Here is a 458238-nt window from a genome sequence, read left to right on the forward strand (position 1 = left end):
TCACCCTGCAAATATGAGATGATCTGTTTGTAACCTAGTCCCTGCATCGAGACCAGATCCGGTCCGTAGCCCTTATCCAGCAGAGAAGAAACCTCTTCTACCAAACCCTGCTCCAGCATCTCATCGATACGGGCTTCAATACGTTTATATAGCATTTGCCTATCCATTGTCAAACCGACCAGGCATAATTGATACGGTGATTCCCGGGTTTGGCTCTTCAACTGGGCCGAAAGAGGGATGCCCGTCAAATGATAGATCTCAAGCGCCCGGATAATGCGCCTTTGGTCATGGGGATGCAGCCTCAGGGCGCTCTCCGGGTCAACTTCCGCCAGCCGGGCATGAAGTGCCTCGGCACCGTAACGCTCCGCATAGTCGGCCTGTTCCTGCCTGAACGCCTTGTCCTCTCCCGCTTCGGCAAATTGAAAACCGTAGCACACCGATTCCACGTACAGACCGGTCCCCCCGACGATAAAAGGCAGCTTGCCCCTGGCATGGATATCTGCGATCAGCCGGGAACATTCTTCCTGAAACTCGGCGACCGAGTAGGCTTCGTCCGGCTCGTGTATGTCGATCAGGTGATGAGGGATGCCCTGCATCTCTTCTTTGGTAATTTTGGCTGTCCCGATGTCCATCTGGCGGTAGACCTGCATGGAATCCCCGGAGATGATCTCGCAGCCCAGCGCCTTGGCAATCTCGATGCTCATTTTGGTTTTGCCGACGGCGGTGGGGCCGATCAGAACCAGCAGCCGCGGCTTCGTCTCAGTTGTCAAGCGGTCGGTCAACACATATCACTCCATACGAAATTTTTGAATGCGGCCGGTCGATCGGCACGAAGCCGAGACGGGCAAATTCGCCGCTACCTTTTTTCTCCTTCAGCACAACGGTCTTGCGAGCAACCCGGACGGCTTCGCGGATGCTCTCCGGCTGCAGCGGGTCGCTGTTGGCAATCGCGCGCAGCGGGCTGATGGACGAAGAATCCATCAACGGCTCGCGGAACATCGGGTCGAAGTATACGATGTCCACGCTGTTGTCCGGCTGCTTGCGCAGCACGTCCAGATGATGGCCGCAGGCCACCCGGATCCGGCGCATGGCGTCATCCACCTCAACCAGGCCGGAACGGTAGTGAGCCAGCCCTTCGGCAAGCATCGCCGCCAAGGCCGGCGAGCTTTCAACCGCGGTGACATGCGCGCCGGGCCCCCCTTGGACCGCAAATACGAGCGAATCCGACCCGAGGCCGGCTGTACAGTCGAGCACCGTGTCCCCCGCAGTCATCAACGCCGCTTCCAGCATAGGGTCACTCTCGCCCTTGAGCAGCCGCTTGGCGCGGACAAAGCCCATGCTGGGATGGAACTCCATCGGCGGACTTCCCGGCCTGACAAGCCTCGCTCCACCGTCCAGCACGACGATAATTTCGTCATCGCCGTGCATTTTGGCCATTTTTGTTAATGGGGTGTGGCTTCTCGGGACATATTTGCCCCCCGTCTCGTTGGCCAGGGCGACCGCCCTGCCTACGATCGATTCAGCCGCTTTATCCCCCGTTGTAATAATCATGACAATCTCCAATCCTGTATAAAATCGGGCACCAGCCAAGCAAATGCGCTGTTGGTTTAGTTATACACCTTAATTCGTTTTATGAACCGTCCCTCTCCGTCACTTTCCGCTGCCCGCTGTGTTGAACCGCCTGGCGCGCTACATGCCGCGTTACATAACGCGCTTAAACAGCTTTTCCAGGTCATAGGTCGAAAAGGAAACGACGATCGGCCGCCCGTGAGGGCAGGTATAAGGCTGCCGGCATGCCGCAAGGCGGTCCAGCAGCGTCGTCGCTTCCTGCTCGGTCAGCTTCTGGTTCGCCTTGATTGAAGCTTTGCAGGAGCAGAGAATGGACGACGTCTCGCGGAGCTTGGCCAGGTCGATGCTGCGCTCGCTGAGGACCCATTCGGCCATCTCTTCGATCAGCGCTTTCTCCTCCCCTTTAGGGAACCAGTATGGATGGGAAACCACGCGGAAGGTCTGCCCGCCGAAATGCTCCAGATATACGCCGACCTGCTCGAACCAGTGCAGTTTCTGTGTCAGCTGCTCCGACTCCGACGGCGTAAACTCCAGCGTGATCGGCAGCAGCAGCTCCTGGGAAGCATCGGCCGGACGGCCGAATTTTTCGTAATAGAATTCGTAATTGATCCGCTCATGCGCTGCGTGCTGGTCGATCAGGAACAGACCGTCCGCGTTCTGGGCGATCAGGTACGTCCCGTGATGCTGGCCGATCAGCGTCAGCTCCGGAAAAGGCGGAATTTCGGGCGGCGCCTCTGTGCCCGCCAGCAGCCGGCTGGCCAGCGCTGGATTCGAGCTCTGCGATACCCGCCCGCTCTGCGACAAGTTTAGCCGGTAGCCGGGAATCGTATTTTCGCGAACCGTCTCACGCGCAGAATACGGAAGCTTCTGCTGCGCATAGGCAGCTTCACCGGGGTTGCGCACGCTTCCTGCATTCGGGCTGCTCTGACCGGAATAGCCTTGCTGCGCCGGCGCTTGTGCACGCGGACCGGAGAAGCCCGTGCCGGCGCCTTCCGGTCCGGCGGCCAGAGGAGACTTCACCGGCTGGCTGCCTGATGCGCTCACCGGAGTGAGGGACCCGTTATCCTCCGAAGCTCCGGTGTGACCGGCTGGGCCTGGATCCTGCGGCAGCGGGGCTTCCCGGCCGTCCATGAGCCCGTCCATCGGACCGGCCTGCGAGGCAGGGCTTTTGGAGAAGTGAAACTGCTCCTGGATAAACGACCCTTTATCCTTATCGCCGATGCTCTGCTTAACCGGCTGCGGAATGAGCACTTCCTGCCGGAGCACCTGATGGATGCTGCTCTCCACGAACGGGAACAGCTCCTGCTCTTTGCTGAAGCGCACCTCCAGCTTGGCCGGATGCACGTTGACGTCCACCAGGGACGGATGCATCTTGACTTCCAGGACGGCGAGCGGGTAGCGGTTGATCGGCAGCAGCGTATGGTACGCCCGCTGAATGGCCTGATTCAGGCCATAGCTGCGGATGTACCGCCCGTTGACGATGATCGAGATCCCGTTCCGGTTCGAACGGGTCCAATCCGGGCGGCTGACGTACCCGTCGATCGTAAAATCCAGGTTCTCCGCATGAATCTGCAGCAGCGCCTTGGCGGCCTGCCGGCCGTATATGGCGGCGACCACCTGCAGCAGATCCCCGTTCCCGACGGTCTGCAGCAGCACGTTTCCGTTATGCCGCAGCGTAATCGCGATCTCCGGATGCGACAGGGCGATGCGGTACATGTAATCGGAAATATGCCCCAGCTCCGTCTGGATCGTCTTCATATATTTCAACCGGGCCGGCGTGTTGTAGAAGAGCTCCCGGACCATCATGTCGGTTCCCTTCGGCGCCGCCGTGTCCTCTTCGGTCATGAGCCTGCCGCCTTCGATGACGATTCGCCGCCCGAGCCCGTTATCTGTGCTCGAAGTGACCAATTCCACTTTGGCCACGGCGGCGATGCTCGGCAGCGCCTCGCCGCGGAACCCGAGGCTCGTGATGTTGAACAGATCCCTGCTGTTTTCGATTTTGCTCGTCGCATGGCGGAAAAAGGCGGTGCTAACGTCTTCCGGTTCGATCCCCGAGCCGTCGTCGGTTACGCGGATGCTTTCAAGCCCGCCCTCCTCTACCGTGACCTCGATTCGAGAGCTTCCGGCATCAATGGCGTTCTCCACCAGTTCTTTCACAACCGAGGCGGGACGCTCAACCACTTCACCGGCCGCTATCTGGTTGGCTATGTGCTCGTCCAAAACGCGAATTTTCGCCATACCGTTCCCTCCATTTCAAAAAAAGATATGAACGGACAATCGGCCTTGTCCCACTTGTTTACAGATCCTTTGCCTTCATTTTCAGCTCGTTCAGCAGCTGCATCGCCTGCAGCGGCGTCATGTTCATGACGTCGGCGCTTTTCACCGATTCCAAAATTTGCGTTACCGCTGGATGAACCGGCTGCGGCTCAGGAGCGGCAGCGCTTCGCTTCACCGGCTCCAGCTCCTCATCCCCGAATATCGAGAGCTGTACGACTTCCGCAACGCTTGACTCTCCCCGGCCTGAAGCCGGCTCTTGAACGGAAGCTCCGACGGCCGGTTCGGCGTGCCCTGCTTCCGCATCCGTCAGCGAACGTTCCCATTCGCCAGCATCTGCCCGCTCCCTGAGCTGTACCGGCGGTTCAGCCTTGGTCGCTTCTGCGGCCGCAGCCGTCTGGGCTGCGCTTTCCTCAAGGCCCTGCAGCAGCGTGTACGCTCGTCCTATAATGGACGACGGCAGCCCGGCCAGCCGGGCGCAGTAGATGCCGTAGCTGCTGCCGGCAGGCCCGGCGATCAGCTTCCGCAGGAAGTGAACCTTGTCGCCGCTCTCCTGCACCGCCATAGAGTAATTGCGCAGGCTCTGCAGGCTGTCCTCCAAATGCGCAAGCTCGTGAAAATGGGTCGATACGAGCGCCTTGCAGCCGATCGTATCATGGACATATTCGATCACCGCCTGGGCGATAGCCATGCCTTCGCTGGTCGACGTGCCCCGGCCCAGCTCGTCGATAATGATCAAGCTGCGCGGCGTCGCTTTTTCGGTCATGACCTGAATGTCGGCCATTTCCACCATGAACGTGCTCTGGCCGCCGATCAGATCATCCGCCGCTCCGATCCGGGTAAAGATCCGGTCAACGAGCGGAATTTCCGCCGCCTTGGCCGGCACGAAACACCCGATTTGCGCCATGATCGAGATCAGCGCCACCTGCCGCATATACGTACTCTTTCCGGCCATATTCGGCCCGGTAATGAGCAGAATCGCCGCTTCCTCCCGGGTCAGCCGGGTCCCGTTAGCAATGAAGGAGGCGTCCTTCATCACCGCCTCGACCACCGGATGGCGCCCGTTCTCTACGACCAGATCATAACCTTCGGTCAGCCTAGGCTTCACAAAGCCCTGCTCCGCGCTGACGGCTGCCAGCGACTGATAGACGTCGGTGACGGCGACCTTCTCGGCGAGTGCCTGCAGCCGCGGGATTTCCGCGCTCAGCCTGTCCCTTAGTCCGCTGAAGAGGGAATATTCGAGGTCCACCATTTTGTCCTGGGCTTCGAGAATGAGCCCCTCTTTCTCCTTCAATTCCGGCGTTACGAACCGCTCGGCATTGGCCAGCGTCTGCTTCCGTTCGTACCGGCCTTCCGGCAGGGTGCCCAAATTCGATTTGGTCACTTCAATGTAATACCCGAACACTTTGTTGAATCCGACTTTCAGCGAGCGGATGCCCGTCGCTTCACGCTCCTTAGCCTCAAGCTCGGCGATCCAGCGTTTGCCATTCACGCTGGCTTCTCTGAGCTCGTCCAGGTGATCGTGATAGCCCGGCTTGATCAAGCCGCCGTCCCTCACAGATACGGGCGGATCGTCGACGATCGCCGCGTCGATCGCTTCATAAAGATCGCGGCATTCGTCCATCTCCGCCGCCAGCTTCCGCAGGGTAGAAGACGCCGACGACGCGCACAGTTCCTTCAAGGAAGGAATTTGCGCCAGCGACAGCTTGAGGGCGTTCAGGTCCCGCCCGTTCGCATTGCCGAAAGCGATTCTTGCGACCAGCCGCTCCAGATCGTAAATGTCTTTCAGCGCAGCCCGCAGGTCTTCCCGCAGGATAAACTGGTTGTAGAGATGCTCCACGGCTTCCAGGCGCTCTTCGATCGGCCCGCGGTGCAGAAGGGGCTTGTCGATCCATCTGCGCAGCAGCCGGGCCCCCATCGACGTTTCGGTCCGGTCCAGCAGCCAGAGCAGCGACCCTTTCTTGGATCGGTCGCGCACCGTCTCGACGAGCTCCAGGTTTCGCCGCGTGAATGGATCGAGAATCATGTAATGGCCGGGTTCATAGGGCGAAATTTGTGTCAGCTGGCCGAGCGAACGCCGCTGCGTCTCGCTCAGGTACGAAATAAGCACGGCCACACATGCCTGCCGCTCCGGATCGAGCCGGGCCCAGGCCGATTCGCCGAACTGCGCGCGGACCGTCTGCTCCTCCCTTTTTTCCCAAGACGTGTAGACGACCGGCCGGCTCCACTGGAGCTGTTCCGCCTTGATCAAATCCAGCATCTTCGGGTCGCCGATCAATTCCGCCGGTTCGTAGATGCCGATTTCGTCGCGCAGCCACTCCACGGATGCGGGCATGGAAGTCACGTACAGCTCGCCTGTCGTCAGATCGCAGGCCGCCAGCGACATCATGCGGTCGGTCTCGGTCACGCATACCAAATAGTTGTTGGATTTGTCGGCTACGTTTTTGCCTTCCATGATCGTCCCCGGCGTCACGACGCGGACGATGCCGCGCTTGACCATGCCTTTGGTCACCGCCGGGTCTTCCAGCTGCTCGCAAATGGCCACTTTGTAGCCCTTCTCGATCAGCCGCTGTATGTAACTCTCAGCCGAATGGTAGGGAACCCCGCACATCGGGATTTTTTCGTCCCCGCCGCCTTCCCGGCCGGTTAACGTAATTTCCAGTTCCCGGGATGCTTTTAAGGCGTCCTCGAAAAACATTTCGTAAAAATCGCCCAGGCGGAAAAACAAAAACGCATCCTGGGCTTGCTGCTTGATTTCCAAATATTGTTCAATCATTGGCGTATACTTGGCCATGAGGTACCTCCAGACTTCACTTGTGCTCACGCCCTATTATAACAGAAAGTAAGTGGGCGGGAATCAAGGTTCGACCGGAATGTTCCACAGCGGCCGGATATCCCTGCTCTCATTCCACGTTGTTCCCCGCTCGATATGCGCAAGGAACGGTTCGATAGAGCCGGCGTAATTGCCGTAATCCGGCAGCTGCCGGATCTCTCTGAGCAGCGGCCGAACAGCTGGCTTCATCACCTCGCGGTCACCCCGGTAATACGCCCGGTGCACCCGCTCGCTCGCGTCCAGCGGCCGCATCTTCAGCTCTCTGTAATGGCTTACGATCAAATAGGAGAGGTACACCACCCCTTTGGCCAGCAGGGGGGACACGAGGAAGCTCGGCAGTGTGCGGTATTCAAAGCCGCCGTGCGGCTGGCGGCGAAAGTCGCCCAAATAGCCGTATTTGGGCCGCCGCGCCCGGCTGTTCTCGTCTTCGAGCAGCGAGACGGGCAGCGTCAAGTAGTTATCCAGCGCCCGCAGCAGCTCCGGGGTAAGCACAATGCCGCTGAAATGCAGATGCCCGCCCAGCGGCAAACCAGGTCTGGGCATGCCCCCCGCCTGCCAGATGAGCGTCCGGTCCCCGATCATCCGGCCGGCGGCCTGCATCGTGAACATCAGGCGCTTGAGCAGACCGGTGGGGTCCCCGCTTGGATCCGGGCGAAGCTCGGCGATGGGGAAGGTCGTAAAGCCCTCGCCGTGAACGGCGTCGCAGCCGACCTCCCCCTCCCGGTCCAAAAACCGGGATGCAGGAACCATTTCGTTGCTGCCCGCATCCACAAGCACAAACTCCGGATCCATGCCCATCACGAGGCGGATCCCTTCCTCCTCTTCCCGCCGCAGCCGGCGGGCAAGCTCCGTCTCCGCCCGGTCATAACGCGCCTTGATGCGCGGATCTTTGATTCCGGAGGGAGGCGTGACACGCTCAACGCCGAACTTCCGCTCTCCGGAGGAAGCCAGCACGACTTCGCCCGAGTCCAGACCAAGCGTATAAAGGGCCCGCACCGCCGCCTTCTCCAGGCGGGCATACAGCCCGATGAGCGGTGCCTCACCCGCGTGGGCCGAACCGACGGGAACACGCAAGCCGTCTGCGCTTCCCTCGACGCGCTTCAAGTCAACGGCTTGAAGGCAAGTGACGTTAACGGCGTATCTTCGCCGGTATCGGGCGGATTCCCGGGCAGCCGCGTCCACTTCCGGCAGCAGGAGGGAGCTGATGCCGGAGCGGACCAGACGGGCATGCTTGACCCGGTCGGGCCATCCGGCATACCGGGCTTCTTTTTCCTCCTCTGTCACCCTCATCCCCCCTCACCCGCAGAAAATAAAATAAAAAAAGGAGGGCATCCGCCCTCTTCGCCGCCGCTCTCCCGGCATATAGTACATCATACCTCTTTTCCTTGCTCTACAAATTACAGCTCATCATCAAGGGAATCGGGATCGAGATCCTCATAGTCCCCATCGTCGCCGGCGAACTCGAACTCTTTGTCGTCATAGTCGCCATGGCCGCGGCTGCACACCAAAACACGCACCTTGGTCTCGGCGACGAGCTCGACCGAGAATTCCCGCTCCACGCGGATGATGACATTGCCGCCTCCCGAAGAGACACTGGCTTCAACGCAGCTCGGCTCCTGCGTGGCCTCCGCAGAGACTTCGACGGTTGAAGCCCGGTGTTTCGGATCCAGGTAAGACAGCGGTACGAATTCTACATAAGATACCGTTTCTTTGGCAACGTCAGTTTGGGAGTTTTTGTCGTAGGAATACCAGATGTTGCAATCGTAAGTACCAATAACTTCAATTCCGTCGCCTGCGGCAACCGCTTCGTACTGATGGTTTATAATCCATGCCCCCAAAATACTGGTAGGATTATGAGGCGGAGTCACGGTATGTGTTACGGTAGAGAACTTACGACCCTTGCCGCAGATCGCTTTCGTGATGATCTCTCTACATTGATGTTTATCGCTTAATGACATCTTTGAACCTCCTCCATACAATCATTCACTTAAGTGTATGCAGGACATAGGCATTTGTTGATTAAACGAGCATAAATGAATGAAATATTATTGTGATCGCCCGGCTAGAATAGGAATAATGCTATGACGCAAGCGCCGAAATACCTTGGCTGGCCTGGATTTTACGGCCCTTTTAATCTAGTCTGAAACTTTTCGTCACTCTACTTTATGCGGCTTTCATTGTATAAAAACCCCTTGGCAGCTGCCAAGGGGTTTCTTTGCGTTTTCAGGACCCGGCAGAGGGTTTTCGTAACTTGCCAGGTGCCGGCGTCTTATTTTTTTTCGCGATTTTCAAATATTGTCCCAGTTCACGTATCAGCTGCAAAATGGCCGATCTGACTTCAAACTCCTCCCGCGTCGCCGGAAGCTCCATTTCCTTAAATTCCTTCTCGAGGGCGACCAGCAGCTTCTCCGTGCGTCCCGTGTAGTTTTCCTCGGTTACGTCCCGGCTGAGCTGTTCGAACAGCTCGGCTACGTCGTCCGCCTGCGGGAGCTTCTGATAGACGTGGGAAATGAGCTGCAGCATATTTTGGATCGATTCCAGCTGTTCTTTTCTCATATAAAAATAGATGGTCCACGACTCGTCAGGGTGCAGCACCTGGTTTTCCATCTCCCGGCTTGCTGCTTCCTTGCCGCTCTGAATCGCTTTTCCCGCAGCGATGAGTTCATGCCCGTCCCATACATAGGAAGGGTCGCGAAGGGTTAGTGCGATCTGTCTGAAGATTTTTGAAAACTGCTCATCCACCCGCCTGCGGATCGACGTCATTTGCTCTGAAGCCGGGGGCATGTACACCATGTTGACGAGCATGGCCGAGCCAAGCCCGATCACGAGCAGCTCAACTTGCGTCACGATGACATCCGTGCTGACTTCCGCACTGCCAAAAACCCGGAATACTACGACCGAGCTGGTAACGATGCCTTCCTTGAAGTTCGCCCGGGTGATGGCCGGAAAGGCGATCAAAATATATATCGCGAGCACCCAGTAATGGAAACCAAGCAGTTCAAATAAAATGCAGGCAAAAAACAGTCCCAGCAGCGAGGCGAAAAAACGTGCGGATACCGTCTTCAGGCTCCTTTTTCGCGTCACATCGACCCCGAGCACGGCCAGGATCCCCGCCGACAGCGGTCCCGTCACGCCGCAGGCATCCGAGACCAGAATCGCCATCAGCGTCGCAATAGCCGTTTTAATAATACGAAAACCCATGAAACCGCCTCTCTCTATACATGTTGACGTATTTCATGGTACTTGATTTTGATGCTCCGCACAACGTGACATGGATATGAAAATTTCAGAAATACATTCAATGTTAATCAAAAGCCGGTGAGGCTGCGGTCCGGGAAAGGGCAAAGGCTCTATGCCATAGCAAGTATATCCGTTTCCAATCTTCTCTTTCCCGTGCCCGCAGTTCCGGCTTTCAAGGCTGCTCCCTATTGCCGATGCGCAAGCAGCTTTCTTTCAATATAAACGACCAGCTGGTACATAGCCGTAGCGACGACCGCGATGATTATCAGGCTGGCAAGTACCAGCGTAAAGTTGAACACCTGGAACCCGTAAATGATCAAATAACCGAGACCTATTTTTGCGACAAGAAACTCGCCGACGATCACGCCAACCCATGCCATGCCCACATTGACCTTCAGCGTGGAAATGATGGTTGGAAACGACGCCGGGAGGATGACCTGGTTGAATATCTGCCTCCGGGTTCCGCCAAACGTGCGGACGACCTTGACCAGGTTCGGGTCCACTTCCTTGAATGCGTTATAAACGACCAGCGTTGTCACAATAACGGTAATCGACAGCGTCGTAATGGTGATGGCCATAAAACCTGCGCCGAACATCACGATGAAGATCGGACCGAGCGCCACCTTCGGCATGCTGTTGAACACGACCATATACGGATCCAGCACTTTTGAAAGAAACGGCGACCACCAGATTAAGACAGCCAGCAGCGTCCCCACGATCGTTCCCAGCAAAAATCCGACGACCGTCTCGCCCACTGTCACGCCCAAATGTCCCCACAGCTCTCCGCTGACCGCATCCTTCCAAATTTGCGCGAACACCTTGCTTGGATAGCTGAACAGCAGCACGTCGATCCATTTCAAACGTCCGGCGACTTCCCACAAGGCAAAGAACAGCACCAGAATGGCCATCTGAACGGACAGCACCTGTGCCCGCAGCTTGCGCTGGCGGCGCAAATGAGCTTGATGCAGAGCATCGAGGCTGGAACCCCTGTCCCTCCGGATCACTTCATCCGATCTAAGCACACTGTTCACACGCGCCGCCTCCCTTCTTCCATATGTCAGTCTTCCTCCGACTCCATCTCGCGCCAGATTTCGTGAAACAATTCATTGAAACCTTCCTCCTTTCTGGCATAGAAAGGCTGTGTCTCCCGGATGTGCCCGGGCACTTCAAAGGTACGGCGGATTCGGCCGGGATTTTTGCCCAGCAGAACGACCCGGTCGCTGACGGCCACGGCCTCGGATAAGTCATGCGTGACCAGAATTGCCGTCTTGTTCTTTTCCCGCAGCGTCCCGGCAATTAAATCTTCAAGCTGCAGTTTGGTCTGATAGTCAAGCGCCGAGAAGGGCTCATCGAGCAGCAGCAGTCCGGGATCGGTCGACAGCGTGCGTACCAGGGCAACCCGCTGCCTCATCCCACCCGACAGCTGCTGCGGGTACAGGCTTCCCGTTCCTTCCAGTCCCATCTCGCCAAGCAGCTGCGTCAGGTGATCCATCGATTCCCGCTGCAGGCGCCCGGTTACCTCAAGCCCGATGGCCGCGTTCTGAAGGATTGTGCGCCAAGGGAACAAATAATCCTGCTGCAGCATATACCCGACATCCGGGGAAGGCCCCTCCACCTTCCGCCCATAGACAAGCACCTCGCCGTTCGTCGGATGCAAGAGCCCGGCGATCATGGACAGAATCGTCGTTTTTCCGCATCCGCTCGGTCCGACCAGGCTGATGAACTCTCCGGGATGTACCGTCAGATTCAGTCCTTCGACAGCAAGCGAAGCTTCCCGGTCGTTAACGTATACATGCGTCAAATTTTTAAGTTCGACTACCGGCTCCATGCGCACGATCTCCTTTCCATAACCATTATTTCACGGACGATTTGGCCTTTTCGGCAAAACTGTTGTCCACGATGGCAGAGGCAGGCACCTTCTCTTTCAGTTCGCCAGCCTGATCCATGACGTCCAGCAGGTTGTTCCACTCCGTCTCATCCACGACGGGATCTGTCGCGTACGTTCCCTGATCCTTATACCGTTTGACCGCCGAGACAACGATATCCTTATCGGTATCCTTAAAATAAGGAAGAATGACGTCGGCGATCTCCTCGGGGGTGTGCTGCTGGACCCAATTTTGGGCTTTCTGGAGCGCGTTCGTAAATTTCTGAACCGTCTCGCCGTTCTTCTTGATATAGCTTTGCTTGCTCATAAAGACCGTATAGGGCAGATGTCCGCTCTCCACTCCGAATGAGGCGACGACATGCCCTTTGCCTTCTTTTTCAAAAATCGAGGCCTGCGGCTCAAACAGCTGCACGTATTCACCCGTTCCGGACAAAAACGCCGAAGCGATATTGGCAAAATCGATGTTTTGGATCAGGTTCAGATCCTGATGCGGATCGATGCCATGCTTTCTCAGCGTAAACTCGCCGGCCATCTGCGGCATGCCGCCCTTGCGCTGCCCGAGGAAGGTTTTCCCTTTCAGCTGATTCCAGTCCAGCTCTCCCTCATCCTGCCTCGAGACGAGGAACGTGCCGTCCGTCTGCGTCACCTGACCGAAGTTGATCACCGGATCGTCCGAACCTTGCTGATATACGTAAATCGACGTCTCGGATCCGACCAGGGCCACATCGATGGCACCCGAGAGCAGCGCCGTCATCGTCTTATCACCGCCGGGAATCGTCTGCAGCTCGACATCCAGTCCTTCTTCCTTAAAAAATCCTTTCCCAAGCGCCACATATTCCGGAGCATAAAATACCGAGCGCGTCACTTCGCCGATTTTGACCTTCACGTCGCCCTTGCTTCCGGAGCAACCGGACAGCACGGCTGCGCAAAGGAGAACCGCCGCAAGCACCAGGGCGAATCCACGTTTACCCTTTCTCATTGTCATTGTCCTCCATCCTTCTTCGCGTTCCAGCCATATGCCATCTTATGCATGCGCCCAGCAAAGGGTTAAACATGGCCACGGACGAACAGAAAAATACCCCCGCCATTTCCTCAAGTAGCCTCGGGGCTTCTTTACGGAAGTGACAGGGGTGCTTCTGTGCTTACGCTTGGATGGTTGGATCTGATGTCAAGCGTTCCTGCGCTGCATTACAATTGATAAATTTCCTTATATTTGGTTTCCAGGTACTCGGCCAAATAGTCCGGGTTCAGCTCTTCACCAGTCACCTGCAAAATGATCTCGGACGGCTTGCGGCTCTTGCCATAGCGGTAAATCTTCTCCGTGAGCCACTCGCGGATCGGTGCCAGATTGCCTTCCTTAATATGCTGATCCAGCTCTGGCATCTCCGTGCGCAGCGTGTTCATGATTTGCGCAGCATACATGTTGCCGAGGGAATAGGAGGCGAAGTAACCGAAATCCCCGCCGGACCAGTGCACGTCCTGAAGGACGCCCAGGCTGTCGCTTGGCGGCGTAATGCCGAGGTACTGCTCGTATTTCTCGTTCCATACCTTAGGCAGATCCTTGACCTCAAGCCCCTCGTTAAACAGCATCTTCTCGATTTCATAGCGGATAATAATGTGCAGGTTATACGTCAGCTCATCAGATTCGATCCGGATCAGGGAGTTCTCCACGCGGTTGACGGCCCGGTAGAAATCATCCAGCTGCACGTCCTTCAGCTGCTGCGGGAAATGCTGCTGCAGATCGGCATAGTAGCGTTCCCAGAAGGCGCGGCTGCGTCCAATCATATTTTCCCACAGGCGGGACTGAGATTCGTGAATGCCCATGGATGTTCCTTGGGCGAGCGGCGTTCCGGCCAGCTCCTTGCTCACGTTTTGCTCGTACAGGGCGTGGCCGCCTTCATGCAGGGAGCTGAACAGCGCACTCGTCACGTCGTCCTGCAAATAATGGGTCGTAATCCGCACATCTCCCGGGTTCAAGCCGGTGGCAAACGGGTGTACGCTCTCATCGAGGCGCCCGGCTTCGAAATCATACCCCATTTCGCCCAGAATGAAGCGGCTCATCTTCGCCTGCTGCTCCTGCTCGAACAGCTGGTCCAGGAACGACGTATCCGGTTTGTTCGGAGATGCCGCAATCGCCTCCACGAGGGGAACCAGCCGGTCACGAAGCTTGCTGAACACCTGGTCCAGCTTCTCAACCGTCATATCCGGCTCATAACGGTCCAGCAGCGTGTCATATGGCGTTCCCTTGACGCCCCAATATCCGATGAATTCCTTCAGCATGCCCACCAGCTTCGTCAAGTTCGGCTCCAGCATGGCAAAGTCGCTCTTCGCCTTCGCATCCTCCCAAATCGTCTGGGAATGGGATGACAGCACCATAAACTCCTGAAACTTTTCCGCCGGGATGCTTTTGTTCTCGTCATATTCTTTTTTACACTCGTCAACGATCCTTCTGGAAATATCGTCCAGCGCCTCATATGTATCAGGACGGATCAACGCCTCCAGATACGAGCCCATTTCATCCGAAATTCGGAGTTTGAAATCTTCCGCCGACAGCATCCCGATCACCTCGGAACGCTGCTCTGCTCCTTTACGAGGTGCACCCGTCCGCAAGTCCCAGTGCATCAAGCCGATGGCCTCGTCATAGCTTCTGATTTTGCGGACCAGCCCGAGAAATGAGTCCAATGTCGCTTTTGCTTCTTTTTCCATAATTAGGTTCACCCCACGCCGAATTTTTTCTTCCTTCTTGATGATACTTTTACTGGAAAGTATAATCAATATTTAATAGACGCTATTATCCTTTTTACATAGGGAAGGAGCCTGAAACCCGCCGTGGTTATCCAAGTTACCGAAACTGCCAAAAAGCATATCGAGTCGCTTGCCGGGTCGGAGTCGGCCATCATCCGGCTTGCCTACGATTCCGAAGGCTGCGGCTGCGGCGTCAACGGGCTGCCGGCACTCTGGATCGTTTCCGCCAAAGAAGCCGATGATGTGGAAATACAGAGTCATCATCTGCATTTTATTATTCACCGCCTGCAGGCGGTTTTTTTCGAAGAGCATCTATACCTGGACTCCGAAAAAAACTATCCATCGTTCCGGCTTACCGGGGACGGCCAGCTGTATGGTCAAAATATCAGGCTAGTGGATAAGCGTTGACGCCTTACAGCATGCATCATTACCCAACAATGGAAGGAGCAATTCATTATGACAACCGTTTCGCAGATTTTGGAGTTCAACCAGCAGTTTGTAGAAAGTAAAGAGTACGAAAAATACATTACAGGCAAGTTCCCCGAGAAAAAGCTCGTCATCGTCACCTGTATGGATACGCGCCTCGTAGAGCTGCTGCCCAAAGCGATGAACGTCCGCAATGGCGACGTGAAGCTTATCAAAAACGCCGGTGCGATCATCTCGCATCCGTTCGGCAGCGTCATGCGGAGCGTGCTCGTCGCTCTCTATGAACTGAAAGCTGACGAAGTCATCGTCGTCGGGCATCTGGACTGCGGCATGGCGGCGCTCAACGCAGACGTCATGATCGAGCATATGAAGGAGCGCGGCATCACCGATGAGGTGCTGTCGACGCTGGAAAACTCCGGCATCAATCTGAACGAGTGGCTGCGCGGATTCGATAACGTTCAGGACGGCGTAAAAGGAACCGTGGGCCTGATCAAAAATCACCCGCTTCTCCCGCCGGGCTGCAGCGTTCACGGCATGGTCATCGACCCGAAAACAGGCCACCTCGAGCTGGTTGTCGACGGTTACGATAAGTAGAATACGCTTGGATTTGCATTAAACACGGATGATCATCATCCGTGTTTTTTTATTTTGTGAACAGCGGGCAGCGGTCCAGCGCCGAACCGGCTCCTCAAAACTCGATTTATCAGTGTTAGACGAATATCATTTTCTTTTTCCGTTCCGATCCATGCTTTCCAGTCATGAGCTCAGGTTGAAAACCATACAGTTTAAGTGTACACTTTGGTTGAAAAGACCATCTCACGTATAGGAGATATGCTAATGAATACACTTTCCTATGGACTACTAGCTTTCCTTGCACGGGAACCCGGATCAGGATATGATGTGATGCTCAAGATTCAGCCGTTCTGGCAGGCCAAGCACAGCCAAATCTATCCGCTGCTGGCGCAGATGGAAGAGAACGAGCTGCTGAGCTCCCATTGGGTGAAACAATGCGACAAACCGGATAAAAAGGTATACTCCATTACGGACAGCGGCATCCGCAAGCTCAAGGAATGGATGTACAAACCGCTTCCCGATCCGGTGACCCGCGACGAATTATCGATGAAAACCTTCTGTATGTGGATGACCGACAGGGATAACGCCATCGATATCGTGGAAACCCGCAAATCTTACTTCATCCGCCGGCTGGAATCGTTCCAATCGATGCAGGGCAAAGTGACGGAGGAACATAAGAAATTCGGTACCCGGGAATTTTACGATCACCTGCTGATCCAGAAAGGCATCTTTAATGCGGCAGCCGGTTTGGAATGGTGCAACTGGGTTCTGGGCATATTGAGAGAATGCGATTATTCAGAGCCTCCGGCATTAGTCAAACCGTAAATTGAATGATCAGACATTATTCATCTTTTATCGGCAAAAATTAATTTAATTAATTTTGAAACCTTAAGATATTTGGTACGTAATGTATTATGAGATAGACATGCTTTCACCATTCTCAGGGAGGTATATTTCAAACCATGAAAAAATCTTTACAGAAGTGGATGCTGATTGCTCTGGCGTTTACGTTCTTCTTCGCTGTTACCGTACCGGATAACGCGGACGCCAGACGTGCAGGCGGTGGATTTAAATCCGGCACAAGATCCTACACGAACACGCCGAGCAAGTCGACGCCGAACAGCAATGTCAAAAAGTCGACCAACAACACCTCGAGTACAGCCGGCACAACGGCAAAACGCGGCTTCTTCAGCGGCGGCAGCTTTATGAAGGGACTCATGATTGGCGGATTGGCCGGACTTCTGTTCGGCGGCATGTTCAGCAACATGGGATTCATGGGCGATTTCTTCGGATTGATCATCAACCTGCTGGCCATTTACGTTCTCTTCTCGCTCATCCGGGCCGGATACAGAGCGTTCCGCAACCGGAAGCGACCGAATCCGAATGACGGACGGTACTAATCATGTTGATTCTGACCATGGATGAAATCGTGAACGCGATTTGTCTTCATACCGCCGAGCGTAAGCAGATCCGTCCGACGGATGTGCAGGTGGAGCTGAGCTGGGACGAGGAAACGGGATATTCCGCAGAGGTTTGGGCACAGGGACGGAGCCAGTATTTGGTCGAGTCCAACATGATTGAAGCCATCCTGCGTTACCTCTACAGCGAATATAACATTCGGGCTTACCGCGAGCAGGTGACGCTGGATTTGGATGAAGAAATCACGGCTCACGTTGATGTTGAGGTTGAACAGGCGTATTAATTTATAGCGAAGGCTGGGTGTCCTTTTTGGATGCCCGGCCTTCTTTTTGATGTCCCGATTCATTTTGGCTGCTTCATTGCCTTGACAGAGATTCAACTAGCTGCCTATAATCCTCCTAATTAGGGGCTGCTGCCTTCTGTGCGGTTTGGCTCAAGGGAGGGATCAGGGGTGTCAGATGAAACCAACCATAGAATTCATGCGGAACATACATCGGATCAAGGCCCGTTATCGGAAACATTAAGTAGGCGGCTGTCGGGTTCGGAGCTGAACACGCTGCTGCTGAAGGTATTCAGGGAACGGACCAGGGCGGCGACTGCCTCCGATTTGCTGAAAAGGTACCATGACAACCGGTTTGTCAAACCGGCCGAAGTGTCCGCGCTTGATTTAAAAAGGCTGGAGCTGGACGTGCTCGAAATCGCCGATGCGCATGCTTTTGAGCCCGTTCAGCTCTCTCCTGCCGCCCCGCTCGGGTCATGCTCGGTCGTCGCCACCGTCGACCAGAACAAGGTCATATCCGCCTTAAGGGGAACCGAGCTTGTGGCGGATGCGACCAACATGCTCGCCTTGCATATCAGCGACGGGTTAAAGAGCGGTGAGCTGGATAACCGGAGCCGCCACGTCCGGCTCAGTACGACACATCGTCACGTGCGGGCCCAGCAGTTTCATGCCCCCGGGATGGTACCCCACTTTCATGTCTTTTGCATGGTTTCATCCGGCATGGACCAAGGATCGTACAGCTTTGAAATCCCTTCCTTTTGGGAGCATATCCGGGTATATCGGGACATTTTCGACCGGCTGTTCCACAGTCCCATCCGCGTTGAAATCCAAGTCCGTCAAGGTTATGCGGATCCCGAAGGGCTGGTGCGCCGGGTGGCCGAGGCCGGCAAAACGGAATCGGTTGACGTAACCGTTTCCCTTCACTTAGACAAAACAAATAACGCGTATTACGAGGGTCTCCAGTTCACTTTGGTGACCGAAATTCAAGGAAACACCTATGCCATCGGCGACGGCGGATTCGTAAACTGGACGCAGCAGCTGATGGGGAATAAAAAGCAACGGATGCTGATCAGCGCGATCGGACTGGAGCGGCTCACGCCTCTCTACCGGCGGTGAGTAATCTCCCCCCGCTGCCTACATCATAAAAACGAATGAAAAAAGGATGCACACTCCGGGAATGTGCATCCTTTTTCTTCATTGCTCCACAGCAGCCTGCTGCCCATTGGCATCGAAATTACCGGTTCAAACGATACCCGCCGTGGAAGACCGGCCCCACGTATTCGTTGAACTGGTATCCGCTGCGAATGGCCGCCGACACAAAATCTTTGGCTTTGGCCACCGCCTCTGCGACAGATAGTCCATTCGCCAGTCCGCCCGTAATCGCCGCGGCGAAAGTACAGCCGGCACCATGGTTATAGGCCGGTTCGATCTTGTCCGTCTCCAGGACGGTGAAGTCCTTGCCGTCGAAGAATACGTCGATCGCACGGTCCCCACCGAGTGCCTTGCCGCCTTTGACAACGACGTTTTGGGCGCCGAGGCCGTGAATTTTGCGGGCCGCCTCCTTCATTTCCTCGATGCTGGTCAGCTTGCCCATGCCGGACAGCACACCAGCTTCAAACAGATTGGGCGTAACCACCGTGGCCAGTGGAAGAAGCAGGTCGCGAATCGCCTCTGCGCTTTCGGGATTCAGCACTTCGTCTTCGCCTTTGCAGACCATAACCGGGTCAATGACCACGTTTTTCTGCTGATTGCTTTTGATCGCCTGCTCCGCTACGCGGACGATGTCCACGCTGCCAAGCATGCCTGTCTTCATGGCGTCCACCGGTCCACCGGCAAAGACCGTCTTCAGCTGCTCCGCAACCAAAGCCGAATCCACCGGATATACGTTATGGTGCCAGCCGTTGTCCGGGTCCATCGTCACGATCGTGGTCAGCGCGCTGAAACCGTAAGTGCCGTACTCTTCGAAAGTTTTCAAATCCGCCTGAATGCCTGCGCCCCCGCTGGAGTCGCTGCCGGCAATAGTTAACGTCTTCATAATCTTCGGCATGTGAATTTCCCCTTTATTCTGTGTGAATGCTTATTTTCTGAAACTGAGTTGATTATACCAGAAAATTGTCGAATGCGTTATTCCATCGGCCTCCATTTTAGGATGTACCCAAAGCATTCAAAATAGCCGGATCGTTGGCATCCCCCCAACAATGGCTGTATGGAACTGATGAGCCTACCCCTGACAACATAAAGCCATGCCAATCTATTGCAGCTTTTATCCTTTATAAGCAAGCGATAGACATCCACCGTGTCTTGTGAGGTTCCAGTCTAGCACGTTTTCTATCTCCAATGCATTGAATATAGCGAACTACTAGAAAAGAGGTGAGACGCTATGCCCCGTCGTGTGAAGGCTGTCCGGCAGCCGGACCTTGTACTGATCAGCTGGTCCAGAAACCCGCTGATTCCCGGTTCTGCACGCAGAATCGTCGCTGCTCGTGTCATTGGCAGCGCTGCTCCCTGCAGGCAAGACTTAAGACCCAATGCGCTGCTCAGCACTGCATTGGCTTGTCTACAGGATCATGATGTAGGATTTAAAATCGTATTCCGCAAAATGACTTCCGATATCAGCGGGTACGTGCTGCTGCAGCGCAATTAATCTTTATGAAAAGAGGAGGAAGCCGGTTGGCTTCCCCCTCTTTTCAGCTCGTGCATGAATATATCAACATCCGAGATGAAAATTTCAGTCATCGTTGGATCATTTTATTTCCAGCAATTCCTTCTCTAAACTGTGAAGGGTCGATGTTCGTTCTGACGGTGATTGACGGTCAAATAACAGCTGTTCAATAAACTCCCATACATCCTCCAGCTTCCGTCTGATTTGGTAGAACAGCAGTGTCCTGCCATTCAGCGTGAAATCGGGATGAAATTGCCGGTAAATCTGCATAAATTCATTAAAGTAGGATTGGTCAACCACAAACATCAGGTCAGCTTCCACAGGAGCTAGCTTTAGGCCCTCCCAGTCAATTAGCATCAGTTGACGGCGGCTTTGAGGCTGCATTAAATTCCATGGATGGATATCCGTATGGCACAGCGCAAGCGGAAGGTTGCTCTGTTTTAGCACGGCAGATATTTCATCGGCATTGAAGATCATCCGGTTTAACGCTTCAAGGTATGGCCACAGCAGATCATATAGATCGCCTGGAAGACCGGCACCCTTAGTCATCAGGATATTGTTCAAGCTTAATGCAAACGGCAGCTCGAAATTTTCCACGATATTTTCAGACTGAACAGGCATCTCTTTACCGCAGCTATGCAGTTCGGCCACGATTGCCGCGAGCTGGCAAATTTGTTCCTGTGTCAGCGGTTTGTCCCCAATGGTCTCACCATCAATATAGTCATAGAGGAGATAGATGCCATAATCATCTTCACAACGGTAATGGCCATGGGTCGTCATCATCGGAACAGGTATTTTCCCATGCAGCCCTGTAGACCGCTCAAGCCAGCTCGTGATGGGTACATATTGATCAATCTGTGCGGTCCATTTGAGCGTGGACGATCTGTCTTTTTCATATACCTTCAGAAAGTAGGAGCGGCGGCTTTCCGGTTCCGTCACCTTATAGGCCAGCGCGGCCCATCCGCCCTTCTGCCGGAGAACCTCCACCTGCTCCAGTCCGTAATACTTGCTCAGGATGGTTGTGAACTTGTTCATAAGATTCATTCACCCGTTATTCCGGTCTTGATCTGACCGAATGATCAATCACTAATGTTGCTTGTGTAATACTCTATAATGACCTTGCGGCGGATGATGCCGATAAAGATCTCGTTTTCATCCACGACGGGAACAAAGTTTTGGTCGGCAGCCAACTCCAGCATATCTTCCAGATGCGCATGGATTGAAACGCATTCATTTTTAATCCGGCGCTTAATCTCATGGACCTTGACGGTATCCAAATTTTGAAAGCTCAGCCCGGGGGTATTCTTCATTTTCCATAATAGATCCCCTTCGGCCAGCGTGCCTGCGTATTTCCCCTCTTCATCGATGACGGGGATCGCCGAATACTGGCTTTGCTCCAGCTTGTCCATAGCCTCCTGCATCGTGGAAGAAGAATGGATGTACGCCACTTTGTCTTTGGGGAATAGAAAATCGGATATTTCCATCGAACAAAAGCTCCCTTCTCATTCAATTTGCGCCGCTACTAGTGCGTCTGTAGTGGACAGAAGCGATTTGCCGCTCGCTCTGTGCCTTTGTTGTAAGTGTAGCATACTCGAAAAAAAGAAAAAACTTTCGAATAGAGGAGTCGCGCTATCCAAGGTACGCGGACAAGCTGCCAGATCCCCGCTTATTGTCACTTGATCCTACACAGGAAAATTTACGGCTGCTGAAACTTTTTCGCTTCCTTTTCTGTCTAACCATCGCAAGCCTATGCAGGAACACATGAAATTTGTCCAGGAAGGAGCGGCACAGTGAAGTACAAATTTACCCAGCCGCTGTAATAGAGGTGAACCCCATGATGAATCACACCTTGCATTTTACGGAGCAGGAGATTAGCGAGCGGATCGACGCATGCAAGGAGAAGTTGTACCGTTTAGCCTTTTGTTATGTGAAAAATGAACATGAGGCGCTTGAGATCGTCTCGGAAGCGGCTTATAAAGCGTTTCTTTCCTTCAAAAAGCTGAAGCAGCCCCAGTACTTTGAGACTTGGATCTCGCGGATCGTGATCAACTGCTCGATTGACCATTTAAAGCGAGAACGAAAGTATACGTACATTGAGGATACATCGCAGCCGCTGGCGGCCAAGGAAAGTTCGCTAAGTTTGGAGGAAAAATGGGATCTGTATGAGGCTCTCGATCTTCTCCGCCCTGAAGACAAGGCCTACATCATCCTAAAATTTTTTGAGGACCGGCGTTTTAGTGACATGGCCGAAGTGCTGTCCCTCCCTGAAAACACGGTCAAAACAAGATTTTACCGGATCTTAAACCGATTGAAGAAGCAGTTGACCCAAGGAAAGGTGGATGCGCCATGACAGGCAAAGAACGATTTGACAACATCGAGATTCCGGCCGGTCTTTCCGGGATCATTCAGGACGCCCGCCGGCGTGCACACGCAAAAAAACGCGGTCGGAACGTAAGGCGCGGCTCCATCGTAGCGGCCGCGGCTTGCACCGCCGTACTGATCACAGCCAATTACCCCGGTGCCGCTTCGGCTATGTCCGATGTCCCCGTGCTCGGACAAATCGTCAAGCTGCTGCAAATCGGCGGGGGAGGAGAACGGACGGACGGCGTATCGGTAACGACACAGGCCCATGCAGACACGCTTGACATTCATTTTGACGCCGACGGCGAGCAGACATCAGCTGCTCCGGCCTATACGGTTCAGAGGCAGAACGGCCCCGATCGTTTGATTTTCACCTTTAACGGGGTGCGGAACCTAAATCACGCCCAACTGGAGGCAGACATTCGCAGGCTTGCATATGTGAAGGACGTGTACCGGGACATCATTTTGGACGACTCCGCCATTCGCTTTGTCGTAGAGCTAAAGGACCGCACGGATTATACGGTGACCGAATTCAAGCAGCCGGGAATGATTCGGCTGAGCCTTTTCCCTGCAGAAAAAATGCCGGTTTCAAACAAGCTTTATTTTATTCGGAGTCAGGAAATGAAGCAGGGCGAATCGCTGGCCATCCTGGAAGAACAGTATTCTGCAGAAGGCAGCGGCGTTGTAAAGACCCGCAGTGGCAGCTTTGCAATGGTGATCGGCAGCTTCGCCACCCAAGCAGAGGCGGAAGCTTTTTTGGAAAAACTGAAAGCCCGGGACGATTACACGGAGCCTCTGACCGTGGACGGCTGGATGAGCAATGAGCGTCCTCAATGAGTTGGCGGTAGTCCGCATTACTATAAACAAAAGCCCATCAGGCGTTCACCGCCTTGGATGGGCTCTTTGTTCTGATCATTTTTCATAGTATAAATCGTCAAGATTCAGGTGTCCGCTAGTTCTGACGACCAGCAGCGTCTAGTTTCATGAGCTTAAAAGACCCGTCTGCAGTGCCGATGAGCAGCGTCTGCCCGTTCTGTAGAGGCTGAACGAGTTCACCGGCATTGTAGCTGGCACGGTTAATCACTTTCGTCCAAGTCGTAACCCCGTCAGAAGCGATTCCCCAAACCCCTTGTCGGGATACCGTCCCGTGCCAATCCTCATTCACTTTACCCGTCGCGATGAATCCGCCGTCTGATGCAGGCTGGATATCGTTCACCATGCTGCGGTCAAACGCAGAATCAAGTATAGTTGTCCATTGCAGCGTGCCGCTGCGATCCACCGATAGCGCAAAGCCTGTAGTCAAATACCTGATCGGATCGTTCGGGTTCGGATGGTTATAATAGCCGGCGGCCACGATACTGCCGTCATGTGCTTCGGCGAGTGACAAAACTTCAACGTTCTGGGAATCGTCTGCCACTGCGATCGATTGCTTCCACTTGACTTGACCCGATGGAGCGAATTGGGCCAGCACCACATGCCCCTTCTCCCCGTCCCGATACTCACTGCCGGATATGAGAAACCCTCCATCCGACGTGTGCTGCACGGAATGAATCCGTTCGAAGGCAACGTCTACCAGATCTCCTTCATGCAAGGCTTTTCCCGCTTCGGAAAATACGATCCAATGTAGCGTATGGCTATTGGAGGTGCTTCCAGGTGTATCCACTGCAGCCGCATACTTTCCGTTTTTCAGTTGATCCACCGAAACGATATAACTGTCCGCCTTCTCCAGGGTATAAGCCCACTCCTTTTGCCCTTTTTCGCCCACCTTTAAAATCTGTGATCCACCTCCAGCGATATACCCCTGATCCTGGGTGTGATGAAACTCCGCGATATATTCAAGCTCATGTTTGGGAAAGCTGATTTCCTTCTTGATTTGACCATAGGCGCCGATCGAATGGACGACAACCTGATCCCCTTCAATTCCGGCATAGGAAATCGCGTTCGTCCCGTGTTCAAAAACATCACCCGCATGAACATTCAAGTCCGTGTAAGAGAGCAATTCCGGAGGTTTCAGGGCGGATGGTTCCGCAAATGCACTGCTGCCCGCCATCATACCCCATAGGCCTACTGCTGCCCCAAGCAGCCATCTCCGGACATTCGTCTGTTTCTTTATTGACTGCGTTATCTTTATCATCATTTCATCAGCTCCTTGTCAGAATTGGGACCCGTTTCCATTATGGGCGCCAATCCCCTCTCCAACAAGCGACCAAAGGGCCGGTTCGCCCCCTGCCAAACTGACCAATGGGCAAGTACATTTTGACTAATTTGGGGTACCTACTATGCCATCTCCCGGAAATAGAAACGGCTTACGTCAAGTGGATGACGTAAGCCGTGGTAAAGATATAAAAAAGGCCGAAATCGTTTCTCTAAGTGAACCCAAAGTTAAAAGTTAAGACCTGTTCGGCCCAAATTAATCCAACGCGCTGTAAACGACGTTGCGGATCCGGTTCGCAATATAAGGCTCGCGGCTCGGCAGCATCTGCTGCATATACACGAGAGTCAAGTCTTCCTGCGGGTCGATCATAACCCAGGAACCGGCCATGCCGGCCCAGCCGTATTCCCCGATCGAGCTGCCTGTGCCGCCCGCCGCCGGATCGATCATCACCCGAACGCCAAGCCCGTAACCGTATCCGTTTAGATGCCCCCAATTGTAATCATTCATCTGTTGTGGGGTTAAATGATTACTCGCCATCAATTGAACGGTCTTTGGACTCAGCAGCCGGCAGCCGTCCAGTTCCCCGCCACGAACGAGAGCCTGTGCGAATCGGGCGTAGTCACCAATCGTCGACAACAGCCCTCCCCCACCGCTCTCGAACCTGCATTCCCGTTGATACGGGGTTTCGAGCGAGTTATTGGGCGTTAGCGTTCCGTCTTCAGCAAGATTGTACATTACGGCAAGACGATCCCGCTTGCCTTCACTAATCCGGAAAGAGGTGTCCTTCATCCCCAGCGGGTCGAATATTTCCCGCTTCAAGTAATGTTCGAACGTCTGTCCGGACAGCACTTCAATCAGCGCCCCGAGCACATCATGGCTCAGGCCGTATTGCCAGCGTGTTCCGGGATCGAAGGCGAGCGGAACTTCTGCCAGCGCGCGGGTGAAAGCACGCACGTCCATCGACGCCGGCGCATTTTGATAAATCGGCCCCGTTAACCGCTCCGTTTCCGATCCGCTGCCGCCATAGGTGAGACCGGACGTCATCGTAAAGAGATCCCTGATGCGGATCGGACCCGCCGCAGGGCTCGCCACCTTGTTGCCGCTTTCATCTTCACGAAATACCGACGGGTTCTTGAACTCGGGCAAATATTCCTCGAGCGGATCATCAAGCAGGTACAGTCCACGTTCATATAGCTGCAGAGCTGCTGCGCATGTGATGACTTTCGTCATGGAATATAAGCGATAGATGGTGTCCGATTGGATAAGCTGCTTCGTTTCCAAATTTGCATATCCGAATTTCTCATCATAGACCGTTTCACCACTGCGCATCACCAAGCAGGCGCAACCGGCCGGTCCTCCTTGTTCCATATACCTTTTAAACAGCGGGGTCAATCGTTCGAAACTGCTCATAGCCATTTCCCCTCTCTCAAATGTCGCGCTCCGCAATGTGTCATCATGCCGCCTCCCGCATTGTTGGGTCAAGAAAGCCAACTTGCGGTCGCCTATTTCGTTCATATATACCACTATTTAACAGTCCGGTTCAACCACAGTTCCTCCGCTTAAGGGCTCTATTCCGTATTAGGGGATGGACTGCGGTATTCACGGGGTGTAACTCCGTAATATTTGCGAAATTGGTCGGCAAAGTGGTTATAGTTGCCGAAGCCAACCTCTATAGCGGCTTCTACCGCCAGCCTTCCGGAATGCTTCATCAGCAGAGCCGCTTGACGGATGCGCATTTGATTGACATGCTGCACAATGGTGCGGCCCGTCTCTGCTTTAAACAAATGAGCCAAACGGGAAGGGGACAGCCCGACCTCCCGGGCCAACAGATCAACCCTGATCTCCTCCTTCATCCGGCTGGAGAGGATGCCCAGCGTCTGTTCAATTCTGGGATCAAACCGTTTCTTCGTCCGCTGCGCAAGCAGAAGCAGCACTTCGCGAATCGCGTTCTCACACAAGGGCTTCCACAAAACGGATCTGTCGCGCGAATCTTGAAGGACGTTGCGGAACGCCCGCTCGATCCGGTCTTTGATGCGATCTTCGTACAGCGTTTCAATCAAGATGTCATCTTCGGGCAGATAAGCATTTTCCGGGAGTCCGGTATAATGGATCCATAAAAAATTCCACCATGATCCTCGGACCGTCCCGTATTCGTGCGGCACGCCTGACCGGAGCAGGCCAAGCTGCCCGGCTCCGCACCCCTTCTTTCCGCTGGGGGTCAGGAAGTAACCCTCGCCGCTAAGCGTATAGACCAGCAGCCAGTCCCGCATCCCGTCTGGCCGGTGGAGCCTGTAGGTGTCATCTTTTTCAAAATGGTCACCGAATATCGCTGCGCCAGTCCCTTCAAGGACGTCTGGTTGACGAATAAACCCTGACACATTCGCACCTCCCCTCATTTCGGATGATAGCAGGATTCCGTGACTTAATAGCAGATTTCAGTCTTCTCCCTAACATAGAGTTACCGTATGCTATTGTCAATCAGTATCCATTACGAATCAGGGAGGGACACCCCATGCAGACGAATCCGCAAGTTTTGACGGAAGAACAGCTGCGAATGTTTGAAACGGAAGGGTATTTAATCGTAAAGGGGCTTTTTCAGCCGGAAGAATTGAGAGACATTGACGCTACCTTCGAAGAGATCGGCAACACCGTCGTACCCGGACACTTCGAGCCGGTGCTCGATCAGGAAGCAGGCGATCCGCTGAAGCGATATCCTCGCGTCATGCATCCCCACCGGTTCAACGCTACCGCAAAAAAGTATATGCTGCATAAACCCGTGATGAATGTGCTCGCCGATTTATACGGCGAGGAGGCATTGGCAGCACAAAGCATGTTTTATTACAAACCGCCGGGCTCACGCGGGCAAGCGCTGCATCAGGACAACTTCTACTTGCAGGTCGAACCGGGTAACTGCATTGCAGCCTGGACCGCAATCGACCCGGCCGATGAAGAAAACGGCGGAATGCTCATCGTTCCCAAAACGAGTGATTATGCGCTGGTTTGTCCGGAGGAAGCAGATTCCAGTGAGTCGTTTACGACTCATCTGGTCAAGCCGCCCAAAGACAGGAAAGCCGTGCCTGCCATCATGGACCGGGGAGACGTTCTGTTCTTCAACGGTAATCTGATCCATGGGTCTTACCGCAACAAATCACAGAATCGTTTCCGGCGTGCTTTTATTTGCCATTATGCCAACGCTTCCGCTACCCAGATCAGTTCATTTTATCGGCCGTTGTTCCGCAGGGACGGAAGTGAGGTCGATCTCGATGTCAATCCGGACGGCGGTCCTTGCGGCATCGAATTCGGCACCGCCTACCCGCATTAATGAATCAATGAAATCCGAAGGGTGGCAAACAAGCGTCCAGGATGAATTGCAAGATTTGCAGCCGTTCTGGCCACGCTGACAGGGGCGGTATTCACAGCGGATCCCCCAAGCAAACGCTTGGAGGGTCTGCCCTTCAGTTCCGCGAAATCACGATACGATCGGTATCAGTATATCTATAATTTCGTTTCGTCCTTGATCGGCGCATAAATATCATAATCGAAGTAGTCGATGACATCAGCCGGAACCTCAAAGGGATTTACCGGTTGAAGCCGGTTCATTTCATAGCCAAATGAGCCATCACGTACATCCCTTTCATAAGGCCCTTGCTCAAACCAGCGGGACAACGCGCCGTACGCTTCTTCCATATGAGTCCGATTCCCACGGACGGTGAGCTTGGCAAAGCGTTTCGCCGGAATGGTGATTTGCTGAAGTTCTGCAGGCAGTCCCTCGAAATGGTCCACCACCATGCCGACCCATAACGTGGTCACTTCCGTTGACCACTGCCACTCCGGAATAAATACGTATCCATGCTCCCGATCCGCAACCGCAGGATGATGTTTAAGCCATGCAGACACTTGGGCCCAGGCATCCCGCACAAGGCGTCCATCTCTCGGAATTTGCAGCACAGCCGCCTTCAATTCCGGCCTTTCCACGATTTCTATGTTCATGACTACACCCCCGTATGCTCCTGGCAAATCATGATCGTGTTGCCGTCCTCATCCCTGATATTGAAGAAGGATACTTGCGGAAGCCGCTGGATGCCGTATACGATGTCGAAACCGATCTCCTGCGCTTCCTTCGCGGCTTGATCGATGTCATATGTACTTAGTTTAAAAAGAATCGGCCCCTTCTCAGCTATAGGAACATCCTCCATACCGTTGGAATCCAGCATGAGCTCTGAACCGTTGTCGAGACGAAACAAATGAAGATGGCCATATCGGTCCTGTTCCCGCACCTCAAGCCCCAACAGCTGTGAATAACATTCCACCGCGCGGCTAAGGTCCCTCACCCATAAAAATACAGATTGGATATGAGGGGCGATGCTGCAGCGGGCACGGCTGCCATCCACGCCTCCGAACGCCAGGTGATATCCGTCCGGGTCCTCGACCACAAACTCCTTCCACGGGCCGCCATCCGCATAAATCGTAGGCTCCAGGGCGATGACGGCCCCTTTGGACCTGAACTCCTCATACAGACTGTCCAGCGCTGCCCAGGTGTCGACGTAAGCCGAGACGTCGATTCCGAGTTCGGAGCCGGGTTCCGGGGGATTGGGATAAATCCGGGCCGGATCCGGTGATTGATGGAGCTTGAGCGCAAGCCCGGACAATCCGTCCCGCTGAGCCCACCAGTCCGTCACGTCAAAGCCGAGCACGTCACGGTAATAGGTTCTGGATCGGGCCACATCCGAAACGGATAACACGGTTAGCGAACTGCTGATTTGTTTTGGCATGCCGTCATTGTCCTCCCTCGTTCATTTGTGCAATGACGATCCGGTTCCCATCCGGGTCCAGAAGCGCAAATTCGCTGAGGTCAAGAAAGATTTGCGGTTCACCGGCCAACTCAAAGCCGTTAGACTTTACAAATTGGAGTGCCCCGTCAAAATCCTCTGTTTCGAAATAAAATAGCTCCGAAAACGACTCCCCGTTCAGATGACGGTTATGGTCAAGCAGAAGCGCGGCACCGGATGCCGTCGGAACGGAATATATCCGCTGCTCGGCGGCCGCTTCATCATATTCCGCACCAAGCAGTCCCGAGTACCACCGGGCAGCCGCAGGCATATGCTTCACGTCAACAAATACGCCGCCGATTCTCGGCAAAATCGGACTTCGGCTTAATCCTGCCAATGATGGGTCTTCCTCGCGGTTCTCGGCCCAGCATGCCATCTGTACGTTCCCCTCCGGATCGCGGAAGTTAAAGTATGCCATCGGCCCGTGTTTTTCCGGTTCAGAGAGAGGCGTGCCTTGTTTCCGAATAAAGAGGTATGCCGCGTCGATATCCTTGGCAGGTAACATCATGCGCGGCATCATGTCTTCCCTCCAATCCGGATTTTGCCTGTTCCCCGAATTGGAATCCAGGATGAGGTGCGTTCCTTGAAAATCAAACCAATACACCGGTCCGCCGTTTAACCGTTCTTCCTTGATCGGAAGACCCAGCAGGCGGCTGTACCACTCAGCAGATTCCTTAAGATTCGTGACATGCACAAACACGCTCGCAATCCGGTTCTCAAACGGGATCGCGGTAGTGCGATTCATTTCTTCATGTTGAGACAATTTGAATCAGCTCCTTTTCCGATATACGGATGATTAAACCTTCCGGAGAACAAATGTGGAACCTGTTGACTCCATCCTGTTCCCGGCATGACTCGGCTGGGACGCCTAATTGGGACAGCTGCCGGTAAGCATCGTGAATGCTGGGCGTTTGCAGCGAGTAATAAGCCTGGCCGTTCAGCCTCAGCAGCGCTTGACGGTGCAGCTCTTCGTCCATAACAATCATTGTGACAATCGTTTCTCCCCTGCCGATTTTGAGATCCGCCCCCTGCCCCCAATGGTTTACCAGCTCAAAACCAAGCATATCCGCGTACCATCGGATCGATGACTCCAAATCTATAACGGGAAGAAAAACGGCGAGAATCCGGTGAAACATCGGGGGAACCGGTCCGGGAGCCGGCGTATAGAAGAGCGAATTGCTTTTTTCATGGCAGATCCCGGTCACGTTTCCGTATGGATCGGTCATCTCGCAAACGTTCATGTGAGCCGTCTGCATCGTTGACGTGACCGAAATGTTCCTGGAACGAAGCCAGCCGCTGTGCAAATCGTCCCAATGACAATAGAAGTTGAAGCATGGAACGTGGCCAGAGGCGTCCAGGTGGATAAGCGGCTGATAACGCTGGTTTCCGGAAAGTTCTGTCAGCGTAAGCAATGTTTCCCCATCCTGTATCCGCAAGTCGATCTCCTTACTGCCTCTGCGCCCGATCCTGAATTCAAACTCGTTGATGTACCATTCCGCAGCCGCTTTGGCATCAGGGACCGGCAAAATGACTCTGTCGATGCATACAAATGAAGCGCCGCCTGATGGCATGAAACTCTACCTCCTCTCTATGTGATTAATGCCTTCACGTGTATATAACGATGAAGCCGCCTGCAACCATACACATTCCCCCTAAGATGATGATTAAAATGTTTCGCTCACCATAAAAACATTTCCGTCCGGATCCTGAAAAGTAAAATAAAATCGACCATCGCGGGTCCTGATATCCGCAATGCGGCAGCCGTTCTCGTATACCCGGAGATAAGCTTCATAAATCATGTGGGGATCATGGCGGATAAAAGCAGCGGCAACCGCTTCCAGAAGCTTGGCGGCCGACCTGGGATCGCCCGGCCGGCTCCGCGGTACATCAGCTCTTCCAGCAGATCGCGCGTGATTAGGTTGTCCGCGAAGGGTTCCGGTTCACTTCCGTAAGTCGATTCAAATTGTTCGACCGACATGGTGACCACCCTCCGGCTGGACCTGCAGCGGTCGATCCAAAGATTGCGGGCCGTGCGAAACACATACGGCTTGCTCAGGGTCATCTCCGGCATTTGTATACACCGGTTCATCAATCTGACCATGGTATCCTGAACCAGGTCCTCGGCTTCCCATTCCCGATGGGTCAGCGATCGGCAGTACTGCAGCAGCTGGGGTCTCACTTCGGCCAATAATCCGGCAAATTCCCCCGGGAAGGAAGAATTAAGGGTAGTTTCTGTCATATAACTCACCTCGCTCCCCTGTCCCAACGTCGCATATGACCTGCCTATTTGGGATTGTTAATAAAAAAACACCACACCACGCAAACAAATGTTCCTATTCAAGATATTCTATCTCTATTTTGCTTTTTCCTCTTTTTTCTCAAAAAAATATTCTGATCTTGCCCCCTCCCTGTACCGCCTTTCATACAGCCCCCATCGTTTAGAAAACCTGAACCATACCAACGACCATCTGGTCCTCATCGGCGGAGGAATCGGGGTTACTCCCATCCGTCTCCTTCATGAAAGCAATCAATCAAGCATTGAAAGAGCTGGAAATTCCTAAGGAGCGCATTCATTATGAAGCCTTCAGTCCGATCGCCATACTGGATGATGAATAACCGGATTTGGGGCAAACGCCTTCAAAACAAAGAAGAGCGCGGCACAGGTACCGGGCTCTTTTTTATGAAAGATACAGAAGGCTGGATTCATGACTCCAAAAAAGTTCAGGTACCGTGATTCAGTCCTGTTCGTCTTTCTCCTGAACGACCGGCATCATCATGCCGTCGTCCATCCCCATCATCGTCACGCTGGTGGACTCGGGAATCTCATCATGCTGCGTAATATCAACCGGCGTGTCGAATAACGGTTCGGCATAAGCTAGATGCGTCCGTCCGCGCGCCAAGATTTGGCGGTAATTCCCGCTGTCGCCCTCGTAGCCGTCATGGTCCCATGGAACAAACGAACGGGCATTGCAGTAATGGCACACATACGATCGGCGGTAACGGTCCGTCGTTCGATTCGGGTAGGAGCGGTGAAACAGGTGTGAATGGAAGAACAGCACGTCCCCGGGCTTCAACGGAACCGGAATCGGGTCCGGATAATGGGACACCACCTTCGACAGCGTGTTGACTTCGTCATCCAGGTGACTGACATGCTCCACGGAATGGAGATCGGAAAACGCCTCCTTGGCGTGAACGTTTCCGCCATTATCTCCCGGCGGCGGATAAATCGGCTCATGGTTGGAGCCGGGAACCACCCACAGGCAGCCGTTCTCTTCATCGGCGTCCTCAAGCGCGATCCAGGCTCCGATCAGCGTGTCGGGATGAGTTTTGATGTAGTATGCGTCCTGATGCCATCCCTGACCCCCTTTTCCCGGAGGATTAAAAAAGATCATGGACTGCAGGGCATACACATCCGGACCCGTCAGCGCTTCAAGTACATCGAGGATTCGGGGATGCAGCATCAGCTGCTCCCCTTCCGGGTAAAGGCGGGAGATCATATGAACCCGCGTTTTTTCGGCGAACTCCGCTTTGAGCGGGTCGGTATCCTCCTCGGATGCCTGCTTGCGCTTTCCTTCATTCTCGATCCGCAGCCGTTCTGCCCACACGGCGTACTGTTCGATTTCCTTCGGATCCAGCAGCCCCCGGACGATGACGAATCCGTCCCTGTGATACTGCTTATACTCTTCCACCGTTACATAATAACGGTCCTCTCTTAATTTGGCTTTCGGCACATACGTCTGCCCCATGGTTGATCCCCTCCACACGCATTGATTATCTTAAGTGTGAAGGATTTCGTAAGCGTTCTCAATGGAGAGGACACGGAAAACGGTGGACGGATTTGATATCCGCTTTACCGGGAATCTCCATGATCCAGTACGACAAAATGCCGGTTCAAAGGATACGCGGCCTCATCTTCCTCGATGACGGCCAAATGCCGGAACAACGGATCCGCGAACCGGTCGCGAAACTCCAGGGCCGTCATTCCACGGGTTCGCTTGAACATGCGGGAGAAATAATGCTCATCGGTGAATCCGACGTCGTAAGCGATCTGCTTGATGGTCCGCTCCGCTTGAATCAGAAGCTGCTCAGCTCTCCGGAGGCGGCGTTCCAGCAGCGCCTTCTGAGGCGGAATGCCCATCCAGCGGACGAACATCCGGGTGAAATGCTCATGGGTCCAGCCCGAGCTGGCCGCGATTTCTTCAATGGTAATCTGGCGGTGAAGCTGCTGCTCCATATAATCCATGGCCCGCATGATGGGAGCGGGCAGCGAAGCGGCCGACATCGACTCGTCTTCCTCAATCGCCTGCCATTCCTCAAGGACGCCCATCAGCAAAACGGACGCCCTTCGCTGCCAGCCGGCCGGCTTGATATGCGCGATCTTCAGCATCTGCTTAAGCATGGAGGGAATCAGGCTCCCTCCGGCAATGACCGACCAGTCACGGAAATTTTCCCGATCGTGGTCCGGCCTGCAGAAGGCTTCCCGAAATGCAGCAAATTCGAAGTGAACGAATAAGTGCCTTGTGGGAAGGCTAGGATCAAACCGGTACCGGTGCGGTTCTCCGGGGCAGGTGAACACGACTCCCGGACGGTCCAGCGCAAACGGCCCCCGGTCGATTTCGTAAACGGATCGCGTCCCTGCCGGAAAGTACACCAATTCGAAATCGTCGATCGTACGCATCCCGAGAACGGATCCCGGCTTCACGGCGATGTCTCCCATGGCATGAATGACGGGTAATGTAAGCAACGATGCACAACCTCCCTAGTCTATGGCCCTCTCGCTGCCGGATCGGAACCGCTCGTTTTAATAGCATGATACACTATTAAACCGCGCCCTGCAGCCCAAAAAAGAGAGATGACCGCATGCCCTGCGGCATCTCTCTCTTTAGAGCGAACCCGGGACGGATTCTGCACGCCTTGCGGTGCAGGGTGAGAAACCCTGTCTAGCACAGCTTAGCTTATTGATCCTTGAACCGCTTCCGGCTGCCAATGAGCGGGAACTCACCGATCCGCAGCCGCGCGCTTCCGTAAGGGATCAGCTCAAGCTCCGCCACAGGCTGACCGTTACAGTCGGGATGAATGGGCGGCGTGCCTGCATTGTTGCCTTCCATCTTCCAGTCTTTGACCAGCTGTCCTGATGCTGTGATCCGCACGGGGGCTCCATCCGCGGAGAACGGCTGGCTTGGAATATCCGCCTCGGTTACCTCAAAGCCGGTATCGGCCAACAGGCCGTATTTCCAGGCCGATCCCGGATACAGCTCCCAATCATGGAACTTTTCACGCTCCCGCACCATCTGCCATTGCTCCCGGACTGGCAGCACATAGACAAGTGGTCCCCTCTCTACGCTGACCGCATAAAGGTTGCGCGATGTCGTGTTGACGGCCATCGGCAGCGTCAGTTCGATCCCGTCTCCACTCGCCCACTCGCGGTTGATTTTGGCATAGCCGTTCTCGGTCTGAACGTTCACCGGCGCACCGTTGACCTGGATTTCAGGCTGTGTACACCAGGACGGGATCCGCAAGGAAACCGTAAATGTTTCCGGGCGCTCCAATGTGATTGAGATGGAGACATGGTCCCGGAAGGGATATTCTCCGCTGACGGCCAGCTTGGCCAAGGAACCGTTACCAACCGGGGTCTCGACAGTACACGGCGCATAGGAAACGGCTGCAAGCCCGCCCTCAAGGTCCTTCATCCACAAATGCGACGTCAGCTTGGGCCATCCTTGGTGCATATTCGCGGTGCAGCAGCCGAAATGCGGCTCCAAGCCGAAAAGGTTCGCGTCAGGCCCGTTCACCCAGCTGCGGGGAGCGACGTTGCACAAAATCTGGTTCACCTGCTGATCGTACTGATGGGAAGTCCAATCCGGAGAGATTGCCGCCGGCAGCGCATTAAACGCCACTTTCTCAAGAATGTCGCCGAACCTGCCGTCGCCGAATATCCGCGTCAGCTGCTCCATCGAAAACATGTATTCCACCACGGCGCACAGCTCGACACCCTGACTCGGGTGCGTTCCAGAGAGCCACTCGTCACCCGAAAACATGCCGTGTGCCTGACCGTGGTATGTCATCAGCGAATCGATTCCGCGGTGCACAGCCTCCTTCAAGACGGCATCTCCGGTCAGTTCGTACAAAACACCCGGCGTCTTGATCCCCATCGCCACATTGACGACATGCGTCGTCCAGTCCCACTCCTCTACCTTGCGCCAGAACGGGAAGTCGTAAAAAATATCGGACCAATCCGTCGTCTGCTTGGCCACGATCTCCACCACTTCCAGCAGCAAAGGATCCTGCGTCCTTTTATACAGCCATACCAGGCAGAGCAGCATTTCTGCTCCCCGGGTTTTCGCCCAGCCTTGCAGCGGATTCTCTTCAATGGTGCGGCGGACGTAGCCGAAAAATTTCGTCAGAAAGGGAACGATCCTCTCATCTTTCGTCGCTTCTTCATGCTGCATCATGACCTTCAGCATGATCATGTAATGCCACCAATCGTGCTTTTTATCGACCTCACGGTTGACGGTTTCGATCCGTTTCGGACCGAAGTGGCCATCGTCCTGTTGACTCGCAAGCGACCATTCAACCCACCGGTTGGCTTTGGCGATCAACCTTTCATCTTCTAGCAAATAGGCAAGCGGAAGGAGTCCGTCCAAGTAGTACGGTCCGCGTTCCCAGCTTTCTCCGCTGCCTCCGATCCACCCGTTTTCGGGCCCGACATCCGCCCAATGCTCCTCCAAATGCCCGGTAAGACCTTTTGCTTGAATCATCAATTGATCCTTAAGCCAACCGGAAGGTTTAACCGCGCCAAGCGGCAGTTGTTCAAAAGCGGTTTTAACGAATTTCATAGCTCGCCACTCCCTTTTCATCTTCGGTTTACTTCGGCTAACGCTATGAAATATACCATGTCCCCCGCTATTTACCGATACCGGATATCAACATGTTTTTGTCCAATCACAACCTCATCATGCAGGCAAAACATATGGCTTCGCCATGTGCAATCCTTTATGATAGAAGCAATTCGATTCGAAGGAAGGAGGATCGCCATGTTTCAATTCATCGCTCCGCCTTTGCCCCATTACATTACCTGCGGGGAGGACACCTACCCGATTGGCGGAATCCATCCGGACCGAAGCCGCATCGGGGTCTTTGACCTGATCTTCGTGACGAGGGGTTGCTTGTTTCTGGAGGAAGAGCTGACGATGCTCACCGTCCCGGCGGGACATTACGCCATCCTTCGGCCTGACCGGTCGCACCGGACCGCCCGGCCCTGTTTGGAAGAAACGCATTTTTACTGGCTGCATTTTCAAACCTTGGGCAGCTGGAACGAAGTTTCCGAGCAGGATTCCTCTTTACCGGCATTTGAAGGCCATCCGCTCTATCAGATCGAGAAATTCTCAATCTATATTTCCCAGCAGGGAGCCCCGCTTCTCCCAAGTCAAGTGGAAGAGCTCCTCCGCAGGCTGATGCTGCTGCACCCGGAACAGACTGTATCCGCCCGCTGGAAGCAGCAGATCTGCTTTCAGGACCTGCTGTCCATGCTGCAGCAGACGGAAGGGGGAGAAGTACAGAATCCACATCTGAAGGTGGCGGAACTGGCGGGCGAATATCTTCGCCGGCATTACCGGGAGCCCATCAGCTATAAGCGGATGTCGGAAGCCCTGCACTTTCATTCCAACTACATCGCCATATGTATGAAAAAGACGTTCGGCTGTACACCTCTGGAGTATTTAACGAGGCACAGGATCGAGCAGGCTAAGCAAACTCTGATCCATACCGACGATCCGATCGGACGTGTCGCTGAGCAGACGGGTTTCGGATCCTTTCCTTATTTCGTTAGGAGCTTTGCGAGATATACCGGTCATACCCCGAAGTCTTTTCGGCAGCTCTACCGAAAATAAATTCGGCCAGATGTACCTGCATCTATGACGAAAGGCTGCCCGCATGCTGTGGAAGCAATGCGGCAGCCTTTTTGCATTCTTTTACATAGGTTCACTCATGTTTGTCAGGTGGCTTTCACGGATTGGATTCGTTCGAAGTTTTCACGGTATTGTTCTACCGTCCACTTACATACCTGCCACAAATCCGTAACCGGCTGATTGGTAAAAGGCAGCGTGTGAAGATACCCAGGCGGACCGTATTCCGGCGTAAAGGTCAATTCGGAGGCACCGGCATGCTGCCTCGCATCGGCGATCCGGTTCCACCAGTCAAAATGCCGAGCGACTTCATGCGCGTACTCCGGTGCCCGCGGATCGGGAACTTGAGGGCCCTGCGCATAACCGACACGCCCATGGATATGTACGGTGCGGCCGATAGCCAGGTCCAGCTCGCTCTCGAAATGTTCCAGCGTCGATTCGGTAACGCAGCACCAATGGCTAAAATCGGCCGTCAGTCCAAGTCCAGGGACCGCTTTCAGCACCTTCCCCGTATCCCAGGGATTAAATAAAGCTCTGCCCCGGTGGGTTTCATGGCCCACCTTGACGCCAAGCTGCTGCTCAAGCTGAACGGCCCGCCGGAAATAATCGACCTGCTCTTCCAGAGGAACATAGTCTTTTAAGGAATGCGCAGTAACATGGATCGGCCCAAACGACTTTGCCCGTTCCAATTGTGCTTCGAAAGAAGCATAGTGGTCCGGCCCTTCGGTAAAAATCATCGCTACATAATCAAGCCCATGGCTTGCGAGGAGCTCCTTAAACCGCTGTTCGTCGTCAGGTCCCGGCAGGGGCGCCTCTACGCCATCATAACCGGCTGAAGCGATATGCCCCACCTGCTCTTCCAATGTGCCCGTTCCCTCCATGCCCCACAACGCCTTGATCAATTTGAGTTTCATCCTTTTCCACCTCTCCCGCTTGATTGGACACCGTTTCCCCCATTGTTTACGATCCTCCGCCCGTTGTCCATGGATCCAAGGGCATGATTCGTGGATGGATTTGATATGTCTTTTGTTCGATAACATACGGATTCACGCTGGATCGTTCTTAAAAAGAACTACGGCCGACGTCGCCAAGTTACGCCTCGTGATGTGTTTTGCCGGCAAGGATGGTAAATCGGTCGACCAGGTCGCTGATCTGAAACTTCTCCGCGTTCGTCATATACGTTGTGACCGTATCGTGAAACGGCTTAACCCAATGCTCCGGCACGCCGGATTTCCCGGCGATCGCGCCAACGATGCTGCCGGCCGTCGCAGCCGTACAATCGTTATCCAGTCCCATGGCAACCGTCTCCGAGATCACCTTGGACACATCGGTCCCCCCGATCATCAGGCCGAACACCGTCAAGCAGGCGTTATTGTTGGCGTGCACGCCCGACATTCCCTTGAAGCGCTCATCGACCGCCGCTCTGGCTTCCTTGTAATCATGGATTTCACCGCTAACGGCAAGCGCCCACTCCACATCCTTGTAAAGGCTGCATTCCTTCGGAATTTCGGTCAAGCCGATACGAAGCGCCTGCTCGGGATGATCGACGGCGAACGCCGCGGACTGCGCAGCACTGAAAAACATCTCCCCGTAAATCCCGTTCCGCCGATGGCTCAAATAAGCATCCCGATAGGCATATTCCGCCGCTTTCGCCGGGTACGCCGGAGCCATGTAAGCCCACGGATCCGAGCGGATATCCGCACCGATCCACTGGCAAAACGGATTGTTTACGTCAGCTGCTTGCAGCGCCGGGATGCCCGCCTTCAAATTGTTGAGCGCAGCCTCCTCCGCAGTACAAGCAACCGGCAGGTACTTGAGCCAGCTCTTTCCCACATCCTCTGTCGTGAAGTTGAGGCCGTGCTCTTCGGCAATGAGCAGCCCGAGGATCGTATAAGTAATGTCGTCATCGACAGGGACTTGGGTCAAGCCTTCCAGGGTATATTCATAAAAGGTGCTTATTCCGTAACGGAGATCGTTCGGATTTTTGATTTTGGACCAATAATGCTGTGGAGGAAAGGCATCCCCGATATATGCGGCCCATTTCTCCATGTCGCTCACTTCCCAGAATTCCACCGGCGCCCCCAGCGTGCATCCGGCAAAACGGGCGAGCATCGCCCCTTCGAGCTTTTCCTTGTAGACCGCCTTGTCAAACGATGCCCACAGCCTTCTTGGTCCTTCAGTACGCTGTGCTCGAATGTACGGCAGATCGTCCGGCTCTCGCTCCTTAAGCTTGGCGTCAATTGGTAATCCCTGCAGTTTCTCCAACGTTTCTTTCATCTTCTCTTCCATGTCGATCCAGGCATCGGCCACGCCCCGTCCTCCGTATTCGTGTGCGAGCCGCCCATACTCAATAATTTTACCTGCCAATTCGTGGAGCCTCGGTTCCTTAGGATAAGCCATATTGATAATCTCCTTTCCCAAGATCAATGAATTTCGTTCAAGGATAGTTTATTATAATGAAAACAATGACTTCCGCCGAAAAAGGACTGAAAGCTGTGCAGAATCGACCATTTGATTATAAAGTCGTCTCCCAGCCTTATATGCTTCCTTCCGATTTCCCCGTGGATTGGCTCAGCAATTATGTCCAGGGAGACAATGAGATTACGTATTTGCACTTTCACAACTGCCTTGAGATCGGCTACTGTCTGGAGGGCTCAGGCGTCTTTTTCGTTGAAGACAAAATCCTGCCCTACACCCAAGGAGATGTGAGCATCATCTTTCCGAATCAGCTGCATCTCGCTCAAAGCTTAAAGGGAAAAGAAAGCAGGTGGCATTTCTGCTTTATTGATCCGGGCGCCCTCTTTTCGTCTGACCCGGTGTCTTCTGGATTCTGGGACCGGGTCGGAACGGATACGTATCCCCGGTTCAACAACATCGTCACCCCGGATGATCACGCTGAGGTCGTCTGGCTGACAGATCACGCGATGAAGGAGCTGGAGAAACACGGGCCGGGATATGAATCGGCAGTAAAAGGATACATCTGGACGCTCCTGACGCTGATCGGCAGGCAGCTGCTGCTTCAAGAGAGCGGCACAGCTGAAACTGCGACTGGCGGTGCCGACCGGCGGGCGATGCAGCAAATTTCAAAAGCGCTCGAGTATATTTCCCAGCACTATATGGAACCGGTCCCGATCCACCGGTTAGCCGAGCTATGCTGCCTCAGCGTCACCCATTTCCGGCGCATTTTCCACAAGTGCATGGGCATGGCTCCGCTGGACTATATCAACAACGTGCGCATTCAGGTTGCGGCTGCCCTGCTGTGCCATAGCGGCAGCAGCATTTTGGCTATTTCCGAGGAGGTCGGCTATGCGACCTTATCCAGCTTCAACCGGCACTTCAAGCGGCTGATGGGCGAAGCCCCGAGCCAATGGCGGTCCAAAAATAGATGACAGAGGCAGCAAATATTTTGTGCTGCGGCAAAATCATTTGTGATTGGCAGGCAATTAGAGGCGCGGCTCAGCCAACTCAAAATGGCGCCCCCTGCAGCCCTTGGGCTTAAGGAGGCGCCATGACGGTCACCGGAATGATATACGAAAGAGTAAACGACTACAACGATCCGGCCAGCCGGCGGTGCTTACGACGTTTCAATGATTTCTTTGAGCACGACCGCCTGATTCATGGTGGTATCCTTCGCGGCATATAACAGCGTAACCGTGCAATCCTCCGCCAATTCCCGGATTTGCCGTAAAAGCTGGGAAGGCTTGTCCTGCTGAAGTTCCTGCAGGTATAGCTCTTTGAACTTCTCGTAATGCTCCAGCCGATGCGCGTACCATTTTCTCAGCTCATGACTGGGTGCGATCTCTTTCATCCATTCGTCGACCGCGGCCTGCTCTTTCGTGAGTCCCCTCGGCCAGAGACGGTCGACCAGGATTCGTTTGCCGTCTGATGCTTCAGGCTTTTCATAGACCCGTTTGATATGAATTGGAATGGTGGACACCTCCTTATTAGACTATTCATGCCCAAGCACCCGATCCTTATCCTCTTAATATAGTGTAGGAGTGAAAGGCGGGATGCGTATGAGCAAGGCAGACGATTTGCAGCAGCGTACCATTTTTCTGGCGGCCATCTGCGGACAGACCTATGCTCAATTTGAGAATGCAGACGGGTCGTTTGTCGTCCCTTCTCCATACACACGGCTTGAGACGATTGAGGCCAGGTCCATTACGAACGATTGGGAACGCTTCGGTTTTATTCTCGATTCGGATCAAGAGGTCATCATTGCATTTCGGGGAACCAGCACGACGACCAACTGGATCGCGGACCTGATCGCATCTCAGAAGAAATACAAATACATTAAAGAAGACTGTATGACGCATCGGGGCTTCACGGACATTTATGCCTCCGCAAGGACCCGCATTATCTCGACACTGGCTAAGGTATCCCGCGGCAAGACGCTGTTTATTACCGGTCACAGCCTGGGTGCGGCGCTGGCGACCTTATGCGCGGTCGATGTTGCGGCCAATACCGGCTTCCGCTCCCCTTACCTGTTCACATTCGGTTCACCGCGGGTAGGCGATCCGACCTTCGCCAAAGCTTGTGCCAGCTATGTTCCCAACAGCTTTCGCATCGCCAATCTGTTTGATGTCGTGACCCATGCGCCCCCTGCCGTATACAAACTGCCGAAACGGTCCAAAACATTTTATTACAGCCATGTAAAGAACTTGTCACCCCGGCATTTTCAGCTCGGATCCTTCGGAGGGAACCACGTCATCTCCAGCTATTTCAACGAGTTATCCAAGCTTCAGCCGGATTATACCAAGATGCTGTCATCAGCCAATCCTGGCTTCTGTCCGTTCCCTGAACGCGTCCTTTAACGCCATCCGTGTCAAAATTGACATATTCTTTCACGGAATCGTAACCCAATCTCCTTCGGGTTCTACTATGCTGTAGAAGAATTGAATCTTACGCAGAATGGGTAATAAAAACATAGAGACCCCATAAGTTACAAGGAGAGGATACAACATGAACATCACAAAACCGGCAAAAAAAGCAATCATGGCCATGACCGTGGCCGGCATGGTAGGCCTGGGAGCCGTAGGCGCAGGCACGACATATTCCGTACATCAAGCAAACGCTGCTGCGGCAGCCGATGCGGGTTACGCATCCAAGCAGGCACTCCAGACGCTGAACAGCTTCTACAAACCGGCGCTGAAAGGCCAGTTCCCGGGAGCAGTTAGCGGCCTCACCGTTGGTAAGAGCACCCGTCAGGATGTCCTGCACAAGATCGGGGAACCCGAAAATCCGATGAAGGATGCCGATGGATTCGATGTATACAGCGCGAATATGGGCAATCCCGGCTACGCCATCAATTATAAGCTCGGCAAAATCCGTGAAATGCGCTACTTCGGCACCAACGTCGAACGCCAGACCAATATCGGCGGCATTACGATGAAGATGCTGAAGCAGAACTGGTATGCACCAAGTTCGGTGTCCACCTTCAAAACCGGGAAGAAGACACAGACCAAGCTGACGTACAACCGCGGCAACTATAAGCTTGAGTTTATTTTCAACAGCAGCACCGAGCTTGATCATATTAACCTTTTAACCAAATAACAGCCTTCGCCGAAGACAGTGGTTCACCTGGAGCCGCTGTCTTTTTGCGTGTATAGATGAGGTTCAAGCAGGCTAAGTATTCATTATACGTGATGGTCCTTCGATCGAAAATAGCCATTGGAGCATCGTCCGAACCTTGTCCGGGAGGCTTCAGTTTGCCATAATGTATAAGCGGCGTCATGCCACAAAAGCCATACTTAACAAAGGAAGATTCCCATGAATATATCTGCACTCGCTTCAACGATCGCACTGGTCGACCTGAGAAGCTGCCTGATCAGCCAAAACGGCAGGCTGGTGTTTGAGCACTACCGTCATCCCCGCATCCCTGACGAGAAGTCGAAGGTCAATTCCTGCACCAAAAGCTTTTTGTCAGCCCTGATCTGCATCGCAATGGACCAAGGCATCCTGCCGGGTGCGGAGACGCCGATCACCGAATTTTTCCCGCAGCTTCGTTCCGCTTCCGATCCACGCAAGCGGGAAATTACGCTGGAGCATCTGCTGACGATGTCAGCCGGCTTTGAATGGAGCGAATTCGGCGGGATCAAGTCGTTTCCGCGCATGACCAGAACCGGCAATTGGGTCGAATTTGTGCTCGAGCAGCCGATTTCCGATACACCTGGGACCCGGATGGAGTACAGCTCGGGATGCTCCCAACTTCTGTCCGCGATCCTGGTCCAAGCCGCCGGCAAGTCAACGGCCCAGTACGCCGAAGAAAATCTGTTTGGACCGCTGGGCATCGAAGACTATCGATGGGAGTCCGACCCGCAGGGGATCCACACCGGAGGCTACGGCTTATGGCTCCGTCCCAGGGATTTGCTGAGGTTCGGGCAGCTGTATCTGCAGCAGGGACGCTGGGAGCAGCGGCAGCTGATCCCCCGAGAGCTTGTGAACCGGTCCGTACAGCCGTTCATCCCCGCTGGTCCGCCAAACCGCGGCTTCTACGGCTGGCATTGGTGGACGGATACTTTTGGAGCCGAGCTTGGTGGTCATTCCGCTGCAGCATCCCCGCTTTCATTTGACTATTTTTACGCCCGCGGATATGCGGGACAGTTCATCTATATCGTCCCCGTCCTGGAGACGGTAGTGGTCCTGACCGATGACAAGCGTAAAAAAGAGCGGCATCCGGCGAATGTGTTCCGCGATTTCATCGCACCGCTGCTGCTCGAAACTTTGAACTAAGCTGCGCAGATGCATGGTAAACCGACGTTGCCAGCATGGTCAGCGCCGATAGGCAATAAAGAAAGGGGCTATCGCCAATCGATAGCCCCTTGTCTTATTCCCGCCGCATACCGCTTATTTCTGTGCAAACTCCTGCGGATGGCGGCGCTTCAGCTCATCCACGGCATGCCCTCTCCCGGTCTGTTCCAGCCGCTCGATGTACATCGGCAGATGCCCTTTCGCATGATACGGCCCGCCTTCCTGAATGACCGTCCATAGCGGATCGACGTCAAACTTCATCGTCATCATCATCTCGTCATGCCACTCGTTCAGCAAGTAGACCGCTTCCTTGCACAGGTCTCTCCGTTCCTGAGCCAGGTTGTTCTGCTCCTGGGCATCCTCGGTAATATTGAACAGCATCTCCTTGTCAAAAAGATGATATCCGTCATGGTACGTTCGGGTATACAGCCAGTCCCCAAACCGTACGCTGCGCTGGCATACGTGGGCGCACTGCGAGACGACGAGGTACTCCCTTCCGCCGACCTCGCCGCTGCGGAGCGTACCGGCGTAGCTGCGGCCGTCCCAGCTTGGCGCAGGTTGAACGCCCAGCAGTTCCGCGACGGTCGGCACCAGATCGAGATGATAGTGCAGGGAATCATCGGAAATCCCCTTCTGCATCCCGGGCCACCGGATGATCATCGGGATCCGGCAGGTGCCCTGGTCGGCGGTGCCGTGCTCGCCGTAAATGCCGAGCTCGCCCATGTTTTCGCCATGGTCGGCGGTGATGATGATCACCAGGTCGTCCATGACCCCCTTCTCCGTCAAACGATCGAAAATCATCCCGATGTTGTCATCCATATGCCGGATGCCGCAGTCATACCCATCGATCATCCTCCGCAAATCGTCCATGTTCTGAATGTCGCCGGGATGGCGGGGAAACTGAGGCGACGCGCTGCTGTTATACATATTGATTTCGTTCGCGCCGTGCGGGCCAACCTTTTGCTTGTGGCGCTCCAGCACTTCTTCCGTGATCCACTCCGGAAGCGGTTCGTCCTGAAACGGATTGCCGAACGATGCCGGCGCCCGGTAAGGGGTGTGCGGATCCCAATAGTTCACGTACAGCAGCCAGTCTTCCTGGTCTGCGTTCCGCTCGATCCAGTCCAGCACAACGGGGGTGACCTCCTCGGCCGACTCCATACCGCCCTTGCCCGTATTGTAAATTTCGTTGAATCCTGCATAGAAGGTCCATGCGGAATGCCGCTCCCCAAATGGGCTGACTAGGGCCGTCCGCATGCCCGCGCGGCGGAAGACCGCCGGGAAGCTCTCTGACGCGAGCTTGTCGTGGAAATCGCGGTCAGCTCCTTCGTACCGGACGTCCGCCGCGGTCCCGCCGTGTCCTACGACGCCGTTATGTATGCCGAAACGGCCCGTCATCAATGCCGTACGCGACGGGAAGCACGGGGCGTCCGACGTATAGTAGTTGTCAAAGCGTACGCCTTCGGCCGCGACCCGGTCGATATGCGGCGACGTATTGCGGTGGTAGCCATAACAGCCAAGGTGATCTGGTCTCGTTGAATCCAAATCCAGCAGTAACACTCTCATCGTTCATCCGTCCTCTCCGGATAATATGAAATGCCTTTGCAGCTGAATTATAGGCGTGACGCTCCATATGCGTCCATGTACATTTCATTGATCCGATGTACATTTCTATTGCAATTTATAAGATTAATGCCGATTGCAACGAAGCATAATTTACGAGAAGTCTGCATTATGATAGGGTTTTATTAAGTTTTGGAATAAAGAGGTGCAGCGCATGCTTCAAATCATGAGTGTAAATTTCGATAATGAAATCCCCCAATGGAGGACCAACCTTGAGACGATTCCGTACAACGTTCTGGTCGTCGTCCGGCAGGGCCAGGTCCGGTACGAGATTAATGGCAGTGTTGTGATCGCTGAAGCGGAGGACGTGCTCTTTATCCCCCGCGGAGCCCGCCGTTCAGGAGAGAACAAGGACGGCATTCCCCACCAAAAGCATACCGTTTTATTTACATGCGAGCCCGTGGCTGAGACGGGAATTCCGTTCGTGGATCAAGGACAATTCATCAAGTTCAGGCTCTCCCCAAGCCAGTACGCCTATCACCGTTGCGACAGGCTGTACGAAGAGATGCGGGGCGGGAAAAACTACCGTTCCATCATCTGTCTTGGTATATTGCAGGAGCTCCTTGGCATGATTGCCCGGGAACTCGAACAGCCCGCACTGACACCGAGCAAGCTGAAATATGCCGAAGCGGTCAAAGCCTATCTGCTGGAGCATTACCGAGAGCAGATCGAGATTGCCCGGCTGGCCGCTTTGATCGGCCGCTCGCCCAATTACGTAACCGCCGTCTTCAAAGAAGTGTATGGCCGGTCCCCGATCCGCTATATGCATGAGCTGCGCATGCAGGAGGCTTGCAGCCTGCTGCTGGGCTCAAATATGACGGTCGCGGGCATATCGCAGTACCTCGGTTACTACGATACTTCGTATTTCCACCGGGTGTTCAAAAAATACTGCGGCCTCTCCCCTACCGAATACGTTACACAGTCGCAGCGGTCAGGCATGCCTCCGCTCATCAACACGATCACATGATATGTCAGCTTCATTGGAACATTTCTCCATTGACTTCTCCTGCCCGTTTGTTAGAATCATAAATACCGATAAAACAAAGTGAATTACTCGTATATAGGAAAAGGAGGAGAATGACGTCATGTTGATGTTAACAGGCCTGCTGTGCGGCGCCCTGCTCGGCTTCGTCATGCAGCGTGGACGCTTCTGCCTGACAGGCGGATTCAGGGACATGTATCTGACCAAGGACAACCGCATGTTTTATGCCCTGCTGATCGCCATTTCGATTCAGAGCATCGGCGTGTTTGCGCTGATCCAGCTTGGACTCATCGAATTCAGCGCCGGCACGTTCCCTTGGGTGGCCACCGTGGTCGGCTCGTTTATATTTGGGATTGGTATTATTTTAGCCGGGGGATGTGCGACTGGAACCTGGTACCGGGCCGGTGAAGGACTGATCGGCAGCTGGATCGCACTGTTCGGTTATATGGCGATGAGCGCCACGATGAAATCGGGTGCCTTGGCGCCGCTCAATAACGGAATTAAGAAAGTAGAAGCTCCGGCCAACTCCATTCCGGACACCTTCGGCATTTCGGTTTGGCCGTTTATCGCCCTTTTAGCTATCATTACGATCGTGATGGTCATCCGGACACTGCGCAAACCGAAGGTGGCCATTCCAGCGATGAAGCCGAAGCGTTCCGGACTCAGCCATCTGCTGTTCGAAAAACGCTGGCATCCGTTCTTTACCGCCATTCTTGTCGGCCTGATCGCCCTGCTGGCCTGGCCGCTGAGCGAGGCGACCGGACGCATGTCGGGTCTTGGGATCACGACGCCTTCCGCTAACATTTTGCAGTACTTGGTTACAGGAGACAGCGATAAGTATGTGAACTGGGGCATGTTCCTGGTGCTGGGCATCCTTGTCGGATCCTTCATCGCCGCCAAAGGCAGCCGGGAATTCCGTTTCCGTGCCCCGGATGCAAAGACGGCGGTTTCGAGCTTTGCCGGCGGCATCCTGATGGGCTTCGGCGCCAGCTGGGCAGGGGGCTGCTCGATCGGTAACGGTCTCGTCATGACCGCCATGATGACATGGCAGGGCTGGGTATCCCTCGTGTTTATGATTTTGGGCACATGGACGGCTTCTTATTTCGTGTACGTCCGCCCTCGCACCAAAGCCAAGCTGAAGCAGTCCGCTTCGCTGCAAACCACGACAACCTAATTAGGAGCCCTAATTAGGAGCTTTACGTTAAACTAGTCACATCTTAAGGAGGTTACTTCCATGAAACAACAAAAACTAGCCGTTCTGGGCATGGTCTGTCCGTTCCCGTTAATTGAAGCCAAGCAGGCGATCGAAGAGCTGAACAGCGGCGACGAGCTGGTCATCGACTTCGACTGCACGCAGGCCACCGAAGCCATACCGCGCTGGGCTGCAGAAGCCGGCCACTCCGTCACGAATTTCGAACAGATCGACGATGCATCCTGGACGATTACGGTGCAAAAGAAATAATGTAACGCATAAGCAGGCGACCTTCCGTCATATTGGGGAGGCCGCCTTTTTGCATGTATCGGATTGTTGAACCGCAAAAATCGCAGCGACCACGCCCGGTGTTCTTTTTTTCAATAAATTGACCGTAGCAGGACTACCTTATATACTCTACTCATTGGAAGAAATAGGAATGCTAGGAGGACGCCATGGACGATTGCGCAAATGATGGAGATATGAATTTGGATACGGCCGTATCTGCCCTGAACAACGCCTATTCATTAGAAAATTGGACTCTTCTGATTCGGCGATCGGATCAGCTCTACAACGACGCGTATCAATCATTTATTCACAATAAACAGGCACAAAAACCGATGATTTATTATATAGGATATAGTCTGCTGATGAAGGGAATCGGCTATCAAAAAGACAAGCAATACGGGGAATCGCTGAAGTGCATTGAACAGTACAAAGATCTTGGCCGGTTTTTGGACGGAAGCGAACGCAGCCAGCGGATACTCGACCAATATGCTTTTTATGCTTATGCCAATTCGCTGTCTGTACACCTTCTGTCGGGAAATCTTACAAAACTCGAGGAGTACGCCCAATTTCTAAATCAGCATCCATCCGAAACGTTATCCGGATTGCTGACCCTTTTAGAATGTGCCCTTTCCCAGGATCTTAACGTCGATGAGTATATCGCGCCTTTGACGGAGCGCTTTGATGCTTATCAGCATGACGATATGCGTCCGGAAGAGCAGACCATCTACCTGTCGATTCTCATGATGCTCTCCCGTTACTGCAGAAACAGGAAGAGGTTTGAAGAAGCACAGAAATACACGCAACAATTTTTATCCCTATCGTTCGATAGAAGCCCTGGTCGACAAGCATCAACGTCTGCTGCTCCGCATGATATAGGAAACGATCCTTACAATCATCGCAAAATGGCAAATGGTTCTTAAGTTAGGTAGGATATTTCTGAAAATAAAGGCGACCTTCCCGTTAACTGGGGAGATCGCCTTTGCTGTCATTCCTGGCACAGGTATCGTTCCAGCAGAGCTTCGACCGCTGTCCTGTTCCGTTCCAGCCGCGCGAGTTCGGCACCAATGGCCGGAATCTGCTCGCGCAGCACCTCGGGGCCGTCCGTACCTTCATCGTACCGGGTCATAAAATGCAGGAACACGTCCACGTTCCGCAGCTTCATCAGCACCGGGATCGCCCGGATTTCATCCGGGGCCAGTCGGACGCGGCTGCCGAAGCCGCGGCAAAACTGAACGGCCGCCTCCATGCCGGTATCGGGGTCGTCCCCCAGCAGCCCCGGAAGGATGACAGCGGGCTCCATCGCCCGTACGTCACGGGTGCAAAATTCAAAGTCGAGCAGCGCCGTGACCTGCTCAGGCTTGTCTGCATCCACCAGCAAATTGGAAGTATTCAGGTCCCCATGCACAAGCTGCTGCGGCAGGCGCTCCAGCCCTTCAAGTTCGCGGATGACCTCCCTGTGAGCTTCCCCGATCCTGCGAAGCGGGCCTTCCAATCCGCGGAAGGGCTCAGGCGGCGCGATGCAGAACTGCCCCACCCGCTCCGGGCTGCACCCCGGATACGAATGGGCCAGCTCATAGTATGGCCGGTAGGCGGGTGACGGAGCAACCACGAGCCGGCTGAGCGCATCGGAGAGGCTGCCCGCCGCCTCCCCGAAGGAATACGCGGCCCGAAAACCGGTGGATTCGGGACGGATGCCGTCAATGTATTTGAACAGGCAAGCATAACGCCCGCTCCCGTCATCCAGCTGGACGATCGTATCGCCCGTCAGGGCAGGTATGGGTACAGGGGTGCGGAAGTCCAGTTTGTCCCGGGCAAGCGATGCCAGCACGGCGTGCTCAAACCGGATTTTATCGATGTCCCGATGCGTTTCGTAAATTCGCAGGACGCCGCGCCCCTCCGCTCCTTCGATAAACCGGGTCGTATTGTTCCAGCCGCTTGCCCCCTGTGTAATCTCTCCTCTCCAGGAGGAATGATATTGGTTTAATATCGATGTCAGCATGATCAGTATTCGATTTCCTCCAATTGGGCCAGATTGCGGTTGGACTCACGCAGCAATGACGTGAACGAGTCGGCCGTGTAATACACGAAATCCGGATCATGGATGTAGCTGATGATCTGCCCGTACGTCCCCTCATCGCTCGGATCCAGGTCCAGCATCAGATACAGCGACCCTCCGGCCATGCTCGCGAACGGATACCACTGGCGGTGGAACAGGTAGGGCTTGAGTTCGCGATCCAGCTTGGCGATCTCCTCCGGTGAATAATATTTCTCCAGCAGTTCATCCCTCTCACAGAAATATCGCTTGACGTCCTCCATTTCGGCGAGGGACATAAGATAAAAAGGAGCCGCCTCTTCCGCGTCCTCACCCGGATACAGGATATGAAAGGCATAGCCGCTTCCGTCTTTTTGTTCATAAAAGGCGCGAAAATCCTCCGGCAGAAGGATGCCGAATTTCTTCTCAAACTCATCCAGACACGAAGGTGCCGCCCCGCCATGATCCCTATATTGATCGTACAGACCGAGGATTTCCTCGTCCTGGATTTTGCCGGGGAGCAGTGCTTCCAGCTCCTCCTTCAGGGGAAGAACCCGGCTGCGCACGTATTCCCGGTAACCGTGGAACGCTTCCTCCCCGCCGCCATTTTCCAGCAGGATCATGACGGCATAGGATATCAGGTTCAGCCACGTTTCCATCGTTTCGATCTGTGCCTTCGAAAGCAGGCCGTTCGAACGCAGCATGCCTTCCGGCTCCAAAGCCCAGGCCCGGGCCAAATGGTAGAGGCCCCACAGGCTGGATATCAGTTCCCGGTTCACCTGGTCCCGGCCCAGCTCGTCCGACAGCGCGCGCAGGGCGGCCATAACCTCATGCAAGTTCCCCTCGCGCAGCTCCCCACGGAAGGGCCTTAGGCTGCCCAGAAAGCCGTTTTCCATTTTACAATGCTCTATGCGGTCATGGGTAAAAGCATGGCATTTCAGCAGCAGCTGTGCATCTTCAATATTCATCGTCGTTCTCTCTCCTCTCCCAACACCGGCGATGTATACTTACGCAGAAGCGTACTGTACGATCACGGCTTCCCTCGTCTCTTCATCATAAGCGATCCAAAGGTCATCGCCGACTTCCACGCCGTATACCGGCTCGATGGACTGCTCGATTCGGTACGAAATTCCGTTTCTTGTAACGGTAATGCGGGCAAATGGCCGTTCGCCGACGGTGCCATCAAACTGTACTGCCGTCACGTTGGCGCTGCCCTGCTTACCCCGAAGGAGGCGAAGCTCTTGTTCATACTCCGTCTTGTTCAACGACACCGGGATGACCGCACCTACCGCAACTGGCAGGCGAACCGGCACGAACTGGCTGTTAACCTTGCGTGACCTTTGATCGCCATGGGAAAGCAGCAGCTCGAACAGGATCAGCTGTCTGTTCACGATCTCCACAGGAACATGCTCGATCCGGATCACTTCGCCTTCCAGCGTAAGCTGGTCCGCCCCTTTCGGGTCACGTGTTCTGTTGTAATTGTACAGCCTGGTGATGCCGCCGATCTGCATGAGATCCGCCTTATCCCCGGTCCGGTAGGCAAAGCCGTTTGCCTGCACTACCGGGATGGCATAGGTTTGTCCGCCGGTATCGAAATGAAGCAATAGCGCTTCACCGCGGCCTGCCTTGCCATAGCTGTCGATCCGCGTCAGGACGGCGTCCCGGATGACCTCGGGCGCGGTTTGCGGCAGATCGTCACCCGTCACGAATACTGCGCGATTTTTCTTGCGGTTGTAGCTGATCAGCACGGGATCGCCCACGCGCGGGGCATGAAGGTATGAAGCCACTTTCTTAATGCTCGTTTCCTTCATCATTCCTTCATCCTCGAAACGGATGTCAAAGCGGATCATCGGTTGTTCGTTTACGTAGGTCCCGGTCTCTTGCAGACGGGTTACCGTCCCCTGCACAATCGTTCCTTTGGCCGTAAACTTCTTCTGTCTGGCTGTCATGATCCGGATCAGCAGTCCGAGACCGCCAAACAGCACCAGCGGGATCAGCAGCCAAATCGCCCAGTTGATGACAAGCGCATTGCCGCGCTTCAGATAATGGGCGAAGCTTGTCCATGAGATCCGGTCGGCGCCTTCGGCAATCTGCCAGGGTTGCAGCGATTCACCGGTCATGCGGGTGAGAATGCCCCCTTTGACGTTCAGCCAGCCGGCCGACTTTTCTGCTTCGGTAAAGTACAGCGTCGCATCTCCGGTTTCCTTGTAAAAGGACAGCGTGCCGCTGCTTACATCTCCCGGTTCCAGGCTAGACAATGGCTGGGACAAGTCTATAAACGACCGGGTCTGCCGGTCGTAGAGATATCCGGTGACTTGGCCTTTCCGTTCGTCCTTTGCCGTCGAGCCGAAGATGAGCGTCTCGCGGTCGTTCAGCGGAAAGACGGCAGCCTGATATACCGGAGCAGGGGTCTTAACGACACTCCCCCAATCCCCCTTGACCGCATCGTAGGTCCGTACCTGCTTTGGTTCACCGGATTCGGTCCTCCACAGCCGGGCAGGATCCACACCGGCAAGTGCGGCAAACTGCTGCTCCGCTAGATCCTCTGCATCAAAGCCAGATCCTCCCTCCGGAATGATCCGCATGGCTGCTTTGTGCTGTGCATTCAATAGGCCGCTGACGTATGCGGTGCTGCCATCTTTCAGATCCAGTTCATAGAGGGGGACGGCGCGGCTGCCGTTAAAACTGCCCATGACTTCGGACATTAACGTCGGCCTTGCGGGCAGTCCCGTGTCTTCGTTGAGATATGCCGTTTGGAATAGTCCGTCCTTCACCTCGCCGACGACGAAGGTGTCATTTGCCGTTTCCCCTCCGACCAGCATGCGGCCATTCCAATGATGAACGGCCGATGTTAAAAAGCCGTCAAATTCCAGCGTACCTTTAACAAGCTCCTCCACATGGCCGCCGGGGCCAATGACGTTCAACTGCAGCCCCGAACTGTCATCCGTCGTAGCGATCACAAGATTTCCTTTCTGATAGGTGCCTACAAACTGATTATGTATGTTGGAGCGCAAATGGATCGTGGTTACTTCCTCATGCGTCGCCGCATCGTAAAGAATGGCATCCATACCGTCAGAGCCATCCGTCAGGCTGATGACCTTGCTTCCCCCATCCAGGTAAAACAAACCCTCCACCGTCTGCAGACGGTCCTCAACACGGGCTATGTCCTGCTTGTAATCGTTCCAAACCGCGAAGCTTAAAATGACCGTAGGCACAAAAAATACGAGATTCAGCAGGTTGATCCTTTTCTTCATCGATTCCTCCCCTTCATCCATTCCCTATGAATTTATCATAGACGCGGCCGCGAATGCCAGGTAATGACAATATTTTTACCTCCCTACCAGACAATTTCCGGCTTCTTTTGCAGCTGTCCGAAGCATTCTTCTTGTTATACGAATTGCGGAAAGAAAATGTTGATTTTTTTTGTCGATAACCCTTTACAGACTTTTACATTTTCTGATAATATTGTCGTAGACAAGCTAATCAGAGGTTTGCAGATTTGACTACACCGTTGTCTAAAAAAATTACCTATGGGAGTGAATTAAAAGATGAAAAAAACGATTCTCTCGACAGTAATCTTGCTTGGACTTCTTAGCGGACTCTTAGCGGCGGTGGCTTCGGCGGACGCAATCAAGCCGTTCAATCACGGTGCAAACTACGGCACACAGGATGCAATCAAGCCGTTTAATCACGGCGCTAATTACGACACGAAGGACGCAATCAAGCCGTTTAATCACGGCGCAAACTACTAAGTCTTACTTTCATAATTGGTGGTCATACTTAGATAAAGAGAAACGGCTCATGAACGGATATTCCATCCGCCATGAGCCGTTTTTCTTTTGGTTCCCTCTCATCCCCTGCAGCTTTACTTGAACCGCTTCGGACCGAGCTCGATCTGCCGGATGATCTCCGCCGCGATTTTCGGTTCCGGAGCGAAGTCCCGCTCCCAATGGTCCGGCTTGATCACTTTGCCCACTTCGTTATAATGCGGCTTTCCGTCCGGAAAGAGCTTGCCCATGTTGGCGTTATGGACATGCTCAAAAATCTTGTCCGGCTCCACGCCCGCTTCGACGAATCCGCCGTTGGCAAAGTAGAGAATGTCGGTGAACGCATCGATCTGGCCGATCAGCTTGTCCTCCGGATAGGCTTTTTGCTGCTGCTTGCGGTATGTATCCTGCGCCCGTTCCATCAGTTCGGCGAAAAATGCCTGGAACCTGTCGTCATTGCCGGCGGTGGCATGCAGCAGTTCAATCACTTCCTCCATAATAAAGGCGGCGCGGTTCATCGCCAGCTTGTCGTTCAAAGCCTGCGGCTCTTCCGGAGCGGGGCAGTCAAAGCCCAAATGAAACTCGCGGACCTGCTGAAATTGGGTTTTTCCCAACGTTTTGGATTCCGTCATGTTAATTTCTGTGGCTCCTTTATCGGTGTAATCTCTAGTATTATAGCAAATTTATCGGCACAGCATTTTGGTAGAAAATAGATTTGTGCCGTTTCCGATAAAGAACGCCGCGAATATCATAGGTTCAGTCCTGGTCATAGAAAGGGGGAATTGACCATGACCATGGTTAAGTCCTTCGATGCCATATTCAGTCTTGGCAGCAGCTGCCAGGTCGCCTCCCAGCTGCGGAGGAACGGGCTGCGCACGGCAGCAGGTCCTTTCGACTGGTTCAACTTCGCCTCAACCCCGGGCTTCTGCCAGGTGCTTGAATCGCGATTTGAACGGTTTATGCTGCTGCCGAATCTGGAGGTCTACAGCCATTCGGTCAACTGCCACTATGTACGGGATAAGGCCAGCACCTGCCTGTCCTTTCACGATTTTAAATACGATCCAAAGTTGCCCCCGCTCTTCGATTATCCTGAATTCCGCGACAGGCTGGAACGCCGGATCGGACGCTTCAACCGCTGCCTCTCATCCGTCCAAGACGTGCTGCTGATCCGGACGGTCAAGCATACCGAAGATGCCTTCCGCATATTCGAGACGATCGAGAACAGCTACACGAATCCACATCTCCGTTATTTATTTGTATTGCACAGCAGTGATCCGGATACGGACGAGATCGATTCGGGCCACCCGCGGATCCGCTTCGTTCGGATGCCCGCCGGAGCGACCTGGGAAGGGGATGCCGAAGCTTGGAAAAAGGTGCTTGCTCCCTATTCGATCCGCAGCTGACCCGGCATTCATCCTTTTTAAATTTCCCTGGGATGCTCTGGCAGCCGTTCTTCCAGCTCTGCTTGCTGCCGCAAATGGTGGCGGAAGTGCATGCCGATCAGCCGGTACCATTCCTGCGCATTCAGCCAGCCGAAGCCGCCGTGCCGGACTTTGCCGTCCGGATGAACCTCCTCCAATTTCGGCTCCCACTCCCTCATTCTTGCTATCACCTTCGCCAGCCCCTCGTCCAGTTCTGCGCCGCTTAGCGCGTTATTCGGACTGGCGGCCTGCGCTCCTTCCAGCTTGATCTTGACCGGCGGAAAGCCGCCGCGCCGGAACATGTCTTCTCCAGCCGGCGTTTTGCCCAGCGGCTGCTCCTCCGTACTCTCTGCACAAATTTGGACAAAGTCCATGTACTCCATGGCAACGGCGATCAGATGATCGTACATCTGGCCGATCGACCAGATCTCCGGTCCGGGAATGTACCGCAGCTGCCAGGCGGAATACTTTTGCAAAGCAAGGCGGTATCGTTCAATCCACTCGAAGTCATCCATATTTAATGCGCACCTCATTCCGATTTTCCTATGCATTATACGCCCCTCTGTGCCTACCTATTTCTTCCGTATTACTGAAATATCCTGCTTCTGCGGATTGTTCAGGTGTCCGTCGTGATGGTTCGTACTGGCATGGAGCCCGTACTGCAATGGAGCCCGGCCGGCATGACGATTCATATCCAAGCGACGGTATGAGAAATTTATCCTTATCTTAAGGCTTACAGCGAAAAAACCTCCTTTATCATGCCGGCATATGCCGCAAGGAAAGGAGGTTTTGCTATTGGCCGCCAGTTGGCGGTCGACTTCAGTTCACCGTTTGGTCATGCGGCTATTTTGCTTCCCGCAGACGATTCAGCGCCATCAGCACCGCGCCGTTGGCCGCGTCTTTTTTGGGCGTGATGCAGGTGATTTCCGGATAGCGTTCCTGCAGCCGCTCCAGAAAAGCGTCCCGGGTATACACGTTATTAAGCAGCACGCTTCCGGCCATGGCCAGTGCCCCTGTCTGCAGCGCCAGCTTCTCGGCAACAGGCCCTACCAGCTCGGCGAGCAAAGCCGCGCTGCGCTGCGCAATGCCCAGAGCAGCAGGGTCGCCGAGCTCGCATGCCTGAGTCAGCAGCGGCGCCAACGCGGCGATGTCCTTTTTGCTCCGGGCCGGATCGTACACGTAGCCGATGATGTCGCGTACCGATTTCAGGCCCAGCTTGCCGTAGACCAGGTCCGTAATGACCGTTTTCGGCAGCCGGCCGTCATGGGCCCGGACCAGAACGGACAGCAGATCCCGGCCGATCGCGTACCCGCTGCCCTCATCATCGATCAGGTGACCGCAACCTCCGGTGCGATGGGTCTCGCCGCGTTCGTTGCGGCCGTAACAGATCGACCCCGTGCCCGCGATCAGGATCATGCCGTACTCGCTTTCATGCGCGCCGCTCAATGCCGTTTCCTGATCGCCGGTAATCAGAAGGCCGCCCGCATAGCCGCTTTCCCTGACCCTGGCGGTCAGGCGGGCGCTCACGGCGGGATTGCTGACCCCCGCGGCACCGATGCACAGATAGGCGCAGCGTTCCAGCCCGCCGGCGGCCTCGCCGATCCGCCCCAGCATGTCGCGCAGGCTGGCTTCGATGCTGGCCTCGTCCTGCCCGTTGTAATTGATGCCGCCGGATTCGAAGGCGGCGATTACTTCGCCGCTCTCATCGGCGACGGCGACCGCCGTTTTCGTTCCGCCGCCATCCAGCCCGGCTACGTACCGCATCGTCATCCCTTCCTTCGTCTGTCTAATAGATATGATACTGCTGCTTCATGTCGGCAAACGAGCGAGCTTCCTCACGGAATTGTTCCAGCAAGGCCGACAGATCCAGCGGCTCGCTCCGGTACAGATCATCCCCGCCCAAAAGATCAATGAACGGCAGTTTGTTGCCCTTGTGCGGCGGCAAAAATTCGAATGCTTCATAGTTCCGCTTCAGCGTGTACATCAGCCGGATTCCCGTCTCGAGCGGCTGCAGCGTCCGCTGGTCGGTAATATGCAGCTGCACGCCGCCGCACTGCTCGCCCTCATGCTTGGAGAACGTCGGCTTGAAATAAACCGGCCGGAAAATGACGCCGGGCAGCTTCATGCCGTTCATCTCGTCCGCCAGCTTCTCCGCCTCAACAAACGGTGCGCCAACGATTTCAAAAGGCGCCGTCGTTCCCCGTCCTTCGGAAAGGTTCGTGCCCTCGAACAAACAGGTTCCCGGATAGAGGAGCGCGCTGTCAAAGCGTGGCAGCCCGAGCGACGGCATGACCCAGAGGTTTCCCGTTTCGGGAAACAGCATGTTCCGGTCCCAGCCGCCGCATGGAACGACATGCAGTTGGGCGTTCCAGCCCATTTGCTCGTTCGCCATCGACGCCACCTCGCCGGCTGTCAAGCCATAGCGGACGGCGAGCGGGTAATTGCCGACGAACGATTCAAAGCCGGGCTTCAGGACGTTGCCTTCCACCGTCACCCCGTCCAGCGGGTTGATCCGGTCGAGGACGATGAACTCTTTTCCCGCATTGGCGCAATCCTCCAGGGCGTACAGCATCGTATAAATGAACGTATAGTAGCGCACGCCCACATCCTGGATATCGTAAACGACGGCATCCACTTCGTCCAGCATTTCCGCGCTCAGCCGCTTGGAGTCCTTGCGGTACAAGCTATACACCGGCACGCCGGTAATCGGGTCCCGGTAGGTTTCAACCTGCGCCCCTGCTGCCTGATCCCCCCGAACCCCGTGTTCCGGCGAAAACAGCGCCGTCAGCTGGAACCGCTCATGCAGGATTTGAATGGTGGATTCAAATTTACGGTTTAAGCCCGTCGGTGAGGTAATCAGCCCGAGCCGCTTCCCTTGGAGCAGATGGGCATAATCTTCGATCCGGTCAATTCCGTTAGCGATCATTGTGACCTCCTGGTAGTGAAATTAGTGTACGCCCCTAAAAAAATGACTGTAACAGAGGTATCGTCACAGTCACAAGCGCGCATGAAATGCCTGGCTCCGCTTACAGTTCGCTTTGGCGCAGGCGCATCGTTTCCGCCGGAATCATAAACGTTTCCGCGTACTCCTTACGCGCCTCGATTCCGCGCACGCGTGCCAGATGCTTATAGTACTCGAGATATGGGAAGGACTTGCTGTTCGTGACGAACCAATGCTGCGATACCGCTTTCACCCACAGGTCAAAAGCCTCCTGTGAAAAGTCCACGTACACGTACGGCTTGTAATCCACCGCATCCTCCCAGTTTTCCGCATAGTAGAGCTTGGAAGCGAAAAACGCGGGCAGTTCCCGCTCAAAAGACGCCAGGCCGGCAAAAAAACGCGCATCGTTCACGATGTTATGCGTTGTCGCGTGGTCCTTGTGCATGCTGTTCTTCCAGTGGGTAATGATGATGTTCGGCTTCACGCGCCGGATTTCGTCGCATACTCTCAGACGCATGTCCTCGGTATCCTTCAGCTCGCCGTCGGGAATGTCGAACACGATGGACTCGCCCCCCAGCATGTCGGCAAACACCTTGGCCTCGTTCACCTTTTGCTGGCGGTACTCCGCCATATCCTGACCTGCGGGCACGCCGCGTTCCCCTGCCGTCAGTGCCAGCGTGACGATGCGGTCGCCCTTCAAGGAATGGCTGGCAAGCACGCCGCCCGCCGTCAGTTCTGCATCTCCAACATGGCCGCCAATCGCCATAATCGTCAATTTCTGTTCGCTCATCGCTTTAAAACTCCCTTCTCATGATCGAAAATGTCCGGACCGTCTTAAACCCTGCCTTCTCGTAAATCCGGATGGCCGGATTGGTGCTGCCGGTATACAGGGACATATAATCCGTCCCGATCTGCTGAAATGCTTCGCACAGCTTAAAAAAAAGGATGCTGCCGAGTCCGTGTCCCTCATGCTCGGGGTGAACGCCGATGCCGGCAAAATAGCCGCGCCCGCTCTCCTGGCGGATAACCGGACCGGCAAATCCGACCACCTTACCGTGGTGCGCCGCCACGACGACAGGCACCCCGTCCTCGGTCGATTGGGCGATTTCCTTCTGCCACAGCGGATTATCGAAGCCCTGCAGCATGTCCGTAACGCCGTGATGCTTGCCTTGGTCGTCAAACAGCTCCACCGTGTATCCCTCGGCATTGGCCTTCTCTTCTTTCCCACGAATCTCTTGCGGGATGGAGAACGAAGACAGATTCAGGTACATCGCGCATTCCTGCGCCCTCTCCACGTATCCCTGGCCCAGCAAAAACGAATGGAGCCTGCTGCCTGTCGGCACACCGGGCGCATTGTTATGCTCGTGGCGCGGCGTATCCGGTATGTACCAGGGCAGCATCATCGGATTGAAGAACAGTACGTCGGCCTGCTTTTTGCCCAGCGACTGAAAGCGCCCTTCCAGATGCTCCAGCATCATCTTGTAGTTGTCTTCCGTGCAGACTTCGTCGGCAAGCACGATGCAGGTGATGTACCCCGCATGATCTCCAAGCGGCAAATCGCTGCCGGTGCAGCCGCAGGCAAAGCCCTTCACTTCGCCTTCTTCCACGAGAACAAACGTGTTCTCCGGATCGAAATAGCGATTATCCGTAAATATGCCGCTGAAGCTTGCCTCCGTCATCTCTTTGTAGCCGTCCCGCACAGCTACCGTGTTCCACAAGCCAATGACAGCACCAGTGTATTGGTCACTCCATGTTACAACCATCTCGATATGAGTCCCTCCATCCCTTTAATAGCTGATTTTGCCCATGACGACAGGTCTGGAAGCGCCGGTCACATGCGGAAGGTTATTCGGCCGGTTGGTGATCGCGTAATCCGCCAGAACGGCAAACGCCACGGCTTCCTTCGCATCGCTGTTATGGCCGATGGCCTCCTGCGTCAGCACTTGAACGCCTGCCTTCGCCATCTCCTTGCGGGTCCATTCCATGAGCACCGGATTGTAGCTGCCTCCGCCGCCAACGATCATCGCATCGGCGGGATGGCCTGCCATCACATATCTGCGATAGGCGTCGCCGATCGACCAGGCGGTCAGCATCGTCACTGTGGCGACAATGTCTTCCGCCTTCATGCCAAGCGCTTCGGCATCATGCAGAAGCTTATCTATATAAGAGGAACCGAACAGCTCGCGGCCCGTCGATTTCGGCAGCGGCTGCGAATAGTAAGCCTCTTGCTGCAGCCGGCCAAGCAGACGCGGATCGGCGGTGCCCGACCGAGCGATCGCTCCTCCAATATCCATCGTTAATTGTCCCGGATACAGCCGCTCCACGACCCCGTCGATGATCATGTTACCCGGGCCTGTGTCGAAAGCATATACCTCACCGGGGCTGCATCCGGCCGGAATCACCGTCATGTTCCCGATGCCGCCGATGTTCTGCAGCAGCAATGTCCGGTGTTCCTCCCGGTACAGCAAATATTCGGTAAAGGGAACCAGCGGCGCTCCCTGACCGCCGACAGCCATGTCCGCCGGCCGGAAGTCCGACACGCAAGGAATCCCTGTTCTTGCCGCGATGACCGCACCTTCTCCGATCTGCACGGTGTAATGCACGTTACGGCCATGGTACGGCTCCATGCTTGGAGCATGGTAGATCGTCTGACCGTGTGAACCGATCACTGAAACGTCCTCGGCGGACAGCCCCGCCTTTCCAATCACGGACAAAGCCGCCTCGGCGTACAGTTCTCCCAAAAGCACATTCATCTTTCCAACTCGGTCAACGGTTGCGTTGCATGGATCGAATAAAGCAAAAATGTCTTCCCTGACACCCGCCGGGTAAGGCGAATTTTCAAAAGCGACCAGACGCACGCCTGGAGGCTCCTCCTGATTGCCGTTGATTTCAACGACTGCCGCATCGATGCCGTCCACCGACGTCCCGGACATCAGACCAACGGCATATCGGGGACGTCGGAGCTCCGCTTTTTCTCCCTTTGTCCCCATATCAGCCCTTCACGGCTCCCACCGTGACTCCTTCCAGGAAGTACTTTTGCAGGCTGAAGAAGAGGATGAACATCGGCAGCGCGGAAATGGTGGCACCCGCCATCATCGGCGCAAAATAGGTCGTATTCGCAAACCGGAAGTTTTTCAGACCGACCTGAATCGTCTGCATATCCATCGTGTTTGTCACGAGGAACGGCCAGAAGAACGTGTTCCAGCTGTCCATAAAGGTCAGGATGGCCATGACGGCCAGCACCGTTTTGGACAATGGCAGAATGATCCGGAAATAAATCTGGAACTGGTTGCAGCCTTCGATTTTGGCACATTCAAGGATTTCCCCAGGAATGCTGCCCATGAACTGTTTGGCCAAGAAAATGTTGTAGACCGTGACCAGGCCCGGCAAAATCAAGGCGCTGTAGGTGTTTTGAATATTGAAAATGTTGACGATCAAAATGTAAAGCGGAACCTGGGTCACCTGATAAGGGATCATCATGGCGATCAGCAGGATCGTAAACAGAACCGTTCTGCCCTTAAACTTGATTTTGGAAAACGCGTAACCCGCCAGGCTGGCGAAAAACACATTCGATACCATGACCGTCGTCGCCACGATCAGCGAGTTCAGCAGCCAGCGGTACGAATATTCGCTGTAATCAAAAAAGAATTTATAGGAGTCCAGCGTGAATTTGGTCGGAAACAGGGAATAGTTCGCTGCCCCCGCTTCGATCGGATCGCCAAAGGACGACATGATCATGAAATAAATGGGGAAAATCGTTGCTAATGCAAATAGGATCAAAATGATAATGATCACACCGTTTCTGGCGCGCTTTGCCGCCGGCTTTCCGGTATGTTCGCTGTAAAGTGCCATGTTCGGATCTTCCTCCTTACTTAAGAGATCAGAAAGTATAACTTCTTTCGCTTAAGCATCCTGATCTCGCAAGAAAAACTTCCGCGAAGCGCGGTCTGTCTTCTGTGAAATGACGCCTTAGCGACGTATTTCTTAATATTCCACGTCTTTGCCCATAAACTTGAACTGCACCAGCGAGATCAGCGCGATAATCGCTGCGAGCACGAGGGATTGGGCTGCCGCTTTGCCGAATTCGAAGTACTTGAAGGCGTTGTTAAAGATCAGGAGACCTACCATCGTCGTCGAGTTGTCTGGACCGCCGCCTGTCATGAGGTACGCATTCTGGAACACCTGGAAGGAACCGATAACCCCGGTAACCAGCAGGAACAGCGTCGTCGGCTTCAGGCTCGGAATGACGATGTACCACAGCTTCTGAAAAAAGTTGGCGCCATCCAAATCGGCGGCTTCATAATAGCTGGAATCGATGCCGAGCAGCGCGGCTAAATAAATGATAATGCTGGTGCCGTGGCTGGACAGCCAGGCCATCAGGACCAGCGAGAACATCGACGTGGCGCTGGAGCCAAGCCAGTTCTGGTTGCTGATGCCGAACAAGCTGATCAGCTTGTTGAAAATGCCTTCCGGCATCGGATCGAAGATCCACAGCCATACCACCGACAGCGCAACACCCGAAGCGACTGCAGGCAGGTAATAGACCGCCTTGAACGTCGTCTGCAGCTTTTTCTTCAGCGGCAGGATCAGAATCGCAATGGCGAAGGAGATGATTAACGATACGGGGACGGTTAGAATCGTGTACACGACCGTGTTGACCACCGATTTCCAAAACAAGGAATCCTTGAATGTGGCGATGTAGTTATCGAACCCCACATACTCTGAGCCGATCGGCTTGTATTTCTGGAAGCTGATAATAAACGCGCTCACGACCGGATAAGCGGTAAACATGGCGAAGACCACCAAAGCAACGGCGATAAAAGCATACGCCCAGGCTCCGTCTCCCCTAATTCTGCGTCTTTTGGCCGGTTTAGCTAGTTGAGCCATCTTTTGCGAAACTCCTTTCCTATCCCTTCTTACAGCCTATATATCGGATAGCCGCGTGACCCGCACACGGCTATCCGCTTGATTCAGGGATTAATCTTTCACTACTCCGTCTTCTCCGAACGCGGAAACCGCAGCGGATTTGACGGCATCGTACATCTCTTCCGGCTTGATCTCACCGGCAATGAGTGCCTGCAGCTTCGGAACGATCACTTCGTCCTCCAGCTTGATGGCTTTGGCTTCCAGCTCAGCCGGGATGTCCGGACGGGCCGGCGCCGCGTTCTTAAGCATCGTTTCAACGGCTGCCTTGTTGTCCGCGTCGCGTTCAACCGGCATGCTTTCCGCCGCTTTTCTGCCGCTTTCCGTAATTTGAGCGACGAACAGGTCGTTGTTCGTGGTTGCGGCTACTTTGCCGCTGGCCAGGAAGTACAGCGCCTTCACGACGTTTTGCTTATGGGCTTCGCTTGGTTCCTTTTTGCCGCGGAATGCGACGTAACCGTCAACCGCTACGCTGGAAACGGCTTTTTCGCCAAGGAAGGACGGAACCGGGAGAACCGTATAAGTCACTGGAATGCTGCCTTTGACCGCGCTGCCGTCGTTGGCTTTGATTTTCTCATTGTTCGTATTTGCGGATTTTTCGAAGGTTGCCATCCCTTTACCGGTGATCATCGTTTGGCCGGTCAGGAACATGTTCCAGCGTTTACCCGCGTCAATGGAGCTCAATTCCTTCGGCATGGAGCCGTCGTCAATCAATGCGCGGATATCCTTAAGTACTTCAAGATAGTTTTTGCTGGTGTACGCGTATTTCAAATCTTGCGTAAATGCGGAAGGCATGCCTGCATTTTTGATCAGAATGCCCAAGTAGTCTTTCGAAGTGACGCCGGCGGTAGCAAATACGAAGCCGTAACGGGACGTTTTGCCGCCTTCGGAAACGACGCCTTTCTTGATGGCTTCACGGAACTCATCGAAGGTCCATCCTTGCTGCTGTACCTTTTTCCAGTCGATGCCCGCCTTCTCGAGGAACTCGCGGTTACCGCCCAGCGCGTGGACTTCCATATAAGCCGGGAAGCCGTACAGGCCGTCGCCCTTCTTCATGTATTCCAGCGGTCCTTTGTCGTAATCGTTGATCATTTCCGGTGTGGCGATGTCCTTGATGTCAAGCGCCATGCCTTGGTCAACGTATTTGGAGATGCCGTCGGAACCGATAAACGCAATGTCCGGAGGGCTGCCGGCGTTCACCTGGGTATCAAGCTTCTGCGTCATGTCCTCCCAGCTGGCCGGTTCGATTTTCAGCGTCAGGTTCGGATATTTCTCCGTAAATTCCTTTTGAATGTCCGCGAAGGTGTCCTGGAAATTGCCCGATACCGGCGGCAGCAGCGCCGTAATGGTATCTTTCGCGTTCGGATCGGACGCTTCGGCCGATTTGGAATCGCCTTTGCCGCCGCAGGCCGTCAGTGTGGTCAGTGCCATGCTTACGGCAAATACGGATGCTAATACACGCATTCTTTTTTTCATGAACAACATGCCTCCTCAAGGATATCCTTTGGTATTAGACCACTTTCGAAAAATTGCGGATCGCCCTCTTCAGGCTTCCCTCGGCTTGATCCAGCGCTTGTTCCGCCGCCTGGGCGTCCAAGCCGGTTTTGATCATCATAATAGCCAGCTTGCAATTCATGGAAGCGCTTTCCAAATAGGAAAGTGCCGTCTTGTCATCAACCCCGGTTGCTGTCTTTATGATACGCACCGATCGGTCCCGCAGCTTGATATTGCTTGCTTTCAAGTCCACCATGAGATTGTTGTAGGTCTTGCCCAGCTTCACCATCGTACAGGTGGTCAGCATGTTCAGGACCATTTTCTGTGCAGTCCCCGCTTTTAATCTGGTTGATCCCATGATCACTTCCGGCCCTACGACAGGTGCTATGCATACATCGCAGACGTGCTCCACTTTGGAATTTTTGTTATTGACGACGCCGATCGTAGCGGCTCCGATTTCCCCTGCCTTCTTCAAGGCAGCGATGACGAATGTCGCGCTTCCGCTGGCGCTGATGCCGATAACCGCATCCTTGTCTGTCACGCCGCACCTTTCAATTAAAGCGACCCCCTCCTCAGCATTGTCTTCATAACCCTCAACAGCAGTTCTCAGTGCTCCGTCTCCTCCGGCAATATGTCCTTGTACCAGCAAGGGATCCACGCCGAACGTGGGAGGACATTCAGAAGCGTCCAGCACACCGAGCCTGCCGGAAGATCCAGCCCCAACGTAAAACATTCTTCCACCATTCTTCAGCACATGATGGAGTGTGTCCACCGCCCTTACAATTTGCGGTATCTCTGCAGCGACTGCAGCCGGAACCTTGGAATCCTGTTCATTCATCAGGCGAACCATCTCTTCGGTTGAACATTCATCTATACTCAATGTTTTATCGTTGATCCCTTCTGTCGTTAACCCCGCCAGATACTCATCCATAGCCATCCCCCTATCCGTGTTGACTTCTATTTCTTGATTTCATAATAACGATAAATTTCATTCCGGTCAACGGTTTTTGAAATAATATTTTATTTCGGAAGTAATAATATTCTTTTATGGTAATTGTAAAAAAGTGCAGGCTGCTCCTGTTTGGGGCTGCTCTGTTTGGCCGGGCTCTCTATCTTGTTTTGTGCTTCGCACAAAGCCAAAGACGTTCGCCCGTCCAAACATTCGCTGCTGTTGGGGGTGGCAATGCTGCTGTACAATCGCTTTGCTCTGTACAGAAAAACATAAGGCAGTGAGTATTAACTCACTGCCTACTCACTGCCTGGCAACACTACACTGCCTTATGTTCAGCAGTAAACACTACCTCGACCTTTCCTCATACCGAGTGAATACAACACATACGCTCCTTGGTCCGTGAAATATTATTTCACCGCAAAATAGGCCCTTTCTCTATGAGAAAGGAGCCTTTTCCATCTTAGATTAAGGGATTAATGCAAGCCTAGCGAATACATTTCGAGATATGGAATGAAATATACAGTCATCGGTACGCCCTTCTCGGCTTCCTTCCTTTACACAACTAAACAATCATCCCTCGCGCAGGCAGTTCCTCCCTGGCGAGGAGCTAACAAAAAACAACTCATTGTCCCACGCAAAAAAGCCGCCATACCGGCGGCCCTCGTTTAAGTATAGTCAATTATTCACGCATTTTTTTCACCAGAGCGTAATCGCTGCAACGTTTTCCAATCGAAATCACTTCCGCCTCTGATCGTTCACCGCCCGCAGCAGGGTATGGCGGTTCGGACGGATCTGGTCGGCCTCCGCGAGGCTTCGCTTAAGCAGCTCCGGATCGATGTCCAGCTCCTGAATGGAAGCGGGACCGCCAACCTTGCGCAGCCAGGCCCGCAGCGTATCAGGTGACGGCACCTTGGCCAGCTCCGCGCGGACGCGCTCCAACTGCTCCTCCGCAACCGGGAGGGAATTTTCCGCGTCCAGCCGGTGGTACAGCTGCGAAATTTCCGCACAGGCGACGCCTACCTTGGCGCCGTGCAGTACCGCCCTTCTGCCTTCACGCAAAAACGCCATTTCCCAATAATGGGACAAATGGTGCTCCGCTCCGGAAGCCGGGTGCGACTGGCCGAACAGCAGCATGGCAAAACCGGACTCGATCAAAGCTTGCGTCAGCACCCGGATTCCTTCCGGCGTGCGGTCCGCGATCGCGTCGATGTGATCCACACACTGCTGCAGCGCTTTGGTCGTCATCTCCGCCACAATTTCGGAATAAGGCTCCTCCGCCGTCAGACTCCCGAATGTCCAATCAAACAGCGACGTGCATTTGCCCAGCATGTCCCCGAAGCCGGCGGCGACCATCGTCCGCGGCGCAGCCGTCAAAATATCCAGGTCGGCGAAAATCGCCGCCGGGCCGATCGATTGAATCGTGATTTTCTCGCCGCGGATAATGAGCGGCGCTCCCTTGGAATTAAATCCGTCCACCGATGGGGCGGTCGGCACGGATACAAACGGGATACCTGCCGAGTATGCGGTAAATCTGGATACGTCGTGCAGCGTTCCTGATCCGAGCGCAATCACCGCATCCGCCTTAGTGGATTTCACGTCAAGCAGCAGCTGCACAATTGACCGCTCGTCGGCGATGACATCGCCCTGCTCATCAGGGGAAATGAACGTAACGCTTGCGTTAACCCCTGCTTCCGTAACGGATTCCATCAGCTGTTCGCCGGCGGCTGCAAAGGTATTCTTGTCAGCCGTGACGATGACGCGGCGGTAATCCTGGTCTTGTAAAAATGCGCCCGTCTTCCGGATCGCACCGCTTTCCAGCACAACCGGACAAATGTCGGCGAGTCGCTCATCCGCGTCGTCCATTCGGCCCGCCGCTTCCCTGATATCCTTCAACCAATCCGTCATTTGATTCCTTCCTTTCCCTTCAAGAGATGCTGAAGCTCGGCCAGCGACTCCCAGACCATGTCCGGGCCTTCTGCGGCCGTCTCCGCATCCCGCCTTGTTGCCGATCCGCTCAGCACCAGCGCGGTGCGGATGCCTGCCCGGCGGCCGAGCTGGATGTCCGAGCCCAGGCTGTCCCCGATCACCAAGCACTTCTGCGGCGGCAGTCCGAGCACCTGTAAAGCCGCTTCGGCCATCAATGCCGACGGCTTGCCGATGACCACTTCGACCTCTTGGCCCGCCGTGGCGACGATGGCGGCGATCATGCCGCCGACGTCGATGCACTCCCCGTCATCCCCGGGGAACGATTTATCGTCATTGGTCGCGATGATGCGGGCACCGTTCCGCACGGCCCGAAACGCCTGATTCAGCTCCGCATAAGTCAGTTCCTCGTGCAGCGTGATGACGAGCCAGTCGGCATTCTCGGGTCTCTCAGCCAGCCCGATGCCGGCCAGTACCAGTTCATCCCGCAGTCCGTCCGGCCCCAGCACCCACGCCTGACTTCCAGGGTGGTGCTGCTGAAGGTACCGGGCTGTTACCGTGGAAGTAAGCAGAATCTCTTCCGCAGGCACGTCGATACCCATGGAAAGCAGCTTCTGATGGCACATCGCCCGTGAAATGTTCCCCCGGTTGCTGAGGAAAACCATCCGTTTGCCCTGCGATCGGAGCAGCGCAATGCACTCCTTGGCCCCCGGAATAGCTTGCGCCCCCCGGTATACCGTCCCGTCCAAATCGATAATAAAACCGTCCACCGTCTCCAAACTCATTTTCAGATCCTCCCGCCGTGTTCTTATATGTTCATTCTCCCTGTGATTGTCTGCGTTTGTCAACGATTGTTTGCTTTTGTGAACGTTTTTAAATGGCAATATATGACGATTTAAATTCAGTCAGACACGATCACGGACCTCCGTATTATAAATAGGGAGCGATCAGCACTTCCGTCGTACCCAGCTGACGCAGAAACTCCGGGTCTGCCCCTTCATCGGTGATGAGGACGTCGATGTCCTCCATTTTGGCGGATGTGGCGATCGACCGCCGGCCCAGCTTGGTGTGGTCCACCAGCGCAACCGTTTTGCTCGAGCTTGCAATCATCAGCTTCTTCAGCTCCGCCTCGTACAGGCTGAAATCGGTCATGCCCTCCCTGACGCTCAGCCCCTCCGCAGAAGTAAAGAACAGGTCGGAATGAATCCCTTCCAAAATGCTTTTTCCCAGAACCCCCTCAATCGTTTTGGAGCCGGAACGGAGGATCCCGCCGATCAAAATGACATTGATGCGCGGATTCTGGTTCAGGATGGTGGCAGCCTCCAGTCCATTCGTCACGACGGTGAGATAATCATGCTCCACCAGCGCCTTCGCCAGCTCCAGCACGCTGGAGCTGGCATCCAGAATAATGCATTGGCCTCTGGTTACGAGTTCGGCAGCTTTTGTCCCGATCGCCCGCTTCTCCTCGTAGTTCAGCTCGCTGCGGCTCGGATACCTGGGCTCGGCCGGCACCGGTTTGGTCCTCGCCGGAACCGCTCCGCCGTGGGTACGCTCCAGGACGCCCTCTTCTTCCAGCATCCGCAAATCCGTCCGCAGCGTCCCCTCAGACACCTGCAGCTCGCGTGCCAGCTGCTTCACCACAATCTGCTTGTCGCGTTGAAGCGCCTCCAGTATTTTTTCTCTTCGCTGGGTTGCAAACATAGTAACCTCCAACCGTTTTCCTTCATTATAAATACAAATGATAAGATATAACAACATACGTCAATTCAAACAGAAGCATAAGACCATCAGGCCATCAGGCCGTCTGCATTCGATGCCCCTCCATGGTTCAACAGCTCGGAGGCCACATTCGACACAAACAGGCATAAAGGAAACAAAAAAACAGCCCAACAAGCTGTCGGGCTGTTCTTCTAAATCGTCTATAAAGTATCTTAACCTCAGCTAGCAAAACCGATTAATAGTTTGCACCGTGGTTCTGGATCGAATAGTTGGCTCCGTGGTTGGCCGTATCATAGTTGGCACCATGGTTCAGCGTCGTAAAGGCGGATGCCGTCAGCAGACTAACACTAAATAGTCCTAATGCTACTACCGTCGAAAACAATACCTTCTTCATCTTCAATCGCTCCTTTGAGAATGTTTTTTTGGATAGACGAGTACGATTCTAGTTGAGACTGTGAAGCATGAGTTCTGAAAGATTCGAATAAGGCGACGCATTTTTTGAAAATTTTGTCATCTTCAAGTTTATCAGATAATGTCAAAGCTTGTAAAGTCCTATCGAGTGCTTCTGCGTGATTTTCTTTTTTAAATCTATAAACCGCCAGCAAATACAAAAAAGAAATATAATAGGAGAGATCTACGGGATTTTGGTCAATCGGAATGAGCTGCGAATCTTCGACGACAAGAATATCCAGGATATGATCGACGTCATAGTTATGTATATTTGCTGCCTCTAAAATCGTGATTAGTCCAGGGAGAGTTTCGGATGGATTTTCCTGTATAAACGCTGAATAATCCTCCAGGCAGTCCAAATTCCCTGAAAGAATGTTAAGCGTAAACATATTGGCTCTTGCGAAAAAACGGAAGTTTTCGACAGCCTGATTGTTGGCAGGAGATCCGTCAGACATGTAGCTTAGATCTTCATAGTTGGCTATGCACTGTTTAGCCTCTTGGTACATTTTCTTCTTTTGGTAGGCAAGCCCCTTCATGAGATGGCTGTACCCGAAATAATAGACGATCGGGCGTTCCGTAACCTGAAGCCGGCGATTCCGTTCCTTTTGTTCGACATACATCTCGTAAGCGGACTCATAAAGTTCGGTAGAAATTTTAATCATGTTATCCCAATTCTCAAAGGAGAAGGCCATTTTCAGCATCGTTACCAGCGTATCTATCTCAATCTTTACGGTCATGGATCTGTCTTCCAATCCGATTTCCTCCTTCGCTAATCTTTATATTATAAGAAGTATATAGTTAAATTAACGGACGGTCAATTATGTTAGTTCGTGAAAAAATGACCAAAAATGCTTGGTCAAAGCTGGTAATCTTTCTTTTTTCAGTCAATAAATCAATTTCAGGCGATAACAATCATAGATTACCCAAAAATGGAAAAATAGACACCGATTCTATCAGTGTCTATTCCGGCTTACCTGCTTTCACCTTTTAGATTTGAACGATGCCCTTGCTGACCCCCAGCTGAGGGTAATTCCGCATCGCATCCGGCAGCTGCTCCAGTGTGAAGCGGTGGCTGATGAGAGGCGCGAGCCGGACCTTGCCGCGGGATACCAGCTGGATCGCATCCGTGTGGGTAAACGGGTTGATGAACGAACCCATGATCCGCAGCTCCTTTGAAAAAATGTCGAAAGGACGAATGGCGGCCTCCGCATCCGGAGCAGCCACGCCAAAAAGCAGCACCTGCCCTCCCTTGCGGGCGGCACGAACGGCCGTCTGTACCGAATCCGTCCGCCCGACGCATTCGATCACGACATCGGCACTGGAAGCCAGCGCGTCCGCGGTATCCGGATCGAGAGGCGATACGACCGCATCCGCCCCCAAGCTGCGCAGCGTCTCATGCTTATAGGATGCCGGTTCGCTGACCGTAATCCGCGAAACGCCGCATTCGCGAACGAGCTGCAGGAAGATCTGCCCGATAAATCCGCCGCCGATGATCAGCACCTGATGCTGCGGCCGGATATCGAGCTTGCGGAACCCGTGCAGCACGCAGCCGAGCGGTTCAAGCAGCGCCGCTTCTTCATAGCTCATCGCGTCGGGGATGATGTAACAATTTTCCGCTGGCACGAGGCAGCATTCGGCCATTCCGCCATCCCGCGTTACGCCGACAGCCTGCAGCCGGTCGCATAGGTGAAGCCTACCGCTGCGGCAGAATTCGCAGCTTCCGCAGTATATATTCGGATCGACCGAAACCCGGTCCCCTTCCTTTAAGCTGCCTACGCCCTGCCCGACCGCCACCACCTCGCCGGACAGTTCATGCCCGAGTACGATTGGCGGATGCACTTCCGCCGAACCCGGATGGCCGTGGTAAATGTGCTGGTCCGTTCCGCAAATGCCGCAGCTGCGCACCCGAATCAGCACCTCGCCTGTGCCTGCCTCCGGGGTCTTCTGTTCCTTAACATCCATTACTTCCTGGTCCACAAGCACTGCCGCTCTCATCGCCAATTCTCCCCTTCCTCATTTCGTAACCGGCTGTCGTCCATTTATCGCGACCGACGCACCGTTTAATGCCGATACCTTCAATGTATTCCACGGAATCTCCTTGCCTTCCTTCTGTCCGACATGGATGACTCGCGTCTGTCCCGGCAGCAGGTCGAAATAATTATCCTCCCAATCCAGCCAGGCTTCGTCCATCTCAAGCCTTACCATTCGGGCGGCATAGTCGGAGGATACCGTTACGCTCCGTTCCTCGGGGTTCACCTGAACGTTCAAGTTAACGGGCTGGAAGCTCATATCTTTATGGTCGCAAAAATAATAAAAATTGTCTTCCCTGCAGCCGTCCATCCAGCGAACAACGCAGACGGCTTCAGCGGCGTCGAGACCTTGAAGCAGGTCGTCCAGCTTCACCACTGCGATGCGCTGTTTCCCGCATGCCTCAATCTCTGCAGCAAACGTCCGGGTATATACCTGACGGCCGTCCATGCCGCAGACAACCAGCTCCGCCGTCTTGGAAACAGTTTCCCGCGTATCGTTCACGCCCCACAGCACGAGTTCCGCATCCCCGGGCGTATACTCTGCCGTCAACAGCAGCGGATGATAAAACTTGCGGGCGTAATGGTAAGCCGCTTTCGGCAGACCGTAATAGTCGATGACGGACCAGCTGGTGCCGGGCCAGCAGTCGTTGAACTGCCAGAACAACGCCCCGCTCGTCTCCGGCTTGTTTCTTCGGTAATGCTCGATACCGTATTTGAGGCCTTCGGCCTGTGTCAGCATGGAAAAATCGATGTATTCCTCCAAGTTGCCCGGAATCCCGGTGTATCCCTCCATCAGCATAACGCCTTTGAGATGATTGATATCCTTGTTGCGGTTCATCATTTCCGCACTGCCAAGCACCAGCTCCGTCTGCGGCACGTTCCGCTGCAGCGTGTACAAATTGGCGGAAGCATGCATGCCGAACTCGCTGGCGAACTTCGTGCGGTCCTCCTTGAATTTCTTGAACGACAACCCTTCCACGCTGTAGTCCTGAAGCTGGGGCTCGCCGAATACTCTCGGCTCGATGTTGCCGTGCCAGACCTGCCAGTTATGCGTGTCCCCTTCCTCACGGGAATTATGGTCGTTCCCTCCGTAAGGTGAGCTCGGCCAGAATGTCCGGGAAGGATCCAGCTGCTCCAGAAGCGCAGGCATCAGTTCATGATTGATTTTCTCGCCGTAAAAAGGATGCGGGATGTCTCCACTCGCATGAAGCGCCTCATACAGCCAGTCATTTTCGTTATTGCCGCACCACAGGGCCAGGCATGTTCGGCTGCGCAGTCGCTTGACGACCTGCTGCACTTCTTCCGCGACGTTATCCATAAAATTGCGGTTATAGTCGGGATACAGGGCACAGGCAAACATAAAGTCCTGCCATACCAAAATTCCCAGGCGGTCACACTCATCATAGAAAATATCCCGCTCGTAAATGCCCCCACCCCAGACCCGGAGCATATTCATGTTCGCTGCCTTCGCCATGTCAATCATGCGGGAATAACGGATATCCGGCACCGCGCCGATAAAGCTGTCGATCGGGATCCAGTTGGCTCCCTTGGCAAAGACACGAACGCCGTTCAGCATAAAAGTGAAGGCAGGTTTTCCATCGGCATCCCGCTGCTTCAGCTCCAGCGTGCGAATCCCCAGCTTCTGGCTGCGCTTGTCCAGGGTAATCCCGTCCGCGTGCACCGAAATCCGCAGCTCATATAAATAGGGCGTGCCGAGATCATGGGTCCACCACAGCTTGGGCTTCGATACGCGAAGTTTCGTTCCACCCGCCAGGCTCATGCCGCCGGCCAATCCGGACAGCCCGCTGCCGGCGGTTCCGCTTATCTCCAACGTTTCTGCAGCCGCCACCTCCCCGCTCTCCCCGTCGAGCAGCTGAACAAGAACACTGTATGTTTTCCGGCGGTTCCATGAAGTCAATTCCACCGAAACATCAACCAGCGCCTCCATCTCGCCAACCTCCGCTGTCCGAGCATAGACATGTTCTATTCTGACAGCATCGTATTTCTCGATCCGGACTTCCTTCCAGATTCCCGCGCACAGGAGCGGTGGCCCCCAATCCCAGCCGAAATGGCTTTGGTTTTTACGGGTCCAGACCCGTTCCTTGCTAAAACCGGACCAGAACGTGGAGACGGCCTTCCCGCCCACTTTCGCATGGACCGGGTCAAACTTGACGGCGATGACATTTTTGCCTGGCTTCAGCTCCCGGCTGACTTCGAACGTATGGCTGATAAACATGTTGTCCGTCGAACCCAGCTCCGCACCGTTCAAATACACGGTCGCAAAGGTGTCCAGCCCTTCGAACACCAGCAGCATTTTGTCGTCCGGCTGAGGTGCCTCGTCCAGTGTAAAAACGGACCGGTACCACCAGATCCGCTCCTCCACCCACCGGCACTTCTGGTCGTTGTGCCCATAGAACGGATCGTCGATCAGCCCGTGGCGCATCAGCGTCGTATGGACGTCGCCCGGCACCTCCGCCGACATCCAAAAATAATCGTCATACAGCGGCGAGGCAATTTCAAGATCCTTCGCCTCCCCTTCCCTGAAATCCCGCAGCTTCCAATGGTCTTTTATGATCATGCTGTTCCCCTCACTTCGCCCTTGCTGCAAGCCGAACCGGCTCGTCCGGGCCTGATGTAATAGAACGCCAAAACAAGGGTTTGTTTTGGCGTTCCGTGTCCCGATCCTAAACTTTGGCTTCGAGGTATTCGAGGCTGTCCAATATTTCCTTCACGCTGAGCTCCGCACAGGCCATGGAGGTGTCCGCAACACCATAGAACATTTTCACCGTGTCACCGTCAATGACGGCGCCGCAGGAAAACACCACATCCCCAAAAAAGCCCTGCTTTTCATATTCTGCCTCAGGCTCCATCACCGGCTTCCCGGAACGGGCGATCACCCGCGTCGGATCGTTCAGATCGAGAAGCACGGCGCCCATGCAGTAGCGGTGATCCGATGTCGCTCCGTGATACAGCTCAAGCCAGCCTTTGTCGGTCTTGAACGGCACGGCGCCGCCGCCGATCCGGCCGCTGTCCCACATCCCGTCCCGGAGGCCGAGCAGATGCTTATGATTGCCCCAATAGAGCAGATTGTCGGATTCTGCGATCCAAATTTCCGGATTTCCGATGCTTTTCATCGTCGGACGATGGAGAGCGTAGTATTTGCCGTTGATCTTTTCCGGGAAAATGAGCACGTCCTTATTGTCCGGACCGAAGATCATGCCGTGATGCCGGGTCGTCACAAAGTCGGTGGTCGACACGAGCGATTCTCCGATCCCTACGGGAGACACGACGGAAAAATAAATATAGTAAGTATCGCCGATCTGCGTGACCCGTGGATCCTCGATGCCGAACGCTTCATGTTCGTTGGACGGATAAATGAACGGCTGATCGTCCACCGTGAAGTGGTGGCCGTCCCTGCTGCGGGCGATTCGGATATAGGAAAGGGACGTCAAATACTCAAACGTGCCGTTTTTGGATTTATTGCGGATCACCCGCGGGTCGGAAAAATCGTACCGGTCATCGTCTTTGCGGAAAGGAATCAGTTCAAGATCACCACGATTCGCATTGAATACAGGGGCGATGACGACGTTCGGATCGCCGCTGACCGGACGCTCCGCCACACGCAGCAGCATCAGCGTTTCCCCTTGATACTCGGCGATGCCGGCATTAAATGCACCGATCACCTCAAAGCCCTCGCGGTGAGGCTTGACGTCGGCAGGGGTGATTAAAGGATTTTCAGGATATCGATAAATGTTCATTCGGATCAAGCTCCTTCATTGTATTAACTAGGATTCGAATCTCGCAAAAGGATCGGCTATGATCAGACGCTGTGCCTCCGCATCGCTTGTTCCTGCATACAGCACCGCCGTCCCGTCGCCCCGGCGCAGGATGCCGCCGCTGAATACGACGTCCTGAAGGTCTTCGCGCTTGGCCGGACCCGGCAGAAAATCAGCCCGCACCGCAATCAGCATCATATCGGAAAACGCAGCCGTCTGCGGATCGAGCACAAAAATCATGGGATAATAATGACGATCGCCTTCGGCGTCGTAACAGGCCGTATGTCCCAGCACGCCGAGAAGGCCGTTGCTTAGCACGTGGATTTCATTCGCCCCTCCCCATTCTTCGGGGATAAACTGGCCTTCCAGGAGCGGGGCTTCCTCAATTGCCTGTACAGTCAAGTCGTCCAGTGATGCGGCCTGGAAATAACCGATCTGGCCGCGCCCGCCTTTATCGCCCTGCGGGCGTGTGAATACACCGATCCCGCCGTCCGGAAGTCCGGTAAGCCGCAGATCCTTCATGCCGTCCGGACCGGTGAAAAACAGCTTTAAATCCGCGATGCGGCGGCCCCGGTAAATTGCCGTGCGCCACATGAGCGTTCCCTCTTTCTCCGGATGCGGGTAAATCTGAACTCCGCCCATGATCAGCTCTCCGCCGATCCGGGTATGAAACGGGTCCTGCAGTTCGAGCACCGGCGCTCCTTCAAGCGGCACCCAGGCACCGTCGTTTTCCACGAAGAACACGACCTGGGAATGCTCACTGTCCCGGGATTCCACCCGGCCCGCGATGACGGTCCGCCCATCATCCTCGAACGGAGCCGTGATGTTATATACATCCCGGTCTCCGACGCCGGCAAAAACCAGCTTCTCCGCCTTGTGATCAGAAGCGGTTTTCTCCCGCCCCGCCATGTACTGTTCCAGCAGCACGCGGCATGTTTTCACTTCCGTTTTGTTCACGTTTAACACGATGATCCCCCTACCTGGTCGAAGTTAAATTCATTGCATGTTATGGTTCGTGTTCGTTGCCCAGACCGCAGCCTCAAAGGGATCAATAACCAATGAATGACAGCGATTCGGATCCACGGACGTTTCTTTGCTGGTCAGCAGTAACCGGTACAAAGCCGCGTCGGCAGCCAAATGGTTCAAATCGCACGGTCGGTTCCCGAAATTAAGCGCAACCCAAATCTCTTCCTCCTCCGATTGACGGCTGTAGTAAATACACTCCCCTTTCCGCTTCAAAAAGGTGTACTTCCCGGTTTGGAGAGCCCTATGCTTACCACGCAGAAGGATGAGGGAGCGGTAGAATTCCAGCAGTGAGTGCTTGCTCCCCCACTGCTTCTGGACGTGAATCTGCTGGGACGACGGGCCTAGCGGTATCCACGATCCGTGTAGTGAAAATCCGCCGTAACGGCTCCCATCCCACTGCATCGGCGTTCTGGAGTGATCCTGGCTTCGAAGGATTGCGGTGGTAAGCGCATCGGCCTCGGGCATCCCCGATTCCTTTGCCATCCGGTATGCGGTCAGCCCCTGAATATCGCGCATTTGCCCGATGTCCGCCGGCACGAAGTCCCGCATGCCGATTTCATCACCGTAATAAATGAAGGGAACGCCTTTGGCGGTCAGCATCAATGCCGCCATCAGCTTGGCGGTGCACAGGTCTAGGGAATCGTCTCCAGAAGAAAAGCGGCTATAATGCCGCGGCATGTCATGGCTGCTGAAGAAAATCGTCGGCACCTGCTCCGGCCTGTGAAGCTCCTCCATCCGAACAAGCTCGGCAAACATCTCATGGACCTTCAGTTCCTTGCGGCTGCCCAGATTAAAATTAAACACCACATCCAGCAGTTCCCCGCCGCTGTATCGGCGCAGCACCTCCATATCCTCGGAACCAACTTCGCCTACCATAAATACATCTTTGTTCTGAGACCGTACGAATTCGCAAATATCGCGGATGGCCTCCACAATGCCCTCCTGATTTTGGTCGAACCGGTGATCCTGTTCGCCATTCGCCGTGACCGGGTTTTCCTTAAACTGCCCGGACACCTTCAGGAAATTAATGACGTCCAGCCGGAAACCGTCAATCCCGCGGCCGAGCCAAAACGACATCACTTCCTTCATGGCCTCCCTGACCTCGGGATTCGCCCAGTTGAGATCTACCTGCTCTTTGGCGAAGGCATGGTAATAATACTGTCCGGTCGCCTCATCCCATTCCCATGCCGTTCCTCCGAAAAAGGACTCCCAATTGTTCGGTGTGCCGCCGTTCACGGCATCCTTCCAGATGTACCAATCCCGCTTTGGACTCGTCCGCGATGACCGGGACTCCATGAACCGGGGATGCTCGGCGGATGTATGATTCAGCACCAGATCCGCGATCACGCGAATGCCGCGGCGGTGAGCTTCCCGGACGAAACGGTCAAAGTCATCCAGCGTCCCAAACACCGGGTCCACCCCGTAATAATCCGAGATGTCATACCCGTTATCTACGCGCGGCGAAGGATAAAACGGGGTCAGCCAGATGCCTCCGATTCCAAGATCCCGCAAGTAATCCAGCTTGGAGGTCAATCCCTGGAAATCGCCGGTGCCATCCCCGTTTCCATCACAAAAGCTCGGCATGTAGATTTCATAAAAAACGCTGCTTTTCCACCAGGGTGTCTCTGCAGCCACCGTCTTCTCCCCCATGGAGATCCGCTCCTTCCTATCGCGCAGCGCTTATTTCAAGCTGACCTGCATGCCCTTCTGGAAGTTTTTGCCGAAAATGATGAACAGGATGATGATCGGCAGGGACAGCAGCACCGATCCCGCGTACAGCGGACCCGGATACGATCCGTACGGACCGAACATCTGCGAAAGCAGGACGTTCAGCGTCAGCATCCCGTCGCTGCGGACCATGATCATATCCCACAGCAGCTCGGTCCAGCGCTCCATCAGCAGGAACAGAAAGACGACGCTGGTGATGGACTTGGACATCGGCATCATGATTTTGTACAAAATTTGAAAATCCCTTGCTCCGTCCAGCTTGGCCGCTTCAATAAATACGGATGGCACCGCCTTGAAGAAGTTCGTGTACATGAAGATCGCCCACAGGCTGACCCCTTTCGGAATGATCAGCGCCCAGTAGGTGTCGTACCAGCCCAGCTTTTGAATAATGAGAAAGCTCGGAATCAGCAGAATGATGGCCGGAAAAAACATATGGAACAAAATGAAGTTGTTGACGGTATCCCTGCCGCGCCATTTCAGCTTCGAAAGGGCATACGCGACCATCACCCCAAACATCATCATGAGGAAGGTCGACAGCAGAGACACGATGATACTGTTTACAAAAGCGCCCAGCCAGGGCCGCGTGATTCCCGTCTCCCCGCCTGTAAACAGCCAGGTGTATGACTTCAGCGTATACGAACTCGGAATCAGCTTCCGATCCACCTGTGTCCAGTCGGCAAACGAATTCAGCACCATGTACAAGTACGGATACACCATCACGAGCAGCAATACTCCTGCGATGATATAGCGGATGGCCAGACTGGACTTGCGGCTGCGTTTAGACCCAACCATTTCGCGCACCCCACTTTTCTAGCAGTTTCCGAATGATAAAGATCGAGATAAAGGTAGCTACCGAGGCGAGCAGCGCCACCGCAGACGCATAACCAGCCTGCAGATTTTTGAACGCCTGGCTGTAAATTTCCATCTGCCACGTATTGGTGGCATTGTTTGGACCTCCGCCTGTCAGCTGGTATACCTCGGTGAAGATGCCGAAGGTGACGCCGAAAGCGAGAATCAGCGTCGTATAGAGCGCAGGGTACAGCAGCGGAAGCGTAATTTTCCAGAAGCGCTGCCGGCCGGTAACTCCGTCAATGGCAGCCGCCTCGTATACTTCGTGATCTATGCTTTCCAGGCCCGACGTCAGAATGAGCGCATAGTACCCGGTAAATTTCCAAGCCATAATCATGCCGACGATCAGAAGTGCCGACCAAGAGGTCCCCAGCCAGTCGATGTTAATGCCGATTTTGCGCAGCGCCGTGTTGACCGGGCTGTTGAAAGACAGCAAACCTTTCACAATCAGCGCCGATACGACGCCGGAAGACAGGTACGGCAGGAAAAAGCCGATGAGAAACAAGCTTTTCAAACGTGGAAGACTGTGCACCAGAACCGAAACGACGAGCGACAGCACGATCACTAGCGGCACAAAGACCATCATGAATTTATATGTCACCCAGAACGCAGCGTGCACGCCGGGCGATTTGAGTGCTTTGGCAAAATTGTCAAAGCCGACAAAGTCATATTCGGGAGCGATCAGGTCCCAGTTTGTAAAAGACAAATAAAAAGACCAAACGAGCGGAATCAGGAAAAACACGAGAGAGTAAATCAGGTAGGGACTGGCGAACAGCCAGCCCAACCGGTTATTGTTTTCTTTCATTTAGAAGACTCCTTTTATTGAAGTTCCCCTTCAATGGCTTTCTTCATGTTCGCCCATCCGGCTGCCGGATCGATCTCCCCGCGGACGACCTTATTCCAGGCTTCTTGTCCAATAAAGGTCTGCAGGTCGTTATATTTCGGATTATCCATCGGCGGCACCGCATTCGGCACATTTTCGGCATAAGGCTTCAGTTCCGGGTTTTTGTCCAAAATCGCCTTGAAGGATTCGTTGGTGGTCAGGTCGTCGCGAGCCGGCGGCAGCTTCGTTTCATCAAACCACTGGGCGTCGTTCTTCGCATCCGAATAGACCCACTTCACAAAATCCATCGCCGCCTGCTGCTGCTCCTTGGTGGCCGACGCATAGATCACAAGCCCCTTCGTATCGGCAAACGTTTTGGAATCTTTCGGGTCTACGCCGTCAGGTACCGGAGGCATGCTCAGCGTGTAATTCTGGTTGTATTTCATGTCCGGGAACTTCTCGGCCCAGTTCGTAAAGGTCCAAGGACCGAGGTCGATAAACAGGCTTGTGCCCGTCTCGAACGGATCCTGTACGTTTTGCGCCAGAATGCCCTTGTCCTTACGGAGATCGTCAATAAACTTCAGCGTTTCGACGCCCGCCTTCTCATCCCCGACAAACTTGTTGCCTTCAATGAATTTGTTGCCGCCGGAAGCCGCGTTATACAGCATGAAGAAGTCAAACCATCTCTTCCATGCCGTCGGATCGGCGAGGTCCGCTTTGGCCCAGAAGTATTTGTCCGGATATTTCGCTTTCAGCTTCTTATTCACTTCAAGCGCTTCGCTGTACGTTTTAGGCGGCTCGTTGTACCCCAGTTCCTTCAGCAAGTCAAGGCGCCAGCCGAACAGCATCGCATTGGAGTAAATCGGAAGCACGTATTGATGTCCGTCGGCGAACTTCCATGGTTCAATCGTATTTTTCATATTACGGGTGGTGACGATATCGTTAAATCCGCTTAGCGTATCAAGCGGTACCAGCGCCTTGCTGTTTGCAAGCTGGGCGGCAAAACCGCGGTTGATGTTTTCCGAAATGGTCGGAGCGCTTCCCCCGGCAATCGCAGCCTGAATGCTGGCCTCGGAGCTTGGAGATTCCTTGATGACGCTGACGTTGATTTTCACTTTGGAATTGGTCTGTTCGTACGCCTTGGCCATCTTCTCCCAGAAGGCTTGCTGCGTCGGATTGGCTGCCGCCCAAAACTCAACGGTCGTCACACCATCCGCCGTCGTTGCGCTTTGCTTTTTGGAACCGCAGGCGGCGAGCATGGAGGATAACACCAACACCAAAGCCAGAAGTCCGAGCATTTTTCTTTTCATCGAATCGTTGACCTCCTCAAAAAATTGTCCCGAAAGATTGAAATCATCATTCCAAAGACTCGAAACATTATTTTGTAACGTTACAAATTAAGATTACTAATTATTTTGTAAGCGTTTGTGTAACCCTATTATTGTGCATTACAAAATCCTTGTCAACACTTTATTAAGGACAGAATAATCTTTTTATATAAAGGCTATTTACTTATACAACTTGTAACGTTACAATTTATCGTAATGTGATTTATTGAAAGGCAGGCTTCTTTTTAAGTTTCTTAGAAAGAACTCCAATTATGCAGGCAAAACAAAAATTGAGGTGTCATATGAAGGATAAAGTAACCATGCAGGATATTGCGGAGCAGCTGAATATATCGAAGAATTCCGTGTCCCAGGCGCTGTCGGGAAAAGACGGGGTCAGCGAAGATACGCGGAAACTGATCCTCGAGACGGCACACCGGATGGGATATGTGTATTCGCAAAGTCGTAAGCGCCGCTCCGGCGAGCTGGAACAGACCGGAAATATTGCGCTGATCGCTTCTGATTTTGCCTTTTCTATGAAAAGTTTCTTCGGTGAAATTTATTTGAGTATCGAACGGGAAACGGTGCGCAGGGGAAAAAATCTTCTGATCCAATCGGTCAGCAAACAGTCGGCTGATAAGCTGGCTCTCCCTTCGTTTCTGCTCAATCAATCCGTGGACGGCATCCTCATTCTGTCTCACATTACAACTGACTATATCAATACCATTACAAACATGGGTAAACCGACGGTCCTCATCGACCATCACCATCCCTCTATCCATGCTGACTGCATTTTAACCAATAACCGGTTTAGTGCTTATGAGGCCGTCCGTCACTTGACAGAGCTGGGACATCGAAAGATCGGCCTGTTGGCCAACACTTCGTTTTCGCCAAGTTATTACGAGCGCTGGGAAGGATACGTACTGGCGATGAACGACTTCGGGCTGGAGATCCACGAGCCATGGGTAATCAAGGATGCCGTAGAAAACACGGATTACATTTTGCAAAAAATAAAAACGCTGCCACAGCTCCCGACAGCTTGGTTCTGCGTCAACGACGGGCTCGGCTTTTACCTGAATTCGGCCCTGCAGCAATCGGGTTACAGCGTGCCGGAGGACGTCTCCGTCGTCAGCTTCGACAACGGCTATTTGTCCCAGGTGTCCACGCCTCAAATTACGACGATGGATGTGGACCTGAAGCTCTACGGACGCAAGGCCGTGGAGCAGCTGTTCTGGCGGATGGATCATCCCGAGCATCCGTATACCGAACTGCTCTTGCCCACCAAACTGCTGAAGCGGGGGTCCAGCGGTCCAGCGCCAAGCGCCGGTATGGAGAAGCTGGATGGTCATGAATCAGCGAACAGAAACGGGAAATAACCGTAAAAAGACAGCGAAAAACTGAAATCAATGCAAAAAAGCCGGTCCCTCTACTTGCGAGGGACCGGCTTTATTACTGTACTTTTTAAAATTGCTAGGAGGAACGGTGGTATTCGGTCAGCTGGCAGGAAGGATCTCAATTATGGAACAAATGTGATCCCCGCGGATTACCGCTGAACGATCCCTTACGCTCCTCCGTATAACCGCCGGTAAGCCGAGGGCGTCATCCCCTCATGCTCCATAAAACGCTTGTTGAAATAGCTCACGCTTGGATAACCCGCGTCCTCTGCGATCTGCCCGATCGTCGCACTCTTTCGCTCGAGCAGCCACTGCTTCGCCATCTGAAGGCGGCAGCGCGTGATGAACTCCATCGGCGTCATCTCGGTTACGCTGCGGAACAGCTTGCAGAAGTAGTAGGTGGATATGCCAAGTCTGCCCGCCCAATCTTCCAGGATGAACGGCTTGACCGCCTCCTGCTGCATGACCGGAAGCAGCTCCAGGATCCGGCTGCCCGAATTGTTCGATTTGACCGGAGACAACGGAGTGGCATGCTCGATAAACTCGGCCAGCAGGGCGTAAGTAAGTGTCGAGAGGCGGACCGGGTGGAGCATCCGGTGATCTTCCGCCTCCTGCAGCAGATTTTCGTGCGCCTGCTCAAACGAAGCCGATTGGCGAATCGTCCATAAGAGGCTGTGATGCAGACCGCGTTCGATCAAATAATCCTGCAGACCGCTCCCGTAGAAGTGAAACCAGCGGATATCCCACGGGTCTTCCTCGCTGCTGTAGTATCGCTGGCGCTGCATGGGAAAATACAGTACGGCCTCTCCCGGCCCCAACTCGTAGACCACATCCTCCACTTCCACGTACCCTCTGCCTGCAGCCACGTAATGAATGTTGAAATTGTTCAAGGCCCCCGCCTCCCGGAATACGCTGTGACCCGGATCGTTCCGGTAAAAGCCGACCGATTCGGGAAAACAGAAAAACGGCATCGACGGAAGGGTCAGCAAATGGCTTTGCCGCTTCACCTGTCCTCACCCCAAATGACAATATTGTTATAATGCATTGCAAAATCGTATTATATTAATTTTAAATACAATCTTTTATAATCGCAATATAATCATAAATAAGCTTCTTGAGGAGATGATACACGAACATGAGCCAGAAATTGAAATGGGGCGTACTGGGCTGCGCGGGCATCGCCAAGCGCTCGGTCATTCCCGGGGTGCAGCAGTCCGAGCTGAATGAAGTCGCCGCCATCGCCAGCCGGAACGAGGAGAAAGCAAAGCAGACGGCGGCGGACCTGAATATTCCGGTCGCTTATGGAAGCTACGAGGCGCTGCTTGAGGATCCGTCCATCGACGTCGTATACATTCCTTTGCCGAATCATCTTCATAAAGAATGGACAATCCGTGCGGCGGAAGCCGGCAAGCATATCCTGTGCGAGAAGCCGCTGGCCCTGACCGAAAGCGAAGCAGCCGAAATGGCTGAAGCCGCCGCCAAAGCGGGCGTGTACTTGTCCGAAGCCTTCATGTACCGTTACCACCCCCGTTACGACAAGATCAAGCAGATTATCGACTCGGGCCAAATCGGCGAAGTCCGCGGCATCCGCAGCGCCTTTACTTTTAACAACGCCGGCGATAAAACGAACGTCCGCTACCGCAAGGATTGGGGCGGCGGCTCGATCTACGACGTCGGTTGCTATCCAATCAACGCGGCTCGGCTGCTGCTCGGCAAGGAACCGATCGCCGTCACGGTGAACGCCTTCTTCTCGCCGGAGCATGACGATGTCGATATGATGGCCTCCGGCCTCATCGAATTTGACGGCTCCGTTGCACTGACCTTCGACTGCGCCATGTGGGCCGCGTCGCGCAATCCGCTGGAAATCCTCGGCACGGACGGCATCATCGAGGTGCCTTCAGCCTACGTTACACCGACGCCGGGCAGCGGCAACTTCTACTTGACCGTACGCGGGGAGCGGAGCGAAATCGAGGTTCCTCATGTAAACGCATACAGCCTGCAGGCCGATCAGCTCGCCCGGGCCATTATTAACAAGACGCCGCTGCAGTTCCAGCCCGATGATGCGATTCACAACATGAAAGTGATTGACGCCTGCTTGCTGTCTGCACGCGAGCATACCCGGGTCGCGCTGTAACGAGCCATAAAAAACCACAATAGCTTAGGAGGGTATCATCCATGGAATACATTTCGGTCAAAGGTCTGGATAAAAAGGTTTCCCGTTTGATGAAAGGCACGGACTACTTTTACCACAATTCGTACGATAAAGCCGCGGCTAATATGGACGCGTATCTGGCCATCGGCGGCAATTCCGTCGACTCCGCCCACATCTACTGCGGCGGCGAAAGCGAAGAAGTGCTGGGCCGTTACATGAAGGAGCGCGGCAACCGGGATCAGATCGTCATCCTGACCAAGGGCGCTCATCACGACCAGAACGGTCCGCGCGTCAACAAGGAAGCAATCCGGCACGATATTACGACCAGCCTGAAGCGGCTGCAGACCGATTTTATCGATCTGTACGCGCTGCACCGGGACGATCCGAACGTACCTGCCGGCGAAGTGATCGAAATTTTGAACGAATATGTCAAGTCAGGTACCGTCGGCGCCATCGGCTGTTCCAACTGGACGTGGCAGCGGATCAAGGAAGCCAACGATTACGCGGCCGAGAAAGGCTTGACCGGCTTTACCTTCAGCAGCCCGAACCTCAGCCTTGCCAAGCCGAACGAGCCGTTCTGGAAAGGCTGCGTCTCGGCCGATGCCGAAACCTGCGCCTGGCATGAAGCCGAGCAGTTTCCGCTCTTCTCCTGGTCTTCCCAGGCAAGAGGCTTCTTTACCGGCCGGTTTACGCCGGAAGTCCGCGACAACGCTGACCTGGTCCGCGTGTTCTACAGCGACGCCAACTGGGAGCGCCTGGAGCGTGCGAAGCAGCTCGGCGAGGAGCGCGGCGTGACCGCCATCCAAATCGCCCTCGCTTACGTGCTGAACCAGCCGTTCCCGACCTGCGCCCTGATTGGCGCCCAGTCGGCAGAAGAGCTGCGTTCCTGCGACGAGGGCTCCCGGATTCAGCTGAGCCGCGCGGAGCTTGACTGGCTGGACCTGACTTCGGACGAACGCTAAGCTATACAGCAGCGGTAAGCTATACAGCAGCGGTAAGCTGGGCTGCATTCCCTGACCTCTAGTCGTTCCGACGCCGAGCATGTCAAGCATAACAACAAGCCGCCTTCTCCCTAGTCTAACAGACCAGGCAGAGGGCGGCTTTTGTTCGTTATCGGCAGACGAGTTTACACGATGACGGCGGCCGGCGGCTTAGGGAGCAGCTTATTTTCCGAGCTGCCGGCCCACTTGCCGTTCCGGGTTATGCCGCTCAGCATGTGCAGGTATATGTCAGGCCTCCAGTCCGGCACACCGGTCAGCGGATTGTATTCAAACAACGGGAGCCGGCCTCCCGCCTGGCTCAAATCGAGGGTCGCCAGGACGACCGCCTCCTTGTCCTCGACCGGCGCCCCCTTGTATTCCGAGCCGATGTGGCTTGCAGGACCGACGATCATGCTGCCACCGGGAAAATACGAATCGTAATCCTGGCCGACAAGGTTCGAGCTGACGATAAACGTGCCGTTCTCCAGCGATCTCGATTTGAGCGTCGTGTAATACAGGTCCTGCCATCCTTCCACATTGTGGATCGCCGTCGGATTCAAATATATCCGCGAACCAAGCGCGGTATAATGCCGGACCAGTTCAGGGAAGCAGTAGGAATCATAACAGATGCCGACCCCCACCGGTCCCCATGGCGTGTCGAACATGAGCGGCTCGCTGCCCTTTGTCGCCCATAGTGACTCCTTGGCTGCCGGATGGATTTTGCGGTAGGCGCCGATTACGCCTTCCGGACCGATCACGGCCGCGGAATTGTAGATGATATCCGGGTCCGCCGCATCCCGCTCCGGCATCCCAAGCACGACATACACACCGTATTCCTTGGACAGCTCAGCAAGGGCCAGCGTCGATTCGCCTGGCACCGTTTCGGCATTCTGCCTCTGCATTTCAGGGTCGTCATCCTTGACACCGTAGCCGGTTAGCGCGGTTTCCGGGAACAATATCAAATCCGCGCCCTGCTTCGCCGCCGTCCGCACATAGCCTTTTATGCGCTTCAAATTATCCGCCTTATCCCCCCATTTGGAATGAAAATTTATCGCAGCTACCGTAACGATATCCTGAACCTCGCTAGAGCCGAACTTTGGATTTGTCATCGTATATTCACACACCCTTCTACAAATTTTGAACGGCCGCCATTCCTTCGTGTACCAGCAAGCACGCCGTGTGATGACCCTCACCTACCTCAACGAGAGCCGGCACATTCTGTGCGCAGCGCGCTTCAGCGAACATGCACCGCGTCCGGAAGCGGCAGCCGGACGGCGGATTCAGCGGACTCGGGAGGTCACCCTTCAGCAGCTCGGTTTCCGGCGCTTTGCGAACGGCCAGGTCCACCGAGGGCACCGACTTAAGAAGCGCCTGCGTGTAAGGATTCCGTGGATTCGCGAAAACTTCTTCCTTCGGCCCCTTCTCCACGACGCCGCCCAAATACATCACCATGACATCGTCGCTCATATATTCCACCACGTGCAGATCGTGGGAAATAAAGATCAGCGACAGGTCGAACTCCTTTTTCAGATCTTGAAACAGGTTCAGCACCTGGGCCTGCACCGATTTGTCCAGCGCCGACACCGCCTCGTCGGCAATGACGATGTCCGGTTCGAGCACAAGCGCCCTGGCAATGGCCACGCGCTGCCTCTGCCCGCCGCTTAAATGATGCGGATACTTCGCGGCATAGGATTTGGGCAAGCCTACCGCATCCAAATAACGGTATGCCTGCGTACTGGCGGCAGCCCGCCCGGTTCCATTGGCCCACAGCGGGAACGCCACATTGTCCAGAATGGTCAGCTTCGGATTCAGCGAAGAATAAGGATTTTGAAACACCATTTGAATCCGTTTCCTCATTTTCTTCAAATCGGAACCGCCGAGTTTCAGCAAATCCTCGTTCTTGTATCGGACCTGCCCTTGGTCAGGCTCAATCAGTCTCATGATCAGCCGGGCCAAAGTAGACTTGCCGCATCCGGACTCGCCGACGATGCCGAGCGTACCCTTGGATTTCAGCGTGAAGGATACCCCGTTGACAGCGGACACCCCTCCCTTGCTCTGTCCGAACATCCCCCGCAGAGAAAAGGTCTTGCTGACATCGGTCACTTCAAGGATGTGCTCCATCTGTTATCCCTCCTTAACCTTTGCTGTCCAGTACATCCGACAAGGCGTCGGATACGATATTGAGCGCAAGCGATGTGACGAATATAAAGATGCCCGGGACGATCGTAACGATGGGGTCAATAAATATGACTTGTTTCAAATTGTTCAGCATAAATCCCCACTCCGGCGTCGGCGGCGATACGCCGAGTCCCAGAAAGCTCAGACCGGACGCGAGCATGAGGCAGATGCCGATCTGGGTCGTGCTGTAGACAAACAGTCGAGAAAAAATGTTGTTTACGACATGAAAACGGATGATGAGCCCCGTTCCGGCCCCGCTGGACAGCGCGGCTTCGATATACTCCTCCTTCTTCACCTCCTTCACGGCCGTTTCGGCAATGCGGGCAATCGGCGGAATGAAGACGATCGTCGCCGAGATCATGATGTTGCTGATGCCTGGACCGAGCGAAGCGGAGATGCCGATGGCCAGCAGAATCGCCGGGAATGAGAACAAAATATCCAGCGTGCGCATGATGAGCGTGTTGATGATACCTTTAAAATATCCGGCGATGATTCCAAGCCCGCCTCCTAGGATAACGGCGATGATGACCGGGACGATGCCTGACAGCAGGCTCAGCCGCCCCCCGTACAAGATCCGGGTGAGCAAATCCCGGCCTTGTTCATCCGTGCCAAGAAGATGTCCCGCCGACCCGACAGGAAGAAGCCTCTCTTTGACGTTACCCGCGTAAGGATCATACGGGGACAGCCACGGGGCGGCGATGCAGGCGAGGACGATCGCAGCGAGAATGACCAGCGCGACCAGCGCAGCTCTCCGCCTGCAGAACGCCCGCCATCGTTCGGCAGCCTGCGAGGGCTGTTTTGGCAAACTTGCGGCCGAAGCCGCATCGGGAACAATGGATTGAACATTGGTAGCCATGCTGCCCACTCCTTTCAAGAATGCCTTACTCTTGGATCAAGAACCGCATGCAGCGAGTCGACTGCCAGATTGATGAGAACAAAAGCGACAGCTACCACAAGAACGCCCGATTGGACGATGGGAAAGTCCCGCTGCCCGATCGCCTGGTAGATCAACTGGCCGATGCCGGGCCAGGCAAAGACCGTTTCCACCAGGACGGAGCCGCCGATCAAATAGCCGAATTGGAGCCCGGCCACCGTCAAAATGGTCGGCATGCCGTTCTTGAGCACATGGCGCAGCACTTTGCCTGCCGGCGCACCTTTGGCCTGCAACGCGAACACGAAATCCTGCTGGAGCAAACCCGCGATCGTACTGCGCACCATCCGGGTCATAACGCCAAGCGTCGTCAGGGAAGCCGCAATCGTCGGGAGGATCAGGTGTCTGAAGGTATCCAGCAGCCCTCCACCCCCGATACTCTGCATCCCGGAGGAAGGGAGCCAGCCGAGACTGACGGAGAATATCCCGATCAGAATCAGCGCGGCCCAGAAATTCGGCATGCCGATTCCCGCGAGTCCCAGCACGTTGAACAGGGAAGCCGCCCACGATTTGGGACGGTATGCGCTGTAAACGCCGATGGCCAGGCCGAGGCCGAACGATACGGCGGCGGAAGCCGCCGCCAGCAGCAGCGTATTTCCTACAGCCGGGAGCAGCAGTTCGCTGACCGGCAGCCGCTTGATGATAGATGTCCCCATATCCCCTTGAAACATATGGACGAGCCAATAGATGAACTGCACATAAATCGGCTTGTCGAGCCCAAGCTCGCGTGTTACCCGCATCCGCTCTTCCTCGGTCGCATCCGCAGGAACGATCGTGTTGACGGGATCGCCGGGGACCATTTGGAGCATCAGAAACACGATGACGGATACGCCAAACAGCGTGGGGATGAACAGAAGCAGACGTTTACTGATAAAAGCAACCATGCGCGTATACCCCCTTTTTTACTCGATGGAAATGCCCGTTAGATCCGCAAACCAGGACTGAGGCTGAACAAAGCCGTGAATATCCGGAGCAAGCACCCTCAAGTTCAGGTCATGCACGACGAAGATCCAAGGGGCGTCCTCCGCAATGATCGCCGAGGCCTGCTTCAGCAGCGCATCCCGCTTACCGGCGTCGAAGCTGGTCTGCGCCTCGTTCAATATCCGATCCAGCTCCGGATTAGAGTATCCGCCGATATTCAAGCCTTTCGGAAACAGAGCCGCCGACGAGAAGAAGTTCGGGAAGGAGTTCGGGGCGATGGTCGGCAGGGAAATATTTATTGCGCCCACTTCCTTGTCTTTGGGGAACCCTTGAAGATACTGGGTCAGCAGCGACTGCCACTCGATAGATTCGATTTTCACATCGATCCCCACAGCCTTCAGGTCCTTCTGAACGTATTCGTTCATCTGCACCGGCCACATGTTGCCGGATCCGCTTGTCGGGACCAGGAAGGTGGTTGAGAAGCCATTGGGATAACCCGCTTCCGCCAGCAGCTTCTTGGCTTTGTCCGGGTCGTAGGCATACGGCTCCGCATCGGAACTGTACCATGCATGCCCTTTGTACATCAGCTGCGTCGCCGGGATGGAGGCGCCGCCCAGCAAGTCGGCGCTCATGCCCTCTCGGTCGATGGCGTAATTCGCCGCCTGCCGCACCTTTTTGTCTTTCCACGGGCCATCTGCCGTGTTCAAGACATACGGCCAAATGTGCGGGTACGTATTGGTCAGCACCTGGAATCCCATGCTTTTCAGCTGCTCAATCGATTCGGTTGGCGGAATCTCGGCCCAGTTGACCTCCCCGGACTGAATTGCCGCGAGCCGGGCGGAAGGATCGCTGATCGGCCGGAGCACCACCCGATCCAGTTTCGGGACCGTGCCCCAGTACTTGTCGTTCTTATCCATAACCAATTCCTGCCCCTGCTTCATACTCACGAATTTGAAGGGCCCTGTTCCGGTGGGATGATTCGCATAATCCCCGCCGTACTTCTTGACCGCTTCCGGGCTTGGTATCAGGATGCTGGCCAAGTCGTACAGCAGAAAACTGTATGGTCCGTTGGTATAGATTCGAACCGTGTTTTCGTCAGCCTTGGCGTACTTCGCGATAAAACGAAGCGAGCTGCCAGTGGAACCGGCAGTTTTTGCATCGTAATACGGGGAATCCGGCTTCAGCAGACGATCGAGGGCAAAGATGACGGAATCCGCATTAAACGGCGTTCCGTCATGGAACTTAACCCCTTGGCGCAGATGAAAGGTCCACTCGGTCGGATCGCTGTTCGAATGTTCCCACGATTCGGCCAGGCCGCCCGCGAGTTCAGCCGGCTTGTCGCCCTGCGTCAAATCCCATTTCACCAACCCGTCGTACAGCTGGTAGCCGACAAAGCGCATCCCTTCGTAGCCTTCGGTCGGCATCGTGTCCGGTACCGGGATGTTCGCGGCGGACATGGCAATCACCAAGGTCCCTTTCGCCGCCGAGCCTTCGGCGGCCGCTCCGCCTCTGCCGCACCCGCTAAGAACCATTGAGAGGCACAGGATAAGCAGCAGTAGAGTGATGGCGTACGTTTTCTTCAAGCTTGAGTATGGTTTCATCTCCGGCACCTCCACAGGGTTCCATTATTTTTATTGGGCGTATCTTTCCCGGCCGGCAAGCTGGAAGCAGGCCGCCTGCTGCGATCGTCCCGCGCTTACGTAATCCGGGACACTCTCCGTGCACCGGCTCTCGGCATAAGGACAGCGCTGTGCAAAAGCGCATCCCGGCGGCATTTCCGTAATCAGCGGCGGCTGTCCGGGGATGGTGGACAGCCTTCCCGTTTGCTTGCTCTGAGGCGTCGCCGCAATCAGCCCGGCCGTGTAGGGATGCATCGGTCTGGTCAGAACCTCCTCCGCCGATCCATACTCGACGATTTTGCCGGCATACATGACGGCGACCTCGTCGGCCATTTCGGCGGCCACGCCGATATCATGGGTGACCAGCACGATCGACATCCCGAACTCGGCCTGAAGCTCCTTGAACAGCCGGAGGATTTGCGCCTGAATGGTAACGTCCAGGGCAGTGGTCGGTTCATCGGCGAGAAGCAGATCGGGACGGCAGCCGAGCGCCATCGCAATGACCGCCCTCTGCCGCATGCCGCCGCTCATCTCGTGCGGGTAGGCATGCACCCTTTCCTCCGGCGAAGGAATGCCGACTTTACGGAACAGCTCGATGACCCTATCCTTCGCTTCCCTTCTCCCCACCTTATGGTGCGCCCTGATCGTTTCCTTCAGCTGGTCGCCGACCCGGTACAGCGGGTCGAGCGCCGAGAGGGCGTCCTGGAATATCATCGCCACCCGGTTCCCGCGGATCGCCACCATTTCTTTCGGCGATTTGCCCAGCAAGTCTTCTCCTTCGAGCCGGACGCTGCCGGCAACATTCGAACCGCGCTGCGTCAGCCGCAGAATGGAACGGAGCATGACGCTCTTCCCCGAACCCGATTCCCCGAGAATAACCGTCGTCTTGCCTTTTTTGACCCGCAGGGTGACTCCTCTGACGGCATCCACCATCCCTTTCTTAGTCGAAAATGAGGTGACAAGGCTGTCGATTTCCAAAAGATTTGACATCATATTCCCTCCTTCGCAGCTTCTGAAAAATGGATCTCCCCGGCCTTTAATCAATCGGTTTTTTGCAGCATGCCAGGAATGCTGTTTGTGTGATAAATACTAACATAAATTCTACAATGTTAGGATATCGAAACATTCTATACCTTGTTTCAACCCCTTTTCGGTGAAAATATGTTATGTTTCTTAACAATTACCTCCCTATATACAAAAAACGATTGGATTTTTGCATTCGAGGACCATTATTCTTCCATAGAAATGACACGGGTTGAAGGTAAATCAACTATGGGTGGATATCCTTAAATAATCCATTTGTTCAAGTCATTCGAGAGGTAGAGCACTCATCCACAATCTTTTTTAGCAAAGGAGATGTTATCTATGACCACCCTGCATCAGGAGCTGCTGTATGATACGATCGCCGGCTTATCGGAACGGATCCGCAGCCGCCGCATTTCACCCGTCGAAATTACGCAGATGCTTCTCGAACGGATTGAAACGCTCAATCCCCGGCTGAATGCGTACGTAACGGTTACGGCCGATCTCGCGCTCGCTCAGGCCAAAGCGGCCGAAGTTGAAATCATGAAAGGAGAGTACAGAGGTCCGCTTCACGGAATTCCTATCGCCCACAAAGATATTTACAATACCCAGGGAATCCGGACGGCTGTCGGCTCCAAAATCCTCGAAACATTCGTGCCGGATACGGATGCCACCGTCGTCCGTAAGCTGGCAGAAGCAGGCGCGGTCCTGCTCGGCAAAGTGCAGACCCATGAGTTTGCCGCCGGGACGCTGACGAACAGCCCTCATTTCGGTCCCTGCCGCAATCCGTGGAACCTGGAGAAATCCCCGGGCGGCTCAAGCGGTGGCTCGGGATCGGCCGTCTCGGCAGGACTTGCCTACATGGGCACAGGCACGGACACCGGCGGCTCAGTCCGCATTCCCGCAGCAGCCTGCGGCATCGTCGGCTTGAAGCCGACATACGGCAGGGTCAGCCGCCATGGCATTTTTCCGCTGTCGTGGTCACTGGACCACGCCGGCCCGCTGACCCGCTCGACCCAAGACGCCGCCATCTGCCTTCAGGCTATGGCGGGGTATGACCCGCTTGACGATACGTCGGCCGACGTATCGGTCCCGGATTTCACCGGCATGCTGCGCGGCGATCTGCACGGCATCACGATCGGGATTCCCTCGTCCTTTTACTACGACGGCATTGATCCGGAGGTGGAGGCCGCCCTTCAGGCGGCCATGGAGCAGTTCAAGCTGCTCGGCGCGAATGTCATTGAAGTGGATATCCCGCTCCTCAGCCATGTCGGCGCGATCGGCAACGGCATTTGTATGGGCGAAGTCGCCTCCATTCACGAGAAGTGGTACCGGGAACAGCCGGAGCAGTACGGACCGGATGTCCGGGGAATGATCGAAGGCGCCCGCCTGATCCCGGCCGTCCATTATTTGCAGGCACAGCGGGCGCGCCGGCTGCTGCAGCAGGAGTATATGCAGGCGCTGTCTGCAGCTGACGTCCTGCTTACCCCGACCCTCCCGGCAACTGCGCCCGGCATCCACGACGTCGAAATCAGCATGCGCTTCGCTGAACTGACCATGCCGACGAACGTAACCGGCCTGCCGAGCCTCGCCATGCCCTGCGGCTTCTCGGCTGCAGGGATGCCGATCAGCATGCAGCTCATCGGCAAACCGTTTGCCGAAGCGGAGCTCCTCGGCATCGGCCATGCGTATGAACAGAGCACGGACTGGCATTTTCATCATCCGGGGCTGGACTAGTCGAAAAACCGGTTTCTGCACATCACCTGATCAGTGGACAGCCGAATCAGCCCGCTACATACCATACCAGAGGAGGAATACTATGGATAACGAATACAAGCTAACCGCCACCACCCGGAAAGAAAGGGATGCTGAAGAAATCACCGCCGAGGTTCTGCAGGCAGCGATCATCGGCATCCCGATGGCCAAAGAGCGTATAGAAGCGGCAGCGTCTGCCGCCATTCCGCTCCTTTCGCTTCTGGGCACTTTGTATGACATCGATGTCGAGGGCATCGAGCCCGTCATCCAGCCGATGTTCAGAAACGGTATGACAACTGTACCCGCTGCACCTGTATCATGATGAATCCGTGCTTGATCGACTTCTTCGTTTGAATCCGCACAAGCAAAAAAGCACCCTCCCGGCTCATTTCATCCAGGAGGGTGCTCCTATTTTGTATTTGTCTCCTTATCCATTCAAACCGCCGGAAGCGGCGGTGTGCCCTGCGCCCGGCTTGTATCTGGCAAGCAGCCTGCGCTGCAATTCGCCGATCGGCACGTCGAGCTGGACGGTTTCCGAGTATGCCATGTATACCGGCAGAGCCGGCAGCATGGAACCAAAAGGGATCATTCGGATGGGATAGGCCTCCAGGTACAACTCAGGGACGTAGCATTTGGGCACGAACGTGTATCCCTGGCCGTTGGCCACGACCCCCAGCATCATATCGCTGCTGTCCACGATTTGGAACTTGTCGGGCGTGGACCCAAACAGTCTGGACAGCACCTCCCATACATTCACATAGGTGGCAATCGGATTTTCGAACAGCACGAACATGTCATGCTTGAGCACGTCGATAAGGTCATCATCCTTGCAGATCACGCCCTGGTAGGCTTCTTCCGAACACAGCAGTACCCATTCGTCGTCCAGAAGATGCACCGGCTGCAAATGGCGGCATTCCTTCACATCATAAAACAGCCCGATATCGATGACCCCGTACTCGATCAGATCAATGAGCAGCATGGACGAACGGGAAACATACTTACACTTCAGATCGGGGCGAATGCGCTGCAATTCGGCAACCAGAGGGTACACGAACCTGCCGGACAGTCCGGTGTCGACGCCGATCACTATCCGGTCCATGCGGGTCACTTCGGCAAGGGAACGATCGAACTTCAGCAGATCTGCTTTGTTCAGCATCGCAGAGGCATTGTTGAACTGGCTTACCATTTGGATCGCATAATACAGAAAATAATGCCCTTCCTGCGTCAGCTTCACTCCGTCCCACCCCCGGTCCAGCAGCTTGACTCCCATCCCCTCCTCCAGCTTGCGTATTCTCGCGCTAAGCGTAGGCTGGGTGACATGCAGCGTCTGGGCAGCCTTGGAAATGCTCTTCTCCTTGGCGATCGTTGCAAATGAATGCAGACCTTCCAGATCCATTCCATCCCCACCTTCCATAAAAATTGGTTTTACCGATCAGCAGGTCGGAGGAATTTCCGATCGTGTAAGAATAAATAACATATATTATCCTATTTATATCATATTTCTTGTCATTCAGGGTATAAAAAAGTGCGATATCCTGTAATTGGGGTTCTAATGTTATATTATTTGACATATACACAACAACATTTATTTTGGAGGGATTTCATTTGAGTACCCATGCATGGCTTCATCCGGAGGATACCGCCCTGATCATCATCGACATGCAAAACGATTTTTGCCACGAAAACGGAGCCTGCGGCCGCGCGGGAGTCGTCGATATTCCGGCTTTCCAGGCTTGTGTGCGGCCCATCCATGACCTTACCGGTCAAGCGAGGGCTAGCGGGGTGCCGGTCATCTTCGTACAAATGACGTTGGATGCGGGCACTACCTCCCAGGCATGGGAGCTGCAGCATACGGCCAGCGGCAACCCGCTTCGGATCGTCGAGAAGGGAAGTTGGGGCACGGAGCTGTACGGGCTGGAGCCCAAGGAGGGCGATTATGTGGTGGAAAAGCATCGGTACAGCGCATTTATCGGCACCAACCTCGATTTGATGCTGCGCTCTCTGGGGTGCACATCCGTTGTCCTGACCGGCGTCCTCACGAACGTATGCGTGGAGTCGACCGCCAGGGACGCATTCATGCTCGACTATAACGTGACGCTCGTCGAGGACGCCTGCGCCGGTTCCTCTGCCGAGGCCCACGAAATGACCTTGTCGAACATTGCGCAGTACTTCGGGAAAGTCATGAAAGCCGGAGACGTGAAGGCGGTCTGGTCGGAATTAACGGCCGGTGTTGCTATCCTAAACGGATGAATATCCGCTCTAAAAGGCTAAGCTGCATTTGCTTGGTTCCGCTCGATCATCAAAAAAAAGGGAGCCCGCCGGCTCCCTTTTCTTCATTAACGATTATTCTAATGCCTTAATTGACCAGCTCCGCCTTAAACACGCCATCCAGCGTCTCGCCGGCGTCCAGCCGTTTCTTTAACGGAACCTTCACATCTCTGGCCAGTTCCTTGAAGAACGTTTGAACATCGCATTTGACGTCGTTCAGTTGCACGTTGATGGTACCATCGGCCGTAATGTCACGGTTATCTTCAGAGGGAACCGACACGACGAGATCGTACTTTTTCATCAATGTCTTACTGTACCTCGTGAACACTTCGATCAGCTCATCGTTTTCGAAGTTCCCGATGGCATTTTTGCCTTTGTTTGTAAAAATCAGCTTCATTTCCATTTCTCATTCCCCTTTTCCTGTATCACCATGGTTTTATTCGGACTCGGGTTCCATTGGTCACGCGATGGTTCTAAACAAAGAAAGGGCCCACTTTATCCTGATCAATCATATCTTTGTCTTTTGTATTATAACAGTCTTTATACCGATTAACTAGGCGATGCCACCATTTACAAAAAAAGAAAGCCCCTAAACGGGGCCCTCTTCACTCTTTATTTACATATTAGCCACTCTATTTTAAAAGGTGTATCAACGTCCCTGCACAATCTCACGGATCTTCTCCAGCGGAATCTTTGGCTGCCGGTCGTATGTCAGCAAACCGTTAATTTCCTGTTCGACGTCCGTCAGCTGCGTATAGCAGAAGCCCTGAAGCACGGGCGAAGCGAGAGTGCCCTGAACCACGTCGGCCAGGCGCCGTTCGAAATCTTCCTCATTCGACGCTCCGGAGTAACCCCACCCTTCCTGGTTCCCCTTCTGGAATGAGATTCCGCCGAATTCGGTAAGCAGCAGCGGCTGTCCTTCATAAGGATACCCCGGCACCAGAATCCAGCGGTTGCCCGGTTTTGCCTGAAGCGCCTGCTCCACGGTCGAATAGCGGTCTGCCAGCACTTCTTTGCGCCATTCGTAATCATGAATGGTAACCAGGTCGGTTTTGACCAGTTCCCAGCCGTCGTTAGAGATGACCGGACGTGACATGTCCAGCGATTTGGTCATGTGATACAGCGCCAGCGCATGCTGCTGCTCGGCAGGGCTCACCAATATATTCGTTACGCCCCAGCTTTCATTGAGCGGAACCCAGGCCACGATGCAGGGATGATTATAATCCCGCTCCACCGCCTGCAGCCATTCCCGGGTGATCTGACCGGCATAGGTTTCCGTGAACCGGAATGCGTTGGCCATTTCTCCCCAGACAAGCAGGCCCAAACGGTCCGCCCAGTACAGGTAACGGGGGTCTTCGATTTTTTGATGCTTTCGGGCGCCGTTGAATCCCATTTCCTTCGTCAACTCAATGTCTTTTTTCAGCGCTTCATCGGAAGGTGCGGTCAGCAGGCCGTCCGGAAAATACCCTTGGTCCAGCACCATTTTCATATAATAAGGACGGTTATTGAGCAGCACGACGCCGTCCTCGATCGAAATTTTCCGCATGCCGAAGTAACTGGCGACGGTATCCACCGCTTCTCCGTCAACCAGGAGCGTCAGCTCCAAGTCATACAAATTCGGGCGTTCAGGCGACCACCAGCGCCCCAAGCCATGATCGTTAAAATCGTGCAGGCGGATGCGGCGCATCTCGTCTTTCCCCGTCACCGAAAAGGTATCTTCGGAAACGACTTGCCCCGCGAAAGAAATAACCGACTTTAATTGAAGCTTGGCCCGGGTGTCCCAGCCCTGAATGAAAGCCTGCAGGGACACTTCATTCGTATCGATATCCGGCGTCAGCCGAATCCTACGGATATGGAGGTCATGCACAGGTTCGATCCATACCGTCTGCCAAATTCCCGTCGTTCTCGTATAGAAGATTCCGGCGGATTGTTCCTCCCAGTACTGCTTGCCCCGCGGAAGCGCCGCGTCCCGGCTGTAATCGACGGCTTTTACCACGATCGAGTTGTCCGCACCCTGAAGCAGGTCCGTAATATCCGCTTGAAACGGTGTATGACCGCCTTCGTGAATAGCGGCGAGCCTGCCGTTCACCCATACTTTGCATTCATAATCCACGGCACCGAAATGCAGAATCAGCCGCTTGCCTTGGTACGCTGTCGGCACCGTAAAGTTCCGATGGTACCACACGATATCATGGAACGAAGGATCTCCGATTCCGCTCAGCTTGCTCTGATAGCAAAACGGAACCTGGATGGTCCGCGAGAAGGAAGGATGCTCGTACCATTTTTCCCTCTCGCCGGCCGCTTCGTCATCAAATTCAAAATTCCATACTCCGTTAAGGTTGAGCCAATCCGCTCTAACCAATTGTGGGCGAGGATATTCGCCGCGCAGCATCTCTGTCATTTCTCTCTACTCCTTTGAAGTAATCACATTTAGCGCGTACGCTTGGTAACGATCCAGCTGCAAAATCCGCATACGGCGAGCCATCCTGACGCGTACAGCAAGCCGCCGCCGCTTCCGACGAGAAGATCCGGCCGGCTGCTTTTTACCGTAAAAATCAGTAAATTGCTGAGCACCAGATACAAAAGCACGTTCCGCCCCATCGACTCCAGAAAGCCAAACGCGTACGGAATGCGTTCCAATACCCTGGCCAGCAAATAATAACCATATAATATGAAGGCAGCACCGATAATCCAGAACAATGAAGGCGGAAACCGCGAAGGAAGCTCCCCGGCATACCGCCAATTTGCCGCAAACAGTCCGGTTGCAAGCACCGATCCGGCGAGAACGAGCCAGTCGAAGCGAATCCGGTATTTGGCGAACAAGATCCCAAGCAGGTAATACGGAAAATATTGAACAGGCGGAAACGAGGCGAAATCCCTCGTGCCGACCAATAACCCAAGCTGGGGAACATGGACCGCTCCATAAGGAAACAGCGTCCCTGCAAGCAGCAGGCCGGCCGCCAGAAAACCAAGCCACTTTCGCCCGGATAGCCAGCGCAGCGGAACGAACAGGACTAAGCCGAGGACCATCAAATACGTAAAAGACACCAGGAACTCGGACCAGCCCGGAATATCCTTCAGCAGCATGATCGGCCGAATCGTGTCCCACTGGAGCGGCGCTCCGTCATGGAACACCCTGAACGCCGTTCCGGATACATAAAAGGCCAGCAGTGTTTTCAGCGCGGCTGCCAGCATCCGCGGGCAAGCGCTGCGAAACGGCTTGGAATAATAAGCAAGCTGCGATACATACCCGAAGCTGAACACAAACCCCGAAAAGGTGATGAGGTTGAAGAAATCGATCCAGCGGCTGATGGACGGGTATACGACCGGATCGCTGAAAAATTGCAGCGTGTGGCAGCACACCATCCCGACGATCAGCAGTCCTTTGAACAAATCGATGGCACGCTCGCGCCGCTTCGGCTCAATCCCGGCTACGGCCGTGCCGCTCACCCTTTAATCCCCGACAGGCTGATCCCCTTGATGATTTGCCGTTCAAAGATCACAAACAGAATAATGATCGGGATGGAAGACAGCGTGTTCACAACCATCGGCTTCACGTAATCCTCCGAGTACTGGCTCATCAAGGTCGGAATTCCCATCGGCAGCGTAAACAGCTTGTCGTTTGTCAGCGACAGGAATGGCCAGAGGAAATTGTTCCACGAGCCGATAAAGGTCAGAATCGCCATCGACGCGAGCGCCGGGCGGGTCAGCGGCAGCATGATCACCGCGAATATTTTCCACACGCCGCCTCCATCCATCTGCACGCTCTCAATCAGGTCGTTCGGGATGCCGTCAAAAAATCCTTTAAGCACGATAACCGCCATCGGCGAAGCCAGCGCTGTGACGATCAGCCCCTGGTACGAATTCAGCAAATGCATGTCCTTGGCGACCTGATACAGCGGAATGATGGTTGCTTCGCCGGGAACGAGAAGACCCGCCAAAATGAAAAAGAACATGATGGCTTTAAAACGGAAAGGAATTTTGGACAACGCATAAGCCGCCATAGCCGCAACTAGAACGGTCAGAACCGTGACGACGCCTGCGACGAAGAAGCTGTTCCACACCCACTGCATCAGCTTGGTGCCGCTGATAATTTGTCCGTACACCGCGAGAGAATATGGCGGCGTAAACCAGTCGAACAAACCGGAGACCTTCATTCCTTCCTGCTTGATCGATACGACCAGCATCCAGACCAGCGGAACCAGAAACACGCACGCCGCGATGACAGAAATGATCCGGTATACCCATTTCATGCCTTAAGCCGCCTCCTTCCGGTTGTTAACGATATACTGGATAATCGACAATACGAGCAAAATCGCAAACAGCATATAGGACATCGTCGCCGCGTAACCCAGGTCATTTTTTTTGAAACCGCTCTGGTAAATGTACTGGATGATCGGCCTTGTCGAATCCAGCGGTCCGCCGCCCGTAATGATGTAAATTTGCATGAACACTTTATAGGAAGCGATAATTTGCAGCATCAGAATCATCCGTGTGATCGAATTCATCATCGGCAGCGTGATCCGCCAGAACATCTGCCCTTTGGCCGCGCCGTCCAGCGATGCCGCCTCATAAATTTCGTCCGGAATTTCCTGCATGGCGGACAGATACAAAATAAAGTTGAACCCCACCGTCCACCACAGCGTCAGAGCGGCGACCGCAATCCAGGCCAGCGACGGCTCGGTGAGCCAGAAGATCTCTTTCCCTTCCGCCAGGATGCCGAGTCCATGCAGAATCCCGTTAATGAAGCCGGTATAGGGCTGGAACATAAACAACCCCAAATACGATGCCACCGAAACCGAAAGAATGCTTGGCAGAAAAAACGCACTGCGGTACAGCTTCTGCAGCTTGGATTTCCGGTTCGCGATAAGTGCCAGCGCGATGGCCAGCACGATCATGGTCGGCGTCGTCAGAAAGACGAAAATCGTAGAATGCCATACCGCAGCCCAGAACTGGTCGTCATGAAACATGCGCTGGAAATTGTCCCACCCGACATATTTCATCTTCCGGATCAGGGTCCATTTATAAAAGCTCATCTGCGCGCCCTTAATCATCGGCCAGATCGTAAACAACACATACACAATCAGAAAGGGCAGTAAAAAAATCAGTGCCTGCAAGTCGATCCGAAGCTTCTTCATGACTCACCTTCCTCTCCCACATCGCTCAGGCAGGCTTGGAGCCAGCCGCCCCAAACCTGTCTGATGGATCATACCCTCATGGTTACTCGCTTAAAACTTTACCGATCTCGGTCTGCATTTTGTCAACGGCATCCGAGCTCGACATCTTGTTGGACCAAACTTCGTTCAAATATTTAAAGAGCGCGTTATCGCGGATCTGCCAGTTCTTGTCGGAATGCTTGTTGAATTTAACTGTGCTTGCCACCGAGACATAATCGCTCCGGTACGGCATCTCTTTGAATTCCGGCTTGTCGAATACGGCCGGCTTCGAAGGGATATGGCCTGCTTTCGCCCAGATTTCTCCGTGGTCGGCGATCCAGTTGGCGAAAATCAGTGCAGCTTTGCGCTTCTCCGGATCTTCATTGCTCGTTGCCGGCAGAATGATCGTATGCGAATCGCCCCATGTCGCTTCCTGGTCGAAAACTTTAGGGATCGGCATGGCCCCGAATTCCAGCCCTTTCGTTTTCTCCCACGTTCCGGTCGCCCACACGCCGGTCATCATGATCGCCGCATTCCCGCTCTGGAACGTTTTATAGAAATCCGGGTCGTTCTGCTTGATGAAATTGTACTTATGGTATAAGTCCTTGATATAATCCGCGGCTTTTACAGCTTTTTCTTTGTCGATGTCGGCTGATTTCAGATCGTCGGATACGACGTCATTGCCGCCCTGCTGCGAATAAAGTGCCCACCAGAAACGGAATGGATCATCGTTGGAGCTCGAGAGCGCAAACGGATATTTGCCTTTCGGAAGCTTCTCTTTCAGCGTTGTCAGAAACTTGATGAATCCCTCGCCCGATTGCTCCAGAACCGGCTTGCCGTCTTCGCCGAGCAGCCCTGCGTCTTTAAGCAGCTTTTTATTGTAGTACATAATAAACGGATGTGTATCGATCGGAACCGCATAATGCTTGTCATCGTAAACGGAAGCTTCCAGAATGTTCTGGTTGAACGTGCTCCAGTCGATGTTGGCATCCTTTGCCGAATCGTCCAGCTCGGTGGCAACTCCCTGATTGATCAGGTCGGGAAGACGGGAAATATGGGAGATGCCCACATCCGGACCGTTGCCTGCGCCAACCGCTGTGATCAGCTTCGTATAATACTCGCCCCAGACGAGCTTCGTATTTTTCACCTGAATATCGGGATGCTCTTTATTGAACTGGTCTACCATCGCCTGCATGTTATCACCGTCTCCGCCGTCAAACAGCGTCCAGAAGGAAAGATTCACTTTCTCGCCGCTGCCGCCGCCCGTATCCGTCGAAGCGCTTTCACCAGTACCGCCGGACGCATCTCCGCCTGCACTGTCCGCCCCGCCACTGCTACCGCTGCCGCAGGCGCTGAGCAATAAGGTCAGAGACAGTAATGTGATCCACATGAAGCTGAATTTTCTTCTCATACGTACCCCCCATTTTCGTCACCGTAGTCGTTCTAAAGAACAACGTTATTGTTTTATTACAACTTTATTGTTCTTATGGGGCTATATTACGGCTAAACTTCTATTTTGTCAACGCATTCATTTCATTTTTTTGTAATAAAAAATTTTGAGATGTTTATATTCTCGTGCATATCAAATTAGCTTCATCGCTTTATCAACAAGAAAAATTTGCCTTAACCACGCTCTTCTCCCATAAAAATCCACAAGCCCGGTGACAGAAACAAAAAAACCATTGTTACAAACTTGTTGTAACAATGGTTTTACGCTTCCTCCGTGAGGGGAACATATTGAATACGCATCTTGATGTCCTGCTCATAATCGCCGAACTGCCGCCCGAAGATGTTCACTCCGCCTTTATGGACCGCATTTGGATCCACGCCGATCCGCAGGCGCAAATTCGGACGCCCATCCAGCTGAAGATCGTTGATGCCCACATCCGATACCTTTTTCATATCCAGCGTCGTTCGGTCCTCATCGACCCGCCACGTTTTCAAGAGGCCGTACTGCGTCGTCCAATCGAGCCACCAGGAGGGGTTCAGCCTGCCGCGGCGGTCCCCGAAATCCCCTGGACTCGTCCACATCCCGATCTCAAGCCCGTTCACCCAGACCGATATGTCCGAGGGCCAATCGTTATCGAAGTTGGGCGCCTCCGAGCAGATTTCCATGGACAGCTCAAGCGATTTGATTTTGACGTTTTGCGGAAGCTCCAGCGGCAAAATGTACTCCAAGTAACCTTTGCGGAACCAGATGATCTGCGCATCGATATGCTTTGGATGGTAGAAGCTCGCTGGCTCGTCTTCCCGGATGATCATTTCGGTGCCGCTCGCCATGCCGCAGGTCGGGAATACTTCGCAATCGCTGTACAATCCGATCGGAATTTCGACCTCATAAACGCCGTAATTTTCCTTGGTCGATTGGATCGCCGGGTTGAGACTGATATGGATGTCATCATAACTGCGGGTGCATACCTTCATCGCCCCCCGGGCCGCGGGCAGAAGCTCTGTCGTCAGCAGCTTGGCGGCCTCCAAAATTTTGACGTTGTTCGCCACTGTCGACACCGGCAGCTTGAGTGCTTCCGAAATTTCGATGATATTCATGCTCCGCGTGTAGAGCAGTTTCAGCATATCCACCCTCGCCCTGGTGGACAATGCATGGGCAACCTGAACCAGCTGATCCGGCTCATTCACATTCAGATCCAACATGCTAATCCTTCCTTCTTGTTCCAGCTCTTTTTATGCCTAAGTTTGAGTTTACCTTGTTTGGGACAGCAGAAGCAAGATCTTCGCAAGAAAACAAGAACTAGGGAATGCCGGGAATCCCGTTTCCTGATAGAGAATGGAGCCTTCTATCCGGAATTTATTTTCTTTTTGAAGGCGCTGTCCCCATCGTAATGATGATACAAATTGGCTTAACTGTGACTGTTTCCTTCATCGAATTGACGTATACAATCACTGAATCCAAAAAATCCAAATTGATAGATCGAAAACGGTTTACCAGATTCTATTCTGGAATACTCCGTCATATCCTGATTATGGAAAAGGCGTGATTATGCACGGCATCGATATGTTTATGCACGGCATACGGCTATCCGGATACGCAAAAAAGGAGCCCGCAGGCTCCTTCAGGGGCTCTATATTTACCCCCTCTTGGTTATGGTCACCGGCAATCCGCTTTGTGCCGATTCGTTGGCAGCCAGCGTCACTTCCAGCGTGTGCATCGCTTCTTCATACGGAGCCAGAATCAAGCTCTGGTCACCCGTGGCAACGGCCCGAAAGAAAGCGTCGTCCTGGACTTTGTAGAAATCGGATTTGCCGCGAAGAATGATCGTCTGCTCCGGTTCCAGAATGGTAAGCGACGTTCCTTCGAGCGTCAATCTGAAATCCCTTCCAATGATCTCCAGGGAGGAACGGCTGTCCGGCTGGGGTAGAAAACCGGTGTCAATGTGGCCGATTGCGCCCGAATCGAACACCAGGTTGACCGAAGCGGCATCCGGCGTCGTGATCCCGGGAACGTCCCTGTTCAGCAGCAGGGCCATGTCAGCACTGACCTTGTGGACTGTTCCGGCCAAGTACAGCATAAGATCCACATTATGGGTCGTCTGCTCTACCAGCTGTCCGCCCGATTTGGCATGGTCCACCCACCAAGGGGTATCCGGCAACCCGCCGAACCTGTGGGCCCGCACCATGGCGATTTCTTTGCCGGCCAGGTACTGTTTCGCCTTCTGTACCGGCTCCATATACCTTAGGCAGTAGCCTGTGGCCGTCATGACGCCCGCTTTCCGGATAAAATCCGCTTTTTGCCGTACAGTGCCCATATCCAGACCCAGCGGCTTTTCCACCAGCAGATGAATGCCCCTTCCCGCCGCCTGCTCTTCAATATCGCCATGGGCAAAGGGGGGAACGCACACAAAGAGCGCATCCAGCTGCTCATTCGCCAGCATCCGCCGGATATCCGTATAAGCGACTCCACCATACCGTTTTACGGCTAGTTCCGCCTGCTTCGCGGAAATATCGCACACGGCGACCAGCTCTGCCTGATCATGATCGTCAATATGCTTCAAATGCTCGGAGGCGATTCCGCCTGCCCCGACCAAACCAACACGAACCATCATGGGACCTCCTTACATACTGTTTTTCAAACACACGCAATGGGATCATTTGCTCCTGCCGCTAGGCAGCTACAATTTCGAATATCGTCCTTGCGTCTCCTGGTAAAAAGGAAGTGCAAAGGCCCCGTGAAGGGCCCTGCACTCGCTTTAACCTGTCACTTCAGATTGGCGGACCATTTTTCCGCGCGGTCCTGCAGTTCGTCCAGGAACTGCTGGATGTCCGGCGCGTTGCCGGAAGCCGCCTTGCTGATAAAGCCGTTGACGGCCGGGACGATATCGCTCATATAGAACGGATTGGCTTCGTCCATCAGCTCGGAGTGCCCGACATTGGCGATGTCCAGCGCCTTTTTCACATATTTGTCTTCCGGCTTCACAAAATCGGCCTGCTTGATCGTCGGTGTCATCGCGAAGTTCTCATACGTATATTTTTGCGTCATCGGGCTGGTCAGGAATTTGAGAACTTCCCAGGAAGCTTTCACGTCCTTGGCGTTCTTCGCCATGACGAACGGATCCACGGCCACCCAGCCTTCACCTTTCGGACCCATATTCATCACCGGCTCGAACCGGTCCAGCAAATCCTTGTTATTGTTTGCGATAAATTCGTTCATCGTCGCGCCGCCGGTGCTGTCCAGCGCAATCGCGATGTTGTTTTTCTCAAGCCCGAAGTTTTCCGCTCCCTGGGCTGTGATAAAGCCGGCCGGCGGCAGCTTTGCGGCTTCCTTCAGCCATTCCATGACCTTCACCATTTCCGGGGTGTTCAGATGCCATTTGATCGACTTTACGTCTTTCAGCGAGCCTTCGGCCCCTTTCGCTCCGAAAGCCAGGGTCAGCGCCACAAAAGTGGAGCCGTTCAGCGAGTTGCCCGACCAGTATACGCCGTAGTTCTGCTCGCCGGTTTTCGGATTTTTGCCGGTCATCTTTTTGGCTTTTTCCAAAATTTCTTCCGGGGGCGCTTTCTCCGTCAAGCCTTCGACGCCCCAGTCGCTGAACAGCTTTTTGTCATAGATCGTCATGCGGCGGCCCAGCACGGCAGGAATGCCGAACTGCTTGGATCCGTCCGGTGACTTGGTGCTGTAGGAATTGTTCATGATGCCGTCCAGATAAATGCCGGGATCAAACGATGTGTCTTCTTTGATCAAGTCGTCCAGATCACGCAACAGTCCGTCCTGATACCATTGGGAGGCAAAAGCTCCCCCGGTGTACAGCACGTCGGCATCCCCCGACATGAGCATCGCCGTTTGCTTGGCCTTTACGTTCTCCCAAGGAATTTGGTACAGCTCCACCTTGATATTCGGGTACATTTTCTTGAACGTCTTATCCATGTACTCGGTCAGCCCGATCGTCGGATTGCCTGTCTGCGCGTTGATGCCGTTGTCGAGCTGCCAGCCGGCCAGCGCCACCCGGACGGTTCCTTTCATGTCAGAGACTTGCTTGATTTCCACGCCGCCGGTCACGTCTTTGCCTGATCCCTCAGAGCAGGCTGCCAGCGTGAATACGAGCGTACAGGACAGCAGCAGCATAAGCCATTTTTTCATGCATGTTCCCCCTTTTCATCATCAGTGTGTTCGCAATCATCATAGGTGCCGTGCGGCCCCAAGGCCGCGCTTCGCCGGGTTTACTGCTTGATCCCGGACAAAGCAATGCTTTCGATAATGTAACGCTGCAAAAACATATATACGACGACGACAGGAATGAGACTGACCGCCGTTGCAGCCATAATGATCGAGGGCTGTTGGTTGATGCCGTTGTTATAGGTAAACATCGCCAGGCCGATCTGGATCGTATATTTGGCAGCATTCTTCAGCACCAGCAGCGGCCACAGCATTTCGTTCCACACGCCCAGGAACAGGAGGATGATCATGGTGGCGATAATCGGCGTGCAGAGCGGCAAATACACCCGGCCGAACACGGTGAACTCCCCGGCGCCGTCGAGAATGGCGGCTTCGCGCAGGCTGGATGGCAGCTGGTCGATGAAGGCTTTGGCCAAAAACGTGCCGAAGGCATAGTTAAGTGCTGGTAAATAAAAAGCCAGATAATTGTCCAGAAGCCCCAGCTTGCTGAAGAGCAGGTACTGTGGAATCATGGTCATTTCAAACGGAATCATCATCGTACTCAGCGCCAGCAGAAGCACCAGGCTCGCCCCTTTGAACCGCAGCTTGGAGAGGGCATAACCGGACAGCAGCGCGGACAGCGAGCTGACAACGATAACGCCTGCGCTGACGATGATGGAATTGATGATATAGCGGAACATTTTAATGTTCGTAAAGGCTACTTCATACGTGCGTATGGACGGCTCTTCCGGCCAGATTTTCGGCGGAAACGTAATGTTCAGCCGGGCCCCCCAGTCAAAGCTGGTCACGAGCATCCACAGGAATGGCACGATCATAATAAAGGAGCCGAGAAACAGCACGATGGCGAGAATCCACTGACTGAGAGGGATTTTTTTGCGGCGCAGCGTCTTGGAATCGGCCGTTTGGATCATGGCGGGACCTCCTTTGCTTAAGTATCATGTAGTTCTGATATGACGACGGTATTGGCTCTAGTGCGTCAGTCGAGGCTGTCTTTGCGGCGGTTCAACAGCATCATGACTGCGGTCAGCGCCAAAATGATGATGAACAGCAGATAAGAAGCGGCTGTGGCCAGACCCATTTGCGATGCCAAAAATGCGTTCCGGTATATGTACAGCACCACCGTCATCAGGCTTCCGCCCGGATTGCCCGCCGTACCGCCGATCAGCCACACGTCAGTGAACCGCTTCATGCCGCCGATCGTGCCCATAATGAGCATAAAGACGAAGATCGGACGTAAATAAGGGATGGTGATATGGAGCCATTTCTTGTACCCGCCCGCCCCATCGACTTCAGCGGCTTCGTACAGGTCGCGCGGCACGCTTTGCAGGCCAGCCAGAAAAATGATCGTGTTGTAGCCAAGCGCCCCCCACAGGCTCATCAGCACGATGCTGTAGCGCGACACCTCCGGATTCGTAAACCAGCCGATGGGATGGTGAACCCCGAACCAGCTCAGCACAAAGTTCAGCAGCCCTTCTTTCGATGGGAAAAACAGAAACGAGAACAGGAGACTGGTCGCTACCGCCGACACGACGTTCGGCAGAAAATAGACGGCCTTAAAAAAGTTTTTGCCGAAGTTCCATTTGAGATTGTTGATCAGGCTCGCCAGCACAAAGGATAATACGATGCCGAGCACCACGGACAAGACGCCCATCAAAAACGTATTTGTAAGCGCTTGCCAGAAGACCGGATCCTCCAGGGCATACCGGTAATTGCTGAGCCCCACCCACTTTCCGTTCAGCGACAGGCCCGACGTCTGGTGAAAGCTGATAAACAATGCGGCAAACATCGGATAGATGGCAAATGCGAGCACGCCGATAATTAATGGGGCGCTGAACAAATAGCCGGTCCAATCATTGCGCGTGAACCATTTTTTTCGTTTGGGTGTCATTTTCTTGTCAGCATTCATCTCATTGCTTACTATCAATCGGCCCTCCTCCTTCCAAAAGGATCCCTAATGCCAACAACATGCGTCATCATTGGGTGATCATCAGCTTTGGTACATATTTATGTCCGGGACAGCCGTTTATGTTCGTTTGTTATTTCGATGTAAGACTTAAAAATAACTGGCACACTCGCCCATCCCGTGAATAGACTGTGTACCATCAAAAGCTTAGGGAAGGATTGGCCGATGAACTATCCGTATGCTAAATATGGCGTCATTCACCAGTGCAAGGACATTCCGGTGGCTTTTCCGCCGGATCAGCACCAGCACGGGCAGCCGGGCATTGAATATGTGATGAACCCGCTCCCCGTATCTGAAAATCCGAACTATATCGGAACCGGTAAATTAAAGGACAAGGTGGCGATCATCACCGGAGGAGACAGCGGTATCGGCCGTGCGGTCGCCATCGCTTTTGCCAAAGAAGGCGCCGACCTTGTGATCGTATATCTTAATGAGCACAGGGATGCTCAGGACACGGAGCGGCGAATCCGCCAGCTCGGCAGAACATGTCTACTGCTTCCCGTTGACGTGCGGTCGCCGGGCTTCGCATCGTATATCGTTGACAGCACTCTGAGGGCATTCGGGAAAATCGACATTCTCATTAACAATGCCGGGGTTCAGTACTTCCAAACCTCACTGCTGGACATTTCCGAAGAACAGCTGCGCAATACGTTCGAAGTGAACATTTTGTCCTTTATCCTTCTGACCAAGGCGGTCCTCCCCCACCTCCGGCCGGGAAGCAGCATCGTAAACACCGCATCCGTGACTGCGTATGTCGGCAATGATACGCTCATGGACTACTCCTCGACCAAAGGTGCGATCGTCAGCTTCACCCGCGCTCTCGCCCGAAATCTTGCCCCTCAATGCATCCGGGTTAACGCAGTTGCTCCGGGTCCCGTATGGACGCCGCTCAATCCCGCTTCGATACCTCCTGAGCGGATTGCCGTCTTCGGCCGCGACGTGCCGTTGGGGCGTGCCGCCCAGCCTTACGAGCTGGCACCCACGTATGTGCTGCTGGCTTCGGACGACGGGTCGTATATCACCGGAACGACGATCCACATCAACGGAGGGCAAATGGTTACTGATTAGTGCTGAGGCAGAATCGCAAAGAGGGGCCGCTTTAGCATCGATAAAATTCGATCTTAACGGGACGGAGGCCCCGGGTCAGAATCGTTAAGCGGTTTGCAGGCAAAAAAAGAGAGCTGAAATATAGCTCTCTTTTTTTTGCAGCTTATGATTTTCCTTTTCCGCTGACAAGTCCTATGATCATGACGACAAGTGCCAATAAAGCGATCAGCTGATCGATCGTCATCGCCGCCCGCCTCCTCTGTGAAAGGATGGCTCTTCCCAGGCGGCTTCTCTCTCCCGTGCTGCTTGCGTACGTTCCCCATTACAGATATATGAGTGGTCCGGGTGGAATATGACCGATCCGTAGAACGGCGATTACAAATCCCGCAGAAATCGCTGAACCCGCTCCTTGTACATCTCCTTATCCAAATAGCCTTGAAACAGCCTGTTGCTGGTTACCTGCTGTCCCCCGAAGAAAAAGCGTTCGTAGAGCTGCTGCCGCCCGCCGAAACCGCTGCTGCTCAGCTCCCAGGCCAGCCGGAACAGCGCAGTCTTATCCCGGGCGTCCATGTTGCTGCCTTTAAGATAAGTCGATAAATAGGGAGCAATCCCGGATGCCTCAAAATCCTGCTCCGACGGAATCATAATGACGCTGCTGGACCCGAGCAGCTGGATAATTTCCATCATCCGTGCATACATTTGGGGATAGATGACGGTAGCGGACCAGAGCGGCTTATAGTCGGGCAGCATGCTTCCCCACCGGTCCACCTTTGCACCCGCTTCGGAAGCGAGCAGCAGCGCCTTGAGCGACTCCAGATTTACGATCACCTCTGTCACTTGTTCGGTGACCACGCTTCCGGTTCTTTCCAGTGCGTCGACAATGGACAAAATGACTCCCAGAACAAACTCGGTCTTCGCCACGTATCGGCAGCAAACCTGGTGTGCTGCATGAACGTGAAAGCCGCTCTGTGCAAAGAAGCGTATGGACAGGCTGTCGTTGCCAAGAATGAATATACGCTCCCAAGGAACGAGCACGTGATCGAAAATGACGAGAGTGTCCATTTCCTCAAATCGCGAGCTGAGCGGATAATCGTAAGCCGAATCGCCGCCGACCAGGCTTTCCCGGCTTATCCACTTCATACCCGGAAGGTTGTTCGGGACGGCAAAAGCAAAAGTTTCGGGGTTGTCTTCCTCCTGAAACAGGAACGATGCTGGCGGATACACGAGTATTTCATCAGCTGTGACGCCCTGGGTCGCCAGCAGAAACGCGCCTGACACCATGACGCCTTCTGTCGTCTGGTCGACGATGCGCGCCGCGGTATTGAGGACCGTTCCGTCATCAAGCATTTCGGCGGTACGGCTCGCCGCCGGCTGCACGAAGGCGTGGGACAGCGTAATGTCATGCTCTGAGCAGTATCGGTAGTAATTCCGCATGTTGTCCGCATACTTCGCATCCGCTTCAGCCAGCAGCTCCGAGGCGGCAGCGTAGGCCATAACGGCCGTGTTCATATAATCCGGCGATCTGCCGAGCAGGCCGAAATGCCGCTCACCCCACAGCATCATCGCTCTCCTGCGTCTGGCCAAATCTTCCTGCGTCTTCGGCTGTAAGTACGATAAGCCTACCGGTTCCCCGGTTTCCGGAGACGTGTATGTCATAAGCTGCGCATACTCCTCCGCGACCTGCATATCGTACAAAGACGCCTGAGTGCTCATTAAACCGCGGAAAGCCGCATGGTCGGACAGCTTTCCTTGGATTTGCTTACCTCGAAGCCAAACCTCCGGCTGTGCCTGGTCGATCCGTTCTATATACTCCTTACCGTTTTTCACCGGCATACGGATGGCTCCCTTCCTAGAAATGTTACATTCATCCTATTCCACTCCGCTGTATGAAGTGAGGTATGACCGCCTAATCATGAAGGCTCTGCATGAACAAAAAATAAGTGCAATTCACTCTCTTTAACGCTAAATAGGAACATGATATGATAGCAGAAAATAACGAATATGGGGGAAGCAGACTATTCTTAATCCAAGTCAACTAGGCGATATTTCCGCTCTGCAGGAGCTGTGCGAGCGGGCCGATTCCATCACTCTGAAATTAAACTGGAGCATGCTGAAGTCACGTCCCGCGGACGCAAAGCTGGACTTTTTTCATTATTCCGGAGATATGCTGACCGGTTTTCTCGCTTTATATCCGCTCGGCGGCGGTCTCGAGGTATGCGGCATGGTTCATCCGGATTACCGGCGCCAGGGAATATTTACGAATCTATGGAAGGACGCCATCCGCTCAGCTAACGTTTCAGCCTATAAGACCGTCCTTCTGAATACACCGGCTTCCTCTTCCAGCGGCATTGGCTTCATCGAGTCCCAAGGAGGGGTGTTCTGCCATTCGGAGTATCAAATGAAATGGCATGACGACGGCCAAACTGTCACGGAAGCGGACCCGTCGGTCCAGCTGCGAAGCGCGGAGCTTGCCGACATGGAGGACATCATCGCTATCGATCAGGAAGGATTCGAGATGAGCCGGGAGGAATCGGCCGAAATCTACTCATCGCTGCTGCAGGAAACGGGAACCCGGCCGCTCATCATTAAACGGGATGGGGTTACCGTCGGTAAGGTATCTCTTGAAGATACAGGATCCGATACGTGGATATACGGCTTTGCGGTGAAAGCATCCGTTCGGGGTCAGGGGATCGGCCGCAGCACACTGATGCTCATCGTATCCGAAGCGATAGCCCGGGGGCGAGACATATGGCTGGAGGTGGCGGTTCAGAACCCCAATGCGCTCCGGCTGTATGAGTCCTGCGGCTTCAAAGTGATGAGACAGCAGGACTACTACGAGTACATGGCGTCCCAATAATCGCCACAAGAAAAACCGGCTGCGCTTGGCATGTCCAAGGCGCAGCCGGTTTATTTCGTTGCGCGGGGCGGGGTGGATACGGTTTTACACCCGCTCCGCATTCAGCTTGGCTTCCATCGATAGAACGTCCTGGAATTCATAGACCAGCGCCCCGTTATCCGCTACCCGTAAATGGACCTGTCCCTTGCGGCGCATCGCTTCCAGCGCCTCGCCGGCCTGCTCCATGCTGAGCATCGTATTCAAGGCAACGTCCGCAGCGGTCAGCAGGTTCTCCTGCTCCGCAGCCAGGTGGAGAATGCTCTTCTCCATCTCGGGGGTGATCTCCATCCATGCTCTCGCTTTTTTCGTTTTCGTGTGCAGTATAAGTCCGATTCCAAGCGGAAGCACGGCGAAGACAAGGAAGCCAAACCAATCCTTCGTGCCGCCACGGACCGCCAGATTGACATAAAGAATGCCGCAAAACAAGCCAAACCAAGTGAGAATCCACGATATTTTCTGTCTGCTGCTCACCGGCAAGTCCTCCTTTCGCGAGGGGTTATCTTTATTATACCTTTACCCGCCCCGAGTATGAAGAAAGTGCATTGTATGTACGAAATGTTGTACAATATAAGCTAAATGAAATTAAAGAACAGAAGGATGGAATGCATTCATGTATGTAGCACGCGATTGGCAGGATTATGAATTGATTGATACCGGGGACGGGGAAAAGCTGGAGCGTTGGGGAGACGTCATTCTCCGCAGACCCGACCCGCAGATTATATGGCCGCTCACCAACGAAACGGGGCAGTGGCGCCAAGTTCACGGGCATTACCACCGAAGCTCTTCGGGCGGCGGCCAATGGGACATGAAAAAGCCGATCCCCGACCGTTGGACCATTTCCTACGACAAGCTGAAGTTCCATATCCGCCCTACCAACTTTAAGCATACCGGTTTGTTCCCTGAGCAAGCAGCCAACTGGCGCTGGATGATGGACAAGATCGCCGGGGCGGGCCGGCCGATCCAGGTGCTGAACCTGTTCGCCTATACCGGCGGAGCCAGCGTGGCGGCAGCTTCCGCAGGCGCCCAAGTCGTCCATGTCGACGCCGCAAAAGGCATGGTTCAATGGGCCAAGGAGAACCTGCAGCTGTCCGGTCTCGGGGACCGTCCGGTCCGTTTCATAACGGACGACGTGTTCAAATTCGTGCAGCGCGAACAGCGCCGCGGCAATAAATACGATGCGATCATCATGGACCCGCCATCCTACGGCCGTGGACCCGGCGGGGAAATGTGGAAGCTGGAGCAGAGCCTCTATCCCTTCGTCGAAAGCTGCATGAGCATCATGTCGGACAACCCATTGTTTATGCTCATTAATTCGTATACGACCGGTATTTCGCCGACCGTACTGCATAACATCCTGTCCATGACGGCAGCCCGCCGGTTTGGAGGAAGCATTTCCTGTGGCGAGCTCGGACTGCCGATTACCGCCTCCGGACTGAATCTGCCTTGCGGTATTTTGGGAAGATGGGAGTCTTAAACCATGAGCAGAGCCGATGGTCAGGACGTCCGCATTCCGATTTTGTATGAGGACAATCATTTATTAGGCATCGTGAAGCCGGTCAACGTTCCTACGCAGGAAGATGCCTCCGGGGACGCCGATCTGGTCAGCCTGCTCAAGGAGGACATCAAGATCCGGTATAACAAGCCCGGCAACGTATTTGTCGGCCTGGTGCATCGGCTGGATCGTCCCGTCGGCGGGGCGATGGTGTTTGCCAAGACATCCAAGGCCGCCTCTCGGCTGTCGGAAACGGTACGCTCCCGCAAGTTCCGCAAAGTGTATGCGGCCGTCGTACACGGGAGGCTGCCTGCGCCGGCAGGAAGCCTGAAAGATATCCTGCTCAAGGATGCCAAGACCAATACCGTGTCTGTAGTGAAGCCGGGAACAACCGGCGCGAAGGAAGCACTGCTGGATTACGAAGTGATCGCAGAGACGGACCGCTATAGCTTGGTCAAGGTGGAGCTCCATACCGGCCGGTCCCATCAGATTCGGGTTCAGATGAGCCATGCCGGCTGTCCGCTCTATGGCGATCAGAAATACGGCAATGGGGTAAATAAGCCGGGGCAGCAGATCGCCCTGTGGTCTGTCATCGTCGGCGTGCCTCATCCCATCACAAAGGAAGAGATCGTACTTGCCTCACTTCCGCCTGCCGAGCATCCCTGGAATTTGTGGCCGGAAGCGACCCTGAACGCTTTGACGGACAAGGAATCATAATTCATCCCGCCCGGCGGCTGCAATCGGCCGCAAACAGTATAAAAGCCGGAGAGCCCTGCATACGCAGGCTCTCCGGCTTTTTTATGATTTAATAAGAATAAGTTCTGCGGAACTGACAAAAGACGGTTACGATCCAACATCGGCATTATGCCGGCATCCAACGTCTGTCTCGTTGGCCATTCTTTTTCCCGTCAGTTTCTTGTCAGCACCAGCATTGAGGATGCTCCGCGCTGGAACTCGTAGTCCGACGGCCGTTCCTCGGCTGACCATCCGTTTCCAGCGGCGAACGTCAGCAGCTTCTGCATGTCCTTGTACCTGCGGCTGCTCTGGTCCACCAGCGGAAAAATCCGGATTTCCTCCTTCGTCACCCGCATCAGCTCACCCACCGTCTGCTCATGAAACGCGTAATCCAGCTTGTCGCTGTACATAAACAAAAAATGCGCTGACAGCGTCATGTCAAACTGCCGGTCTGCAAAGGGCAGCACCGGCAAAACGGCGGCAACATATCGCTCAGGATGCTGCTCCATATCCTCGACCGTGGCGGTCAAGGCCTTGGTACGCTCGCTGCGGAGCCCCTCGGGACCGCCGAATTCGTCCCACCGGTACTGATCGCCCAGGCTCTCCACATGCTGCACCGCATGTCCGATATCGAGCCTTCCCTTCGCCTCAAGTGCCGCAGGATCAAACTGATAGGCTATATCCGCAGTAACGGCTTCAATGCCGATCTGCCTCGCTTTGGCCGTAAACGAGCATGCCCCACCGGGGCAGTCCAGGACGGTTCGTCCCTTCAAGTCCTCGGGCTTCAAATGAAACATCCGCAAATATTCGTCATAGGTTCTACCGATGAAGACGATCCGTTCCAGCCGGATGTCGCCCGCATCTCCTTCGGAAAGGCTAAACTGATCACGACTTGGCTCCTCATCGGCCAGCCCTCTTCTTGTCATCCCTGCTGCGGTACCTTGTTCTGCGGTACGCTCATTCTCGTCAATCTCTGCTCTTCTCAACTCTTCTCGGCTCATCTCCAGGGCCACACACCTTTCTGCTCACATGTTAAATCCAAACAGGATTTCACAAATTGTATCCGCCGGAGCCCCATGTTGTCAATATCCCCCACTGGTGCCAAGACGCGCTTGATGTGCTTTCGCACCACGGGCCGGCTTACGGCTTCGGTAACGCTGCCACAAAAAAAAGACGGGCGCTGCAGTGATGGCAGCAGCCCGTCCGGCTTGTCTTCGAATCCATGCTATTATTCAAAATGATAAGTCCAGAACCGCTCTTGGCTGAAGCGCTCCAGCACGGCTTTATCCAGTTCCGACTGTCCGCTCGTCTCCCAGCGGAACTGCGACTGATGGGCGCGGATCGAGGCAAACTTCTGCGGCAAATAATCGCGCACATCTACAAGGACATCCGGTTTGCCAAGAATCTTCTCGCACCCGTTGGAGAACGCCAGGCAGTGCACTTTCGGCCGCTCCTTCTTCGGCATGGCCGTCACGGTCCGGATAACCGCGGCTCCGGTCGCGTCATGGTCCGGATGAACGGCGTAACCCGGGTAGAACGTGATGATCAGCGACGGCTTCACTTCGTCAATCAACGCGCGCAGGCGGCTGGTGAGCATCTCCTGATCCTCAAACTCCACCGTCTTGTCATGCAGACCCATGAGGCGAAGATCCTGGATGCCGATCGCCCGGCAGGACTCCTCCAGCTCCTTCCGGCGCAGCTCGGGAAGCGTCACGCGGTTCGCCAAGATGGGATTGCCCATGTTGCGGGCCATTTCCCCCAGGGTTAAACAGGCGTACGTCACCTGGGTTCCGGCCTGGATATGCTTAGCCAGCGTCCCCGACGTGCCGAACGACTCATCATCGGGGTGGGGAAACACCACAAGGATATGTTTTTCCATATGTCTAACCTTCTCTCTCGTTAAAATGGTTGGCGGCTCAGCTGAAGCGCCACGACGAGCTTGCCGTCGCTGTCATGTCCGGCCATGATCAACCGATCCGTTTCCGTTTCTTCAAAATGGGTCAAGCCTTGGGAATAAACCCAGCCCTGCTCCATCTTGAGGCCGACCCGGTAAGGGCCAAAGCCGGCGATGGAGCCCTGCGAATATCGGACGACGCCGTTATGGATAAACGTCGATGCGGTAAATTTGGATGAATCGTTGTGTGAAGCGTAAGCACCCGTTGTCATTTCAAGGTGTATATAAAGGTCCTGGTTTTTCAATGAATCTAGCATCTCCTGGACCATGCCGGGATTGATCAGCTGCATATTCCTTCCCCCATTCTGATAGCGTCTAACTGCAACAATATTTATTATAATTCAAAACAACCGGAAATCACAATCAAACCCGTAGATTTAGTCATCTTGGGCGGAAGAACGGGCGTGCAAAGTCCAAAAATATGCATGACGAAAAAGGAAAGAAGCTGCCCGGGACAGCTTCTTCAACACATGACGTATTTATTGCCGTTTAATCGGCCAGTTCCTTGCCTTTGGTTTCCTTACCGAGAAGCAGCACTCCGATTGCACCGATCAGCACAATGACAAAAAACATGCCGAAAATGGTATCGATGTTGATGCCCTTGCCAACCATCACACCTACGAGCAGCGGGGCAATTACGCCGCCGACCCGGCCGACCGAGGTGGCCAGCCCCACGCCGGTGGACCGCACCCGGGTCGGGTACAGCTCCGGCGTATAGGCATACATGCCGCCCCAGGCACCGAGGTTGAAGAAGGACAAGCAGATGCCCGCGGCAATCAGCATGCCTTCTGTGTCCGCATAACCGAACCACAGCGCACTCAGCGCCGTAAGTGTCAAATAAGTGACCATAACGAACTTGCGTCCGAACTTCTCGATGAAGTAAGCCGCGGTAAAATAGCCGGGCAGCTGGGCGATCGTCATGATCAGCACGTACTCAAAACTTTTGACCAAACTGAAGCCTTTGAGAACCATGACCGACGGCAGCCACAAAAACATGCCGTAATAGGAAAACACGACGGTAAACCACAGAATCCAAAGCATCAGCGTGGAGCGGCTGTGCTCTTTAGCCCAAATCGACTTGAATTTGGTCCCGAAGGACAGCTTGGAGACGCTTGCTTGCTGTTCCTTGAAACGCGGCGCATCTTCGATGGATTTGCGTAAATATATGGCATATAGCGCAGGTAAGGCCCCGATGACAAACGCAATCTGCCATCCGTACTTCGGAATGACGAAGTAAGACACCAGCGCAGCGACCAGCCATCCTCCCGCCCAGAAGCTTTCCAGCAGGACGACGGCTCTGCCGCGGTCACGTGCCGGCATCGACTCCGAGACGAGCGTTGAAGCCACCGGCAGCTCGCCGCCAAGACCGATGCCGGTAATAAACCGCAGCAGGCACAGCACGGCAAAGCTTGCGGCCAACGCGGACAAGCCGCTCGCCACCGAAAAAATGAGCAGGGTCCACAGCAGGATCGTCTTGCGACCGAACCGGTCGGCCATATAACCGGCAGCAGCCGCTCCGATGACCATGCCGACGGAGTTCATGCTGGTCAGGACCCCGACCTGCTGCGGTGACAGCTTCCATTCGACCGTTAATGCCGTAACGATAAACGATATGATGCCGACATCCATAGCGTCGAACAACCAGCTGAAGCCGGCGCTAAAGAGCAGCTTTCTTTGCTTGGGGTGCCGCAAAAGCTCTAACTTACTCATCCATGATGACTCCTCTTGAAGAAATAATAGGGATATAAGCATCGTTATCCATACGATGCCCTAAACGGCGCCTTCCAACACGCCTGGCCCGGTTTAGGCCGTGATTTTGCCCAATAGATACACCAGCAGCTGCTGGTTGTGAAGCGAGATTCGGCTCAGTACGCCGGACAGGAACGCATCGCGGATCTGCAGACCGCGGAGCACTTCGTTCTTGCCCTTTTCCGAAATGGACACCCATACGATCCGCCGGTCGTTCAAATCCCGCTCACGCTGGATCAGCCCGTTCTTCTCCATACGGTCCAGCAGCATGGTGACCGCGGCAGGGCTTGTCGCCAGCAGCGGGGTCAAGTCCGAAGGCTTCATCCGTTCCTGATCGCTCAGCACTTCAAGCACGGTTAGCTGGGACTCCGTCAGGGCCGGGGCGAGCTCGTTTTCCATATGTAATTTGTAATCTTTGCTTAGTTTAGACCACATTTTCGCAAATTCGGAAGTCTGCACTGTATATCCTTCCTTTCGCTCAGTATCTTGTAATCGCCATGATTTACATGATTAAGTTTCGCGCAAATTAAAGCAATTCCTTCTTCACCATGAAAAATTTCTTTGCTTGGTTCGTGAAAACTGTGTAAATTTACAGGAAAAACACCCCCTATAACGCGGCTCCGATGGCCTTGCCGTGCCCATTTAGAACCTTTTCGGGGAGCCACAAAATTTTTAAAAATTTTCGGTTAAAAACAAAGGGCATCCCGCAGCCCGGGATGCCCTTTCAGCTATTGATTTTATGATTTGGACTCTGTCCGGCTCGGCTCGGAGCCGTTCACGAGCAAATCGACAATCTCGTCCTTCTTCTCCACATGCACGAGCATCTTGCCGATCGATTTCCGCTCGGCGAGCGGCGCCTGCTCCGAATTGAAGCTGAAGCTTTGGCCTGCTTGGGTCATGGCCGTGATCTCAAGCGGCTCGCGGCAATAAAACGCTCCCGCGATGCGGGTTCCGTTCGGCTTCACCCGCTTGCCTTCCTTGAACTCGAACGTAGCCAGTCCCTTGCCGCCGCGGCTCTGCGGCAGATAATCCGCCAGCAGCGTCCGTTTGCCGTAGCCCAGATCCGTCAGGGTGAGGATTTCGCCCTCGTCCTCTTCCACCCACAGGGCGGATACGACCTCATCGCCTTCCTTGAGCTGAATTCCGCGCACCCCGGCAGATACGCGGCCCATCGCATTAACCTCCTGCTCCTTGAAGCGGATGCTCATGCCGTCCCTGCTGACCAGCAAAATGTCTTTGTCGTTATTGCTCATCGTTACCGACAGGACCGCATCGTCGCTGCCGACCTTGCAAGCGGCAACCGCGCTGGAGCGGTTTGTCATGTATTCTTTCAGCTCCGTCCGCTTCACTTGGCCCTTGCGGGTCACGAAGACGAGCGATTTATCCGGCTGATCAAAATTGTTGACAGGGATGGCCCCGACGATCTCGTCTTCCTTCGCCAGGTTGATGACGTTGACGATCGCCGTTCCCGGGTCCTTCCACTTGAACTCCGGCACCTGATGCACCGGCAGCAGGAAGAACTGGCCTCGCTGCGTAAAGATCAGCAGATTATCCAGCGTGTTGACCTCCAGCACCCTGTTGACATAATCGCCTTCCTTCACCCCGGAGCTGTCCAGCTCCCCGCCGGAACGCGTAAACGACAGCATGCTCGTCCGCTTGATGTATCCATCGTTGGACAGAGTTACGAGCACATCCTCCGAGCTGACCATGACTTCCAGGTTGACCTTGATTTCTTCAACCTCGCCCTGGATCGAAGAGCGCCGGTCCACGCCGTACTTGTCGCGGATTTCGAGCAGCTCCTTGCGGATCAGCGCGATCAGCTTCTTGTCGCTCTCCAGAATCGCCTGGTACTGGGCGATCTTCTTATGCAGCTCGTCCAGCTCCTTCTGCAGCGTCGTGATCTCCAGGTTGGTCAGACGGTACAGCTGCAGGGTCAGAATGGCATCGGCCTGACGCTCCGTAAACCCGAACATCCACTGCAGGTTGTTCTGCGCATCCTGACGGTTGCTGGAAGCCTTGATGGCCGCAATGACTTCGTCCAGAATGTTCAGTGCCTTGACAAGACCTTCGAGTACATGGGCTCTGGCCTCCGCCTTCTCGAGGTCAAACTGCGTCCGGTACGTCACGACCTCGCGCTGATGCTCGATGTACGCCTGCAGCATCGCTTTCAGTCCAAGCTGCTGCGGCGCCTTGTTGACGATGGAGACCATGTTGAAGTTGTACGTCACCTGCAAATCGGTCTTCTTAAGCAGATATGCCAAAATGCCCTGGGCATCCGCTTCCTTCTTGATTTCGACAACGATGCGCAATCCTTCGCGGCCGCTTTCGTCACGAACCTCCGAAATTCCCTCGATTTTTTTCTCGAGTCGAATATTCTCCATTTGTGTCACCAGACGCGATTTGACGACCTGGTACGGAATTTCGGTAATAACGATTTGCTGCTTGCCGCCGCGCAGAAACTCAATGTCCGCCTTAGACCGGAGATAAATCCGTCCCTTGCCCGTCTGGTACGCTTCCTTGATGCCGTCGCCGCCCATGATCAGGCCGCCCGTCGGGAAGTCCGGACCTTTGATAAAGGTCATAATCTCGTCCAGCTCGATTTCCGGCTTCTGCATCACAGCGATGCATGCGTCGATCACCTCGCGCAGGTTGTGCGGCGGAATCTCGGTTGCAAAACCGGCGGAAATGCCGCTGACCCCGTTGACCAGCAGATTCGGATATCTGGAAGGAAGAACGACCGGCTCCTTGGCAGTATTATCAAAGTTGTCCTTGAACTGTACTGTGCGCTTCTCAATATCCCGCAGCAGCTCCATGGCGATCGGCGACAGGCGGGCTTCCGTGTACCGCATCGCTGCAGCTGGGTCATCGTCAATCGAACCCCAGTTGCCGTGACCGTCCACAAGCACATGCCCCATCTTCCAAGGCTGGGCCATCCGGACCATGCCGTCATAGATGGACGCATCCCCGTGGGGATGATAGTTGCCCATGACGTCCCCGACGGTTTTAGCGGATTTGCGGTAAGGTTTATCCGGTGTGTTGCCCGAATCGTACATCGCGTACAGAATCCGGCGTTGAACAGGCTTCAGGCCGTCCCGCACATCGGGAATGGCCCTGTCCTGAATAATATATTTGGAGTACCGGCCAAAGCGGTCGCCGACGACCTCCTCCAGAAAGGCCGGCAAAAATTGTTCCGATAAGCTCATCCATTCACCTTCTATTCCTCGAACTCTCTAAAGTCCACGTTTTCCACGATCCAGCGCTTGCGCGGATCAATCTTGTCGCCCATCAGCGTGGAGACGCGCCGTTCGGCCTTGGCGGCATCCTCGATCTGCACCTGCAGCAGCGTTCTGGTATCCGGGTTCATCGTCGTTTCCCACAGCTGTTCGGGGTTCATTTCGCCGAGCCCCTTGTAGCGCTGAAGCTCGTAGTTTTTACCGAACTCTTTTAAATAGTTTTGCAGCTGCTCGTCGTTATATGCATAACGGATCGTCTCCAGCTTGCCGGATTTCCGCGTAATTTTGTACAGCGGAGGCTGAGCGATATACACTCTTCCGGCATCGATCAGCGGCTTCATGTAACGGTAGAAAAAGGTCAGCAGCAGCACTTGAATGTGCGCTCCGTCCGTGTCTGCGTCGGTCATAATAATAATTTTGGAGTAATTGCTGTCTTCGATTTCAAACTCGTTGCCGATGCCGGCCCCGATGGCGGAAATGATCATCCGGTATTCTTCATTTTTCATAATGTCGGCGAGCTTCGCCTTCTCCGGATTCATCGGCTTCCCCTTCAGCGGAAGGATTGCCTGAATTTTAGAATCCCGGCCCTGCTTGGCCGATCCGCCCGCAGAGTTACCTTCCACGACAAACAGCTCCGTACGAGTAAAATCCTTCGACTGCGCCGGCGACAGCTTGCCGCCCAGATTCGAGCTCTCGCTGCGCTTCTTGCCGCTGCGCATATCGTCGCGCGCTTTCCGCGCGGCTTCCCTCGCTTTGGAGGCCTGGATCGCCTTTTTGATCAGCGTCTGGGCCACCTGCGGATTTTCCTCAAGGAAAATCTGCATTTTCTCCGACACGACCGCATCGACGGTGCTCCGCGCGGAAGCGCTGCCGAGCTGGTCCTTGGTCTGGCCCACGAATTCGACCTCGGCCATCTTAACGCTGATGACCGCCATCATGCCTTCGCGCAGATCGTTCCCCTCAAGGTTTTTGTCCTTTTCTTTCAGCAGGTGATTTTTGCGGGCATAATCGTTCATCACGCGCGTGTAGGCCGTTTTAAAGCCTGTTTCATGCGTACCGCCGCCGCGAGTCGGAATCGAGTTAACGAAAGAAGCGATCGTTTCGGTATATCCTGCGTTGTACTGCAGGGCCACCTCGACCTCGACGTCTTCCTTTTCCCCATAAAAGTGAATGACGTCATGCATGACGTCTTTGCCTTCGTTCAGAAATTCGACGAACTGGCTGGCGCCGCCTTCATAGAAAAACTCGTCCTGGCGGTCCGCACGCTCGTCCTTCAGGACGATCCGCAGCCCGGAGTTCAAGAACGCAATTTCCTGAAGCCGTTCGGCGAGGGTATCGTAAGTTACGTTGATACCGCCTTGAAACACACGCGCGTCAGGCTTAAACGTCACCTTGGTGCCGGTCTTGTTCGTATTGCCCAGCACTTCCAGGCCGGTCACCGGCTCACCGACGTGCTCCTTGCCGTTCTTGTCCTGCCAATATTCAAAACGCATCCGGTGAATCTTGCCTTCCCGGTAAATTTCCACCTCAAGCCATTCCGACAGCGCGTTGGTCACCGAAGCGCCTACGCCGTGCAAACCGCCGGACTTCTTATAACCCGATCCGCCAAATTTGCCGCCGGCATGCAGGATCGTATATACGACCTGCGGCGTAGGGATACCCGTCTTGTGCATGCCCGTGGGGATTCCCCGCCCGTTGTCCAGAACGGTGATAGATCCGTCTTTGTGTACCGTAATTTCGATTCTCGTGCAGTATTTGGCTAAATGCTCGTCTACAGCATTATCAACAATTTCCCATACCAGATGATGAAGTCCGGATGAGCTGGTGCTGCCAATATACATACCTGGCCGTTTGCGAACCGCAACCAGGCCTTCGAGCACTTGAATGTCGTCAGCATCGTATCCGGTTTGGCCGTTCGGGCCGCCCTTTGATGACTCTGCAAACATATCGATCTGCTCGACCATTCATGCTCCCCCTTTGTGTATCTTTATGTAGGATGAATTTCATCCAAAATGCAAACAGATGTTTTGTTATCCTTGTCCATTTTAATTCAAGATATCCCTTTTCGTAAAGACAAGGAAAGAGATTGCAATCGCAGCAGCCCCCCAAACCGTCAGCACGATGAGGGAAAACGTCAAGCTCATGCCCTCGATCGGCGCCGGCGTGCCCGACAGGTAATTGGTCAACTGCAGGTTGACCATAAATAAATATTTGGCGCTGCTCCATGCGGACGCCATGTTCGTCAATATTGAGCCGGCAATCAGAGCCGCCATCATGACGACGATACTGGCGGCGGTACTGCGGACAAGCACGGACACCATAAATGCGAGCACCCCGACGACAAGGCTGACGCACCAGGCAAGGCCCGCCTGCATCAGCAGGTATTCCCACTGCGGAACGGCATGAACGGCGGACATATCCACCTCCGAGCCGCGGATAAGAAAGCCGGTGAACACCGGAATCGTAAAGCCTTTGTAGCCAAATACCGCGCCCGAAATCAAATAAGTGATGATGACCGTCGCCACGACGATTAACGAATTGTACATGACCAGCGCGATCAATTTGCTGAGCAGTACTTTCCACCTTTTGACCGGCCGGGTCAGCAGCATTTTGATCGTGCCCGATGTCCTCTCGCCCGATACGATATCCGAGGCGATCGCCATAACCAACAGAGGTATGAACAAGGAAATGGAGTTGTCCAAAAACTCGCGGGTAAAGGTGACGCCGTTCGGCTCGTTCGGGTTCACGTCATGGTCCAGGTAATACTGCAGCTGCTGGATAAAAATTTTCCGGAACTTTTTCCATTCGTCCGGAACGCGGTCGCTGCTGAGTGAATTTTCATTATCGGTGATCTGCTGCTGAACTTCAAGCCGCCAATCGCCGTGAAACTTCTCGCGTGTCCGTTCGGCCGAGCGCATCTGGGCGTAGGTGAACATGGGCACCAGGACGACAAGGATCAGCAATACGACATAAAACCGTTTCTTTTTGATGATTTTGATCGTTTCGTTTTTGACCAGCGGAAGCAGGTTAATCAATGCTCTCACCTTCCGTCATTTTGAGGAACAGCTGTTCCAGAGTCGGATTAATTTTATGCACGCTCCTGACTTCAATCCCTGCTGAAACGAGCTGTCTGACGATGGAGGCGACATGCTGTTCGTCCATCCGGGTCACGATCGCTTCCTGCCCCATACCAGCGATGATGGCGTCATCGAGCACCTCTTCGGCGTCCGAAATCACCTCTACGCCTGCCTGCCGGCTGAGTAAGGATCTGCCTTCTCCCACGGAAGAGAGATCCCATATGACATATAGGGCATTTTCCGATACCAGCTCTTCAACAGGACCCACGGCCAGTACGCGCCCCTTGCTGATGATGGCCACCCGGTCGCACAGCAGCTGGATTTCGCTCAGCAGGTGGCTGGACACAAATACGGCGAGCCCTTCATCGGCCAGCTGACGGATAAACTGTCTCAGCTCCTTGATTCCTTTCGGATCGAGCCCGTTGGTCGGCTCATCCAGGATCAGCAGCTTGGGCCGTCCCAGAAGGGCTTGGGCGATTCCAAGCCGCTGCCTCATCCCGAGCGAATACGTGCTGACCTTGTCATGAATGCGCTGGTCGAGCCTGACGATGTCAACCACTTCCTGGATACGCTGACGGTCTATGCCGCGCTGCATCCGGGCAAAATGCTCGAGGTTCTCCCATCCTGTCAAATACGTATACGCCTCCGGGTTTTCGACGATCGAGCCTACAAACCGGAGCGCCTGCTCCTGATTCTTGTTCACGTCGTATCCGCACACCCGGATAGTACCGCTGGTCGGCTTGATCAAATCCACCAGCATGCGGATGGTCGTCGTTTTGCCTGCCCCGTTCGGGCCCAGAAAGCCGAACACTTCGCCCTCCCGAACGTCGAAGGTGACATCGTGAATGATCCACTTCCGCCCGATCTTCTTCTTCACATGCTCCACCGACAGAACGACGTCATCCTGCGATTTCAAGATGCTTCCTTCAGACATATGCGCGCCTGACGCCCCTTTCCCGCTTCTTTCTCACAACATTCCCTGTACAATTCGCTCCGCAATCCGCTCATATCCTTGATCGTTCGGATGGAAATGGTCCGTCGACAAATACTTGTTCAAATGGTGCTGAAACAGGTCGAACGTCGGAACAAGCGTCATGTTGTCATATTTATTGATGACCGTGAGCGCAGCACTGTTCCACTCCGAAACGGCCTGATTACCGGCCACTTTAAGATCCTTCACGTCTCCAAACGGATTATAGAGCCCGACGTAAATGATGAGCGCACCCGGGTTGATCTTCCGGATTTGCTCCAAAATTTGCTGCAGCTGTTTCTTCGCCTGGGGCAGCGCTTCCAGCAGCTCATCAGGGTCCAGATCCGCAGCCTCTCCGTCGTTAGCCGCGGTACCGGTCTGGCTGCCTGACAGCAGATCCGCCCCCTGGAACAAATCATTGCCCCCGATGGACAACAGGATGATGTCCGCCTCGCCAAGCACGTACCGGGTCCCTTGTTCCCTCAGCTTCGGAAGCAGTCCGGATGTGGTCAGCCCGTTAATGCCAAGATTGTTCAGCAGGGTCACCTTCTTGCCCGTAGCCTCCGCAAGCTTGGTCACACTTCGCCGCGCGAAGCCGCTCCCGGTGCTGTCGCCGGTTCCTTTGGCCAGGGAATCTCCGATGACCGCAGCCTTCAGCTCTTTTTTCTGTTCAATAATGCCCGGTGCCGTTCCTTCAGGTTTGGCGGAAGGAGCCGACAGGTTTAGCTTGCTGCCTTGGGGATGGTTGATATCCTGTACCGCATAGGCGAAGCCGGCGATGAGGAGGAGCGTTGCCGCTACGGACAGAATGCCGATAATCCGCCAAATCCACTTCGATGAACTCAAGACATAATCCCTCCACAGATCAATCTGAACGGTCGTTTCCGTAAACGTTATGTACATAAACATAAAACTTCTCCCGGCAATTTGCAAATCATGCCATATTCCCGGTTTTAGCGTCAGCCTTTTTTGTCGATTTTGTGAACATAGTGGATATTCGGGAGAAACGGAGTTATAATATTCCCTGTTAGACGACGCGGGTTATTAGCTTAGCTGGTAGAGCAGCCGACTCTTAATCGGCAGGTCGCAGGTTCGACCCCTGCATAACCCATCAAAGCAGAATTCGTATGCTGAAGCATGCGGGTTCTGCTTTTTTCAATTCGTATGCAACCATCGGACTCACCGGCCAAACCCGGTTTTCCATACTCCCGAGGGATTGACCGAACTTTTTTTAAAATTAAAGGGTACCCCTGCCGAACGGCCACGGGGCACCCTTTTTGTTTAGATGATATATGAATGATTAGTTCGCAATAAACTCTTGAACCCAGACCCCATTATAGTAGGCCACACCGATCGTGGTGTAATGGCTGTTCAAAATGTTCGCGCGGTGGCCTTCGCTGTTCATCCACGCATTCATGACGTCAGCCGGATCCTTTTGGCCTTTGGCGATGTTCTCGCCGGCATAGCTGTAAGAAATACCGTACTTCTTCATCATGTCAAACGGAGATCCGTACGTTGGAGAATTGTGGTCAAAGTAATTGTTGCTGTACATGTCTTTCGCTTTGTCCATCGCCATGCCGGACAGTTTCGTATTTTCCTTCAGCGCACCGAGGCCGGCTTTCGCACGTTCCTGGTTAACCAGCTTGATAACTTGAGCGGCATAGCCGGACTTGTCCGCCGTGTTGCTTCCGCTGTTGTTGGACGGAGTCGAAGGCGTCGTAGTCGTTGGCGTCGACGGCTTGCTCGTCTGTGGAGCCGAAGGCTTGCTTGTTTGCGGCGTGGAAGGTTTGGTCGTCGTTGGCTTCTCCGTTCCCGTTGTCGGTACGTTTACTTGCCCATTGGAAGGCAGCTCGTACACAAAGTTCCAATTCAAAGAACCGCCGTTATTTTGCAGCAGCTGCTCCAGGTAAGCCTGCAGGCTGCCGAGATCTTGTTTTTGAGGAGCGGAGGTGGCAGAAGCGGCTGATGCAGATCCGGACCCGATCAGTCCTGCAGCCAGTACGGCAGCGAAAGCTCCTCCGGCGATGGTCTTCATCATTCTGTTTTTCATCTTGCAAACATCTCCTTTTCGCAGTGAAATATAGTAAGTTGATTTCGTTTACACAGGTTACAAAGTTGTAAACAATCTACCCTCACATTGTAACATGTTTGTTTCTTTCGGCTACGCCTCAAATATTGGTAATCCGTCTTACATCAACCATCCGTCCTTCTTTCAGCCGAATTACTGCGGCTCCAGCACAAATAAGCCGCAGCATGAAATGCCGCAGCTTGTTTGCATGACGAGAAGATCGATTCCTTTATGGCCTATTACTTTTTGGCAGCATACTTCCGCATGTCGAAAGCGACGGCCGCTACGATGATCAATCCCTTAATGATGAGCTGCCAGTAAGGGCTGATGCCGATAAAGGTCAAGCCATAGTTGATGATCGTGAAGATCAGCACGCCCACCATGACGCCGGGCACCGTGCCAATGCCGCCGGTGGTCGACACCCCGCCGACGACGCAGGCCGCAATGGCGTCCAGCTCGTACATATTCCCGTAGTTGTTCGTTGCGCCGCCGGTTCTGGAGGCTTCGAGCACTCCCGCCAGCCCGTAGAGGGCGCCTGCGATGGCATAGATATAAATCAGGTACTTGGCGACGTTGATGCCCGATACTTTAGCCGCCTGGATGTTGCCGCCGATCGCGTACATGTATTTTCCAAGCTTCGTTTTCGTAAAAATGACCCAGACGATGAACGCCACGAAAATGGCGATCAGCACGATATAAGGCACGGAATACTGCCCTTCGCCGATATATCCTGTACCGATCGCGGTGAAATCTTTGCGCAGACCCCCGATTGGCTGGGAGTTATTCGGCTCCATATCAAAATACAGCGAGTTCAGGCCGTACACGGCAACCATCGTGCCAAGCGTTGCGATAAACGGCGGAACGTTCAGCTTCGAGACGACCAGCCCGTTAACCAATCCGCACAGCAGGCCGACGATAATGGCCAGGACAATGGGCAGCCATACTTGAAGATGCGGCAGATTCGGAAAAAAACGCGCAGCATAGTCCGAGCTCTGCAGCATGGATGCCGAGATAACCGCGGTCAGGCCGACGATTCGGCCAGCCGACAAGTCGGTTCCGGCCGTGATCAAAATGAACGCAACGCCAAGCGCGATGATGGCGCGGGTCGATGACTGGATAAGAATGTCCCGCAGCGAGTTTACGGACAGAAAAGAAGGATTGTAAATTGTAATCCCGATGACCAGCAGCACCAGCACGATGTAAATCGCATACTGCGAGGCAAATCCCTGAAATCTCCTGCCTGTGTTGATTTTATTGGTGTTCAGCATGTTAGTTCCTCCTTCGGCTTTCCCTAATGCTGGGCGGCCAGACGCATGATTTCTTCTTCTGTGGCGCTGCTTCCGTCCACGATGCCGGTCAGCCGTCCTTCAGACATCACCATAATCCGGTCCGACATACCGAGCAGCTCCGGCATTTCGGAGGAGATCATGATGATGCTTTTCCCCTGTTTCGCCAGGTCTTTGATGATCGTATAGATTTCAAACTTCGCTCCGACGTCGATCCCCCTTGTCGGCTCATCCAGCAGCAGAATTTCGGGTTCGGTCAAAAGCCATCTGGCCAGCAGCACCTTCTGCTGGTTGCCGCCAGACAAGTTCATGATCAGCGCCCGGGTGGTCGGCGTTTTGGTGCGCAGCTTCTCCACCATTTGATCGGCTTCCTGCTTTTTGCGTTTGCCGTCCAGCAGGAACAACGCTTTGCGGTATCTGCCCAAATTGGCGATTGCCGCGTTTTCGTGCACAGGCAGAACGGAGAAGATGCCGGTGACCCGCCGTTCTTCCGTCAGCAGTGCCATACCGAGCTTCTTCGCATCCTCCGGCGACTTGATCTTGACTGGCCTGCCGTTCAAGGAAATGGAGCCCGAGGCGATGTCCCTCAGCCCGAACAGCGCTTCGATCAGCTCGGTGCGCTGGGCGCCGACCAAGCCCCCGATGCCGAGAATTTCCCCTTTGCGCAGCTCAAAGGAAATGTCTTTAAACGATTTCGGTATGGGCGAAGTCACGCCATCAACCTTCAAAATCACTTCGCCAGGCACATTCTCTTTCTCCGGAAACCGGTGTGTCAGGTCCCGTCCGACCATCTTCGCGATAATCATCTCTGTGGTCAGCTCGCTGGCCGGCCACGTGCCGATTTTGCTGCCGTCGCGCATAATCGTGACATCGTCGGAAATTTGCAAAATTTCCTCCATTTTGTGCGAGATGTAGATGATGGCCACCCCGCGTTTCTTCAGGTCGCGGATGATGCGGAATAAATGCTCGACTTCCACACCGGTCAAGGACGACGTCGGTTCGTCCATGATGATGACCCGCGCATGAAAGGATACTGCCTTGGCGATTTCGATGGACTGGATTTTGGAGACCGACAGCTTGCCGACCATCACGTCCGGCTCAATATCAATGTCCAGCTGCTTGAACAGCTCCTTCGTGTCCCGGTACATTTTTTTATGGTCGATAAACCGGATGAATCCCGCGCCTTTTGTCGGAAAACGCCCAAGCCAAATATTTTCCATCACATTGCGAAAAGGCACCGGGTGCAGCTCCTGATGAATCATCGAAATCCCCAGGTTCAGCGCATCCTTGGAATTGTTGATCTGGACCTTATTGCCGTCCAGCAGAATATCGCCCGCGTCCGGCGAATAAATGCCGTACAGGCATTTCATTAAAGTGGACTTGCCGGCACCGTTCTCCCCCATCAGGGCATGAACCGTACCGGGCCTTACCTGCAGTGTAACCCCGTCCAGCGCCTTAACGCCGGGAAACTCTTTGCTGATCCGGTTCATTTCCAGTAAAAATTCACGCTCAGCCATAACTTCCGCTCCCTGCCCTCATCCAGAGGAAAGGACGGACCGCGCTTCTCGTCCGCCCTTTCCGGGGATGGTTAGTTTAAGTCCAGCCTGTCGGCTTACTTCGCATCGTCGATGTTGTCTTTGGTAATTTTTTTGTAAGGAATCCACACGTATTGATTATCCGTGATGTCGAATCCGACATTCTCCTTGGTCGGCGTTTCGCCCTTGGCCAGCAGCGTGGCCAGCGTCACGGAAGCTTTGCCCTGGTTGTTCGCATCGTTCAGCACCGTGCCGAGCAGCGTGCCGTCCTGCAGTGCTTGAAGCGCCGGCGCCGTGGCGTCCACGCCGACAACCGGCATCGTTTTCCCGCCCGTGAAGTAGCCTGCCGCTTTCAGCGCTTCGATCGCGCCAAGCGCCATGTCGTCGTTGTTCGCGAGAACGGCTTCGATTTTATCGCCATGCGAGCCGAGGAAAGCGGCCATCTTCTCCTGCCCTTTCACGCGGTCCCACATCGCCGTGTCTTCCGCCAGTTTTTCGACCTTGATGCCTGCGTCTTCGATCGCCTGGATCGAGTACTTGGTGCGCAGCTCCGCATCCTGGTGTCCGGGTTCTCCTTTGAGCATGACGTACTGCAGTACACCGTCCTTGTTTTTATCCGCTTCCGGATGGGCCTTCCAATAGTCCGCGATCAGTTCCCCGGACATCGTGCCGGATTCTTCAGCCTTGGCGCCGACGTAATACACTTTGTCCCATTTCTTCATGTCTTCGGGCAGCGGCTCACGGTTCAGGAAGACGACCGGGATGCTGGCCGTTTTGGCCTTGTCGATAATCACGCCGGCCGCCGTGCGGTCCACCGGGTTGATCAGCAGCGCATTGGTCTTTTTGGTGATGAACAGATCGACCTTGTCGTTTTGGGTCGGCTGGGAGTTCTGGCTGTCCACAATATCCACCTTTGCCTTGCCTTCCGCATTGGTTTTGATGGCATTACGTACACCCGTCATGAACGTATCGTCGAATTTATAAATGGCTACCCCGATCGACGGCTCCTTGCCGCTGTCCGCGCTGCCGCCCGAAGCCCCCGAGGATTTGTCGCCGGAGTTCGAGCAGCCGGCCATGACCGTACCCAGCAGCGCACCGGCTAGGATGACGGAAGTGATTTTTTTCATCGTTCACAGACCTCCTGATATTCTCTTTAACGAGCCTCTCGTATCTCTCTTGGATACGTTTACATTATGCTGTATCCGCGGGCAGATTCGAATATAAAATTCTCATGTGTTCTATAAAAATTCTCATGCCTTTGAAGCAGCATATTTGGAAAATATAGCATGATAAGGGGTAACCATCTTTCGGGGATGCTGCCAGCCTGCACTTGGGGAGAATGATGTAATGAACGCAAAAAAGTGCCGCTTAAGGAGGTGCGGCACTCGGTTCACCAATAGCTCAGCGGACAAACGGAAACAGCTGCTTCTGATTTTCCGGCCAGAGCATATTGTCGAGATCAATGATTTTGGACTTGGTATCGATGCGCTCAGGGACGTCCAGGCCCTCCATTGCTTCAACAGCGTGCTGCACAGCCAAATAACCGTTGTTAAACGGGTTCTGGATGACCGTAGCCTGCACAATCCCCTCCTGCAGCAGCTCCATCACTTTGGCCGGGCTGTCAAACGTGATCAGCTTCACGCGTCCTCCGGCCCCCAGCTTCTGTATCTCTTCTCCTGTGCCGATCGACGCCACTTCGTTAAGCGCAACAATCCCGTTTATATCGGGATGCTCGTTCAGCATTTTGCGGGTGAGTTCACGCGCCAGCTGCTCATTGGACTGGCAGTATTCCACGGCCACGACCTGAACCCCGGGAAACCGGGCGATATAATCCATAAAGCCCTCCTCGCGCTCGTCGCCGTTTTTGGAGCCCTGCACAAAATTCATCACGCCGATGCGGCTGTTCGTTCCGGTCAGGGCGACCATCCGCTCCGCCGCCTTCTGGCCCGCTTCATAGTTGTTCGTGCCCACGAACGTTTTGACCCGGGCCGATGCAACCTCGGAATCCATTGAGATGACCGGGATTTTGTAATAGGCCGCGCGGTCAGTCACCTGGGCCAGCTTCATATAGTCGCTCGCAGACAGAATGATGGCATCCGCCTTGTTTTGGATGGACTGATCCATCAGGCGAATTTGCCCGTCGATATCGCTTTCGTTATCAGGCGCCTTAAACGTCAGCTGAACGTTGAATTCTTTGGCCGCCACCTCGGCGCCCATTTTCACCGTGTTCCAGTAGTCGCCGTGATTCATCTTGACGATCATGTCGATCGTCCGCGGCTTGCCGGAGGCGCGGAGATTCGGAGGCGACGAGGAACAAGAGCCCATGAAGAGTAAGATTGCAAGCAGCAGCGCTACTCGGACGATTCCTTGGCTTAAGCTCATGATATCCCCCTCTCCAGTTCCTCCGCACGGTCCGATACCGCCGGCAGCGTGATCGTAACACTTGTTCCTTCTTCCAGTTCGCTCGCAAAATGCAGACCGTAAGGCTTGCCGTAGCACAGCCTTATGCGCTCGTTCACGTTCTTCACGCCGACACCCGATCCGCTGCCGCTGCGGTGGTTTCCGCTGAGAATCTGATCCATCACCTGCGGGGTCATGCCAAGCCCGTTATCCTTGACGGTCAAGACGAGCTGCTCTCCCTGAACCGCCGCCGAGATGGAGATCCAGCCTTCGTCCGGCATTTTTTCGATTCCATGATAAATGGCGTTCTCTACGATCGGCTGCAGGATCAGCTTCAGCGTCCTGCAGGAGCGTGCAGCTTCATCGCACTGAATCTCATAATTGAACTTATGCTTGTAGCGGATCTTCTGGATGATCAAATAATGGCGCACATGCTCCAGCTCTTCTTCCACGGTGATGATCGTGTTCCCTTTGCTCAGACTGATCCGGAAAAACTTGGACAGCGAAGTGATCGTCGTCACGACCTCTTCCTTTTTACCTTTTTCCGCCAGTCGGATCACCGAATTCAGCGTATTGTAGAGAAAATGGGGATTGATTTGCGACTGCAGCACATCCAGCTCGCTTTTCCGCTTCGCTTCCTGTTCGTGAATGATCTGGTCCATCAGCTGGCGGATGCGATGCAGCATAAAATTAAACCGCTTGGACAGCTGCACCACTTCATAAGCGCCGCTGACGTAGATCGGTGTGCTGAAATCCCCTTGTCCGACGCTTTGGACCGACCGCTCCAAGCGACGGAGCGGCTGGGATATTTTCGCCGAGATGAAGACAGCGAGGAGTACCACAGCCGTAATGACGACCACGAGAAACCAGAAAATAAACTGATTCAGGTCCTGCTTGGTCGTCACAATTTCGTCCGGAAAGGCAACCCCGACGATTTTCCAGCCGATGGGCTGTACCGTCCGGATTGTGATATACCGCGGCACGCCGGTCGATTTATCGATATAGCTGCCATAGGCATAGTCAAATACGGGCTCCAGATTTTCGTACTTCAAACCGGCATAGATCAGCTGCTGCTGCGGATGGTAGACGATGTTCCCAAGCTCGTCGATGATGTAAGCATAACCCTGCTTGCCAAGGCTCACTTTGCGGCTCAGCTCATCAATCGTCCGGAAGTTGACGTCAACGAGCAAAATTCCGCGCTTTACTTTTCCCTGGTCCCGATATTCGATCATGCGGCTTAACGATACGACCCACTTGTACTGGCCCTTGTATAAATTTTGGATGTGCGGCGGGGAAAAAGACAGCTTCTGCGGCACCTCCCGTGCCGACTCGTACCAGCTCTGTTCGGTAAGCTTGGTGTTCCGGCGCATTTCGGCATTCGGAATGTCCAGCACCAGCCGGCCTTCGGGCGTAAACAGCGCTACGGATACAAGGTCTTCCCGTGTATGAAGCAGTGTGGTCAGCTGCTCACGGAGTACCCCGCTGCTGACGTCAGCCGTTTGATCAATCTGCTGCTCGACGACGGCATAAATGTCCTGCATTCCTTTGACATACAGCTCCAAGTGGTAATTGACCTGCTCGATGATTTGCTGAATATTGAGGTAGGCATTCTCCTCCGCCGTCTTGGAAAATTTGTTGTACAACATGATGCTGACCAGGATGACGACGAGCACCGTCATACCGGCAAAGGTTGCGGTGATGATCGTCTGAATGCTCCGCAGTCGGAAGGACATGGGCAGCCGGGGAGCACGGGGCTTCAGGCGACGATGCGGAATCTTCAAGCCGATTCGCCCCCTCCGTGGCCGCTGCGGTATTCTTTCGGCGTAATGCCGTACTTCTTGCGGAAGCAGAAGCTGAAGTAGTTCGGATCCGCGAACCCAAGCGTTTCGGCGATTTCGAACGCTTTCAGCGACGTCGATCGCAGCATCTCCTTGGCGGCTTCCATGCGTACATGCAGCAAGTAGGCTACGAAGGTCATCTTCATTTCCTTTTTAAAAATGCTGCTGAAATACCCGGTGCTGATGTGCAGATACCGGCATACTTTGTTGATGGAAATGTCGCTTTCCCGGTAATGCTCATGAATATACGCTTTGGCATCCTCTACAAGCTGGTTATATCCGGACTGCCTTCCCTGCGCGATCGTTATCATCAGCCGTGAGGATACCCGGTGTATCCACTCCCGAAGCTCCTGTAAATTGTTGTAATGATACATGTCGGCGAACGGCAGCGATCCTCGGCCAAACACCTCTTCGAGCTCGATGCCGAACTCCTTCGCCACCCGGATGACGGCGGTCAACATGCCGATGATATACACCTGGCAGTCCTGAACGCTGACTTTGGACGACTCCAGGCCGTCAAACATCCGCCTTACCGTCTCCTCCAGCTCTTCCGCCGTGCCTACGCGGATGCTCCGGACGAGCTCCTGCTCCTTCAGGCTGTCGAATACGAGCGGATCCGCCTTCCGCTGTTCCACATCATCGATCCAGATGACCCGGTTGTTGCCGAGAATAGGACGATAGTCCAGCGCCTGCGACGCTTCCGCGTAAGAATCGAACACATCGCCCAACGAGCGGTATACGGAGCCGGCCCCTGCCGTCACCGTCAGCTTCAAATATTTGTTCACGTTCAGACGGATTTCCTCCAGCAGCTCCAGCGTCCGCTGCGCCGCCGCGCTCTCATCCGCATCGGGCAGCACCGACAGGAGAACGCAGTCGTTATGGTGAATAAACGCCTTGAACCCTTGCCGCAATTGGCAAATCTCTGCCGCCACGTTGTACACGGCAAACAGCAGCAGGTACCGGTCCTCCGAGTATTTTAGCGACATCGCTGATGCCGGATCATCCGCTTCCTCCCGAACATCCCGTTCTCTCTGCACTGGATCGGGACGAATGATCGAAGCCATAAAGGTTTGTCCTTCCAGGCTGATCCCGTAACTGGCTCCTTTCTCGATGTATTCCTCAGGCGTAAGCCTTCGGGTCACCAGTGAAGACAAAAAAAGCTCCCTGAGTACAGGTATGCTTTTCCGGTAATGCTCCATTAGCAGCTGGACGTTTTCCTTCTCAGCCCGCTCGGCATCCATATGCGTCTTCACCTTCAGCAGCACATCCACGAGCTCCTGGGAAGAAAACGGCTTGAGCACATATTCGTCAATCTGCAGCTTAATCGCTTTTTGGGCATACTCAAACTCATCGTATCCGGTCAAAATAATGATTTTGGTGGACGGGGCATGCTCCCGGATCCACGCGGCCAGCTCCAAGCCGTTCATAAAGGGCATTTGGATGTCGGTCACGACGATGTCCGGCATCTCCTTTTCCATCCATTCCAGCGCTTCGCGGCCGTTTTCGGCTATACCCGTCACCTGAAAGCCGTGAAGCTCCCAGCTGATTTCCTCGACCAACCCATCCCGGACGTCTTCTTCGTCTTCCACAAGCAGCAGTTTATACATCATTCATCCCTCGGCTGTTCCAAATTTGTACTCACACTTGTCAGAACATGATCAATCGGCTCCTCTGGCCGCAGACTACATTGGTTTTGTCGAAAAATGTAACCGCTTTCTAAATATCACTCACGTATTGTATATCAATTCATATGTATTGTAAATATTGAACATTATTGTAGAATACTCCGGTACTTAAGGATACAGGAAATAGAAAAAAGCCCTCCTCAACAGGGGGGCCGGTATGATGGATATCGGTATTATTTCAGCTTTCTGATGAAGCGGTAGCCGACTTTATCAAAACCGATATGTTCATAAAAGGCATGGGCCGGGGCACGTTCCACACGGTTGCCGCTCGTCAAAAACAGAACCTGGCTGCCGTGGGCTCTTCCCCATTCTTCGCTGCTGCGGATCAGGCGTTTGCCGATCCCTTGGCCGCGGTGCTTCTCGGATACGATCAAAGCGGATACCTGAGTCGCCGTCTCGCCTGTGGCATAGGAGTGAACCTGATTCAACGCCACCATGCCGACAACTTCTCCGTCCAGCTCTGCCACCATCGTGCACAGTTTCGGATTGTCTTCCGAGGCTTCCATCCGTTCGCGCATAACGTTGATCGTCGTTGGATAGTTGAGCTCGCGCATTAACGCCGTTACAGACTCCAGATCGCAATTGCAATTTGATTTACGGATTTGCAAAGTAGGAGCCGACAAATTACTGTTCATGATCATATTCCTCCACTTTTAAAAGACTGGCGGCTTGCTTAGCCGTGTTCCGTGCTTTCTGAATATCCGGGTCAGTGCTTAACGCTACCGCCATCCTCCGGCCGATCTTCGTTTCAGGCTTGCCGAAAATCCGAACCTGTGTCCGGGGAAGGCTTAGTGCTTCCTCTACACCGCTGACGGCAAAATTCGTACTTGCATTCACCGCTTTCAAAGTTGCCGAAGCTCCCGGTGTCAGCAGTTCAACCGACGGAACCGGAAGTCCGAGAATCGCTCTGACATGCAGGGCGAACTCCGATAAATCCTGCGTCACCATGGTCACCATGCCGGTGTCATGCGGACGCGGGGATACTTCACTGAATATGATGCCTTGCTTTGTAACAAACAGCTCCACTCCGAAAATGCCATATCCCCCGAGCTCGTCTGTAATGGCTTTGGCAATGGACTCTGCCTCCCGCAGCTGCTCTTCACTAATGACATGAGGCTGCCAGGATTCAACATAATCCCCGTCCTTTTGAATATGTCCAATCGGCGGGCAAAAGGTGGTTCCGCTCACAGAGCGGACCGTCAAGAGCGTAATTTCGCTCTCAAACGTAACAAATGCTTCAACGATCACGCGGGTGCTCTTCGCTCGTCCGCCTTCCAGGGCTGCATTCCAGCATTCTTCCGCATCTTCTGGCGCACGGCAAACGCTCTGCCCTTTACCGGATGAGCTCATGATCGGCTTAACCACGCAGGGCGTGCCAAGCACGGCTACCGCTTCTTGCAGCTCCTCCAGGCTGTCGGCGAATCGATAATCCGCCGTAGGAAGTCCGAGATCTTCCGCAGCCAGGCGGCGAATCCCTTCGCGGTCCATCGTCAGCCGGGCGGCGCGAGCCGTCGGAATGACGCGGTACCCTTCCTCTTCCAGCTCAAGGAGAGCCTGTGTAGCTATAGCTTCAATTTCCGGGACGATGATGTCCGGATGTTCCTGATGAATAATCCGCTTCAGCGATTCGGGATCGAGCATATCAATGACATGGCTTCGATGGGCCACCTGCATCGCAGGGGCGTGTTCATATCGGTCCACGGCAATGGTTTCTACGCCCAAACGCTGAGCCTCGAGAACTACTTCTTTTCCCAATTCACCGCTGCCTAGAAGCAGCAGTTTTGTAGCATGTGCAGAAAAAGGAGCACCCCACACCACTTCCCAATTCCCCCCTACTAATGTATACCACAAATGTATACCTCTCTATCATTTTCGGGGTTCCGAAGGAAGAATGCAAGAGTGCTCCGACATTTTCCTGCAAAATTCACAATCTCTCCTTATTTGAATGGCGATCATTGGAGAAGCTTGCTTGATTTTACAATTTTGGTTGTTTGTTAATTGGCTGTAAAAGCACCGTTAACTTCCGGCGACTGGGGATAAGAAATATATCCAACGATGTACCTACGGAAGACCATCCATCCTTAGCGGAAGTTTATCTTTCGGCCAGAATATTTAAGCTCGGCTGAAAGCCTATATAAGTTATAAAAATGAATGATGTTGGTAGCAAGTACGTAAAATGTCCCTACGATCTCTCTTGTTTTCGGATTTCTTGATTTGATGGAACCCACGTGAGGCAGAAATCCGAAAGCCAAAGCTTATGTTCCGATGTTAGCTTTCCTTTGGAAAGCTCTTAAGACCGCTTCGCTTCTTCAGAATCATTTTACTCCCTTGCTGGCATCGTATTCTTTAGGTCAGCTTATATATATCTAAGTTCTATCATCCTCAGACAAACCGGAACTGCGCTTCGATCAGGCCATGGTACGTTCCCTGCTTCTGCATCAGTTCCTGGTGGTTACCTTCCTCCTTGATCTCGCCGTGATCCAATACGACGATTTTGTCCGCATGGCGGATTGTCGACAACCGGTGCGCGACGATAAAGGAAGTCCGTCCTTTCAGGAGCACCTTCAGCGCTTCCTGAATTTTCAGCTCGGTCTCCGTATCGATGCTGGCCGTCGCTTCATCAAGAATGAGAATCCGCGGATCGGCCAGAAGCGCCCGGGCGAAGGACAGCAGCTGCCGCTGCCCCATGGAGAGCATGTTCCCGCGCTCCTCGACCTCCGTATCGTAACCGTTCGGCAGCTTCATAATAAATTCATGGGCGTCGACGGCCTTGGCTACTTCCTCGATCTCCTCGTCGGTCGCGTCCAGCCGGCCAAAGCGAATGTTATCGCGGATCGTTCCCGAGAAAATGAACGTGTCCTGAAGCACGATTCCGATTTGGCTGCGGAGCGTATCCAGCTTCACGTCCCGGATGTCCAGATCGTCAATCGTGATTTTGCCCCCTGTTATATCATAGAACCGGCTGAGCAAATTAATGATTGTACTTTTTCCTGAACCGGTATGCCCGACAAGGGCGATCGTTTGACCAGCCTTGACGTCGAGGTTGATACCCTTGAGTGCCGGCCGGCCCTTCTCGTATTCGAACACGACGTTCTCCAGCTTGATGTCGCCGTGAATTTTCGGCATCGGCCGGGCATTCGGCTTGTCGTCGATATGCGGCTTCTCATCGATAAATTCGAAGATCCGCTCCGAGGAAGCCATCGCCACCAGCAGCTGATTATACATTTGGCCGAGTCGGTTGATCGGCTCCCAGAAGTTGCCGACATAGCTGGAGAAGGCGACCAGGAGACCAACGGTCAGCTGGCCCTCCTGTATCAGATAAGCCCCGAACCAGAACAGGATCAAGGTGCCGATGCCCCCTGTGATTTCGATCAGCGGGCCGAACCCTTGGTTCAGCGTGGACGCGCGGTCCCACGACTTTTTGCTGTCCATGTTCATTTTGTCAAAAAACTTGATGTTCTCCTGCTCCTGCGTGTAAGCCTGCGTAACACGGATCCCCTGGATCGATTCGTTCAAATGCGAGTTGATCCGGGAGTTCTTCATGCGCACTTCCTGCCAGGCGCGGCGGATCTTGACCCGCAGCTTCGTGGATATGAAAAACATGATCGGGACGGTCAGAACAACCGCAAGCCCGAGCTTCCAGTTGATCAGCATCAAAATGACCACAATCCCGACCAGCTGGACACAGTCAATCATCAGGTTGACGACACCGCTCGTGAACAGCTCCTGCAGGGAGTTGACGTCGTTCGTGATACGCACAAGCACGGAACCTGCCGGCCGCTTGTCAAAGAAGTTGAAGGACAGCTTCTGGATGTGCTGGAACAAATGCGAACGCAGGTCGTAGATGACGCGCTGTCCGATAATGTTGGTCAGGCGGATCCGGTACGTACTCGCGATCCACTGAATAATGTAAAGAACAAGTGCCGCCGCCGTAAGTAGGTACAAGAGCGTCAGGCTCGTATTACCGTCTTTCGGCGCGATCGCCTTGTCGATTGCCTGACTGGTCAGGAACGGAACGGTCAGTTTCGTGATCGTCCCGAGGACCATCATCAGCAGGACGAGCGGCAGCATTTGCTTGGCATAAGGCTTCATATAAGCGAACAGCCGGGTCAGCTGGGACCAGTTAAACGGCTTTTCGATGACTTCGTCATCCTGATACACAAAGCGTTCGCCGGTTACACCTGGCGTCTTCCCCTTCGGGTTGTTCTTATTTGCGGCTCCCGGCCGCTGTTTATTCGTTTCCGCTGCGGGATTCATGAGCTCACCTGCTCTCCTGCATTCCCATTCATCCGGGCAATGTGGTCTGCATATTGAATATGGTATACATCCTGGTAAGGGCCAGGCACCGTGATTAAATCTTCATGCTTGCCGCGCTGCACGATTTTGCCCTCGTTCAGTACGAGAATCTCGTCGGCATGCCGCAGGGAAGAGATCCGGTGGGCGATGATGAACGTCGTCCGTCCCTTCATCACTTCCTGGAAGCCCGACTGGATTTCGTGCTCGGTTTCCATGTCGACAGCGCTCGTCGCGTCATCGAGGATGAGGATCTTCGGATTCTTCAGCAGCGCGCGCGCAATCGCGATCCGCTGCTTCTGCCCTCCGGAGAGGCCCATGCCCCGTTCGCCGACCACCGTATCGTAACCGTCCGGCATTTCCATAATGAAATCGTGGGCTTTGGCCAGCTTGGCGGCCCGGATGATCTCGTCCATCGTTACGTCCTTCAGGCCGTAGGCGATGTTATTACGGATGCTGGACGAGAATAGGAACGTCTCCTGGAACACCGACGCGATTTGGCTGCGCAGGCTCCGGACTTGAATGTCATTGATGTTCTTGCCGTCCAGTTTGATGCTGCCGCTGTTGACGTTATACGCATGCATCAGCAGCTGGATGATCGTCGATTTCCCTGAGCCGGTTCCTCCGAGCAGGCCGATGACCGATCCTGGAGGCGCATCCAAATTAATGTCCTGGATAGCGGCCAGCTTATTGCCATAAGCAAAGGTAACATGTTCAAAAGTGACATGCCCTTTCACTTCGTCGGAAGACAGAGCGACGGCATTGTCTTTATCCTTGACGTCAATCGGCTGGTTCAGGAGCTCGAGCACCCGCTCTCCCGAAGCTTCCGACTGCGTGTAGTTGTTGATGAGATAACCGATATTCCACATCGGTCCGATAATGTACCAGATCAAGCTGAAGAAGGCAACAAGCTCGCCCAGCGACAGCGATTGGTGAATGACCAGCGTGCCTCCGACACCGAGGAGCAGCACGACGCAGATGGACGCGAGAAGCTCCATGACCGGAAAGTAGCGGCTCCACAAACCCGAAGCGAAGATCTGGTTGTTTTTGTAGCGTTCGTTACGCACGGAAAACTTGTCGACTTCGTGAGGCTCACGCGCAAATGATTTGACCGTACGAACACCTGTAATGTTCTCTTGTACCGAAGTCGTCAGCGCACTCAGCGCCAGGCGCATTTCCTGGAACGCCGGGTGGATCTTGCCTTCGAACTTCAGGGCGACAAACACCAGGAACGGGATGCTGATCATGGTAGCGAGCGTCAGCTGCCAGCTGATCGACAGCATCATGACCGCCCCGAACACAACCATCAGGATCGTGTTCAAAATTTGCGGGATGCCGAAGGCGATAAATTGCCGGATCGCTTCGAGATCCCCGGTCAGACGGGACATCAGGTCGCCGGTTCTGGCCGTGTCGTAATAGCGGAAAGACAAAACTTGCAGCTTCTCATAGCAGCCGTTACGCAAACGGTATGCCAGATAGTTCCCTAGTCTTCCGCCGAGCATGCCGCTTAAAAACTGCATTACGGCTTTGAGGGTGACGACACCGATGACGGTGAGCGCCAGAGCGGGAACGAGCTCAAAATGCTGCGGAACGATCGCTTCGTCGATCAGCTTCCGGAGCAAATTCGGGGTAACAAGCCCCAGCGCAGTAGCTATGGCGAGGCAGAGTATAGATAAATAAAGAAAACTGCGCTTCGCCCAAAAAAAGCCCTGCATTTGCCTGAGAACATTCATGGTTCTCCTCCTTCGAGTCATGTGAATGCTTGAAAATCATTCGCGTAAGTTGTGAACATTTATGAAGTTTAACACCGTCTCTCAGAGGCGGCAAAGAGGATAACAGCGCATATTTTCGCCGCTTTGTCAATGGTTCGGCATTAACTGGATATAATCCGGGTTTACTTATCAAATCATGCCAAATCCTCTCAATCTCTGCGCTTCCCGATAAAAAGCCGGGTGGTGCTGTAAAAGCGCTTCCTGACTTGGGGGAAAGCTTCCATTTTTCGGTGTCCGAAACGGTCTTCGTGAGGTTAGCGTTAGAGTCAGTACCTAGACTTGCCACCCCTACATATTGTAAATAAAAAAGCCCCTGAAACAGGGGCCTCGGCATTGAAATTACCGGCTTAGCCGGTGATGGAGTATTTACACGAATCGGTGTCTCGCTCCGTGAGCGTGCGTTTTCCTAAGATGTCATTCGCTGTTCAATATGAAGCAGTTCCGCTGCGAGGGTATCCCACGTCTCCGGCCGTTCGCCCTGTTCCAGCGAGGCGGTCAGCGCATCGACCGTTTCCTTCAGCTGCTCCTGCAGGGCGCCGGCCTGCCTATGCTGGGCATCCCCCATCCGCTGCGCGTAAAAATCAGTCAGCAGCCCTTCCTGAGCGGATACTTCGCGGCTCAGCGCTTCCTTGATCTGTTCTTCTACAGCCGCACGCATTTTTTCACGTCCCCCGCCTTCAAAGAAAGCCTTCGGCGATTTAAAATAACCCCAGGCCGCGTTCCAGTCGACGATGCCTTCCAGCTGAACTTCCTTAAGCACCGGCGTTTCCCACTCCTTTTCCTCCGGCGGATTCAGAACCAAACCGGCATCCAGTGCGGATATATCCTCTGTCGTCTGTACGGCGGCCGCATGCACGATTTGTTTGCCTTTGTTCTCCAATCGAAGCGTCGTGGCCAGCAGCTCCTGTTCCAGCTCACGGACGAGCGTCCGTTCCAGCTCGCGTCCGCACCCGGCAAACACCCGCTTCAGCTGACCCGCATCCTCACGCAGAACGGAAGGATGAAACGTTTCGTTAAAAAAGTCTCCCATTCCGAAACCGATCCGCTGTCTGACGTGGAACAAGAGCTCTTTCGTTTCCTGTGCAATCAGGTTCCCCTGCTGCATTGAGGCAAACTGCCCGACAAGCCCCTTAGCCTGCTCGGCTGTCCGGACCAGCTCCTGCTTGCGCCGCTGCCTGCTGCCTGCATCCTGCCGGGACAGACGCGCCCATTCCTCCGCCCTTTTCCGTGCAGCCGACACGTCGGATGCGGCGGCTTGGAGGGACAGCTTGGGCAGCTCTTCCCCGGCGAAGACTCCGAGCGCATCCTCAAATGCGCCGAGTCCCGATTGCGCCAGCATGGCTTCATCTCCGCCCAGCTTCGCCTCGAGCGCAGTCATGCTGGAGAGGGCGTAAATATGCGGCAGCCGGATGCCCCGGGCTTTCAGGTTGCCGTCCACATGCTTGACGACCTGCTCCAGCTCTTCCTGGGAAGCAGCCAGATCGGCCGCGTTGACGATGAAAAACATTTTATCGAGGGCAAAGCTGTCCTTCACCCGGCCGAGCTGGGTCAGGAACTGCCTGTCACCCTTGGAAAACGCGTGATTATAATACGTTACAAAAACGATGGCGTCCGCCTGCTTCATATATTGGAACGTCACGCCGGTATGACGGGCGTGCAGTGAGTCAGCCCCCGGCGTATCCACGAGGACGATTCCCTGCTCCGTAAGCGGAGAGCTGTAATACAGATCAATCCAGTCGACAAAGCAAGATTTGGTCTCATCGGCTACAAAAGAGCGGTACTCCGTCATATCAACGGTCTGAACGCTGCCCAGCAGCGGTTTCGCCAGTTCCCAGCCCGCGGCGGCCGCCTTGAGAAATCCGTAATGTGGCAGGCCGGCCGGATGAACACCTTCCGGCTTCATGGAGCGTACCGCCTCAAGCCAGCCGTCGCCTTCCGGCTTGCTGAGCTGGAGGATCGAGAAGGAATAAATCAAATCGTCCTGGAAGGCCTCGGCCGACTTCATTTGCACCCTGGCCGTCCCGTGCGCATACTCGCCTTCAGGCGCCAGGATGCGGTTGATCGCCGCTGTCGTCGGATGCGGCGAGACGGGCAGCACGCTGTCGCCGAGCAGAGCGTTGGCGAACGAAGACTTGCCGGCACTGAACGCGCCGAACAGTGCCATCGTGAACGAGCCGCCGGCCAGCGCCTCGGCTCGGCCCTCCAGCCCCCGCGCGGCGGAAGCCAGCGCGGGATGGCGCCCCAGCAGCGCAGCCGCTTCGCGCAGCTGCGCCGCTGCCGCGTCAAGCCGCTGGCGGCGGCCCTTGGCCGCGCCGCCCTGCGGCCCCGCCCCGCCATGCGGGGCGGGCTTCACAGCGGGCGCCGCCACAGGCGCGCCCGCGTCTTCCCCAGCCGGCTGCGCAGCCGGCCGGGTTGGGGCGCTCACCCGCGGCAGAGTGCCGGGGGTGAGCGCCTGCTGCGGCGGCAGCAGGCGCTCCGCCGCTTCCGTGCGAGCCGCGATGGACGCTGCCAGCTCCGTGTAGCGGGCCATCGCGGCGGACTGCTCCTGCAGCGCGGCCAGCTCCTGCTGTGCGCGCTGCTTGGCGGGCGCGGCGGATGCCTCGACATCCGCCAGCATCTCTTCCGCCGCGTCCAGCACAGCGCGGCGGTACAGCGCCTTGATTTCTGCCGACAGCTTGCGGCAGTAATTCAGCAGGTATTCGCCGGACAGCACTGCTCCCGGCTCCACCGTGCCCTCCAGCAGTTCAGGCCCGATGACCGGCATCCGATCAGCAAGCTGCTTATCGCGTTCCTCGTTCCAAATCCGGTGGGACTGTCCCCAGCGGCGCAGCAGCTCCTGAAGATGCCACCCGATCTGGGAGGCGCACTGCTCCCGCAGCGATGACAGAAAGCCTTCCAAGCGCTCCTGCTTCTCCTGCTCCGTCTTCGCCCCGGAGAACAAAAAGCCCTTCTTGAAGCCCGGCTTGCGGCTTTCGAGAAACAGCTGCGCCCGATCCCGAAGATCGGCCGGTGTCAGGTTGGCATTCTCGAGCAGTCCTTCCGCCTCACGGCGGACCGCTTCCCGCTCCAGCTGCCGGATATTCGCAAACCGTTCGATCTCCTCCCTGAGGGCGCCCATCTCCCGTTCCAGCTCCGCCGCCTTCTCGGCGCCTCCCATCTCCTGCAGCAGCTGCTCCATGTCCTCCTGCAGCGAATCGGCGAACTGCGCCGTATGCTGCTCGGCGATATGACGCGCGGAACAGTCGATGCTGTAAGACAATAGCGGTCCCCGCTGGGCGATCAACTCCTGCACCAGTCCATCCAGCTGAGCCCGCTGGTTATACGGATGCTCCGGATTCTTCAGCGAGATAAACAGCAAATTCTCGTAATGCACCTGCCACCGCTTGAAAGCCGCCTCCACTTCCTGGCGGTAGGTATCAAAGGACAGCTCCCGCTCCCGGTGCTTATCGATTTGGTTGACGATCAGGTACAGCGGTTTGCCCCAATCCGACAGGCTCTTGGCAAACACCAAATTGTTTTCGGACTGGACATGGTTATAGTCCATCACATATAGAACGACATCCGCCAAATGAAGCGCGGAGTGGGTCGCTTTTTGATGGCCGTCGTCCGTCGAATCCACCCCGGGTGTATCCATGATTACGCCGTGCTTCCCAAGCAGGGGAACATCATCCCACACTTCCACCGATGAATAGTCACCACCGTTGGTGCAGTACTCGTATAGTTCCTTTAGCGAGACTTGAAGCGGGTCCGCGGTCTCTCTCGGGGCTTCATCCCCTGCGCCTGCGGCCGGATAGATCAGGGCGCGCGGCTCGCCATTGCGGATGGAGACGACGTTGGCGCTGGTCGGCACCGGACCGGATGGAAGCACCTTTCGTCCGCATAAGGAATTGATCAGGCTGGATTTTCCCGCCGAGAAATGGCCGCAAAAGGCGATGGTCATTTCCCCGGCGTCTGCTTTATGTATTAAATCGTCGATGAGACTCGCCGATCTCGCATCGCCCCAAGCGGCAAGCTGCTTTTTCAGAGGCTGCAGCGCAATAGATCCTTGACTAGCTGTAGTTTGAACAGTGAACGACATGCTGACTACTCTCCCTTGTGTCAATTGACCGAATGAGGCGGCTCATGACGCTTTTTGCCGGAAAACCCATTCAAATAGTTTTATTTTAACATTCCACCGATGGGTTGGAAATCATTTTGCCGGACAAAAAAAATAAAACCGAATACCATTCGGTTTTATCCTGGGCCTTACGCTGCATATACAGGCCGTTAAATCGACGCGCTTTCCAGTTCCGGAATCAAAATTTCAAAGACTTTGCCGTGCTGCAAAATTGTCAAGCCACGGGACTTGTCCTTCATGACAACGACTTCAGGCTTAACGGACATCCGGTCCAGGTAATGCTCAGGCACGTCGCCCGAATGGCTCACCGTGATTCCTTCGACTTCCTTCTCTTCGTTTTCACTCAGTTTGCTTTCCACAACCGCGTCAAAAATATCGGAAAACATTTCAAAATTGTCTGTGTACACCGAAATGCATTTCATCTAAATCCCATCCTTCTCCATCTTTGTTCTTCCTATCCTGTATGTTCCTTATCTTTTCTGATTTGGGACGTCTTCATACGTTTTTTTCCTTCACGGCACACATCGAGCAGCGGACATACCTGACATTTCGGATTCTGTGCCTTGCAGTGATACCGGCCGAAGAAGATGAGCCTGTGGTGCGTGATCGTCCACTCATCCTTGGGCACCCGCTTCATCAGCTTTTTCTCCACTTCGAGCACCGAGTCCTTCCAGCCCGCCAGAGCAAGCCGCTTGGATACCCGCTCGACGTGCGTATCCACCGCAATCGCCGGAACGTCAAATGCATTCGACACCACCACATTGGCCGTCTTGCGTCCTACGCCGGGAAGCTGTACCAGCTTGTCATGCTCTCGTGGAACCTCTCCGCCGTACTGTTCGATCAGAATGCGGCACAAGTTGTGGATGTGCTTTGCTTTGTTCCGGTACAGGCCGATCCGGCGGATATCCTGTTCGAGCTCCTCCAAGGGAACCGAAACATAATCCTCAGGCGTTTTATACTTTTGAAAAAGATCCTTGGTTACCTTGTTTACCGTTTCGTCCGTACACTGGGCGGACAACAGAACCGCGATCGTCAGCTCGAACGCATTGCTGTGGTTTAATTCACAATGCGCGTCAGGGAACATCGCTCCGATCGTGTCCAAAATATAGCGAACGGTTTCAGCCTTCATGCGAAGTACCTCCTGCAAAAAAAAACGTCTTGACGCGGGTAAGAACCCCGCATCAAGACGGTGTATCTTATGACCATTCCCAAAGCATACTATTGTTTCTGTATTTCTACAATCGTTCCATTGTTTAAATACAATACAATAGTATCATTTTCTTTCAGGGATTGCACGGTCAATATCGTGTCACCTTGGTGAATATATGCGCCAGGCGAAAGCGTGTATAGGTTGGCATCATTGACATTTTGCCGTTTCACATATATTTCCTTCGCATAACTGTCATATTTCCAGTAGGTTTGGGTCGTTACGTTCAGCACCTTGACCACGGCATTGCCGCTTTCGTCCTTGCGGACCTCAACACGGTTGCCCGCAGCCAGGTTCCCCAGGCTCAGAGCGCTGCCGGCGTCATTGACGATTATCGACCCGGTTCCCAGCTTGAACGTTTCCGTCGTCCCGGCATAATCCTTCACCGTAATGCTTGGCGATGCCGCAGAAGAATCCACCGCCGTGATTTGGCCCGTCGTCAGCTTCACGATTTGTGCGGCAGCCGCGTTTGTTCCGTTAAACGTCACGTTGAGGATCTGCCCGGCACGAATATCCGCCAGCTCCACCGCCTGTCCGTTATCTCCTGTCAGTGCGGCTTTGTCCAGATAGAACTGGCTCGTCACGCCATCCTTCTTCACCGTAATTCGGCTGCTGGTATAGTTCATGTCCACGACTTCAAATTGAACCGTCGATTTCAATAGAATGGACGAAATGGAATCCTGCGTCGCATTCAGCACGAGGGCAACATCACTGCCGATCTTCACGTCGGACAGCGAGGCGTTGCTCTTGCCGTATGCCTGTACAGCCGGATTACTGTATGGCAGCACGAGTGTTTCCCCGCCAGGAGTTACCACAGTCATCTTTTTGGCAGCCGTATCGATCGCGGTTACCTTGCCGTCGTACTGGTAGATGACCTCAAGCGACAGCGCACGGTTCGTCAGATAGCTGACGTTCACTTTACGGCCGGTAGTCAGCAGCGATTCGATGCCGGACAGCGTCGGATTGGCCGTGTTGTACACCAGCTTGGTTTTATCGTCGAGCGTCACAACGAACGGTTTTTTGTTCGCGTCCATCAGCGTGAGCAGCTTCGTCTTCGGTTCATAGGATACGACCGAGGCTCCGCGTTTTTGCTCCATCTGGCGGTTCAGCACTTCGATTTTGGTTACCTGTTCGTCAGGATTCAGCGTAATTTGCACCTGGTCGCCAGCGGTGGAATCCGCGATCAGATCGCTAAGAAGCGGTGCGCTGATGCCGCTGATGACGATTTCCGGCTTGCTGGCAAGAAGCTTCACTTCAAGTGCTCCGCCATCCCGCTTGTAGGTGATGGTCGAGCCGTTTGCACCAACCTCATACAAGGATCCGCGGATCGTACGCTCCACTCCCTGTTTTAATTCAATGGATTGAATCATGTTGTTCTTGATCGTGTAATTAATGGTCGAACCCGCTTTCAGTTCGGACGGAGACAGAATCTCATTCTGGTAACTGAAGAACGAGTTGGCATCCCAAGTGTAGCTCTCGAGATTGCCCGCGTCATTTTTGATGACGAGCGACTTGGTGGCCGTATCGATGCTCTGCAGCGTTCCGGTGCCCGTCTTGTTCACGATCCCCGATTTCACTTGAACGATGACCGTTTTCTTGGCGGAGCTGAACGTTTCACGAGATACCGATACCTTGCTGCCGACCGCGATGGCGGAAGGATCGATCTTCGCACCGTTCTGATCCAGGAACGTCGTGCCCGCATCATATGTAAACTGCTGGAACGTGCTGTTCGTTTCGATCCAGAGAATGTTCCCCGGAGACAGCTTCTGGAACGTTCCTTCCGTGCTTTCCAGCTGAACAGTTGGATCCGTCACTTCCACATACCCTGCCTTCGATCCGCTGCCGATGACCATCACTTTGGTGTACGGCTTCAGTTCCGTAAAGGCAATCTTCGTTTCCGAATCGCTTTTAAAATATCCGGTTGACGCATCAAGGGCGTAGCTCTTCACACTGCCGTCTACATACAAATCAAGCTTATTATCGCTCAGCCCGGTAATGATGCCTTCTGCGGAGTTGTCGTACTTAATGTTGTTGTAGGCTTCGGCCCGGCTGAAAAAGGTCGCCAGCTGGGCACGCGTAACCGAACCTTGCGGATCAAAGCGGTTACCATCCACACCGTTCGTCAAGCCCAGCTCCAACGCAACGTTCACAAAGCCGCGTTTTGAAGCGGAAATTTTGCCGTTATCGGCAAACGTCGTGGCCTTCGAGGCTGCGGCAGAAGCTTGGCTTTCCTTGCCCAGAGCGCGGACCAGCACTTCGGTGATCCACTCCCGGCTCGCCTTCCGCTCGCCCCAGGTTCCCTTTTGACCGGTGGCCGCGCTTTCGGACGCCTTGTTCAGCATGCTTTGCTGGAAAGCGAGTGCAACGTATGGCTTGAAATAATTATTTACGACGACATTCTCCGGCAGCGCAACGGCCGTGTCTGTGCTCAGCTTGTTCTGAAGCCCGGCAAAACGGATTGCCATCGTAACGGCTTCCTGCTGGGTCACATAATCGTTTGGACGGAACAGCCCTTTATCGCCGAGAATGATGCCTTGGGCAGCAAGCTTGTATATATGCTTCTCAGCCCAGAATCCGCTCTTGACGTCACTGAACTGGCCGACAGAAGCTGCTGTTACGCTTGCTCCGGTCGTCGCCGGGGTATCCGCGAATACGGCTGTGCCCGAGCTTAATGCCATCATACCGACCAGGACGGCGGAGACGACTTTTTTAGAAGGTAAGGAATGATTGCTGCGTTTCTGAACCATGATAGTGCCCCTCTCTGAAATAAATAGAAAGAACTAAAGCGGAGGCGCCCGTTCCCCGGGAATCATAGCTCCCACAAAGGATACGCGACGCTCCAACTTTAGTTCGTTACTATCAGCCATGCTCTAGCTGTATATAATTCGACATCCAGGAGCCGAGCTCCTGCTATATTTCCTGAATTTCCCCAAAAAAATCAGTGTCTTGTCATCGGATGCTCCAAATCGACATGCCCCATCAGGCTTTCCACCTTGGCGCCGTCAACCAGCAGCTCGATCGACTTCACTTCGTCAAACTGAAACAACGTGTTGCCGAGCGCGTCCAGGGCGAACTGCTCGCCCCCTGCACCGAGACGGGCTTCATCCGGCAGATGAATGTCGATGGTAAGCTGACCGTCCTTCATGCTCAGCGATTTAAGGTCCACCTTGCCCCAGAGCGGAACGAGGTCCGATTTGTCGCTGGCCTGCAGCGCTTCGAACGCCTTCTTATACTTTTCATCATCGCTGCTGAAGCTGATTTCCTTCTGAGCTTTGTGCAAATCCAGTTCCTCTGGATCTGTATAATAGACATCGATATTCAAGGTTTTTTGGTTCGAATTCGTCGTTTGCGTAGACGTGGATTGGCCCTGGCCAGTCGCCTCTTGACCCTGTCCTTGCCCTTGCGAACCGGATGCCTGATCTTGGTCTGAACCCTGGTCCTGCCCGTTGTCGGAAGTAACGGCACCGTTATTACCTTCGGTTCCCGTTTCTCCGGCTGCCGTATCTCCGCCGCTTCCAGTCACCTGCTGATCGGAGGCCGTCTCCTGCTGCTGATCTGGTGCGGCGGTCGGCTTCTGGCCGCAGCCTGCCAAAGCAACCAACGCCAGAGCCAGAACCCCTGCACACCAAACTTTTTTATTCATTGACTTCCCGCCTCCTTGTTCCTGCGACTCATTTTTATTTCACACCCAAATACTCTTTAATACCACTGACGATGCCTTTGGCAACCCGCTGCTGGAAGCTTTCCGAGAAAAGGGCGGCATCGTCGTTTTTGTTGCTCAGATAACCGACTTCCAGCAGCACGGCCGGCATCTTCGTTTCGCGAATGACGTGGAAATTGCCGTAGCGAACGCCGCGGTCCTTCAGCCCGGTGGCTTGTACCAGGTACTTATGCATTACGTTGGCCAGCGCCTTGCTGGCATCCCGCTGATAATAGGTTTCACTTCCTGTTGCCACAGAGGAACCTGCACTGTTCGCATGAATGGAAATAAACACATCCGCCTTCAAATCGTTGGCGATCTTTACCCGTTCGCTCAGTTCAAGGAACGTATCGTCGCTGCGGGTAAGAACGACATCGATGTTTGGATCATTTTTGAGCAGAGCCCCTACTTTGAGGGCAACCGCCAAGTTAAACGCTTTTTCTTTTTTGCCGGAAACGCCTGATGCGCCAGGATCCTGATCGCCATGGCCTGCATCAATGACGACGATTTTTTTGCCGCCTCCGCCAACTGGAGTGGAAGGAGTGCCGCTGTCTGATGTGTTCAAGTCGATGATATACATCCCGTTTTCATTGGTCAACTTATAATTTTTTGCATAATTCAGATCAATGACCACGCGTACCGTGGAAGGATTATCGTTATACAGCGAGTAACGGACTTTGGATACATCCGGATAGCCGCTGACGTTGATTGAGCCGTTATAATTGCTGTCCAGCGGAGAAGAACCGCTGAATTGATCCGAAAATTTCGCGTTCGTCAGATCGATGACGACCCGATCGGGACCGGTCATTTTAAAACTGCTGGCCTTAACCGACCCGCTGGTTGCGATCAGCAGCCGGTTGTCGCTGAAGCTGAGTCCATTGACGAGCCCGACGCTGCTGTCGTTATCGCCGCTGCCGCTGCCGGGTACGGTTGTCCCGCCGTTGCCTGCACCGGTGCCGGCATTTCCGCTGTTTCCGGAATTCGAATCCGGGGTAATTAAATATACCACTTTCTTCACATTATCCCAGCTGACGGTCAGTCCCATTTGCTCACTCACAAAGCGAAGCGGGACGATGACCGTGTCGGTGCGCAGAATCGGCGCGATATTAAGTGCAACCTTACTGCCGTTAACCGTAGCATTCTTTTGATTAACAACAAGCTTTATGACTGTCGAGTCCTTTTGTATGGTTACCGTGCCGGTCTTCTGCTCCCATGCGACTTTAAATCCCAGACTCTCTCCGACCACACGAAATGGGATCATCGTATTACCCTTCACATTTTCAACCACTGCATTACCTGTTAGCTTCAGCTCATTGTCATTCAAAAAAATCTTTGTGCTCCCTGCCGCAGCCTGTCCATTATGAGGAAACGCCAAAATGAAGACAAATATAAACGCAAACAAAAAACCAAACTTCTTCATTATTCACCCCTACCATTCTCAAATTTTTCAACTGCTTTTTGACGTTTCGGCTTCGGCATCTTCGACATCACCAGACATTTATTAGACGCGAGCCCCCCTGAAAAGTTGCGAATATATTCCTCTATATGCAAAAGTTTTACTATGACTTTGGATGGACAAAACCGGGATTTTATGTAGTATCGCTTCAAACACCCCTGCTGAAAAGCATGGTTTCCGCAAAAAAAGCATGCCGACTCCTAATAGGAATCGGCATGCTTGTTCGTTATGATTGAAACGATGATCTACTCGCCCCTCTTGATCGGATGGTCGAGATCCATGTGGCCCATCAGACTCTCCACGGCTTGGCCGTCGACGAGGATGTCAATCGCTTTGATTTCGTCGAATTGAAACATCGTTTGCTTGAGCGAGTCGAGGGCAAATTGTTCCCCGCCCGATCCCAGCCGGGCTTCGTCCGGGATATGAATATCCATATGCAGGAGTCCCGTATCCGTGTCCAGCGACATTTTGGTCAATTCGATTTTACCCCACAGCGGAACGAGGTCGGTGCTGCCGCTGTCTTGAAGCGCTTTGAACGCCTCAACGTATTTCTCAAGAGGAACCTGGTAGCTGATCTCCTTCTGGGCTTTCTTAAGCTCCATTTCCTGCGGGTCGGTGTAATATACATCAATGGTCAATTTCTGAAAGCTGGGTTGATCCTTAGCTGCCTCACCGGTTGATTCACTCTTGGTTTCCCCGGTCCCTCCACTGCTGTCATTGCCCGAATTGCTGCCTGCCGTGCTGTCATCCGGAGCAGTACCTTCCGTAACCGGCGGCGATGTGCTCTCGTCCGCTTGAAGTGAGCTCGGTTCGGAAGCGCTCGCTGGCGGAGGAGGAGCCGTCTTCGCTTTCTGACCGCAGCCTGCTCCCACAATCATCACGGCGGACAGAAGAACTGCGCACCATATTTTTTTATTCACCATAACACTCCTTTCAGCCAAGTTCCGAATTCTATAATCCCAAATATTCCTTAATGCCGTTCACGATCCCCTGCGCGACGGACTGCTGAACGTTTTCGGAGAACAAGGTTGCCTCATCCTTCGGATTGCTCAGATAACCAACCTCCAGGAGAACAGCCGGCATTTTGGTTTCCCGAATGACGTGGAAGTTGCCGTATTTCACTCCCCGGTCCGCCAGGCTGGTAGCCTGAACCAAATACTTGTGCAGCACGTTCGCCAGCGATTTGCTTGCATCACGCTGATAATAGGTTTCGCTACCGCTCGCCGCAGACGAGCCCGCGCTGTTCGCATGGATGGATACAAATACGTCGGCATTCAGATCGTTGGCTATTTTTACACGGTCCTTCAACTCGAGGAAAGTGTCATCGCTTCTCGTCAGAACAAAATCGATATTCGGCTCGCTCCCGAGAAGCTGTCCGACCTTAAGGGCAACCGCCAAGTTGAAGTCCTTCTCCTTCGTTTTCGAATAGCCGATCGTCCCGGGATCCTTGGCACCGTGCCCGGCGTCGATCACAACGACCTTCTTTCCGCTGCCCCCGACCGGAACCGACGGCGTCTCCGAAGCTAAATTCAAATCGACGATAAACATCCCATTTCCGGACGGATCCGGGTATGCGGCATAGTTTTTGGCATAGTTCAAATCAATCACGATCCGAACGGTGGACGGACTGCTGCTGAACAACGAATACCGGATCCCGGAAACGTCGGGATACCCGCTGACGTCCAGCTTTCCTTGAGCGTCGGCGCTCAAGGGAAGCGTCTCGCCCAGTGCTCCTGAGAATTGGGTCTGCGGCAGATCCACGACGATGCGGTCCGGATTTTTCATCGTAAACACTTTCGGGACCACATTTCCGTTACCGGAGGTAGCGATCATCAGGCGGTTGTCGCTAAAGCTGATGCCAGTCAGCTCGGCAATCCCCTCCTGGCCGGTCACACCGGAACCTTCAGAACCGCCTGACGGAGCGGTGCCTTCCGAATTGCCGCTCCCCGTATCGGGAACCGGTATCGTGCCTCCACTGCCTGCTCCTGTTCCCGGATCGGCTCCCGACGGATTCGATCCATCCGTCGACAGATACACCGTTTTGTTGACGCCATCCCAACTGACCGCAAGCCCCATCTGTTCGCTCACGAACCGGATCGGCACAACGACGCTGCCCTTCTGCAGGAGCGGCGGCTGATCCAAGCTCACCTTTTTGCCGTTCACGGTTGCCGATTTCTGCTTCACGACAAGCAGCATCTTGGTGCTGCCTTTCTGAATCGTGACCTTCTGCGACTTCTGCTCCCAATCTACGGCAAATCCAAGATTTTCACCGACCACGCGGAAGGGAACCATAATGTTCCCGTTCACGTTGACAACCCCTGCGTCCGCAGGCATGTCCAGTTGTTTCCCGTCCAGCACGATCTCCGTGCCGCTTGCCGCCGATACCGACGGCGCCTGGGCGCCGACAATAAAGGCGAACATCAATAAAAACAGTAAAAAGCCGAATTTCTTCATGTTCCACCTCTGACAAACTGATTTTTTGCTGCTGCTCGTGACAAGCCGCAGAATGTATGTATGAAAAAAACATTAACGGTATTTGACCTGTAACAATTTCTGTGTGCTAATCTTATATTCCTGCTTGATTTTACAAATTTTTACCTGTTTTCTTTCCCGATTTATCCAAATATCGACCTCCCTTGACTCCTTCGGCTCCTCGGGTATAATCCAACGCCCAGCAAAAAAGCCCCCACACTCCTTATCGGAGCATGGGAGCTTATAATGAAGGGCAGTGCCCATCCGGCTGGATAAGTTACGCGAACAAGCGATCCGCGTGCTTTTGCTCATAGGCGGAGATGGCATCTTCATGCTGAAGGGTCAGGCCGATATCGTCCAGGCCTTGCAGCAGGAACTGACGGCGGTGCTCATCCAGGTCGAAATCGATACGCAGACCTTGGCCATCCGTGATCGTTTTGTTTTCCAGGTCGACGTTCAGCTCGTAGCCATCATTGGCTGCCGTACGCTGGAACAGGTCTTCCACCTGCTCTTCAGACAGTTTGATCGGCAGAATGCCGTTCTTAAAGCAGTTGTTGTAGAAAATGTCTGCGAACGATGGAGCGATGACGCATCTGAACCCGTAATCCATGATCGCCCATGGCGCATGCTCACGGGAAGAACCGCAGCCGAAGTTCGCTCTGGAGATCAGAATCGAAGCGCCTTTATAGCGCGGCTGGTTCAACGAAAACTGTGGGATGTCGTTGCCCTGCTCATCGAATCTCCATTCATAGAACAGAAATTGTCCGAAACCGGTGCGTTCGATCCGCTTCAAAAATTGTTTAGGAATGATGGCATCCGTATCCACGTTCACCCGGTCTACCGGAGCGACGAGACCTGTTAATTTCGTAAAAGCTTCCATGTTTATTCTCCTCCTTAGCTGCTGACCGCTTCCGTTTTGAAGTTCCAATCACGGACATCCGTGAACCGACCCTTGATCGCCGCTGCTGCAGCCATTGCCGGAGACACGAGGTGCGTGCGTCCGCCGCGGCCTTGACGGCCTTCGAAGTTCCGGTTGGACGTCGATGCGCAGCGCTGTCCCGGCTGGAGAACGTCCGGGTTCATCGCCAGGCACATGCTGCATCCGGCATCACGCCATTCGAAGCCCGCTTCGGTGAAAATTTTGTCCAGTCCTTCCTTCTCCGCCTGGATCTTGACGCGTCCCGAACCCGGAACGACGATCGCCGTTACCCGGTCAGACACCTTGTGCCCCTTGGCTACCTGGGCCGCAGCGCGCAGGTCCTCGATCCGGCCGTTGGTGCAGGAACCGATAAACACGTAGTCGATTTCGATTTCCGACATCGGCGTTCCCGGCGTCAGGCCCATATATTCAATCGCTTTTTCAGCTGCTTTGCGTTCGTTTTCGGTCGGCAGTTCCGCCGGCACCGGCACGCGGGACGTAATGTCCGTACCCATACCCGGGCTCGTTCCCCAGGTCACTTGCGGGATCAGGGTTTCCACGTCAAACTCCACAACGCGGTCGTATGCTGCGCCTTCGTCGGTGACGAGCTGCTTCCACTGCTCCACCGCTTGGTCAAAGTCGCTGCCTTGCGGCACGTATTGGCGTCCGCGCAAATATTCGAATGTCGTTTCATCCGGAGCGATCATACCCGCTCTCGCGCCGCCTTCGATCGACATGTTGCAGACGGTCATGCGCTCTTCCATCGACAGCTCGCGGATCGCTTCGCCCGTGTACTCAATGACATAACCTGTAGCAAAATCCGTGCCATACTTGGCAATGACGCCAAGGATCATGTCTTTCGCCGTTACGCCGGGATTGCGCTTGCCGATGAAGCGCACTTCCATCGTCTTCGCTTTGGCCTGCTGCAAGCATTGGGTAGCCAGCACGTGTTCCACTTCGCTTGTGCCGATCCCGAACGCCAGAGCGCCGAATGCGCCGTGAGTCGAAGTGTGGCTGTCGCCGCAGACAATCGTTTTGCCCGGATGGGTCAGACCGAGTTCCGGCCCCATAACGTGCACGACCCCTTGATCAATCGTATCCAGATCAAAGAGGGTGACGCCGAAGTCGCGGCAGTTCTGCGACAGCGTGTCGATCTGCTGCTTGGAGATCGGGTCTGTAATGTTAAAACGGTCTTTCGTCGGTACGTTATGGTCCATTGTTGCGAATGTCAGCTCCGGACGGCGTACCTTGCGGCCGCTCAGGCGCAGGCCCTCGAAGGCTTGCGGGGACGTTACCTCGTGGACGAGGTGCAAATCGATGTACAAAATGCTCGGCTTGCCTTCTTCCTGATGAATCACGTGGTTATCCCAGATTTTCTCAAACATCGTTCTTTTACTCATCACTGTCACCTCTTCATGGTTTCGTTCCTTGGAAGAGACGCCGGACAGAAGTCGATTCAGCCCGGCAGCCTCTTGAATTACACTAAATATAGCATTTGCAGCTTAATTGATCCAAGATATAATATCTATAAAAGTAATAGGAATTAACTATCAAGCAAAGCGTGTTTTATCCGCTACTTTATAGAAAGCAAAGGAAGGTGTCTCATGGAACTTAGACAGCTGCAATACGCACTCCAAATAGCCCAAGAGCGAAATTTCTCCCGCGCCGCCGAGAAGCTGCACATCGCCCAGCCCTCTTTGAGCCAACAGCTGTCCAAGCTGGAGAAAGAGCTCGGGGTGCTGCTGTTCCAGCGCAATACAAGCACAGTGGAATTGACGCATGCCGGGGCTTCCTTCATGGAGCAGGCCCAAAAAATTATGGACGCCGTAGAGCTGCTGCGCCAGGAAATGGCTGACATCTCCCAGCTGAAGAGCGGCAAGGTGGTCATCGGCAGCATGCCGATTACAGGCGCACACTTGCTTCCGCATGTGCTTCCCACATTCAAACGCCAGTACCCTGACATCGAAATCACCCTGCTGGAGGACTCCTCCATGAACCTGGAGAAGCTTACAGCCGGAGGCAAGTCGGACCTCAGCCTGCTCTCCCTGCCGCTGCAGGAGCCTTCGCTGACATACGAGGTGATCGGCGAAGAAAAGATCGACCTCGCCGTACCAGAATCGCATCCGCTCGCTGCCAGAGCCAAAGCCGGGAAGCCGGTTCCGGTCCGGATCGATGAGCTGAGCGGGGAATCTTTTATCGTGCTCAAAAAGGGACAGGGCTTCCGCAAAATAACCTTTGACCTGTGCCAGCAGGCCGGTTTCGAGCCCAAGGTCGTCTTTGAGAGCAACAACATGGAGACGATCCAGTCGCTCGTCGCCACTGGCATGGGTATCACGCTGGTGCCGCGGTTTATCGCGCGGGCGCCGCGAAGCGAATTCGTGCCGGTATACCTTCCCCTTGCCGAGCCGGTGCCGAGCCGGACACTTGTGGTCGCATACCGTCGCGGACGGTATTTGTCCAAAGCGGCGGAGGCTTTTATCGAAACGTTCAAGGATACGCTGAATGATCTGGTCTAAAAAACGCGTAAAGGCCCGGGCGGAGAGCCCGGGCCTTTTTTTTCATGTGCGGTTTCCGGTTTGAAGATTGAGGTTTGAGGTTACGGTTTACGGTAAATATCGGGGCGGCGGTCCTCGAACACCGGAATCCGGCCCCTCACTTCATCGACCAGCCCAAGATCCAGCTCACCGGTCACGATTTCTTCGCCTTCGCCGCCCTCAGCCACAATCTCGCCCCAGGGATCGATGATGAGCGAATGGCCGAAGAACTCGGTGCTTCCGCTCACCCCGACGCGGTTGCAGGCGATGACATACATCTGGTTCTCGATCGCCCGGGCCATCAGCAGCGTGCGCCAGTGGTGCAGACGCGGATGCGGCCATTCGGCAGGCACGATCAGCACCTTTACCCCGTTCAGCGCCTGGGTGCGGGCCAGCTCCGGAAAACGGATGTCGTAGCAGATCGAAGCGCCGGCCTGAAAGCCCTCACGCAATGCAAAGCTGACGATTTCATCGCCGGCCTCAAGATGCTTCTCCTCGTCCATCAGCCGGAACAGGTGAATCTTGGAATATTGGGCCGTTGTGTCACCTTGTTCGTTAAAAACGTACATCGTGTTGTAGATGCCGCCGTCCTTCTTCTCCGCGATGGAGCCGCCAACGATCGTCACCCCGTGCCGCTTGGCAAAAGCCGATAACCATCCCCGGCTCTCCCTGCCATCCGGATCCGCGAGCTCCTGGATCCGCTCCAGCGCGTAACCGGTATTCCACATTTCGGGCAGCACCAGCAGGTCCGGCTTCGGCTCCGCAGACACCGCCTGTTCCAGCAGGTCTTCCATATGGAGGCGGTTCGCCTCCGGCTGGCCGATTTGAATATCGGCCTGTATTAAAGCGGCTCGCAGCACCGCGCGTTCAGTTAAAGGCATGATTGGTTCCTCCCCTGGATCATGGCGCGAACGGCTTGATCCGCAAATCTCATTTGTATACCATCATAGTCGCTGCCCATTCCGCGTGCAAGCAGTCATTTCCCTCTATACAGCCCGGATAAATCGTGATAGATTTAAACATATTATTCTCGAGTCCAGACCGGAGTGATTTGATATGCATTCATCAGAGGACAACGCACGTCCGACATCCGCTTTTCCCATCGTACCCGCCGAAGTGATGACCCAGCTGCCGACCCAGTTTTTCGCTACCCTCGTGCAGAAGGTGAACCGGGAAATCACCGCTGGGCATGACGTCATCAATCTGGGGCAAGGCAATCCCGATACACCGACGCCGGGACACATCGTGTCCGCGCTGCAGGAGGCGGCAGCCAACCCGCTCTATCATAAATATTCGCCGTTTACCGGCTTTGCCTTTTTAAAGGAAGCGATCGCGAAGCGCTATCTCGAGGATTATGGCGTGGAGCTTGACCCTGAGAAAGAGGTTGCCATTTTGTTCGGCGGCAAAACGGGACTGGTGCAGCTCCCGCAGATTTTGCTCAATCCCGGCGATCTGTGCCTCGTTCCGGATCCGGGATACCCGGATTACTGGTCCGGCGTAGCGCTGGCCAAAGCCGAAATGTCGTTTATGCCGCTGCTGTCGGACAACGCCTTCTTGCCGGATTACGGCCGGATCAGCCCGGCGGATCGGGCACGCGCCAAGCTGATGTTCCTGAATTATCCGAACAATCCGACATCGGCCGTCGCCCCGCTTAGCTTCTATGAGGACACGGTCCGCTTCGCCGGAGAGAACGGCATCGTCGTCGCAAGCGACTTCGCTTACGGCGCTATTGGCTTTGACGGCGAGCGTCCAGTCAGCTTCCTGCAGGCACCGGGCGCCAAGGAAGTCGGCATCGAATTTTACACCCTGTCCAAAACGTACAACATGGCTGGCTGGCGCGTCGGATTTGCGCTGGGCAACAGGGACGTGATTTCGCTCATCAACAACCTGCAGGATCATATCTACGTCAGCCTGTTCGGCGGCATCCAAGCCGCGGCCGCTGTGGCGCTCACCTCCTCCCAGGACTGCGTACAGGAGCTCGTGCAGCGGTATGAATCGCGACGCAACGCCTTTTTCGATGGTCTCGGCCGCATCGGCTGGGCTGCGGAGAAGCCGGGCGGTTCCTTCTTCAGCTGGCTGCCGGTGCCCAATGGATTTACGTCGGAGTCGTTTGCCGACCTCCTGCTGAAAGAAGCCAAGGTGGCCGTTGCTCCCGGCATCGGTTTCGGCCGGCATGGCGAAGGCTACGTCCGCGTCGGGCTGCTGACCTCCGAGGAGAGGCTGCAGGAAGCTGCCGGGCGGATCGGACGGCTGAATCTGTTCGTATAACCTTTTGCAAAGACCGCCGCTTCGTGGTATTCTAGGTGAAAATAAAGCGGATGTACCAAAGGAAGCATAGTAGAAACATAATGAAACGCGTTGACGGGACCAGTAAGAACGGCTACTCGCGCCCAGAGAGTAAATTCCACCGGCTGAAAGAATTTACCGCGAGCCCTTCTGAAACCTACCCCTGAGCGGCCTGCCTGTGTGCAGGACAGTGCCTTCTGTTACAGGGCCCAAAGCCGGATGATCCAATCATCAATAAAGGTGGTACCGCGGAAGTATAAACTTTCGTCCTTTACTCCAAAGGACGAAAGTTTTTTTGTTGTACCAAGAAGTTTTTATGAGGAAAACAGAGCAGTCTTATATTAGAAAAGGAACGTGATATCCTATGCCATCTCGAGTCGTCGTCAAAATCGGCAGCAGCTCGCTCACTAGCGTTGAAGGCGGACTGAACCGCGATGCGGTCGCTTTCTTTGCGGGCGAAATTGCAGCGCTCATCAAAGCCGGATGCGAAGTGCTGCTCGTCACCTCCGCTGCCGTCGCGGCCGGTTTCCGGGCGATCGGTTACAGCTTTCGGCCCAAGCTTCTGCACGAAAAGCAGGCCGCGGCCTCCGTCGGCCAGGCGCTGCTTATGCAGGCATACCAGGAAGCATTCGCCTCGCACGGCATCACCGCCGCGCAAATCCTGCTAACCCGCACCGACTTTTGCAGCCGCAAGCGCATGAACAATGCCAGCATGACCGTCGAGGAGCTGCTGAAGCAGGGGGCGGTCCCCATATTCAACGAGAACGATACCGTTTCGGTCGATGAGCTGAAATTCGGCGACAACGACACGCTTTCGGCGCTCGTCGCCAACCTGGTCAAAGCCCAGCACCTGCTGATCCTGACCGATACGGACGGTCTCTATACGGCCGATCCGCGGAATAATCCGAATGCGATTCGGTTTGACCATGTCGGAGAAATTACCGAGGAGATCTACTCCATTGCCGGCGGCGCCGGTTCATCCGTCGGTACGGGCGGCATGCGTTCCAAAGTGGACGCCGCCAAAATCGCCACCCGCGGCGGCGTGCCGGTCTTCGTGGGCCGCGTGACCGAAAACGGCGATCTTCGCAGCGCCATGGAAGGCCGCGGCAAAGGAACCTACTTCGACACCGAGCTGCACTCGCTGCCGATGAAGAAGCAGTGGCTCGGGTTCATGTCCACACCGCTCGGCACTCTCTACGTGGACCGGGGAGCGGAGGAAGCGCTCGTTCATGGCGGCCACAGCCTTCTCCCCGTTGGCGTGAAGCAGGTCGAAGGCCAGTTTCATGCCGGCGACGTCGTCGAGGTGCTGAACCTGGAAGGGACGGTCTGCGGCCGCGGCATCGTCAATTATGACGATGAGCAGCTCAGGCGGATTCAGGGCTTGGGCAGTGCTGAAGTGATCCGGACACTGGATACCGTTCACCGGCTCGAAGTGATTCATCGGGATGAGTGGATTACCTTAAAATAGGTTACTCACATAATAAGGACAAGGAGGCATTTATGATATGAGTGAAGCAAGATCAAAAGCAGAACGCGCCGGAGCTGCTGCCGCCGTATTAAACCGGCTGAGCACCGACGAGAAAAATCAGGCGCTGCTTCGCATGGCCGAGGCGCTGCGTCAGAAGCAGGATGAAATTATCGCGGCCAACGCCGAGGATCTTGAGCGCGGCCGCCAGCAGGGAACTTCATCCTCACTGCTCGACCGCCTGGCGCTTAATCCGCAGCGGATCGACGCCATCGCCGCAGGGCTCGAGCAAATCGTCGAGCTCCCCGATCCGGTCGGCGACGAGCTGGAGAATATCGAACGGCCAAACGGGCTCCGCATCAGCAAATACCGCGTACCGCTTGGCGTTATTGGGATCATTTACGAAGCGCGCCCGAACGTGACCGTCGACGCCGCCGGCCTGTGCCTGAAGACAGGCAATGCCGTGGTGCTGCGGGGCGGTTCCTCCGCCCTCTCCTCCAACCGCAAAATCGTCGAGGTGCTCCATGGCGCCCTCGCCACTACCGCCATTCCGCCGGAGGCGCTGCAGCTGATCGAGGATCCGAACCGTTCCTCGGTTGACGAGATGCTGAAGCTGAACGGCCTGCTCGACGTCGTCATACCTCGCGGCGGCAGCTCGCTCATCCGCACTGTAGTGGAAAACGCGACCGTGCCGGTCATCGAAACGGGTGCCGGCATCTGCCATACGTATCTGGATGAGACGGCCGATCCCGTGATGGCCGAGGAGATTTCGATCAATGCCAAGGTGCAGCGTCCGTCGGTCTGCAATTCGATGGAGACACTGATCGTGCACCAGGCGTTTGCCAAGGAACATCTCTTGGCGCTGGCCGGAACGTTCAAGGAAGCCGGCGTCGAGCTGCGCGGCGACGATGAAACCCGCAGAATCGTCGACTGGGCTCTCCCGGTCACAAAAGAAGATTATGCAACGGAGTACAATGATTACATTTTGAACGTAAAAATTGTAGAATCGATAGATGAGGCCATGCAGCACATTGCTGCTTACGGTACCAAGCATTCCGAATGCATCGTTACCGCCGATCAGCGCCATGCCGAACGTTTCCTTCAGGAAGTGGATGCTGCCGCCGTATACCATAATGCTTCCACCCGCTTTACGGACGGCTTCGAATTCGGATTTGGCGCAGAAATCGGCATCAGCACGCAAAAGCTGCACGCCCGCGGCCCGATGGGCCTGCCGGCTCTGACTTCCACGAAATACATCATCCATGGAAATGGACAAATTCGCGGGTAATACCGGAGCTCTACAATACCGGCTTGCCGCGCAAGGAGGAATTATAATGAGTCAACAACAGGCCATGATTGCCCAGCCCATTACCTTTTACGGTGCAGGAGCGATGGCGGAAGCCATCGTCAGAGGATTGATCGGAAGATCGGTCGTCAATGCCGGAAGCCTGACCATGCTGAACCGCTCCAACTCGGGGAGGCTCGAAGAGCTTAAGCACCGCTACAATGTCAAAACAAACAATGACCCGGCGGAAACCACGGAAATTTTGCGTGAATCTCCGATTATCGTGCTCGCTATCAAGCCGAAGGATGCGGCTAACGTGCTTCGCAAACTCGGTCCGCTGCTCTCCGATAACACGCTGATCGTATCCGTCATCGCAGGACTCACCATCCGCACGATCCAGGATCTGCTCGGACGCAAGCAGCCCGTCGCCCGCACGATGCCGAACACCTCCAGCTCCATCAGCCTCGGCGCAACCGGCGTCTCCTTCTCCAAGGAAATCAACGACCAGGACCGCCAGACGGTCATGACGCTGTTCCAGGCTGTCGGTACGGTAACGGTCGTGGAAGAAGACAAGCTGGAAATACTGACCGGCATCTCCGGCAGCGGCCCCGCTTATATCTATTACATGATGGAAGCGATGATGGCTGCCGGCATCCGCGGCGGCCTGACGCCGCAGCAGTGCAAGGAACTTACGGTGCAGACGGTTCTTGGCGCCGCACGGATGGTGCAGCAGACTGGCGAAGAGCCTGCCGCCCTCCGGGCGAAGGTAACATCGCCGAACGGCTCCACCCAGGCGGCACTGGAGACGCTTGACAAAGGCGATTTCTTCGAAACGGTGATCGCTGCCGTGAACCGCTGCGCGGAACGCTCCCGGGAAATGGGGGCCGCGCTGAAGGAGGGAATTTCATGAGCCGCTGCACAGCCACGTACCGGCTGTATGACGACAAGGCCGACTTTCGTAAAAAGGCCGAATCGATCGCTGTCGGCATGACCGTCGGCAGCTGGACCGAGCTTCCCCAAGCAAAGCGGGAATCGATGCAGAAGCATCTTGGCGAAGTGCTCCAGGTGGACGTTCATGAGCCGGAAGGCGCCGCACCCGGCGAGCGGTACGCCGACGTCACCATCGCGTACCCGGACATCAACTTCAGCCGCGACATCCCGGCCCTGCTTGTCACCGTTTTCGGCAAAATCTCGATGGACGGCAAAATCAAGCTGAACCGCCTCGGCTTTTCAGATCATTTCGTGCAGGGTTTCCCTGGCCCCAAATTCGGCATCGCCGGCATGCGGGACATTCTCGGCGTCCATGACCGGCCGCTTCTGATGAGCATTTTCAAGTCCGTCATCGGCCTGAATGCGGACGAGCTGCGCGAGCAGTTTCTGAGACAAGCCCTCGGGGGAGTCGACCTGATTAAAGACGACGAGATCCTGTTCGAGAACGAGCTGACGCCGATCGAAAAACGCGTGGAAGTATGCCTGAAGGCGGCAGAAGCGGCGCAGAAGGAAACAGGAAAGAAGCTGCTGTATGCGGCCAATTTGACTGGACCGACGTCCAGCTTGAAGAGCCAGGCGAAGAAGGCAATCGGCGCCGGCGCGAACGCGCTGCTGTTCAACGTGTTGTCCTACGGCTACGACGTGCTGCATGAACTGAGCAGCGATCCGGAGATCAACGTTCCGATCGCCGCGCATCCGGCCCTCGCGGGAGCCTTCTACCCGTCGCCGCATTATGGTATCTCTGCCTCGGTGCTGCTCGGCCAGCTTATGCGGCTCGCCGGCGCGGATCTGGTGCTCTTCCCTTCCCCTTACGGATCCGTGACGATGCCTAAGGCGGAAAACATGGCGATCCGTGACGAGCTGATCAGCCGGGAACTGCCAATGAAGGCCAGCATGCCGGTGCCTTCGGCGGGAATTCACCCCGGACTCGTGCCGCTCATCCTGCGGGATTTCGGAACCGACGTCGTCGTGAACGCCGGCGGCGGCATTCACGGCCATCCGATGGGTACGGAGGCCGGTGGACGGGCGTTTGTGCAGGCGATTGCTGCGGCGCAGCAGTCCATTCCGCTCGCACAATATGCCGAAGACGGCCATCCTGAGCTGAAGGCCGCCCTGGACGCCTGGGGAGGCGAACGATGACAGCCAAGAAACGCGTAATCTTTTGCGATTTTGACGGCACGATCACGCTGTCGGATAACATTGTGGCGATCATGAAGCATTTTGACCCGGCCGGGTACAAGCCGATCATGGAAGATACGGTTAGCCAGAAGATCACCCTGCGTGAAGGCGTCGGCGCCATGTTCGCCCTGCTGCCTTCTTCGATGAAGGACGAAATTGTCAGCTACGTCTTGAGCCGGGCGGGCATTCGCAACGGCTTCCGTGAATTTCTGGACTATGCCAAAGAGGAAAATATCGACTTTTACGTAACAAGCGGCGGCATGGACTTTTTTATCGATCCGCTCCTCGAGCCGTTCGGGATTTCGTCCGACCATATTTTCTGCAACAGCGCCGATTTCAGCGGAGAGCGGATCGAGATCCTCTGGCCGCACCCTTGCCAGGATCCCTGCCATAACGGCTGCGGGATGTGCAAAACGACGGTCATGCGCCGGTTTCCGGAAGACGAATACGAGCGGATTCTGATCGGCGACAGCCTGACCGACTTCGAAGGCGCCAAAATCGCCGACCTCGTCTACTCCCGCTCCATCCTGACGGACAAATGCGCGGAGCTTGGCGTGAAGCATGTTCCTTTTGAAACCTTTTTTGACATTATCGAGGACATGAAGAAGAAACAACGACAAGGAGTGCTGTAGACATGACCTTTGCCGGCATAAGCCTAGAGCATAAGCAGCAGGTTCTCGGAGAGTTGAGCCTGATCAAACAGCAGTTTGCCGCGAAGAACTGGTTCCCGGGAACCAGCGGCAATCTTTCGATGCGGGTGGGCGAATTTGACCCGGAGGCCTTTTATTTCGCCATTACGGCGAGCGGAAAAGACAAGTCGCTGACGACGCCGGAAGACTTTTTGTTCGTGGACAAAAGCGGCCGGGCGGTGGAAACGACCTCGCTGAAGCCCAGCGCGGAGACGCAAATCCACTGCGAAATATACCGTCTCACCGGCTGCGGCGCCGTGTTCCATGTGCATACGATCTTTAACAACCTGATCAGCGAATGGTTCGGGGAGGCCGGAGCCGTGCCGGCTCAGGGCATCGAGTTGATTAAAGCGTTCAACATTTGGGAGGAGAATGCGCCAATTTCCATCCCTGTGCTTCCGAACTATGCGGATATTCCCCGCATTGCCGAACTCGTGGAAGGCGTGCTGAACCCGGCCGTACCGGGAATCCTGCTGCGCAACCACGGCATTTATGCCTGGGGCAAAAACGCGTTTGAAGCGAAAAAGCATCTGGAGGCGTTTGAATTCATTTTTGAATATTTGTACCGCAGTATGCTTCTTCAGAACAGTGCCGCCCCGCTTACGCTGGATGGCCGGCGTTAATTAGCCGCGGAAGCAGCCTTGCTGCTCATGATGAAAAGAGCAAAAAATCCTTATTCCATACCGGATCTGCCGGCGTCGGAGTAAGGATTTTTTTGTCCGGTTAAATACCCGATTCGATTGTTTTGAAAAGGATCGTATAGGCGTTCTCCAGGTTTGAGAAAGGGTCGTTATGTTCGTCCAAGACAAAGGAAAATGTTTTATTCTGCTCTCCCTTCTTCACATAACCTAACGCAAATTCATTGGATTGGGAAGCATTCTTCCGGAGCAAGCCCTCTCCGCTCAAGAGAGGATCCGGTATATTCGAAGATTGGATAAAAAAGATCGGAACGCCATCCTCTAAGTTCAGTTCATTTTTTTCCATGAGAGCTTCAAAATGAGACACATGCTTCTTCATGATAAAAACGGCATCATAGCGGGTTAAATTCGCGGTACCTTTCTCCAGATCTGCTTCTTTTATGGTTACAAAGGTAACGTTGTTCTCCCTTACGGAAGGCGCCCCTCCAACCACTCCGATCGTTAAGCTTCTGCCCTTATACTCGGGCATGCTGTAAGATTGGGGAACGGAAGCACATCCGGTAAGTAACAGTAAAAACACTAACAGCGAGCAACCGATGATTTTCAGGACATGTTCCCCCTTAATCAATACGACATAACCATCTATAGCCCGGTTTCGATCTGCCTGAAGATATCGGAGTAAGCGCTTTTGACATTCGTCTCGTTGTTGGTGTCGTTATACAAACCGGTGCCAAATTGATGCCGTGTCCCTCCGTCGTATCCAAGTACGAAGAAACCGGGCCCCATGTCAGGCCAATCCTCGTAAGAAATCGTAGCATCACCACACCCTTATCTTCAAGCTTTTGCCTTGATACAGTGGTGAGCTGAACGTATCCTTTTCTGGGCTGCAGCCCGCTAAGATGAACACAACCAGCAGGAAAGCAGTCATTATACGTTTCAATCGAGCGCCCCCTTCCAAAGATGTTTACGTCATTTTCTTTATATAAAACGCTTCAAGTGAGAGGAAAGTAACGCCTGATTGGTTTATGTAGGCCTGTCGAGACATCGAACATCCGAGTTATAATGGGATAAAGGAAAATTCTAGTACAGTGACTTCATCTGATAAACAAAGGGGAAATATATAGTGTTGAAAAAATGGTTTATCGGCGCGTCGGGAGCCTTGGTTCTGCTATCCGTTATGCTGTGGCTCATGCTTCAGACCCATCTTCTGTACCCGGCTTTTCCGCTTCAAGGAATCGACAAAAAGACGGCATGGAATCAGGGGATGCTCTCCGGTGATTCGCCTGCAGTCCTGTTGTCAGATGAAAAAAATACTTGGTATATCAGCCGGCTCAACTCGCAGCAGAATGGTCAGTACATCATTTCCATGCTGGAGAAACGGGGGTGGGACTATAAGGAGCAAGAAGGGAGCGGCTATTTTTTTACGAAAGGAGACCGCACCCTCATCGCCACTACCCAAAGATGGGGCAGCCGGTTTGAGCTAACCAAAATCCCCAGCGATTAAGCCATGTTTACTGCCTTGGCATCCAGGCAGCTGGCACCGTCATCCCTTACTGGTTCGGTGGCGCTTATCAAAAAAGTTTCGTCCGTTCCCGTTGGACCACGACCATAAGCTCCCCGCGGATCAATATCGGCCGTTTCAATCACCGGACAAAGCCCGGCGAATACTGGCCCGTGCTTCTTCCGCCACCCTGGCATCCTGGATTTGAACCGCCTGAGCCAAAAGGAGCATCGGAATAAACACGCCGATCAGCCTGGCTAGCAGCCTGGTTTCTTCATCCACTTCGCCGTACTGTTCGAAGAACAGCTGCCTCTCTGACGACCCCAAAAAGCTGTAAGCGATATTGAGATCGCAGCCCGGATGGCCGACATTCAGATCTCCCCAGTCGATCACGCCGCTGATTTGTCCACGCTCGTCTGCCAGCATATTTTTAAAGTGCAGATCGCCATGGAGCATTACTTCCCGCGGGGTAATCCGGTCCACGGTAACACGGTTCAAATATTTCTGGATGGCATCATGCTCCTCCCTTGGCAGATGAGGCTTCAGGCTGGACAGGATGTCTACCATTTTCATCTTGCGTGAAGTTACGTCCGTCAGGTTCCGGTGGTCTTCCGAAGCCCCCGCTTCCCTTGCCGTTCCCACTGGAAACGAATGAAGTTTACGAAGAAAGCTTCCTAAGGAAGCCGCCGATAAACGCCGCTGTTCATCAGTCAGTCCAACGGGAAACGTTCCGGGAATATAGGTGTAACCCAGAAACGGAAATGGATATGCTTCGCTTTCCAATCCGTAGAACACCGGTTTGGGATAAGGAAGCGCAATGTAATCGCGAAGGAGCGGCAGCAGCCTCCCTTCTGTGCGCAGAAATTCTACGGCGATGCTTCTTCTTGGAAAACGGAACGTATAGCGGTCTCCCACTTGATAAACGGCGTTGTCCCAGCCTTCCCCAATCCGCCTGATCCGAAATCCGGCCAGATCCGGGAACTGGCTTTCGATCAGCTCGCAGACCAAAGCGTCCGTGATGGGAATATCGGCATCCCACTGGTTCATAAGTAAGATAATACCTCCTTCTCAGTTATGTCCTGGGCAAGCTGCGGACTTCCATGATAAAAAACCTTCATACCCGATTCCGACCCGAACTCATGCTAGAGCATGGGCTATCATAACATTTCCTGAAACAGGAAAGCAATCGATATCGTGCTCCATTGGTTACCGCTATAAGTCATCTGCGCGCAAGGCTCCAATGTTCACCATACTTATCCTCTTTAATCCCAATAAAAAAAACAGCCTGACTCAAAGTCAGGCTGCATGAAGGGCCGAACAGTATCTTAGAGTGAATATCCGTTTAAAAATCCCCATGGCTTCTCTCCCGGCCGCTCGGTTTGGGCCCGGTCAACAGCCGGATGCCTACGCCGATCAGCAGCAGGGCCACGATGGCCGTTTTCAAGTAATGCGAAATCCGGTAATCGATATGGAACTCGGGAAACCGCGCTTCAAGCTCGGGAATAATCAGGCTCGTGGCGATATAGTACACACCGAGTGCCATTAGGCCAATGCCAAGCCACTTCTGGTGCAGCTTGATGCCTTCAATGACAGGCCGGTCGATGAGGGGCTCCCGCCCGTATCGGCTCGTCTGCTGCAGCCCGTCGAAGAAGGCGTAAAACCAGATGAGCGGAATGAGAAACATGAACAGGGACAGACGCAGCAAATCCAAAATGTAGACGCTCCCCAGGAAAATCACCATCAGCTGCAGCCCTCTTTTTTGCAGGCCCAGATACATATGTCCGGCTCCCGGGAAAGCAGACAGCAGCGTGGCGAGCACTTTGCTGCGGCGTCCTTCCGCCCGGCCGGCCTCCATCTCGTCGAACAGGGTGCGGTCCTCAACCTGTTCGCCGGCCTGCTTGCGGTGAATCAGCTGCACGGCGTCAAACATGCAGTACAGCCAGATGATCGGCAGGATGCCGAGGAACAGCATAAAGAACGCATGGCTGGTCAGGCCGGTCAGGAAGAACATGACGGTCCCCAGCCCAAAAAAGGCGATCAGGAACGACAGGCCCCGCTGCATCAATCCCATATGAAGATGTCCAAGCCCTGGAATAAAGGAGAGCAGAATCGTAAAGAAGCGCTCGTTCTCCGGGCTGGGCTGTGGATAAGGAGGGTACGGCTGCTGCGCATACACGCCTTCCTGGGCAAATTCGTGTCCATTCCCCGGAAACCCAGGCTGCCCCTGCCCGCTATATCCTCCCGGATAAGGACCGGCCCCCGGTTCCCAATGCGGAGGATAAGGCTGCGGCGGATACCCGGGTTGCGGAGCAGGCATACGCACCAGATACACGATCAGGTCCAGCATGCAGATCCCCCATAATATAGCCGCACACAGCAGGGTAAAAGCAAAAAACATGCCGCCTTCACCCAGTGCGATCGCTACCATTACTCCAAACAAAATGCCTCCAAAAAACAGCATAGGGTATATAACCCCTCTCAGCTTCCGTCCCATGTAATAGTGGCCGAGGCCCGGGATGAAATTGAGAATAAAAGCAGCCATCTTACTGCGTTGTGGATACAAAGTCATCGTTCCTTTCCTTGATTCTGAATGGTCATCGATTCCCTCTTTTTATGGCTTCAGCCGGTCCAGCCAGCCTGTCGTCACATGAACGAGCTTTTCACCATACGTCGGCTGACCGCTGGTCCCTGCCTTTTGCAGCGTTTCCGGGCCCAGCTTGTCGAACCATCCGGTCGACAGAAATACGAGCGTAATGCAGGCCGCCACGGCGTAATGGAACATGCGATGTTCGTACCACCGCCGGCGCCAATTTTCGTTTGCTCCGCGCTCCGCATCCTTGTCTTCGGAAGGAAGAGCATCCATGACGTTGTCGATGAACCGCTGCTCATATTCAAGACCGGGCAGCTTCGATCCCAGATCATTCATGACCTGCATGTATGCCGCCAGGGCAGAATCGTCCTCCAACAGCAGCGACTCCAGCGAATCCGCTTTTTCCGGGGAGCAAGCCCCCTGAATGTACTCCACCCAGTCCTGCGTCACCGGCTGGGAGCGACTTTTGTGACTCATTTCCACTCCTCCTCCTTCCAATGGGTGCGGACCCAGCTTCTCGCCCGGTACAGCCGGGATTCCACCGTTTTGACGGCAATTCCCTGCTCCTTGGCGATCTGCTCGTAATTTTTTTCCTGAATATAAAAATGAATCAAAATTTCGCGGTGCTGCTGCGGAAGGTGATGTAACCTCCGCTCCAGCGTCTCCTTTTTCTCCTTCTTGACCAGCTGGGCCAGCAGATCCGCTTCGCCGGATGGCCACTGGTTCAGCTGCTCTGCATCCGCAAGCTGGTCTTCCCTGCGCCTTCCCAGCTTTCTTTTAGCATCGATGGCTTTATGTAAAGCAATGCGGGTCAACCATGTCTTGAATCCTTGGGACCGGTATTCGGAGAGAGATTTATACACTTGTATAAAGGCTTCCTGGGCCGCGTCCTCGGCTTCCTTGGCATCTTTCAGCACCGAGTAGGCCGTATGGAACACATGCTGTCCGTAACGCTCCACGAGCGTGCGGAACGCGCTTTGGTCGCCATCACGAATTTGCTCGATCAATGCTTCCTCGTCAATAACTCTCTCCTCCTTCCCGTATCTATAGACGCCGGCACTCCAGGTTAACCCTGCATGTTTTTCAAAAAAAATTCGTGCCAATATCATCCAAAAGAAAAACAGCCCCTCCCCGAAGGAAGAGGCTGTCCTACATTGCCGGTTGAATGAATCCGTGCCTGGCTGCCCCAGGCCAGCTGAAGCGCCGCAAATGATTTTCTAATCATTCTCCTGCTGCGATAGCTGCTTGATCAAAGCCGGAACCCACGAGCGGATCGGTTTAAACGAATATCCCAGCCGTTCCGCCTTAGAGGTGTCCATCGTCCAAGACTCCGGCACGCCAAAAGGAGAAGCATTTTCTTTCGCCGATTCCCGCTGGATGATGGCTTTGCGTCCCGTTTCCTTCTCGATCCAGCCAATGATGTCCGATAGTTTGACATCCCCCTGCGAGCAGGCATTGATCGGCCCCTCAACACGCTGGGTTCTCAGCCAGCTCAGGAAAGAGGCGGCCTCTTCAGAATCGATCAACGACAGCTTGGCGCTCAGATTCGGCATGCCGATCGGCGTACCGCTTTGGATCCGCCGGATATGGAATTCAAGCCGCTCCGTGTAATCATCCTCCCCCAGCACGATCGGGAAGCGGACGGCGCATACCGGGAAGTCGGCCTTTTGGAAAAAGACAGCTTCGGCGAGCCGCTTGCCTTCCGCATAGGAGAAATCATCCTTGCCTCCCATCGTGATCGGATAAATGTACGGGTTGACGTCCTTCTCCTGATTCTGGTGCGAAGAAGGATCGTACACCGACAGAGACGAGGTAAGTATGTATCTTTTGACTTTTCCCTGAAATACGTCACAGGCATCCTGGGCCGCTTGAGGGGAATAGCAGATGTTGTCATATACGACCTCCCACACCCTGCCGCCCGCTACTGCCTGAGCCAGAGATTCCTTATTCTCGCGATCCAGCACCAGCCGCTCTACCCTGTCGCCAAAGGGATCCGGCGTGTTTCCTCTTGTCGCGATGGTGACTTCATGCCCATCCTCCAGCAGCCGCTCAACAAGCCGTTTGCCAAAAAAACGGGTACCGCCAAGGATCAGTATGTTCTTCATGGATATCCTCCTTTAACGTATAAAAAGCTTACAGCCCAGCTTCTTGAACACTATGAAATATTGTACCATACTCCTGCCTGCCGATCATGTTCCCGCCGCCCGCCGATCCGCCTTTTTATATGGAAACGTCCATCCAACCGGCGCATATTCAGACGGAAACCAAACCGCTTCCAAGCAGCAGCTGTCCTTACCTGATTCAAACACGCGGCCTAACCGTTCCTGTACAGACGCTAAAAAAGCGTACCCTTCCGTTTAACCGGAAAGGCACGCTTTCAACTCTCTAATGTCAGGCTCTGCCGCCGCCGCGGAACTTCTGCGTGTAGGCTCTGGCGTCCTCGGCACTACGCACCCGGTTGCGGCTCCATTCCAGCAGGATCCGGTCTATGTACCGAAAATGGACCTTACCGGCAAAGACCGCCTCCTTCAGCGCCATGCGGATGAGCTCTTCAGGGTAACGGTCCTGGTCCATCCAACCCGAAATCGTTTCGCATTCCATCGGTGAGAGAGGACGGCCGAATTCCTTTTCGAAAACGGTAAACATATTGCTGCTGTCCGTCTCCGGCTTGGCCGCCTTCTTCGTCCGTCTGTTCGCAGCCTGGGTTCGCTGCTTCTCCTCGCTCGCCAGGCACAGGCTCAGCTGATGATACAGGCCGGACAAGTTGTACCGTTCATATTGAATGCCGCGCAGCTCGTCCAGCTCCTCATCAATGGCGATGAACCCTGCCCTCATCAGCTTCTGCAGCGACTCCGCAATCGACTGGGCACCGGATCCCGTAACCTCCTCCAGCTCCTCCATCGTCGGAAAGTCCTTCTGCTCGACCTGCTTGAACGCAATCAGGTGAACGAGCAGCATCGCTTCGCTATCCGTCAGCTTCAGCTTGCGGTAATGGCGAAGCAGCACATACGGAATGACCGCCATGCCTGCCCCGAGTCCGGATGATGCTCCCTCGGCCCATGTCTTCCAACCTGCATTGTCCATGAGCTCCACCTCTTCCGGCATTATGGGTACAAGCGGTACAGCGTCCGCGGGAACGGAATCGTCTCGCGCACATGATCCAGACCGCAAATCCAGGCTACCGTCCGTTCCAGTCCGAGACCAAATCCGGAATGCGGCACGGTTCCGTATTTACGCAGGTCCAAGTACCATTGGTAGGCGTCCGTGGACAGCTCATGCTCCTTGAAGCGTTCCTCCAGCAGCTGCGGATCGTCGATCCGCTGCGAGCCGCCAATAATTTCGCCGTATCCTTCCGGAGCGATCATGTCAGCACACAGCACGACGTCCGGACGGTTCGGATCCGGCTTCATATAGAACGCCTTGATGCCGACCGGATAGTGCGTAATGAACACCGGCTTGTCGTAATTTTCGGCAATCGCCGTTTCATGCGGAGCGCCAAAATCCTCGCCCCAAGGAATATCGAAGCCTTGTCCATGCAAAAATTCGATCGCTTCATCGTACGTGATGCGCGGGAACGGCGCCTGAATGTTCTCCAACTTGGATACATCGCGTCCTACCGCTTCCAGCTCTGCCCGGCAGTTTTTGACGACGGACTGCACCACGTGCGCAATGAACTGCTCCTGCACGCGGAGGCTCTCTTCGTGATCCGTAAATGCCATTTCCGGCTCGATCATCCAGAACTCAATCAAATGGCGCCGGGTTTTGGACTTCTCGGCACGGAAAGTCGGTCCGAACGAATACACCTTACCGAGGGCCATCGCCGCGGCTTCCATGTACAGCTGACCGCTCTGAGTGAGATAGGCGTCCTCCTCGAAGTATTTCGTATGGAACAGGTTCGTTGTCCCTTCGGCCGACGTCGGCGTCAAGATCGGCGGGTCCACCAGGGTGAAGCCGTTCTGGTCAAAGAACTCCTGCACGGCGCGGATAATTTCGGCGCGGATCACCAGGATCGCCCGCTGCTTGGACGATCTGAGCCACAAGTGGCGGTGATCCATCAAGAAGTCGACGCCATGCTCTTTCGGCGTAATCGGATAGTTCTCCGTCAGATGAATGATTTCCACATCCGTGACGGTCATCTCATAGCCGGACGGACTACGCGGCTCCTCGCGCACGACGCCTGTGACGTACAGGGAGCTCTCCTGCGTCAAGCTTTTCGCGTCTTCCCACACTTTATCGGTGACTTCGCTCTTGACGACGACGCCCTGGATGTATCCGGTGCCGTCGCGCAGCTGCAAAAATTGAATTTTACCGCTGGAACGCTTGTTGTTGATCCAGCTGCCAATCGTGACGGTTTCGCCCACGTGCTTGCTTACGTCACGAATTACACATTTGGTGGCCATGCCTCAATCTCTCCCTTAACTTTACTTGCCTGTATCCCTTCAGCCTAGGCGTTCAAGGATTGAACGATCCGGTTAGTATCGCGGGCGATCACCAGTTCCTCGTTCGTCGGAACGACCAGCACTTCCACCTTGGAGTTCTTGGAAGAAATGCGGCGCGGTTCGCCGGAACGGACGGCGTTCAGTTCTTCGTCCAATTCCACGCCCAGGTAAGTCAAATTTTCGCATACTTTTTTACGCAAAACAACCGAATTCTCACCGACGCCCGCCGTGAAGACGATCACGTCCACGCCGTTCAGTGCGGCAGCATATGAACCGATGTACTTGCGCAAACGGTATTCGTACATGTCAAAGGCCAGCTTGGAATGGGCATCGCCCTTCTCCATCCCTTCGGTAATTTCGCGCATGTCGCTGCTGATGCCGGAAATGGCCAATAGACCGCTGTGCTTGTTCAGCATGGAGTTCACTTCGTTGACCGTCAGCTCTTCCTTGTTCATCACGTAAGGAACGATCGCCGGATCCAGGTCACCACTGCGTGTACCCATCATCAAGCCTTCGAGCGGTGTCATGCCCATGGAGGTGTCAACCGATTTTCCGCCATCCACGGCGGTTAGGCTGGCCCCGTTACCGATGTGGCAGGTAATGATCTTCAGATCCTCCAGCGGCCGGCCCAGGTACTCCGCTGCAGCTTTGCTGACAAAATCATGCGAGGTGCCATGCATACCGTAACGTCTGACTTTGTATTTGTTGTACAGCACTCTCGGAATGGCATACAGATAAGCCGTCTCCGGCATGGTCTGATGGAAGGCGGTATCAAACACGACAACCTGCGGAACGCCAGGCATATTCGCCTCCGTTGCTTTGATCCCCAGCATGGATGCAGGGTTATGAAGCGGTGCCAGATCGAACAGCTGGCGGATTTTAGACTTGGCTTCCGCATCCACCAGAGCGGATTCATTGAAGAATTCTCCCCCGTGCACGACCCGGTGGCCGACCGCCTGGATTTCATCCACAGATTCGATCACGCCGTTCTCTTTATCCGTCAGCAGGGCGAGCACCTTGCGGATCGCTGTCGTATGCTCCAAAATTTCGCTGACCTCGGTCACGTCCGGACGGCCGGTAGGTTTATGGGTAACGATGGATGAGTCCATGCCGATCCGTTCTACGAGTCCTTTTGCAAGTACGCTTTCGTCTGTCATATCATACAGCTGGTATTTCAGCGAAGAGCTGCCAGCATTGATTACCAAAATTTTCACACGCGGTCACCATCCTTGTCATACTTGAAGAAGCCTACTCCCGTTTTCACGCCCAAATGCCCGGCACGAACCATTTTCTTCAGCACGATGGACGGGCGGTATTTCAGTTCGCCGAACTCGCGGAACATGCGCTCCAGAGCGGCCAGGACCGAATCCAGACCGAAGCGGTCCGCCATTTCGAGCGGTCCGTGCTGGAACGAATAGCCGATCCGCATAGCATCGTCAATATCTTCCGCGGAGGCGACGCCTTCCTGCAGGATATGCAGCGCTTCGTTAATCATCAGGCAGATCATGCGGCTTGTCACAAAGCCTGGGGACTCATATACCATGATCCCTTTCTTGTCCACGACTTCCTCCACAAAACGCTTCGTTTCCCCGAACGTGGAATCAGACGTCTTCAAGCCGCGGATAATTTCCACGAGGTCAACCTTGCTGACAGGATGGATAAAGTGCAGACCGATGACACGCTCCGGATAAATCGTCGTGCTCGCAAGCTCCGTTAAGCTGAGCGTAGAAGTATTGCTGGCGAGAATAATATGATTAGGACACACTTGATCCAGCTGGGCAAATACTTCCTTCTTCGCTTCAAGATCCTCCGAAATGGTCTCAATGACCATATCGCAGCTTCCCAGCTCGGCAAAATGGACCACCTTTTGGATTCGGCCCAAAATGAGCTTTTTCTCCGCCTGGGTGATCGCCCATTTCTCAAGCTGCTTATCGAGACTCGTTTCGATCATGCTGTACGAATAATCGAGTTTCTCCGGCGTTTTCTCGACCAGCAGAACGTCCAGGCCTCTGGCGGCCAGCATTTCGGCTATGCCTTGGCCCATCGTCCCCCCGCCGATAACACCAATTTTTTTAAAGTACATGTTTCTGCTCCACCTTCCATGGTCTTCTATATTTATTGTACCCTTCTTGTCGAAAAATACATTTACGACCCAACTTATAATAATAACGCAGCATTAAAAAAAAGTAAAAAAAAGAGCCAGCGCATCAGGCTGGCAGTAGTGAAAACTCATGAAACAGCTTGCGGAATTGTTCGCCGGACAGCGTTTCTTCTGCCAGCAAAATATCCAGAGATTTGTCGAAAATGATCCTATGGTTGTCCAGAAGGCTGCGCGTTCTGCCCATCAGGTCTTCCAGAATCTCATTGTTCACCTTCATCAGCTCTTCGGTCGTGACCATATCCATGTTTACGATGCCAAGCGACGTAAGGCCGGATCTCATCATTGTCTTGACGATGTCGAGCGCCTGTTCAAAGTCGTTGCTCGAACCGGTGCTGCGTCCGCCGTAGAAAATTTCCTCCGACGCCGCGCCGCCGAGAGCGATCATGATCTGCTCTTCCAGGAACGATTTCGTGTACAGGTACTGCTCCGACTGCGGATTGTGGCGCACGTAACCGAGCGCCTTGCCGCGTGGGCTGAGGGCCACCTGGCTGACACTGCCCGGACGCACCAGCTCTGCCATGATGGCATGTCCAAGCTCATGGATGGCGACGCGTTTCTTCTCTTCGATCGTCGATTCACGGTCGGTGCGCTCACCCATCATCACCTTGTCGATGGACATGGACAGATGGCGCTGCTCGATCTCTTTCAGACCTTCGCGCATCGTGTAGATCGCGGCTTCGTTCATGACGCTCTCCAGCTGGGCGCCGGAGAAGCCGTAAGATTCCTCGGCGATTTTATCGAGGTTGACCTCCTCGTGCAGCGGCTTGTTCTTCGCATGCAGCTCCAGGATGTGCTTGCGTCCCTTCTTGTCAGGCAGGTCCACCTGAATATGACGGTCGAACCGTCCCGGACGAAGCAGCGCGCTGTCCAGCATCTCCTTGCGGTTGGTCGCCGCAATCAAAAGGATTCTCGGGCTGTCCGACGAATAAATGCCGTCCATCTCGGTCAGCAGCTGGTTCAGCGTCTGATCGTATTCGCGCTGCTGCCCGCCTTCGCGCTTGCCGCCGATGACGTCGATCTCATCGATGAAAATGATCGCGCTCTGCTTGTTCTCCTTGGCTGCCCGGTTTCTCGCATCGCGGAACAGATCCCGGACACGGCCCGCGCCGACGCCGACGTACATTTCTACGAACTCACTGCCGGATGCGGCAACGAATACCGAATCCGTGTAATGTGCGGCCGCCTTGGCCATCAGCGTCTTCCCTGTTCCGGGAGGTCCCGTCAGCAGAATTCCTTTCAACGGGCGAATGCCGAGCTTCTGGATTTCATCATGACGGATCAGGAAGTCCAGTGCCTCGCGCAGCTCCTGCTTGGCATTATCCTGGCCGCCGATTTCTTCAAAAGTGAGCTTCTTCGGCCCGCCCTTTTTACGCTTGCGTTCCGAAGCAGCACCTACCGTCAGTCCGCCTCTCATGTTGGTCATAAACAGGAGTCCGCCGATCATCAAGCCGGCGATAATGAGAGGGATGACATTGACCCCTACAAAAGCTAGAAAAATGAATAATACCGGCACAAATCCGATCAAAATTTCCTTCAGCAATTTAGGCATTATTCCCACACTCCCATCTTGCCGGGATCACGGGGCAGAACAAGAAACTTGCTTGAGCTGCCGTCCGTCAGCGTAATATAGACATTTTTCGTGTCCATTTCGGCTTTCGTCTGAATTCCGGTACCCTTAGCCAGATCCTGCAGCTTGACCGGAATTTCCGTATAGCGCTTGTTTTCCATCGCTTCGGCTACAGAGAACATCGCTTTATCCCAATACTGGTTCAGCTTGTCCGATGAATGATCCACAAAATCGAACTTCAGCGTCCGGGTGCCGACGACGGATTTGCCTTCGGTGGAGATTTTATCCGCCAAATCAGCCAAATTTACATTCGGCTTCAAATCGAGTTTCAAATCCACCTGATCGCGGGTAATATTAAAATGTGCGTTATTCACGCCCTGATAATTGCTGACGATTTTTTGCAGCGGACCCTGCAGGGTCGTTTGCCGATAAAAGAACCAGCCGCCAAACAGTACGGCTACCGAAACCACAACAGTTATAATAATAGGCAATGGACGCAATTTCACTTGTTGTCCCCCTTTCGAAATGGCAAAGCAAAAAAAGTAAACTTTAGATGACAAAAATAAATATTTCGTTAGCGGTTCAAGTCCATTGGTCGGTCACCATGCTTCTGTTCAGTCCGATTCGATGGATGGTTTTGCGCTTGCCGCGAAACACAAGCATCTCTTCGTTGAATACACGCATCTGACCACACTTCTATATACCATGTTTTTCAATAAAGAGCAGAAAAATCATCTTCCAAGCTGAAGCGGGCTCCTGAATTTTACTGAAAAACGCTATCCTCTAATTATAGTACAATCCGGGCTGTTCGTCATATATATCTCTTCAATACAAATAAGAGTATATCACATTGTATATACTAAATCGAAGGTAAAGTGTGAATATATTTTAAATATTATCCTTTGTAAGCCAAAGAACCCCATTTGAGGATGGGGTTCTTTCTGCATGATATGGCCGTTTAAACAAAATCATCGATTGGGCAGCGTGAACGGGCTGCCGATTTCCGCTCCGTCGCTGAACCGGTAAAATTGATAGTAATAGTGATCTTTCACCTTGTAGAACAGCTGCCATACATATTCTCCGTTATAGACACCCGGTACGAGGCGCATATCTTTAATGCCGGGAATGGAGCTTTTGATTTTGGCCTTCATCTTCTCTTTGGACATACCGCTGCTCAAAAGCTCTTGATGCACGGTATTCTGGCCTTCCTTGGGTTTTCCCTGATCGGTGAACTGAACCCAGACCATGACCTCCTGGCCCGTCTTGTTCGTTCCTTCCACGACCCAGTAGATGCTGTTCTGGTCCCACACAGACTTTTGGGCATCGGCGACCGACACGATTCCGGCTTCCTGCTTCGCTTTGGCAATAGCGGTGTCCTTTTCGCTCCATTGGTCCTGCAGCACGTAAATAAAATAACGGTAAGCGCCGAAAATGATCAGCAGCAGGGCGACAATGCCGAGAAAGATCCATTTTTTCTTGTTCTTCAACCTGAACTTCCTTTCTGAAAGGTGAGCTAATCATCCCGGTCTTAGCGGGAGAGAAGACCTTCAAAAGCCGCTTGGGCTTCCCTGCGGATGCGTTCCTCGTCCAAGGTGAGACAGCTGCCGTGCTTTACGACCTGCTTCCCGTCCACCCAGACGTGCTCTACGTCCTTCGCGCTGGCCGAATAAATGACGTGTGAAATGAAGTCCGTACGCGGCAGAAAATGAGCCTGATCCGTATTCACCGCGATAAAATCCGCCTTCATCCCGGCCTCAAGTGCACCGACTCCCTCTAGGAACAAGGATTGGGCTCCGTAGATCGTACCCATACGCAGCGCTTCCGCCGCGGGAACCGCCGTCGGATCTCCCGAGACGCCTTTATGTATCAAAGCGGCAAGGCGCATTTCTTCAAACATGTCCAAATTGTTGTTGCTCGCCGCACTGTCGGTTCCCAGGGAAACCGTAATGCCTGCCTGCATCATGTCGGTAACGCGGGCCACACCACTCGCCAGCTTCAGGTTGCTGCCAGGGTTGTGTGATACCGTCACGTGATGCTTCGCCAAAATGTCGATTTCCTCGTCTGTCAAATGGACCGCGTGTGCCAGAATCGTCGGCCGTGAGAACATGCCGAGCTTCTCCAAATGGATCGCCGGACGCGTTCCATAATCGCGTACATTCTGCTCCACTTCCGCCTTGGTCTCCGACATATGCGTATGCATCGGCAGATCCAGGTCATGCGCCGCCTGAACGAACTTCTCGATAAAATCAGGAGGGCATGTGTATGGTGCATGCGGAGAAATCATCGCCGTGATCCGGCCGTCTGCCTGCCCGTGCCAGTCCTTGGCGAACTGAATGGCTTCGTTCAGCTTGTGCCGCTGCACATCCTCCGCACACAGGCCGATGACACCGCGGGTCAGGGCAGCTCGCATGCCGGATTCAGTCACCACTTTGCCTACCTGATCCATATGATCGTACATATCGAGGAACGTCGTCGTGCCGCCCTTCAGCATTTCAAGCACGGACAGCGAAGTCCCCCAGTAGACGTCACTGGACGTGAATTTCGCTTCCATCGGCCACATTTTTTCCTGCAGCCATTCCTGGAGCACCATGTCATCTCCGTAACCGCGAAGCAGCGACATGGCGGTATGTCCATGGGTGTTGATCAGGCCCGGCATAAAAAATAAATGCGTGCCGTCGACGACCTGTACGCCCTCCTCCAGCTGCGGCTCCTCTTCACCGATATAGGTGATGCGGTCGCCCTCAATGACCATCCAGCCATGCAATACCGGCTGCTCCGGCCGCAAAACGGCAAAGCTGCCGTTCTTAATGGCCCATTTAGGATTGGCGCTCCGGCTGCTCGAGCTCTTCAAATTGTCCGTCATCTTCCGTGTCGTCCTTTCCGTTGTTCAAATAATAAGCGAGGCTGAGCAAATCCGTCGTAAAATCGGCGGCATGGATCCGGATGCTTGCCGGCGCCTTCAGAATCGTCGGCGCAAAATTCAGAATCGCTTCGATCCCGGCCGCAATCAGCTGATCGGCGACGTTTTGCGCTTCGAAATCCGGGACGGTAATGATTCCGATCCGGATATTTTTGCTTTGTATCGTTTCTTTCAGCTCATCCATGGCCTGTACCGTCAAGGTGTTGATCCGCGTGCCGATTTTGGACGGATTGGCGTCAAACACGGCCACGATCTTCATATTTTCCTTCAGGTAAAAGTTATAGTTGGACAAAGCTTGACCAAGATTCCCCGCTCCGACCAGCACCGCGTTGATCTGCTGGTCCAAATTCAGAATTTGACGGATCTTCTCGATGAGATAGGACACGTCATACCCTATCCCCTTACGGCCAAAATCCCCGAAATACGCCAAATCCTTGCGGATCTGCGCCGGGTTGAGATCCAGCTTCTGCCCGAGCTCCTGGGAGGAGACCGTGGCCACCTCCCGCTTGTTCAGCTCATTTAGATATCTAAGATATATAGGCAATCTGCGGACAACCGCCTCGGATATTTTCTCCGATTTCATGCATGTTCCCCCTATTGAACGGCTTGAATATTTATTTGGTTATATAGATTGAACTAAAGTTTTGCATTGAACTTCCTGTTCTAACCGCTTTAGTTCATTCTATCTAATGGACTCATTTAAGACACACCGTCCTGATGAAGCCATTCAGAGATGCGCGGAACCATCTGGTCTGTCTGCATATGCTCCATTTTCGGTCCAGGCAGCGAGTACAGGAAGTACTTCCCGTAATACGATTCGATGACGCGCGTATCGTATACGATGACGATGCCCCGGTCATGGGCGGTGCGGACCAGCCGCCCGAAGCCCTGCTTGAAGCGGATGACGGCCTGCGGGACCGACAGCTTCATGAACGGGTTCTTCTTCTGGCGCTGCAGCAGCTCGCTCTTCGCTTCCACCAGCGGATGGTTCGGCGGCTGGAACGGGAGCCGGACGATGGCCAGGCACGTCAGCGCTTCACCTGGGATGTCCACGCCTTCCCAGAAGCTGCTCGTTCCAAGCAGTACCGAAGCGCTGCTGTCCGTAAACCGCCGGATCAGCTTCGTGCGGCTGCCGCTGTCTACGCCCTGTCCAAGCACGGCGATGTCGCTTTGTGCAAGGGCTTCTTTCAGCGGCTCGTATACCTGGCGCAGCATGCGGTACGAGGTAAACAGCACCAGCATCCGGCCGTGGGTCGCGATCGCGGCGTCCGCGAGTGAGCGGGCCAGCGTTTCGACAAACAGGGCGTCCCCCACGCTTCCCTTCACGCTTGGAAAATCCCGCGGAATGACGAGCAGCGCCTGGTCCCTGTACCGGAACGGGGACGGAAGCTGGACCGTCACAAGGCGTCCGCTGTCCTGGTCCTCCTGCAGTCCAAGGTTATCGATCATATACTGGAACGATTTATCTACGGATAAGGTGGCGGACGTCAGGATGACGCTCTTTTTCTTATCAAAAAACAGCTCCTTGAGCTGCTTGCTGACGTCAACCGGAACAGCGTACAGCTGGAGCGATTTGCTGCGGAAATGGCCGCTCGCTTCCATCCAGTACACGACGGTTTCGTCGTTCAGCGTCATAAAGAACCGGAGATTCTCCCGCTCGGAGCTGAGGTCCTTGAGCAGCCCGCCGATATCGGTGATCAGGCTGTCGGAACCGTAATCATCCTGCTCCTCCTTGTATTCGGACAGCATCTTTTCGCCTTTGCGGACGATTTCCCCTACCGTGACAAAGATCTGGTTTTCGAGCGCCGCCAGCGTCTCCCACTCTTTCGGCTTTTTCCCCGGCTGAAGGCGCAGCGTATACTGGCCGCCGTCGCCGGGAGCAGCGTCGCTCCTTTCCGGAAGCAGGCCGAAGAGCAATTCGCTCAGCTTGTCCCAGTGCTCTTTGACATCGACCAAATCCTCGCTCATCCGGTCGATAACGGCGGTCCATTCACCGGCCTGCTCATAGGCCGACGATTGAAGCAGCTGGCGAAGCGCAGGCAGCTGCCCGCTCCGGGCGTCCTTATAGAGCCGTGTCAGCGTATGGACGACCGTAAAGTACTTCAAATGAAGACCGAGATGCTTGCCGGCAACGTCTTCCAGGTGATGGGCTTCGTCGATCACGAGCCGCTCGTAGGATGGCAGCAGCTGATGGCCTGCCTTGACGTCCGTAAACAGCTTGGAATGGTTCGTTATGACGACATCCGCGATTCCGGCTTCATGCTTGGCCCGGTGGTAATAGCACTTGCGGAACCAAGGGCAGGCACGTCCCTGACAGGAGTCCGAGTCGCTGCTTACGGTCTCCCAGAAGTCTCCCGCACGGCCGCCGAGGCTCAGCTCCTCGTCATCACCCGATTCGGTCTGGGCGAGCCAGACGATCATCTGGGCGGCTGTGATGGTGTCTTCCTTCGGATTGATAAAGTCTCTTCTGTTTATTTTATGTTCAAATTTTCTCAAACACAAATAGTGCTGTCTGCCCTTGAACACGGCTGCCTTGAAAGGAAATGGAACGACCTGCGTTAAGAGTGGGATATCCCGCTCCCGGAGCTGCTCCTGCAGGTTGATCGTATGCGTGCTGACCATCACCTTCTGGTCCTGCTTCACGCTCTGATAAATCGAGGGGATCAGGTAGCCGAGCGACTTGCCCGTCCCCGTCCCGGCTTCGATCAGCAGATGCTTGTCCTGATCCAGCGCTTTCATCACCTGGTCGAACATGATCGTCTGCGGCTCACGTTCCTCGTAATGAGGCATAATATCGCGCAGCCGTTTTTCGATCTCGGCCAAATATTCCTTAAACTCGACGCCTTTGAGCGGATTGTCGTCCACTTCGTCGCGCGGCGGGGCCATTTCGGTCCAGTCATCCACCTTCAGCGCCAGCTGGCGGTAAAAGGTGTGGCTGTTCAGATCTTGAGCGGGTTCCCGCTCCTTTTCCTGGCAGAGGCCGTCGAAATACCAGCCGAGGTCGCTGTCCTCATCGGAAAACAGCTCGGCCAGCCGCTGCAGCGTAATCAACGGCAGGCCGTTCAGCTCATCCAGGCACTTCAGCAGAACGTATGCCGTCGCCAAAGCGTCGCTGTCGGCCTGATGCGGCCGGTCATGCTGAAGACCGAAGTGTCCGGTCACCATGCTGAGCTGATAGGAAGTCAGCGAAGGGAAGCATATTTTGAGCAGGTCGAGCGTGTCCAAAATCCGCCCAGAGAACGGCAAATAGCCGCACCGGTCGAGTGCGTTTTGCAAAAAATTAAAATCGAATGCTACATTATGCCCCACCAGGACCACGTCGTCGAGCAGCGGCACGAGCTCCATCATCATTTCTTCCAGGACCGGAGCTGCGGCCACATCCTCATTCGTAATGCCGGTAAGTCCCGTAATAAACGGAGGGATTTCGATACCCGGGTTGACATAAGAGCCATACACCTTTGAAATCGTCCCATCCTCTTCTATAATGGCAAGTCCAACTTGAATAATTTCGTCTGCGGACTGGTTGCCTGTCGTTTCGAAGTCAAGTACGGCAAATTTCATGATTCCTAAATCCTTTCGTCCAGTCTCCTTAACAGCATAACAGAAGATTTCACATTTGAAAATTCAAGGAAGGAAAAACTTGAACTTCCGGTTCTATAGAAAAAGACGACACCCGGCGCTTTCCGTGCAGCGGGCATCGTCTTCTCACATGCATTACATCAGCGATATTAACTGGCTTCCATACTGAAGCTGACCGCACTGTTGCTGGCAAACCTGCAGATTCATTAGCGGATCCGGGAACGAGGGATCATGCGAAAGCGCCAGCGTAAAATAATCCTGGGCCTTGCCAAGCTGCCCTTGCATCGCCTCGACACAGCCAAGCGCATTCAGCACCATCGCCTTCAGCTTGGGATGCTGGGCAAGCGGCAGAATCCACTGGAAATGATGGCGGGCTTCCGCCGGCTCCTCCAGGTGCAAATACGCCATAGCCAAGTACATCCGGGCCAAAAAGCTGTCGGGGAATTCGAGGATCACCTGGTCAAACTGCTGGGCCGCCTGCCTGTACATCAGCAGCTTGAAATATCCCTGCCCCCGGATAAAGGAATCCATCTCGACCTCGGGCGTTTCATGCTGCGGAAATACAGGCGCGATCTTGGCCTGCTCCCGGAAAGCGCCCATTTTCTCTTCAAAAGACAACCATTCTTCTATGATGCCGTCGCTCATCGTTTTGAGCAAATTCCACTTTTGGATCAGCTGATGCTTTTGGGCCTCCTGCGCTGTGGGGTAATGTTTCACGATTTCGTCTAACATGTTGTTCATTTCCGCGAATACATGCTGAAACATGGCTGCATCCCACCTTAACAAAAATGAAATCAGTGCGGTCACCTGAACTCATTTTTTGTTAACCCGGGCTTTTTCATTCCCGCTCCGGGCTGCCATTCCTTGTCTTAGCTTCCCCGCGCATACATGACCAGTCCTTAAATAATCGTGGCATGAACCTCTTTGCTCATCGTGTTCATCGGCTTGTTGGATTCATTCACAAAAACTACCGTCGGCTTGTGGCTTTTGATTTCCTCATCGGACATGACGGCGTAGGATATAATAATGACGGTGTCGCCGGGCTGAACCATGCGGGCTGCCGCCCCGTTCAAACAAATCACACCGCTCCCGCGGGGACCGGGAATGACATAGGTTTCCAGACGCGCCCCGTTATTGTTATCCACCACTTGGACCTTTTCATTCTCCAGCAGGTCGGCGGCTTCCATCAAATCTTCATCTATCGTAATGCTTCCCACATAATTCAAATTCGCTTCGGTAACGGTCGCACGGTGGATTTTGGATTTCATCATCGTTCTGTACATCGGTCAATTCGCCTCCTTGGGATTAATTAAACGGTTATCGATCAGGCGCGTCCGACCGAAACGGACGGCTAGGGCCATCAGAACGGCCTCGTCCTTACGGCTGATTTCTTCGTCATCGGGATAAGGCTGAAGCCCTGGGAAAGACACGACCTCGGCGTACTCGATATCGGCCAGCGGAGACTGGCTGATGACGCGCTGCAAGAGGTTTCGAATGTCACCGGCGGTTACCGCCGTCCCCTCACTCACAGCAGCCGCAGACTCGCTCAGAGAGCGTGACAGCACAAGCGCCTGCCGGCGTTCCTCTTCGCTCAGGTACACGTTGCGCGAGCTTAGAGCTAGGCCGTCTTCCTCGCGTACGATCGGGCAGGGAACAATCTCCACGTTCATGTTGAGATCCTGTACCATCTGCTGAAGCACGGCGACCTGCTGCACGTCCTTCATGCCAAAATATCCTTTATCGGGCTGAACGATGTTGAACAGCTTGCTCACCACCGTCGTCACGCCGTCAAAATGTCCCGGACGGGAGGCGCCGCAAAGACGGGTCGTAATGTCCGATACCATGATTTTGGTCTTGGTCGGCTGCGGATACATCGTCTCCACCGACGGAAGGAAGACCAGGTCCGCCCCTTCCGCTTCGGCCAGTGCCAGATCTCTTGCTTCGTCACGCGGATAAGTTTCGTAGTCCTCACCCGGACCGAACTGGATCGGGTTAACGAAGATGCTGACGACGACAATACCATTATCTTCGCGGGCACGGCGGATTAAGCTGGCATGCCCCTCATGCAAATAACCCATCGTTGGAACCAGGCCGACCGTGGCTTCCGGTCCCAAATTTATTTGTAGCGCCCGTATACCGCTGCGCAGTTCTTCGATCGTCCTTACAGCTTTCATGCGCGTCCCACCTTCTCCTTTCCTTTGCCGTACAAGTTCTCGACGACCTGATCGTCTGCCGTAAATACATGGGTCTCATCCGGAAAAGAGCGGCTCTTCACGTCATGAACGTACTGGCTGATCCCGTCGCGAACGATCGTTCCGATGTCACCATAGGTTTTGACAAAACGCTTGTCGCGATACGGGGATGCGTACTTAAACAAATCATGGAATACGAGCACCTGGCCGTCGACATACCGCCCGGCGCCAATCCCGATGGTCGGAATCGACAGCTGCTCGGAAATAAAGCGGGCCACTTCCTCCGTTACCAGTTCAAGCACGACGCCGAATGCCCCTGCTTTTTCTAGAGCCTTCGCATCTTCCAGCAATCTGGCGGCATCCGCCTCGTTTTTACCTTGAATCCGGTAACCCCCGATCTGGTTGACCGACTGCGGCGTTAAGCCGATGTGGCCAAGCACGGGAACGCCGGCTTTGACGATCGTTTCCACCGCGGTGCAGATTTCGCGTCCGCCCTCCATTTTCACGGCATGGGCATGACCGTCCTGCATCAGGCGTTTGACGCTGTCCAGCGTGCTGTCGATGCTTCCGTGGTAGGTCATAAACGGCATATCAGCCACGATAAATGTATGCCCGGCGCCTCTGACAACCGATCTCGTATGGTACACTATGTCGTCGATCGTCACCGGCAGCGTGGAATCATAACCGAGCACCACGTTCCCGAGCGAATCTCCGACCAGGATCATGTCCACGCCGGCTTCCTCCGCCAAGCTCGCCGAAGGATAGTCATAGGCGGTTACCATGGAGAGCGGAATGCCATCCGCCTTCATCTTTTTCATTTTCACGATATTCAGTGGTTGTTTGTTTGCCATTGTGCTTCTTCCCCTTTCGAATGAGTGTGAAAAATAGGATAAAAACAAAAAAACCTTTTAGTGTGTCACTAAAAAGGTCCGAAAGGGCATAAAGGGTCACTTGCGATCGTCCCTTCTGTCTCGGTCCTTCCGGCTCAGAGCAGAATCCAACGTAACGGCAATATTCCATTTGCAGTTATGAGGGTGTTCTTCAAACAAAAACATGCAGAGTGCAGTTCGATCATTCGTCGATACCGCCTCTACATGTCATTATACCAAAAGTTCATAATATTTTCATCGTCTAAGTTCGACATCTCCGGAAAAAACAGGAATTTGCTCGCCCGAATCGATACGAACCCGAAGCGCGCCGCTTGCATCGAGCCCGTCGGCCATTCCTTCGATCGGCCCGCGTGCCGTCTGAATCGACACACGCTTGCCCAACGTTACCGACAGCGCCTCCCACAGCGAGGCGACCGGCTGAAATCCGTCTTTGCGGTACAGCTCGTACAGCATTTCAAACTCTTCCATCACCGTAGCGATGAGCGACATCCGGTCGATCGGCTCACCCGCCTCGATCTTCAGGGAAGTTCCGACCCCGGTCAGCTCTTCCGGATAATCGTCAGGGTCCAGGTTGGCGCTGATTCCGATGCCGGCAATGCAGTAGCGGACATGCTCGTCCTCCGCCGCCGACTCCAGCAAGATGCCGCAAATTTTCCGCCCGTCGACCAGCAGGTCGTTCGGCCATTTCAAGCCGGCCATGACGCCGGTCACCTTGCGGACCGCCCGGCACACCGCCACTCCGGTCAAGAGAGTAAGCTGCGGTGTGTAATGGAGCGGCTGCTCGGGCCGAAGGACCAGGCTCATCCAGATGCCTTTTCCATAAGGCGAAAACCATTTGCGGCCCATCCTCCCCTTGCCGCCGGTCTGTTCTTCGGCAATGACCAGGGTGCCTTCCGGCGCCCCTTCCTCAGCCAGCGCTTTCGCTTCTTCCTGCGTTGATACCGTCGTCCCCAATATTTTCAGCTGCGATCCCATCACTTTAGACTGTATCCGCTGCGCCAGCTCCTGCTGATCCAGCAGGTCCGGCTTGCTGACAATCCGGTAGCCTTTATGAGGAACCGCTTCAAATTCGTACCCTGCCTCACGGAGTTTGTTAATCTGTTTCCAGACCGCGGTTCTGCTGACCGACAGCCGCCGGCTGATCTCCTCGCCCGAAACAAATTCTTCCGCATCCAGCAGTATATCCAAAAGGGTCTCAGCCTTTTTCATCGGTAACCATCACCCGTCTCACTTCTTCTGTCAAATCCAATTTCGTATTGGGCAGCATGCCTGCCGCCGCTTTAAACAGCAATTGCTTCAGCAGTTCTCCCACCCAAGGTCCGCCCCTCTTGCCCGACATCGCGATCAAATCGGAGCCGCCGATCTGGAGCTCGTTCAGGTGGAAAATCTTCATTTCGTCCATCCAATCCAGCCCGTGGGCCAGCAGCTCATCCGCTGCCGTCCCCCTGTTCTCCTGCGGCAGCACTGAGCAGAGCAGGAGCCAGCGCCGGATAGATTCTTTACCGTACTTTAGTACCAGACCTACCCACTGCTCCCTGAAATTGGTCTCGCGGGTCAACCCTTTTACCTCTTCGTCCAAAAACAAAAGGGCTTCCACCTTCTCGCGGGCATCGTTGGAAAACGTATACTGGCGCATCAGATTTCCGGCTTCCTGTCCGGATAAGCCGCAGGCCAGCATAAGCAGGGCCCATCTGACAGCGGTCTCCTTAGAAGGGATGTCGCCGATCTTGGACAGGAAACCGTCCACGGTGGCAGATGTAAACGGTACCCGGGCTTTTTCCAGCAATCGGCTCCTTCCCAGCAGGCTCAGGCCGAGATAAGGATGAGGTCCCTCCATCATTTTATCGAGCTCCGCCCGAATCCGCTCCAGCGCGATATACTGAATTCCTTCTCTTTCCAGGAGAAGGCCTTTCCAGGTGTTAAAGGCAATGCGGTAGCCGAACACCGAGGCAAATCGGATGCATCGCACCATCCGCAGGGCATCCTCCTGAAAGCGGACGCGGGCCTCTCCAACGCAGCGGATAATGCTTTTTCGAATGTCGTTTTCACCATGGTAAGGGTCAACGATCCGTCCCTGCCGGTCACAGGCAATCGCGTTCATCGTGAAATCCCTGCGGCGCAAATCCTCGGATAAATTTCGCACAAAGGCCACTTCCGCCGGCCGGCGGTGATTTTCGTAAGAACCTTCCACCCGATATGTAGTAACCTCAAAGGCGTAGTTTCCAACCAGAACGGTGACCGTTCCGTGCTCAATCCCCGTAGGCACCGTCCGTTCAAAGAGCCGTGTCACTTCATCAGGGCGGGCCGAAGTCGTGATATCCATGTCGTTGACAGGCCGGCCCATCAGTTCATCACGCACGCATCCGCCGACCCAATACGCTTCATGCCCATGAGCTTCGAGGACGGACAGCACCTGCTCGGCGCAGCCCGCCATCCCGGCATCCGCCTGCTTCCATTTCATAACTTTCCATGACCCCCTAAATGACTACCTCTTATCTGCACACCGCATCCAGCTGGGGCACCTCGCGTCCGAGAACGCGATAATAGATCTGTTCATACTTGCGTGTGATCAATGCGTCGGAAAATTCCCGGCATGCCCGGGTCAGACAGGCCTCGCGGAACCGTGCGGCAAGATCGCCGTCCGACAGCAACCGCAGCACCTGATCGGCCATCTGGTCCGTATCTCCGATCGGGGACAGGAACCCAGTCTCGCCGTGAACCACCAGCTCGGGAATTCCTCCGGCGAGCGATCCCACCGTCGGAACGCCGCATGCCATCGCTTCAAGCGCAACGAGGCCGAAGCTTTCTTTTTCCGATGGAAGCAGAAGCACGTCAGCCAACGAGATGACTTGTGCGATCTCGTCCTGCTTGCCCAAAAAGTGAACTTTATGCTCCAATCCGAGCTCCTTGATCTTGCATTGGACCTTCGGCAGCTCCGGACCTTCCCCGACGAACAGCAGCTTGGAAGGCATCTGCTCGTTGACTTTGGCGAAGATGTCCACAACGTCACCGACGCGTTTGACCGGGCGGAAGTTGGAAATATGCATCAAAATTCTCTCGTCCGGTTCGGCATAGTCGCCGCGAAGCGAGGACGTATCGCGCGGATAGTAGATGCGCTTATCCACAAAATTGTACGTCAGATCGATATCGCGGCTGATATCCAGCACTTCACGGGTTTCCCGGATCAAGTCTCCGGATACCGCCGTGACCGCATCGCTTTCGTTGATCGCCAGGCGAATCAGGTCCTTTAACGATTCGTCCTGCGCCAGTACCGTAATATCCGTGCCATGAAGCGTCGTGACCACCTTCAGGTTGCTTCCTACCATCTGCTTGGCCAAGAAGGCGCACACCGCGTGAGGAACCGCGTAATGGACATGCAAAATGTCCAGCTGCTGCATATTTGCCACTTGTGCCATTTTGGTCGCAAGGGATAAATCATAAGGAGGATAGCGGAATACGTAATAATCACTGACTTCGACCTCATGATAAAAAATGTTTTTATGGAATTGCCCTCCCAGCCGGAATGGAATGCTGTGGGCAATAAAGTGTACCTGGTGGCCCTTTTCGGCCAACAGCTTGCCGAGCTCGGTCGCGACTACACCTGAGCCTCCGAGTGACGGATAGCAGGTGATGCCAATTTTAAGTGATTGACCCAAGCTTCGTGTCCCCCCTTCTTTACATGCCTTCTCTATATTATGTACCCAGAGAATATTAAAAACGTCTGGCGACGTTTCATTTTACAGCGGACAACCGCTCAACCGGGTATTTCGATTGCGCGCTCTTTCAGCTTATAAAAAGTCAGAACTGAAATCAAGCCTAAAGATTGGGCGCTTGACTTCAGTCCTGTCTATCGGTCATTATTCGGATCCTGAAATGAACATGTCCACGACGTAAGGCGACTTGATCGCAAAGCCTTCTGCGTAGGGAATGAGCCTGCGCTGGCCGGTCAGCCGGTCGCGGGATCTGACGCGTTCGATATATCCCTGATTCAGCGGGGTAACCACCGTATCTCCTTCAACCGGAGTTATCTCAAACTGCGACCGGTAACACAGGAGCGCCTGTTCCTTCATTTCCTGCTGTGCGGTAATATCCACCATCAAATCGGCTCTGCCCATATCATTAATGAAGTAAAAATACAGCTGCTCCACCTGTACAGGCGGCTTGTCCGGCATGTACCGGCGCAGCTTGGCGTTGAACACCGCTTCTTCAACCAGCTTGCTGCAGGCTACATGATCGGGATGGCGGTCTTCCCAATACGGAGCGAAAACGACCCTCGGCGCATGACGGCGGATTTCCGCAGTGATGGCTTCCACATGTTCCGGCGTGATGAACAGTCCACGGTCCGGCAGTCCAAGGCTGCTCCGCATGGAAAGACCAAGAACGCCAGCCGCGGCTGTCGCTTCCTGCTTCCTGCGCTCGACCGTTCCATTGGAGGACATTTCCGCATAGGTCAAATCGCAAATCCCTACTTTAAGCCCGGCCTGTACATGCTTGATGATCGTGCCGCCCATCCCGATTTCGGCATCGTCCGCATGGGCGCCGAAAATCAGAATATCCAGCCGTTCACTCATATTTCAGCACCCGGCTTATATTTATGTACCAGCTCGCGCCAGGCAAAATCCCCGCGGTCCAGCGCCTTGACCAAAATTTCAGCTGTTGCGATGTTGGTCGCAAGCGGAATCCCCTGGACGTCGCAAAGACGGAGCAGCGCATTGATGTCCGGCTCGTGAGGCTGTGCCATCAGCGGATCCCGGAGGAAAATAATGAGGTCCATCTCATTCTCGGCCACGAGCGCCCCGATCTGCTGGTCACCGCCGAGCGGACCCGACATGAACCGGTGGATTTTCAGGTCGGTGCCCTCCATAATCCGCTGTCCGGTCGTTCCTGTGGAATACAGCTGGTGTCCCTCAAACACATGCTCATAAGCCGTGACAAAGTTGACCATCTCGTCTTTTTTTCGGTCATGTGCGATGAATGCGATTTTTAGCATGTTGTAACCCCTCCTGAACTACTCTATAAAATGGTCAAACCCGTAAACCATACCCTCGTACGTCATAACCTTCTCGACCGCCATTTTGACGCCAGGCATATATCCTGCCCGCTCATAGGAATCGTGGCGAATCTTCAGCGTTTGGCCAAAGCCTCCGAACAATACCTCCTGCTGGGCGAATACGCCAGGAAGGCGGACGCTGTGAATGCGGAAACCGTTATAATATCCCCCGCGAGAGCCTTCAATCGTCTCTTCCTCGTTCGGATTTCCCTGGCGGATCTCCTGGCGGTTCTGGGCAATCATCTCAGCCGTTTTGATGGCGGTGCCGGAAGGCGCGTCGAGCTTCTGATCCCCATGGAATTCCATGATTTCGAGATGTGGGAAATACTTGGCCGCCTGCGCCGCAAATTTCATCATCAGTATGGCCCCGATGGAGAAATTCGGTGCGATCAGCCCGCCGATCCCCTTCTTCTTGCACTGCTTGTCCAACTCTTCGATTTGTTCCGGGGTGAAGCCCGTCGTGCCGATCACGGGACGAACCCCGTGGTTTACGGCCAAGACCGTATTGGGGTATGCGAACTGCGGCGTCGTAAAGTCCACAAGCACGTCCGGCTTACCTTCGACCAGTGCCATCTCCAGATCGGAGGTCAGCTTCACGCCGCATTCCGGCAGCCCGGCCAAAGTGCCCGCGTCCGTCCCCTCTCCGGACCGTCCGACGGCTGCAACCAGCTCCAGATCGGGATCCTCGAGTACCAGTTTGACGACTTCCTTGCCCATTCTGCCTGCTGCTCCTGCGACGGCTACTTTGATGGTTGACATGTTAGCTCCCCACTTTCTCATGATTTATAGAATGAACTAAAGAAAGTCCTTTTCTGACACGGAAAAATGACCCGGGGATCCAGACATTACATGAGATAAACTTTAGTTCATTCTATTTAGGTGGATGAATCGTATAAATACGAGTTTAGCCGGCCTTTTAACTGCTCCAGCATATCCTGCAGGCCGTGGTCATGGGGTTGAAGGGCGATGACTTCCTTGATAGCCGATATGGCAAGCGCGTGCTCGTTCAGCTGGCTGTAGGCAAGCGCAAGCCAAATATACGCCTCCCCGTAGAGCGGGTCGAGCCGCACCGCTTCCTTCAAAATAGATACCGTATCATACAATTGATTGGCAGGTGCTACATCGGGAGAATCGATCGTTTTCTTCGCATCCTGCACGATGCGCATCGCCTGCAAATGCTGAACATACAAACCGTATTCCGGCTTATCGGGTGCGAGCCTGGAGGCTTCTAGCGCACGTTCCATGGCCTTATCCAGCCGGTTGCTTCTTGCATAGGTTACGGAGCATCTATAATGAATTTCTGCATCCTCGGGGTTTTCGGCGATCGCTGCTTCAAACCAATGAAGTGCTTCTTCAAAATCGTTCTGCAAAATACAATGGTAAGCCTTTTGGACAAAAGGTTCGGACTGCATAGCTGCTCCCCCCGTTCAGGCGGTTTTCCTACAGCATATGTTCATTTCGCCTAATCGGTGTCCTTTTTCGTCCAACGGTCCTTATCGCGCGTATTGAATTTGTGCATGACCTTGTCATGCGCTTCCGTCAGGTCGATCCCCAGCGAATTCGCAAAGCACATCGTTATGAACAAAATATCTCCGAGCTCGAGCTCAATGGAATTATCCGCTTCGGAAGGCTTCTTCGGCTTTTCACCGAACCGGTGATTCACCTCGCGGGCCAGCTCACCGACTTCTTCGGACATCCTTGCCAGCATCGATAACGGACTGAAATACCCTTCTTTAAACTGGGAGATGTACCGGTCGACTTCCCGCTGCATCTCTGCCAATGACTTCTCCATGATACCGAACCGTCCCCCTCTTTCGTATGTACAATGCTTCACGTCACGCCGGACGCTAGTTTACTCCATATGTTATCGCAAAGCGGAAATGAAAACAAATATTTTTTAATCGCCGGGGAAAAAGGTATACTATGGAATGGAGCGAAGAAAAACCTTTCTTCCTACTTCTGGTATTGCGGGGGATTTCATGAGTTCATCCAAGTTGTTTATTCAGCTCAAGCTCGTATTGCCCATCATTTTGGGCTCTGCCGTATATGCCTTCGGCCTGCTTTATTTCATTATCCCTAACCAACTGATGGAAGGGGGCGTTACAGGGGTAACGGTCCTCCTGAATTATGCATTTTCCATTCCGCCGTCCCTGTCGACTCTCGTACTGAACATCCCGCTCTTCCTTCTCGGCTGGAAGATCCTTGGCGGCAGGCAGATGATTTATACGGGCGTCGGGATCGCATCGCTGACGTTTTTTCTGTGGTTCATCGAAAAGCTGATTGATGCCGGGTGGATCACGCCGTTTCAAACGGAAAGAGACTACATATTGGCTTCCCTGTATGCAGGCGTCACTCTCGGAGCCGGACTGGGCGTCGTATTCCGCTTCGGCGGGACGACCGGCGGATCCGATATCATTGCACGCATTTGCAACCGGCGATTTGGCTGGAGCATGGGACGGGTCATCCTCGTGATCGATATTATCATTATCGGAGCTTCGCTGTTCTTCATCCCTAGAGAGCGGATCCTGTACACCTTCGTAGCCGTCTTCATCGCCTCCAGGGTGATTGACTTTATCCAGGAAGGTGCCTATGCAGCCAAAGCCTTTACGATTATTAGCGACCACGCCCAAGAAATCGCCGACCAAATCACGGTCGAGATGGAACGGGGCGTTACGCTGATTCCGGCCATTGGCGCGTACTCTAAGCAGGCCAAGCATATGGCCTACTGCGTCGTCGGACGCCAGGAGATCCGCAGGCTCAACGATATTGTGAAATCGGTGGACCCGCGGGCATTCGTCATCATTAGTGATGTGCATGACGTTCACGGCGAAGGTTTTAAGGAAGAATAATCGGAAGCACAAAAAAAGCCCGCCAGCTCTAGAAGTTGGCGGGCTTTTCCAATGGACAGCAAATGCGACCCAGTAACCCATATGAACTACAGCTCTTTGGGCTTCACGCTTTTAAAGCTGTCCCGCTCCCCTTTATATTTCCGGTAACCGGTATAAGTCAGGATCAGGATGATAAACGAGCCGGCCCAGAAGGTCCACGGCCACAGTCCGTTGACTTCGTCAATGGGGGCGAAAGCCGGGTTATCGTCTTTTTTCTTACCGAATAATCCGTTAAACACTTCCTCGCCGGAAGTCACGACATTCTGAATATCGGCAGCTGAGGACGATGATGACTGAACCAAGCCGCCTGCATAAGATACCCAGGCATCCGCTGCTGTGATTTCCTCCGGCTTACGCTGAATGATCACAGCCGGGCGGATGATCTCATAATGGTTCTGCAGGCTCTCGTAAGCCGCTTTCATCCCCCGGGAGTCGGCAGCGGCCGCTCTGGCCTTCATTTCGCTCAGATCCTCACGAAGCACCTTGTAGTACTGCATCCACATCGGCTGCTTGGGGTGACTTAAGCTGTCCGCGGCCAACCGGAATTTGGCCGAAGCGGTCTGCCATTGTTCCTGCTGGATTTGCGCCTGATTCGTCGCTTCCTTCATTTCCACCAAGCTCTCCGACAAGGCATGAAATCCTTCCACACTCGTCAAGCCTTGAAAAGATGAATGTTCAAATATATCGCTGGCCTGCAGAATTTCCTGCCGGACGAGATTGATGTTACCTTCCAGTACATGCTGATATAGCGAGTCGGCCAGCATATCGAGCTGCTCCGCCTGCTTCACCGCCTCAGCATTCCCGCCTGAGCCTCCTGCAGCCGACAGCGTATCGGCGTCCGCCGCCACCCAGGATAGACTGCAGCCGAGTCCAAGCAGCACCATGATGACCGCCAGGCTCCATCTGGCAGCCGTGCCTCTACGTAACATGGGACATCCCTCCTACCGTATATGTATGGCAGAAGGGATGTCCCTAGAACTGAACTTGAAGTCAGCGCCTTGCCTGTCTGATGACAAGCCAAGCCAGCAGCGCGCTGAACAGCGTCAAACCGAATGTAAAATATTGTACGCTCGCGATATCGTCCATCAGCTGAACGGGCAGCCAAGGAAATACCCCGTATGTATAATCCACCGTATCGTTCAGGAACGTCCAGGCCGCAGCCGGAATCAGCATCGTCTCGCCTAACTTGAACAGGCGGACGTACAGCAGCGCTTCAATGGCCATCGCCGAATGGGAGATGACCAGCATCCAGTCCTGCCATACCAGCGGGGATCCCTGTGCATATCCGGCAAATATGATGCTCACCGCCCAAATGCCATATTTCACTGACGTGACGACGGCCAGCGCCTCAATCAGCAGCCGGAATCCGTAGCCGAACTTCGTCTTAGGCGGATACAGCAGCATATAGATTGCGATCGTAAAAAATAAGCTTGCCGTCGGACTGTCCGGAACGAAAATGACCTGCCAGAAGGGGTTGTTCGCCACGGTATATTCCATTTGTTCCGCATACCAATAGTAACCGTATACTGTTCCGAGCAGATTGCACCATAACAGGAGCCATAAAAATCCCCGGTTTCCGAGGAGCGAACGGCTCCAGAAATAAGCGATCGACACGCTTGTCCCTCCTTGTGCTCCCACGATCCCTTTGCCGCTAAAGCTGGGTTATTGAGGTTCGTTCATCGTGTTTTTAGTATGTAATCCGTACTTTCTGATCTCTTAAAAAAACCTGATCGTAAATACGATCAGGTTTTCATAAGTATGGCCGCTTATTGCTCTGCCTTTTGCTTCGAAAGCCATTCTGCCAAATGATCGATGTCTTTGTCGGTCAGGCCTGCAGCGATTGCTGAGTCGTACATGGCAGGCATCTTACCTTCATAGCCCTCTTTGATGATTTTCAGAATGTCTTCTTTGTTATGTTTGTCGCCGACTCCACGGAGAGACGGACCCGCAGCACCTTTCATATCCGCTGCGTGGCAGGTAATGCAGCCTGCTTTTTTATAAGATTCCATTGCCGGATCTTCTTTATCGACGATCGCGATCTCTTTTTGCTGGTTCGCGCTGGTCGTCGGAAGTCCTTTTGCCTTGTTTTCGGCAGCTTTCTCTTCACGCTGGATGTTCTCCGGAATTTGACCGGTTGCAGCCATTTCTTCTTTGTAGTGATGCCATGCGCTGTTTGTTAAATAAACGCAGGCGATCAAAGAGAGAAACATCAGCGAGGAAGCGATCGGTCTGCGGTAAAAACGGCGCTCTTTGCCAGTGTCCAGGAAAGGAGCCAGCAGCAGTGAACCAAACGCTACACCGCTTACACCAATCGTGCCGAGAACGACGTAACTTCCGGATGCGTACGGCAATTTCAGGTATTGGTACAAGAACAAGAAGTACCAGTCAGGCATCGGGATAATGGATGCACTTGGGTTCGCAGGGAACCACAGTGGAGCCGGCTCCGCAATGGTGAGCACCAGAAATCCGACAAGTACAACAACACCGACCATCCATTCTTTCAAAAGAAAGTTAGGGATAAACGCTTCCGATTTGCCTGGATACGACGTGTAGTCCGGCGGTGTAATGAACCCGTTGCCTTTACGGACACGCGAGTCGCCAACATACACCACTTTTTCTTTTGAATTGTTACCGTGTGCCATCGATATTCCTCCCTTCTTATTATAGTGGACCGGAAATGCCCTGTCTGCGGATCATGATAAAATGTCCGACCAGAAGAATGAGCAACACGGCCGGGAGGAAAAAGACGTGAAGTGCGAAGAAACGCGTTAACGTCTCGGCACCTACAATCGTACCGCCCTGCAAGAATTCCTTAATGATCGGCCCGAGCCATGGAACGGAATTCGCAATTTCCAGCGTAACCTTTGTTGCAAAGTAGGCTTTGTTATCCCAAGGAAGGAGATAGCCTGTCAGGCCCAAGCCCAGCATGATAAAGAAAATCAGCATACCCACAACCCAGTTCATTTCGCGAGGCGCCTTATAGGAACCTGTGAAGAACACGCGCATGGTATGTAGGAACATCATAACGATAACCAAGCTCGCCCCCCAGTGGTGCATACCGCGGACGATTTGCCCGAAGGCTACTTTCGTCTGTAGGTACTCAACGCTGGCGTAGGCGTTAATGATGTCCGGAACGTAATACATGGTCAGGAACATCCCCGACAGGATCTGGATGACCGTGATAAAAAACGTCAATCCGCCAAAACAGTATACAAACGCAGAGAAATGATGCGCCGGGTTAACGTGCTCCGGCACTTCATGGTCCGCCACGTCTCTCCAAATCGGCGTGACATCAAGACGTTCATCAATCCAGTTGTAGACATTCTTAAACATCCGATTCTACGCCTCCTATTTTACTTCAGTATTCGGCTCGACTCCGCCAAGGTACACCCAACCGTTTTCAATCTTTAATTTGTAAGTGTCGAGCGGCTTCGGCGCAACGGCCAAGTTCTTGCCTTCTTTGGTATAACGCGCCCCGTGGCATGGGCAGTGGTATTCATCCGGGAAGCTTTTATCATTGTTCCAGCCGACCGTACAGCCCAAATGCTTACAGATCGGGGACAGCGCATAGATTTTTCCCTGTTCATCCTTGCGTATCCAAGCAGTTAATGTAGCAGTGCTTGCATACCATCCATCCTGCTGTTTCAGTTCAAAAGAGAATTCTTGAGGCTCGTCGGTAATTTTGCTTTCTTCGACAACTTTAATGAACTCTCCCTCGCCCTTCTTGTGCAGGATCGGATCCACAGCAAAACGCACCATCGGCAGGACTGCACCGGCTGCCATGTAAGCAGTGGCACCGCCCAATGTATAAGTCAGAAATTGTCGACGGGACATTTCTTTACGACCGGGTGGTTTGTGAGATGGTTCATGGTGCTCATTTTGGTTGCTCATAATGTCTTCAACCCCCTTTGTCAACCAAGTCTTAAAGTGCTTTCAATGATTATTATCACACGACTTACTAGGACATAATAATAATATATTAGCCTTATAAGACCGTCAAGAATATCCAACTCTTTTATCAGGCGGAAGAAGATTTACCCAATTAAATTGTTGAATTTCTGTCACATTTCCATCTTGCTGTCACGCTGCCACATTTCCTGTATTTTATCCTTAATCTGGCCTGCTATACCTGATCCGCCCGTTTCTTCATTGATTCCTTTCCGGGACAGAACCAAATCGCAGCCTTCAATCTGGCCTTGGATCAACTCGATGTCTGCCGTCATGACAATGACGTAAGCAAAGCCCGCTTCCCTTACATTGCGACAAACTTCCTGCAATAACGACAGATCCTCCCCTTGGCCGTATTGTACGGCCGGATATGTAATGATCCTCCCTTTAAACGGGATCTCGACCAGGTCCATAAAATCCCGCAGCCGCGCCAGCGCCTCCGTCGCTTCTATAGGAGACTCTTTGCCCGACAGGCCGGTGTAAGGGATGAGGCAGGTGTCGAAATAGGGGGAGAGCTCACTCCAGGTTGCCTCTTCCACTTCGCTGAACTTCATTCAAGGGTTCACCCTTTCCATTATTTTTCACCATTCCATTCTATAATATGCTTGTTCCCGTGTCAGCAATTTGTAAAATTCATTGGCGCACGCCGGCCAAACAAAAAAGAAATGCAGCATGGATGCCTGCATTTCTTTTCATTTATTCCACTTAGTTAAGCAACTTCAGTTCATCCGTCAGGTTACGGAAAGCCGCCTCGTCTCCGGATGCCAGAGCCCTGTCTATTTCGCGGTAAAGCTCTTCGCTCCGGTGTTTTCGCAACGCTTCGTCCCATACCATTTCAGCCGCCAGCCCCAACATGACTTCATAAGTAGCTTTCATCTTATCCATTAGGATGCACCTCCGAACCTTTGATTAGAACATCCTATACTCTTTACCCTTGTCCACATAGTTTTGAGTGGTACGATACATTCTGCGCAAGTCTTCTTCGGTTAATTCACGGACCACTCTCGCCGGCGAACCCAGAGAAAGCGTATAGGGTGGTATTTTTTTGTTTTCAGTAACGATAGATCCTGCCCCTATTAAAGCATATTCACCAATCTCGGCCCCGTTCAGTACGATGGCCCCCATTCCGATTAATGTACCTTTGCCTATTGTGCAGCCGTGAACGATGGCGGCATGTCCGACGGAGACGTCGTCCTCCAGAATCAGCGGCTCGTCCGTGTTGACGTGACCTACCGCTCCATCCTGAATGTTGCACCGGTCACCGATCACGATGGGTGCCATATCACCCCGAAGCACGGCGTTAAACCATACGCTTGATTGCTGTCCAATTTGAACGTCACCGACAATTTTGGCACCCTCCGCGACATAGACGGACGGGTGGATCTTTGGCAGATGCTGGCCGTAAGGTAACAGCATGTTTTCATCACCCCTTAACTTTGGGAGTGATTGTAACAAGGCGGCTATGACTTGTCAATGAGCGGTTCCAGCTCGCCGCTTCCGAGGTTCAGGCTTTTGCTGGCCAGCTTTTGTCCAAAAGCGGTCATCTTCAGAACCATGCCGCTCTCCGGACTTTCTCCGATGCGGATCAGCCCAAGATGCATCATCATCGCGATAATTCTTTCATTTAATATCGACTCTGCAGTGTCGTAATAAAACGGTTTGATCAGCCAGCCCAAAGCATCATGCAGGGAAGCGGCGGTTACCCATTCCTTGGCGCATTCCCCGGTCCAATAGACGAGGGATGCCAAGTTAGGTATGGCGCTTTTATAAAGTTTTAACCAAAAGCGGAAAATTTGTACCATGCTTTCTTTCGTCCCGCTTTCCAGCAGCTCTGCGCCCTTGCCCGACAGCTCCAGCCGGCTGCCGTTTTCTTCGATATATCTGTGGTAGAACGCATAGTCATACAGAAGCGCCATCCGGTTGGGGTATGCATTGAAGCTCCTGCCGTAGCCAAAGCGCCATCCCCCTTTGGTCAACAGGGGCTCGCTGACATGGAACATGTCCATTAACTGCTGCTGGTATCGCTTGTACATCACGAATTCCTGATTCAGCTCGATCTCCTGCTGGTTCACATACTTCAGCAAGTACATCAGATCCTCGGCGCACAGATCCTGCTCTTCCCGGTAAACCGGAGGCTCTCCGGATTTAACGATCTTTCGCTTCAGCGTGTGTCCAAGCTCGGCTCGGAACCGGTCCTTCAGATCGCTCGGCATTTGAAACAGATATTTGGTGCTGGATGTCATCCCGTTGAACAGCCAGCCGCTGCGCTTATAGCGGGCGATAGCTTCCCTCGGGGTCTCATGCACCTCGTTTGCCGGGATGTCAAAAGTCGTCTGCCGGACGACAGCCGCCAAATCTTCTACGCTGTAAAACGATCTGCTGTCAAACAAGACTGAATTCAGAAAACGTAAATCTTGAAGGGAAACCGTGTTGACCTGCTGCGCGATAAACTCCCTCCGGTTCAGCGTGACCAGGATGCTCTGGATCAGTTCATGCTTGGAATTCCGTTTGCACTGGCATTGGTAGTGGCTTGCAATGGTAGTCAGCTGGCCGATATCCGCATACGAAAGCATATCCGCTAAATTCATGTCATCATCGCCTCGCCGTTTTACTACCATTATGGGAATTATTACAATTTTTATTCGATCCGGGCAAAAAAAATAACCCGGCGCTTGTCCGAGTTATCCGTTCTTTTCCGCCAGATGGCGGGTGCAATTATAGAGGAGCGGCACCCAGTCGATATCCTTTTTCTCCAGGATCGTAAGCGACAGGTTGCCAATCCGTTCCGTATATTTATCCCTGTACAGTGACTTGTACAGCTGTGCCAGCAGCCCGCCGTGACTCACGACGAGCATGTTTTTATCGGGGTAAGCCGTCCACATATCCTCCATAAACGCCAAGGCTCTAGCCTCAATCTGCTCGATCGTCTCCTGGCCCAGGTCATGCACATCCCACTGCTTGCCCCAGCGGCTTTCCCGCTCATCGGCCGTCAGTCCCTCTGCTTGCCCAAAGCTCCGTTCATTCAGCCGCTCATCGGGCTCAAGGAGCGGAATGTGGAGCTTGTCGGCCAGAATTTGCCCGGTTTCACGCGCGCGGGAGAGCTTGCTGCTGATGATAAAATCCCAGCGGTACGGTTCGTGAAGCAGCCTTTCCCCAAGCCGCTCCGCCTGCTGCCTGCCCTCTTCATTTAAAGGGATATCGCTCTGTCCCTGAATTTTGCCGAGCTTATTCCAATCCGTCAGGCCGTGGCGGATCAAACCGATCATCATACGCGTACCCCCTTTCTTCTATATATATGCGAAAGAACCTATTTCCTGATACGGCTGACCCTTCCCAATGAAAAGAGGGCCATTCCTACCCCGAGTACCGACAGAATCATCCAGTACTGTGGATGGGTCGGACCCATGCCGGCGACAAGCGGCTCGATAATCCCGCTGTTCGTCTTCGGGATCACATAACTGACCTGTTCCGTCACCACGGACGAACCCGCAACGCCGGTCGGAAGAATCCCGGTAGGTACAGCTTCGGCTGTCTCTTTAACAAACGGCTTATCCATGATGGCCCAATACAGAAAGCTCACCAAAAATACCATGACAAACCCGGCAATCCACCAGGACATGCGTTTTCGGGTAGATGCAGGTACGGCAAAAGGTTTGCTCTGATCCGGAATCAGCCACGGAGATTCCCGGTATATACGGTCCATGACGTTCCGGTTGATTTCCTCCGCCTGTTCTTCCGTCGGCTCCTCCTGCAATTCCATCATGAGAAGCCGGCTTTCCTTCCATAACGCCAATTCTGCTTGGCAATCACTGCAAGTGGCTGTATGCTGTTCGAGCTCAATCCGTCTCGGATCGTCTTCTTCCAAATCCAAAACGATGCCGAACAGGCTGTGAGCCTCATCGCAATTCATTTGCTTTTCATCCCTTCATATTCTTCATACGTCAGCTCGTAAAAATACGGCTCCAGCTGAACTTTTACACTGGACCTTGCCCGGAATAGAAGAGATTTAACAGAGCTGACGCTTTGACCTAAAATGTCGGCAATCTCTTGGTAATCGAGCTGATCGTATTCCCGTAAAATGAGCGCGGATCGCTGCTTTTCCGGCAGGTTGTTAATGGCCTCGCGGACCAGCTCCACCTTCTCGGTGCGCAAAATGGCCTGCTCCGGCGCCACCTCCATCGGCGCAACCGGCGTAACCCCGCTCTCCTCCAGCGGCACATTGGCGCTGCGCTGCTTTCTCAGCTCGCTGAGCACCGTGTTCCGGGCAATCGTATAGAGCCATGTGGAGAACGACGCGTCGACCTCACGAAACGAATGCAGGCTCTTGAAAGCCTTGTAAAACGTCTCTGAGCACAGGTCTTCCGCCATTAACTCCAAATGTGAACTTTTTAGCATATGATATACAAAAGCCAATATTTTCCGCTGATAACGGCGCATCAATTCAGAGAAGAGCTCTACATTGCCCTTCTTGATGTCCTGTATCATCTGCGAATCCGTCATTTCCATTGTGACCTCCTCGACCGTACACAAGCATCCCCGTTCGATTCAGTTATATGTTTGTACTGAACAGGTGATGAAAAGTTGCGGTATTTACGCCACCGCGCGGCAGTATAAACGTCCAAAAAGCTATGTATTCGGCAAAATCGGCAACGATTCTACAAATATATCATTTCCATTGTAACATATTAATTCCTGCTAGTCAGTCGAACCTCAAGAAGAATTGCCAAATCCAAGGAGATAATAACGCTTTTTGGGACACACTGAATCATCACTAATCTCTTAATAGACGAATTTCGCCCCGTAAATGTTGCTAGATTATAGAAAAAAATCGCCGCAAAATAAAAAATGGCAAAAAAAAACCACCCGCATCGGGTGGCTGCACAAAGTGCCATTTATTTGGATAGGAGTGGAGAGAAACCATACTGTACTTTTATTATATGTATACGTTTTCATTTTGTCAACACTAAAGTAAGCGTTTTTTTGTAAACGTTTTAAAATTTACTGCGATACCTGATAACTCATGGATTGCAGCAGTTCCTTGGCCCGCTCCAAATCATGTTCCTGCCTGAAGGACAGGCGCAGAATGCCCGGGACGTCCTCCCGGCTCTCGATGATCTGCATGTTGCTGAGGTTGATGTGCCGAACCCCCAGCTCTGTGGCGATTTTCCCGATAATACCGGGCGTATCCGGTACGTCGAGGTACAGATCAAAACTAGGCGTAATCATGCCCTTGCGGCGTTCCGGAAGCTCGCTGCGGAAATCGTTCGCTTTGGCAAACGCCTCTTGAATCCCCTGTCCATCGCCCTCTTCCAGCATCTCTACGAATGCGGCGATGCCTTCATTCCAGTCCTTGAGCTGTCTGAGCAGCACGTTTTTGTTGCCCAGCAGGATGTCGCGCCAAATCAGCGGATCGCTGGATGCAATCCGGGTAATGTCACGAAAACCGCCTGCCGCGAGCAGCCGGTATAAGGAATTGGAATGATTGTAATCGCACACCTGGTTCACCAGCGCCACCGCGATGATATGCGGCAGATGGCTGATCGCCCCGACGATTTCATCGTGCAGGACCGGATCCACCTTGACGATCTGGGCGCGGGTGTATGACAGCAGCTGCGCCAGGGCGTCATAAGCATGGTCAGGCGTGCCCGGAGGCGGAGTCAGCACATAATACGCATTCTCAAACAGCAGCGGCGTGGCCGCCTCTACACCGGAACGCTCGGAGCCGGCCATCGGGTGCCCGCCGATGAAGTAGAAGTCCTTGAAATCATGCGCACGCGCCGCCTGTGCGATGCTTGCCTTCGTGCTGCCCACATCGGTGATGATGCAGCCTTTTTTCAATGGCAGGGCGCTTAACCGGTCCAGGTATTCTTCCAGCATACCGACAGGAACGCACAAAAAAATGAAGTCCGCATCAAGTGCGGCTTCTTCCATGGACAGCGTCGCTGCGTCGACGACGCCGCGGTTTATATATTTGTCGGCCAATTCGGGGAGATGGGCATGGCCCACGACGGTTATGCCGGGCTTGCCTTTAAAGCAAAGCGCCAGCGAACCGCCGATCAGACCCACTCCAAATATAGCAATCTTCGTTGTATTCATGTTCCCTCACTCGTTTGTTCGCACTTACTGCACTTGGGCCTTATCTTCGCTCAATACTTGCTCCAATGCGTGAATAAATGCTTTATTTTGTTCCTCGGATCCAACGGTCACACGAACATGGTTCGGATATTTGCCGAATCCGGCGCGAACGATGATCCCCTTCTGAAGCAGCGATTGGAACATTTCCACCGCAGGCTTGCGCACATTGACCATAATAAAGTTGCCGTGCGCCGGGAAGTAATCGAGGCCCAGCCGGTCGAACTCAGCCTGCAGCTGCTTGATGCCCTCCGCGTTCGCGATGCGGCAATTAGCCACGTATTCCTGATCGCCAAGCGCCGCTTTGGCCGCTGCCTGGGCTGCCCGCGTTGTGTTGAACGGTTCGCGCACCCGGTTGATCAGCTGAATGACCTCAGGCTGAGCCACGCCGTAGCCGATCCGCAGGGAAGCCATGCCGTAGATCTTCGAGAAGGTCCGGAGAACGACCAGGTTTGGATATTGGGATAGGAGCTTGCTTCCGTCCGGGTAGGAGAGGTCGGTTACATACTCGAAGTAAGCCTCATCCAGCACCACCATCACATCCGATGGAACTTGATCCAGGAAGCCGGTCAATTCGGTTTCGGAAAGAATCGTTCCCGTCGGGTTGTTCGGGTTGCAGATCCACACGATCTTCGTCTTGCTGCTGAGCTTGGCGAGCATCGCTTCAAGATCATGCTTTCCGTCCACCAGCGGAACCTCAATGCTGACGGCCCCTTCGATGTCGGCGTTGCTTTTATACACGGAGAAGGTTTGATCCGCCATGATGGTCTCGTCGCCGGAAACCAAGAAGGCGCGGCAGATCAGGGCGATGACTTCGTCCGAGCCGCAGCCGAAAATGATTTGCCCGGGCTCAACGCCCAGGAAGCGGGCCACTTCCGCCGTAAGCTCCACCGCGCCTCCGTCCGGATACAGACTGATGTTGTCGAGTTCGGCAAGCACCGCCTCCTTCACACGCGGCGAAGCGCCGTAAGGATTTTCATTGGAAGCCAGCTTGATGACTTCGCTGAGACCAAGCTCCCGCTTGACTTCTTCAATCGGTTTGCCCGGCTCATATACCGGAATGTTCACTATCTGGGATTTTGGTTTCACCATATCCCCCCTCACTTTCAACTCAAGATTATGGTTTTAATTGTGCCACAAATTCACGGATTTGCAAAAGCCCCTGCTCATGCGTATCTCCGTCCTGCAGAAGCGGAATGGCTTCTTCGACCTTGCGGACGATGGCGCTGCCCACGACGACGCCGTCGCAGATCCGGGAAAAGCGCACCGCCTGCTCCCTGTTCGAAATACCGAAGCCGATCGCCACCGGAATGTCCGTATACTTCTTCACGCTGGCGATGAAATCTTCCACGCCTTCGTGGAAGCTTGCCCGCTCACCCGTTACGCCGAGCGAGGATACGCAGTAAATGAAGCCTCTGGCTCCTTCCACGATCGATTTGATCCGTTCATGGGAGGTCGGAGCCACCAGCGGAACAACATGGATATCCGACCGCTCGGCCCGGGCTCGCACGTCTGCTGACTCCTCGATCGGCAGGTCCGGAATGATGATGCCGCTGATCTCATGCGCTTTGACCTCTTCAAAAAAGCGGTCCAGCCCGAACTGAAGCACCGGATTATAATAAGTAAACAGGATGAATGGCAGCTTCACCCCGGCCTTGCGCGCTCTGACCGCCGTTTCCATGCAGGTTTTGATCGTTACCTGATGCTTCAGCGCCCGCTCGGAAGCCCGCTGAATAACCGGGCCGTCGGCCAAGGGGTCCGAATACGGCACGCCCAGCTCGATCATGTCGGCTCCGGCCGCTTCGAGACCGGCTATAATTTCAACCGACGTATCGAGATCCGGGTCCCCGATGGTCAGAAACGGAATCAGCGCCGTTTGATTCTCCTGTTTGAGACGGGCAAACGTTTGATCCATCAAATTCATGCCTGTTTACCTCCCGTATAAGCCATGATGGACTCCACGTCCTTGTCTCCCCGTCCGGACAGGCAGATGACGACGATGTCGTCCTCACTGAGCCGCGGCGCCATCTTCACCACTTCAGCGATCGCATGTGCGGATTCCAGGGCCGGAATGATCCCTTCCGTCCGGCATAGCAGCTGAAGCGCGTCGAGCGCTTCCTGGTCCGTGATCGGAACGTATTGGGCGCGCTCAATGTCCTTAAGGTAAGAGTGCTCCGGTCCGACGCCCGGATAATCCAGGCCGGCCGATATGGAGTGGGCTTCCTGTACCTGGCCGAAATCGTCCTGCAGCAGATAGCTCATGGAGCCTTGGAAGACGCCATGGGTGCCCTTGCTCATCGTCGCCGCGTGGAAGGCGGTCTCCACACCCTTACCAGCGGCCTCTACGCCGATCAACCGGACGTCCTTGTCTTCGATAAACGGATAGAACATGCCGATCGCATTGCTGCCGCCGCCGATGGCCGCCACAACATAGTCCGGAAGACGCCCTTCGGCCTCCTGGATCTGGCGTCGCGTCTCGTCGCCGATAATCCGCTGGAAGTTGCGCACCATCATCGGATACGGATGCGGACCTACGGCAGAGCCGAGGATGTAGAACGTATCGTCGACATGGCTGACCCAGTACCGCAGCGCCTCGTTGCCGGCGTCCTTCAGCGTGCGCGAACCGGACGTAACGGGTACGACTTCGGCGCCCAGCATCTGCATACGGAATACGTTCAGCGCCTGCCGCTTCGTATCCTCTTCCCCCATGAACACCTTGCATTCCATGCCCAGGAGTGCGGCTACGGTTGCCGTTGCCACACCATGCTGGCCTGCTCCCGTCTCGGCAATGACCTTCGTCTTGCCCATTCGTTTGGCGAGGACGCCTTGTCCGAGCGCGTTGTTGATTTTATGGGCGCCGGTGTGGTTGAGATCCTCACGTTTCAAGTAGATCTTCGCCTGCCCCAAATGCTTGCTGAGACGCTCCGCATAGTACAGGGGCGTCTCACGGCCGGAGTACTGCTTAAGCAGATAGTTCAGCTCCTCCTGAAAGCTTGGGTCGTCCGAATATCGGTTGTATGACTCCTCGAGCTCGATCAGCGCGTTCATGAGCGTCTCGGGAACGAATCTTCCGCCAAACGGTCCGAAGCGCCCGTTCTTGTCTGGTAATTGTGTTGTCATGCCTGCTTCACCCTTCCCACAAATGCTGCGATTTTGTCTATATCCTTCACTCCGTCACTTTCCACGCCGCTGGAAACGTCTACGCCGTCCGGGCTGTACTTATCGATCAGCTCGGCCACGTTGGACGGCAGAAGGCCGCCGGCTACAAACAGCGGAATCCCTTGGGCTCTCGCCCAATCGCGGTATGCCGGTATCTCCTCCCAGGCAAACGTGCTTCCCGACCCTCCGCCGTACACCGGATCAAATGTATCAAGCAGCAGGCCGTCGATCACGCCTGCGTATAGTTCATGATTTATAGATGCTTCAGAATTCTCATTAAGGGATTGAACCGATAAGACCTTGAATACCCGGGTCCCCAAGCGCTCCTTGACCTCCCGGCAAAATTGCGGGCTTTCCTGTCCATGGAGCTGAACGACGTCGAGCTTGGTCTCCTCCACGATCGCGGCAAGCTCTTCCAGGTCCGGGTTGACGAACACGCCGACGCTTTGCGGAATTTCGGGCGTCTTCCACGCCTTCAGCTGCGCTGCAAGCAGGGCAGCCTGCTCAGGCGTTACCCGGCGCCGGCTCGGTGCGAATACGAATCCGATATAATCCACAGGCAAGTTTACCATTGATTTTAGCACTTCAACGTCCTGAAGTCCACAAATTTTTACCGCCGTCTCACCCACGATGCTTCACTTCTTCCCCGGATAAGATCGCCCCCATCAAGTCACGGACCGCCTCCGCGATGTCATCCCGGCGCATGAAATACTCTCCGATCAGCACGCCGCTTGCTCCCGCCTGCTCCAAATACGCCATATCTTCTTTGCCCGCGATACCGCTCTCACTGATGACCGGAATCCCTTGTGGAATCAGCTCCCGAAGCTTTGCCGTTGCCTCCAGGGAAGTCTCGAACGTATGCAGATTCCGGTTATTGATCCCGATCAGCGCCCCTTGGTGCAGATCCGCTCCGAGGCCAAGCACGGCTTCGAGCTCTTCCCGGCTGTGAACCTCAATCAGGGCGTCGAGCCCGAGCGCACCCGCCCGCTGCAGATAAGCAGCGATTTGATCGGGCTCCAGAATGGCCGCGATCAGCAGCACCGCGTCCGCACCGAGGAGGCGGGCTTCATAAATTTGCCGCTCGTCGATGATGAAGTCCTTCCGCAGCAGCGGCAGGTTCACCGCGGCGCGCACATCGCGCAAATATTGCCCGCTCCCCTGGAAGTATTCAACGTCCGTCAGAACCGACAGGCAGTCGGCCCCTGCCGCTTCATAAGCCTGGGCGATACGCACCGGATGAAAATCCGGACGGATGAGACCCTTGGAAGGCGACGCCTTCTTCACCTCGGCGATCAGACCCATGCTCCGCTTGCGTCCTGCAGTCAGCGCCCGGTGGAACCCTTTGGTTGCGGGCATCGCAGCGATTTGGCGCTCCGCTTCCGCAAGTGAAAAATGCTCGGCGAGTCGGGCCACCTCGGTCCGTTTGGTTTGTACGATTTTATCAAGATACATAGCTCAGCTCTCCTGTCATTTGGATCAGTTGCTCAAGTTTGGCCGATGCGCTGCCGTTGTCGATGGCCCGTGCCGCCGCCTGTACGCCTTCCGCGATGCTGTCTGCTATGCCCGCGACATAGATACATGCCCCCGCGTTGGCCAGCACGATGTCGCGGTACGGGCTCTTCTCGCCTGCCAGCACCGAGCGGATAATGGCGGCATTCTGCACCGCATCGCCGCCCAGAACGGCTTCCAGCGGGTGGGCGTCCAACCCGAGATCATGCGGGTGAATCTGATAGGTCCGCACTTCGCCGTGACGCAGTTCGGAAATTTGCGTCGGCCCCGAGATGCTGATTTCGTCCAGCCCTTCCAGGCTGGTCACAACAAGCGCCCGTTTGGAGCCGAGCTCCTTCAGCACGTTTGCGATCGTTTCGGTCTTGTTCCGGTCGTAGATACCCAGCAGCTGACGGTCGGCTCCGGCCGGATTCGTCAGCGGTCCCAGCATATTAAATACCGTCCGCACGCCGAGCTCCTTACGCGGAGCGGCTGCATGCTTCATGGACGGATGGTAGATTTGGGCGAACAGGAAGCAGATGCCGATTTCCTCGAGGCACCGTCTAGCCTGTTCACTGCTCAAGTGAATGTTAACGCCGAGCGCCTCCAGCACATCGGCGCTGCCCGCGCGGCCGGAGGCCGAGCGGTTGCCGTGTTTAGCCACCCGGACCGAAACGGAAGAAGAAATAATCGCCGAGACGGTGGAAATGTTGAATTTGTGGATCCCCGATCCGCCCGTTCCGCAGGTATCCAGCAGCCTTGCGTTATCGGTCGCTACATGACTCGCGACACTTCTCATCGCTTCGGCAAACCCCGTAATTTCCTCCACGGTCTCCCCCTTGATCCGCAGCGCCGTTAGCAGCGCCCCGATCTGGGAAGATGTCGCCGCTCCCTCCATGATGCACTGCATCAGTCCGCGGGCTTCCTCCCTTGAAAGATCCGCGCCTCCGATCAATTGTGACAAACTCGCATGTATCAATTCGCTTGCGCTCATGCTCTTTCCTCTCCTTTCCGGTCCATTAAGGTGTATATTCAAAGAAATAATCCTGATTCGTCACTTCCCGCTCCAGTTTGACCGGCGGGAACATCGCTTCCGCCGTCCGGATCGATTTCAGGAGCGCTTTGGCTTTGTTCACCGTCTCCTCATACTCTTTCTCCGGAACGGAGTCCCATACGATGCCCGCGCCCGCCTGCACGTACGCCTTGCCCTTGCGGAATATGATCGTCCGGATCGTAATACAGGAGTCCATGTTGGCATTAAAGCCCAGATACCCGATAGCGCCGGCATAAGCGCCGCGCGCCTCCCGCTCCATCTCGGCGATGATCTCCATCGCTCTCAGCTTCGGCGCTCCGGACACCGTTCCCGCCGGCAGGCAGGACAGAAAGGCATCGAAGAAATCTTTGTCGTCCCGCAGCGTCCCCGATACATTCGAAACCATGTGCATCACATGCGAATACTTCTCAATTTCCATAAAGCTGTCGCATTTCACGGTGCCGAACGCCGACACCCTTCCAAGATCGTTGCGTCCCAAATCCACGAGCATCAAATGCTCGGCGCGCTCCTTCTCGTCGGCGAGCAGTTCGGCGGCAAGACGGTTGTCTTCGGCCTCATCGGCCCCACGCGGCCGCGTGCCTGCGATCGGCCGGGTGCTGACCTTGTTGCCGTCGACCTTGACCAGCGCCTCGGGTGAGGTGCCGACAATGATTTCTTCATGCATTTTCAAATAATACATATAAGGCGAAGGATTCAGGGTTCTCAGCACCCGGTACACATGCAGCGGGGACACCTCCGTCTCGATATGAAAGCGCTGGGACAGCACCACCTGAAAAATGTCCCCTGCGCGAATATACTCCTGCGCTTGGCGAACGTTCGCCATATACTGCTCCTTGGTCATGTTCGACTTGATTTCGCCGAGGTCGATATCCACCGGAATGCTGCGGCCGTTGACGTTCTCTCGCGGACCCTGCTCTTGCAGCTGCCCCGCGATCTCCTCCAGCCTGCGGTCCACCTCGTCATACGTTTTGCGGATCGCTTCGTCGTTGTCCCCTTCCTTTACATGCACGTTGCCGACCAGCAAAATTTGCTGCTTCACATGATCGAACACGATGACCGTGTCGCAGAACATGAAGCGGATGTCATCCATCCCCAGATCGTCGACCTGATGTGCGGGAAGCTTCTCATAATACTGCAGCAGATCGTATCCGAAGAAGCCGATCGCTCCTCCCGTGAACGGAGGAAGATCATCGAGTTTCGGGCTTCGATACGAGCGAAGCAGCACCTTGAGCTCCTCAACAGGCTTACCTTTCATGAGCTGCTTCTGTCCGCCCTGTTCCAGCACGATTTCCCCCTTCTTGCCGGAGATCATCATGAACGGGTCCGTCCCGATAAACGAATAACGGGCCCACTGGCTTCCTCCCTCTACACTTTCAAGCAGAAATGCGCATTCCCGCTGGGCATAGCGCTGAAATATACGGATTGGCGTTTCCATATCGGCCAACAGCCGCTTGACGACCGGGATCAGATTGTACTGTCCGGCCAGGGCGATGACCTGCTCTTTACTAGGATTCAACATCGTGTACCCTCCTTCGATTGATCAGGACTTTGTTGAGCAGCAGACTCGAAAGCAACAAAAAAACCTCTACCGAAGTAGAGGTTTGGATTTCAATAAGTATATGAAAGAGTCCGACAGCATGAACCGCATCAGCATTCACGCGTCCCCTAATACAAGGAAACACCTTGACTGCCACAGCACGGACATGTTGACGAAATATAACATGCAACCCTATGGACTCTGCTCTTCTATACTTAACTCATCTCATCTAAACTCTACTCATCTCAACTACCTACACTATACAGGAACATTCCCTGTTATGGCAACTATGTTTTTCAAATCAGGCTTTGGGTGCGGCCAAATCCGGGCGCAGCTTCTTCGCTTCATTCAGGTAGACGTGGTTGATCTCTGCCTGGCCCTTCTCGGTATTGACCGTCACCATAAGACGGATGCAGCGCGGCAGGCTTCCCTTGACAGGAACCTCCATCGAACACATCAGCGGCACAAGCTCCCAGCCTTCCAGCTGGCGGATCGCTTTGGCCGGAAACGCTGCATCCAGATCTTGGGTCAGCGTAATCCAGATGCTGCAAATGTCTTCCGGATTGATCTCGTTGCGGTCGGCAATTTCCTTCATCAAACGAAGGGTTTCATCCAGAATTTCCTGTTCGTCATTGCGGGTTACTGTCGTTGCTCCCCGTATTCCCCGGTTATACATGCTCAGGCTCCTTTCTTCTCAGCTCTTCGATCACTTCGCGGACCAGAGCCTCCGGAATGTCTTTCACAATGCTGACCTCCCCGATCCGATCCGGGACGATAAACACCATGGTGCCTTCCGTAAATTTCTTGTCATGCTTCATCGCCGCGATCAGCTCATCCGTGGACAAGTGCTCCGGCAGTACGACCGGAAGCTTCAGTGCCTTCAGCATGGACACCGTTTCCGGATAGATGGAGGCATCGCGTCCCAGTTTGACAGCCAGCAATGCCGAGCCCGCCATCCCGATGGAAATCGCCTCACCGTGCAAAAATTCCCCATAGCCGCCCACCGCTTCAATCGCATGGCCAATCGTATGGCCCAGATTCAAAATGGCGCGCAGGCCGCCCTCGCGTTCATCGGCCGACACGACATCGGCCTTGATGGAGCAGCCGCGTTCCAACCCGTACGCCAGCGCCTCCCGGTCCAGGGACAGCAGCTCAGACGCGTGGTCGCGGCACCAGCCGGCAAACTCCGCATCCCGGATCAGGCCGTGCTTGACCATCTCGGCAAGACCGGCGGATACTTCGCGCGCCGGGAGCGTCTGCAGCGTATCCATGTCGTATAGCACCAACTCGGGCTGGTGAAAGGCGCCGATCATGTTTTTCGCGAGCCGATGGTTGACGGCTACCTTCCCGCCGACGCTGCTGTCATGCGCCAGAATCGTGGTCGGAATCTGCACGAATTTGACGCCGCGCATATATGTAGCAGCCACGAAACCAGCAAGGTCTCCGACTACGCCGCCGCCAAGCGCCAGAACAGCCGAGCTGCGATCCAGACCGCCCTGGATGGCCGTTGTCATCACTTCTTCATACACCGTGAGGGATTTGGACGTTTCCCCCGATTTGACGATCGAGACGACCGCTGTATATCCCCTGCTTTCCAGACTCTGCTTGAGGGTGTCCAGATGGCGGGCCGCAACCTGCTCATCCGTGACGATCAGATGCGTGCTTTTCTTGGTCAGCCCATGCTTCTCCAGATAACTTCTCGTTTCGGGAAGAAGGCCCGGGCCAATATAGATCGGATACGAACGGTCGCCAAGCTCCACTTGTACGGTTCTCATCATTAGTACCTCTCCACTTGGGCAAGGTAATTTTCATAGTTGGCTTTGATTTCGTCCATGGAATCGCCGCCGAACTTCTCCAGGAACGCCTTGGCGATTTCCCATGCGACCACATGCTCCATCACCACGCTCGCCGCCGGAACGGCGCAGGCGTCCGAACGCTCTACCTGAGCGGTGTACGGCTCTTTCGTGTCAATGTCCACGGTCTGCAGCGGTTTGTACAGCGTCGGGATCGGCTTCATCACGCCCCGGACGACAACTGGCATGCCGTTGGTCATGCCGCCCTCAAAGCCGCCCAGGCGGTTGCTGGCCCGGGTATATCCCTTGCCTTCCACGTACAGGATCTCGTCGTGGACCTGGGATCCGCGCAGCACGCCGGCCTCAAACCCGATGCCGATCTCGACGCCTTTAAACGCATTGATCGACATGACCGCCTGAGCGATCCGTCCGTCCAGCTTGCGGTCGTACTGCACATAACTGCCGAGACCGACCGGTACGCCCTCAACGACGCACTCCACGATCCCCCCGATGGAATCGCCTTCTTTCTTGATTTCATCGATGTAGGCTTCCATCTTCGCTTCCGTCTCAGGATCCACCACCCGGACCGAAGAAGCCTCGGTGCGTTCAATCAGTTCGTCGACGCTCAAGTTGTTGGCCGGCGCTTCAATCTCGCCGATCCGGATCACCTGCCCGGCAATTTTGATGCCGAAAGCTTCGAGAAACTGGCGGGCGATCGCCCCGCAGGCAACGCGTGCCGCCGTCTCGCGCGCGCTGGAGCGCTCCAGCACGTTCCGCAGGTCTTTATGGTTGTATTTCAGGCCGCCGTTCAGGTCGGCATGTCCCGGGCGGGGACGGTGAACGCGGCGTTTCTCTTCATCCGACCCTTCGATCGGCTCCACGTTCATGATGCTGCTCCAGCTCGCCCAGTCCTTGTTCTCGACCACGAGGGCCACGGGCGCTCCCGTCGTATAACCGTGCCGGACACCGCCGACAATATTCGCCGTATCCTTCTCGATTTGCATGCGGCGCCCGCGTCCATGCCCCTTCTGTCTGCGTGCAAGCTGAAAATTGATGGCTTCAAAGTCCAGTTTCAACTGGCTCGGTAATCCTTCGATAATGGCCGTGAGTTGAGGTCCGTGCGTCTCCCCCGCCGTTAAGTAGCGTATACTCATGGTGCTTTCCCCCTTTAAACTGTTAAACATTAACTGGCTAAAATCCGCAGATATCTTTTGCCATTATAGTATAGGTGCCACGCTTTGACAAGAAACCCCTATAGCTATATACAATGTATTAAAGCTAGGGAAAACACCTCGGCTGTATTGAAGATGGATCAAGGAGAAGCTTGGTTCATATTAGCCCGTTATATTGAAATCCCACGATCAAGGACAGCTGTTCGGTTCGTTTGCTTCTTCAGTCCTTTGCATGGGGGGACCCGAAAGAATAGCCCCGTAACAAGCACAAAAAAGCACCGTCTTTCCTAGTGAAAGAGCGGTGCTTATTAGCGCCAGCTTCCGCCTGCCTACCGGCTGACCGGCTGGCTGCTTCGCTGCGTATTCTTCTGACCTTCCAGGGAATCCTGTACCAGGCGGCTCAGCTGGACGCTCTCAATGCCCAGAATCTGTCCGCATTCCTGAATGGTAATAAACCCGCGTTGATACGCGGTAATTACCTTTCGTTTGTCCATGATGTGCAAACCTCCGCTTTGTCTGATGCCGTAATATAATCGTAGTATCGCAAAGAGAAGGTGTGAATATACCTTGACACCTTAAGCGTCGGCCTTTTTCCGGTAAAAAAAGGTTTCGGTCGGCTCGAGACCGTATTGGCCGGGCGTAAAAATTTGCTCAGTGCTTCCCACAAAAAGATATCCCCCGGGACGCAGGGCTGCGGCAAATTTATGGTAAAGCTTGGCTTTGGCTTCTTCTGTAAAATAAATCATCACATTCCGGCAGACGATGAGATCGTGATTCTGCTCAAATGTGTCGGTCAGCAGATTCTGCTTTCGGAATTGGACGTTTGCCTTGAGCCCTTCGCTGAACTTGTACATCGGACCTTCCTGGGAAAAATACCGGGCAGCGACTTCCTTCGGCACGTCCTTCAGCGAACGCTCGAGGTACAAGCCCTGTTTCGCTTTGGCCAGTGCGCCCTCATCGATATCGGTGGCTACCAGCGTACTCGTCTGCAGCAGCCCTTTGCCGTCCAAAATCATGGCCAGCGTATAGGGCTCCTCTCCCGTGGAACATGCGGCGCTCCACACCTTAAGCTTGGACCGCGCACCTGCGGTCAGCTCCGGAAGGATCACATCGCGCAGTACTTCCCAGCGGTTCGGGTTGCGCCAAAATTCCGAGACATTGATCGTCATCCGGTCCAGAAACTCATGAAACAAGCGCTTATCCTTTTGCAGCGCCTCGAAAAATTCCGCAAAACTGCTGTATCCGTTCTTTACCCTGAGCGTCGTCAGACGCCGCTTCATTTGGGCTTCCTTATAGTCCGAAAGGTCGATTCCCGTGCTTCGCTTAATATTCTGGATAAACCCTATGTAATCCGGGTCGGGCGTCCCTGGCTCTTCCGACGCTCCGCTATTATATAAAACAGGCTTTACATCCACGGCGTAATGCTGCGGTCGTAATCCACCAGTTCATGCGCTTCGAAGAAATTGGCGATTTCGCGTGCGCTGCTCTCCGGTGAATCCGAGCCGTGAATCAGATTATGGGGCGTATGGGAAGCGTAGTCCCCGCGGATGGTGCCCGGCAGAGCCTCCGTGACTTCTGTTTTGCCCATCAGAATGCGGGACAATTGGATAATGTTATCCCCTTCCCATACCATGGCGAACACAGGGCCGGACGTGATGAACTTCACCAGATTGTCATAGAAGTCCTTGCCCTCATGCTCCGCGTAATGACGCTTGGCCTGCTCGTCCGACACCTGGACTAGCTTGCCTGCCACCATTTTGAAACCTTTGTCTTCCAATCTGCCGATAATTTTACCGATTAAACCACGCTGCACTCCATCAGGCTTGATCATTAAAAAAGTTCGCTGCATAAACTCACTCTCCATTTCCTCAAGTCATTGCGAATGTTGTACATAGTTATGATTTGTATTGTAAACAGAAAGTCGGATCAGCGGAAGTATCAATACGAACGTTTGGTCACAAAATGGGCGATATCGCGCAAATTTTTCTTCGTCCGCTGGTTCGGAAGCCGGTCGAGCGCCTCGAGCGCCTTGTTGATATAGCGGGTAGCCAGCTCCTCCGCCCGGGCAATTCCCGTGCTGGATTTGATGAGCGAAACCGCTGCGGAAACGTCGCATTCCCCGTTCTGTTCCCGGATGACGGCGATCTCCTTCAGCAGCGGTTCCCGAACCGCCTCGTCCTCCAGGGCATACAGCACAGGCAGTGTAATGTTGCCCTGCCGGATATCGCTTCCAGGCGGTTTGCCGATTTGTTTCTCCGTTCCGCACAGATCCAGGAGATCGTCCTGAATCTGGAATGCCATCCCTACGTTGTAGCCGTAGCGGTAGAGCAGGTTGCCTACCTTCGGCTCCGCGTCAGCCGCTACCGCTCCCAGCTGGCAGCTGATCGCGATCAGAAGGGCGGTTTTGCGCCGGATACGGAGAAGGTAACGACGGATGCTCTGTTCCGTATTGAAGAAGTCCCGGATTTGCTCCATTTCCCCGATGGACATCTCGACCATCGCTTTGGAGAGGATTTGATGAATCTTCGGGTTCTCCAGCTTGGTGGCCAGCAGCAGCGCCCGGGCGTATATATAGTCCCCCGTATACATCGCGATTTTATTATCCCACTTGGACTTGACGGTCAATTGACCGCGGCGCGTCTCGGCGTCGTCAATAACGTCGTCGTGCACCAAGGAAGCCATGTGGATCAGCTCCAGGGGAACGGCCACATGCTTCAGCTTATCCAGGTCATAGCTGCCGAACTTGCCGCCCATCAGCACAAACACCGGGCGCAGCCGCTTGCCGCCTGCCTTCAGCAGGTGCATGGACGTCTCGTTCAGCAGCTCGTGATCGCCCTCAATGCTGCGAAAGAGCTCTTGTTCGATTTGATTCATATCTTTTTTCAGTAAGCCGAATATGTCTAATCTCTTCATTCCTTCACCCGTATCAGCGTAATGTTACTCCGCATTTCCCTGTCCGTTCATGTTCAAATCATCGGCTTGAGCATGGCCCGCATAGCAGAAACAAAGAGCACTGGCGTTCTTCCATTCATTTTCATCTTATTTAAATCATAGCATACAATTCGTGCTGCTCGAATGGGTTTGGAGGACTGTCTATTCTTTGGTACCGGACTCTGCAGCTTTGGCCTGTCCGGCCAGCCCGCCGTCCCAACGCCTGAACAGCTCATGCTCGATCCGCATCATATCAAGCACCTTCCCCACCTGGAAGTCGATCAAATCCTCGATCGTCCGGGGATGGAAGTAAAAAGCCGGCATCGCCGGAATCATCTTCACCCCGAGCCTGGCGAGCTTCAGCATATTTTCCAGGTGAATGGCATGCAGCGGCGTCTCTCGGGGCACCAGAATCAGCGGCCTTCCTTCTTTCAGCATGACGTCGGCAGCACGGGTCATCAAATTGTCGGACGATCCGTTAGCTACAGCGGACAGTGTCCCCATCGAGCACGGCGCAATCACCATGCCCTCCACCTGATAGGAGCCGCTGGCAATCGTTGCTCCGATATCCGCCACCGGATGGTAATAGACGCTGCCCGGATGTCCGCCGAATTTCTCGCTTAGCACAAGCTCCCTTTGAGCTGTTTTCCAACCGAGCTCCTCGCCAAGCACCCGCCAGCCTGCATTCGAGACGACGATGTGTACGTCATAGCCCTGCTTCAGCAGAACCTCCGTTAACCGAACCCCATACACCGAACCGCTGGCGCCGGTAATCCCGACGACCCAGCTTCTTCTCTTGTTCTCCGTCTGCGTCACAAGTACTGCACCACCAAATCAATTAGGGTGAATACGAATACGAGAATGCTGAGGACGCTGTTCATCGTAAAGAAGGCGACCTGCAGCTTGCTCATGTCATTCGGGGACAAAATAAAATGCTCGTAGAAGAGAATAATATAGGCGATCAGCATCCCGGCAAAATACCACCAGCTCAGCTCGGTCGTAAAGAACAGGATAACGAATCCGATCGCGGTAATGAAATGAAAATACCGTGCGATGAGCAGCGACTTGCGGACGCCGAAGCGCGCCGGAATGGAATACAAGCCTTCCTTCCGGTCAAAATCGATATCCTGGATCGCATAAATGATATCAAAGCCGGCAGTCCAGAAGGCAACCGAGAAATACAGGACGATGGACGGCCAGTCGATTTCGTTGGTCACGGCCACCCAGCCGCCGAGCGGGGCAAGCGCGATCGTTAAGCCGAGCACGATATGGCACAGCCAGGTAAACCGTTTCGTGTAGGAATAAAAGACGAGAAAAAACACGGCGATCGGAAGCAGTTTGAGCGCCAGCGGAGACAGCTCATAGGCCGCCCACAGCAGAAGCAGGAAGCAAACGACCGTAAAAAGGATCACTTCCGCGCTTTTCAGCAGCCCTGCCGGTATGGCCCGGTTCGCCGTCCGCGGATTTTTCTTGTCGATCACCTGGTCGATCATCCGGTTCAAGCCGAAGGCCGCGCTCCTGGCTCCGAACATGGCTAACAGGACCCAGCCGATCTGGGCCCATGATGGAAGGTGACCGTTGACGACGACCGATCCGAGGATCGCGCCCATAAACGCAAAAGGTAACGCAAATAATGTGTGCTCAATTTTGATCATTTCTAGAAAAATGCCGATTTTCTTAAACATGCCGATTCTCCTTGATCCCAATATGTAATGCTGCGACGCCGCCAGTTAGGGGATAGGCTTCGACATTCTGAAGACCGATGCTGCGGAATATGCTTGCCAGTTCCTCTCTTCCCGGGAAAAGAGCCAACGATTCCGGCAGCCATTTGTACTGCTCATATCTTTTGGCCAACACCTTTCCGAGTCCAGGCAGTATATACTTGAAATAAGAATAATAAATTCCTTTGAAAGGCTGCCACGTCGGCTTGGACACCTCAAGGCAAACAACCATGCCTCCAGGCTTGACTACCCTCTGCATTTCTTTCAGCACCTGCACCAGGTCAGGCACGTTCCGCAGACCAAAGCCGATGGTGGCGTAGTCAAAACGGTTATCCTCAAACGGCAAATTCATGGCATCCCCCTGAACCAGCGTAATCTGATCCTCGAGGTGTCTCGCCTTGATTTTGTCCATGCCGACCTTCAGCATGTTCGGGCTGAAATCGAGGCCGACCATCTGCCCCGTTCCGCTGGCCTCCGCCATGCTCAACGTCCAGTCGCAAGTCCCGCAGCACAGGTCAACCGCCGTATCTCCGGGTTTCATCGCCATTTTCTTCATCGTGAACTTCCGCCAGGCCTTGTGCCTGCGAAAGCTTATAATATCGTTCATCACATCGTACTTCGGTGCAATGCTCTCAAAAACGGATTGGACATGTGAATATTTATTTTCCGTCTTCGTGTCCCGTTCACTCATGCTGGTATTCATCCTCTCGCCAATCCCTCCCCTACTGCGGATCCCGGTGTGTTAAGCTGACGAAGGAACGGGTCAAGCACCTGTCCGATCTCCCGGAACATTCCGTCTCCCTTAACCATTTTCAGGATGGACTGCACGCTGTTCACCGCCTGCTGCAGCTTATCCGCCAAATGTTCTCCGGCCTTGTACTTAAGCAGCATCTTCTTCCAGTCTTTCGGCTCAACCCGGTTTTCCTTCAAGGCCAGCTTGTCTTCATCCGAGGCCACATCCAGAATGTGCCAGAACGAATAGCTGTACAAGAACGGATCCGAGCCTGAGCTCAGATGCATTTCACGAACGACCGTTTCGCATTCGCTGAAGCCGCGGAGAAGCGATTTCCACAGTTCTTTTAACGAGTCATCTAGAAAAGGCGTAAAAGAAAGAAACAGCTGCATATTCAGCTGTACTCGTTGCCGTAAGTATTCCTCCGCTGACAGGAGAAGGCTTTTCATTTTGCCGTACAGATTCATTTTCAAAATATTCACATCACAAATGGCCGCGCTCAGCGTCGATACAGCCTCGATTTGCCCCTTCTGGGACAGAAGCTGATAGAACCGGCTGCTGAAATAGTCTCCCGCGAGCACTTTAAGCTGACGGGAACGCATTTCTCCCTCGTTCTGTTTGCCCTGGATGGTGTCGATCGTTTCATGCGTGTCAATACCCATCTGAACGAGCGACGTGACAAGCGCCAGCAGCTCCGTATGCACGGAAGGCTTGCGGCTTCCCTGGTTCAGAAAAATATATAGAAGATGAACACGGGCATCCGGATAGGGCGGCAGCTCCGTATGGGTTTGGATCATGTCGTAATCGACATATTTCTTTGCTAGTTGGGGTATGCGGTACGGTTTCATCGTCAGCCTCCGAGCCTATAACTTTCTCACTTCTATGTCGTCTGTTGCGAGCAAGAACTTTTGTTCACAATCTTTTTTATTATAGCACAACTTGTCAGACCACGCACAGTATGCTTACTTCTTTTTACCCGTTTTCCTGCGGATCGAACCGGTCTCTCCACAGTTTCGTTTCGGTGAGGTGGAATCGGGCTTTGATGTCGTCCGCAAGCGGGCCTTCTCCCGCTTCGCCAAGCGCCTGTTTCAGCTCCGGACTCCACTCCGTCCGCCGGACATCCGCAGCAAGCAGCAGATGCCTTGTGCCGAGCCATTTGTCTTCTGCGACGAGCCGAAGGAGAATCTGGTCGACATTGGAAGTACCGTCAAAGCTAAATGAGAGAATCTCGGCAATATTCGAATAGATTTCTGACACGGACACCTCCGGTGTGGCCACTTTCAGGTCGACCGTCAGCACGCGGGATTCCCACTCCACCTTGCGGATCGGCAGCGTCAGGGGAAGGCTGTCCAGCGCATCCACGATATTCGCATTGTCGAGCGTCCAGCCCGATTGGGGATGAAACGCGGCCAAAGCCCGATTTTCCCGGGCAAATGTGTGCTCCGCATGATAAAGCGCAGGCAGGATGAGGACCGAGCCCAGCGTAACGGCTAGCACCAGGCCAGGAATGAGAAATCGTTTCAAGTACAGCCCTCCCATCGTCATAGTATCCCTTAGTTTCGTCCGGACACGTGCTGTCCATACCTCATTCTACAACGAAAAAAAGCAGGCTATGCCTGCGTTTGTACAGATTGCGCTTAAGGTAAGTTGCCATTCCCTGACCAGCAGCTAATTTGCATTGAAGAGCTGTTTTTTTGAGCTCCTTGCTATTAGCTGTCGCTTTCGAGACTTCCGTGTTTCGTCCACACTTCGGCTTTGCCGCGAATTTTAATGGCGGAGGTATGGTCCGTAAACTGGGCGATCAGCACTTCGCCTTTGTCCAGCTTCTCCGTGTGATGAAACCGGGTATCCTGCCCTCGGGTCAGTCCAATGACCTGCACCCCTTGATCCTTCGCCTTGATCACGATAAAATCGCTATTCCCCGTATTCCCTTTATTTTCCATGAGTGTATCCTCCTTTCTTCAGCGAGCCTTACACACAGCGTATCATTATTTTAAAATCCTGTGGCTATACTACCCAATGTAATAAAGTCCAAGGAGTTGAGAACATGCAATATGAACCGGCGCCCCTGCGGGAAGGGCAAATTTCCAAGCTTCGCGAATACGAGCAGCAGCTGAGCCAGCTGACGGGTTCTCCCGTCATCCTGATCGCCTATTCGGAAAAGGACGACAACGGCAATCCTCTCGAAGGAGACGTCAGCCCTACAGAAAAGAAAAGGCCGTGAACGAGCGTCACGGTCCTCTTCTTGCGTATGGAATATGTAGAAATCTTATTTAATTCCGTCTTTGAGCGCTTTACCAGGCTTGAATGCCGGAATTTTGCTCGAAGGGATTTCGATTTCTTCACCGGTTTGCGGGTTGCGGCCTTTACGTGCGGAACGCTCGCGCACTTCAAAGTTACCAAATCCAACGAGTTGGACTTTGTCCCCGCTTTGCAGAGCCTGTGCGATGGATTCGAATACAGCGTCAACCGCTTTCGTCGCATCCTTCTTGGACAGTTCTGTCGTTTCAGCTACTTGGGAAATCAGTTCGGACTTGTTCACTATCATTTCACCTCCCAAAATAATAAATCGATGTTATCAATCTTTCCGTTTTGCCGTAAAATATACGTTCATCTGTGAGATTTACAGATAGAATCGCCATATAGACCGTATTCAGCCGCAGGCGCGGAACAAACTTATAGTAATACAGCAACCGCAGAATTTCAAGAGTTTTACGTTCGCGAGCGGTTTAAAACGTAAAAAGTGACGGCGAGAGCGAGAACAAGAACGATCCCTTTGACGATATCATGTGTAAAATACTGCAAATTCATCATGGTCAGTCCGTTGACCAGCACCCCGATCAATACCGACCCGATAAACGTGCCGATCACGTTGGGCTTGCCGGCGCCGAAGACCGAAAAACCGACGAACACGGCCGCCACGGATTCCATCAAGAGCGGCGATCCCGCGTCGATTTGACCGGATCCGACCCGGGAGGCGTAAATAATCCCGCCGATCGCGGCGAACACGCCGGAAGCGACGTACGCCAGCGTACGCACCCTTTTCACCTTGATCCCGGACAGTCGCGCCGCTTCCTCATTACCGCCCGTGACGTACATTTGACGGCCGTATTTGGTCCGCGTCAGAAAAATATGCACAAGCGCCACAGCGATAATGAGGAGGACGGCCGAAATCGGAATGCCGAACCATTTGCCCTGTCCAAGCTGCAGAAAGGCGGCGCTCATCTCGCCGGGGGCTTTGGTGCCGTCCGGGAATTCCATATGGTTGTAAATCGTATAACCCGCAGCATACGTTTTGTGAATCCCGCCGACGATGTACATCACTGCAAGGGTCGCCAGAAGATCCGGAATCCGCAGCTTGACGATCAGGAATGCGTTAACGAGCCCGATGATGGCACCCAGGATGAGCGGCACGATGATGACGACCCACAGCGGCTGCTCGTACCATATCATCAGCGACGCGGCGCCTACGGTGGTCAGCGACACGGTTGAGCCTACCGACAGGTCAAAGCCGTCCACGACCAGCGACAAGGTCACCCCAATCGCCACAAAGGTCACGATCGTGATCGAGCCCAGAATGTCGGTCAGGTTCCCGTACGTGAAGAAATAAGGCAGTCTGAACGAAAAAAATGCAATAACCCCGATGATAACGACAACCGCCCCGTAGCGGAACGCCAAGTTTAACAGTTTATCCTTCATGGTCTTCCTCCAAGCCTCCGCTCGCATAATATAGGAGCTGGGCTTGCGTCGCTTCTCCCCGAGCAAATACTTTGCTGATGGTTCCGCCGCTCATGACGGCGATCCGGTCGCCGATTCCCAGTCCTTCTGCCAATTCGCAGGTAAAATACAAAATGCCCTTGCCGGCATCCGCCAAATCTCCAATGATGCGGAATATATCGCTTTTCGCGCCGATATCGACCCCTTTGGTCGGTTCGTCAAATATAAAAACTTCCGCCCCGCTGTCCAGCCATTTGCCGATCGCCAGCTTCTGCTGGTTGCCGCCGCTCAGAAACTTCACCAGCTGGCTGCCGGAGGCGGCCTTGACCCCGAGGGCACCGATCATTTTGGCGGATAAAGCCTTCTCCTTCTTCCGCGAGATGAACCCCAGCCTGCTGACTTGGTTCAGCACCGGTATGGACAGGTTCAAATCCACCGATTCGTGGATAAAGATCCCCTCTTTCCGGCGCTCCTCCGGGATGGAGACGATTCCCGCGGATACCGCGTCCGCCGGTTGCTTAAGCGACAGCTTCTTCCCTTTCAGATAGATGCTGCCTTCGTCCGGCTGATCCGCACCGCTCAGGATCCGGGCCAGTTCGGTTTTACCGGCGCCCACCAGGCCGACTACAGCTACAATTTCACCGCGGCGGACCTCAAGATCCGCGCCCCGCACCTTGTGTCCGCGCTTGACGCCTTCGGCCTGAAGGAGCACGTCCCCGATTACGGTATCCTTTTTCGGAAACTCTTCTTCAAACGTTTTGCCGAGCATGTGCCCGATAATGCCATCCCCGGTGATCTCCTGTGTCCGGCCGGTGTAAACCTTCCTTCCGTCACGCATCACGGTCACCATATCGCTGTGCTCCAGCACTTCCGGCAGGCGGTGTGTAATAAAGATGCACGCCACACCGGCGTCCTTCAGCGAGTGCATCATCCGGAAAAAAGCCTCGCATTCGCTGTCGCTCAGCGGAGCGGTCGGTTCGTCGAATATAATCACCTTGGCGTCCTGTGACAAAATGCGGGCCAGCAGGACAATCTGTTTTTGAGCAAGCGACAGCTCGTACACCTTTTTATGAATGTCTATACTGTCATCCAGCCTGGACAAAATCGCCTTGACCTGTTTGTCCATAGACCTGTAATTGACCCACATGCTTCCCTGGCCCGAAGACAAGGCGTCCAGCATGACGTTTTCGGCGACGCTCAGCTGCGGGACGAGGGCCGAATCGACCTCCTGATACACGCAGTGAATGCCGTGCTGCTTGGCCGCGGCCGGAGAGGTGATGTGCAGCTCCGTGCCGTCAGCCGCAATGCGTCCGCTGTCCGGCTGATAAGCGCCCGACAGAATCTTCATCAACGTGCTCTTCCCGGCGCCGTTGGCACCGAGCAGCGCATGAATCTGGCCGCCGTGAACCGTAAAATCCACCGCATGCAGCGCAGGAACGCCGCCAAATTGTTTGCCGATTCCGCTCATTTCCAGCTGAAATGATGATGCCACACGGCATTCCTCCTTCAAAAAGTAACCCCACAAAGTGGAGTACAGCTTCCGATGTTGTTCAAGTACTTTGCGGGGAGCCCCGAAATAACAAGCCACACAAAGTGGAGTGCTGCTTAGCCCCTATTCCTGAAAAAGGGCAGCGCCTCAGCACCACCCCAAGACTTGCATTTGCCGGTTTGACCGGATCTTTTGTTACTTGCTGTACTCGTTCATCCAGTCCTGAAGCCCTTGCTTGCTGGCACCCCAGCCGTCTACGTATTGGGACAGCTCGGTGGTGGAAATTTGCTCCTTAGGAAGAGCTTCGCGGGATACGTACACCGGATTCAGAACGACCTTGTCCTCGGTTTGATCCCCGTGCAGCTTCTGGTAGCCATAGCGGACCTGGATGCGTCCGATATCCTTTGGATCGACAGCGGCGGAAGCGACCCACGGGTTGCTAGGATCCTGGATCATTTGCAGGTCCTCGTCACTCATATCGATACCGTACACCTTGATTTCATCGCGTCCGGCCTGCTGGATGGCGCGCGCCGCCCCTTTGGCGAACTCGTCCCAAGCAGCCCATACGGCCGAAATCTGGCCCTTCGGATACTGCTTCAGAATTGCTTCCATCTGGGTCTGCGTGTCCAGTGCCGGGTTATTCGCGGTGCCGAACGTGGCGATTTCCTTAATATCCGGATTCTCTTTCATAAATTTCGCGTAAGAGGTTTGGCGCCGTTCCATCGGTGCGAATCCTGCCACCCATACTTTGACGATGTTGCCCTTGCCCCCGATGTCCTCCTTCATCTGCTGCAGCGTCAGGTCGGCCATCTTCTGGTCGTCCTGAGAGAGCACGGTTGCGCCGGGAACGTTCACGTCAGCGTCGAAGACGACGACAGGGATCTTCTGCTCCACTGCTTTGCGGAGGCCCGGTTCGAGGAGCGAATCGCCGTGGTCGGTCAGAATCAAGTCAAAATGCTGCGTGATGGCCGAATCCAGCAGAGACGCCATTTTTGCTTTATCGTTGGCTGCCACGAACTTCGTCAGCTTTCCGCCGAATTTCTCCACTTCCTCGGTTACCCCTTGAACGTATTGCTGGGAAAACGTCCCTGTGTTAAACTCCATAATAAGCGCAACTCGTTTGCCTGCCAGAGGCTTGTCCGCGTTTGCACCGGATGCACTCCCCGAGTCCGCTGCCGGCGGCGCATTATGACCGCAGGCGCTCATCACCATCGACAGTACCAGCAGAACGGATGCCAACACGAAACCCCTTTTTTTACCTCTTAAACGCATTTCTCTCTTCCCCCTTAAAAGCTTCACTATGTTAAAATGTTATACACTAATATAAAGCCTATATCCAAGTATGTAAATAGGTTTTCAAGAGTTTGTATAAATACTTTCTTTTTTTCATAAAAAACCTGTAAAAACTGTTCCATTACCGTTCTCTTAGCAGCAATTTCCTTATTTTAATGTATAAAATAGGAATATCTTCAGCAGGTATCCATTTCTGCATTCAAGCACAAAAAAAACCGCAAGCAAGCGGGCGCCTGCCTACGGCTTTTACTTAACGACGATGGGTTACAAAATAATCGCGATCAATCCGCCAGAACCTTCATTGATAATGCGTCCGAGCGTCTCCTGCAGTTTATATCTCGCATTATCCGGCATCATGGCGATCTTGCCTTGAATGCCTTCCCGTACGATAGAGTGCAGCGATCTGCCGAAAATGTCTGAATCCCAGATCTTGATCGGATCGTTTTCGAAGTCCTGGATGAGATAGCGCACGAGTTCCTCGGACTGTTTCTCCGTGCCGATGATCGGCGAGAATTCCGACTCGACATCGACGCGGATCATATGGATCGAAGGCGCTGTCGCCTTCAAGCGTACCCCGAAACGGGATCCTTGGCGAATCAGCTCCGGCTCATCGAGCGACATTTCGGCCAGCGAAGGAGCGGCGATGCCGTAACCGGTCGTCTTGACCATCTCCAGCGCCTCGGCGAACCGGTCATACTCCCGCTTGGCATGCGAGAATTCCTGCATCAGCTGCAGCAGGTGGTCCTTGCCGCGGATTTCCACACCGACCACTTCCATCAGGATTTGATCGTACAGTTCATCCGGAGCGAACAGGTCGATCTCGGCTACCCCTTGGCCCATATTCATGCCGCTGAGCGCCGCGCGGTTGATGAAGTCGTAGTCCATGAACTGGGTGACCACCCGGTCCACGTCGCGCAAACGGCGGATATCCTTGACCGTATCGCGTACGGAATTTTCATAGTTGCTGCGCAGCCAGTGCTTCTCGTTCAGCACCATAACCCAGCTAGGCAGGTTGACGTTGACTTCGTGCACCGGGAATTCGTACAGCACTTCGCGCAGGACGCCGGTGACGTCATCCTCCGTCATTGTCGCCGCACTGAGCGCCATGACCGGAATGTCGTATTTCTCGGCGAGCTCATTGCGCAGCTGCAGCGTTTCTTCACTCCGCGGCTTCGTGGAGTTGATGACCAGCACAAACGGCTTGCCGACTTCCTTCAGCTCGGCGATGACGCGTTCTTCGGCTTCCACATAGGAGTGGCGCGGAATTTCGGCAATCGTGCCGTCCGTGGTCACCACGACGCCCAGCGTGGAGTGCTCCTGAATCACTTTCCGCGTCCCGATTTCGGCTGCCTCCTGGAACGGGATCGGCTCCTCGAACCATGGCGTTGATATCATGCGCGGACCGTTTTCATCCTCATAGCCTTTGGCGCCTTCCACCGCGTAGCCTACGCAGTCCACAAGGCGGACGTTCACTTCCAGACCTTCGGTGACCTTCAGCTGCACCGCATTGTTCGGTACAAACTTCGGCTCGGTGGTCATAATCGTCTTCCCGGCAGCGCTCTGCGGGAGCTCATCGACTGCTCTGGCGCGGTCTGCTTCGCTTGCAATGTTCGGCAGTACAATTGTTTCCATAAACCGTTTAATAAATGTTGACTTTCCTGTGCGGACGGCGCCGACGACACCCAGGTAAATGTCCCCGCCAGTTCGTTCGGCAATGTCTTTAAAAATGTCCACTTTTTCCAAAAGAGATCCCCTCCTCATTTACTCCGAAGGAAAAATGCTTTAAGAGCATCCGCTTCGTGTTCCATCTGGAGCCTCGAGCCATTGCAACGGATTGGAGCCTTACAATGTCGTCAGTAGTCCGCCGCCGGTAGTCAGGTAGGATGGGAAACGGCAAAGCGGCGTTACTCCGTAGGCATTTGGACTAGTATCATAGTATGTACCTATTAAAAACAATATGACGGGTATTCGGAATAAAATTCATATAATCCCTGCGTCGTTCGCATGCCCCTCGTCATCCCTCTCAGATATATGCCGGGGCAGAAATAAATATGTATATGAAGCATGCAGCACAACATAACTACCTGCGCACAACCGCTCATCCGCTTGTTGATGCTGTTTTGCTAGCGGGAATCCCGAAAAACATAGCAATACGCATAAAAAAAGACCTGCTGTTTCCAGCAGGCCTTTCTCTTCCAATCTGTATGTTCAGCTTCACGCCCCTGTCTCCGATTTGGCGACTGGCGCATCCCCTGACCACTCGTACGGCAGCGACTTCACCGGTACATAATCGGAAGACTTGATGAGGTAATCTCGTAAATCCTCGTCTTTGGAAGGCTTCACGCCTTCCTTGTCAATCAGCTGCATAATATCAAACGCATAATCCGCGTACACCACGCCCTTGGCATCCATGATAAAGCTCATGTCCTGACCCGAATATACGCTCTTCAGCTCAACATTGTTTGTGCCAGCCAGATCCGGGTCAACGACATGGATTCCGGGATAAATTTCTTCGCCGGCCGGCAGCTGCCCATCATGCTTGGACTTATACAAATCGACAGCCCGCTGCACGTCGTTGACCTTTTGCACCGTGACGAGATCCATGACCTTAACGGTCGGGTCGGTCTCTTCGTTCTGGACCAGGAAGTATGCGCTTCCGCCTTTCTCAAAGGCGGTTGTTGGGATATCGTCCAAGTAGCCCCGTTTTTGGAGCTGGTCCAGGTCGATGCGGAACTTCTCAAAGCGCGGCGTCGTTTCATCCGCATTGATGATCGGCAGGATCCCCTGATCCTTTTGAAAATCGTCCATCGCGGACTGGATGCGCTTCACGCTTTCACGGTAGGATACCCTCGTCTCACCGCTCTTCTGATCCGGATACATGCAGGCTGTGGCGGTCATGATCAACAGCAGCACCATGACAGCCGTCGCCGCCTTCCGGGCTCCCTTCATCATCTTGTTGGTCAAAGCCGATGTCATCAACAAATATCACCCTTTGCATATAGTAAAGCCGATTGATACATCAAGCAGCCTGTAACGTGTTTGTCCTGCCCGCAGCTACCATAGGTCGTCCTCCCTGTCACGGTTCCTTGCTGCTTCCAGCTGCTTGCGGACCGCCGCCTTCAGTTTGTCTTCCGGGACTGTCACCGTCACCGCCCCGCGCACTCTAGCTTGACAAGACAGCCTGGTGCCGCTGCGGATCAGGGAGCCGAGCTTGCGCTTCTCCGCCTCGGCGGGAGGGGTGAGCTGTCCGGCGCTGGCGGCGTCAACCTGAACTTTGCACATCAAACAGCCCATTTTGCCCCCGCATCGCGTGGGTATGTATACACCTGCATCCCTGGCCGCATGGAGCAGCGATATGCCTTCACGGACGAGAACGCTTTTGCCTGACGGCTGGAACGTAACTTTATGGTTCATTGGCGTTCCCGCCCGGCATGGCCTGAATCCCGCCCATTTACCGCAAATCGTACTAACGACTCGGTATGGAGCAGTTGGGAAATGATCTGAATGTGCTCGGATTGGAACGCATTATCCGTGAGCAGATCCTCTAGGAGGGGTAAATGGGCCTGCAAATCTGCCCGCATGGCAGCGGCAATCGCCGTGTACCGGTCCTCCCGGTTCCGAAGCACATTAAACAGCAGCTCATGGCTGAGCGGCATCAGCGGAACCCGTATTGAGTGTAGTTTCGCATGGACGCCCGCAGGGACTAGCCTCCGGTTAATTTCAACCTTATAATGTGAACCCTCCGCCTGAACTTCGAACCCTCCCACCAGTTCCAGCGTGTACCGGCTCAACTTATAATGGCTTAACACGGACCGGTATTGATCCGTAACGCTCAGGACCGGCTGATCCACCGCCCGCCCTGCGAGGGCATGATGAAGCTCCGATACGGAGGCCGAATCGGCGTAGATGTCAATATCGCGTGGCGGTTTATCCAAATGCACGTCCTGCAGCAAAAGCCCGCAGCTTCCGCCAATTAACCAGCAGGATGAGGTTTGCGACAGCGCATGAGAGGCGTCATGCAGGGCTTGCTGTAATTCGGCTGGGATCTGCACGGCACACACTCCAATCTTCCGGTCCATTTAAAAATACGTTTTGTTTCTGGCTACGATTTTTCCCGCCGTCTTGACCACGGCTTGGCATCCTAGACGATAGCCTTCGTCAAACTCTTCCGGGTCGAGGCGAAGATGTTCCGCTTTCGTCGGTTCCTCCAGGTGCTCCGCCCCCTCGGAAATCAGACAACGGCAGCGGGCACAAGTACCGCGGGTGCAGAGGTGCTGCCAGTCCACTTTGTTGTCCTTCGCATGCTGAAGGATGCTTTTGCCCGGTTCAGGCACGACGGTTTTCTCGATTGTTCTTCCAATTAGCTGTAATGCTGCTTCCATGTTCGTTATCCACCGTTCCTTTGCTACATTAATGCTGCCATGCCGCCCAAAAATCCGACCACCATAATGACAAATGCGACCAAAGAGAGGGCTCCCCGAAGAACCCCCTTTGTTTTGGTTCGGGCGAAGGTAATGAGAAAGACGGATAGCCCCATAATCAAGATGGCGATCAGGGATACCCACATTTTTGTCATTGGATCCATACGCTAAAACTCTCCAATCTGTTCCATCATTAACCGTATTATAACACGAAACTTGTCCGATTTCGCAAAATGCGCCCACAAAGTAAGGCTCGGTCAGCAGTCCCCGTACTTCTTCCTCTCATCAGAACGGCACAGACGATTTGACACATATAAAAAAAGAGCGAAAAGCCCTGCAGCCTCCGGCTCCAAAGACTTCATGCTCTTTTTTCGTCAGACCTATATGATTATTTCTTCATCATCATTTTCATCAACGCTTCCATGTTTTCAGGATTCATCCCGCTTTTCTTCACGGCGCTGATGATATCCTTGATGGTTTCCTCGCTGACGGGAACGTTGGCCATCGCGGATACTTGTTTAATCAGCTGACGGAGCTGGGCCTCGTTTTGCATGGTCGACGGCTTAACCGTGCTGGCCAGTTTTTTGACGGCACTTTCAGAGATGTTTTTGCCCGTTTTCTTATTGATCGCCTTCAGCGCATCCCTAGAAATGTTTTTGCTCAATGTCTTCTCCCCTCCTCCGGCATTCCTCAACCCTAATATATGAGGAAGTGCGGAAAAAGGTGAATAAGCATTAACGGTGCCACTGCTCCCACGTTTCCAGCTTCATCGTCTCCATTTCGGTCTTCGGGTCCCGGCCCATGAGCGCCTCGACGGCAATGCGCGGATTCCGGTTCAAAAAGAGCACGTGGTACAGCTGATCGGCTATCGGCATCTGTACGCCGTACTTTTTCGAGATGTCATGCGCCGCTTGGGTCGTCCGGACACCTTCCACCACCATGCCCATCGAATCCAGCACCTCATTGAGGTTTTTGCCTTGACCGAGCATGGAGCCTGCCCGCCAGTTCCGGCTGTGCCTGCTCGTTGCCGTGGCCACCAGGTCCCCGACGCCCGCGAGGCCGGAGAACGTGAGCGGGTTCGCTCCCATTTCCACGCCGATCCGGGTGATTTCAGCCAAACCTCGCGTCAGCAGCGCCGCTTTTGCGTTGTCCCCGAAGCCAAGTCCATCCGACATGCCCGCGCCGAGGGCAATGATGTTCTTCAGCGCTCCCGCGAGCTCGACCCCGACCATATCCCGGTTGGTGTATACACGGAAGTCGGAATTCATAAACAAGTCCTGCGCGGCGACCGCCTCGCTCTCGGTCAGTGATGCGACCACAACGGTGGTCGGGCACCTCTTGACGACCTCCTCCGCATGGCTTGGACCGGACATGACTACGATTCTTCCCTCTTCGCAGCCCAGCTCTTCAGCGATGACCGTGGACATCCGCTTCAACGTTTCGGTCTCAAAACCTTTCGTCGCATGGATCACGAGCATATCCTTCTGCCAATGAGCGCTTAAGTCCCGCGCCACCTGCCGCATCGCTTTGGATGGGGCAACGATAACTACGGCCTTCGCCCCCGACACCGCTTCCCCCATGTCGCTTGTCGCTTTCAGATTGACCGGCAGCTGAGCGTCCGGCAGATAGCGGTTGTTGGTATGCTGCTCATTGATTTCCTTGACCTGATCCGGATTTCGGCTCCACAGCACCACCTCCGGATGGTTTGCGGCCAGCACGCTGGCCAAAGCCGTTCCCCAGCTGCCCGCGACCAATACAGCCACTTTATTTGACAATCCCTTTACCCCCTTTGGGCCCTCCGGATCCGATCTTATTTTCCCGGCCCTGAAGAATTTTCACAATATTGCTCCGATGTCTCCAGAAGGCAAATATACAAATAATGAGACTGGTCCAAAAAATCGGCCAGGCATAACCCAAAATGAGCAAAAATACAGGCGTAAGCGCCACGAACACCAGCGATCCCAGCGACACGTACCGTGTAACCACGATCAGCAGAATGGCGATAATGCCGGCATACAGTGCTGGCAGAAAGCTCAGTGTCGCCATGACGCCAATGGTCGTCGCGATGCCTTTGCCCCCACGGAAGTGAAAATACACCGGCCAGTTATGCCCAACGATCGCACCGATGCCGCATAATGCGGGAACCCATGCCTCGCCTCCGCCCATCCACACACCGATCCAGACCGCCGCGATTCCTTTGAGGACGTCCAGCGCCAGAACCAGAACGGCCGGTCCCTTCCCCAGTATGCGCAGCGTATTCGTCGCTCCTGCATTACCGCTGCCGTGCTGGCGGATGTCGATCCCTTTCAGCAGCTTGGCAAGGACGACGCTGAAGCTGATGGAGCCGAGCAAGTAACTCAGTATAATGGCGATGATCTGTAGAACCAAGCTATTCTCCCCTAACTTTCATCCGATTTGCGCCGAGTAAAGATGCGTATAGGCGTTCCTTCAAAATCAAAAGCAGACCGGATCTTGTTCTCCAAATAACGCTCGTAAGAGAAGTGCATCAGTTCCGGATCGTTTACGAAAATGACCATCGTCGGCGGCTTGACCGCAACCTGCGTCGCATAGTTGATGCGCAGACGGCGCCCCTTGTCCGTCGGAGGCGGATTAATCGCCACGGCGTCGGATACGACGTCATTCAAGAGATGCGTCTGCACCCGCAGCGAATGCTGCTCGGCGACGTGCTGAACGACCGGCAGAAGCTTGTGCAGCCGCTGCTTCGTTTTGGCGGACAGAAACAGAACCGGCGCATAGGTCATAAACAGGAAGTGATCGCGGATCTTTTTCTCAAACTGGTGCATCGTCTTGTCATCCTTCTCGACGGCGTCCCATTTATTGACGACAAAAAGAGAAGCTTTGCCGGCCTCGTAAGCGTAACCAGCAATATGCTTATCCTGGTCAATGATCCCTTCTTCGCCGTTAATGACGACAAGCACCACATCCGCTCTTTCGATGGCGCGCATCGCCCGCATAACGCTGTACTTCTCGGTCGTTTCGTATACTTTTCCGCGTTTGCGCATACCGGCGGTATCGATCAGCACGTAACGCTGCCCGTCCCGTTCAAACGGAGTGTCAATGGCATCCCGGGTCGTTCCCGCAATATCGCTGACAATGACGCGTTCTTCGCCAAGGATCGCATTCACGAGCGACGATTTGCCGACATTCGGCCGTCCGATCAGTGCAACCCGAATCACGTCCTCATCGTACTCGTCATCCGTCAGGTCTGGCAAAATATCTACAATAGCGTCCAGAAGATCGCCGATCCCGGTTCCGTGACTGCCGGATATCGCGATCGGGTCCCCAAAACCGAGGCTGTAAAACTCGTAAATGTCGTCATTGCGCTGCAAATTGTCCACTTTGTTTACGGCCAGCACGATCGGTTTTCCGGACCGGAAAAGCATCTGGGCTACTTCTTCATCAGATTGGGTTACGCCGCTCTTGGCATCGCACATAAAGACGATGACGTCGGCTTCTTCGATAGCAAGCTCAGCCTGCATACGGATCGATTTCAATATTACATCGTCACCGTCAATTTCAATACCTCCCGTGTCAATGACACTGAAAGGTTTGCCGTTCCATTCGGCAACGCTGTAAATCCGGTCACGCGTCACGCCCGGCTTATCTTCTACAATGGCCAGCCTGTCCCCGACCAAACGGTTAAAAATGGTGGATTTCCCCACATTAGGCCTGCCCACGATTGCCACTACGGGTCTTGCCATAGTCACTCCTCCTGTCAATTCTTACGATAATCATCATAGCAAAAAACGTTTCTTTTGGCTAACCTTTCATAGGAATAGCCGGATGTTAATTGTATTTTTCCTAAGCATACACAGAACCATGCATGGCCGATTCTTTGGCTTTCATGATCGAACATCTCGAACCAATTCGCCCCGAGTCAGTACGCTTGCTTATCTAAAAAAAAATCGGTAAACCCGTGTAAGGGTTCACCGATTTCAATTTTGGAGGCCCAAATCATTTAAATTTGCTGAGTTTGTCTCCAAAACGTTCACCGAGTGTAATGCTGAGGCCTTGGTTGCTGAGCGATACGTTCGGGTTGTCTTTCAGATCATCCTTGTGCGCGCTGCTCTTCGGTGCTCTTTCCGGTCTTGGAGCTGCCGCAGGAGCTTCCTCGGTTTCCTTGATGCTCAGGCTTACGCGCTTTTCAGCCGTGTTGATGTCCAAGATTTTGACTTGAACTTCTTGGCCTTCTTTGAGCACTTCATGCGGTGTGCCGATGTGCTTATGGGAAATTTGCGAAATATGAACAAGTCCTTCGACACCTGGCGCCAGCTCAACGAAAGCACCGAAAGTGACAAGACGCTTCACTTCGCCTGTTACAACGTCGCCGGTATGGAACTTATCGGCTGCGGATTCCCATGGTCCTGGCTGGGCAGCCTTGATGCTCAGGCTGATTTTGCCTTTTTCCGGATCAACTTTGAGCACTTTTACCTTCACTTGGTCGCCTTCGGACACGACATCGGAAGGTTTGTCAACATGATGCCAAGCCATTTCGGACACGTGAACCAGTCCGTCAACGCCGCCCACGTCAACAAAGGCGCCAAATTGAGTCAGACGCTGCACCGTACCTTCGATTTCTTGTCCTTCTTGGAGTTCACCCATCACTTTTAGCTTGTTGGCTTCGAACTCTTCTTCGAGAACGTCTTTTTGCGACAGGATCACTTTGTTGTTCTCACGGTCAAGCTCTTTTACCTTCACGCGCAGCGTGCGGCCTTTATAGTCGCTGAAGTCTTCAACGAAATGACGCTCTACCATGGAAGCCGGGATAAATCCGCGTGCGCCTACGTCTGCGACGAGACCGCCTTTTACCACGTCAGCTACGGTAACTTCGAAAGCGTCCTGAGCTTCGAAGTGCTTCTCCAGCTCATCCCAAGCATTCTCGCTGTCGATCGCGCGCTTGGAAAGAACGAGTCTTTCCTTCTCGTCGTCGATGCTGACAACCTTGCATTCCACTTCCTGACCAACCTGCACCGCTTCGGATGCGTTGTCAAGGTGTACGGAAGACAGTTCACGGACCGGAATGACGCCGTCATATTTATATCCAATGCTTACATAAGCTTGGTTGTCCTCCAGTTTGACGATCGTGCCTTTCACGGTGTCCCCTTTTTTCAAGGATACGAATTGATCCAATTCCTCTTGGTTTACCGCTTCTGCAGTTTCTTGATTTTTCGTTTCTTCCGACATGTCAATACCCTCCTCAATTCAAAAAAACCCATTTATTCAAACCTGCTGACGCAGAGTTCAAAACATCATAAAGCAGTACGAATCATATGTTTCCAATAAGTGCTTGTGTTCATGCACGCCCGGCTAATTCCCCGAAGGTCTTCCGGTCTTCTCCATTTCATGGATCCGGTCCATGATACGTTCTGTCACCAGCTCGAGCGGATCGCCATCCACCTCGCCGCTTTTCAGGTCATCCAGGACGATAGGTTGTCCATACACGATTTTCATTTTTCTGAAAATCTTGTAATCGCCGATAATCGCGGCCGGCACGACGGCGGCATTGCCGCGGAGCGCAAACATGGCGGCCCCTTTCTTGGCGGCGCCAGTATCGGAGAAGCGCGTGCCTACCGGGAAGATGCCCATGATTTCACCGCCGCGCAAAATGGAGATGGAGGTCTTGAAGGACTCTTTACTGACTCCCCCCCGCTTGACGGGAAACGCTCCGAACTGGGTAATCAGCCATCCCAGTACGGGAACTTTGAACAATTCTTCCTTGGCCATGAACTTGACCTGCCGCTTCACCTTGATCCCGACGGATATCGGATCGAGCAGACTTTTGTGATTGGAGCAGAGCAGCACCCCGCCTTCTTTGGGGATATTCTCCGTGCCGACCGCTTCAAAGCGGTACAACAAGGTGAATATTGCCCTAAGGATATCCCGGCAAAAAACGTAAATCTTCAATTCTTCTCCCCACCCCTGTACGTTTTGCAGTAATCAACGATGGTGTCGACAACCTGAGGTATATCCATGTGAGTCGTATCCAGGACAATGGCGTCATCGGCGCAGCGAAGCGGCGAAATTTCGCGCTCTGCGTCCAGACGGTCACGTCTTTCGATATCCTTCTCAAGCTGTTCAAGTGTCAATCCTTCCGCATCGTTCATTTCCTTGTACCGGCGGAGAGCACGCTCTTTGACGCTTGCCGTCATGAAAATCTTCACTTCGGCATCGGGAAGCACGGTCGTTCCGATATCTCGTCCATCCATCACTATGCCTTTGTGCAGAGCCATCTGCTGCTGCAGCGCAACGAGGTGGCGTCTTACTCCTTCAATCTGCGAGTATTGGGATACCATCCCGTTTACCTGCAAAGAACGGATGTAAGGGGTCACATCTTCGCCGTTGACCAGAACTTTCTGCCCGTCTTCCCCGGGTATTAATTCAATCACCATCTTTTGGGTGAGTTGAAGCACTTTTTCAGGAAATTCCGGTCCAATTCCTTGTTCCATCATAAACCACGTTACGGCCCGATACATGGCTCCGGTGTCCACGTATATGTACGAGAGGGCTCTCGCCACCAGGCGGGCAATCGTGCTTTTGCCGGCCCCGGCAGGTCCATCGATCGCAATGTTGATTTTCAAGTTATCCTCTGTCCCCTGCCTAACCAAAGGGGCATTCCTCCTCAAACATAAGCCTCAAGAAAAAAGCAGGCATTGCCTGCGTCGAGAAAATTATACCACACAACCTATTCCGATGCAAAAACGTCCCTCCATTTTACTCTTTCCAATCCCTGACATCCCGCTCTTTGACAGGGATGCCGTCAAGCTTGTACACCGGGGACAAGTAAGGTCTGACCGGCTTGATATGAAGCGCCCCCTGTATGAGGATCAGCATAACGACAAGCACAATCAAAGCCCTTTTCACCCATTTGGACAAAACATCAAAGCATTCCCCGAACAGACGTAGATACTGCCGAACGCGATCCTGTTCATCCATCAGATACACTCCCTGAATTTTCCTACTAGTGTATCCTTGGCAAAGCAAAATATTCCCTCACCCGATCTCTCAGCGGTTCCGGAAATCAAACTGGCGCTCGAAGCAGTACCGGATCAGCTTTTGCCGTTCCATATCCGTAATTGCTTCAAATTTTAGCATCACGATTTTCCGGCCGTTGTCGAGCTGCTGGATCCGGACGACGCTGCCTTTAAACGGAACATGCTCCAGGTTTCCGTTCTTATACGGTACGAGCACCCAGCAGGACACCATGTCCCCTTCACGGATCGCCTTGTCGGCGTCGCTATAAAAAGAAATGCCGCCCCCGCCGACATCTTCTGTACGCGTGACGAAGCGGATATTGTGTTCAGTCTGGACCGCCACCTCCAATCCGGCATTGACGCGCAAAAAGCTTCGGCGCTGGACTTTGCCGATCGACTCGGGCTCAGGCCTGCGGATCCGCACCATGCGTACGACGTCTTCCTTGAAGCCGAGCACGTAAGTATTGAAAAAATTTTTAACGCCGCCGTCGGTCAAAAAATACACCGAAAGCTCATCACCCATGTGCAGCCGCTTCAGCAGCCCGGTCTTTTCCTGGATGGGCACCTCCATTAGAATGGACTCGTCCTCCAGATCCGTGATGCGGGACTTGTACTCCATCCCCGCTTCTTTCTGGTCTCCGGAATCCACGGAGATAAACAATTGATCGCTGATTTTAGGAAACAACAAACTCACCGCCAGCCTGTAAAATAGCATTCTATCCTGATTATACCATGTCTTTGTTCATAGGTAATCAGTGTTTTTGCGCAATACAAAAAGCCCCTCGGCTGATCCGAGAGGCTTTGCTCATCACTTGATCCTTGCAACTTTTTGCCTATTTCACCGCTTTTTTATCCGAATCCTTGAGCTCCTCTACGACTCGTTCAGAGCCGTCATTGGCATCCATGTATATCCGGTATCTGGAGCCGTTAATGTTGCCTCCGAATTCGTAGCAGAGAGCTTCCTGGCCCGAATCGTCCTTGATCAGCGCCAGCCGGTTGTAGTTTTCCTTAAACTCGGGATTCAGCTTCTTCCGCGCCTGACTCAAGGTAAGCTTCGGTTTTGGAATTTTACGCGCCTGGGATTGCTCGTAAACGAGATCGCTGGCCTGGAACCCGGTCACCTCGCCGTTATCGAGCCCGACCCGAACCGTCATTTTTTCCGGGTACACCAGTACGCCGTCCTGCTTGCGCACATATGTGAAGTTGCCCATATTATCATACTGGTCTGCTGTAACGGCCGTCATATCCTTATAGCCTTTGCTTTGCAGAAACTGATCGGCCTTCTTGCGGGCTTCTTCCATCGTAACCGCCTTCGGTCCGACCTCACGGTTATCGGAAAAGGCAATCAAGTGGCCGCCTTGACGGGTGAAGTTCAGCGACAGCGGAGCAGGCCGGTTGTTGGAGCTGACGGTGGCGGTGTACGACGCCCATTCGGTTCCTTTCCCGTTTTCGGTTACTTGAACGTTGGACTGGCCACCTCCCGCGCCGGCAAACTCGGCTGCTTTGCGCTTAATATCGTCGGGAGATACCGGCTGTGCCGACAGCTTTTTCACCGACCGCTTGTCATAGATGCTGGATACCGACGGACCCCAGTTCAATTCCGGGTATTCGCCGACCCTTTTGTCTACCGTTTTGAAGCCGTCGATAATGGTGTTGTCCAGCTTCTTGTCTTCCGTGGCCATCGCGCTTTCCACGTCCATCCAGCGCAGCCGGTTGCTGATCACCTTGGACTGCACGTCCTGGAGATCCTTGGTGATTTGTCCGGAGTTGGCGTAGAGCGCCTTCAGGTTTTTGATCTCCTCATTTGACAGCGGCTCTTTCTCCAAATTCCGCATGGAGGTCTGGTAGGAAAACTTCGATATTTTGGACAGAAACTCTTCGGTTTTGTTAAACGGCAGCATGGTGAGCGGAAGCTGGTTAATTTCGTTCTGCGCTTCGCTTGTCAGCCGCCACACGTTGACCAGCCCTTTCCGGTGCATCGCATTGGAAGCCGAGCTTACGGCCAGCGTATTGCCAAGCTCGCTGTGCAGGCGGTCCATATGATAGGACAGGTCATGAAAAGCCCGCTGATACTGGTTTTCCGCCTTGATCAGCACGGCGTTCTTCTCCTGGTTCTCTTGGTACCCCCACACAAACGCTCCGATCATAAACAGGGTGACTATGGGAAATAAAACAGCGCTTAATCGCTTGTACATGTGAAGTCTCCTTTCATCAACTTAAAGCTGGTGTTAGTTTGACTAGAAGAAAGGAGTCTTATGCATCGTTTCCCAGGTATCGGTTCAAAACGGGTCTTCTTCGATATCGAACTGGCTTTGGTTGTTGCACAGGCACTGCTTGAAGCCGGTTTCGATCTTCCCGCGTTCTTTTTTGCCGCGCAGCACGTAGCGTTCCCCGCATTGCCTGCAGACGATTTTTACTTTGACACGCAAAAAAGGACACCTCCATCCTAAAAAGATTGTATCCGAATGCGGATTGTAACTTCTTAGGATAAAGTGTGCCCAATTTAATTACGTATTAACCTCTTCCTCCCGCTTCAGGAAACGGAACGGGGAGCGGTTGTTGGCCCGGTATACCTTGCCCATCCCTCCGTACCATAAAAAAGCCATCAGCGGGACGATAAACCAGATCCAATAATGCGTCATCGTGCTTAGAATAAAGTCATAGACCCCGTGCCAGAACCACGGGATGATCATCGAATAGACCAGGAAACGCTTGGCCTTGGCTCCGGTCGAAAACCTCGCTCTTCCGAGGTAATAACCCATCATTACCCCGAACATGGCATGCCCCGATACCGGAAGCAGCGCCCGCAGGAACATCGCCCCGAAGGATGCGTGGCTGTACCAGGCATACATCACATTCTCCACGGTCGCGAAGCCCAGAGAAATCGCTACGGCATACACGATTCCGTCGTACGGCTCGTCAAACTCCGTATGGTTGTATATCATGTGAAACAGCACGAACCATTTCAAAAATTCCTCAACAAACGCCGATATGACAAAAGAATCCAGATACGGATTGCCGCCGAGCCCCGTTGTAAGGCCCCGCTGGATGATCATGACCGGAACCACGATCATAAAACCAAGCAGAAACACCTTGATCACCATAAGCAGCGGTTCCTGATCGTATCTGTCCTTTAAATAAAAATAGGTCAGTAGGGCAAGACCCGGCGCCAATGCCGACGCAATAACCGAAAACAAAAGCACCGTTCTTAATCCCTCCACTTCCTGGCAGTGACCTTAGCGGCCCTGTCGAATGTAACTCCAGCTTCAAAGCAAAGTTCATCCCATGAAGATGAATCCTCATGGGATGTCTCAATCAGGATAACGGTGTTAATCCTGGCGCTTGAAATGTGTGCAAATGACGTCAATCGCATTCTCGGCAATGACGACTTTGCCGTATTCCTCAAGTACGGCTTCCGTATAGGATGCAGCTTCTCCGAACTCGGCAAGAACCGCGATCAGCGAAGGAAGCTGATTAGCGTCGATTTCTTCTGGGTCCATGTACAGAACCCATTTATCTCTATAATGATAAAGCCGCCCGGCTTCGGTGATATGTCGTTGAAGTACGTGTGCAGCTTCGATCAGCACTTCGAAGTCGTTAAAAGCATACACGATGGAGTCGCTTTGTTCAAGCGTGACTTCCATTTCGTAAACTTCTTCAGGGAGTTCATCTTCACCCAGTTGACTGTACTGATGATGATCGTATTTCCCCCGGGTCACGATGACGACCATTCCTTGAGCAGGAAGGGCAAACACTTCCACGGCGAGCGGTCCCGTTGCATCAAAGCCCAGTTCGTTATAGGCCTGATCCATCATTTCGGTAAACAGCTCGTGCACCTTCGGGATTTCTTGCCACATGTCTTCCTTCTGGATGCCCCGTTCACTCAGGTCGTCAAACGTAAGGAAAATCCGTATCTTATCTGAGCTTAAGCGTTCTATTTTCATGACAGGATCCTCCTTGTAAGCATTGTTATAACAAATTATGATGTCTCCCATAATATGTGCTGAAAATAGTTCTATGTAAGTATGTTATCATTATATAACCATAAATGCACGCTGTAAAATGGACAAAAAAAGAATCATTTGGAGCGGATAACCGCCCTTTAAATGATTCTAATGGGTTTGACGCGTTTACAATCCAGGTATCACCGTATTTGTCTCTTTCAGAATCATGTCCACTTCCCGCTTGACATCCGGATTGGTGCGGATAAAATCTTTAATCTGGGTGACGCTCGATCCCTTGGAATACGAATCGTTGTGAGAACCATGAGCGTCGTGACGATGCGACGAGCCCATGCCGATGTTCGCCATGTCCAGCATTTTGTCCTTGGCATTGCCGCCCATGACGGACGAAATCATGCGTCCCCGGTTTCTGGACAACAGTGTCGTTGCAGCAGCACCAACCAAAATACCGCCAATAAAAGCAGAAGTGTTCATTTAGGTACAACCTCCTTATGGGATGAAGTCGAATATATTTTGAGCGAATATGGTCCTGCTCATGCGGCATAAATTCAGGAAAGCGAGATGAAATCATGGTTAAAATTACGGCGGCGCTGGCTCTATGCTCACTGCTCATCCTTAGCGCCTGCGGAAACGAGGGACAAAAAGACCAAAAGGCGGTCCCTCCGGCTCAAACAAGCGAAGTACAAACAAACAATTCAGGCAGCACCACAACAAACGGGACGTCCGGCGTTCAACCCGGGGGAACGGGATCAGAAAATTCTCCGGAAACAACCCAAGATCGATCGAAACAGGATCAAACGAATCAAGGCAGCGCATCCAAGCCGGATGCCAAGGATCAGCAGTCGGGTACAAAAGCGGTAAAGGTGCAGTATCGCATGAATAAAGCTTACGATATCGTTCCGAGTGTTGATGGGGTTTCGAAAAAAGTCGTACTGCTGACCTTCGACGACGGCCCTAAAAAGGCCGAGATGATCAACGGGTTGATCGATACGCTGGACAAGCATCACGCCAAGGCGATATTTTTTGTCAATGGATACCGCGTCAAGCAGCATCCTGAGCTGTTGAAATTAATAGCGGACCGCGGGCAGACCATCGGCAACCACAGCTGGGATCACATCATCCTCAAAGATAAGCCCGAAGCGGAAGTACGCAGACAAATCGAGGATACGCAGCAGATCGTCAAGGCTACCGTTGGCAAAGCGCCTGTATTTTTCCGTCCCCCCAATGGGGCTGGCGGCGATACCGGCAAGAAAATCGCCAAGGAGAACGGTCTCCTGTACATGACCTGGTCCAACGGCTCGCTCGATTGGACGATGAGCTCCAAAAGCAGCGGCAATGCCGACAAGGTTGTCTCGAACGTGCTGGACCAGCTGCACAGCGGTAGCAACATTTTAATGCATGAGCTTCCGTGGACCGTCGAAGCGCTGGATACGCTCCTTACCAAACTGGAAAGCAAAGGCTACACCTTTGTAGATCCCGAAAGCATTGATACTCAAATCAAGTAAGGGATCATGCAATGCACAAAAAAGCAGCCGGCAATCGGCTGCTTTTACTCGTTTATCTGTGTTTTTCTATGGGATCTGTCCTTAGCGTAAGGACATGCATTTCTGCAGGGCAGCACAGGCGTAGCGGAACGCGTCTTGTGCCGAAACCGCGGCTGATCAGCATGAGCGGCCGGCGGACCTCCGCTTCCGGCTGCTCCCATTCAAACCATCCCGAAGCATACTTGCGGTAAAATTGATTCAGCCGGACCGGTCCGAGCCAAGGCAGCGTAATTTGTCCGCCATGGGTATGGCCGGCAAGCACAAGGTCCGCCTGGATCGTCTTCTGCTTCTGCAGCCAGGCCGGGTCATGAACGGCTAGGATGCGGCATTCCGCACCGGCATCACGGACAGGCAGCTGTGGAACCGGAGGATAATCGTTTCGTTTGTACCGCGGATAATCAACACCGGTTAACCAGATGCGTGCGCCGTTTCGCAGCAGAGGAACGTTCTCATCGCGCAGCAAAGTGACTCCGCATGCGTTCATCAGCTTTTCCAAACCTTCGGGATCGGCCTTATAATCATGGTTGCCGTATACGGCATACACCGGGGCGATCTCGGCGAACAGCCTTAAGTTGTGCTCCACCTGGCTCAGCGGTACATTCCGTTCCATAATATCCCCGCCAAGGATCACCCAATCAACCGTTCCGGCCAGCTGCCGAATCGTCTTCCCCGTCAGCCTTCTGCTATGCAGATCCGATATGAACAGGAGCTTGCAGCCGTCAAAGGGCTTTGGCAGCCTCTCCAGCCTCACGTCGTCCTGGTGAACCAGCTCCAGCCTCGCCTCATACGACATCCTGGCGTAAAGCGCCGCAGCCGCAGCCGCAACGCCTGCCCCCGCCCAGACGAGCCAGGGGGCTACCATAGATCCTCCAGCGGGGGGGCGCCCTTAATTCCCCAATAAACAAGAAATGCCGTTAAACCGATAAATAAAAAGATTAAAGAGTTCGTAAAATATTTACTGATCTTGATTCGCCGGGAACCGTAAGTGTCCGCTCTTGCCGGAACGGCGGATTCGCCTTCCGTCTCCCTTTTTCCGGCAGTCCGGTTACTCCGACGGGACTGCGGGGCTGCCGCCGAGCCGGAAGCGGCTGCAGCAGTTCTGGCGGCCGCCGGCCGCTTCCCTGCATTTCCTGCCGTTTTTCCGCGTCTCAGCGTTCCGGCCGCCCGTGTTGAAGACGTCTCTGCTGCCTTGGACTTGGGCGGAGTCCGTTTACCGGCACCGGCTGAAGGCGCCTTTTTTACCGGGGTCTTCTTCCGATTTTTTCTGTACGTTTCAACTCTGCTCAATTCGCTGTTCATGCTTCCCTCCGAAATCGAATCACTAGCCCGGATACACAATCAATCATAAAATGGCATAAGACCGGGGCAAGCAGTGTTCCGGAATGTATGTAGATATATCCGAGGCCGTAACTGCTCAAAAAAACCCAGCCGGTTGGAATCCAGTGCTTCAAATACCGGACGTGAATGACCGCAAATAATATACTGGTCCAATACGGACCGAACGCATGCTGTACGGCTCCACGGAACAGCAGCTCCTCGCATACCGCCACGACCGCGGAGATGACTATAATATGCCATACGGGACGGCGCTGGAACAGCATGTTGTTGATTCCGCCGTCATCCATCACTTCCTCCGGCGTAATCCGGGAGACGAGGAAATCGACGGCAAACATAACGGCGGCCAGCCCAAGCCCCCATGCCGCAACCTGTCCGGGATGCTGAAGCTGAAACAAGGCAAGCGGATTTCTTCGCTGCAGCAGAATCCACACGAGACCGATCAATAAGGTTAGGCCCTGGGTGATATACAGATTGATCAGAAGTAGACGGTCATTCAGCTGTTCAGGCTTAGCCTGCTGAATTTTGGGTAATTTCCATTTCCTTTTTTTCATGATGAGGCCTGCCTGTCTATTAAGTTTCTGTTACTAGAGTGGTTGCAAACATCCCACAACGTGAAGGTGTTACTCCAACATCTGTTTGTGTTCTGCGGGACCCCCGAAATATATGATTTAACTTTGTTAAAAAAGTCCTCCCAGCATTAGAATCATAGCAGATTAAGAGCAGAACATTCAAGGGAAGCACTTTTACCTATTGACACGTCTGATAGACGCGTGATACATTATGGAAAAATTAATTGAGCGAAACACGATGAAGGAAAGAAGAGGCTTTATCGTCTCCAGAGAGCCGGTGGTTGGTGCAAACCGGTGACAGAGAAGTCATCTTTAGCGTTCCAGAGCAACTGCATTGAACTATCCAGTAGGTGCAGTCGGATGATTCCGTTATCAATCAGGTCTCCAATCGGAAGACCTTGAGGCTGCCGTTCGCAAAGACGGCGGTGAATTAGGGTGGCACCACGATAACTCTCGTCCCTTACTACGGAAGTAGTATGCGGATCGGGAGTTTTTTTGTTGTCCAACTTAGAATAATGAGAAAAATCCGGCCAGCTGCACGTTCATCCTTTGGCACAGTACCGCGTTGCTTTACGGAATGGACTTAGGCGTCCGCCTGATTGCCTCGCATAGGCTCAGCGGCTCCACTTTCGGCTTCACGGATATGTTCCTATCGGACATGTCCTTATATATAAGCGTTCTAGATATTTAAGGAGGATGGAAACCAATGTTTAAAGTGTTAGTATCGGATCCGATCAGCGATCTCGGAATCCAGCAGTTAGTCGATGCACCTGATGTCACGGTAGAGAAAAATACAGGGCTCTCCGAAGACGAGCTTGCGGCGATCATCGGGGATTATGACGCCCTTCTCGTTCGCAGCCAAACGCGTGTTACCGAAAAAATTATGGCCGCGGGAACCCGCCTGAAAGTCGTCGGCCGCGCCGGTGTCGGCGTGGACAACATCGACCTCGAAGCGGCAACCCAACGCGGCATCATCGTTATTAATGCCCCTGACGGCAATACGATAACAACCTGCGAGCATACCTTTGCGATGATGATGGCACTGGCCCGTCACATCCCACAAGCTTATGCCAAAACGATCGGCGGAACCTGGGACCGCAAATCGTTCGTTGGCGTCGAGCTTCGCAACAAAACGCTCGGCGTACTGGGTATGGGACGGATCGGCAGCGAGGTGGCCAAACGTGCAAAAGCGTTCGGCATGAACATTCTGGCATTCGACCCGTTCCTGACCCAGGAACGCGCCGAGAAGCTCGAAGTGAAGCTGGCAACGGTGGACGATATTATCCGGAATGCCGATTTTATGACAGTGCATACGCCGCTTACGCCGGAGACCCGTCATATGATTTCCCGTCCGCAATTTGAAGTGATGAAAAAGGGTATGCGCATCATCAACTGCGCCCGCGGTGGCGTCATTGACGAGATGGCCCTGGTTGAAGCGATCGATGAAGGCATCGTTGCCGGCGCCGCATTCGACGTGTTTGAATCGGAACCGCCGCAGCAGGACCATCCGTTCCTGAACCATCCGAAGATTATCGTTACGCCTCACCTCGGCGCTTCCACCATCGAAGCTCAGGAGAACGTAGCCATTGACGTGTCCGAAGAAGTGCTGCATATTCTGCGCGACGAGCCGTTCAAGAACGCCGTCAACATGCCGCCGGTGGCACCGAGCATCATGAGCCGTCTGCAACCTTACTTCTCGCTCGGGGAGAAACTGGGCAGCTTTGCCGCCCAAATTACGAAAAACCAGGCGATCCATGAAATTCATGTGGACTATGCGGGAGATTTGTCCGACATCGACACCCTTCCGCTGACTCGCTATATCGTCAAAGGCGTGCTTGCCCACCACCTTGGCAGTGAAGTCAATATTGTCAACTGCATGCATCTCGCCAAAAACCGTGAAGTCAACGTGGCCGTATCCACTGCTCCTAAATCCAAAGGCTTTACGAACCTGCTTACCGTTACCCTCAAAACCTCCGAAAACGAAGAGCGTCTGGTAGCGGGCACCCTGCTTAACGGCTATGGCGAGCGGATCGTGCAGCTGAACAAGTTCCCTGTCGATATCGCTCCGGAGGGTCATCAAATCCTGATTTCCCATAACGACAAACCGGGTATTATCGGCCAAGTCGGAACGCTGCTCGGCAAGAACGACGTTAACATCGCTTCGATGCAGGTCGGCCGGAAAATAATCGGCGGCGAAGCCATCATGATTCTGACCGTCGACAAAGGCGTGCAGAAAGAAGTGCTGAATGAGCTGACGACGATTCCAGAACTCAACAGTGCCGTCGAAATCGTCCTTTCCTAATCGGTCCATACTTTATTAAGAACAGCGTAAGCAGGTTCAAGTGAGCCTGGCTTACGCTGTTTTTTGTTGGTGGGGAAAATAAGCTGATGTTCCACGTTGAACAAGATTAATCTTTTTTCTTCAACAAAAAAACACCCCGTCAGAGGTGTTTCCTGTTCTTTTTCCATTATTTACGGCTTTCGACAGGCAGCAGCATCGTAAAGGCCGTTCCTTCGCCCAGGATGCTGTCCACCTGAATGCTGCCCTGGTGCGATTCTACGATGTTCTTAACAATGGCTAGCCCAAGACCCGTTCCGACCGATTCCCCGCGTACCCGTGCCTTGTCCGCCTTGTAAAACCGTTCAAACACGAACGGCAGATCCTCCGGCGGAATGCCTACGCCCTCGTCCTTCACCACGATTCGGATCATCGGCTTGTTGTCCGACAGGACACGGTCGGCAAGGATGCTGATCTTCTTCTCTTCAGGCGTGTGCCTGAACGCATTGTCCAGCAGGTTGGTCATCACCTGCTCCAAACGGTCTTCGTCGGCCTCCTCAAGCACCATATCCTCTGTCTTGCGGTCATAAAGAAGCTCGATATTCCGCTCCTTGGCCCGTACCGTAAACTTGCGGTATACGCGCTCGAGCAGCTCGTTGAGGTCAAGCTGCTTTTTGGCCATGTCGACATGCCCCGCTTCCATCCGCGCCATGTCAAGCAGATCCTTAACCAGCCGCCCCATGCGAAGGGATTCGTCATGAATGACCTGAATCAGTTCCTGGCTCTCCTCCGGCGACGTCGCCATGCCATCCAGCAGCGCTTCGCTGTATCCCTGCATCATGGACAGCGGCGTACGGATCTCATGCGACACGTTGGCAACGAAGTCCTGGCGCATTTTCTCCAGCTGCACTTCCTCGGTTACGTTGCGGAGCACCGCAACCGCCCCGCGGATGTCGTTGTCCGAATACAGAGGCGCCATATGAACCGACCAGACGCCCTGCTTGACGTGAAGATTCGTGCTCGTGTCGCCGCTGCCCTCCAGCATATTGTCGAACAGGTCCAGCAAAGGCTCGGGTACCTGCTGTTCTTCCTCCCCTTCGGCGTCCTCCTGGTCCAAGTTCCAGTGGATATCCTTCCATTGGGTGATCAGCTTCTGTCCCGGTGGATTCGTCAAGATCACCTTGCCTGAAGTATCGAACGTAATGACCCCGTCGCTCATACTTCGGAGGACGCTCGCCAAATGCTCCTTTTCCTGGTTCAAGTTGCGGATGTTGTCTTCCAGCTCAGCCGCCATATGATTGAACGTGTTCGCCAGCTTCCCGATCTCGTCGCTCGTATTGATCGACAGGCGCGTGTTGTACTCGCCTTTACGGATCGCTTCGGTAGCCTGAATCATCTGCTGCATCGGCTGCGTAATCTTCGTCAGCAGAAACAGCGCAAAGAAGGTCGTCATTGAAAACCCGATGATCGCCGTGTACGTAAACAGCCGCTTGATGTCCCCGGAGTTCGAATAATTCATATCGATGTATGGAAGCAGAAATAACCCGAGAATAATCAGGATGCATGCTACCAGGCAGATGATGGTCGCCCAGAGCTTCCCGACAAGAGAGGTCCAGAAATTCATGTTATTTCGGTACCTCGAGCTTGTAGCCTACGCCCCAGACGGTGGTGATCATCGCCGCCGACTCCGGTGATACCTTGTTCAGCTTCTCCCGCAGGCGCTTTACGTGCGTGTCGACCGTCCGCAGGTCGCCGAAAAATTCATAGTTCCATACATCCTTCAGCAATTCTTCCCGGGAAAAAACCTTGTCCGGCGAGACCGCCAGGTAATGCAGCAGCTCGTATTCCTTAGGCGTCAAGCTGACCTCTTGTCCGTTCGCTGTCACCCGGTGGGCATCGTGCTCAATCACAAGATGCGGGAACACGATGTTGTTGCTCGAATTCGTTTCCTTCGACAGATACGCCGTTGCCGAAGAGCGCCGCAAAATCGCTTTTACCCGGTAAATGACTTCCCTCGGGCTGAAGGGTTTCACGACGTAATCGTCCGCGCCGACTTCAAAGCCTTGAACCCGGTTGATCTCCTCGCCCTTGGCGGTCAGCATCAGCACCGGCGTCGATTTGAGCTGGCGCAGCCGGTTGCACACCTCGATGCCGTCCATGCCGGGCAGCATCAAGTCCAGCATGATCAGGCCATAATCCTGATTGGAAGCTTTACGGAGCGCGGTTTCGCCGTCCTCGGCCTCCTCGACTTCATAGCCCTCCTTCTCCAAATACATTTTCAGCAGGCGGCGGATCCGTTCCTCGTCGTCCACGACCAGGATCCGGTTTGTATGTTCTGACATAAGACAACCTCAACCCCTTCTATGTTTCTGTGAAGAACTTGTCATAACTCCATGCTAATCTTAACAAAAATCCGTTTCAACATCCAAGCGAGCAATGTGAAACGGATTATTCAGTGCTAAATGGATTGAGCTAGAGTAACAATTGGCTCCAGTTCAATCTATATAAATTGTCATAACTGGATCAGTTTGTACCCGCATAGGAGTGAAGTCCGGCAATGACCAGGTTCACGCCGACGAGGGTAAACATGACTACCAGGAAGCCGAGAACCGACAGCCATGACGACTGCCGCCCCTGCCAGCCGCGGGACAATCTGAGATGCAGGTAGGCACTGTAGAACAGCCAGCAGATGAGCGCCCACACTTCTTTCGGATCCCATCCCCAGAAGCGTCCCCAGGCCACCTGAGCCCAAATCATCGCAAAGATCAATGCGCCGAGCGTAAAGATCGGAAACCCGATGGCGATCGCACGGTAGCTGATCTCATCCAAATCATCGGGGTCGATCCCGTCCAGGAACGGAGAGGCCGCACGGCCAAGCGGCTTGCGCGCGATCAACCGGAGGATTCCGTACAGGATAATGCCGGAGATCACCGTCCAAATAATCGTGTTGAACTTGCGTCCCGCGTTGATCCCGTTCATCCAGGACGGAGCGCTGAACAGCGGCTTCGTCATGCCGAGGAACGGCTGATAGCTTTCGATCTTGCTTTGGTACGGCGCAACGATCGGCGGCAGCTTGTATTCGACGGTCTGCGTAACGCTCGTCGTTTGCCCGGCCGTTCCGGAAGCCTTCGTCTGGGTGAACACGGATTCATAACCGGCTGCGCGGAAGGCGAAGACCGTAATGATAAACGAGATAACCAGAATGATCGAGAAAAATACGATTTCGACCCAGCGCTGCTGGCGTCTGTCCTTTTTATCCGTGCTGCTGAAATTCACCGTGCGCAGCAGGTACATAAAGCCTGCTGCAAATGCGATCGCGAAGAACGACTCTCCGGCCGCCGCCATCGTGACGTGGATTTTCAGCCAATAGGACTGCAGCGACGGAATCAGCGGCTGCACCTCCTGCGGAAATACCGCGGCGTATGCCATAATGATGATCGTGATCGGAACGGCGAACAAGCCGAGTATCGTTTTGCGGTAAATGAGATATACCACCGTAAACGCCACCATGACCATCATCGAAAGGAATGACATGAATTCGTACATGTTGCTGACGGGAATATGTCCGCCACCCGCCCACCGGGTAAAGAAGTACGTTAGCTCCAGCACCAGGCCGAGGGAGGATACCCCGAACGCGATATTCCCCCACTTCCTGCGGTGCGACTCCGGATCCCTGTTGCTCCACCGACGGCCCATAATAGCGACCGCGAACAGGATGAACGCCGCGCAGTACAGGAAGAATGCGACGACGAACATGTTGCTGCTGAAATTTAACAATCCACTCATGAGTGATTCCCTCCGTTATCCAAGGACTTCTCGTCCACTTCCAGATTCATTTTGCGAAGTATTGCCGCAATCTCCCGGCGGATGCCGAACCAGTTCTTGCTGGTATGCGCGCCGAGGGTCAGGTTCCCGTCGTCAATCCGCAGCCAGATCCGGCGGTGCTGCCAATAGAAGCCGAGTATAAGTCCAAGCATGACGATGGCTGCGCCTACCCAGACAAAAGGCATCGCTTTGTCCACCCGGATGTTCAAATAGGTGGTCGACATCGATAGGTCCACATTTCCCATTCCTTTGACATCCAGCTCAAGCGGAACGCTGCCGCCGTTCATTTTGGCGTTGATGGCATCCTGCTGGAAGCGCTCCTTGTCGATTTGTTTCGGGAAATAGAAATAATGTACGCCTTCGGCTGGCAAATTCGGCCCTTTAATCAGGAAGAGAAAAGCCGGCGCGTTTGGATTCGGAGTTTTCGTGACGGGCTGACCGTTCTCGTCCAGCCCAAAATCGTTGTACTTCTCCTTCAACTCAAGCGAATATGGCCCTACCTTGTAGTTCCGCTCTGGATCCTTGATCTTCAGTTGGAACGTACCGTAATCTTTGCCGGTCTTCTTGTCCACCAGGGAAGGCTTGACCGAACGGAGGACCGGTGTCAAATCGTAGTCAAACTGATAGGCCTTCAGGCCTTTGTAATCCATCGGGTCGTTAACCTCGATATTATGATGGTCAACGGCCTTCAGCGTAGGCTGTTTGGACGGATCATTGCAGTTGGCCGTACATTCGTACAGGGTCGCCTGCGTCTTGAACAGTTTTGGAAGCACCTTGTTTTTGCCCTGAAATTCCTTTGGCAAATCTTGTTCCGAGTAATATTCAACCGTAAACTTCTCGTTCTTCAAATAATACGACGTATTCGGAATGTGCTTGATTTCGCCTTCTGGAAAAGCGACATGCTGATCCATGTGCAGACCGGGCAAGCCGCGAGCCAGCACGGCCAGCAGGAAAATGATCAGCCCGATATGGATGACGTATGGTCCCCAGCGGCTGAAGCGGTACTTTTCTGCGAGTAAAGCGTTATCCAAGGTATGTACACGGTAGCCTCTTTTCTTGATGTGGACGGATGCCTGCTCCACCCATTCCTTGGACTCCAGCTCTACCGGTCCCTGATACACCACGCGCTGACGGGTCAGGAACTGCTTATGCTTTAAAATTCTTTGTTTGGTAAGCGCTTTGTACAATGGCAGCACCCGGTCCAGACTGCAGATGACCAGCGACGCGCCGATCATGACGAGCAGGAGGATAAACCACCAGGATTCGTACGTATGCGACAGACCCAGCTTGTAATAAATCCATCCGGCCGTGCCGTAAGTTTCCTTGTAGTACGTTGAGGGATCGATGTTCAGAAATGTGTTTTCCTGGGGGAAAATCGTTCCGAGCATCGATCCGAGCAGGGTCAGGATAATCATGTATACGGCGATCTTTACAGACGAAAAGAAGTTCCAGATCCGGTCTATGAAATTCGGGTTGGCACGCTGAGAGCGTCGTGCCATCCCGTCATAGCGCATCTCCAGAACTTCGTTGGACTCGCGGTCTTGTTCTTCCAATGGCCTTCCGCAAGCCTCGCAGAGCACCGTTCCCACGGGGTTTTGATGCCCGCACTCGCACTTGGTGTTCTTGAATGCAATAACTTCCTTCATCATCAGGAATTCACCAACTCTTCAATTTGCTGATCGAGAGTTTGCAAATCCAGCTGTCCCAGATGGATCTTATTGATCTTCCCGTTAGGCGAGACAAAAAACGTCGTAGGCAGCGGGGATATTCCGTAGGATTGAATGGCGTCCTTCTCGGGATCCAGCATTACAGGGAAGCTGACATGGACCTGTTTCACAAAATTTTCCACGGCCATCTTGTCCTCGCCGGCGTTGATGCCAACGATGACGACATCTTTATCCTTCCACTTATCATACTGGGCCTGCAGAGCGGGCATTTCCTTCACGCATGGTTCGCACCAGGTTCCCCAGAAATTGACAACAAGCGCCTTGCCTTTATATTCATCGAGCGTATGAACCTTGCCGTCCAGCCCGAGCAAGTCAAAGTTCGGCGCCTTACTGCCTTCCGTCGGTTTGCCATTAGAGCCCGAAACCTGTGTCGTAATGGCGTAACCGCCCAAAATGACAATCAACAGCAGGATAATGATTTGAACCTTTTTTCTAGATTTACCCATGCCAAAAGCTCCCTTTCCATGACAAATCACATATTTTAAGCGCAGAGTTTGAACAACCTATGAACAATTATAGCGAAATAATGTCACAGGTGCTCCGGGAGTATTTGAAAATTATGTGTCCTTCCGTTCTATCTTTTGTTTAAATTTCCCGATTTAGCCATATTTAATAAACTTTGTACTTCATCCTTTGTCAGGTGGCGGTACAAACCGCGCTTCAAATTGTGCAGCAGCAGGTCGCCGAACGCTATGCGTTTCAGCCGGATCACCGGGTGCTTGATCGCATCAAACATGCGTCTGACCTGCCGATTGCGGCCTTCATGAATCGTGATGCTGATTACGGCTTCGTTCTTCCCCGTGTCGATATCTTTATATTCGACTTCGGCAGGGGCTGTCATACCATCCTCCAGCTGAATGCCGGCTTTGAGCTTGTCCAGGTCGCTGCCATGCGGGATCCCCTCCACCGTCGCCAGATACGTTTTGGGCACATGATGCCGCGGGTGAGTCAGCAGATTGGCAAATTCGCCGTCATTGGTCAGCAGCAGCAGACCTTCGGTATCGTAGTCCAGACGGCCGACCGGATAAACCCGCTCTTTGATGCCTTTCAAATAATCGGTTACGATTTTTCGTCCTTCCGGGTCGGACGCGCTGGTAATTACCCCTTTTGGCTTGTTAAAAACGATGTAAATCTTCTGCTCATGCTTGATCGGTTTGCCGTTCACCTTGATGATATCTTGATTCGGGTCCGCCTTGGTCCCCAGCGTGGTTACGGTTTCCCCGTTAACTTCCACTTTGCCGGCCAGAATCAATTCTTCGCACTTACGGCGCGAAGCGATACCGGCCTGCGCTAACACTTTCTGTAATCTCTCCATGTTCAATAGGTCACCTCAACCCTAATGATAACCATCAACAGGATAAATCACAAGTTCGTTCCATGGAAAATCCGCTCCTGGGCAGGTGTCGGAGTGAGGATACAAATAGAGGGGGGAAATGTTGTAGCGGCGTGCCAGCTCCATAATTAGTTTGCTGGCAACGAACAGCTGCTGTTTTTCGGCAGCGCGAAACAGGGTGTATTCGCGGTTAAAATCACCCTGGAGGCAAATATGGATATGGGACGGATCGGTGACGTAAGGGGAAGAAACGACCGAGGCATCCTCCCCGATCCAAAAATCATACCCTTTCCCATTGATGGAAGGGCATGCGGAATGATGGATGATAAAGCCTTCGAATGTCATGCGGATCACCTCATTTAAACTAGCCTCAGCTTGTTACAGTATATGAGGTGTCCATGAAACCGTTCCACACGGCTGGCCGGTTATCCGAAGAACAGCAGGCAGACGGCAATGGCTGCTGCAAATCCTACCGCATCCGATAAGAGACCGACCTTAAGCGCATACCGCCCGTTGCGGATCCCGACCGCACCCAAATAAACAGTGAGCACGTACAGCGTCGTATCCGTACTCCCTTGAATCGTTGAAGCCATCCGTCCGATCATGGAATCCGGGCCGTACACCGAGATCAGATCGGTGGCGAATGCGAGGGACCCTGTTCCTGTCAGCGGCCGCAGCAGACCCAGGGGCAATATTTCGCTCGGAACGCCCAAATGCTGAAGGAAGGGACCTGTCCAGCCCACAAAAAAATCAAGGGCCCCTGAGGCCCGGAAAATGCTGATGCCTACCATCATCCCGACCAGGTTAGGAATGATTTGAATGGCCGTTTGAAATCCCTCTTTGGCTCCGTCGACGAAGGACTCGTACACCGGCACCTTCTTGGTAAAAGCATAAAGGGGAATAAACGCGATGAGTACCGGGATCGCCCAGGCCGATATCATATTGATGAACGCCACCATACGCCCTGCTCACCCTTTCAGCTCGGATTGGGAGGAAGAAACGGGACCCGCATGCACCGGCGGCTTCTTCGGCCTGCTGCGCATAAATTTGCGCCGGTACCAGCGGTCCATAACGATGGCGGCCAGCGTGGCAACGGCGGTCGCCATCAGCGTGGTGCCAACGATATCGGTCGGATTGGCGGACTGATAGTTCATCCGGATGGCGATCAGCGTAGTCGGAATCAAGGTGATACTGGCCGTATTGAGCGCCAGTAGCGTGCACATCGCCGGGCTGGCGGCCGTCTTATCGGGATTCAGCGTCTGCAGCTCCTGCATCGCCTTGATGCCCATTGGCGTGGCTGCGTTGCCTAGACCGAGCAGATTCGCACTCATATTGGACAATATGTAACCCATCGCAGGATGGTTTTTCGGCACATCCGGAAATAAAAAGGTGACGATCGGGCTCAGCAGCCGGGCTATTTTTTTCAGCAGGCCCGAATCTTCCGCAAGGCGCATCATACCGAGCCAGAAGACCAGCACGCTGATTAACCCGAAGCATACTGTCACCCCGGTCTTAGCCCCGTCGAAGGCCGCAGAAGTGACCAGTTCAATTTTCCCCTGGGCTGCTGCAAAACCGAATCCAATCAGAATAAGCCCCAGCCAAATCGCATTGATCATTTCGTATCCCCTCTCCCCAGGTTGTTACGTTAACATCAGGCCCCAGGCTGAAGCAGACGCTTCATCACCACGCTGAACCATTGTCCCCAATTAATTTTGTGAACGGGTGCCATCGTCTGCTCAGCAGCTGTTCCGGACGCCGTTCGTTCCGGCAGCACGCTTCCTTTTCTGTAGACCGGAATTTCTCCGATCTTTTCCCCTTTCAGCGACACCTCGATTTTCCCTCTCAGCCCGAATCTCAAATCCGGCGCTCCTTCCTCCGCTTCAGGATAGAGCACCAGCTTCTTGTTGACCTGAGCTTCCTCACCATCGGCAAAAGGGTACTGGAACGTTTGGCTGACGACCAGGTCCTGCCCCTGTACCGACTCCCCTTTTTCGGTCAGCTGTTTCAGCGGGTAGTATTCAAACCCGTAATCCAGCATTCTGCCGTGGTCGTTCCAGTCGTCCCCGTCGTTTAAGGTCACGGCGACCAGCTGCTGGCCGTTGCGGGTTGCCGAGCTGACCAGGCAGCGGAACGCCTTTTTGGTATAGCCGGTCTTAACCCCGTCCGCTCCTTCATAAAGGCGGAGCATTTTATTTTTGTTATCCCATTTGTAGTCCCAGGATTCATTCGGATTCGGAACCTTCTTCGTCGGCGTCTTCACGATTTCCTTAAAAACCGGATTATGCAGGGCATATGCCGTCAACTTGGCCAAATCGTTGGCCGATGAATAATGGCCTTCCTCGTCCAGTCCGTGCGGATTCATAAAATGCGAATGGGAAAGGCCCAGCATACGGGCTTTCTCGTTCATCAAATATACAAACCCCTCCACAGAACCGCCGACGTGCTCGGCAATCGCCGTGGCCGCGTCATTGCCTGAACGCAGCATCAGCCCGTACAGCATATTTTCCAGGGTCATTTCTTCCCCCAGCTTGAGATAGATGGAAGACCCTTCTTTGCCAAAGGCGTTTTTGCTGACCTTCACTTCGCTGTCCAGCTTGCCATGCTCAATCGCTACGATGGCGGTCATGATTTTCGTCAGGCTGGCGATCCGGAGCTCATCGTCCCCGTGGCTGGAATACAGCAGCCTGCCTGAAGTGACATCGATCAAGGCTGCGGCCTGAGCGTGGGTACCGAGAGCGGGTAAATTTTTCGCGGCAGATGCCCGGCTTGTACCGGCAAAGCCGCTGGCGATGAGCGTGATGACCGCAATCCAGCTCCATATTCGTTTATGCTTGATCCACATGTTATCTTTCCTTTCGGTTCGGAAAATCTTGTACAAGTATATGCTTGGCCTAACTCGGGTATGCCAAACGTGTAAACCAGAAAAAATCGATGACCTTTTTCAGAAATCGTTTCTTCACAAAAAATCCCTCCCGGCTGACGGAAGGGATTGGCACAGGCTTAAAACAATGAAGGATTGATCTCCGAAGTCGTCGTTTGGGCTGGATTGACTGCACCAGCACCCGTTTGCGTATTCGTTTGGAACATCGACGTGATTTTATCCACCATGGAAGGTGCGGAATCAATTAATTTCTCGAATAAATGCGTTTGATTATCGAGCGGAACGATATTCACGCCTGCTTTGCCGACAACGAGAAATGCGATCGGACGAATCGAAACTCCACCGCCGCTGCCCCCGCCAAACGGCAAGGACTTGGATTCATGTCCAGGTGCCGCGCTCACGCTTTTACTGATATCATCCGCGTTAAAATCACTTCCCCCTGCAGCAAAGCCAAAGCCCACCTTACTGATCGGAAGGATGACGCTGCCGTCAGGAGTTTCTACAGGGTCGCCGACGATTGTGTTGACATCAACCATGCCTTTGATGTTTTCCATCGCAGTCTGCATTAAGCCTTGAATCGGATGCTCTGCCATGTTGATTCCTCCTAGTGTGTTGATATTAAGCTCTGAGCCACAGATGTTAGCTTGCCCATATCCTTTTGAAGTATGTAGTCCCGCCTGCGCGGCCGGTACCGTTAAATTAAGTAAGCCTTTGCTATCGCAGAACCTGTTTGGCCAATCGGAACCAATGGATCGGACCTCCCGGTACTTTGAGAATTCGGGCCATCAACATGATGCCGGCATACAAGGCATAACCGCAGGATATGCGGGCGACGCAGGACAGCTCGGTAGCAAACTGCGGCTCATCCTTAAACACCGGAACGACAAAGAGCCTTGGATTGTTTCGCATGCGTACTTTAAAGGAAAGCCAGCCCACCAAGGTCGTTTTGAGCCCCCACACGGTTCCCGTTGCAATTGCAGTCCATGCTGCATCGCCGGTTGATAAATTGGTGGACCAATCCAGCTTCATAATGTTCACATGCTGCATGGTACGGTTAAACCATTCCTTTAAAGAAGCCGTCGACTGGAGCATAATCCTCACTTCATCTGCCCAATGGTCCAGCCTTCTTTTGTTAATATGCGCTTTTCCGACGGTTTGGCCGTTACGGAAGCTGTTTTTGCTCTCAAGCCGGAGCATAAAGCCCTTTTTCATATTGGCAAACACCAGGGAAGGCATCTCATAATGCATTTTTACGATTCCATACAGCATCTTGACGTCCAATACGGCCTTGTCATCCTTATTGTGCTTGCTGTACCATAATGTAATGGTAATGCTTGACATTATGACGGCAACTAGCAGGATGATCAGGAGAACAATAATGGCGACTACAATCCACACGTATAAACCCCCAAGTCTGTCCATAAATCTTCCTGTGCATAGTATGGCATTCCCCAATGGAAAAGATTCGGCCACAAGCTTTTTTGAACGCCAAAGACCCACCCGGGGAATCCGGATGGGTCTTGTTGTTTATGCAGTTTTACGGCACATCGTCAAATGTCAGCTGTCTTCCGTCCAGCTTTTCGAACAAGAGCTGGGTTTCTTCCTCCAGATTATCCGCATCTTCAAAAATGGCCGGCTCCGGAAGCGCCTGAAGATTCGGCAGGCCAAAGTAATCGAGGAACGACTTGGTCGTACCGTACAAAATCGGACGTCCGATCGCCTCCGCCCGTCCCGTCTCCTCGATCAGGTCCTTGTTGACCAGCGTCTGGATCGCCCGCTCGGATTTGACGCCGCGGATCTCTTCGATTTCCACACGGGTAATCGGCTGCCGGTAGGCCACGATGGCCAGCGTCTCGAGAGCCGCCTGCGACAGCGAGGACCGGGATGGGGAATAAGCGAGCCGCTCGAAATACGGGGCGTGATCGGGCAGCGTAGCCAGCTGATAGCTGCCGGCAATCTGGACGACCTGGATCCCCCTTTTCTCCCTGACAAAATCCTCCTTCATTTCTTCCAGGGCGTCGGTCACCAGCTCGGGACGGTGCTCGACGACCTCGGCAATCTGCTTGGCCGTCAGCCCTTCATCCCCCGCCAAAAAGAGCAGACCCTCAATAATCGATTTCAACGTCGGAAAGTCCATTCGAGAGACCTCCCCCTTTCCATTCCATCACAATGTCGTCGAACAGCTTTTCCTGATAACAAATAATTTGTTTCATCTTCATCAGCTCCAAAATGGCCAGAAACGTCACGACGATTTCATGCCGTACCATCTCATCATGCAGCAGCTTGGAAAACAATAGCTTGCCGCCGGGCCCACTGGATTCCAGGGCATGCACCACCTCGCGGATCCGATCCTTCACCGAAATTTCGTCCCGCTGGATTTTGGCGTAGCTGGTCCGCTTCGACGCCTTGCGCAGCGCCTTCTGAAAAGCCGCGACCAAATCGGAGGCGTGCAGGCCTTTGACCGGATTGTCCGACACACGCGGCACCCACGGCGTTAGATCCTCGGGCTCCTTGGAGTAGATCAGGCTCCGTTCAAATTCCTTTTCCTGCAAATGCTTGGCAATCCCTTTATATTTGCGGTATTCGATCAGCTTCTGCACGAGCTCTGCCCGCGGATCGATTTCTTCTTCTTCATAAAAGTCAAACTCGTCCATTTCAAATACCGGAGGCTTCGGCAGCAGGAGCTTGCTCTTGATCGACAGCAGCGTGGCCGCCATAACCAGAAACTCGCTAGTGATATCCAATTCGAGCTCCTGCATGCTCTGCAAATATTCCATATATTGATCGGTAATCTCACTGACGGGGATATCCTGGATGTCGATTTCCGCTTTGTCAATCAGGTGCAGCAGCAAATCAAGCGGTCCTTCAAACGTCTCCAGCTTGTATAATACAGTGTTCACGGCTTATCCTCCCGTCACTTAAAGTACGCCCGCCAAGCGGGGCTGTGTCCCAATGGCGCTTAAGGCACTTTGCGGACATAAAAAATGCAGTACCCGTAAAAAAGGGTACTACATTAAATAAGCACTATTTTAACTGTTTCGTCAAGTTGGCCATTTCAATTGCCGCCACCGCAGCATCGTATCCTTTGTTTCCGGCCTTCGTTCCGGCCCGTTCCACCGCCTGCTCGATGTTCTCCGTCGTCAAGACGCCGAAAATGGTAGGAACGCCGGTTTTCAGGTTGATCGCCGCCACGCCTTTGGCCACCTCGTTGCACACGTAGTCGTAATGGGAGGTTGACCCCCGGATAACCGTGCCGAGCGTAATGACGGCGTCGTACTTGCCGCTTTCGGCCATCTTCTGGGCAATCAGCGGAATTTCGAAAGCGCCCGGAACCCACGCCACATCCACTTCTTCTTCCTTGGCGCCGTGCCGCTTCAGTCCGTCGAGTGCGCCGCCCAGCAGCTTGCTGGTGATAAACTCATTGAATCTTCCTACCACGATGCCGTATTTTAATCCTTCGGATACCAAATTTCCTTCATAAATATGTGCCATGCTTCATCAGCCTCCTGTAATTATTCGGTAGTCGTCAATGAATCGGGCTGCTCAAATTTCAGCATATGCCCCAGCTTCATTTGCTTCGTATGCAAGTAGTTCTCGTTGTCCTTATTGGCCTGCATTTGGATCGGCACGCGCTCGACGATTTCCAGCCCGTAGCCCTCCAGGCCTTTGATTTTACGCGGATTGTTCGTCAGCAGCCGAATTTGGCGAATGCCGAGATCCTTCAATATTTGAGCTCCGATGCCGTAATCGCGAAGATCCGCGGGGAATCCGAGCTTCAGGTTGGCATCGACCGTATCAAGGCCCTCTTCCTGAAGCTTATAGGCTCTCAGCTTGTTAAGGAGCCCGATGCCGCGTCCCTCCTGGCGCATGTACAGCAGCACGCCGCGGCCTTCTTCGTTGATCTGCCGGAGTGCGGCTTCAAACTGCGGGCCGCAATCGCAGCGATGGGAATGGAACACGTCCCCTGTCAGGCATTCGGAATGGACGCGGGTGAGCACCGGCTCCCCGGATGCGATGTCCCCTTTGACGAGCGCCAAATGTTCTTTATTGTCCACCGCATTCGTATAGGCGACGACCTGGAACTCGCCGAAGTCCGTCGGCATCCGCACCGAAACCTCGCGGGTAACGAGCTTTTCCTTATTGTTGCGGTACTGGATCAAATCCTTGATGCTGATCAGCTTGAGGCCGTGTTTCTTGGCGATCTGCGCGAGGTCCGGCAGCCGTGCCATCGTCCCGTCCTCTTTGATGATCTCGCAGATCACTCCGGCCGGGAACGATCCGCTGAGACGGGCGAGATCCACCGCCGCTTCAGTATGGCCGGCGCGCCGGAGCACGCCGCCGGTTTTGGCAATCAGCGGAAACATGTGGCCGGGGCGCCGGAAATCGGCTGCAGTCGCTTCTTGATCGGCCAGCGCTTTGGCGGTCAGGGACCGCTCATAGGCGGAGATGCCCGTTGTCGTCTCCTTGTGGTCGATGGAGACGGTAAAGGCCGTGCCGTGATGGTCCGTATTGTTCGATACCATCGGCTTCAGGCCGAGCTCAGCGGCTCTTTCCTCGGTAATCGGCATGCAGACCAGTCCGCGTCCTTCCGTGATCATGAAGTTGATGACTTCAGGCGTTGCCTGATCCGCCAAGGCGATAAAATCGCCTTCGTTCTCGCGGTCTTCGTCGTCCACGACGATAACGACCTTGCCTGCCGACAAGTCAGACACCGCATCTTCAATGCGGTCAAACACAAAATCCTCCTCCATGGGTTTCCCTCCTATTCCTGCATGGGCTTATTGGCCTGTCTGTCCTCTTGCCTGCCTCATGCAAATCCGTGTTGTGCTAGCAGCTCCAGGCTGATTCCCGAAGGTTCAGGACGCCCATTCCCTTCCCCTGTTCGGTAGTGAAGCAAATGGTCCACATATTTTCCGAGAATGTCGCATTCCAGATTTAGCGCACTTCCAGGCTTTTTGTCTGCCAGACTCGTCTCCGCAAGCGTATGTGGGATAATGGAAACGGTGAATGTTGTGGCGCTCGTCTTGACCACCGTCAAGCTGATGCCGTCCAGGGTAATAGATCCTTGCGGGATGATGTAGCGGAGCAGGGCGGTATCTTCCGGCTCCACTTCGATCAAAACCGCATTCTGATCCCGGTCCATCGCCCGGATCGTCCCTGTCCCGTCGGCATGTCCCTGCACGATATGTCCGCCGAAGCGGGCGCCCACCTGCATGGCGCGCTCCAAATTCACCCGGCTTCCAGCCCCCAGCGATTTCAAAGTGGAATGGCGGTACGTTTGCGGCATGACGTCCACCGCGAACGAACGGGCTCCAATCTCGACAGCCGTGAGGCAGACGCCATTGACCGAGACGCTGTCCCCGATTTTGAGATCGCCCATAATCCGGGAGGCCTCGATATGGAGGATCATCGTTTCCCCTTTGCTGGAGACGCCCCGCATGACGCCGACCTCTTCAACCAAACCGGTAAACATCGCAACCGCTCCTTTCTGTCCTGTAAAGTAGTCTTTCATACGATTCATATCGTTAACCGTGTGCAGCTCATTAAATAGTTAAGTATCGTTTTTCCGGATCATGTCATGCCGGCCAAACCGGCTTACCGCTGATGCAGACGTTATCCCCAAGCACTTCGGTCTCTACGTCTTCTAGCCGGACGGCGTCCGCCATCTTGTCGGCGCCTCGCAGCGAGAAGTTGACGGGGGCCGCCGGACCTCCAACGATTTTCGGTGCGAAATAGAGCACGATCCGGTCGATCAGCCGGGCCTCCAGCAAGGCACCGTTCAGCCGGCCGCCGCCTTCCACCAGAATCGAGCCGATCTCACGTTTGCCCAGCTCCTGCATCGCCAGGCGAAGATCGACCTGCGGGCTCGATCCGCAGCGGATCGTTTCTACGCCGAACTCCTTAAGGGCATCCGCCTTATCCAGATCGGCGCGTTCCGTCGTCAAAATGACGGTCGGCGCAGCTCCATCCTGAACAACCTTGGACTCAAGCGGAATCCGCAGCAAGGAATCGACGACGATCCGTACAGGATTCAGACCGATGGTGCCCTGCAGCCGGGTAGTCAGCTGCGGATTGTCCGCGATCACCGTATTTACGCCAACCATAATCCCTTGATGGCGGTGGCGGAGCGTATGAACCTGCTCCCGGGCCGCTTCGTTCGTGATCCATTTACTGTCTCCCGATTCGGCCGCGATGCGCCCGTCCAGCGTGCTTGCTGTCTTGACCGTCACATAGGGAAGCCCGGTCGTAATATACTTGATAAACTTTTCGTTCAAGCGGCGGGACCTGTCACCGAGCAGTCCGACTTCGACCTCAATCCCGCTGTGGCGGAGCAGCTCGATTCCTCTGCCCGCCACTTGGGGGTTGGGATCTTCGCAGGCAACGACGACCCGCTTCACCTTCTCGCGTATGAGGCGTTCGCTGCAGGGCGGCGTTTTTCCGTAATGGCTGCAGGGCTCCAGCGTTACATAGACCGTACTCCCTTCCGCACGGTCACCCGCCATATTCAGCGCATGTACTTCCGCATGGGCGGTTCCCCGCTGCAAATGCGTGCCAAGCCCAACCATAGCCCCGTCTTGGACAACGACGCAGCCGACAACCGGATTGATCCCGGTCTGACCCTGCGCCCGCTCCGCCATATCGAGTGCAAGCGCCATATAAAATTCATCGTTGATGATGCCGTCCATTCATCTCCCCCCTTGTTCGGAATCGGGACATCCCCTCAAAGCTAAGTCTCGGCTTCGGGCGCTTTGCGGATACTTCGCATGTTGTAAATTCCATGGTAAATCACCTTACCATGCGCAGCTTTGGCTCCGCGCTGTTCAAACCGGTACTCTCCGGGGATCCCCCAGGTCTTTGTAAAAAAGCAAAAAGCCCCGGGATGGCTTAAACCATCCTCGGGGCTGTGAGAGACAAGTCAGATACACTCCAATAAGGCTGCAGAATCCCAATAATCAGGATCAGCCAAATAAGTCATCGGTAGCGTAAAGTCGTCAGCAAACAGAAGCCGTCCCGCCATGGACAACCTTCTATTTTGTGAAAACAACCACGTACACGTGACATCTTATTGGACAGCTGCACTCCCAACTGAAGTGCACGCTTTCTCTCCTTCTCCCATCCAGACTATACTGTCGGTCCCGGATTTGCACCAGGTCCACCGTACGCTCAGCGTCAAACGAAGCGTCCGGGTCACGGACTGAGACGAGCGCCAGAACTGATCGGCTGCCGCGTCATCACCGCCGGTAGGGAATTTCACCCTGCCCCGAAGGATATAACCAATATCAATATGCAATTGTTAGATGGAATCGCTGCCTAATGGAAGCCCATCTATATTAGGAAATGTTAACACTGCCTCCGCAAAAAATCAATACGTCCCTTTTCCCGGCCCTGAACAAAAAGCCGCTTGTCCCTCTTTGAAGAAGGGAAAGCGGCTGATAAATCGTGCGCGACTCGCAGATTAAGCTTCGTATACTTCGACCGTCTTCATCACGTCGCGGCCTTGGAACGCGTCGACGTATTCCATGCCCTTCGTCACTTTGCCGAATACGGTATGCTGCCCGTCGAGATGCGGCTGCGGCTGGTAGCAGATATAGAACTGGCTTCCGCCGGTGTTACGGCCGGCATGTGCCATCGCCAGCGATCCGCGCTCGTGTTTGTTCGGGTTGATTTCGCAATTGATCGTGTAGCCAGGGCCGCCGGTACCGGTGCCGTTCGGGCAACCGCCCTGCGCAACGAATCCCGGAATGACGCGGTGGAACACCAGACCGTTGTAGAAACCGGAGTTTGCCAGTTTCTCAAAGTTCGCCACCGTGTTCGGAGCGTCTTTTTCAAACAGATCGAGCAGCACTTCGCCGCCGTTTTCAAGAGTGATTTTTGCTTGCTTGGCCATTATGTCAATGACTCCTTTCATGTCTTTCCTGAGTGTTAACAGACATCTTCTAGTTTACTATGAAATCCCGGGCGAAGCAAAATAATTCCGTACTTCTCATCGTTCTATAAACGCGCAAAAGGACCCCTCTGCATTCCCCAATACAGAGATGATCCTTTATACTGCGCACCAATTCATTTACCAGAGGCGCTGGCGAACAGCGCCTGTCCCCTTAATGTATCTCCTTACTTAAGCACAGCCTGCTTTGCGATCCGCTCAGGAATGACATCGTGGCCGATGATATCCTGAAGGCTCTCGCGGCGAACAACCAGGTCGCTTTGACCTTGGTTCACGAACACGACCGCCGGTTTGCGGATCCGGTTGTAGTTGCTCGCCATGGAATAGTTGTAGGCCCCTGTGCACGAAACGGCGAGCAGGTCACCGTTATTGACTTTCGGAAGCTCTGCATCCCAAATCAGCATGTCGCCGCTCTCGCAGCATTTGCCGGCAATGGACACGGTTTCTTCCGGCTTGTCGTTGGCACGGTTGGCCAGCATGGCCTCATACTTCGACTCGTACAGCGCCGGGCGCGGGTTGTCCGTCATGCCGCCATCCACGGCCACGTACTTGCGCACACCCGGAATATCCTTGCTGGTGCCGACGGTGTACAAGGTTGTCCCCGCATCGCCCACGATGCTGCGGCCCGGTTCCACCCAAATTTCCGGCAGCTCGCTTCCCCACTCGGCAAAATGCGTTTTCACCGCGTCGGTAATCGCCTTCACGTACTGGCTGACTTCAAGCGGCGTGTCGCCTTCAACGTATCGGATGCCAAAGCCTCCGCCGAGGTTCACTACTTTGAACTGCACGCCCAGCTGTTCTTTGACACTCTTGGCAAATTCGGCTACACGCTGAACCGCCATCTGAAATCCGTCGACCTCGAAGATTTGCGACCCGATATGGGAATGGACGCCAAGAAGCTCCAGATGCTCCTGAGCGGCAGCTGCTTTGACGGCTTCAAACGCAGAGCCGTTACCGATGTCGAAACCGAATTTCGAGTCGGTTTGGCCGGTTGAAATATATTCATGCGTATGAGCTTCAACCCCTGGTGTGACGCGGAGCAAAATGTTGACCTTCACCTTTTTCTCAGCCGCCACCGATTCCAGCACATGCAGCTCAACAAAATTGTCTACGACGAAGCAGCCGATGCCGGCGTCGATCGCCATTTCCATCTCTTCCACCGTCTTGTTGTTGCCGTGGAAATGGATGCGCTTGGTCGGGAAGCCTGCCTGAAGCGCCGTGAACAATTCGCCGTCGGACACGACGTCTAGAGACATGTCCTCTTCCTCTGCGATCCGGCACATGGCCATGACGCAGAACGCCTTGCTGGCGTAAGCCACCTGGAATTTCAGTCCGGACGCACGGAACGCATCGACGTATTCGCGGCACCGCGTGCGGACCAGCTCCTCGTCGACGATATAAAGCGGCGTACCATACTGCTTCTTCAGCTCGGTAACGTCACAGCCACCGATTTCCAGGTGACCGTCCGCATTGATTTTACTTGTACCATGTAGAAACATATTATGCATCCCTTCGCTTTCCTTGGAAATGTAAATATTCCATGTGAACTTTTACATCAGTATACCAGACAAGGGAAGAGAATGAATGGATTTTTTTGCACAACATTTGTGTTTTCCTACGACTGTTCGCGGTTGTCCGGGTTCTTCGCCATCCGCGTATTATCCCTCGTTTTGTTGAAAGACGGCCTTTTCTTGCTCTCAAGCACAGGGAAGCGCAGCAGCACTTCAGACAGAGCCTTTGCATTAAACGGTATAAACGGCCATAGATAAGACGAGTTGTAAGACCGGTGCAGCGTCAGCAGAAGGATCAGCAGCGTCGTCCCGACAACCAATCCCTGCACTTTGAAAATAGCCACCGCGACCAGCAGCACAAGCCTCACCATCCGGTTGGCTAACCCCAGCTCATAGCTCGGCGTGGCGAACATGCCGATGGCCGCTACAGCCATGTACAAGACGACCTCATTGACGAACAAGCCTGTTTTCACCGCGATATCCCCGACGAGGATCGCCGCGATGAGGCCCATGGCCGAAGCCAGCGGGGTCGGCGTATGCACAGCGGCCAGTCGGAGGAGATCGACGCCGAACTCAACCAGCAGAAACTGGGCGATAAGCGGAATTTTACCCGTATCGTGCGGCCCGATGAAATTTAATTCCGGAGGCTTCAGATGCGGATCGATCACAAGCAGCATCCAGAGCGGAAGCAGAAACATGGAGGCGAAAATACCCAGAAACCGGACCCACCTGAGGTAGGTCCCCATAAATGCCGTCTGCCGGTTCTCTTCGGCATGCTGGCACAGGTCGAAAAACGTAGTCGGCATGACCATCACACTCGGCGAGGTGTCCACGAACACCACTACCCTGCCTTCTAAGATATGCGAAGCGACCACGTCCGGTCTCTCTGAATATCTGACCAGCGGATACGGATGCCATCCCTTGTTGATGATCACTTCCTCCAGCTGCTTGTCGCCTTGGGGAAGGCCGTCGATGTCAATACTTTTGATTTTCTTCCGGATGGAGTCTACTTGAACCTTATCCACAATGTCGTCGATATAAGCAATACAGACGTCCGTCCGCGTCCTCCGCCCGACCTGCACAAGCTCGCTTTTGAATCCGGGGTCGCGGATCCGCCGCCGCACGAGGGCGATGTTGGTAAGCAGCGTTTCGGTGAACCCGTCACGTGCACCCCGCACCACCCGTTCAATACTTGGTTCTTCGGGGCTACGGACCGGATAATTCCGGGTATCTAAAATGATGCACGCCCGTTCTCCCTCGATGAATAGTGCGGACATTCCCATCAGTACTTTATTGACTGCCGCGCTGAGCTTGTCGACAATCTCGACCTGAATATGCGGGATGTAAAATTCAAAAAAGGACTTAAGCGCATCCGAAGTAAGCTGGTCGGCGGACAAATAGGTAAGCCGCTTCAGTATTTCCAGCATGATGTTGTCTTTGGCAAAGCCGTTAATGAAGAACAATCCCGTGTTCTGGCCGGCGAGGGTCATTTCGCGAAACACGATGTCAAAGGATGAACCCAGGCCCACCACTTCCTTGAGCGTGTTTTTGGTCGTCTCCAGGCTTTCCGGAATTTCATCCTTATCCTGCCAATAGATGATGGATTCCTCGACGGTGTCGGATCTTTCCTGGTCGCGTTTTTCCTGCATCCGCTTATCTTCTCCGCCGTCACCCGCTGCCTTATGCTCATCCTCAGCCTGTTCTTCGCCGCCTTCACGCCGGCCCGCCGTCCTCCGGGGCTCCTTCCCCTCCTCCGACGGATGAGAAGCGTCTTCCTTCTTCTCTTTCGATTCGTCCCCGTACTGCATGATCATCGCAATGCCGGCAGGGTCCTCTACGTTGATTTCCTGATCCTTGTCATCTCTCACGAAGCGTTCCTCCTTACTTTCTGTAAACAAACCAGTCAAACAGGGAACCCGCCACTTTTCCCGTGACCATCGCCATCAAAAAACCGAACAGGTAGCGGGTCATCTGCAGCCTTTTAGCCAAAATGGGCAGCACGTTGAGCACTTCGGTGAGCGCGGCGGCCAGCATACCGACGAATATCCCGTTAAACAGCCCGATCAAGAGGCCGGCCAGCGGTCCCAAGGATAGTTTCCAGTTCCAAAAGTCGAACACGGTCCCGACCAGCGACCCAGTTACCATCGCCCCTTCGTACCAGTGAACCCGATTATAGGATGAAGTCAGCTGAGCCAGCCTTGGAATCATGTCCAGAACGATGAACAGCGCAATAACGCCGCCGCCAACCGCAATTCCCCCGGCAATCCCGAGCAGTATTTGGATGATCCAGCCGACCAGAATCAAGACGAATCCCCCTGACGGTTCGCGGTTTTCATCCGTTTATATTCCTCGGCAACGACGTACTGGTCGATATTTTCCTGGTACAGAAACATTTCCACTTCCAGCGGGGTCGGCTCCTCGTTCCACTTCTTTTTGAATAAATGGTTGAAGAAAACGACCATGCCAAACCCGATGCCGAAGGAATAAGCCGTCTGGAACAAGTAGGGATGCTCGTCCCGGCGGCCGGTCACCATTTCCACCGTACGGATCTGCACCTCCTGCATGTTCACGTCCGCATGGAAATTCATGATCGTCAGTGCTGACCCGAAGAAAAGGAGGAGCCAGACGAGGATGAATAGGATCAGTGACGGTTTCTTCTCCTTTTTTACCACTTCCACCAGGGAGTGCTTGTTCCCCATCGACTCAATGCGGACGCCCGGAATGAGCTCCTGGATCTTCGGTATGATGTGCATCATGTCAATTAACAACAAATTTCCATCCCACTTATGGGGATGAACCAGCTCCAGGCTGCGGAGCGAAGATTCCCACTCGGGGTCGCATAAAATCCGGGCGATGTGGCCGAGGGTCACGACCCTTCCAGCGGAAATCGGTACGCGGCTGCGCAGCTGCAGGTAGACCGTAGGCAATCCGTGATCAGACATCCAATCACTCCTTTTGCTGCTGAATTACCGTTAGTATAGGAAAAAGGTCTACTTTCTAGTCCGATTTGCATCGCTGCCCAAAAAAAGGAACCGCCTTCCCATACGGAAGACGGTTCCTTGTTCACTGGGCAATCTGATCGCGGATCAGCTGCAGTATTTTTTTCTCGAGGCGCGAAACCTGTACCTGGGATATCCCGAGCCGGGTGGCTACCTCCGATTGGGTCTGGTCGCGGTAGTACCTTAAATAGACGATCAGCTTTTCCCGCTCCGACAGGCCATCGATTGCTTCGTTCAGCGCCAGTTTATCAAACCAGCGTTCCTGGGATTCGTCGGCGATCTGGTCCATCAGCGTAATGGGATCCCCGTCATTTTCGAACACGGTCTCGTGGATTGAGGTCGGCGGCTTGTTGGCCTCTTGGGCGAACACAACTTCCTCTGGCGTTACCCCAAGCTCCTCGGCCACTTCCTTGACGGTCGGCAGCCGGTCCAGGTGCTTCGACAGCTCGTCCCTTTTCTTGCGTACCTTGTTGGCCATTTCCTTCAGCGACCGGCTGACCTTCAGCGTTCCGTCATCGCGGAGAAAGCGTTGGATCTCGCCGATAATCATCGGAACAGCATAGGTGGAAAACTTGACGTCATAGCTTAAATCGAATTTGTCGACCGATTTCAGCAGGCCGATGCATCCGATCTGGAACAGATCCTCGGGTTCGTACCCCCGGTTCATAAACCTTTGCACGACAGACCAGACGAGACGGATGTTGCAGTTTACCAGCGTATCGCGGGCCAAGCTGTCCCCGGTCTGGCTGAGTGCGATCAGACGTTTGACTTCGGCATCATCCAAATAAGTCTGCGAACCTTTCTTCACTTCAGCATCCATGCGCCCAACCCCTAATTATACAAAGCTTTCTTAGATTCGATCCTCTTCTTCATCTTGATTGATGTTCCGGAACCGGGCTCGCTGGATACCTCGAATTCATCCATAAAGTTCTCCATGATCGTAAAGCCCATACCCGACCGTTCCAGCTCCGGCTTCGACGTATACAGGGGCTGCTTGGCAAGCTCCAGGTCTTCGATGCCTCTTCCCCGATCCTCCACGGTCAGAGTGACGGTATCTCCCACAATTTCCGCAGTGATCGTGACAATCCCCTCGGGATCGCTGTCGTACCCGTGAATGATGCTGTTGGTCACCGCTTCGGAAACGACCGTTTTCAGGTCGCTCAGCTCATCCATGGTCGGGTCCAGCTGTGAAATGAAGGCGGCCACCGTCACACGGGCGAACGATTCGTTTTCCGACTTGGCTGCGAACTGCAGCGTCATGAAATTGCGTTCCATGGCCTTTTCTTTACTCATGACACGACCTCCAGACCCGAGAGCGCATGACCCTCGTTATCGTAAATGGGCATAATTTTGAACAAGCCGGACATATCGAGCAGCCGGTAGACGGTAGGATTGACGTCGCACACCGCCATTTTGCCGCCCTTGGCCTTGATCAGCTTATACCTTCCGAGGATCACACCCAGGCCTGAGCTGTCCATGAACTGTAAATTTTTCAGGCTGAGCACCAGATGGTCTGTCAGTCCGCGCTGGATCGTCTCATCCATTTTCATGCGGACATGGTCAGCCGTATGGTGATCGAGCTCTCCCGATAAGCGCACAATCAAGATGTTGCGGTGATGCTCCATTTCCACTTGCAGATTCACGTTTGCTCACTCTCCTCCCTGTCATGAACAACGATTTCTACGGAGTAAAACCGGATTCCTGCATCACGACAAAACTAGAAGAAAACCGCTATCAATCTACAAGAAACAATTTTGATGTCGTCCGTTTGAACAGCTTCCACCATCCGGCCTTGCCCACCGTCTCCGGCGACTTCAGCTCAAATTCCTTCAGCACCTTGCCGCCCTCGTAGACGACCAGTTTACCGAGAACCTGTCCCTGCTGGACCGGAGCCTTGATCTCCTTCGGAACGACCATTTCGTGGCGGATGTCCGCTGCCTTGGCGTTTTTCTTTGTCAGAACGCTGTAGGTTTGTCCGGCCTTCAAGGTCAGTTCCTTCGTATTGCCCTTGTTCACCTTCACCGTACCCATCACGTCACCCGGATTGAAAATGGTGTGCGTGCTGTACTGGGCAAACATATAGTCGAACATTTTGGACACTTCTTCGTTCCGCGTCTTGGTGTTAGGCTCGCCCAGCACCACGGCGATCGCTCTCAGGTTGCCGTTCTTGGCCGTAGCCGAGAGGCAGAACTTCGCCTCGGAGGTATACCCCGTTTTGAGACCGTCGGCCCCTGTATAGAAGCGGACCAGCTTGTTCGTATTCACGAGCCAGAAGGGCTTTTCGGAATCTTTTCGCAAATAATCCTGATAGGAACCGGTGTATTTCGTAATTTCCGAATGCTTCAACAGTTCACGGCTGATCACCGCGATATCGTGCGCCGAAGAGTAATGGTTCTCGGCAGGAAGCCCGTTACAGTTCACGAAATGGGTATCCTTCAGCCCGAGCTCCTGTGCCTTGTCGTTCATCATTTGGACAAAGGCCTGCTCCGTGCCGGCGATTTTTTCGGCCATCGCCACCGAGGCATCGTTGCCGGAAGCCATTGCGATGCCCTTGAGCATTTCGTTGACCGTCATCTCTTCACCCGGCTCAAGGAATATTTGCGAACCGCCCATCGACGCCGCATATTCGCTCGTCCGGACCATATCGGTCATTTTCAGCTTGCCCTCGTCGATGGCTTCCATGGTCAGCAGCATGGTCATAATTTTCGTAATGCTTGCCGGCGGAAGTTTATCATGGCTGTTCTTCTCATAAATGACCGTTCCCGTATCCGCATCCATAAGGATGGCTGACCTAGCATTCGCCGCCAGCTCCACGCCCGGAGCCTGACCGCCTTTTGGCGCTTCTTCGGCATACCCCAGATAAGGCAGCGCCACCGTGGACAGCCCGAAGGACAGCGCGAGCGCCAGTATCGTTTTTTTCAAAATAAGTCCCCTCCTGACCTATTGTATAGATTGAACTAAAGCTTTTTCATTGAACTTCCTGTTATTAAGGCCTGATACGGCCTATAACTTTCATTTCTTTAGTTCATTTCTATATGGTTCAATTGAAATGGTTACTGTCTTTCAGTTTCGTCAGGATCACAGGAAAATATTCCATGCCAGGGGCGGCTTACGCCGAATTATTTTTGAAAAATGCAAAAGCCCCCGCAGGATCACTCCTGCGGGGGCTGCTTTGAATAAACGGCCGTACGTATTACATATGAGGGATGACCGCAAGCACCAGGCCGAGGAACTTCTCACGGACTCTCTCGGTCGTTTCCATGACCTCTTCATGGGACAAAGGCTGGTCCAGAATGCCCGCCGCCATGTTGCTGATGCAGGAAATGCCGAGCACTTCCAGGCCGGCGTGCCGGGCCACGATCGTCTCCGATACCGTCGACATGCCGACAGCATCCGCACCGAGCGTACGCAGCATGCGGATTTCGGCAGGCGTTTCGTACGTCGGTCCGAGCAGGCCGGCATATACGCCTTCGCGAATCGGAATGTTCTTCGACGCGGCCGTCTCCTTCAAGAGCTGACGGAGCCGCCGGCTGTACGCCTCGGACATATCGGGGAAGCGGACGCCAAGCGCCGGGTCGTTCGCGCCGATGAGCGGATTTCGGCCGGTCATATTCAGATGGTCGGTCAGGACCATCAGGTCTCCCGGCTCGAAAGCCGTGTTGATGCCGCCGGCCGCATTAGTCACAAGCAGGCTCTTCACGCCGAGTTCTTTCATGACCCTTACCGGGAAAGCCGTCACTTCCGGGCCGTAACCCTCATACATGTGGAAGCGTCCCTTCATTAAGACGACGCTTCGTCCTTCAATCGTACCGAGCAGAAGCTCTCCCGCATGGCCTTCCACCGTCGACACCGGAAAATGAGGGATATCCTCGTAGGCAATGGATATGCTGTCCTGGATCAGGTCAGCCAGTATTCCGAGACCGGAACCGAGTATGAGGCCCACTTCCGGTTGAACGCCTCCCTTGCTCTGGATAAAGGCGGCTGCCTCTTGAATTTGCTTCAGCTGTGTCGTTGACATGCGTATAATCTCTCCTAATCGGTATTGGAATGATCCCGTCCACGGGGATGGTGCTCTTCATAAACGTCCTTCATCGTTCTTTTCGTACTTGTGGTGTACATTTGGGTCGTCGCCATATCGGCATGCCCCAGCATCTCCTGTACGGAGCGCAGATCGGCTCCGTTCTCCAGCAGGTGCGCGGCAAATGAATGCCTGAGCGTATGCGGCGTAATCTCGCCTTCAATCTCCGCATCGGCGGCGTATTTTTTCAACACCTTCCAGAATCCTTGGCGCGTCAGGCGGCTCCCGGTCAGGTTCAGAAACAGGGCTTTGTCGTCCGAGGAGGTTTCCCGTACGAGCGGATCCCGCATTCCGGTTATATACTCCTTGACCGCCCCGGCCGAAATCCCATTGATCGGAAGCACCCGTTCCTTGCCAGCGCTGCTTGTGCAGCGGAGGAAATGCATGTCCAAATTGACATCGTCCACGTTCAAGGAGATGAGCTCAGATACTTTCAAACCGGTACCGTAGAGCAGCTCCAACATGGCTTTGTCCCGAAGCCCCTGCGGTGCGGTAACATCGGGGGCTTCCAGCAGCCGGTTCACTTCCCCGATGGACAAAACTCTCGGAGACTTCTTCTCCAGCCGGGGAGCGTCGAGTCCAAGACTCGGATCCTGCCGAATGACGGATTCCCGGATCAAATAATGAATAAAAGACCGTACGGAAACCAGCTTGCGGGCGAGTGTCGCCGGGGCCATGCGCTCCTGCTTCTTCAGGTTCAAATACATTTGAATATGCGTCCGTTTGACCTGATCCGCCGAGTTCAGCCCCCGTTCCTCTACAAATTCCACAAACTGACGGACATCACGGGTGTACGATTCAAGTGTGTTACTGGACAGCCCTTTCTCCTCACGGATGTACCGAATGAAGGGCTGTACATACTGCATCATGTTGTGAAACAGCTCCTTCGGCTTCATTTTGGATTGACGTATCTTCGTCCTGTTCTACTTCGACAGCAGGGCGGACGTCCCCTGCCGGAGGCATTATTCACCATACCAAAAATAAAAACGGAGCCTGTCCCCCATCCGCTCACCATCCTGCTTCCCGTCACCGGACTGGAACGCCTTGACGGCATGACCCTCCGGAATGCGGTAATGGTCCACCGGCGTGATCCAAGCGGTGAACAGGGTCAGCACATGGTAGAACATATAGGCCAAAGAAACAAACACGATCAGAAACTTGAGCACGGACAGCCATTTTCGCAGCGGAATGATCATCCCGGAAGCACCTCACATTCTTGAAGGAGACGCCTCTCCTTCCCGTTCATCCTTGCTATATCCAGCATATGAACGTTTGTCCTTATGTATGCCCCAGGCCGCCCCGACCAAAAAAGCCCCCTTCCGGCAGCAAGCCGGGCAGAGAGCTTTGATCGTCAAGATCATATTATAAAATCGTTGTATGATTACTTGTCATCGCTGCCGCCGTTGTCTTCCTTCGCCTTACAGCGGTAGCATACCCCGTGGAAATCAAGTCGGTGGTCCGAGACGGTGAAATTGAATTCCCGTTCAACCCGCTCTTCCAGCGGTCCAAGCCAGTCCTCGCGGATCTCATCCATGCTCCCGCATTTCACGCAGATCATATGATGATGGTGATGCTTGGCCGTATCGGTGCGTAGATCGTATCTGGCTACACCGTCGCCAAAGTTAATCTTCTCGACGACATGCAGCTCGCTCAGCAGCTCCAAGGTACGGTACACGGTTGCCAGACCGATTTCCGGAGCCTTTTCTTTCACAAGCATAAATACGTCTTCCGCACTCAGATGGTCTTCTTCATTCTCCAATAATACTCTGAGGGTAGCTTCCCGCTGGGGTGTCAGCTTATAGCCCTGGGATTGTAATTGTTGTTTGATTTTATCGATCCGTGCTTCCATTGTCTCCCTCCCCACAGGAAAATCTCTGCACCTATCTATAACCGCTTCTCTCATTATATGGGGAGTTGCCAAACAAAGTCAAACGCTTTTGCCTCACATGCCGGAGATGGCCGGAGCGTGGATCAGCATGGGCGTCACCCATCTCATCATCGTGGGAGTCACCCAGGTTTCAAATGAGGAGATGCCCAGCATGATCAGGCCCATGACAAGCGTCATCCCAACATACGATGCAAATGGGCGGGTAATGTTGCCCGGACGCTGGAGCATTACCCGGTTTTTAATAATATGAAGCGAAAAGGCGATCGCCGATACGCTGCAAACGATCAGCACCGGAATGATAAGCAGGTTCGGCGGAGCTACCGACACCAGCGCAAACAGCAGACCGTGCCACGAAAATTGGCCGACCAGGTAGCCAACCGTAAAGCCGACCAGAACGCCTTTCAAAAAATCGAGGATCAGAATGCCCGGCAGGCCGATGACCGACAGGCCGAGAATCCAAATCAGACCAACCCATTTCAAATGCAGCCCGGCGATGTCCCAGTAGGAGTGCGCAGGCTGTCCGGCCTCCGCTCCCTGATTAACGGTTACGAAAAAATTGCCCAAATACCGTCCCAAGTCCTGCTGCTGTTCAAGGGAAAGAGCATTGACCATGAGCGCGCCGAAGATGACTCCAACCAGAAACAGTACGGCGACAAAAATATACAGGATGTTTTGTTCTTTCAGGGCATGGCGGAAAGCTCGCATGCAGTTTCTCCCCTTTCCAATCGCATACCCTTACTGTATGAAGGCAAGTCCCAAACTATGTCTTGGGCATGGACGTCCCTTCCACTTTCCCGTAAGTTCCCCCTCCGCCTGAGGTCAGCTTCAGGCTGCCGTTTCTGGCCATGACGATCATCCGCGCCAAATCGGTGCCCACAACCTCGGCAATTTCTGTTTCAGCAGCATGATGGAGAATCGACATTTCCGTACCGAACCGCTCCAGCAGCAGCTTCATTTTGGCCTTGCCGAGACCCGGAATGAACTCAAGCGGAACCTGGTAATGATATGCCGGCCGGAAGGCAGGCATGTACGGCTCCTTGCGGTCGGCGATATCGAGGATCCGGTCGAGCACCCCCTGTACCCGCTTGGTGCTGCCGCAGAACGGGCAGCCTGCGCCCCCATGTTCGATGTCCAACACGCGGCTGCAGCCATGGCAATAGGTACGGTGGTACTTGCCCAGACGCGGATTGAGGCCGTAGTTCCCTGTCACGCACCTGCCGTCCACCCTCTCCATCGCCTTGCGGAATTCTGCAAAGGTCGGCTCCGCCAAACGGATCCGGTTGTACTCGCGGGCGATTTTACCCAGGGAATGGGCATCGGAGTTGGTTACAAACGTATACGGATCGAGCTCCGATATCAGTCCGGCCATTTCCGAATCGGAGCTCAGCCCAAGCTCGATTCCGCTCACAAGCCCCGGGTCGAGCACATGCTCCATTCGCGGCGTCATGCTGCCGTACAAGCCTTTATGCGGAGTGAACACGTGGGCGGGAATCATGATGCCTCCCATGTCGTACACCTTAGCCTGCAGCTCCCGTCCGGAAACGTAAATGCGCTGTGAGCTGAGGTTTACGTTCTTCATATGTTCCGACATCCAGGCCGTAAAGGCCTGAATCGTCGACAGGTCCGCAAAATAAACGAGCAGATGCGCAGCGCCTCTTCCCTGTTCATAGATTTCAATTTCCGAGCCCAGAAGAATCGTGGTTCCCCGGTAGGCGATCCCACCGCCCTGCACTTCATTCATTTCACCGGATTCCAGGCAGTCGATAATGTCCTTCTGGACGACCGGCGAGTGGCAGTCGATAATGCCCACCAGCTCGATCCCTTTGCGCTCCGACGCTTCCTTAGCGATGTTCGCGAACGTCAGATTAGCGCTGCCGCTGATTTTGACCGCATGCCCGTCGTTCGTCCTGCCGATATGGATGTGCAGATCCGCAAAGTATTCGCTCAACATATCCGACTCGTATGCAAGCTCTTGGTGACTGACACGTTCCGGACTGCTCATACGCGGAATTCACCCGTCAGCTTGTTCAACTTCCAGGCGTACACCGCCATAAGTGTCTTGGCGTCGCTGATCCGGCCTTGCGAAATCGCCTCCAGCGCCTCTTCCGTCGTCAATTCCAGCAGCTCCACGAACTCGTCTTCATCCGGCGCCGCATCGCCCCCTTTAAGATCATGTGCCACGTAGAGGTGGATCACTTCATCGGCAAACCCGGGAGAAGTATAGAAGGAATGGAGAAGCTCCAGGCGGCCGCATGTATACCCCGTTTCCTCCACAAGCTCACGCTTGGCGGCTTCCATCGGGTCCTCCCCTGGCTCCAGCTTCCCTGCCGGGATTTCAAGCTCGCACCGTCCCATGGCCTGGCGATACTGGTCGACCAGAATGATCCGGTCATCCTTGATGGCCAGAACAGCTACCGCACCGGGGTGGCGGATGATTTCCCGTGTAGCCGTTTTGCCGTCGGGAAGCCGGACCTTGTCAATCTGCAAAGATACGACCTTTCCCTGAAAAATAGATTCGGTGGACAGGGTCTCTTCCTCGAGATGTTTGGACGGTTTCATCATATGTGGCAAAGACTCTTTCATTCTATGATCCTCCTTATAGTACGTGCTCAACAACCTCTTATAGTTAAAACCTAGCATTTTTGGCCATGCTGACACATATGGTCTTATTATAACAAACTTCACCCCAAGGAAAGAGGGATCCCTTCATGAAAAGTTACCGTACAGCGAACTCGGTCCATATGGTAGGACGGGCCTGGCAGATTAAAATCATGCTCCGCCAATTGCAAAAGGAATGGAGCCCCGACACGCCGCTGCAGCACATTTTGCAATCGCTCGCTTCCTCCCGGCGGGATCATTAAGGGACGGATGAATCTTTGTCCTTTAATATCCCCCGAAATCCCCATGTTTTTCGGATTTGATCTGAAAACGATAAGCGATTTAACTTTTTAAACATTTTTTTAGCATTCCCACCAACTATTCACTCACCAGGTTGTTCTATATATTGGAGGGTACAATTATGACCAAAGATGAATTGATGACGCTGCTGCAAGCCTACCCGAATTCCCCGTCCCTGCATTTTAAGCTGGGATTATGGTACAAATCGCGCGGACACAACAGTGAGGCGATGACGCACATTCGGACGGCTCTGACGCATGCACATGATAACTCCGGAAGTTTGCCCTATGCTGAAAGCTTTGACGAAGCGCAGGGATGGCTCGATTACGGAAGGCTCTTATATGCATGCAGCCGTACCGAGGAAGCCGAAGAAGCTTTCCGCCGGGCGGTCAATCTCGGACAGTATCATCGGAAAACGCTCGCGGAATGGGGGGCTCTGCTCTACGACGCCGGAAAGACAGATGCGGAAATATGCCGGCACCTTCTGGAAATGGTCCCGCTCTCAGACACGACCGAACTGCAGGTCGGCCAAACGCTGGCGGATCTAGGCGCGTACGAGGAAGCCTTTGGCATCCTAAGCCGTTTTACGAATGACGTACGGTTCAATGAATCTCTTCAACTCATTTATATTTTGTGCCTCATTCACACCCATCAATTCAAGGAAGCGCACGCGCGGCTGACGCAGCGAACGATGGACCCGGACAAGGTCGTGGTCAAGTCCGCTTCCCATTCCGTTACCGCATCCCATGCGGCGTATTTGTGCTGCCGTGCGCTTCAGGAGGGCCGGGGATTGCCCGAATTGTCCAGGTTTAACCGGCTGGAAACAGCCAAGTCCGCGATCGTGCTCGGCATGGTGGACATTGGGATGTCCCTTCAGCCCGAACCCTCGTTCCATGAATCCAGCGAATTGATTTATACCCTTTACCGGGAGGGCTATGTGGAACAGGCCAAAACGTTCCTGAACAAACTGGAGGGAATTCCGACACACGAGAGAAGCCAGAGCTCGCTCGATCTTTGCTTTATCGCTGCTGAAATGCTGTACGATCAAGGTGACTTCGCCAAAGCAGCGCAGCTGTTCGAGTCGATCTATGCAACGGATCCATCCCACTCCTTGGCACGGTTTGCGGCAGCCTCCTGCTTCCTGGAGGAGACACGTAGCTCTTTGGATCACAGACAGGAACGTCAAGTGATCGGAAGTGAACTGTATTTTCAAATTGATGAATATTTGACGAATATCACCATGGCCCTGCAAATTATCCAATCCACCAGCTGGCATACGGTATGGACCCCGGCACAGCGCAGAAATCATCCTGCCGCGGATCGCCGGCGTTATGTTCACTAACCTGTAGCCTACCCGTTGTCGTTGGCCCGTGAAGAAGGATGAGCCCAGCAAAAAAGCTGTTCCAGCGCGGTTTGCCGCATGCATGGAACAGCCTGTTTGTGCAGGTTCATCCTGCTGTATAGGGTTAAAGCTATGATTTGACGGTTTCCTGAATGATGCTGAGCACCATTTCAGCCGCTTTGACCATATCCTCCGCGCGGATCCGTTCCTTCGTCGTATGTATGTCCTCATAGCCGATGGCCAGATTCACCGTAGGAACTCCGAGCCCGTTGAAAATGTTGGCGTCACTGCCGCCGCCCGAACGGAACACTCTTCCGCTCAGTCCAAGGCGCTCAATTGCACGTTTGGCCAGGCTCACCACAGGATCGTTTTCGTTGAAATTAAACGCTGGATACACGATTTCACTCCGGAACTCACACTGGGCGCCGAACTCGCGGACGGTCGTTTCGAGCGCTTCCCGCATGTGGGCGATCTGCTGATCGACCTTTTCCTGAACGATGCTTCGCGCTTCCGCATCAAGCTGGACAAAATCGCACACCACATTGGTCGCTCCGCCGCCGGAAAATTTACCGATGTTGGCTGTCGTCTCCTGGTCGAGCCGGCCCAGCTTCATTCGCGACACCGCTTTGGAGGCGACCTGAATGGCGCTGATTCCGTCTTCCGGATTCACGCCAGCATGCGCCGATTTGCCAAAAATCTTCATTTGGATTTTAGCCTGGGTTGGTGCCGCAACGGCAATCGATCCGACCTCTCCATTGGAATCGAGAGCAAATCCAAGCTCAGCATCCAAATGCTGCGGATCCATCGAACGTGCTCCCAGCAGTCCGGACTCCTCACCGACGGTAATTACGAATTGGATCTGTCCATGGGGAAGCTGCTGCTCCTGGATCACGCGGATCGTCTCAAGCAGAACCGCCAGGCCCGCTTTATCGTCCGACCCCAGGATCGTCGTCCCGTCACTGCGGATCCAACCGTCTTCTCCCAGGACTGGCTTGATCCCTTTACCTGGGGCTACGGTATCCATGTGGCAGGTGAACAATAGCTTCGGAGCTTCCGCGTCGCTTTCCCCCTTCCAGGTCACGATCAGGTTGCCGGCGCCATGTCCGGTTTTGGCCTGGGAGTCGTCTTCAACAACCTCCAGTCCAAGCTGCGTAAATTTCTGCTTGAGCAGCGCGGCGATCTCCGCTTCATGGCCTGTTTCGCTGTCCACCTGAACCAATTCCATAAACTCCTGTATCAAACGGTCTTGTTTAATCAATGGACTTTCCTCTCCTTCGGCGTTAAGTTACAATAGTACATAGGTTGTCCCGGCTCGACATCGAGCCTTCATTAAAGATGAATAAAGGAGCTATTTATGCAACGAAAAAAATGGTTTCGCGTTTTTGTATACCTCATGCTCATTGCCATGGTCGGATCCGTCGTATTTGGGCTCGTCGAGTCCTTAATAGCCCGCTGATTTCAGCGGGCTTTCCTCTGCCCCTTGGGCTGAAACGGCCTCAAATCCGAATACCTCGGTAAAGAACGGAACAATCTCCTCCGCCACCTGCTCGACCGCGATCGGCTTTCCAATGCAGTCCTCAAGCGACGTGACGCCATACTCCTGAATTCCGCACGGTATAATTCCCTGAAAACCTTCGTTTTGAATGCCGGACGTAATGTTGAAGGCAAACCCGTGGCTGGTCACGAACCCTCTTTGGTGTTTGCACTTGTTGAATTTGACCCCGATAGCGCAAATTTTCAGATCGTCTACCCAGACACCCGTATATTCGGGCTTGCGGCCTGCCTCGATCCCGTAATGCGCAAGGTAATTGATAATGACCTGCTCCAGATTGCGCAAATAGCCGTGCAGATCCAGTCCTTCCTTGCCCGCCAGCAGCAGCAGCGGATACCCGACCAGCTGCCCCGGACCGTGATAGGTAATGTCGCCGCCGCGGTCGATTTCAAACAGCCCGATGCCCTGCTGCTCCAGCTGTTCCTTGCTGAGCAAGAGATGCTCCGGGTGCCGCTGCGATCCAATCGTATACGTCGGTGGATGCTGCAAGAGCAGCAGGGTTTCCTGCTGCTCTCCAAGGTCTATGCGGCTGACGATGCTTTTCTGCAAATCCCAGGCCGCACCATAATCCATCATCGGCGTATAGGATACTTCAAGTTTGGTTGTCATGACTGCTTCACGCCCTTTCAGATGATGACCAAGCTTTTCGTAGACTTTTCATTAATAAACTTTGGTATCCAGCGTATAGCCCTCCACGTTTTCCTTCACGCGCTGCAGGAAGCGTCCGCAGATGACTCCGTCCAAAATCCGGTGGTCCAGCGACAGACAGATATTCGCCATCGAACGGACGGCGATCATGTCGTTGATCACGACAGGCCGCTTCACGATCGATTCGAAAGTCAGGATGGCCGCCTGCGGGTAGTTGATAATCGGGTAAGACAGGATCGAACCGAACGACCCGGTATTATTCACCGTAAAGGTGCCGCCCTGCATATCCTCCAGCTTGAGCTTGCCCTGCCGCGTTTTGGTCGCCAGTTCTTCGATTTCACGGGCGAGACCGGCAATGTTTTTCTGGTCGGCCCGTTGAATAACCGGCGTCATGACGGAGTCTTCCGTGCCGACGGCGAGGGAAATGTTGATGTCCCGTTTCACAATGATCTTGTTGACCGCCCAGACCGAGTTCATGATCGGGTAATCCTTGATCGCATTGACCACAGCCTTCAGAAGAAACGCCAGATAGGTTAAATTATAGCCCTCTCTGCGCTTAAATTCATCCTTCAATTTGTTGCGCAGCAGCACCAGGTTGGTTACGTCGACCTCGATCATTGTCCAGGCATGCGGAATTTCCGACACACTTTGGCGCATGTTCGTCGCAATGGCGTTGCGGATCGGGGTGACGTCGATCATCGTCTCGGCGCGCCCGTTCTGGTCCTCGAGTTCCACAGCCGGAATACGCGGCGACTCAGTCATATGCAGACCTGACTGCCGGCTGGATGCCGGCGGAACCGGGATATACTGCTCCGGACGGACCGCAGGATTGGCATGCGGCAGCCCTTCGAACGGAGAATGAACCTCTCTCTTCGACGGAGCTTCCTCAGCCCGGCCGGTTTCCGCTGCCGCACCGCCGTTTTCGATATAAGCAAGGACATCCTTACGGGTAATCCGTCCGCCCATGCCCGTTCCTTGGACGGCGCTCAGGTTCACGCCGTGCTCGGCTGCCAGGCTTTGCACCGCTGGAGAATACCGGCCTCGCATCGACTGGTCTCCAGAGGCTTCAGACTGTACTGGGGCCGGTGTAGTACGCGGCTCCGCCTGCGGCCGTTCCTCCGCCGGAGCCCCCGCTGCACCTGCCGCCGCAATGCGGCAGATAACCTCGCCGACGGCGACGGTCTGGCCTTCCTCGACGACCCATTCTCCCATAATCCCGTCCACGGTGGACGGGATTTCCGCGTTGACCTTATCGGTGATGACCTCACAGATCGGCTCATACTGTTCCACCTTATCGCCAGGCTGCTTCAGCCATTTGGCGATGGTGGCGGACACGAGCGATTCTGCCAGCTGCGGCATCACCATATCGGTAAACTTTTGATTTGACATATTTTCACTCCTTCATACGGCAATTCTCAATAAACCGCCAGTTCGTGCATGGCTTGTTTGACCTTATCCTTGCTCAGCATAAAGAACTTCTCCATCGGCGGACTGATCGGCATCGCCGGTACGTCCGGACCACACAGCCGCTTGATCGGCGCATCGAGGTCGAACAGGCATTCTTCCGAAATAATAGCGGACACTTCGGCGCCCACACCGCCCGTTTTGTTGTCCTCGTGTACGATCAGCACCTTGCCGGTTTTGCGGACCGCCTCAATGATGGCGTCACGGTCCAGCGGCTGCAGGGAGCGCAGATCCAGAATATGGGCCGAGATGCCTTCTTCTTTATCCAGCTCTTCGGCGGCTTGAAGGCAGAAGTGCAGCGGCATGCTGTAGCCGATGACCGTGATGTCAGTCCCCTCGCGCAGCACGTTAGCTTTGCCGATCGGTACAGTATAATCGTCCAAAGGCACGTCGCCCTTGATCATGCGGTAGCATTTTTTATTTTCAAAAAACAGCACCGGGTCCGGATCGTTGATCGCAGCTTTCAGCAGTCCTTTCGCATCATAGGCGGTAAAAGGCGCTACGATTTTCAAACCGGGGGTGCCGAAGAAGATCGATTCCGGGCATTGGGAATGGTATAATCCCCCGAAAATGCCTCCGCCGATCGGCGCACGAACGACGACCGGACAGCTCCAGTCGTTGTTGGAACGATAGCGGATTTTCGCGGCTTCACTAATAATTTGGTTCGTTGCCGGCAGCATGAAGTCGGAGTACTGCATTTCCGCGATCGGCTTCATGCCGACCATGGCTGCGCCGATCGCAACGCCGGCGATGGCGGATTCCGCCAGCGGCGTGTCGATGACCCGCTCCTCGCCGAACTGGTCCTGCAGGCCTTTGGTCGTCGTGAACACGCCGCCTTTAACGCCGACATCCTCACCGAGGACAAACACGTTTTCGTCTTTTTCCATTTCTTCTTTCATTGCCAGACGAATCGCATCGATATATTCCATTTCGGCCATTAGTATACCCCCTCTTCGCTATCGCCCGCATACACATGCTTCAGCGTATCCTCGGGTTTCGGGAACGGAGCATTGTCGGCCGATTCGGTTGCTTCCTTGATCTCAAGAGCCAACTGCGCTTGCAAGTCCGCATCCTTTTCTTCATCCCAAATGCCGCAGCTGATCAAATATTGTTTAAAACGGACAATGCCGTCTTTTTTCCAGTTCTCATCTACTTCTTCTTTGGTCCGGTACGCCAAGTCGTTATCCGAGGTGGAGTGCGGAGACAGGCGGTACATCATGGCTTCGATCAGCGTAGGTCCTTCGCCGCGGACAGCGCGTTCGCGCGCTTCCTTCACGGCTTTGTAGACCGCGAGCGCATCGTTACCGTCCACTCGGATGCCTGGAAACCCATAGCCGAGCGCCCGGTCGCTGACTTTGCCGCTGATCTGCTTATGAAGCGGGACCGAAATGGCATACTGGTTGTTTTCGCACATAAAAATCACAGGCAGCTTATGAACGCCCGCAAAGTTGGCTCCCTCGTGGAAGTCCCCTTGATTGCTCGAGCCTTCGCCAAAGGTTACAAACGAAACGATATCCTGTTTTCTCATCTTGGCGGACAAAGCTACACCTACGGCGTGGGGCACTTGGGTCGTGACGGGGCTTGAGCCCGTTACGATCCGAAGCCGCTTGCTGCCAAAGTGTCCGGGCATTTGCCGCCCGCCGCTGTTCGGATCGTCAGCCTTCGCAAAAGCCGACAGCATCAGCTCGTATGGAGTCATTCCTACCGATAAAACAAGTGAATAGTCGCGATAATAAGGCAAAAAGTAGTCCTTTTCCCGATCCAGCGCAAACGCCGCGGCGACCTGGGCCGCCTCCTGACCGATTCCCGATACGTGAAAGTTAATCTTGCCAGCCCGCTGCAGCAGCAGGTTACGCTCGTCAAATTTGCGCCCGAGCATCATATATCTGTACATGTCGATGACTTGGCCGTTGGTGAGTCCAAGCTGTTCATGCTCATGTGGCGTGTGAACAGTACCCTGATCATTCATGGGAGGTACCTCCTTATTTTAGAGCCTGCAGTCTGTCCCTGATCTACTATTAAAACCTGGTACTAAGACTTGGCTTAACCCTATTATAATCATAACTGCGGTGAAAAGAAAAGAACCGATTCTAAATTTTGGTCTTACATTCCGATGGATTTGCCGTCTACCGCCAGCATCGCCTCGCCCAAAATTTCCGAGAGGGTCGGATGCGGATGCACCATCTGTCCGATCTCCCAAGGGGTTGCATTCAGAAACTGGGCCAATGCCGCCTCGCTGATCAGGTCGGTCGCATGGGCTCCGATCATTTGCACGCCTAAAATGTCGTTTGTCTTAGGATCAGCTACTACTTTTACGAATCCTTCCTTGCTCCCCTGTACCAATGCCTTCCCAATGGCCTGGAACGGAAATTTCCCGACCTTAACCTCGAATCCGCGGCTGCGTGCTTCCTTCTCGGTGATGCCGACGCTGGCCACTTCGGGTCTTGTGTACACGCACCTTGGAATCAGATCCGCATCCCCCGGGTGAACGTCTTCTCCTGCCAAATGGTTGACGGCCGCAATTCCTTCATGGCTTGCCGCATGCGCGAGCTGCAGTCCGCCAATGACGTCGCCGATGGCATAAATATGGGATTCGCCGGTTTGATAATGTTTATTGACAGCTATAAAACCGCGCTCCACCCGAACATCCGTGTTCTCCAGACCGATGTTTTCCACATTCGCCTGGCGGCCGATCGACACAAGCAGCTTGTCCGCTTGAAGCCGTTCGGTTTTTTCCCCAACGCGCACATCGATCTGCACCTGCTGATCCGATACTTCGTATGTCTCCGTCTGCAGCTGGGCTCCGGTAACCATTTTGATGCCCCGGCGCGAAAACGACTTCTGAAGCTCACGGGCTACCTCTTCATCTTCTGCTGGCAGCAGCTGGCCTGCCGCCTCCACGACGGTGACCTCCACGCCGAAATCGTTCAGCATCGAAGCCCATTCGACACCGATCACGCCGCCGCCGACGATGATGATGGACTTCGGAAGCTCCTCCATTTGTAGTGCCTCGTCGCTGGTCAAAATATGTATTCCGTCGGGTTCAAGTCCAGGCAGCACTCTTGGGCGCGAGCCTGTGGCAATAATCAAATGCGTCGGAACCACCGTCTCCATCTCTCCATCCACAAGTTCCACAGCAACGGCACCGCTTTTCGGCGAAAAAATGGAAGGACCGATGACTCGCCCTTTTCCATGAACCACCTGAATTTTATTTTTGCGCATCAGGTACTGAACCCCTTGGTGCAGCTGATCTACGATCGCTTCCTTTCGCGCCTGAACCTTGGGAAATTTGAGTGCGGCCCCTGCTGTTTCGATGCCGTAGCTCTCGCTTTCTTTGATCTCTGCGTATACTTCCGCGCTCCGCAGCAAAGACTTACTTGGAATACAGCCGCGGTGCAGGCACGTTCCTCCCAGCTTGTCCGCTTCGATAATAACGACTTCCTTGCCCAGCTGAGCTGCGCGGATTGCAGCCACATAACCGCCGGTACCGCCGCCCAGAACGGCTACGTCACATGATATTGTCATTGTCCATCCCCCATCTTAACTTGTTTATATTGAAACCATTTGGCGCATAACTTATGACAAGTTGTGCCCGGAGTAAGAAGCACTCCATCGCTTTTATATTGTACTCGGTTTTCACCGCATTACAAAATGTTATCACATGTCCGGAAATAGACAAAGATTCGCCGGACGAGTTATGATATAGTGGACTAAAACAGGCCAACAGGAAGGGATTTTTCATGAAACTGATTATTTCCCGCTTTATCGCCATCCTGATCCTCGTCATTCCGGGACTGGCGGCAATGACCGGATTTTTGTTTATGAAAGATGCGGTATTCGAATATTATTCGCTCCACGGCGATGCGAGCGTCGCCCATCCGTCGTTTGCGTGGGGACATTTTGTGCTCGGCCTGCTCCTGTTCGTGGCAGGGATGAGCTTTCTCGGCGGCTGGATTCTGTTCCGGGACCGCAAACGAAACTATGTAGGGCCACGTTTCAAGGAGAAGCGCAAGCCCAAACCGCCCGTACAATCTTCATAATGCCGGATTCCTAGACCAGGAATCGAACAAAGAACCCCGGACTGCAGATTTATCTCAGAACGGGGTTTTGTTGTTGGTCCGACTCCTCATCGGTTTCGCTCGCGATTATGTTAAGGACAGTATCCTCCTTCACCAATCCGTACTCCGGATTCCCCAGCACTGGAAGATTCGTCAGCGTTCTGCTCGTTAAGACGACCTTCAGCTCGTTATCGCGGTTATAAAGCACAGATTCGACCACAAAGAAATTGTTCAGTAATCCCGCGATGATGGCGATTTGCTGCGGGCTCAATTTCGGCGGGGGCACGCCGGCTTTGGCGTACTTTACAACCGGCTTTGCCGGCTTGCGCCGTTTCTTGTTATCCGTGGACCGGTTCACCCAATCACCCCGCTTCAATGTATTCCTGCTTACTTTAGGATATAGCGGATCGTGCGATTTGGTGTATCCCAATTTGCCGCGAAAGCTGCAGCAAGCGACTAGACATGAACCGGACCGGATAAATTATTCGTACAGCGCCTCTCTCAACTTCGTGGACATCCGTGATTCCTTCGATGAAGACTTCAGCAGCGTGAGCCGCAGTTTATGGTTTTGCTGAATCGCTTCTTCGAGGTCCGCGAGCAGACTACTGACCAGATCTTCCACTTGCGGATCCTTTCCGAGCTCTGCTGTCAGTTCAGCGATCCTTGCTTTATAAGCTTCTATTTTTTCCTGCATGATGCCGTCTCCTCCAAATGCTCATTCGGTCCTTCTTAATATTAACCATACCACGGCCAAAGGCCTGCACGCCACTTTCGCTTATTTTTGTAGCCATGTCCGTTTTAATTGTGGTACTCTATAAAAGTCGCAATTTTTCGTGTTTTGTCATCATATAGAACATGAACGGGTTATGCTAACGGGAAAGGAGCAGGCTGAACGTGAATAAAGGACGGATTACCGTAATTACGGGACCCATGTTTAGCGAAAAATCGGGTGAACTTATCCGCCGGTGCCAAAAACTGATCCAATACGGGCGGAAAAAGCTGGTGGCTTACAAGCCCGAGGAGGATCAGCGCTACGCAAAGGACGAAATCGTCAGCCGGATCGGATACCGGCTGCCAGCCATCTCCATTCCGCGGCAGTTGACCGCTGACATCACCGCCAAAATCTTGGCGGAAACCGCTGACGCGGATGTGGTCGCTTTTGACGAGGTTCAGTTCTTCAGCAAGCCGATCCTTGGCCTGGTGGAAGAGCTGGCATACAGCGGAAAGCATGTCATCGTGGACGGACTGAATCTGGACTATCGCGGAAAAGAATTCGGCTACATAGGCGGGCTGCTGGCCATGGCCGACGACATCCAGCTGCTGACCGCCTTTTGTGCGGTATGCGGCAGCCCTGAAGCCGTGTTCACACAACGGATAGTCAACGGCCACCCCGCTCCGCTGGGCTCGGTAATCATGATCGGGGATTCCGATGATTACGAGCCGCGGTGCCGGTGCTGTTTTGTTCCACCGCATAAGGTCAGTGCCAAAGGAAGCGCCTGATCATACAAAAAAACTCTTCGGGATGATGAGCAAGATCGATCAGCACATCATCCGGCGAAGAGTTTTTTATGATTCCCAAACATCGTCCATCAGCTTTTTGATTTCGTCCGTGCGCCGTTTGGTTGCAGCCGGATCGGTCACCCATTTTCCGTCCTTCAGTTCCACCGCGTCTCCTGCCTTCACTTGAGGATCCACTTGTTCACGGGGTACGGCCTGGATGTTACCGTCCACTTCAATGCGGCAATACGGTCCTTCATAGCCTTCGACATATCCCGTCATCGTTCTCACCTTTCCGTTCGGAATGTCACCTTCTGCCCATTCGACTCCGCTTCAATCGTTCCCTGAAGATCGTTACGGTATACCTTGACGCCCTGCTGCTTCAGCCGGTTTAGAATGACGCTTTTCGGATGGCCGTATGTATTGTCTGCACCTACCTGAATGACCGCATACTTCGGATGAACCCGTTTGAGAAATGCGAGCGTGGTCGACGATTTGGAGCCGTGGTGCCCCACCAGCATGACATCCGCCTGCAGATCCGTTCCGGCGTCAAGCATATCCCGTTCGCTGTCCGCCTCCGCGTCACCGGTCAACAAAAAAGAAGTGCGGCCGTACGTTATTTTCACCACGGCGCTCATGTTATTCGAGTCGTCATAACTTTTGCGGGGCGCCAACATATCGACATGAACCTCATCGTCCATATCCCAAGAGATCCCGGCCTTCGCCGTTTGTACCTTCAGTTTGGCATTTTTTACGGCACGTAGAACGGATTCAAACGTTTTCGTATTGGCCTGTGCTTTCGGCATATAAATGCGGCCCACCGGAATGTGGTTAATGACCGCATCCAGTCCGCCGATATGGTCGGCATCCGGATGAGTTCCGATGACCGTGTCGAGCTTGGTGATGCCGTATTGCTCCATATATTGCAGCATCAGCTCTTCTTTGTCATTGTTCCCGGCATCAATCAGCATCGTTTTACCGGAAGGGGAAATAATAAGCTGAGAAGCACCCTGCCCTACATCAAGAAAAACAACCCGAAGGTTACCCCCGCCGGTGCTCGCTGGGGTGCTGTTGTTCTCCGGTGCCGCCGGGTTGATCTCCAGACTGCATCCGCTCAGGATCAGCAACGCCGTGATGACGCCTGTCAGCAGTAAAGTGGTTATCTTGGATGTCTTCATCATCGTTCCTTTCACGGCTGTAGCCTTAACAAGTTAGTAATAACTGCCAGAACGTTATCTTATCACGAACCGTACTCGGGGTACAAGGCTAATTGAGCATCACCTGCTTGAAGAAGACCGTTTTTAAACGTGTAGCTTAAGGTTAAATCGCCGATAAATTCGGCGGGGGACACCTGCACGGCCGTAGTCGCTTTCAGGGTATTCCCCTCAAGGGTATAAGTCATAACGCTTCCGATCCCCGGCGGGTACTTTACAGGGCCGGACTGCAGTTTGGATATAGGGATGATCGTCCGCTCGCCGCGAATATCCAGCTCGATTTGCTTGTCCGTTACTTTACTGTCGAACTGTTTTAAAAATGCCGTATATGCATCCTCTACAGGTATGGGTTCCGCTGTTTCGGCATATACGAGCGGATTGGAAGTATAAACGCCGGTTCCATATCCTGTCGTTAAAATGATGACAATATCCTTCTTGCCGTCACCCGTTAAATCGGCTCGATCGATGATTGGAGCATAGCTTGGATTGTCCACATTGTACCCAGGGATGTGACGGCTGAAAGTCTGAGTCTTCAGCGTTAAGTTTTCATAGGTTCCCGATTCGCTGGCATCTCCGCTGATCTGTATCGTCTGGTCGTCGGATTGTGCAAAGGGGACCTGTTTCTTGTCATCAATTCGAACCGTGTTGCTTTGGCTGTCATAGGTGACTTGTTTGCCAAAAAGCTTTCCGAAGGTTTGCAAGGGTATCATAATTTCATCATCTATGTGAACGGGTGCCGTTTCAGTCACCCACTCGGTTCCGTTGAGCATCACTTTGATGGGGTCCGGTTTCGCCATGACCATAATTGACGTTGCCGACAACACCATCGCAGCCGTGGTGGCAATGATCCATCCTTTAGCTTTCAATGTTAAACTCCTTCCCGTATTCGCCCAGCAAGGTTTCCAATTTTTGATAATAATATAAGTGTAAATTTAATCAGGCTTGATATCCAGATAAAACTTTGTAACTATATGGAATGAACGAAGGAACTGCAAAATTTTAGTTCAATCTATATATCATTACCCTTTTCAAAATGAAAATAATGGATATCGGAATTTTTTTGGAACAGATGGATCTTCATCAAATAAAAAACGCCATACTATGATCATCGTCATAGTATGGCGTATTCTTTAGGGTCATGCTATTCCTTTCACGACACCTTATGCTCAATGCGCAGCTTGTCGGCCACCATCGCGATAAACTCGCTGTTGGTCGGCTTCGATTTGCTGATGTTGATGGTGTAACCGAACAGATGGCTGATCGAATCGATGTTGCCGCGCGTCCAGGCCACCTCGATCGCATGACGGATCGCCCGCTCGACCCGGGATGGCGTCGTTTTGAACTTTTCGGCGATCGCCGGATACAGCGTTTTGGTAATGGCACCGAGAATTTCGATGTTGTTGTACACCATAGTAATCGCTTCGCGCAAATATTGGTAACCTTTGATATGGGCCGGAACGCCGATTTCATGAATGATGGACGTAATATTGGCGTCAAGGTTTTTCCCTTTCGCCATCGGAACCACATTGGATTTGTTCGTTGATACCGTCATATTGCCTGTCGTGATATGCTGCTGCCCCACGAGCTGACGAATACGGCTGGCTAGAACCTCCATGTCAAACGGCTTAAGAATGTAGTATGAAGCACCGAGTTGTACCGCTCTTTGGGTGATGTTCTCCTGGCCGAAAGCAGTCAGCATAATGATTTTAGGCTGCGGGGACAGATTCATCTCGCGTAGTCTTTCGAGAACGCCCAATCCGTCCAGATGCGGCATAATAATGTCCAAAATCAGCACATCCGGTATTTTTCTCGATTCACTGATCATATTTAGCACTTCCTCGCCATTATAGGCGATTCCCGTTACCATCATATCGTCTTGCTCGGTAATATATTCCGCAAGCAAATTCGTGAATTCCCGGTTGTCATCCGCCAACAATACCTCTATTTTTTGCACTGGCTGCTTCCTCCTTAGAATCGTATTCCCTTATTTTTCTGCAGAGATAAGTTTTCGACACCCAGCATTAAATTCCTTCTGTCGAAAATTATTTTTGTTTATTTTTTTACCTTGTTGAATTATAATTAATATTTTCATCCATTATTCTAACTATTTCGCGATGAAACGACAAAAAGTCTTAAGGCTACACGGCCTTAAGACTTTTTTGAGTACTTCTCGATTGAGGGAGAACTCCGGAATCCTGAAGCATCCACTCGATGAAACATCCGTAACCGGACCGCGGATCGTTAACGAACACGTGGGTCACCGCTCCGACCAATTTGCCGTCCTGCACGATTGGGCTTCCGCTCATCCCTTGGACGATGCCCCCGGTCTTCTCCAACAGCCGCGGATCAGTAATTCGGATGACCAGCCCTTTGGTGGCCGGTGATTCCTGCTTCGCCACATGTACAATATTGACCTTGAACCGTTCGACCTGCTGCCCATCCACCACAGTCAAAATTTCGGCCGGGCCTTCTTTAACCTCCTGGGCGAATGCTACCGGGATACCTTCTTTATACAAGCTGTGCTCCGGATTCTGATTCATCTTGCCGAAGATTCCGAAATGTGTGTTGCGCTCAATATTACCGAGGATTTTACTTTCCTTGAGAAAATGCGCTCTCTTCTCGCCAGGCTCGCCATCTTGGCTCTTCGATATCGAGGTTACGCTGGACTGCAAAATTTCACCGCTGCCGACGGAAATCGGCGTCTGCGTGTTCATATCCGTAATAACATGGCCCAGTGCCCCATAAACGCCTTGATCGGGAGCATAGAAGGTCAACGTTCCGACGCCTGCGGCTGAGTCGCGAATATACAGTCCTAATCGCCACACCCTGTCTTCCAGGTCATATGCGGGGGACAGCTTCGTGCTCATCTCTTTGTTTCCGCGTTTGAATTTGATTTCGACCGGTCGCTTGCTTTTGCCCGCCTCTTCGACTACTTTGGCAACTTTTGCGACATCGTCCATCGGAATCCCGTTCATGTGGGTCATTAAATCACCCAGCTGGATTCCGGCATTCTCACCAGGGGACACCTTTGTATCGGCATCCACGCTGACCAGGTGATGCCCAACGACCAAAATGCCCGCCGATTTCACCTTCACTCCAATGGTTTGTCCTCCCGGTATAACCTTGAGTCCGGGTACGACATGGATCTGAACGGTTTTAAAAGGGATGGTTCCGAATAATTTCAAGGTTACTTTCGCCATTCCGCTGTGCTGCGGCGTCAGCTGCAATGGACGCCCTGGAGTCACCTTGGCGGTGACGGCGGAACCGTTGAGATGCAGAACGCCCGGACGGTCGACGGTAGCTTGGGCCGTCACCGGCATGGAGAGCGCTTGTGCCGTTCCCGCAAACATCCTGATTTCGTTCGGGATGGCGGCCAGGCTTTGTACCGGCTCTGTTGTTCCTAAAAAACAAAGAAAGAAGACAATGAAAAGACCGAGCATTTTATTCCTGAGGCTGGAGTTCAATGGCTGTCACGCTCCCTTTTGCTTCTTCCGCTTGACGAAAGGTGGTCGCCAATTGCGTACCTTTAAGATTACCCCGCCTCTAGGCTTTTATTACTGTCAATCATTACTCTGGTGCGGATTTGACGGCTTTCCGCTCGTCCGCCAGCTTCAGCATTTCTTGGGCATGATGGAGCGTTTTCTTCGTAATTTCCACCCCGCCGAGCATGCGGGCCAATTCTTCAACGCGGCCCTTCGTCGAGAGCTCTTCCACGCGCGTCATTGTACGTCCTTCATCCACATTCTTTTCGATTAAATACTGATGATCCGCCATGCAGGCCACTTGCGGAAGATGGGTAATCGAAAACACCTGGCAGGTCTCAGCCAGCTTGTTCAGCTTCTCGGCGATGGATTGTGCCGCTCTTCCGCTGACCCCCGTGTCCACTTCGTCAAAGATCAGGACCGGAATGCGGTCATGGCGGGCAAAGATGCTCTTCATCGCCAGCATCATCCGGGATAACTCACCGCCTGACGCGATCTTGCTGAGCGGCCGCAGCGGCTCGCCTGGATTCGGGGATATCATAAACTCAGCGGTATCAAGCCCCTGTCTGGTGAGCCGGATTTTCCGGCCGTCGACCTCGATCCCCCGCGGATCATCAAGCCGCTCCAGACGGACTTCCAGCGACGTTCGCTCCATGTGCAGGTCCTTCAGCTCGGCCTCGACCTGTCTGGCGAGATCTGCAGCGCACTGCTGCCTTGCTTCGCTTAGCTCCAGCGCGGATTCAACCAGTCCGTTCAGCAGTCCTTCCCTTTGGGATTTCAGCTGCTCCAGACGCTCATCCTTGTTCTCCAGCAGGCTCGTTTCCTGCAGGATCGACTCGTAATAGGCCAGAATCTGCTCCACACTGTCCCCGTATTTACGGCGGAGTGTGGAGATGAGATCCAAACGCTGCTCCACCTCTTCCAGCCGCTCAGGGTTAAACTCCACCTGATCCCGGTAATCCCTGAGCTGAAAGGCAGCGTCCTCCAGCTGGTAAAAGGCGGACTGCAGCTGCTCAAGTACCGGCCTCAGACCCTTCTCATCATACTTCATGACGTCTTCCAGACGGGAAATGGCCGTGCTGATCACGCTGATTCCCTGATGCCCGTTCAGCAGCTCATAGGATCCCGATACCGCATCCATCATTTTCTCGCTATGGGATAGCTTGACCCTTTCTTCGCCCAGCCATTCATCTTCTCCGGATTTTAATGAAGCGGCTGAGATTTCTTCCAGCTGGAAACGATAGAGATCGAGCATCTGATACGCTTTCTGGCTGGATTCCATCAGCTCGCGGAGCTCCTTCTCCACTTTGGAGAACGCCGCATACCGTTCCTGATATTCCCGTTTGATGGGTCCGATCAGCGTATCCCCGTAAGTATCCAGCAAGCTGAGATGCCTGTCTGCGCGCAACAGGTTCTGATGCTCATGCTGGCCATGAATGTTGACCAGCTGCTCGCCGACTTCCCGCAGCATCGTCAAGTTAACGAGCTGCCCGTTGATTCTTGACGTGCTCTTGCCCTGAGACGTCAGCTCCCTGCGGATGATCAAATGCTCTTCATGACTTCCTCCGACACCGATCTTGGCCAAGGCTTCCCACACGGGATGGCCTTCCTGCAGCTCGAACATCGCTTCAATCTCCGCCTTGTCGCAGCCGTAGCGGATCAAGTCCGCCGAGCCTCTTCCTCCGGCAATCAGCCCCAAAGCATCGATAATGATGGATTTCCCGGCACCAGTCTCCCCGGTCAGGACGTGAAAGCCGGGATGAAAATGGACGTCGACGGATTCGACGACCGCCAAGTTTCGGATACTCAATGTTAAAAGCATGATAAAAAGCGCACCTCCGCTAAGGCAAATCTATAATTTGTACTATGAAATAAAGCTGTTGATCATCTGGACCAGCCGCTCGCTGTCCTCATTCGTCCGGCAAATGATCAGCGCCGTGTCATCGCCGCAGATCGTTCCCATGATTTCGTTCCATTCCATGTTATCCAGTAAGACGGCAACGGCATTGGCCGTTCCCGGCAGGCACTTCATGACGACCAGGTTGTTCGTGTAATCGATGTGCACGAAATTGTCCACCAGCGCGCGCTTAAGCTTCTGAATCGGATTGTAGCGCTGATCCGTCGGCAGTGAATATTTATACCTGCCGTCATCCATCGGCACCTTGATCAGCAGCAGTTCTTTGATGTCCCTGGACACGGTTGCCTGTGTCACCTGAAATCCCGCTTCACGCAGAGCCTCCACCAGCTCGTCCTGGGTCTCGATCTCCCGCTGGGTGATAATCTCGCGTATTTTGATATGGCGTTGTCCTTTCATAGTGGCCTCCCAAAAGTTAGTTGCTCATATTTAATCATCATAACCATTCCAGTCCTCTTCATCCCAATCAAAATGAATACGCCGGATTTCCCCTTCGTCGGCATCGACGAAGAGCACGCCGCCTGAGCCCGGATACAGCAGAAAATAGGGCAGCAGTCGGTCGCGCAGACCGGATCCGGTCCATTCCAGGGGCAGACGCCTTCTGGCGACTTTCACAAGGTACAATACCTCGTCATCGTCCTTCACGACATAATCGATAAACAGGCGGCTGTGATATTCCTCCCCGTCCGCCTCAAACAGCAGCGGGATCTTGATTTTGCCGCCGATCACTTCATAGCCTGCCTCCTCCAGCAGATCTACCGCGGGATGGTCATGTATCTGTTCGTTAATCGGCATTTCCGGTACGCGGGCAGGCAGAGGGTTAAACAGCCATGATCTCAGACCGTACGCGATCCAAACGATCAAGAGCACGCCGATCAGCACCATGACCAGCAAGTCTGCACGTCCCTCCATCCTCATCACCTCGCCTTGGTATTCGCGGAAATGCGGAAGAATCCCTTTTTTAAATGTATAAAAATCCGTTTTTTCAATGTATAAACGCATATAAACAAGCTCATTATAACCCAAACAAACGTTCTCATCAATCGTTATTCCAAAGTTTTTGTTTCAGCAGAATGATGATCATCCCTACAAAAAGAACTCATCCCTTGGATGAGTTCCCTGTAAACGTATGGCGTGCCTGCGCAACTACATCAGAAACCAAAGCCTGCAGTTCTTCTTCGGTTACAGGTTGTCCTGCTGTATCCGATGGGCTCGCGGGCACATGCCAATGAGCGAGAAATTCGATATTTCCTTCACCGCCGGTGATCGGCGAAAACGTTATTCCTCTGAGAATAAAGCCTAACTCAGCGGCAAAAGACAGCACATTCATCAGCACCTCGCGGTGAACTTCAGGTTCCCGGACGACGCCGGACTTTCCGACCTTCTCCCTGCCGGCTTCAAACTGCGGCTTAATCAGCGCAGCCACGTCGGCCGGTTTGTTCAGAAGCGCCATCAGCGGGGGCAGGATGATGCGCAGCGAAATGAAGGATACATCGATGCTGGCAAAATCCGGGGAAGGGCCTTTCAGATCCTCGGGCGTCATGTAACGGAAGTTGGTCCGTTCCATCACGCACACCCGCTCGTCGTTTCGCAGCGACCAATCCAGCTGATTGTACCCGACATCAATGGCGTACACATAGCCGGCTCCGTTCTGAAGGGCGCAATCGGTAAAGCCGCCGGTGGAAGACCCGATATCCAGCATCGTTCTGCCGGTCAGATCGATCCCGAAGGTGCGGAGCGCCTTCTCCAGCTTCAAACCGCCGCGGCTGACATACGGATGCACCGCTCCCTTGACCCTAAGCGGCGTATCGCGCGGAATTTTCGTCCCCGCCTTTTCGACCGGTTCTTCTGCGGCTAAGACCAGCCCGGCCATAATCGCCGCCTTGGCTTTTTCCCGGCTCTCGTAAAAGCCCTGCTCAACGAGCAGGACGTCGATTCGTTCTTTAGGCAAATTCATCGTTATCTCCTGACTGCACGGCGATTTCGGCGTCCATTAGGAAGGAAACTGGGTTTTGCCGATCTCGTAAGGATGCAGGGACATCAGCTTTTTGATTTCGCCGACTACTCCTGCCGCCGTAAGACCAGTCTCCTCCCGCTGCTCCTTCACGCTGCCATGCTCGATAAAGCGGTCGGGCACACCCATCAAGGACACTTTCGTGTCAAATAGATGCTTCGAAGCATAAAACTCCAGTACGGCGCTGCCCAAGCTGCCCGCTTCGCTGGCTTCCTCAAGCACCACCATATTCGTGCCGTTCTCGGCAATCTCCAGCAGCATTTCTTCATCCAGCGGCTTCATGAACCGGGCGTTGACCACCTGCAGATGAATACCTTCCCGTTTCAGCTGGTCTGCTGCCTCGAGCGCAACCTGAACCATCGGGCCGCAGGCCAAGACGGCGTATCCTTCGCCTTCACGGACGGTTTCCCATTTGCCGATCGGAATCGGCACAAGCTCCTCGTCCAGATGAACCCCCAGGCCGTTGATCCGCGGGTAGCGGTAAGCAATCGGTCCGTCGTTATACTCCAGGGCGGTTTTCATCATATGTCTCAGCTCGTTTTCATCCTTCGGCATCATCATGACCATATTCGGAATGTGGCGCATAAACGCGATGTCAAACACACCCTGATGCGTCTCGCCGTCAGCTCCTACGAAACCGGCCCGGTCGATGGCGAACATGACGTTGGCGTTGTGGCGGCAAATATCGTGAACAATCTGGTCATACGCACGCTGCATGAACGTGGAATAGACGGCGAACACCGGCTTCATGCCCTCCATCGCCAACGCGGCGCACATCGTCGCTGCGTGCTGCTCCGCAATGCCGACGTCGATCATGCGGTCCGGAAACCGTTCGCTGAACGGAATGAGACCGGAACCGCTTGGCATTGCAGGAGTTACCGCAATCAGACGTGGATCCTGCTCGCCAAGCTCGATCAGCGTCTTGCCGAATACGTCGGTGTACATCGGATTGCCTACCGATTTGAGCACCTGGCCCGTTTCGATTTTGTATGGAGATGCCCCATGCCATTTATATGAATCCGCTTCTGCGGGTTTATATCCTTTGCCTTTGGTGGTAAGCACATGCACGAATACCGGTCCGCGCACGTTGTCGGCCTGCTTGAACGTTTCGATCAGCTTGTGGATATCATGGCCGTCCACTGGTCCGAGATAAGTTAAGCCCAGCTCTTCGAACAGCACGCCGGGAACCATCATGTATTTGAGGCTTTCCTTCAGCCTGGATCCGGTCTTGGCCAGCATGCCGCCGATCGCCGGGATCTTTTTCAGCATCATCTCAAGCTCGTCTTTTGCACGCAAATAATGGCGGTCCGAGCGGATTTTGCTTAAATAGTTATGCATGGCGCCGACGTTCGGCGCAATCGACATCTCGTTGTCGTTCAGAATGACCATCAGGTCCTTCTGTTCATGTCCGATATGGTTCAAGGCTTCGAAAGCCATGCCGCCGGTGAGCGCACCGTCCCCGATCATGGCGATCACTTTGTTGTTTTCCCCTTTTAAGTCCCGGGCAACGGCCATGCCGATAGCCGCGGACAATGAGGTGCTGCTGTGCCCGGCTTCCCAGACGTCATGCTCGCTTTCGCTGCGTTTGACAAAGCCGCACATCCCCTTGTATTTCCGCAGCGTGTCGAACTGATCCATCCGGCCTGTCAGCATCTTGTGAACGTAGGCTTGATGTCCTACATCAAAAATAAATTTATCGCGCGGGCTGTTGTAGCAATAGTGCAGGGCCAGCGTGAGTTCCACCACTCCCAGATTTGATGCGAGATGTCCCCCGGTGACCGACAGCTTCTCAATCAGAAATTGACGGATTTCGGCCGCCAGAGAAGTGAGCTCGTCAACCGATAGTGATTTCAATTGTCCTGGCTCGTTAATTTGTGGAAGCAGCACGGCAATCTCCCCGCTTTCCTTCGTAATTAGTGATATGGTTATCCATGACATTCTTCCATGATTAGATTCTTTTCGCCATTATATCATAAAATGCCCATCATACATAAAGCATCATGCTCTAATGGTCCCTGTGCATTAAATAATCGGCGATCTCCAGCAGGCGCTCCGGATCCTGAAAACCGGCGTTCAAGACAGCTGCTTTGGCTTCACGGGTCAGTGACTCGACCTGCTGCTGCGAAGCTTCCAGACCGATAAAATAAGGATATGTCACCTTCTCCTGCTTGATGTCGCTCTGTGTCTTCTTACCCAGTTTTGCCTCGTCTCCAACCAGGTCCAGGATATCGTCCTGAATTTGAAAGGCGAGCCCCAGGCGGCTGCCAAACGTACGCAGCGCTTCCAGCTCGCGCTCCGAGCCTCCGGCAATCCGTCCGCCGGCTAGGAGGGAGAAAATAATCAGATCGCCCGTCTTATGCTGGTGGATATACTGAAGATGCTCCAAATCCGTGACTCCCTGCTCCCCTTCCATATCGGCCGCCTGTCCGCCAACCATGCCTCTTGGACCGGCCATCTCCGCGAGGTCCTGCACAATGGCCAAAATCGGGGCCGCATCAATACCATGCTTCGCCGAGATTCGGGCGATCGTATAAAAGGCATGCGTCAGCAGGGCGTCTCCGGCTAGAATGGCGGTAGCTTCGCCATATACTTTATGATTGGTCAGTTTGCCCCGGCGGTAGTCATCATTATCCATAGCTGGCAAATCATCATGAATGAGCGAGTAGGTATGCACCATTTCAACGGCGCATGCCGCATCAAGGGCCGCCTCCCCATTACCTCCGAGCGCTTCGCAGGCCGCAATCACCAGCAGCGGACGGAGCCGCTTTCCTCCGGCCATCAAGGAATACGTCATGGATTCCTTTAATGAAGAAGGAACCTGCCAATGATGCGGCAGGCTGTCCTCCAACGAGGCGGTTACTTTCTCGGAAATCTGCTGCATGTATTCCTGGAACGAAACCCGGTCACTCAAAAACTTCACCGCCGCTCTGATCGAGCTGTCCGCCGCCGAACGGCTTCTTGCGAAGCTCCCCATCCTCTTCAACGATCATCTCGATTTTCCGTTCCACCTGTTCGAGCTTCTGCCCGCACAGCTGGGACAGCTTCATCCCCTGCTGGAACAGCTCGATCGCCTTTTCGAGCGGAACGTCGCCGTGCTCCAGTTCTCCGACGATATCCTCGAGCTGAATCATTGCGTCCTCAAAGCTGAGCTCTTTTTCATTCCCCATGTTCCTGTGCATCCTCCTTCAGTTCCCATACCTGGCAGGATAACTGGCCGTCGTTCACTTTGATCTGGACCACATCGCCAGGCTGTACCTCATGAATCGATTTAATTAAACGCTTCTCCTGCTCGTCATAAACGAGGCTGTAGCCGCGGGCCATAACCTTCAGCGGACTGAGGGCGTCCAGATGGCGCACGCCGGAAGTAAGCTGGGATTTCTTGTCTTTCAGTATGTTCTGCATCGACTGAAGCAGCTGCCGGCGCGCCGCATCGTTGCGGCTCCGGGCCCCTGTCAGCTGCTCCTGCGGATTGTACCGCATCAGCGCATGGTACATGCGGCTTCTCTTTTCCCGGTTCAGCTGCACCCGGGAACGCAGGTTGCCGCTCAGCCGCTGGCGCAGCATATCCAGGCGCTCCGCATGCTGCAGCATGTAGCGCCGCGGATGCAGCAGCACGGGCGAGCGCTGCAGGGACGCCAGCTGCTGGCGGCTGCGCTTCACCCGCTGCTGAAGCAGCTGGAGCAGCAGCCGTTCCCGCTGCTGAAGCCGCGCCTTCAGCTCGCCTGCATGCGGCACGGCCAGCTCCGCGGCCGCGGTCGGAGTCGCCGCTCTCAGGTCTGCGGCGAAGTCCGCGATCGTAAAGTCGGTTTCGTGCCCGACGGCCGAAATGACCGGGATATGCGAGGCGCGGATCGCCCGCGCGACCATTTCTTCGTTAAAGGCCCACAGCTCCTCCAGTGAGCCGCCGCCGCGGCCGACGATCAGCACGTCCGCTTCATCCAGCTCGTTCATCGTGCGAATGGCCTTCACGATCGAAGGAGCAGCCCCTTTTCCCTGGACCAGGACAGGGGCGAGAATGATCCGCGCCCGCGGGTAACGCCGCTCAAGCGTCGTCATAATATCGCGTACTGCCGCACCTGTCGGCGACGTGATGACGCCGATCGTCTCCGGAAACTCCGGAATCGGCCGCTTGCGGTCTGCAGCAAACAGCCCTTCTTTCTCCAGCTTTTCCTTAAGCTGCTCGTAAGCCAAATACAGGCTTCCGATCCCGTCGGGCTGCATTTGGGTGGCATAAAATTGGTACTGTCCGTCCCGCTCGTATACCGTTACGTTCCCTCTCGCGATGACCCTTGAGCCTTCCTTGGGGCGAAACGGCAGCCGCTGGTTATGGGAGGCGAACATGATCGCTTTAATCCGGCTCCCTTCATCCTTGAGCGTGAAATACATATGCCCGCTGGAATGGTGGGTAAAATTCGATATTTCCCCCCGGATCCATACGTCGGACAGCAGACTGTCCGAGTCCATCTTCATCCGGATATAACGGTTCAAGTCCTTGATTGAAAAAATACGCTGCGGCTCCATGGCATCCGCTCCGTTATGCCAATCCGTGGTGGCGTTTGGCCGCGATCAGGGTGTTCTGCATCAGCATCGTAATCGTCATCGGTCCTACGCCGCCAGGCACCGGCGTGATCGGGCCCGATACTTCCTTAACGCTTTCGAAATCCACGTCTCCGGCCAGCTTGCCGTTCTCCAGCCGGTTCATGCCCACGTCGATGATGACGGCACCCGGTTTCACAAAGCTTGCATTGATGAAATTGGCCCGACCGATCGCAACGACCAGAATGTCGGCCTGACGCGCAATGTCCGCCATGCCGATCGTCCGGGAGTGGCACATCGTCACGGTCGCGTTTTCGCGCTGAAGCAGCAGCGAAACCGGCTTGCCGACGATATTGCTGCGGCCGATGACGACGGCATGCTTACCGGCCAGCTCTACACCCGCACGCTTGATCAGCTCGATGACACCTGCCGGCGTGCATGGAAGAAGGCTGTCGTCTCCGATGACCAGATTGCCGACGTTTACCGGATGGAATCCGTCAACGTCCTTGTCTACCGCGATCGCGTTAATGACTGCCTTCTCGTCAATATGCCCGGGAAGCGGCAGCTGGACGAGGATGCCGTCAATGGTGTCCTGCTTGTTCAGCTTGTCCACCAATGCAAGCAAATCCTCCTGAGTCGTCGAAGCCGGAAGCCGGTGAACCTCCGAATAGTATCCGAGGTCGTGGCACGCTTTTTCCTTGTTTCGCACATAAACCTGGGAAGCCGGGTCCTCTCCTACCAGCACGACGGCAAGCCCCGGAGTGACGCCTTTGGCGGCCAGCTCCTTGACTTCGGCGGCAATTCCGGTCCGGATATCCTCAGAAACCTGTTTTCCATTGATAATAGATGCTGTCATGTCGCTCTCTCTCCCCTATGTTTTAGATTGGCAAAGCGGACGGCTAAGCGTCCTTATGCAAGACTATGACTTCAATTGATCCAGCTCGCGGATCATGTTCCCCAGAACTCCGTTAACAAACTTGCCCGAATCCTCGGTTCCGAAATGCTTGGCAAGCTCGATCGCCTCATTGACGGCAACCTTGGCCGGCACGTCGTCGCGATACAGCATTTCATAGGCGGCGAGGCGGAGGATTTGGCGGTCCACCTTGGAGAGGCGGCTCATTTGCCAGCCCTTCAAATAATTTTCCAGCAGGTCGTCCACCGCTTTTTTGCTGCCCCAAATGCCATTTACGAGCCCCAGCACAAATTCCTTCAGTTCCGCTTCATCGGTGATGGTCCGCTCGGTATCATTTTCTTCGGCGGCATCCTCCAGCAGCATTTCCAGCGCTTCTTCGCTTGTTGCTTCGTTCATTTCCATCTGATACAGGCACTGAACGACCAGCTCCCTGGCTACACGTCTTTTCATCATGTTCCTCCTAGAACCTTGAAATTTCCTCTTGTCCTTATTATGGGTCACCGCGGGAATAAAAACATCGTGATTTGCACAAAAAAAAACCGTGAGCATGTCAATCTCCAGAATATGGGCTTCAAGAAGCTGCAGCTCTTTTTCCGGAGAAAGGCATATCACGGGTTCATTTGAACGGGCGCCAGCGCTCGGAGAGCCACTGACCCATTTCCCGCCAGCGGAAAAAGGAATCCATTCGCAGATCCTTTCTCTTACCGGCAGAATATCCTATGAACACTACCAATGCAAAGAACAACATATCCCAAAAACCCGCAAACAAATAAATAAAACCGAAAAAAATACCGCCGGCAATACCGGTAATCCGTCCTTTGTGACTCTCCCAAATTTCTTTCCAGATCACTCGGAGAATTCACCTCTATTCCACTCTACTCTTGATCACTGGTGCATGGGCCACATTCGCTATATATACCGCCACGTTAGAGACCGGAATGCCCGTCGTTTCCTGAAGGTGATCATGAACCTGCTTCTGCACGTCGGTGGTCATGGCCGGGATGGACACATCGCCGTCAACGACGGCGCGAATCATGATTTCTAGACCCGCTTCCGTCACATGGATCCTGGCCTTCAGGTCCTTGACGCCACGCACCCGCGAAGCCGCCTTGAGGCACAGGTTCTCGATCGTCTCCACCGAGATCTGAATGTCGCCGAATTCGGTCCTCTGGTCAATGGAGTGGACATGCGTTCTGTCCGGGCGAATCGAGATATAGAAGAAGCGGATACTGAGTAAAAAGAGGATTACCGCCGCCACGATGACCGTCAGCTGAAGCTCGGCTGTGTTCAGCAGTTCATCCGGAGCCGGAACCAAATCACTCATGAGGAGGATGGCAAATACACATATTACTCCGATACTCAAGCTGTAAATAAACAGCAGAAGTCTGTCCAGTATCTTAGCCACGAACAGCACAGCCTCCTTAAATTAGAGTAAACCCTCGACATTTCGGGTGTCGGGGGTTATGGTGACCAATTGAATCCTTTATTTTACGCGCTGACTGTAATCAACGTCTTCGGCTCTCTCCGCGTTTTTGAAGTAAACATCATGGATATGCACATTGACTTCAATGACCGTAAGGCCTGTCATCATTTCGATGGAGCGCTTGACATTGCGCTGGATTTCCGTCGCCACTTCCGGCAGGCGGTTTCCGTACTCGATAATAACCGAGACGTCGACAGCCGCTTCGCGCTGGCCGACTTCCACCTTCACGCCTTTGGACAAATTTTTGCGGCCAAGCAGCTCGGCGATGCCTCCGGCAAATCCGCCGCTCATGCCGGCGACGCCCTTCACTTCCACCGTAGCCAGACCCGCGATCACTTCAATCACTTCAGGTGCTATTTGAATTTCACCGATGTCCGTACGTTCAAATTCACTCGGTAATGTGCTCATCCCTGAATCAACACACCTTTCAGATAATATATAAAACCGCTTCAGACGAAAGCAGGATTGCCCCTAATCATTCATACTATACCATTTGGGGAACTTTATGACAAACAATCCGAAGCAGGCGTCAGATTTCGTTTTCCTCCAAAAACTTGATGTCAAAATCGCCGCGGTTGAACACCGGATGCTCCATCAGCTTCTGATGGAACGGAATGGTGGTATGCACGCCCTCGATGACGAATTCGGACAGCGCCCGCTTCATCTTGGCAATCGCCTCCTGACGCGTCGGCGCCCATACGATCAGCTTCGCGATCATGGAATCGTAGAACGGAGGAATGCTGTAGCCCGGATAGGCCGCGCTGTCCACCCGTACACCAGGACCGCCCGGTGGCAGGTAAAATTGGATTTTGCCCGGAGCCGGCATAAAGTTGCGGTCCGGATCTTCCGCGTTGACGCGGCATTCGATCGACCAGCCGTTAATTTGAACGTCTTCCTGCGTAAACGACAACGGATGACCTTCTGCGACCGAAATCATTTCTTTGATCAAATCCACGTTGGTGACCATTTCCGTAACCGGATGCTCCACCTGAATGCGGGTGTTCATTTCCATGAAGTAGAACTGGCCGTCGTTGCCGAGCAGAAACTCGAGCGTGCCCGCACCGGAGTAGTTAACGGCAAGGGCGGCGCGGACTGCGGCTTCACCCATCCGCTGACGAATGTCGGGGGACAGCACCGGACAAGGCGCTTCCTCGATCAGTTTCTGGCGGCGGCGCTGCACAGAGCAGTCGCGTTCGCCCAGGTGAACGACGTTGCCGTGATTGTCGGCAATCACTTGAATCTCAACGTGCTTCATGCCGGTCAAATATTTCTCCAGATAAACGCCGGCATTGCCGAACGCCTTTTGGGCTTCCTGCTGTGCCGCCGTGATTTGCTTAATCAGCGCCTGCTCGTCCTCAGCGATACGGATTCCTTTTCCGCCGCCGCCGGCCGTCGCTTTGATGATCAATGGGTAGCCGATGTCCCGGCCGATCATTATCGCCTCATCCAGATCCTCAACCAGGCCGTCAGAACCCGGAATAACCGGCACGCCGGCGCTCTTCATCGTCTGCTTCGCAACCGCTTTGTCGCCCATCTTGTTGATGGCGTCGGCCGAAGGTCCGATAAAGGTAATGTTGCAGGACTCGCAAATTTCCGCGAAATCGGCATTCTCGGCGAGAAATCCGTATCCGGGATGAACGGCGTCGCACTCCGTCAACGTGGCGACGCTCATAATGTTGGTGAAATTCAGGTAACTGTCTTTCGAAAGCGTAGGGCCAATACAGTATGCCTCGTCCGCCAAACGGACGTGCAGCGCTTCCTTGTCGGCCTCCGAATAAACCGCAACGGTGGAAATGCCGAGCTCGCGGCAGGCCCGGATAATCCGGACTGCGATTTCACCGCGGTTGGCAATCAGAATTTTTTGAAATTTCATGCAAGTAACCTCCTCCATTGTGCGGTGCCTATTCCGACTTCACCAGAAACAGAGGCTGCCCGAATTCCACCAGTTGTCCGTTCTCCGCAAGAATCTCAACGATGGTGCCTTTTACTTCTGCTTCGAGCTCATTCATCAGCTTCATCGCTTCAATAATGCAAACCGTCGTTTTCTCGTCAACGCGGTCACCGACGCTGACAAACGGCGCGGCGTCCGGAGAAGAGGCTTTGTAGAACGTTCCTACCATCGGGGAGACGATTTTATGTAGTGAGGAAGAAGCCGCATCCGGTGCTGCCTGTCCTGCTGCAGGGGCCTGCGCATTATCGGCGGGTGCCTGTACGTATTGCGGTGCCTGCTGTACGGCAGGGGCCTGTACAAATTGAGGCGCAGCCTGAACGCTAACCACTTCGGTTTTGCCCGGCTTGCGGATGGAAAGGCGTGCTCCTTCTGATTCAAGTTCAAGTTCATGTACGGAGGTCTCATCGACCAGCTTGATCAATTCTTTTATCTCGTTCAATTTAAACATTCGCAATTCACTCCTTCAGCTGCGTGGAAGCCGTGGCTTCGGACAATTCATACACATAACGATAAGTATTATAACATAATCGGAAGAAATGGAAAGAGTCCTGGGCTGTCCCGGACTCTTTCGACGATATTTCTGTTTTTCCGCCATTTTACTCGGAAACGACTTTCACGCTGACTTTGTCCTGGGTTACTTTCAGCTCTTCCATCACCAGCTGAACGATGCCCGCTGCCTGCTTGGCATCCATTTTGTCGCTCAGGACGAGCACTTGGTACTTGTCGTCATTTTCCTTCACGAATGCGTTAGCAAAAGAGAATTTTTGCTCCAGCTCTTCCTCGATGCTTTCGATGATCGTCTCTTTGTTTTCGAGCGCCTGCAGTTCCTGGCTCGCCTTGGCCGAAGCTTCGCTGTCCTTGCTCATGTCATTGATCGCCGCCATCAGGTCGTTTGTTTTTTGGGCATTCGTCTGCGACCGCTGCCATTGAAGAGATTCGAGCATGCTGCTGCCTGTCGAAGCCTGGGAAGCCACTTCCTTCAGGATCTCATCGTCCGTTTTCTCCGTGCTTGCGGTTGTCTTGCCGGCGTCTGTTTTACTTGTGGATGCCGTTTTATCGTCCGCAGCTTTGTCAGTTGTCGCGTCGCTCTTTTGTCCGGCGTCAGCCGTATCCTTGGCTGTGTCTTTGGCTGCGGCGTCCTTATCGGCCGTGCTGCCAGCAGCTGCGGTATCCTTCGTCGCATCCTTAGCCGCGTCTTCTTTCGACGTATCCTGGGCTGTATCCTTCGCGGCGGAACCGTCGGCCTTGCCCGCATCCGCGGTTTTGTCACCCGATTGGCCCGATGTCACGACTTCGTCTACGACAACCCCGTTGTCTTTGCTGCCGGCCGAGGCCGTCGTCTTGGCGTCTTTGTCGGTCTTGCTGTCCACCTGCTGGCTGTCGGCGACCGGCGTCTTCGACGTCCCGGAGTCCTCGGTAAACAGATAATATGCGGACAGGACTACCATCAAACTGAGCATCGACACCAACCAAATCGTTTGTCTTTTACTGTTCATTCGTTAAATCCTCCTCATAAGTCAACTGGATTATATCGGGGAAATCGGCTTACCCCTGCTTGCGCGGAACGACGGAGATCCGGTAATCCGGTACGTTCAGGCCTTTTTCCACCGCGTCCACAATCAAGTTGCGAACCACTTCGTTCTCTGCACCTTTGGCTACGATCAGCACCCCGCGAATTTGCGGCTTTACCTTTTTCGTAATGATCGGCGTCTGCGTTCCCGACTGCTCGTAGGTGACGATCTCGCCATCCCGGGTATACTGGGTCGTATGGCGCTGACCGCCGTTCGCGTCGTTTTCTTCCGACTGCTGCTGGGAGTCTTTCACATTCCGTTGATAGACGATTTCCTCCGTGGAATCCACCGTGACCATGACGTCCACCGTGCCTACGCCAACGATTTTCTCCAAAATGTCCTTCATCCTGCCTTCGGCCGCTTCCTCAATCGCTGCAAAGTCCGAAGTCTGACCTGCCGAGCTCTGGAACGTTTCCTGGGACTCAGCCCCAGCCGGAGGCTCCCTCCCTATGTTTTCGTTATCGAGTTTCTTCACATTGACAAAGGAGTTGAACAGCACGATTGCCACCCCGATCAAGCCGACGATAATTAGCCACCTGAACGTATGTACTCGCTTCGTCCCTCCCTGTCCGCCCCCCAGCCATTGCTCGAGCTTCTTCAGCCACTTCCCCATCGTTTCACCTCCGCCTTCATAACCGGGACTCCTGCCCGGATCCGCTTCGTACCGTGATCACTTCCGGATCGATATTCCATTCGCTTGCCAACAGCTTGCGGACTTCGCCGGCGCTCTTGTCATCCACAGCGCCTGCGGCCTCCTGCGCTTGATCCTCACCCGGATCAGAATTCATTTGATCTGTTCCAGCCTGCTTCTCATCCGGCTCAATCGTGACCTGCACGTGAACCGGCTTCACCGGCTCGATCTGGATGCCGCTCTCCCCCTGGGTGCCGCCCGAACTGCCCGAATCGCCTTGCGAATCCCTCATTGTAACGGTGACTGCGCTAATGTGTGGCTGTGACTGACCGGCTCCGGCATTCGGATCGTCGTTAGACTGCGGCAGCCCCAGCACAACCTGCACGTTCGCGGGTTCTTCACCGGTTTGCTGCTTGATCTGTTCCTTCATGGTGGAAGCGACCTGCTCTCCCGCCCACTGGAGCGTTTGTTTCTGCTGCCGGTGCTTGATCTGTTCGGCCTCGTCCATAATCTGCTCGAGGCTGGTTTTGGAGCTGCTGCCGCCCGGCTGCCGGTCCATCCGGCTGATCGCTGCGCTCAACTTGTCGAGCGGCGCGTCTGTCACGATCCGGATCAGCGGATTGAGCAGGGTGACCAGCACGAGCAGGCTCAGGACCAGCTTGACGTAGCGTTCCATGGATCTGCTCGGCAGCAGCATGTCGACGAAGGTGGCAAGCAGCACGACCATGACGACCTCTTTCAGCCAGTTTCCAAGCCATTCCACGGGCTTCCTCTCCCTTCACCGCATCATGACGGTCACATTGCCAGCCGTCAGCATGATGGTGATCGCCAGGAAAAACATCAGTCCGACCGCCGCCAGAGCGGCAAAGACGTAAATCATGCTTTTGCCGATCGTGTCCAGGCAGGCGGTGATCGGGGAATCGCCGAGCGGCTGCATGATGGCTGCCGATACTTTGTAGATCAGCGCAAGCGTCAGGATTTTGATGGCCGGAAAGGCGCAAAGGAACAGGATGATGATGACGCCTGCCAGACCGATGGAGTTTTTCACCAGCAGCGATGCCGAGATCACCGTGTCCGTCGCATCCGCAAACATTTTGCCGACGACCGGAATGAAGCTTCCGGAGACGTATTTGGCCGCCCGGATCGTCACCCCGTCGGTGATGGATCCCGTGATTCCCTGCACGGAGATAACGCCGAGAAAGATCGTCAGCAGCACCCCGAGCAGCCCCACGCTGATATTGCGCAGCAAGTTCGCCATCTGCGTCAGCTTGTACTTATCCGACAGCGAGCTGACCAGATGAAGCACGGCAGAGAAGAAGAGCAGCGGAAACACCATGACGTGGATCAGCGTTCCGATCGTATTGATCATGAAGATGATCAGCGGATGCGTAACGGACACGGTGACGATGTTGCCCATCGAAGCCAGTAGCGCGAACAGTAGCGGTACCATCGCCATCATGAAGTCGATCATCCGGTCGATCGCCTCTTTGGCATAACCGATCGCGACGTTGAAGCTGTTGATGGCCAGCACGATGATGACCATATAGCATAGGGCGTATGCGACTTTGCTCACCGTTTTCCTCTCAAAAGCCGCCTGAAGCGTCTCCAGAATCATGCTCATGATGCTCAGGATGACGATCGTGACGAGCAGCTTGCCGTTGTACAGCACCTCATGCCACATAAAGGTCCCTGCCGCGGTCAGCACCGATTTGAGGCTGAAGCCGCTGCCGCCGGGAAGGAGCATATCCATGAAGGATGGTGTTTTCTGGTCCGGAAAAAATCCCCCGTATTCCTTCATCAAGGTGTCCCAGTACTTCTCCACCTGATCCTTCGGCAAATTCTCCGCCTGGCTCTGGATCAGCTGATCCGTGGGTGAAGCCGCAAAGACCCGGGTGATCCCTGCCACCATGAACACGATAAACAAAATAACAATGTGCATCTTGTCCGGCAGCCTCTGCAGTCCCGGCATGTCTTCACCCCTCTCCTTCAGGCTGGCAGCAGCTTAAGCACCGTTTCGATGATAATGCCGATAATGGGGATAGCAAGCACCATGATCAGCACCTTGCCCGCGAGTTCGATTTTGGAAGCGATGCTTTCCTGCCCGGCGTCTCTGACGAGCTGCGCCCCAAACTCGGCGATATAAGCGATCCCTATAATTTTCAGTATCGTTTTCAGGTAGATCATCTGGACTCCCGATGCCTCGGCCAGCCGCTGGAGCTCCTGGATCACCATACCGATTTTGCCGATCAGGAACATGAAGATCAGCACGCCGGTCGCGGCGGCCAGGACGAAAGCGAACATCGGCTTGTGCTCCTTGATGACGAGGATCAGAATCGTGGACAGAAGCCCAAGGCCTACCACTTGAATAATTTCCATGGTTAGCAACCCCTACTGGAACAAAAAGATAGTTTTGATCTCCTGCAGCAGGTTATCGAGCAGCCGGACGACCATGAACAGCACCACGACAAAACCAATGACCGTCACCCAATGAGCCATATCCTCTTTTCCCATTTGCTTCAGCACTGTGTGAATCATGGCAATGATGATGCCGATTCCCGCAATCTGGAAAATTGCGTTCACTTCAAAGTTCATTCCTAGGCACCTCGCTAAAAGATCAAAATAACGATCAATGCTCCGATGAGCAGCCCGAGACTTTTACTGATCTTCTCGTATTTGGCCTGGTCGTCCCTGGCTGTTGCTTCTTCATGCTTCAACTGCTCGACGGCCAGCTGGATGTGCTTGATTTGGTCCTGCCGGTCGCTTGTCCCGAGCGTGAAGCTGAGCTGATGCAGCACCTCGCGTTCAGGTGCCTTCATGGAGGTCCGCTTCCAGTTCTCATGGAGAGAACGCTGGAGACTCTCCTGGGCGGTCAATCCTGTGGCCGGCCCCATCTCACGTGCTGCATTCAGAAAAAAGGTATGGAGAGGCTCCCGCATTTGATCCGCTATTTTGCGAAGTGCTTCCGGAAGTGGGGTAAATCCATAGGTGATTTCGGTCGACAGCCGCTGCAGGGCCAGGATCAGCTCCCGGATCTGCTTCGGCCGGCTGGCAAACTGCCTGGCCTGATGGAATCCGGCCAGTGTGCCGGACAGCAGAATGAGCACGGCGCCAAAAAGCTTAAGCAAGGAAGTTCACCCCTCTCTGGCTGCCCGTCTGAAGCTGCAGCGGCCGGTGCTGCTGGTCGAGGATCCGGCAGCTTAACCCTTGTGCCTTCCTTTTTAAAAGAACGTACCTCTCAAACATTCCGGTTTCTATGAGCCCGGCCAGGGCAGGCCGATGCTTCAGCTCTTCGATGCCGCCGGCATGCGCCGTGGCGACGACCGTAATGCCCGCATGCAGCGCCTCCGTCACCGATTCGGCGTCCTCTCCCCGGCCGATCTCATCCACCATCAGAACATCCGGTGACATGGACCGGATCATCATCATCATGCCTTCCGCCTTTGGACAGGCATCCATCACGTCGGTGCGTGGTCCGACGTCAAAGCTCGGCACGCCTTTGAGGCAGCCGGCGATCTCGGAACGCTCGTCGACGATGCCCACCTTCATCCCCGGCAGGCTGGATTTGCCAAGCCCGGGGAGCCCGCTGCTGATCTGTCTCGCCAAATCCCGCAGGAGGGTCGTCTTGCCCTGCTGCGGTGCCGAGAGCAGAAGCGTATGCCGAATCCTGTTTCCTTCCCTATCGATCAGAAAGGGGAGGATGCCGTCAGCGGCACCCTTCACTTCCCGGGCAATCCGCACATTGAATCCGCTGATATCGCGGATATGCTCGACATGTCCGGCGTGAAGCACAGTTCTTCCTGCCAAGCCGATGCGGTGTCCGCCGGGAATGGTGATAAAGCCTTTGCGTAGCTCTTCCTCCATCGTGTACAGCGAATGGTTGCTGATCAGATCGAGCAGCCTTCGGCTGACCTCCCGCTGCGGCTTGTACGCCTTGTCCGCATCCAGCGTCAGCGTGCTTTGTCCCGTAACATAGTGGTGTGAGCCTGCGCCGTTGATCTCCAGCGGCCTGCCTTCACGGATGCGTACCTCCTCCACGACGCTCAGAATATGGTGAGGGAGCTGGTGAAGGATCGATTTGACCGGCTCCGGAAGTAACTCCAGCCAGTTTGGATTTGTAATAGGACCACCCCCGTGCTGCCTTTCTCCTGCAAGCTTGTTCAACTTCTGATGGATAAACTACTAGATGTTTTCTTACTTATGTCTATGCTTGGCCCCTAAATTTATGACCACTGTAATCTATCATTTTTTGAGAATGCCGATTAAGAGACAGGACACGCCGAAAAAGATCCACGCCATCTTTCCCCAGGAGAGCTTATCGGCCACGCCGATGAGCCCGATGGAAGTCGTCAGGATGAGCACCGTCGGCCCGACGAATGCCAGCAGGGAATTGACCGCCAGCGCCTTATCTACCTGAGCGAGCTTTAGCATCAGCAGCGCGGCGGCGATTTCCAGGCTTCCGGAGATAAAACGCAGCGTAGCCATGCTGAGCACGAACTTGTCCACTAAAATGACCCCCTTTTGCGAGATTGTACTTCTAACCTCATAGATATGCGGGACTCTCTCTTTTTAGTTGTCTTTTACAAGAAAGATACGGAAAATAACTTGGCAAAACGGAGCTGCTTCACTGATTATCAAAAGAGTCATGACAAAGCCTCTATTTAATAACTCCTATATTCGGAACAAAATGCTCCGGGCTTGCATATATTGTTTGATGAAATACCTATCCGCTTGTCAGTTGCCTGGGTTGGATCCGTCTGCAGACAAACTGCCTGCATCCGGCCGACCAAGAGAGGACCGTTCAACCATCGGCATCTTCAGGGCTAAGCAGCTGAAAGAGGTGTCGTATTATTTACAGATGCATAAGGAGGATTTATCCATGCGGGTGGATGTCATTGCCAATGTGGACGAAGTGAGATCGGAGGAGTTTGTGCACAAGAGCGCCGTTGTGATTGACGTGCTGCGGGCAACCAGTACGATGATCACGGCTCTGGCCCAAGGCGCTACCGGGCTGATGCCCGTGGAGACGGTTCCTCAAGCCCAGCAGATGAGGGGAGACCAAACGTTTGTCGGTGGAGAACGGTATTATAAAAAAATCCCCGGGTTTCAGGCCGGGAATTCGCCGCATGATTATATGACCACTGAGGTTGCCGGAAAGCTGGTGGTGCTGACCACATCGAACGGGACCCGAGGGCTGCTCAAATCCCATAAGGCCGCCAGAATATTTGCCGCTTCATTTATGAATGGGACGGCCTGTGCGTCAGCTCTGTTATCGTTCGGGAAAGATGCCATCCTGCTGTGCTCGGGATGCCGCAACGATTTTTCGCTGGAGGATGGCCTGTGCGCGGGAATGATCATCGATGCGATGGAGTCCATTTCGGAAGCGCCGCTTCAGCTGAATGATCTGGGCCTGGCGATGAAGCATGCGTACCGGCAGTGCAAGGGATCCCTGTTTGAAACCGTAATGGAAGGATGCGCAGCGAAGCAGCTGGTCAAGCTGGGATTTACGCATGACGTCGAATACTGCACAGGGATCGACACGGTCCCTGTCGTGCCGTATGCCAAGTCGGAAATGATCCTGACGCCGTTGTTCGCAATTGCTGCGGACCGCGGATAATCCGAGCCGCGCTGAAATAAACAAAGCCGTCCCTGCTGTGGGGACGGCTTTTTGTATGAGTATTTGCATTCAGACCTAGCGGCGGTCCTGTGGGCCTCCCACAAACACCTGCGCATCGGTATCGAGGTTGTAGGCGGTATGAAGCGCACTGACGACCTGCTCCAGATTGCCGCCTTCGATGACGCAGGACGTTTTAATCTCGGACGTGCTGACCATTTTAATGCTGACGCCCTGCTTGGAAATGACATCGAACATTTCGGCGGCAACGCCGGGATGGCTGATCATGCCCGCACCTACGATCGATACTTTGACCAGATTGTCTTCCGAGGTGACTTCACGGTACGGAAGGGTGGATCTCAAATCCTTGATGACTTGAAGTGCCTGGCCGCTCTCCGACAGAGAGGTGGTAAAGGAAAAGTCCGCCTTGCCGTCCTGAACGCCGCTCTGCACGATGATGTCCACGTTGATGCCAGCGCCGGCGAGCGCTCCGAACACCGTGGCAAGAACGCCGGGAACGTCTTCCACTCCCAAAATACTGATTCTGGCCACATTTTTATCATAAGCGATACCGCTTACCACTACTCCCTGCTCCATGCTGGTTTCCTCCTTCACAACCGTGCCTTCATTATAGTTAAAACTGGATCTGACGACGAGCTTCACCTGGTGATGCTTCGCGTACTCCACCGCGCGCGGATGAAGAACGGCCGCCCCCAGGTTGGCCAGCTCCAGCATTTCGTCATACGAAATTTCCTCAAGCTTGCGGGCGCATTTCACGATTCGCGGATCGGTCGAATAAATGCCGTCCACGTCGGTATAAATCTCGCACACGTCGGCGCTAATCGCCGCAGCCAGCGCAACGGCTGTCGTATCGGATCCCCCGCGGCCGAGCGTCGTGATTTCCCCTTCTTCGGTCATGCCCTGGAATCCGGCCACGATCACGATGTTTCCTTCCTGCAGGGCTCCAATCACCCGGTCCGGAACGATATCCATGATTCTCGCTTTGCCGTGCACCGGCTCTGTCCGGAATCCCGCCTGCCAGCCTGTCAGCGAAACGGCGCTGCGGCCGAGCTGATGAATGGCCATCGACAGAAGCGACATGGAAATCTGCTCCCCGGTGGTCATCAGCATATCCATCTCACGTGCAGGCGGATTTGGATTGAGCAGCATCGCCTGATCGATCAAATCATCCGTCGTATCCCCCATCGCGGAAACGACTACCACACACTGGTGTCCTTCGTCCTGTTTCTCGACGATACGCCGGGCCACGCGCTGCATGCGCTCAATATCTCCGACGGAACTGCCTCCGAATTTCATGACGTACAGTGACAACTTCGATTCACTCCCCACTCATTGTACAACTGGGCATTATGCAATCATTTCCCACGCCGGTAAAACCGCCCGATCCTATTTCTATATGCGATCAGCACCCTTTTCGCCAATAGACTGGCCATGGTGAAAAAAGCAGGATCTCATGTTGCAAAATGCTGACAACTGTCTAATTTTACGCTTTAAACTAGTATAATACGAAAGTACGCCCGATTGTTAATGTTTTTTCATGGGATTATACAAAAAATCCTCCTTTCGGAAGGAAAGGAGGATCGGCTTAGCCCTGTCGGGTGTTAAGCAATTCTATCGCCAGCTTTACGCGCGGGAGATATATTTGCCTTCACGGGTGTCGATCAGAAGCACATCGCCTTCATTGATGAACAAAGGCACCTGAACGTTCAGGCCGGTTTCCAGCTTCGCGTTCTTCGTCGCCCCTGTAGCCGTATTTCCTTTAATGCCCGGCTCAGTTTCAACAACCTTCAGCTCGACGCTGGTCGGCAGGTTGATCCCGAGAATTTCGCCCTGATAGCTGACGATGTTCACGTTCATGTTCTCTTTGAGGAAGTTCAGTTCCCACTCCAGCTGGTTGCTGTCCAGGGTGAACTGGTCGTAGGTTTCGTTGTCCATGAACGTATGCTCTTGACCGCTTGCATACAGATAAGAAACGCCGCGGTTTTCGATGATGGCACGGCCGATCGTTTCACCTGCGCGGAATGTGCGCTCAACGGTGTTGCCGTTACGGAGGTTTTTCAGCTTCGAACGTACGAAGGCTGCCCCTTTACCCGGTTTAACGTGCTGAAAATCGAGAACGGTAAAGATGTCGCCATCGACTTCCACCGTCAGACCTGTTTTAAAATCGTTAACTGAAATCACTGAAATGCCCTCCTAAAGGTTTAAGTATATATTGCATTTATCACGCCGGTAATACGGTGAAATCTTTAGACGAATGCGTCAAGATCACAATTCCCGTCTCCGTGATCACAATATCGTCTTCAATGCGCACGCCACCGAGACTCGGCAGGTAAATACCCGGTTCCACGGTCACGACCATACCCGGCTTAAGTACATCGTCGCTCAGCTTGGATAGGCGAGGCATTTCATGAACCTCCATGCCGAGGCCGTGCCCCGTGCTGTGGCCGAAATTGTCGCCGTAGCCGTACTTCGTAATGATATCGCGTGCAAGCGCGTCCGCTTCGCGGCCGGTCATCCCCGGCTTGATGTTCTGAAGTGTGTGGAGCTGGGCTTCCAGCACAATGTCATAAATTTCTTTAAGCTTCGGATCCGGATCCCCGATCGCAATCGTCCGCGTCAAATCGGAGCAGTACCCGTCAAGCAAGGCGCCGAAATCGAACGTGATGAGCTCGTTTCCGGCAATCACCCGTTCGCTGGCAACGCCATGCGGCATGGCGGAACGTTCTCCAGATGCGACGATCGTATCGAAGGAGGATGAAGTGGCACCGTGGCGGCGCATGTAAAACTCCATCTCCAGGTCGACTTCCCGCTCCGTCATTCCCGTCCTGATAAACCCGAGAATATGCTTGAACGTATCGTCGGCCAAGTCCGCCGCTCTCTGCATCACCTTCAGCTCTTCTTCATCCTTGAAGATGCGAAGCTTCTCCACAAGGCCGGAAACTGGCACGAGCTGGATTGGCTTAAGCTGCTCCGCGTAAGCGGTGTATCCGGCAAAAGATACGTCATCCTGCTCGAAGCCAAGCTTGCCGATGTTTGCGGAAATCAGCAGCTCCTTTACCGTTTCCGTTACCTTCGGCCCGTGCTCGACGATCGTAAATCCCTTCGCTTGCTGCGGTGCCTGGGTCATGTAACGAAAGTCGGTCAGCAGGTACGCATCATGCAAAGTGATGAGGACGTATCCCGATGAACCGGTAAATCCCGTCAAATAACGGCGGTTGATGGAACTGGTTACAAACATGGCTTCCACATTGGATTGCTGCATCGCTTCACGCAGCTTGTTCACTCGATTGATGCTCATCGTTACACTCCTCTCTCATGTACAGCTTTCCCCGGGGAAAGAGGCAGCGACTACTGTCCCTGACTTTCCAAGTGGCGCAGCAGTGCCATCATGCCGAGTTCATAGCTGACAGCGCCGAATCCGGCAATTTGACCTACGGCCACGGGAGCAATCACGGAAGTATGGCGGAACGTCTCCCTTGCGTGAATGTTCGACAAATGGACTTCCACCGTCGGAATTTTAACGGAACTGATGGCGTCCCGGACGGCATAGCTGTAATGAGTCAGCGCGCCCGGATTCAGAACGATGCCGTCGGCATGACCCAACGCAGCGTGGATCCTGTCAATGATATCTCCCTCATGGTTGGACTGATAAAATGTGACGGACACGCCCAGGGCCTCCGCTTTCTCAAGCAGGCCTTCTTCAATCGACGCAAGACTTTGAGAGCCGTACACGCCAGGCTCCCGGAGTCCGAGCAGATTCAGGTTCGGTCCGTTGATCACCCAAATGGTTCTCAAAATGGTATTCCCACCCTTTGTCGTCAAATAACCATCTGCTATTTTAACATAGGGGATGTCTTCTTGAGAAGTTTTTTTGCTCTAGTGCGCCTTGGCCCTGCCGGGTTCCCGTTTGCGCTCATCCGTAAATTCGAAAGCCGCCGTGTATCCGATGAACAGTCCCCACAGCAGGTACAAGCAAAATTCGGTGATGATCGTGTTCCATGTCAGATGGTTGAGACGATTCATCATACCGAGTGCGGGACCCGCCACAAACAGGACGGCCCACCAGCAGATACCGTATACGATACCCGGCCACGGACCGGCCAGCTTCCGGAACAGCAGCGTATAGATGACGGCCGCGACCATGGAAAACACAATAAAAAAAAGCCAGCCAAGCAGATCTCCTGACCCGCTTTTCAAAAAAGAATGCTTGAAGAAAGGCTCGGCCAAAAAGGCCGGGATGACGATGGTGAAACGCAGCCAATGGAAAACCCAGTGGACCGCCCCCCAGAGCAACCCGGCAAAAAAGCCGAGCTCCAGCGAAAAGCTGAGCGGATTGGTATGGCCAGTATTCGTATGCTGCCGGATGGCAGCTCCCTGTGAACTCACTTAGAATATCACCCTTTTTGTTTTTCTTAGTATGTTCATTTGGGCCCGGGGCTAATCCAACTAGAAATCGCACGGGAAATTCGTTACAATAAAGGCATCACAACTAATCATTCGGGGAAGGTGAATTGTTTGTCGGAGCAATCCAAAACGGTCAGCTACGGTGGCCAAGCCGTCATTGAAGGCGTTATGTTTGGCGGTAAGCACGTCAATGTCACCGCTGTGCGGCGGAAGAATCAGGAGATTACATTTTTGGAGGTGCCGCGCGAGGATAAGCCTTGGGTCGGCAAATTGCGCAAAGTCCCTTTCCTTCGAGGTATTGTCAGTATTATAGATGCAAGCGCCAAAGGTACGAAGCACCTGAATTACTCGGCGGAATCCTACGCGGATGACGAAGTGGAGCCGGAGGAGCGCGCCAAGCAAAAGCAGAAAGAAGAATCCGGCTGGAGCTTAGGGATGATTATCGGCGTTGCCGCAGTCGGCGTGCTTTCGTTTCTCGTGGGCAAGCTGGTGCTGACGCTGGTGCCTGTATTTTTAGAGAATTTCATTTTCGGCAAGATGTTTGACAACTATATCCTGCATAACCTTATAGAAGGCGGCATTAAACTGCTGCTGCTGCTCGTTTACCTATGGGGCATTTCCCAGACCCCGGTGATCAAGCGGTTGTTCCAGTACCATGGAGCGGAGCATAAAGTGATCAGCACCTATGAAGCGGGTGAAGAGCTGACGGTAGCCAACGTGCAAAAGCACAGCCGTCTGCATTACCGCTGCGGCAGCAGCTTCATGATGCTGACGATCGTACTGGGCGTACTGATTTATTCGCTCGTTCCGTGGGATAATATGACGCAGCGGGTTCTGCAGCGGATCATTCTGCTTCCGGTCGTCATCGCCATTTCGTTTGAGTTTCTGAAACTGACCAACGCGCTTCGCGACGTACCGGTGCTGCGGTATCTCGGTTACCCGGGCCTTTGGCTGCAGCTGTTGACGACGAAGGAACCGAAGGATGACCAGGTTGAGGTGTCCATCGCCTCCTTCAACCGCATGCTTGAGCTTGACGCCCAGATGGAGAAAGCTCCCGGGGCGGAACAACCTGTGAGAAACGGAGTCTTGGATCCCCTGAAAGGATGAGATGACATGAAAAGGCAGGCTGTAATTTTCTGGATTGCCATTGTACTGGCAGCCATCGGACTGCTCGGCAACATTTTGTTTGGCGGTGCAGGATCGCTTATGAATTTGCTTGTGCCCTTGATCGTGTTCGGTGTGGTTTTCCTGCTGTACAAATTCCCGCCTGCCCGTTACAACAAGCGGCCCAAGGTTAAGCCGTCCCAGCGGACGATGGAGAAATACAATGCGTCCAAACGCGGTCAATCTTCGGCCAAGCGCAAAAATTACCCTTTCCAGGTGATTGAAGGCTCAAAGGGTAAGAATGACGATCAACAACCGAAATACCACTAAGCGCAGTTTGAACATATCAAAACAAGGCATTCGCCCCTCCTTCTAATGGAGAACCAGCGAATGCCTTTTATTTTTTCTTCGATGTCACGGCTTCCAGCCCGCAAAAAACTTTTTCCCTGCCTGCATGCCGGACTCATACAGCTGCTGGCTTTCTTCCGGTGTAATATGAAACTGCGTCGTTCCAACGCCGAGAGTCGGAATTTTGATCGTCCGGAAACGGTTTTCCTGCTCGATGTACCGCTCATCATGAGCGGACAGCATCGTTTCAAACATCGCCTGCAGCATGCTGATCGGCCCCCGGATCAGATGCGGCTTGTTCGTGGTCCTGCCGACCATTTGAAATCCGATCGTCGGAACCGGCTTCTGCCCGGCCCCTTCCGCAGCGTCGTCAAAGAGCCACAGCGGGAAGTTGCTGAGCAGCCCTCCGTCTACAATATAGACAAACTGGTCGACGAACGATTTTCCCCTGGCCGCTTCGCCTGTCATTCTCAGCATGACTGGATCAAAAAAGTACGGAATGCTCGTACTCATCCGGATGGCCTTGGAAACCGCAAACCTCGACGGGTTGGCGCCCAGCTTGCCCAGGTCTTCGGGGAGCACCAGAATGCGCCCGTTCGTAATATCCGAGGCGATGATCATCAGTTTGCCTTGGGGGATATCCGCAAACGTCTTGACCCCTTTGGCCGCCAAAATATGGTGGATCCAGACTTCGAGCGCTTCCCCTGAATACAGCCCTTTCTTCAGCAGCAAGCGCGCGGCGGGTCCGATCACTTTGGTACTGAATATGGGCGCGCGGTGAAGAAAGGACTCAAAAGGGGTCGTCTTCACGATCTCGCTCATCTCGTCGGCCGAAAATCCTGCCGCCAACAGCGCCGCCACAATGGAACCCGACGAGGTACCCGCCACCCGGTTAAACACAACGCCGGCTTGCTCCGCAGCCTTGACGGCCCCCGCCAGTGATATTCCTTTCACTCCGCCGCCCTCGAACACCGCGTTGACGATCATAATAAAACCCCCGTGTCTCAATATCCCACAGTAAGATATGAGCACGGGGGTTCATTCATGACAAGGTTCTATGAATTTATCATTGCTGGTAATAGGCGGTCAGTGCCTGAACGATGCCAAGCGGATTTTTGATCAGATCCTTGGCGCTGTAAAAAATGCTGCCTTTGACTGCGTCGTATTTGGTATTGTACTGAAGCTGGTTGATGATCTCCTGCGCCGACTGCCACCCAGCTTCGGCAGTTCCCAGCTTGTACGGGGCATGGCCGATATAGAGATCCACGCCGGTGCCCTGCACTTCTTGCGCCCACCAGTCGACGAGCTTGTCGTACTGGGCGTTCTTGAAGGACATGCTCCAATAAATTTGCGGTGCTACGTAATCGATCCAGTGCTGCTTCACCCAGGTTCTCACATCCGCGGACATGGAGTCGTACGCCGTAACTCCCGCTTTGGTATCAGAACCCGTCGGATCGGTAGACTGGTTGCGCCATACGCCGAACGGGCTGATGCCAAACTGGACGGCCGGCTTGGACGCGTGAATCGACTGGCCCAGCTGCTGCACGAACTGGTTAATGTTATCGCGGCGCCAATCCGCTTTGCTCAAGCCCTGCGTATTGTATGCCTTGAAAGCAGCATCATCGTTAAACGTTCCGCTCGACGGATAGAAATAATCGTCCAGATGAACGCCGTCGATATCGTACTTGCTTACCACTTCCATCACGACGTCGATAATATGCTGTCTCGCCTCCGGAATACCCGGGTTGATGATCAGCTGGTTATTGACGGATACGACCCAGTCGGGATGCTGAACCGCCACATGATTGGCCGCCAGCTTGCTTGTGGTCGTGTCCAGATTCGCCCGGAACGGATTGAACCAGGCATGGAACTGCATCCCCCGCTTGTGGGTTTCCTCGATCATATACTGGAGCGGATCATATCCCGGATCCTTGCCTTGGGTGCCGGTAAGCACCTTCGACCACGGAACCAGATCCGACGGATACAGCGCATCGCCGGCCGTCCGAACCTGGACGAACACCGCGTTCAGCCCCATGGCCTGCAGCTTGTCGAGCAGAGCGGAATATTCCTGCTTCTGCTGCTCGATTTTGCCGTAAGAGGACGTTGTCGGCCAATCCAGGTTGTACACTGTCGAGATCCAGGCTCCCCGGAGCTGGCTGGAGCTGCTTCCCCCGCCCTCAGCAGGCGGCTCGGTTGGTATGTAAGCACTTGATGTTAAGGTAATCGTTCTTGCCACCTGGTCCCAGTCTACCTGCAGACCGAGCTGTTCGCCGACAAAACGGAGAGGGACCAGCACGCGGCCACCCCGAAGCTGCACGGAGGCATCAAGGGCGACAGAGGCTCCATCCACCAAAGCCGTCTTTTTGCCGCTGGTCAACGTAATCGTATGACCTCCGCCCGAAATATCAGCGGTTTTCGCGCTTTGTTTCCATGCGACGGCCGCCCCCAGCCCTTCGCTGATCACGCGGATCGGAACCATCGTCACATTCACTTTTGGCATGATGTACGGAGGGATATCGCTGACCAGCTGCTTCCCGTCCAGGACCATTGTGATGTTGTTTGCAGCCTTCGCCTGCTGCCCCGTAAACGGAATCAGCAGCACCAACAGCAGCGATGCCACGATCCACCTATGAAACTTCCGAAACGCCATTCTACTAATCCTCCACTATTGATAGATTTGCGGGTAAAAAAATCGGTCAATCGCGCTCTATCTAGAGATCACTAGCCGGCATCAGACAACCTTGGAATCATGATCTGCTGAATAAAGCGCAAACGACCGATCGGGCAGAAAAGCTGTAACCTTTGCTGCGTGTGCAATCCGGGTTTTTCCAGTCTTGGCCCTAAAAATTACCGGATTACGTGCTGGGAATGAAAGAGGCACCTGTCGTTTGAGGGTGCGGACAGATGCCTTGTTTACGAATCGCTGACCAATTCATTATGAATGTTCCGCAGCTCCTCCAGACGCTGTCCATCCCGGCGGAAATACTCCACCAGCGTCTCGATACGCGTTATGGAATCCCAGCTTAAGTGATGCTCGATGCCTTCGACATCTCCATAAATATTTTCCTGCTGTACCCCGATCATCGTCAGGAATTCCTCCAGAAGCTGATGCCGGTCAACCAGGCGTTTGCCCATTTTCTTACCTTTGCTAGTCAGAACAAGGCCGCGGTATTTTTCATAAATCAAATATTCGTCCTTGTCCAATTTCTGGATCATTTTGGTAACGGATGAGGGATGAACCTCCAAGCCTTCGGCAATGTCCGAAACACGCGCGTATCCCTTCTCGTCAATCAATTTATAGATACGCTCCAAATAATCCTCCATGCTGGGCGTTGGCATTATATTCCCTCTTTTCTGTAATAAACGTCAATCATCTGGCCCGATTACCTGCTCTTGTAATGATACATGTTCTCAAGAGGACTTGGCAAGTCCTGCCGCCTGCCGCGCTTCCCATCCTGGTCAGTAATTGCCACGGTTTGCCCCTGCTACCCGCACACATACTAAACCGAAACACTCATATTTTCCTCGAAAGGAGTCGTTCTATGGGTACTGGCGTTAAAGAAAAGCCCAGGCGGACGCTGCGACCGACCAAGCCGTTTGTCCCCGATCTTGTTTATTTTGAACCGGATGCGCTGAACTATCCCAAAGGCCAGCACATCATGGAATGGGTCAAGTCCAAAGACATCCCTTACCGTATGACCAGCTCTCATAACCGGATCACCAATTTACCAGGCGAAACCGATCAGGAAAAATACAGGAACGCCAAACGAACCCTCGTCATCGGCGTGCGGAAAACGCTGAAGTTTGACCAGTCCAAGCCTTCTGCCGAATACGCCATCCCGATCTCAACTGGGTGCATGGGTCACTGCCATTACTGCTATCTGCAGACGACACTCGGGGCCAAGCCCTATGTCCGTGTCTATGTGAACACATCCGATATCATTGGCGCCGCCAAGCAATACATCGAGGAACGCGCGCCGGAAATCACCCGGTTTGAAGCCGCTTGTACATCTGACCCGGTGGGACTGGAGCATATTACGGGCTCCCTCGCGGAGCTGATTACCTTCATGGCCGGCGAAGAATTCGGCAGACTCCGGTTCGTGACCAAGTATCATCATGTCGATCCGCTGCTCTCGCTGAAGCATAACGGCCATACCCGCATCCGGTTCAGCATCAACTCGGACTACGTCATCCGCAACTTCGAGCCATCCACGTCGCACTTCGAGGAACGGATCGAGGCCGCAGGAAAGGTCGCCAGGGCCGGCTATCCGCTCGGTTTCATCATCGCCCCGATCATTTGGTATGACGGCTGGCAGGACGGCTATGCCGAGCTTCTGAAGCGTCTGGCGGATACGCTCCCGGCCGAAGCAACGAAGGATTTGACGTTCGAAATGATTCAGCACCGCTTCACGAAAACCGCCAAAAACATCATTGAGCAGCGCTATCCCAAAACCAAGCTGGAGATGGATATCGCGAGGCGCAAGCAAAAATGGGGACGCTGGGGCCAATTCAAATACGTGTACCCGGATGAACAGCAAAACGCCCTGCGCGAGTTCATCACAGAGCGGATTTTTGAGCACTTTCCGGAAGCTACCATCGACTACTTTACCTAAAACTTAAGCCATTCGGGCGTGATGGCCTGCAGCCAAATCGTAATTTTGGTCATTTGGTTCGTGAACAGCAGTACGCCCATAAACAGCATGAGCGCCCCGCCGATTTTCATCATCATCCCCGAGTACTTCACAATCCACTTGGTGGATCCGATGAAGAAGGCAAGCACAAAAAATGGAATGGCAAATCCGACGGTATAGGCCGTAATCAGCGGGAACCAAGCACCGGGTTCGGTCGTTGCCAAAGCGATGATCGCCGCCAGAATCGGACCGACGCAAGGAGACCATCCGGCGGAAAAGCCGATCCCGAATATAAAAGAACCTATGTAACCTGCGGGCTTGAACTTCAGATCCATCTTAAATTCGCGCATCAAAAAGCGCGGCTGAAAGACGCCGATCAGAAACAGCCCCATCAAAATGATTAACAGCGCCGACAGCTGGCGGATCAGATCCCGGTTGTTGTTAAAGAAGCTGCCGAACAAGCCGGCTCCGACCCCGAGCGTATAGAATACGGCGGAAAAACCTAAAATAAAGGCCAGCGTATGACTCATCGTCCGGTAACGGACTTCTTTTTTATTCTGCTCCGTCTTCAGCGTCTGTACCGACATCCCGGTAATGTAGGAAATGTAGGACGGATACAGCGGCAGGCAGCACGGAGAAATAAAGGAAGCCAGTCCGGCGAAGAAGGCAAGCCATATATTCAAGTTTGACAAGGACAAGTACCTCCTACGTTGATAATCCCTTCTTGCCCGCCATCGTCAAGATTAGCAGCGCAATCAGCAGCAGCACGATGGTTGCTCCCGGAGCCAGGTTCCAAACGCCGGCAATCACAAGTCCCCCCACAACCGCAATCTCCGAAATGACCACCGACAGGATGACGGAAGATTTGAAGCTTCTGGCGATCAGGAGGCTGATAGCGACAGGAATGGTCAGCAGTGCCGATACGAGCAAAGCGCCGACGATTTTGATGGCCGTGCTGATGACGAGGGCCGTCAGGACGGTGATCAGCATGTTCATCATGCGCACAGGCAGACCGCTTACGCTTGCGGCGTCTTCTTCAAAGCTCAGCAGGAAAAACTCTTTGAAAAAGAGCGTAATAACGACCACGACAACCAGCGTCACAGCCCCTACCACGTACAGATCCTGGGTATCCAGCGTATAAATGCTGCCGAACAAATAGCTCATCACATCTGTATTGTAACCCATCCCGAGTGTGAAAAACAAAGAAGCCAGCGCAACGCCGCCGGACATAATGATCGCTATCGACAGCTCGGCATAGCTTTTATAAGCTTTTCTGAGCTTTTCTATCGCAAAGGAAGCCAGAACCGCAAATACAAGACCTGCCCCCAGAGGATACAGATTAATCAGAAAACCGAGCGCCACCCCGGCGATCGTCACATGTGCAAGCGTGTCCCCGATCATGGACAGGCGCCGCAGCACGAGAAAAATGCCGATCAGCGGAGCGGTGATCCCGATCAGCAGACCGCCGGCCAGCGCCCTTTGAAAAAAATCACTGAGGATAATTTCTATAGCCAACAATAACGACTCCTTCGGATGCTTTTAATATTTTGTAAACGATCGTGCTTTTATGACAATGAGTGCTGCAGGTCCTGAACCTCGCAGTCCTGAATCTCATGGGAATGTCTGACGAAAAATTCGATCTTGCCGTTCTTCTGCTTTGGCTTCTCGCCCAAATATCCCTCGATCATGTCCATATCGTGCGACACCATCAGCAGCGTCATATGATGATGCCGGTGCATGTGGGTAATCAGCTCGAAAAATCCGGCCTGCGTCTCCGCGTCAATGCCCACCGTAGGCTCGTCCAGTATGAGCAGATCCGGGTTGTTGATCAGCGCCCGCGCCAGGAAGGCGCGCTGCTGCTGGCCGCCGGACAGCTCACCGATCCGTTTGCCGGCGATGTCTTGAATCCGCATCACCTCAAGCGCATCGTCACACTGCTGCTGCATGTGTCTATTTACCCGGCGGAACAGGTTTTTGTTATTGTACAGCCCGGAAAGGACCACCTCGCGAACAGTAGCCGGGAACAACGGGTTAAACGAATTTTTCTGCGGGACATAGCCTACCCGCTCCCAGTCTTTGAACCTGCGGATCGGCTGGCCGAACAGCCTGATGCTGCCTTGGCCGCTGGGCAAAAGGCCGACGATCATCCGAAGCAGCGTCGTCTTGCCCGCCCCGTTGGAGCCGATAATGCCGACAAAATCGCGTTCTTTCACGGTAAAGTTCAGATCGTTGATGACCTTTTGGTCCCTGTATGAAAAGGAGATGTTCTCCGTCTCGATAATCGGTTGATGACAATCGTCAATCATCGGCGTAAACATGCGAAATCCGCCTTTCTGTTAGTTGCTCCATTTATTGTAATGCGAGAATAAGATTATGCAAATTTTTGTCCATCAAGGTAAAATAGTCGTCGCCCTTCTCCTGCTCCTCCTTCGTCAGTCCTTCGAGGGGATTCAGGACGGACACGGTCGCTCCGGTCTCGGAAGCCAGCGTTTTGGCCAGCCGATCGGAGACCAGCTCTTCGAAAAAGATATATTTGATTCCTTCCGATTTCACCAGGTTCGACAGCTCCACCAAATCGCGGGCCCGGGGCTCGGCATCCGGCGACAAGCCCATGATGGGATGCTGCTCCAAGCCGTAATCGCGGCACAAGTAACCGAAGGCCTGATGGGATACGACGATTTTGTGATGCGGAACCTGCGACAGCTCCGTCCCGAACTTGCGGTCAAGCTCCTGCAGCTTCCGGCTGAGCTCGGCGTACCGTGCTTCGTAAGCCTGCGCATGCTGCGGATCGGCCTCCACGTAGCTGTTCTTGATGTTCTCGGCCATCATGATGGCCGATTTCGGGCTGACCCAGGTGTGGGGGTCGATGTGATGCTTGTGCCCGGTCCCCATGCCCTCGCCTTCGAGATCATGTCCGCCGTCTTCTTCACCTTCGATCAGCTGGATGCCCTGGCTCACCTCAACGGCCTTCACCTTGGAGTCCCGGTTCAGCCCTTTCAGAAAATTCGGTACCCAGCCTTCGAGTCCGGCTCCGTTATATAAAAACAATTGCGACTTGGACGTGTTCACAATATCCTGGCTCCGCGGCGTCCAATCATGCGGTTCAACGCCCGCCGGCAGTAAATTGATGACGTTGGCGTCCTCGCCGCCGATTTCCTTGGCAAACTCATAAATCGGATAGAACGTCGTAATGACATTCACTTTATCCGGATCCAGCTGTGCGTTCCCTGAGTTATCGCAGCCGGCAAAAACCAGCATGGCCATCAGAAGAAACGAAGGCGCTAGAATCCGCTTGATCATATTTCTCATATTCACAGATGTACGCTCCCACTAATCGTAACTTTTACTAATAAGATTATGAATGGGCTTATTTTATTTGTCAACCTTGGGTGCTAAATTACCAGAGGAAAGCGAATGATACCTGCCGTGTCTTTGGAGCTTGGCGTGTCTCCCACGAGATCGAAATGGGCTGGACGACAAAAAGACGGAAGCCCGCTGCTTACGGGGTTCCGTCTTCCTATCAACCATACTTAATTATAGGTGCACTATACTTCGCGCTCCTACTTCACGACCGCTCCGTTCGGCATGCTGTCCGGCACCGTCGCCAGCGTCAGCTGATCGCCTTGGGATGCCGCCAGAATCATGCCCTGCGACAGCTCGCCGCGCAGCTTCACCGGCTTCAGGTTGGTGACGCAGATGACCTTGCGTCCGACCAGCTCTTCCGGCGTATAGAACTTCGCAATGCCCGACACGACCTGCCGCTGCTCGAAGCCGAGATCCAGCTGCAGCTTGAGCAGCTTGTCGGCTTTCTTGACAGGCTCGCAGGCGATAACCTGAGCTACGCGCAATTCGACCTTGGCAAAATCTTCAATGCCGATTTCTTCCTTCAGCTCAGGCGCTTCCTGCGGCGCAGCCGCTTCGGCCGCCTTGCCGGCTTCCGCTTCCTTCGCGGGAGCTTCGGATCCGGTCATCGCCTGCTTGATGTACGCCACCTCTTCTTCCGCGTCCAGGCGCGGGAAGATCGGGTTGCCCTTCACCAGCTGCGTTCCTTCCGGAATCAAGCCGAACGTCTTGCCGCTGTCCCATTCGGTCAGCTCGCCTTGCTGAATGCCCAGCTGCTCCCAAATCTTCAGCGGAGCCTGGGTCAGGAACGGCTGCAGCAGGATCGAGCCGATCCGCAGGCTTTCGACGAGGTGGGTCATGACGGACGCCAGTTCTTCGCGTCTCGCCTCATCTTTTGCCAACGCCCATGGCTGCGTTTCGTCGATATATTTGTTGCTGCGGCTGATAAACTGGCCGATGGCCGTCAACGCAACGGAGAACTCCATATTTTCCATCGCTTCTTCAACTTTTCCGTAAACATCCTTGGCCGCTTCCTCGAGTGACGCGTCATACGGAGTCACGCCGGAGCGGTACGCAGGAACCCGGCCCTCGAAATATTTGTCCACCATCGCCACCGTACGGTTTAGAAGGTTGCCGAGGTCATTGGCCAGATCGGAGTTGACGCGCTCCACGAAGCTCTCCGGCGTAAACGTGCCGTCCGCACCGAACGGAACCTCGCGCAGCAGGTAATAGCGAAGGGCGTCCAGACCGTAACGGTCGATGAGCGTGACCGGATCGACGACGTTGCCTTTCGATTTGGACATCTTGCCGTCCTTCATCAGCAGCCAGCCGTGTGCAAACACTTTCTTCGGCAGCGGCAGGTCCAGCGCCATCAGGATGATCGGCCAGTAGATCGTATGGAAGCGGACGATTTCCTTGCTCATGAGATGAACATCAGCCGGCCAGTATTTGTCGAACAGGCTCGTGTCTTCCGAGCCGTAACCCAGCGCGGTGATATAGTTCAGCAGCGCGTCAATCCAGACGTAAACGACGTGCTTCGGATCGCTCTTCACTTTGACGCCCCATTCGTAGGTCGTACGGGACACCGCCAGGTCTTCCAGTCCCGGCTTGATGAAGTTGTTGATCATTTCGTTCTTGCGGGACACCGGCTGAATAAAGTCCGGATGGTCCTCATAATATTGGAGAAGCCGGTCCACATATTTGCTCATCTTGAAGAAATAGCTCTCTTCCTTCACGCGTTCCACCGGCCGGCCGCAGTCCGGACATTTGCCGTCTACGAGCTGCCGTTCCAGGAAGAACGATTCATCCGGCGTACAGTACCAGCCTTCGTACTCGCCCTTGTAGATATCGCCCTGCGCCTGCAGTCGTTCGAACACTTCTTGAACGACCTTCGTATGGCGCGGTTCCGTCGTCCGGATAAAGTCGTCGTTCGAGATGTCTAGCTTCTTCCACAGCTCCTTGATCCCCGCCACGATGTCGTCGACGAACTGCTGCGGCGTTTTGCCTGCTTCAGCGGCTTTGCGCTCGATCTTCTGACCATGCTCGTCGGTTCCTGTCAAATAGCGCACATCGTAGCCGCGCAGCTTCTTGTAACGAACCATCGCGTCTCCGGCCACGGTCGTGTATGCATGCCCGATATGCAGCTTGTCGCTGGGATAATAGATCGGTGTCGTCAAATAAAATGTTTTCTTGTCAGCCATCGTTCATCTTCCTTTCCAAAATCGGCGTTCCTGTATCTTCTGTGTGAACACAAAATAACCCCACGAAGTGGGGCTTTTGCTGTGATACCCTGTTCAGGTACTGTGCGGGGGCCCCGAGGATACAAAAAACTCCCGCCCCTAATGGGACGAGAGATTCCTCACGTGTTACCACCCAAATTCCCTGCGCCTTCACAGGCGGCAGGCTCCATCAGTACCGGCCTGTCTCAGCCGCGCACTGTCCATTATCGCTGGATCACGCCGCACCCTTACGCATTCTCTAATTAAGAATGCTGCTCGAAAGCGGTTCCTCCCGGACCATCTTCGGAGACTTCGCTTATACCGGCTTTCAGCTGCCCCGGCTCTCTGCAATAAGCTACTGCTCTCGTACTCATCCGTTCCTCGGAAATGTCATATATTCCATAATATACTGAACCCGGATGCCGCGTGTCAAGTCAGGTGTCCCTCGCCTTCGGAAGGATGAGGGGCGCCTGCGCCTTTCTCCTTCCGTGGGGGAACCAGATCCACGCCCCCCGGATGAAACGGATGGCACTTGGCGATCCGTTTCATGGCGAGCCACGATCCTTTGGCGGCCCCGTGCACCTCGATGGCTTCCATTGCGTACGCCGAGCATGTCGGGTAGAAACGGCAGGTCGGCGGTTTTAACGGCGAAATGTATTTGCGGTAAATGACGATGGGGCCTTGGACGATTCTTCGGGATACGCCCATGGCATTAATGCTCCCCGCTGTGCCCGGACACCGGATTAACACTCAGCCCCGCATCCGCAGGCTGCCGGCAGTCTTTACAATATCCGAATACTTCAAATTTATGCTTCACGACCTGAAATTCATCGGGCGTATCCGTCATCGACACCGGGCAAAAGCTGATCGGATACGTCTTCTCGCATTGCAGGCAGATCATGTGATGATGGTGGTGGTCTTCGCTGCAGCTGGCTTTGAATTTGACTCCGTCCTCAAACACGATCTGTTCGAGAACGCCAAGTTCCTGCATGACCCGCAGATTGCGGTATACGGTATCGAAACTGAGTCCGCTGTATTTTTTGCCCATAAACTCATAGACATCCTTGGCTGACAAATAACCCGAATGTTCACCAAATAATTTGGCGAGCGTCTTGCGCTGGTCGGTTATGCGCAGTCCCTGCTCGGACATGGCGTCAATAATCTTCTCCGTCGAAAGCATACGCTCATCCTCCCATTCTATGCTTAAAGCCATAAGCCACTCTTGTTTACATCATTTGTCTACTATTAATAATGCCTCAAATCCGGGCCTCCGTCAATGAAGCAGGGGACCCCTTACGGAGCCCCCTGTGCGCGTAGATTTTATTTAAAGTAGGATGCCAGCTGGTCTAGCATCAGATTGGCCGCAAGGACCCCGCCTGCGGTGTTCCAGATGGCGTCGTCCACGCGGTGCGCGTTGCCTTTCTTGACCACCTCAAGGTTTTTCCAAAGTTTGTCTTCGGTCCATTCCTTCTCCATCTTGCTGCCTTCGCCGTTGCCGGTTTCATAGGTAAAGTAGAACAGAATGTCGCCGTTCATGTCCGGAATGCGCTCTTTGCCGACATCGTCGGAGAATCCGGGATTATCCTGTACCGCCGGACGGGCGAGGCCCACTTCCTTCAAAATGATGCCGGAGAACGTATCGTTATAGTAAATCCGTGCCTTGCCCGGCATAAACCGGACCATCGACACTTTCGTGCTCAATTTGTCGCCGATCTGCGCTTTCACGTCAGCCACATGCTTATCATAGTCGGCCAGAACCTGGTCGCCCTTCTCTTTCTCATCGGCCGCATTGGCCCACAGCTTGAAGTTATCCTTCCACTCGCCGCGGAGCGTTTCGGAAAATACGGTTGGAGCGATGGCGGACAGCTGCTCGTAAATTTTCTCCTGGCGCATTTTCGTACCCAGGATGAGGTCCGGTTCGAGCGCAGCGATCGCTTCCACGTTCGGCTGGCCCTCGTCGCCTACATTTTCAACGCCCTGCATTTGATCCTTAATATGGGGATACCATGGATCGCCGGTCCAAGATTTGACGGCTCCCACCGGTTTGATGCCCATGGACAGCAGCGCCTCGGTTCCTTCGTTGGTCAAAACGACGATTTTCTTCGGATGTGCCGGTACTTTGACCTGCCCCATAACCGTCTCTATCGTGCGGTCTGCATCGTTCGCAGCTCCCGCTTCCGTACTGCTCTCTCCTGTACTTCCGGAAGCGGTGCTGCCGCTGCCGCTGTCTTTGCCGCATGCGGACAGTACCAGCACAGCAGCCAACAGCATAAGTATAAGGCCGTTCCATTTTCTCATAAGTAAAAGCTCTCCCCTTCTAATCTCCTGATAATGATTCTCAGTATCGTCCTAATCCTAATTCATAGCGCCTGTATTGTCAATAAACTTCCTGTATGGAAGTGCAAAAAACGGATATTGAAATTGAGAATCAGCCTCATTGACAAGCCTATGCGCTCCACTTAAACTTTAATATGTTACTTAGAATGAACTAAAGAAATGAATGATATAGGCCTTATTAGGCCCTTATAACAGGAAGTTCAATGCTCAACTTTAGTTCAATCTATTTATTTACAGCCTGATTGAAAAGAGGGGTATGCCGTGCAGCCGGAATGGTTACATAGATCATCTGCCAAATGGACCGGTTTGATCGCAGGGCTCGTCCTCCTGCTCTTATGTGTTGCTGCGAGCATCCTCTTTGGCGTGCACAGCACCAATTGGAGGGAAGTTGTCGAAGCCTTTACTTCGTTTAATGGAAGCAATGAGCACATTATCGTCCGGGACGTCCGCGTGCCGCGCGCGCTGATCGCCGCCTTCGTCGGCGGAAGCCTGGGAATTTGCGGCGTGCTGCTGCAATCCCTGACCAAAAATCCGCTTGCGGATGCAGGAATATTCGGCATTAATGCCGGCGCCTCCCTGCTTGTCGTAGCTTCATTCGTCCTGCTCGGCGTCAGCTCGCTTGCTTCCTTCACCTGGATCGCTTTCCTCGGGGCGGCTGTCAGCTGCCTGTTCGTATTTATTCTCGGCTCCGCCGGGAGGCAAGGCTTAACGCCGCTGAAAATCACGCTCGCCGGGGCGGCGATTACCGCCTTCTGCAGCTCGCTGACCAACGGCATGCTCATCATTAGCGGCCGGGCCATGGAGGAAGTGCTGTTCTGGATGTCCGGTTCCGTTGAAGGCCGGAGCCTGAGCATTTTGCTGGGGCTTCTGCCTTACATGCTTGCCGCCTGGATCGTCGCCCTTCTCATCGCGTCGTCCGTCAACACGCTCATGCTCGGCGAGGACGTGGCACGGAGCCTGGGCCAGAAAACCGTACTCCTCAAGCTGACCATGGGACTGCTCATCGTCGTGCTGGCAGGCAGCTCGGTCGCCGTCGCCGGACCGATCGGGTTTGTCGGGCTCGTTATCCCCCACATCGCCAGAGCTCTCGTCGGCCGGGATACCCGCTGGCTGGTCGCCTACAGCGCGCTGCTGGGCGGCATTCTGCTCCTTCTTGCGGATATTGCGTCCCGCTTTATCGCCATGCCCAAGGAGATCCCCATCGGCGTCATGACGGCGATCATCGGAGTGCCATTCTTCATCCACGCTGCGAGAAAGGGGTTGCTTCGCCAATGAGCCGTTCATCCAGACCGAAAGGCCCCATCAGCGTCCGCATGGGCGGGGATGCGGTTTCCTTTCTCACATCGAAGCGCCAGATTGCCATCCTGTGCATTCTAGCCATTGTCCTTTTACTTGCGGTCATCATCAGCATCGGCTTCGGCACCAAATACGTGAATCCCTGGGAGGTGACCCAGGCGATCTTCGGCCAAGGGAACAAGCTGGACGTTGTGGTCGTGCAGAAGCTCAGGCTTCCCAGGGTCATCGTCGGTGCATTGGTCGGGGCCTGCCTCGCCATGTCCGGGGCGATCACGCAGGGACTGATCCGTAATCCGCTGGCTTCTCCGGACGTCATGGGCGTCACGAGCGGCGCCTCTGTCGCGACGACGGCCATCATTACGCTGATTCCGTCGGCCAGCGTCTTCTGGCTGCCGCCGGCCGCCTTTGTCGGCGCCGCGCTCACCACGCTGCTGATTTATGTACTCTCGTGGAAAAAGGGCGTCAACCCGCTCATGCTGGTCCTGATCGGCGTCGGCATCGGGGCGGTCGCTTCGGCCATCTCGACGATGCTGCTCGTCACAGGCCCGACCGACGTCGCCCAGAAAGCCTTCAACTGGCTGCTGGGCAGCGTGTACGGCAGTTCCTGGAAGCATGTCAACATGATGCTGCCCTGGTTCATCGTGCTGGGCGTGCTCAGCCTGATCTTCGCCCGGCGCATCAACATGCTGCAGCTCGGCGACGACTTGGCCGCCGGGGCCGGCAGCCGGGTGGAGCGCGACCGGACGATCCTGCTCTTCATGGCCGTCGGGCTTGCCGGGGCCGGCATCTCCGTCGGCGGAGCGATCGGCTTTGTCGCCCTCCTCGCCCCCCACATCGCCCGGAAGCTGATCGGTTCGTCTTACGGCTCCCTGCTTCCGGCCAGCGCTCTAAGCGGGGCCATCATCGTTGTCGTGGCGGATGTCCTCGCCCGCAACCTGTTCAACCCGCTGGATATTCCGGTCGGCGTGTTTACATCGGCTGTCGGCGCGCCGTTTTTCATATTCCTGTTATGGAAGAGCCGCAGCTCTTCCTAGTGCTAATACGGCAGCGAATGCATTATAAAAAAGACAAAGAAGACCCCCATCTACCGCAGCTGCAGTGGATGGGGGTCTTTTCATTGCCTATAAGAATAACAAAGAATCATTGCTGTCTTCCGTAAACATGATCTGTGTATCGCTTTCGTTTACTGCTTCATCTGCGGCATCGGCATCAGGAGCAGGTTAATCGGCAGGTTGCTGCCCGGCGCCGCCGTGTACCAAATTTCTACGCTTTGCTCATAGTTTCCGGTACGGTACAGAACGCTCGTTTCGTTCGGGGCGTTGACATCCTGGGTGTTGTTCGCTGCCTGCACCTGCTGGCCGTTCACCAGGAAAATGCCGTTGTATACGCCGCCGCGAGGGTTAAGCGTAATCAGCGTATTCGGAGCGACGTGGTTCAGCTTGATTTTGTACAATACACCAAAGTTGCCTGCATTCGAAGCTTCGGTTCCATAGATCCCGTCCAGTCCCTTCAGGTTCGGATCGATGTTATTGTCGCCGAGAACGATACGTGTCTCGGTGCTGCCAAGCACTTCGTCGGTCGACATGTTCACGACGGAATTCGGATACGTGCCCCGGTTGTGTACGTCGCGATCAAGGGCCGGAAGGAATGGCAGCGACTGCAGCGGATCCTTCGTGGCGTCGAGCATAATGACGCTGTATTTTACCGGATAGTTGCTGAATGCGTCCGCCAGAACGGAAATGCCTTCACCCGGTTTCATTTTAATGTTGTTGATATTCGTCATAATGACCTTGCTCTCGCCAGGTGCTAGGGTGATATCCTGACGGCCCGAACCGCTCGTCATGGAATCAAAGTAGCGCATCACGGATGCTCTGCCGTGGCCCGTCGCATACTGGCTAGGTCCCCCCATGCCGAAGTTCTGGATGTTGATCGTGCTGCTCATATCCAGCATCGTGTTGGTGGCGATGACGTAAACCTGCATGTTTTTATTCGTAGCATTGACATGATGGAGCATGAACCGGGTGCTTCCGAGCGCCGTTTCCTGATACAGGAGGCCTTCGGAATATACCGTCTCCGGACTGTTGCTGCGGATCAGCGTGGCTGGATCGGAAGTTGTCGTAAAGGTCGCCGTTTTCCAGCTAGGCACCGATCCGCCGTTGAACGTAAATTTGTCTCCCACTGGCGTAAAGAGCTTGTTGAAATCGTCTTCGGTGTACAACGTTTCGTTCGTAATGACGACGGTTTTCTGGAACTCGCTTACCGCGCCGTGTTTGTCCGTTACTTTGAGCCGGATCGTCTGCGGTCCAGGCTGGAAGAACGCCTTACGGTCGTTCAGCCATTCGCGGCTGACGATCGCGTCTTCATCATCCGTACTCTGGTCGGTAATGGTGATCAATTCACCCATTTTGTATTGTTCTTTGTCGGTTGTAAAACTGGCCACCGGCGGCTCGTTCGGCTTGATCACGTTCACCGTGATGCTGTACGGATCACTCCACTGTCCGCTGGAATCCTGAACATAGTGAGTCACCGTATGCGGTCCGGCTTCTTGGAAAATGTCCTCTTTCCCTTCCCAGCGCTCGTCAACAATTGGCAGTCCGCTTGGAGAGCTTGCTTGGGAAATGTAGTTCACCGTCGTCTCACCTGCAAAAATTTCAGTTGGACCAACGCTGAACGTGGCTACCGGCTTCGTCGACAGGTTCAGAATAACACGCTTTCCGGGCTGGTCGACCGTGTAAGGAATGCCAAGCGCCTGCGTGATCGACGTGAGCGGGACCATAAACGTATTTTTGTACTGATACGCAGGGCCCTTCATCGGTTTCGACACTCCGTTGACACGGTAGCTGCTGCTGTTCGTTTTGAACCGGAGCTCGTTGTTATCTTTAATAATAATCGTTTCTTTCGTCTTGGCGTCATACGTCAGCTTCAGGCCGACGCGCTCTACCATGGCGCGGATCGCCACGTAAGATACGCCGTTCTTGACGGCCATCGGCTGGCCGGCCAAGTACAGTTTGCCGTCCTGGTACATTTTGTTGCTGTTCATCATGAGGATCAGCTGGCCGGCCTGACCGGTTGTCGTGCTTCCCGTCGCTGTAATTCCCTGCGGATCGGTGGTTGTTGCGGTGCCGCCTGCCGTACCTTCGGACTGTCCTTCGTTTCCTTGCGTGCCTGCATTTTGGCCGTCCGCCGCTTGGCTACCGTCATTCGCGTTCCCGGTGCTGCCATCGGTTTGACCGGAAGCGCTTGTTCCGTCTGTCGTGCCGCCGTTCTGGGCAGCGCCTTGCCCGGTGTTTCCGGTGTTACCTGTATTTCCGGTCGTTCCCGCGGTTCCCGAGCCTGTGGAGTCTTGGCCGGAAGTTGTCGTAGTGGTGCTTGTACCGCTTTCAGTTCCCGTCGTGCCTTTCGTTCCCCCTGCATTTCCGGTTGTACCCGTCGTGCTGGACGTGCCTGCAGTTCCTGTTGTTCCGTCTGTGCCTGCAGCGCCCGAATTGCTGGAATTGCCAGTATTGGTCGTGCTGCTCGTGATGTTATTGGTGACTGCGCTTGCCGCTGCATTGTCTACACCTTGGACCGTCCCCGCATTTTGCTGGACCTGTACCGCGGTTTCCGCGCCGGCCGGCAAGACCAGAGCGGTTTGTGATGCAGCTAACACTGCAATCATGGTCAATTTCTTGAAATTCATCTCCAGACTCCTTCTACTCCCATTTTTAAATCACGTTCTCTTCTAACGAGCCTCCCGACCCCATACAAAAAAAAGAGGCTGACGCTAGTTCCCCCCGACATCAGATCCATCAAGCTTATTTTTTTCTGATATCATTGAAAAGACATAGTATTAGACGCTTCATTCCCCGAAAAGTTGCTCTCGATTTTACAGATCTCCAAAAGAAAAAAGGAAGGATATCCCAAACGGGCATCCAACCTTTGGTAAATCTATACCGCATACCTTTTTCTTGCGGATTATCACGCTCACTAGGACGCCGTGGTTTGACTGCCAAGGCTAACCGGCAGTGTCCCTCCGGCCTTAGCATGCCCCGTTAGAATGGAAGCCAGCCCTTCCATAAAATAAGGCGTATTTTCGTAGCAGCACAGGTATGCCGGTGAGGCCGTTACCGCCGCCAAATCGTACGGGTTGCGCGTGGAGGCCACCACGAGCCGCTGCGGCTGAAGCGCCATCAGCCCTTCGACGAGCCCGCGCTGACCTGAAGGAAGCTCGCTGCCGGCCGTGTATGTGGCGACGACGACCTGACGATATCCTTGGGCGGCGGCCAGCACCTGTTCAACCTCGTGCAGGTCCGGCTCCGCGCTGATCGTCAGCTCATTTACATCCCGTATGTATTCCGACAACGCCTGCCCGAGGGTCTTCGCTTCCGTCCATGGCTCATCCACCTGTGTTTCCGAGCGGAGCTCCGGCCACACGACAAGGACCGGCTCGTCTTCCTGAAGCGGCAGCTGGCCTTCGTCTTTGACGAGCGTAATGCTGCCCTCTGCCACTTCCCTCAGCAGCCGATCAGTCTCCGGCTTTTCATGCCGTTCAAGGAAGGCTGGCGCGCTTTCTTGGGTACCCGAAGGCTGCAGCCGCTTCTCCTTCAGCTTCAGGACGCGGTTCACGGCAGCGTCAATAACGCTCTCCGGAATTCTTCCACTGCGCACAGCCGCCGTGACCGCTTCAATCGCTTCGATTTGATCCTGAAGTGTATGGCTGACCAGGACGATGTCCGCTCCCGCTTCCACGGCAAGCACCGCGCCTTCGCCCACGCCAAAATGCTTGGCAATCGCGTGCATTTCCAGGCAGTCGGTCACGATGACGCCCCCGTAACCGAGCTGCTCGCGGAGCAGGCCGGTGAGCACCGCTTTGGACAGCGTCGCCGGAACCGCCTCCTTCTCGATGGCCGGGAAGACGACATGTGCCGTCATAATGACGTCCACCCCGTCCCGGATCGCCCGGACGAACGGCTTCAGCTCCACCTCGCGCAGCCGCTCCATGCCGTGCTCTACCGATGCCAGCCCCAGATGGCTGTCGACGCTGGTATCGCCATGCCCCGGAAAATGCTTCGCTGCCGCCGATACGCCGTGCTCCTGATAAGCCCGAATAGCGGCCGAGCCGTGCTCAGCCACCTGCTCCGGATCTTCGCCGAACGATCGGACGCCGATGACCGGATTCCGCGGGTTGTTGTTCACGTCAAGTACTGGCGCAAAGTTCATATTGATCCCCAGCGCATGCAGCTCCTGGGCACTGATGGCGGACACCCGGTAGGTAAAATCCGGGTTTCCGGTTGCCCCAAGTGACATGTTTCCCGGAATGCGGCTCACCCTGCGATGGTCGATGCGGGCCACCATGCCGCCTTCCTGGTCGATGGCGATCCACAGCGGCAGCTTCCCCTGCTTCGCAGCCATCTCCTGCAGGGAGGAAGACATCGCGGCCACCTGTTCCGGCTCGCCGATGTTCCGGCGGAAATAAATGACGCCGCCTACATGGTACTCTTCGATCAGACGGCGGATTTGCTCATCAGGCTCCTGCGCGTGGAACCCGCAGATGAACATTTGCCCGATTTTTTGCTCAAGCGTTAGAACCGATACTAACATGACATGCCCACTCCCTATTCATATATTGCTCCGCCGATACATCCGCTACCCCGCCGTTCTTCCCTTCGTCTGGTCACGGAATTCAGACGGTGTCAGCCCGGTGTGCCGCTGGAACACTTTGGTAAAGTACCTCCGTTCCTGGTAGCCGATGCTGCTGCCGATTTGCGTGATGCTTTTGTCGCTGTGGGTAAGCAGATATTTAGCGGTTTCGATCCGTTTCCCTGTCAAATATTCGACAAAGGTGACGCCGAGATGATTTTTGAACAGCAGGCAAAAATAGCTGCAGCTGATGCCCAGGTGTCCCGCCAGCTCCTCGATGCCCAGATCGCTGCCCAGCCGCTCGCCGATATAAAGAATCGCTTCCGACATCAGCTGCTGCGGGGTCTTTCTTGCCCCGCTGTCGCTGCTGTCCTCCTCAATCCGGGCGACGGTCACCTGGAACGGATCGCTGCGCCGTTTGCGGAGAATATCCTCACGGGCGGAGCGAATCGTATTCTCCAGCTCCTTGTAATGGATCGGCTTGCAGATGTACTCCCTGACATTATACTTGATCGCCTGCCGGGCATACTCAAATTCCTGATATCCCGTCAGCAGAATGATTTCGGCGGCGGATCCGCCTTTGCGCAGCTCGCCGATCAGGGTCAGTCCGTCCATCACCGGCATGCGAATGTCGCACAGCACGATATCGGGGGTATGGAGACTGCAAATGTCCAGCGCCTCCTGTCCGCTCCGGGCGGTGTAGACCTGCATCTGCATGTCGTTCCACGGAATAACGCTTTTCAGATTGTTCAGAATCGGGGCTTCATCATCAACCAGCAGCACGTTCAGAATCATCCAAGTCCCTCCACTCGTTGTCTGGTATGATACATTGAATTATCGTTCCGGTGGTCCCGGACGAACAAATGAACAACCCGTATACATCGCCGTAGTGAATCCGGATGCGGTCGGCCACGCTGCGTACGCCGAGTCCCCTCCGTTCGTGGTTCACCTGCATATCCTTTGCTTCCGGCGGTTCCCCGCCATCGCTCTTCATGTATTCAAAAGCCGCCAGCTGCCGCGGACTGATGCCGATGCCGTTGTCCTGTACCTGCAGAACGAGCCGGCCGCGCTCTTTCCAGCAGGACACATAAATCATGCCCTTATAGCCGATCCCTTCAAAGCCGTGCTGGATGCAGTTCTCGACGAGCGGCTGCAGGGTCAGCTTCAGCACGCTGCGGCTCCGCAGCTCCGGCGGAATATCGATCTCATATTCAAACAAATCCTGAAACCTGAATTTCTGGATTTCCAAATAGCTCTGCAAATGCTCGATTTCCTGGCCAAGCGTAATCTCCTCATTGTCCTGGATGCTGATCCGCAAAATGTTGCCAAGCCGGTGCACCATTTCGCTGACCTTCTCCCCTTCGTTCTGAACCGCAAGGACGTTGATCGACTCGAGCGTATTGAACAGAAAATGCGGCTTGATCTGGGCCTGGAGCACCCGCAGCTCCGCCTTCGCCTTCTGCTTCTGCTCCTTCTGGATCTGTTGGAACAGGCCGTTGACCCGTTCAACCAGATCGTTAAAGCCCTTCGCCAAAATATGCAGCTCGTCTTTGCCCCGGTGATGAACCTGGACATTGAAGTCCCCGCCTTCCACTTTACGCATGAAGCGGACGATGACTGCGATCGAGCCGGTAATCCGGTTCATGAAGACCATGTTGAAGGTTACCGCCGCCAAAAGGCAGACGAGCGTAATGCCGATAAACCATTTGGCAAAGACCAGCGTTTCCTGTGACAGGGAGCTCCACGAAGTGACGGAAACGAGACTCCAATTGTATTCTTTCATATGATAAATCGAAACGATGCTTTTTTCCCCGTTAAACGCCGTCTTGAAGCTCTGAAAATCACCGCCGAACTTGACGTCCCTCTTCATCACGGACTGGATTGGCTGGCCGTCCAGCACTTTATTCGGATCATACAGAATAAGTCCTTTATCGTTCACGAGCATAAAATCGGTGGACTGCATATCTCGGTTTAAAGACAGGTTGCGGAAGATCAGCTCAATATCCCAGTTTTTGATTTGGGTCACCAATATCCCGATATTTTTAAAATAGCTCAGCTCCTTGATGAGCCGAATTTGTGTAAACACCGGGTCGGATCCGGTGATTTCCGGGTATTCATGCGGTCCGAGCCATTTGGGGACCCCGTTCAGGGCCATAACCTCTTGATATAGCGGATGGGCTTTAAACTCTTCGAATGACAGCGTATTAAAGTCTTCCTTGGTGAAAATGGAGACCGTGCTCGACGGCCCGCTGCCCTGCAGGTTGTAAAGATAGGCATAACTGATGGCAGGATGGTTGTACAGCAGGCTCCGGAAGTTGCGCTGGCTGTTGTTCAGGTTCAGCTGCTCGGCATCGTTCAAATCCTGTTTGGTCGGGTCCTTGGCGATGAGCGCCATATGAAACACCGAGGTCGCGATGCCGTTATCCGTCACGTTGTCCATCTGCTTCAGCACGCTGTTGATGCTGTAGCTGATGGCTTTAAGGGAATATTCCGTCTGCCGGCTGTATTTGGTCTCAATCGAATGAGAGGTCACCATAAAGGTGACGACGCCCAGCACGCACAGCGGAACGATGATCAGTGTAACAAATGCCGTAAACAATTTTACCCGCAAATTCATTGGCATTCATCCGTTTCTTCGCATGTTATCCCTTAACACTGCCTGCTGTAACGCCTTCAATGATTTTCTCCTGAAGGATCGCGTAAATCACGATGACCGGTACGACGCTGTAGACGATGCCGGCTGACATCTGCGCGTAATTCATCTGGTATTGATCCCGGAACTGCACCATCCCGACCGGGAGGGTCCGCAGCGAATCATTGGAGAGGAAGTAGTTGGCTAGCAAAAATTCGTTCCAGTTGCCGAGGAAGTTCACGATAAACACCGTAACCATGGCCGGAACCGTCAGGGGTACGACAATTCTAGCAAATATACCCTGGGCTTTCAACCCGTCCATGACGGCTGCTTCCTCGATTTCTCCGGGCAGGGACCGCATGAACGCCGCCAGAATGATGACCGAGAATGGGAGCGCGTTGGCGATGTACGGAATGATGAGCGCCAGATGCGTATCCAGGATCCCAAGCTTGCGCACGAGCAGATAAATCGGGAGCATAAGCGCGTTGTTCGGGATGAGCATGCCGACCAGGATCAGGCCGGACAGCAGCGCGCTGATTTTGAAATGCCGCATGCGGGTTATCGCAAACGCAAACATCGCGGCGATCAGGATCGATACGACGGCCGACAGAATCGAGATATACAGACTGTTGAAAAAATAGGTGCTGATCTTGGCGTTGACCCATGCCTCCACGTAATTACCTAGCGCAAACTGCTTTGGTATGCCGAACGGGTTCAGGGCGATCGCATTGTTATCCTTTTTGACCGAAGAGAAAAGCACGAACAGGAACGGGAAAAGAATAACCAATAAGTAGGCCATCAGGACGATGTGGGGCAGCAGTTTTTTGAGCCTGGTCATCAGTATTCAATCCTTTCGCTGCGCCTTGCAATCAACAGTTGGTACAGGGCGGTCAGTATTAATGTAAAGACAAAGATGAGAACAGAAATGCTGTTGCCGTACCCGTATTTGAAGTTGGTAATGGCATATTTGATCATGTAGGTGGCCATCACGTCGGTCGAACCCGCCGGTCCGCCCTTCGTCATGACGATGACGATGTCCGCGGCTTTCATCGCGCCGGCGATGGACAGCATAATGACGACGGAGATGATCGGCTTAATGAGCGGCAGCGTAATGGAGAACGCCCGCTGTACAGCCGTTGCGCCGTCGATGGCGGCGGCTTCGTCCAGCTCGCGGGGAATGGAAATAATGGCGGCGAGCACCATGACGATATAAAAGCCGGTCCACTGCCAGGCATTGGTAATCAGGATGGACAGCATCGCGTATTTTTCGTCGGACAGCCAATACAGCGGTTCGATGCCGAACACTTTCAAAATATTGTTCAGCAGTCCGATGTTCGGCTCATAAATAAATCCCCAGAGGATGCCGATCACGGCCGTGGACATGATCGAAGGCAAAAATACCGCCGTCTTGTACAGCCCCTTCAGTTTTTTGACATGGGCGATCAGAAGCGAAAAAAAGACGATCAGCGGCACTTGGATTCCGCAGGAAAACAAAATGAAATAGCCGTTGTTTCGGACCGCTGTCCAAAACCGCTTCTCCGTCAGCGCCTTCACGAAGTTGTCGAAGCCGATGAATTTCGGATCGCTGGATACGCCGTTCCAGCTCGTCAGGCTGAAACGGATCGAACTTACAATCGGATACAGAAAAAACATGGCAAACAAAATCAAGCAGGGAAGAATAAACAGGACGTAGAGCGCAGGATTCTTCAATGCTTTGTTCATGGAGTTCCTCCCAACGCGGGCGCTTGGTCGTCCGCCCGAAAAAATGTCATGCTCCCTCAGACTTGAGGGGACTTAAGTAAAAAACAGGTGCCCCGGTTTGACCCGAGGCACACCGCATCAGTTGCCGTTATTCTTCCAGGGAATTCGCTTCCTCTTGTGCCTTCTGGAGCGCTTCGCCCATCTTCTCAGGCGTCGTCTGGTTGCCGATCAGCTTTTGAATCTGAATGTTGCTGATTTCCGTCGTCACGTCAGCCTGTACGAGCGAATCGAATGCCGGGAAGGAGGATTGGGCCGTGTTCAGCACGTCGACGATTTGCTTCATCAGATCGTCGGTAATGCTCGACTCCAGCACAGATGCGTCCAGCTTCATGGCCGGCAGGACCCCGTCTTCCACCAAGCCGCGGATCTGCATTTCCTCATTGAACATGTTCTTGATAAAGGCTTTCACCGCTTCCAGCTTGCGCGGATCCTTGGCGACCGCGGACGAGAAGCCGTAGCCGTTGTTGACGTCGCGCATCAGCGCCGTCTGATCGCCTACGCCGCCGTCCACCGGCGGAAGGTTGAAGAAGCCGACTTTACCGATCATGCCTTCGCCGGATTCCCCCTGCTTGAACACCGAAGACTTCCAGGTTCCGTCATACATCAAAATGGCTTCCCCGCTCGTAAATTGGGTCGTGTACTCGGCGTATTCAAAGCCCAGCTCGCCCTTTTTGAAATAGCCCTTGTCGACCCATTCCTTATGCTTCGCAAACGCCTTGACCATGTTCGGATCGTTCCATTTGGCTTCGCCGGTAGCGAATTTGTTCGTAATGTCCGGTCCCGCGTAGCGCGACCACAGATGGTTGGTCAGCATCAGCGGCACCCAGCCTGCCTTGGAGGCTGCCGCCATAGGCACCTTGCCGTCGGCCTTGATCGCGGCCAGCTGCTCTTCCAGCTCGGCGAACGTTTTAGGAGGCGCCCAGCCCTTTTTATCGTAATACTCCTTGTTGTAGAAGAAGCCTTCGCCAGATCCGCCGATCGGCAGTCCGTAGACCTTACCTTCGTAAGTGAACGGCTCGAGCGAGCTGAACTTATCCTTGATCCCCAGCTCCTCAATGATCGGCGTTAAATCAAGCAGCTTGCCCTCTTTGGCGTACACTTTGGAATCGGGGCTGCCGAACAGGTCGAAAATATCCGGCGGATTGCCTGCCGCCATTTCGCCGCGCAGCTTCTCTTTCCGGTTGACGTCGGATTCCACGCCATCCAGCTTGAACGTTAACCCTTCGATTTCGCCCTCCGTCTTTTTCACGACGTCCTGCAAAATGGCAAAACGCTTCTCTTTGTCCTGGCCAACCTGCGTATGTCTCAGTGTCAGCTCGAACGGTTCGGCCTTTTGCGCTTCCTCCGTCTTCGGCTCCGTTCCCGATGAACCCCCGCCCGTCTCTCCGGCCGATTTGTTATCGCTTCCACAACCGGATAACGCGAGCGACGCCGCAAAACATAACGAGATCAGCAGCATCAAACTTCTTTTCATCTTCATCTGGTTAGCCCCCCTTAGCAATCTGGTTTACATGCTTAATTATAAGAAGCGGCCGCCAGATCCGTAAGGAGAATATTCCGCTAATGCAGGGGGAAAATCCTCTACACCAAGTGAAAATAATCACATTGTTAGAAATTTGACACTTTTCGCCGGCCCGGCGCGCACTCAGCCGCTCGTATTCCCGCTATAATATGGATAAAGGCAATCACATTACAGCAAGCCAAAAAGGGGAAATGAACGATGAGCACACTGCCTGCACTCGAGGACACGTTCCGGAATACATGCTGCTTCTCGGACGCCAACTTCACACGGATGCTTTCCATGATGACGGAAATAAAGATGCCTGCGGGTTCCCACCTGTTCTGGGAAGGGGATGCTGCCGACAGATTTTACTATATCTACAGCGGATGCGTTAAATTAAGCAAATCCTCGGTCGAAGGGAAAGAGCTTATCGTCTATATGTATACAAGCGGCGATATCGTCGGCCAGGCCGACCCGATCGGCAGCCGTACGCACAGCTATACCGCCGAGGTGCTTGAGGACAGCGTCGTCGGCGTGATCGACCAGCAGGATATGGAATTCCTCATTTGCCAGGACGGCGCTTTTGCGATGGACTTTATGAAATGGATGGGCAACCATCACCGCCTCACGCAGACCAAGTTCCGGGATCTCATGATGTACGGCAAGCCCGGCGCGCTCTGTTCGACACTGATCCGGCTCGGCAATACGTATGGAGAACATACCGGAGGACGTATCATCATCCATAAAAAGCTTACCAACACGGATCTGTCGAACCTGATCGGAGCTACGCGCGAAAGCGTCAACCGGATGCTGGGCGACCTCCGCAGATGCGGTGCGGTGGACATTGTGGACGGCCTGATTGTCATTAACGACATTTCTCATCTGCAGGGCATCTGTCACTGTGAGCATTGCCCGAAGGAAATATGCCGGATTTAAGAGAAATCATCACTTCCCTCTGCGTGCAGCGCAGGGGGTTTTTCATGTGCTAAAAGGACTGTATCGCTTCGATTCCTTTCTACCACCCTCTAATTTTTCTCTTTTCACCCTTCCAAATACCTATATTCATTAAAGCGCTTTCTTCATATACTATTAAATGATTCTAAAGACCTATATATAATGCGGAATAAAGAACCGATCAATTGGATAGCACCTATTTCCAAGGACTCATCCACTACGCAGATCTACCTATCGTGACGTGGGCCTGCTATCAGACTACAGATCCTTGTAAGGAGGACTGAGATCCGCCAAAACCAGGAACATCATATGTATTACCCGCTGCCAGATCTGGTCATAAGGAATCGTATTTGTCATGAAAGAGGGTCCATTGAATCAGGTAGTACCGCATATCACATAAAGGAGTGTACGATTGTCATGTCAAGTAAATATTCATTGCGTTCAGGATGGATTGCCGCCTTCGTTGTATTATGGTTTGCCGCGGGTCTCTTCCCCGGAAATGAGGCTAAAGCGGAAGGTTACACCAAAGCCACCTGGCTGTGGAACACGGTGCTGATCAAGACGGAAGCTAAGGAGATGCTGAAATTTTCGGCCGATCACGGCGTCCGTACGATTTATCTCCAGACCAACAGCGATATTCCTGCTTCCTACTATAAGAGCTTCATTAAACAGGCCGGAGCTTTGGATATCCGGGTGGATGCGCTCAGCGGCGCCCCGTCCTGGGGACTTACGTCGGAACGTTTCAAAATCACAAGCTTCCTCGATTGGGTGAAGGCGTACCAGAACGGCGCTGCAGAGGACGAGAAGTTCCAGGGCGTTCATGTCGACATCGAACCCCACGTGCTGCCTCAATGGAAGTCGGACCAGACCTCGGTCATCCGCCAATGGCAGGAGAATGTCCAGTATTTAACCGATAATGTGCGTGAAATGAATCTTCCAGTTGCCGCCGATATTCCGTTTTGGCTCTGCAACTATACGACAGCGGACGGAACAAGCACGCTGAGCCGCTTCATGATCAGCCAATATGACGCCGTTGCGATCATGTCCTACCGGGATACCGCCGACGGCATCTACAGCACCGCCAAGCGCGAACTGGAAGAGGCGAACTATCTCGGCAAGCCGGCCTTTGCTTCTGTCGAAACGAAGCCGAGCAGCGAAGGCGAATTTATTACCTTCTATGAGGAAGGAAAAGCTTATATGGACTCCCAGCTGGGCAAGCTGCAGCAATTGGCGCAGGTCAATACCTCATTCGCAGGGGTGTCCGTTCACGACCTCGACGGCTGGAGATCGCTTAATGACTAACCCGAACCGCAGAAAAGCCCCTGAGTGCCTGAATAAACGGCGCCCGGGGGCTTTGTCTTTTATTTATGCGACCGGATCGATCTGTACGGCAGCCTGCTTGCCGCTCACCTGGATGCCTGTTTTGGCGCGGCCCCACTCCTTTAATTCCCGAACCAGTTCCTCCAGCAGAACCTTGGCGGCGGCGCCCTCCTTGCCCTGCACCCGGACCACCAGCATGACTGCATTTCCCGCTTGTAATATTCGCGCAGCCTGCTGCTTCTTCGTGTCCAGATCGTGCTCCTCGATGTTCGGGGTCAGCCGGATCTCCTTCACCTTTACTACCCTGTCGGAAGATTTGGCTTTGGCTGCCTGGGCTTCCTTCTTGGCGTCGGCGGCAGCCACCAGCCGGCACGGCGGCGGACTGCTCATCAGCGACGTGCAGACGAGGTCCACTTTCAGCTTGCGGGCCATGGCCAATGCTTCCCTGGTCGGGACGATTCCGATATCCTCGCCGTTCAAGCCGGTTAATTCCACCTCTGAAGCCTTGATCTTCTCATTCATCCACATAGGGGTACCCTTCCTTTTACACACGAAATGTATCATTTAAACCAGACGTTCATTTCACATTCGCTGTCAGCCCAATTCGGGCTTGTCCATTTGCTTGTCCGTTTGCTTGTCGATTTGCTTGTTTTGCTATTATACGCTTGCCCGTTCCAGCCTGATTTCCACTTCATCCTGCGGCGTCAGCTTCATTTCCAAACCGCTGTCCACCAGTTCCTTCCCGTTCACCTTGACGACCCACTTCTCCACCGATTTGGGACTGTACCCCTGGACGGTGTCTACGTACATTTTATTGTCCGTCAGCTTCACGAAACCGCTGTGCGCCATAACGTCCCTGACGCTTTGATTATTGGTGTACGGAAATACATAAGAATGCGTCATATCAGGCTTCATGGACCCGCCGTCCAGCTTCAGCACGGTAAATTCGGGAGCCTTTGCATCTTTCCCGTCCTTTTTGGGGTCAGCGTACTGAATGTTGATGGAAATTTCGTCATGGTCCTGCAGGACGGTGTCGAGATTGTCTTTGCCCAGCTTCTTGCCATTGATTTCAAATGCCCACTCAAATAAAGGATCCAGGGACACCTGGCTGATCGTCAGGACGCTGCCGTTGTCGCTGAAACCGACGATGCCGCTTCTCTTCAGCCCTTCCCGGACCGTCACGCCCTGCTGCAAATATTGTCGTAAATTTTGGATGACCGCCGGTGAGAAGAAGCCGTCTTTTTCCGAGAGAGAGACCTCCCCATTGACGTCATTCGAATAAACGTTGGCCGATGCCTCCTCCTGGTCGGCTTGTTTGCAGCCTGTCAGCAGCAGTGTTGCTATGATCAACATGATGAATGCAGCGTGTAAAACCGGCTTCCTCATCGAATAACCACCTTTGCTTCCGCAATCTCGCAGGACTCTTCCAAAACGCAAATAGAGCCCTCCCCTGAGGACTCTATTTTACCATATTCGAGCCGGGCCCGCATAATCCGCGCATTCCGGCAGATGTTTCCTATTAATCGATAAGAGGCTCCATGAACGTCCGTGTGCCGTCGGTATTTTTCAAATAAGGGCCCAAACCGAGAAAATTCGCCTGATCCACGTATACGCCTGTCATCCACGTGCCCTCCAGCACCTCTCCCCCAAACTGCAGCATCAGCGGCGGAGCTGAAATATATTCCTGGTAGATCGGAAATTTCGTGTTGTGTTTCTTGTAACTTTTGCCAAGCTGGATCAGAGGGGCTTCATGGACATAGGTAGGCACAAAATAAGTGGAGATGACCTCCAGTTCTTCTTCTGTGAAAAAAGGAGTGTCGCCGAGAAAGGGGTGAAACATGGTGATTTCTTCGTATTGGGACCAGATGATGACCTGCAGCAGCATGCTCTGATGCCGGCCGTTGTAAAAGATGTATTCATGCTTGGACGTTCCGTCCGAGGGATGATTCGCATCAAGACTCTCGACATTATGCCGCTCGCAGCCGATGCATTTCCAGCCCGTAGGACCTTGAATCCATTTCTGAAAAATCGTACTGCTCTTGTCTTTGTCTTCGTCGGCAGGTGACGCCTGAGCAGGCCTGTCTAAGGTCCAGCGTTTCCAAATCGATTCCGGCCAATACCGGCTCAGCATGCTGAGTGTCTTGTCGTAAATGCCCCGAACCTTGACCGAAGCGCTTTCAAGCTCGTGTACATCGTCCTTGCCGTACCCGATTCCCTGGGAGAATATGATCTTCCTCATCGTCATCCGCCTCCTTATACGCCGAAAAGGCAGTTTTTTTACCAATTATACTACAGACTCCGTCATTTGGTGCAAGTCTTTTCCTATAATTAACAAAAACCCTCCTTAATGGAAGGAAGGTTTGTCGTTAACGGGGTTCCCGCAGAACCGTACCTTACGGACGGTTTTACAGCTCAACCCACTGTTCTGCCCACTCTTGAACCTGCTCCATAACAGGACGCAGCGCTCGGCCTTTATCCGTCAGCTCATATTCGATACGGACAGGCGTTTCGGGATAAACGTGCCGAACCAGAATTCCTTCCGTTTCCAAGTCTTTCATGCGTTCGGACAGCATCTTATCGCTCATCGAAGGAATTAATTTCGATATATCCTTGAACCGTTTCGGACCATCCATCAGGGAAAAAACGATCAAGCCATTCCAGCGTTTTCCTAATATGGAGAAAGCATTTTCGAATCGCGGACACATGTTAAATTGTTGTTGATTCATGATCTTCACCTCTTTACAGAATCCATGTAAACAGTTACGTCTCATGAACGCTTACATTAAGTTAGTATATTTCATTTTACCACATTTTTGCGCAAAATGAAACAAGACAACTGCTGGAAAGCTCCGCAAATGTTCTTTCCCTTGCAAATTGGGATTCCCGATTCCTTGCTGATCCCATGATTTGCAGATCATCCGTGAATCATGCATGCTCTGCAAGCAAGCAAAAAAGCGGCGGTTGGACCGCCGCTTTAGGCTGATACGCCTTGCGAAAGCTTACAATACTGCCGCCGGCTTCAGCTCTCTGACCGGCTGCATGTTGCCGAATACCGGAGCCGACGTTTGGAGAGGATACGCCCAATTGATCGCGTTGGCGATGACTTTCAGGATTTCCGGCTGGTAATAGGTCGGGAACGTCTCATGGCCTGGACGGAAATAGAAGATCTTCCCTTGGCCTCTGCGGAAGGTGCATCCGCTTCTGAACACTTCGCCGCCTTCGAAATTACTGATAAACACGAGCTCATCCGGAGCCGGAATATCGAAAAATTCGCCGTACATTTCCTCATGCTCGAGGATAATCTTGGCGTCAATGCCCATGGAAATCGGATGGGACGGGTTCACGTTCCAAATGATTTCCTGCTCCCCTGCTTCTCTCCACTTGAGGTCGCAGGAGGTTCCCATCAACGCTTTAAACGGTTTGGAGAAATGGCCGGAATGCAGCACGATGAGTCCCATTCCGCCAAGCACGCGTTTTACGACACGCGCCACCACTTCGTCGCTGACCTGGTCGTGGGCCATATGACCCCACCATACGAGCACGTCCGTGGCATTCAGCACTTCTTCGGTCAATCCATGCTCCGGCTGGTCCAGCGTCGCCGTTGTAATCGCAAAGCCGTTGCCGTCCAGCCCTGCGGCCAGTGCGGCATGAATGCCTTCCGGATAGACTGCCTTCACTTCATCGTGAATATTTTCATGAACGAATTCGTTCCAAATGGTTACATTAATCAATGGTTTATCCCCCTAGACCCACCACATCTCGCCGAGTGGCTCTTCAATAAGTACTTGCTGCAGGTTTTGAACGGCTTTGGAGAAGCCTTCTTCAACAGACATCAGGCCGTCTTCATGCTCGATGCTGACGACATAATCATAGCCGACGAGGCGCAGTGCGCTGATAATGTCAGCCCACGTTTTCACATCGTGGCCGTAGCCTACGCTGCGGAACTGCCATGCGCGGTCCAGCATGTTCGTGTAGGACTGCATATCGGTCAGGCCGTATTTGTTAACATTGATCGGATCGATCACGGTATCCTTTGCATGGAAGTGATGGATCGCACCCTCACGGCCCAAAATGTGGATCGCCTGCACCGGATCGATACCCTGCCACCACATGTGGCTCGGATCCAGGTTGGCGCCGATCGTTTCGCCGGCAGCTTCGCGCAGGCGGAGCAGTGTCGCAGGTGTATGCACCGAGAATCCGCCGTGGAGCTCAAGCGCGATTTTTACGTTATGCTCTTTGGCAAACTTCGCTTGTTCGGTCCAGTAAGGGATGACTTTGTTCTCCCACTGCCATGCGAGCACTTCCTGATAATCGTTTGGCCAAGGCGCTACCGGCCAGTTCGGATATTTGGCATCCTCATGGTCGCCAGGGCATCCGGAGAACGTGGTGACCACTTCTACGCCCAATTTCTCAGCCAGCAGCACCGAGTTCACGAAATCCTCGTGGTCGGCCTGAGCCAGATGCTTCTGCGGATGCAGCGGGTTGCCGTGGCAGCTCAGCGAGCTGATCGTCAGGCCGCGGGACTCGATTGCGTCCTTGAATTGCTTCAATGCGGCTTCGTCCTTCAGCAGCTCCGCCGGCTTGCAGTGCGCGTTGCCGGGATTGCCCCCTGTTCCGATTTCAACAGCCTTCAATCCTTTGGAGACGACATAGTCCAAAGCGTCCTCCAGTTTGCGTCCACCAAACAATACCATAAATACTCCCAGTTTCAAGTGTACTCCTCCTCATTCTTGGTTATCGTAGCTATAAATAATTGCTTCTATGCAAAGGATGACTATTCCTCAAAATAAACGGCTTTGCCTGTTTTGGCAGACTCGTAAATGGCTTCCAGAATCTGCGTGACCACATAGGCCTGCTCCGGCTTGACCACCGGCTCTTTATCTTCCAGGATGGCTTCGAGCCACAGGCGCTGCTCCTTGTCGGCATCGGTCTCTGCCGACCCGGAGTAGAAGGCTACGCCGCCGGCATTCAGATCCACCGTGGTTTCATAGAGGCGGCTCATTTTCTCGCCGTTGATGCGCAGGCCGTCCTTCATGTCGGCCCCGCCTTCCGTGCCAGCAAGAACCGTCTTCGCTTCCCCGGTTTCCACGACGTTCAGCGCCCAGCTGGACTCCAGCACGATCGTTGCGCCGTTCTGCATCGTGATGAAACCGAATGCGGAATCCTCTACCTTGAACTCTTCCGGGTTCCACGGGCCGAACGCGTTGGCCGCATTCTCTTTATGGCCCAGCTTGTGGAAGGTGCTCCCGAGCACGCTCTTCGGCTTATAGTTGTCCATCAGCCACAGCGTCAGGTCGAGCGCGTGGGTACCGATATCGATCAACGGTCCCCCGCCCTGCTTCTCTTCGTCAAGGAACACGCCCCAGGTCGGAACGGCACGGCGGCGGATGGCCAGCGCTTTACCGTAATAAATGTCGCCGAGCTCCCCGTTCTCGCACAGCTCCTTCAAGTATTGGCTGTCGTTGCGGAAGCGGTTCTGGTAGCCGATCGTCAGCTTCTTGCCGGTGCGCTTGGCGGCTTCCACCATCGCTTTGGCCTCGGCGGCCGTCTTGGCCATCGGCTTCTCGCACATGACATGCTTGCCGGCTTCCAGCGCCGCCACCGAAATGACGGAGTGGGAATCGTTTGGCGTACATACATGAATGACGTCGATGCTTGCGTCCTTCAGCAGTTCGCGGAAATCTGTATACACTTTGGCGCCTTCTGCGCCGAATTCGGCAGCGGCCTTCTCGGCGCGCTCCTGCACGATATCGCAGAACGCAACCATTTCCGCCTGAGGCTGCTTCTTGAGACTCGGCATATGCTTGCCGTTGGCGATTCCTCCGCAGCCGATGATGCCGATTTTCAGGGTTTTGCTTGAGCTAGACATTTACGGGTCCTCCGTTTCTGGCATAAGATTTGATCCATTCCATGCTGGCTGCAATGCTTTCGAGCGGTGGTCTTTCACAGAAATCCTGCTCCACAACGATCCATTCCACGCCGGCTTGGTCCGCTGCTTCGGCTACGGCTTCCAGGTTGACTTCGCCTGCGCCGAGCTCGACCGTCTGCGGCGTGCCGTCCTCTTTCCGCTTGACGTCCTTCCAGTGCACAATCGGAAGGCGTCCCGCATACTTCTCGATGTACTCGACCGGATCGTAGCCGGCAAAATATACCCAGCACGTATCCAGCTCCACCTTCAGCAGGTCAGCGGGCACCGCTTCGTACATCGCGTCGAACACCGTTTCCTCGCCGCGTGTTTCCGTAAATTCAAAATCGTGGTTATGGTACAGCAGTGTGGCCCCCTGCGCGGCGCATTTCTCGCCGATACGCTTCAGGTTGTCAAACACCTCGTCCCACTTGCGCTGCTCTTCACCAAGGTAAGGAACGATCAGGCTGCTGTTTCCGATCTCCTTGTTATAGGCGATTTCCTCGTCCAGTGCGTTTTGCATCCGGTCGTACGGCGTATGGGTCCCGATGGCGACCAGACCGTTCTCGTCCAGCAGCTTCTTGACCTCGGCGCTGGAGCGTCCGAAGAAGGTGTGGAATTCCACGCCCTGATAACCCAGCTCTGCTACTTTCTTCAACGTACCCTCAAAATCCTTTTCCATTTCTTCACGAACCGTATATAACTGCAGGCCAAGCTTCAACATATTGGTTCACCCCTGTGTTCGCTTATAGGTCATCTTATTGAGATGACCGTTATTCATGGCTGCTCGCAAGTACGACATGGCTCCCGCTGATGGATGACTCTTCAAAGGCATACATGGCTTCCAGCACGTGGTAGGCCAGGTTGCCGTTGGCCCGGTGCTTACGCCCCGAGCGGATCGCTTCGACCATGTCGTTTACGCCGCGGCCGCGTTCGTTCTGGGTGCTCTCAAAAACGGGCGTCAGCACTTCCCAGTCGCTGGAACCGCTGCGGCGGAGCTTGACGTCGCCGTTAAAGAAGTTCGGATCCGGCAGGCTGAGCGTTCCTTCCGTACCGTAAATTTCAATCCACGGCAGATTGGCCCCGGCTTTAATATCAAAGCTGGTTATCATCGTGGCGATGGCGCCTTGTTTAAAATCGATGGTGCCGGCCAGATGGGTCGGTGTCTGCACCTGAATCTGCTGGCCGCTCTTCGGCCCCGAGCCGATGGTCCGCATCGGGATCTGGGCACCTACCGAAGCGCTGATCCGGCGGATCGAGCCCAGCAGTTCAACCAGCGCCGTCAGGTAATACGGACCCATGTCCAGCATCGGACCGCCGCCCGGCGCGTAGAAAAATTCAGGGTCCGGATGCCACCCCTCCGGGCCGCCGCCCATCATAAATGCGGTTGCCGCCACCGGTATGCCGATCTTCCCGGCTTCGATCGCCGCTTTGGCGGTCTGCACGCCTGATCCGAGGAACGTATCCGGCGCGCTTCCGGCGCGCAGGCCTTTCTGCTCGGCCAGTTCAACCACGCGCTTGCCGTCCTGCAGCGAGGTTGCCAGCGGCTTCTCCGCGTATACATGCTTGCCGGCTTCAAGCGCCGCCAAATCGATGGAGGCATGGCTGCCGGGAATCGTCAGGTTGATGACGAGCTCAATCTCTTTGTCACCAAGCAGCTCATCCACGGTGTATGCGTTTGCAATCCCAAACTCTTCAGCCCGCGCTTGGGCGCGTTCAGTCACCAGATCGGCAACCGCCACCACTTCAACAACCGGGCTTTTCTTTAAATTCTCCAGGTAAATAGCACTGATGTTGCCGCAGCCGATAATGCCGGCTTTCATTTTGTTCTCCACGAAAGTCACTCCTTACGATGCTGAATGCGTATTCAACAATCTAGTAACATGGTATTCCGAATTTATTTATATTAAAATGAATTATATGATCGAAACATGAACAATCTGGTCATTATTTTTTTGATTGCAAAGGGAGCCCTATCATGTCCACCCAAGATTCAGTGCACATTTATACAGCAGGATTTTCATTTCATCATAAACCGTTCTACATGAGCGAGATGGACGGCGTTAAAAATTACCTCATGCGTCTGCAGACCGACGGAAGATGCCGCGCACTGGTAGACGGTGAGCTTGTTCCCGTCGAATCGGGCGATCTGTTGATTTATTCCCCAGACGAGCCGTACGAGCTGTTGATCGGCGAGGAGCCGAACGCTCAGGGCGAGCTTGCCGTAGAAAGCGGCGACTATCATATTTTCTTCGGCGGGGAATGGATCGACCAGTGGTGGGCCAAGCAGAAACGGCCGACGCGCATCCGCGTCCCGCTTAACGAGAGCCTGCTCAGCCTGTTCCGCCAGATCGTGCTGGAACAGCGAAGAATGTCCAACCCGTATCCCGAAATATCAGGATACTACATGCGGATTTTATGCCTCGAAACGGACCGCCTCCTTAGCGAGCATCCCTCCACGACCCCGAGAACGTACCTGGCTTACCGCATGAAGCATTTTATTGAAGAACACGCCTCGTTATCCTTCAAGCTGGAGGATGTCGCTTCACATGTCGGCATCAGCGTCTCGAGGGCGGTCCATCTGTTTAAGGAAGCCTTCGGGACGAGTATTATGCAGTATACGCTGGACGTCCGGCTGGAAATGGCCCGCGAGCGGATCGTGTTTAGTCCGATGTCGCTCGAAGACATTGCGGAAACTTCGGGATTCGGCAGCTATACGTATTTCCACCGGGTATTCCGGTCCAGGTTCGGCAAGTCGCCAAAGGAATACCGCATGGAGAACAGGGAGCAGATCCAGACCGGGATCGGCGTCCGTTCGCCGAACTAGAACATCGGATAAGACAGGCTGAAGCCGGCGCGGATAAGCGCCGGTTTTTTTGTGCTGCCTGCTTCAGCATCCGCCCTTTTTTCCCTTTTTGTGTCAGGTGTCCGGGGGGCAGCTTTCACGATACAACCATACACTGGTATGACACTATGCTAAGGTGATGAGGAGGGAAATCAAACGCCATGAACAAAAAAAGGAGCCGAGAGCGATCCCGCCGCACCAAGATCCGTTTGCATCCCGTTACTGAGCAGCGCATCGCCAAAATGGTGGTCCGCGTGCTGAAGAAAAACGGCGGAGGAACACCGCAGGTACCGGCTCCCCTTCCCGGCGCGGCAACAAGTCTGCCAGGCCCTCCCGTTTCTGCCGAAACGAAAACAGCCCCTTCCGAACAACCGGACGCGGCGCCAAACGTTCTGGTTGAATTGGACGGAGCACGCACCCCCCCGGGCCCGGTGGATATCAAACAAAAGAAAGTTCTTGTGCGGTCGCTGCTCTCGGAAGATAGCCATTGGCATACCGAACAATCCATTCTTGACGGGCTCAGGCTGGTCACACAGACGGCCGCTCCCGTGAAGCACCTCTGTAACCTGCCCGCAGGACTGACTGCCATCCCGTTCGATCTCCTGCTGGTGCTTGGCAATCCTGATGCGAACTTTTTTGACGAATTGCGGGATCCGGTCCTGTCCGGCTCCCCAGTAAAAGCGGTCTGGCTGGCGGATGCCGCCGCGCCTGCCGAACAGCTGCCTTCGATTGCGGATGCATTCGACCTCGTATTCACGCAAAATATCAACCACATACCTCTATACCGCTATATGGGCTGCAGACAGATCGTATATTTGCCTTTTGCCGCGGATCCATCCGTGTATTTCCCCAAAACCGTGAACATCGCTTATCAATCCGACATTCTGTTCATCGGAAATGCGGATCCGCGTACCCGGGAGATGTTCGCCGGCATGAAGCCGCTGCTCGCGGACAAAAAAGTGTTTGCCATGGGCTTAGGATGGCAGCCCGAAGACGGCGTAACCTGCGTGCGGCCGCTGGCCGATATCCAGGAATATTATAACGGGGCCACCGTAATCATTTATGCGCAGCCGGAGCCCGGGCAGGTTTTGGCCATTGGCGCGTGCGGAGGCTTTCTGCTGGCGGAGAACAATCCCAATCTATACGAGTACATGCGGCCGGACGAAGATATCGTCATCTTCCGCTCCGCCGGCGACCTGCAGGAAAAACTCGGCTATTATTGGGACCGGCCCGAGCTTATGCGGTACGTGTCGACCAACGCTCTGTACGGCAGCAAATACCGCAATTCGTGCCTGCAAATGGTGCTGAAGCTGCTCCATCTCGCCGCCCGGCGCTAAGACTGCACCCCATCCGGGCAGCCTGCCGGGATCAGGATTGAACCGCCGCCGAAGTTGTATGGGAGGTAAGTCAACTTGAAGCTTATCGCGTTTTTACTTCCGCAGTTTCACCCGATACCCGAAAACGATTTGTGGTGGGGGGAGGGTTTTACCGAGTGGACAAATACCCGAAAGGCCGCCCCCTTGTACCCGGGGCACAAGCAGCCCAATGAGCCCTTCGATCAGTATTACTACGATTTGACCGACCCTGCCGCCCGGATGTGGCAGGCGGACACCGCCCAGTCTTACGGGATTTACGGCTTTTGTTATTACCACTACTGGTTCAAAGGAAAGCGGCTGCTCGAAAAGCCTTTTAACGAAGTGCTGCGGCTGGGTGAGCCCCGGATCCCGTTCTGCCTGTCCTGGGCCAACGAGCCGTGGACCCGGAGATGGGACGGCGGTGATCATCACCTGCTGATGCCGCAGGATTACGGGGATGAACGTGACTGGGAAGAGCACTTTTATGCGCTGCTGGATGCCTTCCGAGATGAGAGATACATCCGTGTTCAAGAGAAACCGATGTTTATCATCTATCGGCCCGGTAACATCCCCCGCTGCGAGGAGATGATCCGGTTATGGAACGATTTGGCCCGGGGAAACGGGCTTGAAGGCATCTATTTTGTGCGCACGCTAGGGGGGTTCCCCCTTCCCAACCAAGCCGGCTTCGAAGCAAGCCTGGAGTTCGAACCGCACTATACGTTCGGTCACAGCCGTTCCCAGCAAATCTGGAGCTATGTCAATACGTACGGCGGCGATCCGCACATCGCTGTGGATTATGATCATGTCTGGGAAAACATATTGAACCGTTCGCCTCATCGTGCCGGGGAGACGATTTTCCCGGGCGCTTTCGTCAACTGGGACAACACGCCGCGGCTCGGCGCCAACGGGCAAAGCAGCATAGGGGCTTCCCCGCGCAAGTTCGGCTGGTATCTGGCGAGACAGATCGAAAGGGCAAGCCGGCTGTACCGCAGCGAGTTTCTGTTTATCAACGCCTGGAACGAATGGGCGGAGGGAGCTTACCTTGAACCGGACCGGCATCACGGCTATCAATATTTGAAGGCGGTGAAAAGTGCGCTGGAAGCATCCGCGAGTTATACCGGCCGCAAATAACGCTCTCCCGCCCTATGAGCAAAGAAGCCATGCCCCGGATATGGGGCATGGCTTCTGGGCTGCTTTAACCATTCAATGCTGCAGACAAAATTGCTGGTGCTTATTTTTTGGATCTCGCCGCGATCGTTTCGGATACGACAAACGCCAAGTCTTCGTTGCCGAACAGCGACAACACGCCAAGCACAGTATCGTCCGGAATCGGCCCGGCCTCCTCTTTAGGTACGGTCAGATCTAGCACCCGCTGCAGTCGTTCGTTATCACCCTGCTGCGGGTACGCCTGCCGGTACAGCTCCAGGGGGTCCAATCCGTGATTGACGCACCACTGGGCAAAAACCAGGATCATCATATCCTCATCCTGCCGGTAGCTTTCCACGATGCCTTCTTCCAGCGACTTCTGCCGTTCATCCATTGTCAGTTCCCCCCTTCTGCTGCTCCGCCAGTCTCGATGCCAGCTCGTGGCTGCGCATGACCCGCTCGGCGCGAATAGTACAGGCTTCCGGAGAAGCAAGATGCTCCAGAAAATGATCCACGGCCCCGCTGAAGCCGCGCCGATGCAGGATCGGTTCCCAGCTTCCAAATTCACGGGTCTCGGGCGGCCTTCCATGCTCACACAGAACCGCACGCTCCAGATTAACGACTTCCACCGACCGGCCGCTTCCGTGCAGCTCGAGCTTCTCCATATCCACTCCGGCCAGCCGGATCATACTATACCTTCCTGTGACGTTCCGGCCAAGGCCCAGATCGCCGGAGGTGTGCAGCAGCCGGCCCTGTTCATCTTCGCTTAAATGGTGATGAAGCAGCTCGTAGTCACTTCCGCCCAGCCAGAGCAGCAGGTCCAGCATATGGATCAAATCGTCGTAAATCGTGTCGCTGCTGCTCCCCTTCTGCAAGGTGGTCCGGTGCTTGGCTGCAGCGGCCTGGACAAATCCGCCGGTCTCCTCGACCCATGCCTTTGCCCGCACATATAACGGAGCAAACCGGCGGTTAAAGCCTACCGCGAGCAGCAGTCCTTTCTTTGAAGCCAGAGCGGCCAGTTCCCTGGACTTGGCGAGATCCGTCGTCAGCGGCTTGTCGACATAGACGGATACCCCGCGCTCCAAACAGACTTTGACCACGTCATAATGGGTTTCTGTCGGGCTGTGGACAAAAACGGCGTCCAGGTTCCATGACAGCAGTTCTTCCAGATCGGTCGTCCCCTGAGGAAACCGGTAAGTCTGCGTCACGCGCTGCACCGTAGCTTCGGAGCGGCTCATCACCCCGGCAACCTCCACCTTCTCGTGGTGGGCCAGCAGCGGAAGATATACCTTGTGGGCGATATCACCGAGCCCCGCCAGCGCAACCTTCCGCTTACGGTTTATTACATTCATGCCTATGGTCCACCTTTCTCCAATCCAACGAACCTTCCGGACATGCCGGACAGATACCCATTATACCGCTTTTGGCCGGCAAATTTAAGCCGTTACATCGACTCTGCCGCCCGGTTTTCCTTCTGCTTTTTCTTTTTGGTCATCAGTCCCAAAGCAACGACGGCGGCGATGACCACCACTTCAAACCCGTACTTCAGGATCGGACTGGCAAACCAGTCGTGAATCAGCTGCTCTTCCACCAGCATTTTGGACGCCGTCCAGGCGAGCACCGCCGCACCAATCGTAATAATGACCGGGAAGCGTTCGGTCAGCTTCAGAATAATCGTGCTTCCCCATACCATAATCGGCACCGAAATCGCCAGTCCGATAATGACGAGCAGGAAGTCTCCATGGGCCGCTCCGGCTACCGCCAGCACGTTGTCGAGACCCATCATGGCATCGGCGATAATGATCGTGCGGATGGCCGCCCACATTTGGTTGCCTGCGGATATGTCGTGCTTTTTTTCGTCAATCAGCAGCTTATACGCGATCCATACAAGCGCGATTCCCCCGACAAGCCGCAGTCCAGGGATCAGCAGCAGCTGCACGACCAGCAGCGTGGCGATGACCCGGATGACGACGGCACCGACGGTCCCCCAAATAATGACTTTCTTCTGGTCTTCTTTTTTGACGTTCCGTGCGGCGAGTCCAATTACAATGGCGTTATCACCGGCAAGAACCAGGTCAATGATGACGATGGACATGAGCGCTGCCCAAAATGCCATAGTAAACAATTCCATACGATTTCCACCTTTCTGTTGTTTGAGATAGAATGAACTAAAGTTTTACCTATAACGTTCATTTCTTTAGTTCATTCTATATAGATAGAATGATTAGTCGCCGCACTAAAAAAGCGCCCCTTACCTTCATTAGGTAAAATGGCGCTTTTTGCCCACCAAAAAAGACCTTTACCTAATGAAAAATCAGGCAAAGGTCTCGCAAAACAACATAATCGTTGCCAATAAAGCCGGGGATACCGATCCCGTAATGACGACTTTATTGCATGAGCTACTCCCCTTTGGGAACTATTCACTTGTTGGAACCATTATAGCAAAACTCTAAGGCAATTACTATGATTTTTATTCATTAATTTTTGGTATGATGGAGATTATAGGCTAAGTGGAAAGGAAATCACGATGAAAAAATGGCTGCTGCCCCTCTTGTACATCCTTCTGCTCGTATGGGCTTTCCTGTACCGGGACGCGATCATGGAGGCGTTGGGCGAAAGGCCGTCATTCCTTCTGCTGGTCGGAATAGCCGCCCTGGTCGCCCTATTCCCTGTCGTTCCCTATAAGCTGGTCATCGCAGCGCTCGGCTACGCTTACGGTACCCTGTGGGCGGCGGTCGTCTCCTGGATCGGAACGATGCTGGCGGCCACGATTCTGTACGGACTTGTCCGCTACCTGTTTCGGGACCGGGGCAGGAGGTATTTGGAACGGATCAAGCCGCTGCAGACTTTCACCGCATTCATTGAAACGCATCCGTTTGTCAGTATCGCCGCTGCGCGGGTTATTCCGATCGTTCCGCAGATGGCGGTCAATATATTCGCCGGGGCCGCCGCGCTTCCCTTCTGGAGCTACACCGCCGCTTCCGGGATCGGCAAAGTGCCGGGCATCCTGTTATATGCCTACCTGGGCGGCAATCTGTCTGCGCACCCGTGGATCTCCGCCGCTGCGGCCTCCGCTTATGTCCTCTTGCTCGGACTGATCGCGGTAATGTACCGCCGCCTCTCCCGTACGAGACCGAAATAACCGGGTACCTTGGTTCCCTTGCGCGGATGGATTATAATGGAGTTGTACACCTTACTTACGATTTGAAAGAAACGGAGTGATATCATGAGCGACGTACAGCCAGTTGAACATAAAGCCACTTTTGCGGGTGGATGCTTTTGGTGCATGGTAACCCCGTTTGAGGAGCTGCCGGGCATCGTCAGCATCGTGTCCGGATATACCGGCGGCCATAAGCCGAACCCGACTTACGAGGAAGTATGCTCTGAAACGACAGGGCATGTGGAAGCGGTGCAGATTACGTTCAATCCGGACATTTTTCCTTATGAAAAGCTGCTCGAGCTGTTCTGGCAGCAGATCGATCCAACCGATGCGGGCGGGCAATTCTACGATCGCGGCTCTTCCTACCAGACCGCTATTTTCTATCACAGCGAGGAGCAGCGCGAGAAAGCCGAAGCGTCCAAGCAGGCGCTCGAAAGAAGCGGCCGCTTTGACAAGCCGATCGTTACGCCGATTTTGCCTGCCGGCCCGTTCTATGAAGCGGAAGAGTACCACCAGGATTACCACAAGAAAAACCCGGGACATTACAAACGGTACCGGAAAGGATCGGGCCGCGATGACTTCCTGGAGAAGCACTGGGCTCCCAAGATAAACAAGGAAGAGCTGAAACAGCGCCTGACGCCGCTTCAATACGAAGTCACTCAGAACAACGCCACGGAGCGCCCGTTCCAAAACGAGTTCTGGGATCATCACGGCGACGGCATTTACGTCGACATCGTGTCCGGTGAGCCGCTGTTCAGCTCCACGGACAAGTATGACTCGGGCTGCGGCTGGCCTAGCTTTACCCGGCCGATCCGCGACTACTCCATTAAAGAGAAGCTGGACCTGAGCCATATGATGGTACGGACCGAAGTGCGCAGCAAAGGCTCGGATTCCCATCTGGGCCATGTTTTTGACGATGGGCCGGGGCCGGATGGCCTCCGCTACTGCATCAACTCCGCGGCGCTTCGCTTTATTCCGAAGGAAGACCTGGATAAGGAAGGATATTCCGAATATAAAGTGCTGTTTGAATAAACGGCACTGCCGTTCTATGCGAGACCAGCAAGCAATAGGCGCTGGGGTTCGTTCTTTATACGAAAAGAGGGTAAGGCTTGCAGCCTTACCCTCTTTTTCATGCACGTTTCTTTTTTTCGGCTGCTTTAGGTCAGCCGGAGATAAGCCAGCCGATCCAGAACGCGCAGGGAACAAGCAGCAGCTGGGCCGCGATCGTCCCGGCGCAGCGGGATACGAGCATCAGGCCGAGCACCTGATTCATCCGTCCCAGACGCGACTCTCCCCGCAATGTCCGGTCCGACAGCAGGGCGATCCGCGGGTCGACGAGCAGCGTCAGCAGAATCGTCGCCACCCCGTTGATCAGACCGGAGGAGGTCGATGCCGCCAGCCGGGATTCCGGCCATAGATAGGCGGCATACAGCGCGGACAGCACGCCGACGGTATAAATGGCCGTGACGGCCATATTGATCGCCATCAGGCGTCTGGGCAGGCGGCCTCGAAACAGGCTGCGCAGCATCTGGAGATTCGGCAGCTTGACGTACGCCGCCCCGTTCTTCCATTTTCGCCCGTCGGTCAGCTGCCTTACCATTCGCGGGATGGAACCGGCAGCCTCCAAATGGACGACCAGCCGTGAGCAAATCCGCACCACGCTCGGAAACAGCAGCATGGCTGCGGCTGTACCGGCTGTGGCGGCGGCGATGATCCAATGCAGCCTCGACTCCAAATGAAAGGAGGCCGACGCCAGCGCCTTGTCCACCATGCTGCCGACCATCGGCCCCTGCGCCATGTTGGAAGTCCTCGACACGATCACAAGCAGCCCCGACAAGGACAGGGCCAGCGTAATCCGCCGGCTGCGCAGCCCACCGAGCCGCAGAGCATAGGAAAGGCTGTCCACGGTATGGATGATCCCCGTCAAGAGCAGTACCAGCAGCATCTGCATCATCACGCTTCCTCACTCCTTTATTCTCAATCTTTTCCATTATAATGCATATCGGGCGGATGAACATCGTTTGATTCGCGCGGCGCCGGGTAATATAGGGGTAAACGAGAACTGGTTTGGAGGGATTGACAATGCCTTGGAATAAGCATGATTACCCTGTATCCATGAAAAACTTGGAGCCCCGGGTGCGGAATAAGGCGGTCGAAATCGCCAATGCGCTGCTCGAGGAAGGCTACGAGGAAGGGCGCGCCATTGCCATCGGCACCGCTCAGGCGGAAAAGTGGAATGAGGACCACCCTGCCGGTGAGGAAAAGCAATCGAAGCATGCATCTGGCCGTTCGGATGACGAGCGGGACGAGCATGACGAGCACGCCGGCAAGACTTCCCGGACCCGCAGCGGCCGGGGCGGCGATGCCGACGTCCATGTCGTCACCCATGAGGACGGATGGGCGCTCAAGGTGGAAGGTAAAGACAAGCCCTTGTCGACTTTTGGATCGAAGAAGGAAGCCATGGACGAAGCGGAAGACTACGCCTCGAAACACGATGTCCATGCCATCGTTCACGGCAAAGACGGGAAAATCGAGAGCAATCGAAGTTACTCGTGATGCTGTTCATGCCGCGTTCACGCAAGACGGCAAAATCGAGCGATTCGTGGTATGTCTTCGCGGGGAGGCTCCTTACGGTGCCCCCCGCCCTGCCATACCTGCCATAAACAGCAAACCGCCTGATTCCCTAAGGAACCAGGCGGTTATCTATCAGTGGACACTCCGAACTTTGTGAACGGGTTTGGCTGCAGGCTGTTTCTGCCCCGCGGTCATCTTAGGTGCGGCATCTCCCGCTGCCGGCGAGGTACGATGTGCACGAAACGAGACCGTATACGTAATCATTTTCCCTGCGATGCTCACGGCCAAAATTGTAAACAACGTTTCCTGCAGAGGCAGGTAGAACAAGGATACGAGCAGGACGGCCGCATCGAGCAGAATAAATACGGTGCCGACTTTAAGGCCGGTGAGACGGCTGAGCAGCAGAGACACGATATCGTCGCCGCCTGTCGCTCCTCCGAACCGCAGCACCAGTCCGGTCGCAAAGCCCGACAAGACGCCTGACAGCAGCGCTGCCAGCAGCAGGTTGCCGTGAAGATTGATGTCAAGCACAGAGTAGCGTTCCATCAGATCGTAAAAAACGGAAAACGAAACGGTCGCCACCAGCGTGTTCACAATAAATTTGCGTCCATTCAGCAGCAGTGCAACGAGGATCACCGGAATATCCAGGATCAGCACGGTCACTGCCGGGTCAAATCCGAATGCGTACTTGCCGAGCAGCGACAGGCCAACGAAGCCGCCCTCGGACAGATGATTCTGAAAATTAATGTGATAATACGTAAAAGCCAGCAAAAAAGTACCTAACATCATAATAGCGATTGGTCGAAGCGTTGAAATTACATGGTCTTTCTTCCTCATACAGGTTACCCCTCATCGTAGTTAGTTGGTCAGGGACGCGACTAACTTCCGCGGGAAGAAACCTGTAGGACCGAGTCCTTCGCATCTTAAGCTTCCTTCTTTCGCGAGAAGTTTGTCACAACCCAATATCCGGGCGCTTGTTCTCTACGATGGAAGCTAAGTGTAAGAGAGATCATAACGTTTCCAAATCGTCCTTTGGGGAATGTTCCTTCGGGGACACATGGTATCCTGATCCTTTCTTTTGTTTGATAACTTCTATACTTATTATACCACAGTTGCACTGCCTGCTAAACAGCTTGCTGAGGAGAATGCGCTAAAAACGTCTTTCGTCGTGCATTCCAAGAAGCCGGACCGCTTTTATATGATAGTTTTGGTTGCGTTATAAGAAAACCAGTCTCCGAAACTTATAACTTTCTTATATCTAAAAGAAGGGCTTCTATGCCGCAGGCGCTGTCATCCAGATTTCAGGAATGATACCGTGATACCGTGTCATATCCTATGCCTTATTCCGTCGGATCATGTCTTCAGAACGTAAATTCAAGTTCACACAATGTCAATTTTTTATGTGACTGAAATCACAATAAAGGGTAATCGGCTTTTCTATACTTAACTTATGAAATCGTTAAATATTACGTTGAAAGAAGGAGCCCTTTATGCTGAGCCAACAAACCATTGATACGATCAAATCGACCGTTCCGGTACTGGAAGTACACGGACAGTCCATTACATCCGTCTTTTATAACAATCTCTTCAAGGATCATCCAGAGCTTCTGAACATATTCAACCATGCCAACCAGCGCCAAGGACGGCAGTCGGCCGCCCTGGCGGGCGCCGTCTATGCCGCGGCCGCGCATATCGATCATCTCGAGGATATCATTCCAGCCGTCAAGCAGATCGGGCAGAAGCACCGGGCGCTGCAAATCAAGCCGGAGCATTACCCGATCGTCGGGCAGTATTTGCTTGGGGCCATCAAGGAAGTTCTTGGCGATGCGGCCACACCGGAAATTCTCGAAGCCTGGAAAGAGGCATATGGCGTCATTGCAGACGCATTTATCAGCGTGGAAGCGGAAATGTACCGGGAAGCTGAAGCCGCACCGGGAGGCTGGTCCGGTTTCCGCCCATTCGTCGTGGAACGGAGAGTGAAGGAGAGCGAAGTGATCACTTCCTTCTATTTAAAACCGCAAGACGGCGGACCGATCGCCTCTTATTTGCCGGGACAATACATCACGGTCCGCGTTCAGCCTGAAGGCCAGCCATATACGCAGATCCGCCACTACAGCTTGTCCGCTGCGCCGGGCGGTTCTTCCTACCGGATTTCGGTGCGCCGCGAAGATGCTGCCCCAGGTAAACCGGCAGGCGTCGTCTCCAACGATCTGCACGAGCACGCCCAAGAAGGTACCGTCCTCGAAATCAGTGCACCGGCGGGCACGTTTACGCTGGATCAGACCCAAGACATTCCCGTCGTGCTGATCAGCGGCGGGGTCGGCCTGACGCCAATGGTCAGCATGCTGGAGACGCTGCTGAAAGAACAGCCGGCCCGTAAAGTCACTTATGTTCACGCCGCGATTAACGGAAGCCATCATGCGATGAAGGAGCATATCGCCGAGCTTGAAGGCGCGCATCCGCAAATGTCCTCCTACCTTTGCTATGAGACACCGCTTGAGGGCGACAGCTGCCATAAAACCGGATATATCGACGCTGCATGGCTGCAGCAAATCGTCGATCCAAGCGCTGATTTTTACTTCTGCGGCCCGGTTCCGTTTATGCGCACCGTCTACAGCGCTCTTAAGGAGCTGGGAATCCCCGCAGAGCGGATCCATTACGAATTTTTCGGCCCGGCAGGCCAGCTCGACTAAAGTATCGGCAGCGGGCCAAGCTCCGTTAGCTTATCCGCTGGCGGGCGGGATAACCCGCCTTTCAGACTACGTGTCATTTGAGGCCAATGCAACGCACGGATTGGTCAATGCAATGCGCTGATTTAGCCAATACGATTTACTAAAATGCACAAAGGGGCTGCCCCCAGGTTCAGAGAACCTGAATGGGGCTGCCCCTTTGTTTGTTTACCGGACCGTTCGCGTATGGCGGATGGCTGGATGGCGTTATGTTAATGCCCTCGAAGCAGCCGGTTGATCGTTTCCCTGCGTACACCGATCAGCTGGCCGATCTCTTCCTGGGTCAGCAGCTCGGTAAAGTGGATACCGTGGGCGTAGCTGTCCAGCCAATCGGTCAGCAGCGCCAGCCTCTCGGCCGGAGTCCCGACGGTTAGGTGGTCGATCCGCTGCTGCATAAAGCGCACCTTTTCCTGCAGCAAAAGGGCGATTTCAAGCGCCTTCTCCGGGTGCTCACGGAGCTCGCGGTACCACTCCTCTGCCGGAATTTTCTCGACTTCGCTGCGCATCAGGGCCGTTGCCGTACCGTGGATATCCTTCGGGGTGATCAACGAATGGTGAGGCACCGTTTCCCCCGGATAAAGCACGTTAAACAGAACGCTGTTTCCGTTTTTATGGAGCCGTGTTACCTTGAACAAACCGCTCTTGATATGGTATAAAAACTCCCCGCTGTCCCCCTGTCTGAATAATATTTCTCCTTTGTTCAAAAACATGATTCTTCCTCCAACCTAAAGTTCCGCGATTCCCAGTTTCTTTGTTCAATGCTGCATCAGCGAAGCTAACCATCGTGCCATCGCAAAATATAAAATTTTGATCTCTGTGGAGCTGACAACCGTTCCCCGGCTATCATTACTGCTCCAGGCTTTCCCGGCTGTGGTGAATCTTATGAGTACTTTTGATAAACGCTTCTCATTATTATACCAAATCCACCCGTCCGGACCGAAACGCTGCGCGCTTCCATAAATTCGTTATTGCCTTCCCGAATACTTTTGCCTTAACATGAGTATAATTAGAACGTATGTTCCTATACTGTTAGTAAGGAAGTGCCATGCCTCATGAAAGCATCCCTCTCTCCTCCGGCCCCCTCGGAAGAAGACGGCCGTCTGGTCAAAGCCTACCTGCTGCACGTGGTTTTGCTTGATGCGCTGGAGCAGGACGTTCGCCTGATCGGCACTGTCCCGCTGAAGATGGCACAGCTGTATATCCGCGCCCTGTCGTCCATCCAGGATCAGATTATGGCCAGCCTGACGTCGATCCGCCGCGAGATGAAGGCCCGCGGGATTCGGGTCTACGAGGAAACCCGGACCGCCAAGGGCATTGAGGCGTCGTACCTGTGCCGCGGGTACCAGCGGCGGTTCGCCATGCTCTGGACGTACGTGCAGGCGGAATCGGGCCTCGTGCTCAGCCGTTATCTCGGCATCCGGCTGCCGGATGCCTGAAGCAAAGCCCACGGCAAGCGGTGCCTTTTATATCGGTGTGCGATGTGCGTTCAACCTTGTGCGGTGCCGAGGCTGCTCTCCATCCACGAAAAAAAAGCGTGCGAATGGTTTCCCTCTTCGCACGCCTGATTCCATTTACTGATTGGACTTCGTGGGCTTCTCGTCCGAAGCCGCTGAAGCGATTTTGTCCTGCCAAATTTCATAATGGTGTACAGCCAGGCCGGCAAAGGAAGGATGGCTGTCGCCCAGACTGTTCACTTGCTTCATCTCTTCCTCCATCACGGGCACGGCCTTGCCAAAAAACGTGATGTGCGAGCCTTCCTCGGTGTCGCCCAGCTCCATGCCGATCCATACCGATTTACCAAGCTGGTCCGCTTCATCAAGCTGTTCGCGAGCCACATCGTAAATCTTCCGTCCACTGTCCCGGTACGACATGACGGCGACGGCATCAAACTGGCTGATCATCCACCGGCTCAGGTTCCCGCTGCCGTTGGCATCCTTAACGTTGCCCAGCCAGAAGGGAACGGCCGCACTCATGTACAGGCCATTCTCCTTGCCCTGGGCTACCCATTTTTCCACATTGCTGCTCCATTCGCGGACTACGCCGTCCTGATCCCTCGCCCAGCGTCTTAACTGATAGGGCTCCACATCCAGCTGGATGCCGGCAAACTTCTCGCTTGGGGCTGCCTTTGCATTGTAGTCAAACACCCACTGCAGAAATTGATCTGCCTCCCTGCGCTGGTCCTCATAGGCCCAATTGGGCTGACCGTCCAGCGCATGCACGGCAATGCCTTCCTCATAGGCTGCCGCAATAAAGCGGCGGTAGTCCTCATCGCTTACTTTTTTCTGAACCTGAAGGAAAATCGTGCCTACGTTCTGCTCCTTGCAGAATGCTATGATTTTGCCGGGATTCTCGATCAGTGCGGTATCCCACAGCCAGGTCGCTTTTTGATCTTCCATGGATGACGATTTTAACAGGAGAGGCAGGAGCAGCAAGCCGCAGATGACTAGGATCACCGGGATTTTCGCTTTTTTGAGCAGCTCTCCCAAACCATCCCCTCCTTCATTATACGATTAGGGCCACTTCCGGCTCTTCCACATGCTGCACCGAATGTCCGATTTTATAAATATGAGGCAGCGTGTAGTTTTTGAACGCATTGCGCGTATCGATGATCGGCACACCCATCGCCGCGATTTCGCCGTAGTCGAGTCCGCTGTGATTGGTGATCAGCACCATGCAGTCGTATTTTTTAAACTGCTCCTGATCGTAGGCTACGCTGTGAACGGTCTCGCCGTGTTTGTCGCGGAAGCTGACAGCGTACGGATCGTAGTATTCCACGTTCGCACCGTTCTCTTTGAACAGCTCGTAGACTTCAAGCCCCGGAGATTCGCGCAGGTCGCTGATGTCCGGCTTGTAAGCCATGCCGAGAATAAGGATCGACGATTTCTTGATGGACTTCGCGTATTCGTTCAGAATCGTCGACGTCTTGCCAATAACGTAATACGGCATGTTGTCGTTGGTCGACTGTGCCAGCTCGATAAACTTGCTGTAGAAGCGGAAGCCTTTCGCCTTCCACGACAGGTACATCGGATCGAGCGGAATGCAGTGTCCGCCGATGCCAGGACCCGGATAGAACGGCATAAAGCCGAACGGCTTGGTCGCTGCTGCGTCGATGACTTCCCAAATGTCGATGCCCATGCGGTCGCACATCATGGCCATTTCGTTGATGAAGGCAATGTTTACGCTGCGGAACGTGTTTTCCAGCAGCTTGGACATTTCGGCCACTTTCGGCGAAGTGACAGGCACCACCGTCTGTACATACTGGGAGTAGAGCGCCGTCCCCAGCTCCAGGCAGGCCTCGGTCGTACCGCCGATAACTTTTGGCGTATTGAAGGTGTTAAAGCGCACATTGGAAGGGTCCACCCGCTCCGGAGAGAAGCAGAGGAAAAAGTCTTCGCCCACTTTGTAGCCGAGCGCTTCGATTTCCGTCTGGATCAGCTCTTCGGTCGTACCCGGGTAAGTCGTGCTTTCCAGGGTAATCAGCATGCCTTTTTTCATGTGCAGCTTGATTTGATCCACGACGCTCGTAATGTAGGACGTATCCGGATCCTGGTTTTCGCTGAGCGGTGTCGGCACGCAAATGCTGAGCGCATCGATGACGGCGATCATGCTGTAGTCCGTCGTCGGCTTGAAGCGTCCGCTAGCCACGACCGCGGCCAAGTCTTCGGAAGAGATGTCGGTGATATAGGATTCGCCCTGATAGATTTTATCGATTTTCGCAGGATCCACGTCGATGCCAATTACGGTAAAGCCCTGCTTGACCATTTCCACGGCCAGCGGAAGTCCTACATATCCCAGTCCTACTACGCCCAATACGGCCTTTTTGGTTTTAATTCCTTCCAACAACTGCTCATATTCGTGATTCACAAGCACTCAACCTCCATTAGATGTAAGTTTTGGTCTGCTGCTAAGTAACGCTCAAGAAAAGCGGATGATTTAGTGAAAGCACCGGTGTATACGGGCATCCAGCTCTACCGGAGAGAAAGGCTTGGTCACATAGTCGTCTACTCCGTGTTTAAAGCACTGGCTGATGGTTTGCTCCACGCGCTGTTCGGTCAGCACGACGATTTTCGGCGTGTTGTCGACCGGCAGCTGCTGGATTTGGTGAATGAACGGTAGCCCGTCAATCCCGTAAAGGTTGAGCTCCGTCAGCACTAGATCCGGCTCCCATTTCTCGATCAGCTCCAAGGCGGACGTGCCGTCATGAGCGGCAAGCGTCTCGTAGCCCTGCATTTTCAGACGAATCTGGAGAAACTCGCGGACGGTGGCGTCATTGTCGACGATCAAAATTCTTCCGGCCTCTTCCGCGGCCTCCTCTTTCGTAAATATATGAATATCGGACGATGTGCTGAGCTTTGTGGACTCGGCCATCTGTTTGAGAACGCCAGGCGTAGGTTCGACCTGCCCCGGGAATACGGTCAGCGTAATCCGCGGATCGGCATCCTTCACCGTCTCCTGCAGCTGCTGCTTCAGAAGCAGCGCCTGGTAATGGGCCGCATCCAGCGTAAGTCCCGGCAGCAGAATCGCCAGCGTCCGGGTTTGCGCATCCTTCAGCACCTCATAGTCGAGACCGGAACCATGCTGCAAAATCTCCCGAACCCGCTCTTCCAGCTGCGGGGGGTTCGCACTGCTGTACAGAAACATGATTCCGCAAGTGTCCGGCGACGTTTCCTTCAAACGTTCTCCCAGATGGTGGTACACATCGGTCGTCTGTTCTCTCTGTAAAGTTACGGTTTGCGGCATAATCCACTCCCACCTCTCTCAAATGTATAAATCTTTGAATCGGGGCCCATCAGGCCGTTTTGCTTTCTTCGCTCCAGCTTTGCCGGGTCATCGTTCCCCAGGAATTGTTGTTCTGGAGATACTGGATATGTCCTTGGACGCGCCACAGCACGCCGAGCTGATGGTATCCGAAAAACTTCAGCGCGGAGAACAGCAGCATTTTCCACAGATCGGACAATTTCTTGTATCGCCGGAAGGCGATTTCCTCCAGGACGATGGCACCGACGCTGAGCAGATAGCCGCTCAGGAAGTTCAGAAGGAAGAAAGTCAATAGAATGCGCCAGTGAGTCATGTCCAGCAGCGTATATCCTACCAGAGCCAACAGGCCCGTGATTCTAAAATAAGGGTTTAACGTTTCAAACAGGACGTTGTAAGGCATCGTGATCATACCCATGACCTTGTACTTCGGATTGAACAGCATTCCGCGGTTCTCGATCATGTTCTTCAGATTTCCTCGCCCCCAGCGCTTGCGCTGGTTGGAGATAATCTTGTACGTATCCGGTGCCTGCGTCCAGCAGACGGCTTCAGGGCAAAAAGCTACCTTGTACGGGATTTTATGGCTGAGCATGTACCGGTGAAGCTTGATGATGATGTTCATGTCTTCTCCCGGATAACCGCCACGGTACCCGCCGACAGCAATGACATAGTCCTTGCGGAACAGGCCGAACGCGCCCGAGACAATGATCAGCCCGTTCATTTGGCTCCAGCCAATCCGTCCGCCCAGGAAGGCTTTCATATACTCGATGGACTGGAACATCGGCCAGATCTTGCGCGGCAGCGACACTTTCTGCACCGCACCGTTCTCGATCAGACAGCCGTTGGCAATACGCACGTCGCCGCCGATCGCCACCATTTCCTCCGGATTCTCCATGTACATGCGGGCCATGCGGATCAGGGCATCCTTTTCCAGCAGCGAGTCCGCGTCGATGGAAGAGATCAGCGGATAATGCGACAAGTTAATACCTGCATTCAGCGAGTCGGCCTTGCCGCCGTTTTCCTTATCTATTACAAACAGGGAGGGATAATCGGGATTATGATAAACGCCTCGAATCTCCTGCGTGTCGATCGTCCCCCGGAACTCCGGATTCGGCATTTTCTTCAGCCGGAACTCCTTGATGAGCACATCCACCGTATTGTCGCTGGACCCGTCGTTAATGACGATGACCTCGTAGGTCGGATAGTTGAGCGTCAGCAGGCAGTTGACGTTCTCGCTGATGGTCAGTTCCTCATTGAAGGCCGGCACCAGCAGCGATACCGGCGGCACCAGCTCCGAGCCGGACAGCGTATTGTAATTGGAATATTTGGACCTCCGGTAGATGGTCCCGATGTTCCGGTACGATAGGATCATAATGGTAAAGTACAAAATGTTAACGATCATGACGTAATACACGGCGACCATGCCGTAATACATTAGTATGTCTCTAAGCAGAGTAATCCCCTCCTACAGCGGCTACCCCGCCAACCCGTTTGGCCGGCTGCTTCACGCCGAAATAACGGTCGTACAGAAGCCGTTTCTTGTTGTAAGCCACCATTTGTTCGATCGCGCTGTGCTCGCGCTCCTTTTCCATCACCAGCTCGATCCGGTGCAGTGCAGCCTCGCGCTGGATGCCGGCGCCGGTCAGCGCGGCCTGGCACAGGGCCTCAAAGCCGGCTTCTCCCAGCTCCGCCAAGCTCTCGGCGCTGTTATAGCGCACCTTCCAGCTGGAGTCGCGGAGCGCATCGGTCAGCAGCGGAATGCTGCCTGCGGCGTGCAGCTGGCCAAGCGCTCTGGCCGCCTCGGCCCGTACTTCCCAGCTTCGGTCGCTCATCAGCTGGGCGATCGTATCGTCCTTGAGCGCTGGATTTGTCGTGAGATACAGCTTGACCGCTTCGGCGCGAACGTCCTTCTCTTCCGCACCGACCAAACGTCCCAGAACCGGCATGACTTCCGGTACAGCCTGTCCCCACATGGCCACCAGTCCCACCTTGACCAGCGCGGAATCGGAGTCGTTCAGCAGCTTGAGCAAAATCGCACTCGAATCCAGCCCCGTCTCCAGCATAATATCCGCCGCCAGGTTATGGATCGGCTTGCCGTGAGACAAGAGGGCGCGCAGCATCTGGAGCAGATCCTCGCTGTTATCCGCCGCTTTCGCAATGGAGCGGGCCATAACGATCGACAGCGAGCTGTATTTGCGTTTTTGCAGGATGTTCTGCAGCAGCGGCACCGCCTCCGGCGCGCGCATGCCTCCCAAACGGTAGGCCGCCTCCAGCCTCCGGCCGTACCGGATGCTGCGGAGTGCTTTCAGGTCCTCCTCCACAAAGCCGGCCTCCCGGCACAGCTCGATCAGCTTGAGACGGTAATCGCCTTTAAACTGCTCGATCCACTCGATAAATTTATCCTGAATCACTCTCTTCTCAAGCTTCTTCAGCTTGCCGGGCGGAAGCCTCAATTCGACATTGTCCTGCAGATTGGCTTGAACGTACACAAAGTAGTCATGATGCTTCTTCGCATACGCTTCACGGTTCCGAAGTTCCCGGTTATGCGATATTTTCATCTGGAGCAACAGCAGAATCCCTAGGGCAATTAAGCCGAGGCACACATAGATGAAAATATAGGCAACGGTTAAATGAAACATGTTAGCAGGTTCCTCCTTTTTAGAAAGTCAATTCTCCTACTCCTTTTTCTCTTTAGGGCCGGAAATTTTCGTAAAAGCATCCTTCATGATGTAATAGCTCTGCTTCAACTGTTCACTGTACTGCACCGTGTCCCACTGCTTCCAGGTATACAGCGGCAGGCTTTGCACGTTCAGCGTCTTCTGGTCTCCTCCCGGCCAGGACACGCCGCTTCCGTCACGCTGGACGATCCACGGAATAAGCCGTATCCCGTCGGTTGTGGTCGTGCCGAAGTAACTCCGTTCCTTCAGCGGACCGTAGTCGATGACCTGAAGGGAGCTCGGATCCGAGAAGCCAAGCAGCATCCACGGGATTCGCATCTCTATTGAATCACCGCTGTACTGCCAAGAAGTCAGCGAGTCGAACGTCTCCTTGCTGCGGTCCGTCGTCCCTCTTTTCAGCGTACCAATCGTCTTGTCGATGAACGGATGCGAAAAGCGCGTATCCGGCGGATTCATGAGCAGGCTGATCGCCAGCTTCCACGGATGGAACGGCGCCGTGTTTCCTGCCTCGGCCTCGGGCAGCATCCAATAACCGTCTTTGCCGTACAGCCGCTGGTGAAAGTCATAATCGGCCGCGATTTCCACCTGGGACTCCTCGTCCTTGCCGATTTCGATCAGCGTCTCGGGCGCCCCGCCTTCCAGCTTCCTCCCGGGAAGCTGCTTCGCGGACGGCTGGTTGCCGCCTGTGATCGTGTCGGCACCGATGTAGAGCCTCGACTTGGCCGGATCGAATGGATGATCCAGCTTCATGCCGATGTACAGGTAGCCCTCATCATGCGTAATTTTCATATCCTGGACTCCCGGGATCTTGCCCTGCCAGTGCTGTACTTCCCCTTCCGGGAGCCTGTCCCAGTCGGTGAGATTGCCGTCAATCGTAATCAGCTTCTCCTTGCCCGGCAGCATGCCGAGCAGGCCGAACATTTTCTCATTGGTCAGAACGTTGATCCAATAGGACCTCCGGTCTTCAGGCAGCTCCATCGGCATCGTGTTCCAGGTTTTCTTGAACCATTCGTCCTGCCACATGAACAGGATGGCGCCAGCGTAGCCTTCGTCGTGAATGTCTTTGGTCAGGGATGCATCGATCTCTCCCTGCTCCTGTTCGTTATGGCCGCCCTGGTCGCGCCCTCCGGCGCCAAAATGCGACACGCCGACAGAAGAAGGAACACCGTACTCCGTGACCATCAGCGGCATGTCCTTATACTTGGCCTTTAGCTGACGGAGATAAGCTTTGTAGGTATTGTAGTTCCCCTTGTCGTCCTTGATCGTCTGGAGCGTCGAATCCGTCCGGAAAAAGTCCGGGTAATACGGATAGACGTGATAGGCCGCGAAATAACCGCCTTTCCAGCCGGTAGGCTGAACATGCCGGGCATCGACGCTCGCCATGTCTTCCTCGAACAGCGGTTCGCCAGGGTGGCTGAGCACATCGGTCGTGACCCAGTTGGTGAAAGTCACGGGATGCTCCCAACCGTAATGCTCCTCCTGCTCGGCCGTATAGTCAAGCAAGCTGGCCAGCCAGTTTTCGAACGGAGCCGCGTCTTTCGTACCCGAAAAATACTTGCCCTGATAGGCCTTCACGTCGCTGTGCACTTTGTTTGTATTTTTGACCATACCTGGGTCCCATTCGGTTCCAAGATGCCATGCCATCAAGTATTTGCCGGCATTCGCCTTGTACTCCCCGCTTGCCGAACCCTGCTTCTGCGGAATCGTGACATCGCCGTATACCGCGGCAACCGCCTTCTTGATTTCCTCTTTGAACTGTTTCGTAATATCCCCCGAATAGGCGTCCTGCTGCTCGATCAGCTGTTCTTCAGGCGACCAGATCCCCTGCATAAAATACAGAGGGTCGTCCCCCTTGTCTTTGTTGTACTTGACGAGAGCCTGATAGAATACGGGCTGGTGAATCGTATAGACCCGTATGACGTTAGCGCCCATGTCGTCAATTTCTTTAAACCAGCGCAGATAATCTTCCTCGGTCGCCGGCAGCTCCCCCGGAAAATGTCCCGGCACCGTGGCGCCAAGATTAACGCCTTTAACGAATATCTCTTTCCATGTCCCGTCCTTCTCGTACTTCAGGAAACGGTCCCCCTGGGTTTTAAACGTAAATCTCGTACCGTCCGGATCTTTGTAGGCCGCAGCCGTCGGGTTCTTCAACATCAGTCCCGCCGCCCCGCCTCCGGCTATGAGAACCGCAGCCGCCGTGATCCAAATAAATAGTGTTTTACGTCTGATCATCGCCTCTTCGTTCCCACCTCGTTTTCGATTTTTGCCTCATCGGTCCGGGGCTTGGCCTTCGCCTAAATCTAATTTTTAACTATTCGGCCCCGATCTGTAAACTAGGCTAGTAGTTGGAAATTTCCCACCCCGCCGACCTAGCCCGCCACTCCCTCGTGCGGACCATAGAGCCCTGCCATCCCCTGTCAGCCGACCCCGTTACGAATGACAAAGAAACGTAAACCAAGCCTTGAGCCGACAGGTTAACTGGACATTTATACGCCTCAAAATTGCTAAAGTTGTGGTCTTTTTAACAGCTTTATCCATAAAGATTACAAAATTGATACCATAGTCCGATAAAGCGACAGCGAAAAACCGCGTCACATCAACGTTTGCCAATTTATGTCACATTACAAAAATGAGAACGTAGTCCCGGATAGGACCTCCTGTCTTTTTTTCACCAAATCATTCCATTTACTGGATTCCAATTACCAGACTTTTCGTTCATTTTTGTGGTCCTTCCTCCCCGTTCCCCCGCTCCTTTGTAACTAGGATCATCGGGCAGGTTTTTCAAAAATCAATCGCTATGGGGGCTTTTTTTAAAATCGTAATTTGTTGAAATTTACCATTGGCTGCCTTTTCCCCGCCGAATTGCAAAACGTATGATCCCCCGGATTTCCAAAATAGGAAACAGGCCCCATTCCGTTCCTGGGCGTTCCCCTCCCATACCTACCCTGGATCCCGGCGGCTGAACCTGGTAATTTCTGCTGCCACGCTTCCTATCCATCGTTATGGCCATAGCGGCCTGGATGTCCGCCTATCCTGATCTCGCCCAAGTACGACACGGCCAAAAGCCCGTTGTCTCCCAGACAAGACAACGGGCTCCATTCGGTTATTTCTGCTTATGATCCTGCAGACGGGCGTACAATGCCGTAATCAGCCGGTCCGAGTACCGTCCGATTCTTACGCTGACCTCCGTGCGCATATAATCCCGCGTGATCGTGAAGGTATCCTCATACCCATGAAACGAATACCGGTACCAGATCATCTGGGTGTCCTTTCCCTCCTGGGTCAGATCGATGCGCTCATCGAGCATGGTTTGCTCCACCTTGGACAAATCCTTCTGGATGTCCTGCAGCAGGACCTGGGCCACCTTCGAATAAAGGTGCTTCAAGGCCTCGCTTGACGCCTCGATCGCCTGGATCCGCTTCTTCACGATCGATATCATGACCGGAAGCAGGATTCTGTCCCGCATCAGCTCCAGGTCCTCCCTGCGGGGCGGCCGGTGCTCCTCCGGCTGCTGCGAGCGCCGCTTCAGCAGTTCCTCCCGGTGCTGTGGCAGCATCATGCGGCTGGATTCCCAAATCCCGTTATTCTCAAGCTTCTTGCTCATTTATAATGCCCCCCGATTTTCATGGACCGCTCCGCCGCCTGGCCGGCGCCCGTAAGGGAAGAGGCTCTTACGATCGCCATGCTGCCGTACCGCTGCTTGATATGGTCCGTCGCCTTCTCCAGAGCCCGCAGCCGCTCCTGGTCTTCAAACAGCGTCAGCTGGTAATTCCGGTCGTCGCTGAGCTCGCTCAGCATGACCCCGGCGCGCCTAACGGGCATGCGGTCCCAATGCTTATAAAAAATCGTTTTTACGGCTTCATATACCTTGTTCGTGTTGTTCGTGGGATCCGGCATTTTCATTTGCCGGGAAAAGCCTGTCGGCGCGTCATAAGGGCTGCACATGCAGCTGACCGTGACGACCGAGCCCATATATCCCTTCCGGCGGCAGTCGCGGCATACTTCTTCCGTCAGCTCCAGCAGGATCGTGTCGACCTCCTTGGGGATGGCGTAGTCCCGGGGCAGCGTCATCATATGCCCGACCGATTTGGGAGGCTTGTCGAACGTTTCCGGGGTCACCTTGCTGTCGTCCATGCCGTTGGCGGTGCGCCACATCACTTCGGCCTGGATATCCGACTGCTTGCCGAACCGCGCCCGGAATTTATCCTTCAGCTGGGGAAGAGGCGTTCTCGCCACATCCCCGATCGTCGTCATGCCGAGCTTGGCAAAATGGGCCGTCATGCGCGAGCCCACTCCAAACATTTTATGGACCGGCTCCGGCCAGAGCTTCTTCTCGATGTCGGCTTTGGGCAGTATAAAAATGCCCTCCTTGTTCTTCTTCGCCCAAATGTCAGTGGCGATTTTAGCCAAAATTTTGTTCGAGCTGATGCCGACCCGCACCCAGACTCCCGTCTCCTCCATCACCTTCTGCTGGATTGACTTGGCAATGCTCACGGGGTCGCCGAAGAGAGCCAGGCTGCCGGTCACGTCCAGAAACTGCTCGTCGATGCTGAATATTTCGACCAGATCGGTATATTCCTCGTAAATCCGGGTAATCTGAAGCGAGACATCGATATAATGCTGCATTCTTGGACGCATAATGACGAGATCCGGGCACTTCTTGAGCGCCTCCCCCAGCCGTTCGGCGGTCGATACCCCATAACTCTTGGCGATCGGGCATGCGGCCAGAATGATGCCCGATCTGCGCATCGGGTCTCCGGCAACGGCGAGCGGCCTGTCTTTATACTCCGGATGATCCGCTTTCTCTACGCTTGCATAAAAGCTCTGACAATCGGCCAAAAATATAATTCTCTCCTTTGATCTACTCAAGCGCACACACCCTCCACATCCACTTTGGCATTTCGTTAAACCGGTTTGGGCCGGGCAGCTCCGAGAAGCTCTAGCTCCCCAAAGACCGCTCGTCGAAAAAAACGATCCGGGCCGCTTCCCTCTCCACGAAGCATGCTCACTCGGTAAGCGAACGTATATTCGTATTATATACCAAACACATGTTCTCTATGCAAATGTATTTTTTGACAGCCTTCCCTTGCTGCTGGCAGACAGGCTGGCGTAAACCGGCATCCCGCGGTACACTGTTTACAACGATCATTCCACAAAAGGGGGAGTGCCTGATGTGCGGCCGTTATACACTGACCGTGTCGATGGAAGAATTGATGCTGCGCTATGAGCTTGAGCTTGCGCTGAACTTTCATCCCCGTTATAATATCGCTCCGGCGCAGAACGTACTGGCCGTCATTCATGATGGAAGCAGCCTTCGCGCCGGTCAGCTTAAATGGGGGCTGGTCCCGTCCTGGGCCAAAGACAGCAGCATGGGGAGCAAGATGATCAACGCCCGAAGCGAAACGCTGGCGGACAAGCCGGCCTATAAGCTGCCTTTTGCGAGGAAGCGGTGCCTGATCCCCGCCGACGGATTTTATGAATGGATGAAAACCGACAGCGGCAAAGTCCCTTATCGGATTACCCTCCGGGGCGGGGGAATCTTCAGCATGGCCGGCCTCTACGACACCTGGCTGCAGGAGGACGGCAGCAAGCTGAGCACCTGCACGGTCATCACTTCCAGGCCCAATGCACTGATGGCGCCGATCCATGACCGGATGCCCGTCATTTTGCGCCCGGAAGACGAAATGGCCTGGCTGGAACGCGGGCAGACGGACGTAAACGCCCTGCAGAAGCTGCTCGTGCCCTATCCTGCCGAGGAAATGGAAGCTTACCCGGTCTCAAGGACGGTCAATTCGGTTAAAAACGATACGCCCGATTGCATCGAACGGGTGCCGGAAGGCGCGTAACCGTTTATATGCAAAAAAAGCGCCGCCTTGCACGAACCTTTACGGTCCGGCTGGGCGGCGCTTTCTCGATTCTGCCACTGTTTCGTCAGAAGGCAGTCCGGTGCTCCATCATCTGCTAAGCCAATTTATTCAACAATCAGGGTCCCCTTCATATCGCTGTGGCCCGCACCGCACATGACGGAGCAGTGGAACTCATGCTCACCTGCTTGATCGGCGGTAAACTCTGCAGAGCTTGGCTTCTGCAGGTCCACGTTGAAATCGGGAATGGCCAGACCGTGGTTTCCATCTTTGTTCTCCAGCGTAATTTTGACTTTTTCTCCCTTTTTGACCTTGATCTCGGATGGCTCAAACTTAAAGTTTGACGCCGTCACCTTGATTTCCTTCACGCCGTCCGAGCCGCCGGAAGACGAAGACTCGTCCGACGAGCCGCTCCCGCTTCCGCCGCTGCTTCCGCAGGCGCTAAGCACAAAAACCAGCAGCAACGTAAGTCCCATCAGCATCCATTTTTTCATGTTAAATCCCTCCATTTAAAATAATTAAGTATGTTGTTCTGTTATCCTTCCTGGCGGCGCCCCGCATCTTGCTTCTCCTCATCCTCTTCCGTCAGATGCCGCGCGGAGCTGCGGAATTCGTGAAGCGTCGTTCCCACCGCCTTGCCGAGCTGCGGGAGCTTGGACGGCCCGAACAGCAGCAGGACGAGCAGCAGCAACAGCAGCAGCCCCGGTACTCCGATCGTCGAAAGCATGGCCGATCCCTCCTTTTCCATGAAGTCGCATAACCATCACGCAGTAGCCCGAAAGCACTGCCTGTTCAGACAAGCATGCCTCCCTGTTTCAAATACTTCTGGATCCCTTCCGCCGCCCGGTAGGCAAGCGCGCCGACGGTATCGGTCGGATTGTAGCCGCTGTTATGCGGAAATGCCGAAGCACCTACCACAAACACGTTTTCCGCTTCCCACATCTGCAGATAACTGTTCACCGCCGACGTTTCCGGGTCCGCGCCCATAATGACCCCGCCGGTATTGTGAGTGGATTGGTAAGGAACGATATTGTACGGATCGAGCTTGTCCTTGACCTCCACATGGGAAGGACCCATCTCCTTCATGACCTCACCGGCCTTGTCTGCCAGAAACTTCGTCAGCTCACGGTCCTGATCTTCGAAATCAAACGTAATCCGCAGCAGTGGTTTGCCGTAAATATCCTTATAGGTCGGATCGAGATCCAAATAGTGGTGCTTCCAGGGCAAGCTTGCCCCCTGCGTCGCTACGGTCAGCACGCGGTTAGCATATTTCAGTGTGGTCTTCTTCCACTCCTTGCCCCAGGTCGGCGTGCCCTTCGGCGCCGGATTGTTTTCGATCGGGCGAAGGCCGTTCTGGCTGATCCGGATGCCCGCCCCGTGCAGAAACTTCAAGTCGGAGTGGTCAAAGTTGTCCCCGTTGAAGTCGTCGAATTCCATCCCGAGCGCCCCGGCGCCCATGAACGTGCTGAATTCTTCATCATCGTAAAAGCCGACCGCGTGCCCGGAGTTGACCTGATATGCATAATTCCGGCCGATCGTCCCCCGGCCGGTTTTCCGGTCGTAGGGCGTTCCGAGCCTGGAGCTCAGCAGCAGGCGCACGTTATTCAGCACGAAGCTGCCGAGAATGACCACGTCCGCCGGCTGGGTCACCTCTTCCCCGGTCACCGTGTTGATGTACACTACGCCGGTCGCCTTTTTGCCGTCATGGAGAATTTCGGTCACGTTTGAGAACGTGCGCACCTCCAGCTTGCCGGTGGCCATCGCCGTCGGGATTACAGTCACGACCGGATCCGCCTTTGCGCCGTACTCGCAGCCGAACCGCTCGCAAAATCCGCAGTACTGGCAGGCCGCACGGGAGACGCCGTCCGGATTTTTGTAGTTCTCGCTCAGGTTGGCCGAAGGGATCATGTACGGATGGTACCCGAGCTTTTTCGACGCCTCCTCGAACCTTTGCAGGATCGGCGTTTTTTTCATCGGCGGGGTCGGAAACGGATGGGACCGTTTGCCAAGCATCGGGTTCGCTTCCGATTCCCCGGAAATGCCGGCCATCTGCTCGAACTTGTCGTAATACGGCTCGATTTCATCATACGTGATTCCCCAATCCTGCAGCTGCATGCCGGCGGGAATTTTGCCTTTTCCATACCGATCGACCGTCTGGCTGTAAATCTCAAAGTCATACGGCAGGAAGCGGTGCGTCTGCCCGTTCCAATGCGATCCAGCGCCGCCGAGCCCGTCCCCCAGCAGGAAAGAGCCATAGCTGCGCATCGGCAGCGCCCTCATCGATTCCGCATTGCGGAACGTGATCGTTTCCTTAGACAAGTCCTGCATCAATTCAAAACGCCGCGCATAACGCAGCTCATCATGATCCATGAAATAATCTTCCGTACTCCTGCTTTTTCCGCGCTCCAGTCCGACGACCTGGACGCCCGCTTTGGTCAGTTCGGCCGCAATGATGCCGCCGACCCAGCCCATTCCAACAATAACCACTGGTACTTTAGGTAATTTGGCCACGTCTGATGTCCCCTTATATCTGTGAAATTTATTCGCTCATGTGAGCCTGCAGGCTTTTCGGCTGGATCTGGACCAGCCCTTCCTTCGTAATCTGCTGGGCGTAGCTCATCTGGTTGCCCGGAAAATTCCGCATCTTCCACCCGTTCATATTCCGGTTGCCGCCATAGAGCGGATCGGCGTATACGCCCTCGATCGTCAAATTTTTCAGCATGTTGAAGAAGCTGCTGCTCGTCACCCCGCGCATGGGGAATTTGTCCCCTTTCTCCATGGCGGTCAGCACTTCGTCCTGCTGCTGGCCCTCAAGCTCCGTAAAAGCCTTCTGGTGCTTTTGCTGGCAGTAGCTCTTCAGTCCCTCCAGGCCCAGCGTGAACATCTCGTTGCGCTTCAGCCGCGACTGCTCCCCCTGCGTTGTCTGGGCCTGGACAAAAGGACCCATCATATAGTCCCGCGCGTTATACCCCCATGGGCCTGCGAGCTGATGATCAATAAAAAAGGCGACGCCCAGCGCCTTGGCACCGGGACCGTTCTCATCTTCGGGATAAATCCTTTCGGCCGCCGCTTCGGTCATTTTAAACTGCTCCTGGTTAAAGAACATCAGCGCATCCTGCAGCGAAGCCTCCGGCTTGCTGCCTGGAGGCGCCGTCTTGGGGGCCTGATTTTTCTCCAGACTGTCCGTCAGGACGCCCCCGAACACACCGCCGACGACCAAACCGCCAAGCGTCATTCCCGAGGTTTTCAAAAATTTCCGCCGGGATTCATCCGGTTCTTTCGACCGGGCCGGCTTGCTGCTCTTCCCCAATTTCAGTCCTGGCAACATGATCCCTCCAATTATGAATATTGTGGATGCAATAAAGAAGACCACTTCGAATCAGTTACCCAAAATTTCTCTGTTTCAAACGAAATATCTGACATCAGACGTCATATTGCGACCAAATGACTAGGACAAACCGCGCGATTTCCAGCACAACCGCCGGATTGATCTTCAAAGGAAGAGAGTCCACAAATCACCTGACAGCCTAATACGTCAAGAAGTTCAGGCAGGCTCTCTGCTGCCTGCTTTGAATACAAAAAAAGCCCCCCGGGTTTCTCCCGGAGGGCTGCATTCTAAGCGCTTGTATGCTTTTTTAGCGGAACATTCCCCACAACTTGATCAGGTGGAACGTATTGTTGGGATCGATCTTTTGGGCGATCACAAACCGGACGATTTGTCCTTCCTCGGCGCCGGTCAGCTTCTCGTTCAGGATGGACGATGCCGACTTGACCAGCCGCTGTACCCTGGCCGGATCCTGCAGGTCCTGTTTGTTTACGCCTTCGATCAATTTTTTAATGCGCTCCTTGGTGGCCGGATTTTTCATCTTCAGCTTGATCCGTGCGACCAATTGGGGGCTGATTCCGTACTGCTGATAACCCATATTGGCACCTCCCGTCTAATGCAGTCCAACTAAGTATATGACGGGAGGGGTTGTCCACTGACCTAATCGACCAAATCTCCTTGAAAAATCTGCTCCTGCTGTAGATAGTCCCGCAGAGGCCCGTACGCCGGGGAGGTCCAAAACGCCGGATCCGCCACCAGCCGGGCGGCGTCATCCCTCGCCTGCTCCAGCACGGCAAAGTCGCTCACCATGTCCGCCAGGCGGAACTCGGGCAGACCGCTCTGCTTCGTGCCGAAGAAATCTCCCGGTCCGCGAAGATCCAGGTCGCGCCGGGATACTTCAAAGCCGTCGTCCGTCTCGGTCATGACGTTCATGCGCTCCTGACCGACCTCCGACTTCGGATCGGCGATCAGCACGCAGTAGGAAGCGTGCTCGCCGCGTCCGACACGGCCCCGAAGCTGATGTAGCTGCGACAGGCCGAAACGGTCCGCGTCCATAATGACCATCAGCGTCGCATTCGGCACGTCCACCCCGACCTCGACGACGGTGGTCGAGACGAGCAGCTGCACTTCGTTTTCGTAGAAGGCCCGCATCACTTCCTCCTTCTCGGCCGGCGTCATACGGCCGTGCAGCAGGCCCACCTTGTAGGAAGGGAACGCCTGCTGCATCTGGACATGCAAATCGATCGCGTTCTGCACGTCCAGCTTGTCCGACTCCTCGATCAGCGGACAGATCAGGTACGCCTGGCGCCCCTGGTCCACCTCGCGGGCGATAAAGCCCAGCACCCGGTCGAGCATATTGTGCTTGACCCAGTACGTCGTGATCGGAATCCGTCCTTTCGGGCGCTCCGACAGCGTGGACACGTCCATGTCGCCGAACGCTGTAATTGCCAGCGTCCGCGGGATCGGCGTCGCGGTCATCGTCAGCACGTCCGGATTATATCCCTTGCGCCGCAGAATGCCGCGCTGGTTGACACCGAACCGGTGCTGCTCGTCGGTAACCACGACGCCCAGCTTGCGGAAAAACACATCCTCCTGGATCAGGGCGTGCGTACCGACGACGATGTCGGTCAAGCCCATCTGCAGCGAGGCGAGCAGGTCCTTGCGCTTGCGCCCCGTAACGCTGCCGGTCAGCAGGCCGACGGTGATGCCGAACGGCTCAAACAGCTTCTGCAGCGAGCGTGTATGCTGCTCGGCCAAAATTTCGGTCGGCACCATCAGCGCGCCCTGATAGCCCGAACGCACCGACGCGTACAAGGCGATCGCGGCCAGCACCGTTTTGCCGGAGCCGACGTCTCCCTGCAGCAGCCGGTTCATGCAGTGCGGCGAGCGCATGTCCTGGAGAATTTCGAGCTCAACCTTCTTCTGCGCATCGGTAAGCTCGAACGGCAGGCTGCGCACGAACTCGCGCATCGTTTTGTTGTCCACCGTATGGACGACGCCGTCCATCCGCTCCCGGTTCAGGGCGCGGAACGCCTGCATTTTCAGCTGAAACAGAAACAGCTCCTCATAGACCATCCGCTCGCGCCCCTGCTGCCCTTCCCCGGTATCCTGGGGCTGGTGGATCGTGGTGATCGCCTTTTTCCGCGGCATCAGATGGTACTTCCGCAGCAGTTCCTCCGGCAAAATTTCCGGGATCATTTCCCCGTACTGCTCGAGCGCCTGGGTCATCGTTTTGCGCATCCAGGTCTGCGTAATTTTGCCCCCGACCGAATAGACCGGCTGCACCGTACCGCTGCGCCATGCCCCCTGGTCCGGAAACTCCGACTCCGACACGGTCAGCTGCATGCGGCGCTGATCCCATTTGCCGACGAGCACGATTTCGCGCCCGGAGGTTAGCTGATCCTTCAGAAAATGCCGATTGAACCAGGTGGCGGTGAACATCCATTCCTCAGCCATCATTTTGCAACTGAGGCGGGACTTTCGCCCGTACCGCTGCAGTACGGGAACGCCCATCACCTTCGCCTGGATCGTAATTTTGTCCCCGTCCTTCACGTCCTGCAGTGAACGGAGCCGGTAATCCTCGTACCGGAACGGATAATATTCCAGCAAATCCTTCACCGTAAAGATGCCAAAGGCGTGAAGCTCCCCTTCCTTGAGGGCGCTCACGCCGCGGACCTGCCGTACCGATATTTGTTCAAGACTCAGACTCATGGTTATCCCTCATTTAAGCGGGCCATATAAACACGGCCAGCGTCCCGGGCCCGACATGGGTTCCGACGACCGGTCCGATGTTCGTCAGAACGACCTCCTGCAGCCGGAAGTCCCGCGACAGATCCTCAAGCACGGGCTCGGCTGAAGCCGGGTCGGCCGTATGGCCCACTGCCACATTGATGTTTTGAACGCCGCCCAAATCCTCCCGAAAACGCTCCAGGATCCGGGCCAGCGCCTTCTTGCGGCCTCTGACCTTCTCCACCGCATAAATAATGCCTTCTTCGTCAATGGACAGAATCGGCTTGATGTTCAGCAGGTTGCCGATCATGGCCGCCGCCTTGCCGATTCGTCCTCCCTTTTGCAAATATTCCAGCGTGTCCACGAGAAAATACAGCTTGCGCTGCCTGCGCACCTCTTCAACGGAACGCACGATCTCCTCTGCGGTTTTGCCTTCGGCAGCCAGTCTGGCTGCATGCACGACCAGCAGGCCGAATCCGTAGGACGCCGATTTGGAATCGACGATCGTAATATCCGGGTCACCCTCCAGCATGGACTTGGCAATCGTGGCCGATTGATACGTGCCGCTCAGCCCGGAGGAAATATGAATGGAAATAATCGGCGAGCCCGGATATTCATTCATAATTTCTTGATAAACCTGCATATAATCTGCTGGAGAAGCCTGCGACGTAGTCGGAAGCTGCTCGGACTGGACAAGCCGTTTGTAGAACACCTCGGCGGAAATATCCACGCCGTCTTCAAAGGTATCCTCGCCGAACATCAGCCGGAGCGGAACGACGTGAATGTCATGCTGCTTCGCGATATCCTCGGGTATATCGGCCGTACTGTCCGTTACAATTACCGGTTGGGTCATCGAATGGGGCCTCCTTCATTTTCATTCAAACTTCGATTTTCGGTCCCAAGGCTGCTCTTCAAGATTCCACTGAAAAAATGTAATAGTACAGCGGCTGTCCGCCCTGATGCACTTCAATTTCCGCATCCGGGTACTGCTCTGCCAGCCACGCAGCCAACTCGCCCGTCATTTCCGGGTTCGCCTCTTCCCCGGCGAGAATGGTCACAATTTCGTCCCCGTTCTCCAGCATCTTGGTCAGAAGCTCCTGGCATGCAGGCAGAAGACCTTCGGCAGCCGTCACGATCTTCGAATTTTCGATGCCTATAAACTGGCCGGCTTTAATATCCAGCTGATCGATTTGCGAGTCGCGCACGGCGTAGGTCACTTGACCCGACTTGATCCGGCCGATCGCTTCCAGCATGCTGCTCGTATTCGTCTCCTCGGAATCTTCCTCCGAAAAGGCGAATGCCGCGGCAATGCCCTGAGGCACCGTCTTGCTCGGAATGACCTTTACGCTGCGTTCGCCCTCAAGCAGTTCTCCCGCCTGCTGGGCGGCCAGCACGATATTGGAGTTGTTCGGCAAAATGTAAATATGGTGCGCGGAAATGGACGCGATCGCGTTCACAAAGTCCTCCGTGCTCGGGTTCATCGTCTGGCCGCCCGAGAGGACTACATCGACGCCCAGGCTCTTGAAAATGTCCGCAATACCCTGTCCGGAGGCCACAGCGATAAACCCGTAAGGTGCCAGTTCATCGGCCGGCGGCTCGGCGGGCGCCTCTTCCGGCGTATGGTCCATCGATTCGACCGGAATATCGGCAAAAACCTCCGGCATCGGCGCGATGTCCATCCCGGCCGACAGCAGATCCCGGTGCTGCTCGCGCATATTCAGAATATGAATCTGGGTAATTTCACCGTAACGCAGCGCCAAATTCAGCACCTCGCCCGGTGCTTTGGAATGCACGTGAACCTTGATGATCTCGTCATCGGCAATGACGATAATCGAATCCCCGTTCATTGACAACGCTTTCCTGAATTGATCCTCGTCGAAATGCGTACCTGCCGCATCCCCTAACTTCCGGTTAATAAAAAATTCCATATCATATAAAAATTCGATATCTTCCGTTTCCAAGCGGGACTGCGCAATATCCGGGACTTCTGTGCGCACTGGCGCTGGCTTTACCTGGGTTCTTGCTGCCGACGGTTGATCCTGGGCCGGCTGTACCGCACTCGATGCCGCAAAGGACTGGTAGTCATAGCCGCCTTCGCTGACGCTGTGCAAATATTGCAAAAATCCCTCGTAAATATAAACCAGACCTTGTCCCCCCGAATCGACAACCCCCACCTGCTTCAGGACAGGGAGCATCTCCGGAGTCTGGGCTAACGTTTCTTTTGCTTTGGCGAGCACCTGTTCCATGAGCTCTGTAATATCCGGTGTGCGCCGTGCCAAAAATACCGCATGCTTCGCGGCTTCCTTCGCAACCGTCAGGATTGTGCCCTCCACCGGCTTGACCACCGCCTTGTAAGCTGCGTCAACTCCGGTCTGCAGCGCCTGCGCGAACTGAACCGCATTCAGTTCATCATAGGTTGCGGCGTAGCGTCCAAAGCCCCGGAACAATTGGGAGGTAATCACGCCGGAGTTCCCCCGCGCGCCCATGAGCAGTCCCTTGGACAGCACGCCTGCGCTGTGCCCGATCGAATTCGAATTGTTTCTCTTCAGTTCAGCGACACCGGCACCCATCGTCAGATTCATGTTCGTGCCCGTATCACCATCAGGTACCGGAAACACATTCAATGAATTGACATGCTCGGCATGCTGCTGCAATTGTTCCGCCCCAGCCAGAACCATAGCGGTAAAATCAGTTCCATTCAAAGAACGCTTACTCAATGATAAATCCCCTTCCTAGCTTGATCCCTAAGCCATTGGCGTCCTTATAAATACGAATCAATGCACGTTTTCGTTTCGCCATTCGTTCAATTTTCGGATAATCCTATTCAAAAAAATAAATGTTAATTGATCCCATCTCAAAATAGTATGGGCTAATCAACATTGTACTATAAGACACCCCAGAAATAAATGTTTTTGCAGGCGGTTGACGAAGCATTTTTTGCTATGATAAAATATACAAGTATTGTTTTATGCAGGTGTTTGGAGCTAAGGAGGTGTAATCTATGTCTCGCAAATGTTATGTGACTGGCAAAAAACCAGGCAGCGGTAACCACGTATCCCACGCTAACAACCGTAACCGTCGTTCTTGGGGTGTAAACGTTCAAAAGGTTCGTATCCTCGTTGACGGCAAACCGAAGCGCGTTTATGTAAGCACTCGCGCGTTGAAAGCAGGTAAAGTTACCCGCGTTTAGTAATGACATATAAGCAAAAAGCACCTAGTTTCCAGCAGGTGCTTTTTTAATGCCTTTGGCCGGTATCAGTTGGCAGCCATGCCGCTGGCATCTGTCAGAGGTTTTTTTTGAAATATAAGGGTCAATCCGCCTGTGTTCTTATACCGGCCTTATATTTCATCCGCGAAACGTGAGCTCCGCCTGTAAGAAAAACGTCTATTGATGCGCTCTCATGGGAAGACAGACCGCGAAGCAGAAGTTTTTCTTGCGATCATAGAATCGTTCAGCTCCGCTGATACTTGTATGTTCTATGATCTTCAATAAGGCGAAGCCGTTTACGGTTTGTGCAAGCGGCATACCAAAGGGTATCAAGATCAGCTTTTGTGAAACGTGTTTAAAAGAGCCTTCACGAATCCTCCCAAAAACTTTGGCAGCTTAAACGTATAAAATTTCATATCTCACCCTCCCCATCATTCTCATGTCATCACGGTATGGTATGCCCTGAACTAGATCAATGTTAAGACGGAACAAAAAAAAGGTTACATGAGAACCTTGACTCATGTAACCATATGTATGCTCAAAGAGCACGCCCTATTCCTTAAGCCTCAAGCTGAAGCCGGAGACAATTGATAAAATTGGTAGACCGACAGCATAAAGATAAACAGCAGGTAGTACAGGATCGAAAAGATGACGTAGCCGATCCTTAATCCCTTGCGTTCGTTTTTCCGGAAATAATAAATGGCCAGCACCACCGCGATCAGCGAGGCGATGGCATTAAACGGCGATTTCAGAATGGAAAATATACCGAGTAACAGGCCTGTTCCGATACTGGCCAAAGTCAGATACAGCGCGTCTTTGAATTTCATGAAATTATTTTCCCCCGACGCTGCGGCGAATGGCCGAAATGGCAGCGGCTCTGTCGGGCTGTGCGTACACGGCGCTTCCCGCCACCAGCACGTCGGCACCCGCTTCGGTGACCAGCGGCGCCGTCTCGGACGTAATGCCGCCGTCCACTTCGATATGGACGTTAAACAGCGACAGTTCGTTGAGCCGCTGGCGGATTTGGCGGATTTTGTGAACGGTGCGCGGAATGAACGCCTGTCCGCCGAAGCCCGGGTTAACGGTCATGACCAGCACCAGGTCCAGATCCTCCAGCACTTCGCTGATCGCAGACGCCGGTGTGCCCGGATTCAGGGCAACCCCCGCCTTTACGCCCAGCTCTTTAATCATATGCACAACGCGGTGCAAATGCGTGCAGGCTTCCGCATGCACTGTAATGAAAGCCGCTCCCGCCTTGGCGAAATCAGGGATGTACCGCTCCGGATTCTCGATCATCAGATGCACATCCAGCGGCAGGGTCGTGTGGGGGGCAATAGCGCTGACGATCGGCGCCCCCAGCGTAATATTCGGCACAAAGTGCCCGTCCATGACGTCCACATGAATCCAGTCGGCCCCGGATTTCTCCGCTTCGGCAACCTCCTGCCCCAGTTTGGCGAAGTCCGCCGACAATATCGATGGTGCGATTTTAATCATCGTGTTAATACCTCCGCTTCTTTTCTTTCATTTCCGTATAAAACTGCACATAATGCTCGTAGCGGCTTGATGCGATATCCCCGCTCTCCTTCGCCTCAATGACTTTGCAGCCCGGTTCGTGCGTATGGCTGCAGCCGCGGAATTTGCATAGCTCCGCATAAGGCGCAAATTCTCGGAAGCAGGTGGACAATTCCTCGACGCCCAGCTCCAGGAAATCGAGCTGGCTGAATCCCGGCGTATCGGCGACAAAACCGCCGTTATCGAGCTCGATCAGCTCCACATGGCGCGTCGTATGCTTTCCCCGCCCCAGTCTCATGCTGATGGCGCTCGTCTCGAGGGAAAGTCCGGGAACGAGCCGGTTCAGAAGCGAGGACTTACCGACGCCCGATTGGCCCGAAAACACGCTGATGACGTCCGTAAGGCGTTCCTTCAGCTCGCTGCTTCCCAGGCCGGAACGTGAACTCGTAACCAGAACCTCATAGCCGATCCGCTCATAGAGCTCCTTGACGGCCATTACCGGGTCCTGGGCATCCGTATCCGCGGCAAGCAGATCCTGTTTGGTGAGACAAATGATCGTCTCCAGGCCGGAATGCTCAATATGGACCAGAAATTTGTCAAGAAGGGACAGGTTGAGATCCGGTTCACGAACGGAAAACAGCAGGACCGCAAGCTCCGCATTGGCAACGGGCGGGCGGATCAGTTCGGATCGGCGGGGCTTAATCTCATCCACCATCCCCTCACCGTTCTCGGTAAGGGAGTACACCACATGATCCCCTACAAGCGGAGAGGTGCCTCTCTTCTTGAAGATCCCCCGCGCACGGCACTGTACGGCTTCGGCGCTTCCTACGGCTTTCCCGTTCTCCAGCGGTTTGACATAGTAGTATCCGCTCAGAGCTTTCACGATTACTCCATCAGGCATACATTGCAAGGCCTCTCTTTCTTTCCGGCTTCTGCCGGTGAGGCAGGAGCCAGAGATAATATGATTTGTTAAAAGTTAACTAACTTTGATATCTATTCAATATGTCCGAATGACACGTTGGTTATCTGTAAATGACGTTTTCGGTGTCGGGCCCCTTACCCTTGTCCTTACCTTTGCCCTTCCCCGGGTGGTCGTTCAGAAATCCGGTCTCGTCTGATCCTTGATTATCCCCGTTGCCGGAATCTCCCTGATCACCGGGATCACCCTCATGGCCTGGATCACCGGGATCCTCGCCCCCCATGGCTGGGAGCTCGATCGTCGGAACGGTGCCATTTCGTACATCGGTATACCGTACCGAATACGTATCGAACACCTGTCCGTCGCGAAGCACCGTGACGACGGCGTCCCTGTTCGGATCGACCACCAGATCGATCGGCAGCACCTGCGTCGTTTGGATCGTCTTCGTTCCCCAATCGACCGTTTTGCCTTCGGTATGGGCGTCCGAGTATTTGATCTGGATTTTCGTATTTTTGCCTTCCTCGACCGGAGCCACAGGCAGGTTCAGCGTATAGTTCAGGGCATCCGCTGGGTAGCCTTTGCTTATCGTGAGCGTGATTTCGGCATTCGGCGTGGCCTGGGTATTCGGGTCAAACGGGAACTGCTTGATGACCTTCCCTTTTTCCACCGTATAGCTGTCTTCCTCGACGACCCGCAGCAGCTTCAGCTTCTTCTGCGTTAGAAGATCTTGTGCCTCCTGCAGTGTCTTGCCGATCAAATCGGGCATTTTTACGGTTTCCGGGCCTTGGCTGACCGTCAGTGTAATCTCCTGGGTATCCACATCGATTTCGTCGTTAGCTCCAGGGTCAGAACTGATGATCAGTCCCTTTTCAACGTTGTCGCTGAATTCCTCTTTCTTCTTGATGTTATCGTCTTTAATGCCCTTGGCATTCAATGCTTTTCTCGCATCGTCAAACGTATAACCCTTCACGTCAGGCATCGGTAACTTCGGCTTCTCCGTGCTCACCGTCAGCTGAATCGCCGCGCCTTCTTTGACGACCGTGCCTTCCGGCCTGCTCTGTTTATAGACGACGCCATCGCCAAAGTCCTTGTCGTACTTCCGGATGACCGGATCTTCCACCAGCAACCCCTTGTCACTGAGCGCTTTGCGCGCCTGATCCTCGGTCATGTTAATGACGCTCGGCACGGTGACGTTCGGCACGACCAGCTTCTGGTTGACGTACCACACCACACCGGCCAAAGCCAATAGAACGACCAGGGTCAAGCTGATCCACAGCGCCGCCCTGCCCGACTTTTTCTTTTTTGGCTTGCCTTTGCCTTTGCCGACCACCGGCTCGTCCGCCTCGTCATCGTCCTCCACGGCCTGCGCTTTCGCTCTCGAAATGGAGCGCGGCTGGGGCTTGATGGCCGGAATGACGCGGGTCCGATCCTCATCGTCCATATCGTCAAACTCGATCTTCGGCTCATTCCGGCGCTCCGGCAGCAGGCAGGTCTCCAGGTCCTGAAGCATTTCCTTGGCCGACTGGTAACGCTCCTGCGGATTTTTGCGCATCGATTTCAGAATAATGTTCTCGACGCTCTGCGGAATGAGAGGATTCACCTCACGCGGCTCCTCGAACTCCTCTTGAAGATGCTTAAGCGCCACGCTGATCGGGCTCTCCCCCAAAAACGGCAGACGTGCGGTCAGCATCTGGTACAGTACGATACCAAGAGAATATAAATCCGACTTTTCCCCGGTCACCACGCCCTTAGCATGCTCCGGAGAAAAATAATGTACCGATCCGACCACCGAACCCGTCTGCGTAATCGTCGTCGACGTAACGGCACGGGCGATTCCGAAATCCGTTACCTTTACCCGGCCGTTGCGGCCGATCATAATGTTATGCGGCTTGATATCCCGGTGGATGATTTGATTCTGATGCGCATGATCCAGCGCGTCGCAAATCTGCGAGGCGATTCGCACCGCTTCGTCCACCTGCAGGGGAGCCCGCTCCTTGATGATCTCGTCGAGATTATGTCCCTCGACGTATTCCATAACGATATAATGAATGTCGTCTTCCTGGCCCACATCATAAATGCTGACCACGTTCGAATGCGATAGCGAAGCCGCTGACTGTGCCTCCCGGCGGAAACGGCGAATAAATTCCTCATCGTGCACAAACTGTTGGCGCAGCACCTTAATGGCTACGTTCCTGCCCAATAAAATATCATGAGCTTTGTAAACGAGTGCCATTCCGCCGCCACCGATCCGCTCGATCACCTCATAACGACCGCCCAATTCGTGTCCGATCATGAATCCCACTCCTTTATGCTTTGCCCGGCGACTTCGTCTTGAAGTTCGAACAGGGCGACGGTAATGTTGTCATCGCCTCCGGCGAGAAGTGCCAGTTGAAGTAAACGGTCCGCTCTTTCTTCCAGCGGCAGCTCGCGGTTTCCGGATATTTGCCCGATGTGCTCGGAGCTGACCAGATCGCTTAAGCCGTCGCTGCACAAGAGCAGCACCTCTCCGGGGGAGAGGCTGATGGGATACAGGTCCACGGACACGTCGGCGTCCGTTCCAAGCGCGCGCGTAATCGCATTGCGCATCGGATGGACTTTCATATTCTCCAGGCTGATTTGTCCGCGTTTGTACAATTCATACACCAGTTTATGGTCTTCCGTTAATTGAACGACCTCACCGCCGGCAACCTTGTAGGCCCGGCTGTCGCCGATATGTCCAATGTAGCCGGATTCCCCGCTCAGGAGCAGGGCCACGACCGTCGTTCCCATGTTGTAAAATTCCTCGTGTTTGGAGGCCTCGGTATAAATCACATCATTGGCGTGCAGGATGGCGTCGCTAAGCGCGGCCTTCAGGCCTTCCGGCGAAATGCCGGATTCTAGCGAGGACAGGTCGCCCGTCATGGTTTCGACGGCCAGCCGGCTGGCCGTATCGCCTGCCTGATGCCCTCCCATGCCGTCAGCGACGATCCCGAGGGTATAGCCCTGCGGCAGCTGGCCGACCCATACCGAGTCTTCATTGACCGAGCGAACCCGGCCAACGTTACTGACATGAACAGTTTTGATCAAATTCCTCTCACCTCAACTCCATGTGCTTGGCCCGCAGCTGTCCGCAGGCAGCCGCGATATCGTGGCCCTGCTCGCGGCGGATCGTCACGTTCACGCCGCTATCGGCGAGAACCCGTTGAAACTGGAATATATCGTTACGGGACGTTCTGACATACTTCCGCTCCGGTACGTGATTGACCGGAATCAGGTTGACGTGGCACAGCATATCCTTGAGCACGTTCGCCAGCTCCTGGGCATGCTCCGGACGGTCGTTAACGCCGCCGATCAGCGCGTACTCAAACGTAATCCGCCGGCCTGTTTTGACCAGGTAATAGCGAAGGGATTCCATAACATCCTCGAACGGATAACGGCGGTTCACGGGCATCAGCTTCGAGCGGAGCACATCGTTTGGCGCATGAATGGAAATCGCCAGATTGATCTGGGTGTCCTCGTTCGCGAATTTATAAATGTTCGGCACGATGCCGCTCGTGGAGACGGTAATATGCCGCTGCCCGATGTTCAGTCCTTTTTCATGAATCATAATACGCAGGAACTTCATCGTCGCTTCATAGTTTTCAAAAGGCTCGCCCGAGCCCATGATGACGATGCTGCTGACGCGCTCCCCTTTCTCGTCCAGAATCTTCTGGGCCTGCACCACCTGGGCCACGATCTCCCCGGCCGTCAGGTTCCGCTTCAGACCGCCCAGCGTCGAGGCGCAAAAGGTGCAGCCGATACGGCAGCCGACCTGGGTCGTGACACAGATGCTGTTGCCGTAGCTATGCTTCATGATGACCGTTTCAATCGCATGGTCGTCATGCAGGCCGAACAGAAACTTGACGGTTCCGTCCTTAGATTCCAGCTTCGTAATTTCCTGCAGCGTCACAAACTGGAACTGGTCGTCCAGCTTTTTGCGGAGCTCTTTGGAGAGGTTCGTCATTTCGTCGAAGCTGTTGACCCGTTTGACGTAGAGCCAGTCAAAAATCTGGCCGGCGCGGAACGCGGGCTCGCCGTTTTCCTTCGCCCAATCTTGCAGGTCTTCCAAATTCAAATCATATATAAAAGGTTTCATCTTCACCACACCTGTCTTTTCATTCATATGCTTATTGTTTCTCATTCTTCCTATTTTAACACAAATAAAAGTAGCGGTAAAAGAGAAAACCCGCCAAGCTCGCGCCCGGCGGGTTACAGGAAGCAGCGGCTGCCCGTGCGGGCGGTCCGCTAGTTTAGGAGAGTCTCTGAATCCGTGCAATGTAAAATCCGTCGCTATGAAAATGCTGGGGCAAAATCTGTACGCCGCCGCCCCGCGGCAGCGCCGTGCCCAGCAGCCGTTCCCAGGCAGGGGGCGCTTCCGGTGCTATGGCGAACTCCGGGTGGTTCCGCAGGAACCGCTCGACGTTCTCTTCGTTCTCCCGCGGCTCGATCGTACACGTGCTGTATACGAGAATGCCGCCGGGCCGGAGCAGAGCCGACACCGATTCCAGCAGCCGGTACTGCAGGGCCGCGATCTCCTCGATGTCCCCCGGGGTTTTGGCCCATTTCAGGTCCGGCTTGCGCCGGATAACGCCAAGGCCGGAGCATGGGGCATCCAGCAGAATGCGGTCGAAGGACGCCGCCGGATACCGTCCGGCCAGTTCCAGCGCATCGCCGATTACCGGCTCGATGGCGTCCAGCCCGAGCCGCTCGGCCTGCTCGCGGATCAGCTTCTGCTTATGCTCGTGCAGATCGTTGGCGATGATCTTCCCCTCGTCCCGCATGAGCTCGGCCATATGCGCCGTCTTGCCTCCGGGCGCCGCACAGCAGTCGAGCACCCTCATGCCGGGCTCAGGACCTACCGCATCCCCGACCAGCATCGAGCTCTCGTCCTGCACGGACAGCTGGCCGTCCCGGTACCAGCCAGTCAGGGCCATATTGCCCCCGCTGCGGACGAGAATACCTTCCGGCGTAAGCGGAGACGGCACCGCGTCCACGCCTTTCTCCTCCATCTCGCCAAGCAGGCCGTCGCGGCTGATCATCGTCGTGTTCACCCGGACGCTGACGGCCGGAGGCTCGTTGTTCGCCCGGCAGATCGCCTCGGCCGCTTCTTCCCCGTACTGCCCGATCCAGCGCTGAACCAGCCATTCGGGATGGGAATGCTCCAGCGCGATCCGTTCGGCCGGTCCGAGACTTTCCGGCAGAACCAGCTTGTCGGGACTGCGCAGCACGTTCCGGAGCACGCCGTTCACCATGCCGGAAATACCCTGGTGGCCGCGGCGCTTGGCCAAGTTCACAGCCTCATTGACCACGGCATGGGAAGGAATGCGGTCCAGGTACATGATCTGATACAGACTGAGCCGCAGCAGGCTTCGCACCCAGGGCTGCAGCTTGCTCACACCTTTGCTGACAAAGCGGTTCAGGAAGTAATCCAGCGTGTTCATCCGGGAGATCGGACCGTACACGAGCTCGGTCGCAAGGCCGGCATCCTCGCGGGACAGGTTTGCGCGCTGCAGCGCAGCGTTCAGCTGCAGGTTGCTGTAGGCGCCTTCCTGCTCCACGCGCGTCAGGATATCCATCGCCAGCTCGCGTGCCGAGGGCTCGCGGCCCTTCCGTTCTTGGGTTCCGCGTCCGCTCACTTCAGCACCGTCCCGGGCGTCATGCTGGTTCCCCGGATAAACTGCCCGGCATCCATCGCCTTCTTGCCGCTCGGCTGAATATCGGTCAGCCACAGAGCCCCGTCGCCGGTTTTTACTTCAATACCTTCCGGTGTAAGCTGAAGCACCGTTCCCGGAGCCGCTTCCTTGGAGGCCTTCTCTCCTTTGCGCGAGCCCCAGACCTTGAACACGTCGTCGTTCCAGAACGTAAACGCCCCGGAAAAAGGCACCAGGCCGCGAATTTGATTGTAAATATCGCGCGTCGACTTGCTCCAGTCGATTTTCTCGTCCTCACGCTTCAGGTTCGGGGCGTATGTAGCCTGCGAGTCATCCTGCACCGTCACCGGGACGCCGCCTTCCAGCAGCCGCGGCATCTGTTCTTTGAGCAGCGCCGCCCCGGCGGTGCTCAGCTTCTCGAACAGCGTTCCCGAAGTATCCTCGTCGGTGATGGGTACCTCCACTTGGGCGATCATATCGCCCGTGTCCAGCCCTTCGGCCATGAACATGAGCGTAATGCCCGTCACCGTCTCGCCATTGATGATGCAGCGCTGAATCGGTGCGCCGCCTCTGTATTTCGGCAAAAGCGAGCCGTGGACGTTGACGCAGCCCTTGGCCGGCAGATCCAGCACCGCTTTCGGCAAAATTTGCCCGTAAGCGGCCGTAACGATCAAGTCGGGCTTGTAAGCCGCGAGCTCGCTTACCGCTTCAGGATTGCGCATGCGCTGCGGCTGCAGCACCGGCAGACCGTGCTCAAGCGCTACTTCCTTGACGGGCGTCGGCATCAGCACCTTCTTCCGTCCCTGTGGACGGTCCGGCTGCGTGACGACGGCCACGACGTTGTAGCCCTCCGCAAGCAGCATGCGGAGACTGGGAACGGCAAACGCGGGCGTCCCCATAAAAACGATATTCATCAGGCATTACTCCTTTCCGGCGCGTTCCGGCGTATACTCATACACTCTTTCTGCAATGTCGGTAAACAGCACGCCGTCCAAATGATCGATTTCGTGCTGGAAGCAGCGGGCCAGCAGGCCGGTGCCTGTAATCGTCACTTCCTTGCCGTTCTCATCCAGCCCTTTCACCGTAACCTGCTCGGCACGGCGGACGTCTCCGTTTAATCCGGGAATGCTCAGGCAGCCCTCTGGGCCGAACTGCTCGCCATCCTTGGCTACGATTTCCGGGTTGACCATCTTGATCAGGCCGTGCTCATCGCCGACATCGACGACGATCAGTCTCTTCAAAATGCCGACCTGCGGCGCGGCCAGGCCAACGCCCTCCGCGTCGTACATCGTGTCCGCCATGTCGTTCAGCAGCTTTTTGACATTAGGGGTAACTTCTTTCACTTCTTTAGCGGTTTTATGCAAAACCTCATCCGGTTCTTTCACAATAATTCGGATCGCCATGCTGACACCTTCCTTATCGGGTTCAAATATTCATTGTTGGTTATTCATCCATGATTCCATATGATGACGGTACGCCGCTTAGGTGCTACATCAGCATTTGCGGGTCTACATCGATACTGATTTGAAGCTTCGGATTCTGCGCGGTATCCTCGAGCTGCTCGGCGGCTTCCCTGACCAGGCCGACAGCGTCGATGGTCCCACGCCATTTTATCATACATTGAAATCTGTATCTATTTTTTATCCGGGGCACAGGAGATGCCACCGGCCCCAGCACGTCAAAAGCGTCCGAGGTCAGCCGGTCCAGGCTGCCGTACCAGCCCTTCTGCCGGGCTTTGCCCTGGAGGACAGACACCATGTTCTCCGCCATCCGGACGAGAAACGGCAGCTGCTCATGCGACAGCGTGACCAGAATCAGCCGGCAGTACGGCGGATAGTGCAGGTTCCGCCGATGCTTCAGCTCCTCCCGGACAAACGAATCGTAATCGTGCCCGCTGGCGTGAATAATCGAATAATGATCCGGCGTATAGGACTGGATCATGACCTCCCCGGGCAGCTGGTGGCGGCCGGCGCGGCCGGCAACCTGGGTCAGCAGCTGGAACGTCTTCTCGGCGGCCCGGAAATCCGGCAGGTTGAGCGCCGAGTCGGCCGTAATGACGCCGACCAGCGTTACGTCCGGAAAGTCGAGCCCTTTGGCCACCATCTGGGTGCCCAGGAGTACGTCCGCTTTTTTGTCCCGGAACTGCTTCAGCAGCTTCTCGTGCGATCCCTTCTCCGTCGTGGTATCCACGTCCATCCGGATCACCCGGATCCCCGGAAACAGCTTCGCAAGCTCTTCCTCAACGCGCTGTGTACCGGTGCCGAAATAGCGGATATGCTCGCTTCCGCATTCCGGGCACACGGATGGCGCCGGCTCGGCATAGCCGCAGTAATGACAGCGGAGGTTGTTCGATTTCTGATGGTACGTCAGCGAAATGTCGCATTCGGGGCAGCCGGCCACGTAGCCGCAGCTGCGGCACATGACGAACGTGGAGTAGCCGCGCCGGTTGAGCAGCAGCACGGTCTGCTCCTTGCGTTCCAGCCGGGCCGCAACCGCCTGATGCAGCGAACGGCTGAACATGGAGCGGTTGCCTTCTTTTAATTCTTCCCGCATATCGATGATTTGTACTCCCGGCAGCTCATTGCCGAGCGCCCGTGCTTTCATCTCGAGCAGCATTGGCGCAAACTCGTCATTCGCCTGCGATCTCGCGGCATGGTAGCTCTCAAGCGAAGGCGTCGCCGAGCCCAGAATGACCGCCGCGCCGTGCTGCATCGCCCGCTGGACGGCCACGTCCCGGGCATGGTATTTCGGGCTTTCTTCCTGCTTGTACGACGTTTCATGTTCCTCGTCCATAATGATGAGCCCGATCTTGGCAAACGGCGCGAACACCGCCGATCTGGCGCCGATGGCGACGGCCGCCCGGCCTTCGCGGATTTTACGCCATTCGTCGTAGCGCTCCCCGCCCGACAGGCGGCTGTGCATGACAGCGACCTGGTCGCCGAAGCGCCCTTTGAACCGTTCCACCATCTGCGGTGTCAGCGAAATTTCCGGCACGAGCACGATGGCCTGCCGGCCCTGCTCAATGCAGCGCTGGATGCTCTGCAGGTAGATCTCGGTCTTTCCGCTGCCTGTAACCCCATGCAGCAGAAACACCCCGTGCCGCTGCGCATCGAGCACCGAGACAATACGGTCATAGGCGTTCTGCTGCTCCGCGGTCAGCGGCAGCGGATCGCTTGGCTTAAACCAGCGACCCCGGTAAGGATCCCTGAACGCTTCTTTGTCTTCAATCGTAATGTAACCTTTATCCGCCAGCCCTTTCACGGTCGCGGCCGACACCTGCATCGTCGCCAGGACATCCTTCAGCGCAAGCGGAAGCATCTCTTTCATTTCCACAATAAACTGCAGCACCTCGCGCTGACGCTGTGCTTTCGGCGCGAACGACGCCAGCGCGGCCTCCGCTTCGTCCGGCGTTACCGCCAGATCGACGGCTTTCAGCGTCTTGATCTGCAGCTTGTCCTTGATGGATTGGTTTTCCTGCAGCACGCCCCGGCGCAGCAGCGATTTGATCACCGGCGCGCTGTCCGGAAACTGCCGGCTCAGCTGCCTGGAGGTGACCTCACCTTTTTTTTCGACGAAATCAAGAATCGCCCGCTCGCCGTCGGAAGGCTCCAGTTCCAATTCGAACAAGCCGCCGGAATACAAATCCTCAGGCTCCTTCGGCTGCGGGGTTCCGAGCGAGATAAACCGTTCGGCCTTGCCCTTGAGGGCCGTAGGCACCATGACCTGAAGCGCCGTAATCATCCGGCAGGCATACCTGCGGCTCATCCACCCGGCCAATTCCACCAGCTCTTCGGACAGCGGCGGAATGACGTCAAGCACTTCCTGGATGGCCTTAAGCTTCATGCCGGCAGCCGCCGGCTCCGGCTCAAGGCCGACCACGAATCCCTGGACCGTGCGGTGGCCGAACGGCACACCGACCCGGCTTCCCACCTCGATCCATGCCCGCATGGATTCGGGAATGAGATAGTCAAAGGGACGGTCGGTATCACGCACCGGGACGTCGACGATCACCTTTGCCACACGCATCTCCATCAGGACAAAGCCCCGTTCATCCGGGCCGCAGCGATCGTCAGCAGGCGCAGGGCCACTTCGTCCTTGGTCATTACGGGCATTTGTTCGACCAGTCCGCCGGCATCGTATACCTGAACGATGTTGGTATCGGATCTGAAGCCGGCTCCCTCCGCCGTTACGTCATTGGCCACGATCAGATCGGCATTTTTCCGTTTCAGCTTATCCTGGGCATATTTCTCCACATCATTCGTCTCAGCTGCGAATCCGATCAAAAACTGCTTTGTCTTCGTCTTGCCGAGTTCCTCCAGAATATCCACCGTTTTGACGAGCTCGAGCGTCATCGTATCCCCCGACTTTTTCATTTTGCTTGCGGCCGTCACCTTCGGACGGTAATCCGCGACAGCCGCCGCCTTGATGACCAGGTCGCTGTCCTCCCAATGTTCCAGCACCGCCTGGTACATATCCTCGGCGGACTGGACTTTCACCGCGTTCACGTCCGAAGGGGGCTCAACGTCCGTATGGCCGTAAACGACATGCACCTCCGCGCCCATGTCTTTGGCGGCCTTGGCGATGGCAAACCCCATTTTCCCGGAAGAATCATTGGTGATGTAACGCACCGGGTCGATCCGTTCAACCGTTCCGCCCGAGGTGACGATGACCTTTTTCCCGCGGAGCAGACCCTGCCCTTGTACGGATTCATTGCGAGCCGCAAAAAAGCGCTCCACCACCTGGACGATCGTTTCCGGCTCCTCCAGCCGTCCCTTGCCCACATAGCCGCAGGCAAGCAGTCCTTCGCCGGGCTCGATCATCATCACGCCCCGGGACTCGAGCAGCCGCATGTTTGCCTGAACGGCCGGATGGGCATACATATGCACGTTCATGGCCGGTGCGATCATGACCGGCGCCTCGGTGGCCAGCAGCGTCGTCGACAGCATGTCGTCCGCCAGACCATGGGCCATTTTTGCGATCATATTGGCTGTAGCCGGTGCGATGAGAACGAGGTCGGCCTCATCGGCCAAATGGATATGGGAGACAACGGATGGATCGCGCTCATCGAACGTGTCGCTGTATACCGGATTTTTGGACAGACTCTGAAAGGTCAGCTCCGTAATAAACTGCTTCGCCGATTCCGTCATGATCACATGGACATCTGCGCCTTTTTGCACCAGCTTGCTGCACAGACTGGCCGCCTTGAACGCCGCGATTCCACCCGTCACGCCGAGCACGATGGTTTTGCCGGTTAACATACGATTTCCCCGCTTTCCGTTTCATTTAGATAGAGAAAAAAATACAACCTTGCGGTTGTATCTGGAAGACGTCTATACGCTCTTGCTGCAAACTTAATATGAGTTCTTGTTAGACCTGCCGCATAACAGCAGAAAAAGCCCCGTCCCGGGAAGAACAGGCTTACGCCTTATTCTCATCCCGTTCGGCGACCGGTTCCGGAATTACCCGAATCATATCCCCGTAAATTTCCTCAAGCGCCACGCCTACGTATTTGTGGGATCTTGGATGCTTCAGGTCGGTCTTTGCGCCCTCGCGCAGCTGTCTCGCACGGCGGGAGGCCGCGACGACCAGCGAGTATTTACTGTCGACTTTATTCATCATTTCATCAATCGATGGGTACAACACTTGGCGACACCTCTTTTATTATTCTCAAATGGCTGCTGTCTTCGTTTATTTCTTGATTTTACAATGTTCGGCGATAATAATCGATTCTATTCGTTTGCAGGCGCAATCAATCTGATCGTTAACCACCGCATAGTCATAATGCTGCATCAAATTGATTTCGTCAACCGCCACCGTCATGCGGTGGTCGATCGTCGCCTGGTTCTCCGTACCGCGCCCGATGATCCGGTCCTTGAGTTCGTCCAGAGAAGGCGGCAGCAGGAAAATAAATACCCCTTCGGGAAACTTCTGTTTGACCTGAAGGGCACCCTGTACCTCAATTTCCAGAATAATATCGTTTCCGCTCTCCAGCGTCTTCTCTACGAAATCGCGCGGCGTTCCGTAATAGTTCCCCACGTACTCCGCATACTCCAGGAGCTGGTCGTTCTGCATCATATCCAGAAACTGGTCACGGGTTTTGAAAAAATAATTGACCCCGTTCACTTCTCCCTGGCGCGGACTCCGTGTCGTCGCCGATACCGAATAGACCAAATCCGGCAGCTTCCCGCGCAGCGCGCTGCACACGGTTCCTTTACCGACCCCGGAAGGTCCTGACAATACAAACAATATTCCTTTTGACATATTACTCCCCATCTTGTTATTCGTCATTATCGTCATCTTTGCTGGACAGGCGATGAGCCACCGTCTCCGGCTGCACCGCCGACAGGATGACATGGTCGCTGTCCGTAATGATTACGGCGCGCGTCCTGCGCCCATAGGTCGCATCGATCAGCATGTGACGATCTCTTGCTTCCTGAATAATCCGCTTAATAGGCGCTGATTCGGGGCTTACAATCGAAATGATACGGTTAGCCGATACAATATTCCCGAAGCCGATGTTAATGAGTTTGATTGCCATATTCAGGTTCTTCCCCCTATTCATTTGACTCTCTCCTGTTTTCTGTCGAAATTGTGCCTTACTCTATATTGGCCAGTTGCTCTCTAATTTTTTCCAGCTCCGCTTTCATTTCGACAACACGGTTTACCAGAGTCAGATGATTGGCCTTGGATCCAATCGTATTGACTTCCCTGTTCATTTCCTGAATCAGAAAATCGAGTTTTCTTCCGACCGGTTCATCCGCACGAAGTAATCCTTTGCATTGCTCAAAATGGCTGTGCAGACGTATCAATTCCTCATCGATATTGCAGCGGTCTGCAAAAATAGCAATTTCCATGCCAAATTTATGTTCATCAAAAGCAAACGAACCGTCATTCAGTTCAGCCAGCCTTTGTCTGAGCTTATTGCGGTATTCTTCGACTACGCTGGGTGCGAGCTGTACCATTTCTCCGTGAAGCTTCTCCAGCCGGTTCAGGCGCTGCTCCACATCACGGGCAAGGAAGCTTCCTTCAGAAGTCCTCATCGCGACGAGTCCTTCCATGGCCCTTACAAGACCTTCTTCAAGCACGCGTCCCCACTCTTCAGGCTCCGGATCCTGGTTTGTCCCGACTTCCTCGGGTGTGAGAAACACGCCCGGCAGGGACAGCAGGTCTCTCACCGTCAATTCGCCGTTCAGGCCATGCCTCTCGGATACCTCACGCGCCGCCTCCATATAAGTATTGACGGCTTTATGATTTAACAAAACAGGCGGAGCGGTATTCTCTTCCGCCTCCTTGTTAATAAAGACATCGATCCGGCCGCGCTTGACAAACCGCTGTACCGTTCTTCTCAAAGGGTCCTCAAAGCGTGTCCATTCACGCGGCAGGCGTATGACCACTTCGCAGTATCGGTGGTTCACGGATTTCACTTCAATTTCCACTTTATACCCTCCGAAATGAAGGGCGGATTGACCGTAACCGGTCATGCTGAAAGACATCGGCACCACATCCATTACACTATTGTAATTGATAACTATCTGTGAAACAAGGGGGACTGCCGGCGTCCGGATTTCTCCCACACATGGCTGATGAGCTGGGCGCTCATGTCATACAGCATAAACGGCGTCATTAAGTAAATTCCGTTAAAATGCTCCATCGCCACGTCGAGCAGCTCTTTGGCAATGGCAACCCCCATGGCTCTTCCTTCTTCGCCTTCCAGGCCGCTCATCCGGCGGCGCACATCGTCCGATAGCTGAATTCCCGGCACCTCGTTGTGCAGGTATTCCGCATTGCGCCCGCTCGCCAGCGGCATGATGCCGAGGAAGATCGGAATGTCGAGATGGCTCGTCGCTTCCTTCAGCGCGCGGATCAGCTCCGGATCGTACACCGGCTGGGTCATAATATAATCGGCGCCGGCAGCGATTTTGCGTTCCAAACGCAGCACGGCTTTGTCGAGATGCTTCCCGTGTGGGTTAAACGCCGCGCCGACGACGAAGTTCGCCTTTTGTTTGAGCGGCTTGCCGGAGAAGGCGATTCCCTCATTTAACTGCTTGATCATTCGTATAATCTCAAAAGAAGTCAAATCGTATACGGAACTCGATCCCGGCAAATCGCCGAAGCGTGCGGGGTCACCCGTGACAGCCAGCACGTGATCGATGCCAAGGGCGTCAAAGCCCATAAGGTGCGACTGTGTTCCGATCAAGTTGCGGTCCCGGCAGGCGATGTGCACCAGTGGGCGCAAACCGGTCTCCGCCTGCACCAGATGGCCGAGAGCCATATTGCTCATCCGCGTAACCGCTAGCGAGTTGTCGGCGAGGGTCAGCGCGTCCGCCCCGGCATCCTTCAGCACCTGCGCCCCCTTCATAAATTTGGCGATATCCAAATCGCGCGGAGGGTCCAGCTCCACGATGACGGTGTGACGCTCTTTGACGAGGTCGACCAGGTTCGGGTTGCCGCCTTTGCCTTCACCGTCGCCGTCTGGCGCGAGATGTTCATGAATTTCGATCGGGGCAGGGGCGATGTCAATCGGCCCGTACGTTATCGGCCGCGGCTCGTAGCCCTGAAGCGCGGACGAAATCGCCGCGATATGCGCGGGCGTCGTCCCGCAGCAGCCGCCGATGATCCGGGCGCCGAGATCGGCGAATTTCACCGCCATCTGGCCGAAATAATCCGGCTTGGCCCCGTACTGATATTCCCCATCCACATAATCGGCTACCCCGGCATTCGGATACACCGACATCGGCACGGACAAGTGGCCGCCGAGGGTCTTCATCGCGCTCATAATGCCATTAGGGCCTGTGCGGCAGTTAAAGCCGATCACGTCCGCGCCCTGCTGCTGCATCATCCGGAACGCTTCCGGCATCGTATAGCCGTCCAAGGTCCGGGCTACGTCCTCAACCGCAAACTGGCAGATGACCGGCAGCGGGCTGAGTTTGCGCACGATGGACAAGGCCAGATACAGCTCTTCCACATCATAGAAGGTTTCGAGCAGGATGCCGTCCACTCCTTCTTGAAGAAGGGCCTGAATCTGCTGCTCGAAATATTTCTTAAGCTCGGCCGTCGAGACGTTGGTCCGTTTGCCGCCGCGGATGGAACCGATGGCTCCGACCACATAGCCGGCGGATCCCGCTACTTCCCGTGCAATCCGTACACCCGCCCGGTTGATATCCTCCACCTTCGACTCCAGGCCGTATTTGGACAGCTTGTCGAAGTTGGCCGAAAACGTATTGGTCTCAATGATTTGAGCCCCGGCTTCCACATAACGCCGGTGAACATCTTTGATGACCTCCGGTGAGGTCAGGTTCAGTTCTTCATAGGAAATTCCCACAGGAAAGCCCATTTGATATAGAAAAGTGCCCATCGCTCCGTCGCCGATCAGCACCTGTTGATCCCACGCTTGACGCAAATCCGGTTTCATGTTGGCTCCTCCACCCCGAAAAAGTAGTTTCACATTAATGTATCATAAATCAGCGCACAAGATAAGTCATAGAATCCTCCAGTTATTTTACTAGAGTCGGATTTGGACGATCAGCACACCCCCAAGAAGCAGGAAAGCCCGGCGGATCGTATCCGCCGATACGCTCCCCGGGCTATTAAGGTGTTAACGCAGGTTTTCAGAAGTCCGGGCGATTAAACGTCCTGGACGCTTCCCGTATACACGACAGCCGCAGGGCCTGTCATATAGACGTGGTTGTCTTTCTCGCTCCACTCGATGAACAGGTCTCCACCTTTCAGCCGGATCGATGCCGACCGGTCGGTTAAACCGTTCAGCACGGAGGATACGAGGGTTGCACACGCCCCGGTTCCGCAGGCCAGCGTCGGACCGGCGCCGCGCTCCCAGACGCGCATGTCCACGGTACCGCGGTCCTTCACGGTCGCGAATTCGACGTTCACCTTTTTCGGGAATACCGGATGCACTTCCAGCTTTGGTCCCCAGGTGGCGAGGTCGAAATTCACCGCATCGTCCACGTAAATGACACAGTGCGGATTGCCCATCGACACGGCAGTAAACCGGAACTGCCGGCCGTCAGCCTCGATCGGCGCATCCACGACCGGGTTCGCGTCGATCGTCGTCGGTACGCTCAATCCATCAAGCACGGGCTCGCCCATATCCACCGTGACGGTGGCGGCCAGGCCGTTGTCCACATGGATCGTTACCGGCTGCACGCCGGCTCCAAGCGTTTCGATCGTAATTTGCTCACTGCTGACATAGCCGTGGTCGTACACGTATTTTGCCACGCAGCGGATGGCGTTGCCGCACTGCTCCGCTTCCGAGCCGTCCGAGTTGATGATGCGCATGCGGAAATCCGCCTTCTCCGACGGCAAAATATATACCAGTCCGTCCGCTCCGATGCCGAAATAGCGGTCGCACCATTTCAAGGCTAGCTCTGCCGCGTTGTCCGGCAGAGCCTTCTCGCCGTAGATAACGATAAAGTCGTTCCCGAGTCCGTGCATTTTTGTAAATTCCATGGATGGTGCCACTCCTTTATTATGCTAGCTTTTTACTGTCCACTAGCATACCTCAAAGGACCGGGCCGTGCTATTGACTTTATGCAGAAATGTTTGTACTTTTCGCCACGAGGCGGCCGCTTCCCCGCCGCTTGTTGCGTCTTCCGCCCCATACGCTGCCGATGCCCATCAGGAAGGTAGGCACGCCGGCGCCGACGATCGTAATGCACCATTCGCGGAAGCCGAGCGGCACGGTTTTAAAGATCGGCTGCAGCGGCTCGATATACATGACGCCGAGCATGAGCAGGACCGAGGACAGCACCGCCAGCACCAGGTACTTGTTTTGCAGCGGGTTGCGGTGGAAAATCGATCTAGAGCTCCGGCAGTCGAACACGTGGATGAGCTGGGCCATAACGAGCGTGGCGAAAGCTACCGATTGGGCTTTGGTGACCTGAGCGGCATTGTGCGGATCCACGCGGAGGGTGAGCCAGAATGCGCCGAGCGTGCACAGACCGATCAGGAAGCCGCGGCTGATGATCTTCCATCCCAGCCGGCGGGCGAATATATTTTCTTTGGCCCCGCGCGGCTTGTGCTCCATGAGGTCCTTCTCCGGCTGATCCACGCCAAGGGCCATCGCTGGCAGGCCGTCGGTCACGAGGTTGACCCACAAAATCTGGATCGGCAGCAGCGGCAGCGGCAGGGCGAGCATCATCGCAAAGAACATCGTCAAGATTTCGCCGACGTTCGATGCAAGCAAATACCGGATGAATTTGCGGATATTCTCATAGATGCTCCGGCCTTCCTCGATCGCCGCCACGATCGTCGAGAAGTTGTCGTCGCTCAGGATGAGCGCCGATGCTTCCTTAGTGACGTCGGTACCGGTAATGCCCATGGCAATGCCGATGTCGGCCGCCTTGATGGCCGGCGCATCGTTGACGCCGTCGCCGGTCATGGCAACAACATGGCCCTTGCGCTGCAGCGATTTGACGATGCGGAGCTTATGCTCAGGTGACACGCGCGAGTACACGTACACGTTGTCCACCTTCGCATCGAGCTCCTGGTCGTCGATCTGCGCCAGCTCCTGGCCGGACATGGCTTCGCCTCCGCGCGGCATAATGCCAAGCTGCTGGGCGATCGCCTCGGCGGTCGTGCCATGGTCGCCAGTGATCATCACCGTCTTGATGCCCGCGCGGCGGCAGGTGCTGATCGCATCGCGCACTTCGCGGCGCGGCGGATCGATCATGCCGGCAAGGCCGACGAAGACGAGCTGGCTCTCGGCGTCCGCTTCGCTGTCCAGCAAATCATGCGGGCGCAGGTCGCGGTATGCCGTCCCCAGCACGCGAAGCGCGGAGGAAGCCATCTCTTCGTTGGCGGCAAGCACCTTCTGCCGGAGCGTGCCGGTAAACGGCACAACGTTGCCTTCCCACAATATATAAGTGCACTGGTTCAACAGCACATCGGGCGCGCCCTTAGTGCATAAAATTTTGCCGCCCTGGTGGCTCACCACGACCGACATCAGCTTCCGTTCGGAATCGAACGGAAATTCCTTATCCCGCTGATACAGTGCCGACAAGGACTGCGTCGTCATCCCCATTTTGGAAGCGAGGGTAATGAGCGCCCCTTCGGTCGGATCCCCTTTCAGTTCCCATACCGGGCCTTGAGGCTCCTCCTTGCCTTTGCGCTTGCCACGCGACTCCGGAGCCGCCGTTTCGTAAATTTCCGCGTTGTTGCACAGCGCGCTGATCTGGAGCAGCCTGCGCAGCCCCTGGTCGTTCTTCACGTCGACCGGCTTCTTCTCTTCGAGGATTTGTCCGGTCGGCGCATAACCGTCGCCGGTGACCTCCAGGCTTCTTCCCCCGACCCATACGCGCGTAACGGTCATTTTGTTCTGCGTCAGCGTTCCGGTTTTATCGGAGCAGATGACCGATGCGCAGCCGAGCGTTTCGACCGACGGCAGCTTGCGCACGATCGCTTTCCGCTTGATCATCCGCTGCACGCCGAGCGCCAGCGCGACGGTCACGATGGCAGGCAGTCCTTCGGGGATCGCGGCCACGGCCAGGCTGACGCCGGCCAAAAACATGCCGACAGCAGGCTGTCCATGCAAAATGCCGGCAACGACGACCATGACCGTAAGCCCCAGCGACAGAATGATGAGCATTTTGCCGAGCTGCTCCAGGCGGTGCTGAAGCGGCGTTTCCTGCGAGTCTGTATTCTGGATCAGATCGGCAATTTTCCCCATTTCCGTATCCATGCCGGTTCGGACGACAACGCCTTTTGCTGTCCCCCGCGTCATCATGGTTCCCATGAAGCCGGTGTTCTTCTGATCGCCAAGGGGCACGTCCGCTTCTTGAATAGGCTGGGCATGCTTGCCTACCGGCACCGATTCCCCGGTCAGCGCGGATTCTTCAATATAACAGCTGCTCGTTTCCAGCCAGCGGACATCGGCGGGCACACGGTCTCCGCTTTCCAGCAGAACGACGTCCCCGGGGACGAGCATTTTGGCCGGCACCTGAACTACCTTGCCTCCCCGAAGCACCTTCGCTCCCGGAGCGGACAGCTGCTTCAGCGCGCGCAGGGATCGTTCCGCCTTGAACTCCTGGATGAAGCCGAGGACCCCGTTCAGCAGAATGATGGCGATAATGGTGATGGCGTCCAGGTATTCGCCGAGGAGGCCCGAAACCAGCGTTGCTCCCATCAGCACCAGCACCATGAAATCTTTAAATTGGTTCAAAAATAAGGCCAAAGGAGAAATACGCTTTCCTTCCGAAAGCTCGTTCCATCCGTTTTTCTTCCGTCTTTCCTCCGCCTCTTCTTCCGAAAGGCCCTGATGCGGGTGAACGCCGAGGACATGCTGCAGTTCTTCCGCGTCCAACTGATGCCATTTTTTTTGTTCCATAGCTTCCCTTTCCCTCCCGGTCTTTGTGCGCTGCGGGTGTTCAACAGCTTTTCCACCTGTTCTATCGTAAATGTATTCGGACAGGGCCTAAAATATCACAAGCCTGGCCTCTTAAGTTTTTGGCCAAACTATGGCATCATAGTATGGAGGCAATCGTAACCAAGTACAGCGTAAAGATGGGAGATACACTATGGCATTAGATGGAATCGTAACGCGGGCCCTTGTCCATGAGCTGCAAAGCATTCAGGGCGCCCGGATCAGTAAAATATACCAGCCCAACGATCACGACCTGCTCTTTCACCTCCGGACCCGGGAGGGCAACGCTAAGCTGCTGCTGTCGGCCAACCCGACGTATCCGCGGGTGCACTTCACCGAACGAAGCTTTCTGAATCCGCAGGAGGCGCCGATGTTCTGCATGCTGCTGCGCAAGCACTGCGAAGGAGGCATCATCGAAGACATCCGGCAGGTAGGAATGGAGCGGATCATTCATATTACCGTCAGACAGCGGGATGAGCTGGGGGACGTCTCTTCAAAGCAGCTCATCATCGAATTGATGGGCCGGCACAGCAACATTATTTTGTCAGACCCTTCGAGCGGGACGATCCTGGACGGCATCCACCATGTCACCCCGAGCATCAGCAGCTACCGGGTCGTCATGCCGGGCTTTTCCTATACGGAACCTCCGCAGCAGCATAAGCTGAATCCGCTTGAGGTTACAGGAGAGCTATTTGCACAAAAATATACCGAGGAAGCGGACGCCGAACCGATTTCGTGGATCGTGGATACGTTCAGCGGCGTAAGCCCGCTGGTTGCGCAGGAGATCGTGCACCGCGCCGGCCTTCAGTCCTACTCGGAAGAAGAAGGGCCCGAAGCGGGCGAAGCACGCCGAAGCGCCCTATGGAACGCCTTTACCGGGCTGATGGACAGCGTCAGACAGCAGGCGTACCAGCCGATGTCAGGGGCGAACGCCAAGGGGAAAATGGTTTTTTCCGCCGTCGAGCTGACGATGATTCAGGAAGAGGTCAAACGCTATGAATCCATCAGCACATGCATGGAGGATTATTACGGTGAAAAAGCCGAGCGCGACACCGTCAAGCAAAAAACGAGCGATCTGCTGCGTTTCCTGCACAATGAGCGCGCCAAAAACATTAAAAAGTTGGACCACCTGCACGCCGATCTGGAGGAAGCCGCCGACGCGGATCAGTACCGGATTTACGGCGAGCTGCTGTTTGCCTCCCTGCATACGATTGCAAAGGGGGACAAGGAGGCGGTGCTGACCAACTTCTATGACGAGGACCAGAAGGAAGTGAAGATTCCGCTGGACCCGCTGCTCAGCCCTTCCGATAACGCCCAGCGGTATTTCAAGAAATATAATAAGTACAAAAACAGTCTGGCCGTCATCGACGAGCAGCTTGCTATAACAAAGGAAGAGATCCGCTACATGGACGACCTGCTCCAGCAGCTGGCCCATGCATCCATGAACGATATCGACGAAATCCGTGAGGAGCTCGTTCAGCAGGGATATCTCCGCGACCGCAGCAAAAAAACACGCAAAAAGAAGAAAAGCGACCGCCCTACGCTGCACGTATTCACTTCGTCCGAGGGCATCGAAATTTACGTAGGCAAAAACAACCTGCAGAACGAATACGTGACCAACAAACTGGCCAGCGGCAGTGATACGTGGCTGCACACCAAGGATATCCCCGGGTCCCACGTCGTCATCCGCAGCAGCCAGTTCGGGGACCAGACCCTGGAGGAAGCCGCCCAACTGGCCGCGTATTTCAGCCAGGCCAAAGAATCCAGCAGCGTACCGGTCGACTGCACCCTGATCCGCCATGTGCATAAGCCGAGCGGCGCCAAACCGGGCTTTGTCATTTATGATCACCAGCGGACGCTGATCGTCACGCCTGACGAGGAATTGATCAAGTCGCTTCCAAGCGTCATTAAATAATCATAAAAGCTTTAGATTTCATAATATAGAAAGAATACGGTTGAACCGTGCTCAGTGAACGTCCTTGAGCTTCAGCCCCAATAATAGAAAAGGCTATATCCTCCGTTCCTAAGAGCGGGTGGGATACAGCCTTTTTTGACGTCTTCCTGATTTATTGTCCCGTTTATTTCTCCCGGATTTCCCGGTTTAAGCGCTCGATGATGTCCGGCAGCAGCTGCATGCCCAGATCCCCTTCGCCCCGTTTGCGGACCGCCGCTGCACCCGCCTCCTGCTCGCTCTTGCCGACGACGAGCACGTACGGCACTTTTTCCAGCTCGGCTTCGCGGATTTTATAGCCCAGCTTCTCGTTTTTGGCACTGACCTCAACCCGGATGCCCTCTTTCGCAAGCGACTGCTTAACCTGATAAGCATAATCCAGATCGTGCTCGGATACCGGGACGACCTTGGCCTGGACCGGTGCCAGCCACAGCGGAAAAGCTCCTGAGTAGTGCTCCGTTAGAATGCCGATGAAACGGTCGATGGAGCCGTAGACGGCGCGGTGAATGATGACCGGGCGATGCTTCTGGTTGTATTCACCGACATAGCTGAGACCGAACTTCTCCGGCATTTGAAAATCGAGCTGGATCGTCCCGCACTGCCAGCTGCGCTTCAGGGCATCGAGAATATGAAAATCGATTTTCGGACCGTAGAAAGCTCCGTCCCCCTCGTTCAGGCGGTATTCGATCCCCCGCCGCTCCAGCACGCTGCGCAGCGACTGCTCGGCCTGCTCCCACAGCTCATCCGAGCCCATGGAATCCTCCGGCCGAGTCGATAGTTCGATCCGGTATGAGAAGCCGAATATGGCGTACATATGGTCGATCAGGTCGATGACGCCGGCGATTTCCTCCTCGATTTGGTCAGGTCTGACAAAGAGGTGTGCGTCATCCTGGCAAAACGTCCGCACACGCATCATGCCGCTCAGCGCGCCCGAATACTCGTGGCGGTGAACCTGTCCGAACTCGGCCAGCCGGATCGGCAGCTCGCGGTAGGAGCGAAGGCCGCTTTTGAAAATCAGCATATGCCCTGGGCAGTTCATCGGCTTCAGCGCATATTCCGTCTCGTCCACCTGGGTAAAATACATGTTGTCCTTGTAGTGATCCCAGTGCCCGGATTCCTCCCACATCCGCTTGTTCATCATAAGCGGGGTGCGGACCTCTTCATATCCTCTAGCAGCGTTCAGCTCACGCTCCAGCTTCTCCAGCTCGTTGCGGATGGTCATGCCTTTAGGGAGGTAAAACGGCATGCCCGGCGCTTCCTCCGAAAACAGGAACAATCCCTGCTCCTTGCCCAGCTTGCGATGGTCGCGCTTCTTCGCTTCCTCGAGCATGTGAAGATGCTCGTCAAGCTGCGCCTTCTTAGGGAAGGCGGTGCCGTAAATCCGCTGCAGCATCTTGTTGTCCGAGCTTCCGCGCCAATAGGCTCCGGCTACGCTCAGCAGTTTGAACGCTTTGATTTTACCCGTGGAAGGAAGGTGCGGTCCTCGGCACAGGTCCACGAACTCTCCCTGCTCGTAAATCGTAATTTCGGCGTCCTCGGGCAGGTCCCGGATAAGCTCAAGCTTCAGCGGCTCCTGCAGCTGCGCGAACAGGTCCAGCGCTTCCTTCCGGCTGACCGCCTTCCGCCGTATCGGCAGATCCTCTTCCGCGATCCGCTTCATTTCCCGTTCGATCCGGGATAAATCATCGCTCGTCAGCGGATTTGGAAGATCCATGTCGTAATAAAATCCGTCCTCGATGACCGGCCCGATCCCCAGCTTGACGGAAGATGCTCCGAATAAACGCTTCACAGCCTGCGCCAATAAATGCGCTGTGCTGTGCCGGTACACCTCGATCCCTTCCGGACTGTCCACCGTCACGATTTCAATGCTGCTGTCCTGCTCAACCGGCGTACTGAGATCCACCAGGATCCCGTCAATTTTGCCTGCTGCGGCATTTTTCACGAGGCTGCTGCTGATCCATTCGGCGATGCTCTCCAGCCGGACACCTTGCTCGAATGCTCTTACCGAGCCGTCCGGCAGCTTGACTTGTATTTCCTTGTTCATGTTCTTCCCTCCGTCAAATTCGGTCGATTTGGTGAACGCAAAAAAACGCATCTCATCCCAAGGGACGAGTGCGTTCAGCTCGTGGTTCCACCCTAATTCGACCTGCATCCGACGGTTCATCCGAACACGTACATATGCAAAGCCCTTATTAAGCATCCGATATCGGGGATTAACCGGTTCCTTCTACTGCCGCGGCTTGGACAGCGGGTTCAAAGGGACGGCTGCAAAGGGGTAATTTCTGAACCGGTGTCAGGAGAAGCTTGCACCACTCACTTCTCTCTCTGGGCAGTCCTGGATCGAAATCATGTCTTTGGTCATCGCCTTACAAGTTTGTGTTTGTTGCTTGGTTCAACATTATAGTACGGCCGGCAAGCCCGGCGCAAGCCCCATTTTCCAATTTTGCAAAAAAAGGTTAAAACTCGCCCGGGTACCCATGACTATTTTGTTCCCCGCTGAAGCTGTTCCAATACGGTCACCGGGATTGTACGGCTGCCGATATCGCCATGGAAGACGACGCCCTGCCGTTCCCCGTGAAAATCGGAGCCCGCCGTGACGATCAGCCCATGCTCATCAGCCATTCTCAGGTACCGCTTCTCATCGGCCGGGCCGTGGTCGGAATGGTAGACTTCGATTCCGGCAGGTTTTGCTTCCCTAACAATCCGTTCCACCAGCGCGTCGTCGCCGTAGATCCCCGGATGGGCCAGCACGGGCGTTCCGCCGGCTTCCCGGATCCAGGCGCAGGCATCCGCAGGTGTGATCCGTGGAACGGATACGTAGGCAGGCGCATCCTCGCCCAAATAGCGGTTAAAGGCGTCCCTCATGTCGGAGGCGTAGCCCTTCTTGACCAATACATCGGCCATATGCGGCCGCCCGACGCTTTCATCCGGCTTCAGCTCGCGCCCCAGCCCGGCAATGACCTCCTCGAGCGTGATGGACATTCCAAGCTGCTGCAGCTTGGCGATCATCTGATCGTTACGCCGTTCCCGGGTCTGTCTCAGCTCGGCGAGATGGTTCAAAAACGGCTCATGTGTTATGTCGATGTAATAGCCCAGCACGTGTATATCCTTGCCGCCGGCACGGGTGCTGATTTCGACGCCGGGAACGACGGTGATGCCGAGCCGCTGCCCGGCTTCCAGTGCTTCCGGAATGCCTCCCACGGTGTCATGGTCGGTAATCGCCACGGCCGCGAGTCCCTTCCCGTGGGCGATCCGAACGTTCTCTGCGGGTGGCTGCATACCGTCGGAAGCCGTCGTATGCGTATGCAGGTCACCGTATTTCTGATCTGTGGACAAGTCCATTCCTCCTTCACTCATTCAGCGTCTTAAGCTGTGAAATATTCTTTTAACTGCCGGCTTGGCCCTATTCCCCCTGCTGCTCCTGCTGCTGTTTGAGAAAATTCAGAAAGGTCACGGCAGACAGCGGAAGCAGGGTGGATTTCAAATGAATGGCATAAAACTGCCGCTTAAATTCGGCGTCCCGGATCGGAATAATGGTAACCAGGTTCAGTGCGGTTTCATGCTTGACCGAGGCCGGCGACAGCATCGTAATGCCGAAACCGGCCTCGACGGCGGATTTCACCGCTCCCGTGCTGCCAAGCTCCATCGCGGTCTGCAGGCTTTGTGGATCGATCCCCTTGTGGATCAGCACACTTTCCATCACCTGGCGCGTGCCCGACCCTTTTTCCCGCAGCACAAACGGATAGGCAAGCACTTCCTCCAGCTCGACCGATTCCCGCTCCGCCAAGGGATGGCCGATGGGGACGATCAGCTTCAGCTCGTCCTGCATGACGGGATCGATGACCATATCCGGATGGTGGATCGTCGCCTCGATCAGGCCGAAATTCAGCTGATGCTTCGTAATCTCTTCGATGATCTGTGTGGTGTTCATCACTTTCATCATAATGCTGATGTGCGGATACTGCTGTCCAAACGGACCGAGCAGCCGCGGCAGGAAGTATTCGCCGATCGTGAGGCTGGAGCCGAGCTGAAGCCGGTCCTGCAGCATATGGGTATGCGATGCCATCGCATTGTCCGTTTCCTTGACCAGGGCGATGCTCTTTGCCGCATACGGCAAAAGGGTGATCCCCGCTTCGGTCAGCTCGATCTTCTTGGTGGAGCGGATCAGCAGGCGCGTCCCGAAATATTCTTCCAGGGACTGAATCTGCATCGTAACGGCCGGCTGGGTCATGTGCAGCGCGCTCGCCGCCGCCGAGAAACTCCCACGTTCCGCCACGGTATAAAAAATGTGGAGCTGGTGAAAATTCATGGCATGCTCTCCCCCTCGTCGTTCTTATATTGTATCCGATTCGGCCGTGAACCACCAACGCCGTTTAACATTTCAGCGGCAGATAAAGACTGCGAAACCCGGCACATGAATCAACAAAAATGAGCATGGCTTCCCGGAGGGGGAATCCATGCTCACGCTTACAAAACGCGGTTATTTCCGCTTGCGAGTATTTTTAATCAACGTCATTCTCCGCGAATGGCGCAGCCAGGAATAATAAGACTTCAGGTCCCTCAGCTCGATCGTCTCCGACATTTTGCCAAGGAACGTCACGATAATCATCTTGTGCAGTGGATTTCCGCTGATGTCAGTTTCCCCTTCGATCTCCGCAAATTCCGCGACGACGACAAGATCCTCGTCAATCAGGTAAACGTCCTTCTCATTCCGGTAGTAGGGAGCGATCCGGCCCTGCTTCAGGCACTCCCACATCCATGCGGCTATATCATCTATACTATGGATATCACTATGAATCCGGTCGTTGTACCTTGTCTTCGCATGATGGGTAATGACGATGTCGGCCACCCGCTTATCCCCTAAGGTCACAAAAAAAGGTTCATAGGTGCTCCATCTTTCCATTCCTTTGTCGCGCATGGACTATCACTCTCCACTACATAGGACTTTGTATCTATGTATTTATGCCTATTATATTACATCATTACCACGTTCTTCACAAGCTCCAAACTACGTATCCCGGCATATTTTCATATACATAAAAGAGGACCGGCACATCTAGGCAGTCTATATCCGTGCAAATTGGATATTTTCCTTGCTGGATGCACAGGCTTTGCCGGCGCTGAAGCCGGAAGCCATGATCTAAAAAAAGAAGCAGCCGAATTCGGCTGCTTCCTGACAATACGATAACTTTCCAGGTGGGATTGAAACTGATGACAAGCAGATGAACCTCCTACTATAAACCATAGAATCTGGTCTTATCCGTTACGTCGCTCGAATATTCCGTTTTGATCTCGTTGCGGTAGGAGCGTTCGATTTTACGCACATAGGAAAGGCGCCGGATATTTTTGGCTACTTCCTCGGCCCGGTCCGCATTCACGTACATGACGACATAGTGCATCCGGCGAGATATATAGTGAACGGTCCCGTACTTCTCCAAATTCCGAGCTGCCTTGATATCGCTAACCCAAATGATATACCCCGTCCGTTCTGCAAACATGATTTTCCCACCTCACTTATACTGGCTCTCTATATTTTACCCGCCGCAGGAGCATTTGCCCCCGCCGCCGCATCCTTTAAGATGCGAATCGTTGCCCGGCACCTTGATCGTTTCCGATACGGAATAAGCGATCATTTCGGACATTTGGTGCAGCATGTCATCCAAGTTCTGCTCGGCCAGCTTGAAGCGTCTCACTTCCTCGAACTGCTCCAGCTGCTGCTCTACTGCCTTGACCTCATCCTTGGCACTGTGGTAATTCGGATGGAAATGGCCGAAACGCTGGGTCTCTTCGAAAAGCTCCTTCTTCTTCGCCAGAAGCCGGACAAGCTCCTGTACGGCCGGATTGCTGCCAACCTGCTGCTTCCAATATAAATAATCGGACACCTCAACCGACTGATTGATCATATCGCCTAATTCATAGGCGTTCATCAGCACGGCTGCCATGTCGACCGTGTTGATCTCCGATACGCTCATGAACTTCATCCCAATTCTATAAGAATGTTCTCCTCCGTCTGGAGTAGACTCTTTTATCATATCATAACCTTTGGCCCATAAGAAGAGGTTTGACGCACTTCCTGCTGATACCCTCAGGTGAAAGAAGGCACAATCAGCCGGATTTGCTCCCAATCCCCCGGCGAGAGCAGAGCCCCGTCCTCATAACCGTCCCGTTCCGGATCAAAGAGAGTTCCTTCCACCGCCCAAGGGTGGCTCCGAATCGCCCGGGGGATGAATTCCAAACGGCTGCCTCCGCGGGATATGAGCACCTTGGTCTGCCATTCCAAGGCCTGTTCCATAATGTGCTGAGCGGTCGTTCCGTGATAATTCCGGAAATCCTGGGTCCACATTTTCGGAACCTGCCCGTAACCCGGGAACAGGGACTCCGGCTTCGGAATGTCGGAATCCGGCTCGAAATACTGGATATTCCGGCCGCTGTACACCAGACCGCCGGCGGCGGAAAGCCCGGTTTGGCGGAACTTTTCTTCATGGATCCGCTGCCCCGCCAGGTCCGGTGTGGAGTCATGGATCAGCGGATATGCGGAAACGGTCCGGCCGGGTTCGGCGATCGCCTTTAAAGGAGAGAGTCCCGACGAATCCAGGATTTTCCTCACTTCAGACACCGCGCCAGGGTTCACGAGAAAATGCTTCGGACCAATCCGCTGCAAATGCCCTCTCAGCTTCGGATGCGCTTCGATCCGATCGCCGTCTTCTTCAGCCGAACACGACAGCAGCATGGCTTCCTCAAAGCGGGTCCGGCCGATTTCCCGGCCCCACTGCTCCAAAGCCAGCCTTACATTCTCCGGAACGCCGCCGCTCGAGAAGTTGTCCAGCAGCTGCGTCATTTCGGCCGCGCTCATGCCGTTCTCCACCGCCCGGGCCGTGCTGCTGCGGGTCAAACGGTATATGGACATCCGTTCACTCTGTACCCGCTCCGAGCAGGCAAGCAGCTTCCATCGGATCCGGTACGGCACATCCGGCGGAACGATGACGTCAAAATCCGGCTGAACATAGAAGCGCCCCTCTCCCGCCATCTCTTGATCTTCGCCGCCCGAAACCAGAACGAAGGCCGGATCCATGGCCCACCGGAAACAGCAGCGTCCGCTGCCGTCCTCAGCGGTGTCGCCCCAGCCAAACCCTGCCAGCGCCGCCATCCATGCCCGGGCTCCCGCTTCCGAAACGGACCGGGTGAGCAGAACCTCCCGCTCCATCCAATCCAGCATATTCGTCATATCGTACCAGACACCTGGTTGGAAAGAAGGATGGCAAAGAAGGTAACGAAAATGCTGCAGCGACGGGCTGTTCATGCCATATCGGTCCAACACCGCCGGGAGCAGCACCCGGTTCATCTCCTGTTCAGACAGGCTCAGCCATTCGCCGAGCCGCTCCTCTTCCAGCAGAATCCCCTGGCTTTCTTTCACCGCAAGGCCGAGGCACAGCATCATATCGAGCAGCACCGCGGCCACAAGCGGATAGGATTCAGCATTCGCGTATTGGAGCTGCAGCGCTTCAAGGTCGGAATCCTTCAAGTGCACGGCTTCCAGCAGCTTCTGGATATTTTTCTTATGTACCGTTCCTTTCGCCGTTAAGGGAAGCCCGTGCTCGGCCGCAGCCGCAAGCGCATGCAGCAGATCCAAAGCCAGGCCCGGCTTGGCTTCGCTGATCCGATGCACATTTGAATCCGGGACGGCTTCTGCTTCGGGGGTGAAAAACTGCCGATACAATAGACCCAGGCTTTCCAGGGGAATGTAGTAGAGCTTTTCTCCCCAAGCCTTTTTCACCGCCTGGATCAGGCCGGCTCGTCTCAAGCGGATAAAGGACAGCTCAAGCTCCGCACCACTTCGGCCGCTGCTCATCACCGTGGTCCGGGCGTCGTCGCTGAACGGCTGCCCGGCAAAACGGACGATCAGCCGTTTAAGCAGCTCGGCATCCTCCGGAGCCAGCGTACGCAGGATGGACCGGATCGCGGATTCCTGCGGCCGGTCTTCGTTCATTTCAGTGCTCATGGTCGGGATGATGCCTCCTTTAGGTCTGGAATGGGACGGTCCTTCGCAGGACGGGAAGAAGCCCGCTCATGACTGGACCCAGAACGAAACAGCCCGGGATCCGAATCATATCGGACGGAATACTCATACCCCTGTTCGACAAGGAACAGCTGGCGGCGGATGGCAAAGTCCTCTTCTTTGCTTTCTTGGGACACCAGCGCGTAAAAATATGCCCGGTTGTTTCCGGTTTTCGGACGAAGAATCCGCCCCAGACGCTGGGCCTCCTCCTGCCTCGAGCCGAAGCTGCCTGATATTTCAATCGCCACGGAAGCGTCCGGCAGGTCGACGGCGAAATTGGCTACCTTGGAAACGGCCAGCACTCTGATCTCGCCCCGTTTAAAAGACTCGTAGAGCCTTCCGCGTTCCTTGTGCGCCATTCGCCCCGAAATCAGCGGAATGCCCAGCGATTCGGACAGTTGCTTCAGCTGATCGATATACTGGCCGATAATGAGGATGCTCTCCTCCGGATGCTTAGCGAGCAGCCTGCGAACGACCTCGAGCTTGCCGGGATTTTCGGCGGCGATGCGGAACTTCTCCTTGCCCTCCGCATACGCGTATGCTTCACGCAGCTCCGGCTCCATCGCCACCCGGACTTCCGTGCATTCAACCTTCGCAATCCAGCCCATGGACTCCAGCTCCTTCCAGGGCATCTCGTAGCGTTTCGGCCCGATCAGCGAAAATACATCCTGCTCGCAGCCGTCCTCCCGTACGAGCGTAGCGGTCAGTCCCAGCCGGCGGGTCGCCTGGATATCGGCCGTCGCCCGGAACACCGGAGCCGGCAGCAGATGCACCTCATCGTAAATGATGAGCCCCCAATTCCGTTCATTAAACAGACGCATATGCTCAAACTCGTCCTCTTTGGAGCGGCGGTGCGTCAAAATTTGATAGGTGGCCACGGTGACCGGGCGCACCTCCTTCTTCTGCCCAGTATACTCCCCGATCTGGGAAGGATCGAGCGTCGTCTTGTCCGTCAGCTCCGCTATCCACTGTCCGACGGAGGTCGCGTTCGACGTCAGGATCAGGCACTCGCACTGCTGCTTCTCCAGCACGCCAAGGCCGATGACCGTTTTCCCGGCTCCGCAAGGGAGCACCAGCACCCCGCTGCCTCCGCTCCCGGCCACCCCTTCGAAAGCGTCGGCCGCCGCCTGCTGGTAGTCCCTCAGCGCAAATGAGCCGCCCTGCGCTTTCCAGCCCAACTGCAGCGGCTGCCCCTCATGATATCCGGCCAAGTCCAGGACCGGATATCCGAGCCGCGTCAGCTCCTGCTTGATCCGTCCGCGGCGGACCGCATCAAGCTCCGCCTGCTCCGGCGCGGCGCGGCGCAGCCCGCTGGCCTGCACGGCGGGGATCGCCAGCACTTCATCCAGCAGCTGCGGATCGGATGCCGTCAGCTGGAGCTTCCCGGCTTCCGCCTTCCCCGCCTCGATCCGGAGCTTCCCGTATCTGCCGACCAGGCTGCGGATGTCCTGGATTAACGCGGATGGAACCTCCCATCTGGAAATCGAAGCCAGGGCGTCGACGATTTCCTCCGCGGTCCATCCCAGCGAAGCGGCATTCCACAGCGATAACGGAGTGATCCGGTACGTATGAAACGCAGAAGGACTCTTGACCAGCTCTGCAAAATGGGCCAGCTTCCCGCGGGCTTCCTCAAACCCCGGATGTCCGCATTCCAGCAGGACGGTCCGGTCCCGCTGCACGATGCATGCTTTTGTATCGCTCATCAAATCCCCTTCTTTCAATCCGAATTGTTCTTTCAGCCTTCAAACATATGAAAAAGTTCATCTCCTAGAGCGGAAATGAACTTTTCCTCTTCCATTTCAAGTTTTCCCATCATCCGCCAAAACATTCGTGCCTTCAGGAACCCTTCTCTCGGCAAGACCGGGAGACTCGGCGGCCCGAGCCTGCCTATTCCCATCCCTGATAGGATTGGGTCATCGTCACCAGCAGCTTGGCGGCGCTCAGCATGGCCGATTCGTCAAAGTCAAACCTTGGATGATGATGCGGATAGACGGCCTGAAGCTCTTCGTTGCCTGCTCCCACGAACATAAAGCACCCGGGGATTTCCTGCAAATAGTATGCGAAGTCCTCCGCAGGCATAATCTTCTCGCAACGCTCCACCTTTGACTCCCCGAACACCTTCGGCGCTTCGCGGAAAAATCTTTCCGTCTCCACTTCATCATTCACAAGAGGCGGGTAACCCATCAAATATTGAATTTTCGACTCCGCTCCATAAGTCTGCGCCGTAAGTCGGGTTATTTCTTCGATCCGTTCGCGGATCAATTGGCGCGTCTCCTCATCAAATGTCCGTACGGTCCCGGTAATCCGGCACGATTCGGCAATGACGTTCTGCGCGCTTCCGCCCTGGATCGTTCCGATCGTAACGACCGCCGGCCGAAGCGGGTTGACCGAACGGCTGACGATGCTCTGCAGCTGCATGACCAGCGCCGATCCGGCCACCACGCTGTCCACCGTCACGTGCGGCATGCCACCGTGGCCGCCTTTACCGATGATATCGATAAAGAACTCATCCGCTGCCGCCATCATCGGCCCCGGCGTGCTGGCCGCGGTTCCTGCCGGGAACGGCGTCCATAAGTGCACGCCGTACACCGCGTCGGCCCCCTCCAGAACGCCGGCCTCGATCATCCCCTTGGCTCCGCCCGGGCATACCTCCTCCGCTGGCTGAAATACGAACCGGATCTCTCCGGGGAGATCATCCTTCCGGGCGCTGAAGTATGTCGCCACCGCCAGCAGGACCGACGTATGCCCGTCGTGACCACAAGCATGCATGACGCCCGGAACCTCGGACGAATAATCGCACGACTTTTCATCCTGGATCGGAAGCGCGTCCATGTCCGCCCGCAGCACGACCGTTTTCCCCGGCTTGCTTCCTTTTAATACGCCGACTACCCCATATCCGCCGCCAAACCGCGTCCGGACGTCGATCCCCAGCTCCCGCAGCCTGTCCGCCACGAACGCCGACGTCTTCTCCTCGTGGTAAGACAGCTCCGGATGCCGGTGCAGATACCGCCTCCACTCCACCATTTGCGGCTGCAGCTTGCCCAGCAGTGCTTCTTCTTTCATATGTATCCGTCCTCTCGCCATAGAATGGATGTTAAGTTGCCGATATGTCATCCCACATCGCGGTTGTGAACCCTTTTTTCTATTGTAGCAGAAACGCTTAAGATGGGGTATCGCCCCAATACTGCCAAGGCTTGCACAAGTGTTTAAAACATAATATCATGAGTAAAGAACTTTACAGGCAACCAATAGAGGAGGATTTAGTAACCATGATTTTTGAAAATACGGGACTGGACGGCATCAAAGCCGACTTGGCGTTTATGGACGAAGTAGCCGAGAAAGTAGGCTTTGTCCGCTGGCAGTGGGAATACTACCGCGCTACATATGACTATAAGATCGAAGATAAAAACACCAATTCGGAGTATTTCGTCCGGATTAACACCCGTGCAGTGGAGGGTAAGCTGGAAAAGCCAAGCACCGTGCTGCAAATTGAAGCCGTGTACATGGGTAAAGCGACCTTCCCTCACGGGCTGGAATACGAATCTCCGATTCCGTCGTCCATCATGGGGATTGCAACCAAGAAGCTTCAGCAGTTTAAAGCCGCTCTGGAAGCCTAAGCAGGTCTCTTATGAGAGAAGAAAAACCCCAACAAACCAAGAGAGGGACGCCGGATTTCCAATTGCTCATCCTCACCTTGCTGTTGGTTGGTTTTGGGCTGGTCATGGTATTCAGCGCCAGTTCGAGCTTGGCCATCGCTAGCAAGGATTTTCACTATGACTCGCTGTATTTTACGAAAAGACAGTTCATGTGGGCCGCGCTGGGCACGATTGCCATGTTCGTCGCGATGAACATTCCCTACACCAGGTACAAGAAGCTGTTTGCCCCGCTGTTTATCGTTACAGTCATCATGCTAGTGCTGGTTCTTCTGGTCGGATCAGTCAGAAACGGCGCCCGAAGCTGGTTCGGCGTCGGATCTCTCGGCATCCAGCCGACGGAGATCGCGAAGATCGCGATTATCCTGTATCTGTCCGCTTTGATCAGCAAAAAAGGGGAGCGCTTCCGCGACCTGCGGACAGGCTATATCCCGGTCATGGTCATCGTCGGCTTTGTCGCCGGGCTTATCATGATGCAGCCGGACCTCGGCTCCTGCCTCATTCTGGTGGCCACAAGCGCTCTGATCATCTATGCCGGGGGCGCGAGCCTCAAGCATATGATAGGGTCCGCCCTGCTACTGATCCTGGGTGCGAGCCTCGTGCTGGGAGCTAACGCCCTGATCAAGTCGGTGTCCCATAGCGGGGAGCAGGCGGTGCAATCGAGCAACTATAAGCTCGGCCGGATTAACGCCTTCTTGGACCCGTTTAAGGATCCTCAGGGGGAGGGCTACAATCTGCTGCAGTCGCTGACCGCTATCGGTGAAGGGCAGTTGACCGGAGCCGGATTCGGCAAAAGCGTGCAGAAGCTTCATTATTTGCCTAACCCCTATAACGACTTTATCTTCTCCGTCATCGGCGAAGAGTTCGGGTTTATCGGAACATCGATCTTCCTGATCGTTTATATTTACTTCATCTGGCGAGGGATCATCATCGCGCTGAGGTGTCCCGATCCGTTCGGAACGCTCGTCGGCATCGGGATTATGGGCTTGATTGCCATTCAGGCGTTCATCAACATCGGAGGCGTCACCCAAACGATCCCGCTAACCGGGGTAACCCTGCCGTTCATCAGTTACGGCGGAACTTCCCTGCTGATCATGATGGCGAGCATGGGGATCATGCTCAGCATCTCGCGGATCAGTACGCTGCCGTCGAAGCAGGAGCAAGTGAAATCGGTGACTGTCAAGAAACCGTCGGTCGCGGTTTCCTCCCGCAATCAGACGCGCCGCTTTAACTGAACCTTCAGGGGGATACCCTGAAGCGGCCCATACCAAAAAGACTAGAGGACGCTTACGTCCCCTAGTCTTTTTTTCGTCTTATTCATGTGCTTATTTGGTGCGCGTAGGTACCTCTTCGATCATGTCATCTTTAAAAGCGACGCCTTCCACTTTCACGTTCACTTCGACCACACGCAGACCGGTCATGCTTTCGACAGCTTCACGCACGTTTTGCTGAAGCATGCGGGATACTTCGTGAATCGGGGTTTCGTACAGCACGATGATTCGCAGGTCAATAGCCGCTTCCAGCTGGCCTACCTCCACCGTGACACCCTTCTGCACGTTTTTTCCGCTCAGGCGCTTGGCCCATCCTTCCGACAAACCACCCGACATAGCTGCGATCCCTGGTGTTTCGAGTGCGGCCAGTCCGGCGATTTTCGCTACGACATCATCTGCAATCCGTATGGTTCCATTCTCTAGTTGGAGTTGTTCCGACATGCTCCATCCTCCTTTACATCCATTATCCGTTATTGTAAATCCTAACAGGCCCAAAAAGCAAATCCCAAGCCCTGCCGATTTGTTTACAACCTTATACAATTTGGGTATATTGAATAAGAATCGAACTTACATAAAGCAAGAGGTGTCAAAAATTGAAAAAATGGATCAGCCCCACCCTGCTCATCGCCTTCTTTATTCTTAGTGCAGTGGGACATTTCGCAGGCTGGGACGCAACGCTGCAGTTTATTCTGTCCGCGATTTCTGTCATCTTTGTGGCCGGGTTTTTGGGCAGAGCGACAGAGAACGTATCGCATTATGCCGGACAGCGGCTCGGTGGATTTCTGAACGCCACCTTCGGTAACGCAGCGGAGCTGATTATCGCCATCTTCCTCGTGAAGGAAGGCTTGTTCGACATGGTCAAAGCCAGTCTGACTGGTTCGGTAATCGGAAACTTGCTGCTGGTACTGGGACTCAGCATTTTTGCCGGAGGACTGAAGTTTAAAATTCAGAGCTTCAACGTATCGCTGGCGGGTATGAACGGCTCGCTGATGCTCGTCGCCGTGATCGCTCTGATCGTGCCTGCGGTCTTCCTGCGCAGCCACTCCATTACCGGAAGCGATACCCAGCTGCTGAGCCTTATCGTGGCTTGTATCTTAATCGTGGCTTACCTTGCCTGGCTTGTCTTCTCGATGATTACTCACAAGAAGTACTTGGCAGATGTCACCGACGAAGAGGATGAAGAGCTGCCTCATGAACGCGAGCCGGAATGGTCCAAGGGCAAATCGATCCTGTATCTCCTTCTGGCGACCGTTATGGTCGCTTTCGTGAGTGAATGGCTGGTAGATACGCTGGAGACCTTTACGACGCGATTTGGGCTTAGCGAGCTGTTCGTGGGCGCGTTCCTCGTGGCCATCATCGGCAATGCGGCAGAGCACAGTGCAGCCGTCATGCTGGCTATGAAGAACAAGATCGGCGCAGCGGTCGAAATCGCCGTAGGCAGCAGCCTGCAGATCGCTTTGTTCGTCGCCCCCGTGCTGGTGCTGGTCAGCTATTTCTTCGGGCCTACCACGATGGACCTGGTGTTTACAACCATAGAGCTGCTTGCGATTGGCGTGTCGGTATTTATCGCCAAGTCTATTATCCAGGACGGCAAAACGAACTGGTATGAAGGTCTGCTGCTGCTGGTCGTATACGTTATTTTGGGCGTATCGTTTTTCTTGGTGTAGCAAGGCAGCTTAAGCTCTTAACCCTGCATAGCAGGGAAACGCAAAAAAGGCATGCGCTCCAGCGGAGAGCATGCCTTTTTATACGTATAAATTTATAAATCTCGGGACCTCCGATGTGAAGGCCAAGCTGCAACTACTCATCATCGTGTGATACAGGAACAGGTCGTCTGTACTCTGCATCTTATGTAAGCCTGCTTGCGACAGGCTGATGATTTAGGCTTCCCTGTTGTTCAGGGCTTCATAGAGGTTGGCCAGATTCTTCTCCAGCTCACTGACCAGCTGTTTGCCAGTAAGTTCGGGCACAAGACCGGCGCGTACGGCAAAATCAACCTCACGTGAAAATCCGTACATCTGGGTGTCCAGCACTTCCTCATAGAGAGGGCAATAGCGTGTGGCCAGATTCTCCATTTGTACTTCAATAAGCTTCTCTATTTTCTCTGCATCATCTTTCAGCAGATTAATCGCCTTAATATTTAACTGCTCCTGCAGCTCAGATGAAGTCATGCATCTTCCCCCCTATGTCCAAAATCCTACAATTACACCCTTGTATTCTATTCTTAATATTAGACGAAATTGAACACCAATACAAGAACCTGGCCCAGAAAAACGTCCCCGGGAAGCCGAAGGAACAGGAAACTCTGGCCCATCGTCCGCAAAGACCCCGGGTTTCAATGCCAAGCGCGGCGCAAAGGGACTCTAAGGGGAAGGCTGGCGGCGGTGCAAGGTTCTAGAATAACCCCGGTAAATATCAAGGTTATGACTTAAAAAAAAGCGCCCTTACTGTTGCCAGCAGGTGCGCTCTTCTTCATCGCTTACTCAGAGACCACGTTGACGTTCAGGCCGTGTTTGGCAAACACTTCCTTCATCGCCGTTTTAGCCTCGTCCGCATCCGGTCCATGAACATGAAGCTCATAGCTTTGGCTGCTTACAAGTGTCGTAAACAGACCGAGGATACTTTTGACATCGATGTACTTGTTTTCCGCTTGAAGTACGATCGAAGAGGTAAATTGGCTTGCTGTTTGGGCGATTTCTACAACAGCTGCGTTGTTACTGGACATAGGATCCCTCCGTAGCTTTTGATATCATGTATACTATGATTTTACCACTTTTATGATACATTGAATCCGCTTTCTCGCGCAAGGAATTTCTGAAAAGCGCTGAACCTGGGGCCTTACCGGCCGGGTTCCCTTCTTCAGCTATTCCTATTTCAAGTTTTCAGGATTCAGCCCCTGCAGTTCCGGAATGACGAAGATGCCGTCTTTGCGGATCAGCACGTCGTCGAAGTAGATCTCCCCGCCGCCGTAGTCTTCACGCTGAATCAGCACGATATCCCAGTGGATGGAGGAACGGTTGCCGTTATCCGTTACTTCATAGGCTTGACCCGGGGTGAAGTGGATGCTGCCGGCAATTTTTTCGTCGAACAGAATGTCCTTCATCGGGTGCAAAATGTACGGATTAAACCCGATCGCGAATTCGCCGATATAACGTGCCCCTTCGTCCGAGTCCAAAATGTTGTTCAGGCGCTCGGTATCGTTGCTGGTCGCTTCCACGATCTTTCCGTCCTTGAAGGTAAACTTGATATTTTCGAACGAAATGCCGTTGTATACCGTGCTGGTGTTGTAGCTGATCGTGCCGTTGACGGAATCACGCACCGGTGCGCTGTATACCTCGCCGTCCGGAATGTTCTTCTCGCCTGCGCATTTTTCGGCGCCGATTCCCTTAATGGAGAAGCTGAGATCGGTGCCCGGGCCGACGATACGGACCTTGTCCGTCTTTCTCATCAGCTCGGCAAGCGGATCCTGCGCTTTGTCCATCTTGGCGTAATCAAGGTTGCATACGTCAAAATAGAAGTCCTCAAAGGCTTCCGTGCTCATATTGGCCAACTGGGCCATGCTTGGGTTCGGATAACGCAGCACCACCCATTTGGTGTGGTTGACGCGCTGCCCGCTATGTACCGGATGATTATAGAGCGAATTGAACAGTTTTACCTTTTCGTCAGGAACGTCGGCCAGATCGTTGACGTTCTCTCCGGCGCGGATGCCGATATAGCAGTCCATCTGCTTCATCCGGTTCAGGTCGATGTCCGCCCATGTCTTGAGCATCTCTTCGCCCGCGTTCATCAGCATCGTACGCTGCACCGATTTGTCGGTAATTTGTACGAACGGACGTCCTCCCCGTTTGCCGACTTCATCAATGACGGCCTTCAGCAGGTCGCGCTCCGAGCCGATCATCTCGACAAGGACATTCTCCCCCGGCTGTACGTTCACGGAATAACCGACGAGGTTTTCCGCCAGTTTTTGAATTCTAGGATCACGCATGACTTATTTCCTCCCGTTGACATAACCTATAAGCTATTTATTTGAACAAAGGTTAATTCATTCAGACTTATTGTAGCACGCATGGCAAGTCCCGTCAGCATGAGCGCTGCGGATGCAGGCGGAAAGCCCGAAGTCTGCCGGTCGGATGATGACCAAAATAGCAGCCGCCCGATCGTCCGGTGTGGAACATATCGTCATTGGGCGAGCCTAAGGCTGGAATGATACATCGTTGACCATCTTCTCCCGCGTCTGCGCACCGTCCAGATTGATATAGTCGATCGCGCTCTCGGAGGTCAGACGAACCGGAAATCCGGACTTGCGGTTAATCGTCAAATGATAGACCGTGCTGACCTGGGCGTCGTTCAGCATCTGCCGCAGCTGCTTGTCCCCCTGCTTCCAGAGCGTCTGCAGCTTTTGCTTTTGCCCGGACTGTGCGTGGGTGTAACCTGGCTGCTTGCGGAGACCCTCCATTTCCGATTCAAGCTGCTTCGCCAAGAAGTCCTTTGCGCTGGAGCTTTCCAGTTCGATCCGCAGCACTTTGGTGCCGCGGCCGGCGCTGGACTCCACCTTGATGCTTTTGGGAAGCCCATGAATGCCGTCGAGCTGCTGCAAAGGGTTTAACCGGGTTAATGAAGGAGAGTTATCCTCAGGGTTCGCTTCGCTCGACAGCCTCACCCATCCCCCGTCCTGCCTGCGGAAATTCGTCACCTTCACCGTCTTCCCGGTGATTCCCCGTGCCTGGAATCCCGTGGTCTGAACCGCCTCCCCAGTAGGGATCACGCTCTCCATGGTCAGCTGGTCGTGGCCCGTGAGCCTGCCGGTGTAAGCAAAGTTCTGCACCTGCCCCTGATCCTGGGCACGGACCGAAGCCAGGCCGCTAAATGAAAACGAATCGATGCCGGCAAGTCCCGTAATCGTCTGGGAAAACCACTCCTCCGGCGATTTCGAGTCCTGAAACATGCCGCAGCCTGTCAAACCGCCGCAAAGGCCGAGCAGCAGCAAGGCGGGAAGTACCATTTTTTTCATCATGGAAAAACTGCCTTTCCGGACAAAATGAACCAAGGTTCATTTTTCGATCATAGGTCCTTTTTGCTTTATAGACTGTCCCCAGCCCGGCCAGTTCATGCAAAAATAAGGCGCCCCCACCCGAGAGTGAGGCCGCCTGCTACATATCGTTCATGTTTTCCATTTGGATTTGGTTGCGTCCGCTGTTCTTCGCCCTGTAGAGGGCCATATCCGCTCTGTAGAACAAGCTGTCTACACTCACCTGCGGGTCCGTCCAGCACCATTCTGCGATTCCGCTTGAAATCGTTACGGACGGGCTCGTCTCCCGGGCGACCCGGCTCCGGATCACTTCAGCGACTTTGACCGCCTGATGCACCCCCAGCTGCGGCATATACACAGCCAGCTCTTCCCCGCCCCAGCGTGCAGGCACGTCTTCCTCCCGGATGGAGGATTTCACGATGTCGCTGACCTGCCTGAGAATGTCGTCCCCTTTCTGGTGGCCGTATGTATCGTTAACCTGTTTGAATTCATCAATGTCTACCACGATCAGAGACCCGCAAAAATCGCTCACTTGATACTGCTGAATCATCTTATCAAGGTAATGGCGGGCGTACATGTCGGTCAGCATGTCCCGGTTGGCCATCCGTCTCAGCTCGGCGTGGAGCAGCGCGTTGCTCACCGACAGGCCGATGTGGCTGGACAAGGTCTGCAGAAGCCGGTAGTTGTCATAGGAAAAATGATGAGGGTTGCGGTGCGTCAGCAGAATCGCCCCCATCACCTTGCCGTTTACGGTCAGCGGTGAAGCGATGAGGGATTGCGAATGCGTGATTTCCATCAGCTTTGAGGGGACTTTGCCGTTCAGCGAATAGTCTGACAGAATTACAGGTTCCTTTTTATGAAAGACAAGTCCGCCGAAGCCGTACTCTGCCTCAAAAGACGGGGCAAGTCCGGAAACGTTGGATGCCATGACCTCCAGAACGTCCCGCTCCTCATTGTACTGTAGGAAGCAGCAGTAATCCGCCTGAAAAATATCCAGCATCTCTTCGCTGGCAAACTTGTAGATATCACCGAGCTTGAGGCTCTGATTCAGCCGCTGGGTCAATTCGTTAATGAGGCGCAGCTCATGAATCAGCAGGTTCGACTGCTCGTAGAGCTTCGCATTCTCGAACGCGTTCCCCGCTGTGTCGACCACCATGCCGATCAGCTGCAGGTCTAAGTCTTCCCGGAGCTCCCGGGACATCACCAGATGCAGCACCCCATAGACGCCCTGCTTACCGCCGAGCGGTATGGCGATTTCGGTGTGGCCTTCCATTCCTTCGCCACTGCCATCCTGCATCATGAGCCTTCCATCCATAAAAGACCTGACGCAAATATCCTCACCCCAGGGATGAAACACGAGCGGTTCTACCCGCGGATTGCGGCTTTGATGGTCCTGGGACATGAGCAGCCTCGCCCGGACGGTGGGGTACAGTACTTCAAGGCTGTCCAGTACTTCCGTCAGCACGGTATCGACGTCGATCTGATCATGCATCCGCTGCATGATTTGGAACAGGATGGACCGACGGTTGGCTTCCCGTTCCGTGCTTTCCTGTACCTTCAGAATGTCCGATACAAGGGCGAACTTAAAGCTTTTGTACAGGCAGGAACGATAGTGAAGCGCCATCGCGGCAACGGTGTCCCGGATTCCTTCATCAAAAAAGCGTGCAGGGATTCCGCAGACCAGAAGGCACACCAGCGCATGGTCCCGGCGCGTAAAGACCGGAATAACCGTCGTGACCCAGGAGCTTCCGCGATCCGCCGGGTCATCAGGATGGACCCAGACTTGTTCCCCGGACTCCAGGCAGCGGCCGATCTCTCCTGTCAAACCGCAGAAAGGTTCCGCAAGGAGAGCTTCATCGCCTTCGATCCACCGCCCCTCGTAATCCGTCACGGCCCACAGGGCTTGTCCGCTTAACGTCAGCGTCTGCCCTTCGGTGCGCCATTGGAGAAAGGCTTCCTGAATCACGTGATCCACATAGGGCAAATCATGAATGGACAAGTCGATCTCCTGCAGCCAGGAAGTAGCCGACTCTGAGGGAAACGCCAGCTCGGTATTCGTCTGGAACAGGCTTTGATGCTTGGTTGTTTCTCGTTGGTGTTCTGACATAGACAGGCGCTCCTTTACACCGTGCCCAGAGGGTGTCTTTCAAGGCACCATAAAATCACAATCAATCATTGTCATCCTTGCAATATGAAAATCCCCTGACAAAGTCGGGTTATGTCGGATGTGTTATAATAATCATATTCTACTCTGTTCCAAGCAATTTTGCACTCACATTTCAGATATTTGTCCTACTTTTTTAGGACTATAGCCCTATCGACAAAATTAGACTTTTCCAGCACAATGTCAGGCCTTGACTTTTGCCTACTCTATAATATAAAATCTATTGTTGAAAAAGACTGCAATATAGTCTTGATTTGGGCGTAACGTTGTGTCACCCTCACGTCATTTGTTGCTGACAGGACAGCGGCTGAACTTTCCCGTCAGTTGTGCAGTTCGTACTAGGACGCACAGGTAAACAAATACGGCGCAAATAGAGCCCTACTGTAAATTATTCGAAAAATAAAGGAGTCTACTATAACATGGCACGTTACACAGGTCCAAAGTTCAAATTGAGCCGTCGTCTGGGAATTTCCCTGAGCGGTACTGGTAAAGAATTGAAACGCCCTTTTCCTCCGGGACAACACGGTCCTAACCAACGGAGAAAAATGAGCAACTACGGTATGCAGCTTCAAGAAAAACAAAAATTGCGCCACATGTACGGTTTGGGTGAAAAGCAATTCCGCACGCTGTTCGACAGAGCACAAAAAATGCAAGGTATTGCCGGTGAAAACTTTATGTTCTTGCTGGAAAGCCGTTTGGACAACCTTGTTTACCGTCTTGGTTTCGCTAACTCCCGTGCAGGAGCGCGCCAATTGGTCGCTCACGGTCACGTGACTGTTAACGGCAAGAAAGTAAACGTTGCTTCCTACCAAGTAAGCACAGGCGACGTGATCGGTCTTCGCGAAAGAAGCCGCAGCCTCTCTTCTATTAAAGAAGCGCTGGAAAACCGTACGCATCTGCCAGGTTACCTGGAGTACAACGATGGAGCTTTGGAAGGTAAATACATCCGTTTCCCAGAGCGCGCCGAGCTTTCCCAAGACATCGACGAAAGACAAATCGTCGAATTCTACAACCGTTAATATTTGCTGCAACCAAGCCTGGAACTTTATGTTCCGGGCTTTTTGTTTGTTCTGGATGAAAAACAGGGCTGACTGGCAGCCCTGTTTATCGTGGTAGTATCCCCCGGCCTCTCCCGGCCTTCTCACGGCTTCTTAAATCTTCTATAGCAGCCGGAGCTTGGCAAATTTGCGTCTTCCCGCCTGAACGATATCGCCGTCCCGGACAGCGATCTCCGCATGGGGATCCTCGATTTTCACTTCATTCAGCTTGACCGATCCTTGCTCAATGCTCCTTCTGGCTTCACTGTTGGAAGAAGCAAATCCGATAAGTATCAGCAGCCGGACCAGCCGGATGGCCCCTCCCTGCAGCTCGTTTGCGGGGATATCGCGCAGCTCGATATCTTCAGGAAGCGCACGCTGCTGAAAGACGGTGACGAAATGCTGCCGGGCCGCTTCGGCAGCCTCCTGCCCGTGGTACATCCGGACAAAGGCTGCCGCCAGGCTCATTTTGGCATCCCTTGGGTGGATACGGCCGCCTTCCAATCCTTCTCGCAGAATCTGAAGGTCTTCATTCGTTATATCCGTGGCCAGCTCGAAGTATTTCACCATCAGCCCATCCGGCACCGACATCGTTTTACCGAACATTTCGTTCGGTGCGTCATCGATTCCGATGTAATTGCCGAGGCTTTTGCTCATCTTCTGCACGCCATCCAGCCCTTCCAGCAGCGGCAGCGTGATCGCCACCTGCGGCTCTGCCCCGTATTCCTTCTGCAAGGTGCGGCCCATCATGAGATTAAACGTCTGATCCGTACCGCCGATCTCGATATCGGTCTCCAGCGCCACCGAATCCATGCCCTGCATCAGCGGGTAGAAGAACTCGTGAATGCTGATCGGGAGCCCGCCGGCATACCGTTTGGAAAAATCGTCTCGCTCCAGCATCCGGGCTACCGTCACTTTGGAACCGAGCCCGATCACGTCGGCAAAGGTCATCGGGCCGAGCCATTCGGAGTTGTAGTATACCTTCGCTTTGTCCGGACTTAATATTTTGGAAGCCTGTTCCTGGTACGTTTCCGCATTCCGCTTCACGTCCTCTTCCGTCAGCTGTCTGCGGGTTTCCGATTTCCCGGTCGGGTCGCCGATCCGGCCCGTGAAATCCCCGATGATCAGCTGCACCTCATGGCCCAGCTCCTGAAACTGCCGCAGCTTGTGCAGCACTACCGTGTGCCCCATATGAATGTCCGGAGCGGATGGATCAAGACCCAGCTTTACCTTGAGCGGCCGTCCTTGCACAACCGACCGGATCACCTTGTGTTCCAGCTCTTCGTTCGGCAGGATTTCGACCGTCCCCCTCCTGATGACAGCCAGTTGGCGTTCAACCTCTTCCTTCTGGGCCGGCATGAGTTGTTCCCAGTTCATCGTCATCAACCTCTCTCTGATCCGTTAGAATGTACAGCAAAAAGGCTCCTTCTCGTCCCAAGGGACGAGAAGGAGCCTGCTCGCGTTACCACCCTAATTAAAGCAGCCGTTTCGGGGACGATCCCCTTCCACCCACTGCTTTCACTTCATTACGATAACGGACTGCCAGGTCCGGTGCCAGACTACTTACGCTCCTGGTGACGCGCGTTCCTCCGGACGGCTCAAGACGGTAATTCAAAGGGAGAGGCTGCCGGTTTGCACCACCCACCGGCTCTCTGATCAGCCCAGGCTCCCTTCTACTGGTGTCTTTCTTTGCCTTTTGACGATATGTGCTTTTTGGATTAACCCTATTTATACCATACACCCGAAAAAAGTCAATGATTGCCATCCATTTGGCCACGATTCGATCTCTGCATTCAAAATACGCAATTTATGCTATAATAGTTCCGTCAAAAGGAGGATAGCCACGAATGGTTGAAGATAACAAACAAAAGCCGGAAGAGCAGACCGCTCCGAAAAAACGGTCCTACGGCCGCATCATCGGACTTACCGCGATGTGGACGCTGGTCGTAATCGTTATGGGAGCGCTGTTCGCCGGCGGTACGGCAGCCGGGTACCTCACTTCCATCGTGAAGGATGATCCGGTCCGTTCCAGGGCATTGATTGACCAGAAGATGAGCGAGAACTCCATTACGGGATTCGCCTACTTCCGTGACGGCACCCCCATCGGACAGCTTCGGACCGATGAGGACAGACGCCCCGTGGAGTATAAGCAGATACCGCCCATCGTCATCGACGCCGTCGTATCGATTGAAGACAATAACTTTTTTACACATAAGGGTGTTGACATCAAGGGCACGCTCCGTGCCGTCAAGCAGAAGCTTCTGCATGAATCCGTGCAGACCGGAGGAAGCACGCTCACCCAGCAGCTGGCCAGACGCGTTTTCCTGAACCTGGACAAAACGGAAGACCGGAAATTCAAGGAAATTTTGCTCGCGCTCCGGCTGGAGCGGTTTATGACGAAAGAAGAAATTTTAACGGCATACTTAAACAAGGTTCCGTTCGGCAACGGATCCAGCGGCTACAATCTGTACGGTATTCAGGCCGCAGCCAAAGGCATTTTTAATATTAGTGATCTCAGTAAATTGAACGTCGCCGAGGCGGCTTATTTGGCCGGTCTTCCTCAGCTGCCTTCCAGATATTCGGCCTTCAACGGCAAAGGCGAGTTTAACGAAGCCAACTTTAAGCGCGCCATCGACCGGCAGCATCTGGTGCTCCGGCGTATGCTTGAGGAGAACAAAATCACGGAAGCCCAGTATAAGGAAGCGCTCGCTTTCGACATTCGCAAGCAGCTGGCTCCCCATGTGGAGAAGGCATACGCGACCTTCCCTTATCTGATGATGGAAACGGAGCGCCAAGGCGCCCAAATCATCATGCAGCTGAATGAGCAGGCGGAAGGCAAGGTTCCCGGGGACGATGCGAAGCAGGACGGCGACCTGCTTGAAGAAGCCCGGCAGCAGCTCAGCACGGGCGGGTATCGGATCTATACCACCATTGATAAAAAGGTGTACAATTCGATGCATAAAATCGCCGAGGATGACAGCAACTTCTCCCCTGACAGCAAGACCAAGGGGGCCGAGCAAACGGCGGCCATGATGATCAACAACAAGACCGGCGCCATTCTCGGCATGATCGAGGGCCGTGATTTTAACAAAGAACAGATGAACTATGCCACCCAGATGATCCGCCAGCCGGGATCGACGATGAAGCCGATTGCGGCTTACCTGCCGGCGATTGAGTCCGGCGCAATTCAACCGGCAAGCGTGGTTGACGATTCGCCGATCATTTTGCCGGACTGGCAAAAAGGGTATCATATTCCCAAAAACTCAACTTCGGGATATAAAGGATTGATGACGGCGCGCTCCGCACTCAACAATTCCGTGAATACGGTCGCGCTTAAACTATACAATAACGTTGTCGGAATCCAGAACGCCTGGAGCTTTGCCAAGAAGCTCGGGATCACGACCCTGCAACCGGATGATTATGGTGCAAAGACCGGCGTGCTGGGCGGCCTCGTTTACGGTGTGACGGTTGAAGAGCTGACCAATGCTTACAGCGCCATTGCGAACAACGGCCAGTTTAACGACGCCTACATGATCGAGAAAATCACCGACTCCAAAGGCAACATCGTGTATCAGCACGAAGCCAAGCCGGTGCAGGCTTTTTCCAAGCAGACGGCCTATCTGATGACCGACATGCTGCGGACCGTCATCACCGAAGGAACCGGCGATGTCGTCCGCAAAAATTACAAGCATTTTAAAACCGTGCCGATCGTCGGCAAAACGGGTACGACCCAGAATTACGGAGACGTCTGGTTTACGGGCTATTCCCCTGACGTGACGCTTGGGGTCTGGGCAGGCTATAAGGAACAAAAGAACACCTTGACCACCAAGGCGGCGAAGAAACGCGCCCAGTCGATCTGGACCCTCGTGATGAACGAGGTGATCGACAGAGAACCGGAGCTGTTCAAGACTTCGAAGTTCGATAAACCGGACGGCATCGTCACCAAGACGGTGTCCGCCTACAGCGGCAAATTGCCGACATCGCTCACGGACCGGTTCGTGACCGACATTTTCAACAGCAAATACGTTCCGACGGAAAGCGATGACGGCATCGCCAAAGAGAAGTACATTACCTACAACGGCGTAAACTATATCCCGCAGGATGGTACGCCGGATGACATGCTTAAGGAGAAGGTCGTCGTCAAACGGGAAAAACCGATTTCCGAGCTGATCAAAGAGCTGGAGAACGCGTTTGCCAAAATGAAGGGCGGCCACAATGCGCTGTCTTACTACATCCCGAGGGATGCCAACAGCGACATGCCGACCAAGATCGATCCGCGCGTAGACGACGGCGCCGCACCGGCTGCCCCATCGAACGCTTCGATCTCGTGGAACGGCAGCAAGGCCGTCATCTCCTTCAGCCCTACCGGACAATCCGATGTCGTCGGCTACCGGCTGTACCGCTCGGATAACGGTGGCTCCTACCGGAGACAGGCCAGCCTTCTTGTGGGAGAAGGGTCATCCTTTACCAGCGCTGCGAGCGGCGGATCCAGCTTCTATGTCACGGCCGTGGACGTGGCCGGCAAGGAGTCCGCACCGAGCATGACCGTCGGCCTTGGCGGCGGATTGACCAACATTATCGGAGGCACGGACGATCCGTCCGGGGAACAAGGACAAAACGACGGGCAGGACAATCCGGACGGCGGTGCGGCATCTGGAGAGACACCGGGAACGGAACAGGCGCCTCAGACGGCTCCAGCCGCTCCTAGCGGGCTTCAAATGGCTGCTACAGAGACCGGAATCCAATTCCAGTGGACCGCCGCAGGAGCCCAGGAAATGGTCACAGAGTACGATGTTTATTACAGTACGAATCCGAACGGCCCGTATGTCAAATTAGGCACCAGCACGGAGCCTGGCTTATTGTACACCACATCGACTCCAATCAAAGGTTACTTCTTCGTATCTGCGGTAAATAGCGCAGGCGAATCGCCAAAATCGCCGGGCGCCTACTTTGAGAAAAAGTAATGGACCTGGCAAACAGTTACAGCATCACAAGAGGCAATCCTGGTATGGGATTGCCTCTTTCTTATTGTATCGGTGTCTGTTCATCAGAGAAACCGGGAAAACGAAAACAGCCGGCTGTCAGGGTATAACCCTGGGCAACCGGCTGTTCTTTTATTCTGTTTACGGCGTTATCCCTTACCGTTAGCAAAGATAACGCTAGATTCTGTGCTTAGTCTTCAATTGTGGACAAATCGCCTGTCGGAAGGTTTAACTCCCACGCCTTCAGCACGCGCCGCATAATTTTGCCGGAACGCGTCTTCGGCAGTTTATCCTTGAATTCAATTTCGCGCGGTGCGGCATGGGCCGATAATCCCTCTTTGACGAAGCGGTAGATCTCGTCCTTAAGCTCCTGCGACTCGGTGTAACCTTCGCGAAGCGAAATAAACGCCTTGATGATTTCGCCTCTCGTCGCATCCGGCTTGCCGATGACGCCGGCTTCTGCAACCGCCGGGTGCTCGACAAGCTTGCTCTCGACTTCGAACGGTCCGATCCGCTCGCCGGACGAGTTGATGACATCGTCGATCCGGCCTTGGAACCAGAAATAACCTTCTTCGTCCATGTATGCCGAGTCCCCGGAAATATACCAGCCGGAAATTCTGAAATACTCCTGATACTTGGCCGGGTTTTTCCAAATCTGGTTCATCATCGACGGCCAAGGGGCCTTGATGGCCAGATTGCCCATTGTATATGGCGCCACTTCCTTGCCGTTATCGTCCAGGATAGCGGCCTCGATCCCAGGAAGCGGGCGTCCCATGGAGCCAGGCTTGATGGCCATGGAAGGATAGTTACAAATCAGCTGCCCGCCCGTTTCGGTCATCCACCATGTATCGTGAATGCGCTGCCCGTATACCTTCTCGCCCCAGCGGACGACTTCAGGGTTCAGCGGCTCGCCAACGGACAGAACGTGGCGGAGGCTGCTGAGGTCAAACTGGGAGATCACATCGGCCCCGGCTCCCATCAGCATCCGGAAGGCGGTCGGTGCGCTGTACCACACCGTGACTTTGTATTTATCAATCGTGCCGTACCAATCCTGCGGGCTGAAGCGTCCGCCGCGGATGACATTGGTTACCCCGTTCAGCCATGGGGCAAAAATGCCGTACGATGTCCCTGTTACCCAGCCCGGGTCAGCCGTACACCAATAGGTATCATCTTCCCGAAGATCAAGGACGATCCGCCCCGTATAGTAATGCTGAATCATCGCATTCTGAACGTGGTATACGCCCTTCGGCTTGCCGGTGGAACCGGAAGTATAATGAATAATCAATCCGTCGCTGCGGTCCAGCCATTCGATCTGCAGGTCCGCAGGCGCCTCGTTCATTTCCTGCTTATAATCAATAATGCTGTCGTCCGTCTGTACATTGTCGCCAACGACGAAAATATGCTTCAAGTCGGGAAGCTCATCCTTCTTGACGCGCCCAAGCAGCTGCGGCGTCGTAATCAGGGCGACGGCCCCGCTGTCTTCGAGCCGATCCTTGACGGCCGTCTCCATAAACGCTTCGAAGAGCGGTCCAACGACGGCTCCTACTTTCAAAATACCCATGAGGGAGAAATAAAGCTCCGGACTCCGCGGCATAAAAATAAATACCCGGTCTCCCTTACCGATACCGTATTTGCGCAGCACGTTACCGAATTTGTCGGACTGCTCCTTCATCTCCGCAAAGGTATACGACTCGTCACGGGAAGCATCGCTGTACAGGAGCGCCGTCTTCGATCCGCGTCCTTCCGCCACATGGCGGTCAATTGCCTCGTAAGCCATATTTACCTTGCCTGTGTCATACCAGGTGAAATGTTTCTCCACATCTTCCCATTGAAACTCGGAACGAGCCTGTTCATAATCGCCCATATTGGATGATGAAACCACGCTCGGCAAGATTTCATTGTGAATTTGATCCATACTTTCATCCTCCCTCTGTTCTCCCATGCTAGGGCAGCGCTTACAATCTTGTATGAGTTCATGCCAATAGATTGACACCATACACATCATGACTTGATTTACGAGAGTTTTGAATGATTGCTGAAAGGGTATAGCATACAGGTTAAGCACTTACGGAAACAGCAAAAAATGTGACTAATTTATGTCAGAGATATTATAGCACAGGATGTATGCCCCTGCCATTCCCTTTTCATTTATTTGTTTTTTTGCTATAAGTAGGTTAGAAGCAGAAAGGAGCGTCCAGATGGAACACCTCAAACTGTATCATGTCCATCCGCTGTCCCGCGAGGACCGCTGCCTGATTGTCGAAGGTCCCGTACCGCCGGGAAGGCTCGCGGAGCTTACGATGCATCCGGATCTCGACGCTTTCCGCAGGCCGGCCGAGCAGCACAAGGCGTTGATCGAAATCGCCGGTCTTCCGGAAGGGAGAATCATCATTACCCGGGATGAAAACGTGATCGTCGGCTATGTCACCTTCCATTACCCGGACGAGCAGGAACGCTGGTCGCAGGGCCATATGGCCGACCTGATCGAGCTGGGAGCGATTGAGGTGGCCAACAGCTACCGTTCGCTGGGACTCGGGCAGAAAATGATCACAACCGCTTTTGAAGGCGGCCAAATGGAGCCCTACATTGTCTTTACGACCGAGTACTATTGGCATTGGGACCTCAAATCCAGCGGCCTCAGCGTATGGGACTATCGGAAAATGATGGAGCGGCTGATGAAAGTCGTGGACATGGTATGGTACGCCACTGACGATCCGGAGATCTGTTCCCATCCGGCCAACTGCCTTATGGTCCGCATCGGCCGGGACGTTCCGCTGTCCTCCAAGGAACAGTTTGACCGGATCCGTTTCCAGCAGCGATTTATGTATTAACCATATACACAATGTTTCGGAGATGGCCTTTGCCATATGCCGGACAAGCCGAAAAAATCCCCGGTCTCCCGGAAAAGGGACAGAGCGAGCCGATCATCGTGCGGCTCCATCCTCTCTTCAAGGGACTGGGGATTTTTAGTTAGATTCCAATCGTTTCGATGCTTGTCGAGCCGCCGACTACAACCGCTGCACCATGTAATCCAGAATCGCATGGGAGCGGCGTGACGACGCTACCGTAAATTCGGCAAAATTGGCATGTGCCGAACCGTCGGCCTTGTCGGACATCGACCGGATCACAACAAACGGAACGCCGTTCATATAGCAGACTTGGGCTACGGCAGAGCCTTCCATTTCGACGCATGCTCCTTCCATATGCTCATAAAACCAGGATACCTGATCGACGTTCGCGATAAACTGGTCCCCTGAGAGAACCCGTCCCACCTTGCAGTTGACCTCTCCGAGAGCCTGGCAAGCTTCTTGTGCCAAAGCGATGAGACTTGCGTCCGCCTTGAACTCCGATACTTCCTGGTAAGGGATTACGCCACGTGCATATCCGAGCGGGCTGACATCCATATCATGCTGCACGCAGTCCGACGAAATGACGATATCGCCGATGTTCAGTTCCGGATGAACGGCTCCGGCCACACCGGTAAACAGCACTTTACCGACGCCAAACTGGTCGATCAAAATTTGCGTCGTTACCGCCGCATTGACTTTGCCCACGCCGGATTTGCAAACGATAACCGGCTTGCCTCTGTATGTACCCCGGGCATATTTGACGCCCGCTTTCGTGACCGTCACCGCCCCTTCCATCCCGGCAAGAAGCAGTTCCACTTCCTCATCCATGGCTCCGATGATTCCTATCATTTCTGGCATGTCATCTTCAATCCTTTCAAGCGGTCAGTTCTCAATGATGCTGGCTTGTGCAAAAATATGATTTCGGACGATAAGGCCTTAATTGGCTATGAAAACAGGCACATGGCTGCATCGTATCTGTTAAGAGCCGCACATCCCAAAAAAAGCTCCCTGAAGGAGCTTTTTTCACAAGTATTCAACCTTTTTCATATTTGGATATGTCTATTTATTCCTCGTTCACATGACTTACGGAGAGCCGCAAAATCGTTTCGTGAGGAAGAATGACCCGAGGGTTGTCCACATTTTCTTTCTTCATCAGCTTGGTCAAGAGACGCATCGCTACCGCACCCAAATCGTACATCGGCTGCGCTACAGTCGTCAGCTGCGGACGAACCATCGAAGCCATGCGGATGTTATCCACACTGATGATCGAGAAGTCATCGGGAACCTTCAGACCTTCGTCTTGAATGCTGTGAATAGCGCCGATCGCCATCTCGTCGGTGGCCGCAAAGATCGCCGTAGGCTTCTTCTTCAGCCCGAGGAAATACTTCATTGCTTCCACACCGGATTCGTACCGGTAGTTGCCGATGCGAACCAGGTCTTCCTGATACTCGATGCCGGCAGCTTCCAGCGCTCTCTTGTAGCCTTGGAAACGGGCATAGCCGTTCGCCGGGTCCTGGAGCGTTCCGCTGATCATGGCGATGTCCCGGTGACCGTGACGAATCAGCGTATTTACCGCGTCAAAGGCGGCCGCCTCATGATCGATATCCACGGAAGGATAAATGCCGTTCTCGTCGCGCGTCGCACAGAGCACGATCGGCACAGCCGATGTCTGGAAGGCCTGAATATGCTCGTCCGTTACGGTTCCGCCCATGAAGAGCAGCCCGTCCACCTGCTTCTCAAGCAGCGTGTTGATGACGCGAATTTCCTTGTCTTTTCTCTTGTCAGCGTTACACAAAATGATATTGTAGTGGTACATGTTGGCGATATCTTCGATACCCCGGGCGATCTCCGCAAAAATGGAGTTGGATATGTCCGGAATCACGACACCCACGGTTGTCGTTTTCTTGCTGGCAAGTCCTCTTGCCACCGCGTTCGGACGATATCCTAAACGTTCAATTGCTTCATATACTTTCTTCCGGGTCTGAGGCTTCACGTTCGGATTGTTGTTGACAACCCGCGATACCGTGGCCATCGATACGCCTGCTTCACGCGCCACATCGTAAATGGTTACCGTCAAATTCCTTCTCTCCATTGCAAATAAATTTTCATTCGTCAACCCATTAAACTCAATGATACGACAAAATTTTGCATTGTGCAATGATTACACTTACAGCTGTTGCAAATGCTCTTTAATCACTTCAGAAGTAATATGAGAATGAGACGTATGCCAGATGGGCGCCTGATTTTGAACCAGAATAACCTGAGGCGATTCATGCTGCACCCCAAGACGATCCGCCGCTTCCATCGATACCGGACGGTCTTCGACAACATGGATCAGACCATACTGTACGGCTTCATTCGGCTGATCTTCCAAGTAAGACATCATTTCCCGATACGCACCGGCGCTGATCGGGCAGCGTGTACTATGCTTAAACACCAGCAGAGGCTTATCTGTGGAGGCTTCCAATGCGGATTGCAGCTGATCGCTAGTAGTCAGTTTAGTCATTGTCGCCATTTGATATACATCCCCTTTTTTCGATTCAAATCCTGAATCTATCGTATCAAAAAGCTCGTGAAAAATCCAACATACCTAGCGAAAAACCCGAAAAAATGCAGTAAAACGTAAATCAGGCGTAAAATTGGTTCAATTCAGGCAGCATCGCCGACAGCTGGGACAGCCGCTCCCGGATATTTTCCACCCACTCGTGGTCCTCAGTCTGTTCGGCAAAGCTGTATAAGTCCAGAAGCAGGTTGATACGGTCCCTGACCTCGGTTTCAATCTGCAGCTCCAAATCTTCGCGGGACAGGCTGTCGGGACGCAGGAACACCTCGCGAACCATTCCTGCCAGCTCATGGTGGTCTGCCAAAGAAAAGCTTCGACGGGAAGGACGCTCCCCGAGCGTCTCGACGCATTTCTTCAGCACCGGTCTCATGCATGGCAGCAGCTCATAATTCGAACAATCGTCACAAGCAAGCACCGGAACATGCCGTATGATTACATTACGGGTATACATCACCGTGCGTAGGTCAAGTCTAAGGACTTCCCCACATTTACATTTTGATCCCATATTTCCACCCCATATATCTTTTTACATCTTTATATAGTCATTGTAAAAATCGTCGTTCCCTTCGTATTCGCCCTGCCCGCGCTGGATTCCTTCCTCTCCAGCCCACCTGTTTTATTTACCAAACGGCCCATCCCTTTCTTGTAAAGCATGATTGTTCTATTCATTTTTGTTACACTGGAAACATAGGGACATTTACTCAGGAGGGAGCATGCTGAACATGAGATTAGCCGGAAAGAAGGTCATTGCGCTCGTCGATGACCAATTTGAAGACTTAGAGCTGTGGTATCCCGTATACCGGGTGAGGGAGGAAGGCGCCGAGGTGCACCTGGTCGGGGACAAGAAGGGACATACCTACATCGGCAAATATGGCGTTCCTGCCGTATCGGACTATTCGTTTGAAGAAGTGGACAGCCGGGATTACGACGGCATTTTGGTGCCCGGCGGCTGGGCGCCGGATAAGCTGCGCCGCTACGGAAAGGTGCTGCAGCTGGTGCGGGAAATGAACGAGGACCGCAAGCCGATCGGGCAAATCTGCCATGCAGGCTGGGTGCTGGTCTCGGCTAAAATTTTGCAGGGCGTTACCGTGACCTCCACTCCGGGCATCCGGGACGACATGGAGAACGCCGGCGCGATCTGGAAGGACGAGGCGGTCGTCACTGACGGACATATCGTGTCCGCCCGCCGCCCGCCGGATCTTCCGCCTTACGGCAAAGCCTTTTGCGATGCGCTTGCGGGGCAATAAGCAGCAAGCCATAGGCAGTCAGCCGGGTCAAAAAAAGAGCCTGACCGTCCACTTGGTGGATCGGCAGGCTCTTTTTCTATATTTAGGCGGCAATGGCAACACAGGAGGTCAGGAAGCGTTGCTGTCCTTTTCGCCCCGAGGCTGATTCACGTTTTCGTTATTTGCGCAGGCAGGCTCAGCAAATTCGGTCAGCAGGCGTTCGATTTCGACGCTGCTCTTCAACTGGTAGCATGTCTGCGCCGTCCGCTTCGCATCGGAAGCCGTCGTGTTAAGTATCCGATGCTTCAGCTTCAGCAGGGACTGGATCGACATGCTCAGATGGTCCACGCCCAGCTCCAGCCAGATCGGTACCGAGCGTTCATCGCCGGCCATCTCGCCGCACACGCTGACGGGAATGCCCGCCCGGTGCGCGGCTTCCACCGTCGTGCGCAGCATCCGCAGAATCGCCGGATGGAACGGATGATACATATGGGCGATCTGCTCGTTCATCCGGTCAACTGCCAATACGTACTGCACGAGATCGTTCGTGCCGATGCTGAAGAAGTCGCATTCTTCCGCGAGCAGATCGGCGATGATGACTGCGGCGGGAATCTCGATCATGATGCCGACCGGGATGTCCTTGTCGTAAACGATGCCCCTTGCGTCAAGATCGGCCATGGCCCGATGCAGCACTTCATTGGCTTGTCTGATTTCGTCGACCGATGAAATCATCGGGTACATAATTTTCACCCTGCCGAACGCGCTCGCCCGAAGAATGGCGGTCAGCTGCGTCTGAAAAAGCTCCTGGCGGTCAAGGCTGATCCGGATCGCCCGGTAGCCTAGAACCGGGTTATCCTCATCCGGCAGCGCAAAATAATCCAGCTGCTTGTCGCCGCCGATGTCGAGCGTGCGGATCACCGCCCCAAGCTCACCCACTTGCTGGGCTACCTGGCGGTACACCTCAAACTGTTCCTCTTCGCTCGGAAACGTGCTGCGGTCCATGTACAAAAATTCCGTCCGGAACAGCCCTACGCCATTGGCGCCGTATTTCAAGGCCGATTCCACTTCTTTGGCGGAGCTGATGTTCGCGGCAAGGTGAAGCTCGCAGCCGTCCTTCGTGATCGCTTCGACGGCAGCCAGCAGCTCCAGCTGCTCCTTCTTCGCCAGCTGGCGCTCCCGGATCCGCACATATTCTTCCACGAGCGTATCGTCCGGATTGAGATACAGCGCCCCGGTGTCCCCGTCTATGACCAGCAAATCCCCAGTCTGGATCGGATCCTTCAGCTTGTTCTCCAGCCCCGCAACGAGCGGGATACCGAGAGCCCGTGCCATAATGGCCGAATGGGACGTCTTCCCGCCGACCATCGTCACGATGCCGAGCACATGGGAAGGATTCAAATGCGCCAGCTGGGACGGGGACAGCTCCTTGGCCACGAGGATATACGGCTGGGTATCCGCAGGCAGCGTTATCTCCGGCGCGCCGAGCAGATGCTTGAGCAGGCGGTTGCCGACATCCTTGATATCCATCGCCCGCTCCTTCATGTATTCGTCATCCAGCAGGTCGAACATCGTGACGAAATGATCGATCGCCTCTTTTACCGCGACCTCGGCCGCCTTATACTGGCGCTCAATGACGCCTTGAATTTCATTCATGAACACCGGATCATCCAGGATGGCCAAATGGGCGTCAAAAATGCTCGACTCCTCTTCCCCGACCATATCCCTGAACTCATTTTTAATAAACTCAATCTCATTTTTGGAGGTGCGTATCCCCTCATACAGCCGTTCAAATTCGTTGGCCAGATCTACTGCGTCGATCCCGGTCTCGGGCAGGTCCCATTCCCAGTTCGGCAGTACAAATGCTTTTCCAATCGCTACCCCGGCAGATGCACCGATGCCTTGTATCATGATTCCAAACCTCCAACATTTCTGTCGTGTAATACTACGGACATAACCGACGTCTGCCCCTTCTTGACGGCTTTGAACGGAGCGAAGCTCCATGACTTAACGCGGTCCGGGTTGGTGATCACCATCGGCGTGGCAAGCGATGAAGCATGACTTCGGATATAGTTGATATCAAATTTAACCAGCAGCTGGCCGGGCTCCACCGCGTCCCCCTCCTGAACGACCGCGGTAAAATGCCCGCCCTTGAGCTGGGACGTATCGATGCCGATGTGAAGCAGCACCTCGAGCCCTTCCGGTGTCGAGATCCCGATGGCATGCATCGTCGGGTACAGGTGCATGATCGTCCCGTATACCGGAGACACAAGCTCCCCTTTCTCCGGCATGAACGCCACCCCGTCTCCCACCAGCTTCGCGGCGAAAATGTGATCGGGCACTTCTTCGATCGGGATCATTTTCCCTTGGACCGGCGCGCTGAACAGCACCTGCGGCAAATCCCGGTGCAGCAGCTTGTTTACTTCCTCGCGGATCAGCTCGGAATAGGTGCCGAATACGACCTGTACGTTGCCGCCGCCGAGCTTGATCAGCCCCGCGGAGCCGAGCAGCTTCAGCGCATTGCTGTCGATCATGCGGTCGTTCTTGACCGTCAGCCGCAGCCGGGTGATGCAGGATTCCACCTGGACGATGTTGTCCTTGCCCCCGAGCGCTTCCAGAATGAGCGGCGCCTGATAAGGGATGTTGCCTGCCCAATCCTCCAGCGTAGAGCCTTCCTCACGTCCGGGCGTCGGAATTTGAAACCTCCGAATGGCCCAGCGGAACAGAAAATAGTACACAAGGCCGTATCCGAGCCCGATCGGAATAAGCAGAAGCGCGTTATGCGACAGATGGAAGTTCAGCAGATAATCGATCGCCCCTGCGGAATAGGAAAACCCGTGATGAATATCGAGCGCATACGTAATCCACATCGCGATCCCCGACAGGATCGAATGCAGGATGAACAAATAAGGCGCTGCGAACAAGAAGGCAAACTCGATCTGTTCGGACACCCCCGTCAAAAAGCAGACCAAGGCCGCCGTCAAAAACGTCTTCTTGACCTTCGGCTTCAGGTCTTCCCGCGCTTCCTGGATGATTGCCAAGGCGATGCCCGGCAGTGCGAACATCATAATAGGGAACAGTCCGGCCATGAATGTGCCGGCGGTCGGATCCCCCGCAAAATAACGCGGCAAATCCCCCTGCACGATGCTGCCCGAAGGGGTTTTGTAGGTTCCCAGCTGGAACCAGAAAACATTGTTGAGCAGATGATGAAGGCCGAACGCCGTCAGGATCCGGTACAAAATGCCGTATAAAAACAGACCGAATCCGCCCATATGCGCCATGAGCATGGTCAGCTCGTTCAGCGCCTTCTGCAGCAGCGGAGCGATGAAGACCATCACCCACGAAAACAGGGCGGAGAACAGCCCCATAAACAAAAGCACGAAGCGCGAGCCGCCAAAAAACTGGACAATCTCAGGCAGCTTGATATGTTTATACCGGTTATAGGCAGAGCCGGCGATCATGCCGAAAATGATGCCGATCAGCGTGGAAGGCTGAATGCCACCATTACCCAGATGCCTCGTAATTTGATCATAAATAAACATCCCGGCAAGAGCCCCAAGGCCAGCCGGTCCCGCCTGGTTCGCCAGTCCCCAGGCCACTCCTACCGCAAACAGATATGGGAGGAAATAAAAAATACCCTGTCCTGCCCAAGTGCACACCTCTGCGACGCCCGGCAGCCCCCAGGCTGCCCATGGCAGACTGCCGACACACAGCAGTATGGCGGCCGACGGCAGAACCATCGTAGGCAGCATCACTGCTCTGCCGAGCTGCTGCAGCGATCCAAGCCAGTTCAAGACATGCACTCTCCTCTCAACACACACACATATTTAAAATGGTACGCGTTGTTCAACTTTTTGTCAAAAAGAAAAAAGGACCTGCAGATTGCTCTGCACGGCCCTGTCTTGCCTCGTATTCAGGCGAAGGTATTATCCGTTCTTTTGACCTGGACGGTTCGGCCTGGTTACGGAGTCCTCCACCTTGATGCAGCGGTCCATAATGACCCGCATGCCGTTCTCTTCGCCGATGCTGGCGGCTTCATCGTTGACAACGCCGAGCTGCAGCCACAGTACCCGTGCGCCGATGTCGGCAGCCTCCCTCGCCACGTCCGCGCAGTATTCGCTGCGCCGGAACACATCGACAATATCGACGGGTTCGGGAATGTCTTTCAGCGAGGCGTAGACCGTTTCGCCAAGGATGGTTCCCTGAACGGTCGGGTTCACGGGAATGATCCGGTAGCCGCGCTGCTGCATCGCTTCCGCAATCATGTAAGAAGTGCGGTCCGGCTTGTCGGACAGGCCGACGACCGCAATGTTGCCGGCCTGCTCCAGAATTTCCTTGATTTCTTCCCGGGTCGGATTTTCAAATGACATCGTTCATCCCGCCTTTGCTCTATTTTCTTCAAGAATCGGATTTACCTGTACTTATATAACTTATGATTTACTTTACCCATTCCACCTGGGCGCCAAGCGCCTTCATATGGTCGAAGAACTGCGGGTACGATTTGGCGACGTGGTGCGCGTCCTTGATCCGCAACGGCTGCTTGGAGCGCAGGCCGACGATGGTCAGCGCCATGATGACCCGGTGGTCGTAATGGGCGTTGATCTCGACGCCCCCCTCGACCCCTTCCGGCCGCCCGTGGACGATGATCTCCGCCTGGCGCTCCTCCACGTTGGCCCCGGCTTTGCGCAGCTCGGCCAGGTAATCGGTGATGCGGTCGCATTCCTTGTAGCGCAAATTTTCCACATTATAGAAGCGGGAGGTTCCTTCCGCAAACACGGCGGCCGCCACCATGGCCAGCACGGCATCCGTGGCCGCGTCCCCGTCAAACTCGACGGCTTTAAGCTTCCCGTTGCCGCGGACATGGACTTCGTCGTTCTCATGCGTCAGGGGAGTCTGCATCATCTGAAGCACGTCGACAACCGCGCGCTCTCCCTGCTTGCTCTGCACCGGCAGACGCTTGATCAGCACGTCCGATTCCGTGACCGCCGCCGCGGCCAGCACCGCAGCCGATCCTGGATAGTCGCCCTGCACAGTATAGGTTTTCGCTTGATAGGACTGGTTGCCGGGAACGCGGAAATGCGTGTAATCGTCGCTGGCATAAATGACGATCCCTGCCTGCTCCAGCACTTCCAGCGTCTGACCGATGACGACTTTCGATTTCAGGTCGCCCGTCACCTCAATCTCGCTGTCCTCCGCCAGCAGGGGCGTCAGGAACAGCAGAGAGCTCAAGTACTGCGAGCTTACTTCGCCCGATACCGTAATTCGGCCGCCTTTCACCTGCCCGCCGCGAATCGTGATCGGCAGGCGTCCGTTGTTATGCTCCACCTGCACGCCGATTTGCTCAAGCGCGGTTATCAGGTCGTCGTGCGGGCGCTTGCCCAGCGAGTCCGGATACGTATTGACGAACGTCACCTCCGGGCAGAGGGCGGCGGTCCCCATCAGGAAGCGCAGCACCGCGCCGGCGTTGCCGACGTTCAGCTCCTTGACGTCACGCGGATGCCTGCCGAAGCCGGTAATGACGGCCTTCTCGTCGTCTTCGACGAGCGTGGCGCCGAGGTCCTGGATACAGCGGCGCATTGCGTCGCTGTCCTCGCTGTGAGCCGGGAAGTATACCGTGCTTGTCCCTTCGGCCAGCGCCGCCACCAGCAGGTAGCGGGTCGTATAGTTTTTGGATGAGAGAGCTCCGATTTCCCCGCTCAGCCGGGGAGTCGGATGTACGATCATGTCCATGTGTAATCTCCTTTGCACTAGTCGGTAGTATAGCTCTTCCCGCGGGTCTGTCCGGATTGACAGCCGATTTACTGCTTGGTTATCATAGGTGATGAACAGTATGATTACAGTCGAAAAGAGGTTTTAACATTGTCAATGTTTCGTGAAATAGAGCCTTCTGAGGTGAGACGCCGCCTGCTTGCCGGCGAGTCCCTGCAGATGATCGACGTCCGTGAGGACGATGAAGTGGCCCAGGGCATGATCAGCGGCGCCAAGCATATCCCGCTGGGTGAAATCCCCGCCCGTCTGGACGAAATCCCGAGAGACGGCGAAGTCATTATGATCTGCCGCAGCGGCGGCCGCAGCATGCGCGCCTGCCAGTACCTGTCGCAGCACGGCATCGACTGCGTCAACATGGTCGGCGGCATGCTTCAATGGAACGAGGAAGAAGAATAATCATCTCCCCACAAAGTGAAGTCGTTGCTTCGATGCCTATTCAGGTACTTTGCGGGGGGCCCCGAAAACATCATCCCCACAAAGTGAAGTTATGGCTTCGGCGCCCTTCCGGTTGCTTAACCGGGCCGCAACCTAAGCTACTGAAGCAGCAGCTTGACCCCGGTCAGGCTGCTGCTTCTTTTTCATAGAGATAAGCTTAGACGCGGTAATGCGCTAAAATTGCACGCATGACTTCTTCCGCCGCAAGGCCCGATGTGTCCACCGTGCAGTGGGCAAAGCGATATGCGTCTCTCCGCTCCTCAAGCAGCGCTCTCACCCGCTCCTCCGCATTGCCCGCAAGCAGCGGCCGGTTCCGGTCCCCCTGGACCCTGGCAATAATATGCTCCGCATCTGCGGTGAGCGCCACGACGAGACCGCCCTGCAGCATCAGCTCGCAGTTGTCCGGGCGCAGCACCACGCCGCCTCCCGTGGCGACGATCACTCCTTCTCCGGAGGCGAGCACCTGCCGCAGCGTCTCGTTCTCGAGCTCGCGGAAATGCGGCTCGCCATGCCGCTCGAAGATCTCCGGGATCGTCATGCCGGCCTTTTCCACGACGGCGGCATCCAGATCGATCAGCCGGTATCCGAGCTCCATAGCCAGCAGGTCGCCGACGGTTGACTTGCCCGTGCCCATCATACCGATCAAGATAATATTTTGTGTAGTCCGGTTCAATAGAACACCCCTTTTTGCACTTGCTGCTGCCCATGCCGTTACTTGCTACATATCATAACACAGGCCAAAAACTTTCGACAATGCCGTCCTTCGCCTGCAAGTCTATTTGCAGGAACTCTATCATATACATACATCAACTTGATAACCAGTAGAATATGAGGAGTGGTCGATAGGAGCCATGCATGATTCCCATAGCCCTTTACTAGGAGGCCCCAAACGGATAGAGCAAATCTTCGATCCCCAGCACATTTTGTGCCGGGACGATCTGCTCTGGGTGCTTCATTACGTCCAAAAAAAAGTGGCCCAGAAAGATCCAGCCCTGCTGGAGCTTCCCAAGCCACGTCTAATGCGAAATTTTCAATATTTCGGCGAGGCCGCCGTCCTCCTGCTCAGCCGGTCATCTGCCCAGGGGCTCGACAACGAAAGGATCCGCGTCTGCCTGCTGGAGGCGATGCACGGTCTTTTCCAGAGCGGAGAAAACGAAGCGGCTCCCCCAAGTAACGATTACTCCTGAATCCAGTTGTGATGGAAGACGCCTTCCTTGTCCACGCGTTTGAACGTGTGGGCTCCGAAGTAATCGCGCTGCGCCTGAAGCAGGTTCGCCGGCAGTCGCTCCGTGCGGTAGCTGTCGAAATATGCCAGGGCGCTGGCAAAGCCGGGAACCGGAACGCCTTGAGCCACGGCCGTCGCTACCGTCGTACGCCATGCTTCCTGGTAGTTTTCGATGATGTCCTTGAAGAACGGATCCAGAAGCAGGTTTTTCAGGCCCGGATCTTTCTCGTAGGCGTCGGTGATGTTCTGCAGGAAGCGGGAGCGGATGATGCAGCCGCCGCGCCAGATTTTCGCCAGGTTGCCGTACTGCAGATCCCAGCCGTACTCGTCGGAAGCGACGCGCAGCTGCGCGAAGCCTTGGGCGTAGGATACGATTTTACTTGCAAACAGCGCTTTGCGGACGTTCTCGATAAACTCGGCTTTGTCCCCTTGGAACGGGGCTTTTTTCGGGCCGTTCAAAATTTTGCTCGCTTCTACGCGTTCTTCCTTCATCGCCGACAGGAAGCGGGAGAATACGGATTCCGTAATCATGGACAGCGGCACGCCCAAATCCAGGGAGCTTTGGCTTGTCCACTTGCCCGTGCCTTTTTGGCCGGCTGCGTCCAAAATAACGTCCACCATCGGTTTGCCCGTCTCCGGATCCTTTTGCGCGAAAATATCGGCCGTAATTTCGATC

At 54.3% G+C, this 458238-nt stretch carries 447 protein-coding genes, 1 tRNA gene, 1 riboswitch and 3 other annotated features (2 of these 452 running past the window's edge); of the genes, 79 read left to right on the top strand and 369 right to left on the bottom strand.

Features of this window, described 5'->3' with window-relative positions:
- The 11 genes from miaA to GCU45_RS04145 all read right to left on the bottom strand — a co-directional run.
- Window positions 1-770 carry the 5' portion of a tRNA (adenosine(37)-N6)-dimethylallyltransferase MiaA gene (gene miaA / locus GCU45_RS04095; protein ID WP_076171764.1) on the bottom strand. It extends 211 nt beyond the left edge of the window, so only the first 770 of its 981 coding nucleotides appear in the window; its start codon is at window positions 768-770; its stop codon lies off the left edge, out of view.
- Window positions 760-1551, bottom strand: a complete 792-nt coding sequence (locus tag GCU45_RS04100; protein ID WP_152398166.1) for a class I SAM-dependent methyltransferase — start codon at window positions 1549-1551, stop codon at window positions 760-762. The genes miaA and GCU45_RS04100 overlap by 11 nt, the downstream gene beginning before the upstream one ends.
- Window positions 1552-1701: 150 nt before the next feature.
- On the bottom strand, window positions 1702-3807 hold the full coding sequence (gene mutL / locus GCU45_RS04105; RefSeq protein ID WP_152398167.1) for a DNA mismatch repair endonuclease MutL: 2106 nt from the start codon (window positions 3805-3807) through the stop codon (window positions 1702-1704).
- Between the two features lie 58 nt (window positions 3808-3865).
- Window positions 3866-6637, bottom strand: coding sequence for a DNA mismatch repair protein MutS (mutS, locus tag GCU45_RS04110; protein ID WP_152398168.1), 2772 nt, complete (start codon window positions 6635-6637; stop codon window positions 3866-3868).
- 63 nt (window positions 6638-6700) lie between these two features.
- On the bottom strand, window positions 6701-7960 hold the full coding sequence (locus GCU45_RS04115) for a putative amidoligase domain-containing protein (protein WP_167527081.1): 1260 nt from the start codon (window positions 7958-7960) through the stop codon (window positions 6701-6703).
- 113 nt (window positions 7961-8073) lie between these two features.
- Window positions 8074-8634: an outer spore coat protein CotE gene (locus tag GCU45_RS04120; protein WP_152398170.1), complete on the bottom strand. Its 561-nt coding sequence runs from the start codon at window positions 8632-8634 to the stop codon at window positions 8074-8076.
- Between the two features lie 265 nt (window positions 8635-8899).
- The gene (locus GCU45_RS04125; RefSeq protein ID WP_089547920.1) at window positions 8900-9877 is read right to left on the bottom strand and encodes an aromatic acid exporter family protein; all 978 of its coding nucleotides are present in this window, start codon (window positions 9875-9877) and stop codon (window positions 8900-8902) included.
- Between the two features lie 224 nt (window positions 9878-10101).
- Window positions 10102-10884: an ABC transporter permease gene (locus GCU45_RS04130; RefSeq protein ID WP_425281287.1), complete on the bottom strand. Its 783-nt coding sequence runs from the start codon at window positions 10882-10884 to the stop codon at window positions 10102-10104.
- A gap of 89 nt (window positions 10885-10973) precedes the next feature.
- Window positions 10974-11744, bottom strand: coding sequence for an ABC transporter ATP-binding protein (locus GCU45_RS04135; protein ID WP_152398171.1), 771 nt, complete (start codon window positions 11742-11744; stop codon window positions 10974-10976).
- 25 nt (window positions 11745-11769) lie between these two features.
- Window positions 11770-12780 (bottom strand): ABC transporter substrate-binding protein, encoded by a 1011-nt coding sequence (locus GCU45_RS04140; RefSeq protein ID WP_152398172.1) that lies wholly within the window; start codon window positions 12778-12780, stop codon window positions 11770-11772.
- A 209-nt stretch (window positions 12781-12989) separates the two neighbouring features.
- A complete protein-coding gene (locus tag GCU45_RS04145) occupies window positions 12990-14507 on the bottom strand; it encodes a carboxypeptidase M32 (protein ID WP_152398173.1) in 1518 nt (505 codons plus the stop codon).
- A 123-nt stretch (window positions 14508-14630) separates the two neighbouring features.
- On the opposite strand from GCU45_RS04145, the gene GCU45_RS04150 reads away from it, so the two are divergent.
- The 6 genes from GCU45_RS04150 to GCU45_RS04175 all read left to right on the top strand — a co-directional run bounded on the left by GCU45_RS04150 (window position 14631) and on the right by GCU45_RS04175 (window position 18360).
- The gene (locus GCU45_RS04150) at window positions 14631-14954 is read left to right on the top strand and encodes an iron-sulfur cluster biosynthesis family protein (protein ID WP_167527082.1); all 324 of its coding nucleotides are present in this window, start codon (window positions 14631-14633) and stop codon (window positions 14952-14954) included.
- A 48-nt stretch (window positions 14955-15002) separates the two neighbouring features.
- Window positions 15003-15566, top strand: coding sequence for a beta-class carbonic anhydrase (locus GCU45_RS04155; RefSeq protein ID WP_145024150.1), 564 nt, complete (start codon window positions 15003-15005; stop codon window positions 15564-15566).
- Window positions 15567-15809: 243 nt separating this feature from the next.
- Window positions 15810-16370: a PadR family transcriptional regulator gene (locus GCU45_RS04160; protein WP_076171178.1), complete on the top strand. Its 561-nt coding sequence runs from the start codon at window positions 15810-15812 to the stop codon at window positions 16368-16370.
- Window positions 16371-16507: 137 nt separating this feature from the next.
- The gene (locus tag GCU45_RS04165) at window positions 16508-16945 is read left to right on the top strand and encodes a hypothetical protein (RefSeq protein WP_094596436.1); all 438 of its coding nucleotides are present in this window, start codon (window positions 16508-16510) and stop codon (window positions 16943-16945) included.
- Window positions 16946-16950: 5 nt separating this feature from the next.
- A complete protein-coding gene (locus tag GCU45_RS04170; RefSeq protein WP_076171759.1) occupies window positions 16951-17247 on the top strand; it encodes a YxcD family protein in 297 nt (98 codons plus the stop codon).
- 168 nt (window positions 17248-17415) lie between these two features.
- Window positions 17416-18360 carry a hypothetical protein gene (locus tag GCU45_RS04175; RefSeq protein ID WP_152398175.1) on the top strand — a complete coding sequence of 315 codons (945 nt, stop codon included), beginning with the start codon at window positions 17416-17418 and terminating at the stop codon, window positions 18358-18360.
- A 118-nt stretch (window positions 18361-18478) separates the two neighbouring features.
- On the opposite strand, the gene pdxK is transcribed toward GCU45_RS04175, so the two are convergent.
- Complete coding sequence (pdxK, locus tag GCU45_RS04180; protein ID WP_152398176.1) at window positions 18479-19291, bottom strand: pyridoxine/pyridoxal/pyridoxamine kinase; 813 nt, start codon at window positions 19289-19291, stop codon at window positions 18479-18481.
- A gap of 333 nt (window positions 19292-19624) precedes the next feature.
- On the opposite strand from pdxK, the gene GCU45_RS04185 reads away from it, so the two are divergent.
- Window positions 19625-19888 (top strand): hypothetical protein, encoded by a 264-nt coding sequence (locus GCU45_RS04185; protein WP_152398177.1) that lies wholly within the window; start codon window positions 19625-19627, stop codon window positions 19886-19888.
- Window positions 19889-19987: 99 nt separating this feature from the next.
- Here GCU45_RS04185 and GCU45_RS04190 read toward each other — a convergent pair whose 3' ends face one another.
- The gene (locus tag GCU45_RS04190; protein ID WP_152398178.1) at window positions 19988-20941 is read right to left on the bottom strand and encodes an aminoglycoside phosphotransferase family protein; all 954 of its coding nucleotides are present in this window, start codon (window positions 20939-20941) and stop codon (window positions 19988-19990) included.
- 44 nt (window positions 20942-20985) lie between these two features.
- Complete coding sequence (locus GCU45_RS04195; RefSeq protein WP_076171166.1) at window positions 20986-21390, bottom strand: CBS domain-containing protein; 405 nt, start codon at window positions 21388-21390, stop codon at window positions 20986-20988.
- Window positions 21391-21740: 350 nt separating this feature from the next.
- On the opposite strand from GCU45_RS04195, the gene GCU45_RS04200 reads away from it, so the two are divergent.
- Together GCU45_RS04200 and GCU45_RS04205 are read left to right on the top strand one after the other, a co-directional pair.
- The gene (locus tag GCU45_RS04200) at window positions 21741-22256 is read left to right on the top strand and encodes a sigma-70 family RNA polymerase sigma factor (protein WP_341874538.1); all 516 of its coding nucleotides are present in this window, start codon (window positions 21741-21743) and stop codon (window positions 22254-22256) included.
- On the top strand, window positions 22253-23104 hold the full coding sequence (locus tag GCU45_RS04205; protein WP_152398179.1) for a hypothetical protein: 852 nt from the start codon (window positions 22253-22255) through the stop codon (window positions 23102-23104). The genes GCU45_RS04200 and GCU45_RS04205 overlap by 4 nt, the downstream gene beginning before the upstream one ends.
- Window positions 23105-23219: 115 nt before the next feature.
- On the opposite strand, the gene GCU45_RS04210 is transcribed toward GCU45_RS04205, so the two are convergent.
- From GCU45_RS04210 to GCU45_RS04220, 3 genes are all read right to left on the bottom strand, one after another.
- On the bottom strand, window positions 23220-24404 hold the full coding sequence (locus tag GCU45_RS04210) for a hypothetical protein (RefSeq protein WP_152398180.1): 1185 nt from the start codon (window positions 24402-24404) through the stop codon (window positions 23220-23222).
- Between the two features lie 273 nt (window positions 24405-24677).
- Entirely contained in the window at window positions 24678-25832 is a 1155-nt protein-coding gene (locus GCU45_RS04215; protein WP_152398181.1) for a serine hydrolase domain-containing protein, read from the bottom strand.
- A 158-nt stretch (window positions 25833-25990) separates the two neighbouring features.
- On the bottom strand, window positions 25991-26800 hold the full coding sequence (locus GCU45_RS04220; protein WP_244364427.1) for a helix-turn-helix domain-containing protein: 810 nt from the start codon (window positions 26798-26800) through the stop codon (window positions 25991-25993).
- Window positions 26801-26934: 134 nt separating this feature from the next.
- Between GCU45_RS04220 and GCU45_RS04225 the strand changes: the two genes are divergently transcribed.
- Complete coding sequence (locus GCU45_RS04225; protein ID WP_152398183.1) at window positions 26935-27744, top strand: phytanoyl-CoA dioxygenase family protein; 810 nt, start codon at window positions 26935-26937, stop codon at window positions 27742-27744.
- Window positions 27745-27917: 173 nt separating this feature from the next.
- Here GCU45_RS04225 and GCU45_RS04230 read toward each other — a convergent pair whose 3' ends face one another.
- The 6 genes from GCU45_RS04230 to GCU45_RS04255 form a co-directional block, all read right to left on the bottom strand.
- Window positions 27918-28412, bottom strand: coding sequence for a GyrI-like domain-containing protein (locus GCU45_RS04230; protein ID WP_152398184.1), 495 nt, complete (start codon window positions 28410-28412; stop codon window positions 27918-27920).
- Between the two features lie 2 nt (window positions 28413-28414).
- On the bottom strand, window positions 28415-29194 hold the full coding sequence (locus GCU45_RS04235) for a VOC family protein (RefSeq protein WP_152398185.1): 780 nt from the start codon (window positions 29192-29194) through the stop codon (window positions 28415-28417).
- Window positions 29195-29198: 4 nt separating this feature from the next.
- A complete protein-coding gene (locus tag GCU45_RS04240; protein WP_152398186.1) occupies window positions 29199-30014 on the bottom strand; it encodes a VOC family protein in 816 nt (271 codons plus the stop codon).
- Entirely contained in the window at window positions 30001-30822 is an 822-nt protein-coding gene (locus tag GCU45_RS04245) for a VOC family protein (protein WP_152398187.1), read from the bottom strand. Before GCU45_RS04245 ends, GCU45_RS04240 begins: the two co-directional genes overlap by 14 nt.
- 93 nt (window positions 30823-30915) lie before the next feature.
- A complete protein-coding gene (locus GCU45_RS34540) occupies window positions 30916-31092 on the bottom strand; it encodes a VOC family protein (protein ID WP_425281288.1) in 177 nt (58 codons plus the stop codon).
- Window positions 31047-31490, bottom strand: a complete 444-nt coding sequence (locus GCU45_RS04255; RefSeq protein WP_152398189.1) for an RNA polymerase sigma factor — start codon at window positions 31488-31490, stop codon at window positions 31047-31049. The genes GCU45_RS34540 and GCU45_RS04255 overlap by 46 nt, the downstream gene beginning before the upstream one ends.
- Before the next feature lie 336 nt (window positions 31491-31826).
- Here GCU45_RS04255 and GCU45_RS33690 point away from each other — a divergent pair, with 336 nt between their 5' ends.
- Window positions 31827-31985 (top strand): hypothetical protein, encoded by a 159-nt coding sequence (locus GCU45_RS33690; RefSeq protein ID WP_167527083.1) that lies wholly within the window; start codon window positions 31827-31829, stop codon window positions 31983-31985.
- 1 nt (window position 31986) lies between these two features.
- Here GCU45_RS33690 and GCU45_RS04260 read toward each other — a convergent pair whose 3' ends face one another.
- The 3 genes from GCU45_RS04260 to GCU45_RS04270 form a co-directional block, all read right to left on the bottom strand.
- On the bottom strand, window positions 31987-32997 hold the full coding sequence (locus GCU45_RS04260) for a phytanoyl-CoA dioxygenase family protein (protein ID WP_152398190.1): 1011 nt from the start codon (window positions 32995-32997) through the stop codon (window positions 31987-31989).
- A 104-nt stretch (window positions 32998-33101) separates the two neighbouring features.
- Window positions 33102-33995 carry a helix-turn-helix transcriptional regulator gene (locus tag GCU45_RS04265; RefSeq protein WP_244364429.1) on the bottom strand — a complete coding sequence of 298 codons (894 nt, stop codon included), beginning with the start codon at window positions 33993-33995 and terminating at the stop codon, window positions 33102-33104.
- A gap of 211 nt (window positions 33996-34206) precedes the next feature.
- Window positions 34207-36087, bottom strand: a complete 1881-nt coding sequence (locus tag GCU45_RS04270; RefSeq protein ID WP_152398191.1) for a beta-L-arabinofuranosidase domain-containing protein — start codon at window positions 36085-36087, stop codon at window positions 34207-34209.
- A gap of 198 nt (window positions 36088-36285) precedes the next feature.
- Here GCU45_RS04270 and GCU45_RS04275 point away from each other — a divergent pair, with 198 nt between their 5' ends.
- A complete protein-coding gene (locus tag GCU45_RS04275) occupies window positions 36286-37140 on the top strand; it encodes a helix-turn-helix transcriptional regulator (protein ID WP_152398192.1) in 855 nt (284 codons plus the stop codon).
- A gap of 104 nt (window positions 37141-37244) precedes the next feature.
- On the opposite strand, the gene GCU45_RS04280 is transcribed toward GCU45_RS04275, so the two are convergent.
- Both GCU45_RS04280 and GCU45_RS04285 read right to left on the bottom strand, forming a co-directional pair.
- The gene (locus tag GCU45_RS04280; protein WP_152398193.1) at window positions 37245-38069 is read right to left on the bottom strand and encodes a sugar phosphate isomerase/epimerase family protein; all 825 of its coding nucleotides are present in this window, start codon (window positions 38067-38069) and stop codon (window positions 37245-37247) included.
- A gap of 178 nt (window positions 38070-38247) precedes the next feature.
- A complete protein-coding gene (locus GCU45_RS04285; RefSeq protein WP_152398194.1) occupies window positions 38248-39555 on the bottom strand; it encodes an ADP-ribosylglycohydrolase family protein in 1308 nt (435 codons plus the stop codon).
- A gap of 56 nt (window positions 39556-39611) precedes the next feature.
- Between GCU45_RS04285 and GCU45_RS04290 the strand changes: the two genes are divergently transcribed.
- Window positions 39612-40544: an AraC family transcriptional regulator gene (locus tag GCU45_RS04290; protein WP_244364431.1), complete on the top strand. Its 933-nt coding sequence runs from the start codon at window positions 39612-39614 to the stop codon at window positions 40542-40544.
- Window positions 40545-40729: 185 nt separating this feature from the next.
- On the opposite strand, the gene GCU45_RS04295 is transcribed toward GCU45_RS04290, so the two are convergent.
- Window positions 40730-41092, bottom strand: a complete 363-nt coding sequence (locus GCU45_RS04295; RefSeq protein ID WP_240913173.1) for a DUF488 domain-containing protein — start codon at window positions 41090-41092, stop codon at window positions 40730-40732.
- Between the two features lie 73 nt (window positions 41093-41165).
- Here GCU45_RS04295 and GCU45_RS04300 point away from each other — a divergent pair, with 73 nt between their 5' ends.
- The 3 genes from GCU45_RS04300 to GCU45_RS04310 all read left to right on the top strand — a co-directional run bounded on the left by GCU45_RS04300 (window position 41166) and on the right by GCU45_RS04310 (window position 43887).
- A complete protein-coding gene (locus GCU45_RS04300; protein ID WP_152398195.1) occupies window positions 41166-41969 on the top strand; it encodes a lipase family protein in 804 nt (267 codons plus the stop codon).
- 148 nt (window positions 41970-42117) lie between these two features.
- On the top strand, window positions 42118-42708 hold the full coding sequence (locus tag GCU45_RS04305) for a YjgB family protein (protein WP_152398196.1): 591 nt from the start codon (window positions 42118-42120) through the stop codon (window positions 42706-42708).
- 216 nt (window positions 42709-42924) lie between these two features.
- Window positions 42925-43887: a serine hydrolase domain-containing protein gene (locus GCU45_RS04310; protein ID WP_152398197.1), complete on the top strand. Its 963-nt coding sequence runs from the start codon at window positions 42925-42927 to the stop codon at window positions 43885-43887.
- A 114-nt stretch (window positions 43888-44001) separates the two neighbouring features.
- On the opposite strand, the gene GCU45_RS04315 is transcribed toward GCU45_RS04310, so the two are convergent.
- A complete protein-coding gene (locus GCU45_RS04315) occupies window positions 44002-45468 on the bottom strand; it encodes a sulfatase family protein (protein ID WP_152398198.1) in 1467 nt (488 codons plus the stop codon).
- A gap of 211 nt (window positions 45469-45679) precedes the next feature.
- Between GCU45_RS04315 and GCU45_RS04320 the strand changes: the two genes are divergently transcribed.
- The 4 genes from GCU45_RS04320 to GCU45_RS04335 all read left to right on the top strand — a co-directional run bounded on the left by GCU45_RS04320 (window position 45680) and on the right by GCU45_RS04335 (window position 48907).
- Window positions 45680-46492 carry a helix-turn-helix domain-containing protein gene (locus GCU45_RS04320; protein WP_152398199.1) on the top strand — a complete coding sequence of 271 codons (813 nt, stop codon included), beginning with the start codon at window positions 45680-45682 and terminating at the stop codon, window positions 46490-46492.
- Window positions 46493-46610: 118 nt separating this feature from the next.
- Window positions 46611-47681, top strand: coding sequence for a YeeE/YedE family protein (locus GCU45_RS04325; protein WP_145947712.1), 1071 nt, complete (start codon window positions 46611-46613; stop codon window positions 47679-47681).
- 60 nt (window positions 47682-47741) lie between these two features.
- A complete protein-coding gene (locus GCU45_RS04330) occupies window positions 47742-47969 on the top strand; it encodes a sulfurtransferase TusA family protein (RefSeq protein WP_145158678.1) in 228 nt (75 codons plus the stop codon).
- A gap of 185 nt (window positions 47970-48154) precedes the next feature.
- Window positions 48155-48907 carry a hypothetical protein gene (locus GCU45_RS04335; protein WP_152398200.1) on the top strand — a complete coding sequence of 251 codons (753 nt, stop codon included), beginning with the start codon at window positions 48155-48157 and terminating at the stop codon, window positions 48905-48907.
- A gap of 65 nt (window positions 48908-48972) precedes the next feature.
- On the opposite strand, the gene GCU45_RS04340 is transcribed toward GCU45_RS04335, so the two are convergent.
- The 3 genes from GCU45_RS04340 to GCU45_RS04350 are packed head-to-tail and all read right to left on the bottom strand — an operon-like array spanning window position 48973 to window position 53273.
- Window positions 48973-49986 carry a phosphotransferase gene (locus tag GCU45_RS04340; RefSeq protein ID WP_152398201.1) on the bottom strand — a complete coding sequence of 338 codons (1014 nt, stop codon included), beginning with the start codon at window positions 49984-49986 and terminating at the stop codon, window positions 48973-48975.
- A 2-nt stretch (window positions 49987-49988) separates the two neighbouring features.
- A complete protein-coding gene (locus tag GCU45_RS34475; RefSeq protein WP_341874539.1) occupies window positions 49989-50987 on the bottom strand; it encodes an SMI1/KNR4 family protein in 999 nt (332 codons plus the stop codon).
- 39 nt (window positions 50988-51026) lie between these two features.
- Window positions 51027-53273 carry a hypothetical protein gene (locus GCU45_RS04350; RefSeq protein ID WP_152398202.1) on the bottom strand — a complete coding sequence of 749 codons (2247 nt, stop codon included), beginning with the start codon at window positions 53271-53273 and terminating at the stop codon, window positions 51027-51029.
- Between the two features lie 294 nt (window positions 53274-53567).
- On the opposite strand from GCU45_RS04350, the gene GCU45_RS04355 reads away from it, so the two are divergent.
- The gene (locus GCU45_RS04355) at window positions 53568-53771 is read left to right on the top strand and encodes a hypothetical protein (RefSeq protein ID WP_076171102.1); all 204 of its coding nucleotides are present in this window, start codon (window positions 53568-53570) and stop codon (window positions 53769-53771) included.
- 113 nt (window positions 53772-53884) lie between these two features.
- Here GCU45_RS04355 and GCU45_RS04360 read toward each other — a convergent pair whose 3' ends face one another.
- Window positions 53885-54418, bottom strand: a complete 534-nt coding sequence (locus GCU45_RS04360; RefSeq protein ID WP_152398203.1) for a pyrophosphohydrolase domain-containing protein — start codon at window positions 54416-54418, stop codon at window positions 53885-53887.
- A gap of 156 nt (window positions 54419-54574) precedes the next feature.
- Here GCU45_RS04360 and GCU45_RS04365 point away from each other — a divergent pair, with 156 nt between their 5' ends.
- Complete coding sequence (locus GCU45_RS04365; protein WP_152398204.1) at window positions 54575-55189, top strand: DUF1796 family putative cysteine peptidase; 615 nt, start codon at window positions 54575-54577, stop codon at window positions 55187-55189.
- Window positions 55190-55206: 17 nt separating this feature from the next.
- Here the strand turns inward: GCU45_RS04365 and GCU45_RS04370 are convergent, their stop codons facing one another.
- The 23 genes from GCU45_RS04370 to GCU45_RS04475 all read right to left on the bottom strand — a co-directional run bounded on the left by GCU45_RS04370 (window position 55207) and on the right by GCU45_RS04475 (window position 81151).
- Window positions 55207-55722, bottom strand: coding sequence for a DinB family protein (locus GCU45_RS04370; RefSeq protein ID WP_152398205.1), 516 nt, complete (start codon window positions 55720-55722; stop codon window positions 55207-55209).
- Window positions 55723-56050: 328 nt separating this feature from the next.
- Window positions 56051-56971 (bottom strand): N-acetylglucosamine kinase, encoded by a 921-nt coding sequence (locus GCU45_RS04375; RefSeq protein WP_152398206.1) that lies wholly within the window; start codon window positions 56969-56971, stop codon window positions 56051-56053.
- Window positions 56972-56993: 22 nt separating this feature from the next.
- On the bottom strand, window positions 56994-58133 hold the full coding sequence (locus tag GCU45_RS04380; protein ID WP_152398207.1) for an exo-beta-N-acetylmuramidase NamZ family protein: 1140 nt from the start codon (window positions 58131-58133) through the stop codon (window positions 56994-56996).
- 100 nt (window positions 58134-58233) lie between these two features.
- The gene (locus GCU45_RS04385) at window positions 58234-58938 is read right to left on the bottom strand and encodes a PIG-L deacetylase family protein (RefSeq protein ID WP_076171086.1); all 705 of its coding nucleotides are present in this window, start codon (window positions 58936-58938) and stop codon (window positions 58234-58236) included.
- A 4-nt stretch (window positions 58939-58942) separates the two neighbouring features.
- The gene (locus GCU45_RS04390; RefSeq protein ID WP_152398208.1) at window positions 58943-59911 is read right to left on the bottom strand and encodes a GNAT family N-acetyltransferase; all 969 of its coding nucleotides are present in this window, start codon (window positions 59909-59911) and stop codon (window positions 58943-58945) included.
- A 24-nt stretch (window positions 59912-59935) separates the two neighbouring features.
- A complete protein-coding gene (locus GCU45_RS04395; protein WP_152398209.1) occupies window positions 59936-61138 on the bottom strand; it encodes an anhydro-N-acetylmuramic acid kinase in 1203 nt (400 codons plus the stop codon).
- A 1-nt stretch (window position 61139) separates the two neighbouring features.
- The gene (locus tag GCU45_RS04400) at window positions 61140-62000 is read right to left on the bottom strand and encodes a carbohydrate ABC transporter permease (RefSeq protein WP_076171078.1); all 861 of its coding nucleotides are present in this window, start codon (window positions 61998-62000) and stop codon (window positions 61140-61142) included.
- Between the two features lie 132 nt (window positions 62001-62132).
- Entirely contained in the window at window positions 62133-63035 is a 903-nt protein-coding gene (locus GCU45_RS04405) for a carbohydrate ABC transporter permease (protein WP_076171075.1), read from the bottom strand.
- A 90-nt stretch (window positions 63036-63125) separates the two neighbouring features.
- Window positions 63126-64547, bottom strand: coding sequence for an ABC transporter substrate-binding protein (locus GCU45_RS04410; RefSeq protein ID WP_076171073.1), 1422 nt, complete (start codon window positions 64545-64547; stop codon window positions 63126-63128).
- 34 nt (window positions 64548-64581) lie between these two features.
- Window positions 64582-65496, bottom strand: coding sequence for an N-acetylmuramic acid 6-phosphate etherase (gene murQ / locus GCU45_RS04415; protein WP_105442182.1), 915 nt, complete (start codon window positions 65494-65496; stop codon window positions 64582-64584).
- A 756-nt stretch (window positions 65497-66252) separates the two neighbouring features.
- Complete coding sequence (locus tag GCU45_RS04420; RefSeq protein WP_152398210.1) at window positions 66253-67422, bottom strand: sn-glycerol-1-phosphate dehydrogenase; 1170 nt, start codon at window positions 67420-67422, stop codon at window positions 66253-66255.
- Complete coding sequence (locus tag GCU45_RS04425; RefSeq protein WP_152398211.1) at window positions 67419-68225, bottom strand: HAD-IIA family hydrolase; 807 nt, start codon at window positions 68223-68225, stop codon at window positions 67419-67421. Before GCU45_RS04425 ends, GCU45_RS04420 begins: the two co-directional genes overlap by 4 nt.
- Window positions 68226-68370: 145 nt before the next feature.
- The gene (locus GCU45_RS04430; protein ID WP_089547963.1) at window positions 68371-69141 is read right to left on the bottom strand and encodes a DeoR/GlpR family DNA-binding transcription regulator; all 771 of its coding nucleotides are present in this window, start codon (window positions 69139-69141) and stop codon (window positions 68371-68373) included.
- Between the two features lie 253 nt (window positions 69142-69394).
- Window positions 69395-69553, bottom strand: a complete 159-nt coding sequence (locus tag GCU45_RS33695; RefSeq protein WP_163876363.1) for a hypothetical protein — start codon at window positions 69551-69553, stop codon at window positions 69395-69397.
- Window positions 69507-70361: a DNA-binding protein gene (locus GCU45_RS04435; protein ID WP_152398212.1), complete on the bottom strand. Its 855-nt coding sequence runs from the start codon at window positions 70359-70361 to the stop codon at window positions 69507-69509. Before GCU45_RS04435 ends, GCU45_RS33695 begins: the two co-directional genes overlap by 47 nt.
- Before the next feature lie 235 nt (window positions 70362-70596).
- On the bottom strand, window positions 70597-71604 hold the full coding sequence (locus GCU45_RS04440; protein ID WP_152398213.1) for a zinc-dependent alcohol dehydrogenase family protein: 1008 nt from the start codon (window positions 71602-71604) through the stop codon (window positions 70597-70599).
- An 18-nt stretch (window positions 71605-71622) separates the two neighbouring features.
- Window positions 71623-74217: a beta-mannosidase gene (locus GCU45_RS04445; RefSeq protein WP_152398214.1), complete on the bottom strand. Its 2595-nt coding sequence runs from the start codon at window positions 74215-74217 to the stop codon at window positions 71623-71625.
- Between the two features lie 106 nt (window positions 74218-74323).
- Complete coding sequence (locus GCU45_RS04450) at window positions 74324-75397, bottom strand: BtaManbiosPhlase (RefSeq protein ID WP_152398215.1); 1074 nt, start codon at window positions 75395-75397, stop codon at window positions 74324-74326.
- Window positions 75398-75424: 27 nt separating this feature from the next.
- A complete protein-coding gene (locus GCU45_RS04455) occupies window positions 75425-76324 on the bottom strand; it encodes an MTP-1 family protein (RefSeq protein ID WP_152402781.1) in 900 nt (299 codons plus the stop codon).
- 87 nt (window positions 76325-76411) lie between these two features.
- Entirely contained in the window at window positions 76412-78091 is a 1680-nt protein-coding gene (locus GCU45_RS04460) for an alpha-glucosidase (protein WP_244364433.1), read from the bottom strand.
- A 30-nt stretch (window positions 78092-78121) separates the two neighbouring features.
- Window positions 78122-78961: a carbohydrate ABC transporter permease gene (locus tag GCU45_RS04465; protein WP_076171045.1), complete on the bottom strand. Its 840-nt coding sequence runs from the start codon at window positions 78959-78961 to the stop codon at window positions 78122-78124.
- On the bottom strand, window positions 78948-79823 hold the full coding sequence (locus GCU45_RS04470) for a carbohydrate ABC transporter permease (RefSeq protein WP_076171042.1): 876 nt from the start codon (window positions 79821-79823) through the stop codon (window positions 78948-78950). Before GCU45_RS04470 ends, GCU45_RS04465 begins: the two co-directional genes overlap by 14 nt.
- A gap of 14 nt (window positions 79824-79837) precedes the next feature.
- Entirely contained in the window at window positions 79838-81151 is a 1314-nt protein-coding gene (locus tag GCU45_RS04475; protein WP_152398216.1) for an ABC transporter substrate-binding protein, read from the bottom strand.
- Window positions 81152-81471: 320 nt separating this feature from the next.
- On the opposite strand from GCU45_RS04475, the gene GCU45_RS04480 reads away from it, so the two are divergent.
- Window positions 81472-82542, top strand: a complete 1071-nt coding sequence (locus GCU45_RS04480) for a LacI family DNA-binding transcriptional regulator (RefSeq protein ID WP_152398217.1) — start codon at window positions 81472-81474, stop codon at window positions 82540-82542.
- Between the two features lie 185 nt (window positions 82543-82727).
- Here GCU45_RS04480 and GCU45_RS04485 read toward each other — a convergent pair whose 3' ends face one another.
- Entirely contained in the window at window positions 82728-83567 is an 840-nt protein-coding gene (locus GCU45_RS04485) for a helix-turn-helix transcriptional regulator (protein ID WP_152398218.1), read from the bottom strand.
- A 128-nt stretch (window positions 83568-83695) separates the two neighbouring features.
- On the opposite strand from GCU45_RS04485, the gene GCU45_RS04490 reads away from it, so the two are divergent.
- Together GCU45_RS04490 and GCU45_RS04495 are read left to right on the top strand one after the other, a co-directional pair.
- Window positions 83696-84694, top strand: coding sequence for a Gfo/Idh/MocA family protein (locus tag GCU45_RS04490; RefSeq protein ID WP_152398219.1), 999 nt, complete (start codon window positions 83696-83698; stop codon window positions 84692-84694).
- Window positions 84695-84735: 41 nt separating this feature from the next.
- A complete protein-coding gene (locus tag GCU45_RS04495; RefSeq protein ID WP_145947692.1) occupies window positions 84736-85674 on the top strand; it encodes an aldo/keto reductase in 939 nt (312 codons plus the stop codon).
- A 164-nt stretch (window positions 85675-85838) separates the two neighbouring features.
- Here GCU45_RS04495 and GCU45_RS04500 read toward each other — a convergent pair whose 3' ends face one another.
- The 6 genes from GCU45_RS04500 to GCU45_RS04525 are packed head-to-tail and all read right to left on the bottom strand — an operon-like array spanning window position 85839 to window position 92331.
- Window positions 85839-86801, bottom strand: a complete 963-nt coding sequence (locus GCU45_RS04500) for a carbon-nitrogen hydrolase family protein (RefSeq protein WP_152398220.1) — start codon at window positions 86799-86801, stop codon at window positions 85839-85841.
- A gap of 19 nt (window positions 86802-86820) precedes the next feature.
- Window positions 86821-87813, bottom strand: coding sequence for an ABC transporter ATP-binding protein (locus GCU45_RS04505; RefSeq protein ID WP_152398221.1), 993 nt, complete (start codon window positions 87811-87813; stop codon window positions 86821-86823).
- 13 nt (window positions 87814-87826) lie between these two features.
- Window positions 87827-88726 carry an ABC transporter permease gene (locus tag GCU45_RS04510; protein WP_152398222.1) on the bottom strand — a complete coding sequence of 300 codons (900 nt, stop codon included), beginning with the start codon at window positions 88724-88726 and terminating at the stop codon, window positions 87827-87829.
- A gap of 14 nt (window positions 88727-88740) precedes the next feature.
- Window positions 88741-89685 (bottom strand): ABC transporter permease, encoded by a 945-nt coding sequence (locus GCU45_RS04515; RefSeq protein WP_152398223.1) that lies wholly within the window; start codon window positions 89683-89685, stop codon window positions 88741-88743.
- 18 nt (window positions 89686-89703) lie between these two features.
- Complete coding sequence (locus GCU45_RS04520) at window positions 89704-91323, bottom strand: ABC transporter substrate-binding protein (RefSeq protein WP_152398224.1); 1620 nt, start codon at window positions 91321-91323, stop codon at window positions 89704-89706.
- A 30-nt stretch (window positions 91324-91353) separates the two neighbouring features.
- Entirely contained in the window at window positions 91354-92331 is a 978-nt protein-coding gene (locus GCU45_RS04525; RefSeq protein ID WP_152402786.1) for an ABC transporter ATP-binding protein, read from the bottom strand.
- A 375-nt stretch (window positions 92332-92706) separates the two neighbouring features.
- On the opposite strand from GCU45_RS04525, the gene GCU45_RS04530 reads away from it, so the two are divergent.
- Together GCU45_RS04530 and GCU45_RS04535 are read left to right on the top strand one after the other, a co-directional pair.
- Window positions 92707-94101 carry an amidase gene (locus tag GCU45_RS04530; RefSeq protein ID WP_152398225.1) on the top strand — a complete coding sequence of 465 codons (1395 nt, stop codon included), beginning with the start codon at window positions 92707-92709 and terminating at the stop codon, window positions 94099-94101.
- Window positions 94102-94183: 82 nt separating this feature from the next.
- Window positions 94184-94441 (top strand): hypothetical protein, encoded by a 258-nt coding sequence (locus GCU45_RS04535; RefSeq protein ID WP_152398226.1) that lies wholly within the window; start codon window positions 94184-94186, stop codon window positions 94439-94441.
- A 105-nt stretch (window positions 94442-94546) separates the two neighbouring features.
- Here the strand turns inward: GCU45_RS04535 and GCU45_RS04540 are convergent, their stop codons facing one another.
- Window positions 94547-95515, bottom strand: coding sequence for a LysR family transcriptional regulator (locus GCU45_RS04540; protein WP_167527084.1), 969 nt, complete (start codon window positions 95513-95515; stop codon window positions 94547-94549).
- A gap of 209 nt (window positions 95516-95724) precedes the next feature.
- Between GCU45_RS04540 and GCU45_RS04545 the strand changes: the two genes are divergently transcribed.
- Window positions 95725-96369, top strand: coding sequence for a cysteine hydrolase family protein (locus GCU45_RS04545; protein ID WP_152398228.1), 645 nt, complete (start codon window positions 95725-95727; stop codon window positions 96367-96369).
- A gap of 106 nt (window positions 96370-96475) precedes the next feature.
- On the opposite strand, the gene GCU45_RS04550 is transcribed toward GCU45_RS04545, so the two are convergent.
- From GCU45_RS04550 to GCU45_RS04600, 11 genes are all read right to left on the bottom strand, one after another.
- Complete coding sequence (locus tag GCU45_RS04550) at window positions 96476-96790, bottom strand: hypothetical protein (RefSeq protein ID WP_152398229.1); 315 nt, start codon at window positions 96788-96790, stop codon at window positions 96476-96478.
- 246 nt (window positions 96791-97036) lie between these two features.
- Window positions 97037-98788 (bottom strand): glycoside hydrolase family 2 protein, encoded by a 1752-nt coding sequence (locus GCU45_RS04555; protein ID WP_152398230.1) that lies wholly within the window; start codon window positions 98786-98788, stop codon window positions 97037-97039.
- A 29-nt stretch (window positions 98789-98817) separates the two neighbouring features.
- Window positions 98818-99837, bottom strand: coding sequence for an acyltransferase family protein (locus GCU45_RS04560; protein WP_152398231.1), 1020 nt, complete (start codon window positions 99835-99837; stop codon window positions 98818-98820).
- Complete coding sequence (locus tag GCU45_RS04565) at window positions 99834-100640, bottom strand: carbohydrate ABC transporter permease (RefSeq protein WP_152398232.1); 807 nt, start codon at window positions 100638-100640, stop codon at window positions 99834-99836. Before GCU45_RS04565 ends, GCU45_RS04560 begins: the two co-directional genes overlap by 4 nt.
- Window positions 100641-100643: 3 nt before the next feature.
- On the bottom strand, window positions 100644-101525 hold the full coding sequence (locus GCU45_RS04570; RefSeq protein ID WP_152398233.1) for a carbohydrate ABC transporter permease: 882 nt from the start codon (window positions 101523-101525) through the stop codon (window positions 100644-100646).
- 82 nt (window positions 101526-101607) lie between these two features.
- On the bottom strand, window positions 101608-102954 hold the full coding sequence (locus GCU45_RS04575; protein ID WP_152398234.1) for an ABC transporter substrate-binding protein: 1347 nt from the start codon (window positions 102952-102954) through the stop codon (window positions 101608-101610).
- A gap of 299 nt (window positions 102955-103253) precedes the next feature.
- Window positions 103254-104195 (bottom strand): ArsR/SmtB family transcription factor, encoded by a 942-nt coding sequence (locus GCU45_RS04580; protein ID WP_152398235.1) that lies wholly within the window; start codon window positions 104193-104195, stop codon window positions 103254-103256.
- A gap of 434 nt (window positions 104196-104629) precedes the next feature.
- Window positions 104630-105604, bottom strand: coding sequence for a Gfo/Idh/MocA family protein (locus GCU45_RS04585; RefSeq protein WP_244364435.1), 975 nt, complete (start codon window positions 105602-105604; stop codon window positions 104630-104632).
- A gap of 152 nt (window positions 105605-105756) precedes the next feature.
- The gene (locus GCU45_RS04590) at window positions 105757-107136 is read right to left on the bottom strand and encodes an extracellular solute-binding protein (protein ID WP_152398236.1); all 1380 of its coding nucleotides are present in this window, start codon (window positions 107134-107136) and stop codon (window positions 105757-105759) included.
- A gap of 80 nt (window positions 107137-107216) precedes the next feature.
- Window positions 107217-108083 (bottom strand): carbohydrate ABC transporter permease, encoded by an 867-nt coding sequence (locus GCU45_RS04595; protein ID WP_152398237.1) that lies wholly within the window; start codon window positions 108081-108083, stop codon window positions 107217-107219.
- Between the two features lie 65 nt (window positions 108084-108148).
- Window positions 108149-109078, bottom strand: a complete 930-nt coding sequence (locus GCU45_RS04600; RefSeq protein ID WP_152402790.1) for an ABC transporter permease subunit — start codon at window positions 109076-109078, stop codon at window positions 108149-108151.
- 222 nt (window positions 109079-109300) lie between these two features.
- Here GCU45_RS04600 and GCU45_RS04605 point away from each other — a divergent pair, with 222 nt between their 5' ends.
- Window positions 109301-110203, top strand: a complete 903-nt coding sequence (locus tag GCU45_RS04605; protein ID WP_152398238.1) for an SDR family oxidoreductase — start codon at window positions 109301-109303, stop codon at window positions 110201-110203.
- A 354-nt stretch (window positions 110204-110557) separates the two neighbouring features.
- Here GCU45_RS04605 and hpaB read toward each other — a convergent pair whose 3' ends face one another.
- Window positions 110558-112015: a 4-hydroxyphenylacetate 3-monooxygenase, oxygenase component gene (hpaB, locus tag GCU45_RS04610; RefSeq protein WP_152398239.1), complete on the bottom strand. Its 1458-nt coding sequence runs from the start codon at window positions 112013-112015 to the stop codon at window positions 110558-110560.
- Between the two features lie 274 nt (window positions 112016-112289).
- Between hpaB and GCU45_RS04615 the strand changes: the two genes are divergently transcribed.
- Complete coding sequence (locus tag GCU45_RS04615; protein ID WP_105442157.1) at window positions 112290-113039, top strand: GNAT family N-acetyltransferase; 750 nt, start codon at window positions 112290-112292, stop codon at window positions 113037-113039.
- An 84-nt stretch (window positions 113040-113123) separates the two neighbouring features.
- On the opposite strand, the gene GCU45_RS04620 is transcribed toward GCU45_RS04615, so the two are convergent.
- Complete coding sequence (locus GCU45_RS04620; RefSeq protein WP_152398240.1) at window positions 113124-113549, bottom strand: hypothetical protein; 426 nt, start codon at window positions 113547-113549, stop codon at window positions 113124-113126.
- Between the two features lie 139 nt (window positions 113550-113688).
- Between GCU45_RS04620 and GCU45_RS04625 the strand changes: the two genes are divergently transcribed.
- The gene (locus GCU45_RS04625) at window positions 113689-114552 is read left to right on the top strand and encodes a class I SAM-dependent methyltransferase (protein ID WP_076170978.1); all 864 of its coding nucleotides are present in this window, start codon (window positions 113689-113691) and stop codon (window positions 114550-114552) included.
- Between the two features lie 3 nt (window positions 114553-114555).
- A complete protein-coding gene (locus GCU45_RS04630) occupies window positions 114556-115287 on the top strand; it encodes an RluA family pseudouridine synthase (protein ID WP_152398241.1) in 732 nt (243 codons plus the stop codon).
- A 191-nt stretch (window positions 115288-115478) separates the two neighbouring features.
- Here GCU45_RS04630 and GCU45_RS04635 read toward each other — a convergent pair whose 3' ends face one another.
- The 10 genes from GCU45_RS04635 to GCU45_RS04680 form a co-directional block, all read right to left on the bottom strand.
- Window positions 115479-116306, bottom strand: coding sequence for an SAM-dependent methyltransferase (locus GCU45_RS04635; protein ID WP_244364438.1), 828 nt, complete (start codon window positions 116304-116306; stop codon window positions 115479-115481).
- 227 nt (window positions 116307-116533) lie between these two features.
- Complete coding sequence (gene bshB2, locus GCU45_RS04640) at window positions 116534-117184, bottom strand: bacillithiol biosynthesis deacetylase BshB2 (protein ID WP_105442154.1); 651 nt, start codon at window positions 117182-117184, stop codon at window positions 116534-116536.
- A 20-nt stretch (window positions 117185-117204) separates the two neighbouring features.
- A complete protein-coding gene (locus GCU45_RS04645) occupies window positions 117205-117549 on the bottom strand; it encodes a YojF family protein (protein WP_076170972.1) in 345 nt (114 codons plus the stop codon).
- A gap of 199 nt (window positions 117550-117748) precedes the next feature.
- Complete coding sequence (locus GCU45_RS04650) at window positions 117749-118969, bottom strand: MFS transporter (RefSeq protein ID WP_152398242.1); 1221 nt, start codon at window positions 118967-118969, stop codon at window positions 117749-117751.
- Between the two features lie 93 nt (window positions 118970-119062).
- Window positions 119063-119467: a MarR family winged helix-turn-helix transcriptional regulator gene (locus GCU45_RS04655; protein WP_076170968.1), complete on the bottom strand. Its 405-nt coding sequence runs from the start codon at window positions 119465-119467 to the stop codon at window positions 119063-119065.
- A 278-nt stretch (window positions 119468-119745) separates the two neighbouring features.
- A complete protein-coding gene (gene gyrA / locus GCU45_RS04660) occupies window positions 119746-122211 on the bottom strand; it encodes a DNA gyrase subunit A (RefSeq protein WP_152398243.1) in 2466 nt (821 codons plus the stop codon).
- An 11-nt stretch (window positions 122212-122222) separates the two neighbouring features.
- Complete coding sequence (gene parE, locus GCU45_RS04665; RefSeq protein ID WP_152398244.1) at window positions 122223-124205, bottom strand: DNA topoisomerase IV subunit B; 1983 nt, start codon at window positions 124203-124205, stop codon at window positions 122223-122225.
- Between the two features lie 81 nt (window positions 124206-124286).
- Window positions 124287-125276 carry an ABC transporter permease gene (locus tag GCU45_RS04670; protein WP_152398245.1) on the bottom strand — a complete coding sequence of 330 codons (990 nt, stop codon included), beginning with the start codon at window positions 125274-125276 and terminating at the stop codon, window positions 124287-124289.
- Window positions 125269-126252 (bottom strand): ABC transporter ATP-binding protein, encoded by a 984-nt coding sequence (locus tag GCU45_RS04675; RefSeq protein WP_152398246.1) that lies wholly within the window; start codon window positions 126250-126252, stop codon window positions 125269-125271. The genes GCU45_RS04670 and GCU45_RS04675 overlap by 8 nt, the downstream gene beginning before the upstream one ends.
- A 33-nt stretch (window positions 126253-126285) precedes the next feature.
- Entirely contained in the window at window positions 126286-127197 is a 912-nt protein-coding gene (locus GCU45_RS04680; RefSeq protein WP_341874540.1) for a GDSL-type esterase/lipase family protein, read from the bottom strand.
- Window positions 127198-127326: 129 nt separating this feature from the next.
- Between GCU45_RS04680 and GCU45_RS04685 the strand changes: the two genes are divergently transcribed.
- Window positions 127327-127399, top strand: a tRNA-Lys gene (locus tag GCU45_RS04685).
- Between the two features lie 189 nt (window positions 127400-127588).
- On the opposite strand, the gene GCU45_RS04690 is transcribed toward GCU45_RS04685, so the two are convergent.
- The 21 genes from GCU45_RS04690 to leuC all read right to left on the bottom strand — a co-directional run bounded on the left by GCU45_RS04690 (window position 127589) and on the right by leuC (window position 158436).
- The gene (locus GCU45_RS04690; protein ID WP_152398247.1) at window positions 127589-128338 is read right to left on the bottom strand and encodes a CAP domain-containing protein; all 750 of its coding nucleotides are present in this window, start codon (window positions 128336-128338) and stop codon (window positions 127589-127591) included.
- A gap of 257 nt (window positions 128339-128595) precedes the next feature.
- Window positions 128596-129624: a galactose/methyl galactoside ABC transporter permease MglC gene (mglC, locus tag GCU45_RS04695; RefSeq protein WP_089547997.1), complete on the bottom strand. Its 1029-nt coding sequence runs from the start codon at window positions 129622-129624 to the stop codon at window positions 128596-128598.
- A gap of 23 nt (window positions 129625-129647) precedes the next feature.
- On the bottom strand, window positions 129648-131159 hold the full coding sequence (locus GCU45_RS04700; protein ID WP_152398248.1) for a sugar ABC transporter ATP-binding protein: 1512 nt from the start codon (window positions 131157-131159) through the stop codon (window positions 129648-129650).
- Window positions 131160-131254: 95 nt separating this feature from the next.
- The gene (locus tag GCU45_RS04705; protein WP_145158577.1) at window positions 131255-132304 is read right to left on the bottom strand and encodes a galactose ABC transporter substrate-binding protein; all 1050 of its coding nucleotides are present in this window, start codon (window positions 132302-132304) and stop codon (window positions 131255-131257) included.
- A gap of 274 nt (window positions 132305-132578) precedes the next feature.
- The gene (locus GCU45_RS04710; RefSeq protein ID WP_244364440.1) at window positions 132579-133559 is read right to left on the bottom strand and encodes a substrate-binding domain-containing protein; all 981 of its coding nucleotides are present in this window, start codon (window positions 133557-133559) and stop codon (window positions 132579-132581) included.
- Window positions 133556-135310 (bottom strand): sensor histidine kinase, encoded by a 1755-nt coding sequence (locus GCU45_RS04715; RefSeq protein ID WP_076171727.1) that lies wholly within the window; start codon window positions 135308-135310, stop codon window positions 133556-133558. The genes GCU45_RS04710 and GCU45_RS04715 overlap by 4 nt, the downstream gene beginning before the upstream one ends.
- Window positions 135311-135354: 44 nt before the next feature.
- Window positions 135355-137025 carry a response regulator gene (locus tag GCU45_RS04720; RefSeq protein ID WP_341874541.1) on the bottom strand — a complete coding sequence of 557 codons (1671 nt, stop codon included), beginning with the start codon at window positions 137023-137025 and terminating at the stop codon, window positions 135355-135357.
- Window positions 137026-137273: 248 nt separating this feature from the next.
- Complete coding sequence (locus tag GCU45_RS04725) at window positions 137274-137735, bottom strand: GNAT family N-acetyltransferase (RefSeq protein ID WP_234489346.1); 462 nt, start codon at window positions 137733-137735, stop codon at window positions 137274-137276.
- Complete coding sequence (purT, locus tag GCU45_RS04730; protein ID WP_152402798.1) at window positions 137725-138915, bottom strand: formate-dependent phosphoribosylglycinamide formyltransferase; 1191 nt, start codon at window positions 138913-138915, stop codon at window positions 137725-137727. Before purT ends, GCU45_RS04725 begins: the two co-directional genes overlap by 11 nt.
- 567 nt (window positions 138916-139482) lie before the next feature.
- On the bottom strand, window positions 139483-141357 hold the full coding sequence (locus tag GCU45_RS04735; protein ID WP_152398249.1) for an ABC transporter ATP-binding protein: 1875 nt from the start codon (window positions 141355-141357) through the stop codon (window positions 139483-139485).
- Window positions 141354-143126 (bottom strand): ABC transporter ATP-binding protein, encoded by a 1773-nt coding sequence (locus GCU45_RS04740; protein WP_152398250.1) that lies wholly within the window; start codon window positions 143124-143126, stop codon window positions 141354-141356. Before GCU45_RS04740 ends, GCU45_RS04735 begins: the two co-directional genes overlap by 4 nt.
- A 445-nt stretch (window positions 143127-143571) precedes the next feature.
- Entirely contained in the window at window positions 143572-147243 is a 3672-nt protein-coding gene (locus GCU45_RS04745; RefSeq protein ID WP_152398251.1) for a dynamin family protein, read from the bottom strand.
- Between the two features lie 188 nt (window positions 147244-147431).
- The gene (locus GCU45_RS04750) at window positions 147432-147704 is read right to left on the bottom strand and encodes an NAD/NADP transhydrogenase alpha subunit (protein ID WP_076170940.1); all 273 of its coding nucleotides are present in this window, start codon (window positions 147702-147704) and stop codon (window positions 147432-147434) included.
- A gap of 32 nt (window positions 147705-147736) precedes the next feature.
- Window positions 147737-148411 carry an endonuclease III gene (nth, locus tag GCU45_RS04755; protein ID WP_076170938.1) on the bottom strand — a complete coding sequence of 225 codons (675 nt, stop codon included), beginning with the start codon at window positions 148409-148411 and terminating at the stop codon, window positions 147737-147739.
- 89 nt (window positions 148412-148500) lie between these two features.
- On the bottom strand, window positions 148501-151236 hold the full coding sequence (locus GCU45_RS04760) for an S-layer homology domain-containing protein (protein ID WP_152398252.1): 2736 nt from the start codon (window positions 151234-151236) through the stop codon (window positions 148501-148503).
- Between the two features lie 191 nt (window positions 151237-151427).
- Window positions 151428-152132, bottom strand: coding sequence for a GerMN domain-containing protein (locus tag GCU45_RS04765; RefSeq protein ID WP_152398253.1), 705 nt, complete (start codon window positions 152130-152132; stop codon window positions 151428-151430).
- Between the two features lie 34 nt (window positions 152133-152166).
- The gene (locus GCU45_RS04770) at window positions 152167-153609 is read right to left on the bottom strand and encodes an N-acetylmuramoyl-L-alanine amidase family protein (protein ID WP_152398254.1); all 1443 of its coding nucleotides are present in this window, start codon (window positions 153607-153609) and stop codon (window positions 152167-152169) included.
- A 281-nt stretch (window positions 153610-153890) separates the two neighbouring features.
- The gene (locus tag GCU45_RS04775; protein ID WP_152402800.1) at window positions 153891-154565 is read right to left on the bottom strand and encodes a GerMN domain-containing protein; all 675 of its coding nucleotides are present in this window, start codon (window positions 154563-154565) and stop codon (window positions 153891-153893) included.
- A 31-nt stretch (window positions 154566-154596) separates the two neighbouring features.
- Window positions 154597-156099, bottom strand: a complete 1503-nt coding sequence (locus GCU45_RS04780; RefSeq protein WP_152398255.1) for an N-acetylmuramoyl-L-alanine amidase family protein — start codon at window positions 156097-156099, stop codon at window positions 154597-154599.
- Between the two features lie 295 nt (window positions 156100-156394).
- A complete protein-coding gene (gene leuD / locus GCU45_RS04785) occupies window positions 156395-156997 on the bottom strand; it encodes a 3-isopropylmalate dehydratase small subunit (protein WP_152398256.1) in 603 nt (200 codons plus the stop codon).
- A 14-nt stretch (window positions 156998-157011) separates the two neighbouring features.
- The gene (gene leuC, locus GCU45_RS04790; RefSeq protein WP_152398257.1) at window positions 157012-158436 is read right to left on the bottom strand and encodes a 3-isopropylmalate dehydratase large subunit; all 1425 of its coding nucleotides are present in this window, start codon (window positions 158434-158436) and stop codon (window positions 157012-157014) included.
- Window positions 158437-158640: 204 nt separating this feature from the next.
- Here leuC and GCU45_RS04795 point away from each other — a divergent pair, with 204 nt between their 5' ends.
- Entirely contained in the window at window positions 158641-159552 is a 912-nt protein-coding gene (locus GCU45_RS04795) for a LysR family transcriptional regulator (protein ID WP_145023978.1), read from the top strand.
- An 80-nt stretch (window positions 159553-159632) separates the two neighbouring features.
- Here the strand turns inward: GCU45_RS04795 and GCU45_RS04800 are convergent, their stop codons facing one another.
- Window positions 159633-160451, bottom strand: a complete 819-nt coding sequence (locus GCU45_RS04800; RefSeq protein ID WP_152398258.1) for a carbon-nitrogen family hydrolase — start codon at window positions 160449-160451, stop codon at window positions 159633-159635.
- A 175-nt stretch (window positions 160452-160626) separates the two neighbouring features.
- On the opposite strand from GCU45_RS04800, the gene GCU45_RS04805 reads away from it, so the two are divergent.
- From GCU45_RS04805 to GCU45_RS04840, 8 genes are all read left to right on the top strand, one after another.
- Window positions 160627-161838: a pyridoxal phosphate-dependent aminotransferase gene (locus tag GCU45_RS04805; protein WP_152398259.1), complete on the top strand. Its 1212-nt coding sequence runs from the start codon at window positions 160627-160629 to the stop codon at window positions 161836-161838.
- Window positions 161839-161919: 81 nt separating this feature from the next.
- Window positions 161920-162131, top strand: a binding site (T-box leader).
- An 89-nt stretch (window positions 162132-162220) separates the two neighbouring features.
- Complete coding sequence (gene proB / locus GCU45_RS04810; RefSeq protein WP_152398260.1) at window positions 162221-163324, top strand: glutamate 5-kinase; 1104 nt, start codon at window positions 162221-162223, stop codon at window positions 163322-163324.
- A 37-nt stretch (window positions 163325-163361) separates the two neighbouring features.
- The gene (locus GCU45_RS04815) at window positions 163362-164609 is read left to right on the top strand and encodes a glutamate-5-semialdehyde dehydrogenase (RefSeq protein WP_152398261.1); all 1248 of its coding nucleotides are present in this window, start codon (window positions 163362-163364) and stop codon (window positions 164607-164609) included.
- Window positions 164610-164655: 46 nt separating this feature from the next.
- Complete coding sequence (gene proC, locus GCU45_RS04820) at window positions 164656-165516, top strand: pyrroline-5-carboxylate reductase (protein ID WP_425281266.1); 861 nt, start codon at window positions 164656-164658, stop codon at window positions 165514-165516.
- Window positions 165513-166736: a 2,3-diketo-5-methylthiopentyl-1-phosphate enolase gene (locus tag GCU45_RS04825; protein ID WP_152398262.1), complete on the top strand. Its 1224-nt coding sequence runs from the start codon at window positions 165513-165515 to the stop codon at window positions 166734-166736. The genes proC and GCU45_RS04825 overlap by 4 nt, the downstream gene beginning before the upstream one ends.
- Window positions 166733-167407 (top strand): 2-hydroxy-3-keto-5-methylthiopentenyl-1-phosphate phosphatase, encoded by a 675-nt coding sequence (locus GCU45_RS04830; protein WP_152398263.1) that lies wholly within the window; start codon window positions 166733-166735, stop codon window positions 167405-167407. Before GCU45_RS04825 ends, GCU45_RS04830 begins: the two co-directional genes overlap by 4 nt.
- A 2-nt stretch (window positions 167408-167409) precedes the next feature.
- Window positions 167410-168087 (top strand): methylthioribulose 1-phosphate dehydratase, encoded by a 678-nt coding sequence (gene mtnB / locus GCU45_RS04835; RefSeq protein WP_076170910.1) that lies wholly within the window; start codon window positions 167410-167412, stop codon window positions 168085-168087.
- Window positions 168088-169225: 1138 nt separating this feature from the next.
- Window positions 169226-169606: a hypothetical protein gene (locus GCU45_RS04840; RefSeq protein WP_152398264.1), complete on the top strand. Its 381-nt coding sequence runs from the start codon at window positions 169226-169228 to the stop codon at window positions 169604-169606.
- 135 nt (window positions 169607-169741) lie between these two features.
- Here the strand turns inward: GCU45_RS04840 and GCU45_RS04845 are convergent, their stop codons facing one another.
- The 27 genes from GCU45_RS04845 to GCU45_RS04975 all read right to left on the bottom strand — a co-directional run bounded on the left by GCU45_RS04845 (window position 169742) and on the right by GCU45_RS04975 (window position 196783).
- A complete protein-coding gene (locus GCU45_RS04845; RefSeq protein ID WP_152398265.1) occupies window positions 169742-170650 on the bottom strand; it encodes a phosphotransferase in 909 nt (302 codons plus the stop codon).
- 295 nt (window positions 170651-170945) lie between these two features.
- The gene (locus tag GCU45_RS04850; protein ID WP_152398266.1) at window positions 170946-172172 is read right to left on the bottom strand and encodes a hypothetical protein; all 1227 of its coding nucleotides are present in this window, start codon (window positions 172170-172172) and stop codon (window positions 170946-170948) included.
- A gap of 42 nt (window positions 172173-172214) precedes the next feature.
- Window positions 172215-172670, bottom strand: a complete 456-nt coding sequence (locus GCU45_RS04855; RefSeq protein ID WP_152398267.1) for a hypothetical protein — start codon at window positions 172668-172670, stop codon at window positions 172215-172217.
- Window positions 172667-173302, bottom strand: coding sequence for an RNA polymerase sigma factor (locus GCU45_RS04860; protein ID WP_152398268.1), 636 nt, complete (start codon window positions 173300-173302; stop codon window positions 172667-172669). The genes GCU45_RS04855 and GCU45_RS04860 overlap by 4 nt, the downstream gene beginning before the upstream one ends.
- Window positions 173303-173410: 108 nt before the next feature.
- On the bottom strand, window positions 173411-174298 hold the full coding sequence (locus GCU45_RS04865; protein WP_152398269.1) for an NAD-dependent epimerase/dehydratase family protein: 888 nt from the start codon (window positions 174296-174298) through the stop codon (window positions 173411-173413).
- Between the two features lie 286 nt (window positions 174299-174584).
- Entirely contained in the window at window positions 174585-175277 is a 693-nt protein-coding gene (locus tag GCU45_RS04870) for a DnaD domain-containing protein (protein WP_076170893.1), read from the bottom strand.
- Between the two features lie 20 nt (window positions 175278-175297).
- Window positions 175298-176593 (bottom strand): asparagine--tRNA ligase, encoded by a 1296-nt coding sequence (asnS, locus tag GCU45_RS04875; protein ID WP_152398270.1) that lies wholly within the window; start codon window positions 176591-176593, stop codon window positions 175298-175300.
- A gap of 44 nt (window positions 176594-176637) precedes the next feature.
- Window positions 176638-177846 (bottom strand): acetate/propionate family kinase, encoded by a 1209-nt coding sequence (locus GCU45_RS04880; protein ID WP_152398271.1) that lies wholly within the window; start codon window positions 177844-177846, stop codon window positions 176638-176640.
- Window positions 177843-178715 carry a 3-hydroxyacyl-CoA dehydrogenase family protein gene (locus GCU45_RS04885; RefSeq protein WP_152398272.1) on the bottom strand — a complete coding sequence of 291 codons (873 nt, stop codon included), beginning with the start codon at window positions 178713-178715 and terminating at the stop codon, window positions 177843-177845. The genes GCU45_RS04880 and GCU45_RS04885 overlap by 4 nt, the downstream gene beginning before the upstream one ends.
- A gap of 124 nt (window positions 178716-178839) precedes the next feature.
- A complete protein-coding gene (locus tag GCU45_RS04890; RefSeq protein WP_152398273.1) occupies window positions 178840-180342 on the bottom strand; it encodes an AAA family ATPase in 1503 nt (500 codons plus the stop codon).
- Window positions 180342-180866, bottom strand: a complete 525-nt coding sequence (locus tag GCU45_RS04895; RefSeq protein ID WP_116229723.1) for a hypothetical protein — start codon at window positions 180864-180866, stop codon at window positions 180342-180344. Before GCU45_RS04895 ends, GCU45_RS04890 begins: the two co-directional genes overlap by 1 nt.
- A 462-nt stretch (window positions 180867-181328) precedes the next feature.
- Complete coding sequence (locus GCU45_RS04900; protein ID WP_076170879.1) at window positions 181329-181847, bottom strand: cell wall elongation regulator TseB-like domain-containing protein; 519 nt, start codon at window positions 181845-181847, stop codon at window positions 181329-181331.
- A 41-nt stretch (window positions 181848-181888) separates the two neighbouring features.
- Window positions 181889-183223 (bottom strand): amidohydrolase, encoded by a 1335-nt coding sequence (locus GCU45_RS04905; protein WP_152398274.1) that lies wholly within the window; start codon window positions 183221-183223, stop codon window positions 181889-181891.
- On the bottom strand, window positions 183177-183863 hold the full coding sequence (locus tag GCU45_RS04910; protein ID WP_145158511.1) for a redox-sensing transcriptional repressor Rex: 687 nt from the start codon (window positions 183861-183863) through the stop codon (window positions 183177-183179). Before GCU45_RS04910 ends, GCU45_RS04905 begins: the two co-directional genes overlap by 47 nt.
- 116 nt (window positions 183864-183979) lie before the next feature.
- On the bottom strand, window positions 183980-186841 hold the full coding sequence (gene dinG / locus GCU45_RS04915; RefSeq protein ID WP_152398275.1) for an ATP-dependent DNA helicase DinG: 2862 nt from the start codon (window positions 186839-186841) through the stop codon (window positions 183980-183982).
- Window positions 186842-186994: 153 nt separating this feature from the next.
- Window positions 186995-187624, bottom strand: coding sequence for a tetratricopeptide repeat protein (locus GCU45_RS04920; protein WP_152398276.1), 630 nt, complete (start codon window positions 187622-187624; stop codon window positions 186995-186997).
- Window positions 187625-187758: 134 nt separating this feature from the next.
- Window positions 187759-188142 carry an aspartate 1-decarboxylase gene (gene panD, locus GCU45_RS04925; protein ID WP_076170868.1) on the bottom strand — a complete coding sequence of 128 codons (384 nt, stop codon included), beginning with the start codon at window positions 188140-188142 and terminating at the stop codon, window positions 187759-187761.
- 3 nt (window positions 188143-188145) lie between these two features.
- Window positions 188146-189033, bottom strand: coding sequence for a pantoate--beta-alanine ligase (gene panC / locus GCU45_RS04930; RefSeq protein WP_152398277.1), 888 nt, complete (start codon window positions 189031-189033; stop codon window positions 188146-188148).
- Window positions 189030-189902 carry a 3-methyl-2-oxobutanoate hydroxymethyltransferase gene (gene panB / locus GCU45_RS04935; RefSeq protein WP_152398278.1) on the bottom strand — a complete coding sequence of 291 codons (873 nt, stop codon included), beginning with the start codon at window positions 189900-189902 and terminating at the stop codon, window positions 189030-189032. The genes panC and panB overlap by 4 nt, the downstream gene beginning before the upstream one ends.
- Before the next feature lie 273 nt (window positions 189903-190175).
- Window positions 190176-191150: a biotin--[acetyl-CoA-carboxylase] ligase gene (locus GCU45_RS04940; RefSeq protein ID WP_152398279.1), complete on the bottom strand. Its 975-nt coding sequence runs from the start codon at window positions 191148-191150 to the stop codon at window positions 190176-190178.
- Window positions 191137-192402, bottom strand: coding sequence for a CCA tRNA nucleotidyltransferase (locus GCU45_RS04945; RefSeq protein WP_152398280.1), 1266 nt, complete (start codon window positions 192400-192402; stop codon window positions 191137-191139). Before GCU45_RS04945 ends, GCU45_RS04940 begins: the two co-directional genes overlap by 14 nt.
- A 31-nt stretch (window positions 192403-192433) precedes the next feature.
- Window positions 192434-193597 (bottom strand): N-acetyl-alpha-D-glucosaminyl L-malate synthase BshA, encoded by a 1164-nt coding sequence (gene bshA / locus GCU45_RS04950; protein WP_152398281.1) that lies wholly within the window; start codon window positions 193595-193597, stop codon window positions 192434-192436.
- A 201-nt stretch (window positions 193598-193798) separates the two neighbouring features.
- Window positions 193799-194512, bottom strand: a complete 714-nt coding sequence (gene bshB1, locus GCU45_RS04955) for a bacillithiol biosynthesis deacetylase BshB1 (RefSeq protein ID WP_152398282.1) — start codon at window positions 194510-194512, stop codon at window positions 193799-193801.
- Window positions 194509-194931, bottom strand: a complete 423-nt coding sequence (mgsA, locus tag GCU45_RS04960) for a methylglyoxal synthase (protein WP_116229712.1) — start codon at window positions 194929-194931, stop codon at window positions 194509-194511. The genes bshB1 and mgsA overlap by 4 nt, the downstream gene beginning before the upstream one ends.
- Window positions 194932-194949: 18 nt before the next feature.
- The gene (gene dapB / locus GCU45_RS04965; RefSeq protein ID WP_152398283.1) at window positions 194950-195750 is read right to left on the bottom strand and encodes a 4-hydroxy-tetrahydrodipicolinate reductase; all 801 of its coding nucleotides are present in this window, start codon (window positions 195748-195750) and stop codon (window positions 194950-194952) included.
- A 116-nt stretch (window positions 195751-195866) separates the two neighbouring features.
- A complete protein-coding gene (locus GCU45_RS04970; RefSeq protein WP_152398284.1) occupies window positions 195867-196403 on the bottom strand; it encodes a tetratricopeptide repeat protein in 537 nt (178 codons plus the stop codon).
- Between the two features lie 50 nt (window positions 196404-196453).
- The gene (locus GCU45_RS04975) at window positions 196454-196783 is read right to left on the bottom strand and encodes a nucleotide pyrophosphohydrolase (protein WP_076170120.1); all 330 of its coding nucleotides are present in this window, start codon (window positions 196781-196783) and stop codon (window positions 196454-196456) included.
- A gap of 187 nt (window positions 196784-196970) precedes the next feature.
- Here GCU45_RS04975 and GCU45_RS04980 point away from each other — a divergent pair, with 187 nt between their 5' ends.
- Window positions 196971-197840, top strand: a complete 870-nt coding sequence (locus GCU45_RS04980; RefSeq protein ID WP_145947635.1) for a YitT family protein — start codon at window positions 196971-196973, stop codon at window positions 197838-197840.
- Between the two features lie 86 nt (window positions 197841-197926).
- On the opposite strand, the gene GCU45_RS04985 is transcribed toward GCU45_RS04980, so the two are convergent.
- The 33 genes from GCU45_RS04985 to mtrB form a co-directional block, all read right to left on the bottom strand.
- Window positions 197927-198808 (bottom strand): sporulation protein YpjB, encoded by an 882-nt coding sequence (locus GCU45_RS04985; RefSeq protein ID WP_152398285.1) that lies wholly within the window; start codon window positions 198806-198808, stop codon window positions 197927-197929.
- 61 nt (window positions 198809-198869) lie between these two features.
- On the bottom strand, window positions 198870-199493 hold the full coding sequence (locus tag GCU45_RS04990; protein ID WP_105444696.1) for a DUF1405 domain-containing protein: 624 nt from the start codon (window positions 199491-199493) through the stop codon (window positions 198870-198872).
- Window positions 199494-199645: 152 nt separating this feature from the next.
- Window positions 199646-200521, bottom strand: coding sequence for a menaquinol-cytochrome c reductase cytochrome b/c subunit (locus GCU45_RS04995; protein ID WP_152398286.1), 876 nt, complete (start codon window positions 200519-200521; stop codon window positions 199646-199648).
- Window positions 200522-200540: 19 nt separating this feature from the next.
- Complete coding sequence (gene qcrB, locus GCU45_RS05000; protein ID WP_076170115.1) at window positions 200541-201212, bottom strand: menaquinol-cytochrome c reductase cytochrome b subunit; 672 nt, start codon at window positions 201210-201212, stop codon at window positions 200541-200543.
- A 15-nt stretch (window positions 201213-201227) separates the two neighbouring features.
- A complete protein-coding gene (locus GCU45_RS05005; RefSeq protein ID WP_181908922.1) occupies window positions 201228-201770 on the bottom strand; it encodes a Rieske (2Fe-2S) protein in 543 nt (180 codons plus the stop codon).
- 170 nt (window positions 201771-201940) lie between these two features.
- Window positions 201941-202381, bottom strand: a complete 441-nt coding sequence (locus GCU45_RS05010) for a DUF2487 family protein (protein WP_152398287.1) — start codon at window positions 202379-202381, stop codon at window positions 201941-201943.
- Window positions 202382-202532: 151 nt separating this feature from the next.
- On the bottom strand, window positions 202533-202712 hold the full coding sequence (locus GCU45_RS05015; protein ID WP_076170113.1) for an IDEAL domain-containing protein: 180 nt from the start codon (window positions 202710-202712) through the stop codon (window positions 202533-202535).
- Between the two features lie 24 nt (window positions 202713-202736).
- Entirely contained in the window at window positions 202737-203243 is a 507-nt protein-coding gene (locus GCU45_RS05020; RefSeq protein WP_089548041.1) for a gamma carbonic anhydrase family protein, read from the bottom strand.
- Window positions 203244-203287: 44 nt separating this feature from the next.
- Window positions 203288-204415: a hypothetical protein gene (locus tag GCU45_RS05025; RefSeq protein ID WP_152398288.1), complete on the bottom strand. Its 1128-nt coding sequence runs from the start codon at window positions 204413-204415 to the stop codon at window positions 203288-203290.
- Between the two features lie 93 nt (window positions 204416-204508).
- The gene (locus GCU45_RS05030; protein WP_145158489.1) at window positions 204509-205096 is read right to left on the bottom strand and encodes a histidine phosphatase family protein; all 588 of its coding nucleotides are present in this window, start codon (window positions 205094-205096) and stop codon (window positions 204509-204511) included.
- 38 nt (window positions 205097-205134) lie between these two features.
- On the bottom strand, window positions 205135-205737 hold the full coding sequence (locus GCU45_RS05035) for an anti-sigma factor (RefSeq protein ID WP_152398289.1): 603 nt from the start codon (window positions 205735-205737) through the stop codon (window positions 205135-205137).
- On the bottom strand, window positions 205734-206327 hold the full coding sequence (locus tag GCU45_RS05040) for an RNA polymerase sigma factor (RefSeq protein ID WP_076170192.1): 594 nt from the start codon (window positions 206325-206327) through the stop codon (window positions 205734-205736). Before GCU45_RS05040 ends, GCU45_RS05035 begins: the two co-directional genes overlap by 4 nt.
- A 498-nt stretch (window positions 206328-206825) precedes the next feature.
- Window positions 206826-207923, bottom strand: coding sequence for a prephenate dehydrogenase (locus tag GCU45_RS05045; RefSeq protein WP_152398290.1), 1098 nt, complete (start codon window positions 207921-207923; stop codon window positions 206826-206828).
- Between the two features lie 24 nt (window positions 207924-207947).
- On the bottom strand, window positions 207948-209048 hold the full coding sequence (gene hisC / locus GCU45_RS05050; protein ID WP_116229701.1) for a histidinol-phosphate transaminase: 1101 nt from the start codon (window positions 209046-209048) through the stop codon (window positions 207948-207950).
- 28 nt (window positions 209049-209076) lie between these two features.
- Window positions 209077-209883 (bottom strand): tryptophan synthase subunit alpha, encoded by an 807-nt coding sequence (gene trpA, locus GCU45_RS05055; RefSeq protein WP_152398291.1) that lies wholly within the window; start codon window positions 209881-209883, stop codon window positions 209077-209079.
- Complete coding sequence (gene trpB / locus GCU45_RS05060) at window positions 209880-211079, bottom strand: tryptophan synthase subunit beta (RefSeq protein WP_145947629.1); 1200 nt, start codon at window positions 211077-211079, stop codon at window positions 209880-209882. Before trpB ends, trpA begins: the two co-directional genes overlap by 4 nt.
- A complete protein-coding gene (locus tag GCU45_RS05065) occupies window positions 211076-211747 on the bottom strand; it encodes a phosphoribosylanthranilate isomerase (RefSeq protein WP_152398292.1) in 672 nt (223 codons plus the stop codon). The genes trpB and GCU45_RS05065 overlap by 4 nt, the downstream gene beginning before the upstream one ends.
- Window positions 211740-212570, bottom strand: a complete 831-nt coding sequence (trpC, locus tag GCU45_RS05070; protein ID WP_152398293.1) for an indole-3-glycerol phosphate synthase TrpC — start codon at window positions 212568-212570, stop codon at window positions 211740-211742. The genes GCU45_RS05065 and trpC overlap by 8 nt, the downstream gene beginning before the upstream one ends.
- Window positions 212560-213600 carry an anthranilate phosphoribosyltransferase gene (trpD, locus tag GCU45_RS05075; protein WP_152398294.1) on the bottom strand — a complete coding sequence of 347 codons (1041 nt, stop codon included), beginning with the start codon at window positions 213598-213600 and terminating at the stop codon, window positions 212560-212562. The genes trpC and trpD overlap by 11 nt, the downstream gene beginning before the upstream one ends.
- A 25-nt stretch (window positions 213601-213625) precedes the next feature.
- Window positions 213626-215179, bottom strand: coding sequence for an anthranilate synthase component I (gene trpE, locus GCU45_RS05080; protein WP_152398295.1), 1554 nt, complete (start codon window positions 215177-215179; stop codon window positions 213626-213628).
- Window positions 215180-215498: 319 nt separating this feature from the next.
- Window positions 215499-215873, bottom strand: coding sequence for a chorismate mutase (gene aroH, locus GCU45_RS05085; protein ID WP_076170100.1), 375 nt, complete (start codon window positions 215871-215873; stop codon window positions 215499-215501).
- Entirely contained in the window at window positions 215866-216972 is a 1107-nt protein-coding gene (gene aroB, locus GCU45_RS05090; protein WP_152402804.1) for a 3-dehydroquinate synthase, read from the bottom strand. Before aroB ends, aroH begins: the two co-directional genes overlap by 8 nt.
- 2 nt (window positions 216973-216974) lie before the next feature.
- The gene (gene aroC / locus GCU45_RS05095; RefSeq protein WP_116229695.1) at window positions 216975-218144 is read right to left on the bottom strand and encodes a chorismate synthase; all 1170 of its coding nucleotides are present in this window, start codon (window positions 218142-218144) and stop codon (window positions 216975-216977) included.
- Window positions 218145-218491: 347 nt separating this feature from the next.
- Window positions 218492-218656 (bottom strand): hypothetical protein, encoded by a 165-nt coding sequence (locus GCU45_RS33700; protein WP_163879324.1) that lies wholly within the window; start codon window positions 218654-218656, stop codon window positions 218492-218494.
- A gap of 81 nt (window positions 218657-218737) precedes the next feature.
- Window positions 218738-219577 carry a CheR family methyltransferase gene (locus GCU45_RS05100; protein ID WP_280117506.1) on the bottom strand — a complete coding sequence of 280 codons (840 nt, stop codon included), beginning with the start codon at window positions 219575-219577 and terminating at the stop codon, window positions 218738-218740.
- Window positions 219568-220011, bottom strand: coding sequence for a nucleoside-diphosphate kinase (gene ndk, locus GCU45_RS05105; protein WP_076170097.1), 444 nt, complete (start codon window positions 220009-220011; stop codon window positions 219568-219570). Before ndk ends, GCU45_RS05100 begins: the two co-directional genes overlap by 10 nt.
- Before the next feature lie 89 nt (window positions 220012-220100).
- A complete protein-coding gene (locus GCU45_RS05110; protein ID WP_089548051.1) occupies window positions 220101-221075 on the bottom strand; it encodes a polyprenyl synthetase family protein in 975 nt (324 codons plus the stop codon).
- Window positions 221076-221255: 180 nt separating this feature from the next.
- The gene (locus GCU45_RS05115; RefSeq protein ID WP_089548052.1) at window positions 221256-221909 is read right to left on the bottom strand and encodes a UbiX family flavin prenyltransferase; all 654 of its coding nucleotides are present in this window, start codon (window positions 221907-221909) and stop codon (window positions 221256-221258) included.
- Window positions 221906-222778, bottom strand: coding sequence for a UbiA-like polyprenyltransferase (locus tag GCU45_RS05120; protein ID WP_145131979.1), 873 nt, complete (start codon window positions 222776-222778; stop codon window positions 221906-221908). Before GCU45_RS05120 ends, GCU45_RS05115 begins: the two co-directional genes overlap by 4 nt.
- On the bottom strand, window positions 222771-223505 hold the full coding sequence (locus tag GCU45_RS05125; protein ID WP_076170190.1) for a demethylmenaquinone methyltransferase: 735 nt from the start codon (window positions 223503-223505) through the stop codon (window positions 222771-222773). Before GCU45_RS05125 ends, GCU45_RS05120 begins: the two co-directional genes overlap by 8 nt.
- 8 nt (window positions 223506-223513) lie before the next feature.
- Window positions 223514-224395: a heptaprenyl diphosphate synthase component 1 gene (locus GCU45_RS05130; protein ID WP_152398296.1), complete on the bottom strand. Its 882-nt coding sequence runs from the start codon at window positions 224393-224395 to the stop codon at window positions 223514-223516.
- 124 nt (window positions 224396-224519) lie between these two features.
- On the bottom strand, window positions 224520-225071 hold the full coding sequence (locus tag GCU45_RS05135) for a hypothetical protein (RefSeq protein WP_152398297.1): 552 nt from the start codon (window positions 225069-225071) through the stop codon (window positions 224520-224522).
- Window positions 225072-225256: 185 nt separating this feature from the next.
- Window positions 225257-225490: a trp RNA-binding attenuation protein MtrB gene (mtrB, locus tag GCU45_RS05140; protein ID WP_076170091.1), complete on the bottom strand. Its 234-nt coding sequence runs from the start codon at window positions 225488-225490 to the stop codon at window positions 225257-225259.
- 104 nt (window positions 225491-225594) lie between these two features.
- Here mtrB and GCU45_RS33705 point away from each other — a divergent pair, with 104 nt between their 5' ends.
- Complete coding sequence (locus GCU45_RS33705; RefSeq protein WP_167527085.1) at window positions 225595-225771, top strand: hypothetical protein; 177 nt, start codon at window positions 225595-225597, stop codon at window positions 225769-225771.
- A gap of 45 nt (window positions 225772-225816) precedes the next feature.
- Here GCU45_RS33705 and GCU45_RS05145 read toward each other — a convergent pair whose 3' ends face one another.
- The 24 genes from GCU45_RS05145 to GCU45_RS05255 all read right to left on the bottom strand — a co-directional run bounded on the left by GCU45_RS05145 (window position 225817) and on the right by GCU45_RS05255 (window position 245895).
- Window positions 225817-226089: an HU family DNA-binding protein gene (locus GCU45_RS05145; RefSeq protein ID WP_094596254.1), complete on the bottom strand. Its 273-nt coding sequence runs from the start codon at window positions 226087-226089 to the stop codon at window positions 225817-225819.
- A 170-nt stretch (window positions 226090-226259) separates the two neighbouring features.
- The gene (locus tag GCU45_RS05150; protein ID WP_089548056.1) at window positions 226260-227246 is read right to left on the bottom strand and encodes an ABC transporter permease; all 987 of its coding nucleotides are present in this window, start codon (window positions 227244-227246) and stop codon (window positions 226260-226262) included.
- Entirely contained in the window at window positions 227236-228732 is a 1497-nt protein-coding gene (locus tag GCU45_RS05155; protein ID WP_152402807.1) for a sugar ABC transporter ATP-binding protein, read from the bottom strand. The genes GCU45_RS05150 and GCU45_RS05155 overlap by 11 nt, the downstream gene beginning before the upstream one ends.
- A gap of 216 nt (window positions 228733-228948) precedes the next feature.
- Window positions 228949-230025: a sugar ABC transporter substrate-binding protein gene (locus GCU45_RS05160; protein WP_152398298.1), complete on the bottom strand. Its 1077-nt coding sequence runs from the start codon at window positions 230023-230025 to the stop codon at window positions 228949-228951.
- A gap of 285 nt (window positions 230026-230310) precedes the next feature.
- Window positions 230311-231789: a stage IV sporulation protein A gene (spoIVA, locus tag GCU45_RS05165; protein ID WP_152398299.1), complete on the bottom strand. Its 1479-nt coding sequence runs from the start codon at window positions 231787-231789 to the stop codon at window positions 230311-230313.
- 471 nt (window positions 231790-232260) lie between these two features.
- Complete coding sequence (locus GCU45_RS05170; protein ID WP_244364442.1) at window positions 232261-233022, bottom strand: DUF3939 domain-containing protein; 762 nt, start codon at window positions 233020-233022, stop codon at window positions 232261-232263.
- 78 nt (window positions 233023-233100) lie between these two features.
- Window positions 233101-233460: a 2Fe-2S iron-sulfur cluster-binding protein gene (locus GCU45_RS05175; RefSeq protein ID WP_089548058.1), complete on the bottom strand. Its 360-nt coding sequence runs from the start codon at window positions 233458-233460 to the stop codon at window positions 233101-233103.
- Window positions 233457-234098 (bottom strand): nucleotidyltransferase family protein, encoded by a 642-nt coding sequence (locus GCU45_RS05180; protein ID WP_208837101.1) that lies wholly within the window; start codon window positions 234096-234098, stop codon window positions 233457-233459. The genes GCU45_RS05175 and GCU45_RS05180 overlap by 4 nt, the downstream gene beginning before the upstream one ends.
- A gap of 27 nt (window positions 234099-234125) precedes the next feature.
- A complete protein-coding gene (locus GCU45_RS05185; protein WP_089548059.1) occupies window positions 234126-234428 on the bottom strand; it encodes a 2Fe-2S iron-sulfur cluster-binding protein in 303 nt (100 codons plus the stop codon).
- Between the two features lie 23 nt (window positions 234429-234451).
- Complete coding sequence (locus GCU45_RS05190; RefSeq protein WP_076170084.1) at window positions 234452-234631, bottom strand: DUF2768 family protein; 180 nt, start codon at window positions 234629-234631, stop codon at window positions 234452-234454.
- A 224-nt stretch (window positions 234632-234855) separates the two neighbouring features.
- A complete protein-coding gene (locus GCU45_RS05195; protein WP_076170083.1) occupies window positions 234856-235131 on the bottom strand; it encodes a stage VI sporulation protein F in 276 nt (91 codons plus the stop codon).
- A 70-nt stretch (window positions 235132-235201) separates the two neighbouring features.
- Window positions 235202-236242 carry an NAD(P)H-dependent glycerol-3-phosphate dehydrogenase gene (locus GCU45_RS05200; protein WP_152398300.1) on the bottom strand — a complete coding sequence of 347 codons (1041 nt, stop codon included), beginning with the start codon at window positions 236240-236242 and terminating at the stop codon, window positions 235202-235204.
- On the bottom strand, window positions 236232-236855 hold the full coding sequence (gene plsY, locus GCU45_RS05205) for a glycerol-3-phosphate 1-O-acyltransferase PlsY (protein ID WP_145947618.1): 624 nt from the start codon (window positions 236853-236855) through the stop codon (window positions 236232-236234). Before plsY ends, GCU45_RS05200 begins: the two co-directional genes overlap by 11 nt.
- Before the next feature lie 11 nt (window positions 236856-236866).
- Window positions 236867-238189: a ribosome biogenesis GTPase Der gene (gene der, locus GCU45_RS05210; RefSeq protein ID WP_105444674.1), complete on the bottom strand. Its 1323-nt coding sequence runs from the start codon at window positions 238187-238189 to the stop codon at window positions 236867-236869.
- A gap of 253 nt (window positions 238190-238442) precedes the next feature.
- The gene (gene rpsA / locus GCU45_RS05215) at window positions 238443-239672 is read right to left on the bottom strand and encodes a 30S ribosomal protein S1 (RefSeq protein WP_105444673.1); all 1230 of its coding nucleotides are present in this window, start codon (window positions 239670-239672) and stop codon (window positions 238443-238445) included.
- Between the two features lie 123 nt (window positions 239673-239795).
- Window positions 239796-240392: a lysophospholipid acyltransferase family protein gene (locus GCU45_RS05220; RefSeq protein WP_285855049.1), complete on the bottom strand. Its 597-nt coding sequence runs from the start codon at window positions 240390-240392 to the stop codon at window positions 239796-239798.
- A complete protein-coding gene (cmk, locus tag GCU45_RS05225) occupies window positions 240389-241093 on the bottom strand; it encodes a (d)CMP kinase (protein ID WP_076170078.1) in 705 nt (234 codons plus the stop codon). Before cmk ends, GCU45_RS05220 begins: the two co-directional genes overlap by 4 nt.
- 106 nt (window positions 241094-241199) lie before the next feature.
- The gene (locus tag GCU45_RS05230; protein WP_145131968.1) at window positions 241200-241421 is read right to left on the bottom strand and encodes a hypothetical protein; all 222 of its coding nucleotides are present in this window, start codon (window positions 241419-241421) and stop codon (window positions 241200-241202) included.
- Window positions 241422-241490: 69 nt separating this feature from the next.
- Window positions 241491-242144, bottom strand: a complete 654-nt coding sequence (locus GCU45_RS05235; RefSeq protein ID WP_208837102.1) for a flagellar brake protein — start codon at window positions 242142-242144, stop codon at window positions 241491-241493.
- Window positions 242145-242292: 148 nt separating this feature from the next.
- Complete coding sequence (gene ypeB, locus GCU45_RS05240; RefSeq protein ID WP_152398302.1) at window positions 242293-243654, bottom strand: germination protein YpeB; 1362 nt, start codon at window positions 243652-243654, stop codon at window positions 242293-242295.
- Window positions 243655-243738: 84 nt separating this feature from the next.
- On the bottom strand, window positions 243739-243888 hold the full coding sequence (locus GCU45_RS33710) for a hypothetical protein (protein WP_163879344.1): 150 nt from the start codon (window positions 243886-243888) through the stop codon (window positions 243739-243741).
- A 78-nt stretch (window positions 243889-243966) separates the two neighbouring features.
- Window positions 243967-244662: a glutamic-type intramembrane protease PrsW gene (prsW, locus tag GCU45_RS05245; RefSeq protein ID WP_076170075.1), complete on the bottom strand. Its 696-nt coding sequence runs from the start codon at window positions 244660-244662 to the stop codon at window positions 243967-243969.
- 126 nt (window positions 244663-244788) lie between these two features.
- Window positions 244789-245403 (bottom strand): genetic competence negative regulator, encoded by a 615-nt coding sequence (locus tag GCU45_RS05250; RefSeq protein ID WP_152398303.1) that lies wholly within the window; start codon window positions 245401-245403, stop codon window positions 244789-244791.
- Window positions 245404-245589: 186 nt separating this feature from the next.
- Entirely contained in the window at window positions 245590-245895 is a 306-nt protein-coding gene (locus GCU45_RS05255; protein ID WP_152398304.1) for a hypothetical protein, read from the bottom strand.
- 95 nt (window positions 245896-245990) lie between these two features.
- Here GCU45_RS05255 and GCU45_RS05260 point away from each other — a divergent pair, with 95 nt between their 5' ends.
- Window positions 245991-246926, top strand: a complete 936-nt coding sequence (locus GCU45_RS05260; RefSeq protein ID WP_152398305.1) for a polysaccharide deacetylase family protein — start codon at window positions 245991-245993, stop codon at window positions 246924-246926.
- A gap of 52 nt (window positions 246927-246978) precedes the next feature.
- On the opposite strand, the gene GCU45_RS05265 is transcribed toward GCU45_RS05260, so the two are convergent.
- From GCU45_RS05265 to GCU45_RS05275, 3 genes are read right to left on the bottom strand one after another with little or no spacing between them, the layout of a single operon-like run.
- The gene (locus GCU45_RS05265; protein WP_152398306.1) at window positions 246979-247827 is read right to left on the bottom strand and encodes a metallophosphoesterase; all 849 of its coding nucleotides are present in this window, start codon (window positions 247825-247827) and stop codon (window positions 246979-246981) included.
- On the bottom strand, window positions 247821-248264 hold the full coding sequence (locus GCU45_RS05270) for a hypothetical protein (protein WP_145158455.1): 444 nt from the start codon (window positions 248262-248264) through the stop codon (window positions 247821-247823). Before GCU45_RS05270 ends, GCU45_RS05265 begins: the two co-directional genes overlap by 7 nt.
- Window positions 248261-248854: a CPBP family intramembrane glutamic endopeptidase gene (locus GCU45_RS05275; RefSeq protein ID WP_076170069.1), complete on the bottom strand. Its 594-nt coding sequence runs from the start codon at window positions 248852-248854 to the stop codon at window positions 248261-248263. Before GCU45_RS05275 ends, GCU45_RS05270 begins: the two co-directional genes overlap by 4 nt.
- 247 nt (window positions 248855-249101) lie before the next feature.
- Window positions 249102-249336: a binding site (T-box leader), on the top strand.
- A gap of 242 nt (window positions 249337-249578) precedes the next feature.
- Here GCU45_RS05275 and serA point away from each other — a divergent pair.
- Window positions 249579-251174 carry a phosphoglycerate dehydrogenase gene (gene serA, locus GCU45_RS05280; protein ID WP_152398307.1) on the top strand — a complete coding sequence of 532 codons (1596 nt, stop codon included), beginning with the start codon at window positions 249579-249581 and terminating at the stop codon, window positions 251172-251174.
- Here the strand turns inward: serA and GCU45_RS33715 are convergent.
- From GCU45_RS33715 to GCU45_RS05450, 35 genes are all read right to left on the bottom strand, one after another.
- On the bottom strand, window positions 251171-251341 hold the full coding sequence (locus GCU45_RS33715; protein WP_167527086.1) for a hypothetical protein: 171 nt from the start codon (window positions 251339-251341) through the stop codon (window positions 251171-251173). The two genes, serA and GCU45_RS33715, sit on opposite strands and share 4 nt — an antisense overlap.
- A complete protein-coding gene (locus GCU45_RS05285) occupies window positions 251341-252774 on the bottom strand; it encodes an ATP-binding protein (protein ID WP_145131954.1) in 1434 nt (477 codons plus the stop codon). The genes GCU45_RS33715 and GCU45_RS05285 overlap by 1 nt, the downstream gene beginning before the upstream one ends.
- 1 nt (window position 252775) lies before the next feature.
- Window positions 252776-253492: a response regulator transcription factor gene (locus tag GCU45_RS05290; RefSeq protein WP_076170066.1), complete on the bottom strand. Its 717-nt coding sequence runs from the start codon at window positions 253490-253492 to the stop codon at window positions 252776-252778.
- Between the two features lie 181 nt (window positions 253493-253673).
- Window positions 253674-254936: a cytochrome c biogenesis protein CcsA gene (gene ccsA / locus GCU45_RS05295; protein WP_152398308.1), complete on the bottom strand. Its 1263-nt coding sequence runs from the start codon at window positions 254934-254936 to the stop codon at window positions 253674-253676.
- Window positions 254933-256624 carry a cytochrome c biogenesis protein ResB gene (gene resB, locus GCU45_RS05300; protein WP_244364444.1) on the bottom strand — a complete coding sequence of 564 codons (1692 nt, stop codon included), beginning with the start codon at window positions 256622-256624 and terminating at the stop codon, window positions 254933-254935. The genes ccsA and resB overlap by 4 nt, the downstream gene beginning before the upstream one ends.
- Window positions 256624-257148: a thiol-disulfide oxidoreductase ResA gene (gene resA / locus GCU45_RS05305; protein ID WP_076170064.1), complete on the bottom strand. Its 525-nt coding sequence runs from the start codon at window positions 257146-257148 to the stop codon at window positions 256624-256626. Before resA ends, resB begins: the two co-directional genes overlap by 1 nt.
- A 128-nt stretch (window positions 257149-257276) precedes the next feature.
- Entirely contained in the window at window positions 257277-258017 is a 741-nt protein-coding gene (locus tag GCU45_RS05310; protein ID WP_145158449.1) for a pseudouridine synthase, read from the bottom strand.
- Window positions 258018-258038: 21 nt separating this feature from the next.
- The gene (locus tag GCU45_RS05315; protein WP_145947609.1) at window positions 258039-258380 is read right to left on the bottom strand and encodes a peptidoglycan recognition protein family protein; all 342 of its coding nucleotides are present in this window, start codon (window positions 258378-258380) and stop codon (window positions 258039-258041) included.
- Between the two features lie 80 nt (window positions 258381-258460).
- The gene (locus tag GCU45_RS05320; RefSeq protein ID WP_105444663.1) at window positions 258461-258994 is read right to left on the bottom strand and encodes a spore maturation protein; all 534 of its coding nucleotides are present in this window, start codon (window positions 258992-258994) and stop codon (window positions 258461-258463) included.
- Window positions 258995-259003: 9 nt separating this feature from the next.
- The gene (locus GCU45_RS05325) at window positions 259004-259651 is read right to left on the bottom strand and encodes a nucleoside recognition domain-containing protein (RefSeq protein ID WP_145023865.1); all 648 of its coding nucleotides are present in this window, start codon (window positions 259649-259651) and stop codon (window positions 259004-259006) included.
- Window positions 259652-259686: 35 nt separating this feature from the next.
- A complete protein-coding gene (locus GCU45_RS05330; protein WP_152398309.1) occupies window positions 259687-260877 on the bottom strand; it encodes a D-alanyl-D-alanine carboxypeptidase family protein in 1191 nt (396 codons plus the stop codon).
- Window positions 260878-261035: 158 nt separating this feature from the next.
- Complete coding sequence (gene ytfJ, locus GCU45_RS05335) at window positions 261036-261509, bottom strand: GerW family sporulation protein (protein WP_105444660.1); 474 nt, start codon at window positions 261507-261509, stop codon at window positions 261036-261038.
- 121 nt (window positions 261510-261630) lie between these two features.
- The gene (locus tag GCU45_RS05340; protein WP_167527087.1) at window positions 261631-262314 is read right to left on the bottom strand and encodes a DUF2953 domain-containing protein; all 684 of its coding nucleotides are present in this window, start codon (window positions 262312-262314) and stop codon (window positions 261631-261633) included.
- 139 nt (window positions 262315-262453) lie between these two features.
- Complete coding sequence (scpB, locus tag GCU45_RS05345; RefSeq protein ID WP_152398311.1) at window positions 262454-263053, bottom strand: SMC-Scp complex subunit ScpB; 600 nt, start codon at window positions 263051-263053, stop codon at window positions 262454-262456.
- Window positions 263022-263816 (bottom strand): segregation and condensation protein A, encoded by a 795-nt coding sequence (locus tag GCU45_RS05350; protein WP_145158443.1) that lies wholly within the window; start codon window positions 263814-263816, stop codon window positions 263022-263024. Before GCU45_RS05350 ends, scpB begins: the two co-directional genes overlap by 32 nt.
- A 124-nt stretch (window positions 263817-263940) precedes the next feature.
- Window positions 263941-264408: a 6,7-dimethyl-8-ribityllumazine synthase gene (gene ribH / locus GCU45_RS05355; RefSeq protein ID WP_089548072.1), complete on the bottom strand. Its 468-nt coding sequence runs from the start codon at window positions 264406-264408 to the stop codon at window positions 263941-263943.
- A gap of 20 nt (window positions 264409-264428) precedes the next feature.
- Window positions 264429-265667, bottom strand: coding sequence for a bifunctional 3,4-dihydroxy-2-butanone-4-phosphate synthase/GTP cyclohydrolase II (locus tag GCU45_RS05360; protein ID WP_152398312.1), 1239 nt, complete (start codon window positions 265665-265667; stop codon window positions 264429-264431).
- Between the two features lie 56 nt (window positions 265668-265723).
- The gene (locus GCU45_RS05365; protein WP_152398313.1) at window positions 265724-266389 is read right to left on the bottom strand and encodes a riboflavin synthase; all 666 of its coding nucleotides are present in this window, start codon (window positions 266387-266389) and stop codon (window positions 265724-265726) included.
- 103 nt (window positions 266390-266492) lie between these two features.
- On the bottom strand, window positions 266493-267602 hold the full coding sequence (gene ribD, locus GCU45_RS05370; RefSeq protein WP_152398314.1) for a bifunctional diaminohydroxyphosphoribosylaminopyrimidine deaminase/5-amino-6-(5-phosphoribosylamino)uracil reductase RibD: 1110 nt from the start codon (window positions 267600-267602) through the stop codon (window positions 266493-266495).
- Between the two features lie 415 nt (window positions 267603-268017).
- Window positions 268018-268189, bottom strand: a riboswitch (FMN riboswitch).
- A 183-nt stretch (window positions 268190-268372) separates the two neighbouring features.
- Window positions 268373-268804 carry a peptidylprolyl isomerase gene (locus GCU45_RS05375; RefSeq protein WP_076170052.1) on the bottom strand — a complete coding sequence of 144 codons (432 nt, stop codon included), beginning with the start codon at window positions 268802-268804 and terminating at the stop codon, window positions 268373-268375.
- A gap of 224 nt (window positions 268805-269028) precedes the next feature.
- Window positions 269029-270360: a diaminopimelate decarboxylase gene (lysA, locus tag GCU45_RS05380; RefSeq protein WP_152398315.1), complete on the bottom strand. Its 1332-nt coding sequence runs from the start codon at window positions 270358-270360 to the stop codon at window positions 269029-269031.
- Window positions 270361-270476: 116 nt separating this feature from the next.
- Entirely contained in the window at window positions 270477-272180 is a 1704-nt protein-coding gene (locus GCU45_RS05385; protein ID WP_152402811.1) for a spore germination protein, read from the bottom strand.
- Between the two features lie 73 nt (window positions 272181-272253).
- The gene (locus GCU45_RS05390) at window positions 272254-272676 is read right to left on the bottom strand and encodes a stage V sporulation protein AB (RefSeq protein WP_425281267.1); all 423 of its coding nucleotides are present in this window, start codon (window positions 272674-272676) and stop codon (window positions 272254-272256) included.
- Window positions 272673-273314 (bottom strand): stage V sporulation protein AA, encoded by a 642-nt coding sequence (locus GCU45_RS05395; protein WP_152398316.1) that lies wholly within the window; start codon window positions 273312-273314, stop codon window positions 272673-272675. Before GCU45_RS05395 ends, GCU45_RS05390 begins: the two co-directional genes overlap by 4 nt.
- A 121-nt stretch (window positions 273315-273435) precedes the next feature.
- Window positions 273436-274191, bottom strand: coding sequence for an RNA polymerase sporulation sigma factor SigF (sigF, locus tag GCU45_RS05400; RefSeq protein ID WP_152398317.1), 756 nt, complete (start codon window positions 274189-274191; stop codon window positions 273436-273438).
- Between the two features lie 11 nt (window positions 274192-274202).
- Window positions 274203-274664 (bottom strand): anti-sigma F factor, encoded by a 462-nt coding sequence (spoIIAB, locus tag GCU45_RS05405; protein ID WP_076170048.1) that lies wholly within the window; start codon window positions 274662-274664, stop codon window positions 274203-274205.
- Window positions 274661-275014, bottom strand: coding sequence for an anti-sigma F factor antagonist (gene spoIIAA, locus GCU45_RS05410; RefSeq protein WP_076170047.1), 354 nt, complete (start codon window positions 275012-275014; stop codon window positions 274661-274663). Before spoIIAA ends, spoIIAB begins: the two co-directional genes overlap by 4 nt.
- A 91-nt stretch (window positions 275015-275105) precedes the next feature.
- Window positions 275106-276293, bottom strand: a complete 1188-nt coding sequence (locus GCU45_RS05415; protein WP_116229665.1) for a D-alanyl-D-alanine carboxypeptidase family protein — start codon at window positions 276291-276293, stop codon at window positions 275106-275108.
- Window positions 276294-276564: 271 nt separating this feature from the next.
- On the bottom strand, window positions 276565-277389 hold the full coding sequence (locus tag GCU45_RS05420; RefSeq protein WP_152398318.1) for a purine-nucleoside phosphorylase: 825 nt from the start codon (window positions 277387-277389) through the stop codon (window positions 276565-276567).
- Window positions 277390-277403: 14 nt separating this feature from the next.
- The gene (gene xerD, locus GCU45_RS05425) at window positions 277404-278318 is read right to left on the bottom strand and encodes a site-specific tyrosine recombinase XerD (RefSeq protein WP_152398319.1); all 915 of its coding nucleotides are present in this window, start codon (window positions 278316-278318) and stop codon (window positions 277404-277406) included.
- A gap of 93 nt (window positions 278319-278411) precedes the next feature.
- Entirely contained in the window at window positions 278412-278645 is a 234-nt protein-coding gene (locus GCU45_RS05430) for a DUF4227 family protein (RefSeq protein WP_089548078.1), read from the bottom strand.
- Between the two features lie 185 nt (window positions 278646-278830).
- Complete coding sequence (locus GCU45_RS05435; protein ID WP_076170043.1) at window positions 278831-279298, bottom strand: ferric iron uptake transcriptional regulator; 468 nt, start codon at window positions 279296-279298, stop codon at window positions 278831-278833.
- Window positions 279299-279391: 93 nt separating this feature from the next.
- Window positions 279392-280042 (bottom strand): stage II sporulation protein M, encoded by a 651-nt coding sequence (gene spoIIM / locus GCU45_RS05440; protein ID WP_089548079.1) that lies wholly within the window; start codon window positions 280040-280042, stop codon window positions 279392-279394.
- Between the two features lie 55 nt (window positions 280043-280097).
- Window positions 280098-281288, bottom strand: a complete 1191-nt coding sequence (locus GCU45_RS05445) for an endonuclease Q family protein (protein WP_152402815.1) — start codon at window positions 281286-281288, stop codon at window positions 280098-280100.
- A gap of 47 nt (window positions 281289-281335) precedes the next feature.
- Window positions 281336-281920 (bottom strand): NUDIX domain-containing protein, encoded by a 585-nt coding sequence (locus GCU45_RS05450; RefSeq protein ID WP_244364447.1) that lies wholly within the window; start codon window positions 281918-281920, stop codon window positions 281336-281338.
- A gap of 125 nt (window positions 281921-282045) precedes the next feature.
- On the opposite strand from GCU45_RS05450, the gene mciZ reads away from it, so the two are divergent.
- Entirely contained in the window at window positions 282046-282198 is a 153-nt protein-coding gene (gene mciZ / locus GCU45_RS05455; RefSeq protein WP_105444653.1) for a Z-ring formation inhibitor MciZ, read from the top strand.
- Window positions 282199-282356: 158 nt separating this feature from the next.
- Entirely contained in the window at window positions 282357-283577 is a 1221-nt protein-coding gene (locus tag GCU45_RS05460) for a tetratricopeptide repeat protein (RefSeq protein ID WP_152398320.1), read from the top strand.
- Between the two features lie 130 nt (window positions 283578-283707).
- On the opposite strand, the gene GCU45_RS05465 is transcribed toward GCU45_RS05460, so the two are convergent.
- Complete coding sequence (locus GCU45_RS05465) at window positions 283708-284835, bottom strand: tripeptidase T (RefSeq protein ID WP_152398321.1); 1128 nt, start codon at window positions 284833-284835, stop codon at window positions 283708-283710.
- 96 nt (window positions 284836-284931) lie between these two features.
- On the opposite strand from GCU45_RS05465, the gene prli42 reads away from it, so the two are divergent.
- Window positions 284932-285033: a stressosome-associated protein Prli42 gene (gene prli42, locus GCU45_RS05470; RefSeq protein WP_105444651.1), complete on the top strand. Its 102-nt coding sequence runs from the start codon at window positions 284932-284934 to the stop codon at window positions 285031-285033.
- On the opposite strand, the gene lipB is transcribed toward prli42, so the two are convergent.
- The 5 genes from lipB to lpdA form a co-directional block, all read right to left on the bottom strand.
- On the bottom strand, window positions 285019-285738 hold the full coding sequence (gene lipB, locus GCU45_RS05475) for a lipoyl(octanoyl) transferase LipB (RefSeq protein ID WP_152398322.1): 720 nt from the start codon (window positions 285736-285738) through the stop codon (window positions 285019-285021). The two genes, prli42 and lipB, sit on opposite strands and share 15 nt — an antisense overlap.
- Before the next feature lie 51 nt (window positions 285739-285789).
- Window positions 285790-287166: a dihydrolipoamide acetyltransferase family protein gene (locus tag GCU45_RS05480; protein ID WP_152398323.1), complete on the bottom strand. Its 1377-nt coding sequence runs from the start codon at window positions 287164-287166 to the stop codon at window positions 285790-285792.
- A 26-nt stretch (window positions 287167-287192) separates the two neighbouring features.
- On the bottom strand, window positions 287193-288179 hold the full coding sequence (locus GCU45_RS05485; RefSeq protein ID WP_152398324.1) for an alpha-ketoacid dehydrogenase subunit beta: 987 nt from the start codon (window positions 288177-288179) through the stop codon (window positions 287193-287195).
- Entirely contained in the window at window positions 288179-289210 is a 1032-nt protein-coding gene (locus GCU45_RS05490; protein WP_152398325.1) for a thiamine pyrophosphate-dependent dehydrogenase E1 component subunit alpha, read from the bottom strand. Before GCU45_RS05490 ends, GCU45_RS05485 begins: the two co-directional genes overlap by 1 nt.
- A 134-nt stretch (window positions 289211-289344) precedes the next feature.
- The gene (lpdA, locus tag GCU45_RS05495) at window positions 289345-290766 is read right to left on the bottom strand and encodes a dihydrolipoyl dehydrogenase (RefSeq protein ID WP_152398326.1); all 1422 of its coding nucleotides are present in this window, start codon (window positions 290764-290766) and stop codon (window positions 289345-289347) included.
- Between the two features lie 215 nt (window positions 290767-290981).
- Between lpdA and GCU45_RS05500 the strand changes: the two genes are divergently transcribed.
- Window positions 290982-291281, top strand: a complete 300-nt coding sequence (locus GCU45_RS05500) for a DUF2627 domain-containing protein (RefSeq protein ID WP_076170032.1) — start codon at window positions 290982-290984, stop codon at window positions 291279-291281.
- Window positions 291282-291330: 49 nt separating this feature from the next.
- On the opposite strand, the gene GCU45_RS05505 is transcribed toward GCU45_RS05500, so the two are convergent.
- Window positions 291331-291675 (bottom strand): hypothetical protein, encoded by a 345-nt coding sequence (locus GCU45_RS05505; protein WP_152398327.1) that lies wholly within the window; start codon window positions 291673-291675, stop codon window positions 291331-291333.
- Window positions 291676-291780: 105 nt separating this feature from the next.
- A complete protein-coding gene (locus GCU45_RS05510; protein WP_152398328.1) occupies window positions 291781-291993 on the bottom strand; it encodes a hypothetical protein in 213 nt (70 codons plus the stop codon).
- A gap of 200 nt (window positions 291994-292193) precedes the next feature.
- Between GCU45_RS05510 and GCU45_RS05515 the strand changes: the two genes are divergently transcribed.
- On the top strand, window positions 292194-292799 hold the full coding sequence (locus GCU45_RS05515) for a thymidine kinase (protein ID WP_084203876.1): 606 nt from the start codon (window positions 292194-292196) through the stop codon (window positions 292797-292799).
- A 66-nt stretch (window positions 292800-292865) separates the two neighbouring features.
- Here the strand turns inward: GCU45_RS05515 and GCU45_RS05520 are convergent, their stop codons facing one another.
- The 29 genes from GCU45_RS05520 to GCU45_RS05660 all read right to left on the bottom strand — a co-directional run bounded on the left by GCU45_RS05520 (window position 292866) and on the right by GCU45_RS05660 (window position 317015).
- Entirely contained in the window at window positions 292866-293078 is a 213-nt protein-coding gene (locus GCU45_RS05520; RefSeq protein WP_152398329.1) for a DUF3006 domain-containing protein, read from the bottom strand.
- A gap of 5 nt (window positions 293079-293083) precedes the next feature.
- Window positions 293084-293977, bottom strand: a complete 894-nt coding sequence (locus GCU45_RS05525) for a ComEC/Rec2 family competence protein (RefSeq protein ID WP_152398330.1) — start codon at window positions 293975-293977, stop codon at window positions 293084-293086.
- Between the two features lie 59 nt (window positions 293978-294036).
- Complete coding sequence (locus GCU45_RS05530) at window positions 294037-294876, bottom strand: stalk domain-containing protein (RefSeq protein ID WP_152398331.1); 840 nt, start codon at window positions 294874-294876, stop codon at window positions 294037-294039.
- Window positions 294877-295160: 284 nt separating this feature from the next.
- Complete coding sequence (gene spo0A / locus GCU45_RS05535; RefSeq protein WP_145947586.1) at window positions 295161-295964, bottom strand: sporulation transcription factor Spo0A; 804 nt, start codon at window positions 295962-295964, stop codon at window positions 295161-295163.
- Between the two features lie 184 nt (window positions 295965-296148).
- Entirely contained in the window at window positions 296149-297474 is a 1326-nt protein-coding gene (gene spoIVB, locus GCU45_RS05540) for a SpoIVB peptidase (protein ID WP_105444641.1), read from the bottom strand.
- A 103-nt stretch (window positions 297475-297577) separates the two neighbouring features.
- Window positions 297578-299314: a DNA repair protein RecN gene (recN, locus tag GCU45_RS05545; protein ID WP_145158408.1), complete on the bottom strand. Its 1737-nt coding sequence runs from the start codon at window positions 299312-299314 to the stop codon at window positions 297578-297580.
- 42 nt (window positions 299315-299356) lie between these two features.
- The gene (ahrC, locus tag GCU45_RS05550; protein ID WP_105444639.1) at window positions 299357-299806 is read right to left on the bottom strand and encodes a transcriptional regulator AhrC/ArgR; all 450 of its coding nucleotides are present in this window, start codon (window positions 299804-299806) and stop codon (window positions 299357-299359) included.
- 30 nt (window positions 299807-299836) lie between these two features.
- The gene (locus GCU45_RS05555) at window positions 299837-300319 is read right to left on the bottom strand and encodes a hypothetical protein (protein ID WP_145158406.1); all 483 of its coding nucleotides are present in this window, start codon (window positions 300317-300319) and stop codon (window positions 299837-299839) included.
- A 187-nt stretch (window positions 300320-300506) separates the two neighbouring features.
- Entirely contained in the window at window positions 300507-301364 is an 858-nt protein-coding gene (locus tag GCU45_RS05560; RefSeq protein ID WP_152398332.1) for a TlyA family RNA methyltransferase, read from the bottom strand.
- Between the two features lie 36 nt (window positions 301365-301400).
- Window positions 301401-303308 (bottom strand): 1-deoxy-D-xylulose-5-phosphate synthase, encoded by a 1908-nt coding sequence (gene dxs, locus GCU45_RS05565; protein WP_152402819.1) that lies wholly within the window; start codon window positions 303306-303308, stop codon window positions 301401-301403.
- Window positions 303309-303426: 118 nt separating this feature from the next.
- Window positions 303427-304353 (bottom strand): polyprenyl synthetase family protein, encoded by a 927-nt coding sequence (locus tag GCU45_RS05570; RefSeq protein ID WP_181153020.1) that lies wholly within the window; start codon window positions 304351-304353, stop codon window positions 303427-303429.
- Complete coding sequence (gene xseB, locus GCU45_RS05575; RefSeq protein ID WP_076170021.1) at window positions 304325-304588, bottom strand: exodeoxyribonuclease VII small subunit; 264 nt, start codon at window positions 304586-304588, stop codon at window positions 304325-304327. The genes GCU45_RS05570 and xseB overlap by 29 nt, the downstream gene beginning before the upstream one ends.
- The gene (gene xseA / locus GCU45_RS05580) at window positions 304578-305942 is read right to left on the bottom strand and encodes an exodeoxyribonuclease VII large subunit (RefSeq protein ID WP_076170020.1); all 1365 of its coding nucleotides are present in this window, start codon (window positions 305940-305942) and stop codon (window positions 304578-304580) included. The genes xseB and xseA overlap by 11 nt, the downstream gene beginning before the upstream one ends.
- A 13-nt stretch (window positions 305943-305955) precedes the next feature.
- Window positions 305956-306813: a bifunctional methylenetetrahydrofolate dehydrogenase/methenyltetrahydrofolate cyclohydrolase FolD gene (gene folD, locus GCU45_RS05585; protein WP_152398333.1), complete on the bottom strand. Its 858-nt coding sequence runs from the start codon at window positions 306811-306813 to the stop codon at window positions 305956-305958.
- Between the two features lie 63 nt (window positions 306814-306876).
- On the bottom strand, window positions 306877-307320 hold the full coding sequence (gene nusB / locus GCU45_RS05590) for a transcription antitermination factor NusB (RefSeq protein ID WP_076170018.1): 444 nt from the start codon (window positions 307318-307320) through the stop codon (window positions 306877-306879).
- A 166-nt stretch (window positions 307321-307486) separates the two neighbouring features.
- Window positions 307487-307720 (bottom strand): DUF2273 domain-containing protein, encoded by a 234-nt coding sequence (locus GCU45_RS05595; RefSeq protein WP_076170017.1) that lies wholly within the window; start codon window positions 307718-307720, stop codon window positions 307487-307489.
- A 15-nt stretch (window positions 307721-307735) separates the two neighbouring features.
- Entirely contained in the window at window positions 307736-308275 is a 540-nt protein-coding gene (gene amaP / locus GCU45_RS05600) for an alkaline shock response membrane anchor protein AmaP (RefSeq protein WP_152398334.1), read from the bottom strand.
- A 78-nt stretch (window positions 308276-308353) separates the two neighbouring features.
- Window positions 308354-308761 carry an Asp23/Gls24 family envelope stress response protein gene (locus GCU45_RS05605; protein ID WP_076170016.1) on the bottom strand — a complete coding sequence of 136 codons (408 nt, stop codon included), beginning with the start codon at window positions 308759-308761 and terminating at the stop codon, window positions 308354-308356.
- Window positions 308762-308882: 121 nt separating this feature from the next.
- On the bottom strand, window positions 308883-310226 hold the full coding sequence (accC, locus tag GCU45_RS05610) for an acetyl-CoA carboxylase biotin carboxylase subunit (RefSeq protein ID WP_152398335.1): 1344 nt from the start codon (window positions 310224-310226) through the stop codon (window positions 308883-308885).
- Between the two features lie 28 nt (window positions 310227-310254).
- Window positions 310255-310752 carry an acetyl-CoA carboxylase biotin carboxyl carrier protein gene (gene accB / locus GCU45_RS05615; RefSeq protein ID WP_152398336.1) on the bottom strand — a complete coding sequence of 166 codons (498 nt, stop codon included), beginning with the start codon at window positions 310750-310752 and terminating at the stop codon, window positions 310255-310257.
- A 148-nt stretch (window positions 310753-310900) separates the two neighbouring features.
- The gene (locus GCU45_RS05620; protein ID WP_152398337.1) at window positions 310901-311800 is read right to left on the bottom strand and encodes a SpoIIIAH-like family protein; all 900 of its coding nucleotides are present in this window, start codon (window positions 311798-311800) and stop codon (window positions 310901-310903) included.
- Window positions 311801-311849: 49 nt separating this feature from the next.
- Entirely contained in the window at window positions 311850-312488 is a 639-nt protein-coding gene (spoIIIAG, locus tag GCU45_RS05625) for a stage III sporulation protein AG (protein WP_105444633.1), read from the bottom strand.
- A gap of 16 nt (window positions 312489-312504) precedes the next feature.
- On the bottom strand, window positions 312505-313269 hold the full coding sequence (gene spoIIIAF, locus GCU45_RS05630) for a stage III sporulation protein AF (RefSeq protein ID WP_152398338.1): 765 nt from the start codon (window positions 313267-313269) through the stop codon (window positions 312505-312507).
- Window positions 313270-313284: 15 nt separating this feature from the next.
- Entirely contained in the window at window positions 313285-314475 is a 1191-nt protein-coding gene (gene spoIIIAE / locus GCU45_RS05635) for a stage III sporulation protein AE (RefSeq protein ID WP_105444631.1), read from the bottom strand.
- 17 nt (window positions 314476-314492) lie between these two features.
- Window positions 314493-314882: a stage III sporulation protein AD gene (gene spoIIIAD / locus GCU45_RS05640; protein WP_076170009.1), complete on the bottom strand. Its 390-nt coding sequence runs from the start codon at window positions 314880-314882 to the stop codon at window positions 314493-314495.
- Window positions 314883-314894: 12 nt separating this feature from the next.
- Complete coding sequence (gene spoIIIAC, locus GCU45_RS05645; RefSeq protein ID WP_076170008.1) at window positions 314895-315098, bottom strand: stage III sporulation protein AC; 204 nt, start codon at window positions 315096-315098, stop codon at window positions 314895-314897.
- 14 nt (window positions 315099-315112) lie between these two features.
- Complete coding sequence (gene spoIIIAB, locus GCU45_RS05650) at window positions 315113-315631, bottom strand: stage III sporulation protein SpoIIIAB (RefSeq protein ID WP_076170007.1); 519 nt, start codon at window positions 315629-315631, stop codon at window positions 315113-315115.
- Entirely contained in the window at window positions 315624-316667 is a 1044-nt protein-coding gene (gene spoIIIAA / locus GCU45_RS05655; RefSeq protein WP_244364449.1) for a stage III sporulation protein AA, read from the bottom strand. Before spoIIIAA ends, spoIIIAB begins: the two co-directional genes overlap by 8 nt.
- A 78-nt stretch (window positions 316668-316745) precedes the next feature.
- Window positions 316746-317015 (bottom strand): YqhV family protein, encoded by a 270-nt coding sequence (locus GCU45_RS05660; protein WP_373309594.1) that lies wholly within the window; start codon window positions 317013-317015, stop codon window positions 316746-316748.
- 367 nt (window positions 317016-317382) lie between these two features.
- On the opposite strand from GCU45_RS05660, the gene GCU45_RS05665 reads away from it, so the two are divergent.
- Window positions 317383-318120: a 2-phosphosulfolactate phosphatase gene (locus GCU45_RS05665; RefSeq protein ID WP_152398339.1), complete on the top strand. Its 738-nt coding sequence runs from the start codon at window positions 317383-317385 to the stop codon at window positions 318118-318120.
- Between the two features lie 75 nt (window positions 318121-318195).
- Here GCU45_RS05665 and GCU45_RS05670 read toward each other — a convergent pair whose 3' ends face one another.
- From GCU45_RS05670 to GCU45_RS05690, 5 genes are all read right to left on the bottom strand, one after another.
- Entirely contained in the window at window positions 318196-319449 is a 1254-nt protein-coding gene (locus tag GCU45_RS05670) for an aspartate kinase (RefSeq protein ID WP_105444628.1), read from the bottom strand.
- A 312-nt stretch (window positions 319450-319761) separates the two neighbouring features.
- The gene (gene efp / locus GCU45_RS05675; RefSeq protein ID WP_105444627.1) at window positions 319762-320319 is read right to left on the bottom strand and encodes an elongation factor P; all 558 of its coding nucleotides are present in this window, start codon (window positions 320317-320319) and stop codon (window positions 319762-319764) included.
- Window positions 320320-320359: 40 nt separating this feature from the next.
- Window positions 320360-321436: a M24 family metallopeptidase gene (locus GCU45_RS05680; RefSeq protein WP_152398340.1), complete on the bottom strand. Its 1077-nt coding sequence runs from the start codon at window positions 321434-321436 to the stop codon at window positions 320360-320362.
- Between the two features lie 50 nt (window positions 321437-321486).
- A complete protein-coding gene (aroQ, locus tag GCU45_RS05685; RefSeq protein ID WP_116229636.1) occupies window positions 321487-321933 on the bottom strand; it encodes a type II 3-dehydroquinate dehydratase in 447 nt (148 codons plus the stop codon).
- A gap of 81 nt (window positions 321934-322014) precedes the next feature.
- Window positions 322015-322524 (bottom strand): YqhR family membrane protein, encoded by a 510-nt coding sequence (locus GCU45_RS05690; protein WP_208837103.1) that lies wholly within the window; start codon window positions 322522-322524, stop codon window positions 322015-322017.
- A gap of 129 nt (window positions 322525-322653) precedes the next feature.
- Here GCU45_RS05690 and GCU45_RS05695 point away from each other — a divergent pair, with 129 nt between their 5' ends.
- Entirely contained in the window at window positions 322654-323649 is a 996-nt protein-coding gene (locus tag GCU45_RS05695; protein WP_152398341.1) for a DUF1385 domain-containing protein, read from the top strand.
- A gap of 6 nt (window positions 323650-323655) precedes the next feature.
- Window positions 323656-323976, top strand: a complete 321-nt coding sequence (locus GCU45_RS05700) for an MFS transporter (protein ID WP_076170000.1) — start codon at window positions 323656-323658, stop codon at window positions 323974-323976.
- A gap of 84 nt (window positions 323977-324060) precedes the next feature.
- Here GCU45_RS05700 and GCU45_RS05705 read toward each other — a convergent pair whose 3' ends face one another.
- The 3 genes from GCU45_RS05705 to mntR all read right to left on the bottom strand — a co-directional run bounded on the left by GCU45_RS05705 (window position 324061) and on the right by mntR (window position 327333).
- The gene (locus GCU45_RS05705) at window positions 324061-324981 is read right to left on the bottom strand and encodes a patatin-like phospholipase family protein (protein WP_105444624.1); all 921 of its coding nucleotides are present in this window, start codon (window positions 324979-324981) and stop codon (window positions 324061-324063) included.
- Window positions 324982-325060: 79 nt separating this feature from the next.
- Window positions 325061-326644, bottom strand: a complete 1584-nt coding sequence (locus GCU45_RS05710; RefSeq protein WP_152398342.1) for a family 10 glycosylhydrolase — start codon at window positions 326642-326644, stop codon at window positions 325061-325063.
- A gap of 263 nt (window positions 326645-326907) precedes the next feature.
- A complete protein-coding gene (gene mntR / locus GCU45_RS05715; protein ID WP_076169997.1) occupies window positions 326908-327333 on the bottom strand; it encodes a transcriptional regulator MntR in 426 nt (141 codons plus the stop codon).
- A 203-nt stretch (window positions 327334-327536) separates the two neighbouring features.
- On the opposite strand from mntR, the gene splB reads away from it, so the two are divergent.
- A complete protein-coding gene (gene splB / locus GCU45_RS05720) occupies window positions 327537-328607 on the top strand; it encodes a spore photoproduct lyase (protein WP_152398343.1) in 1071 nt (356 codons plus the stop codon).
- On the opposite strand, the gene GCU45_RS05725 is transcribed toward splB, so the two are convergent.
- The 8 genes from GCU45_RS05725 to GCU45_RS05760 all read right to left on the bottom strand — a co-directional run bounded on the left by GCU45_RS05725 (window position 328604) and on the right by GCU45_RS05760 (window position 336484).
- Window positions 328604-329317 (bottom strand): cytochrome c biogenesis CcdA family protein, encoded by a 714-nt coding sequence (locus GCU45_RS05725; RefSeq protein WP_152398344.1) that lies wholly within the window; start codon window positions 329315-329317, stop codon window positions 328604-328606. The two genes, splB and GCU45_RS05725, sit on opposite strands and share 4 nt — an antisense overlap.
- A gap of 13 nt (window positions 329318-329330) precedes the next feature.
- Window positions 329331-330134 carry a metal ABC transporter permease gene (locus GCU45_RS05730; protein WP_076170170.1) on the bottom strand — a complete coding sequence of 268 codons (804 nt, stop codon included), beginning with the start codon at window positions 330132-330134 and terminating at the stop codon, window positions 329331-329333.
- Window positions 330135-330190: 56 nt separating this feature from the next.
- Complete coding sequence (locus tag GCU45_RS05735; protein ID WP_244364451.1) at window positions 330191-330943, bottom strand: metal ABC transporter ATP-binding protein; 753 nt, start codon at window positions 330941-330943, stop codon at window positions 330191-330193.
- 31 nt (window positions 330944-330974) lie between these two features.
- Window positions 330975-331934, bottom strand: a complete 960-nt coding sequence (locus GCU45_RS05740) for a metal ABC transporter substrate-binding protein (protein ID WP_152402827.1) — start codon at window positions 331932-331934, stop codon at window positions 330975-330977.
- Window positions 331935-332185: 251 nt separating this feature from the next.
- Window positions 332186-334168 carry a methionine--tRNA ligase gene (gene metG, locus GCU45_RS05745; RefSeq protein WP_152398345.1) on the bottom strand — a complete coding sequence of 661 codons (1983 nt, stop codon included), beginning with the start codon at window positions 334166-334168 and terminating at the stop codon, window positions 332186-332188.
- 447 nt (window positions 334169-334615) lie between these two features.
- Window positions 334616-334894 (bottom strand): membrane protein insertion efficiency factor YidD, encoded by a 279-nt coding sequence (yidD, locus tag GCU45_RS05750; RefSeq protein WP_152398346.1) that lies wholly within the window; start codon window positions 334892-334894, stop codon window positions 334616-334618.
- A 4-nt stretch (window positions 334895-334898) separates the two neighbouring features.
- Window positions 334899-335366 carry a Fur family transcriptional regulator gene (locus GCU45_RS05755; protein ID WP_152398347.1) on the bottom strand — a complete coding sequence of 156 codons (468 nt, stop codon included), beginning with the start codon at window positions 335364-335366 and terminating at the stop codon, window positions 334899-334901.
- A 140-nt stretch (window positions 335367-335506) separates the two neighbouring features.
- Entirely contained in the window at window positions 335507-336484 is a 978-nt protein-coding gene (locus tag GCU45_RS05760; protein WP_152398348.1) for an ABC transporter substrate-binding protein, read from the bottom strand.
- Between the two features lie 300 nt (window positions 336485-336784).
- Here GCU45_RS05760 and GCU45_RS05765 point away from each other — a divergent pair, with 300 nt between their 5' ends.
- Window positions 336785-337798 (top strand): FecCD family ABC transporter permease, encoded by a 1014-nt coding sequence (locus GCU45_RS05765; RefSeq protein ID WP_152398349.1) that lies wholly within the window; start codon window positions 336785-336787, stop codon window positions 337796-337798.
- Window positions 337795-338853: a FecCD family ABC transporter permease gene (locus GCU45_RS05770; protein WP_244364453.1), complete on the top strand. Its 1059-nt coding sequence runs from the start codon at window positions 337795-337797 to the stop codon at window positions 338851-338853. The genes GCU45_RS05765 and GCU45_RS05770 overlap by 4 nt, the downstream gene beginning before the upstream one ends.
- 149 nt (window positions 338854-339002) lie before the next feature.
- On the opposite strand, the gene GCU45_RS05775 is transcribed toward GCU45_RS05770, so the two are convergent.
- From GCU45_RS05775 to GCU45_RS05805, 7 genes are all read right to left on the bottom strand, one after another.
- Window positions 339003-341498 (bottom strand): copper amine oxidase N-terminal domain-containing protein, encoded by a 2496-nt coding sequence (locus tag GCU45_RS05775; protein ID WP_152398350.1) that lies wholly within the window; start codon window positions 341496-341498, stop codon window positions 339003-339005.
- A 287-nt stretch (window positions 341499-341785) separates the two neighbouring features.
- The gene (gene nagZ, locus GCU45_RS05780) at window positions 341786-343399 is read right to left on the bottom strand and encodes a beta-N-acetylhexosaminidase (protein ID WP_152398351.1); all 1614 of its coding nucleotides are present in this window, start codon (window positions 343397-343399) and stop codon (window positions 341786-341788) included.
- A gap of 45 nt (window positions 343400-343444) precedes the next feature.
- Complete coding sequence (locus GCU45_RS05785; RefSeq protein ID WP_234489329.1) at window positions 343445-344233, bottom strand: response regulator transcription factor; 789 nt, start codon at window positions 344231-344233, stop codon at window positions 343445-343447.
- Entirely contained in the window at window positions 344208-346055 is a 1848-nt protein-coding gene (locus tag GCU45_RS05790) for a cache domain-containing sensor histidine kinase (RefSeq protein WP_145158367.1), read from the bottom strand. The genes GCU45_RS05785 and GCU45_RS05790 overlap by 26 nt, the downstream gene beginning before the upstream one ends.
- Before the next feature lie 25 nt (window positions 346056-346080).
- Window positions 346081-346908, bottom strand: coding sequence for a carbohydrate ABC transporter permease (locus GCU45_RS05795; protein WP_089548111.1), 828 nt, complete (start codon window positions 346906-346908; stop codon window positions 346081-346083).
- Window positions 346908-347792, bottom strand: a complete 885-nt coding sequence (locus tag GCU45_RS05800; protein ID WP_152398352.1) for a carbohydrate ABC transporter permease — start codon at window positions 347790-347792, stop codon at window positions 346908-346910. Before GCU45_RS05800 ends, GCU45_RS05795 begins: the two co-directional genes overlap by 1 nt.
- Before the next feature lie 127 nt (window positions 347793-347919).
- Window positions 347920-349305, bottom strand: coding sequence for an ABC transporter substrate-binding protein (locus GCU45_RS05805; RefSeq protein ID WP_181153019.1), 1386 nt, complete (start codon window positions 349303-349305; stop codon window positions 347920-347922).
- A gap of 246 nt (window positions 349306-349551) precedes the next feature.
- On the opposite strand from GCU45_RS05805, the gene GCU45_RS05810 reads away from it, so the two are divergent.
- Entirely contained in the window at window positions 349552-350268 is a 717-nt protein-coding gene (locus tag GCU45_RS05810) for a Crp/Fnr family transcriptional regulator (RefSeq protein WP_152398353.1), read from the top strand.
- Window positions 350269-350703: 435 nt separating this feature from the next.
- Window positions 350704-351588: a hypothetical protein gene (locus GCU45_RS05815; RefSeq protein ID WP_152398354.1), complete on the top strand. Its 885-nt coding sequence runs from the start codon at window positions 350704-350706 to the stop codon at window positions 351586-351588.
- A 63-nt stretch (window positions 351589-351651) separates the two neighbouring features.
- Here the strand turns inward: GCU45_RS05815 and infC are convergent, their stop codons facing one another.
- The 9 genes from infC to GCU45_RS05860 form a co-directional block, all read right to left on the bottom strand.
- Window positions 351652-352134, bottom strand: a complete 483-nt coding sequence (gene infC, locus GCU45_RS05820; RefSeq protein ID WP_152398355.1) for a translation initiation factor IF-3 — start codon at window positions 352132-352134, stop codon at window positions 351652-351654.
- 129 nt (window positions 352135-352263) lie between these two features.
- Complete coding sequence (locus GCU45_RS05825; RefSeq protein ID WP_116229621.1) at window positions 352264-352992, bottom strand: hypothetical protein; 729 nt, start codon at window positions 352990-352992, stop codon at window positions 352264-352266.
- 133 nt (window positions 352993-353125) lie between these two features.
- Window positions 353126-353845: a hypothetical protein gene (locus GCU45_RS05830; protein ID WP_152398356.1), complete on the bottom strand. Its 720-nt coding sequence runs from the start codon at window positions 353843-353845 to the stop codon at window positions 353126-353128.
- Window positions 353846-354011: 166 nt separating this feature from the next.
- A complete protein-coding gene (locus tag GCU45_RS05835; RefSeq protein WP_076169977.1) occupies window positions 354012-354332 on the bottom strand; it encodes a winged helix-turn-helix transcriptional regulator in 321 nt (106 codons plus the stop codon).
- 273 nt (window positions 354333-354605) lie between these two features.
- Entirely contained in the window at window positions 354606-355337 is a 732-nt protein-coding gene (locus tag GCU45_RS05840; protein ID WP_145023765.1) for a ThuA domain-containing protein, read from the bottom strand.
- Between the two features lie 12 nt (window positions 355338-355349).
- Entirely contained in the window at window positions 355350-356318 is a 969-nt protein-coding gene (locus GCU45_RS05845; protein WP_089548117.1) for a sugar phosphate isomerase/epimerase family protein, read from the bottom strand.
- 62 nt (window positions 356319-356380) lie between these two features.
- Window positions 356381-357475 carry a Gfo/Idh/MocA family protein gene (locus GCU45_RS05850; RefSeq protein WP_076169974.1) on the bottom strand — a complete coding sequence of 365 codons (1095 nt, stop codon included), beginning with the start codon at window positions 357473-357475 and terminating at the stop codon, window positions 356381-356383.
- Window positions 357468-358235, bottom strand: a complete 768-nt coding sequence (locus GCU45_RS05855; protein WP_145023761.1) for a sugar phosphate isomerase/epimerase family protein — start codon at window positions 358233-358235, stop codon at window positions 357468-357470. The genes GCU45_RS05850 and GCU45_RS05855 overlap by 8 nt, the downstream gene beginning before the upstream one ends.
- Before the next feature lie 49 nt (window positions 358236-358284).
- Window positions 358285-359334 carry a Gfo/Idh/MocA family protein gene (locus tag GCU45_RS05860; protein WP_152402830.1) on the bottom strand — a complete coding sequence of 350 codons (1050 nt, stop codon included), beginning with the start codon at window positions 359332-359334 and terminating at the stop codon, window positions 358285-358287.
- Window positions 359335-359489: 155 nt separating this feature from the next.
- On the opposite strand from GCU45_RS05860, the gene GCU45_RS05865 reads away from it, so the two are divergent.
- From GCU45_RS05865 to GCU45_RS05875, 3 genes are all read left to right on the top strand, one after another.
- Complete coding sequence (locus GCU45_RS05865; protein ID WP_116229617.1) at window positions 359490-360338, top strand: AraC family transcriptional regulator; 849 nt, start codon at window positions 359490-359492, stop codon at window positions 360336-360338.
- Window positions 360339-360517: 179 nt separating this feature from the next.
- Entirely contained in the window at window positions 360518-361693 is a 1176-nt protein-coding gene (locus tag GCU45_RS05870; protein WP_152398357.1) for a glycosyltransferase family protein, read from the top strand.
- A gap of 75 nt (window positions 361694-361768) precedes the next feature.
- Window positions 361769-362842, top strand: a complete 1074-nt coding sequence (locus GCU45_RS05875) for a glycosyltransferase WbsX family protein (RefSeq protein WP_152398358.1) — start codon at window positions 361769-361771, stop codon at window positions 362840-362842.
- Window positions 362843-362942: 100 nt separating this feature from the next.
- Here GCU45_RS05875 and GCU45_RS05880 read toward each other — a convergent pair whose 3' ends face one another.
- From GCU45_RS05880 to GCU45_RS05890, 3 genes are all read right to left on the bottom strand, one after another.
- The gene (locus GCU45_RS05880) at window positions 362943-363251 is read right to left on the bottom strand and encodes a hypothetical protein (RefSeq protein WP_152398359.1); all 309 of its coding nucleotides are present in this window, start codon (window positions 363249-363251) and stop codon (window positions 362943-362945) included.
- Window positions 363244-364209 (bottom strand): Gfo/Idh/MocA family protein, encoded by a 966-nt coding sequence (locus GCU45_RS05885; RefSeq protein ID WP_208837104.1) that lies wholly within the window; start codon window positions 364207-364209, stop codon window positions 363244-363246. Before GCU45_RS05885 ends, GCU45_RS05880 begins: the two co-directional genes overlap by 8 nt.
- Before the next feature lie 92 nt (window positions 364210-364301).
- Window positions 364302-364988, bottom strand: coding sequence for a TerC family protein (locus GCU45_RS05890; RefSeq protein ID WP_152398360.1), 687 nt, complete (start codon window positions 364986-364988; stop codon window positions 364302-364304).
- A 396-nt stretch (window positions 364989-365384) separates the two neighbouring features.
- Between GCU45_RS05890 and GCU45_RS05895 the strand changes: the two genes are divergently transcribed.
- Window positions 365385-365999, top strand: coding sequence for a TVP38/TMEM64 family protein (locus tag GCU45_RS05895; protein WP_145947556.1), 615 nt, complete (start codon window positions 365385-365387; stop codon window positions 365997-365999).
- An 84-nt stretch (window positions 366000-366083) separates the two neighbouring features.
- On the top strand, window positions 366084-367049 hold the full coding sequence (msrA, locus tag GCU45_RS05900; RefSeq protein WP_152398361.1) for a peptide-methionine (S)-S-oxide reductase MsrA: 966 nt from the start codon (window positions 366084-366086) through the stop codon (window positions 367047-367049).
- A gap of 130 nt (window positions 367050-367179) precedes the next feature.
- On the opposite strand, the gene GCU45_RS05905 is transcribed toward msrA, so the two are convergent.
- Complete coding sequence (locus tag GCU45_RS05905) at window positions 367180-367971, bottom strand: lipid II flippase Amj family protein (protein WP_152402835.1); 792 nt, start codon at window positions 367969-367971, stop codon at window positions 367180-367182.
- A gap of 128 nt (window positions 367972-368099) precedes the next feature.
- Here GCU45_RS05905 and GCU45_RS05910 point away from each other — a divergent pair, with 128 nt between their 5' ends.
- Window positions 368100-368573, top strand: a complete 474-nt coding sequence (locus GCU45_RS05910; RefSeq protein WP_152398362.1) for a DUF2188 domain-containing protein — start codon at window positions 368100-368102, stop codon at window positions 368571-368573.
- Between the two features lie 150 nt (window positions 368574-368723).
- Here GCU45_RS05910 and GCU45_RS05915 read toward each other — a convergent pair whose 3' ends face one another.
- A complete protein-coding gene (locus GCU45_RS05915; RefSeq protein ID WP_145947554.1) occupies window positions 368724-369428 on the bottom strand; it encodes a YitT family protein in 705 nt (234 codons plus the stop codon).
- Between the two features lie 653 nt (window positions 369429-370081).
- Between GCU45_RS05915 and hmpA the strand changes: the two genes are divergently transcribed.
- Window positions 370082-371284 (top strand): NO-inducible flavohemoprotein, encoded by a 1203-nt coding sequence (gene hmpA / locus GCU45_RS05920; protein WP_152398363.1) that lies wholly within the window; start codon window positions 370082-370084, stop codon window positions 371282-371284.
- Between the two features lie 248 nt (window positions 371285-371532).
- Here the strand turns inward: hmpA and GCU45_RS05925 are convergent, their stop codons facing one another.
- Window positions 371533-372030, bottom strand: a complete 498-nt coding sequence (locus GCU45_RS05925) for a Crp/Fnr family transcriptional regulator (protein WP_105444605.1) — start codon at window positions 372028-372030, stop codon at window positions 371533-371535.
- A gap of 342 nt (window positions 372031-372372) precedes the next feature.
- Between GCU45_RS05925 and GCU45_RS05930 the strand changes: the two genes are divergently transcribed.
- Window positions 372373-372756, top strand: a complete 384-nt coding sequence (locus tag GCU45_RS05930) for a YhjD family protein (RefSeq protein WP_105444604.1) — start codon at window positions 372373-372375, stop codon at window positions 372754-372756.
- A gap of 135 nt (window positions 372757-372891) precedes the next feature.
- On the opposite strand, the gene GCU45_RS05935 is transcribed toward GCU45_RS05930, so the two are convergent.
- The 8 genes from GCU45_RS05935 to GCU45_RS05970 form a co-directional block, all read right to left on the bottom strand.
- Window positions 372892-373806 (bottom strand): hypothetical protein, encoded by a 915-nt coding sequence (locus GCU45_RS05935; RefSeq protein ID WP_152398364.1) that lies wholly within the window; start codon window positions 373804-373806, stop codon window positions 372892-372894.
- A gap of 16 nt (window positions 373807-373822) precedes the next feature.
- A complete protein-coding gene (locus GCU45_RS05940) occupies window positions 373823-375184 on the bottom strand; it encodes a nucleotide sugar dehydrogenase (protein WP_152398365.1) in 1362 nt (453 codons plus the stop codon).
- Window positions 375185-375253: 69 nt separating this feature from the next.
- On the bottom strand, window positions 375254-376060 hold the full coding sequence (locus GCU45_RS05945) for a response regulator (RefSeq protein ID WP_116229606.1): 807 nt from the start codon (window positions 376058-376060) through the stop codon (window positions 375254-375256).
- A gap of 49 nt (window positions 376061-376109) precedes the next feature.
- A complete protein-coding gene (locus GCU45_RS05950) occupies window positions 376110-377477 on the bottom strand; it encodes a glycosyltransferase family 2 protein (protein ID WP_186327440.1) in 1368 nt (455 codons plus the stop codon).
- 43 nt (window positions 377478-377520) lie between these two features.
- Window positions 377521-378714, bottom strand: coding sequence for a HEAT repeat domain-containing protein (locus tag GCU45_RS05955; RefSeq protein WP_105444596.1), 1194 nt, complete (start codon window positions 378712-378714; stop codon window positions 377521-377523).
- Between the two features lie 36 nt (window positions 378715-378750).
- Window positions 378751-380985, bottom strand: a complete 2235-nt coding sequence (locus tag GCU45_RS05960) for a hypothetical protein (protein ID WP_425281268.1) — start codon at window positions 380983-380985, stop codon at window positions 378751-378753.
- Between the two features lie 871 nt (window positions 380986-381856).
- Window positions 381857-382357, bottom strand: a complete 501-nt coding sequence (locus GCU45_RS05965; protein ID WP_076169954.1) for a YhjD family protein — start codon at window positions 382355-382357, stop codon at window positions 381857-381859.
- Entirely contained in the window at window positions 382354-383622 is a 1269-nt protein-coding gene (locus tag GCU45_RS05970; RefSeq protein WP_152398366.1) for a DNA polymerase IV, read from the bottom strand. Before GCU45_RS05970 ends, GCU45_RS05965 begins: the two co-directional genes overlap by 4 nt.
- Before the next feature lie 302 nt (window positions 383623-383924).
- Here GCU45_RS05970 and GCU45_RS05975 point away from each other — a divergent pair, with 302 nt between their 5' ends.
- Window positions 383925-384599, top strand: coding sequence for an SOS response-associated peptidase (locus GCU45_RS05975; RefSeq protein WP_152398367.1), 675 nt, complete (start codon window positions 383925-383927; stop codon window positions 384597-384599).
- Between the two features lie 125 nt (window positions 384600-384724).
- Here the strand turns inward: GCU45_RS05975 and GCU45_RS05980 are convergent, their stop codons facing one another.
- From GCU45_RS05980 to GCU45_RS06015, 8 genes are all read right to left on the bottom strand, one after another.
- Complete coding sequence (locus GCU45_RS05980; protein ID WP_076169951.1) at window positions 384725-385111, bottom strand: cupredoxin domain-containing protein; 387 nt, start codon at window positions 385109-385111, stop codon at window positions 384725-384727.
- Window positions 385112-385152: 41 nt separating this feature from the next.
- Entirely contained in the window at window positions 385153-385344 is a 192-nt protein-coding gene (gene tatA, locus GCU45_RS05985; RefSeq protein WP_145947546.1) for a twin-arginine translocase TatA/TatE family subunit, read from the bottom strand.
- Between the two features lie 65 nt (window positions 385345-385409).
- Window positions 385410-387089, bottom strand: a complete 1680-nt coding sequence (locus GCU45_RS05990; protein WP_152402839.1) for a GMC family oxidoreductase — start codon at window positions 387087-387089, stop codon at window positions 385410-385412.
- A gap of 67 nt (window positions 387090-387156) precedes the next feature.
- The gene (locus tag GCU45_RS05995; RefSeq protein WP_152398368.1) at window positions 387157-387945 is read right to left on the bottom strand and encodes a gluconate 2-dehydrogenase subunit 3 family protein; all 789 of its coding nucleotides are present in this window, start codon (window positions 387943-387945) and stop codon (window positions 387157-387159) included.
- A 307-nt stretch (window positions 387946-388252) separates the two neighbouring features.
- Window positions 388253-388540, bottom strand: a complete 288-nt coding sequence (locus GCU45_RS06000; RefSeq protein WP_076169947.1) for a stage VI sporulation protein F — start codon at window positions 388538-388540, stop codon at window positions 388253-388255.
- A 62-nt stretch (window positions 388541-388602) separates the two neighbouring features.
- Entirely contained in the window at window positions 388603-390654 is a 2052-nt protein-coding gene (recG, locus tag GCU45_RS06005; protein ID WP_152398369.1) for an ATP-dependent DNA helicase RecG, read from the bottom strand.
- A gap of 13 nt (window positions 390655-390667) precedes the next feature.
- Window positions 390668-391525: a DegV family protein gene (locus GCU45_RS06010; protein ID WP_152398370.1), complete on the bottom strand. Its 858-nt coding sequence runs from the start codon at window positions 391523-391525 to the stop codon at window positions 390668-390670.
- 58 nt (window positions 391526-391583) lie between these two features.
- Window positions 391584-393389, bottom strand: a complete 1806-nt coding sequence (locus GCU45_RS06015) for a DAK2 domain-containing protein (protein WP_152398371.1) — start codon at window positions 393387-393389, stop codon at window positions 391584-391586.
- Between the two features lie 284 nt (window positions 393390-393673).
- Here GCU45_RS06015 and rpmB point away from each other — a divergent pair, with 284 nt between their 5' ends.
- On the top strand, window positions 393674-393862 hold the full coding sequence (rpmB, locus tag GCU45_RS06020; protein ID WP_047910965.1) for a 50S ribosomal protein L28: 189 nt from the start codon (window positions 393674-393676) through the stop codon (window positions 393860-393862).
- Between the two features lie 353 nt (window positions 393863-394215).
- On the opposite strand, the gene spoVM is transcribed toward rpmB, so the two are convergent.
- The 19 genes from spoVM to GCU45_RS06115 all read right to left on the bottom strand — a co-directional run bounded on the left by spoVM (window position 394216) and on the right by GCU45_RS06115 (window position 415319).
- Window positions 394216-394296: a stage V sporulation protein SpoVM gene (gene spoVM / locus GCU45_RS06025; RefSeq protein WP_036707696.1), complete on the bottom strand. Its 81-nt coding sequence runs from the start codon at window positions 394294-394296 to the stop codon at window positions 394216-394218.
- A 150-nt stretch (window positions 394297-394446) separates the two neighbouring features.
- On the bottom strand, window positions 394447-394707 hold the full coding sequence (locus GCU45_RS06030) for a hypothetical protein (RefSeq protein WP_076169943.1): 261 nt from the start codon (window positions 394705-394707) through the stop codon (window positions 394447-394449).
- A 4-nt stretch (window positions 394708-394711) separates the two neighbouring features.
- On the bottom strand, window positions 394712-395374 hold the full coding sequence (gene rpe, locus GCU45_RS06035) for a ribulose-phosphate 3-epimerase (RefSeq protein WP_089548135.1): 663 nt from the start codon (window positions 395372-395374) through the stop codon (window positions 394712-394714).
- 4 nt (window positions 395375-395378) lie between these two features.
- Complete coding sequence (gene rsgA, locus GCU45_RS06040) at window positions 395379-396293, bottom strand: ribosome small subunit-dependent GTPase A (protein WP_145023726.1); 915 nt, start codon at window positions 396291-396293, stop codon at window positions 395379-395381.
- Between the two features lie 121 nt (window positions 396294-396414).
- Window positions 396415-398604 (bottom strand): Stk1 family PASTA domain-containing Ser/Thr kinase, encoded by a 2190-nt coding sequence (gene pknB, locus GCU45_RS06045; protein WP_152398372.1) that lies wholly within the window; start codon window positions 398602-398604, stop codon window positions 396415-396417.
- A complete protein-coding gene (locus GCU45_RS06050; protein ID WP_076169939.1) occupies window positions 398601-399377 on the bottom strand; it encodes a Stp1/IreP family PP2C-type Ser/Thr phosphatase in 777 nt (258 codons plus the stop codon). Before GCU45_RS06050 ends, pknB begins: the two co-directional genes overlap by 4 nt.
- Window positions 399378-399384: 7 nt before the next feature.
- On the bottom strand, window positions 399385-400425 hold the full coding sequence (rlmN, locus tag GCU45_RS06055) for a dual-specificity RNA methyltransferase RlmN (protein ID WP_152398373.1): 1041 nt from the start codon (window positions 400423-400425) through the stop codon (window positions 399385-399387).
- A 154-nt stretch (window positions 400426-400579) separates the two neighbouring features.
- A complete protein-coding gene (gene rsmB / locus GCU45_RS06060) occupies window positions 400580-401905 on the bottom strand; it encodes a 16S rRNA (cytosine(967)-C(5))-methyltransferase RsmB (protein WP_152402841.1) in 1326 nt (441 codons plus the stop codon).
- Between the two features lie 56 nt (window positions 401906-401961).
- Window positions 401962-402894 carry a methionyl-tRNA formyltransferase gene (gene fmt / locus GCU45_RS06065; RefSeq protein ID WP_152398374.1) on the bottom strand — a complete coding sequence of 311 codons (933 nt, stop codon included), beginning with the start codon at window positions 402892-402894 and terminating at the stop codon, window positions 401962-401964.
- 6 nt (window positions 402895-402900) lie between these two features.
- Window positions 402901-403383 carry a peptide deformylase gene (gene def, locus GCU45_RS06070; RefSeq protein ID WP_076169936.1) on the bottom strand — a complete coding sequence of 161 codons (483 nt, stop codon included), beginning with the start codon at window positions 403381-403383 and terminating at the stop codon, window positions 402901-402903.
- A gap of 85 nt (window positions 403384-403468) precedes the next feature.
- Window positions 403469-406006, bottom strand: a complete 2538-nt coding sequence (priA, locus tag GCU45_RS06075; RefSeq protein WP_152402843.1) for a primosomal protein N' — start codon at window positions 406004-406006, stop codon at window positions 403469-403471.
- A gap of 5 nt (window positions 406007-406011) precedes the next feature.
- On the bottom strand, window positions 406012-407238 hold the full coding sequence (gene coaBC, locus GCU45_RS06080; protein ID WP_152398375.1) for a bifunctional phosphopantothenoylcysteine decarboxylase/phosphopantothenate--cysteine ligase CoaBC: 1227 nt from the start codon (window positions 407236-407238) through the stop codon (window positions 406012-406014).
- 160 nt (window positions 407239-407398) lie between these two features.
- Window positions 407399-407623 (bottom strand): DNA-directed RNA polymerase subunit omega, encoded by a 225-nt coding sequence (gene rpoZ, locus GCU45_RS06085; RefSeq protein ID WP_076169934.1) that lies wholly within the window; start codon window positions 407621-407623, stop codon window positions 407399-407401.
- Window positions 407624-407668: 45 nt separating this feature from the next.
- On the bottom strand, window positions 407669-408241 hold the full coding sequence (gmk, locus tag GCU45_RS06090; RefSeq protein ID WP_116229595.1) for a guanylate kinase: 573 nt from the start codon (window positions 408239-408241) through the stop codon (window positions 407669-407671).
- A 16-nt stretch (window positions 408242-408257) separates the two neighbouring features.
- Window positions 408258-408518 carry an extracellular matrix/biofilm regulator RemA gene (gene remA, locus GCU45_RS06095; protein ID WP_006209218.1) on the bottom strand — a complete coding sequence of 87 codons (261 nt, stop codon included), beginning with the start codon at window positions 408516-408518 and terminating at the stop codon, window positions 408258-408260.
- 58 nt (window positions 408519-408576) lie between these two features.
- Window positions 408577-409473 carry a YicC/YloC family endoribonuclease gene (locus GCU45_RS06100; protein ID WP_105444588.1) on the bottom strand — a complete coding sequence of 299 codons (897 nt, stop codon included), beginning with the start codon at window positions 409471-409473 and terminating at the stop codon, window positions 408577-408579.
- Between the two features lie 35 nt (window positions 409474-409508).
- The gene (locus tag GCU45_RS06105; protein ID WP_152398376.1) at window positions 409509-411392 is read right to left on the bottom strand and encodes a bifunctional homocysteine S-methyltransferase/methylenetetrahydrofolate reductase; all 1884 of its coding nucleotides are present in this window, start codon (window positions 411390-411392) and stop codon (window positions 409509-409511) included.
- 212 nt (window positions 411393-411604) lie between these two features.
- Window positions 411605-412444: a diaminopimelate epimerase gene (gene dapF, locus GCU45_RS06110; RefSeq protein ID WP_145023716.1), complete on the bottom strand. Its 840-nt coding sequence runs from the start codon at window positions 412442-412444 to the stop codon at window positions 411605-411607.
- A gap of 79 nt (window positions 412445-412523) precedes the next feature.
- A complete protein-coding gene (locus GCU45_RS06115; protein ID WP_152398377.1) occupies window positions 412524-415319 on the bottom strand; it encodes a calcium-translocating P-type ATPase, SERCA-type in 2796 nt (931 codons plus the stop codon).
- 190 nt (window positions 415320-415509) lie between these two features.
- Here GCU45_RS06115 and GCU45_RS06120 point away from each other — a divergent pair, with 190 nt between their 5' ends.
- Window positions 415510-417270 (top strand): Rqc2 family fibronectin-binding protein, encoded by a 1761-nt coding sequence (locus GCU45_RS06120; RefSeq protein ID WP_152398378.1) that lies wholly within the window; start codon window positions 415510-415512, stop codon window positions 417268-417270.
- Window positions 417271-417433: 163 nt separating this feature from the next.
- Here GCU45_RS06120 and thrS read toward each other — a convergent pair whose 3' ends face one another.
- The 9 genes from thrS to GCU45_RS06165 all read right to left on the bottom strand — a co-directional run bounded on the left by thrS (window position 417434) and on the right by GCU45_RS06165 (window position 428425).
- Window positions 417434-419350, bottom strand: a complete 1917-nt coding sequence (thrS, locus tag GCU45_RS06125) for a threonine--tRNA ligase (protein WP_152402845.1) — start codon at window positions 419348-419350, stop codon at window positions 417434-417436.
- A gap of 437 nt (window positions 419351-419787) precedes the next feature.
- On the bottom strand, window positions 419788-420648 hold the full coding sequence (locus GCU45_RS06130; RefSeq protein ID WP_152398379.1) for a PHP domain-containing protein: 861 nt from the start codon (window positions 420646-420648) through the stop codon (window positions 419788-419790).
- A gap of 61 nt (window positions 420649-420709) precedes the next feature.
- The gene (locus GCU45_RS06135; protein ID WP_145023706.1) at window positions 420710-421615 is read right to left on the bottom strand and encodes a selenium metabolism-associated LysR family transcriptional regulator; all 906 of its coding nucleotides are present in this window, start codon (window positions 421613-421615) and stop codon (window positions 420710-420712) included.
- Between the two features lie 171 nt (window positions 421616-421786).
- Entirely contained in the window at window positions 421787-422224 is a 438-nt protein-coding gene (locus GCU45_RS06140) for a hypothetical protein (RefSeq protein ID WP_076169925.1), read from the bottom strand.
- Between the two features lie 316 nt (window positions 422225-422540).
- On the bottom strand, window positions 422541-422804 hold the full coding sequence (locus tag GCU45_RS06145) for a YlbG family protein (RefSeq protein ID WP_076169924.1): 264 nt from the start codon (window positions 422802-422804) through the stop codon (window positions 422541-422543).
- A 36-nt stretch (window positions 422805-422840) separates the two neighbouring features.
- Window positions 422841-423278, bottom strand: a complete 438-nt coding sequence (locus tag GCU45_RS06150; RefSeq protein ID WP_152398380.1) for a YlbF/YmcA family competence regulator — start codon at window positions 423276-423278, stop codon at window positions 422841-422843.
- A 113-nt stretch (window positions 423279-423391) separates the two neighbouring features.
- Window positions 423392-425305, bottom strand: a complete 1914-nt coding sequence (locus tag GCU45_RS06155) for a helicase-associated domain-containing protein (protein ID WP_152398381.1) — start codon at window positions 425303-425305, stop codon at window positions 423392-423394.
- Window positions 425302-427065, bottom strand: coding sequence for a DNA repair helicase XPB (locus tag GCU45_RS06160; RefSeq protein WP_152398382.1), 1764 nt, complete (start codon window positions 427063-427065; stop codon window positions 425302-425304). Before GCU45_RS06160 ends, GCU45_RS06155 begins: the two co-directional genes overlap by 4 nt.
- 184 nt (window positions 427066-427249) lie before the next feature.
- Window positions 427250-428425, bottom strand: a complete 1176-nt coding sequence (locus tag GCU45_RS06165) for a M20 family metallopeptidase (protein WP_152398383.1) — start codon at window positions 428423-428425, stop codon at window positions 427250-427252.
- A 206-nt stretch (window positions 428426-428631) separates the two neighbouring features.
- Here GCU45_RS06165 and GCU45_RS06170 point away from each other — a divergent pair, with 206 nt between their 5' ends.
- Window positions 428632-428979 carry a YugN family protein gene (locus GCU45_RS06170; RefSeq protein WP_105444577.1) on the top strand — a complete coding sequence of 116 codons (348 nt, stop codon included), beginning with the start codon at window positions 428632-428634 and terminating at the stop codon, window positions 428977-428979.
- Between the two features lie 11 nt (window positions 428980-428990).
- Window positions 428991-430250 carry a putative lipid II flippase FtsW gene (ftsW, locus tag GCU45_RS06175; RefSeq protein ID WP_145158266.1) on the top strand — a complete coding sequence of 420 codons (1260 nt, stop codon included), beginning with the start codon at window positions 428991-428993 and terminating at the stop codon, window positions 430248-430250.
- A gap of 90 nt (window positions 430251-430340) precedes the next feature.
- Here the strand turns inward: ftsW and GCU45_RS06180 are convergent, their stop codons facing one another.
- On the bottom strand, window positions 430341-430727 hold the full coding sequence (locus GCU45_RS06180) for an Asp23/Gls24 family envelope stress response protein (RefSeq protein ID WP_076169919.1): 387 nt from the start codon (window positions 430725-430727) through the stop codon (window positions 430341-430343).
- 152 nt (window positions 430728-430879) lie between these two features.
- Between GCU45_RS06180 and cax the strand changes: the two genes are divergently transcribed.
- Window positions 430880-431953 carry a calcium/proton exchanger gene (cax, locus tag GCU45_RS06185; RefSeq protein ID WP_152398384.1) on the top strand — a complete coding sequence of 358 codons (1074 nt, stop codon included), beginning with the start codon at window positions 430880-430882 and terminating at the stop codon, window positions 431951-431953.
- A gap of 213 nt (window positions 431954-432166) precedes the next feature.
- Here cax and GCU45_RS06190 read toward each other — a convergent pair whose 3' ends face one another.
- The 5 genes from GCU45_RS06190 to GCU45_RS06210 form a co-directional block, all read right to left on the bottom strand.
- Window positions 432167-432457 carry an Fpa/YlaN family protein gene (locus GCU45_RS06190; protein ID WP_076169917.1) on the bottom strand — a complete coding sequence of 97 codons (291 nt, stop codon included), beginning with the start codon at window positions 432455-432457 and terminating at the stop codon, window positions 432167-432169.
- A 308-nt stretch (window positions 432458-432765) separates the two neighbouring features.
- On the bottom strand, window positions 432766-433011 hold the full coding sequence (locus GCU45_RS06195; protein ID WP_076169916.1) for an HPr family phosphocarrier protein: 246 nt from the start codon (window positions 433009-433011) through the stop codon (window positions 432766-432768).
- A gap of 144 nt (window positions 433012-433155) precedes the next feature.
- Window positions 433156-434271 (bottom strand): aminopeptidase, encoded by a 1116-nt coding sequence (locus tag GCU45_RS06200; RefSeq protein WP_152398385.1) that lies wholly within the window; start codon window positions 434269-434271, stop codon window positions 433156-433158.
- 207 nt (window positions 434272-434478) lie between these two features.
- Complete coding sequence (locus tag GCU45_RS06205) at window positions 434479-435300, bottom strand: hypothetical protein (protein ID WP_152398386.1); 822 nt, start codon at window positions 435298-435300, stop codon at window positions 434479-434481.
- Window positions 435301-435436: 136 nt separating this feature from the next.
- Window positions 435437-437422: a sensor domain-containing diguanylate cyclase gene (locus GCU45_RS06210; RefSeq protein ID WP_152398387.1), complete on the bottom strand. Its 1986-nt coding sequence runs from the start codon at window positions 437420-437422 to the stop codon at window positions 435437-435439.
- A 476-nt stretch (window positions 437423-437898) separates the two neighbouring features.
- Between GCU45_RS06210 and rpsD the strand changes: the two genes are divergently transcribed.
- Window positions 437899-438498, top strand: coding sequence for a 30S ribosomal protein S4 (gene rpsD, locus GCU45_RS06215; protein ID WP_076169912.1), 600 nt, complete (start codon window positions 437899-437901; stop codon window positions 438496-438498).
- Between the two features lie 141 nt (window positions 438499-438639).
- Here rpsD and tyrS read toward each other — a convergent pair whose 3' ends face one another.
- A complete protein-coding gene (gene tyrS / locus GCU45_RS06220; RefSeq protein WP_152398388.1) occupies window positions 438640-439893 on the bottom strand; it encodes a tyrosine--tRNA ligase in 1254 nt (417 codons plus the stop codon).
- Window positions 439894-439950: 57 nt separating this feature from the next.
- Window positions 439951-440215, bottom strand: a binding site (T-box leader).
- Between the two features lie 148 nt (window positions 440216-440363).
- On the opposite strand from tyrS, the gene GCU45_RS06225 reads away from it, so the two are divergent.
- Window positions 440364-443480, top strand: coding sequence for a transglycosylase domain-containing protein (locus GCU45_RS06225; RefSeq protein WP_152398389.1), 3117 nt, complete (start codon window positions 440364-440366; stop codon window positions 443478-443480).
- A gap of 208 nt (window positions 443481-443688) precedes the next feature.
- Here GCU45_RS06225 and acsA read toward each other — a convergent pair whose 3' ends face one another.
- Window positions 443689-445413, bottom strand: a complete 1725-nt coding sequence (gene acsA / locus GCU45_RS06230) for an acetate--CoA ligase (RefSeq protein WP_152398390.1) — start codon at window positions 445411-445413, stop codon at window positions 443689-443691.
- 283 nt (window positions 445414-445696) lie between these two features.
- Here acsA and GCU45_RS06235 point away from each other — a divergent pair, with 283 nt between their 5' ends.
- Complete coding sequence (locus GCU45_RS06235; RefSeq protein ID WP_089548156.1) at window positions 445697-446329, top strand: GNAT family N-acetyltransferase; 633 nt, start codon at window positions 445697-445699, stop codon at window positions 446327-446329.
- A 177-nt stretch (window positions 446330-446506) separates the two neighbouring features.
- On the opposite strand, the gene GCU45_RS06240 is transcribed toward GCU45_RS06235, so the two are convergent.
- From GCU45_RS06240 to GCU45_RS06255, 4 genes are all read right to left on the bottom strand, one after another.
- Window positions 446507-447205 (bottom strand): 5'-methylthioadenosine/adenosylhomocysteine nucleosidase, encoded by a 699-nt coding sequence (locus tag GCU45_RS06240; RefSeq protein WP_152398391.1) that lies wholly within the window; start codon window positions 447203-447205, stop codon window positions 446507-446509.
- A gap of 205 nt (window positions 447206-447410) precedes the next feature.
- Window positions 447411-448424, bottom strand: a complete 1014-nt coding sequence (gene ccpA, locus GCU45_RS06245; protein ID WP_076169906.1) for a catabolite control protein A — start codon at window positions 448422-448424, stop codon at window positions 447411-447413.
- 90 nt (window positions 448425-448514) lie between these two features.
- A complete protein-coding gene (ytxJ, locus tag GCU45_RS06250) occupies window positions 448515-448862 on the bottom strand; it encodes a bacillithiol system redox-active protein YtxJ (protein ID WP_152398392.1) in 348 nt (115 codons plus the stop codon).
- Window positions 448863-448974: 112 nt separating this feature from the next.
- Window positions 448975-449280, bottom strand: a complete 306-nt coding sequence (locus tag GCU45_RS06255) for a hypothetical protein (RefSeq protein WP_144025411.1) — start codon at window positions 449278-449280, stop codon at window positions 448975-448977.
- 352 nt (window positions 449281-449632) lie between these two features.
- On the opposite strand from GCU45_RS06255, the gene GCU45_RS06260 reads away from it, so the two are divergent.
- Complete coding sequence (locus tag GCU45_RS06260) at window positions 449633-450157, top strand: type 1 glutamine amidotransferase domain-containing protein (RefSeq protein WP_152398393.1); 525 nt, start codon at window positions 449633-449635, stop codon at window positions 450155-450157.
- A gap of 108 nt (window positions 450158-450265) precedes the next feature.
- Here GCU45_RS06260 and ptsP read toward each other — a convergent pair whose 3' ends face one another.
- The 4 genes from ptsP to aroA form a co-directional block, all read right to left on the bottom strand.
- Window positions 450266-452044: a phosphoenolpyruvate--protein phosphotransferase gene (gene ptsP, locus GCU45_RS06265; RefSeq protein WP_152398394.1), complete on the bottom strand. Its 1779-nt coding sequence runs from the start codon at window positions 452042-452044 to the stop codon at window positions 450266-450268.
- Window positions 452041-453927 (bottom strand): glucose PTS transporter subunit IIA, encoded by a 1887-nt coding sequence (locus GCU45_RS06270; RefSeq protein WP_145947519.1) that lies wholly within the window; start codon window positions 453925-453927, stop codon window positions 452041-452043. Before GCU45_RS06270 ends, ptsP begins: the two co-directional genes overlap by 4 nt.
- 132 nt (window positions 453928-454059) lie before the next feature.
- Window positions 454060-454503 (bottom strand): CoA-binding protein, encoded by a 444-nt coding sequence (locus GCU45_RS06275; RefSeq protein ID WP_076169901.1) that lies wholly within the window; start codon window positions 454501-454503, stop codon window positions 454060-454062.
- Window positions 454504-454570: 67 nt separating this feature from the next.
- Window positions 454571-455863 (bottom strand): 3-phosphoshikimate 1-carboxyvinyltransferase, encoded by a 1293-nt coding sequence (gene aroA, locus GCU45_RS06280; protein ID WP_152398395.1) that lies wholly within the window; start codon window positions 455861-455863, stop codon window positions 454571-454573.
- 135 nt (window positions 455864-455998) lie between these two features.
- Here aroA and GCU45_RS06285 point away from each other — a divergent pair, with 135 nt between their 5' ends.
- Entirely contained in the window at window positions 455999-456298 is a 300-nt protein-coding gene (locus GCU45_RS06285) for a rhodanese-like domain-containing protein (protein ID WP_152402847.1), read from the top strand.
- 196 nt (window positions 456299-456494) lie between these two features.
- Here the strand turns inward: GCU45_RS06285 and GCU45_RS06290 are convergent, their stop codons facing one another.
- On the bottom strand, window positions 456495-457010 hold the full coding sequence (locus tag GCU45_RS06290; protein WP_244364455.1) for a shikimate kinase: 516 nt from the start codon (window positions 457008-457010) through the stop codon (window positions 456495-456497).
- A gap of 178 nt (window positions 457011-457188) precedes the next feature.
- Here GCU45_RS06290 and GCU45_RS06295 point away from each other — a divergent pair, with 178 nt between their 5' ends.
- Window positions 457189-457524: a hypothetical protein gene (locus GCU45_RS06295; protein ID WP_076169898.1), complete on the top strand. Its 336-nt coding sequence runs from the start codon at window positions 457189-457191 to the stop codon at window positions 457522-457524.
- On the opposite strand, the gene gndA is transcribed toward GCU45_RS06295, so the two are convergent.
- Window positions 457515-458238 carry the 3' portion of an NADP-dependent phosphogluconate dehydrogenase gene (gene gndA / locus GCU45_RS06300; protein ID WP_116229572.1) on the bottom strand. The gene runs 689 nt beyond the window's last position, so 724 of the gene's 1413 nt are visible here — the last part of the coding sequence; its start codon lies beyond the right edge, outside the window; the stop codon is at window positions 457515-457517. The genes GCU45_RS06295 and gndA overlap by 10 nt on opposite strands.

Source organism: Paenibacillus cellulositrophicus (genome assembly GCF_009363095.1).
Classification (GTDB): Bacteria; Bacillota; Bacilli; order Paenibacillales; family Paenibacillaceae; genus Paenibacillus_AQ; species Paenibacillus_AQ favisporus.

What these genes read in the sequence shown, in the direction of transcription:
- GCU45_RS04100 (WP_152398166.1), bottom strand. Translation starts at nt 1,551, where the DNA reads ATGATTATTACAACGGGGGATAAAGCGGCTGAATCGATCGTAGGCAGG.
- mutL (WP_152398167.1), bottom strand. Translation starts at nt 3,807, where the DNA reads ATGGCGAAAATTCGCGTTTTGGACGAGCACATAGCCAACCAGATAGCG.
- mutS (WP_152398168.1), bottom strand. Translation starts at nt 6,637, where the DNA reads ATGGCCAAGTATACGCCAATGATTGAACAATATTTGGAAATCAAGCAG.
- GCU45_RS04120 (WP_152398170.1), bottom strand. Translation starts at nt 8,634, where the DNA reads ATGTCATTAAGCGATAAACATCAATGTAGAGAGATCATCACGAAAGCG.
- GCU45_RS04125 (WP_089547920.1), bottom strand. Translation starts at nt 9,877, where the DNA reads ATGGGTTTTCGTATTATTAAAACGGCTATTGCGACGCTGATGGCGATT.
- GCU45_RS04135 (WP_152398171.1), bottom strand. Translation starts at nt 11,744, where the DNA reads ATGGAGCCGGTAGTCGAACTTAAAAATTTGACGCATGTATACGTTAAC.
- GCU45_RS04140 (WP_152398172.1), bottom strand. Translation starts at nt 12,780, where the DNA reads ATGAGAAAGGGTAAACGTGGATTCGCCCTGGTGCTTGCGGCGGTTCTC.
- GCU45_RS04145 (WP_152398173.1), bottom strand. Translation starts at nt 14,507, where the DNA reads ATGGAAAAAGAAGCAAAAGCGACATTGGACTCATTTCTCGGGCTGGTC.
- GCU45_RS04155 (WP_145024150.1), top strand. Translation starts at nt 15,003, where the DNA reads ATGACAACCGTTTCGCAGATTTTGGAGTTCAACCAGCAGTTTGTAGAA.
- GCU45_RS04160 (WP_076171178.1), top strand. Translation starts at nt 15,810, where the DNA reads ATGAATACACTTTCCTATGGACTACTAGCTTTCCTTGCACGGGAACCC.
- GCU45_RS04165 (WP_094596436.1), top strand. Translation starts at nt 16,508, where the DNA reads ATGAAAAAATCTTTACAGAAGTGGATGCTGATTGCTCTGGCGTTTACG.
- pdxK (WP_152398176.1), bottom strand. Translation starts at nt 19,291, where the DNA reads ATGCCGAAGATTATGAAGACGTTAACTATTGCCGGCAGCGACTCCAGC.
- GCU45_RS04185 (WP_152398177.1), top strand. Translation starts at nt 19,625, where the DNA reads ATGCCCCGTCGTGTGAAGGCTGTCCGGCAGCCGGACCTTGTACTGATC.
- GCU45_RS04190 (WP_152398178.1), bottom strand. Translation starts at nt 20,941, where the DNA reads ATGAACAAGTTCACAACCATCCTGAGCAAGTATTACGGACTGGAGCAG.
- GCU45_RS04195 (WP_076171166.1), bottom strand. Translation starts at nt 21,390, where the DNA reads ATGGAAATATCCGATTTTCTATTCCCCAAAGACAAAGTGGCGTACATC.
- GCU45_RS04200 (WP_341874538.1), top strand. Translation starts at nt 21,741, where the DNA reads ATGATGAATCACACCTTGCATTTTACGGAGCAGGAGATTAGCGAGCGG.
- GCU45_RS04205 (WP_152398179.1), top strand. Translation starts at nt 22,253, where the DNA reads ATGACAGGCAAAGAACGATTTGACAACATCGAGATTCCGGCCGGTCTT.
- GCU45_RS04210 (WP_152398180.1), bottom strand. Translation starts at nt 24,404, where the DNA reads ATGATGATAAAGATAACGCAGTCAATAAAGAAACAGACGAATGTCCGG.
- GCU45_RS04215 (WP_152398181.1), bottom strand. Translation starts at nt 25,832, where the DNA reads ATGAGCAGTTTCGAACGATTGACCCCGCTGTTTAAAAGGTATATGGAA.
- GCU45_RS04225 (WP_152398183.1), top strand. Translation starts at nt 26,935, where the DNA reads ATGCAGACGAATCCGCAAGTTTTGACGGAAGAACAGCTGCGAATGTTT.
- GCU45_RS04230 (WP_152398184.1), bottom strand. Translation starts at nt 28,412, where the DNA reads ATGAACATAGAAATCGTGGAAAGGCCGGAATTGAAGGCGGCTGTGCTG.
- GCU45_RS04235 (WP_152398185.1), bottom strand. Translation starts at nt 29,194, where the DNA reads ATGCCAAAACAAATCAGCAGTTCGCTAACCGTGTTATCCGTTTCGGAT.
- GCU45_RS04245 (WP_152398187.1), bottom strand. Translation starts at nt 30,822, where the DNA reads ATGCCATCAGGCGGCGCTTCATTTGTATGCATCGACAGAGTCATTTTG.
- GCU45_RS04255 (WP_152398189.1), bottom strand. Translation starts at nt 31,490, where the DNA reads ATGACAGAAACTACCCTTAATTCTTCCTTCCCGGGGGAATTTGCCGGA.
- GCU45_RS33690 (WP_167527083.1), top strand. Translation starts at nt 31,827, where the DNA reads ATGAAGCCTTCAGTCCGATCGCCATACTGGATGATGAATAACCGGATT.
- GCU45_RS04260 (WP_152398190.1), bottom strand. Translation starts at nt 32,997, where the DNA reads ATGGGGCAGACGTATGTGCCGAAAGCCAAATTAAGAGAGGACCGTTAT.
- GCU45_RS04270 (WP_152398191.1), bottom strand. Translation starts at nt 36,087, where the DNA reads ATGAAATTCGTTAAAACCGCTTTTGAACAACTGCCGCTTGGCGCGGTT.
- GCU45_RS04275 (WP_152398192.1), top strand. Translation starts at nt 36,286, where the DNA reads ATGTTTCAATTCATCGCTCCGCCTTTGCCCCATTACATTACCTGCGGG.
- GCU45_RS04280 (WP_152398193.1), bottom strand. Translation starts at nt 38,069, where the DNA reads ATGAAACTCAAATTGATCAAGGCGTTGTGGGGCATGGAGGGAACGGGC.
- GCU45_RS04285 (WP_152398194.1), bottom strand. Translation starts at nt 39,555, where the DNA reads ATGGCTTATCCTAAGGAACCGAGGCTCCACGAATTGGCAGGTAAAATT.
- GCU45_RS04290 (WP_244364431.1), top strand. Translation starts at nt 39,612, where the DNA reads ATGAAAACAATGACTTCCGCCGAAAAAGGACTGAAAGCTGTGCAGAAT.
- GCU45_RS04300 (WP_152398195.1), top strand. Translation starts at nt 41,166, where the DNA reads ATGCGTATGAGCAAGGCAGACGATTTGCAGCAGCGTACCATTTTTCTG.
- GCU45_RS04305 (WP_152398196.1), top strand. Translation starts at nt 42,118, where the DNA reads ATGAACATCACAAAACCGGCAAAAAAAGCAATCATGGCCATGACCGTG.
- GCU45_RS04310 (WP_152398197.1), top strand. Translation starts at nt 42,925, where the DNA reads ATGAATATATCTGCACTCGCTTCAACGATCGCACTGGTCGACCTGAGA.
- GCU45_RS04315 (WP_152398198.1), bottom strand. Translation starts at nt 45,468, where the DNA reads ATGAGAGTGTTACTGCTGGATTTGGATTCAACGAGACCAGATCACCTT.
- GCU45_RS04320 (WP_152398199.1), top strand. Translation starts at nt 45,680, where the DNA reads ATGCTTCAAATCATGAGTGTAAATTTCGATAATGAAATCCCCCAATGG.
- GCU45_RS04325 (WP_145947712.1), top strand. Translation starts at nt 46,611, where the DNA reads ATGTTGATGTTAACAGGCCTGCTGTGCGGCGCCCTGCTCGGCTTCGTC.
- GCU45_RS04330 (WP_145158678.1), top strand. Translation starts at nt 47,742, where the DNA reads ATGAAACAACAAAAACTAGCCGTTCTGGGCATGGTCTGTCCGTTCCCG.
- GCU45_RS04335 (WP_152398200.1), top strand. Translation starts at nt 48,155, where the DNA reads ATGGACGATTGCGCAAATGATGGAGATATGAATTTGGATACGGCCGTA.
- GCU45_RS04340 (WP_152398201.1), bottom strand. Translation starts at nt 49,986, where the DNA reads ATGCTGACATCGATATTAAACCAATATCATTCCTCCTGGAGAGGAGAG.
- GCU45_RS34475 (WP_341874539.1), bottom strand. Translation starts at nt 50,987, where the DNA reads ATGAATATTGAAGATGCACAGCTGCTGCTGAAATGCCATGCTTTTACC.
- GCU45_RS04350 (WP_152398202.1), bottom strand. Translation starts at nt 53,273, where the DNA reads ATGAAGAAAAGGATCAACCTGCTGAATCTCGTATTTTTTGTGCCTACG.
- GCU45_RS04355 (WP_076171102.1), top strand. Translation starts at nt 53,568, where the DNA reads ATGAAAAAAACGATTCTCTCGACAGTAATCTTGCTTGGACTTCTTAGC.
- GCU45_RS04360 (WP_152398203.1), bottom strand. Translation starts at nt 54,418, where the DNA reads ATGACGGAATCCAAAACGTTGGGAAAAACCCAATTTCAGCAGGTCCGC.
- GCU45_RS04365 (WP_152398204.1), top strand. Translation starts at nt 54,575, where the DNA reads ATGACCATGGTTAAGTCCTTCGATGCCATATTCAGTCTTGGCAGCAGC.
- GCU45_RS04370 (WP_152398205.1), bottom strand. Translation starts at nt 55,722, where the DNA reads ATGGATGACTTCGAGTGGATTGAACGATACCGCCTTGCTTTGCAAAAG.
- GCU45_RS04375 (WP_152398206.1), bottom strand. Translation starts at nt 56,971, where the DNA reads ATGCGGTACGTAGCCGGGCTGGATGGCGGCGGAACGAAAACGGCGGTC.
- GCU45_RS04380 (WP_152398207.1), bottom strand. Translation starts at nt 58,133, where the DNA reads ATGATCGCTAACGGAATTGACCGGATCGAAGATTATGCCCATCTGCTC.
- GCU45_RS04385 (WP_076171086.1), bottom strand. Translation starts at nt 58,938, where the DNA reads ATGAGCGAACAGAAATTGACGATTATGGCGATTGGCGGCCATGTTGGA.
- GCU45_RS04390 (WP_152398208.1), bottom strand. Translation starts at nt 59,911, where the DNA reads ATGGTTGTAACATGGAGTGACCAATACACTGGTGCTGTCATTGGCTTG.
- GCU45_RS04395 (WP_152398209.1), bottom strand. Translation starts at nt 61,138, where the DNA reads ATGGGGACAAAGGGAGAAAAAGCGGAGCTCCGACGTCCCCGATATGCC.
- GCU45_RS04400 (WP_076171078.1), bottom strand. Translation starts at nt 62,000, where the DNA reads ATGGCACTTTACAGCGAACATACCGGAAAGCCGGCGGCAAAGCGCGCC.
- GCU45_RS04405 (WP_076171075.1), bottom strand. Translation starts at nt 63,035, where the DNA reads ATGGCTCAACTAGCTAAACCGGCCAAAAGACGCAGAATTAGGGGAGAC.
- GCU45_RS04410 (WP_076171073.1), bottom strand. Translation starts at nt 64,547, where the DNA reads ATGAAAAAAAGAATGCGTGTATTAGCATCCGTATTTGCCGTAAGCATG.
- murQ (WP_105442182.1), bottom strand. Translation starts at nt 65,496, where the DNA reads ATGGATGAGTATCTGGCGGGGTTAACGACAGAAGGGATCAACGATAAA.
- GCU45_RS04420 (WP_152398210.1), bottom strand. Translation starts at nt 67,422, where the DNA reads ATGACGGATTGGTTGAAGGATATCAGGGAAGCGGCGGGCCGAATGGAC.
- GCU45_RS04425 (WP_152398211.1), bottom strand. Translation starts at nt 68,225, where the DNA reads ATGAGTTTGGAGACGGTGGACGGTTTTATTATCGATTTGGACGGGACG.
- GCU45_RS04430 (WP_089547963.1), bottom strand. Translation starts at nt 69,141, where the DNA reads ATGTTTGCAACCCAGCGAAGAGAAAAAATACTGGAGGCGCTTCAACGC.
- GCU45_RS33695 (WP_163876363.1), bottom strand. Translation starts at nt 69,553, where the DNA reads ATGAAGAAGGTATTGTTTTCGACGGTAGTAGCATTAGGACTATTTAGT.
- GCU45_RS04440 (WP_152398213.1), bottom strand. Translation starts at nt 71,604, where the DNA reads ATGAGAGCGGCAGTGCTTGTGGACCAGGAAGTAATGGATGTTAAGGAA.
- GCU45_RS04445 (WP_152398214.1), bottom strand. Translation starts at nt 74,217, where the DNA reads ATGATCATAAAAGACCATTGGAAGCTGCGGGATTTCAGGGAAGGGGAG.
- GCU45_RS04450 (WP_152398215.1), bottom strand. Translation starts at nt 75,397, where the DNA reads ATGAACATTTATCGATATCCTGAAAATCCTTTAATCACCCCTGCCGAC.
- GCU45_RS04455 (WP_152402781.1), bottom strand. Translation starts at nt 76,324, where the DNA reads ATGGCGGGGCGGGAGAAAACCGCTTCTGATCACAAGGCGGAGAAGCTG.
- GCU45_RS04460 (WP_244364433.1), bottom strand. Translation starts at nt 78,091, where the DNA reads ATGGGGGAGAAGACGGTGGCTGCAGAGACACCCTGGTGGAAAAGCAGC.
- GCU45_RS04465 (WP_076171045.1), bottom strand. Translation starts at nt 78,961, where the DNA reads ATGGTTGGGTCTAAACGCAGCCGCAAGTCCAGTCTGGCCATCCGCTAT.
- GCU45_RS04470 (WP_076171042.1), bottom strand. Translation starts at nt 79,823, where the DNA reads ATGAAAGAAAACAATAACCGGTTGGGCTGGCTGTTCGCCAGTCCCTAC.
- GCU45_RS04475 (WP_152398216.1), bottom strand. Translation starts at nt 81,151, where the DNA reads ATGAAAAGAAAAATGCTCGGACTTCTGGCTTTGGTGTTGGTGTTATCC.
- GCU45_RS04480 (WP_152398217.1), top strand. Translation starts at nt 81,472, where the DNA reads ATGAAGGATAAAGTAACCATGCAGGATATTGCGGAGCAGCTGAATATA.
- GCU45_RS04490 (WP_152398219.1), top strand. Translation starts at nt 83,696, where the DNA reads ATGAGCCAGAAATTGAAATGGGGCGTACTGGGCTGCGCGGGCATCGCC.
- GCU45_RS04495 (WP_145947692.1), top strand. Translation starts at nt 84,736, where the DNA reads ATGGAATACATTTCGGTCAAAGGTCTGGATAAAAAGGTTTCCCGTTTG.
- GCU45_RS04500 (WP_152398220.1), bottom strand. Translation starts at nt 86,801, where the DNA reads ATGACAAATCCAAAGTTCGGCTCTAGCGAGGTTCAGGATATCGTTACG.
- GCU45_RS04505 (WP_152398221.1), bottom strand. Translation starts at nt 87,813, where the DNA reads ATGGAGCACATCCTTGAAGTGACCGATGTCAGCAAGACCTTTTCTCTG.
- GCU45_RS04510 (WP_152398222.1), bottom strand. Translation starts at nt 88,726, where the DNA reads ATGGCTACCAATGTTCAATCCATTGTTCCCGATGCGGCTTCGGCCGCA.
- GCU45_RS04515 (WP_152398223.1), bottom strand. Translation starts at nt 89,685, where the DNA reads ATGGTTGCTTTTATCAGTAAACGTCTGCTTCTGTTCATCCCCACGCTG.
- GCU45_RS04520 (WP_152398224.1), bottom strand. Translation starts at nt 91,323, where the DNA reads ATGAAACCATACTCAAGCTTGAAGAAAACGTACGCCATCACTCTACTG.
- GCU45_RS04525 (WP_152402786.1), bottom strand. Translation starts at nt 92,331, where the DNA reads ATGTCAAATCTTTTGGAAATCGACAGCCTTGTCACCTCATTTTCGACT.
- GCU45_RS04530 (WP_152398225.1), top strand. Translation starts at nt 92,707, where the DNA reads ATGACCACCCTGCATCAGGAGCTGCTGTATGATACGATCGCCGGCTTA.
- GCU45_RS04535 (WP_152398226.1), top strand. Translation starts at nt 94,184, where the DNA reads ATGGATAACGAATACAAGCTAACCGCCACCACCCGGAAAGAAAGGGAT.
- GCU45_RS04540 (WP_167527084.1), bottom strand. Translation starts at nt 95,515, where the DNA reads ATGGATCTGGAAGGTCTGCATTCATTTGCAACGATCGCCAAGGAGAAG.
- GCU45_RS04550 (WP_152398229.1), bottom strand. Translation starts at nt 96,790, where the DNA reads ATGGAAATGAAGCTGATTTTTACAAACAAAGGCAAAAATGCCATCGGG.
- GCU45_RS04555 (WP_152398230.1), bottom strand. Translation starts at nt 98,788, where the DNA reads ATGACAGAGATGCTGCGCGGCGAATATCCTCGCCCACAATTGGTTAGA.
- GCU45_RS04565 (WP_152398232.1), bottom strand. Translation starts at nt 100,640, where the DNA reads ATGAAATGGGTATACCGGATCATTTCTGTCATCGCGGCGTGCGTGTTT.
- GCU45_RS04570 (WP_152398233.1), bottom strand. Translation starts at nt 101,525, where the DNA reads ATGAAGAAGCTTCGGATCGACTTGCAGGCACTGATTTTTTTACTGCCC.
- GCU45_RS04575 (WP_152398234.1), bottom strand. Translation starts at nt 102,954, where the DNA reads ATGAGAAGAAAATTCAGCTTCATGTGGATCACATTACTGTCTCTGACC.
- GCU45_RS04580 (WP_152398235.1), bottom strand. Translation starts at nt 104,195, where the DNA reads ATGTTGGATCTGAATGTGAATGAGCCGGATCAGCTGGTTCAGGTTGCC.
- GCU45_RS04585 (WP_244364435.1), bottom strand. Translation starts at nt 105,604, where the DNA reads ATGATGGTTCGTGTTGGTTTGGTCGGGGCAGGCGGAATCGCCTCCGAG.
- GCU45_RS04590 (WP_152398236.1), bottom strand. Translation starts at nt 107,136, where the DNA reads ATGAAAAAATGGCTTATGCTGCTGCTGTCCTGTACGCTCGTATTCACG.
- GCU45_RS04595 (WP_152398237.1), bottom strand. Translation starts at nt 108,083, where the DNA reads ATGATCCAAACGGCCGATTCCAAGACGCTGCGCCGCAAAAAAATCCCT.
- GCU45_RS04600 (WP_152402790.1), bottom strand. Translation starts at nt 109,078, where the DNA reads ATGAATGCTGACAAGAAAATGACACCCAAACGAAAAAAATGGTTCACG.
- GCU45_RS04605 (WP_152398238.1), top strand. Translation starts at nt 109,301, where the DNA reads ATGAACTATCCGTATGCTAAATATGGCGTCATTCACCAGTGCAAGGAC.
- hpaB (WP_152398239.1), bottom strand. Translation starts at nt 112,015, where the DNA reads ATGCCGGTGAAAAACGGTAAGGAGTATATAGAACGGATCGACCAGGCA.
- GCU45_RS04615 (WP_105442157.1), top strand. Translation starts at nt 112,290, where the DNA reads ATGCTGAAGTCACGTCCCGCGGACGCAAAGCTGGACTTTTTTCATTAT.
- GCU45_RS04625 (WP_076170978.1), top strand. Translation starts at nt 113,689, where the DNA reads ATGTATGTAGCACGCGATTGGCAGGATTATGAATTGATTGATACCGGG.
- GCU45_RS04630 (WP_152398241.1), top strand. Translation starts at nt 114,556, where the DNA reads ATGAGCAGAGCCGATGGTCAGGACGTCCGCATTCCGATTTTGTATGAG.
- GCU45_RS04635 (WP_244364438.1), bottom strand. Translation starts at nt 116,306, where the DNA reads ATGAGCCGAGAAGAGTTGAGAAGAGCAGAGATTGACGAGAATGAGCGT.
- bshB2 (WP_105442154.1), bottom strand. Translation starts at nt 117,184, where the DNA reads ATGGAAAAACATATCCTTGTGGTGTTTCCCCACCCCGATGATGAGTCG.
- GCU45_RS04645 (WP_076170972.1), bottom strand. Translation starts at nt 117,549, where the DNA reads ATGCAGCTGATCAATCCCGGCATGGTCCAGGAGATGCTAGATTCATTG.
- GCU45_RS04650 (WP_152398242.1), bottom strand. Translation starts at nt 118,969, where the DNA reads ATGAGTAAGTTAGAGCTTTTGCGGCACCCCAAGCAAAGAAAGCTGCTC.
- gyrA (WP_152398243.1), bottom strand. Translation starts at nt 122,211, where the DNA reads ATGAGCTTATCGGAACAATTTTTGCCGGCCTTTCTGGAGGAGGTCGTC.
- parE (WP_152398244.1), bottom strand. Translation starts at nt 124,205, where the DNA reads ATGGTCGAGCAGATCGATATGTTTGCAGAGTCATCAAAGGGCGGCCCG.
- GCU45_RS04675 (WP_152398246.1), bottom strand. Translation starts at nt 126,252, where the DNA reads ATGTCTGAAGGAAGCATCTTGAAATCGCAGGATGACGTCGTTCTGTCG.
- GCU45_RS04680 (WP_341874540.1), bottom strand. Translation starts at nt 127,197, where the DNA reads ATGTTTATGTACATAACGTTTACGGAAACGACCGTTCAGATTGATCTG.
- GCU45_RS04690 (WP_152398247.1), bottom strand. Translation starts at nt 128,338, where the DNA reads ATGAAAAACAGAATGATGAAGACCATCGCCGGAGGAGCTTTCGCTGCC.
- mglC (WP_089547997.1), bottom strand. Translation starts at nt 129,624, where the DNA reads ATGCTGAACACCAATAAAATCAACACAGGCAGGAGATTTCAGGGATTT.
- GCU45_RS04700 (WP_152398248.1), bottom strand. Translation starts at nt 131,159, where the DNA reads ATGGCTGAGCGTGAATTTTTACTGGAAATGAACCGGATCAGCAAAGAG.
- GCU45_RS04705 (WP_145158577.1), bottom strand. Translation starts at nt 132,304, where the DNA reads ATGAAAAAAATCACTTCCGTCATCCTAGCCGGTGCGCTGCTGGGTACG.
- GCU45_RS04710 (WP_244364440.1), bottom strand. Translation starts at nt 133,559, where the DNA reads ATGAGCTTAAGCCAAGGAATCGTCCGAGTAGCGCTGCTGCTTGCAATC.
- GCU45_RS04715 (WP_076171727.1), bottom strand. Translation starts at nt 135,310, where the DNA reads ATGTCCTTCCGACTGCGGAGCATTCAGACGATCATCACCGCAACCTTT.
- GCU45_RS04720 (WP_341874541.1), bottom strand. Translation starts at nt 137,025, where the DNA reads ATGATGTATAAACTGCTGCTTGTGGAAGACGAAGAAGACGTCCGGGAT.
- GCU45_RS04725 (WP_234489346.1), bottom strand. Translation starts at nt 137,735, where the DNA reads ATGAACAGTAATTTGTCGGCTCCTACTTTGCAAATCCGTAAATCAAAT.
- GCU45_RS04735 (WP_152398249.1), bottom strand. Translation starts at nt 141,357, where the DNA reads ATGAATCCCGCAGCGGAAACGAATAAACAGCGGCCGGGAGCCGCAAAT.
- GCU45_RS04740 (WP_152398250.1), bottom strand. Translation starts at nt 143,126, where the DNA reads ATGAATGTTCTCAGGCAAATGCAGGGCTTTTTTTGGGCGAAGCGCAGT.
- GCU45_RS04745 (WP_152398251.1), bottom strand. Translation starts at nt 147,243, where the DNA reads ATGTCGTTCACTGTTCAAACTACAGCTAGTCAAGGATCTATTGCGCTG.
- GCU45_RS04750 (WP_076170940.1), bottom strand. Translation starts at nt 147,704, where the DNA reads ATGAAATGCATTTCGGTGTACACAGACAATTTTGAAATGTTTTCCGAT.
- nth (WP_076170938.1), bottom strand. Translation starts at nt 148,411, where the DNA reads ATGAAGGCTGAAACCGTTCGCTATATTTTGGACACGATCGGAGCGATG.
- GCU45_RS04760 (WP_152398252.1), bottom strand. Translation starts at nt 151,236, where the DNA reads ATGGTTCAGAAACGCAGCAATCATTCCTTACCTTCTAAAAAAGTCGTC.
- GCU45_RS04765 (WP_152398253.1), bottom strand. Translation starts at nt 152,132, where the DNA reads ATGAATAAAAAAGTTTGGTGTGCAGGGGTTCTGGCTCTGGCGTTGGTT.
- GCU45_RS04770 (WP_152398254.1), bottom strand. Translation starts at nt 153,609, where the DNA reads ATGAAGAAGTTTGGTTTTTTGTTTGCGTTTATATTTGTCTTCATTTTG.
- GCU45_RS04780 (WP_152398255.1), bottom strand. Translation starts at nt 156,099, where the DNA reads ATGAAGAAATTCGGCTTTTTACTGTTTTTATTGATGTTCGCCTTTATT.
- leuD (WP_152398256.1), bottom strand. Translation starts at nt 156,997, where the DNA reads ATGGAAGCTTTTACGAAATTAACAGGTCTCGTCGCTCCGGTAGACCGG.
- leuC (WP_152398257.1), bottom strand. Translation starts at nt 158,436, where the DNA reads ATGAGTAAAAGAACGATGTTTGAGAAAATCTGGGATAACCACGTGATT.
- GCU45_RS04795 (WP_145023978.1), top strand. Translation starts at nt 158,641, where the DNA reads ATGGAACTTAGACAGCTGCAATACGCACTCCAAATAGCCCAAGAGCGA.
- GCU45_RS04800 (WP_152398258.1), bottom strand. Translation starts at nt 160,451, where the DNA reads ATGCCTTTAACTGAACGCGCGGTGCTGCGAGCCGCTTTAATACAGGCC.
- GCU45_RS04805 (WP_152398259.1), top strand. Translation starts at nt 160,627, where the DNA reads ATGCATTCATCAGAGGACAACGCACGTCCGACATCCGCTTTTCCCATC.
- proB (WP_152398260.1), top strand. Translation starts at nt 162,221, where the DNA reads ATGCCATCTCGAGTCGTCGTCAAAATCGGCAGCAGCTCGCTCACTAGC.
- GCU45_RS04815 (WP_152398261.1), top strand. Translation starts at nt 163,362, where the DNA reads ATGAGTGAAGCAAGATCAAAAGCAGAACGCGCCGGAGCTGCTGCCGCC.
- proC (WP_425281266.1), top strand. Translation starts at nt 164,656, where the DNA reads ATGAGTCAACAACAGGCCATGATTGCCCAGCCCATTACCTTTTACGGT.
- GCU45_RS04825 (WP_152398262.1), top strand. Translation starts at nt 165,513, where the DNA reads ATGAGCCGCTGCACAGCCACGTACCGGCTGTATGACGACAAGGCCGAC.
- GCU45_RS04830 (WP_152398263.1), top strand. Translation starts at nt 166,733, where the DNA reads ATGACAGCCAAGAAACGCGTAATCTTTTGCGATTTTGACGGCACGATC.
- mtnB (WP_076170910.1), top strand. Translation starts at nt 167,410, where the DNA reads ATGACCTTTGCCGGCATAAGCCTAGAGCATAAGCAGCAGGTTCTCGGA.
- GCU45_RS04845 (WP_152398265.1), bottom strand. Translation starts at nt 170,650, where the DNA reads ATGAACCAGTGGGATGCCGATATTCCCATCACGGACGCTTTGGTCTGC.
- GCU45_RS04850 (WP_152398266.1), bottom strand. Translation starts at nt 172,172, where the DNA reads ATGACTTTGTATCCACAACGCAGTAAGATGGCTGCTTTTATTCTCAAT.
- GCU45_RS04855 (WP_152398267.1), bottom strand. Translation starts at nt 172,670, where the DNA reads ATGAGTCACAAAAGTCGCTCCCAGCCGGTGACGCAGGACTGGGTGGAG.
- GCU45_RS04860 (WP_152398268.1), bottom strand. Translation starts at nt 173,302, where the DNA reads ATGATATTGGCACGAATTTTTTTTGAAAAACATGCAGGGTTAACCTGG.
- GCU45_RS04865 (WP_152398269.1), bottom strand. Translation starts at nt 174,298, where the DNA reads ATGAAGAACATACTGATCCTTGGCGGTACCCGTTTTTTTGGCAAACGG.
- GCU45_RS04870 (WP_076170893.1), bottom strand. Translation starts at nt 175,277, where the DNA reads ATGGACAATGCAGGTTGGAAGACATGGGCCGAGGGAGCATCATCCGGA.
- asnS (WP_152398270.1), bottom strand. Translation starts at nt 176,593, where the DNA reads ATGGCCACCAAATGTGTAATTCGTGACGTAAGCAAGCACGTGGGCGAA.
- GCU45_RS04885 (WP_152398272.1), bottom strand. Translation starts at nt 178,715, where the DNA reads ATGTACTTTAAAAAAATTGGTGTTATCGGCGGGGGGACGATGGGCCAA.
- GCU45_RS04890 (WP_152398273.1), bottom strand. Translation starts at nt 180,342, where the DNA reads ATGCCTAAATTGCTGAAGGAAATTTTGATCGGATTTGTGCCGGTATTA.
- GCU45_RS04905 (WP_152398274.1), bottom strand. Translation starts at nt 183,223, where the DNA reads ATGACGGACAATTTGAAGAGCTCGAGCAGCCGGAGCGCCAATCCTAAA.
- GCU45_RS04910 (WP_145158511.1), bottom strand. Translation starts at nt 183,863, where the DNA reads ATGAAATCGGAGAAAATATCCGAGGCGGTTGTCCGCAGATTGCCTATA.
- dinG (WP_152398275.1), bottom strand. Translation starts at nt 186,841, where the DNA reads ATGAAATTTGCCGTACTTGACTTCGAAACGACAGGCAACCAGTCCGCA.
- GCU45_RS04920 (WP_152398276.1), bottom strand. Translation starts at nt 187,624, where the DNA reads ATGTTTCAGCATGTATTCGCGGAAATGAACAACATGTTAGACGAAATC.
- panD (WP_076170868.1), bottom strand. Translation starts at nt 188,142, where the DNA reads ATGTACAGAACGATGATGAAATCCAAAATCCACCGTGCGACCGTTACC.
- panC (WP_152398277.1), bottom strand. Translation starts at nt 189,033, where the DNA reads ATGAAAGCTGTAAGGACGATCGAAGAACTGCGCAGCGGTATACGGGCG.
- panB (WP_152398278.1), bottom strand. Translation starts at nt 189,902, where the DNA reads ATGGCAAACAAACAACCACTGAATATCGTGAAAATGAAAAAGATGAAG.
- GCU45_RS04940 (WP_152398279.1), bottom strand. Translation starts at nt 191,150, where the DNA reads ATGAAAAAGGCTGAGACCCTTTTGGATATACTGCTGGATGCGGAAGAA.
- GCU45_RS04945 (WP_152398280.1), bottom strand. Translation starts at nt 192,402, where the DNA reads ATGAAATGGAAGCAGGCGGATGCCGGGATGGCGGGCTGCGCCGAGCAG.
- bshB1 (WP_152398282.1), bottom strand. Translation starts at nt 194,512, where the DNA reads ATGAGTGAACGGCTGGATATTCTGATTTTCGGCGCCCATGCGGACGAT.
- mgsA (WP_116229712.1), bottom strand. Translation starts at nt 194,931, where the DNA reads ATGCTAAAAATCGCATTCATCGCACATGACCGAAAAAAAGACGAGATG.
- dapB (WP_152398283.1), bottom strand. Translation starts at nt 195,750, where the DNA reads ATGTCAACCATCAAAGTAGCCGTCGCAGGAGCAGCAGGCAGAATGGGC.
- GCU45_RS04970 (WP_152398284.1), bottom strand. Translation starts at nt 196,403, where the DNA reads ATGCAGTCCGAACCTTTTGTCCAAAAGGCTTACCATTGTATTTTGCAG.
- GCU45_RS04975 (WP_076170120.1), bottom strand. Translation starts at nt 196,783, where the DNA reads ATGGAGAAGTCATTGGCAGAGATGCAGCGGGAAGTCGACCGGTACATC.
- GCU45_RS04980 (WP_145947635.1), top strand. Translation starts at nt 196,971, where the DNA reads ATGAGTTCATCCAAGTTGTTTATTCAGCTCAAGCTCGTATTGCCCATC.
- GCU45_RS04985 (WP_152398285.1), bottom strand. Translation starts at nt 198,808, where the DNA reads ATGTTACGTAGAGGCACGGCTGCCAGATGGAGCCTGGCGGTCATCATG.
- GCU45_RS04995 (WP_152398286.1), bottom strand. Translation starts at nt 200,521, where the DNA reads ATGGCACACGGTAACAATTCAAAAGAAAAAGTGGTGTATGTTGGCGAC.
- qcrB (WP_076170115.1), bottom strand. Translation starts at nt 201,212, where the DNA reads ATGTTTAAGAATGTCTACAACTGGATTGATGAACGTCTTGATGTCACG.
- GCU45_RS05005 (WP_181908922.1), bottom strand. Translation starts at nt 201,770, where the DNA reads ATGAGCAACCAAAATGAGCACCATGAACCATCTCACAAACCACCCGGT.
- GCU45_RS05010 (WP_152398287.1), bottom strand. Translation starts at nt 202,381, where the DNA reads ATGAAGTTCAGCGAAGTGGAAGAGGCAACCTGGAGTGAGCTCTCCCCC.
- GCU45_RS05015 (WP_076170113.1), bottom strand. Translation starts at nt 202,712, where the DNA reads ATGGATAAGATGAAAGCTACTTATGAAGTCATGTTGGGGCTGGCGGCT.
- GCU45_RS05020 (WP_089548041.1), bottom strand. Translation starts at nt 203,243, where the DNA reads ATGCTGTTACCTTACGGCCAGCATCTGCCAAAGATCCACCCGTCCGTC.
- GCU45_RS05025 (WP_152398288.1), bottom strand. Translation starts at nt 204,415, where the DNA reads ATGAATTTAGCGGATATGCTTTCGTATGCGGATATCGGCCAGCTGACT.
- GCU45_RS05030 (WP_145158489.1), bottom strand. Translation starts at nt 205,096, where the DNA reads ATGATGATCGGTTTGATCCGCCACGGCCTGACGGATTGGAATAAGCTC.
- GCU45_RS05035 (WP_152398289.1), bottom strand. Translation starts at nt 205,737, where the DNA reads ATGAATTGCGATGAGGCTCACAGCCTGTTCGGCATCGTTTTGGATTTG.
- GCU45_RS05040 (WP_076170192.1), bottom strand. Translation starts at nt 206,327, where the DNA reads ATGACGGATTCGCAGATGATACAGGACATCAAGAAGGGCAATGTAGAG.
- GCU45_RS05045 (WP_152398290.1), bottom strand. Translation starts at nt 207,923, where the DNA reads ATGAATACAACGAAGATTGCTATATTTGGAGTGGGTCTGATCGGCGGT.
- trpA (WP_152398291.1), bottom strand. Translation starts at nt 209,883, where the DNA reads ATGAATTTGATGGATCAAACGTTTGCCCGTCTCAAACAGGAGAATCAA.
- trpB (WP_145947629.1), bottom strand. Translation starts at nt 211,079, where the DNA reads ATGACAACACAATTACCAGACAAGAACGGGCGCTTCGGACCGTTTGGC.
- trpC (WP_152398293.1), bottom strand. Translation starts at nt 212,570, where the DNA reads ATGTATCTTGATAAAATCGTACAAACCAAACGGACCGAGGTGGCCCGA.
- trpD (WP_152398294.1), bottom strand. Translation starts at nt 213,600, where the DNA reads ATGAGCGCAAGCGAATTGATACATGCGAGTTTGTCACAATTGATCGGA.
- trpE (WP_152398295.1), bottom strand. Translation starts at nt 215,179, where the DNA reads ATGTTGAATCCTAGTAAAGAGCAGGTCATCGCCCTGGCCGGACAGTAC.
- aroH (WP_076170100.1), bottom strand. Translation starts at nt 215,873, where the DNA reads ATGTATAACCGGGGAATACGGGGAGCAACGACAGTAACCCGCAATGAC.
- aroB (WP_152402804.1), bottom strand. Translation starts at nt 216,972, where the DNA reads ATGAGAACCGTACAAGTGGAGCTTGGCGACCGTTCGTATCCGATCTAT.
- aroC (WP_116229695.1), bottom strand. Translation starts at nt 218,144, where the DNA reads ATGAGTATACGCTACTTAACGGCGGGGGAGACGCACGGACCTCAACTC.
- GCU45_RS33700 (WP_163879324.1), bottom strand. Translation starts at nt 218,656, where the DNA reads ATGGACAAACGAAAGGTAATTACCGCGTATCAACGCGGGTTTATTACC.
- ndk (WP_076170097.1), bottom strand. Translation starts at nt 220,011, where the DNA reads ATGCAGCGAACTTTTTTAATGATCAAGCCTGATGGAGTGCAGCGTGGT.
- GCU45_RS05110 (WP_089548051.1), bottom strand. Translation starts at nt 221,075, where the DNA reads ATGAAGAGATTAGACATATTCGGCTTACTGAAAAAAGATATGAATCAA.
- GCU45_RS05120 (WP_145131979.1), bottom strand. Translation starts at nt 222,778, where the DNA reads ATGTTTAAGAAAATCGGCATTTTTCTAGAAATGATCAAAATTGAGCAC.
- GCU45_RS05125 (WP_076170190.1), bottom strand. Translation starts at nt 223,505, where the DNA reads ATGAGTGAACGGGACACGAAGACGGAAAATAAATATTCACATGTCCAA.
- GCU45_RS05130 (WP_152398296.1), bottom strand. Translation starts at nt 224,395, where the DNA reads ATGAAACCGTACCGCATACCCCAACTAGCAAAGAAATATGTCGATTAC.
- mtrB (WP_076170091.1), bottom strand. Translation starts at nt 225,490, where the DNA reads ATGGAAAATAAAGGGAATACGGGGAATAGCGATTTTATCGTGATCAAG.
- GCU45_RS33705 (WP_167527085.1), top strand. Translation starts at nt 225,595, where the DNA reads ATGCAATATGAACCGGCGCCCCTGCGGGAAGGGCAAATTTCCAAGCTT.
- GCU45_RS05150 (WP_089548056.1), bottom strand. Translation starts at nt 227,246, where the DNA reads ATGAAGGATAAACTGTTAAACTTGGCGTTCCGCTACGGGGCGGTTGTC.
- GCU45_RS05155 (WP_152402807.1), bottom strand. Translation starts at nt 228,732, where the DNA reads ATGAGCGGAATCGGCAAACAATTTGGCGGCGTTCCTGCGCTGCATGCG.
- GCU45_RS05160 (WP_152398298.1), bottom strand. Translation starts at nt 230,025, where the DNA reads ATGCGTTTAAGAGGTAAAAAAAGGGGTTTCGTGTTGGCATCCGTTCTG.
- GCU45_RS05170 (WP_244364442.1), bottom strand. Translation starts at nt 233,022, where the DNA reads ATGACATCGGCTTTGACCAACAAGATGATGAAGGGAGCCCGGAAGGCG.
- GCU45_RS05175 (WP_089548058.1), bottom strand. Translation starts at nt 233,460, where the DNA reads ATGAACCATAAAGTTACGTTCCAGCCGTCAGGCAAAAGCGTTCTCGTC.
- GCU45_RS05185 (WP_089548059.1), bottom strand. Translation starts at nt 234,428, where the DNA reads ATGGAAGCAGCATTACAGCTAATTGGAAGAACAATCGAGAAAACCGTC.
- GCU45_RS05190 (WP_076170084.1), bottom strand. Translation starts at nt 234,631, where the DNA reads ATGGATCCAATGACAAAAATGTGGGTATCCCTGATCGCCATCTTGATT.
- der (WP_105444674.1), bottom strand. Translation starts at nt 238,189, where the DNA reads ATGGCAAGACCCGTAGTGGCAATCGTGGGCAGGCCTAATGTGGGGAAA.
- rpsA (WP_105444673.1), bottom strand. Translation starts at nt 239,672, where the DNA reads ATGTCGGAAGAAACGAAAAATCAAGAAACTGCAGAAGCGGTAAACCAA.
- GCU45_RS05230 (WP_145131968.1), bottom strand. Translation starts at nt 241,421, where the DNA reads ATGGATGAACAGGATCGCGTTCGGCAGTATCTACGTCTGTTCGGGGAA.
- ypeB (WP_152398302.1), bottom strand. Translation starts at nt 243,654, where the DNA reads ATGTACAAGCGATTAAGCGCTGTTTTATTTCCCATAGTCACCCTGTTT.
- GCU45_RS05250 (WP_152398303.1), bottom strand. Translation starts at nt 245,403, where the DNA reads ATGAAAATAGAACGCTTAAGCTCAGATAAGATACGGATTTTCCTTACG.
- GCU45_RS05255 (WP_152398304.1), bottom strand. Translation starts at nt 245,895, where the DNA reads ATGAACACTTCTGCTTTTATTGGCGGTATTTTGGTTGGTGCTGCTGCA.
- GCU45_RS05260 (WP_152398305.1), top strand. Translation starts at nt 245,991, where the DNA reads ATGGTTAAAATTACGGCGGCGCTGGCTCTATGCTCACTGCTCATCCTT.
- GCU45_RS05265 (WP_152398306.1), bottom strand. Translation starts at nt 247,827, where the DNA reads ATGGTAGCCCCCTGGCTCGTCTGGGCGGGGGCAGGCGTTGCGGCTGCG.
- GCU45_RS05270 (WP_145158455.1), bottom strand. Translation starts at nt 248,264, where the DNA reads ATGAACAGCGAATTGAGCAGAGTTGAAACGTACAGAAAAAATCGGAAG.
- GCU45_RS05275 (WP_076170069.1), bottom strand. Translation starts at nt 248,854, where the DNA reads ATGAAAAAAAGGAAATGGAAATTACCCAAAATTCAGCAGGCTAAGCCT.
- serA (WP_152398307.1), top strand. Translation starts at nt 249,579, where the DNA reads ATGTTTAAAGTGTTAGTATCGGATCCGATCAGCGATCTCGGAATCCAG.
- GCU45_RS33715 (WP_167527086.1), bottom strand. Translation starts at nt 251,341, where the DNA reads ATGGAAAAAGAACAGGAAACACCTCTGACGGGGTGTTTTTTTGTTGAA.
- GCU45_RS05285 (WP_145131954.1), bottom strand. Translation starts at nt 252,774, where the DNA reads ATGAATTTCTGGACCTCTCTTGTCGGGAAGCTCTGGGCGACCATCATC.
- GCU45_RS05290 (WP_076170066.1), bottom strand. Translation starts at nt 253,492, where the DNA reads ATGTCAGAACATACAAACCGGATCCTGGTCGTGGACGACGAGGAACGG.
- ccsA (WP_152398308.1), bottom strand. Translation starts at nt 254,936, where the DNA reads ATGAGTGGATTGTTAAATTTCAGCAGCAACATGTTCGTCGTCGCATTC.
- resB (WP_244364444.1), bottom strand. Translation starts at nt 256,624, where the DNA reads ATGATGAAGGAAGTTATTGCATTCAAGAACACCAAGTGCGAGTGCGGG.
- resA (WP_076170064.1), bottom strand. Translation starts at nt 257,148, where the DNA reads ATGGGTAAATCTAGAAAAAAGGTTCAAATCATTATCCTGCTGTTGATT.
- GCU45_RS05310 (WP_145158449.1), bottom strand. Translation starts at nt 258,017, where the DNA reads ATGGAGAGATTACAGAAAGTGTTAGCGCAGGCCGGTATCGCTTCGCGC.
- GCU45_RS05315 (WP_145947609.1), bottom strand. Translation starts at nt 258,380, where the DNA reads ATGACATTCGAAGGCTTTATCATCCATCATTCCGCATGCCCTTCCATC.
- GCU45_RS05320 (WP_105444663.1), bottom strand. Translation starts at nt 258,994, where the DNA reads ATGGTGGCGTTCATCAATATGATATCGGCCTGGGCGATCCCGGTACTC.
- GCU45_RS05325 (WP_145023865.1), bottom strand. Translation starts at nt 259,651, where the DNA reads ATGATCAATGCGATTTGGCTGGGGCTTATTCTGATTGGATTCGGTTTT.
- GCU45_RS05330 (WP_152398309.1), bottom strand. Translation starts at nt 260,877, where the DNA reads ATGTGGATCAAGCATAAACGAATATGGAGCTGGATTGCGGTCATCACG.
- ytfJ (WP_105444660.1), bottom strand. Translation starts at nt 261,509, where the DNA reads ATGGCAGAGCATCCGATTCAAGGCTTAATGCAGACTGCGATGGAAAAC.
- scpB (WP_152398311.1), bottom strand. Translation starts at nt 263,053, where the DNA reads ATGGACTTTCCGACGTTGAAATCGATTATTGAGGGTCTGCTCTTTTTG.
- ribH (WP_089548072.1), bottom strand. Translation starts at nt 264,408, where the DNA reads ATGGCACATATTTATGAAGGAAATTTGGTATCCGAAGGATTAAAATAC.
- GCU45_RS05360 (WP_152398312.1), bottom strand. Translation starts at nt 265,667, where the DNA reads ATGGAGGAGGATTTTGTGTTTGACCGCATTGAAGATGCGGTGTCTGAC.
- GCU45_RS05365 (WP_152398313.1), bottom strand. Translation starts at nt 266,389, where the DNA reads ATGTTTACCGGTTTGGTTGAAGAGGTCGGCGTCATGCGGGGCGTCTCC.
- ribD (WP_152398314.1), bottom strand. Translation starts at nt 267,602, where the DNA reads ATGGACGGCATCATCAACGATGAATTTTATATGGCGCTTGCACTCGAT.
- GCU45_RS05375 (WP_076170052.1), bottom strand. Translation starts at nt 268,804, where the DNA reads ATGGCCAAGCAAGCAAAAATCACTCTTGAAAACGGCGGCGAAGTGCTG.
- lysA (WP_152398315.1), bottom strand. Translation starts at nt 270,360, where the DNA reads ATGTTTCTACATGGTACAAGTAAAATCAATGCGGACGGTCACCTGGAA.
- GCU45_RS05385 (WP_152402811.1), bottom strand. Translation starts at nt 272,180, where the DNA reads ATGCAGTACGGGGACGAATCGAAAGAGAAGAAGGAAGACGCTTCTCAT.
- GCU45_RS05395 (WP_152398316.1), bottom strand. Translation starts at nt 273,314, where the DNA reads ATGTCTGATCACGGATTGCCTACGGTCTACCTGCAGCTGCGCAGCCGC.
- sigF (WP_152398317.1), bottom strand. Translation starts at nt 274,191, where the DNA reads ATGGATGCTGAAGTGAAGAAAGGTTCGCAGACTTATTTGGATGATGCC.
- spoIIAB (WP_076170048.1), bottom strand. Translation starts at nt 274,664, where the DNA reads ATGAGTAAAGAAAAGGCCATGGAACGCAATTTCATGACGCTGCAGTTC.
- GCU45_RS05420 (WP_152398318.1), bottom strand. Translation starts at nt 277,389, where the DNA reads ATGTCAACGACACAGCTGAAGCAAATTCAAGAGGCAGCCGCCTTTATC.
- xerD (WP_152398319.1), bottom strand. Translation starts at nt 278,318, where the DNA reads ATGATGCAGTATGTACAGCCCTTCATTCGGTACATCCGTGAGGAGAAA.
- GCU45_RS05430 (WP_089548078.1), bottom strand. Translation starts at nt 278,645, where the DNA reads ATGATCATTCCGCTGCGAAAATGGCTGTCCGTGCTCAAGTTTCTGATC.
- GCU45_RS05435 (WP_076170043.1), bottom strand. Translation starts at nt 279,298, where the DNA reads ATGGAAGCACGGATCGATAAAATCAAACAACAATTACAATCCCAGGGC.
- spoIIM (WP_089548079.1), bottom strand. Translation starts at nt 280,042, where the DNA reads ATGCGAGCTTTCCGCCATGCCCTGAAAGAACAAAACATCCTGTATATT.
- GCU45_RS05445 (WP_152402815.1), bottom strand. Translation starts at nt 281,288, where the DNA reads ATGTTGAGCGAATACTTTGCGGATCTGCACATCCATATCGGCAGGACG.
- GCU45_RS05450 (WP_244364447.1), bottom strand. Translation starts at nt 281,920, where the DNA reads ATGAAAGAGTCTTTGCCACATATGATGAAACCGTCCAAACATCTCGAG.
- mciZ (WP_105444653.1), top strand. Translation starts at nt 282,046, where the DNA reads ATGAAAAGTTACCGTACAGCGAACTCGGTCCATATGGTAGGACGGGCC.
- GCU45_RS05460 (WP_152398320.1), top strand. Translation starts at nt 282,357, where the DNA reads ATGACCAAAGATGAATTGATGACGCTGCTGCAAGCCTACCCGAATTCC.
- prli42 (WP_105444651.1), top strand. Translation starts at nt 284,932, where the DNA reads ATGCAACGAAAAAAATGGTTTCGCGTTTTTGTATACCTCATGCTCATT.
- lipB (WP_152398322.1), bottom strand. Translation starts at nt 285,738, where the DNA reads ATGACAACCAAACTTGAAGTATCCTATACGCCGATGATGGATTATGGT.
- GCU45_RS05480 (WP_152398323.1), bottom strand. Translation starts at nt 287,166, where the DNA reads ATGTCAAATCAAAAGTTTACCGATATGGTGATGCCGCAGCTGGCAGAA.
- GCU45_RS05485 (WP_152398324.1), bottom strand. Translation starts at nt 288,179, where the DNA reads ATGGCCGAAATGGAATATATCGATGCGATTCGTCTGGCAATGAAAGAA.
- GCU45_RS05490 (WP_152398325.1), bottom strand. Translation starts at nt 289,210, where the DNA reads ATGAATGATCAGGGTACTGTTCACACGCCACATGAGCATGAACAGCTT.
- lpdA (WP_152398326.1), bottom strand. Translation starts at nt 290,766, where the DNA reads ATGACAATATCATGTGACGTAGCCGTTCTGGGCGGCGGTACCGGCGGT.
- GCU45_RS05500 (WP_076170032.1), top strand. Translation starts at nt 290,982, where the DNA reads ATGAAACTGATTATTTCCCGCTTTATCGCCATCCTGATCCTCGTCATT.
- GCU45_RS05510 (WP_152398328.1), bottom strand. Translation starts at nt 291,993, where the DNA reads ATGCAGGAAAAAATAGAAGCTTATAAAGCAAGGATCGCTGAACTGACA.
- GCU45_RS05520 (WP_152398329.1), bottom strand. Translation starts at nt 293,078, where the DNA reads ATGACGGGATATGTCGAAGGCTATGAAGGACCGTATTGCCGCATTGAA.
- GCU45_RS05525 (WP_152398330.1), bottom strand. Translation starts at nt 293,977, where the DNA reads ATGATGAAGACATCCAAGATAACCACTTTACTGCTGACAGGCGTCATC.
- recN (WP_145158408.1), bottom strand. Translation starts at nt 299,314, where the DNA reads ATGCTTTTAACATTGAGTATCCGAAACTTGGCGGTCGTCGAATCCGTC.
- ahrC (WP_105444639.1), bottom strand. Translation starts at nt 299,806, where the DNA reads ATGAAAGGACAACGCCATATCAAAATACGCGAGATTATCACCCAGCGG.
- GCU45_RS05555 (WP_145158406.1), bottom strand. Translation starts at nt 300,319, where the DNA reads ATGGAGGGACGTGCAGACTTGCTGGTCATGGTGCTGATCGGCGTGCTC.
- GCU45_RS05560 (WP_152398332.1), bottom strand. Translation starts at nt 301,364, where the DNA reads ATGAATTTGCCTAAAGAACGAATCGACGTCCTGCTCGTTGAGCAGGGC.
- xseB (WP_076170021.1), bottom strand. Translation starts at nt 304,588, where the DNA reads ATGGGGAATGAAAAAGAGCTCAGCTTTGAGGACGCAATGATTCAGCTC.
- xseA (WP_076170020.1), bottom strand. Translation starts at nt 305,942, where the DNA reads ATGGAGCCGCAGCGTATTTTTTCAATCAAGGACTTGAACCGTTATATC.
- folD (WP_152398333.1), bottom strand. Translation starts at nt 306,813, where the DNA reads ATGACAGCATCTATTATCAATGGAAAACAGGTTTCTGAGGATATCCGG.
- nusB (WP_076170018.1), bottom strand. Translation starts at nt 307,320, where the DNA reads ATGAAAAGACGTGTAGCCAGGGAGCTGGTCGTTCAGTGCCTGTATCAG.
- GCU45_RS05605 (WP_076170016.1), bottom strand. Translation starts at nt 308,761, where the DNA reads ATGAGCACATTACCGAGTGAATTTGAACGTACGGACATCGGTGAAATT.
- accC (WP_152398335.1), bottom strand. Translation starts at nt 310,226, where the DNA reads ATGAAATTTCAAAAAATTCTGATTGCCAACCGCGGTGAAATCGCAGTC.
- accB (WP_152398336.1), bottom strand. Translation starts at nt 310,752, where the DNA reads ATGTTTAAATTGAACGAGATAAAAGAATTGATCAAGCTGGTCGATGAG.
- GCU45_RS05620 (WP_152398337.1), bottom strand. Translation starts at nt 311,800, where the DNA reads ATGAACAGTAAAAGACAAACGATTTGGTTGGTGTCGATGCTCAGTTTG.
- spoIIIAG (WP_105444633.1), bottom strand. Translation starts at nt 312,488, where the DNA reads ATGGGGAAGTGGCTGAAGAAGCTCGAGCAATGGCTGGGGGGCGGACAG.
- spoIIIAE (WP_105444631.1), bottom strand. Translation starts at nt 314,475, where the DNA reads ATGCCGGGACTGCAGAGGCTGCCGGACAAGATGCACATTGTTATTTTG.
- spoIIIAD (WP_076170009.1), bottom strand. Translation starts at nt 314,882, where the DNA reads ATGGAAATTATTCAAGTGGTAGGCCTTGGGCTTCTGTCCACGATTCTG.
- spoIIIAC (WP_076170008.1), bottom strand. Translation starts at nt 315,098, where the DNA reads ATGAACTTTGAAGTGAACGCAATTTTCCAGATTGCGGGAATCGGCATC.
- GCU45_RS05665 (WP_152398339.1), top strand. Translation starts at nt 317,383, where the DNA reads ATGCGGGTGGATGTCATTGCCAATGTGGACGAAGTGAGATCGGAGGAG.
- GCU45_RS05680 (WP_152398340.1), bottom strand. Translation starts at nt 321,436, where the DNA reads ATGAGCATCAATCGAGTGAACAAGCTGCGTGAAGCGATGCAGCAATCC.
- GCU45_RS05700 (WP_076170000.1), top strand. Translation starts at nt 323,656, where the DNA reads ATGAAAAGGCAGGCTGTAATTTTCTGGATTGCCATTGTACTGGCAGCC.
- GCU45_RS05705 (WP_105444624.1), bottom strand. Translation starts at nt 324,981, where the DNA reads ATGATCGTCAACGCGGTGTTCGAGGGCGGCGGAGTGAAAGGAATATCA.
- GCU45_RS05710 (WP_152398342.1), bottom strand. Translation starts at nt 326,644, where the DNA reads ATGGCGTTTCGGAAGTTTCATAGGTGGATCGTGGCATCGCTGCTGTTG.
- mntR (WP_076169997.1), bottom strand. Translation starts at nt 327,333, where the DNA reads ATGCCAACGCCCAGCATGGAGGATTATTTGGAGCGTATCTATAAATTG.
- splB (WP_152398343.1), top strand. Translation starts at nt 327,537, where the DNA reads ATGGGTACTGGCGTTAAAGAAAAGCCCAGGCGGACGCTGCGACCGACC.
- GCU45_RS05735 (WP_244364451.1), bottom strand. Translation starts at nt 330,943, where the DNA reads ATGTTTACGCCGATGATTGACGATTGTCATCAACCGATTATCGAGACG.
- GCU45_RS05740 (WP_152402827.1), bottom strand. Translation starts at nt 331,934, where the DNA reads ATGAGAAATATGATCAAGCGGATTCTAGCGCCTTCGTTTCTTCTGATG.
- metG (WP_152398345.1), bottom strand. Translation starts at nt 334,168, where the DNA reads ATGGCTGACAAGAAAACATTTTATTTGACGACACCGATCTATTATCCC.
- yidD (WP_152398346.1), bottom strand. Translation starts at nt 334,894, where the DNA reads ATGGGCGTATCCCGAAGAATCGTCCAAGGCCCCATCGTCATTTACCGC.
- GCU45_RS05755 (WP_152398347.1), bottom strand. Translation starts at nt 335,366, where the DNA reads ATGCTTTCGACGGAGAAGATTATTGACGCCATGTCCGAGCAGGGACTG.
- GCU45_RS05760 (WP_152398348.1), bottom strand. Translation starts at nt 336,484, where the DNA reads ATGAGAAAATGGAACGGCCTTATACTTATGCTGTTGGCTGCTGTGCTG.
- GCU45_RS05770 (WP_244364453.1), top strand. Translation starts at nt 337,795, where the DNA reads ATGAGCCGTTCATCCAGACCGAAAGGCCCCATCAGCGTCCGCATGGGC.
- GCU45_RS05775 (WP_152398350.1), bottom strand. Translation starts at nt 341,498, where the DNA reads ATGAATTTCAAGAAATTGACCATGATTGCAGTGTTAGCTGCATCACAA.
- nagZ (WP_152398351.1), bottom strand. Translation starts at nt 343,399, where the DNA reads ATGTTAGTATCGGTTCTAACGCTTGAGCAAAAAATCGGGCAAATGTTC.
- GCU45_RS05785 (WP_234489329.1), bottom strand. Translation starts at nt 344,233, where the DNA reads ATGATTCTGAACGTGCTGCTGGTTGATGATGAAGCCCCGATTCTGAAC.
- GCU45_RS05790 (WP_145158367.1), bottom strand. Translation starts at nt 346,055, where the DNA reads ATGAATTTGCGGGTAAAATTGTTTACGGCATTTGTTACACTGATCATC.
- GCU45_RS05795 (WP_089548111.1), bottom strand. Translation starts at nt 346,908, where the DNA reads ATGACCAGGCTCAAAAAACTGCTGCCCCACATCGTCCTGATGGCCTAC.
- GCU45_RS05800 (WP_152398352.1), bottom strand. Translation starts at nt 347,792, where the DNA reads ATGAACAAAGCATTGAAGAATCCTGCGCTCTACGTCCTGTTTATTCTT.
- GCU45_RS05805 (WP_181153019.1), bottom strand. Translation starts at nt 349,305, where the DNA reads ATGAAAAGAAGTTTGATGCTGCTGATCTCGTTATGTTTTGCGGCGTCG.
- GCU45_RS05810 (WP_152398353.1), top strand. Translation starts at nt 349,552, where the DNA reads ATGAGCACACTGCCTGCACTCGAGGACACGTTCCGGAATACATGCTGC.
- GCU45_RS05815 (WP_152398354.1), top strand. Translation starts at nt 350,704, where the DNA reads ATGTCAAGTAAATATTCATTGCGTTCAGGATGGATTGCCGCCTTCGTT.
- infC (WP_152398355.1), bottom strand. Translation starts at nt 352,134, where the DNA reads ATGTGGATGAATGAGAAGATCAAGGCTTCAGAGGTGGAATTAACCGGC.
- GCU45_RS05825 (WP_116229621.1), bottom strand. Translation starts at nt 352,992, where the DNA reads ATGAGGAAGCCGGTTTTACACGCTGCATTCATCATGTTGATCATAGCA.
- GCU45_RS05830 (WP_152398356.1), bottom strand. Translation starts at nt 353,845, where the DNA reads ATGAGGAAGATCATATTCTCCCAGGGAATCGGGTACGGCAAGGACGAT.
- GCU45_RS05835 (WP_076169977.1), bottom strand. Translation starts at nt 354,332, where the DNA reads ATGAATCAACAACAATTTAACATGTGTCCGCGATTCGAAAATGCTTTC.
- GCU45_RS05850 (WP_076169974.1), bottom strand. Translation starts at nt 357,475, where the DNA reads ATGTCTAGCTCAAGCAAAACCCTGAAAATCGGCATCATCGGCTGCGGA.
- GCU45_RS05855 (WP_145023761.1), bottom strand. Translation starts at nt 358,235, where the DNA reads ATGTTGAAGCTTGGCCTGCAGTTATATACGGTTCGTGAAGAAATGGAA.
- GCU45_RS05860 (WP_152402830.1), bottom strand. Translation starts at nt 359,334, where the DNA reads ATGAAAGCCGGCATTATCGGCTGCGGCAACATCAGTGCTATTTACCTG.
- GCU45_RS05865 (WP_116229617.1), top strand. Translation starts at nt 359,490, where the DNA reads ATGTCCACCCAAGATTCAGTGCACATTTATACAGCAGGATTTTCATTT.
- GCU45_RS05870 (WP_152398357.1), top strand. Translation starts at nt 360,518, where the DNA reads ATGAACAAAAAAAGGAGCCGAGAGCGATCCCGCCGCACCAAGATCCGT.
- GCU45_RS05880 (WP_152398359.1), bottom strand. Translation starts at nt 363,251, where the DNA reads ATGGATGAACGGCAGAAGTCGCTGGAAGAAGGCATCGTGGAAAGCTAC.
- GCU45_RS05885 (WP_208837104.1), bottom strand. Translation starts at nt 364,209, where the DNA reads ATGAATGTAATAAACCGTAAGCGGAAGGTTGCGCTGGCGGGGCTCGGT.
- GCU45_RS05890 (WP_152398360.1), bottom strand. Translation starts at nt 364,988, where the DNA reads ATGGAATTGTTTACTATGGCATTTTGGGCAGCGCTCATGTCCATCGTC.
- GCU45_RS05895 (WP_145947556.1), top strand. Translation starts at nt 365,385, where the DNA reads ATGAAAAAATGGCTGCTGCCCCTCTTGTACATCCTTCTGCTCGTATGG.
- msrA (WP_152398361.1), top strand. Translation starts at nt 366,084, where the DNA reads ATGAGCGACGTACAGCCAGTTGAACATAAAGCCACTTTTGCGGGTGGA.
- GCU45_RS05905 (WP_152402835.1), bottom strand. Translation starts at nt 367,971, where the DNA reads ATGATGCAGATGCTGCTGGTACTGCTCTTGACGGGGATCATCCATACC.
- GCU45_RS05910 (WP_152398362.1), top strand. Translation starts at nt 368,100, where the DNA reads ATGCCTTGGAATAAGCATGATTACCCTGTATCCATGAAAAACTTGGAG.
- GCU45_RS05915 (WP_145947554.1), bottom strand. Translation starts at nt 369,428, where the DNA reads ATGAGGAAGAAAGACCATGTAATTTCAACGCTTCGACCAATCGCTATT.
- hmpA (WP_152398363.1), top strand. Translation starts at nt 370,082, where the DNA reads ATGCTGAGCCAACAAACCATTGATACGATCAAATCGACCGTTCCGGTA.
- GCU45_RS05925 (WP_105444605.1), bottom strand. Translation starts at nt 372,030, where the DNA reads ATGTTTTTGAACAAAGGAGAAATATTATTCAGACAGGGGGACAGCGGG.
- GCU45_RS05930 (WP_105444604.1), top strand. Translation starts at nt 372,373, where the DNA reads ATGAAAGCATCCCTCTCTCCTCCGGCCCCCTCGGAAGAAGACGGCCGT.
- GCU45_RS05945 (WP_116229606.1), bottom strand. Translation starts at nt 376,060, where the DNA reads ATGCCGCAAACCGTAACTTTACAGAGAGAACAGACGACCGATGTGTAC.
- GCU45_RS05950 (WP_186327440.1), bottom strand. Translation starts at nt 377,477, where the DNA reads ATGATCGTTAACATTTTGTACTTTACCATTATGATCCTATCGTACCGG.
- GCU45_RS05955 (WP_105444596.1), bottom strand. Translation starts at nt 378,714, where the DNA reads ATGTTTCATTTAACCGTTGCCTATATTTTCATCTATGTGTGCCTCGGC.
- GCU45_RS05960 (WP_425281268.1), bottom strand. Translation starts at nt 380,985, where the DNA reads ATGATCAGACGTAAAACACTATTTATTTGGATCACGGCGGCTGCGGTT.
- GCU45_RS05965 (WP_076169954.1), bottom strand. Translation starts at nt 382,357, where the DNA reads ATGAGCAAGAAGCTTGAGAATAACGGGATTTGGGAATCCAGCCGCATG.
- GCU45_RS05975 (WP_152398367.1), top strand. Translation starts at nt 383,925, where the DNA reads ATGTGCGGCCGTTATACACTGACCGTGTCGATGGAAGAATTGATGCTG.
- GCU45_RS05980 (WP_076169951.1), bottom strand. Translation starts at nt 385,111, where the DNA reads ATGAAAAAATGGATGCTGATGGGACTTACGTTGCTGCTGGTTTTTGTG.
- tatA (WP_145947546.1), bottom strand. Translation starts at nt 385,344, where the DNA reads ATGCTTTCGACGATCGGAGTACCGGGGCTGCTGCTGTTGCTGCTGCTC.
- GCU45_RS05990 (WP_152402839.1), bottom strand. Translation starts at nt 387,089, where the DNA reads ATGGGCTGGGTCGGCGGCATCATTGCGGCCGAACTGACCAAAGCGGGC.
- GCU45_RS05995 (WP_152398368.1), bottom strand. Translation starts at nt 387,945, where the DNA reads ATGTTGCCAGGACTGAAATTGGGGAAGAGCAGCAAGCCGGCCCGGTCG.
- GCU45_RS06000 (WP_076169947.1), bottom strand. Translation starts at nt 388,540, where the DNA reads ATGGGTTATCAGCAGTACGGAATCAGCCCCCAATTGGTCGCACGGATC.
- recG (WP_152398369.1), bottom strand. Translation starts at nt 390,654, where the DNA reads ATGAGTCTGAGTCTTGAACAAATATCGGTACGGCAGGTCCGCGGCGTG.
- GCU45_RS06010 (WP_152398370.1), bottom strand. Translation starts at nt 391,525, where the DNA reads ATGACCCAACCGGTAATTGTAACGGACAGTACGGCCGATATACCCGAG.
- rpmB (WP_047910965.1), top strand. Translation starts at nt 393,674, where the DNA reads ATGTCTCGCAAATGTTATGTGACTGGCAAAAAACCAGGCAGCGGTAAC.
- spoVM (WP_036707696.1), bottom strand. Translation starts at nt 394,296, where the DNA reads ATGAAATTTTATACGTTTAAGCTGCCAAAGTTTTTGGGAGGATTCGTG.
- GCU45_RS06030 (WP_076169943.1), bottom strand. Translation starts at nt 394,707, where the DNA reads ATGAAATTCAAAGACGCGCTGTATCTGACTTTGGCCAGTATCGGAACA.
- rpe (WP_089548135.1), bottom strand. Translation starts at nt 395,374, where the DNA reads ATGATTAAAATCGCACCATCGATATTGTCGGCGGACTTCGCCAAACTG.
- rsgA (WP_145023726.1), bottom strand. Translation starts at nt 396,293, where the DNA reads ATGCCTGATGGAGTAATCGTGAAAGCTCTGAGCGGATACTACTATGTC.
- pknB (WP_152398372.1), bottom strand. Translation starts at nt 398,604, where the DNA reads ATGATCGGACACGAATTGGGCGGTCGTTATGAGGTGATCGAGCGGATC.
- rlmN (WP_152398373.1), bottom strand. Translation starts at nt 400,425, where the DNA reads ATGAAACCTTTTATATATGATTTGAATTTGGAAGACCTGCAAGATTGG.
- rsmB (WP_152402841.1), bottom strand. Translation starts at nt 401,905, where the DNA reads ATGGATATCCTGACGCGCGTGGAGCAGGAAGGCGCCTACAGCAACCTG.
- fmt (WP_152398374.1), bottom strand. Translation starts at nt 402,894, where the DNA reads ATGAATATCGTTTTTATGGGGACGCCCGCGTTTGCCGTTCCCAGTCTC.
- def (WP_076169936.1), bottom strand. Translation starts at nt 403,383, where the DNA reads ATGGCGATCCGAATTATTGTGAAAGAACCGGATGAGGTTTTGCATAAA.
- priA (WP_152402843.1), bottom strand. Translation starts at nt 406,006, where the DNA reads ATGCGTGTGGCAAAGGTGATCGTCGACGTCCCGGTGCGTGATACCGAC.
- coaBC (WP_152398375.1), bottom strand. Translation starts at nt 407,238, where the DNA reads ATGTTAACCGGCAAAACCATCGTGCTCGGCGTGACGGGTGGAATCGCG.
- gmk (WP_116229595.1), bottom strand. Translation starts at nt 408,241, where the DNA reads ATGTCAAAAGGAATATTGTTTGTATTGTCAGGACCTTCCGGGGTCGGT.
- remA (WP_006209218.1), bottom strand. Translation starts at nt 408,518, where the DNA reads ATGGCAATCAAACTCATTAACATCGGCTTCGGGAATATTGTATCGGCT.
- GCU45_RS06100 (WP_105444588.1), bottom strand. Translation starts at nt 409,473, where the DNA reads ATGTCTTTCAGCATGACCGGTTACGGTCAATCCGCCCTTCATTTCGGA.
- GCU45_RS06105 (WP_152398376.1), bottom strand. Translation starts at nt 411,392, where the DNA reads ATGAAACCGGATTTGCGTCAAGCGTGGGATCAACAGGTGCTGATCGGC.
- dapF (WP_145023716.1), bottom strand. Translation starts at nt 412,444, where the DNA reads ATGGAATTTACAAAAATGCACGGACTCGGGAACGACTTTATCGTTATC.
- GCU45_RS06115 (WP_152398377.1), bottom strand. Translation starts at nt 415,319, where the DNA reads ATGGAACAAAAAAAATGGCATCAGTTGGACGCGGAAGAACTGCAGCAT.
- GCU45_RS06120 (WP_152398378.1), top strand. Translation starts at nt 415,510, where the DNA reads ATGGCATTAGATGGAATCGTAACGCGGGCCCTTGTCCATGAGCTGCAA.
- thrS (WP_152402845.1), bottom strand. Translation starts at nt 419,350, where the DNA reads ATGAACAAGGAAATACAAGTCAAGCTGCCGGACGGCTCGGTAAGAGCA.
- GCU45_RS06130 (WP_152398379.1), bottom strand. Translation starts at nt 420,648, where the DNA reads ATGGACTTGTCCACAGATCAGAAATACGGTGACCTGCATACGCATACG.
- GCU45_RS06135 (WP_145023706.1), bottom strand. Translation starts at nt 421,615, where the DNA reads ATGAATTTTCACCAGCTCCACATTTTTTATACCGTGGCGGAACGTGGG.
- GCU45_RS06140 (WP_076169925.1), bottom strand. Translation starts at nt 422,224, where the DNA reads ATGCGCGACAAAGGAATGGAAAGATGGAGCACCTATGAACCTTTTTTT.
- GCU45_RS06145 (WP_076169924.1), bottom strand. Translation starts at nt 422,804, where the DNA reads ATGTTTGCAGAACGGACGGGGTATATCATTTGGGTTAGCGATATCAAG.
- GCU45_RS06150 (WP_152398380.1), bottom strand. Translation starts at nt 423,278, where the DNA reads ATGAGCGTATCGGAGATCAACACGGTCGACATGGCAGCCGTGCTGATG.
- GCU45_RS06155 (WP_152398381.1), bottom strand. Translation starts at nt 425,305, where the DNA reads ATGAGCACTGAAATGAACGAAGACCGGCCGCAGGAATCCGCGATCCGG.
- GCU45_RS06160 (WP_152398382.1), bottom strand. Translation starts at nt 427,065, where the DNA reads ATGAGCGATACAAAAGCATGCATCGTGCAGCGGGACCGGACCGTCCTG.
- GCU45_RS06165 (WP_152398383.1), bottom strand. Translation starts at nt 428,425, where the DNA reads ATGAAAGAAGAAGCACTGCTGGGCAAGCTGCAGCCGCAAATGGTGGAG.
- GCU45_RS06170 (WP_105444577.1), top strand. Translation starts at nt 428,632, where the DNA reads ATGATTTTTGAAAATACGGGACTGGACGGCATCAAAGCCGACTTGGCG.
- ftsW (WP_145158266.1), top strand. Translation starts at nt 428,991, where the DNA reads ATGAGAGAAGAAAAACCCCAACAAACCAAGAGAGGGACGCCGGATTTC.
- GCU45_RS06180 (WP_076169919.1), bottom strand. Translation starts at nt 430,727, where the DNA reads ATGTCGGAACAACTCCAACTAGAGAATGGAACCATACGGATTGCAGAT.
- GCU45_RS06190 (WP_076169917.1), bottom strand. Translation starts at nt 432,457, where the DNA reads ATGACTTCATCTGAGCTGCAGGAGCAGTTAAATATTAAGGCGATTAAT.
- GCU45_RS06195 (WP_076169916.1), bottom strand. Translation starts at nt 433,011, where the DNA reads ATGTCCAGTAACAACGCAGCTGTTGTAGAAATCGCCCAAACAGCAAGC.
- GCU45_RS06200 (WP_152398385.1), bottom strand. Translation starts at nt 434,271, where the DNA reads ATGCGTGATCCTAGAATTCAAAAACTGGCGGAAAACCTCGTCGGTTAT.
- GCU45_RS06205 (WP_152398386.1), bottom strand. Translation starts at nt 435,300, where the DNA reads ATGATGAAAAAAATGGTACTTCCCGCCTTGCTGCTGCTCGGCCTTTGC.
- GCU45_RS06210 (WP_152398387.1), bottom strand. Translation starts at nt 437,422, where the DNA reads ATGTCAGAACACCAACGAGAAACAACCAAGCATCAAAGCCTGTTCCAG.
- rpsD (WP_076169912.1), top strand. Translation starts at nt 437,899, where the DNA reads ATGGCACGTTACACAGGTCCAAAGTTCAAATTGAGCCGTCGTCTGGGA.
- tyrS (WP_152398388.1), bottom strand. Translation starts at nt 439,893, where the DNA reads ATGAACTGGGAACAACTCATGCCGGCCCAGAAGGAAGAGGTTGAACGC.
- GCU45_RS06225 (WP_152398389.1), top strand. Translation starts at nt 440,364, where the DNA reads ATGGTTGAAGATAACAAACAAAAGCCGGAAGAGCAGACCGCTCCGAAA.
- acsA (WP_152398390.1), bottom strand. Translation starts at nt 445,413, where the DNA reads ATGGATCAAATTCACAATGAAATCTTGCCGAGCGTGGTTTCATCATCC.
- GCU45_RS06235 (WP_089548156.1), top strand. Translation starts at nt 445,697, where the DNA reads ATGGAACACCTCAAACTGTATCATGTCCATCCGCTGTCCCGCGAGGAC.
- GCU45_RS06240 (WP_152398391.1), bottom strand. Translation starts at nt 447,205, where the DNA reads ATGCCAGAAATGATAGGAATCATCGGAGCCATGGATGAGGAAGTGGAA.
- ytxJ (WP_152398392.1), bottom strand. Translation starts at nt 448,862, where the DNA reads ATGGCGACAATGACTAAACTGACTACTAGCGATCAGCTGCAATCCGCA.
- GCU45_RS06255 (WP_144025411.1), bottom strand. Translation starts at nt 449,280, where the DNA reads ATGAGACCGGTGCTGAAGAAATGCGTCGAGACGCTCGGGGAGCGTCCT.
- GCU45_RS06260 (WP_152398393.1), top strand. Translation starts at nt 449,633, where the DNA reads ATGAGATTAGCCGGAAAGAAGGTCATTGCGCTCGTCGATGACCAATTT.
- ptsP (WP_152398394.1), bottom strand. Translation starts at nt 452,044, where the DNA reads ATGATACAAGGCATCGGTGCATCTGCCGGGGTAGCGATTGGAAAAGCA.
- GCU45_RS06275 (WP_076169901.1), bottom strand. Translation starts at nt 454,503, where the DNA reads ATGTCATTTGAAAATCCGACCCGGGAAGAAATCAAGGAAATTCTGGAG.
- aroA (WP_152398395.1), bottom strand. Translation starts at nt 455,863, where the DNA reads ATGGACATGATCGTACATCCGACTCCCCGGCTGAGCGGGGAAATCGGA.
- GCU45_RS06285 (WP_152402847.1), top strand. Translation starts at nt 455,999, where the DNA reads ATGTTTCGTGAAATAGAGCCTTCTGAGGTGAGACGCCGCCTGCTTGCC.
- GCU45_RS06295 (WP_076169898.1), top strand. Translation starts at nt 457,189, where the DNA reads ATGCATGATTCCCATAGCCCTTTACTAGGAGGCCCCAAACGGATAGAG.